This is a genomic window from Gammaproteobacteria bacterium, from assembly GCA_015709635.1.
In the GTDB taxonomy this organism is placed as follows: domain Bacteria; phylum Pseudomonadota; class Gammaproteobacteria; order Burkholderiales; family Nitrosomonadaceae; genus Nitrosomonas.
The window spans coordinates 1,384,112-1,845,484 of record CP054180.1 but is presented as its reverse complement, the minus strand read 5'-3'; the positions used below and the strand labels follow the sequence as shown (position 1 = coordinate 1,845,484).

445 protein-coding genes, 4 tRNA genes, 1 other RNA gene, 29 pseudogenes and 1 riboswitch (2 of these 480 only partly in view) are annotated in these 461,373 nt (G+C 49.1%); of the genes and pseudogenes, 174 read left to right on the top strand and 305 right to left on the bottom strand.

The window, feature by feature from the left end:
• From HRU78_08700 to HRU78_08690, 3 genes are all read left to right on the top strand, one after another.
• Positions 1–823: the 3' portion of a dihydroxyacetone kinase family protein gene (locus tag HRU78_08700; protein QOJ23721.1), read on the top strand. 917 nt of this gene lie to the left of the window's left edge; only the last 823 of its 1,740 coding nucleotides appear in the window; its start codon lies beyond the left edge, outside the window; the stop codon is at positions 821–823.
• 140 nt (positions 824–963) lie between these two features.
• Positions 964–1,194 carry a CopG family transcriptional regulator gene (locus HRU78_08695; GenBank protein ID QOJ23720.1) on the top strand — a complete coding sequence of 77 codons (231 nt, stop codon included), beginning with the start codon at positions 964–966 and terminating at the stop codon, positions 1,192–1,194.
• The gene (locus tag HRU78_08690) at positions 1,187–1,528 is read left to right on the top strand and encodes a type II toxin-antitoxin system PemK/MazF family toxin (protein ID QOJ23719.1); all 342 of its coding nucleotides are present in this window, start codon (positions 1,187–1,189) and stop codon (positions 1,526–1,528) included. The genes HRU78_08695 and HRU78_08690 overlap by 8 nt, the downstream gene beginning before the upstream one ends.
• A 259-nt stretch (positions 1,529–1,787) precedes the next feature.
• On the opposite strand, the gene HRU78_08685 is transcribed toward HRU78_08690, so the two are convergent.
• The 4 genes from HRU78_08685 to HRU78_08670 form a co-directional block, all read right to left on the bottom strand.
• A complete protein-coding gene (locus tag HRU78_08685; GenBank protein QOJ23718.1) occupies positions 1,788–4,118 on the bottom strand; it encodes a nitric oxide reductase activation protein NorD in 2,331 nt (776 codons plus the stop codon).
• 44 nt (positions 4,119–4,162) lie between these two features.
• Positions 4,163–4,969, bottom strand: coding sequence for a CbbQ/NirQ/NorQ/GpvN family protein (locus tag HRU78_08680; protein ID QOJ23717.1), 807 nt, complete (start codon positions 4,967–4,969; stop codon positions 4,163–4,165).
• 118 nt (positions 4,970–5,087) lie between these two features.
• Positions 5,088–5,444 (bottom strand): ribulose bisphosphate carboxylase small subunit, encoded by a 357-nt coding sequence (locus HRU78_08675; GenBank protein ID QOJ23716.1) that lies wholly within the window; start codon positions 5,442–5,444, stop codon positions 5,088–5,090.
• 78 nt (positions 5,445–5,522) lie between these two features.
• A complete protein-coding gene (locus HRU78_08670; protein QOJ23715.1) occupies positions 5,523–6,944 on the bottom strand; it encodes a form I ribulose bisphosphate carboxylase large subunit in 1,422 nt (473 codons plus the stop codon).
• A 214-nt stretch (positions 6,945–7,158) separates the two neighbouring features.
• Here HRU78_08670 and HRU78_08665 point away from each other — a divergent pair, with 214 nt between their 5' ends.
• The 4 genes from HRU78_08665 to rimO all read left to right on the top strand — a co-directional run bounded on the left by HRU78_08665 (position 7,159) and on the right by rimO (position 10,553).
• Complete coding sequence (locus tag HRU78_08665) at positions 7,159–8,073, top strand: LysR family transcriptional regulator (protein QOJ23714.1); 915 nt, start codon at positions 7,159–7,161, stop codon at positions 8,071–8,073.
• Between the two features lie 81 nt (positions 8,074–8,154).
• Complete coding sequence (locus HRU78_08660) at positions 8,155–8,850, top strand: hypothetical protein (protein QOJ23713.1); 696 nt, start codon at positions 8,155–8,157, stop codon at positions 8,848–8,850.
• A gap of 31 nt (positions 8,851–8,881) precedes the next feature.
• A complete protein-coding gene (locus HRU78_08655) occupies positions 8,882–9,109 on the top strand; it encodes a hypothetical protein (protein ID QOJ24982.1) in 228 nt (75 codons plus the stop codon).
• Positions 9,110–9,212: 103 nt separating this feature from the next.
• Positions 9,213–10,553, top strand: a complete 1,341-nt coding sequence (rimO, locus tag HRU78_08650; protein ID QOJ23712.1) for a 30S ribosomal protein S12 methylthiotransferase RimO — start codon at positions 9,213–9,215, stop codon at positions 10,551–10,553.
• Between the two features lie 17 nt (positions 10,554–10,570).
• Here rimO and HRU78_08645 read toward each other — a convergent pair whose 3' ends face one another.
• The 10 genes from HRU78_08645 to ffs all read right to left on the bottom strand — a co-directional run bounded on the left by HRU78_08645 (position 10,571) and on the right by ffs (position 19,941).
• On the bottom strand, positions 10,571–11,182 hold the full coding sequence (locus tag HRU78_08645; protein QOJ24981.1) for an exopolysaccharide biosynthesis protein: 612 nt from the start codon (positions 11,180–11,182) through the stop codon (positions 10,571–10,573).
• A gap of 144 nt (positions 11,183–11,326) precedes the next feature.
• Positions 11,327–12,550 carry an ABC transporter permease gene (locus tag HRU78_08640; protein ID QOJ23711.1) on the bottom strand — a complete coding sequence of 408 codons (1,224 nt, stop codon included), beginning with the start codon at positions 12,548–12,550 and terminating at the stop codon, positions 11,327–11,329.
• Complete coding sequence (locus tag HRU78_08635; protein ID QOJ24980.1) at positions 12,547–13,314, bottom strand: ABC transporter ATP-binding protein; 768 nt, start codon at positions 13,312–13,314, stop codon at positions 12,547–12,549. The genes HRU78_08640 and HRU78_08635 overlap by 4 nt, the downstream gene beginning before the upstream one ends.
• A 14-nt stretch (positions 13,315–13,328) precedes the next feature.
• Positions 13,329–14,474 carry an efflux RND transporter periplasmic adaptor subunit gene (locus tag HRU78_08630; GenBank protein QOJ23710.1) on the bottom strand — a complete coding sequence of 382 codons (1,146 nt, stop codon included), beginning with the start codon at positions 14,472–14,474 and terminating at the stop codon, positions 13,329–13,331.
• 220 nt (positions 14,475–14,694) lie between these two features.
• Positions 14,695–16,209: a M48 family metallopeptidase gene (locus tag HRU78_08625; GenBank protein ID QOJ23709.1), complete on the bottom strand. Its 1,515-nt coding sequence runs from the start codon at positions 16,207–16,209 to the stop codon at positions 14,695–14,697.
• 269 nt (positions 16,210–16,478) lie between these two features.
• Positions 16,479–16,802, bottom strand: coding sequence for a type II toxin-antitoxin system PemK/MazF family toxin (locus HRU78_08620; protein QOJ23708.1), 324 nt, complete (start codon positions 16,800–16,802; stop codon positions 16,479–16,481).
• Positions 16,799–17,629, bottom strand: a complete 831-nt coding sequence (locus HRU78_08615) for a pseudouridine synthase (GenBank protein QOJ23707.1) — start codon at positions 17,627–17,629, stop codon at positions 16,799–16,801. Before HRU78_08615 ends, HRU78_08620 begins: the two co-directional genes overlap by 4 nt.
• A 210-nt stretch (positions 17,630–17,839) precedes the next feature.
• Positions 17,840–18,163 (bottom strand): YbaB/EbfC family nucleoid-associated protein, encoded by a 324-nt coding sequence (locus HRU78_08610; protein ID QOJ23706.1) that lies wholly within the window; start codon positions 18,161–18,163, stop codon positions 17,840–17,842.
• Positions 18,164–18,177: 14 nt separating this feature from the next.
• The gene (gene dnaX / locus HRU78_08605; protein QOJ23705.1) at positions 18,178–19,773 is read right to left on the bottom strand and encodes a DNA polymerase III subunit gamma/tau; all 1,596 of its coding nucleotides are present in this window, start codon (positions 19,771–19,773) and stop codon (positions 18,178–18,180) included.
• Between the two features lie 69 nt (positions 19,774–19,842).
• Positions 19,843–19,941, bottom strand: an RNA gene (gene ffs, locus HRU78_08600) — signal recognition particle sRNA small type.
• A 154-nt stretch (positions 19,942–20,095) separates the two neighbouring features.
• Between ffs and HRU78_08595 the strand changes: the two genes are divergently transcribed.
• The 5 genes from HRU78_08595 to HRU78_08575 all read left to right on the top strand — a co-directional run bounded on the left by HRU78_08595 (position 20,096) and on the right by HRU78_08575 (position 26,366).
• Positions 20,096–21,223, top strand: coding sequence for an HD domain-containing protein (locus HRU78_08595; protein QOJ23704.1), 1,128 nt, complete (start codon positions 20,096–20,098; stop codon positions 21,221–21,223).
• Between the two features lie 114 nt (positions 21,224–21,337).
• Entirely contained in the window at positions 21,338–22,771 is a 1,434-nt protein-coding gene (locus HRU78_08590; GenBank protein ID QOJ23703.1) for a TM0106 family RecB-like putative nuclease, read from the top strand.
• 117 nt (positions 22,772–22,888) lie between these two features.
• Complete coding sequence (gene aroG / locus HRU78_08585; protein ID QOJ23702.1) at positions 22,889–23,950, top strand: 3-deoxy-7-phosphoheptulonate synthase AroG; 1,062 nt, start codon at positions 22,889–22,891, stop codon at positions 23,948–23,950.
• A gap of 223 nt (positions 23,951–24,173) precedes the next feature.
• On the top strand, positions 24,174–25,130 hold the full coding sequence (locus tag HRU78_08580; protein ID QOJ23701.1) for an NAD-dependent epimerase/dehydratase family protein: 957 nt from the start codon (positions 24,174–24,176) through the stop codon (positions 25,128–25,130).
• 12 nt (positions 25,131–25,142) lie between these two features.
• On the top strand, positions 25,143–26,366 hold the full coding sequence (locus tag HRU78_08575) for an aminotransferase class I/II-fold pyridoxal phosphate-dependent enzyme (GenBank protein QOJ23700.1): 1,224 nt from the start codon (positions 25,143–25,145) through the stop codon (positions 26,364–26,366).
• 105 nt (positions 26,367–26,471) lie between these two features.
• On the opposite strand, the gene HRU78_08570 is transcribed toward HRU78_08575, so the two are convergent.
• The 4 genes from HRU78_08570 to corA form a co-directional block, all read right to left on the bottom strand.
• The gene (locus HRU78_08570; GenBank protein QOJ23699.1) at positions 26,472–26,726 is read right to left on the bottom strand and encodes a hypothetical protein; all 255 of its coding nucleotides are present in this window, start codon (positions 26,724–26,726) and stop codon (positions 26,472–26,474) included.
• Positions 26,727–26,805: 79 nt separating this feature from the next.
• A complete protein-coding gene (locus tag HRU78_08565) occupies positions 26,806–27,498 on the bottom strand; it encodes an OmpA family protein (protein ID QOJ23698.1) in 693 nt (230 codons plus the stop codon).
• Between the two features lie 36 nt (positions 27,499–27,534).
• Positions 27,535–27,927: an exosortase system-associated protein, TIGR04073 family gene (locus HRU78_08560; protein ID QOJ23697.1), complete on the bottom strand. Its 393-nt coding sequence runs from the start codon at positions 27,925–27,927 to the stop codon at positions 27,535–27,537.
• 275 nt (positions 27,928–28,202) lie between these two features.
• Positions 28,203–29,168, bottom strand: coding sequence for a magnesium/cobalt transporter CorA (corA, locus tag HRU78_08555; protein ID QOJ24979.1), 966 nt, complete (start codon positions 29,166–29,168; stop codon positions 28,203–28,205).
• 260 nt (positions 29,169–29,428) lie between these two features.
• On the opposite strand from corA, the gene HRU78_08550 reads away from it, so the two are divergent.
• Positions 29,429–31,105, top strand: a complete 1,677-nt coding sequence (locus HRU78_08550) for a hypothetical protein (protein ID QOJ23696.1) — start codon at positions 29,429–29,431, stop codon at positions 31,103–31,105.
• Between the two features lie 273 nt (positions 31,106–31,378).
• The gene (locus HRU78_08545) at positions 31,379–31,603 is read left to right on the top strand and encodes a hypothetical protein (protein QOJ23695.1); all 225 of its coding nucleotides are present in this window, start codon (positions 31,379–31,381) and stop codon (positions 31,601–31,603) included.
• A 279-nt stretch (positions 31,604–31,882) separates the two neighbouring features.
• On the opposite strand, the gene HRU78_08540 is transcribed toward HRU78_08545, so the two are convergent.
• From HRU78_08540 to gltX, 3 genes are all read right to left on the bottom strand, one after another.
• Positions 31,883–31,958: transfer RNA gene (locus HRU78_08540), tRNA-Glu, on the bottom strand.
• Between the two features lie 40 nt (positions 31,959–31,998).
• A tRNA-Ala gene (locus tag HRU78_08535) sits at positions 31,999–32,074 on the bottom strand.
• 53 nt (positions 32,075–32,127) lie between these two features.
• On the bottom strand, positions 32,128–33,519 hold the full coding sequence (gene gltX, locus HRU78_08530; protein QOJ24978.1) for a glutamate--tRNA ligase: 1,392 nt from the start codon (positions 33,517–33,519) through the stop codon (positions 32,128–32,130).
• Between the two features lie 161 nt (positions 33,520–33,680).
• On the opposite strand from gltX, the gene HRU78_08525 reads away from it, so the two are divergent.
• The 6 genes from HRU78_08525 to HRU78_08500 all read left to right on the top strand — a co-directional run bounded on the left by HRU78_08525 (position 33,681) and on the right by HRU78_08500 (position 42,408).
• The gene (locus HRU78_08525; protein ID QOJ23694.1) at positions 33,681–35,264 is read left to right on the top strand and encodes an acyl-CoA ligase (AMP-forming), exosortase A system-associated; all 1,584 of its coding nucleotides are present in this window, start codon (positions 33,681–33,683) and stop codon (positions 35,262–35,264) included.
• Positions 35,261–36,496: a pyridoxal-dependent decarboxylase, exosortase A system-associated gene (locus HRU78_08520; protein QOJ23693.1), complete on the top strand. Its 1,236-nt coding sequence runs from the start codon at positions 35,261–35,263 to the stop codon at positions 36,494–36,496. The genes HRU78_08525 and HRU78_08520 overlap by 4 nt, the downstream gene beginning before the upstream one ends.
• Positions 36,497–36,832: 336 nt before the next feature.
• On the top strand, positions 36,833–37,600 hold the full coding sequence (locus HRU78_08515) for a PEP-CTERM/exosortase system-associated acyltransferase (protein ID QOJ23692.1): 768 nt from the start codon (positions 36,833–36,835) through the stop codon (positions 37,598–37,600).
• Between the two features lie 30 nt (positions 37,601–37,630).
• Positions 37,631–38,116: a hypothetical protein gene (locus HRU78_08510; protein QOJ23691.1), complete on the top strand. Its 486-nt coding sequence runs from the start codon at positions 37,631–37,633 to the stop codon at positions 38,114–38,116.
• Positions 38,085–39,488 (top strand): hypothetical protein, encoded by a 1,404-nt coding sequence (locus HRU78_08505; GenBank protein QOJ23690.1) that lies wholly within the window; start codon positions 38,085–38,087, stop codon positions 39,486–39,488. The genes HRU78_08510 and HRU78_08505 overlap by 32 nt, the downstream gene beginning before the upstream one ends.
• A 16-nt stretch (positions 39,489–39,504) precedes the next feature.
• Positions 39,505–42,408 (top strand): EAL domain-containing protein, encoded by a 2,904-nt coding sequence (locus tag HRU78_08500; GenBank protein QOJ23689.1) that lies wholly within the window; start codon positions 39,505–39,507, stop codon positions 42,406–42,408.
• 73 nt (positions 42,409–42,481) lie between these two features.
• On the opposite strand, the gene HRU78_08495 is transcribed toward HRU78_08500, so the two are convergent.
• Complete coding sequence (locus HRU78_08495) at positions 42,482–44,878, bottom strand: AAA family ATPase (protein ID QOJ23688.1); 2,397 nt, start codon at positions 44,876–44,878, stop codon at positions 42,482–42,484.
• A gap of 293 nt (positions 44,879–45,171) precedes the next feature.
• On the opposite strand from HRU78_08495, the gene HRU78_08490 reads away from it, so the two are divergent.
• Positions 45,172–46,182 (top strand): ribonuclease T, encoded by a 1,011-nt coding sequence (locus tag HRU78_08490; GenBank protein ID QOJ23687.1) that lies wholly within the window; start codon positions 45,172–45,174, stop codon positions 46,180–46,182.
• Between the two features lie 85 nt (positions 46,183–46,267).
• On the opposite strand, the gene HRU78_08485 is transcribed toward HRU78_08490, so the two are convergent.
• Both HRU78_08485 and HRU78_08480 read right to left on the bottom strand, forming a co-directional pair.
• Positions 46,268–47,533: a M10 family metallopeptidase C-terminal domain-containing protein gene (locus HRU78_08485; protein QOJ23686.1), complete on the bottom strand. Its 1,266-nt coding sequence runs from the start codon at positions 47,531–47,533 to the stop codon at positions 46,268–46,270.
• 148 nt (positions 47,534–47,681) lie between these two features.
• Positions 47,682–48,380, bottom strand: coding sequence for an SDR family oxidoreductase (locus HRU78_08480; GenBank protein ID QOJ23685.1), 699 nt, complete (start codon positions 48,378–48,380; stop codon positions 47,682–47,684).
• A 301-nt stretch (positions 48,381–48,681) separates the two neighbouring features.
• On the opposite strand from HRU78_08480, the gene HRU78_08475 reads away from it, so the two are divergent.
• Complete coding sequence (locus HRU78_08475) at positions 48,682–49,275, top strand: cytochrome P460 family protein (protein QOJ23684.1); 594 nt, start codon at positions 48,682–48,684, stop codon at positions 49,273–49,275.
• A 112-nt stretch (positions 49,276–49,387) separates the two neighbouring features.
• Here the strand turns inward: HRU78_08475 and gloB are convergent, their stop codons facing one another.
• Positions 49,388–50,161 (bottom strand): hydroxyacylglutathione hydrolase, encoded by a 774-nt coding sequence (gloB, locus tag HRU78_08470; GenBank protein ID QOJ23683.1) that lies wholly within the window; start codon positions 50,159–50,161, stop codon positions 49,388–49,390.
• Between the two features lie 81 nt (positions 50,162–50,242).
• Between gloB and HRU78_08465 the strand changes: the two genes are divergently transcribed.
• From HRU78_08465 to dnaQ, 3 genes are read left to right on the top strand one after another with little or no spacing between them, the layout of a single operon-like run.
• Positions 50,243–51,016, top strand: a complete 774-nt coding sequence (locus HRU78_08465) for a methyltransferase domain-containing protein (GenBank protein QOJ23682.1) — start codon at positions 50,243–50,245, stop codon at positions 51,014–51,016.
• A complete protein-coding gene (gene rnhA / locus HRU78_08460) occupies positions 51,016–51,495 on the top strand; it encodes a ribonuclease HI (GenBank protein ID QOJ23681.1) in 480 nt (159 codons plus the stop codon). Before HRU78_08465 ends, rnhA begins: the two co-directional genes overlap by 1 nt.
• 1 nt (position 51,496) lies before the next feature.
• Positions 51,497–52,234: a DNA polymerase III subunit epsilon gene (gene dnaQ, locus HRU78_08455; protein ID QOJ23680.1), complete on the top strand. Its 738-nt coding sequence runs from the start codon at positions 51,497–51,499 to the stop codon at positions 52,232–52,234.
• A gap of 133 nt (positions 52,235–52,367) precedes the next feature.
• Here dnaQ and cheZ read toward each other — a convergent pair whose 3' ends face one another.
• The 12 genes from cheZ to tsaE all read right to left on the bottom strand — a co-directional run bounded on the left by cheZ (position 52,368) and on the right by tsaE (position 63,118).
• A complete protein-coding gene (gene cheZ, locus HRU78_08450; protein QOJ23679.1) occupies positions 52,368–53,126 on the bottom strand; it encodes a protein phosphatase CheZ in 759 nt (252 codons plus the stop codon).
• A 33-nt stretch (positions 53,127–53,159) separates the two neighbouring features.
• On the bottom strand, positions 53,160–53,567 hold the full coding sequence (gene cheY / locus HRU78_08445) for a chemotaxis protein CheY (GenBank protein QOJ23678.1): 408 nt from the start codon (positions 53,565–53,567) through the stop codon (positions 53,160–53,162).
• Between the two features lie 325 nt (positions 53,568–53,892).
• Positions 53,893–54,885, bottom strand: coding sequence for an NAD-dependent epimerase/dehydratase family protein (locus HRU78_08440; protein QOJ23677.1), 993 nt, complete (start codon positions 54,883–54,885; stop codon positions 53,893–53,895).
• Between the two features lie 44 nt (positions 54,886–54,929).
• Positions 54,930–55,988 (bottom strand): phytoene/squalene synthase family protein, encoded by a 1,059-nt coding sequence (locus HRU78_08435; GenBank protein ID QOJ23676.1) that lies wholly within the window; start codon positions 55,986–55,988, stop codon positions 54,930–54,932.
• Positions 55,989–56,051: 63 nt separating this feature from the next.
• Positions 56,052–57,308, bottom strand: a complete 1,257-nt coding sequence (lysA, locus tag HRU78_08430) for a diaminopimelate decarboxylase (GenBank protein ID QOJ23675.1) — start codon at positions 57,306–57,308, stop codon at positions 56,052–56,054.
• Positions 57,305–57,430 (bottom strand): lipoprotein, encoded by a 126-nt coding sequence (locus tag HRU78_08425; GenBank protein ID QOJ23674.1) that lies wholly within the window; start codon positions 57,428–57,430, stop codon positions 57,305–57,307. Before HRU78_08425 ends, lysA begins: the two co-directional genes overlap by 4 nt.
• A 91-nt stretch (positions 57,431–57,521) precedes the next feature.
• Positions 57,522–58,145, bottom strand: a complete 624-nt coding sequence (locus tag HRU78_08420) for a membrane integrity-associated transporter subunit PqiC (protein QOJ23673.1) — start codon at positions 58,143–58,145, stop codon at positions 57,522–57,524.
• The gene (locus HRU78_08415) at positions 58,142–59,041 is read right to left on the bottom strand and encodes an MCE family protein (protein QOJ23672.1); all 900 of its coding nucleotides are present in this window, start codon (positions 59,039–59,041) and stop codon (positions 58,142–58,144) included. Before HRU78_08415 ends, HRU78_08420 begins: the two co-directional genes overlap by 4 nt.
• Complete coding sequence (locus HRU78_08410; protein QOJ23671.1) at positions 59,014–59,823, bottom strand: ATP-binding cassette domain-containing protein; 810 nt, start codon at positions 59,821–59,823, stop codon at positions 59,014–59,016. The genes HRU78_08415 and HRU78_08410 overlap by 28 nt, the downstream gene beginning before the upstream one ends.
• Positions 59,824–59,825: 2 nt before the next feature.
• Positions 59,826–60,965, bottom strand: coding sequence for an ABC transporter permease (locus HRU78_08405; protein ID QOJ24977.1), 1,140 nt, complete (start codon positions 60,963–60,965; stop codon positions 59,826–59,828).
• Positions 60,966–61,175: 210 nt separating this feature from the next.
• Positions 61,176–62,648, bottom strand: a complete 1,473-nt coding sequence (locus HRU78_08400; GenBank protein ID QOJ23670.1) for an N-acetylmuramoyl-L-alanine amidase — start codon at positions 62,646–62,648, stop codon at positions 61,176–61,178.
• Positions 62,612–63,118, bottom strand: a complete 507-nt coding sequence (gene tsaE / locus HRU78_08395; GenBank protein ID QOJ23669.1) for a tRNA (adenosine(37)-N6)-threonylcarbamoyltransferase complex ATPase subunit type 1 TsaE — start codon at positions 63,116–63,118, stop codon at positions 62,612–62,614. The genes HRU78_08400 and tsaE overlap by 37 nt, the downstream gene beginning before the upstream one ends.
• On the opposite strand from tsaE, the gene queG reads away from it, so the two are divergent.
• The 4 genes from queG to HRU78_08375 all read left to right on the top strand — a co-directional run bounded on the left by queG (position 63,113) and on the right by HRU78_08375 (position 67,504).
• On the top strand, positions 63,113–64,216 hold the full coding sequence (gene queG, locus HRU78_08390; protein ID QOJ23668.1) for a tRNA epoxyqueuosine(34) reductase QueG: 1,104 nt from the start codon (positions 63,113–63,115) through the stop codon (positions 64,214–64,216). The genes tsaE and queG overlap by 6 nt on opposite strands.
• Before the next feature lie 5 nt (positions 64,217–64,221).
• Entirely contained in the window at positions 64,222–65,433 is a 1,212-nt protein-coding gene (purT, locus tag HRU78_08385; protein QOJ23667.1) for a formate-dependent phosphoribosylglycinamide formyltransferase, read from the top strand.
• Between the two features lie 32 nt (positions 65,434–65,465).
• Positions 65,466–66,374, top strand: coding sequence for a D-hexose-6-phosphate mutarotase (locus tag HRU78_08380; GenBank protein ID QOJ23666.1), 909 nt, complete (start codon positions 65,466–65,468; stop codon positions 66,372–66,374).
• A gap of 71 nt (positions 66,375–66,445) precedes the next feature.
• The gene (locus HRU78_08375) at positions 66,446–67,504 is read left to right on the top strand and encodes a RelA/SpoT domain-containing protein (GenBank protein ID QOJ23665.1); all 1,059 of its coding nucleotides are present in this window, start codon (positions 66,446–66,448) and stop codon (positions 67,502–67,504) included.
• A 112-nt stretch (positions 67,505–67,616) separates the two neighbouring features.
• Here the strand turns inward: HRU78_08375 and HRU78_08370 are convergent, their stop codons facing one another.
• Positions 67,617–67,916, bottom strand: coding sequence for a putative addiction module antidote protein (locus HRU78_08370; GenBank protein ID QOJ23664.1), 300 nt, complete (start codon positions 67,914–67,916; stop codon positions 67,617–67,619).
• Between the two features lie 3 nt (positions 67,917–67,919).
• Positions 67,920–68,216: a type II toxin-antitoxin system RelE/ParE family toxin gene (locus HRU78_08365; protein ID QOJ23663.1), complete on the bottom strand. Its 297-nt coding sequence runs from the start codon at positions 68,214–68,216 to the stop codon at positions 67,920–67,922.
• Between the two features lie 127 nt (positions 68,217–68,343).
• Here HRU78_08365 and HRU78_08360 point away from each other — a divergent pair, with 127 nt between their 5' ends.
• Positions 68,344–69,717 carry an SLC13/DASS family transporter gene (locus HRU78_08360; protein ID QOJ23662.1) on the top strand — a complete coding sequence of 458 codons (1,374 nt, stop codon included), beginning with the start codon at positions 68,344–68,346 and terminating at the stop codon, positions 69,715–69,717.
• Here the strand turns inward: HRU78_08360 and ampD are convergent.
• On the bottom strand, positions 69,686–70,261 hold the full coding sequence (gene ampD, locus HRU78_08355; GenBank protein QOJ23661.1) for a 1,6-anhydro-N-acetylmuramyl-L-alanine amidase AmpD: 576 nt from the start codon (positions 70,259–70,261) through the stop codon (positions 69,686–69,688). The two genes, HRU78_08360 and ampD, sit on opposite strands and share 32 nt — an antisense overlap.
• Before the next feature lie 71 nt (positions 70,262–70,332).
• Here ampD and HRU78_08350 point away from each other — a divergent pair, with 71 nt between their 5' ends.
• On the top strand, positions 70,333–70,959 hold the full coding sequence (locus tag HRU78_08350; GenBank protein ID QOJ23660.1) for a dTMP kinase: 627 nt from the start codon (positions 70,333–70,335) through the stop codon (positions 70,957–70,959).
• Positions 70,952–71,989, top strand: coding sequence for a DNA polymerase III subunit delta' (gene holB / locus HRU78_08345; protein QOJ23659.1), 1,038 nt, complete (start codon positions 70,952–70,954; stop codon positions 71,987–71,989). The genes HRU78_08350 and holB overlap by 8 nt, the downstream gene beginning before the upstream one ends.
• On the opposite strand, the gene HRU78_08340 is transcribed toward holB, so the two are convergent.
• Positions 71,990–72,517, bottom strand: coding sequence for a heme-binding protein (locus tag HRU78_08340; protein ID QOJ23658.1), 528 nt, complete (start codon positions 72,515–72,517; stop codon positions 71,990–71,992).
• An 80-nt stretch (positions 72,518–72,597) separates the two neighbouring features.
• On the opposite strand from HRU78_08340, the gene HRU78_08335 reads away from it, so the two are divergent.
• Entirely contained in the window at positions 72,598–73,311 is a 714-nt protein-coding gene (locus HRU78_08335) for a dienelactone hydrolase family protein (protein QOJ23657.1), read from the top strand.
• Positions 73,312–73,398: 87 nt separating this feature from the next.
• Here the strand turns inward: HRU78_08335 and HRU78_08330 are convergent.
• The 4 genes and pseudogenes from HRU78_08330 to HRU78_08315 form a co-directional block, all read right to left on the bottom strand.
• A pseudogene (locus tag HRU78_08330) lies at positions 73,399–73,491 on the bottom strand (PEP-CTERM sorting domain-containing protein).
• A 957-nt stretch (positions 73,492–74,448) separates the two neighbouring features.
• Positions 74,449–75,633, bottom strand: coding sequence for an iron-containing alcohol dehydrogenase (locus HRU78_08325; protein QOJ23656.1), 1,185 nt, complete (start codon positions 75,631–75,633; stop codon positions 74,449–74,451).
• The gene (locus HRU78_08320) at positions 75,633–75,932 is read right to left on the bottom strand and encodes an antibiotic biosynthesis monooxygenase (protein QOJ23655.1); all 300 of its coding nucleotides are present in this window, start codon (positions 75,930–75,932) and stop codon (positions 75,633–75,635) included. Before HRU78_08320 ends, HRU78_08325 begins: the two co-directional genes overlap by 1 nt.
• Before the next feature lie 139 nt (positions 75,933–76,071).
• The gene (locus tag HRU78_08315; GenBank protein QOJ23654.1) at positions 76,072–77,340 is read right to left on the bottom strand and encodes a folate/biopterin family MFS transporter; all 1,269 of its coding nucleotides are present in this window, start codon (positions 77,338–77,340) and stop codon (positions 76,072–76,074) included.
• Positions 77,341–77,667: 327 nt separating this feature from the next.
• Here HRU78_08315 and HRU78_08310 point away from each other — a divergent pair, with 327 nt between their 5' ends.
• From HRU78_08310 to HRU78_08295, 4 genes are all read left to right on the top strand, one after another.
• Positions 77,668–78,051, top strand: a complete 384-nt coding sequence (locus HRU78_08310; protein QOJ24976.1) for an exosortase system-associated protein, TIGR04073 family — start codon at positions 77,668–77,670, stop codon at positions 78,049–78,051.
• Between the two features lie 107 nt (positions 78,052–78,158).
• The gene (locus tag HRU78_08305) at positions 78,159–78,599 is read left to right on the top strand and encodes a hypothetical protein (protein ID QOJ23653.1); all 441 of its coding nucleotides are present in this window, start codon (positions 78,159–78,161) and stop codon (positions 78,597–78,599) included.
• A gap of 17 nt (positions 78,600–78,616) precedes the next feature.
• Positions 78,617–79,162, top strand: coding sequence for a hypothetical protein (locus HRU78_08300; protein QOJ23652.1), 546 nt, complete (start codon positions 78,617–78,619; stop codon positions 79,160–79,162).
• 80 nt (positions 79,163–79,242) lie between these two features.
• Positions 79,243–79,434, top strand: coding sequence for a DUF3330 domain-containing protein (locus HRU78_08295; protein QOJ23651.1), 192 nt, complete (start codon positions 79,243–79,245; stop codon positions 79,432–79,434).
• A 17-nt stretch (positions 79,435–79,451) separates the two neighbouring features.
• On the opposite strand, the gene HRU78_08290 is transcribed toward HRU78_08295, so the two are convergent.
• From HRU78_08290 to HRU78_08265, 6 genes are all read right to left on the bottom strand, one after another.
• Positions 79,452–79,784, bottom strand: coding sequence for a DOPA 4,5-dioxygenase family protein (locus tag HRU78_08290; GenBank protein ID QOJ23650.1), 333 nt, complete (start codon positions 79,782–79,784; stop codon positions 79,452–79,454).
• Between the two features lie 40 nt (positions 79,785–79,824).
• Positions 79,825–80,346 (bottom strand): SRPBCC family protein, encoded by a 522-nt coding sequence (locus HRU78_08285; GenBank protein ID QOJ23649.1) that lies wholly within the window; start codon positions 80,344–80,346, stop codon positions 79,825–79,827.
• 53 nt (positions 80,347–80,399) lie between these two features.
• Positions 80,400–80,783: a VOC family protein gene (locus tag HRU78_08280; protein QOJ23648.1), complete on the bottom strand. Its 384-nt coding sequence runs from the start codon at positions 80,781–80,783 to the stop codon at positions 80,400–80,402.
• 36 nt (positions 80,784–80,819) lie between these two features.
• Entirely contained in the window at positions 80,820–82,316 is a 1,497-nt protein-coding gene (locus HRU78_08275) for a YdiU family protein (protein ID QOJ24975.1), read from the bottom strand.
• A gap of 106 nt (positions 82,317–82,422) precedes the next feature.
• Entirely contained in the window at positions 82,423–83,703 is a 1,281-nt protein-coding gene (locus HRU78_08270; protein QOJ23647.1) for an NAD(P)-binding domain-containing protein, read from the bottom strand.
• Positions 83,704–83,761: 58 nt separating this feature from the next.
• The gene (locus HRU78_08265) at positions 83,762–85,837 is read right to left on the bottom strand and encodes an NAD(+) synthase (GenBank protein QOJ23646.1); all 2,076 of its coding nucleotides are present in this window, start codon (positions 85,835–85,837) and stop codon (positions 83,762–83,764) included.
• 307 nt (positions 85,838–86,144) lie between these two features.
• On the opposite strand from HRU78_08265, the gene HRU78_08260 reads away from it, so the two are divergent.
• Complete coding sequence (locus tag HRU78_08260) at positions 86,145–86,456, top strand: hypothetical protein (GenBank protein QOJ24974.1); 312 nt, start codon at positions 86,145–86,147, stop codon at positions 86,454–86,456.
• A 78-nt stretch (positions 86,457–86,534) separates the two neighbouring features.
• Here the strand turns inward: HRU78_08260 and HRU78_08255 are convergent, their stop codons facing one another.
• Entirely contained in the window at positions 86,535–88,058 is a 1,524-nt protein-coding gene (locus tag HRU78_08255) for a peptide MFS transporter (GenBank protein ID QOJ23645.1), read from the bottom strand.
• A gap of 727 nt (positions 88,059–88,785) precedes the next feature.
• On the opposite strand from HRU78_08255, the gene HRU78_08250 reads away from it, so the two are divergent.
• The 3 genes from HRU78_08250 to HRU78_08240 all read left to right on the top strand — a co-directional run bounded on the left by HRU78_08250 (position 88,786) and on the right by HRU78_08240 (position 92,468).
• On the top strand, positions 88,786–89,979 hold the full coding sequence (locus HRU78_08250) for a succinyldiaminopimelate transaminase (GenBank protein ID QOJ23644.1): 1,194 nt from the start codon (positions 88,786–88,788) through the stop codon (positions 89,977–89,979).
• Positions 89,980–90,022: 43 nt separating this feature from the next.
• On the top strand, positions 90,023–90,844 hold the full coding sequence (dapD, locus tag HRU78_08245) for a 2,3,4,5-tetrahydropyridine-2,6-dicarboxylate N-succinyltransferase (GenBank protein QOJ23643.1): 822 nt from the start codon (positions 90,023–90,025) through the stop codon (positions 90,842–90,844).
• 187 nt (positions 90,845–91,031) lie between these two features.
• Positions 91,032–92,468: an IS5 family transposase gene (locus tag HRU78_08240; GenBank protein QOJ23642.1), complete on the top strand. Its 1,437-nt coding sequence runs from the start codon at positions 91,032–91,034 to the stop codon at positions 92,466–92,468.
• Between the two features lie 19 nt (positions 92,469–92,487).
• Here the strand turns inward: HRU78_08240 and HRU78_08235 are convergent, their stop codons facing one another.
• Positions 92,488–92,823 carry a BON domain-containing protein gene (locus HRU78_08235; protein ID QOJ23641.1) on the bottom strand — a complete coding sequence of 112 codons (336 nt, stop codon included), beginning with the start codon at positions 92,821–92,823 and terminating at the stop codon, positions 92,488–92,490.
• Between the two features lie 209 nt (positions 92,824–93,032).
• Entirely contained in the window at positions 93,033–93,992 is a 960-nt protein-coding gene (gene miaA, locus HRU78_08230) for a tRNA (adenosine(37)-N6)-dimethylallyltransferase MiaA (protein ID QOJ23640.1), read from the bottom strand.
• A gap of 160 nt (positions 93,993–94,152) precedes the next feature.
• Between miaA and HRU78_08225 the strand changes: the two genes are divergently transcribed.
• The 10 genes from HRU78_08225 to HRU78_08180 all read left to right on the top strand — a co-directional run bounded on the left by HRU78_08225 (position 94,153) and on the right by HRU78_08180 (position 103,457).
• The gene (locus HRU78_08225) at positions 94,153–94,383 is read left to right on the top strand and encodes a twin transmembrane helix small protein (protein ID QOJ23639.1); all 231 of its coding nucleotides are present in this window, start codon (positions 94,153–94,155) and stop codon (positions 94,381–94,383) included.
• Positions 94,384–94,427: 44 nt separating this feature from the next.
• A complete protein-coding gene (locus tag HRU78_08220) occupies positions 94,428–95,654 on the top strand; it encodes an NAD(P)/FAD-dependent oxidoreductase (protein QOJ23638.1) in 1,227 nt (408 codons plus the stop codon).
• A gap of 188 nt (positions 95,655–95,842) precedes the next feature.
• Positions 95,843–96,079, top strand: coding sequence for a hypothetical protein (locus HRU78_08215; GenBank protein ID QOJ23637.1), 237 nt, complete (start codon positions 95,843–95,845; stop codon positions 96,077–96,079).
• Positions 96,080–96,478: 399 nt separating this feature from the next.
• Positions 96,479–97,285 (top strand): methane monooxygenase/ammonia monooxygenase subunit C, encoded by an 807-nt coding sequence (locus HRU78_08210; GenBank protein ID QOJ23636.1) that lies wholly within the window; start codon positions 96,479–96,481, stop codon positions 97,283–97,285.
• Between the two features lie 167 nt (positions 97,286–97,452).
• Positions 97,453–98,277 carry a methane monooxygenase/ammonia monooxygenase subunit A gene (locus HRU78_08205; GenBank protein ID QOJ23635.1) on the top strand — a complete coding sequence of 275 codons (825 nt, stop codon included), beginning with the start codon at positions 97,453–97,455 and terminating at the stop codon, positions 98,275–98,277.
• A complete protein-coding gene (locus HRU78_08200; protein QOJ23634.1) occupies positions 98,277–99,539 on the top strand; it encodes a methane monooxygenase/ammonia monooxygenase subunit B in 1,263 nt (420 codons plus the stop codon). The genes HRU78_08205 and HRU78_08200 overlap by 1 nt, the downstream gene beginning before the upstream one ends.
• Positions 99,540–99,700: 161 nt before the next feature.
• Positions 99,701–100,285, top strand: coding sequence for a hypothetical protein (locus HRU78_08195; protein QOJ23633.1), 585 nt, complete (start codon positions 99,701–99,703; stop codon positions 100,283–100,285).
• 65 nt (positions 100,286–100,350) lie between these two features.
• A complete protein-coding gene (locus HRU78_08190) occupies positions 100,351–100,929 on the top strand; it encodes a hypothetical protein (protein QOJ23632.1) in 579 nt (192 codons plus the stop codon).
• 90 nt (positions 100,930–101,019) lie between these two features.
• Entirely contained in the window at positions 101,020–101,424 is a 405-nt protein-coding gene (locus tag HRU78_08185) for a copper resistance protein CopC (GenBank protein QOJ23631.1), read from the top strand.
• A gap of 5 nt (positions 101,425–101,429) precedes the next feature.
• Positions 101,430–103,457, top strand: coding sequence for a CopD family protein (locus HRU78_08180; GenBank protein ID QOJ23630.1), 2,028 nt, complete (start codon positions 101,430–101,432; stop codon positions 103,455–103,457).
• A gap of 117 nt (positions 103,458–103,574) precedes the next feature.
• Here HRU78_08180 and HRU78_08175 read toward each other — a convergent pair whose 3' ends face one another.
• From HRU78_08175 to btuB, 9 genes are read right to left on the bottom strand one after another with little or no spacing between them, the layout of a single operon-like run.
• Complete coding sequence (locus HRU78_08175; GenBank protein ID QOJ23629.1) at positions 103,575–104,315, bottom strand: adenosylcobinamide-GDP ribazoletransferase; 741 nt, start codon at positions 104,313–104,315, stop codon at positions 103,575–103,577.
• Positions 104,315–104,908, bottom strand: a complete 594-nt coding sequence (locus HRU78_08170; GenBank protein QOJ23628.1) for an alpha-ribazole phosphatase family protein — start codon at positions 104,906–104,908, stop codon at positions 104,315–104,317. The genes HRU78_08175 and HRU78_08170 overlap by 1 nt, the downstream gene beginning before the upstream one ends.
• Before the next feature lie 13 nt (positions 104,909–104,921).
• A complete protein-coding gene (cobT, locus tag HRU78_08165; protein ID QOJ23627.1) occupies positions 104,922–105,986 on the bottom strand; it encodes a nicotinate-nucleotide--dimethylbenzimidazole phosphoribosyltransferase in 1,065 nt (354 codons plus the stop codon).
• Positions 105,983–106,513 carry a bifunctional adenosylcobinamide kinase/adenosylcobinamide-phosphate guanylyltransferase gene (gene cobU / locus HRU78_08160; GenBank protein QOJ23626.1) on the bottom strand — a complete coding sequence of 177 codons (531 nt, stop codon included), beginning with the start codon at positions 106,511–106,513 and terminating at the stop codon, positions 105,983–105,985. The genes cobT and cobU overlap by 4 nt, the downstream gene beginning before the upstream one ends.
• Positions 106,510–107,991 carry a cobyric acid synthase gene (locus HRU78_08155; protein QOJ23625.1) on the bottom strand — a complete coding sequence of 494 codons (1,482 nt, stop codon included), beginning with the start codon at positions 107,989–107,991 and terminating at the stop codon, positions 106,510–106,512. Before HRU78_08155 ends, cobU begins: the two co-directional genes overlap by 4 nt.
• A gap of 8 nt (positions 107,992–107,999) precedes the next feature.
• Positions 108,000–108,653 (bottom strand): 5,6-dimethylbenzimidazole synthase, encoded by a 654-nt coding sequence (gene bluB / locus HRU78_08150; protein QOJ23624.1) that lies wholly within the window; start codon positions 108,651–108,653, stop codon positions 108,000–108,002.
• A 4-nt stretch (positions 108,654–108,657) separates the two neighbouring features.
• Positions 108,658–109,263 (bottom strand): cob(I)yrinic acid a,c-diamide adenosyltransferase, encoded by a 606-nt coding sequence (cobO, locus tag HRU78_08145; protein QOJ23623.1) that lies wholly within the window; start codon positions 109,261–109,263, stop codon positions 108,658–108,660.
• 4 nt (positions 109,264–109,267) lie between these two features.
• The gene (locus HRU78_08140; protein ID QOJ23622.1) at positions 109,268–109,846 is read right to left on the bottom strand and encodes a hypothetical protein; all 579 of its coding nucleotides are present in this window, start codon (positions 109,844–109,846) and stop codon (positions 109,268–109,270) included.
• A 13-nt stretch (positions 109,847–109,859) separates the two neighbouring features.
• The gene (gene btuB / locus HRU78_08135) at positions 109,860–111,707 is read right to left on the bottom strand and encodes a TonB-dependent vitamin B12 receptor (protein QOJ23621.1); all 1,848 of its coding nucleotides are present in this window, start codon (positions 111,705–111,707) and stop codon (positions 109,860–109,862) included.
• A 138-nt stretch (positions 111,708–111,845) separates the two neighbouring features.
• A riboswitch (cobalamin riboswitch) is annotated at positions 111,846–112,065 on the bottom strand.
• Between the two features lie 236 nt (positions 112,066–112,301).
• On the opposite strand from btuB, the gene HRU78_08130 reads away from it, so the two are divergent.
• The 3 genes from HRU78_08130 to HRU78_08120 are packed head-to-tail and all read left to right on the top strand — an operon-like array spanning position 112,302 to position 114,957.
• The gene (locus HRU78_08130; GenBank protein QOJ23620.1) at positions 112,302–113,117 is read left to right on the top strand and encodes an efflux RND transporter periplasmic adaptor subunit; all 816 of its coding nucleotides are present in this window, start codon (positions 112,302–112,304) and stop codon (positions 113,115–113,117) included.
• Positions 113,117–114,280 (top strand): FtsX-like permease family protein, encoded by a 1,164-nt coding sequence (locus HRU78_08125; protein ID QOJ23619.1) that lies wholly within the window; start codon positions 113,117–113,119, stop codon positions 114,278–114,280. The genes HRU78_08130 and HRU78_08125 overlap by 1 nt, the downstream gene beginning before the upstream one ends.
• Entirely contained in the window at positions 114,280–114,957 is a 678-nt protein-coding gene (locus HRU78_08120) for an ATP-binding cassette domain-containing protein (protein ID QOJ23618.1), read from the top strand. The genes HRU78_08125 and HRU78_08120 overlap by 1 nt, the downstream gene beginning before the upstream one ends.
• Positions 114,958–115,031: 74 nt before the next feature.
• On the opposite strand, the gene HRU78_08115 is transcribed toward HRU78_08120, so the two are convergent.
• Positions 115,032–116,144, bottom strand: coding sequence for a transglutaminase domain-containing protein (locus HRU78_08115; GenBank protein ID QOJ23617.1), 1,113 nt, complete (start codon positions 116,142–116,144; stop codon positions 115,032–115,034).
• Between the two features lie 84 nt (positions 116,145–116,228).
• Here HRU78_08115 and HRU78_08110 point away from each other — a divergent pair, with 84 nt between their 5' ends.
• Positions 116,229–116,909, top strand: coding sequence for a dienelactone hydrolase family protein (locus HRU78_08110; protein QOJ23616.1), 681 nt, complete (start codon positions 116,229–116,231; stop codon positions 116,907–116,909).
• 25 nt (positions 116,910–116,934) lie between these two features.
• Here HRU78_08110 and HRU78_08105 read toward each other — a convergent pair whose 3' ends face one another.
• Together HRU78_08105 and HRU78_08100 are read right to left on the bottom strand one after the other, a co-directional pair.
• Positions 116,935–118,380, bottom strand: coding sequence for an undecaprenyl-phosphate glucose phosphotransferase (locus tag HRU78_08105; protein QOJ23615.1), 1,446 nt, complete (start codon positions 118,378–118,380; stop codon positions 116,935–116,937).
• A complete protein-coding gene (locus HRU78_08100) occupies positions 118,377–119,678 on the bottom strand; it encodes a hypothetical protein (GenBank protein QOJ23614.1) in 1,302 nt (433 codons plus the stop codon). The genes HRU78_08105 and HRU78_08100 overlap by 4 nt, the downstream gene beginning before the upstream one ends.
• A 449-nt stretch (positions 119,679–120,127) precedes the next feature.
• Between HRU78_08100 and HRU78_08095 the strand changes: the two genes are divergently transcribed.
• Entirely contained in the window at positions 120,128–123,892 is a 3,765-nt protein-coding gene (locus HRU78_08095) for a response regulator (GenBank protein QOJ23613.1), read from the top strand.
• 10 nt (positions 123,893–123,902) lie between these two features.
• Here HRU78_08095 and HRU78_08090 read toward each other — a convergent pair whose 3' ends face one another.
• The 3 genes from HRU78_08090 to HRU78_08080 form a co-directional block, all read right to left on the bottom strand.
• Positions 123,903–125,135, bottom strand: coding sequence for an EAL domain-containing protein (locus HRU78_08090; GenBank protein QOJ23612.1), 1,233 nt, complete (start codon positions 125,133–125,135; stop codon positions 123,903–123,905).
• Positions 125,136–125,294: 159 nt separating this feature from the next.
• Positions 125,295–125,864, bottom strand: a complete 570-nt coding sequence (locus HRU78_08085) for a hypothetical protein (GenBank protein ID QOJ23611.1) — start codon at positions 125,862–125,864, stop codon at positions 125,295–125,297.
• Positions 125,865–125,870: 6 nt separating this feature from the next.
• Positions 125,871–126,278, bottom strand: a complete 408-nt coding sequence (locus tag HRU78_08080) for a hypothetical protein (protein ID QOJ23610.1) — start codon at positions 126,276–126,278, stop codon at positions 125,871–125,873.
• 117 nt (positions 126,279–126,395) lie between these two features.
• Between HRU78_08080 and HRU78_08075 the strand changes: the two genes are divergently transcribed.
• Positions 126,396–126,854, top strand: coding sequence for a DUF1810 domain-containing protein (locus tag HRU78_08075; protein QOJ23609.1), 459 nt, complete (start codon positions 126,396–126,398; stop codon positions 126,852–126,854).
• Here the strand turns inward: HRU78_08075 and HRU78_08070 are convergent.
• Positions 126,846–128,387, bottom strand: coding sequence for an NAD(P)H-hydrate dehydratase (locus HRU78_08070; protein ID QOJ23608.1), 1,542 nt, complete (start codon positions 128,385–128,387; stop codon positions 126,846–126,848). The genes HRU78_08075 and HRU78_08070 overlap by 9 nt on opposite strands.
• A gap of 88 nt (positions 128,388–128,475) precedes the next feature.
• Between HRU78_08070 and purL the strand changes: the two genes are divergently transcribed.
• From purL to HRU78_08050, 4 genes and pseudogenes are all read left to right on the top strand, one after another.
• Positions 128,476–132,459, top strand: coding sequence for a phosphoribosylformylglycinamidine synthase (purL, locus tag HRU78_08065; protein QOJ23607.1), 3,984 nt, complete (start codon positions 128,476–128,478; stop codon positions 132,457–132,459).
• A 41-nt stretch (positions 132,460–132,500) separates the two neighbouring features.
• On the top strand, positions 132,501–133,730 hold the full coding sequence (locus HRU78_08060; GenBank protein ID QOJ24973.1) for a ChaN family lipoprotein: 1,230 nt from the start codon (positions 132,501–132,503) through the stop codon (positions 133,728–133,730).
• Positions 133,731–133,750: 20 nt separating this feature from the next.
• Entirely contained in the window at positions 133,751–135,793 is a 2,043-nt protein-coding gene (locus HRU78_08055) for a M1 family peptidase (protein ID QOJ23606.1), read from the top strand.
• A gap of 994 nt (positions 135,794–136,787) precedes the next feature.
• A pseudogene (locus HRU78_08050) lies at positions 136,788–136,868 on the top strand (PEP-CTERM sorting domain-containing protein).
• A gap of 341 nt (positions 136,869–137,209) precedes the next feature.
• On the opposite strand, the gene HRU78_08045 reads toward HRU78_08050, so the two are convergent.
• The 3 genes from HRU78_08045 to HRU78_08035 are packed head-to-tail and all read right to left on the bottom strand — an operon-like array spanning position 137,210 to position 137,836.
• Complete coding sequence (locus HRU78_08045) at positions 137,210–137,410, bottom strand: hypothetical protein (protein QOJ23605.1); 201 nt, start codon at positions 137,408–137,410, stop codon at positions 137,210–137,212.
• The gene (locus HRU78_08040; GenBank protein ID QOJ23604.1) at positions 137,313–137,615 is read right to left on the bottom strand and encodes a helix-turn-helix domain-containing protein; all 303 of its coding nucleotides are present in this window, start codon (positions 137,613–137,615) and stop codon (positions 137,313–137,315) included. Before HRU78_08040 ends, HRU78_08045 begins: the two co-directional genes overlap by 98 nt.
• A gap of 35 nt (positions 137,616–137,650) precedes the next feature.
• Positions 137,651–137,836, bottom strand: a complete 186-nt coding sequence (locus HRU78_08035) for a hypothetical protein (GenBank protein QOJ23603.1) — start codon at positions 137,834–137,836, stop codon at positions 137,651–137,653.
• Between the two features lie 660 nt (positions 137,837–138,496).
• Between HRU78_08035 and HRU78_08030 the strand changes: the two genes are divergently transcribed.
• Positions 138,497–139,495 carry a hypothetical protein gene (locus HRU78_08030; protein ID QOJ23602.1) on the top strand — a complete coding sequence of 333 codons (999 nt, stop codon included), beginning with the start codon at positions 138,497–138,499 and terminating at the stop codon, positions 139,493–139,495.
• Positions 139,496–139,665: 170 nt separating this feature from the next.
• Complete coding sequence (locus HRU78_08025; GenBank protein ID QOJ23601.1) at positions 139,666–140,154, top strand: hypothetical protein; 489 nt, start codon at positions 139,666–139,668, stop codon at positions 140,152–140,154.
• 279 nt (positions 140,155–140,433) lie between these two features.
• Here HRU78_08025 and HRU78_08020 read toward each other — a convergent pair whose 3' ends face one another.
• The 10 genes from HRU78_08020 to HRU78_07975 form a co-directional block, all read right to left on the bottom strand.
• On the bottom strand, positions 140,434–141,063 hold the full coding sequence (locus HRU78_08020) for a PEP-CTERM sorting domain-containing protein (GenBank protein ID QOJ23600.1): 630 nt from the start codon (positions 141,061–141,063) through the stop codon (positions 140,434–140,436).
• Positions 141,064–141,529: 466 nt separating this feature from the next.
• Positions 141,530–142,087, bottom strand: coding sequence for a hypothetical protein (locus tag HRU78_08015; GenBank protein QOJ24972.1), 558 nt, complete (start codon positions 142,085–142,087; stop codon positions 141,530–141,532).
• 1 nt (position 142,088) lies between these two features.
• Positions 142,089–142,670 carry a ComF family protein gene (locus tag HRU78_08010; protein ID QOJ23599.1) on the bottom strand — a complete coding sequence of 194 codons (582 nt, stop codon included), beginning with the start codon at positions 142,668–142,670 and terminating at the stop codon, positions 142,089–142,091.
• A 759-nt stretch (positions 142,671–143,429) separates the two neighbouring features.
• On the bottom strand, positions 143,430–144,392 hold the full coding sequence (locus HRU78_08005; GenBank protein QOJ23598.1) for a zonular occludens toxin: 963 nt from the start codon (positions 144,390–144,392) through the stop codon (positions 143,430–143,432).
• Positions 144,389–144,679: a DUF2523 domain-containing protein gene (locus tag HRU78_08000; GenBank protein QOJ23597.1), complete on the bottom strand. Its 291-nt coding sequence runs from the start codon at positions 144,677–144,679 to the stop codon at positions 144,389–144,391. Before HRU78_08000 ends, HRU78_08005 begins: the two co-directional genes overlap by 4 nt.
• Entirely contained in the window at positions 144,676–145,992 is a 1,317-nt protein-coding gene (locus tag HRU78_07995; GenBank protein QOJ23596.1) for a hypothetical protein, read from the bottom strand. Before HRU78_07995 ends, HRU78_08000 begins: the two co-directional genes overlap by 4 nt.
• 49 nt (positions 145,993–146,041) lie before the next feature.
• A complete protein-coding gene (locus HRU78_07990) occupies positions 146,042–146,383 on the bottom strand; it encodes a hypothetical protein (protein ID QOJ23595.1) in 342 nt (113 codons plus the stop codon).
• A gap of 55 nt (positions 146,384–146,438) precedes the next feature.
• A complete protein-coding gene (locus tag HRU78_07985) occupies positions 146,439–146,696 on the bottom strand; it encodes a hypothetical protein (protein QOJ23594.1) in 258 nt (85 codons plus the stop codon).
• A gap of 85 nt (positions 146,697–146,781) precedes the next feature.
• Positions 146,782–147,336 (bottom strand): hypothetical protein, encoded by a 555-nt coding sequence (locus HRU78_07980; protein QOJ24971.1) that lies wholly within the window; start codon positions 147,334–147,336, stop codon positions 146,782–146,784.
• Positions 147,337–147,879: 543 nt separating this feature from the next.
• Positions 147,880–148,194: a hypothetical protein gene (locus tag HRU78_07975; protein QOJ23593.1), complete on the bottom strand. Its 315-nt coding sequence runs from the start codon at positions 148,192–148,194 to the stop codon at positions 147,880–147,882.
• Between the two features lie 57 nt (positions 148,195–148,251).
• Here HRU78_07975 and HRU78_07970 point away from each other — a divergent pair, with 57 nt between their 5' ends.
• From HRU78_07970 to HRU78_07960, 3 genes are all read left to right on the top strand, one after another.
• Complete coding sequence (locus tag HRU78_07970; protein ID QOJ23592.1) at positions 148,252–148,416, top strand: hypothetical protein; 165 nt, start codon at positions 148,252–148,254, stop codon at positions 148,414–148,416.
• 109 nt (positions 148,417–148,525) lie between these two features.
• A complete protein-coding gene (locus HRU78_07965; protein QOJ23591.1) occupies positions 148,526–148,900 on the top strand; it encodes a hypothetical protein in 375 nt (124 codons plus the stop codon).
• A gap of 254 nt (positions 148,901–149,154) precedes the next feature.
• A complete protein-coding gene (locus tag HRU78_07960) occupies positions 149,155–149,583 on the top strand; it encodes a hypothetical protein (GenBank protein QOJ23590.1) in 429 nt (142 codons plus the stop codon).
• A gap of 36 nt (positions 149,584–149,619) precedes the next feature.
• Here HRU78_07960 and HRU78_07955 read toward each other — a convergent pair whose 3' ends face one another.
• From HRU78_07955 to HRU78_07885, 15 genes are all read right to left on the bottom strand, one after another.
• On the bottom strand, positions 149,620–150,261 hold the full coding sequence (locus tag HRU78_07955; GenBank protein QOJ23589.1) for a hypothetical protein: 642 nt from the start codon (positions 150,259–150,261) through the stop codon (positions 149,620–149,622).
• A 15-nt stretch (positions 150,262–150,276) separates the two neighbouring features.
• The gene (locus HRU78_07950; GenBank protein QOJ23588.1) at positions 150,277–150,696 is read right to left on the bottom strand and encodes a hypothetical protein; all 420 of its coding nucleotides are present in this window, start codon (positions 150,694–150,696) and stop codon (positions 150,277–150,279) included.
• Positions 150,689–151,762 (bottom strand): hypothetical protein, encoded by a 1,074-nt coding sequence (locus tag HRU78_07945; GenBank protein ID QOJ23587.1) that lies wholly within the window; start codon positions 151,760–151,762, stop codon positions 150,689–150,691. Before HRU78_07945 ends, HRU78_07950 begins: the two co-directional genes overlap by 8 nt.
• 179 nt (positions 151,763–151,941) lie before the next feature.
• Complete coding sequence (locus HRU78_07940) at positions 151,942–152,322, bottom strand: hypothetical protein (GenBank protein ID QOJ23586.1); 381 nt, start codon at positions 152,320–152,322, stop codon at positions 151,942–151,944.
• 7 nt (positions 152,323–152,329) lie between these two features.
• On the bottom strand, positions 152,330–152,551 hold the full coding sequence (locus HRU78_07935) for a hypothetical protein (protein ID QOJ23585.1): 222 nt from the start codon (positions 152,549–152,551) through the stop codon (positions 152,330–152,332).
• A 267-nt stretch (positions 152,552–152,818) separates the two neighbouring features.
• Positions 152,819–153,163: a hypothetical protein gene (locus HRU78_07930; protein ID QOJ23584.1), complete on the bottom strand. Its 345-nt coding sequence runs from the start codon at positions 153,161–153,163 to the stop codon at positions 152,819–152,821.
• A gap of 18 nt (positions 153,164–153,181) precedes the next feature.
• On the bottom strand, positions 153,182–153,361 hold the full coding sequence (locus tag HRU78_07925) for a hypothetical protein (GenBank protein ID QOJ23583.1): 180 nt from the start codon (positions 153,359–153,361) through the stop codon (positions 153,182–153,184).
• 7 nt (positions 153,362–153,368) lie between these two features.
• Positions 153,369–154,367: a hypothetical protein gene (locus HRU78_07920; protein ID QOJ23582.1), complete on the bottom strand. Its 999-nt coding sequence runs from the start codon at positions 154,365–154,367 to the stop codon at positions 153,369–153,371.
• A gap of 2 nt (positions 154,368–154,369) precedes the next feature.
• Positions 154,370–154,714 (bottom strand): DUF2523 domain-containing protein, encoded by a 345-nt coding sequence (locus tag HRU78_07915; protein QOJ23581.1) that lies wholly within the window; start codon positions 154,712–154,714, stop codon positions 154,370–154,372.
• A gap of 11 nt (positions 154,715–154,725) precedes the next feature.
• A complete protein-coding gene (locus HRU78_07910) occupies positions 154,726–155,946 on the bottom strand; it encodes a hypothetical protein (GenBank protein ID QOJ23580.1) in 1,221 nt (406 codons plus the stop codon).
• Positions 155,947–155,948: 2 nt separating this feature from the next.
• Complete coding sequence (locus HRU78_07905; GenBank protein QOJ23579.1) at positions 155,949–156,182, bottom strand: hypothetical protein; 234 nt, start codon at positions 156,180–156,182, stop codon at positions 155,949–155,951.
• Positions 156,183–156,199: 17 nt separating this feature from the next.
• Positions 156,200–156,571, bottom strand: coding sequence for a hypothetical protein (locus HRU78_07900; protein ID QOJ23578.1), 372 nt, complete (start codon positions 156,569–156,571; stop codon positions 156,200–156,202).
• A 289-nt stretch (positions 156,572–156,860) separates the two neighbouring features.
• Positions 156,861–157,157 carry a hypothetical protein gene (locus HRU78_07895; GenBank protein ID QOJ23577.1) on the bottom strand — a complete coding sequence of 99 codons (297 nt, stop codon included), beginning with the start codon at positions 157,155–157,157 and terminating at the stop codon, positions 156,861–156,863.
• 77 nt (positions 157,158–157,234) lie between these two features.
• A complete protein-coding gene (locus HRU78_07890) occupies positions 157,235–158,245 on the bottom strand; it encodes a DNA replication protein (protein ID QOJ23576.1) in 1,011 nt (336 codons plus the stop codon).
• A gap of 2 nt (positions 158,246–158,247) precedes the next feature.
• The gene (locus HRU78_07885) at positions 158,248–158,604 is read right to left on the bottom strand and encodes a hypothetical protein (GenBank protein ID QOJ23575.1); all 357 of its coding nucleotides are present in this window, start codon (positions 158,602–158,604) and stop codon (positions 158,248–158,250) included.
• A 107-nt stretch (positions 158,605–158,711) separates the two neighbouring features.
• On the opposite strand from HRU78_07885, the gene HRU78_07880 reads away from it, so the two are divergent.
• Positions 158,712–159,080 (top strand): hypothetical protein, encoded by a 369-nt coding sequence (locus HRU78_07880; GenBank protein QOJ23574.1) that lies wholly within the window; start codon positions 158,712–158,714, stop codon positions 159,078–159,080.
• A 451-nt stretch (positions 159,081–159,531) separates the two neighbouring features.
• On the opposite strand, the gene HRU78_07875 is transcribed toward HRU78_07880, so the two are convergent.
• From HRU78_07875 to HRU78_07855, 5 genes are all read right to left on the bottom strand, one after another.
• A complete protein-coding gene (locus HRU78_07875; GenBank protein QOJ23573.1) occupies positions 159,532–160,092 on the bottom strand; it encodes a hypothetical protein in 561 nt (186 codons plus the stop codon).
• A gap of 11 nt (positions 160,093–160,103) precedes the next feature.
• Complete coding sequence (locus tag HRU78_07870) at positions 160,104–160,280, bottom strand: hypothetical protein (protein QOJ23572.1); 177 nt, start codon at positions 160,278–160,280, stop codon at positions 160,104–160,106.
• A 20-nt stretch (positions 160,281–160,300) separates the two neighbouring features.
• Positions 160,301–160,681 carry a hypothetical protein gene (locus HRU78_07865; GenBank protein ID QOJ23571.1) on the bottom strand — a complete coding sequence of 127 codons (381 nt, stop codon included), beginning with the start codon at positions 160,679–160,681 and terminating at the stop codon, positions 160,301–160,303.
• A gap of 493 nt (positions 160,682–161,174) precedes the next feature.
• A complete protein-coding gene (locus HRU78_07860) occupies positions 161,175–161,513 on the bottom strand; it encodes a hypothetical protein (protein QOJ23570.1) in 339 nt (112 codons plus the stop codon).
• Positions 161,506–161,781 (bottom strand): hypothetical protein, encoded by a 276-nt coding sequence (locus tag HRU78_07855; protein QOJ23569.1) that lies wholly within the window; start codon positions 161,779–161,781, stop codon positions 161,506–161,508. The genes HRU78_07860 and HRU78_07855 overlap by 8 nt, the downstream gene beginning before the upstream one ends.
• Before the next feature lie 97 nt (positions 161,782–161,878).
• On the opposite strand from HRU78_07855, the gene HRU78_07850 reads away from it, so the two are divergent.
• A complete protein-coding gene (locus HRU78_07850; protein QOJ23568.1) occupies positions 161,879–162,130 on the top strand; it encodes a hypothetical protein in 252 nt (83 codons plus the stop codon).
• Positions 162,131–162,255: 125 nt separating this feature from the next.
• Here HRU78_07850 and HRU78_07845 read toward each other — a convergent pair whose 3' ends face one another.
• The 4 genes from HRU78_07845 to HRU78_07830 form a co-directional block, all read right to left on the bottom strand.
• Positions 162,256–162,753 carry a regulatory protein GemA gene (locus HRU78_07845; protein QOJ23567.1) on the bottom strand — a complete coding sequence of 166 codons (498 nt, stop codon included), beginning with the start codon at positions 162,751–162,753 and terminating at the stop codon, positions 162,256–162,258.
• A 3-nt stretch (positions 162,754–162,756) separates the two neighbouring features.
• Positions 162,757–163,623, bottom strand: coding sequence for an AAA family ATPase (locus HRU78_07840; GenBank protein QOJ23566.1), 867 nt, complete (start codon positions 163,621–163,623; stop codon positions 162,757–162,759).
• Between the two features lie 368 nt (positions 163,624–163,991).
• Complete coding sequence (locus tag HRU78_07835; protein ID QOJ23565.1) at positions 163,992–166,118, bottom strand: DDE-type integrase/transposase/recombinase; 2,127 nt, start codon at positions 166,116–166,118, stop codon at positions 163,992–163,994.
• Positions 166,119–166,314: 196 nt separating this feature from the next.
• Positions 166,315–167,068, bottom strand: a protein-coding gene (locus tag HRU78_07830; GenBank protein QOJ24970.1) for an IS5 family transposase whose coding sequence is annotated in 2 segments (ribosomal slippage) — positions 166,315–166,750 and positions 166,749–167,068 — 756 coding nt in all. Because the reading frame shifts where the segments join, the coding sequence is not laid out codon by codon here.
• A gap of 159 nt (positions 167,069–167,227) precedes the next feature.
• On the opposite strand from HRU78_07830, the gene HRU78_07825 reads away from it, so the two are divergent.
• The 3 genes from HRU78_07825 to HRU78_07815 all read left to right on the top strand — a co-directional run bounded on the left by HRU78_07825 (position 167,228) and on the right by HRU78_07815 (position 170,411).
• The gene (locus HRU78_07825) at positions 167,228–168,661 is read left to right on the top strand and encodes an IS5 family transposase (GenBank protein QOJ23564.1); all 1,434 of its coding nucleotides are present in this window, start codon (positions 167,228–167,230) and stop codon (positions 168,659–168,661) included.
• Between the two features lie 218 nt (positions 168,662–168,879).
• On the top strand, positions 168,880–169,545 hold the full coding sequence (locus tag HRU78_07820) for a helix-turn-helix transcriptional regulator (GenBank protein ID QOJ23563.1): 666 nt from the start codon (positions 168,880–168,882) through the stop codon (positions 169,543–169,545).
• 437 nt (positions 169,546–169,982) lie between these two features.
• A complete protein-coding gene (locus HRU78_07815) occupies positions 169,983–170,411 on the top strand; it encodes a hypothetical protein (GenBank protein ID QOJ23562.1) in 429 nt (142 codons plus the stop codon).
• 253 nt (positions 170,412–170,664) lie between these two features.
• Here HRU78_07815 and HRU78_07810 read toward each other — a convergent pair whose 3' ends face one another.
• Together HRU78_07810 and HRU78_07805 are read right to left on the bottom strand one after the other, a co-directional pair.
• The gene (locus HRU78_07810) at positions 170,665–170,919 is read right to left on the bottom strand and encodes a hypothetical protein (GenBank protein ID QOJ23561.1); all 255 of its coding nucleotides are present in this window, start codon (positions 170,917–170,919) and stop codon (positions 170,665–170,667) included.
• Positions 170,916–171,200, bottom strand: a complete 285-nt coding sequence (locus tag HRU78_07805; protein ID QOJ23560.1) for a hypothetical protein — start codon at positions 171,198–171,200, stop codon at positions 170,916–170,918. The genes HRU78_07810 and HRU78_07805 overlap by 4 nt, the downstream gene beginning before the upstream one ends.
• Before the next feature lie 96 nt (positions 171,201–171,296).
• Here HRU78_07805 and HRU78_07800 point away from each other — a divergent pair, with 96 nt between their 5' ends.
• Positions 171,297–172,220, top strand: coding sequence for an RES domain-containing protein (locus HRU78_07800; protein QOJ23559.1), 924 nt, complete (start codon positions 171,297–171,299; stop codon positions 172,218–172,220).
• Positions 172,221–172,340: 120 nt separating this feature from the next.
• Here the strand turns inward: HRU78_07800 and HRU78_07795 are convergent, their stop codons facing one another.
• The 7 genes and pseudogenes from HRU78_07795 to HRU78_07765 form a co-directional block, all read right to left on the bottom strand.
• The gene (locus HRU78_07795) at positions 172,341–172,913 is read right to left on the bottom strand and encodes a DUF2726 domain-containing protein (protein ID QOJ23558.1); all 573 of its coding nucleotides are present in this window, start codon (positions 172,911–172,913) and stop codon (positions 172,341–172,343) included.
• Positions 172,914–173,105: 192 nt separating this feature from the next.
• Entirely contained in the window at positions 173,106–173,273 is a 168-nt protein-coding gene (locus HRU78_07790; GenBank protein ID QOJ23557.1) for a hypothetical protein, read from the bottom strand.
• A 15-nt stretch (positions 173,274–173,288) separates the two neighbouring features.
• A complete protein-coding gene (locus tag HRU78_07785) occupies positions 173,289–173,660 on the bottom strand; it encodes a hypothetical protein (protein QOJ23556.1) in 372 nt (123 codons plus the stop codon).
• Positions 173,661–173,897: 237 nt separating this feature from the next.
• Positions 173,898–174,368 (bottom strand): annotated as a pseudogene (locus tag HRU78_07780) (DNA replication protein).
• A 229-nt stretch (positions 174,369–174,597) separates the two neighbouring features.
• Positions 174,598–174,978: a hypothetical protein gene (locus HRU78_07775; protein QOJ23555.1), complete on the bottom strand. Its 381-nt coding sequence runs from the start codon at positions 174,976–174,978 to the stop codon at positions 174,598–174,600.
• Positions 174,979–175,249: 271 nt separating this feature from the next.
• Complete coding sequence (locus HRU78_07770; GenBank protein ID QOJ23554.1) at positions 175,250–175,843, bottom strand: CDP-alcohol phosphatidyltransferase family protein; 594 nt, start codon at positions 175,841–175,843, stop codon at positions 175,250–175,252.
• Positions 175,844–175,865: 22 nt separating this feature from the next.
• Positions 175,866–176,351 (bottom strand): CDP-archaeol synthase, encoded by a 486-nt coding sequence (locus HRU78_07765; GenBank protein ID QOJ23553.1) that lies wholly within the window; start codon positions 176,349–176,351, stop codon positions 175,866–175,868.
• A gap of 81 nt (positions 176,352–176,432) precedes the next feature.
• Between HRU78_07765 and HRU78_07760 the strand changes: the two genes are divergently transcribed.
• The gene (locus HRU78_07760) at positions 176,433–177,188 is read left to right on the top strand and encodes an endonuclease/exonuclease/phosphatase family protein (GenBank protein ID QOJ24969.1); all 756 of its coding nucleotides are present in this window, start codon (positions 176,433–176,435) and stop codon (positions 177,186–177,188) included.
• Positions 177,189–177,214: 26 nt separating this feature from the next.
• On the opposite strand, the gene HRU78_07755 is transcribed toward HRU78_07760, so the two are convergent.
• The 9 genes from HRU78_07755 to HRU78_07715 all read right to left on the bottom strand — a co-directional run bounded on the left by HRU78_07755 (position 177,215) and on the right by HRU78_07715 (position 187,665).
• Complete coding sequence (locus HRU78_07755) at positions 177,215–178,273, bottom strand: glycosyltransferase (GenBank protein QOJ23552.1); 1,059 nt, start codon at positions 178,271–178,273, stop codon at positions 177,215–177,217.
• A 4-nt stretch (positions 178,274–178,277) separates the two neighbouring features.
• On the bottom strand, positions 178,278–179,561 hold the full coding sequence (locus HRU78_07750) for a hypothetical protein (GenBank protein QOJ23551.1): 1,284 nt from the start codon (positions 179,559–179,561) through the stop codon (positions 178,278–178,280).
• A 63-nt stretch (positions 179,562–179,624) separates the two neighbouring features.
• The gene (locus HRU78_07745) at positions 179,625–180,791 is read right to left on the bottom strand and encodes an N-acylneuraminate cytidylyltransferase (protein QOJ23550.1); all 1,167 of its coding nucleotides are present in this window, start codon (positions 180,789–180,791) and stop codon (positions 179,625–179,627) included.
• Positions 180,791–181,669: an N-acetylneuraminate synthase family protein gene (locus HRU78_07740; protein ID QOJ23549.1), complete on the bottom strand. Its 879-nt coding sequence runs from the start codon at positions 181,667–181,669 to the stop codon at positions 180,791–180,793. Before HRU78_07740 ends, HRU78_07745 begins: the two co-directional genes overlap by 1 nt.
• A 133-nt stretch (positions 181,670–181,802) precedes the next feature.
• On the bottom strand, positions 181,803–182,591 hold the full coding sequence (locus HRU78_07735) for a hypothetical protein (GenBank protein ID QOJ23548.1): 789 nt from the start codon (positions 182,589–182,591) through the stop codon (positions 181,803–181,805).
• A gap of 3 nt (positions 182,592–182,594) precedes the next feature.
• Entirely contained in the window at positions 182,595–184,106 is a 1,512-nt protein-coding gene (locus HRU78_07730; protein QOJ23547.1) for a hypothetical protein, read from the bottom strand.
• A gap of 5 nt (positions 184,107–184,111) precedes the next feature.
• Positions 184,112–185,200, bottom strand: a complete 1,089-nt coding sequence (locus HRU78_07725) for a phosphatidylserine/phosphatidylglycerophosphate/cardiolipin synthase family protein (GenBank protein ID QOJ23546.1) — start codon at positions 185,198–185,200, stop codon at positions 184,112–184,114.
• A gap of 57 nt (positions 185,201–185,257) precedes the next feature.
• Positions 185,258–186,211 carry a Kdo hydroxylase family protein gene (locus HRU78_07720; GenBank protein QOJ23545.1) on the bottom strand — a complete coding sequence of 318 codons (954 nt, stop codon included), beginning with the start codon at positions 186,209–186,211 and terminating at the stop codon, positions 185,258–185,260.
• Positions 186,212–186,360: 149 nt separating this feature from the next.
• On the bottom strand, positions 186,361–187,665 hold the full coding sequence (locus tag HRU78_07715) for a hypothetical protein (protein ID QOJ23544.1): 1,305 nt from the start codon (positions 187,663–187,665) through the stop codon (positions 186,361–186,363).
• Positions 187,666–187,921: 256 nt separating this feature from the next.
• Here HRU78_07715 and HRU78_07710 point away from each other — a divergent pair, with 256 nt between their 5' ends.
• From HRU78_07710 to HRU78_07670, 9 genes and pseudogenes are all read left to right on the top strand, one after another.
• Positions 187,922–190,501: a glycosyltransferase family 39 protein gene (locus HRU78_07710; protein ID QOJ23543.1), complete on the top strand. Its 2,580-nt coding sequence runs from the start codon at positions 187,922–187,924 to the stop codon at positions 190,499–190,501.
• 69 nt (positions 190,502–190,570) lie between these two features.
• Positions 190,571–191,038, top strand: coding sequence for an MEKHLA domain-containing protein (locus tag HRU78_07705; GenBank protein QOJ23542.1), 468 nt, complete (start codon positions 190,571–190,573; stop codon positions 191,036–191,038).
• 91 nt (positions 191,039–191,129) lie between these two features.
• Positions 191,130–191,221, top strand: a tRNA-Ser gene (locus tag HRU78_07700).
• A gap of 164 nt (positions 191,222–191,385) precedes the next feature.
• Complete coding sequence (locus HRU78_07695; GenBank protein QOJ23541.1) at positions 191,386–192,618, top strand: tyrosine-type recombinase/integrase; 1,233 nt, start codon at positions 191,386–191,388, stop codon at positions 192,616–192,618.
• A gap of 837 nt (positions 192,619–193,455) precedes the next feature.
• A pseudogene (locus HRU78_07690) lies at positions 193,456–194,207 on the top strand (IS5 family transposase).
• Between the two features lie 60 nt (positions 194,208–194,267).
• Positions 194,268–194,513, top strand: coding sequence for a hypothetical protein (locus HRU78_07685; protein ID QOJ23540.1), 246 nt, complete (start codon positions 194,268–194,270; stop codon positions 194,511–194,513).
• Between the two features lie 335 nt (positions 194,514–194,848).
• On the top strand, positions 194,849–195,061 hold the full coding sequence (locus HRU78_07680) for a hypothetical protein (GenBank protein QOJ23539.1): 213 nt from the start codon (positions 194,849–194,851) through the stop codon (positions 195,059–195,061).
• Positions 195,062–195,184: 123 nt separating this feature from the next.
• Positions 195,185–196,210: pseudogene (locus tag HRU78_07675) on the top strand (IS5 family transposase).
• A 380-nt stretch (positions 196,211–196,590) separates the two neighbouring features.
• Positions 196,591–197,346: pseudogene (locus tag HRU78_07670) on the top strand (IS5 family transposase).
• Between the two features lie 2 nt (positions 197,347–197,348).
• Here HRU78_07670 and HRU78_07665 read toward each other — a convergent pair.
• Both HRU78_07665 and HRU78_07660 read right to left on the bottom strand, forming a co-directional pair.
• Positions 197,349–197,627, bottom strand: a complete 279-nt coding sequence (locus tag HRU78_07665; protein ID QOJ23538.1) for a hypothetical protein — start codon at positions 197,625–197,627, stop codon at positions 197,349–197,351.
• Positions 197,628–197,721: 94 nt separating this feature from the next.
• Entirely contained in the window at positions 197,722–198,339 is a 618-nt protein-coding gene (locus HRU78_07660) for a hypothetical protein (GenBank protein QOJ23537.1), read from the bottom strand.
• Between the two features lie 210 nt (positions 198,340–198,549).
• On the opposite strand from HRU78_07660, the gene HRU78_07655 reads away from it, so the two are divergent.
• The 3 genes from HRU78_07655 (at position 198,550) to HRU78_07645 (ending at position 200,050) form a co-directional block, all read left to right on the top strand.
• Entirely contained in the window at positions 198,550–198,780 is a 231-nt protein-coding gene (locus tag HRU78_07655) for a hypothetical protein (protein QOJ23536.1), read from the top strand.
• Positions 198,777–199,160 (top strand): type II toxin-antitoxin system death-on-curing family toxin, encoded by a 384-nt coding sequence (locus HRU78_07650; protein QOJ24968.1) that lies wholly within the window; start codon positions 198,777–198,779, stop codon positions 199,158–199,160. The genes HRU78_07655 and HRU78_07650 overlap by 4 nt, the downstream gene beginning before the upstream one ends.
• 281 nt (positions 199,161–199,441) lie before the next feature.
• A complete protein-coding gene (locus HRU78_07645) occupies positions 199,442–200,050 on the top strand; it encodes a transposase (GenBank protein ID QOJ23535.1) in 609 nt (202 codons plus the stop codon).
• Here the strand turns inward: HRU78_07645 and HRU78_07640 are convergent.
• The 7 genes and pseudogenes from HRU78_07640 to HRU78_07610 form a co-directional block, all read right to left on the bottom strand.
• Positions 199,949–200,719 (bottom strand): alpha/beta fold hydrolase, encoded by a 771-nt coding sequence (locus HRU78_07640; GenBank protein QOJ23534.1) that lies wholly within the window; start codon positions 200,717–200,719, stop codon positions 199,949–199,951. The two genes, HRU78_07645 and HRU78_07640, sit on opposite strands and share 102 nt — an antisense overlap.
• Positions 200,720–201,208: 489 nt before the next feature.
• Positions 201,209–201,643 carry a transposase gene (locus HRU78_07635; protein ID QOJ23533.1) on the bottom strand — a complete coding sequence of 145 codons (435 nt, stop codon included), beginning with the start codon at positions 201,641–201,643 and terminating at the stop codon, positions 201,209–201,211.
• 6 nt (positions 201,644–201,649) lie between these two features.
• Positions 201,650–202,267 (bottom strand): transposase, encoded by a 618-nt coding sequence (locus tag HRU78_07630; GenBank protein QOJ23532.1) that lies wholly within the window; start codon positions 202,265–202,267, stop codon positions 201,650–201,652.
• Positions 202,268–202,418: 151 nt separating this feature from the next.
• Positions 202,419–203,207, bottom strand: coding sequence for an ATP-binding protein (locus HRU78_07625; protein QOJ23531.1), 789 nt, complete (start codon positions 203,205–203,207; stop codon positions 202,419–202,421).
• Positions 203,200–204,150, bottom strand: a pseudogene (locus HRU78_07620) (transposase). Before HRU78_07620 ends, HRU78_07625 begins: the two are co-directional and overlap by 8 nt.
• A 132-nt stretch (positions 204,151–204,282) precedes the next feature.
• A complete protein-coding gene (locus tag HRU78_07615; protein QOJ23530.1) occupies positions 204,283–204,504 on the bottom strand; it encodes a DUF2798 domain-containing protein in 222 nt (73 codons plus the stop codon).
• 73 nt (positions 204,505–204,577) lie between these two features.
• A complete protein-coding gene (locus tag HRU78_07610) occupies positions 204,578–205,147 on the bottom strand; it encodes a nucleoside deaminase (GenBank protein QOJ23529.1) in 570 nt (189 codons plus the stop codon).
• Between the two features lie 326 nt (positions 205,148–205,473).
• On the opposite strand from HRU78_07610, the gene HRU78_07605 reads away from it, so the two are divergent.
• Genes HRU78_07605 through HRU78_07595 form a run of 3 tightly spaced genes read left to right on the top strand, consistent with a single transcriptional unit; the run spans position 205,474 to position 209,475 of the window.
• Complete coding sequence (locus HRU78_07605) at positions 205,474–207,372, top strand: hypothetical protein (GenBank protein QOJ23528.1); 1,899 nt, start codon at positions 205,474–205,476, stop codon at positions 207,370–207,372.
• Positions 207,373–207,407: 35 nt separating this feature from the next.
• Positions 207,408–209,117 (top strand): Kef family K(+) transporter, encoded by a 1,710-nt coding sequence (locus HRU78_07600; protein ID QOJ23527.1) that lies wholly within the window; start codon positions 207,408–207,410, stop codon positions 209,115–209,117.
• Between the two features lie 55 nt (positions 209,118–209,172).
• The gene (locus HRU78_07595; GenBank protein QOJ23526.1) at positions 209,173–209,475 is read left to right on the top strand and encodes a hypothetical protein; all 303 of its coding nucleotides are present in this window, start codon (positions 209,173–209,175) and stop codon (positions 209,473–209,475) included.
• Here the strand turns inward: HRU78_07595 and HRU78_07590 are convergent.
• Positions 209,472–209,876, bottom strand: coding sequence for a hypothetical protein (locus HRU78_07590; GenBank protein QOJ23525.1), 405 nt, complete (start codon positions 209,874–209,876; stop codon positions 209,472–209,474). The two genes, HRU78_07595 and HRU78_07590, sit on opposite strands and share 4 nt — an antisense overlap.
• A gap of 186 nt (positions 209,877–210,062) precedes the next feature.
• Between HRU78_07590 and HRU78_07585 the strand changes: the two genes are divergently transcribed.
• A complete protein-coding gene (locus tag HRU78_07585; protein ID QOJ23524.1) occupies positions 210,063–211,874 on the top strand; it encodes an ABC transporter ATP-binding protein/permease in 1,812 nt (603 codons plus the stop codon).
• A gap of 105 nt (positions 211,875–211,979) precedes the next feature.
• Here the strand turns inward: HRU78_07585 and HRU78_07580 are convergent.
• The 4 genes and pseudogenes from HRU78_07580 to HRU78_07565 all read right to left on the bottom strand — a co-directional run bounded on the left by HRU78_07580 (position 211,980) and on the right by HRU78_07565 (position 213,921).
• Positions 211,980–212,422, bottom strand: a pseudogene (locus HRU78_07580) (Tn3 family transposase).
• 103 nt (positions 212,423–212,525) lie between these two features.
• Positions 212,526–213,377, bottom strand: coding sequence for a transposase (locus HRU78_07575; protein QOJ23523.1), 852 nt, complete (start codon positions 213,375–213,377; stop codon positions 212,526–212,528).
• Positions 213,378–213,406: 29 nt separating this feature from the next.
• The gene (locus tag HRU78_07570) at positions 213,407–213,595 is read right to left on the bottom strand and encodes a hypothetical protein (protein QOJ23522.1); all 189 of its coding nucleotides are present in this window, start codon (positions 213,593–213,595) and stop codon (positions 213,407–213,409) included.
• A gap of 137 nt (positions 213,596–213,732) precedes the next feature.
• The gene (locus HRU78_07565; protein QOJ23521.1) at positions 213,733–213,921 is read right to left on the bottom strand and encodes a hypothetical protein; all 189 of its coding nucleotides are present in this window, start codon (positions 213,919–213,921) and stop codon (positions 213,733–213,735) included.
• Positions 213,922–214,436: 515 nt separating this feature from the next.
• Between HRU78_07565 and HRU78_07560 the strand changes: the two genes are divergently transcribed.
• Positions 214,437–215,591, top strand: a complete 1,155-nt coding sequence (locus tag HRU78_07560; protein ID QOJ23520.1) for a hypothetical protein — start codon at positions 214,437–214,439, stop codon at positions 215,589–215,591.
• A gap of 40 nt (positions 215,592–215,631) precedes the next feature.
• Here HRU78_07560 and ada read toward each other — a convergent pair.
• Positions 215,632–216,712 (bottom strand): annotated as a pseudogene (gene ada / locus HRU78_07555) (bifunctional DNA-binding transcriptional regulator/O6-methylguanine-DNA methyltransferase Ada).
• A 484-nt stretch (positions 216,713–217,196) separates the two neighbouring features.
• Here ada and motA point away from each other — a divergent pair.
• The 3 genes from motA to HRU78_07540 are packed head-to-tail and all read left to right on the top strand — an operon-like array spanning position 217,197 to position 219,781.
• Complete coding sequence (gene motA, locus HRU78_07550; GenBank protein ID QOJ23519.1) at positions 217,197–218,057, top strand: flagellar motor stator protein MotA; 861 nt, start codon at positions 217,197–217,199, stop codon at positions 218,055–218,057.
• Positions 218,058–218,098: 41 nt separating this feature from the next.
• On the top strand, positions 218,099–219,010 hold the full coding sequence (motB, locus tag HRU78_07545; GenBank protein ID QOJ23518.1) for a flagellar motor protein MotB: 912 nt from the start codon (positions 218,099–218,101) through the stop codon (positions 219,008–219,010).
• A gap of 18 nt (positions 219,011–219,028) precedes the next feature.
• On the top strand, positions 219,029–219,781 hold the full coding sequence (locus HRU78_07540; protein ID QOJ23517.1) for a class I SAM-dependent methyltransferase: 753 nt from the start codon (positions 219,029–219,031) through the stop codon (positions 219,779–219,781).
• Positions 219,782–219,798: 17 nt separating this feature from the next.
• Here the strand turns inward: HRU78_07540 and HRU78_07535 are convergent, their stop codons facing one another.
• The gene (locus HRU78_07535; protein QOJ23516.1) at positions 219,799–221,181 is read right to left on the bottom strand and encodes a cysteine--tRNA ligase; all 1,383 of its coding nucleotides are present in this window, start codon (positions 221,179–221,181) and stop codon (positions 219,799–219,801) included.
• A 138-nt stretch (positions 221,182–221,319) separates the two neighbouring features.
• Here HRU78_07535 and HRU78_07530 point away from each other — a divergent pair, with 138 nt between their 5' ends.
• A complete protein-coding gene (locus HRU78_07530) occupies positions 221,320–221,889 on the top strand; it encodes a peptidyl-prolyl cis-trans isomerase (protein ID QOJ23515.1) in 570 nt (189 codons plus the stop codon).
• A gap of 69 nt (positions 221,890–221,958) precedes the next feature.
• Positions 221,959–222,450: a peptidyl-prolyl cis-trans isomerase gene (locus tag HRU78_07525; protein QOJ23514.1), complete on the top strand. Its 492-nt coding sequence runs from the start codon at positions 221,959–221,961 to the stop codon at positions 222,448–222,450.
• A gap of 57 nt (positions 222,451–222,507) precedes the next feature.
• Here HRU78_07525 and HRU78_07520 read toward each other — a convergent pair whose 3' ends face one another.
• The 16 genes from HRU78_07520 to HRU78_07445 form a co-directional block, all read right to left on the bottom strand.
• Complete coding sequence (locus HRU78_07520) at positions 222,508–223,683, bottom strand: O-succinylhomoserine sulfhydrylase (GenBank protein QOJ23513.1); 1,176 nt, start codon at positions 223,681–223,683, stop codon at positions 222,508–222,510.
• A 117-nt stretch (positions 223,684–223,800) separates the two neighbouring features.
• Positions 223,801–225,321, bottom strand: coding sequence for an amidophosphoribosyltransferase (gene purF / locus HRU78_07515; protein QOJ23512.1), 1,521 nt, complete (start codon positions 225,319–225,321; stop codon positions 223,801–223,803).
• Positions 225,322–225,436: 115 nt separating this feature from the next.
• On the bottom strand, positions 225,437–225,943 hold the full coding sequence (locus HRU78_07510) for a CvpA family protein (GenBank protein QOJ23511.1): 507 nt from the start codon (positions 225,941–225,943) through the stop codon (positions 225,437–225,439).
• Positions 225,944–226,007: 64 nt separating this feature from the next.
• Entirely contained in the window at positions 226,008–226,736 is a 729-nt protein-coding gene (locus HRU78_07505; GenBank protein QOJ23510.1) for an SPOR domain-containing protein, read from the bottom strand.
• 24 nt (positions 226,737–226,760) lie between these two features.
• Positions 226,761–228,056, bottom strand: a complete 1,296-nt coding sequence (folC, locus tag HRU78_07500; GenBank protein ID QOJ23509.1) for a bifunctional tetrahydrofolate synthase/dihydrofolate synthase — start codon at positions 228,054–228,056, stop codon at positions 226,761–226,763.
• A 24-nt stretch (positions 228,057–228,080) separates the two neighbouring features.
• Positions 228,081–228,950, bottom strand: a complete 870-nt coding sequence (locus HRU78_07495; GenBank protein QOJ23508.1) for an acetyl-CoA carboxylase carboxyltransferase subunit beta — start codon at positions 228,948–228,950, stop codon at positions 228,081–228,083.
• Positions 228,951–228,984: 34 nt separating this feature from the next.
• On the bottom strand, positions 228,985–229,785 hold the full coding sequence (locus HRU78_07490; GenBank protein QOJ24967.1) for a tryptophan synthase subunit alpha: 801 nt from the start codon (positions 229,783–229,785) through the stop codon (positions 228,985–228,987).
• A 123-nt stretch (positions 229,786–229,908) separates the two neighbouring features.
• Positions 229,909–231,108: a tryptophan synthase subunit beta gene (gene trpB, locus HRU78_07485; GenBank protein ID QOJ23507.1), complete on the bottom strand. Its 1,200-nt coding sequence runs from the start codon at positions 231,106–231,108 to the stop codon at positions 229,909–229,911.
• Positions 231,105–231,722 carry a phosphoribosylanthranilate isomerase gene (locus tag HRU78_07480; GenBank protein ID QOJ23506.1) on the bottom strand — a complete coding sequence of 206 codons (618 nt, stop codon included), beginning with the start codon at positions 231,720–231,722 and terminating at the stop codon, positions 231,105–231,107. The genes trpB and HRU78_07480 overlap by 4 nt, the downstream gene beginning before the upstream one ends.
• A 26-nt stretch (positions 231,723–231,748) precedes the next feature.
• Positions 231,749–232,546, bottom strand: a complete 798-nt coding sequence (truA, locus tag HRU78_07475; protein QOJ23505.1) for a tRNA pseudouridine(38-40) synthase TruA — start codon at positions 232,544–232,546, stop codon at positions 231,749–231,751.
• Between the two features lie 49 nt (positions 232,547–232,595).
• Positions 232,596–235,088 (bottom strand): LysM peptidoglycan-binding domain-containing protein, encoded by a 2,493-nt coding sequence (locus tag HRU78_07470; protein ID QOJ24966.1) that lies wholly within the window; start codon positions 235,086–235,088, stop codon positions 232,596–232,598.
• 202 nt (positions 235,089–235,290) lie between these two features.
• Entirely contained in the window at positions 235,291–236,403 is a 1,113-nt protein-coding gene (gene asd / locus HRU78_07465; protein ID QOJ23504.1) for an aspartate-semialdehyde dehydrogenase, read from the bottom strand.
• A 75-nt stretch (positions 236,404–236,478) separates the two neighbouring features.
• Positions 236,479–237,540 carry a 3-isopropylmalate dehydrogenase gene (gene leuB / locus HRU78_07460; GenBank protein QOJ24965.1) on the bottom strand — a complete coding sequence of 354 codons (1,062 nt, stop codon included), beginning with the start codon at positions 237,538–237,540 and terminating at the stop codon, positions 236,479–236,481.
• 25 nt (positions 237,541–237,565) lie between these two features.
• Positions 237,566–238,204 carry a 3-isopropylmalate dehydratase small subunit gene (gene leuD, locus HRU78_07455; protein ID QOJ23503.1) on the bottom strand — a complete coding sequence of 213 codons (639 nt, stop codon included), beginning with the start codon at positions 238,202–238,204 and terminating at the stop codon, positions 237,566–237,568.
• Between the two features lie 34 nt (positions 238,205–238,238).
• Positions 238,239–239,651 (bottom strand): 3-isopropylmalate dehydratase large subunit, encoded by a 1,413-nt coding sequence (leuC, locus tag HRU78_07450; GenBank protein ID QOJ23502.1) that lies wholly within the window; start codon positions 239,649–239,651, stop codon positions 238,239–238,241.
• Between the two features lie 82 nt (positions 239,652–239,733).
• Positions 239,734–240,879: an MFS transporter gene (locus HRU78_07445; protein ID QOJ23501.1), complete on the bottom strand. Its 1,146-nt coding sequence runs from the start codon at positions 240,877–240,879 to the stop codon at positions 239,734–239,736.
• 395 nt (positions 240,880–241,274) lie between these two features.
• On the opposite strand from HRU78_07445, the gene HRU78_07440 reads away from it, so the two are divergent.
• From HRU78_07440 to HRU78_07425, 4 genes are all read left to right on the top strand, one after another.
• Positions 241,275–241,694 (top strand): rubrerythrin, encoded by a 420-nt coding sequence (locus HRU78_07440; GenBank protein QOJ23500.1) that lies wholly within the window; start codon positions 241,275–241,277, stop codon positions 241,692–241,694.
• Between the two features lie 112 nt (positions 241,695–241,806).
• Complete coding sequence (locus HRU78_07435) at positions 241,807–243,798, top strand: DUF3501 family protein (GenBank protein ID QOJ23499.1); 1,992 nt, start codon at positions 241,807–241,809, stop codon at positions 243,796–243,798.
• Positions 243,799–243,800: 2 nt separating this feature from the next.
• A complete protein-coding gene (locus HRU78_07430; GenBank protein ID QOJ24964.1) occupies positions 243,801–244,313 on the top strand; it encodes a CNP1-like family protein in 513 nt (170 codons plus the stop codon).
• 379 nt (positions 244,314–244,692) lie between these two features.
• Complete coding sequence (locus HRU78_07425; GenBank protein QOJ23498.1) at positions 244,693–246,069, top strand: ammonium transporter; 1,377 nt, start codon at positions 244,693–244,695, stop codon at positions 246,067–246,069.
• Between the two features lie 213 nt (positions 246,070–246,282).
• Here HRU78_07425 and HRU78_07420 read toward each other — a convergent pair whose 3' ends face one another.
• On the bottom strand, positions 246,283–246,660 hold the full coding sequence (locus HRU78_07420; GenBank protein ID QOJ24963.1) for a helix-turn-helix transcriptional regulator: 378 nt from the start codon (positions 246,658–246,660) through the stop codon (positions 246,283–246,285).
• A gap of 157 nt (positions 246,661–246,817) precedes the next feature.
• Between HRU78_07420 and HRU78_07415 the strand changes: the two genes are divergently transcribed.
• Both HRU78_07415 and HRU78_07410 read left to right on the top strand, forming a co-directional pair.
• Complete coding sequence (locus HRU78_07415; GenBank protein ID QOJ23497.1) at positions 246,818–247,528, top strand: glutathione S-transferase family protein; 711 nt, start codon at positions 246,818–246,820, stop codon at positions 247,526–247,528.
• A 312-nt stretch (positions 247,529–247,840) separates the two neighbouring features.
• Entirely contained in the window at positions 247,841–248,443 is a 603-nt protein-coding gene (locus HRU78_07410; protein QOJ23496.1) for a PEP-CTERM sorting domain-containing protein, read from the top strand.
• Positions 248,444–248,492: 49 nt separating this feature from the next.
• Here the strand turns inward: HRU78_07410 and hrpA are convergent, their stop codons facing one another.
• On the bottom strand, positions 248,493–252,254 hold the full coding sequence (gene hrpA / locus HRU78_07405) for an ATP-dependent RNA helicase HrpA (protein QOJ23495.1): 3,762 nt from the start codon (positions 252,252–252,254) through the stop codon (positions 248,493–248,495).
• A gap of 318 nt (positions 252,255–252,572) precedes the next feature.
• Between hrpA and HRU78_07400 the strand changes: the two genes are divergently transcribed.
• The gene (locus HRU78_07400) at positions 252,573–253,235 is read left to right on the top strand and encodes a hypothetical protein (protein QOJ23494.1); all 663 of its coding nucleotides are present in this window, start codon (positions 252,573–252,575) and stop codon (positions 253,233–253,235) included.
• Positions 253,236–253,486: 251 nt separating this feature from the next.
• On the opposite strand, the gene HRU78_07395 is transcribed toward HRU78_07400, so the two are convergent.
• The 11 genes and pseudogenes from HRU78_07395 to HRU78_07345 form a co-directional block, all read right to left on the bottom strand.
• On the bottom strand, positions 253,487–254,680 hold the full coding sequence (locus HRU78_07395; protein ID QOJ23493.1) for an ATP-binding protein: 1,194 nt from the start codon (positions 254,678–254,680) through the stop codon (positions 253,487–253,489).
• A 104-nt stretch (positions 254,681–254,784) separates the two neighbouring features.
• Positions 254,785–255,000: pseudogene (locus HRU78_07390) on the bottom strand (glutathione S-transferase C-terminal domain-containing protein).
• A gap of 162 nt (positions 255,001–255,162) precedes the next feature.
• Positions 255,163–255,951: a co-chaperone DjlA gene (gene djlA / locus HRU78_07385; protein QOJ23492.1), complete on the bottom strand. Its 789-nt coding sequence runs from the start codon at positions 255,949–255,951 to the stop codon at positions 255,163–255,165.
• Positions 255,952–256,043: 92 nt separating this feature from the next.
• Positions 256,044–256,286, bottom strand: coding sequence for a BolA/IbaG family iron-sulfur metabolism protein (locus HRU78_07380; protein QOJ23491.1), 243 nt, complete (start codon positions 256,284–256,286; stop codon positions 256,044–256,046).
• A gap of 46 nt (positions 256,287–256,332) precedes the next feature.
• Positions 256,333–257,088: an ABC transporter permease gene (locus HRU78_07375; protein QOJ23490.1), complete on the bottom strand. Its 756-nt coding sequence runs from the start codon at positions 257,086–257,088 to the stop codon at positions 256,333–256,335.
• The gene (locus HRU78_07370; protein ID QOJ23489.1) at positions 257,085–258,002 is read right to left on the bottom strand and encodes an ABC transporter ATP-binding protein; all 918 of its coding nucleotides are present in this window, start codon (positions 258,000–258,002) and stop codon (positions 257,085–257,087) included. Before HRU78_07370 ends, HRU78_07375 begins: the two co-directional genes overlap by 4 nt.
• 46 nt (positions 258,003–258,048) lie before the next feature.
• Positions 258,049–258,360 carry an STAS domain-containing protein gene (locus HRU78_07365; GenBank protein QOJ23488.1) on the bottom strand — a complete coding sequence of 104 codons (312 nt, stop codon included), beginning with the start codon at positions 258,358–258,360 and terminating at the stop codon, positions 258,049–258,051.
• Between the two features lie 33 nt (positions 258,361–258,393).
• Entirely contained in the window at positions 258,394–259,014 is a 621-nt protein-coding gene (locus tag HRU78_07360; GenBank protein ID QOJ23487.1) for an ABC transporter substrate-binding protein, read from the bottom strand.
• Positions 259,015–259,090: 76 nt separating this feature from the next.
• A complete protein-coding gene (gene mlaD / locus HRU78_07355) occupies positions 259,091–259,558 on the bottom strand; it encodes an outer membrane lipid asymmetry maintenance protein MlaD (protein ID QOJ23486.1) in 468 nt (155 codons plus the stop codon).
• Positions 259,558–260,355 (bottom strand): lipid asymmetry maintenance ABC transporter permease subunit MlaE, encoded by a 798-nt coding sequence (mlaE, locus tag HRU78_07350; GenBank protein QOJ23485.1) that lies wholly within the window; start codon positions 260,353–260,355, stop codon positions 259,558–259,560. Before mlaE ends, mlaD begins: the two co-directional genes overlap by 1 nt.
• Positions 260,348–261,160, bottom strand: a complete 813-nt coding sequence (locus HRU78_07345; GenBank protein ID QOJ23484.1) for an ABC transporter ATP-binding protein — start codon at positions 261,158–261,160, stop codon at positions 260,348–260,350. The genes mlaE and HRU78_07345 overlap by 8 nt, the downstream gene beginning before the upstream one ends.
• A 503-nt stretch (positions 261,161–261,663) precedes the next feature.
• Here HRU78_07345 and HRU78_07340 point away from each other — a divergent pair.
• Positions 261,664–262,500 carry a thermonuclease family protein gene (locus tag HRU78_07340; GenBank protein QOJ23483.1) on the top strand — a complete coding sequence of 279 codons (837 nt, stop codon included), beginning with the start codon at positions 261,664–261,666 and terminating at the stop codon, positions 262,498–262,500.
• A gap of 18 nt (positions 262,501–262,518) precedes the next feature.
• Here HRU78_07340 and HRU78_07335 read toward each other — a convergent pair whose 3' ends face one another.
• From HRU78_07335 to HRU78_07315, 5 genes are all read right to left on the bottom strand, one after another.
• Positions 262,519–264,282, bottom strand: a complete 1,764-nt coding sequence (locus tag HRU78_07335; GenBank protein QOJ23482.1) for a succinate dehydrogenase flavoprotein subunit — start codon at positions 264,280–264,282, stop codon at positions 262,519–262,521.
• Position 264,283: 1 nt separating this feature from the next.
• Positions 264,284–264,637 (bottom strand): succinate dehydrogenase, hydrophobic membrane anchor protein, encoded by a 354-nt coding sequence (sdhD, locus tag HRU78_07330; protein QOJ23481.1) that lies wholly within the window; start codon positions 264,635–264,637, stop codon positions 264,284–264,286.
• Positions 264,631–265,008 carry a succinate dehydrogenase, cytochrome b556 subunit gene (gene sdhC / locus HRU78_07325; protein ID QOJ23480.1) on the bottom strand — a complete coding sequence of 126 codons (378 nt, stop codon included), beginning with the start codon at positions 265,006–265,008 and terminating at the stop codon, positions 264,631–264,633. The genes sdhD and sdhC overlap by 7 nt, the downstream gene beginning before the upstream one ends.
• Before the next feature lie 173 nt (positions 265,009–265,181).
• Entirely contained in the window at positions 265,182–265,562 is a 381-nt protein-coding gene (locus HRU78_07320; protein ID QOJ23479.1) for a DoxX family protein, read from the bottom strand.
• Between the two features lie 23 nt (positions 265,563–265,585).
• Positions 265,586–266,449: a pirin family protein gene (locus tag HRU78_07315; GenBank protein QOJ23478.1), complete on the bottom strand. Its 864-nt coding sequence runs from the start codon at positions 266,447–266,449 to the stop codon at positions 265,586–265,588.
• Between the two features lie 130 nt (positions 266,450–266,579).
• Here HRU78_07315 and HRU78_07310 point away from each other — a divergent pair, with 130 nt between their 5' ends.
• Positions 266,580–267,512 carry a LysR family transcriptional regulator gene (locus tag HRU78_07310; protein QOJ23477.1) on the top strand — a complete coding sequence of 311 codons (933 nt, stop codon included), beginning with the start codon at positions 266,580–266,582 and terminating at the stop codon, positions 267,510–267,512.
• 389 nt (positions 267,513–267,901) lie between these two features.
• Here the strand turns inward: HRU78_07310 and HRU78_07305 are convergent.
• The 22 genes and pseudogenes from HRU78_07305 to HRU78_07200 form a co-directional block, all read right to left on the bottom strand.
• A pseudogene (locus HRU78_07305) lies at positions 267,902–268,243 on the bottom strand (hypothetical protein).
• Positions 268,244–268,444: 201 nt separating this feature from the next.
• Positions 268,445–268,777 (bottom strand): annotated as a pseudogene (locus tag HRU78_07300) (putative Ig domain-containing protein).
• Between the two features lie 159 nt (positions 268,778–268,936).
• Positions 268,937–269,146 (bottom strand): annotated as a pseudogene (locus HRU78_07295) (hypothetical protein).
• Between the two features lie 27 nt (positions 269,147–269,173).
• Positions 269,174–269,788, bottom strand: a pseudogene (locus tag HRU78_07290) (hypothetical protein).
• Between the two features lie 18 nt (positions 269,789–269,806).
• Positions 269,807–270,886, bottom strand: a pseudogene (locus HRU78_07285) (hypothetical protein).
• 15 nt (positions 270,887–270,901) lie between these two features.
• Positions 270,902–271,171, bottom strand: a pseudogene (locus HRU78_07280) (hypothetical protein).
• Positions 271,172–271,417: 246 nt separating this feature from the next.
• Positions 271,418–271,864: pseudogene (locus HRU78_07275) on the bottom strand (hypothetical protein).
• Positions 271,865–271,909: 45 nt separating this feature from the next.
• Positions 271,910–272,137 (bottom strand): annotated as a pseudogene (locus HRU78_07270) (calcium-binding protein).
• Positions 272,138–272,203: 66 nt separating this feature from the next.
• Positions 272,204–272,557 (bottom strand): annotated as a pseudogene (locus HRU78_07265) (hypothetical protein).
• Positions 272,558–272,803: 246 nt separating this feature from the next.
• Positions 272,804–273,169: pseudogene (locus HRU78_07260) on the bottom strand (hypothetical protein).
• Positions 273,170–273,304: 135 nt separating this feature from the next.
• Positions 273,305–274,822: pseudogene (locus HRU78_07255) on the bottom strand (hypothetical protein).
• Positions 274,819–275,316, bottom strand: a complete 498-nt coding sequence (locus tag HRU78_07250) for a hypothetical protein (GenBank protein QOJ23476.1) — start codon at positions 275,314–275,316, stop codon at positions 274,819–274,821. The pseudogene HRU78_07255 and the gene HRU78_07250 overlap by 4 nt, the downstream one beginning before the upstream one ends.
• A 234-nt stretch (positions 275,317–275,550) precedes the next feature.
• A complete protein-coding gene (locus HRU78_07245; GenBank protein ID QOJ23475.1) occupies positions 275,551–276,756 on the bottom strand; it encodes a hypothetical protein in 1,206 nt (401 codons plus the stop codon).
• A gap of 155 nt (positions 276,757–276,911) precedes the next feature.
• A protein-coding gene (locus HRU78_07240) for an IS5 family transposase (protein ID QOJ24962.1) occupies positions 276,912–277,669 on the bottom strand; the annotation gives its coding sequence in 2 pieces (ribosomal slippage) (positions 276,912–277,261 and positions 277,261–277,669; 759 coding nt in all).
• A 131-nt stretch (positions 277,670–277,800) separates the two neighbouring features.
• The gene (locus HRU78_07235) at positions 277,801–278,271 is read right to left on the bottom strand and encodes a hypothetical protein (GenBank protein QOJ23474.1); all 471 of its coding nucleotides are present in this window, start codon (positions 278,269–278,271) and stop codon (positions 277,801–277,803) included.
• 177 nt (positions 278,272–278,448) lie between these two features.
• Entirely contained in the window at positions 278,449–278,592 is a 144-nt protein-coding gene (locus HRU78_07230; protein QOJ23473.1) for a hypothetical protein, read from the bottom strand.
• Positions 278,582–279,445 (bottom strand): hypothetical protein, encoded by an 864-nt coding sequence (locus HRU78_07225; protein QOJ23472.1) that lies wholly within the window; start codon positions 279,443–279,445, stop codon positions 278,582–278,584. Before HRU78_07225 ends, HRU78_07230 begins: the two co-directional genes overlap by 11 nt.
• Entirely contained in the window at positions 279,442–279,936 is a 495-nt protein-coding gene (locus HRU78_07220; protein QOJ23471.1) for a hypothetical protein, read from the bottom strand. Before HRU78_07220 ends, HRU78_07225 begins: the two co-directional genes overlap by 4 nt.
• Before the next feature lie 234 nt (positions 279,937–280,170).
• Entirely contained in the window at positions 280,171–280,752 is a 582-nt protein-coding gene (locus HRU78_07215; GenBank protein ID QOJ23470.1) for a hypothetical protein, read from the bottom strand.
• Positions 280,719–281,528 (bottom strand): hypothetical protein, encoded by an 810-nt coding sequence (locus tag HRU78_07210; protein QOJ23469.1) that lies wholly within the window; start codon positions 281,526–281,528, stop codon positions 280,719–280,721. The genes HRU78_07215 and HRU78_07210 overlap by 34 nt, the downstream gene beginning before the upstream one ends.
• Before the next feature lie 59 nt (positions 281,529–281,587).
• Positions 281,588–282,073: a hypothetical protein gene (locus tag HRU78_07205; GenBank protein QOJ23468.1), complete on the bottom strand. Its 486-nt coding sequence runs from the start codon at positions 282,071–282,073 to the stop codon at positions 281,588–281,590.
• A gap of 234 nt (positions 282,074–282,307) precedes the next feature.
• Complete coding sequence (locus HRU78_07200) at positions 282,308–283,330, bottom strand: hypothetical protein (protein ID QOJ23467.1); 1,023 nt, start codon at positions 283,328–283,330, stop codon at positions 282,308–282,310.
• 19 nt (positions 283,331–283,349) lie between these two features.
• Between HRU78_07200 and HRU78_07195 the strand changes: the two are divergent.
• Positions 283,350–284,105 (top strand): annotated as a pseudogene (locus HRU78_07195) (IS5 family transposase).
• Between the two features lie 2 nt (positions 284,106–284,107).
• Here the strand turns inward: HRU78_07195 and HRU78_07190 are convergent.
• From HRU78_07190 to HRU78_07130, 13 genes are all read right to left on the bottom strand, one after another.
• Positions 284,108–284,569, bottom strand: a complete 462-nt coding sequence (locus HRU78_07190) for a hypothetical protein (protein ID QOJ23466.1) — start codon at positions 284,567–284,569, stop codon at positions 284,108–284,110.
• Between the two features lie 52 nt (positions 284,570–284,621).
• Positions 284,622–285,376, bottom strand: a protein-coding gene (locus HRU78_07185; GenBank protein ID QOJ24961.1) for an IS5 family transposase whose coding sequence is annotated in 2 segments (ribosomal slippage) — positions 284,622–284,971 and positions 284,971–285,376 — 756 coding nt in all. Because the reading frame shifts where the segments join, the coding sequence is not laid out codon by codon here.
• Positions 285,377–285,388: 12 nt separating this feature from the next.
• Positions 285,389–285,820 (bottom strand): hypothetical protein, encoded by a 432-nt coding sequence (locus tag HRU78_07180; protein ID QOJ23465.1) that lies wholly within the window; start codon positions 285,818–285,820, stop codon positions 285,389–285,391.
• A gap of 176 nt (positions 285,821–285,996) precedes the next feature.
• A complete protein-coding gene (locus HRU78_07175; GenBank protein QOJ23464.1) occupies positions 285,997–286,140 on the bottom strand; it encodes a hypothetical protein in 144 nt (47 codons plus the stop codon).
• Positions 286,130–286,990 carry a hypothetical protein gene (locus tag HRU78_07170; GenBank protein QOJ23463.1) on the bottom strand — a complete coding sequence of 287 codons (861 nt, stop codon included), beginning with the start codon at positions 286,988–286,990 and terminating at the stop codon, positions 286,130–286,132. The genes HRU78_07175 and HRU78_07170 overlap by 11 nt, the downstream gene beginning before the upstream one ends.
• On the bottom strand, positions 286,987–287,481 hold the full coding sequence (locus HRU78_07165; protein QOJ23462.1) for a hypothetical protein: 495 nt from the start codon (positions 287,479–287,481) through the stop codon (positions 286,987–286,989). The genes HRU78_07170 and HRU78_07165 overlap by 4 nt, the downstream gene beginning before the upstream one ends.
• A 234-nt stretch (positions 287,482–287,715) precedes the next feature.
• A complete protein-coding gene (locus HRU78_07160; protein ID QOJ23461.1) occupies positions 287,716–287,937 on the bottom strand; it encodes a hypothetical protein in 222 nt (73 codons plus the stop codon).
• Positions 287,938–287,960: 23 nt separating this feature from the next.
• Positions 287,961–288,296, bottom strand: a complete 336-nt coding sequence (locus HRU78_07155; protein QOJ23460.1) for a hypothetical protein — start codon at positions 288,294–288,296, stop codon at positions 287,961–287,963.
• Positions 288,263–289,072, bottom strand: a complete 810-nt coding sequence (locus tag HRU78_07150; GenBank protein ID QOJ23459.1) for a hypothetical protein — start codon at positions 289,070–289,072, stop codon at positions 288,263–288,265. The genes HRU78_07155 and HRU78_07150 overlap by 34 nt, the downstream gene beginning before the upstream one ends.
• Positions 289,073–289,131: 59 nt before the next feature.
• On the bottom strand, positions 289,132–289,329 hold the full coding sequence (locus tag HRU78_07145) for a hypothetical protein (GenBank protein ID QOJ23458.1): 198 nt from the start codon (positions 289,327–289,329) through the stop codon (positions 289,132–289,134).
• A gap of 58 nt (positions 289,330–289,387) precedes the next feature.
• On the bottom strand, positions 289,388–289,615 hold the full coding sequence (locus HRU78_07140; GenBank protein QOJ23457.1) for a hypothetical protein: 228 nt from the start codon (positions 289,613–289,615) through the stop codon (positions 289,388–289,390).
• Between the two features lie 233 nt (positions 289,616–289,848).
• The gene (locus HRU78_07135; protein QOJ23456.1) at positions 289,849–290,070 is read right to left on the bottom strand and encodes a hypothetical protein; all 222 of its coding nucleotides are present in this window, start codon (positions 290,068–290,070) and stop codon (positions 289,849–289,851) included.
• A 91-nt stretch (positions 290,071–290,161) separates the two neighbouring features.
• On the bottom strand, positions 290,162–290,869 hold the full coding sequence (locus HRU78_07130) for a hypothetical protein (GenBank protein QOJ23455.1): 708 nt from the start codon (positions 290,867–290,869) through the stop codon (positions 290,162–290,164).
• A 19-nt stretch (positions 290,870–290,888) separates the two neighbouring features.
• Between HRU78_07130 and HRU78_07125 the strand changes: the two genes are divergently transcribed.
• Complete coding sequence (locus HRU78_07125; GenBank protein QOJ24960.1) at positions 290,889–291,647, top strand: IS5 family transposase; 759 nt, start codon at positions 290,889–290,891, stop codon at positions 291,645–291,647.
• 2 nt (positions 291,648–291,649) lie between these two features.
• On the opposite strand, the gene HRU78_07120 is transcribed toward HRU78_07125, so the two are convergent.
• The 3 genes from HRU78_07120 to HRU78_07110 form a co-directional block, all read right to left on the bottom strand.
• Complete coding sequence (locus HRU78_07120) at positions 291,650–292,174, bottom strand: hypothetical protein (GenBank protein ID QOJ23454.1); 525 nt, start codon at positions 292,172–292,174, stop codon at positions 291,650–291,652.
• A gap of 104 nt (positions 292,175–292,278) precedes the next feature.
• Entirely contained in the window at positions 292,279–292,716 is a 438-nt protein-coding gene (locus HRU78_07115) for a hypothetical protein (protein ID QOJ23453.1), read from the bottom strand.
• Between the two features lie 184 nt (positions 292,717–292,900).
• Complete coding sequence (locus HRU78_07110; protein QOJ23452.1) at positions 292,901–293,251, bottom strand: hypothetical protein; 351 nt, start codon at positions 293,249–293,251, stop codon at positions 292,901–292,903.
• 225 nt (positions 293,252–293,476) lie between these two features.
• On the opposite strand from HRU78_07110, the gene HRU78_07105 reads away from it, so the two are divergent.
• Positions 293,477–294,514 carry an IS5 family transposase gene (locus HRU78_07105; GenBank protein ID QOJ23451.1) on the top strand — a complete coding sequence of 346 codons (1,038 nt, stop codon included), beginning with the start codon at positions 293,477–293,479 and terminating at the stop codon, positions 294,512–294,514.
• A 134-nt stretch (positions 294,515–294,648) separates the two neighbouring features.
• Here HRU78_07105 and HRU78_07100 read toward each other — a convergent pair whose 3' ends face one another.
• From HRU78_07100 to HRU78_07070, 7 genes are all read right to left on the bottom strand, one after another.
• Positions 294,649–295,128 (bottom strand): hypothetical protein, encoded by a 480-nt coding sequence (locus HRU78_07100; protein ID QOJ23450.1) that lies wholly within the window; start codon positions 295,126–295,128, stop codon positions 294,649–294,651.
• A complete protein-coding gene (locus HRU78_07095) occupies positions 295,125–295,619 on the bottom strand; it encodes a hypothetical protein (protein QOJ23449.1) in 495 nt (164 codons plus the stop codon). Before HRU78_07095 ends, HRU78_07100 begins: the two co-directional genes overlap by 4 nt.
• Positions 295,620–295,853: 234 nt before the next feature.
• Positions 295,854–296,447, bottom strand: a complete 594-nt coding sequence (locus HRU78_07090) for a hypothetical protein (GenBank protein ID QOJ23448.1) — start codon at positions 296,445–296,447, stop codon at positions 295,854–295,856.
• A 12-nt stretch (positions 296,448–296,459) separates the two neighbouring features.
• Positions 296,460–297,320: a hypothetical protein gene (locus HRU78_07085; GenBank protein ID QOJ23447.1), complete on the bottom strand. Its 861-nt coding sequence runs from the start codon at positions 297,318–297,320 to the stop codon at positions 296,460–296,462.
• Between the two features lie 10 nt (positions 297,321–297,330).
• Complete coding sequence (locus HRU78_07080; GenBank protein ID QOJ23446.1) at positions 297,331–297,768, bottom strand: hypothetical protein; 438 nt, start codon at positions 297,766–297,768, stop codon at positions 297,331–297,333.
• Between the two features lie 184 nt (positions 297,769–297,952).
• On the bottom strand, positions 297,953–298,792 hold the full coding sequence (locus tag HRU78_07075) for a hypothetical protein (protein QOJ23445.1): 840 nt from the start codon (positions 298,790–298,792) through the stop codon (positions 297,953–297,955).
• Entirely contained in the window at positions 298,789–299,277 is a 489-nt protein-coding gene (locus tag HRU78_07070) for a hypothetical protein (protein QOJ23444.1), read from the bottom strand. The genes HRU78_07075 and HRU78_07070 overlap by 4 nt, the downstream gene beginning before the upstream one ends.
• Positions 299,278–301,259: 1,982 nt before the next feature.
• On the opposite strand from HRU78_07070, the pseudogene HRU78_07065 reads away from it, so the two are divergent.
• Positions 301,260–301,346, top strand: a pseudogene (locus HRU78_07065) (PEPxxWA-CTERM sorting domain-containing protein).
• A gap of 97 nt (positions 301,347–301,443) precedes the next feature.
• On the opposite strand, the gene HRU78_07060 reads toward HRU78_07065, so the two are convergent.
• The 5 genes from HRU78_07060 to HRU78_07040 form a co-directional block, all read right to left on the bottom strand.
• Entirely contained in the window at positions 301,444–301,854 is a 411-nt protein-coding gene (locus tag HRU78_07060) for a hemerythrin domain-containing protein (GenBank protein QOJ23443.1), read from the bottom strand.
• Between the two features lie 35 nt (positions 301,855–301,889).
• Positions 301,890–302,687 (bottom strand): formate/nitrite transporter family protein, encoded by a 798-nt coding sequence (locus HRU78_07055; protein QOJ23442.1) that lies wholly within the window; start codon positions 302,685–302,687, stop codon positions 301,890–301,892.
• Positions 302,688–302,760: 73 nt separating this feature from the next.
• Positions 302,761–303,951 carry an oxygen-independent coproporphyrinogen III oxidase-like protein gene (locus tag HRU78_07050; protein ID QOJ23441.1) on the bottom strand — a complete coding sequence of 397 codons (1,191 nt, stop codon included), beginning with the start codon at positions 303,949–303,951 and terminating at the stop codon, positions 302,761–302,763.
• A gap of 4 nt (positions 303,952–303,955) precedes the next feature.
• Positions 303,956–306,466 carry an ABC transporter permease gene (locus HRU78_07045; protein ID QOJ23440.1) on the bottom strand — a complete coding sequence of 837 codons (2,511 nt, stop codon included), beginning with the start codon at positions 306,464–306,466 and terminating at the stop codon, positions 303,956–303,958.
• 58 nt (positions 306,467–306,524) lie between these two features.
• The gene (locus HRU78_07040; protein QOJ23439.1) at positions 306,525–307,211 is read right to left on the bottom strand and encodes an ATP-binding cassette domain-containing protein; all 687 of its coding nucleotides are present in this window, start codon (positions 307,209–307,211) and stop codon (positions 306,525–306,527) included.
• On the opposite strand from HRU78_07040, the gene HRU78_07035 reads away from it, so the two are divergent.
• Entirely contained in the window at positions 307,210–307,848 is a 639-nt protein-coding gene (locus tag HRU78_07035; GenBank protein ID QOJ23438.1) for an arylesterase, read from the top strand. The genes HRU78_07040 and HRU78_07035 overlap by 2 nt on opposite strands.
• A gap of 2 nt (positions 307,849–307,850) precedes the next feature.
• On the opposite strand, the gene HRU78_07030 is transcribed toward HRU78_07035, so the two are convergent.
• Positions 307,851–308,840: an RluA family pseudouridine synthase gene (locus tag HRU78_07030; GenBank protein QOJ24959.1), complete on the bottom strand. Its 990-nt coding sequence runs from the start codon at positions 308,838–308,840 to the stop codon at positions 307,851–307,853.
• Between the two features lie 465 nt (positions 308,841–309,305).
• Between HRU78_07030 and HRU78_07025 the strand changes: the two genes are divergently transcribed.
• A complete protein-coding gene (locus HRU78_07025; protein ID QOJ23437.1) occupies positions 309,306–311,852 on the top strand; it encodes an Rne/Rng family ribonuclease in 2,547 nt (848 codons plus the stop codon).
• Between the two features lie 76 nt (positions 311,853–311,928).
• Here HRU78_07025 and polA read toward each other — a convergent pair whose 3' ends face one another.
• Positions 311,929–314,670: a DNA polymerase I gene (gene polA, locus HRU78_07020; GenBank protein QOJ23436.1), complete on the bottom strand. Its 2,742-nt coding sequence runs from the start codon at positions 314,668–314,670 to the stop codon at positions 311,929–311,931.
• A 15-nt stretch (positions 314,671–314,685) separates the two neighbouring features.
• Between polA and HRU78_07015 the strand changes: the two genes are divergently transcribed.
• The 4 genes from HRU78_07015 (at position 314,686) to HRU78_07000 (ending at position 317,926) form a co-directional block, all read left to right on the top strand.
• Positions 314,686–315,405, top strand: a complete 720-nt coding sequence (locus HRU78_07015) for a TIGR00730 family Rossman fold protein (protein ID QOJ23435.1) — start codon at positions 314,686–314,688, stop codon at positions 315,403–315,405.
• Between the two features lie 59 nt (positions 315,406–315,464).
• Positions 315,465–315,869 carry a DUF2782 domain-containing protein gene (locus HRU78_07010; protein ID QOJ24958.1) on the top strand — a complete coding sequence of 135 codons (405 nt, stop codon included), beginning with the start codon at positions 315,465–315,467 and terminating at the stop codon, positions 315,867–315,869.
• Positions 315,870–315,947: 78 nt separating this feature from the next.
• A complete protein-coding gene (locus tag HRU78_07005) occupies positions 315,948–316,898 on the top strand; it encodes a homoserine kinase (GenBank protein QOJ23434.1) in 951 nt (316 codons plus the stop codon).
• A 50-nt stretch (positions 316,899–316,948) separates the two neighbouring features.
• On the top strand, positions 316,949–317,926 hold the full coding sequence (locus HRU78_07000; GenBank protein ID QOJ23433.1) for a hypothetical protein: 978 nt from the start codon (positions 316,949–316,951) through the stop codon (positions 317,924–317,926).
• A gap of 20 nt (positions 317,927–317,946) precedes the next feature.
• Here the strand turns inward: HRU78_07000 and HRU78_06995 are convergent, their stop codons facing one another.
• Both HRU78_06995 and HRU78_06990 read right to left on the bottom strand, forming a co-directional pair.
• Entirely contained in the window at positions 317,947–320,142 is a 2,196-nt protein-coding gene (locus tag HRU78_06995; protein QOJ23432.1) for a UvrD-helicase domain-containing protein, read from the bottom strand.
• Between the two features lie 144 nt (positions 320,143–320,286).
• Positions 320,287–321,156 (bottom strand): phosphoribulokinase, encoded by an 870-nt coding sequence (locus HRU78_06990; GenBank protein ID QOJ23431.1) that lies wholly within the window; start codon positions 321,154–321,156, stop codon positions 320,287–320,289.
• 201 nt (positions 321,157–321,357) lie between these two features.
• Between HRU78_06990 and HRU78_06985 the strand changes: the two genes are divergently transcribed.
• The 3 genes from HRU78_06985 (at position 321,358) to HRU78_06975 (ending at position 323,116) form a co-directional block, all read left to right on the top strand.
• On the top strand, positions 321,358–321,897 hold the full coding sequence (locus HRU78_06985) for a hypothetical protein (protein ID QOJ23430.1): 540 nt from the start codon (positions 321,358–321,360) through the stop codon (positions 321,895–321,897).
• Between the two features lie 276 nt (positions 321,898–322,173).
• Positions 322,174–322,695: a hypothetical protein gene (locus tag HRU78_06980; GenBank protein ID QOJ23429.1), complete on the top strand. Its 522-nt coding sequence runs from the start codon at positions 322,174–322,176 to the stop codon at positions 322,693–322,695.
• Between the two features lie 58 nt (positions 322,696–322,753).
• Positions 322,754–323,116: an exosortase system-associated protein, TIGR04073 family gene (locus HRU78_06975; GenBank protein QOJ23428.1), complete on the top strand. Its 363-nt coding sequence runs from the start codon at positions 322,754–322,756 to the stop codon at positions 323,114–323,116.
• A gap of 233 nt (positions 323,117–323,349) precedes the next feature.
• Here HRU78_06975 and HRU78_06970 read toward each other — a convergent pair whose 3' ends face one another.
• Positions 323,350–323,799 (bottom strand): hypothetical protein, encoded by a 450-nt coding sequence (locus HRU78_06970; GenBank protein ID QOJ23427.1) that lies wholly within the window; start codon positions 323,797–323,799, stop codon positions 323,350–323,352.
• A gap of 218 nt (positions 323,800–324,017) precedes the next feature.
• Here HRU78_06970 and HRU78_06965 point away from each other — a divergent pair.
• A pseudogene (locus HRU78_06965) lies at positions 324,018–324,350 on the top strand (DUF839 domain-containing protein).
• A gap of 209 nt (positions 324,351–324,559) precedes the next feature.
• The gene (locus tag HRU78_06960; protein ID QOJ23426.1) at positions 324,560–325,552 is read left to right on the top strand and encodes an IS110 family transposase; all 993 of its coding nucleotides are present in this window, start codon (positions 324,560–324,562) and stop codon (positions 325,550–325,552) included.
• Between the two features lie 268 nt (positions 325,553–325,820).
• On the opposite strand, the gene HRU78_06955 is transcribed toward HRU78_06960, so the two are convergent.
• From HRU78_06955 to purE, 12 genes are all read right to left on the bottom strand, one after another.
• Positions 325,821–326,150: a hypothetical protein gene (locus HRU78_06955; GenBank protein ID QOJ24957.1), complete on the bottom strand. Its 330-nt coding sequence runs from the start codon at positions 326,148–326,150 to the stop codon at positions 325,821–325,823.
• A 41-nt stretch (positions 326,151–326,191) separates the two neighbouring features.
• The gene (locus HRU78_06950) at positions 326,192–326,653 is read right to left on the bottom strand and encodes a hypothetical protein (GenBank protein QOJ23425.1); all 462 of its coding nucleotides are present in this window, start codon (positions 326,651–326,653) and stop codon (positions 326,192–326,194) included.
• A gap of 321 nt (positions 326,654–326,974) precedes the next feature.
• The gene (gene ppa, locus HRU78_06945) at positions 326,975–327,508 is read right to left on the bottom strand and encodes an inorganic diphosphatase (GenBank protein QOJ24956.1); all 534 of its coding nucleotides are present in this window, start codon (positions 327,506–327,508) and stop codon (positions 326,975–326,977) included.
• Between the two features lie 115 nt (positions 327,509–327,623).
• Entirely contained in the window at positions 327,624–328,469 is an 846-nt protein-coding gene (locus HRU78_06940; protein QOJ23424.1) for a carotenoid biosynthesis protein, read from the bottom strand.
• A gap of 175 nt (positions 328,470–328,644) precedes the next feature.
• The gene (locus tag HRU78_06935) at positions 328,645–328,911 is read right to left on the bottom strand and encodes a hypothetical protein (GenBank protein ID QOJ23423.1); all 267 of its coding nucleotides are present in this window, start codon (positions 328,909–328,911) and stop codon (positions 328,645–328,647) included.
• Positions 328,883–329,173 (bottom strand): BrnT family toxin, encoded by a 291-nt coding sequence (locus tag HRU78_06930; GenBank protein ID QOJ23422.1) that lies wholly within the window; start codon positions 329,171–329,173, stop codon positions 328,883–328,885. The genes HRU78_06935 and HRU78_06930 overlap by 29 nt, the downstream gene beginning before the upstream one ends.
• A gap of 403 nt (positions 329,174–329,576) precedes the next feature.
• Complete coding sequence (locus HRU78_06925) at positions 329,577–329,801, bottom strand: type II toxin-antitoxin system HicA family toxin (GenBank protein ID QOJ24955.1); 225 nt, start codon at positions 329,799–329,801, stop codon at positions 329,577–329,579.
• The gene (locus HRU78_06920) at positions 329,794–330,015 is read right to left on the bottom strand and encodes a type II toxin-antitoxin system HicB family antitoxin (protein ID QOJ23421.1); all 222 of its coding nucleotides are present in this window, start codon (positions 330,013–330,015) and stop codon (positions 329,794–329,796) included. The genes HRU78_06925 and HRU78_06920 overlap by 8 nt, the downstream gene beginning before the upstream one ends.
• Positions 330,016–330,332: 317 nt before the next feature.
• Positions 330,333–330,743: a hypothetical protein gene (locus tag HRU78_06915; protein ID QOJ23420.1), complete on the bottom strand. Its 411-nt coding sequence runs from the start codon at positions 330,741–330,743 to the stop codon at positions 330,333–330,335.
• A gap of 67 nt (positions 330,744–330,810) precedes the next feature.
• Positions 330,811–331,698 carry a phosphoribosylaminoimidazolesuccinocarboxamide synthase gene (locus HRU78_06910; GenBank protein QOJ23419.1) on the bottom strand — a complete coding sequence of 296 codons (888 nt, stop codon included), beginning with the start codon at positions 331,696–331,698 and terminating at the stop codon, positions 330,811–330,813.
• 10 nt (positions 331,699–331,708) lie between these two features.
• Positions 331,709–332,842 carry a 5-(carboxyamino)imidazole ribonucleotide synthase gene (locus HRU78_06905; GenBank protein QOJ23418.1) on the bottom strand — a complete coding sequence of 378 codons (1,134 nt, stop codon included), beginning with the start codon at positions 332,840–332,842 and terminating at the stop codon, positions 331,709–331,711.
• On the bottom strand, positions 332,842–333,330 hold the full coding sequence (purE, locus tag HRU78_06900) for a 5-(carboxyamino)imidazole ribonucleotide mutase (protein QOJ23417.1): 489 nt from the start codon (positions 333,328–333,330) through the stop codon (positions 332,842–332,844). The genes HRU78_06905 and purE overlap by 1 nt, the downstream gene beginning before the upstream one ends.
• A gap of 233 nt (positions 333,331–333,563) precedes the next feature.
• Here purE and HRU78_06895 point away from each other — a divergent pair, with 233 nt between their 5' ends.
• From HRU78_06895 to HRU78_06870, 6 genes are all read left to right on the top strand, one after another.
• The gene (locus HRU78_06895; GenBank protein QOJ23416.1) at positions 333,564–333,995 is read left to right on the top strand and encodes a biopolymer transporter ExbD; all 432 of its coding nucleotides are present in this window, start codon (positions 333,564–333,566) and stop codon (positions 333,993–333,995) included.
• Positions 333,996–334,057: 62 nt separating this feature from the next.
• Entirely contained in the window at positions 334,058–334,699 is a 642-nt protein-coding gene (locus HRU78_06890; GenBank protein ID QOJ23415.1) for a superoxide dismutase, read from the top strand.
• A gap of 11 nt (positions 334,700–334,710) precedes the next feature.
• Positions 334,711–335,355 (top strand): ATP phosphoribosyltransferase, encoded by a 645-nt coding sequence (locus tag HRU78_06885; protein QOJ23414.1) that lies wholly within the window; start codon positions 334,711–334,713, stop codon positions 335,353–335,355.
• Positions 335,356–335,392: 37 nt separating this feature from the next.
• Complete coding sequence (gene hisD / locus HRU78_06880; GenBank protein ID QOJ24954.1) at positions 335,393–336,694, top strand: histidinol dehydrogenase; 1,302 nt, start codon at positions 335,393–335,395, stop codon at positions 336,692–336,694.
• A gap of 50 nt (positions 336,695–336,744) precedes the next feature.
• Positions 336,745–337,569, top strand: a complete 825-nt coding sequence (locus HRU78_06875) for an RNA methyltransferase (GenBank protein QOJ23413.1) — start codon at positions 336,745–336,747, stop codon at positions 337,567–337,569.
• Between the two features lie 50 nt (positions 337,570–337,619).
• On the top strand, positions 337,620–337,979 hold the full coding sequence (locus HRU78_06870) for a hypothetical protein (GenBank protein ID QOJ23412.1): 360 nt from the start codon (positions 337,620–337,622) through the stop codon (positions 337,977–337,979).
• Positions 337,980–337,983: 4 nt separating this feature from the next.
• Here the strand turns inward: HRU78_06870 and uvrB are convergent, their stop codons facing one another.
• A complete protein-coding gene (gene uvrB / locus HRU78_06865) occupies positions 337,984–340,014 on the bottom strand; it encodes an excinuclease ABC subunit UvrB (protein ID QOJ23411.1) in 2,031 nt (676 codons plus the stop codon).
• 78 nt (positions 340,015–340,092) lie between these two features.
• Between uvrB and HRU78_06860 the strand changes: the two genes are divergently transcribed.
• Complete coding sequence (locus HRU78_06860) at positions 340,093–341,286, top strand: pyridoxal phosphate-dependent aminotransferase (GenBank protein QOJ23410.1); 1,194 nt, start codon at positions 340,093–340,095, stop codon at positions 341,284–341,286.
• 38 nt (positions 341,287–341,324) lie between these two features.
• On the opposite strand, the gene flhC is transcribed toward HRU78_06860, so the two are convergent.
• Both flhC and flhD read right to left on the bottom strand, forming a co-directional pair.
• Positions 341,325–341,861, bottom strand: coding sequence for a flagellar transcriptional regulator FlhC (gene flhC / locus HRU78_06855; protein ID QOJ23409.1), 537 nt, complete (start codon positions 341,859–341,861; stop codon positions 341,325–341,327).
• Between the two features lie 37 nt (positions 341,862–341,898).
• On the bottom strand, positions 341,899–342,216 hold the full coding sequence (flhD, locus tag HRU78_06850; protein QOJ23408.1) for a flagellar transcriptional regulator FlhD: 318 nt from the start codon (positions 342,214–342,216) through the stop codon (positions 341,899–341,901).
• A gap of 187 nt (positions 342,217–342,403) precedes the next feature.
• Here flhD and HRU78_06845 point away from each other — a divergent pair, with 187 nt between their 5' ends.
• The 6 genes from HRU78_06845 to HRU78_06820 all read left to right on the top strand — a co-directional run bounded on the left by HRU78_06845 (position 342,404) and on the right by HRU78_06820 (position 349,066).
• The gene (locus HRU78_06845) at positions 342,404–342,556 is read left to right on the top strand and encodes a hypothetical protein (GenBank protein QOJ23407.1); all 153 of its coding nucleotides are present in this window, start codon (positions 342,404–342,406) and stop codon (positions 342,554–342,556) included.
• 253 nt (positions 342,557–342,809) lie between these two features.
• Positions 342,810–343,775, top strand: a complete 966-nt coding sequence (locus tag HRU78_06840) for a methyltransferase domain-containing protein (GenBank protein QOJ23406.1) — start codon at positions 342,810–342,812, stop codon at positions 343,773–343,775.
• Positions 343,776–344,060: 285 nt separating this feature from the next.
• Positions 344,061–345,317 (top strand): OFA family MFS transporter, encoded by a 1,257-nt coding sequence (locus HRU78_06835; GenBank protein QOJ23405.1) that lies wholly within the window; start codon positions 344,061–344,063, stop codon positions 345,315–345,317.
• A 135-nt stretch (positions 345,318–345,452) separates the two neighbouring features.
• Positions 345,453–345,845: a hypothetical protein gene (locus HRU78_06830; GenBank protein QOJ23404.1), complete on the top strand. Its 393-nt coding sequence runs from the start codon at positions 345,453–345,455 to the stop codon at positions 345,843–345,845.
• Positions 345,842–346,792, top strand: a complete 951-nt coding sequence (locus HRU78_06825) for an alpha/beta hydrolase (GenBank protein ID QOJ23403.1) — start codon at positions 345,842–345,844, stop codon at positions 346,790–346,792. The genes HRU78_06830 and HRU78_06825 overlap by 4 nt, the downstream gene beginning before the upstream one ends.
• A gap of 63 nt (positions 346,793–346,855) precedes the next feature.
• Positions 346,856–349,066: an endonuclease/exonuclease/phosphatase family protein gene (locus HRU78_06820; protein QOJ23402.1), complete on the top strand. Its 2,211-nt coding sequence runs from the start codon at positions 346,856–346,858 to the stop codon at positions 349,064–349,066.
• 82 nt (positions 349,067–349,148) lie between these two features.
• Here HRU78_06820 and HRU78_06815 read toward each other — a convergent pair whose 3' ends face one another.
• Complete coding sequence (locus HRU78_06815) at positions 349,149–349,934, bottom strand: PEP-CTERM sorting domain-containing protein (GenBank protein ID QOJ23401.1); 786 nt, start codon at positions 349,932–349,934, stop codon at positions 349,149–349,151.
• Between the two features lie 488 nt (positions 349,935–350,422).
• Here HRU78_06815 and HRU78_06810 point away from each other — a divergent pair, with 488 nt between their 5' ends.
• Positions 350,423–351,052 (top strand): glutathione S-transferase family protein, encoded by a 630-nt coding sequence (locus HRU78_06810; GenBank protein QOJ23400.1) that lies wholly within the window; start codon positions 350,423–350,425, stop codon positions 351,050–351,052.
• Between the two features lie 75 nt (positions 351,053–351,127).
• On the opposite strand, the pseudogene HRU78_06805 reads toward HRU78_06810, so the two are convergent.
• A pseudogene (locus HRU78_06805) lies at positions 351,128–351,273 on the bottom strand (helix-turn-helix transcriptional regulator).
• Positions 351,274–351,689: 416 nt separating this feature from the next.
• Complete coding sequence (locus HRU78_06800) at positions 351,690–353,057, bottom strand: DUF4157 domain-containing protein (GenBank protein QOJ24953.1); 1,368 nt, start codon at positions 353,055–353,057, stop codon at positions 351,690–351,692.
• A 406-nt stretch (positions 353,058–353,463) separates the two neighbouring features.
• Between HRU78_06800 and HRU78_06795 the strand changes: the two are divergent.
• Positions 353,464–353,686: pseudogene (locus HRU78_06795) on the top strand (ATP-binding cassette domain-containing protein).
• Positions 353,687–353,799: 113 nt separating this feature from the next.
• Here HRU78_06795 and HRU78_06790 read toward each other — a convergent pair.
• The 3 genes from HRU78_06790 to HRU78_06780 form a co-directional block, all read right to left on the bottom strand.
• Positions 353,800–355,083, bottom strand: a complete 1,284-nt coding sequence (locus tag HRU78_06790) for a hypothetical protein (protein QOJ23399.1) — start codon at positions 355,081–355,083, stop codon at positions 353,800–353,802.
• 183 nt (positions 355,084–355,266) lie between these two features.
• Positions 355,267–356,166 (bottom strand): SPFH domain-containing protein, encoded by a 900-nt coding sequence (locus HRU78_06785; GenBank protein ID QOJ23398.1) that lies wholly within the window; start codon positions 356,164–356,166, stop codon positions 355,267–355,269.
• 113 nt (positions 356,167–356,279) lie between these two features.
• Positions 356,280–358,520, bottom strand: a complete 2,241-nt coding sequence (locus tag HRU78_06780; protein QOJ23397.1) for a hypothetical protein — start codon at positions 358,518–358,520, stop codon at positions 356,280–356,282.
• Positions 358,521–358,987: 467 nt separating this feature from the next.
• Between HRU78_06780 and HRU78_06775 the strand changes: the two genes are divergently transcribed.
• Together HRU78_06775 and HRU78_06770 are read left to right on the top strand one after the other, a co-directional pair.
• On the top strand, positions 358,988–359,686 hold the full coding sequence (locus HRU78_06775) for an OmpA family protein (GenBank protein QOJ23396.1): 699 nt from the start codon (positions 358,988–358,990) through the stop codon (positions 359,684–359,686).
• Positions 359,687–359,699: 13 nt separating this feature from the next.
• A complete protein-coding gene (locus tag HRU78_06770; GenBank protein QOJ23395.1) occupies positions 359,700–360,920 on the top strand; it encodes an AAA family ATPase in 1,221 nt (406 codons plus the stop codon).
• Between the two features lie 82 nt (positions 360,921–361,002).
• On the opposite strand, the gene HRU78_06765 is transcribed toward HRU78_06770, so the two are convergent.
• The gene (locus HRU78_06765; GenBank protein QOJ23394.1) at positions 361,003–361,464 is read right to left on the bottom strand and encodes a PEP-CTERM sorting domain-containing protein; all 462 of its coding nucleotides are present in this window, start codon (positions 361,462–361,464) and stop codon (positions 361,003–361,005) included.
• A gap of 163 nt (positions 361,465–361,627) precedes the next feature.
• Here HRU78_06765 and HRU78_06760 point away from each other — a divergent pair, with 163 nt between their 5' ends.
• From HRU78_06760 to HRU78_06750, 3 genes are read left to right on the top strand one after another with little or no spacing between them, the layout of a single operon-like run.
• Entirely contained in the window at positions 361,628–362,236 is a 609-nt protein-coding gene (locus tag HRU78_06760; protein ID QOJ23393.1) for a LemA family protein, read from the top strand.
• A 6-nt stretch (positions 362,237–362,242) separates the two neighbouring features.
• Positions 362,243–363,148, top strand: a complete 906-nt coding sequence (locus HRU78_06755) for a YgcG family protein (protein QOJ23392.1) — start codon at positions 362,243–362,245, stop codon at positions 363,146–363,148.
• Positions 363,149–363,649 (top strand): TPM domain-containing protein, encoded by a 501-nt coding sequence (locus HRU78_06750; GenBank protein ID QOJ23391.1) that lies wholly within the window; start codon positions 363,149–363,151, stop codon positions 363,647–363,649.
• Positions 363,650–363,704: 55 nt separating this feature from the next.
• Here HRU78_06750 and rsmA read toward each other — a convergent pair whose 3' ends face one another.
• The 8 genes from rsmA to HRU78_06710 all read right to left on the bottom strand — a co-directional run bounded on the left by rsmA (position 363,705) and on the right by HRU78_06710 (position 372,438).
• Positions 363,705–364,490, bottom strand: a complete 786-nt coding sequence (gene rsmA, locus HRU78_06745) for a 16S rRNA (adenine(1518)-N(6)/adenine(1519)-N(6))-dimethyltransferase RsmA (protein ID QOJ23390.1) — start codon at positions 364,488–364,490, stop codon at positions 363,705–363,707.
• Positions 364,480–365,490: a 4-hydroxythreonine-4-phosphate dehydrogenase PdxA gene (pdxA, locus tag HRU78_06740; GenBank protein ID QOJ23389.1), complete on the bottom strand. Its 1,011-nt coding sequence runs from the start codon at positions 365,488–365,490 to the stop codon at positions 364,480–364,482. Before pdxA ends, rsmA begins: the two co-directional genes overlap by 11 nt.
• On the bottom strand, positions 365,480–366,811 hold the full coding sequence (locus HRU78_06735; GenBank protein QOJ23388.1) for a peptidylprolyl isomerase: 1,332 nt from the start codon (positions 366,809–366,811) through the stop codon (positions 365,480–365,482). Before HRU78_06735 ends, pdxA begins: the two co-directional genes overlap by 11 nt.
• Before the next feature lie 42 nt (positions 366,812–366,853).
• Complete coding sequence (locus HRU78_06730; GenBank protein ID QOJ23387.1) at positions 366,854–369,067, bottom strand: LPS-assembly protein LptD; 2,214 nt, start codon at positions 369,065–369,067, stop codon at positions 366,854–366,856.
• 140 nt (positions 369,068–369,207) lie between these two features.
• On the bottom strand, positions 369,208–369,552 hold the full coding sequence (locus HRU78_06725; protein QOJ23386.1) for a DMT family protein: 345 nt from the start codon (positions 369,550–369,552) through the stop codon (positions 369,208–369,210).
• A gap of 4 nt (positions 369,553–369,556) precedes the next feature.
• Entirely contained in the window at positions 369,557–371,020 is a 1,464-nt protein-coding gene (gene ubiD / locus HRU78_06720; GenBank protein QOJ23385.1) for a 4-hydroxy-3-polyprenylbenzoate decarboxylase, read from the bottom strand.
• A 9-nt stretch (positions 371,021–371,029) separates the two neighbouring features.
• Entirely contained in the window at positions 371,030–371,899 is an 870-nt protein-coding gene (ubiA, locus tag HRU78_06715; GenBank protein ID QOJ23384.1) for a 4-hydroxybenzoate octaprenyltransferase, read from the bottom strand.
• The gene (locus HRU78_06710) at positions 371,896–372,438 is read right to left on the bottom strand and encodes a chorismate lyase (GenBank protein ID QOJ23383.1); all 543 of its coding nucleotides are present in this window, start codon (positions 372,436–372,438) and stop codon (positions 371,896–371,898) included. Before HRU78_06710 ends, ubiA begins: the two co-directional genes overlap by 4 nt.
• A gap of 278 nt (positions 372,439–372,716) precedes the next feature.
• Here HRU78_06710 and HRU78_06705 point away from each other — a divergent pair, with 278 nt between their 5' ends.
• On the top strand, positions 372,717–373,862 hold the full coding sequence (locus tag HRU78_06705; GenBank protein QOJ23382.1) for a bacteriohemerythrin: 1,146 nt from the start codon (positions 372,717–372,719) through the stop codon (positions 373,860–373,862).
• Positions 373,863–374,019: 157 nt separating this feature from the next.
• Here HRU78_06705 and recG read toward each other — a convergent pair whose 3' ends face one another.
• Together recG and HRU78_06695 are read right to left on the bottom strand one after the other, a co-directional pair.
• Positions 374,020–376,053 (bottom strand): ATP-dependent DNA helicase RecG, encoded by a 2,034-nt coding sequence (gene recG, locus HRU78_06700; GenBank protein ID QOJ23381.1) that lies wholly within the window; start codon positions 376,051–376,053, stop codon positions 374,020–374,022.
• 36 nt (positions 376,054–376,089) lie between these two features.
• Positions 376,090–376,482: a RidA family protein gene (locus HRU78_06695; protein ID QOJ23380.1), complete on the bottom strand. Its 393-nt coding sequence runs from the start codon at positions 376,480–376,482 to the stop codon at positions 376,090–376,092.
• A 151-nt stretch (positions 376,483–376,633) separates the two neighbouring features.
• On the opposite strand from HRU78_06695, the gene murA reads away from it, so the two are divergent.
• A complete protein-coding gene (murA, locus tag HRU78_06690) occupies positions 376,634–377,887 on the top strand; it encodes a UDP-N-acetylglucosamine 1-carboxyvinyltransferase (GenBank protein ID QOJ23379.1) in 1,254 nt (417 codons plus the stop codon).
• Between the two features lie 75 nt (positions 377,888–377,962).
• On the opposite strand, the gene HRU78_06685 is transcribed toward murA, so the two are convergent.
• Positions 377,963–378,577: a hypothetical protein gene (locus HRU78_06685; protein ID QOJ23378.1), complete on the bottom strand. Its 615-nt coding sequence runs from the start codon at positions 378,575–378,577 to the stop codon at positions 377,963–377,965.
• Between the two features lie 252 nt (positions 378,578–378,829).
• Here HRU78_06685 and argH point away from each other — a divergent pair, with 252 nt between their 5' ends.
• On the top strand, positions 378,830–380,227 hold the full coding sequence (argH, locus tag HRU78_06680) for an argininosuccinate lyase (GenBank protein QOJ24952.1): 1,398 nt from the start codon (positions 378,830–378,832) through the stop codon (positions 380,225–380,227).
• A 140-nt stretch (positions 380,228–380,367) separates the two neighbouring features.
• On the opposite strand, the gene HRU78_06675 is transcribed toward argH, so the two are convergent.
• The 3 genes from HRU78_06675 to HRU78_06665 all read right to left on the bottom strand — a co-directional run bounded on the left by HRU78_06675 (position 380,368) and on the right by HRU78_06665 (position 384,576).
• On the bottom strand, positions 380,368–382,557 hold the full coding sequence (locus HRU78_06675; GenBank protein QOJ24951.1) for a DUF4157 domain-containing protein: 2,190 nt from the start codon (positions 382,555–382,557) through the stop codon (positions 380,368–380,370).
• Positions 382,558–383,143: 586 nt separating this feature from the next.
• Positions 383,144–383,785, bottom strand: a complete 642-nt coding sequence (locus tag HRU78_06670) for an IS1595 family transposase (protein ID QOJ23377.1) — start codon at positions 383,783–383,785, stop codon at positions 383,144–383,146.
• 224 nt (positions 383,786–384,009) lie between these two features.
• The gene (locus HRU78_06665) at positions 384,010–384,576 is read right to left on the bottom strand and encodes a DUF2780 domain-containing protein (GenBank protein QOJ23376.1); all 567 of its coding nucleotides are present in this window, start codon (positions 384,574–384,576) and stop codon (positions 384,010–384,012) included.
• 334 nt (positions 384,577–384,910) lie between these two features.
• Here HRU78_06665 and HRU78_06660 point away from each other — a divergent pair, with 334 nt between their 5' ends.
• Positions 384,911–385,108: a hypothetical protein gene (locus tag HRU78_06660; protein QOJ23375.1), complete on the top strand. Its 198-nt coding sequence runs from the start codon at positions 384,911–384,913 to the stop codon at positions 385,106–385,108.
• A 272-nt stretch (positions 385,109–385,380) separates the two neighbouring features.
• Positions 385,381–386,817, top strand: coding sequence for an IS5 family transposase (locus tag HRU78_06655; GenBank protein QOJ23374.1), 1,437 nt, complete (start codon positions 385,381–385,383; stop codon positions 386,815–386,817).
• A gap of 171 nt (positions 386,818–386,988) precedes the next feature.
• On the opposite strand, the pseudogene HRU78_06650 reads toward HRU78_06655, so the two are convergent.
• The 6 genes and pseudogenes from HRU78_06650 to HRU78_06625 form a co-directional block, all read right to left on the bottom strand.
• A pseudogene (locus HRU78_06650) lies at positions 386,989–387,084 on the bottom strand (PEP-CTERM sorting domain-containing protein).
• Between the two features lie 938 nt (positions 387,085–388,022).
• Positions 388,023–388,523 (bottom strand): response regulator transcription factor, encoded by a 501-nt coding sequence (locus tag HRU78_06645; protein QOJ23373.1) that lies wholly within the window; start codon positions 388,521–388,523, stop codon positions 388,023–388,025.
• A gap of 653 nt (positions 388,524–389,176) precedes the next feature.
• Positions 389,177–389,794: a PEP-CTERM sorting domain-containing protein gene (locus tag HRU78_06640; protein QOJ23372.1), complete on the bottom strand. Its 618-nt coding sequence runs from the start codon at positions 389,792–389,794 to the stop codon at positions 389,177–389,179.
• Between the two features lie 275 nt (positions 389,795–390,069).
• A complete protein-coding gene (locus HRU78_06635) occupies positions 390,070–390,441 on the bottom strand; it encodes a lysophosphatidic acid receptor (GenBank protein QOJ23371.1) in 372 nt (123 codons plus the stop codon).
• Positions 390,442–390,458: 17 nt separating this feature from the next.
• The gene (nhaC, locus tag HRU78_06630) at positions 390,459–391,877 is read right to left on the bottom strand and encodes a Na+/H+ antiporter NhaC (GenBank protein ID QOJ23370.1); all 1,419 of its coding nucleotides are present in this window, start codon (positions 391,875–391,877) and stop codon (positions 390,459–390,461) included.
• A complete protein-coding gene (locus HRU78_06625; protein QOJ23369.1) occupies positions 391,877–392,098 on the bottom strand; it encodes a hypothetical protein in 222 nt (73 codons plus the stop codon). The genes nhaC and HRU78_06625 overlap by 1 nt, the downstream gene beginning before the upstream one ends.
• Positions 392,099–392,131: 33 nt before the next feature.
• Here HRU78_06625 and HRU78_06620 point away from each other — a divergent pair, with 33 nt between their 5' ends.
• The gene (locus HRU78_06620; GenBank protein ID QOJ24950.1) at positions 392,132–393,292 is read left to right on the top strand and encodes a class I SAM-dependent RNA methyltransferase; all 1,161 of its coding nucleotides are present in this window, start codon (positions 392,132–392,134) and stop codon (positions 393,290–393,292) included.
• Positions 393,293–393,377: 85 nt separating this feature from the next.
• Here the strand turns inward: HRU78_06620 and HRU78_06615 are convergent, their stop codons facing one another.
• Entirely contained in the window at positions 393,378–393,644 is a 267-nt protein-coding gene (locus HRU78_06615; protein QOJ23368.1) for a hypothetical protein, read from the bottom strand.
• A 694-nt stretch (positions 393,645–394,338) separates the two neighbouring features.
• On the opposite strand from HRU78_06615, the gene HRU78_06610 reads away from it, so the two are divergent.
• The 8 genes from HRU78_06610 to HRU78_06575 all read left to right on the top strand — a co-directional run bounded on the left by HRU78_06610 (position 394,339) and on the right by HRU78_06575 (position 406,972).
• A complete protein-coding gene (locus HRU78_06610; protein QOJ23367.1) occupies positions 394,339–395,811 on the top strand; it encodes an NADH-quinone oxidoreductase subunit M in 1,473 nt (490 codons plus the stop codon).
• Between the two features lie 10 nt (positions 395,812–395,821).
• Positions 395,822–399,094 carry a DUF2309 domain-containing protein gene (locus tag HRU78_06605; protein QOJ23366.1) on the top strand — a complete coding sequence of 1,091 codons (3,273 nt, stop codon included), beginning with the start codon at positions 395,822–395,824 and terminating at the stop codon, positions 399,092–399,094.
• Between the two features lies 1 nt (position 399,095).
• Entirely contained in the window at positions 399,096–400,664 is a 1,569-nt protein-coding gene (locus tag HRU78_06600) for a hypothetical protein (GenBank protein QOJ23365.1), read from the top strand.
• A gap of 8 nt (positions 400,665–400,672) precedes the next feature.
• Complete coding sequence (locus HRU78_06595) at positions 400,673–402,262, top strand: NADH-quinone oxidoreductase subunit M (protein QOJ23364.1); 1,590 nt, start codon at positions 400,673–400,675, stop codon at positions 402,260–402,262.
• A gap of 1 nt (position 402,263) precedes the next feature.
• Positions 402,264–403,769 carry an NADH-quinone oxidoreductase subunit M gene (locus HRU78_06590; protein ID QOJ23363.1) on the top strand — a complete coding sequence of 502 codons (1,506 nt, stop codon included), beginning with the start codon at positions 402,264–402,266 and terminating at the stop codon, positions 403,767–403,769.
• A 43-nt stretch (positions 403,770–403,812) separates the two neighbouring features.
• Complete coding sequence (locus HRU78_06585; protein QOJ23362.1) at positions 403,813–404,865, top strand: hypothetical protein; 1,053 nt, start codon at positions 403,813–403,815, stop codon at positions 404,863–404,865.
• 308 nt (positions 404,866–405,173) lie between these two features.
• Entirely contained in the window at positions 405,174–405,407 is a 234-nt protein-coding gene (locus HRU78_06580) for a hypothetical protein (protein ID QOJ23361.1), read from the top strand.
• A gap of 296 nt (positions 405,408–405,703) precedes the next feature.
• Positions 405,704–406,972, top strand: coding sequence for a SulP family inorganic anion transporter (locus HRU78_06575; protein QOJ23360.1), 1,269 nt, complete (start codon positions 405,704–405,706; stop codon positions 406,970–406,972).
• A 3-nt stretch (positions 406,973–406,975) separates the two neighbouring features.
• Here HRU78_06575 and nudB read toward each other — a convergent pair whose 3' ends face one another.
• From nudB to HRU78_06560, 3 genes are all read right to left on the bottom strand, one after another.
• Positions 406,976–407,440 carry a dihydroneopterin triphosphate diphosphatase gene (nudB, locus tag HRU78_06570; protein ID QOJ23359.1) on the bottom strand — a complete coding sequence of 155 codons (465 nt, stop codon included), beginning with the start codon at positions 407,438–407,440 and terminating at the stop codon, positions 406,976–406,978.
• Positions 407,441–407,458: 18 nt separating this feature from the next.
• Positions 407,459–409,240 (bottom strand): aspartate--tRNA ligase, encoded by a 1,782-nt coding sequence (aspS, locus tag HRU78_06565; GenBank protein QOJ23358.1) that lies wholly within the window; start codon positions 409,238–409,240, stop codon positions 407,459–407,461.
• Between the two features lie 105 nt (positions 409,241–409,345).
• The gene (locus HRU78_06560; GenBank protein QOJ23357.1) at positions 409,346–409,642 is read right to left on the bottom strand and encodes a zinc ribbon domain-containing protein; all 297 of its coding nucleotides are present in this window, start codon (positions 409,640–409,642) and stop codon (positions 409,346–409,348) included.
• 216 nt (positions 409,643–409,858) lie between these two features.
• On the opposite strand from HRU78_06560, the gene HRU78_06555 reads away from it, so the two are divergent.
• Positions 409,859–410,551: a PEP-CTERM sorting domain-containing protein gene (locus tag HRU78_06555; protein QOJ23356.1), complete on the top strand. Its 693-nt coding sequence runs from the start codon at positions 409,859–409,861 to the stop codon at positions 410,549–410,551.
• A 4-nt stretch (positions 410,552–410,555) separates the two neighbouring features.
• Here HRU78_06555 and hslU read toward each other — a convergent pair whose 3' ends face one another.
• The 8 genes from hslU to HRU78_06515 form a co-directional block, all read right to left on the bottom strand.
• A complete protein-coding gene (gene hslU / locus HRU78_06550; protein ID QOJ23355.1) occupies positions 410,556–411,887 on the bottom strand; it encodes an ATP-dependent protease ATPase subunit HslU in 1,332 nt (443 codons plus the stop codon).
• Between the two features lie 93 nt (positions 411,888–411,980).
• Positions 411,981–412,502, bottom strand: coding sequence for an ATP-dependent protease subunit HslV (hslV, locus tag HRU78_06545; GenBank protein ID QOJ23354.1), 522 nt, complete (start codon positions 412,500–412,502; stop codon positions 411,981–411,983).
• A 66-nt stretch (positions 412,503–412,568) separates the two neighbouring features.
• Positions 412,569–413,471, bottom strand: a complete 903-nt coding sequence (gene xerC / locus HRU78_06540) for a tyrosine recombinase XerC (protein ID QOJ23353.1) — start codon at positions 413,469–413,471, stop codon at positions 412,569–412,571.
• A complete protein-coding gene (locus HRU78_06535; GenBank protein QOJ24949.1) occupies positions 413,446–414,153 on the bottom strand; it encodes a DUF484 family protein in 708 nt (235 codons plus the stop codon). The genes xerC and HRU78_06535 overlap by 26 nt, the downstream gene beginning before the upstream one ends.
• A gap of 17 nt (positions 414,154–414,170) precedes the next feature.
• Positions 414,171–414,998 (bottom strand): diaminopimelate epimerase, encoded by an 828-nt coding sequence (dapF, locus tag HRU78_06530; GenBank protein ID QOJ23352.1) that lies wholly within the window; start codon positions 414,996–414,998, stop codon positions 414,171–414,173.
• Between the two features lie 3 nt (positions 414,999–415,001).
• Positions 415,002–415,520 carry a GNAT family N-acetyltransferase gene (locus tag HRU78_06525; protein ID QOJ23351.1) on the bottom strand — a complete coding sequence of 173 codons (519 nt, stop codon included), beginning with the start codon at positions 415,518–415,520 and terminating at the stop codon, positions 415,002–415,004.
• A gap of 287 nt (positions 415,521–415,807) precedes the next feature.
• Positions 415,808–416,263, bottom strand: coding sequence for a hypothetical protein (locus HRU78_06520; protein ID QOJ23350.1), 456 nt, complete (start codon positions 416,261–416,263; stop codon positions 415,808–415,810).
• 152 nt (positions 416,264–416,415) lie between these two features.
• Entirely contained in the window at positions 416,416–417,222 is an 807-nt protein-coding gene (locus HRU78_06515; protein ID QOJ23349.1) for a methane monooxygenase/ammonia monooxygenase subunit C, read from the bottom strand.
• Between the two features lie 369 nt (positions 417,223–417,591).
• Between HRU78_06515 and HRU78_06510 the strand changes: the two genes are divergently transcribed.
• The 12 genes and pseudogenes from HRU78_06510 (at position 417,592) to HRU78_06455 (ending at position 430,006) form a co-directional block, all read left to right on the top strand.
• On the top strand, positions 417,592–419,337 hold the full coding sequence (locus HRU78_06510) for a porin (GenBank protein ID QOJ24948.1): 1,746 nt from the start codon (positions 417,592–417,594) through the stop codon (positions 419,335–419,337).
• A 170-nt stretch (positions 419,338–419,507) separates the two neighbouring features.
• A complete protein-coding gene (locus HRU78_06505; GenBank protein ID QOJ23348.1) occupies positions 419,508–420,527 on the top strand; it encodes a PstS family phosphate ABC transporter substrate-binding protein in 1,020 nt (339 codons plus the stop codon).
• Positions 420,528–420,810: 283 nt separating this feature from the next.
• Complete coding sequence (locus tag HRU78_06500) at positions 420,811–422,322, top strand: ABC transporter permease (protein QOJ23347.1); 1,512 nt, start codon at positions 420,811–420,813, stop codon at positions 422,320–422,322.
• Entirely contained in the window at positions 422,319–424,376 is a 2,058-nt protein-coding gene (locus tag HRU78_06495) for an ABC transporter ATP-binding protein (protein ID QOJ23346.1), read from the top strand. Before HRU78_06500 ends, HRU78_06495 begins: the two co-directional genes overlap by 4 nt.
• Before the next feature lie 4 nt (positions 424,377–424,380).
• Positions 424,381–425,991: a peptide chain release factor 3 gene (locus HRU78_06490; protein ID QOJ23345.1), complete on the top strand. Its 1,611-nt coding sequence runs from the start codon at positions 424,381–424,383 to the stop codon at positions 425,989–425,991.
• Positions 425,988–427,052 carry a hypothetical protein gene (locus HRU78_06485; protein ID QOJ23344.1) on the top strand — a complete coding sequence of 355 codons (1,065 nt, stop codon included), beginning with the start codon at positions 425,988–425,990 and terminating at the stop codon, positions 427,050–427,052. Before HRU78_06490 ends, HRU78_06485 begins: the two co-directional genes overlap by 4 nt.
• Positions 427,049–427,915 carry a YicC family protein gene (locus HRU78_06480; protein ID QOJ23343.1) on the top strand — a complete coding sequence of 289 codons (867 nt, stop codon included), beginning with the start codon at positions 427,049–427,051 and terminating at the stop codon, positions 427,913–427,915. The genes HRU78_06485 and HRU78_06480 overlap by 4 nt, the downstream gene beginning before the upstream one ends.
• A complete protein-coding gene (locus HRU78_06475) occupies positions 427,908–428,555 on the top strand; it encodes an HNH endonuclease (protein QOJ23342.1) in 648 nt (215 codons plus the stop codon). Before HRU78_06480 ends, HRU78_06475 begins: the two co-directional genes overlap by 8 nt.
• Positions 428,556–428,707: 152 nt before the next feature.
• Positions 428,708–429,002: pseudogene (locus HRU78_06470) on the top strand (type II toxin-antitoxin system RelE/ParE family toxin).
• Between the two features lie 15 nt (positions 429,003–429,017).
• A pseudogene (locus tag HRU78_06465) lies at positions 429,018–429,337 on the top strand (HigA family addiction module antidote protein).
• Between the two features lie 98 nt (positions 429,338–429,435).
• Complete coding sequence (locus HRU78_06460) at positions 429,436–429,669, top strand: AbrB/MazE/SpoVT family DNA-binding domain-containing protein (GenBank protein QOJ23341.1); 234 nt, start codon at positions 429,436–429,438, stop codon at positions 429,667–429,669.
• Positions 429,644–430,006: a type II toxin-antitoxin system PemK/MazF family toxin gene (locus HRU78_06455; GenBank protein ID QOJ23340.1), complete on the top strand. Its 363-nt coding sequence runs from the start codon at positions 429,644–429,646 to the stop codon at positions 430,004–430,006. Before HRU78_06460 ends, HRU78_06455 begins: the two co-directional genes overlap by 26 nt.
• 1 nt (position 430,007) lies before the next feature.
• Here the strand turns inward: HRU78_06455 and ald are convergent, their stop codons facing one another.
• From ald to queD, 5 genes are read right to left on the bottom strand one after another with little or no spacing between them, the layout of a single operon-like run.
• The gene (ald, locus tag HRU78_06450; GenBank protein QOJ23339.1) at positions 430,008–431,123 is read right to left on the bottom strand and encodes an alanine dehydrogenase; all 1,116 of its coding nucleotides are present in this window, start codon (positions 431,121–431,123) and stop codon (positions 430,008–430,010) included.
• Positions 431,124–431,145: 22 nt separating this feature from the next.
• On the bottom strand, positions 431,146–431,886 hold the full coding sequence (locus HRU78_06445; protein ID QOJ23338.1) for an SDR family oxidoreductase: 741 nt from the start codon (positions 431,884–431,886) through the stop codon (positions 431,146–431,148).
• Between the two features lie 39 nt (positions 431,887–431,925).
• Positions 431,926–432,579: an ankyrin repeat domain-containing protein gene (locus HRU78_06440; protein ID QOJ23337.1), complete on the bottom strand. Its 654-nt coding sequence runs from the start codon at positions 432,577–432,579 to the stop codon at positions 431,926–431,928.
• Positions 432,563–433,345: a TatD family hydrolase gene (locus HRU78_06435; GenBank protein QOJ23336.1), complete on the bottom strand. Its 783-nt coding sequence runs from the start codon at positions 433,343–433,345 to the stop codon at positions 432,563–432,565. The genes HRU78_06440 and HRU78_06435 overlap by 17 nt, the downstream gene beginning before the upstream one ends.
• Before the next feature lie 24 nt (positions 433,346–433,369).
• Positions 433,370–433,819: a 6-carboxytetrahydropterin synthase QueD gene (queD, locus tag HRU78_06430; GenBank protein QOJ23335.1), complete on the bottom strand. Its 450-nt coding sequence runs from the start codon at positions 433,817–433,819 to the stop codon at positions 433,370–433,372.
• Between the two features lie 44 nt (positions 433,820–433,863).
• On the opposite strand from queD, the gene HRU78_06425 reads away from it, so the two are divergent.
• Positions 433,864–434,724 (top strand): radical SAM protein, encoded by an 861-nt coding sequence (locus HRU78_06425; GenBank protein ID QOJ23334.1) that lies wholly within the window; start codon positions 433,864–433,866, stop codon positions 434,722–434,724.
• A 366-nt stretch (positions 434,725–435,090) separates the two neighbouring features.
• On the top strand, positions 435,091–436,809 hold the full coding sequence (locus HRU78_06420; GenBank protein ID QOJ23333.1) for an alginate export family protein: 1,719 nt from the start codon (positions 435,091–435,093) through the stop codon (positions 436,807–436,809).
• A 77-nt stretch (positions 436,810–436,886) separates the two neighbouring features.
• Here HRU78_06420 and HRU78_06415 read toward each other — a convergent pair whose 3' ends face one another.
• From HRU78_06415 to HRU78_06395, 5 genes are all read right to left on the bottom strand, one after another.
• On the bottom strand, positions 436,887–438,371 hold the full coding sequence (locus HRU78_06415; GenBank protein QOJ24947.1) for an amidohydrolase family protein: 1,485 nt from the start codon (positions 438,369–438,371) through the stop codon (positions 436,887–436,889).
• Positions 438,372–438,592: 221 nt separating this feature from the next.
• Positions 438,593–439,417: a PEP-CTERM sorting domain-containing protein gene (locus HRU78_06410; GenBank protein QOJ23332.1), complete on the bottom strand. Its 825-nt coding sequence runs from the start codon at positions 439,415–439,417 to the stop codon at positions 438,593–438,595.
• A gap of 242 nt (positions 439,418–439,659) precedes the next feature.
• The gene (locus HRU78_06405; protein ID QOJ23331.1) at positions 439,660–440,931 is read right to left on the bottom strand and encodes an amidohydrolase family protein; all 1,272 of its coding nucleotides are present in this window, start codon (positions 440,929–440,931) and stop codon (positions 439,660–439,662) included.
• Positions 440,932–440,964: 33 nt separating this feature from the next.
• Positions 440,965–442,098, bottom strand: a complete 1,134-nt coding sequence (locus tag HRU78_06400) for a glucuronyl hydrolase (GenBank protein ID QOJ23330.1) — start codon at positions 442,096–442,098, stop codon at positions 440,965–440,967.
• 12 nt (positions 442,099–442,110) lie between these two features.
• On the bottom strand, positions 442,111–443,715 hold the full coding sequence (locus HRU78_06395) for an alginate export family protein (protein ID QOJ23329.1): 1,605 nt from the start codon (positions 443,713–443,715) through the stop codon (positions 442,111–442,113).
• Positions 443,716–443,780: 65 nt separating this feature from the next.
• On the opposite strand from HRU78_06395, the gene HRU78_06390 reads away from it, so the two are divergent.
• Positions 443,781–444,569 carry an alpha/beta hydrolase gene (locus HRU78_06390; protein QOJ23328.1) on the top strand — a complete coding sequence of 263 codons (789 nt, stop codon included), beginning with the start codon at positions 443,781–443,783 and terminating at the stop codon, positions 444,567–444,569.
• On the opposite strand, the gene HRU78_06385 is transcribed toward HRU78_06390, so the two are convergent.
• From HRU78_06385 to HRU78_06350, 8 genes are all read right to left on the bottom strand, one after another.
• Positions 444,570–445,796: an MFS transporter gene (locus HRU78_06385; protein ID QOJ23327.1), complete on the bottom strand. Its 1,227-nt coding sequence runs from the start codon at positions 445,794–445,796 to the stop codon at positions 444,570–444,572.
• A 58-nt stretch (positions 445,797–445,854) separates the two neighbouring features.
• The gene (locus tag HRU78_06380; GenBank protein ID QOJ23326.1) at positions 445,855–447,057 is read right to left on the bottom strand and encodes an acyl-CoA dehydrogenase family protein; all 1,203 of its coding nucleotides are present in this window, start codon (positions 447,055–447,057) and stop codon (positions 445,855–445,857) included.
• Positions 447,057–448,739 (bottom strand): acyl--CoA ligase, encoded by a 1,683-nt coding sequence (locus HRU78_06375; protein ID QOJ23325.1) that lies wholly within the window; start codon positions 448,737–448,739, stop codon positions 447,057–447,059. The genes HRU78_06380 and HRU78_06375 overlap by 1 nt, the downstream gene beginning before the upstream one ends.
• Positions 448,736–450,622: a CoA transferase gene (locus HRU78_06370; GenBank protein ID QOJ23324.1), complete on the bottom strand. Its 1,887-nt coding sequence runs from the start codon at positions 450,620–450,622 to the stop codon at positions 448,736–448,738. Before HRU78_06370 ends, HRU78_06375 begins: the two co-directional genes overlap by 4 nt.
• A 37-nt stretch (positions 450,623–450,659) precedes the next feature.
• A complete protein-coding gene (locus HRU78_06365) occupies positions 450,660–450,935 on the bottom strand; it encodes a MoaD family protein (GenBank protein ID QOJ23323.1) in 276 nt (91 codons plus the stop codon).
• A gap of 69 nt (positions 450,936–451,004) precedes the next feature.
• Entirely contained in the window at positions 451,005–451,448 is a 444-nt protein-coding gene (locus HRU78_06360; GenBank protein QOJ23322.1) for a M67 family metallopeptidase, read from the bottom strand.
• 61 nt (positions 451,449–451,509) lie between these two features.
• On the bottom strand, positions 451,510–452,682 hold the full coding sequence (gene moeB / locus HRU78_06355) for a molybdopterin-synthase adenylyltransferase MoeB (protein QOJ23321.1): 1,173 nt from the start codon (positions 452,680–452,682) through the stop codon (positions 451,510–451,512).
• Between the two features lie 386 nt (positions 452,683–453,068).
• Positions 453,069–453,977 carry an alpha/beta hydrolase gene (locus tag HRU78_06350; protein ID QOJ23320.1) on the bottom strand — a complete coding sequence of 303 codons (909 nt, stop codon included), beginning with the start codon at positions 453,975–453,977 and terminating at the stop codon, positions 453,069–453,071.
• A gap of 202 nt (positions 453,978–454,179) precedes the next feature.
• Between HRU78_06350 and lpxK the strand changes: the two genes are divergently transcribed.
• The 4 genes from lpxK to HRU78_06330 all read left to right on the top strand — a co-directional run bounded on the left by lpxK (position 454,180) and on the right by HRU78_06330 (position 457,343).
• Entirely contained in the window at positions 454,180–455,199 is a 1,020-nt protein-coding gene (gene lpxK, locus HRU78_06345) for a tetraacyldisaccharide 4'-kinase (GenBank protein ID QOJ23319.1), read from the top strand.
• Between the two features lie 397 nt (positions 455,200–455,596).
• A complete protein-coding gene (locus tag HRU78_06340; GenBank protein ID QOJ23318.1) occupies positions 455,597–456,826 on the top strand; it encodes an aspartate kinase in 1,230 nt (409 codons plus the stop codon).
• Between the two features lie 50 nt (positions 456,827–456,876).
• Positions 456,877–456,969: transfer RNA gene (locus HRU78_06335), tRNA-Ser, on the top strand.
• Positions 456,970–457,052: 83 nt separating this feature from the next.
• Positions 457,053–457,343: a DUF4102 domain-containing protein gene (locus HRU78_06330; GenBank protein ID QOJ23317.1), complete on the top strand. Its 291-nt coding sequence runs from the start codon at positions 457,053–457,055 to the stop codon at positions 457,341–457,343.
• Positions 457,344–457,476: 133 nt separating this feature from the next.
• Here HRU78_06330 and HRU78_06325 read toward each other — a convergent pair whose 3' ends face one another.
• Positions 457,477–458,556, bottom strand: a complete 1,080-nt coding sequence (locus tag HRU78_06325; protein ID QOJ23316.1) for a PEP-CTERM sorting domain-containing protein — start codon at positions 458,554–458,556, stop codon at positions 457,477–457,479.
• Positions 458,557–459,220: 664 nt separating this feature from the next.
• Between HRU78_06325 and HRU78_06320 the strand changes: the two genes are divergently transcribed.
• Positions 459,221–459,742 carry a DUF3617 domain-containing protein gene (locus tag HRU78_06320; protein ID QOJ23315.1) on the top strand — a complete coding sequence of 174 codons (522 nt, stop codon included), beginning with the start codon at positions 459,221–459,223 and terminating at the stop codon, positions 459,740–459,742.
• A 144-nt stretch (positions 459,743–459,886) separates the two neighbouring features.
• Here the strand turns inward: HRU78_06320 and HRU78_06315 are convergent, their stop codons facing one another.
• Positions 459,887–460,501: a PEP-CTERM sorting domain-containing protein gene (locus tag HRU78_06315; GenBank protein ID QOJ23314.1), complete on the bottom strand. Its 615-nt coding sequence runs from the start codon at positions 460,499–460,501 to the stop codon at positions 459,887–459,889.
• A gap of 668 nt (positions 460,502–461,169) precedes the next feature.
• Positions 461,170–461,373, bottom strand: the 3' portion of a protein-coding gene (locus tag HRU78_06310; GenBank protein QOJ23313.1) for a DUF2442 domain-containing protein. 135 nt of this gene lie beyond the right edge of the window; the window shows 204 of its 339 coding nt (coding positions 136–339); the start codon falls outside the window, past its right edge; the stop codon is at positions 461,170–461,172.

Sequence of the window (461,373 nt, the reverse complement as noted above, 5' to 3'; positions counted from 1 at the left end):
CGTGTCGTTGACATTGTTCTGGTTGAATGACGAGCTGGAGCAAAGCTGGCTGGCGGCAGCCGATACACCGGCGTTTCATCGAGGCGTTATTGCCTACGACAACTTTGCAATGAGTCATGACGCCGAACCAAAAGAATCGCGCGACAAACATTCGATAAAGCCGGGTTCTGTGGAATCGCAGGCGGCCGCCAACACTGTGCTGGCAGCGCTGGAAGCGGCACTCAAAGCCATCGAAGCACAACAAGATGAATTGGGCCGGTTGGATGCGATTGCCGGGGACGGCGATCACGGCATCGGCATGCAGCGCGGTCTGACGGCTGCGGTCGAGGCAGCCAGGACGGCAATCATTGCGCAAGCCGGAGCGGGGACAACGCTGATTGCCGCCGGCGATGCCTGGTCGGATCGTGCCGGCGGCACCTCGGGCATGTTGTGGGGCGTCATTCTATGCAATCTCGGCAGTGCCGTCGATGACAAAGCCAAACCGGATGCCGCAACCCTTGCGACGGGTATCGCAGCGGCGCTGCAAGCCGTTATTGCTGCTGGCAAGGCGCAACTGAGCGATAAAACGTTGGTCGACGTGCTGTATCCATTTTCCACAGCCTTGATGAAAGGCACTACTCAAGGACTTTCAACGCCTGAAGCCTGGACAGCTGCCGCGGAAATTGCCAAACAATCCGCCGAAGCCACCAAAAATCTCACGCCAAAAATCGGCCGCGCCCGTCCGCATGCCGAAAAAAGCATCGGCATTCCCGATCCGGGGGCAGTGTCGATGACACTGATTATTCAGGCAGCGGATAAAATTATTCGCATCCATTGCATCTGACTGGTGAAACAATCGCAATCAAAAATTCGCGATTACCGGTATCCGGATTTTTTGATGGATTGAGTCACTTCCTATTAATTGAATGACGCTCATACCAACGAGTATGATAATATTGTAGCGTTATAAATATGAGATAATCCATGACATATCGTACGACCATTACCTTGGATGATGAAGTCTACCTATTCCTGAACGATATCGCGGGCGATAACCGCAGCGCGTATATCAATGAATTATTGAAGCAGGAACGCAAGAATTTTCTCAAGCAAGCATTGATTAAAGCCAATCAAGAAGAAGCAACCGATTTGGATTACCAGGAGGAATTGCAAGCCTGGGAGAACACGTTATCCGACGGCCTATCGAATGACTGATTTCAAGCAACTCGAGATTTACTGGATCGACCTGGAACCGGCCAGAGGCGCGGAAACCAAGAAATTAAGACCGTGTGTCATCATTCAGAGCGACTTGGTTAACAACCAATCAAAAACGCTGATCGTTGCTCCCTTGCTGCCGAATCATAAACCCTGGCCTTTTGCTGTGAATCTGGAACCTAATTCAGAAAACGGCTTGGACAAAGACCGGCACATCAATCTCAAACAATTGCGTGCCGTGGATGTTTCCCGGATCGGGAAATTACAAGGCCGGTTGGACAAACAGCATCTTCCGGCGATCAAAAATGCGCTGGCCATTGTGTTTGATTGGTAGAAGAGGAACGATGCAAGCGATTGAATGCGGTGTTATCGGCTTACCGGATGACGTGATTAAGTTGGAATCGTTGCAGGTCGGCTTGATGGGAATGTTGGGATTCAAGGTGTCACTCCATTGACTTGTCGCGCCCATCATCATTTCCCGCGAAGGTGGGAATCTATAATATGCAATGACTGAATGTTGGGTGCGCACGATTAACAGGATTGATGCGCCTTCTGGCGTCGGCGCATCCCACCGTGCTTAAAGCATATACACTTTACCTCGTTAACCCCGCATACAACACCGGCAGTTTCTCCGGCAATCGCTCTACATGATCCACTACTAAATAATTTCGTTCGCCGAAAATGCGCGACACGTATTGATCGGCGCGCGGATCTAAGCTCATGCAGTAGGTGAGGATACCGGAGCGGCCGGCTTCTTCGACGGCTTTTTTGGTGTCGTGGCGCAGGTATTGCGGGTCGCGTACGTCCACATCCGCCGGTTCGCCGTCGGTGATGACCAACAGTAGTTTTTTTGTCGATTTTTGCAGTTTCAGATAATGCGTGGCGTGGCGCATGGCCGCACCCATGCGGGTCGACAGTTGCCCGGTCATACCGGCGAGTTTGGCTTTAGGAATTTCGTTGTAGGGTTGATCGAAATCCTTGAAGCGGAAATACTCGACGTCATGGCGTCCGTCGGAACAGAAGCCATGGATGGCAAACGGATCGCCGATCTTGTTGATGGCGTTGGCGAGCAATACCGTCGCCTGGCGCGTCAGGTCGAGCACGGAGTAGTCGTGTCCGGCGACTTTTTCGTTGGTCGATTCGGATAAGTCGAGCAGCACCAGTACGGAGATATCGCGCACCTTGCGCACCGAGCGCATCATGATGCGTGGATCGGGTTGCATGCCCATGCGGATATCGATCATCGAACGGATCGCGGCGTTGATGTCGATTTCGTCGCCGTCTTCGAGTTTACGGATGCGGCGTGTGCCTTGCGGTTGCATCGCGTCGAGCAGGAATTTCATGCGCGCAATTTCGCGTTTGTATTGATTGGCGATGTCGTCGATGCATTGCATATCGCCCAGTTTTGCGCGTTTTTCCTGCACTGTAGCCCAATCGGGGCGTTCCAGTTGAATCTGGTAATCCCATTCGGAATAGTGGTACGGCGCCGATACCGGTTCCTTGCCTTCCATATCGTTGTACGACACACCCATGTCTTCGTACGGGAAGAACTCGGTGCCCATGACCCAGATTTCCTCTGCGTCGTCACCGGCGGTTTCGACGTCGAGCTCATTGGCAAACTCCATGACGTTGACGTATTTGCGCACTTGTTTGGGCGCGTCGTATCCGGCAGACAGCGATTTGTTGAAATCGAATTCCTCGAATTCCCAGAAATAGCGGTTGTCGTCACGGTATGGGGCGGTGAGTATGTCGGTGCGCGGGTTGTACGGAATCTTTTTGTCCATGAAGCTGTGCGCGAGCTGCACACCGATTTCCCATGAGGTTTTGTGACTATGTAGCTGATCGTCTTTCGCCGCTTTGAACAGTTTGCGTCCTTCGGCGATCCACGGATCTTGGTCCTTGTAATCCGGGTCGAGCAGGGCGCGTGCCAGGCGATTCAGATAATCGCCCGTCGAGACATTCATTTCCGGTGTGGCACTGTGCAATACCGACCATGTCTTGCGTAGGCCGGGAAAGCGGCGGATCGACAATTCCTCGATACGCGCATCTTCAATGACCGAAATCACAGCCATCTGCAACGGATTCAAACTTTCCGCAGAAATCGGCTGCTGGGTTTCGACCAGATGCGCTGCAGCGTGCGCTGCAGCGGCGCGGTAGACTTCGGTTGCCGACACATCGTCATAGGCATCGTAGGCATCGGGCAGATGGATGAAATAGTTTTCGATGAATGGCTTATAGCCTTCACGCGTTTCAAAGTCGCCGGAAGTCGGTTTCATGAAGAAATCTCGTCCCCACAACGCACGCAAATACATATTGATACGGCGCTGCACGTCGACAAACAGCGTGCCTTTGCGTTCCTTCTGCAAGACCGCAAGCGATTCTTTCGATTCCAGACCGAAATAACGGATTTGCTCTTCATAATCGGTGCGGTGCGCATGTGCGCCCCACATCGCCCAGCGGCGCAAGCCACCCAGCGTCAATTGCCCGAACAGGATTTCCAACTTGCCGAGCATCGGACGAATGCCGCGTGGTGCCTGTGCGATCAGCGTATTCAGAAATTGCAGGTAATTCTGGAATAACTGCGCGTCACCGAGACGTTTGGCAGCAGTAGGGGAAGTCGCCAGCACCAGTTCGATGACCGCGCCGGAAGTTCTCGAAGCCAGCGAAAGCACGGATGTTGCCAAATCGCTGATGACATCTTCACCGACTTCCTTGACGACCAGCGGAATTTCATCAATCCAGCAATCGACCACGCTGCGCCCGCGCCCCAGGCCGCGGATTGCCGACGCGCCTTTTAAGTAGTTATCCAGACCGCGCGGTGAAAAGATCTTGACCGCTTCCGGCCAAGCATGATGGAGCAATTCAACCGATTCCGGTTCCAGATCCTCGAGCAATTCTTTGTAATCGTCCAGACTGACACTCATGGCAGCACCTGTTAATGGGTTAAAACAAACGGGTTATGATTGGGTTAGTTGAAGAACGTACTAACTGCTGCGTCCAGCGCATCGCGCATATCCGGATCGTCGGTGATCGGGCGCACCAGTGCTACACGGCAGGCTGCATGGGCATCGACTTTCTTGGCAATCAGGCTTCCGGCATAAATCAGCATGCGAGTGGAAATACCTTCATCCAGGCCATGTCCCTTCAGGTTTCGTGCGCGTTCGGCAATCGATACCAGCTTCTCGGCAACTTCGGTCGATACGCCTGATTCGTGGGCAACGATTTCGCTTTCGATGTCATGACTCGGGTAATTGAAATCGAGCGCACCAAAACGTTGTTTGGTCGATTGTTTCAAGTCTTTCATCAAGCTCTGATACCCTGGGTTGTACGAGATGACAATCTGGAAGTCTGCATGTGCCTGAATCAGCTCACCTTTTTTCTCCAGTGGAAGCACGCGACGGTTGTCGGTAAGCGGATGAATAACCACGGTGGTATCCTGGCGTGCTTCGACAACTTCATCCAGATAGCAGATCGCGCCATAACGTGCTGCGACTGCAAGCGGTCCATCTTGCCAGCGCGTGCCATTGGCATCGAGCAAAAAGCGACCCACCAGATCGGATGCGGTCATGTCTTCATTACACGCAACGGTGATCAGCGGTTTTTTTAATTTCCACGCCATGTACTCGACAAAGCGGGTCTTGCCGCAACCAGTCGGGCCTTTCAGCATCATCGGCATGCGTACTGAATAGGCGGCTTCATAGAGTTTTACTTCATCCGCAACGGAATGGTAATAAGGTTCTTTTTTAATACGATACTGGTCGATGATATCGCTCATGACAAACTCCTGTGAGAACTATCTTTATCGAAAATTTGCACAATAAATTCCGGTGAAAAAAAACCCCCTGCCCTAATTAAGGGTGAAGGGGGTCTTGCGGGTTCGAACCCCGTGTTACTTAAACAGTCTTGCCGCGGTATATCACCATGGCTGTGCCTTGTGATTGGTTGAAGTTATTGTAACCAATCAAACGTACGTGATTGTTCGGATTGGCTTTATGACATGCGGCAGCTTCTGCCAGCACGCGTTCTACATCCGTTTCACCAAACATTGGCAGCTTCCACATATACCAGTAGGAATCCATGACATACTCAGGTTCTGTATGTTCAATCGCTGGGTTCCAGCCTTTGCTGATTAAATATTGCACTTGTTTCTTGATATCCTTGTCGGCCATTGCAGGCAGATAAGAAAATGTTTCAAATTTACGGCTTGCTGGATCACTAACACGTGATTTGTAATCGATTACTTCGCTCATTATTTTTCCTTAACTTTAGTGAGATGAAGGAGAAAAGCAGCGTTTAATCATCAACCTTTCTCCTTTGGCTATGTATTCTTACTTGTGGGCTATGTCCAGTTTGTCAACAGTGTCAAACTCGAACTTGATCTCTTTCCATGTTTCCATGGCGATTTTCAGTTCTGGACTGCTTTTCGCTGCCTTGGTCAAGATCGCTTTGCCTTCTTTCTCGATTTCAATACCTTGGTTACGTGCTTCTACGCAGGCTTCCAATGCAACACGGTTAGCCGCCGCACCCGCAGCGTTACCCCATGGATGACCCAGGGTACCACCACCAAACTGCAAGCAAGCATCATCACCGAAGATTGCGACCAGTGCTGGCATATGCCAAACGTGAATACCACCCGACGCAACTGGGAATACACCTGGCATTGAACCCCAATCTTGATCGAAGAACAGGCCGCGGCTGCGGTCTTCTTTGATGAATTTGTCGCGCATGGTATCGATCCAGCCGAGGGTTGCTGCACGATCGCCTTCCAGTTTACCGACCACGGTACCGGAGTGCAGGTGATCACCACCTGACAAACGCAGCACTTTGGTTAAAACGCGGAAATGAATACCATGGTGTGGGTTGCGATCAAGTACGGCGTGCATAGCACGGTGGATATGCAATAGCATTCCATTGTTGCGGCACCAGTTAGCCAGTCCCGTATTGGCTGTTAAACCACCTGTCAAGTAGTCATGCATAATGATAGGTGCGCCCAATTCCTTGGCAAATTCTGCACGCTTGTACATTTCTTCTGGGGTTGGTGCAGTTACGTTCAGATAGTGGCCTTTACGTTCTCCGGTTTCACGTTCGGCTTTTTGGCAAGCTTCCACTACAAATTGGAAACGATCGCGCCAACGCATGAAAGGCTGACTGTTAACGTTTTCATCGTCTTTGGTCAGATCCAGACCGCCGCGCAGACATTCGTATACGGCGCGGCCATAATTTTTAGCAGACAGACCCAGTTTAGGTTTAATGGTACAACCTAACAATGCACGGCCGTATTTGTTCAAACGATCGCGTTCTACTTGAATACCTGTTGGAGGTCCACCACAAGTTTTGACGTAAGCAATCGGAAAACGCACATCTTCCAGACGCAGGGCGCGTAACGCTTTAAAACCGAACACGTTACCGACCAGTGAGGTCAACACGTTAACGACAGAACCTTCTTCAAACAGATCAATCGGGTAAGCCACGAAAGCATAGAAGCAGGTGTCATCGCCAGGTACGTCTTCAATCTTGTAAGCACGTCCTTTGTAGTAATCCAGGTCGGTCAGCAAGTCGGTCCAAACCGTGGTCCAGGTACCGGTGGAAGATTCTGCCGCTACTGCAGCAGCGACTTCTTCACGTGGCACGCCGGGTTGTGGTGTAATTTTGAAACATGCCAAAAGATCGGTATCCAAAGGGGTGTATTCAGGTGTCCAGTAGGTTTGCCGGTATTCTTTGACGCCCGCGTTATATATTTTTACTGCCATGGTATTTTCTCCTATTAGATTCCACTCAACTCCAGCCAACGATACCGACAGAAACGAGAGGATATTGCATTACAAACAACAAACATGACTACTCAAATCCATGAAGCGCACTATAGCGCTATTAACCTATAAGAACAAATCAGTAATTTTGATATTTATAATAAGGTTATACTTATAAAACTTTACCGCGTGAATCAGAATTGATAATTGACCTATGCTCCACCTCACCTTGCGGCAGCTGAAAGTGTTCGAATCCGTTGCCCGGAACCTAAGTTATTCGCGCGCCGCCGAAGAGCTGCATTTGACCCAACCTGCTGTTTCCATGCAAATTAAGCAACTGGAAGAGAACATCAGTTTACCGCTATTTGAGCATTTAGGTAAGCGAATTTATCTGACCGAAGCGGGGCGCGAATTGTATCAATATAGCCGGGCGATTTCGCAGCAATTGGCCGATATGGAAGTCGCGTTGGACGAATTGAAAGGCATGGAACGCGGTAAATTGAATATCTCGGTGGTCACCACCGCCAATTATTTCGCGCCGCATTTGCTGGCGAAGTTTTGCCAGCGCTATCGCGGCGTGACCGTCAGTTTGAATGTATCCAACCGGGAAGCGGTATTAAAGCAGTTGACGGATAATGTGATCGATCTAGCCATCATGGGGCAACCGCCCGAGAATCTCGATATCGATGATGAATCCTTTATGGAGAATCCGCTGGTGGTCGTGGCACCGCCGGATCATTCATTATGCAAGGAGCACAATATCCCGGTAAAACGGTTAGCCAACGAAACTTTTCTCGTGCGCGAATCGGGCTCGGGCACGCGTAGCGCCATGGAGCGCTTCTTTGCCGCACATAAGATCAAAATCAATAAAGGGATGGAAACGGATACGACCGAAGCGATAAAACAAGCCGTTCAGGCCGGCATGGGATTGGGTATCATGTCGCAACATACCGCGGAACTGGAGCTGGAGACGGGGCGCTTGAAAATTCTCGATGTGCAGGGTTTTCCGATTATCCGTTATTGGCATGTGGTGCACAGAAAAAATAAGCGCTTGTCGAGCGTAGCCAAAGCTTTTAGAGAGTTTTTATTAAAGGAGGCCGCCGGATTGTTGGATGAATCCAAATCCTAATCAATGAGTTATTGATAAAAATCGATTCAATGTTTATTATGATGCGCAAGAATAATATGACGATTGAGGATCGAATCCGGCATGTCCGATCTTAAACATTCCGCAGAAAAACAAACCGGCAGCATCAATTCAACCGAATTGCATGTTTACCTGAGTTGTGCGGTGGCTGTCCTGATTATTTTACTGATCGACTTTGTCACGCCGCTGGGTGTTGCCATCGGGGTGGCTTATATCATTGTCGTGCTGATTTCATTGGGCTCATCCAAGAAGCGCTTTACCTTGTACATCGCATTCTTTTGCTCTGTGCTGGTTGGGATCGGCTATTTAGGGTCACCGCCAAGCGAAGCGCCGACATATTTAATTATTGCCAATCGCCTGCTGTCATTATTCGCCATTTGGGTGACCGCAATTCTGGCTTTGAAGCAACGCGCCAGAACGGTTGAATTGCATCAAGAGCGGTTAAAGTATCTGCAGTCGATCAAGGAGGTTGAAGTGCACGAAGAAAAACTCAAAGTGCTGAAAGCTACGATGCGCACGGTGCAGGATATCACCGGCAATTTTCTCAATAGCTTGCAATTTTTCAAGCTTGAGGTCGAGAAAAACAAAACACTGGCGTCCGAGTCGGTTGCACGACTTGACGAACTGATCGGCGATACTGCGCAACGCCTGAATAAGCTGGGCAATCTGAATGAAATTCATGAAAAGAAAATGGCGGGTGATACGGTCGGTATCGATTATGAGCATTCCACGGTAAATGACGATACAATGATCAAGTAATCGCATAATGAACGAATGGATAGGGAAAATGATGCAAGCAGGACAAGGATCGGGTGGAAATGTGGTCGCGGCGGTATGCAGTTTTTTTATACCGGGATTGGGGCAGTTGGTACAAGGGCGTTTATTGCCGGCGTTACTGTTTTTCATCATTACCGGCGTAGGATATTTTTTCTGGGTGCTCATTATTCCGCCGATCATTGCCGGAATCGCTCATTTGTGGTCGATCATCGATGCAGCGCGTTTCACGGTTGCCGATTAGCCGTTCCTTTCATTTCCATTGCTCCATGCAGTCCATTGTTTATTACTAGACCGGCTATCCGGGTTGTGCGGAGTCTCCACTTCTTTATTTAATTTTCAGTTACATGTCTTCGTCAAAACAAGTTGCACGTAAAGTCGGTTTCATTTCGTTGGGTTGCCCCAAAGCATTGGTGGATTCCGAGCAAATCCTGACCCAGTTGCGCGCCGAAGGTTATGAAATATCACCGTCGTACGACGATGCCGATTTAGTGGTCGTCAATACCTGCGGGTTTATCGACAGCGCCGTGGAAGAATCGCTCGATGCCATCGGCGAAGCGCTGGCCGAGAACGGCAAAGTCATCGTCACCGGCTGCCTGGGTGCTAAGGAAGACGGCGATGTGGTGAAAAAGGCGCATCCGCAAGTGCTGGCGGTCACCGGACCGCACGCGTTGCCGGAAGTGATGTCGGCTATTCATACGCATTTGCCGCAACCGCACGATCCGTACACCAGCTTGATACCGCCGCAGGGGATCCGGCTGACGCCGCGGCATTATGCCTATATCAAAATATCGGAAGGCTGCAACCATCGCTGCACATTTTGCATCATTCCATCGATGCGCGGCGACTTGGTCAGCCGGCCGATTCATCAAGTGATGCAGGAAGCCGAGCATCTGGTGAACGCCGGCGTGAAAGAGTTGCTGATCATATCGCAAGATACTAGCGCTTATGGCGTCGACGTGAAATACCGCACCGGTTTCTGGCAGGGGCGGCCGGTCAAGACGCGCCTGACCGAGCTGGCGCAGGCGCTCGGTTCGCTGGGTGTCTGGGTGCGCTTGCACTATGTCTATCCGTATCCGCATGTCGATGAAGTCATTCCGTTGATGGCGGAAGGAAAAATCCTGCCTTACCTGGATGTGCCGCTGCAACATGCCAATCCGCGCATTCTGAAGGCGATGAAACGCCCGGCCAATGCCGAGAATAATTTGGCAAGAATCCGGCAATGGCGCGAGATATGCCCCGATATCACGTTGCGCAGCACCTTCATTGTCGGTTTCCCGGGCGAAACCGAGGCGGAATTCGAGGAATTGCTGGATTTTCTGCGCGCAGCGCAATTGGATCGCGTCGGATGCTTCGCTTATTCCGCGGTGGAAGGCGCCGCTGCCAATCAACTGCCCAATGCCGTGCCGGAAGAAGTCAAGGAAGACCGCCGTGCGCGCTTTATGCAATTACAACAGGACATCAGCCGTCAGCGCCTCACAGCCAAAGTGGGCAGCACAATGACCGTGATGGTCGATGAACTAGCGGACGATCACATCATTGCGCGCAGCAGCGCCGATGCGCCGGAAATTGACGGACTGGTGTATGCGGAAAACGCCGATCAGGCACAACCCGGCGATTTTATCGAAGTTGAAATTACCGCTGCGGATGAGCACGACCTGTTTGCTGAAGCTGTAGCGCGGAATTGACCGTGCGGTTGATGCCGTCAATAGAACGACGGCAGCGACATTCCCATCCACAGCATGAACAGAATGATCATCGCGATGCCGATGCCGATGATTCCGATGATCATGCCGATCAAGATGGTCAAGCCGTCTTTGTTCAGAAGTCCGAGTGACATCACCAGGATTCCCCAGCCCGGTGAAAAATTGATTAGCGGGATCGGCAGTGCGATTGCCAAAGCAAAAACGAACGAAAAAAAGCCGATAATCCGCTCCCAGGTATGGATGCTGATATACGTGATGCGCGGCTGCATACGCTCTTCAATTTTCTTCAACCAGGGATTTGCTTTAGCCAGTATTTTCTCCAGCGTGCTGCGTTTGATGTGTTTTCCTTCCAGCCAGGCGGGTAACCACGGCGCTTGCATGCCAAGGATCATTTGTGTCGAGAAAATGAATAACGGAATCGAGAAAATCGTGGTGTAACCGGGCGGAACAGGAATGGGAAGACAGATAGGCACCGCGGCGATCGCCATCAAGATGCCGAATCCGCGCTCATGCAGCGCATGCTTGATTTCGCCGACGGATATTACTTCATTTTTGTTTTCAACGACGGCAATAGCCAGAAATTCGGAAGTAGGGCGATCTTTTTCTTTGATTGTCATCAGTGACTCCCGCTGTCAGATTTGTTACCCATAGTATCGGGTAAACAACAAATAAACTAATACTGCGCATTAGAAAGTCAAGTGAGCAAAAGATTCTGTGGTGTAATCACAACAGCGTTTCCCAATTGATGCGCCCGGTTATTCGTAGCGTAAGGCATCGACCGGTTTAAGCGAGGCCGCTTTTTTTGCCGGATAAAAGCCGAAAAATATCCCGACCGCAGATGAAAATAAAAAAGCCAATCCGACCATACCGACGGTAATCACGATCAACATATCGGCCACCCGACTGACTACCCATGCACCGCCGATACCCAACACTAAACCGATCACGCCGCCCATGATGCAGATCACGATCGCTTCGAGCAGGAATTGCGTCAGAATGGCGCGCTGATCGGCGCCAATCGCCATGCGGATGCCAATCTCGCGCGTGCGCTCGGTCACCGATACCAGCATGATGTTCATAATGCCGATCCCGCCGACCAGCAGCGATACCGAGGCAATCGCACCCAGTACGATGGACATGACTTTGGCGGCGTCAGTCGCAACGTCGGCGATCGCGGTCAAATTGCGCACGGTGAAATCATTTTCCTTGCCTTTGGCAATGCGGTGGCGCTGGCGCAGCAATTGGGTGATTTCTATTTCGGCGATATCCATGTCCGCGGCCGATGTTCCTTGCACCAGCATGTAGCGGATAGAACCGGGAAACTGGTTGCCGGTGATCTGGCGTTCGCTGGTGGTGATGGGGATGAGCACGGTGTCGTCCTGATCGCGCCCGGTCAAACTTTGCCCTTTCGCCATCAGCACGCCGACCACCACAAAAGGACGGTTGGTGATGCGGATCGTTTTACCGACTGCTTCTTCATCGCCAAAAAGATTCTTGGCCGTTACGGAACCGAGCACAACCACGCGCGCCGCCGAGCGCAAATCGGATTCGGTAAACGCCGTGCCCGAGTCCAATTTCCAGTTGCCCACGGTAAAATAATTGGGCGTGGTGCCGGTAATAATCGTGCTCCAGTTCTTCGCGGCGTAATTGAGCTGCACGGTACCGGTTGTCACCGGCGCAGTGGCGCTGACGGATGGTAACTCGGCAATGGCGTATGCATCGTTGATCGTCAATGTTCTCACGCTGCCGCTGCCGAAGCTGAAGCCGCCGGATGATGTGGCGCCCGGCACCACGAGAAACAAATTGCTGCCCATTGCAGCGATGGTTTCATTGATCTTGGTGCGCGCCCCTTGTCCGATGGACAGCATCAAAACCACGGCAGCCACGCCAATGATCATACCCAGCATCGTCAGTCCCGTGCGTAAGCGGTTTTGCCGCAAGGCGCGCAGCGCTTCGCCGATGATCGTCAACAGGTTCATAGTGTCATCGCCGGTTGATTTGGAGTGTTACCCACAACTGCGGTGTGTGGCGAATTATTTTGATCCACGATGATGCGGCCGTCTTTCAGGCGGATTAAGCGTTTGGCGTAGGTTGCAATATCGTCTTCATGCGTCACCAGCACGATGGTCATGCCTTGATCGCGGTTCAACTGTTCAAACAATTGCATGATTTCGCGGCTGGTTTGCGTATCCAGATTGCCGGTGGGTTCGTCGGCCAAAATCAGCGGCGGCTGGTTGACCAAGGCGCGGCTGATCGCGACGCGTTGCTGCTGGCCGCCGGAAAGTTGATTCGGCAGATGCATGGCAAAGTTTTCCAGCCCGGTGCGGCGCAGCAATTCCAGCGCTTGCTGGCGGCTTTGCGAACGGCTGGCACCGGCGTAGAGCAGTGGCGTGGCGACATTATCCAGCGCGGTCATGCGTTTGAGCAGATTGAAACCCTGAAACACAAAGCCGATGCGCTGATTGCGGATATGTGCCAATTCATTGCTTGATAAAGCGGCAACGTTTTTCCCGGCGAGCCAATACGATCCGCTGGTGGGTGTATCCAAACAGCCCAGGATATTCATCAACGTGGATTTGCCGGATCCGGAGTGTCCCATGATCGCTACGAATTCGCCTTGCTTTATCGTCAAATTGATATTGAACAGGACTTGATTGGAAATGGTTTTGCCGTTGGCGTCTTGCAGACTGTAGCTTTTGCACAGATCCTCGATCTGAATGAGCACATTGGGTGCGGGTGCCATCTGAATCGCAGACATCAGAACATCCTGAGCTTGAATTTGCTGTCCGCTTCTTTCTTATCAGCCACTTCGCTGATGATGACCTTGTCGCCCGGTTTGATTTCGCTGCTGGCGATTTCCGTGTAATTGCCGTCGGTGATTCCCGTGGTTACATTGACGGGCTCGGCACGGTCCTGCGACAGGAGGTAGAGCCTGGTTTGATTCGATGTCCGGGCTGCTTTGCCGCTTTCGCTCGCCTCCGCATCCTTGGGTTGATAACGCAGCGCCGCGTTGGGCGCGCGCAATACATCGCTTCTTTGCATGACAATGAAGTTGATATTGGCCGTCATGCCGGGCAGCAATGCACCGTCGGCGTTGTCGACCATGGCGACGACGTTATACGTGACGACATTTTCCTGGATGGTCGGATTGAGCCGGATTTGTTTGACTTTACCGACAAATTTGCGCTGCTGGAAAGCATCGACGGTAAAGTTGATCAGTTGATCGACATGCAGTTGGCCGATATCGGCTTCCGCGACGCTGATATTCACTTGCATCTGCCGCAGATCCTGGGCGATTTGAAACAACGTCGGCGTTTGAAAATTGGCCGCAACGGTCTGGCCGATGTCGACATCCCGGGCGATAACCACACCGGAAATCGGCGAACGGATCACGCTGTAGTTGAGATTGGCTTGGTCGCGTTCGACTTGCGCTTTACTGATGGCCACTTGAGCACGTGCCGTTTCCGCCTCTTGCTCGGCGATTTCCAGCGCTTCCGGTGAAATGAAATTCTTTTCTTTCAACAAGCGCTGGCGTTTCAATTTGCTGTCAGCAATTTTTGCCGCGGTTTGTGCGCTGAGCAGATTAGCCTTGGATTGGTGCAGTTGCGCGCGCAATAAGGCCGGGTCGAGCTCGGCCAATACCTGGTTGATTTCCACATGATCGTTATAGTCGGCGTACAACTTTGCCACGGTGCCGGAAACCTGAGTGCCGACATTGACCAAAATCACCGGCGTTAATGTACCGTTGGCGGATATGGTTTGGATGATATCGCCGCGCTCGATAGTCCGGGTTTTGTATTGACCGGCTTTGGATTCTTTTTTGTCGCTGCCATACCAGTATGCCGTAGCGGCGAGGAGCACAATGAAAACAAAGACAATTGGTTTGCCGCTAAAAGTAAGCATTTAAAAAATGATCGATGATGGAAATATAAGAATGTGCGCAGCACAGCTTGTCTGCGAAAACAGCCCGGAAGTATTTCACAACGAGCGGTCCAATTCAAACCCAAACCGCTATGACTCCTCGTAAGGTAAAAAGTTGAACTGGAAACTGGATGTTCCGGTGCCACGATCGTTGCAGATTGTTGCGATGATGGGCAAATGAATTTATTGTCGTTATGCGCGCTTATTTCTCTTTTTCTTCTTCATCGATGAGCGTTTGCATATGCTTCAAGCGCGCTTCGATACTCGACAACTGATAAAAATTGCCATTATCGCTTTTCAGCGCGATTTTCAATTGATCCGCGGCGGCCTTGAAGTGGTTCTTGAGGTAATACACTTCCGCCAGCGCGCGATGCTCGAGCATTTTATTGCCGAGCAGCGAGTAACATTGCGCTTGCAAGTTGTACAGTTTCGGGTCGTTCTGGATCGATTGCAGTTGTTTGTTGATAAATTCCAGCGCCGTTTCGGTTTGCTTGTTTTGTATCAGTGCATTGGCGTAGCCGTGGATCAGCGCGCGGTATTGCGGATAAACCTTCAATGCGGTTTTATAGGTCATGTACGCTTCGGCGGTTTTCCCATTAGCCAGCCTCACACTGGCGGACAACGTTTCGATCATCGCACCGGCGATGATATTTTTATGCTCAACCTGAATGGTTCTCCCCAACGGGTGATTGATCAAAGCGGCTGACGCGGAATCGCCATGCAGTAGCTCGTATAAATGCGCCAGCTCGTTGTTTGCCTGCTTGTATTTTTTATCGCGCAACAGTGCATGGATGTAGCCGTACTGCTCAACGGCTTCGTTGGCGTAGCGCTTGTCATCCAGGCGGATTTTGAATTGCGCCACGGCGTCGTGCGGTTTGCCCTGGAATGCGCGCAACTTGGCGCGCACCAGTAAAAAGTCGATGCTGTCGGGCACTTGGCGGTAGGGCATCTCGCGCGTGCGGTTCTGGATGTCGGCAATACGCTCGTACGTGATCGGGTGTGTGCGCAGATAAGAGGGAGCGCCGTTCTCATGAAAGCGTGCGGATTTTTGCAAGCGATCAAAGAAAGTGGTCATGCCTTGCGGATCGAAACCCGCATCCAGCAAAATATTCAGGCCGATCCGGTCGGCTTCTTTTTCATGGTTGCGGGTAAAATCCAGCTTCGATTGGATCATGCTCGCTTGCGAAGCAATCAGAACCGCTTGACTGGCTTGCGCATTGTTGGAACGGGCGGCAACGATAGCCAGGGCGAGCGCAGCCAGCGATTTGACCAGATCGTATTTCTGCGACGCGATCATGCGCGCCAAGTGCTTTTGCGTCACATGCGCAATTTCATGCGCCATCACCGCAGCCAACTCGGATTCGCTTTGCGCGGCAATGATCAATCCGCTATTGAACCCCATGAACCCGCCCGGCAAGGCAAACGCGTTGATCGACGGATCTTCCACCGCGAAAAACTCAAACAATTGATTTGCATCAGCCTCTTCGGAATTGACAATCAAGCGGTGACCGAGATTACTGAGATAACTGGCGATTTCGGGATCATCCATATAACTCGGATCGGCACGGATTTGCCGCATGATCTTCAAACCGAGCTGGCGTTCTTCATGCGCTGAAATAGTCGCCCGCGACACATCCCCCAGATTGGGTAATTCATGCGCCAAACTGTTTACTGGAAATACTAGCGAAAGCGCAACGATCAAGCAGATTAATTTCATGGTCAAAACGGGCTGCAAATTTTTACCGGGGCCGGTGATTTCCGGGTTGGATTGATTGGTTACGCGTTGGTTTTTTCCAGATTGGAACTCTAGTTCTTTATGACTGTTTTCACTGGCTGATTGGACATTCAAGCGAAAATGATGCTAATCCCGGTTTGCGAGGGATTTTATGATACGCCAAAGTCTAAGAATTTCTAGTGTTGTTTATAGTATGTGGATAAGCGCAGCGTTATCCACCTTACTGGACTACCGCTACGCTCTATCAGGTGTCAAAGCTGAATGATCTGATCGAGCCGCTGGCATACTTGCATAAACAGCGTTTCGTTGAGTGATCCTAAAGGATGCGGTTTGGCGTTGCGCGCCCGCCAATTGAATGATTTGGGCTGATGGCATAGCACGTAACTGGTTTGTTCGATTTTATTTTTCGCAGTTTTGCCGATTGCTACGGCAAAAGAGTTGTCGGCGTTATACGTTGCAGTGGTTATCGGCAAGCCGATCACCAGCGAAGTTTCGTCTAATCGTACGAATCTGCCGTTTCCCTGGAAAAATTTTGCCGGTAAAACGAAACGCATGCGAATGCCCACGGTTTTCATGCAATCAAGCTCAACAGCCGCCGCGTTTCCTTTTCGTCCAATTCCAGCCACTGTCCGCGTTTGATCCGCGGCGGCAAGTTGAGCGGGCCGAAGCGCACGCGCATCAGGCGGCTGACGGTGATGCCGATGGCTTCGAACATGCGCCGCACTTCGCGGTTTTTGCCTTCTTTCAGAATGACGCGATACCAGTGATTGGCACCTTCGCCGCCTTGATCGGCGAGGTAGGTGAACGCCGCCTGACCGTCGTCGAGCGGAACGCCGCTGGTGAGTTGCTTCATTTGTTCTTCGGTCAGCTCGCCGAGTATGCGCACGGCGTATTCGCGCTCCATTTCGAAGCGCGGGTGCATCAGGCGATTGGCCAGTGCGCCGTCGGTGGTGAATATCAGCAGGCCGCTGGTATTGAAATCCAGCCGCCCGATGGCGATCCATTTCGATGATCGCAACTGCGGCAGTTTGTCGAAGACCGACGGGCGTCCTTCCGGATCATGGCGGCTGACGATTTCGCCTTCCGGTTTGTGATACAGCAGCACTTTCGGCAATTCCTCTTCCACGTGCACGCGAATCACGCGCCGACCGATGCGAATGACATCGCCCGGCCCGGCGCGGTCGCCGAGTATGGCGGTTTTGCCGTTGACGCTGACTTCACCGCTGGCGATCAGCGCTTCCATTTCGCGCCGCGAACCCAAGCCTCTTTGCGCCAGCAGTTTTTGCAGCTTGAACGTGGATGGCGGAGGCGTGGCGACTGAAGCGGGCGCGTTTTTCTCCACGCTGCGCCGGGGGGCGGGGGCTTTTTTCTTTGCCGGTCTGACCGGTTTGTTTACTTTCATGACTGTTGCAACCTAAAAACCGCTTGCCATAATCCCGGCAAGCTAAGGAAACGCTGATTAATTGGCTATACGAGCGAATCACTTCGTTGCGCAGTACTCGCTCTCTCGCCTATCTTGTTGATATGTCTCGGTTGCTGCGTTCCGTGCGCCTCGTGCTTCATCTCGTCCGCCGAATTAATCAGCGTTTCCCTAACCGGCATTGGCATGTTGTTAGAAGGGCAGTTTGAATCCCGGCGGCAAACCCATTCCGCTGGTGAGCTCGGACATTTTCTCCTGCGTCGTCGTTTCCACGCGCCGCACGGCGTCGTTAAACGCTGCCGCCACGAGGTCTTCGAGCATTTCCTTGTCGTCGCCGATCAGGCTGCTGTCGATATTGACGCGCTTGACGTCATGGCGACAGGTCATGATCACTTTCACCAGTCCGGCGCCCGATTGGCCTTCGACTTCAATGCTGGCCAGATTTTCCTGCATTTTGCGCATGTTTTCCTGCATCATCTGCGCTTGCTTCATCATGTTTCCGATATTACCTCTCATTTCTTTTGTCTCCTTTATTTTTCAATGGGTTTAATGGTAGGAATGATCAATTTGGCATCGAATTGTTCGATTAATTCTTGTACAACCGGGTCCGATTCAATCGCTGCAATGGCTTTGGCTTGTTTTTCTTCTTCTTCGCGTTGTTGCAACGCCACCGGTGTGAGGCCGGTGATGCTACCGACGGAAAAATTCACCGCGACGGGTTTGCCAAAATAACTATCCAGCGCTGCTTGAATTTTATCCTGATATTTCTTTTCCAGCAGGTGCTTATGCACATCCGGCACGCATAATTCAATTTTGTCCCCGGTTATCGCCCGGGCCTCGCTATGCTGCGCCAGCATTTTCGCCATGCCGGTCAGTTTCAATTGCTGACTCAGTTGCGGCCAGTCGAGGAGGGCAGGTGCATCCGCTCCGGCTGGGAGGGCGGATGGCGCTACTGCCGCTCGCAGTTTATTTTCTACTTTTCCGGTTGATGCGGGGCTTGCCTGTGCTATTTGCGGCGCTTGCCGGTCTGCCGCCGGACCATCCGGCATGAACGTCAGCATGCGCAGCAGCGTCATGGTGAAACCGGCGTATTCATCGGGTGCCAAGCTCAAGTCGCTGCGTCCATGCAAAGCGATTTGATAGAACAATTGCACGTCATCGGGAGGCAACGTCTTTGCCAGCGAAAAAATGCGCGCATACTCCGGGGTATCGTCGCCGATCGCTTGCGGAACGGTTTGCGCCAGTGCGATGCGGTGCAGCACAGCGGCCAAATCCTGCAACGCGGTATCGAATGATAAACACTGCGCTTCCATTTCATCCGCCAACGACAGCAGTTGCACGCCGTTCTTTTGTGCCAGCGCTTCGAGTAGGTCGAATAAATAACCCTGATCGATGATGCCGAGCATAGCGCGGATAGCGGCTTCCTCGACTTTGCCTTCACCGAAGGCGATGGCCTGATCCAGCAGGCTTAGCGCATCGCGCATGCTGCCTTGCGCCGCGCGGGCGATCAATTGTAATGAGAGTGCATCGCAGGGGATTTTTTCCTGCACCAGTATGTGATTAATGTGCCCGGCGATTTGTCCTTGCGGAATTTGTTTCAGATTGAATTGCAAGCAGCGCGACAAAACCGTGACCGGGATTTTTTGCGGATCGGTTGTCGCCAGTACGAATTTGACATGCGCCGGGGGTTCTTCCAGCGTTTTCAGCATGGCGTTGAACGCCGATTTCGACAGCATGTGCACTTCGTCGATGATGTAAACTTTGTAACGTGCGGCGGTGGGCGCATACAGCGCGTTTTCCAGCAGTTCGCGCATGTTATCGACTTGCGTGTTGGACGCCGCGTCCAATTCGATCAGATCGATAAAGCTTCCCGCATCGATTTGCAGACATGCCGGGCAGGCGCCGCAAGGCATAGCGGTTACGCCGCTTTCACAGTTGAGCGATTTGGCCAGGATGCGGGCGATGGTGGTTTTGCCGACGCCGCGCGTGCCGGTGAACAAATACGCATGATGCAAGCGGTTTTGTTCAAGCGCATTGGTCAATGCCCTGACCACATGTTCTTGTCCAGTCAATTCCGAAAAATTTCTTGGGCGCCACTTGCGCGCAAGGACTTGTGTTTGAGGCACGTTTTTGATTGGAAAAGCGAATTAGATCCTGTTAAACCAATTCGGAAAGACAAACCCCGGTTCGTGTTGGGTGGCGAGCCCGACCCCCGGCACTCGCAAAAAATAGCTGTGGCTGCTTCCTTCCGGACCTGACCAGGTTGGCTACCTTGCAATGCGGGGAGGCCCGCCATAAACTTAGCAAAAGTTGCGGCAGTATACCAGCAGATCACCGATTACTCCAATTTCGATTACCGGAGAAATGAGGATAGGGTGTTAAACTGAAATAAATTCAAACTCAAATTTGATCTGGCCGTTATGTTATTTTTCTCCTGAGACCGGAAAAATGTATCATCATCGCGACCTATTGGACGATTTAAATAAGCCATTATCGCTGAAGGATAAAATGATCAGCGCGCACCGCTCTGTCCAGAATAAATTTCCGTTTGTTTCACGAATTGCAATCGCGCTTTACGATCCCGATACACGAGTGCTGAAAACATACCTGAATAGCAGCGACGGAGAAAATCCCTTATTACACTATCAAACATCATTAGATAATGCGCCGTCGTTAAAGGAAATCCTCGACAAAGGCCTGCCACGGGTGGTTAACAATCTGGTGACTTTTGAGAACGGCACGCACGAGCACACCCAGCGTGTCGGCCGCTCCGGCTATGCCGCGAGCTATACCATGCCGATTTTTCATGGCGGCGAGTTTCTCGGATTTTTGTTTTTCAATTCGCATGAAACGGAGGTATTCACCGAGAATGTATTGAGCATACTCGATATCTACGGACATCTGATCGCGCTGATGATCGTCAATGAACTGGCTACGTTGAAAGTGATGAATGCCGCGTTGAAAACGACCAGCGGCATCACCCATTTGCGCGATCCCGAAACGGGCAGCCATCTGGATCGCATGTCACGCTACAGCCGTATCATCGCCGAAGCGCTTGCCGAGCAATACGATTTGAACGATGCGTATATCGAGCATATCTTCATGTTTTCGCCACTGCACGATATCGGCAAGATTTCGATACCGGACAGTATTTTGCTGAAACCGGGACCGTTGAATGCGGAAGAGCGGGCGATCATGAATACCCATGCGCACAAGGGCAGGGAAATGATTGATGATATCGTCGCGAATTTTGGTTTCGGCAATATCAATCATATCGATGTGCTGCGCAATATCGCTGAATACCATCATGAAGCGGTGAACGGCAGCGGCTATCCTGCCGGCAAGCGCAACGATGAGATTCCGCTGGAAGCGCGCATCGTCGCGGTCGCCGATGTTTTTGACGCATTGACTTCACAGCGTCCGTATAAGGAAGCCTGGAGCAATGAAAAAGCATTTGCCATGCTAAAACAGCTGGCCGGTGAGAAATTGGATATCGATTGCGTGAATGCGTTGATTGAAAACCGGCAAAAAGTGGAATCGATTCAACAGCAATTTAAGGAAAATATCTATGGTTAGCAGTGTTTGACCGCAGCACCGGAATCAACTGAATTTTTCCCGCAAAATCCCTCCGCTGCAAATGACTCAAATTCGATAAAATCGGCAGCTTCGATTGAGTTTAGTAAATAGCGCATGACTGCCAGCGATTCCGTTCCCATCCTGATCAAACCCAGTGACGCCAGCACGTGGATATCTTGCATCCGGCGCGTATGGCTGGATAAATACCGGCCGGCAGCACCGGAACCCGATGCGTTTAATCGACTGCTCAGCGATCTCGGACTGGAACATGAAGCGGCGATGCTGGCCAGGCTGGAAAATCAGTACCCTGTCAGCAGGGCCGTTTCTGTTGAACATACGCAAACCTTGATGCAACAAGGCACAGCGGTAATTTATCAAGGCCGTTTGCTGGATGAACGACAAGGCTTGATCGGTTATCCCGATTTTCTGATCCGGCATGAAAGCGGTCACTACCAGGCGGCGGATGCGAAGCTTTCCTTGAGTGAGAATAAAAAGGCGATCCAGATTCAACTGGGAATCTACCGTCGGCTACTCGGTAATAATTTACCGGCGCTGGTTTTTCTCGGTGACGGTCGCACTGCGCAATTGGGCGATGAAGTCGAACCGCTGGTCGATGAATTTATCAGCGGCATGAGAGCGGTGCTGGATTTGCCGCAATCGCCGGCAGTTCGTTACAGCCACAGCAAATGCCGCATTTGTCCGCATGTGGCGTTTTGCCGTCCGGAATTTGAAGCCAAAGAAGACATCTCGTTATTGTACGGTGTGCACAGCAAGGCCGCAGATCATTTGACCGAGGCCGGGATCGCCACGATCTCGCGGCTTGCCGAGGAATCGGCCGAGTCCCTGCCGGATGCGCCGCATCTCAAAGGCAATAAGCGCAAGCACCGCGCCATTCTGCAGGCGCGCTCGATGTTGAGCGGCGAAGTATTTCAACTGAATAAAGCCGTTTTGCCGCAAGGTACCTGGATTCATTTCGATATCGAAGACAATCCGTTGACGCCGGATCGCGAACGCCATGTGTATCTGTGGGGATTCCTGGCGCCACCATACGGCAGGGAAAGCTTCGAGTATGTCTGGACCGACGCCGAAACCAGCGATTACCAGGGCTGGCTGGGTTTCTTGCAGCAAATCGAGCGCTATCGCGCACAATATTCCGACTTGGTGCTGGCGCATTATTCCAATCACGAACGAGCCACCATCGGCAAATATGCCGAGCGTTACGGCATGGCAAATCACGCCACGGTGAAATGGCTGCTGGGCACGGACAGCCCGCTGTTCGATATGCAGAATCCGGTGTTGGATTGTCTGGTTCTGCCACTGCAAGGCTATGGCTTGAAAGATATCTGCAAGCATCCGGATTTGGTGAATTTTCAATGGGAAAATGAAGAATCCGGATCGCAATGGTCGGTGGTGCAGTTCAACCGTTTTCGTGCGGAAACGAGCCTAACCGAGAAACAAAAACTGAAAACGGCCATACTGGGTTATAACCGCGATGACGTAATCGCCACGCGCAGACTGGAAGTGTGGCTGCGTGAGCGATTTTCCTGAAGGCCGTTCTGATGAAATTCCCCGCTTAGGTTAAAATACGCATTTTCCCAATCCGCATTATTTGTTGCCAAGCAAATCTTTGCATTTAGACTTGGGTGTCAATAAAAAGGAATTGTTATGAAATACCAGACCGATGATTTGCGCATTGTCGGCGTGCACGAACTGACTCCGCCGGTGGAACTGCACCGCGAATATCCGATGACGGAAAGCGCAACAGAAACCGTTTATAGCGCGCGGCAAGCGACTCATCGCATTTTGCACGGTGAGGACGACCGTTTGCTGGTTGTGGTCGGACCGTGTTCCATTCACGATGTCGATGCGGCATTGGAGTATGCGGCGCGGTTGAAGCATTTGCGCGAAAAACTCAAACCGCAATTGCAAATCGTGATGCGGGTATACTTCGAGAAACCGCGTACGACAATCGGCTGGAAAGGATTGATCAACGATCCCGATCTGGATAACAGCTTTCATATCAACAAAGGGCTGCGGACGGCGCGGCGGTTGTTGCTGGATTTGAACACCATCGGCATGCCATCCGCTACCGAGTATCTGGACCTGATCAGTCCGCAGTATTTGTCCGATCTGATCTGTTGGGCGGCGATCGGCGCGCGCACTACGGAAAGCCAAGGGCATCGCGAGCTGGCATCCGGCGTATCCTGTCCGATCGGTTTCAAAAACGGTACCTACGGCAATTTGAATATCGCCATCGATGCGATTGCGGCGGCTTCCCGTCCGCATCATTTCTTGTCCGTGACCAAGGAAGGGCATACCGCCATTTTTGCCACCAAAGGCAACGAAGACTGCCACATCATTCTGCGCGGCGGGCGTAAAACGAATTACGATGCGGCAAGCGTCACCTCAGCAGTGGAAGAATTACAAAAAGCCAAACTGCCGCCGCGTTTGATGGTCGACTTTAGTCATGCCAACAGTCATAAGGATTACCGCCGCCAGGTTGAGGTGGCGGCCGATGTGGCGGAACAGATTGCCAGCGGCAGTGCTACCATCTGCGGCGTGATGATCGAAAGCCATTTGGTCGAAGGTAATCAAAAGGCCGACGGCAAGAAACGCGAAGAGCTGGTGTACGGGCAAAGCATCACCGATGGTTGCATCAGTTTTGAAGCGACGGAACGCGTGTTGCACCAGCTTGCCGAAGCGGTCGAGAAACGTAGAAAGAAATAACCTTGGGAAACGCTGATTAATTGACTATACGAGCGAATCACTTCGTTGCGCGGTACTCGCTTCCTCGCCTATCTTGTTGATATGTCTCGGTTGCTGTGTTCCGTGCGCCTCGTGCTTCATCTCGTTCGCCGAATTAATCAGCGTTTCCCTAGTTTTCTGATTCTGTTTCCTCCGGAGGCTGCAATGGAGGAGGCCGGCAGGATACCTAAGCGCGGAGGAAGGAATGCTTAAAATTCTGGTGACCGGCGCAACCGGTCAAATCGGCGTGGAATTGACGCAGGTGCTGCGCGAGCGTTACGGCGCGGATCACGTGATCGCCGCCGGGCACCGCCGTGAGCCGCCCGGTCATCTGGCGCATTCCGGTCCCTATTACAGTCTCGACGTGCGCAACGCGGCGGCGCTCGATGCGCTGGTGCCGGAGCAGGGCATTACCGTCATTTATCACCTCGCCGCACTACTTTCCGCCGTGGCCGAGGAGCAGCCGCTGCAGGCCTGGGATATCAACATGAATGGTCTGCTGAACGTGCTGGAAAGCGCGCGCAAGCACCGTTGCCAGGTGTTTTTTCCCAGTTCCATCGCCGCGTTCGGTCCGGGAACTCCCGCATTCGATACGCCGCAGGATACCGTGCAACATCCTTCGACAATCTATGGCATTACCAAGGTCACCGGCGAACTGTTGTGCGATTACTATCATCGCCGTTACGGCATCGACGCGCGCGGTGTGCGCTATCCCGGATTGATTTCGAACCAGGTGCTGCCGGGCGGCGGTACCACCGACTATGCGGTGGATATCTTTTACGCCGCGGTGAAACAGCGGCATTACGATTGTTTCCTGAGTTCCGGCACGCAACTCGATATGATGTACATGCCCGACGCCATTGACGCCGCGATTCAATTGATGGAAGCCGATGCCAGCCGGATGACGCACCGCAATGGCTTTAACGTTACCGCGATGAGTTTCACGCCGGCGCAACTGGCGGCGGCCATCCAACAGCATTTACCCGATTTCACGATCAGTTACGCCATCGATCCGCTGCGCCAGGCGATCGCCGATTCCTGGCCGCGTCATATGGACGACAGCGCCGCCCGCGCCGAATGGGGCTGGCAGCCGCGTTACGATGTAGCGGCGATGGTGGCCGATATGCTGACGCATATCACGGCGAAATTACGCAACGAATAACCGGAGGGTGTCATGACGCTTGCAAAAATAGAACCGTTGTTCCAAGTAAAACTCAATCAACTGCAACAACAGGGCGTGCGCAAGGGCGACGAGAAAATCGTCAGCGGCGTGCTGCCGCCGTCCGCCGGTTTCGGCCCGCGCTACCGCTTGCAAGGTTATGACGAACGTGTATTTTTGCGCATGAATTCGAATTCTTATCTGGGGCTGGCGCGGCATCCGGCGGTCATTGAAGCGGAAGCGCGTGCGGTCGAGGAATACGGCGCCGGTCCCGGCGCAGTGCGTTTTATCAGCGGTACGTACGCGCCGCACGTCGAGCTGGAGCGGCGGTTGGCGGCGTTTCACGGGCGCGAAGCGGTTATGTTGTTCAGCGCCGCTTATGCGACGATGACCGGCGTGCTGCCGCAGTTGATTTCCGAACAAACGCTGGTGGTCAGCGATGCGCTGAATCACAATTGCATCATCAACGCGATCCGCCTGGCGCATCCCGCCGGGAAAGCAATTTATGCGCACGGCGATATGCGTGAGCTGGAAAATATTCTGAGTACCAACCGCGAGCGCTATCAACGGGTGTGCGTCGTGACCGACGGGATTTTCAGCATGCGCGGCGATTATGCGCCGCTGGCCGAACTTGCTGTGTGTTGCGACAAGCACCAGGGTGATTATGCAGAAGGAATTATTACCGTGCTGGACGATTCGCACGGCATCGGCGCTTTCGGCGACACCGGACGTGGCACCGAGGAAGTCACCGGTGCCCGCGCGGATGTGCTGGTCGCCACGCTCGGCAAGGCGTTCGGCGTCAACGGCGGTTACGTTGCCGCCAGCGCCACGGCTATCGCTTACTTGCGGGAAACCGCGCCGCTGTATATCTATTCCAATCCGATCACACCGGCTGAAGCGGCTGCCGCATTAGCTGCATTGGATATTTTGGAGAGCCCAGAAGGTGCGTATTTGCTGGAGCGATTGCATAATTTCAGTTGCAAACTGAGATCCGGATTGCAACGGCTGGGTTTTGAAACACTGTCAGGAGAACATCCCATCGTTCCGGTCTTCATTCGCGATACCGCCAAGACTGCTGCCTTGGTCGCGTATTTATTCGAGCATAACATCCTCGCTACCGGTCTGAATTATCCAGTCGTGCCGCAAGGCGATCAGGAAATCCGTCTGCAAGTTTCCGCCGAACATACGGAGAAGGATGTGGACTATTTACTCAATGTGCTGGCGGATTTTCGCCAGTAGTGGCGGATCCGGTCTCAGGCCATTTCAGTGCGCGGACAGAGGGAAAAATGAACCCTTCAATGCGGCAGAATAATGAAAAATAGCAGCAGAATTCATGGCATTGAATTATTTCGCGGCATCCTGAGTTTGATTCTTTATCTCTTTTGAGATTTCTTCCATTTTTCCCTGAGCTTCTTCAGAAGCATCCTTTACGGCACTCGTGACATCTTCGATAGCATCGCGCGCTTTTTCGTTAGGGCGCCGGTCTAGCGCATCGTTGACTTTGTCCATGACCTTTTCCGTGGTACCCGCCGGTTTTTGTTCACAGGCGGCTAAAGTCAATAGCGCTATCATCATCATAAAAAGGCAGCGTAGTTTCATGTTCATTTTTCTCTTGTTGATTGGAACAAAGTGCTGAGCCCACCTGGCTGTTTTTGATTTAGCCAGGTGGACTTTTGCGCTATTTTACATTGGGGCAATCCATGTAATTGGGGTGCGATGTGATTACAATCGCCACACGGTTTTCCTGATCGGGTGTGTTGTCCGCGCCCGGAACTTCACCGATTGGTTTGGCGATGAGTTGACTGGGTTTTGCGCCATTGGCGACTAATCGTTGTATCATCGCCTGGGCTCTTCTTTCCGATAAATCCCGATTGTATTCCGCTTTGCCGACCGTATCCGTGGAGGCAGTGACGGTTGCAGTCGCATCGGGGTGCGCTTGTAGCCAGCTACCCACTTTGCTGATCGTTTCGTCTTTGGTTTTAAAGGGCACCGCGCTGCCCGTTTTGAAGTACGCGACGGTATCGTGAATCGCTTCTTTTTTATGGTGGTTATGGCCGTGTACTTCCGTCAACCACAGACACATTGCCTTCTCCGCTTCCAAACGATGACGCGCGGCTGATTTCGCGGCATCCAACGCCTTCTGCTTCTCGTTGATATTCCAGTAGTGATTTTTTTCAAGATGACCCAGAATCTCATTAGCGGTCTCCAGATCTTCTTCCGATTGCTCTTGATGCAGCATGGCTTGTCCGTAGTGACCCGATCTGGCGGCTTTAATTTCGGCCTTCAGATCTTCCGTATCGGTTTTGGGTGTAGCGCAGGCGGTTAAAAACAGTATCGAAATTGCAAGCGGTAAGCAGTGATATTTTTTCATGATGATATCCTCGTGATTGAATGAGCCGTAGCAGGACTACTCGCCACTATCCAACGGGCCGTAGCTGGTCCAATAGCCGGGATAATGCAGGCCAAAATAACGGCTGTCTTCACTGAAACGATTCCAGACATAAGCCGGTGAGGCAAATTCACTCGTTGGAATCGGCGAAGTGATGACTTCCACGCCGCCCACCAGTGTCCGGCTTACTCCATGGACAATTCCGCGGATAACACCCCACGTCAGACCTAGAAAAATGTTTTCATCGTTGGTGATATTGATCACGTTTTTGGGAATTTCGATAAAGCCGAAGGCAATATTGGCAATGCCCTGGCTGAGTTTGTCGATAAAGTTACTTTCCGCTCTGGCGGGTGACGTCATCATGAGAGAACACGTCAGAATGCAGGCAATCAGGATTTTATTTTTACTCATGAGTAGCTCCCTGTTTTTAGAATTGAAACTACACGAGACCACGCACAGACACCTAAAAGCGCAGATCTCATATCGATCTTTACTTTGATTGCTGACTTGCTTGGAAATTTATTTAAAGCCCGCTTCTATGGTAAGCCCATTAATTGGGTAAATAAATAAGTGTTTGCTTATTTCTGACTAAGTTAATTGCTTATATTTGGGAAAACTCTGAATTTGCCTTGCCTGGCCATCGCTTGTTCCCTTTTCAGAGCTTCCTTAGTACGATATACCAGTAGTTACAACCAACCAATCCGTTTGAAACGCATATAGAGAAAGAAACAAGCCAAGCAAATGGTCATGAGCGCTAGCGGGTAACCGTATTCCCATTGTAATTCAGGCATATGCTCGAAGTTCATCCCCCAAATTCCGACTAATGCCGTAGCGGCAGCGAAAATCCCCGCCCAGGCGGCGAGGCGCTTGCTGACCTCATTGTTTTCGATAGCGCCAATGGACAGATTGACTTGGATAGCGGTGCTGATGGTATCCCGGATGGTGTCGATGGAGGCGTTAATCCGGATCAAATGATCGTAGACATTGCGGAAGTAGTCGCGAATATTGGAGCACAACACGGGCCCGCGGTTACTCGACAGCTTGCCGGCAACTTCCATGAGCGGAGCGACCACATGTTTCAGGATCATGATTTTCCGCTTGAGTGCGTAGAGCCTTTCGATATTGCTGAGACCGGCTTCTTTGGTGAAAATCTGCTCTTCGATTTCTTCCAATTCGGATTCCAGCCGGTCGATGGTGGGAAAATAACGATCGACAACGGCATCCATCAGCGCATACAGGACAAATCCTGCTCCTTGCTGCAGCAGAAGTGGTTCCCGCTCGCAGCGTTCGCGCACTCCGAGAAAATGTTGCTGGCTGTGGTTCCTGACCGACAAAATATAATTGGGGCCGACGAAAATATGCATCTCGCCGAGACTCATGTCGCCATTGTGATATTCGAGCAAATGCATGACAACGAAGACCGACTCCCCGTATTCCTCGAGTTTGGGGCGCTGGTGGCCGTGATGCGCATCTTCCACCGCCAGTTCATGAAGATCGAACTCTCTTCTCAATTTCTCCAGTTCTTCGTGACTGGCATCGCGCAGCGCAACCCAGACAAAACACCCCGGCCGTTCCAGGTAGTCGCTGATTTCTTCAACTGCAAGATCGGCCAAGCGCGCGCCGTTTTCGTAAGCAACACAATTGATGAGCACGTTAAAATCCTTGCCTTGGTTAAGAAATGCCAGTCTACCCATTTCATACCGGATGCACTAGGAAAACTCTGAAAAAGGGAACGAGCGATGGTCAGATTTGGCGGAACCAGAAAAATAATATAGTGCACATTAGCGGCGAGGAGATAGATGTATTACGATAGCCAACCATAAAGCTCAAACTTGATGAGCTGAAACCTCACTTAATTACGGCGATCCGCAATGCGGATTGCTTTGACGGCATACACTCAGGGTATACGGTAATGAATGAGTATCAAACCGATAACAACTTCCCAAAAGATTTCCTGGTATTCCGGGAGGCGGGATTCTCCGATCCGGATGATCCAAACCGGCCTAACCGCTTATGTGTTTGCTTCAGCGATGTGCATTTCACCGACGGAACGGTCGGTAATCAGAGCGCTGAAACCGTGGTTTGGGAAAACGTATTTGGCCGGATCAAGGAATTGTGCCGCCAGCATGACGTGCGGGAACTGTATCTGCTATTGGCGGGAGATGTCGCCGACATGATCCGTACCGCGCAGTGGGCAAAAACCGGTGTCTATCCTTGGGAGCGGGATAAACCGCAATTCAGAGAAAATCTGCAAGAAATTATCGAAGGAATTATTGAAAATCATAGTAGACCTGACGCTCAATCGGGATTTTTCCATCGGCTCAAACGCTTAGTTGTAAACGATCATAGTGAGACTTCTACCAAGCCGGGATTTTTCTACTGGCTCAACCGCCTCTCAAAGGACCTGAGCAATGTCAGGATTCAGAAACTGGTGCTGCTCGGTAACCACGATAAGGAGATGCTGGCCGACAACGCAACGTTAAAGAGGTTTTATGAGGAATGTTTGGGGCAACCCTTGCCGGCTTTATCAGTGAACTACAAACAATGGATCGGGCAAATGTATTTCAGCAATCCGGATCATTATTTAAACGATCATCCGGATACTGCGCCATGGCTGCCATTTTACTGGGGGGATCGAGGTTTCAGGCTCTTCGTCACCCATGGGCAATGGAGGGACGAGGACAATTGCCGCGCCGTCAAGGTTAACTTGGAACTGCCCGGCTGGAAGGTGAGTGACGGCTGGGATTTGAATACTTGGCAGAAACTTCACTATAGCCCTTTTACCGAGCCATGTTTCGGCGATACGGTGGCTGCCGGACTATTGGCAGGTTTCATATTCCGGACCAAGGCGCAATTGCAGAGCCTGATCAAGGATGAGCCGCACTTGCGCGATGAAATCGAGCGGCTACTGCGGATTTTGGACGAATTGGATCTATACCGGCCGACTTATTTGGCTGTGGGAAGAATGATCGAGGAGACCTGGCGATTGCGGAAAAAGGGCGGAGACCTTATGCAAGCCAATGCAATCATAGAAAAGCAACTGAGTTCTTCCATGTACCAATGGTTGAGCTGGGATTTTACCCGGCAAAGTGCCAGGCCGCTGTTTAGAGTTGCCATCATGTGCACTAAGATCTTGCTATCGGTGATAAAGCTCTTCAGCGCGCGGCTTGAATTGGGAGCGATCTATTTGCTGATGCGAGGTTTGTCTAAACTGAAAACCGGATTGATGACTTCCAGCGATTCACCTTCTTACAAGGAAATTCTGGGTTTTCCGGCTTTTTTGCCGGAATATCGCAATTACGGCTTCCGCATTCATAGCGAAGGCCATACCCATATTTCCCTGCAGGAAGAATTGTATTTTCCGGAACCGGCTAATTCCCCGAATCATAAAAGTTATACCTATATCAACCTAGGGGCTTGGCGTGATCAGATCGTGACCGCGAGAAAAGGAAAATACCGCCGGCGCGGTATCGGACGGACGTTATGTATCCTTGATCTTGTTCCGGATGCTGGAGAAGATCACGAACGCCGCTATTCCTATTGGATCGAGGATACCATGAGCTGGGGCGACAATTTGGATCGGCTGTAATATCTGATTCGGCAGCCTCGAAGGTGAGCTGAGCATTTTGCTTTGGTAAATTCTGCTTATAAGACCCGCCTATACTGCATACGAGCTATTACTTCTCATTATTTACAAACCGCAAGCCAATTAAAATGACATCTTTGTTGCTGTTAATGCCAAAAACATGGAAGATATCAAGGAACAGTCTATTTGATTGTTAGGCCCTGTTGCTACTGATGGGCTGCAGCAGCAGAAGCCTCTTGAATGCAACCCAAGTTTAAATAATTACTGGAGGACATCATGCTATCGAAAGCCGGATTTGAGTACTTGCTTCGTCTTACGGATTGGTTCCACGGTCACTGGGAGGATCCAGAATGGGGAAAGCGCCCCACAACCCAGATCATGATAGCGTTAGCTGTTCGAGATCTTGCTTCTGGAATTCAAGATGCGGAGCTTCGCGCACAAATTAATGCTGCCTCGGACAAAATTGTTGCAAAGAATAGTCAATTGGTGGCAAAAACATGATTCACATTTCTGATTAACACAACATTCAACCGGACCTTCGCTATTTCTAGCGCAGGCCGGTTATCTCAATGTTAGCCATCCAAGACCGTTCGTTTGTACTGACCTTGGTCAAGTAAAACCGGATAATCCGGTTAAACGACTTTTTTCACACCCGTTACGGTGATTGCGATTAATTTTTAGATTTGATTGTATGTGTCAGTAACGATGATATTTTTGTTTCATACATTACGCATTAGAAACAAAAGAGGCGGTGCTTTTTTATAATTTATTTGTTTCTATTGGCGTCCCCAAGGGGATTCGAACCCCTGTTACCGCCGTGAAAGGGCGATGTCCTAGGCCTCTAGACGATGGGGACAAAGATGGATGTGTATAGCACCGCTTCATCCAGTAGATACTGGTGGAGATAAGCGGGATCGAACCGCTGACCTCTTGCATGCCATGCAAGCGCTCTCCCAGCTGAGCTATACCCCCTGATCAAAGGAAGGGGGATTATACTGATGCCATGATGGCTTGTAAAGCAAAGATCATCCCGGGAAACTGCCAAGGTGGCTGTTCATGCGTTTCAGTGTTTCTTCCCGCCCAATCAGTGCCAGAACGGCATCGATCGAGGGTGTGTGAACTTCGCCGGTTACCATGACCCGTAGCGGCATGGCAATTGCCGGTAATTTGACATTGTGTGCTTTGGCGGCGGTTTTTATTTCCTGGTGAATCGTTTCGCGTGTCCATTCAATCCGTTTGAATGTTTCCAACAAACCGGTCACGATCGGCTTGGCAGCCGCGGTCAAATGCTGTGTTTTCAGCTCTTCAGCCGGTTCCAGCGGGCGGTAAAAGTACACTGCGGCATCCGCCAGTTCTTCGATGGTGTTGACACGTTCCTTGAGCAGTTCGACGACTTGTGCCAGATCCGGGCCGCCATCGAAACGGCAATTATCATTCGTCAGAAAAGGCGCGGCCAGTTCAGCCAGCCGGGCATTATCTGTCGTTTTCAGATATTGCTGGTTGATCCAATGCAGTTTTTCCGGATTGAATTTGGCTGGAGAGCGGCTGATTGCGGATAAATCGAACCATTCGACCAATTGCTCACGGCTGAAGATTTCCTCGTCACCGTGCGACCATCCGAGCCGTGCCAGGTAATTCAACAGCGCTTCCGGCAGATAACCGTCGTCGCGATATTGCATGACCGACACAGCGCCGTGCCGCTTCGACAAACGCTCGCCGTTGGCACCGAGAATCATCGGCACATGCGCGTATTCCGGCAGCGTTGCATTCAGCGCTTTGAGAATATTGATCTGGCGCGGCGTGTTGTTGACGTGATCGTCGCCGCGGATGACGTGGGTGATATGCATATCCAGATCGTCGACTACCACGCTGAAATTGTACGTCGGCACGCCATCGCCGCGTAGCAGCACCAAATCGTCCAGTTCGCTGTTGGCTACGGTGATCTTTCCTTTGATTTGATCATGGAATGTGACATAACCTTCCAGCGGATTTTTGAAGCGGAGTACCGGTTTCACACCGGCCGGCGGGGTTTTTTTGCTATCGCGCCAACGGCCGTCGTAGCGTGGTTTCAGACCGGCCGCCAATTGCTGTTCGCGCATTTCCTCCAATTCTTCCTTGCTGGCGTAGCAATAATAGGCTTGGTTATTTTGCAGCAATTGCTCGGCTATTTCATGATAACGCGCTAACCGCTGCATCTGATAAAACGGCCCTTCGTCGTAATCCAACCCCAGCCATGCCATGCCATCCAGAATCGCCTGGATCGATTGCTGTGTGGAGCGTTCCAGATCGGTATCTTCGATACGCAGGATAAATTTTCCGCCATGCTTACGAGCATAAGCCCAGGAAAAAAGCGCTGTGCGTGCGCCGCCAATGTGGAGATAACCGGTCGGGCTGGGTGCGAATCGTGTGCGTACCATCATGATTGTCGGATTGTCTTTGCGTCAATGATAAGAAAGGCGATAGTTTACGCGATTCCAATGCGTATGTTGATAGCCGTATGCAAGCCAAAGCCGATTATAATGTGCGCAATTTTCAATTCCGGTGTCTTTTGTGTGCATGACTCCACTGCGTTTTCTACATGACTGATTTGATCCATGATTTGATTTTTGCCGCTGCGGAACGGACGCCGGGCGCTGCGGCTTTGTTCTATCAGGATCGGCGCATCGGCTATGCTGCTTTGGCCGGGCAGGTTGCGGCAACGGCGGGCGGCTTGCACGAACTGGGCTTAGGCCGCGGCGAACGTGTGGCGGTTTATCTGGAGAAACGCTTCGAGACGGTGATTGCGCTCTTTGCCGCCGCGGCTGCGGGCGGTGCTATGGTTCCGGTGAATCCGGTGCTGAAGGCGGAGCAGGTAGCTTATATTCTGATCGATTGCAATGTCAGGATACTGGTCACTTCGCCGGAGCGGCTGAAGTTGCTGCAAACGGTATTGCCGCTTTGCCATGACTTGCATACCGTGATTGTGGCGGGCGTCGGCAACAATCTTCCGGTCATCACCGGATTGACGGTCGTCGGCTGGGAAACGGTTGCGGAAAGCGGTGAGCGCCCGCTAGCGAGAGTCATCGACAGCGACATGGCCGCGATTATTTATACTTCGGGCAGTACCGGAAAGCCGAAAGGCGTAGTGCTGTCGCATCGTAATCTGCTGGCGGGTGCGAAAAGTGTCGCGCAGTATTTGCAAAACCGTCCGGATGACCGGATCCTGACCGTGTTGCCGCTAAGCTTCGATTATGGATTGAATCAGTTGACGACCGCTTTTTATGCCGGTGCGGCTGATGTATTGATGAATTATCTGCTGCCACGCGACATCATCCGCATCGTCGACGAACAGCAAATTACCGGTCTCGCGGCCGTGCCGCCGTTATGGGTTCAATTGGCGCAACTCGATTGGGGAAAGGCATCGTCGTTGCGCTACATAACGAATTCCGGCGGCGCCATGCCGCATGCAACATTGCGTCAATTGCGCGGCGCTTTGCCGCACACGGAAATTTTTTTAATGTACGGTTTTACCGAAGCGTTCCGTTCGACGTACCTGGCGCCGGAAGAACTCGCCCGGCGTCCGGATTCCATCGGCAAAGCGGTGCCGAATGCCGAAGTATTGGTGTTGCGCGAAGACGGTTCGCCGTGTGCGCCGGGCGAGCCGGGTGAACTGGTACATCGCGGCGCTTTGGTGGCATTGGGCTATTGGAATGATGCGGAAAGAACCGCGCAGTGTTTCAAACCGGTGAAAGCGCGCCAGGCCGGATTGCCCCTGACGGAGATCGCCGCCTGGTCCGGCGATACCGTGCGCATGGATGAAGAGGGATTTTTGTATTTCATTGAGCGTCGCGACGAGATGATCAAAACCTCGGGTTACCGGGTCAGTCCGACCGAGGTGGAAGAGGTGGCTTATGCCTCGTCATGGGTTGCGGAAGCGGTTGCCGTCGGTGTGCCGCATCCCGTTTTGGGGCAAGCGATCGCGCTGATCGCTACGGCGCGTAACGGCGCGAAAGCGGATGTGAATCTGTTGCTGCAGGCGTGTAAGCAGCGCCTGCCGGCGTATATGTTACCGAGTCATGTTGAATTGCGTGAGGGCAATCTGCCGCGCAATCCGAACGGTAAAATAGACCGCAAATTACTCTCGCAGGAAATGCAATATTTGTTTACGGAGTCCGATCAGTGAGCAATTCACTTCCGGAACATGCGCCGCTTGTGCAATTTCCCGTGCACGAGGATTGCTTGCAAATTGGCGGTATGGCATTGACCCGGCTGGCGCAGCGTGTTGGTAGCACGCCATTTTATGCCTACGACCGGGGAAAAATCAGCGAACGGATCGCTTTATTGCGCCGGCATTTGCCGCAGGAGATTTTGCTGCACTACGCGATGAAAGCCAACCCGATGCCGGCCGTGGTGCAGCATGTGGCCGGTTTGGTCGATGGCATCGATGTTGCATCGGCTGGCGAAATGCGCGTGGCGCTGGATACGGTTTTGCCGCCGGGCAGAATCAGTTTTGCCGGGCCGGGAAAAAGGGAATACGAGTTGCGTAGCGCGATTGCGGCGGGTGTTATGCTGAATGTCGAGTCTGTGCAAGAAATGGAATTAGTCGCGCAACTGGGAACGGATCTGGGGATTACACCCAAAATAGCCATTCGCGTTAACCCGGATTTTGAGCTCAAATCCTCCGGTATGAAAATGGGCGGCGGACCGAAGCCGTTCGGCATCGACGCCGAATGCGTGCCGGATATATTGAAACGATTGGCTGCACTGAGGTTGGATTTTTATGGGTTTCACATATTCAGCGGTTCGCAGAATCTGAATGCCAGTGCGCTGCAGGAAGCGCATGCTAAATCCTTGCAACTTGCCATCCGGCTAGCCGAACATGCACCAGCGCCGGTACGGCTGCTGAATATCGGCGGCGGTTTCGGCGTACCGTATTTTCCCGGCGAGCGGGCACTGGATTTGGCCGCCGTTGGCGGAAATTTACAGTGCCTGATGCCGGAAGTTCAGCGGCAGTTGCCGGGTGCCCGGGTTGCGCTTGAATTGGGCCGGTATATCGTCGCGGAAGCTGGGATTTATGTGTGCCGGGTGCTCGAGCGCAAGGTGTCGCGCGGACAAGTCTTTCTCATTACGGATGGCGGATTGCATCATCATCTGGCGGCTTCCGGCAATTTCGGCCAGGTTATCCGCAAAAACTATCCGGTGATTATCGGCAATAAAGTCCGCGGCGCGGAAAGGGAAGTGGTATCCGTCACGGGGCCATTGTGCACACCGTTGGATGTACTCGCCGATCAATTGCCGATGGCCAAGGCATCTGCAGGCGATCTGGTCGTCGTGTTGCAGTCGGGTGCCTACGGCTTAACCGCCAGCCCCATTGCTTTTCTGAATCATCCCGTACCGATCGAAGTATTGGTTTAATCATGGGATTTCGTCATCTTCTGCATAGATGTTGTTAAATGTGCACAAGTGCTTATCTTTGCTGCAATTCTGCTGTTAAATGATGAAGATCAGTTGAATATTCGCTTTAAATATACTTAAATGGCTGTGCTGCGGTTAGTTTGTATTACTTGTTGAATGGAAAGCTTTGTTTTATGTGAATGAAAATGGAAAATGCACTGTGGATTCTGTGCTTTTTCGTTGATGGCATAATGCGGGTGCGGTTTACTATTGATACACTTTTTCTGAACGGTAACATTAACTTACAGAGGTGTTAAAAATGAGTGTAACTGGCTACTTGTTAAATTGGGTGATTCTATGAATGATTTGTATCAAAACTTTCAAAAATTTTTTGAAATTGTTGTTGCTGATACAACCGAACTGCTTGAAGAAGCTTATAGAATCCGGTATCAGGTCTTTTGTATCGAGCATAACTTTCTGGATGCTTCACTGTACCCGGATAAACTGGAAAAAGATGATTATGATCATCACTCAAGTCATGTGCTTTTGCGCTATCGGCCTACCGGGGATTTTATCGGTACGGTACGGTTAATTTTGCCCGATGTGTCAAAACCTGAAAAACTATTGCCTGTCGAGTTGTATAGTCAAACCGATCCGGATCTGTGTGATATCAAGTCGCTTCCGCGGCAGCAAACTGCGGAGATTTCGCGTTTTCTGGTGACCAGTCAGTTTGACCGTCGTAAAGACGAACGGCGAAAAGAAGAACGCCGCAAGCAAACAACCGAGACTGACAGCGATCAAAGGGCCGCGCAAGACCGCCGATCGACAGACCGCCGTTCCGGATTGAGTATTGGATTGGTGCTGATGTCCGGTGTTATGCGCATGTCTGTTAAATATAATATCAGGCACTGGTTATCCGTTGCCGAGCCTGCATTGAACAAACTGATGGGTTTTTATGGTTTGAATTTTAATCCCATCGGTCCGCCAGTAAATTATCATGGCATGCGCCGGCCTTATTACGTCAAGGTAGAGGATGCGCTGGAAAAAATGTACAAGGAGCATCATGATGCGTGGGAAGTCGTAACCGATTGCGGTACCTATAACCTCATCCATATCAAAATGTAATGGAATAAATCCGAATCGGGAATCTGCTTCTTGAACTTATTTCATTTCTTTATACGAATCCGATTATCAAAGCGATATTGGTTAAGGGTTAGAGCCAGCTTGTGTGTTGCTCTAACGCTATGTCTTTGCGGTATAGAGAGTGTAGCCAAAGCGGATGATCGCTACGAAATTGTAGCCAACCCGAGCGTTAACGAAAAAATCCTCTCGGCTAATTCGCTGCGTTCTATTTTCAGCATGCGCTTGAAGACCTGGTCTGACGGTACCAAGATCAGAGTTTTTGTATTATCCGATGATGATCAATTGCATCAAATCGTTTCCAAGGAAAAGCTTAACGTTTTTCCGTATCAATTAAGATCTACCTGGGATCGGCTAGTATTCTCAGGCACCGGTCAAGCCCCGATTAAAGTCAACTCAAGCGAAGAAATGCTTGCCAAGATTGCCAGCACGCCGGGAGCGATAGGTTATTTATGGAGAGCCAATATTAATGAAAATGTTAACGTGCTCGAGATTAAGTAACTATTTCATCCGCTCCGCCCGGTGGCTGGTAAGGGGCTGCGCTGTGCTATCGGCTATCGCCGGTGTTTCCGTTCAGGCGCAGCAGCTTGAACAACCGCAAAAGCAATCCGAATCGGCCAAACCGCCGGTCAAATGGGTGCAAGCGAAAGATTTGCCTGTTGAAGCGACGGAAACCGCTAAAACCCAGGAAAAAACCGGTGTCGTGAGTACAGCGCTAAAATGGTTGCGCTCGACCGATCGCCCGGGAGATCTGCAAATTCATGGATTCATCTCGCAGGCTTATCTGGTTACTTCGGATAATGATGTTTTTGGTAACAGCGATAAGGGTGGCAGTTTTGGCTTGACCGAAGCCGGGCTCAACGCTTCGCTGCGGCCACTGCCGAAGCTGCAATTATCGGCGCAAGTGTTGTCGCGCCGTGCGGGTGAGGGAAACACAGGGATGCCGCGGCTCGATTATGGATTCTTGGATTACCGTTTGTATTCCCACGAAGCGAATCAATTTGGCATTCGTGTTGGCAGGATAAAAAATCCGTTCGGCTTTTATAATGAAACCCGGGATGTGGCTTTTACGCGTCCGAGTATCATGCTACCGCAGTCGATTTATTTCGACCGCTCCCGCAATGTTGGACTTTCCAGCGATTCCGTGCAATTTTACGGTGATGCGGCAATATCCAATTGGGGTACGCTGTCGACGCAATTCGGCGTGACGCTGCCGATCGTCAGCAACAAGGAGTGGGAAAGCTCGTTACTGGGTGGCATACAGCCGGGACACATGGAACGGCAAGTATCGTACATAGGCCGCGGGATTTTTGAAACGAACGATAAACGGCTGCGCTTGGGCGTCAGCGGGATATGGTTGAATACAGCCTACGATCCTCAAGGCGCGAGTGATCCACTGGGTTCCGGATCGTTAGAATTTACGCCGGTCTTTTTCTCCGCGCAGTACAACACGGAACGCTGGACGTTAACATCCGAATATGCGATCCGGCCATTTCAATATGATAATAGTTTTAATGGACCATTGAAGGGATTGCACTTTGTTGGTGAAAGCTATTACTTCCAGGGGGAATATCGCTTTACCCCGAAATTAGAAGGTATTTTGCGGTATGATGCGCTATTCACCGATCGATCGGATCGCAATGGGAATCAGTGGGCTGCACTGAGTCCCATGCGCCAAGGTTTGGAGCATACCCGTTTTGCCCGGGATATCACCGTCGGCATACGCTGGAATGTTACGCCGGAATTCATGTTGCGCGCCGAGTATCATCATGTGAATGGAACCGGATGGTTGTCACGGCTGGATAATCCGAACGCTAGAGACACTGTGAAGAATTGGGATCTTTTCGCGATTCAAGCATCCTACCGTTTCTAAGTAAACTGTAACTCCGATGGAAAGTAGCTCCGGAACTAAAATGGGAAAAATATCCATTGCGCCAAACCATAAAGGCCGCAGATTCCGCAGCCTGAGATGGAAGATCTCGCTGAGCAGCAGTATGATTTTGCTGGCAGTCGTGATGCTTTTTTGCTTCATCAGCTACCTGGGTTTGATGGCGAATTTTGACAATCAGCGCGAAGTCGAATACCGGCGTTATTCCAGAGAAGTCACCAGTCTGATCAAGAACACGTCACAGAATTTATACCAGCTGGCTGAGATGATTCCATTTCTGGATGGAATGAAAAATGCCTTGCTGACCAACGATGGCGAGAGTATCAGTAAAGTTTTCGATCCCCATTGGGCATTGCTGCAATTTCACAACGGCATCGAGTTCGTTCATTTTTATAATCCGCAAAATCAATTGAACGCCGGTTGGGACAGTCTGGATATCCAGAACGACGGCAATGCGCTATTGTCGACCTGGGTGAGTCATGTCAATCAATCGGAAAGACCGATCAATCCGTTACTGTGCCGGGAAAGTTGCATTCAGTACATCGTCGCGCCTTTATTGGTGGAAGGAAAGAAAGCCGGTGTCGTGGTGATGGGAATATCATTGGCGGATATGTTTCTGGCGTTCAAACGGATAGCGGGTACCGATATCGGTTTGCTGATCAAGGAACAGAATAATCAGCCGCTGTCGGACGACTTCGATTATTTACGCTGGAATATTCATGTTTCAGCGTTGACCAATAAAGAAAAGAATCTTGAGATTCTGAAAAAAACCTCGCATCTGTATCCGGATATGAGTGCATTGAACGATGGCATTCAGATCCGCTGGCATGAGCAGCATCTGCAAATAAAACTATTCCCGCTCGATTCGTATGAGCCTGATAAAGCGCATCTGATCGTGATTACCGATGTTACCGCCGCGGTGAACAATATTTATGATTCCATTTGGAAAATCGCATTGATCGGTTTACTCGGGCTGATTTTCTCGGAAATATTATTATTTCTGATTTTTACGCGCTTGCTGGCAAAGCTGAGGGATGTTGTTTTTGTCCTGCCGTTGCTGGCCAACGGGCAGTTTGAGAAATTCCGTTTATCATTGGCTGCGAATGACCGCGTGCAACGCTTCAGGGACGAGGTGGATACCCTCTCGGAAGCGGCCGTATCGTTATCGCTGCAACTGGAAAAACTGGAGCAGGAGGTGTCTACGCGAACCCGAATGCTCATCGAGCAAAAAAACGAACTCAGCAAAGAGCGGGATTTTGTCGAGAATCTGCTCGATACCGCGCAGGCTATCGTGCTGACGCAGAATGCCGAGGGTAAGATCATGTCGCTCAATGCCTATGGCGAAATGCTGATCCGCTACACGGAAAGCGAGTTGCAAGGCCGGTCTTTCCTGAGCATCCTGATTCCGGAGTACGAATCGCAGGATTTGCTGGCGCGTTTCAAGGAAATACACGAAGGGCAAAGAATGCAGCTGCGGCATGAAGCGATTACCCATTGCAAGGACGGCACAACGCGGCATGTCGCTTGGCTGCACTCCCATCTCAGCCGTCAGTCGGCGGACGATCCGTCCATTTTGTCGGTGGGGCTGGATGTGACCGAATATAAACGTGTTGAAGGACACTTGGCTTGGCTGGCGGATCATGATCCGTTGACTAATTTGTATAACCGGCGGCGTTTCAGCGAAGAGCTGGAACAGGTGCTGAGCCGCGCGGAGCGCTACCGCCATCCCGGCGCTTTATTGTTTTTTGATCTTGATCGCTTCAAGTACATCAATGACACCAGCGGCCATCAAGCCGGCGATACGCTGCTGAAAATGGTCGCCAGCATGCTGGCTCAGACCATTCGGGCGGATGATATCACCGGCCGCTTGGGCGGCGACGAATTCGCCATCATTTTGCCGGAGATTAACGCCAGCGGTGCCATCGAAGTGGCGAAGAAAGTATTGGATCAATTGGGTCAGGCGCAACTAACCATCAACAACCGCACGCATAAAATTTCAGCCAGTATCGGTATCGCCTTATTTCCGGAGCATGGCGCCAATATTCATGACTTGCTGGCTGCGGCGGATTTGGCGATGTATCAGGCTAAGGCGATGGGGCGCAACGCCTGGTATCTGTTCTCCGATAAAGACCGCAGCCGCGAGCGCATCCATACGCTGGTGTACTGGAAAGAGAAAATCGAGTACTCGCATTTGCATGATAACTTCATATTGTATTTACAGCCGATCATGCATGTAAAAACGAAAGAAATTTCACACTATGAGGTGTTGTTACGGATGCAGGATAAGGACGGCTCGGTACTGTCGCCCGGTGAATTTATCCCGGCTGCCGAGCATACCGGGCTGATTCATGCCATCGATCACATGGTGCTGCGTAAAGCCATCGCGCAAGTGGCCAAAATTTATCAAGCCGGATTTAAAGTCTGTTTTTCGATCAACCTCTCCGCCCACGCGTTTAACGATCCTGAATTATTGCCGATCCTCAAGGAGGAATTGACATCGCAACAGATGGATCCGGCCAGCGTGATGTTCGAAATCACCGAAACGGCGGCGTTGGAAGATTTGCCCGGTGCGCGCGGACTGATGATAGAAATTAAGGAATTGGGTTGCGGTTTTGTGCTGGACGATTTCGGTGTCGGTTTTTCTTCTTTTTATTATTTGCGGGAACTGCCGGTCGATGTCGTCAAAATCGACGGTTCGTTTATCCGCAATTTGTCCGAAAGCAGCGACGATCTGATTCTGGTCAACGCATTGTGCAGCGTGGCCCGCGGTTTCGGTAAGAAAATCACGGCGGAGTTTGTCGAGAGTGTCGAAATATTGTCGTTAATCGAAAAAATGGATATCGATTACGCGCAAGGGTATTACATTGGAAAACCGGCGCCCGCCAGTGAGTTCTTTCTGAAGTAAAGTACCGTGCGCTATTCACCTATATTCCTTCACCATCGTGCCGCGCAGCACGAGTCCATTTGAAACTTCCGCTTCAGTACGCTTTATTTCCCTGAAACGATTGGCTGATTTTTCCGAGCTCCGCTAGTCGTGCCGCTGCCAGGCCGTTGATACTACCTGCCGGATACTCGCCATTGGCACCCGCTTCTCCCGCCGTGAAGCCGGTCAGCAGCGCAATGGCTTGGTCGATATCGGCCACGGCGTAGATGTGAAATTTACCTGCCGCTGCCGCATCGACGACATTCCGGCGCAGCATCAAGTGCTGAACATTGGCGGCGGGAATCAATACGCCCTGATCGCCGGTTAATCCACGCGCATTGCAGATGTCAAAAAAACCTTCGATCTTTTCGTTGACCGCACCGATGGCCTGTACTTGGCCGAGTTGATTGATCGAACCGGTCACCGCCAGCGCTTGGTTGACAGGCGCATCCGCCAGATTGGAAAGCAGCGCGCACAGTTCCGCCAGCGAAGCGCTGTCGCCGTCGATCATGCCGTAGGATTGCTCGAATGCCAGACTGGCGGACAGCGCGAGCGGCTGATTTTTGGCGTAACGGGCGGCGAGAAAGGAAGAAAGGATGAACACACCTTTGGAGTGAATGGCGCCGGACAGTTTGACCTCACGCTCGACATTAATCACATCGCCTTTACCGAAACGCGTGGTAGCGGTAATCCGGGTGGGCTGAGCAAAGGCAAAACCGCCCAATTCGATGACCGAGAGGCCGTTGATCTGCCCTGTTACCGCACCTTGCGTGCTGATCATCAGAATGTCGCGCTGAATCGCTTCGTACAGCCGGTCTCGGATGCGATCCTGGCGGCGGATTTGCGCATCGATCGCTTGTTGGACATCGTTTGCCCGCACGGTGTCGAGGTTGTTTGCACGCGCCCAGTAATCGGCCTCGTGCAGTAGATCGGCGATGCTGCGCATATGCATGGACAGTTTTTTCGAGTCTCCCGTCAGGCGGGCGCTATGGTCGATCACCCGGGCAACCGCGTGCCGGTCGTAAGGCAGCAATCCTTCTTTGCGCGCCAGCGTGGCGATCAGTTGCGCGTACAGAAAATGGTTTTCCGGCGTGCGCTCGATGGTTTCTTCGAAATCCGCGGCGACTTTAAAGAGTTCTTTGAATTCCGGATCGTATTCTTGCAGCAGGTAATAAAATAGCCGCTCGCCGAATAGAATCACTTTAACATCGAGAGGAACTGGTTCCGGTTCAAGCGATACGGTGCTGACCAGGCTGTAAATCTGTCCGAGCGACTCGATATGAATCTTGCGTGCCTGCAGCGCTCGTTTCAAACCTTCCCAGGCAAACGGCTGCATCAGTACTTTACGAATGTCCAGCAGCAAGTAGCCGCCGTTGGCGCGATGCAATGCGCCCGGTTTAATCAATGTGAAATGGGTGACCAGTGCGCCAAACTGGGAAACATGCTCGACTCGTCCGACCAGGTTGCTGTACGTCGGATTATCTTCGCAGACGACCGGCGCACCCGGTGTGTTATGGTTCGAAGTCAGTACATTCACCTGATAATTATTGAATGTCTGGTGCGTGACGACCGACATGCCGGAAATGTTGATGGATTCATCGGGTTTGCGGAAATCATCGACGTGCATCACCATGTCTTGCTGTATGGCGTCGAAATACACGAGTACATCGGGAAGATCGGCATAGAGTGCGCGCAATTCGTCGATTATGTGGGCGGCAGTGGAACGCATAATCTCGTGATTGAGCTGCTTGATGCGCTCGCTGCGTTCGCGGCGGCGTTGCGGCAGGTGGCTGAGTATTTTTTCCAGATGCGCTTGCAATTCGCTGATGTCCGCTTCGATCTGGTCTTTTTTTTCCTGCGGCAGTTTATCGTATTCTTCCGGCGGTACGACTTCGCGGTTATGACTTGGTGCCAGGGCAAATCCTTCCGGCGTGCGCAGCAGAATGATTTCTTTTTTCTCCGCTTCTTCGTCGAGTTCCGTGATTTCACGTTCCTGCCGCTCGCTGTATTCTTGCTGTATCGCGTTGATCCTGTTGCGGTACTCTTCGCTTTCAAACTGCACCGGAATGGCGCTGCGCAGATAATCCACCAGCCGTTCCATATGCAAGCGCAATTCTTCTCCCTTACCGCACGGCAGTTTGAGCGTTTTCGGTTTGTGCGGCTGGGCAAAATTATTCAGATAGCACCAATCCGCCGGCTCCGCTTCCCGGCTTGCCCGGCTTTCAAGAAATTGCTGAACCAAACTGTGCTTGCCCATACCGGACGAGCCGAGTACAAAAAGATTGTAACCCTCGCGGCGGATGTCCGAACCGAAGCGCACCGCATCCATGGCGCGTACTTGGCCGATGATATCCGTCAGATCCGCTAGTTCGGCTGTCGTCCGGAATGTGAATTGCCCGGGATCGCACGCCCGATGAAGTTGCTGCACATCGAGAGGAATGATTGTTGTCATTGTTTTTCTTGAAAGGATTGGATAATAATGAACTGCCCGATGGATTCTTTTCCGGGTGAAGTAGCTGCAAGCCCGCCATGATTTAGCTGTATTGTAATGGATCAAAGCATTCAACCAATAATTCTGGCTGACTTATTTTTCGACACATGGAACCGGCAATGGAGTTTCGTTTGCACACTTGAGCGTAAGTTCTGGTGTGATAAATACCATAGTGAAGCCGGGAGGTCTGTTGAATAATAAGCCGCGCTAATTTGCTGTTTAATTTTTTTGCCTGATGAAAAAGGAGAAGCGGAATGATATTTCTGAGAACAAGCAAAGTTTTTCAAGTCTTTCTGGTGATTTTGGCGATCGGTCATGCCTATCCCGTATGGGCGGATAAAGCATCCGGTGTTTTTACTGCGCAACAGGTTTGTCCGGCCTATGTATCAAAAAATAAATCGACCAATCCGGATGATGCGCAGATTCTGGCAGGTGGGAAATACGATGTCATCGAAGTCATCAAAGCGGATAATCCCGATTGGTACCGGGTGGTTTTGCCCGGTGCGAACCCGAAAGAGCGCTGGGTGAGCGCGGCGTGCGGTCAAGCGCAACTGGACGGCGGCGGGACGGGCAATGGCGGGAATCATGGCGGTAGTTGCAATACCGCCGGTCAAGCGGATAGTTACGTGCTTGCGTTGACGTGGCAACCGGCTTTCTGCGAAGGCAAGCCGGACAAGGCGGAGTGCAAAATTACCGACCCCAAAGTTTATCAGGCCAAGCATTTTACGTTGCACGGCTTATGGCCGAATAAGAAGAGTTGCGGCACAAACTATGGATTTTGCGGTGATATCAAAGGACAGAAAAGCAATTTCTGTGATTACCCGACGGTTCAACTGGATGCCGATTCCACTGCATCACTGGCCGAAGTGATGCCCAGCGTGACGTCGGGCTCCTGTCTGGAACGTCATGAATGGTTCAAACACGGTACTTGTCAGGCGAGTTGGTCGATGGCAGGCTATTTTGATTTGGCGGCGGATCTGGTGCGTCAATTCAACGATGCCGGGGCGGCTTATTTTATGAATCGCCGCATCGGCCAGCAGGTCCGCACGGAAGATTTTGTTACGCGTGTAGTTGCCGTGCTGGGAACCGCCGCTAAAGACAGGATCAAACTGAGTTGCAATCAAGGCATGCTGGTCGAGGTGCAGTTGAATTTATCGGCTGACTTGAAGCCGGGCGATGATCTCGAGAAATTGCTGGTGAATGCGCCGCCGCAAGGCAAATCGAACTGCGGAGATACTTTCCGGGTGGATGCGATCGGTCAGTAATAATTGAAGGTTGCTCAAGTCGATTACGTTCATGAAGGGGGAGGGCCATGAACGTAATCAACGAGCTAACCGGCCTTATACTGGTTTAGAAAGCCTGGAACACCACATCGCTGACCGATAGCGCTGCCGATTGTTGCAGTACGCCGACAAACGTGATGCTGGCGATGTTGTCGACAAAATGCACGACGATATCATCCCCTTGCGTATCAATGCTGGTGATATAGGGAGACAGTTCGGCGAAGTTTGTAAGACCCAGCCTCGTATCGAACGCCACTTTGTCCACGCCCGGAACGAAATCCTGAAAGGTATAAAAACCGACATTGGACAATCCGAAGATATCCGAGCCCGCGCCGCCGGTCATGCTGTCGTTGCCCAATTGTCCGATCAGCGTGTCGTTGCCGTCGTTACCGATCAGCGTATTGCTGGCGCTGTTACCGACCAGTGTATCGTTGCCGGAACCGCCGATGGCATTTTCGATCACCGTGGTTAATCCCAATGACAAATTATCGATCGCCGCCTGATTGTCCGGCGTAAGACCAACCGAACTGAGCGTGCCGGGTGTGGCGGGATTCAGATTGAGATTAACAGCGGTATTCAGCGCCGAGGCATCAAGCGTATCGCTGCCACCATCATCGTAGATGGTCTGCACGCTACGACCGCTGGCGGAAGTGAGTGTGTAAGTGTCGTCGCCGGTGTGTTCGGGTTTGGCATTATAGAGGTAGGCCAAAGCCGCATAATCGTAGGGCGCCAGATTGATCCGCTCGAGGCCCTGGCTCTGCTGGGTATACGACATGATGCTGAATAACTCGGAATCCTCTACGCCGGTTAAAAAAGGTCCATCGTTGGCATTGGTGGATCCGGGATCCGCTGCATTGTAATTACCGGGATGCTTGAGCCCAAGCGTATGCCCGATTTCATGGATCAATGTCGAATAGGCATTGGTACCCGATACCACGTGCGTTGTCTGCGAAACCGCCGCTGCATTGTTGATATACAGATCCCCTGCGGTGTCGCCGGCCAGTTTATCCGGATAATAGGCATAGCCGGATGTCGCAGCTTGCGCATTATTGCCGAAGCGAAGCTGCCCGTACGATGTAGCGGAGTCGCCCACTTCGCGGAAAGTGATGTTGAATTGCGACGACAGCGTAGCCAGGATTTCCCGCACGGCGGTTTTTTGATCATTGGTCATCACGCTGAAGCCATTGCCATCCTGAGCCGGGTCAGCATAAACCGGCAACGCCGACATGAAACTGTATGTCAATGCCACAGTTCCTCCCGGCCCCGCATCCCAGCGGATATCGCTGCCGGCGAGCACAGCGTCAATGCGATAGTCGTCCGTGATACTCGGCATATTATTCTCCTTGCGAAAATTTACTGATGAGCAAACCAATTTTCATAGTTTGCGGATTATAGAACGGTAAACAACGGGTCAATCGCAAAATATCGCGGCTTTATGGCATTCATTTCGAGGTATGGATTAGCACTTAAGTGAAAAGATCTCACCACGGCACTTCCTGTCCATCGAATGCATAAAATTTTCCGGAATCCTGCAGTGTGAGGCTGTTAATCACGCGGCGCATGCCGGTGACGCTTTGTTCGGCGGTGATCAACGCACCGGAGCCGCCCATGTCGGTTTTGACCCAACCGGGGTGCAGCACAACGGCGATGATTTTTTGCGGACTCAGATCGATCGACAGGCTCTTTATTACGATATTGACACCTGCTTTGCTGGAGCGGTAGATATAGCTGCCGCCACCGCGGTTGTCGGCGATGCTGCCCATTTTGCTGGTGATGGTGACGATGGTTTTGAGCTCGCTGCGAGCGATCTGCTTGATAAAGGTTTCACTCATTTTCAGCGGCGCCATGGTGTTGACCTCTAACGCATGCTGCCAGGCGGCATAATCCGTTCTGCCGAAGGTATCGCCGCGAGCCGGCGGATAGACACCGGCATTGTTGATCAGCAAGTCGATTGACTGACCGGATAAAGCGTTGGCGAGTTGTGCGATCTGCTGGTGGTCGGTTACGTCGAGCGCATGAACGGTGATCTGATCGGGATGCTGGCTGGTTAGCCGGTTAAGTGTATCGGCGGTTGCCGGTTTGCGGCAGCAGGCGAGAACGTGCCAGCCATCTGCGGCATATTGCCGCACAAACTCAAGCCCGATACCGCGGTTCGCGCCGGTAATTAATAGTGTTTTCATTTTTTCTCCCGTATTGATTGAGCAAAATTGTTGACTGAAATATGTTGATCAAATGTGGCGAGCCCATGTTAATCATGATCTTATTGATTTCTAAATGGCGCCAGCAGGTTTTAATCCATGATCATGTTTTTCCGGATTTTAACTAAAAAGCGCTGAATAACATGGATAACATTGTGCTATGTAGGTGATTATTAAGACGACATACCCTCTTGACGAAGGTAGTATGTCTGACTACCATAAAGAAAGCAGCATGCATTAGTGCTGTTTTTTTGTCTTTCTTTAACTATTTTAAGGGCTTATTATGTTACAGATTAAAAAGACGTTATTAGGTGGTATTGCACCGGTATTGTTATCGCTAGTACTGGCAAGCCCAGTAATTGCTTCCGATGGACATCATGCACACGGAAAAGATCATAATTTTGCCGCCTTTAACAAAGATAATATATTGCTGACGCCGAGAGGTTATCGCGAATGGGTTTTTATCGGCGCGCCTGTTACCCCTAACGATATGAATGACGGTAAAGCGGTATTCCCAGAATTTCACAATGTATATATCGATCCAACCAGTTGGAATCACTGGAAAAAAACCGGTGAATTCCGTGATGGAACGATTATTGTCAAAGAATTGGTCAGTGTAGGATCAAAATCGGCACCTAGCGGAAATGGCTATTTCGCCGGAGAGTTCAATGGAATCGCTGCGATAGTGAAAGATTCCAAGCGTTTTGCGAACAGACCGGGTAACTGGGCGTTCTTCGGTTTCGCATCATATGAAGCCAAAGAAGGTGCAATACAGGCTGACGAAGCTTGCGCAGCTTGCCATAAAGAAAATGCCGCGCAAGACATGGTGTTTACCCAGTACTATCCGGTATTACGTGCAGCTAAACCTAAGAAATAATTAAAACGGCGGCAACCGATCGCCACGCAATATTTCTGAAAATAAGGCAATTTGATTCATAGTGCTCGGCACGGGTCAAATTGCCTTTTTACTGATGATCAGTCGGTTCTTCTCAAACATTATTTTTCCATTCCCGCAGTACCGAAAAAACACTTACTGGATCCGGAAGCGCCATTGCCACACGCTGTCGCGCGCAATCGATAACGGCTTGTTGATCGCAGCGGAGAAAAGGATTCACTGCTTTCTCGAGGTGTATTGTCGTCGGGAGCGTCGGTAGGTTTTGCTGGCGTAATTGCCGTGCGGTAATTTCCAGTTCGATCAGTTCCCGGTTTTCCGGATCGACTTTTCTGGCAAACCGAATGTTGCTGAGGGTGTATTCATGGGTGCAGTACACACGCGTATCGTCCGGTAATTGGCATAGCTTTTGTAAAGACTGATACATTTGCACCGCATTGCCTTCGAAAATTCGCCCGCAACCGCAAGAAAAAAGTGTATCGCCGCAAAATACCATCGCGAACGGTTTGGATCCATAATAAGCAATGTGTCCCCGGGTATGCCCGGGAATATCCAGTACTGAAAGCGTGAGTGCGATTTCCGCCAATTTGATTTGATCATTTTCCCGTTGCGGATGCGTAACTTCCTTGATCGGTTCGTTGCCGGGACCGTACACCGGAACATTGAATAGTTGCGTTAATTCCGTTATGCCACCGGTATGGTCGCTATGGTGATGGGTGATAAGAATTGCACAGAGTTGCAATTTTTCCGACTGCAGATAATCTATTACCGGAGATGCTGTACCCGGGTCGATTACGGCGGCATAATCCCGGTTGTGAATTACCCATATATAATTGTCGCGGAAAGCGGGAAGGGGGTATATGTTCAGCATGATATTTCCATGTTTAAAATTGTAACAACGTCGGCTTTATAATCGAATCAATCCAGTAGTATAAATGCAAGAAAGCTATCAATGACAACTGTGCAAAATGTTCAGCAATGGTTTGAATCTTCTCTTGGTCAATATCTGATTGAACATGAGCAGCGTTATTTTGATCACGTTGTGGCGAACATTTTTGGCTACAATGCGGTGCAAATCGGCTGGCCGCAATTTAATTTTCTGCGCTTGAACAGGATGCCGCTTCACTTTTCCGTGGGACTTGAAGCGCAAGTTTCGTTGCGTGCTACAGCCAGTTTTCTTCCGATTCAGAGCAATAGCGTCGATCTTGTAATCCTGCCGCATACTTTAGAGTTTAATACCAATCCGCATCAAATTTTGCGGGAAGTGCACCGGGTTTTGATTGCGGAAGGTCATATTGTGATATCCGGCTTTAATCCGCTCAGTTTGTGGGGAGCCTGCCATTATCTGAAATCAACACGACGGGAGTTTCCGTGGAATGGCCATTTTATGACGCTATCGCGACTTAAAGATTGGTTGAAGCTACTGGACTTTGAAATGGCTGGCGGCCGGCTATGCTGCTATGTGCCGCCATTTGAACAGGAAAAATGGCGCAGACGGTTCAGCTTTATGGAAGCAGCGGGGGATCGCTGGTGGCCGATTTCCGGAGGCGTGTATTTCTTGCACGCAATTAAACATATGCATGGCATGCGCATTATCAAACCGGATTGGAGAAATTGCCCGGATACCAAAAAGAAAATGGTACCTGTCGCGCAAAGAGTGAATGAAGCCTCAATTGAGGAGCCGACGACAGGGCAACATCAACGGAAAAGCGATTTGAACGGGTGATGAGTACAGAGCATCGCAAAATTGTTGAGATTTATACCGACGGCGCATGCAAAGGAAATCCCGGGATTGGCGGATGGGGTGCCGTACTGAAATATGCCGGTCATGAGCGTGAGATTTTCGGTGGGGAAAAACTGACGACCAACAACCGTATGGAGCTGCTTGCGGCGATACGCGCTTTGGAGTCTTTAAAACGGCCGTGCAAAGTGCATTTATACACTGATTCGCAATACGTTCAAAAAGGCATCAGCGAATGGCTTGCCGCATGGAAGATTCGCAATTGGCGTACTGCGGATAAAAAGCCGGTAAAAAATGAAGACTTATGGAGATTGCTCGATCAGTTAACGCAGCATCATGAAATAGAGTGGTGCTGGGTGCGCGGGCATGCCGGACATGTTGATAACGAGCGTGCCGATCAACTGGCCAATCGCGGTGTTGTCATGATGAATTCTGAAGAACTGCCGCAAGATCCGGGAGCCTGACATGCGTCAAATTGTGCTGGATACCGAAACGACCGGGCTGGAGCATAAGCTCGGCCATCGCCTTGTTGAAATAGCGGCGGTCGAGCTATGCAATCGGCAATTGACCGGTAATCACGTTCATTATTATCTCAATCCTGATCGTGATAGCGATGAGGGAGCTTTGCAAGTACACGGACTAACGGCGGAGTTTCTTCGGGATAAGCCGAGATTTCACGAGATTTCCAAGGAGCTCCTGAATTTTATTCATGATGCGGAACTGATTATCCATAACGCTCCATTCGACGTCGGCTTTCTCAATCATGAATTAAGTTTAATCAAACTCAAAACGCTGGATAGTTATTGCGCTTCGATAACGGATACTTTAAAGCTCGCGAAGGAATTTCATCCGGGTAAACGGAATAACCTCGATGCGTTATGCGAGCGTTACAGCATCGACAACTCTAAGCGCACACTGCATGGCGCGTTATTGGATGCCGAGCTATTAGCCGAAGTTTATCTTGCGATGACGCGCGGCCAGGAAAGCTTGCTTATCGAATTGGAATACGCTGAACCCATTCAGCAGGTGATAGCAAATATTGATAGCCGCGATTTAAAAGTCATCGCGGCAACCGATGAGGAATTCGCGCAGCATTTAGCGGTGCTGGAAAATATTGCACGTGAAAGTAACAATCGATGCTTGTGGAAAAAGCTTGAACCCAACAATGATAAAATCACAGAATCTTCGGAGCCGAGGAATTAACCAGCGGTTTAACTCGGAGTCAGGATTTTCACCGCAATGTATACAAAAAAGCTAGAGTTTTACCGGTTATAACGGGAAAAACTCTAGCGGGATTGGTAATTTCCAGAATGAATTGGGGAGCTGAATTTTTTAACTAAAACCCAAGACTGGCGAGTAAGTCATCGACTTGATCTTGGTTACATACTACGTCATTACATTTTTCAGGATTAGTGACAGGACCATTCATGAGTCCTTCATCTGCAGCGGCAATTTTCTTGGTTGGGACATTTGCGAGGAGTAGATCAATTAGATCTTTTTCCAGACTTTGCACCATGTGCGTGATTTTCTTGATGACTTGACCGGTGAGATCCTGGAAGTCTTGTGCCATCATAATTTCCATCAGTTGTGCGTTGGTTGCATTGGTTTGCTCCGGAACCTTATCCAGGTACTGCAGTGTGTCGATCAATAAGGTTTTAAATTTTTCTGTGTCCGGATTGGTTTGATGGATTTCAAATGCTTGTTTCCACTGTTCTGACAAATGGATAGCATCGGCCGAGAGCTTATCTTGAATCGGCATGGCAATTTCAGTTGCATTGAGCGTGCGTTCAGCCGCTTGCTCGGTTTTGGTTGCAACGTAAGATAATTTGTCTTGGGCTTCGGGCACTTCAGCTGCAATTGCTTCCAAGCGTCTGTCGTAGCCGAGCTCACGTAAACTGTCGTGCAAGTTTCTGGTTAATTGACCAATCTGATCAATAACTTTCTTATCGGTTGCAGTTAATTCATTTTCTTCAATATTTTTAGTCTCTACGATTTGCGGCGTATCAGCCAACTTAATAGATTTCTTGGATTTGGTGCCGATTGTTTCTTGAGAAGCATCCTCGGTTTTTGCTTTCATAAGACGTTTTGTACTCATTTTGAACTCATCAAGTTGTTATGAAAAGAAATTTCATGCTTTCACAGCTATTTTGGCTTCCATATTCTGGAAGATCTTATTTAGTTTTTCTTCCAGGACAGCAGCAGTGAACGGCTTGACGATATAACCGCTTGCTCCGGCTTGAGCTGCAGCGACAATATTTTCTTTTTTGGCCTCGGCTGTAACCATGAGTACAGGAATATTTTTTAATGCATCGTTGGCGCGTACATTCTGCAGCATGGTTAATCCGTCCATATTCGGCATATTCCAATCGGATACGATAAAATCGAAATTGCCATCTTGCAGTTTACGCAAAGCTACTGCACCATCCTCAGCCTCATCGACATTGACAAATCCTAGTTCTTTTAGAAGGTTGCGAACGATTCTACGCATGGTAGAAAAATCATCCACTACCAAGAATTTTAAATTTTTGTCAGGCATTCTTTTCTCCGTAAATAACAATGTTTTATGTACTACCAGAATTGCTTTGCTTCTTAATCGCTTGATCAACTCTTGCGTGCTTGATTCTCACTTTGCCGTTGTTTTTACGACAGTCAATCCTGAAAGTTTAGAGAATTCTTTGAATAAGATGGCGAATGTAGCTTCCAGTGAGTTTTGAAGTTTTAAGGAAGCAGGTTTGCTAGGATTACGGAAAGTAAATAGAGATTATTGAGTGGATGGTGGGGCGTGGTTTAGGAATTTTCCCGGAGTACTTGAATCGATTAAACCGGCAGGGAGATGCCGGAAGCCGGGGAGATATGAAATTCTAATTGCAATAATCGTTTTCTTTGAACCATTTAACCGCATCTTCAAGAGCTTCAACAGCAGGCCGGTGCTGATAACCCAATTCCCGCTTCGCTTTTGCGCTGGAGAAAAACATCAGTTTCTTGGCCATATGAATACTGTCAAGCGTTGCACGTGGTTCCGTGCGCGTGAAGGTTGCAGTTTTTTCCATGAGCCACGCCAGTGGAAGCATGATGCTGATCGGTATGCTGATGCGGTTTTTGCGTGTTCCATTGATTTCATCGATGACTTGTAGAATTTGCAGCAATGTCATGTTATCCCCGCCCAGGATGTAACGCTCTCCCGGTTTTCCATGATGAAAAGCCAGTAAGTGGCCTTGCGCAATATCATCGACATGCGCGATATTGAGTCCGGTATTGACATACGCCGGCATGCGGCCCATCAAGGTATCCAGCACGATGCGCCCGGTCGGGGTGGGGCGCACGTCGCCGGGACCGATCGGGGTGGAAGGATTGACAATCACCAATGGCAAACGGTGATCATCGGTTAATTGTTTGACTAATTGCTCAGCTTGGTACTTGGAGCGCTTGTAGTGCCCCAAAATGCGTGCAAAATCCGATGGTGTTTCCTCGTCGGCAGGTGAGCCGTCGATATTCAATCCGAGTGTCGCTACGCTGCTGGTATATACAATGCGTTGAATACCACCTTCATGGGCGGCCAAGATCAGGTCACGCGTGCCATTAACGTTGATTTCATACATGATCGTGGGATCCGGAACCCAGAGCCGATAATCGGCGGCAACATGAAATAGATTATCGCAACCGCGAACTGCATTCTTGAGTGATTGATGACTACGTAAATCACCTTCGAAGACTTCAACAGAAAAATTTTCAAGGTTGCGCCGGTCGCTATGCGGTCTGACCAAAACGCGAACTTCATGTCCGGCCGCAAGCAGGCACCGCATAACCGCGGAACCCAGAAATCCTGTTGCGCCTGTGACCAATGATTTTGTCATGCGTTAAGTCGAATATGTTTGGGAGTAAAACTAATGCATTCCCTCTATTTGATTTCTGAGAATGCTACTTTGTGTATATCGATGTCAGGAAGATTTCTGGATGTCAGCTTAAACAGCAATTCCAATATCCAATCCTGGCTTGCAAACAAACTAGTTGTAATAATGGTGGCTTTAACGCTGCGGCGGCTGATTTTGACTTGAGCGCCTTGTGAGAAATCGCGGTGTTGATTGATTTTGTTCAATGTCAGAATCGCCATACCGATCGCCCATAAACAAAACCGGCGAATTCCCTTTTCTTGTGGTGGAATCAAACTGGTGTAGGTCAGCGCATTGTGTAAATGGCTTTTGGCAACAGCCAGTAGCTCCGCCAATCCAGCCTGAAATTTCGCATCGGATGTGCCGGGCTGCAAGTCGCGCAGGTTAAATCCGTTTTTAACAAAAATATCTTGTGGCAACCAACAAGCACCGCGCTTGCGATCGTCCCAAATATCCTTGAGGATGTTCGTCATCTGCAATCCCTGACCGAATGAAACCGACAGTTTCATCAACGTGGGTCTGTGCGCATCGATATCTTGCGAGTAATCGCAGAACAGTTCAGTCAGCATTTCGCCAACGACACCGGCGACGTAGTAACAATACTGATTCATCTCGGATAAATCTTTCAGCCCTTCCAGGGATTCGGTTTCCTGATAATCAGCCATGCCTTTCGCCATAATGCGCACGCAACGTTCCAGCGCGTGGCGTTGCACAGGGTTGAAACTATGCGTGATGCGAATGACGGATGGGGTGTTTTTGATTAGATCATGCTCGGCCGGGATGGTGTGGTTGGAAAGCAGCGGGTAGAGTGTTTGCGCGAATTCCTCCGCCGATGCGTTGCCGCATACAACCTCGGCGAACATATCCGAAAGCTCCCGGGTCTGCTCATTGGTCAATGCGCTATCGTCTTCGATCGTATCGGTAATACGGCAGAGCAGATAGGCATTGCCAATCACACGGCGCAGCGCCCCGGGTAATTGCGGGATGGTCAGTGCAAAGGTGCGCGAGACGCCTTGCAAGATATCATCTTGATACTGTTCATCGGCGATACGGGATGGGTTTGTCATCAGTGATTGGTCAAAAAGCGATACGGCATGTTACTACAATTAAACGCGTCTCCAAATGGCGATTTATTGCGGCAGAATTTGTTCGGTTGCGATAAGCTCGTCGATGGTTTCACGCTGCCGGATGACGTGAACGGTATCGCGGTCAACCATGATTTCAGCAGCACGCGGGCGGGTGTTGTAATTCGAGCTCATGCTCATGCCATACGCACCGGCCGACATGACGGCAAGTAAATCTCCGGTTGAAAGGCAGAGACTACGGTCGTGACCGAGAAAATCACCGGTTTCGCAAACAGGTCCGACAACCTGATAGCTTTCGGTTTCACCGTCATTGTTATGCACCGGAAGAATGTCATGATAAGCATCGTACAATGCCGGGCGCATCAGATCGTTCATGGCGGCGTCGACAATAGCAAAGTTACGCGCCGGCGTATGTTTAAGGTATTCGATCCGTGTCAGCAGAATACCGCAATTTCCCACCAGCGAACGCCCCGGTTCGATTAATAGGCGTTGCTTGATGTGTTGCGTGCTGGCGCATAGCGCGGAAACATAATCCTTGATGCTTGGCGGTGTCTCATTGGTGTAGCGGATGCCCAGACCGCCGCCCAAATCCAGGTGTTCAATCTGCGAGCCTTGTGATTGCAAGGCTTTGAGCAATGTGAGCATTTTGCTGCTGGCCTGCATGAATGGTTCAAGCTCGGTCAATTGGGAGCCAATATGGCAATCCAGTCCGGTAAAGCGGATGTGCGGGAACAAATGCGCCGATTGGTAAATCCGCTCGGCTTCTTTGGCCGGGACGCCGAATTTATTTTCCTTAAGGCCGGTTGATATATAAGGATGCGTTTTGGCGTCTACATCCGGATTGACGCGCAGACTGACAGGCGCAATTTTGCCCATGTCTTTGGCGATTTGATCAAGCACGGTCAACTCGGCCTCGGATTCGACATTGAAACACAGAATTCCAGCGTTTAGTGCTATGCGCATTTCTTCAGCATTTTTACCGACACCGGAAAAAACAGTTTTTGCCGGATCGCCGCCCGCCTTAATGACGCGTTGCAACTCGCCGCCCGATACGATATCGAAACCGCTGCCTAGTTGGGCGAAAAGGTTGAGTATGGCAATGTTCGAGTTGGCTTTTACCGCATAACAGATGAGGTGATCCCGGTCTGCAAACGCCGAATCGAATGCCTGATAAGCCTGAGTCAGAGCGGCGCGGGAATAGACGTAACAGGGAGTGCCGAATTCATTGGCGATCTGTTGCAGCGGAACCGATTCAACGAACAGCTCATTGTTGCGGTAATCAAACTCAGAAAAACCGCTCATTTTTTCTGCGCTTGACTGGATGACGCAGAGGCTTCATCGACTTTGGGAAGGTAAAGCGGTCCTTTAAGGCCGCAGGCGCCGAGTAGGCAAATGGAAAGCAGCATGGTAAGAAATGAACGCATGAGGAGTCCCTGGAACAGTAATGACGGGATACTAACATAAGCACATGCTGAATTAATCAAAGTTGTGATTAATTTGCTGGCGAAGCCAGGGTTAGTTTGGCGCTAATGCGGCAGCCAGCCAATCGGCCAATTCATCTAATAGCTGATCATTCGCTGCGCCTAAAGCGGTGACAGCACCCGGTGCATCCGCAGTAGGCGCTTGCTTCGTGACGCTGAAATCTTTCTGTGCCAGCACTTTGCGTGTACTGCGCTCGACCAGGCTGGCGCGCAGGATTATCACGACGCGGCTGTCCGATGCTGTATCAAACAATTGCGAGAATTCTTCCAATTCCGTGTGCAGCACATGATCGGCTGTTGCAACGCTGCTGTCTTTAATGACATGTTCCTGTGTCGTAGTGACGATGCGGTTGCGCAGCTGTTGCGACAGCAGGGCGGCAGGCTTGGCAATCCAGCGGCTATTGGCATAGCTGTACGATTGCGTGGGATTGTGATAGAGCAAGCGGTAGTGGATTGCCGTGTTATCCAGCCAGGAGGGTGCCGTCGTTTCGGCAACCAGTAGGCTTTTCCTTCGCAGTTGCGCTTGCTGAGATGTTTGCTGGGCCTGGATTGCCGATTGCATACCGAAATCATAAACGGCTGCCGGTTGTGATTTGTGCAGAAAAGCACAACCCGGTAGCAGGCAGATGATCAGCAGTAATAAAGATATTTTGCTCATTGGGTATTCCTGCTGGGTGGAACAAAACCGGCTTCTCCAGGCCCCGGCAGGGTGGGAGTACGGCCAAACAACACGCTTTGCGGGTTTTCTTCCAATTGATGAAGCACTTTGTCCAAATTATTGGAACTACGAACAATACTGTCGCTGACCTTGCGCAATTCCGGAATGGTCGTTGTCAGCTCTTGTGTGCTTTGCGATAAGCTATCGAAAATACCGTCTTTCTGATTAATTTTGCCTACGGTAATATTAATTTCACCCAACAACTGATCCAATCGCTTGACCAGGGTGGCGGATTCGCTTGTCAATTCGGTGAAAGAATGCAATACCGGCTGCAAATGCTCCGCGATACCGTCAAAATCACTGGTGGCATGCTGAATATTTTGCAGAATTTTAGAAAAATGATTTTGATTTTCATCGTTCAGCAGGTGATGCATTTTTAATACCAATTGATTGACGTTGCTGAGCAAGTCCTGTCCGTATCCGGCGACTTCGTCGAGTAATGAACGGCGCATCGGAATGCGCGCATCGCTCGCCAGTTGTTCAGTGCCAATACCCTCATCGTTCAGCTGAATGTAGGCCAGCCCGGTAACGCCTTGATAGCCAAGCTGCGCATACACGCTGTTTCTCAGTATAACATTCTCGTTCACTGAGATATGCACGAGAATTTGCTGCGGATCGCCGGGATCGAATTCGATATTTTCAACCTTGCCGATATTAACGCCGCGGTAATGCACCGCCGATTGCGGATTGAGTCCGTTCACCGATTCCTTGGTGACGACGAGATAAGCGGTGCGCTGGATGTTGCTACCGCTAAACCAGATCGCGACTAAAGCGATCGTGATACTGAGGAAAATGACAAAAATGCCGGCTACGAGGGCGTGGGCGCGGTTTTCCATGTGTGCTCCGAGTTGTTTTTTTGCTCAATTTTATGTCGTATACTTTTGAAAAAGCTGGTGATGAAAGGGTGCGGATGGCGGTAAATTTCATCCAAGGTGCCGATGACCACGACCCGCTGATCCGCTAAAACGGCAATCCGGTCCGATAGTGCGACTAGCGTATCCAGATCGTGCGTTACCATGACAATGGTCAGATCCATTTCGTTACGCAACGCCAGCACCAGCTCGACGAAGCTTTCACTCAACTCGGGATCCAATCCGGCAGTCGGTTCGTCGAGAAACAGCACTTCCGGATCCAAGGCCAGCGCGCGCGCCAGAGCGACACGCTTGATCATGCCGCCGGATAAAGCGGCCGGCATTTTGTTCGCATGCTCTGGTTCGATGGCCACCATATCGAGTTTGATCATGACGAGATCGCGAATCATATCTTCACTTAACGTATGCAGCTCACGTAAAGGCAGTGCGACGTTGTCAAACACCGTCAGCGCGCTAAACAATGCGCCTTGTTGAAAAAGCACCCCCGAGCGGCTGCGCACGCATTTTTTTTGCTGGTCGAAGCCGGGATCGGCACCGCTGCTGCCGAAAATTTTGACGCTGCCTTGCGCGGGTTGCTCCAATCCGAGCATTTGGCGCAATAGTGTCGTTTTTCCGCTGCCCGATCCGCCAATGAGTGTCAGAATTTCACCCCGGTAGACTTGTAAATTGATATCGCGATGGACAGTATGATTGCCGAATCGTGTGTACAGCGATTCGATCTCGATAATACACTCGCGTTTGCTCATCGCTAGGTGAGTCCTACGTCGGAAAATAGCACGGCGAAAATCGCGTCGATAATAATCACCATGGTGATTGCGGTTACCACCGATGTAGTAGTGCCTTCACCGAGGCTTTCCGTGTTCGGTTTGATCCTTAAACCGAAATGGCAGGCAATGAGCGCGATCACCATGCCGCACACAATTCCTTTGCCCAATCCGAGCCACAAGTTGGCAATCGGCACAGCGTCGGGCAATGTAGTCAGAAAGTACTGATGGTTTAAACCTAACTGCCATTCGGCTGCGACCATTCCGCCCAATAACGCGATTGCACTGGTCCACATCACCAGCAGCGGCATGGCAATGCCGAGTCCCAGTACTTTCGGCAATATCAGGCGCTGGCTATGCGAAATACCCATGACCGTCAAGGCATCCAATTCCTGGGTGACGCGCATCACGCCCAATTGCGCCGTCATGGAAGAACCGGAACGGCCGGCAACCAGAATCGATGCCAGCATCGGGCCCAATTCGCGGATAATGCTGATTCCCAGAATGTTAATGATAAAAATATCGGCGCCGAACAACTGCAATTGCTTCGATGAGAGATAACTTAAGACGATACCGATCAGGAAACCGACCAAAGCGGTAATGCCGAGCGCTTGCGCACCGGTGCGGTACAAATTGGCTGAGATTTCGCGCCAGGGGATATAAACGGGGTTACGGAATAAGTAAACAATATCCAGCAGCAATTGGCCGATCAACATCACCAATCCCAAACCGTGTTGCCACAACAGGAATGCTGACCTGCCCAAAGCGATCAAAGGCCAGAGCAACCCGCGGTGTTTCATTTCCGGTTTTAAGATGGGCAGATGTTCCAAGCGTGCAAACATTTTTTCGTGTTCAGGGCGTAATTGCAGATGTTGTGGCCGTTGTCCTTGCCAGATGCGCCACAGCAAAGCAGTGCCAGCCGTATCGATTTGTTGGATGCCGGTCAGATCCCAATGAAGATCCTGGTTTCTGGCCTGATTGCCGAGTTCGTCCGTCAATGGTTTTAACACAGATTTTAAAGCCATCAAGGTATAGTCGCCCGTTAAAACAATAGCGGTACGACCCTCTTCAGAGCTAAGCCGGTACCAGTGCTGCAAGGTGTTATGCGCATGATTGCTGTGCATCAATTCTGGCTTGGGTTCATTCATGGGAATGCCAAGATTTTGTCATGGCCTTTAAACAATCGGGATAGTTTTTACTTCTTCAACAAGCGCAGTATCCTGCGTTAAGGATATTTTGCTTCGACGGACTAATAGGAAATCATTGTACTCGTTATAGCGAAGCAGTTTGACAGATTAATGAAAGTGTTTGCAGAAAAACGGTGCATGTGCGAGTTATTTTGCTTGAGCTACGGCAGATCGCGCCAATGCCGGATTGTCGGAAAAATATTTTTTGATGCCCAAGTACATGGCATCCGCCATTTTGTCCTGATAGCCTTTGCTGCGCAGTTTCTCTTCTTCTCTGGGATTACTGAGAAAAGCCGTTTCCACCAGGATAGATGGAATATCGGGTGATTTCAGCACGGCGAAACCGGCTTGTTCGACATTTCTTTTATGTAAATGATTAATGCCGCCGAGTTGTTTCAAAACGTATTCCGCCAATTTGACGCTGTCATTGATAGTGGCGTTGAGTGACAGATCCAGCAGCAGTTCTTTAATGTCTTTTGATTTCGATGTGATATCGATACCGCCCATCAAATCGTTGTCGACGCTGTTTTCCTTGTTGGCAAGCCAGCTCGCCGTGGTCGAAGTGGCGCCGTGCTCGGATAATGTAAAGACCGAAGAACCGTGCGCATGCGCTTTGGGGTTGGCATCGGCATGGATTGACACGAATAAGTCGGCGTTGGCGCGGCGCGCGTTAATGCGGCGTTGCGGCAGGGAAATATAGTAATCGCCGTCGCGCGTCAGAATCGCGCGCATGTTCGATTCCTTGTCGATGCGCTCTTTCAGTTTTTTGGCGATTGCCAAAGTAACATCTTTCTCATGAGTGCCCTGATTTCCCACCGCGCCGGGATCCTTGCCGCCATGACCGGGATCGATCGCAATGATAAGAATCCGTGGTGCCAAGTTTTTCGGTGGTGCTTTGCCGGGTTTCCGGTTGGGCGCTGCTGGAGAATTGCTGAGTTGCTTAACTTGATTCGCTTGGTTCAGTTGCGGTTTGGGCGAGTGCGGCCAGACCAGCCGGATCTGATCCGCTTTTTGTGGTTGATTGCCATTGCCTTTCGTCAACGTGGCAACCAATTCATCCAGAACATCCGCTCCAAAGTCAGCACTAGCCGGGGGATTGGCCCGGGCAATCTGATCCGCTTTGCCGGCTTTTTCGGGATGATAAATATCCAGAACCAAGCGATGGGCAAAATTTTCCTTCGGTTCGATGACAAAGGTGCGCGGCACGACATTGGCCTTCAGGTCGAACACCAGCCGGATGACATGCGGTTTATACTGACCGACGCGGATTTTTTGCACAAAAGGGTCAATGGCATCGACTTTTTGCGGGAGTGTCGATAGCGCCGGAGACAGCTTGGCATTGTTTAAATCGACAACCACCCGGTGCGGGTTTTCCAGCATGCTTAGTTCATAGTCGAGCGGTTGGCCGGATTCCAATGTGATGCGGGTATAATCCGGGGTCAATCCGATGCGAACCGATTTTACCGTGGTGTCGGCGGCCAAAACGGACTGGCTCGGACAAATACAGCAGAAAAAAATCAGAATGAGGCATGACAGAAAGAAATTTCCGGCAACACGGAGATTGCGGTCATTTCGATATGCAGTTACTCGTTTTTTAAATTGCTCCACTGTTTCAAGCATTGTTTTCCCGCCTCTGTGCACGCCTGAAGTTCGATTTTTCGGCCAGTATCGAGAATGCTGAGAACGAGCTGCAAGTCCGGTTTGGGTAATAAATCGCCTGCTTTTTCAGGCCATTCCACCACGCAGATTGAATCTGAATTAAAATAGTCGCGGAAACCTGCTTCTTCCCATTCAAGATAGTCATTGAATCGATAAAAATCAAAGTGATAGAAGTATACCCCAGAGATTTTGTAGATTTCAACTAAATTGTAGGTCGGACTTTTGACGGTATGCGAGTATCCAAGCCCGTGTAGAATACCGCGCGTCAGTGTGGTTTTGCCGGCGCCGAGATCGCCGATCAAGTAAAGGGTTAAGCCGGCATGTAAATAAGTCGATAATTTTTCACCGAATTTTAGAGTTGCTGAATCGTCGGCAAGATAACAGGAAAAATTGTGCGCTGTTTCAGCGTCCGTCGAATGTGCGTTATGCAAGTCAATACCTCAGCAAAAAATATTTCCGATTATGCGGTTTTAGCAACAGCGATCAAGACATGGGGCAAGGAATTGGGCTTCCATGAGGTTCGCATTGCCGATGCGCAGGCGGATATGTCCGCGGTTGAATCCGGGTTGTTCCAGTGGCTGGCGCAAGAATATCACGGCACGATGGATTATATGGCGAAACACGGCACCAAGCGCACCCGGCCAGCGGAATTGGAGCCTGGGACGCAGCGCGTCATTTCGGTGTGCATGAACTATGCGCCGCCGGCGGTTGAAAATAGCTGGGATGTCATTCACTCCGGCGACCGGGCGTTCATTTCACGCTATGCACTGGGGCGCGATTACCATAAAGTGATCCGTGCGCGGCTGCAAAAGCTCGCCGACAAAATCACCGAAGCAGCAGGGCCGTTCAATTACCGGGTGTTTTCCGACAGTGCACCGGTGATGGAAGTGGCTTGGGCGCAGAAGGCCGGTTTGGGCTGGCGCGGCAAGCATACGTTACTGCTGAATCGCCAGGCGGGATCGATGTTTTTCCTCGGCGAAATGTACGTTGATTTGCCATTGCCGGTCGATGAAGAAACCGGCAACTATTGCGGCAGTTGCACCCGCTGCATCGACATCTGCCCGACGCAAGCGATTGTCGCACCCTACACAGTCGACGCCCGCCGTTGTATCTCCTACCTGACTATCGAACTCAAAGACAGCATCCCGGAACCATTACGGCCGCTGATCGGCAACCGTATCTACGGTTGTGACGATTGCCAGTTGGTGTGTCCGTGGAATAAATTCGCCAAGATTACCAACGAAAACGACTTTCACGTGCGCAACGGCCTCGACGATGTATCGCTGATCGAGTTGTTCGGTTGGGATCAAGCAACGTTTGAAGCGAAACTGGCCGGCAGCGCGATCCGCCGCATCGGTTACCAGCAATGGTTACGCAATGTCGCCGTCGGTCTAGGCAATGCGACGTACTCGGCTGAAATCGTTCAGGCGCTGCAAGCGCGCGCGGACGATGCGTCGGACATGGTGCGCGAGCATGTGCAGTGGGCGTTGCGGCAGCAACATCAAAAAAGAACTGTCATTCGGGAGTAATCATCATGAAAACAACATCGGTCATCGGTACGCCGCTCAGTCCGTCGGCGACCAAAGTCATGCTGCTCGGCAGCGGCGAACTCGGCAAGGAGGTCATCATCGCGCTGCAGCGTTTGGGCGTCGAAACCATCGCGGTTGACCGTTACGCCAACGCACCGGGTCATCAAGTCGCGCATCGAGCGCATGTGATCAACATGGCCGATGGGCAGGCGTTGCACGCACTGGTCGAACAGGAACAACCCGATATCATCGTGCCGGAGATTGAAGCGATCGCCACGGAGATGCTGCTGGAGATCGAGAAAACGGGATTGGCAACGGTCATTCCCACCGCGCGCGCCGCCCGGTTGACGATGAATCGCGAGGGCATTCGTTGTCTGGCGGCGGAAACCTTGGAGCTGCCGACATCGCCGTATGCCTTTGCCAACAGCTTGGCGGAACTGCAAGCGGTAATCGACAACACGATTGGTTATCCGTGTATCGTCAAGCCGGTGATGTCGTCATCCGGCAAAGGGCAATCACGGGTCGATCATGCCGGGGAAGTGCAAGCAGCCTGGAATTACGCCGCCAGCGGCAGCCGCGTCGATCAGGGGCGTGTGATCGTCGAAGGCGTGATTCATTTCGATTACGAAATCACGCAATTGACCGTGCGAGCACTGGATATAGACGGTACCATCAAAACCCATTTCTGCGAACCGATCGGTCATGTGCAGGTGCATGGCGATTACGTCGAAAGCTGGCAACCGCAAGCGATGTCGGTGACGGCGCTGCAACGCGCGCGCGAAATTGCCAAGATCATCACTGATGATTTGGGAGGGCTGGGCATTTTCGGCGTGGAATTGTTCGTCAAAGGCGATGATGTGTGGTTCAGCGAAGTCAGCCCACGGCCGCACGACACCGGCATGGTGACAATGTGTAGCCAGAAGCAAAGCGAATTCGACTTGCACGCACGCGCGATTCTTGGTTTGCCAGTCGATACCTCATTGCTGGTGTCCGGTGCCAGCGCGGTGATTTACGGTCAACTGGAAGCCAAAGGCATTGCTTTTTCCGGCGTGGTCGACGCGCTCAACGTACCGCACAGCGATATCCGCCTATTCGGCAAGCCGGAATCGTTCAAGCGGCGGCGCATGGGGGTGGCGCTGGCGAATGGTGCGGATACGAATCAAGCGCGCGAGCGGGCAAAGCTGGCCGCTAGCCGGGTAATACCAATCAAGGATTAAATTTTATAATTAACTCATAGTAAAGGAAAATCATGACGATCGAGCAACTCAATACGCAATTCGGAATCGCAGGACAATTGGAATTTATCGCCGGTAAAGGCGGTTTGCCGATGATTCAGGTCAAAACCGCCAAGGCCAAAGCGCTGATCTCGATTCATGCCGGGCAGGTGCTATCGTACCAACCGGCCGGTGAAGCGGAAGACGTGATGTTTTTAAGCGAGAAAGCGTATTACCAGGACGGCAAAGCCATCAAAGGTGGCGCCCCGATCTGTTGGCCGTGGTTTGGCGCCGATCCGGAAGGTAAGGGGCGCTCCGGGCATGGTTTCGTGCGCAACCGCGGCTGGAATGTGGTGGCGACCGAAGCGCTGAGCAATGGCGACATCAAAGTTACCGTCGGACTCGACGATACCCCGGAAACGCAAGCCATCTGGCCACATGCGTTCAACCTGCGGCAGGAAATCGTCGTTGGCGACACCCTGAACCTATCGCTGATCACGCGCAACACCGGCAAGGAAAAATTCACCATCACCCAGGCTTTTCACACTTACTTCAAAGTCGGTGACATCACTCGCGCAAAAGTATTGGGACTGGCCGGTTGCGACTATCTCGACAAAGCCGGTGGCGGCAACACGCAAAAATATCAAACCGGTGACGTCACCATCGGCGCCGAAGTTGATCGTATCTATCTGAATGTCGGCAATACCCTGACCATCGACGACGCAGCACTCAACCGCCGCATCCAAATCACCTCGCAAGGCAGCAAAACCGCCGTGGTATGGAATCCCTGGGAGAAAATCGCCAGGGATATGGCGGATTTGGAAGATGATGATTACAAACGTTTGCTGTGTGTGGAAACCACTAATGCGGCGGATGATGTTCGAGAAGTTGCGCCGGGTGGGGAGTGTCGGTTGGTGGCTGATTACCGGGTGATGCGGGGTTAATGAGTTGATTGGAATATGGGCATGCACTTACGATCTGATCAAGTCAATTTTGTGAGTGATAATTAAAGTAGGTGATGGGTTTGTTTTGGGTTGAGCTAAAATATTCAAAAAAGGCGGTAAGACGAGCCGGTGATTATTTAATCAGTGATGATTTAGATTTAGATAAGTTTTTCAAGGCATCTGATGTTCTTGATAATTGGCGCTCTTCGCATGCCTATCCACTTCAGTCAATGCTTGGCTACTACAGAAAAATAGCTTTTGAAGTCGATCCAAATGCAGTTGTAGTAAAAAGGCTGAAACGCACTCCTTCTATCCTTGCCAAATTACAACGCGAGGATGGGATGAAACTTGACAGAATGGAAGATATTGGCGGTTGTCGTATTGTTGTTTCTAGCATAAGCCAAGTCTATCAAATACGAGACGCTATTGTAGAAGGTAGAACCAGAAACATTCTTCGTCGCGAAAGAGATTATATAAGCGAGCCAAAACCTTCTGGTTATAGAGGAATCCATCTTGTCTATCGCTACAACGGTTCCAAACAAAACTTCTCTTCCCATTTTGTTGAGTTACAAATTAGGAGCAATGTGCAACACTCGTGGGCTACTGCTGTAGAAGTAGTTGGCACGTTTACTGGTCAGAGTCTTAAAGCTAGTAAAGGTCATGATGCTTGGTTGAATTTCTTCAAGCTAGCTAGCATTGCTTTTGCCGATATTGAAGAAAAAGCTTTAGCAAGAAATGCAAGTACTAGGGATCGACAAGATTTAATTAAGTATATTGTACGATTAGATGTTCTTCCTAGACTAAGAGCATTTGCTGTTTCAACTAATCATATTGGGGATTCAAAAAATAAGGGCATAGAATATTTTTTACTTCTTCTCGAAGTTGACAAGTCAAACATTAAAATATTTAGGTATCCAACAGGTCAATTAGATTCGGCAACGAGAAAATATAGTGCACTGGAAAAAGAATTTAAGGACAATCCCAAGAAAGACGTAGTGCTTGTTTCTGCAGAGTCGATAAGAGCCTTAAAAAAGGCATATCCAAACTATTTTGCAGATACTACTGCTTTTTCTCGAAACATTGAGAAAATAATTGAAGCAAACGAAGCATTAAAGCGAACAAGCTTCTGATTGCATATAGTTACGGAAGCCGGGGGCATGTCTTGATATAATAGTTCGCGATGCCTAAAGCATCAAACTGAAATCTTAGTCGCTCAGATTCTTTCTCAATTTACGAACAAACTCAGCGCCCGGGTGTTTCGACATGCAGCTTCAATCCGAGCGCCTTAATGACTTTCAGGATCGTGGAGAAGCTGGGGTTGCCGTCGCCGGACAAAGCTTTGTAAAGGCTTTCTCTGCCAAGCCCGGTATCGTGTGCAAGCTGAGTCATGCCGCGCGCGCGAGCTATGTTCCCAAGCGCTTTGGCGATAAAAGCGGCATCATCGCCTGCCTCTTCCAAGCAGGCATCGAGGTAAAGTGCTATGTCCTCCTCAGTTTTGAGGTGTTCAGCACTATCCCAGCATCGCAATTTGATTTTGTCCATGGGTTATTCCTTAATTTTACGCGCCAACTCAAGCGCTGTTTCTATATCCCGCTGTTGTGTCGATTTGTCTCCACCGGCTAGCAGCAAAAATATTTCCATGCCAACTTGTTTGTAATACACGCGATATCCGGCTCCAACATGAATGCGCATTTCGGATACGCCTTCGCCAACCGGGCTGCAATCGCCAAAATTACCATCTTCCGCCCAGTCGATTCGCGCCTGAATTCGCGCTTTAGCTATTCGATCTTTCAATTCATCGAACCATTTATCGAAAACTTCTGTGGTTTGAATCGTATTCATCAACAAGATTGTATCCCAATTTATACAGAAAACAAATTATTGACCTTAATGACTGGTGATAAGCTGGGGTCATGTTTTAACATGACGGTCATGCAATGATCGAAACATCAAACTGGGATCTTACACAATGCTCAAAAATTCCTGGTCATTAATCTTGGGGCCTTTATTTGCTTTTATTATTGCCATCAGCATGAGCGCCTCCGGCTGGGATGCCAAAGCATGCTGGACAGGTGCTATCGTTGTTCTGTGCGTCGTCTGGTGGATTTTCGAGCCGATTCCGATTCCGGCGACGTCGATCATTCCGCTGGCAGTGTTTCCGTTGACGGAGGTGTTGACCAAGGAGGACATTGCGCGAGCGTATGGCGACGATCTGATATTGATGATGCTCGGTGGTTTTATGCTGTCAGCGGCGCTGGCGCATTCCGGCGCGCATCACCGGCTGGCGGTTGGGTTGATCCGTATTGTCGGCGGGTACAGCAGCCGACGTATCGTGTTCGGGTTTTTATGCGCCTGCGCGTTTATCAGCATGTGGATTTCCAATACTGCGACCACATTGATGATGTTGCCGCTGGCGCTGGCGGTAATCGATCAGAGCAACGATAAAAAGCTGGCGATCCCGTTATTGTTGTCGATCGCTTACGGCAGCAGCATCGGCGGATTGGGTTCGCCGATCGGCACGCCGCCGAATCTGGTTTTTATGCGCGAATACGAGAGTTTTACCGGTATCACTGTGAGCTTTATCCAGTGGATGAGCTGGGGCGTGCCGGTTGTCATGCTGATGGCGCCGCTGGCGGGTTTGTGGCTGACGCGGTATTTGCGTCATGAAGGTGAATTGGCGATGCCTCCGGCAGGGTCGTGGCGCGCGGAAGAACGGCGCATGCTGCTGATTTTCGGCTTGACGGTGCTGGCGTGGATTACACGCAACGAGCCGTTCGGTGGTTGGAGCGTTTGGCTTGGCCTGAAAGGGGCAACCGATGCCACGGTGGCATTGATTGCCGTGCTGGCGGTGTTTCTGATTCCGAACGGCCGCGGCGGCAAGCTGCTGGATTGGGATACGGCTGTGAGGGTGCCGTGGGGTATCTTGATTCTGTTCGCGAGCGGCATTGCAATTGCGCAGGCATTTGTCGAAACCGGTTTGTCGAAGGCGATCGGCGAGCAGCTGACCATTTTGTCCGGCTTGCATCCGTTGATCATCATCGCTTTCGTCGCAATCGTGGTGGTTTTTCTGACCGAAACCACCAGCAATACAGCCACGGCGGTGTTGTTGATGCCGATTCTCGCACCGGCGGCGCAGGCTGCGGGTATCGATCCCGCATTGTTAATGCTGCCAGCGGCGATGAGTGCCAGTTACGGCTTCATGATGCCGGTTGGCACCGCGCCCAATGCCATTGTATTCGGGACAGGCAAGGTGCCCATGATCAGCATGGCGCGTGAAGGATTGGTACTCAACCTTATCGGCGCAGCGGTGATCACGGTGGTGTGCTATTGGTTGATCGCCTGATTAAGCCGCAGCTCAGACTATCGCCGTATCTTTTCCAATCGAAACAGGGCCCCGGATCGGTTTTTCGTCCCGGAGCAATGTCCGAATGCCCGGCGATATCCTGAATCGGATACTGCTCGCACAAACATTGAGTCAGAGCGATCAACACTTCATATTGCGCATCGGTAAACGGTACGGTGTCGCTACCTTCGAGCTCGATGCCGATGGAGAAATCGTTGCAGCGCTCGCGACCTTGCCAGTTCGAGACGCCGGCGTGCCAGGCGCGCTGGCTGCACGGCACGAACTGAATCAGGGAGCCGTCGCGGCGGATGAAAAAATGCGCGGAGACTTTCAAACCTTGCAACGACTGATAGTAAGGATGAGCTTGCGGGTCGATGCGGTTGGTGAACAATTCGATTACACCATCGCCGCCAAACTCATCCGGCGGCAGGCTGATGTTGTGAATTACCAATAGATTGATGTCCATGCCTGGCGGGCGTTCGTCGTAATTCGGCGAGGCGATGAATTCGGCGGTATCGAGCAATCCGGTGGCGTCCAGGTGCATGTTAAAATCAGCAAAATGGAATAATCACGCATGGTAACCGACTGCAGCAGAACTTGAAAACCGGGAAAAACATGAAACCAGGCAAATTCATCACGCTCGAAGGCATCGACGGCGCCGGGAAATCGACGCAACTGGCGTGGATTGTCGAGCTGTTACAGCAAGCTGGGCAGCGTCCGGTAGTAACGCGCGAACCCGGAGGCACACCGCTGGGCGAGCGCTTGCGGATGTTGTTGCTGGATAAATCGATGGCGATGCACGCCGAAACCGAAGCGCTGCTGATGTTTGCGGCGCGCCGTGAGCATCTGGATAAAGTGATTATACCGGCGCTGGCGCAGGGGCAATGGGTAATTTCCGACCGTTTCACCGACGCCAGTTTTGCCTATCAAGGTGGTGGACGGGGATTGGATCAAGCGAAGCTCGATATTCTGGAGCAATGGGTGCAGGGCGCTTTGCAACCTGACTTGACGTTGTACTTCGATGTGCCGGTGGAAGTCGGCCAGCGGCGCATCAGCCAAATCAAAGAGGCCGATCGCTTCGAGCGGGAGCAAGCTACTTTCTTTCAGCGAGTGCGAAACGCTTACCTGGACCGGGCACGGCAATTTCCCCAACGCATTCAAATCATCGACAGCAGCCGTGATCTGGCAGATGTGAAAGCCGCGGTCGAGCAAACCATCCAACGGTTGTTGCACCATGTCTGACATTTATCCCTGGCAGCAAGCAATCTGGCAAAAATTGCTGCACAGCCGTTCGCTGTGGGGACATGCGTTGCTGCTCAAAGGCAAAAAAGGCACTGGCAAATACGATTTTGCCCGTCGACTGGCTAAATCGCTGCTGTGCACCGCACCGGCAGCTAACCGGCAGGCGTGCGGTCAATGCGCCAGTTGCGGCTGGTTCGAACAGAATGGGCACCCGAATTTTTATCAGATCGTGCCGGAAGCATTCGCTGCCGTAGCGAGTGAAACTGCTGAAAAAGAGGAAAGCGACGATAAATCCAGCGCGAGTACCAAGAAAAGCGCCAGCCAGCAAATCGGTATCGAGCAAATCCGTAAGCTGAACGATTTCGTTTATCTGACCGGTCATCAAAGCGGTTACAAGATCATTCTGATCTATCCGGCGGAAGCGATGAATACCGCTGCCGCCAATGCGCTACTGAAAAAACTCGAAGAGCCGCCGGAAAATGTGCTGTTTATTTCGGTGACGCATCAGCCGCAGCATCTGCTGCCGACCATCCGCAGCCGCTGCCAGCAACTGGCGATGCCGTTGCCGGACGTTGCTACGTCGTTGGCTTGGTTGCGGCAGCAGGGCGTTACCGATCCCGAGGAGTGTCTTGCCGCTGCCGGTTATTCACCGCTGCTGGCGTTGCAGCTTGCACAAGGTGACAACGCGCAGTCGTTCGAACAATTCATCCGCCAGGTTGCCGATCCCAAACGGCTCGATCCGTTGCTGCTGGCCGAGGCGTTGCAGCAAAACAGCTTGCCGGTGGTCGTCAATTGGTTGCAGAAATGGTGCTATGACTTGATCAGTTACCGTACCACCGGCAAAGTCCGCTATTTCCTCACGCAATTGCCGGCGATCCAAGCATTGAGCGATCAGTTGGATCCGCTCGCATGCGGGACATTCTTCCGGGAATTGAACAACAAACAAAAACTGGCGCATCATCCATTGAATCCGCGCCTGTTTTTAGAAGACTTGTTCATCGCTTACGCCGCGTTGGCGCGGCCGCGCTAATCACTTCCGCTCGAAGATATCGTCCGCTTTCAAAACCTTCAGCGCCGCACTGGCGCAGATTTCGTCAAACTCGATACCGGGCGCGCCGCCGACGCCGATACCGCCGACCACTTCACCACCGATCTTGATCGGAAAACCACCGCCCAATAGCAAGATATTGTCGTTCAGACGTGCCAAGCTTTGCAGTTCCGGCTTTTGCGCGACCAGCACGGCGTATTTATGCGTCGAGTCGCGCAGACTGTTGGCGGTGTAGGCCTTGCGGCGGCTGCTATCCAACGTGTGTGGCCCGGCGCCATCGGCTTTCAGTTGCACCTTGAGCAAACCAGCCTGGTCGACGATCGCCACGCTGACCTTGAAGCCGTCGTCGTGACATTTTTTGATTGCCGCCATCGCCGCCCGGGTTGATAATTCCAGCGGCAGCACTTTTTGCGTCGGGAAATCCTGCGCGAAAACGTGACCGGACAATGCCCATAGCGATAGCGCCGCAACCGCGTTGGCAATAGATTGGGATGTGCGTGTGTTGTTCATGGGGTTAACTCCTTTGTTCATGGGATCGAAACAGTAGCTACACGGTGAGATTATCACGGCTAACAACGAAAGGTGACAACATGATGATACAAACGATCGATTATCACGACGGCAGCACAGTATTGGAAGGTTATCTGGCGTATCACGACACCGGCGCGCCGAAACCCGCCGTGCTGGTGTCGCACGACTGGAGCGGACGGCGCGAACTCGCATGCAAAGGCGCGGAACGCGTCGCAGACATGGGTTATGTCGGTTTTGCGCTGGATATGTACGGCAAAGGCATCGTCGGCGCCGATGGCGATGCGGACAGAAACGGCGCGTTGATGGCGCCGTTTGCGCAAGACCGGGCATTATTACGGCGCAGGATCAACGCCGCGCTGCACGCCGTGCGGCAACTGCCGCAAGTCGACCCAACCCGGGTGGCGGCGATGGGCTACTGCTTCGGCGGTCTATGCGCGCTGGAACTGGCGCGCTCCGGCGCGGATGTCAAAGGCGTGATCAGCATCCACGGTATCTTCGCGCCGGGCAATGTTCTCAACGAAACTATCAGCGCCAAAGTACTCTGCCTGCACGGCCACGACGACCCGATGGCGCCGCCTGAACAAGTGCTCGCGTTCGAAACCGAAATGACCCGCGCCAATGTGGATTGGCAAATTCATGTCTATGGCGGCACCATGCACGCCTTTACCAACCCGAAAGCCAACAACCCGGGCTTTGGCACGGTGTACAAAGAAATCGCGGCAAATCGCGCGTACCGGTCGATTGAGAATTTTTTGGCGGAAGTGTTTGCTTGACAGATAACATTAATTTTCCTGATAGATACACAAGGAAGAAACAAAAACGGGAGTCTGAACTCCCGTTCTGAATTAAATCGGAGCCAGTTATAGCATTGATTCTTTTTTGCGGCATGCCATGAATCCCAACAAACCTAAACCGACCAGCAGCATCGCGTAGGTTTCCGGTTCGGGAATCGGTATACCAACGGTATAACCAAAGCTAACCGTTTCATATGCGTTGATAGTACCTAAATTGTAAGCCAAGTTAATTGAATTATTGGCAAAGCCATACATGCCTGGCGCTTGTGAGGCCGCCAGCATAACGGCAGGGTCAACTGGGTTGCAACAAGCGGAAAGATCAATATAAGGAGTCACAGAAAATGCCGATGCGATGTTTGTGGTGTTATGAATTTCGAGTCCCCAGCCATCCAAACTTGTAGCTACAACTGAGGAAGCGCTTCCCGTCGCGTTAATTCCGTTTTGCGTGCTAGAGCCCAAGCCAACCGAAATACCTTGATCTGGGTTCAAGCCAAAACCCCACTGCACGCTGGAAGCGCTAGCTCCGGTAATATTTGTTAGTTGTATTTGAAAAGCGACAATGCCCTCCCTCGGAATGCTAACTGTTTCAACGAAAGTCCATCCGGTTAAACTTGCATTACCTAAGTTTCCCAAAACTACCGCAGAGCTACTAGATGCCATAATAGAAGCGCCAAAAGGATTCGATCCTGTAACTTCATCGGCAATTGCAACAGGTGTGCCATTGACATAGAGTGAATAATTGGATGACCCAGTGCCACCATGATTGATAAATTCTCTTCCAGCAAAGCTGAAGCCAAGCGGGGTTGCGCTGGAAAAATAACCCGCATCGTCAATTGATGCGGCAGTAAATCCACTGGTAATTATGGCATTACCGGCGTGTGCAGCAGTAAAGGTAATGCTGCTTAAAGCTAATGCTACCACTCGTGCGATACAGTTTTTTTCAATGTGCGATACAGTTTTTTTCAATTCGAGTTTCATAATCATTGCCCCTTCCCCTTAAAAAAACTAAAATTTACACAATAATTCTATTACCTTACCTCCTTCTCTATTAATCCTTACTACTGCATCAGTATAATAAAAATATGGTTAATATCCAAAACCGATTGCAGTAAGCGACTACAGCCGCTCCAGCAAAATCTGCCGGATCTCATCATCGGAGAGCACAATCGGATTCGTTTTCATGCTGTTGCCGCGGCAGTGTGAAATGACTTTGTCGAGTCCGGTTGATTGCAATCCGTAGTGTGACAGCCGGGGCAGTGTGAGTTCGTCAGTCCAATGCGCCAGCAGATCGATCAGGGCGTTAAACGCGGTTTCCGGGTCGCTGAAGCGCTGCTGGCACAGAATCTCGGCGACATGTAAATATTTTGCCAGTGCCAGGTTGTTCGGTTCGCGTGCTTGTATGCTGCGGATGTTGATCCGGGTGGCGACTGCGACCAGGGTGCCGCATATGGCACCGTGCGGGATCGGGTAGAAAGCGCCGAGCGGAGAGGCCAAGCCGTGTACCGAACCCAAACCCACTTGTGCCAGCGTGATACCGGAGAGCAGCGCGGCGTAAGCCATTTTCTCCCGGTGCTGCGCCAGATCGCCGTGCTGACGGTAGAGCGGGATCAGCGCGTCGCGGGCGGCTTGCAGGCCGCTGATCGCCAGCGCGTCAGTGAAGGCGTTGGCTTTGATCGAAACATACGATTCCAGCAGCTGTGTCAATGCGTCCATGCCGTTGGCGGCGATCACGCCGGGCGGGCAGCTTTCGAGTAAATCCGGATCGACGATGGCGTATTCGGCAACGAGTTTGTCGTGCCGGAAGGATTTTTTGAAGCCGTTGTCGCCTTGCACGCTGAGTACGGCATTTTTAGTCGCTTCGCTACCGGTGCCGGCGGTCGTCGGTACGGCGATGAACGGTACGGCCGGGCCTTGGTACGGCAATTCCGGACCGACGCCTTCGAGGTAATCCATCACCGAGCGTTGTACTTGCAATAATCCCGCTACCGCTTTGGCGGCATCCAGCGCGCTGCCGCCGCCGATGCCGACGACCGCGGCGAAATGGTCACCGGCGTAAGTTTTGACAAGCTCATCGATCAAAGCGGGGGAGGGTTCTTCCGCTACGGTGCAGTGCTGCCAAGTGATTCCGTGTTGTGTCAGTTGATCGAGTAGGACTTCCCAACGGCTGGTATTGACGAATGAACGCGCGCCGGTGACGAGCAAGATGCGCGAGCCGAATCCTGCAACGATATCCGGTAATTTTTTTAAACTGCCTGCGCCGAATTCGATGCGCGGTAGCCGGGCGACGGAGAATTGAATCATCAGCCGATCACCGGAAATAAGCCTTGGTACGGCACACCTTTACGCGGCTCGGCCATCCAATCCGCGACGGTATCGCGCCAAGCCAGATAATGCGCGGTTTCTTTATGTGCGGCGGCATCCTGTTGGGTTTTGTACGCTTCGTAGAATACAAACTGGGTTGGATCAGCGGCGGATTGCAGAATATCGAAACGCACATTGCCCGGTTCGCGGATCGAATTTTCGTGGTTTATGCGGCACGCTTCCTTAAATGCCTCGACTTTGTCGGCTTTGACCTTAGCATAGACGATGGTGACATGCATGATATGAGTCCTCGGTTTTTGATGGGTTTTGAATAAGCGCCGCGATCGTAGACCGGAGCGTAAAAATTGCGGGGTATTTTACTACCAAACCGGATTACCGCTATGCCTGGCTTTGCTGCGAAGAGAATTGCGAGGGCGTTCAGGACTTATCGGGTTGATTTTCGCGTGCGTGCGCTTCGATACGCTCGATGTGTATCAAGGGCACGAACAGCCAAATCGCCGCCGTCGTGCACGTCGATATGACAACCAGCCAGGTATACGCGTACGCTCCTTCACCGAGTGCTGTGTATATTTGCGCGCCGATGTTTTGCGAAGCCAGTGTGCCGAAATTGAAAATCGACATGAGCAGCGCGAAAAAAGTGGCTTCCGCCCGTTTCGGGCAGGCGCGCGCGGCGAGATCCAGAAACGCCAGGGTGGTGATCATGTTGGTCACGCCCCAGATCAAATGAATGAGCAGTGCGGAGGTTTCTCCGCGGTACGCCAGATAGGTCAGCAAAGTGATTACCGATAGACCGATTGCGATGTTGATCATGCGACGCAGCGGGATCGTTCTCGACATCGACGCATAGATAAGCGCGCCAAAGATGCTGGAAGTGGAGTCGATGGAACTCAGGATGCCGATATATTGCTGGCTGAAACCCAGCGTATCGGTTTTGTAGTAGAAAAACGCCGGGCCGAAGGATGGACTGAAATTGAACAGAAAAATGAATCCGGCGACCAGCCAGACCGAGCGTTCCCCGAATCCTTCCCGCAGTGCCTGCCAGGTTTCCTGAAATGCCTTCGGTCCTGAATGCACATGTTTCTTCTCGCGTACAAAGAATACCGCCATGAGCAGCACGGTGAATGGAAAAATGGCCGCTACGGCAAAGGCAGCTTGGATGTCACGGTGTTCCGCAAAGAATCCGCCAAGCAGCCCGACCAGAATCGATGCCGCTGTGATCGCAATCCACTGCACCGATTGAAAAGCGCCGGTGAGGTTATGCAGCTTGCCGTTTTCCACCATCAACGCATCGCTTAAGACATCGTTGTACGCCAGACCGAACCCCATGATCGTGTAGAGAATAGCGAGCTCCCAGTAGCTATATTGCAGGGTAAAAGCAGCAACCAGCCCGGCAGCGCACGCAAGCGATGAAGTCAGCAGCATATAACTTTTACGCCGCTGACCGAACAGGGGCAGGAAATCCGAGATTAATCCATACAGCGGCTTGATGAACCAGGGAATCGAAGCCAGCAGAAAAAAAGTGGCGACATCGTCGGCTTCCAAACCTTGATCCTTGAAGGTGATCGAGATGACTTGATCGGGTAGGGCGGACATGCCTTGCGCGAAATAGATGATGGCAAACAGAACAGCGAAGCGTTTGGCTTCGGCGGATTTAAACAAATGCAAGTATTTCGCCCAGAAATTCATGTTGATCTACTGAGTGCAGGCATAGATGGTCAGCAATGAATCTGGTTTTGAATGAACTGTAAAAACAAAACAGGAAATAAACGAAGAATTGTCTATGCGTATTATAGCTTGACTGTTTCGTTCTAAAATTGGAATTTGGGCTACAAAGATCAGCTAATCCTGTACCGCAAGATGGCGCCCATGCACCGAAATATGCTTATGATATACAGCGTCGATCGATTTCAATGATCTGGAACCGGATTATCGAATGCAATCCGCCGCTTTGGTAAGATAACGGGACGCAGTGCGGCTGCGAGATGGTTTGAAATTTTAATAGGAGCTTTAATGATGAGAGTAACCCTACAATCGGTTTTAATTTTCGCTCTATTTTTTCTGTTTTCCCCGCAGATCCGGGCGAGCGAGGATATTACCGCTGAGATTTATTTCAACAGGGCAGGGATGAAAATTCTGAGCGGTGCGGCCAATGTGGCGACCGGCTGGCTGGAATTGCCGAAAAATATCGCGATCTGGACTCAAAGGGATAGCAATCCATTAATCGGTGTGGTGGAAGGAACGCTGTGGGGAATTTACCATACTGTGGGACGCACGGGGAATGGTGCGGTGGATTTCATCACTTTTTGGCTGCCGACGTATCCGATTCCTAATCCGATCTTTGTTTGGGATGATTTTTCCAAGGAATCGGATTATCTGGGATGGCGGATGGGTAGGTAAGGCATGTTATCCCGGTTCGGGAGCGGCACTTTCCAAACCGATGGAATTATGCGGTAATGTGCCAGTCTAATTTGCGTTTCACATCACAACGCTTCAGTGGAGTTTCTATGCGAACGATTAAACTGATGTATCTGGCAATCGCAGCAGTTGCAATTCTGGCAAGTAATCCCGTGTGGGCGCGCGGCGGTGGACATGGTGGTCATGGCGGCCATGGTCACAGTCATTTGAGTATCGGCTTGGGCTACTACGGGCCGGGGTTTTATGGCGGCTACGGGTATGGCGGCTACGGGTATGGTGGCTACGGTTTCGGCGGTTATGGATTCGGTTATCCGTTTTATTATCCACCGTACTATTCATATCCGCAGCCGGTGATCGTGCCGTCGACGCCGCCTGTCTATGTTCAGCAGCAACAGGCTCAGCCAACGCAGCAGGTTCAGCCGCAGACAAGCTATTGGTACTACTGCCGGGAGCAGGATGGGTATTACCCTTATGTCAAAACATGTCCCAGCGGTTGGCTGCAAGTAGCGCCTCAACCACCCGAACAATAATCGCGAAGAGGTCAAGCATGTTTACACCTAAAAGATTATCCATTTTATTGGCGGCTGGTGTGTTGTCCGCGTGCGTCAGCATGCCTACAGGCCCGAGCGTGCTGACGCTGCCGGGTTCCGGCAAAAGCTTCGATCAGTTCCGCGCCGATGACTATGAATGCAGAGCTTATGCGTACCAGCAAGTCGGCGGCACCACGCCGCAGCAATCGGCGCAAACCAGCGGCGTGACAAGTGCGGCGGTTGGAACCGGACTTGGTGCTGCGGCGGGAGCCGCTATAGGCGGTGCGCAGGGTGCCGCGATTGGCGCGGGAACAGGTTTACTGGTAGGTGGCGCGACCGGTGCCGGTGCTGCCACGACATCGGCTTACGCATTGCAGGATCGCTACGACATCGGCTATATCCAGTGCATGTATGCGAAAGGTCATCGCGTTCCGGTTTCGGGCAGCATCAGTAGCGACCAACCAGTGAGCACAGGAGCCGGACCAAAAGTTGCGCCGCGGCCAGCGAATTTTACGCCACCACCGCCACCATCGGGCAATCCGCCAGCGCCTCCGCCGCAATAAGCGAGAGGTGGTTTCTGCGCGGAGAAGCGATCAGGAAGAATTCGTTAAGGCCGATCCTCATTCACAAGGAGATGCTGATCATGATGGAACAGAAAAAAATAATCGAACCGGAGAAAGTGGCGTGCGAGGTGTGTTTTAAAGAAATACCGCTGTCCGAAGCCACGAGTGTGAAAGCAACCGATTACATCGTCTACTACTGCGGCCTCGAATGTTACGATCTATGGAAAAAACAGAAAGAACGATCCACTCCTCCAGTAGTCGAGAAAGATTAAATAATGCGTTTCTTCGATCAGGTTCTGGCAAGCACTTTTAAATCCAGCGGTAGCTTTTCCCCGAGCCATCGGGCATTGGTGGTATGTGCTTCCAATTCATTTTCCTGCAACGGGTGAATCAGCACCGAAAGGCCTTGCCGCAATTCGTCGATCACCGGCGTGATCCGGTCGATTTCCGCTGCCGGAATATGAATCTCAAACATCGGCTTGGGATGCGGGCCGATTGGCCGGGTGATCAATTGACCAATGTAAGTCAGTTGCGGTAAGGCATTGGCGAGATTCTCACGCACCTTAGCTGCGCGCTCGATTTCATTGTCAGAGAAATAAATATGGCCGTGAAATATTTGCATGAGTTTCTTTTTTCCTTTTTAGTTGTCTGCGGCCAAAACGTTACGCTGATGCCTGGTAATTATCCGGTTTTACCGCATCCGTTGTGGCGTGGAAGGATAGTAAGCGGGCGTTTAACAAGCGCGACATGCCTTCCGCGCCTTGGCGCATGACCTGATGGTGATTCCACTTGAACACGGGCGCCGCGCAGGGTGCGAGCCAATTCATCCAGCACCGGTTGGTGCGCACTTGCCACCGATAGCGCACAATCGTTGCTGCATCTTTACGCGAAAAATCCCAGCGCCCGCTGCCCATCACTTCTCCCTCCGCTTGGCCTTCCAATACGGCACGCGATACAACGCCGGTTACTTTCATATCGAACGTGAGGCGGTACGGAATTCGTCCCTTCCACGTAAAGCGGTGCACACTGCCGATCCCATCGGCGTCGCCGGATGCCAGTTTTTCCACTCTTTCCACGCCTTGCCACCAGGTCGGCCAATCCAGACAATGGATAATCGCGTCGTATACTTGCTCCAGCGGTGCATCGATCTGCCATTCGGTGATGAAACGGAACTCGCTTACCATGAATTCTGCTGTTACTGCTGCTTTTCTTTGTAGCTGGATTCCATGAATTGAAGTTATTGCGGCGGAATAACGTAGTCCGCAGTCAACATTTCCAGCAAGTGTCCGTTCGGGTCGCGAAAATAAACGCCGCGTCCGCCGTAATTGTGGTTGATAGCCATGTCGTCGGCATGGCCGGGGCCGCTGCCGTAGGGAATTTGCTCAGCTTGCAGCCGCGCAAAAATTTCGTCGAATTCCTGTTCGGATACTTTGAATGCGTAGTGCAGCGATTCAAATTTTTCTTTATTGTCGAAGTCCAGGCTCAGTGTATCGTTGACGCGCACCACGATGAAATGCGAAAACGCGCCGACGTATTCAAAACCGAATAGTTGGCTGTAAAACTTTGCCGACCGGGTTTTATCGAAGCAGGGCACAATGGTGTGATTCAGAGTGATGGCCATTGTTATTCTCCTCTTTAGGCTGTTGCAAATAGTGACTTACGTTCCGCAGAAAGTCTGATATACGCGCTCGGAAGGCGCCGGCGGCGTGCGATAATCGTAATATTCCGGCACATCGGCATAGGGATCGGCCAGCGCCGCGAGCAATTGCTGCAGCGGCGCGTAGTCACCGTGTTCCGAAGCGGCGGACAACGCTTCCTCGACGCGGTGGTTGCGCGGGATAATCGCGGGATTATGGGCTTGCATCAAACGCAATGAGTTGTCTTTAGATTCGGCTTGACGTGCCAGCCTTGATTGCCACTGCGCGTGCCACGCGACAAATTCAGGGTCGCGGAACATGGCATCGCCGGGTAAAGTTTCCGCAGCCAGTGCGCGGAAAGTATTGGTGTAATCGGTTTGGTTTTTGTGCATCCAGCCCAATAATGCGGCGATAAGCTCGGCGTCTCCATCTTCTTCCGCGAATAATCCCAGTTTTTTACGCATGCCGCTCAACCACCGGTTCTGGTAAATGTGCGGGAAAGCGTAAACGGCTTCTTCCGCCAGCATTACGGCTTTTTCCTGTAGCGGATCGATGAGCGGCAGCAAAGTTTCGGCCAAGCGTGCGAGGTTCCATTGCGCCATGAGCGGCTGATTGCTGTAGCGGTAGCGGCCGGATCGATCGATCGAGCTGAATACCGTGTGCGGGTCGTAAGCATCCATGAACGCGCATGGTCCGTAATCGATCGTTTCACCGCTGATGCTCATGTTGTCGGTATTCATGACGCCGTGAATGAAACCTGCCAGCAGCCATTGCGCAATCAGCGCCGCCTGGCGCTCAATGACCCGGTGCAACAACGACAAGTAGCGGCTGTCACTACCGCTGAGATCGGGGTAGTGCCGTTGAATGGCGTAATCGGCGAGGATCCGGATTGCTTCGGTACCGCCTTGCCGCACGGCATATTCGAACGTGCCGACGCGGATATGGCTGGCCGCGACGCGCGTCAGAATCGCACCGGGCAGCAGGGTTTCCCGCACCACCTGTTCGCCGCTGGTGACCACGGCGAGGCTGCGCGTGGTCGGGATATGCAACGCATGCATCGCTTCGCTGATGATGTACTCGCGCAACATCGGCGCGAGCGCCGCACGACCATCGCCGCGCCGCGAAAATGGGGTCTGGCCGGAGCCTTTGAGTTGGATATCGAAGCGTTCGCCCGCCGGAGTGAGATGCTCGCCGAGCAATATGGCTCGCCCGTCTCCCAGTATCGTGAAATGACCGAACTGATGGCCGGCGTAGGCTTGCGCGATGGGTTGCGCCCCATCCGGCACGGTATTGCCGGAAAATAGCGCAGCGGCCTTGTCCGCGGATAATGCATGCAGATCCAGTCCGAGCGATTCGGCCAGCGCGTGATTCAACATCACCACATGCGGCGCGCGCACCGGCACCGGATTCTGCTGCACGTAAAAATAATCGGGCAAACGGGTATAACTATTGTCAAAACGCCAGCCTATACTGTCGTTTGCGGATTGTGCATTTACTGTCGACTGTTCGTTTCGCATCATTTGATTGATCGGGCTATTTCATCAGGTATCGGTAATGTAACGGACATTGCAGGTCACGATATGTTCCGGCTGCATGAGTGTTAAGGAAATACTGAATTATTGTCTACGGAATCGATTCTTTCTGAATCAATTTCAACAGCTGCTGCAAATAAGGATAGTACTGTACCTCAAGCGCATGCCGCGGCCGGGCGATGAATTGGCGTGTCCAGTATGCGCCCTCGGCTACCGCTTGTTCGCGCCAGCCGGCAGGCAAGCGGGTTTTTCCGCTCAGTAATTGTGCGATCAAGCGGGACTGCACCTCAGTCAGTGTCCAAATGCAGCCTTGCGGCTGTATCAATCCGATGAAGAACAAACTGGGATGATCGAGATGAAAGATGCGCAGGTAAAGCGGAATATGCGCTTCATCCTGCCAATTGATGAAATCTGCCGGGAAAAAAGGAAAACTGATTTTATAACCGGTCGCGGCGATGATGACATCGTATAACGCCGATGAACCATCGGTAAAAACCACGGTTTGACCGGAAATATCCCGAATGCCGGGACGGGGATGTATCTTGCCGTGCCGGATCTTATCGAAGATTTCCGAGTTGATGGTCGGATGCGCTTGTGTCGGCGAAAAATCAGGCTCGGGCAACTGGTAGTCACGGTAACGCCCGATCTGGATGCGCAGGGAAATTTTTTGCAGGCGGTTTCTTATGGTCTGCGGTAGCCACTGCATCGAGGCGGCAAAAGTATCGGTCGGTTTCCCCATGATGAGCTTGGGAATAATATACTGCGGCGTGCGTAGACTGAGATCGACACGCGCCGCAGTGCGGCTTGCTTCAACCGCACAATCGCAACCGGAGTTACCGGCACCCACGACCAGCACGTTTTTGTTTTCCAGTCCTTGATTGGTTTTAAACGCATGCACGTGCAGGTATCGGCCGCTAAAACGATCTTGCCAATCCGGGTGGCGCGGGGTTGAGAGATGTCCGTTGGCGACGAGCAGATAATCGAATTCCGCTTGACTGCCATCGCTGAGTGATAGCCGCCAGCGCTCGTTGGCAATTTTCTCCGCCCGCAGCACGGCGACGTTGAAGCGGACATATTTTTCCAGTTGAAAATGCTGCGCATACGCCTGGAAATAAGCCAGTATCTGCTGATGGCTGGGGTAATCGGGATAGTCATCGGGCATCGGAAAGTCGCTGAACTGCGACAGCGCTTTGCTGGCAATGGTATGCGTTGTCTTACTGACGCTACTGTGACCGGGTGTCGCGGTATATACCCAGTTACCGCCGATCTGGCTGCTTTGTTCGTAGCAGACGATGTCGTGCAATCCCGCTTCCGCTAACTGCTTGATCGCGGCGAAGCCGGAACAACCGGCACCAATGATGGCAATGCGCATTGTTGTATGATGGCTCAGGTGAGTAATGCGTTATCGGGAAATGAACGATTCATCCTATTCATTTTGATTCTGCGGTATCCGGAATGTGTTTGATGTGTTCAAGCCATACCGTCGCTTCGCTGTCACTGGGCGCGCGATAGTCGCCGCGCGGCGACAGCGAACCACCCGATCCCACCTTGGGCGAATTCGGGATGCAACTGCGTTTGAATTGGCTGATTTGGAAAAAACGGTACGCGAACACCTGCAGCCAATGCTTGATTTCACCGATGGTGTATTGATTGCGCTTGTGCTCGGGTATGCCGGGCCAGCGTCCTTGCGTCCGGTCATACCAGCTGCAATAGGCAAGAAATGCAATTTTTTCCGGTAAGTAGCCGAAACGGCTGGTGTAATACAGATTGAAATCCTGCAATTCATAGGGGCCGATGATGGTTTCGGTGCGCTGTGCCGGTTGATCGCTGTCCGTTTTGCCGGGAATCAGCTCGGGACTGATTTCCGTGTTCAGGATGGCTTGCAGAACCTGACTTGCATCGCCGCCAAGTCGTTGCGTATCGGCTACCCAGCGGATGAGAAATTGAATCAGTGTTTTCGGTACGCTGGCGTTGATGGCGTAATGCGACATCTGATCGCCGACGCCGTAGGTACACCAACCCAAAGCCAATTCGCTCAGATCGCCGGTGCCCAGCACCAGGGCATGATGATGGTTGGCAAAACGGAACAAATGATTGCTGCGTTCGCCCGCTTGCACATTTTCGAAGGTCACGTCGTACAGCGGTTCGCCGTGGATAAAGGGGTGGTCAAGATCGCGCAACATTTGCTCGCAACTGGGACGGATGTCGATTTCATGCGCCGCACATCCGACGGCTTGCATCAGGGCTTTGGCATTGGCCAGAGTGTGCGCGCTGGTGGCGAACCCCGGTAAGGTATAGGCCAGAATCTGCTGGCGCGGCAAGCGGAGCATATCCATTGCCCGAACTGCGACGATCAGGGTATGCGTCGAATCCAATCCGCCGGAGATGCCGATGACGATTTTCTCAATGCCGGTATGTTTTAGACGCTTGACCAAGCCCTGCGTCTGGATGTGGAAAATTTCACTGCAATGGCTATCGCGTATCGCGGGATCGGATGGAACGTAGGGGAAGCGATCATATTGCCGCTGGCATAACAGACGCTCATTGTCAGGAAAATCGATCGTGCAGGAAACTTCACGAAACTGCCGGATTTCTGCGCGAAAGTGCTGCACACTCTGGCCGAAGCTGTTTTGCCGCATGCGTTCCTGTGTCAGGCGATCGAGATCGATGTCGGCAAATGCCAGCTGTGAACCGTCATGAAACCGCTCGGACTCGGCAAGCAAGGTGCCGTTTTCATAAATCATCGCATGCCCGTCCCAGGCAAGATCCGTGGTCGATTCGCCGGTGCCGGCGGCAGTGTAGAGATAGGCGGCAAGACAACGCGCCGACTGATTGGCGGCCAGGTTGCGGCGGTATTCATGCTTGCCGATGGTGATGTTGGACGCGGAAAGATTCAGCAGCAGTGTAGCGCCGGCCAATGCGGCATGCGACGACGGCGGAATGGGTGTCCACAGATCTTCGCAAATTTCCACAAAAAAACTGAGTTGCGGCTTATTTTGCACCCGGAACACTAATTTCCCGCCGAAGGGGATGCCGTCCTGGCCGCATAATGCGATGGTGTCTCGTGCTGCGGCGGCAGCCGGAGCAAATTGCCTTAACTCGTAAAACTCCCGGTAATTGGGCAGGAACGTCTTGGGAATGACACCGAGAATGCGCCCGCGATAAACAACCGCCGCGCAATTGAAGAGCAGGTGATCGATCTGCAGCGGGAGCCCCACAACCGTGATCAGATCGAGTGTTTCGGAAGCCGTGAGTACTTGCCGCAGCGCGTCCAATGCACCGTTCAGCAGCGCCTGCTGATGAAATAAATCGTCGCAGGAATAGGCCGTCAAACCCAATTCCGGAAACAGCGCGAGACAAGCTTTCTGTTCAACCGCTTGCTGCATCAAGGCGATGGTTGCGGCGACATTAAATTGCGGATCGGCAACACGAACATTGGGTATGCCGACAGCGACACGGATAAAGCCGCGGTTATATAAGTTGAAAAATTCTGTGCTGGTTTGCATTCGCGGCATCCGGTGAAGTAAGAATTAAGCGGAAATATTATTCGCATGCGTGCATTTAACCATAGCTCGTGTGGAATATTGAATAGCCGGCGTTTCCGCTGGCGGGTTGACTGACAACATGTATTGGCATAGGAGCATTCCGCATTCAGCTGCTATTCAGTCCGAGGATCGCACAATTACACACGAAATACCGGAATTTAGGTATTGGATTTTTGTAAAGGAAAGCGAGCTCAAGTTTTAAAAGCTGACAGTAACAATAGCTTGCTCGTGTAATGGATCCGGGAGGAATATCATGAACACACAGAAAATGCTAATTTCCTTTGTCATCGTTGCAATTCTTTTTTTGTCCGGGTGCGTGGCAACACCTTATTACGGTGGAACGGGATACTATCAAAGTACAGCATATGGTTACGGTTATCAGCCGTCGTATTATGCCGGTCAAAGCTATGGCGGCGGATGGGGGTATTACGGCGGTGGCCACAGACACCGATACGATGGCTATCGCCCCTTTGCCGGGCAACATGGACATATCGGTGGCGGGCATCGCCACTCTGGCCGGGGACATTGGGGCGGCGGTCATCAGGGTGGCCATCGCGGCGGACATCATCACCGCAGATGAGAAAAATGTTCCCGGGTGTAATCGTAAATCCGTATCGATTGCGCTATCAAGTCGAATGTGAATGGTTGCAAAACTGCTTTATTGCACACCGTGCATCATTTTTTGCAGTGCCTTGGTCAGCGCGAACAGAATGATCGATGCGACTCCGGATAAGATCACAAAAATCATGAAAAACTCATACAGATTGGTGATCTCAAAGCCCGCAAAGACCGGCGCTGCGGGCAGCGCCGGGTCAGGGTACAAAGCGCTGAGCGTACCGGCAAGTTTGCTTGCTGCGGCCATCGATTGAAACCATACGCCCATCAATAAGGAAGCGAATTTCGCCGGCGACAGTTTGACCACCATCGCCAAACCGATGGGCGACAAGCACAATTCGCCGATGGTGTGCAGTAAGTACAAACTGAATAACCACATCATACTGACTTTAATCGCGGGATCCACGCCTTTGACACCAAAGGCAATCACGCCGTAGCCAATCGACAGGAACAACAACCCCCATGCTTGTTTGGCGGGCGATGAGGGCTCCCGGTTGTGCCGGCCAAGGAATGTCCAAATAACAGCGAACAGCGGTGCCAATACGATAATCAGCACGGCATTGATCGATTGAAAAAAACTGGTTGGAATTTCCGTTCCGAATACATTCCGGTCGGTTTGCTCCTCGGCGAAAAAGGTCAATGATGCTCCGGCTTGCTCGAATGCCGCCCAGAAGAAAATGACGAAAAAAGCCAGAATGTAAATAACGCCTATCCGCTGCTTCTCGATTGTTGTCAATGTCTTGTCGGCAATGATGGCGGCGGGGCCGATAATTGTAATGGAAAAAATGGCTGATCCGATGATGCCCAGTTCCATAACACTATAAAACGCAACAAATAAAGCCGCCGCGGCAGCGATCCAGGCGACTATCTGGACAAACGGCATGGCGGATGTTTGGGTTTCATGATCTGCCGGTATTTTCTTCTGCGGAACCAACCCGATACCCTCGCCGGTTGGGGTGACAATGAGTTTATTCTTAAGCAACTCGAATGACAGAATACTGATGATCATGCCAATACAGGCGGCAAGAAAGCCCCATTTGAAATCCGCCGCATTGCCGGTATCGCCCAGGCTGCCGCACACCAGCGGTGCAAGAAAGGCACCGAGGTTAATGCCCATATAAAAAATCGTGAATGCAGCATCAATGCGCTTATCGCCTGCCGGATAGAGTTGCCCCACCATGGTAGAAATATTGGGTTTGAAAAAACCGTTGCCAAAAATGAGAAATCCCAAACCGAGAAATAGCATGGGCTCTGCGAAGGCGGTATCGTTGTAATTGGCAGCGGACAGGAACATGCAAAAATGCCCGGCCGCCATCAGCAGACCGCCTGCAAGAATCGCGCGCCTGTTGCCCCAATAACGGTCCGCGACGTAACCGCCAATGAGCGGAGTGAGATAAACCAAACCGGTGTAGCTGCCATAAATCTCGGATGCCAATGCTTTGTCGAGCAGCAGTGCTTTGATCATAAACAAGGTGAAAATGGCGCGCATGCCATAGTAGCTGAAGCGTTCCCACATTTCGGTAAAGAACAGAAGGTATAAGCCTTTGGGGTGTCCGGTTGAGCTCATGGTTTTGAAATCATTACAGTCCTGGTTAATCTCATAACGGAGCGAATGATATAGGAGTTCCGGTTCTCTTCCTTCTTATTTTAGGGAAACGCTGATTAATTGGCTATACGAGCGAATCACTTCGTTGCGCGGTACTCGCTTCCTCACCTATCTTATTGATATGTCTCGGTTGCTGTGTTCCGTGCGCCTCGTGCTTCATCTCGTCCGCCGAATTAATCAGCGTTTCCTTAGGTAAGTTTCAGACCCTCAGACCGCAAAAAATCGCTTTTTCCCACCGCGGATGGATTGCATGGGTGAAATCAATCATGTTTGTCTGGTTTGATAAAGATCGTCGGCGTAAGCGGAATGCTCCGCACCTATTCTATTGTTAATCTCTTACAAAAAGGTCAAATGGATGTCGGCATCCATTTGACCGGGAGGCGTCTTCCGCTTTGTAGGCGAAAAGCTGAAGGACATGGCAGAAAAGGAGGGAGATGTGCATTCTGCATGATGTCGGGAGCAGTATCCGATAATCGAGCAGCCGCGTCTGTGATTTTAGTCACAGCGAAGTGCGATAAAGTGTGCACTGCTCGAAAAGCAGTGTATCCGGCAAATATTAAGCAAATGGATTCGGCGATGTTTTCAGTTGGTCATTCTTATGCTGCCGTTTTATAATCCGCACATCAAATTAACCCGATCCTGCGAAGAGGCGGTGTTAACGTCGAAACTTAAGCACTGCATCCAATATATGAATCCAAATCTGAATCAACTGCAACCCTACCCATTCCAGAAATTGCGGCAACTGTTTGCAGGCGTGACGTGCAATGCAACGCTAAAACCAATCGAATTGCAGATTGGCGAACCCAAACATGCAACACCGGCATTTATCCGGCAGGCGATGGCGGATAACTTGGCGGGTTTATCGACTTATCCGACGACACTGGGTACAGCGGCGCTGCGCCACAGCATTGCAGCGTGGATGCAGCAGCGTTACAACTTGCCGGCAATCAATCCAGATACTGAAGTCATTCCAGTCAACGGCAGCCGTGAAGCGCTGTTTTCTTTTGCGCAAACGGTGATCGATGGCAGCGCTACCCGGCCGGTGGTAGTTTGTCCCAATCCGTTTTATCAGATTTACGAAGGCGCTGCGTTTCTGGCCGGGGCTGAACCGCATTTCATCAATACCTTACCGGATAATCAGTTCAAGTTGGATTTCGCGCAATTGACCGATGCTGTATGGTCGCGTACACAATTGATTTATGTGTGTTCGCCCAACAATCCGACCGGTAGCGTGATGATGCTGGAGGATTGGCGGGCGTTATTCGCGTTGTCGGATCGTTACGGTTTCGTGGTGGCCGCGGATGAATGTTATTCGGAGATTTATTGCGATGAGCAGAATCCGCCGCTGGGGGCGTTGGATGCTGCTCAGCAACTGGGACGCAGCGGTTTTCCGCGGTTGCTGGTGTTTAATAGCTTATCAAAACGCTCGAATGTGCCGGGGCTTCGTTCCGGTTTTGCCGCTGGTGATGCCCGGTTACTGGAAAAATTCCTGCTTTACCGCACCTACCATGGTTCGGCGATGAATCCGGTGGCGCAGGCAGCCAGCGCTGTCGCTTGGAACGATGAAATGCATGTCATGGAAAATCGCCGGTTATATGCACAAAAATTCTCCGATGCCATCGCGGTGTTATCGGATATAACCGATGTACAGATGCCCGATGCTAGTTTTTATTTGTGGATCAAAACACCGGTCAGTGATACCGAATTCACCAAACGGTTGTATCAAGATTATAATGTGACGGTGCTGCCGGGCAGCTATCTGGCACGCGATGCGCATGGGGTAAATCCGGGGAAAAACTTTGTGCGTATTGCGCTGGTTGCGGCACCGGAAGAGTGCATTGAAGCTATGAACAGAATCAAGCTTTGCTTGAAAGAACTCTGATGCAGTTGAGTTGAAAATTTAAATTATCAGGAAAAATTACATTATGGATGAATTGAGAACCATCATTGAAGAAGCTTTTGACCGCCGCGCCGAAATTACACCGCGCAATGTGGATGCCAAGTTGAAGGAAGCGGTTACCCAAGCTCTCACGATGCTCGATAGCGGCAAATTGCGGGTGGCGGAGAAAGTCGATGGTGCGTGGGTAACCCATCAGTGGCTCAAGAAAGCGGTATTGCTGTCATTTCGCATCGAAGACAATAGCTTTATCAAAGGTGGTTTTTCCAATTATTTTGACAAGGTGCCCTCGAAATTTGCGGATTACAGCTCGCGGGATTTTCGTGACGGCGGTTTTCGCGTCGTGCCACCCGCAGCAGTACGCAAGGGGTCGTTTATCGCCAGCAATGTCGTGTTGATGCCGTCTTACGTCAATATTGGCGCGTATGTCGATGAAGGTACGATGGTCGATACCTGGGCTACCGTCGGTTCATGCGCGCAAATCGGTAAAAATGTGCATTTGTCCGGCGGTGTCGGCATTGGCGGCGTGTTGGAGCCAGTGCAGGCGAATCCGACCATTATTGAAGATAATTGTTTTATCGGTGCACGTTCCGAGGTTGTGGAAGGTGTGATTGTTGGTGAGAATTCGGTGATCTCGATGGGCGTATACATCGGTCAGAGCACTAAAATTTATAACCGCGAAACCGGAGAAGTCAGTTATGGCCGTATTCCGCCCGGATCGGTTGTTGTCTCGGGCAATTTACCTGCTGAGAACGGAAAATACAGTTTGTATTGCGCGGTGATCGTCAAACAAGTGGATGCCAAAACCCGGTCCAAAACGGGGATCAACGAGTTGTTACGTGGTATCTGAAGTTAGATTTCTATAAGGTGTAATAAAAAATCCCCATCAAGGGGATTTTTTTATGGCTATTTAGTCATCCCTGCAAAACACTTAGAGCCTGCATGAACTGCAGGAATCATCAAATTTTAGACGGCATTGATCCCTGAGAATTTATACTATTCGCATCAAAACACTGAGAGAATCAAGAGGAACTGAAATGCCGACCGATGATTTTTTCCGAGCGCGTCTCGATCAGATAATTGATCTGCGTCATCCCCTGGCAGTGCTGTCGAATCGACTGCCGTGGGCTGATATTGAAGCAGCACTTGTCCCTGCTTTTGAGCGTAAAAACCGTCAGGGTGAAGTGTTGGAGATCAACGATCTTTTTGGCACAACATTGGCGATTGCCAGTGGGGGCGTGAGCACTGCGGGTCGCCCCCGCTTGCCGATCCGGTTGATGGCATCGTTGCTGTATCTGAAGCATGCGTTCAACCTCAGTGACGAAGAGCTGGTGGTTCGCTGGTCGGAGAATGTGGTGTGGCAGTATTTCAGCGGCGAGGAATATTACACATCGAAGTTGCCGTGTGATGCCACCCAGATTGGCCGTTTCCGCACCGCCATTGGTGAAGCTGGTGTTGAGAAGCTGCTGAAGGCAACGATTGACACTGCGGTGCACACCAAGGCGGTCAAACCGGCTGAATTCAAACGAGTGATTGTTGACACGACAATTCAGGAAAAGGCAATTGCGCATCCGGTGGATAGCCGGTTACTGGAAATTGCTCGCGGCAAGATTGTGCAAGCAGCCAGACGGGCTGGCATCACCTTGAAGCAAACCTACGCCAAAGAAGGCAAGGCGCTGCGCCGAAGGGCAGGCGGCTATGCCCACGCCAGGCAATTGCGGCGTCTGCACAAAACCGTTAAACGCCAACGCACGATCCTTGGTATCGTGCTGCGGGAGATCCAGCGCAAACTGGCAACCGTGACGACGGTCTGTGCCGCATCGCTGCAGCAATTGACCACGCTATTGGAACGGGCAGGACGGATTCATAAGCAGCAACCCAAGGACAACAACAAACTCTATGCATTGCACGCACCGGAAGCCGAATGCATCGGCAAGGGCAAAGCACGCAAACCTTACGAGTTCGGAGTTAAAGCCGGCATTGCTGTTACGCACAAAAGCGGCCTGATAGTCGGTGCCAGAACCTTTCCTGGCAATCCCTACGATGGTCATATTCTCCACCAACAGCTCGAACAAACGCACAGGCTACTCGAAGATACCGGATCAATACCGAAGCAGGTTATTGCCGATCTCGGGTTCCGGGGAGTGGATGCTGACAATCCGGCAGTGGAAATCATCCATCGCGGCAAGTACAAGTCGCTGACGAAACCGCAGCGGCGCTGGCTCAAGCGCCGGCAGGCCGTGGAACCTGCAATCGGGCATCTGAAGTCGGATCACCGAATGGATCGCTGCTGGTTACCAGGTCAGTTGGGTGATGCACTGCACGCTGTGTTATGTGCGGCTGGCTACAATCTGCGCTGGCTGATGAGAGCTATACACCGTTTGGGCATCAAGAATTCTTTATTGCGACTTGCGCTGCTGCAACTGATCAACACCTTTTACACAAAACGTTCGTTTGTCGGCATGACTGTGTGAATTTTGCAGGGGCGACTATTTACCTGACAATCACTTGGTTGTCGACTTTTTTCACGCCATCGACGATCCAAGCGTGCATGTTAATGCGTGTCACCTGATCTTCATTGCTGACTGTGCCTTTCAAAGCGACATTGCCGTCTTGTACTTTGATATCGATGTTGGCGCCTTGTAAAACCGGATCCGACTGCACAGCTTGGGTGATGCGAGCAAAAATGGTCGAGTCGTCATAAACCGGTCCCGATGGTGGCGTAACCCAGGATTGGTGCGTTTTTTCCGCATAATTTTCGCAACCGGTCAGTATGAGTATGCTCATGAAAAATAATGCTAAAGTAAATAAATGAATGCGCGTTTGCATAGTGTTTCTATCCTATTGATAATGTTCTGAAATTAAATTCAGATGCTGTTAATTGTTAAATATGACGCAAGCCTGTTTTGTTATTTTTTATAGGTAGTACAGGATATTTATCCCTTTCCATAACATGGAATCATAACGCCATGAACAGGATATAGACAAGCCGGCTCGTGCAAAATGTATCAATGATAAGACTTTTCGCGCACTTTGCATCAGTTTTTTGCAATTGCAGTGTGTAGAAAGCGCTGCACTTGCACACTGAGATCGTTTGCCAGACAATCAAATTCCTCAACCGTACCGGTTCTCATGCTGCGTAACCAGGTGAGTTGCCGCTTGGCCAATTGGCGAGTGGCGGCTATTCCCATGTCGTGCAATTCGCTGCTGGTTATTTGATTATCCAAATAAAGACAGGCTTGGCGGTAACCGACACAGCGCATCGATGGTGATTCGAGATTGAGTGCAGAAAATTTTTGGCGAATTGCTTGTACTTCATCGATGAGACCGTTTTTCAGCATCGCTTCAAAACGATGTGCAATGCGCGAATGTAATTGACTACGTTCACCGGGAATCAGCGAGACACTGATTGCATGGAAAGGAAAATCCACTTGCCGGGGTGTTTTCAGAATCTCGGACATCGGTTGTCGAGTCAGATAACACACTTCCAGCGCACGCTGAATCCGTTGACTGTCGGTTGGCTTGATGCGTGCTGCGGTTTGCCGATCCAGTTCGGCGAGTTTTTGATGCATGGCCGGCCAACCCAGCTCTTTAGCCATATCTTCCAGCTTCAGGCGAAGATTTTTATCCGCCGGGGGCAGCGCAGATAAGCCTTCTTGCAAAGCTCTGAAGTAGAGCATGGTACCGCCTGTCAATAGTGGAATCTTATTGCGCCGGGTAATTTCCTGCATGATAAGCAAAGCATCGTGCCGGAATTGTGCCGCAGAATAATGTTGATCCGGGTCGATAAGATCGATGAGATGATGCGGTATCCTGCTTAGCGTTACCTGATCAGGCTTGGCGGTTCCGATGTTCATGTGACGGTACACTTGTGCAGAATCGACGCTAACGATTTCAACCGGAAAATTTTCCGCAATGTCCAGCGCAATTCCGCTTTTTCCACTGGCAGTCGGGCCCATCAAGAAAATAGCGGGTGGCAAGCGGATTGAATTTTGCATGTCGTGATAGAACAATTAACGGAAGAAATGAGAAATACGCCAAACAAGCAGTCGCTTTCTGACGTCGAGCATTATTGCCGTTTATGGTTAAATAGCCATTGGACATTCCATAAAACTCGGCTACACTTCGGCAAATTCAATTTTTTGCAGGGATACTCCATTGAAAATTTTCGCCATCATATTATTTCTCACTATAGTATATACAATGGGATCCGCTCTGTATTACATGTTCAAAGATAAAGGAAATTCGACACGTATGGTCAAATCGTTGAGCATACGTATCGGTTTGTCACTTTTTCTATTTATTGTCATGATGATATCGTACCGTTTGAATATGGATACTGATTGTTTGGATATGGTTACTGATTGCTTGGATATGGTTACTGATTGAAATGATCGCAGTAATCAAGGAATATTGATGCATTCGCTGTATCAATGGCCTTGAGAAAAATTTCCAAAGATGTCGCTATCATCGGTGCAGGTGCTGCCGGCATGATGTGCGCGATAGAAGCTGGGAAACGGGGCCGCAGCGTGATATTGCTGGATCACGCGCATAAATTGGCGGAGAAAATCCGCATCTCCGGTGGCGGTCACTGTAATTTCACCAACCGTTATGTCAAGCCGGAAAGTTATCTTTCCGAAAATCCGCATTTTTGCCGTTCCGCACTTGCCCGTTTTACACCGCAGGATTTTATCGCTCTGATTGAGGAACATGATATTCGCTATCATGAGAAAAAATCCGGGCAATTGTTTTGCATTGATAGCTCACAGCAGATCATCAATATGCTGCAGCACGAATGTGCAAAAGCTGGTGTGGATTGGCAAATGCCGACTCAGGTACAGCGGGTTGAATACGTTTCCATAAATAGCGACTTGCAAAATAGCAAGAAAAAATTCCTGGTTACAACCGAGCGTAATATCATCGTTACGGATTCACTTGTTATTGCTACCGGCGGATTATCCATTCCACAGATCGGTGCGAGCGCATTGGGTTATCAAATCGCCAATCAATTCGGTATCCGCGTGACGCCTTTACGTCCCGGCTTGGTCGGCTTGACATTTTCTTCTGAAGATTTTTCGGGCTTTAAAGAAATTTCAGGGGTATCGATCGATGTTGCGGTCAGTTGTGATAATGCTTCATTTCGTGAAAATGTTTTATTTACCCATCGCGGTCTGAGCGGTCCCGCTATTTTGCAGATTTCTTCCTATTGGCGACCCGGAAAGCCGCTGCATATCAATCTATTGCCACAGCATAACGTACACCAGATTTTCTCAGAGCACAGGCAAAGTGCGTTAATACTATCAAATCTATTGGCACGCTACTTACCGAAGCGATTTACGGATATCTGGTGTGCGGCTATTTTTACCGAGCTATCGCTTATGGTAAAGCCAGTAAATCAATTCAGGAACAATGAATTGAATAGGATTGCAGATAAAATTCATGATTGGCAGGTTATGCCGAGCGGTACAACCGGTTATAAGAAAGCGGAAGTGACGCTGGGAGGTGTTGATACTCAAGAGTTGTCATCTAAAACGATGGAATCGAAGAAAGTACCTGGATTGTTTTTCATTGGTGAAGTGGTTGATGTCACAGGACAACTGGGTGGTTTTAATTTTCAATGGGCTTGGGCATCAGGTTATGCAGCCGGACAAGTTGTTTGAGTGGGCGATCACAATTTCATACAGTCTGTAGTTATTTGTTCTTATGTTTACATTCTCTGCTATTTAAGCCCTCGCATTATAGTAAATGTAATTATACGGATAAAATTTTGAGATACTGTCAATCGTAAATTCTGTTATTTTTAAGCACATTAATTCAAATATCACTCCTTATTTTTCAATTTGAAATTATGAACACGATAAATGAAAAGGAAAATCTTTCCACAAACGAAAAATCCGCAGTTTCAGCGGGAGTTAATTTAGCAATTATCATTGGCACGATACTTTTTCCTGTCATTGGAATTGCTATGGGTTTTACTTATTTCAGAAAAGATAATCCTGTTGCGAAGAAAGCTGGAAGAAATTGGTTAATACTCGGAGTATTAATGTTTATAGTAAATATAGCATTAGTGAGTACGATGAAATAAGCAAAAAATGAAAAAGAATTTTTTATATGTTTCGAGTTAATAATGCCGGTTAAGGGGTCTTTTTTAGGTGAACAAAAGATTTCATTTCGAAAGTACTAACAGTCTTTTTTCGAGTTTTAGCAGTGGAAATAAATTACCAATTAATCCTTGTAGAGAAAGGGGAAATAGTGGAGATAGAGGATAAGATCCCTGAGGGGGAGTATGGGATTTTATGACAAATGACTTGACTTAGAGGGGTAAGGTCGACTAGCCTGAGAGGTGTGGTTAAATTAGGGGAGAAAAATAGGCTAATTTAGCTGCCGAGATAAAAGTAAAAGCAGTACTAATTAATTAGTATTAGAAGAAGTAGAGAGTAAAAGAACGAGAAGTAGTTTTGATTAACAGTTAGGAGGTAGAAACATGGCAACAACCTATGGCACGTCAAGTGCATCAAGCGCAAGCTATGACATGTCGCTGTGGTACGACTCGAAGTACTACAAGCTGGGCATGTTAACAATGCTGTTGGTAGCGATATTCTGGATCTGGTACCAAAGGACGTTTGCATACTCACACGGTATGGACTCGATGGAACCGGAATTTGACAAGGTATGGATGGGACTGTGGCGCGTTCACATGACCCTGATGCCGCTGTTTGCGTTGGTAACCTGGGGCTGGATACTGAAGACCCGCGACACCAAAGAACAACTGGACAATCTGGACACCAAACTGGAAATTAAACGTTATTTCTACTGGATGATGTGGCTGGGTGTGTATCTGTTTGGTGTTTACTGGGGCGGTAGCTTCTTCACCGAGCAAGACGCATCGTGGCACCAAGTGATTATTCGTGACACCAGCTTCACACCAAGTCACGTAGTGGTGTTCTACGGCTCATTCCCGATGTACATCGTGTGTGGCGTAGCATCCTACCTGTACGCGATGACCCGTCTGCCGTTATACAGCCGCGGTACATCATTCCCGCTGGTTATGGCGATTGCCGGCCCGCTGATGATTCTGCCAAACGTAGGTTTGAACGAATGGGGTCACGCATTCTGGTTCATGGAAGAATTGTTCAGCGCGCCACTGCACTGGGGCTTTGTAATTCTGGGCTGGGCAGGTTTATTCTCGGGCGGTATTGCAGCACAAATCATCACCCGTTACTCGAACCTGACCGACGTAACCTGGAATGGTCAAAGCAGAGAGATTCTGAACAACAGAATCGTACCTTAATTCTTGAGGTTAATTCTTCCTGCCCGGCTGGGCGGGAAGGATAGAAGAATTTAAGAAAGATTAGCAGCAGTCATGAAAACGGCCGATAGGCTGACGACAAAAAGAAGCAAGGGAATCGTCAAGTTTTCATAATTTAATATCACACGAAATGAAGAAGGGAGGGTCTAGTGAGTAGAACAGACGAAATTTTAGCAGCGGCGAAGATGGTGCCGGAAGCGGTCAAGATGTCCAGATACATAGATGCGGTATATTTTCCGATTCTGTGTATATTGCTGGTAGGAACCTATCACATGCACTTCATGCTGTTAGCAGGAGACTGGGATTTCTGGTTGGATTGGAAAGACCGTCAATGGTGGCCGGTAGTGACACCGATTGTAGGTATCATGTACTGTGCAGCACTGATGTATTACCTGTGGGTAAACTATCGCCTGCCATTTGGCGCGACACTCTGTATCGTATGCCTGTTAGTAGGTGAATGGCTGACCCGTTACTGGGGCTTCTACTGGTGGTCACACTATCCGCTCAACTTTGTACTGCCATCGACCATGATTCCAGGTGCGTTGATGATGGATACGATTTTACTGTTGACGGGTAACTGGCTGATCACAGCCCTGTTAGGCGGCGGCTTCTTTGGTTTATTCTTCTACCCGGGCAACTGGCCGATTTTTGGCCCAACCCACTTACCGGTGGTTGTTGAAGGCGTATTGCTGTCAGTAGCTGACTACACAGGTTTTCTGTACGTACGTACGGGTACACCTGAATACGTTCGCCTGATTGAGCAAGGCTCACTGCGTACCTTTGGTGGTCACACCACAGTGATTGCAGCGTTCTTCGCAGCATTCGTATCCATGCTGATGTTCTGCGTATGGTGGTACTTCGGTAAACTGTACTGCACCGCTTTCTACTATGTTAAAGGCGAAAGAGGACGCATATCAATGAAGAACGACGTAACCGCGTTTGGTGAAAAAGGCTTTGCACAGGGGATTAGATAATGAACATAAGAAGCATATTTAAACTGGGCGTATTAGGCCTGTATGGAGCAGCGATTGGAGCGGCATCGCTGGCGATGACGCTGACGGTAGACGTCAAGACGGCAGCGGCACACGGTGAGCGCTCACAAGAACCGTTCCTGCGCATGCGTAGTATTCAATGGTACGACTTGAAATGGCAACCGAAAGTCACCAAAGTGAACGACATTGCGACGATGACCGGTAACTTCCACTTAGCGGAAGACTGGCCCCGTGCGGTAGGTAAGCCAACCCGTGCATTTTTTAACGTAGGTAGCCCAAGCCCGGTGTTTGTACGTTTAAGCACCAAACTGAACGGCGAACCGACGTTTATTTCCGGCCCGCTGGAAATCGGTCGTGACTATGCATTTGAAGTCAGACTGAAAGCACGTATCCCTGGACGCCATCACATGCATGCGATGGTGAACATTAAAGATGCAGGTCCTATTGCAGGTCCGGCTTCTTGGATGAACATCTCCGGCAGCTGGGATGACTTTACCAACCCAGTGACCACACTGACCGGTAAAACCATTGACCTGGAAACGTTCAACTTCAGCAACGGCATATTCTGGCACATCGTATGGCTGGGCTTAGGTTGCTTCTGGATTGGCTACTTTGTAGCGAAACCGATGTTCCTACCGCGTAGCCGTGTACTGCTGGCGTATGGTGACGAATTATTAACCTCTCCAACCGACAGAAAAGTAGGTCTTGCAGTAGCTATTCTGACCTGCGCGATCGTTTGGGGCGGCTATCGTTACACCGAAAGCGTACACCCATACACAGTACCGATCCAAGCGGGCGAATCGAAAGTAGCACCGTTACCGATTGCACCGAACCCTGTTGCGATCAAAGTAACGCACGCTAACTACGACGTACCGGGCCGTGCACTGCGTGTAACGATGGAAATCACCAACAACGGTGACTCAGAAGTCAACATCGGTGAATTCACGACAGCGGGCGTACGCTTTGTGAACGAACTGGGCCGCAAACACCTGGATCCTGACTATCCAAGAGAACTGGTAGCAACTGGTTTGACGGTGGATGGCGACAGAGGTGTTCAACCTGGAGAAACCCGTGAAGTTAAGATGGAAGCCAAAGACGCGTTGTGGGAAGTACAACGTTTGATGGCGCTGTTGGGTGACCCGGAAAGCCGCTTTGGTGGCTTGCTGATGACCTGGGACCAAGCAGGCAATCGTTACATCAACAGTATTGCTGGTGCGGTAATTCCAGTCTTTACCAAACTGTAATAAGAGAAGTTAGGCATCAACACCGGTACACCACTGTCGCAAGACAGCCGGTGTACCGGTTTTTTTTGGCAAAGAAATAAAGTAAAAATTTAGGGCAGTAAGAGAATGCAGACACAAGAACTGGCAACATTAGAGGCACCCATCCAAGAGGAGGATTTGTCGTGATCAGGCAAATAGCACCAACGGGGATTGCGGTCTTGATACTTGTCATGGCACTGTATGCGGGCACAGCTGGCGCTCATGGCAAAGTAGCCATGGAAGAGGACAGCTGCATGCGTCGGGTTGGCGAAAACATGATTCACCTCAGCACCTACCAACCGCAAGTCGATGAAGAAGGACATTACTGCACGGAGATACCCAAAGCAGGCAATGCCATACTCGTTATTGATTTGGTGGATCCGGCATTGCGCGATATGCCGATAAGCGTAAAAGTTGTGCAAGGCAGCAAGGCAGGTGAAGGGGAAACGATCACCAACGTACGTCCGGCATTATATCAAGACGGAGTAATCAGCACGCAAAGTCAGCTGGCGCAAGGGAAGTACCTGGTGCAGATTACAGCGGAAGGTGTACCGCCCTTGAACTATGAATACCATTTGCGGGTGGAACTGATCAACTACGCGGAAGTATTCAGAGCTGCCATAGGACCGGCAGTCGGGCTATTGCTGACCACCATACTTGGGTATAAACTCATCCGGTCAAGACGCTTCAGAGACTGGCTGGCGACACGCCGGGCCAACAAGAACTGAATGATCCAATGGCGGATTAAGACACTATAGAGACTAACCATTTATCGACACAGGAAATCCAAGCAATGTCAGCAAGACTAATAGATATAAAGCAAGCAATAGTAACGATCATACTCGCAACGGGCATGCTAATGACCACACAAGTACAAGCGCACGGTGGTTTGGCACTGGCAGAAGACATGTGCGTACTGACGGTAGGGCCGTACCGGATGCACTTTACCGGTTATCAACCGCTATCGCAGGAAGAAGAATTCTGTGAAGACATACCGGAAACAGGCAAGACTGTGATAGCGCTGGACTATATCCAGGAAGAATTACGTCCGCTGACGACGGAAGTGCGGATTATCCGGGATACGGGATCGGAAGCGAATTTGGATCAAATTACGGTGTTTCATTTACCACCGAAAGTCTACCCATCGGCATCGATTGCCGTAGAGCATGTCTTTCCGGAAAAGGGCAAGTTTGTAGGGCTGGTGACGGTGACAGGTGGAGCGCAGGACTATGTATCGCGCTTTCCGTTCTCGGTAGGGGAAGGCCGTCCGACTCCGAAAGTGGCGATCATTGCACCGGTGATACTGGTCATCGCTGTTGCCGCTTTCTTCTTCTTGCGTAAGCGTAAACCGGCAGATCAAGGCACAGCTTAATCATATCGAATAACAAGGATGAGTTTTTTGAACTCATCCTTATGAGATGAATCAAAAAACATGATAAATCTGAAGAATAAGGGGAAGACTATGCAAAATAAGAGATCAATGTTTACAACTAAAAAGATCACTATTTTTGCTTCTTTGTTGATAATATTTTCTTTGGCATTTGAAGTAAAAGTGGCAATGGCTCATGCATCACTGGTCAAATCCGATCCACCGCGTAGAGCTACGCTTTCCATGCCTCCAAAACAGATAAAACTTTGGTTTAACGAAAAAATAGAAGGATCTTACGCATCAGTTACTGTGCGTGATTCAAATAAGAATTCGATAACTGAAAATACACCGGAAAGTGTTGCAGATGACCCAAAATCTGTTGTGCTAAGCTTACCGCAGATTGAACCGGGGCGTTACACTGTGCATTATCGTGTGATGTCTGTTGATGGTCATGTCATTGAATCGAGTTTCGATTTTAGCGTAAAAAATAAAATGTAGTAAAAATGATAGATGTCATTGCGGCAATTGCACGTTGGTTTCAACTTGCAGCAAACCTGACTTTGTTAGGTAGTTGTATATTCTTAGCTATCGCGGATACTGGAAAACGAGCCTATCTGGATCCATGGATTGAAAAACTGGAGCGTTTGTTTCCGTGGCTGGCAATAAGTATCCCTATGGGTTTGATCGTCATACTGACTGCGACCATAACTCAAGCTACCGGAAATCCCGACAACTTATGGCAGCAGGATACCTGGTTGGGATTTATAAATGATACGCGTGTCGGTCAAATATGGGTCTGGCGTATTTCATTAGCTACCCTGCTGTTGTTCATCGTCATTTATCTTCGCAAATCTCCCAGAGCACGTTGGCGATATCTTTTAGGTGCAGTTATTGCTGCATTGCCATTAGTTGCGGGTTCACTGACAAGCCATTCCGCAACTGAAGAATTATCACTCTCGATAATTACACCTTTTGCTTTGCATCTCATCCTGGCAGGTGTTTGGTTCGGTGCATTACCGGCTTTTCTGCTGCTAGTTTACGAAAATAATAAAAGCGACAAAAACAAGCGAATAACCATTTCAGAATTTGAAACGCTAAGACGCTTTTCGGCCGTTGCTTTGCCTGCGATGCTATTGATTGTTGTAACCGGCTTTATAGTAGCTGACCGTATGTTCGATGGTTATTACGCAGCTTCCGTGGCAACGTCCTATGGCTGGTTATTAAGCATAAAAATATTGATTTTGGCTGTCATTCTTTTCATTGCAGCACGCGTACGCGCACATTGGTTGCCGTTATTGGCAAACAGCGCAACTGCGGCGGATGCTGATGCCGGTAGAGCAGGGGTAAAGAAATGGGTGCGCATCGAATTTATTCTGGCATTGCTATTGCTACTGCTGGCAACCGTCATCGCCAGTACCACGCCGGTAAAGTATGCATTAATTGAAAATTGGCCTTATCCGTTCCGTTTCTCGATCAATGCGACTTGGAATCAACCCAATGTTGCGACTCAAGTATGGATAGGCGCTTTTATTCTGATACTTGCAGCAGGAGCGATTTTGCTCGGTAAATTTCGTCATTGGAAATACCGGCGCTTAATTGGTATTCCAACCGTATTGTTGGTGTCAGGTCTTGCGGTTGCATTACCGCCGTTGACCATTCAAGCTTATCCGGAAACCTATCGCAGACCGCCGGTGCCTTTCGATGCAACGTCAGTAGCGAATGGTGCTGCTTTGTACGCACAGCATTGCGTGGAATGCCATGGTTTTCAGGGGATGGGCAATGGCATCAAATCCCGGACATTATCGACAAAATTGCCGGATCTGTTGACCGAACCACATACCGTGGAACATACACCGGGTGATTTCTATCATTGGATTAGTTACGGTATGATCAATACCGATATGCCAGGCTTTGCGGATAAGTTGTCCGATGAAGACCGCTGGGATCTGGTCAATTATGTGCATGCATTATCGCGAGGCTATCAAGCACGAATTCTAGCGCCAGAAATCATCCCAAACAAAGCGTATGTCAAACCACCGGTTTTTTCGTATGCGGAAAATAATGGCAGCAGCGGTACATTACAAGATTTCCGTAATCATAAAACCGTGCTATTGGTTATTTTTTCCTGGCCGCAATCGCGTGATCGCCTGGAACAGCTGAAGCAAGCGTATAACCAGTTGAGTGAGCAAAATGTGGCGTTACTGGCTGTACCTGCCAAGGAACTGAGCGACGATGAAATAGTGCAAATTACGACGGAGCTGCCTTTCCCGGTCGTAACGCAAAGCGCGGCTGAAATTGTGACGAGCTATGCATTATCGCGCCGCACAATCAGTCATCCGGATATCATCGGGCGGGGGGGGAATCCAGATCATATGGAATTTCTCATTGACCGCAACGGGTATATGCGCGCGCGTTGGATCCCAGCGGTAGATCAATCGGGCTGGTCGGATATCGCTACGCTGCGTCAGCAGATTGGCTTATTGAATCGCGAAAAAATGGTAATACCTTACCCGGAAGATTACATCCGTTAATCTCTGCGGGTTCAATTCCCCGCTCCTTGGGGCGAAAGCTGGTTGAAGACCAACAGATTGAAGAGCGCGGTTAATACCCCGCTGTTTGTGGCGGGGTGCTTTATTTGTCGGTATCGTTTATCGAATAGCAATCACCGCAGTCAACAAGATAGCCGTCTCGGCTATTTCCACCAATGCGCCGGCGGTATCGCCCGTTGTTCCGCCAATACGGCGCAACATGAGGTGGCGCAGAAACAAGAATGTAATAATCGCGGCTAGCGCTAACCACAAATAGCGGTTCACGGTCAGAAAAAAAATCAACACGAATGTGACGATAATGACAACAATACTCCAACGGCGCGGCTGAAAGGCGGCTAATGGAGATCCCAAGCCATTTTTCCGCACATAAGGCGTGGTCAGAAATAGCAAAGGTAGCAATGTTCTCGCAAGGACGGTTGCCAGTATGATGGCGGTCCATTCGTTCGCAATGGTCAAAGTGTACAGCGAGACGAATTTCAGCAGGGTGATCAATACGATTGCTGACACACCAGCCGGACCGCAATTCGGGTCTTTCATGATCGCCATTGTTTTATCCCGATCGCCTAATCCGCCGATCCAGGCATCTGCGCTATCCGCCAAACCATCCAAATGGAGTCCTCCGGTCAATATGATCCAAGCGGTGACCAGCAAGGCAGAAGCCACCAATGGCGGTACGCCGGTCATAAGCCAACCTATTCCCACCAAAATGAATCCGATCATGGCGCCTACCAACGGATAGAAAAGTAATGAATAGCCGAGATCTTTTTCGTCCAGTTGTGCTGCCAATCGTACAGGCAGCCGGGTTAAAAATTGTATGGCGACAAGAAATGGTTTGATCATCAGTGCGGCCCCGCAACCAGCGTGACGCGCGGCAGTATATCCGGTTTTATGCAAACCTGCCGCATGCTGGCATGGCACACATCGATATCCAGCAATCGCTCGAGCGGGTGGTGCAGAATATGACAAACAAGGATGCGAATGACGCCGCCATGCGTGATCAGTAAAATTCTTTTACCGCAAAATTGTGCTTGTATATCTTTCCAGGCTGACAAAACGCGTGCCTCAAAATCCAGTAAATGTTCGCCATCAGGCGGCGGATGATCAAGCGGGTTTTGCCAGAAACGGGATAACGCATCGGCGTCGCTTTGCTGCAATTCAGCAGCAGAGCAACCTTCCCAAGCGCCAAAATGAATTTCCCGGATGCGGTTATCGCACGTGACGGAAATTGAATATCGCTGCCCCAGCGCCTGTGCAAAATCTGCGCAACGAATTAACGGCGAAGTAATGATATGCTGCCATTGCGGCGTTTGATCCTCAGTGGTTTTCCACATTTGCTGCCAGCCGGTCCGTGTCAACGGATAATCCGAGCTGCCGCAATAGCGATGACTATTTTCGGTTTCGCCGTGCCGCAGCAAATCGATATAAGTCGTCAAGGCAGCCGCAGCGTTAATCGTTCCGGGAAACGTGCGCTTCGGAGAAAGTCGCCATTTCATTATGCAACGCGCACGCCATGCGCAACAGGTTGAGCGCCACGGCGGCTCCGCTGCCTTCTCCCAAGCGCATGTTCAAATCGATCAAAGGATCGGCATCGAGTGCTTTGAGGATGGCTGCGTGCCCGGATTCCGCAGACCGGTGCGAAAAAATGAACCATTCCTTGCAACCCGGTGCAATATGCTCGGCGGCCAGTGCAGCGGCTGAGCTGATAAATCCATCGATCAGCACCGGCAAACCGAGTTGCGCGCCGCGAATATAGGCTCCCGTCAATGCGGCGATTTCAAATCCGCCGACACGGCGCAGTGCATCCAATGGAGAGTTGATCTGCGGCCGGTGCAGGGCTAAGGCGCGTTTGATGATTGCCATCTTGTGCATGACGCCTGCCGCATCCAGTCCGGTGCCGCGCCCGGTCAGCAGCACCGGATCCTCATGCAACAAAAGACACGCCAACGCAGTGGCGCTGGTGGTATTGCCGATGCCCATTTCGCCGCCGATGAAAAGTTGCTGGCCGTCTTTTTGTGCGCGTTCGGTCGTTTCATAGCCGACCGTCAGCGCCTGGCTGAGTTGCTCCCAGGTCATCGCGGGTTCATGGATAAAATTGGCCGTTCCCGCTCCGATGCGGCAATCCCTGACATTTGCCAGCGCTGGCATAGCCTGCACGGTTCCCAGGTTAATAATTTCCAGCAAGGCACCCAAGGTACGTGCCAGAACATTGATGGCACCGCCGCCGCGGGCAAAATTCCGGATCATTTCAGCGGTAACCGATTGCGGAAATGCGGAAACGCCTTCAGCGGCGACGCCGTGATCCGCTGCAAAAATGGCGATATATGCGCGATCAGCACCGGGTTGTTGGGTATTTTGCAGTGCAGCCAGCCGGATGGCGATTTCCTCCAAACGGCCGAGCGCCCCCGGCGGTTTGGTGAGTTGCATCTGACGGTGCTGCGCTAACCGGTGCATTTCCGCATTGGGTTGAGCCAGCGGCGCTTTCAGCCAATCGAAGGTTGCCGATGGCGTCATACCGGCTCTCCTTTCAACACCAAAGGCAAGCCGGCGACGGTCAAAATCACTTGGTCGCAGCACTGCGCGGCTGCCTGATGTAATTGACCCGCTTCGTCACAATAACGGCGGCTCAATTCTCCCATCGGTACGATGCCCATGTTGGTTTCATTGCTGACCAGAATCAACCTGCCGGTTGCCTGAGAAAGTGCGTTGAGAAATGCGGTACGTTCGGCGTCCAATCGCGCCGCCTCCGGATGAAGCAACCAGTTCGTCAACCAGAGCGTCAGGCAATCGACCAATAGACAGCGTTCCTCGTTGGTATGTTGCGTCAATACGGATGCCAGTTGCAGCGGTTCCTCGATGACTTGCCAGTGATCGGGCCGCCGTGCCCGGTGTGCGGCGATCCGCGCGCGCATTTCAGCGTCATCGCCGGTTGCCGTGGCGATATAGGTAACCGGCAATCGGCTTTCCATCGCCAGACGCTCCGCCAGGCGGCTTTTGCCGGAACGCACACCGCCCAGAATCAAGGTTCTGGTGGCTGTCATGATGACTGTGCGCCCAAGTTGAGCAACCGATTCAGTTGCGCGGTATCGAGGTATTGTTCGACACAATCCGCCAGCCGGTCGATGGCGGCGTTGCAGATCGTTTGGTAATCGGGCATTTCCACTTGGGTGTCCAATCCGGCCCAAGCTAGGAGCGCTTTGCGAGCAGCCGTGGATGTAAAAATGCCGTGCAGATAGGTTCCCAGTATCGAACCGTCATCGCTGACCGCACCATCCTGACTTTGCGGCAGATGAACAAGCGGTTGATAAGGTGCGTGATAAGTAGTGACTCCCGCGTGGATCTCGTAGCCGGTCACGGTTGCGTCGTTGAAAGTCAACCGGCCGTGCGCGTTGCGCAGAATCTTGTGCGGCTCCAATGTTGTTTCTATATCGAAAAATGCCAGTCCTGGCGCGCTACCGGCATCGCCTTCCAAACCATGCGGATCATGAATTCGTTTGCCGAGCATTTGAAAACCGCCGCAGATTCCCAGCAACTTTCCGCCGTAACGTAAGTGCCTCTGAATTGCCGATTCCCAGCCTTGCTGACGCAACCAATCGAGATCCGCACGGACATTTTTTGAGCCAGGTAAAATGATCAAATCCGCCGATGGAATGGTTTCACCGGGACCGATAAACTGCACGTGTACCTGCGGGTGCAAGCGCAGCGGATCGAAATCGGTGTGATTGCTGATGCGCGGTAATGCCGGAATGATAATCCGCAGATGCTGTTCTTCCGCTGACGCAATAAGATCATTAGCGTGCGGTAACGCGTCTTCCGCTTCGAGGTGCAATCCTTGCAAGTATGGCAAAACACCCAATACCGGTTTGCCGGTATAGCGTTCCAGCCAATCCAATCCGGGGTCGAGTAATGTTTTGTCGCCACGAAAGCGGTTGATGACAAATCCCTGGATGCGCGCTTGTTCGCTTTCACTCAGTAGTGCCAATGTGCCTGCCAGATGGGCGAAAACACCGCCGCGGTCGATATCGGCGATGACAATGACCGGGCAATCGACTGCTTCGGCAAACCCCATATTGGCGATGTCGTTGGTGCGCAGGTTGATTTCCGCCGGTGAGCCCGCGCCTTCGGCGATGATCCGCTCGTATTGAGCGCAAAGCCGCGTGTGCGATTCGAGCACAGCTTGCAGCGCGATCGATTTATAGTCATGAAAACCGCTGGCATCCATATTGGTGAGCGCATGACCGTGAATGATGATTTGCGCATGCTTGTCGGTGTTGGGTTTGAGCAATACCGGATTCATGTCGGTATGTGGTGCCAATCCGGCGGCCAAAGCCTGCACCGCTTGCGCCCGGCCGATTTCCCCGCTATCACGGGTAACCGCGCTATTGAGCGCCATGTTCTGCGGCTTGAACGGCGCTACCCGCACGCCTTGACGCGCCAGCCAGCGGCATAGCGCCGTCACCAGCATGCTTTTGCCGGCATCCGACGTGGTACCCTGGACCATCAGTGTTTGCGTGTTCATCGTGTGTGTTATGCCGTATTGTTCCAGTAATTATGAAAAAGCAATTCCTGCAGCGGACGTTCTTCCGCCCAGCCTTGCAGTTTCAGCATCGGCGCAGGATAAAAGGCTTCGACATGACCCAGGCATAAAATAGCGACTGGCTTACTACTGGCAGGCATGCTGAGTAATTCAGCCAATTGCGCGGGATCAAACAATGACACCCAGCCCATACCCAATCCTTCAGCACGCGCGGCCAGCCAGAAATTTTGAATGGCGCAGGCGACCGAAGCCAAGTCCATCTCGGGCAAAGTGCGGCGGCCAAAAATGTGTTGCTCGCGCCGATCACTTAATGCGACGATCAGCAGCTCTCCGCACTCCTGAATACCGGCGACTTTCAAGCGCATGAATTCATCGCTGCGTTCCGCCAGTGCAGCGGCGGTGCGGTGCCGCTCTTCTTCCACCAGGGTTGCAATGGTATTGCGCAACTGCGGATCGGTAATACGGATAAACCGCCATGGTTGCATCAAACCGACACTGGGTGCCTGGTGGGCGGCGGCGAGCAGGCGCTTCAATACGAGAGGATCAACCGGGTCGGGAAGAAAATGCCGCATGTCGCGGCGCTCGGCGATCACACGATAGATGGCGGCACGTTCACTATCACTGAAGCGATGGTTATGGCTCATGATGCTACAGATCGATCCCTTTTTGCGCTTGCACGCCGGCACGGAATGCATGCTTGATGTCAGTCATTTCGGTAACTGTATCCGCCGCTTCACACAGTGCTTCGGGAGCGCCCCGTCCGGTAATGACGACATGCTGCATGGGCGGGCGGTTTTTCAGATCGTTCAGTATCGCTGCCAGATCTAGCCAGCCGAATTTAAGCGGATACGTGAGTTCGTCGAGCACGATCAAATCCAGCGACGGATCATTCAGCATTTTTTGCACGACAGCCCAGCCACGTTGCGCGGTTTCCGTGTCGCGTTCCAGATTCTGCGTATCCCAGGTGAAGCCTTCGCCGAGGACATGCCAAGTGACATTGGATTGTTTGCGGAAGAATGCTTCTTCGCCGGTATCCGAACGGCCTTTGATGAATTGCGCGACACCCGCGTGCATGCCGTGGCCGAGTGCTCGCGCCAGCATGCCGAAGGCCGAGCTGGATTTACCTTTGCCGTTGCCGGTCAGAACCAGTAGCAAACCCTTTTCACGATCCGCGCGCGCAATCGCCGCATCGACGATTTCTTTCTTGCGCTGCATGCGTGTGCGATGGCGTTCTGCGCGCCCGGAATCGGTCATGGCGTTATCCTGCCGTGGTGTTGCGCGGATTGTGCTGCGCGATGAACGTCAAGAGCGCATGAACGGCAACGGCGATACCCAGGTAAAAAACGAAGGTCTCGATATAAAGCGGGAAATATTTCAGCAGTTGTTCGCCAAATTCGCTTATGCTGGTTTCTGCAATGCGGCCGGAGAAGAAATAAAACCCGCCGCCGGAGAATAGCTCGCACAGCGTTACACCCACTACGATGCTGGCAAAAAGTGGCAGAATGGTGTGCCATGCGAATTGATGCCGTTTCGCGTACCAGCGTCCGGCGAGCCATAACGACGCATAAGCCGGCAACAGAAAAATATACGCCGGGGTCATACAAAAATCGCTGACACCGCCCCAGGTGGTAGCGGCAACATCCAATCCCCAGCTCAACGCAAAAAATCCCACTAGCGGCCATGCGGAACGCAGATAAACTCCAGCGAGAAAGAAGATCGCCCAGGATGCATCGGCAAGGTTATGCAGCGTGGCGAAATGATGGCTGCGCGTGAGGATCATGAATACGACCAGCAGCAGCCCGATGGCGATTTGATGGCGAAGCGATAAAGTCAGCATGTTTAACTCCTAGTCAAGGTTGATAACGCAACATGGCGAAAAAATTCCGCCCCGGTTGATTGTAGAATGCCGCGGTTTGGTAGTGCTCATTGAATATATTTTCAATACGACCTTGCAAACGCCAATGTTTATTCAGGTTGTATTCGGCGCGTAAGTCGAATTTAACGTAACTATCCAGCTTGCGGGTATTGGCCAGATCGTCATAGCGCTGGCCTTCAACCAGCAGCATCGCGCCAAGGCGGTATCGGCCGAATTGCCGGTCGGCTTCCAACCGGAACGATTCCGGGGCGCGTCGAGGCAATATATTACCGCGATTTGGGCCGGATGAACGATTTTCGGGATCCATCAGCGTCAGATTGCCGTTCAATTGCCAGCCCTTGACCTGCAAGCTGACGATTCCCTCAAATCCGCGAATGCGTGCCTGATCGACATTGGCGGGCGCAAAAGTGGCGGCGTCGTAGGCGATCAAGTGGTAGATGTCATTTTCATAGATGTTCAACGACCAATTACCCCAAGCCGCCTTGCCGCGTGTGCCGAATTCAAAACTGCGCGAATCTTCCGGACGCAGATGCGGATTGCTGAAGCCGGGAAAATACAATTCGTTGAATGTCGGCGCTTTGAAGGCACTGCCAAAATTTGCCAGCAGACGGACATTCTCCGTGAGCGGATAACCCCAACCCGCACTGCCGGTCACCCGGCTGCCGAATTGCTGGTTATCGTCATGCCGCAGCGAGAGCTGAAAATCATGTTTGGCGACGGTGGCCTGATGTTGCGCGAAAACACCCCAGTTGGTGCGTGAGCGCACCGTGAAAGCTTCGGTGCTGTCGATATGATCATTCTGGTAGTCCATGCCGATGGTCAGCAAGTTTTTCGGATTGATGGTGAAATCGTTCAGTACCGAAATGGTGTTGCGCGTGGTATTGAAGCGGCTTTGAAACAAGGTATTAAGAAAATTATCCGTATCTTCGTGACTGCTGCCGCCGATCAAATTGACGCGCCAGAACTTGAGCGGCGAATAGCGCGCCGTGCCGCCAAAAACTTGCTGCATCACAATCCCTTTATTGACGAAGCTGCCGTCGAATTCGGTTTTGCCCGCAGAGCGCATGAAACTACCGTCGATTTCCAATCCGTTTTGGAAACGGTACCCCGCACGTGCAGTGCCTGCGACATTGCGGTAACCGTCCTTGTCATATAAGGTTGGATCGGACGAGTCGACAAAGCAACCGGCATCGCTGGAACCGGTGCAGGCATTAAACCCGCGCGTGCCGATACCGCTGGCGGTCATGTTCAACCAGCCTTGCTTGCCGCCATACGCGAATCCCGTAGCGCCTTCCAAAGTTCCGTAACTGCCGCCGCCGAAATTGAAATTCGGTTTGAATCCGCTACCACTGCCTTTGCGCGTGAAAATATGGATTACACCACCGATGGCCTCGGAGCCGTACAAGCTGGAGCGCGGGCCGCGCACGATTTCGATGCGCTCGATCTGATCGATCGGAATGTTTTCAAATGCCGTGGTACCTGAAGTAGCGGAACCCACTTTGATGTTGTCGATCATGACGAGCACTTGATCGGATTCGCTGCCGCGCATGAACACGGCGGTGTCTTTACCCGCACCGCCATTATTCGAGATACTCATTCCCGGCACGCCGCGAAACAAATCCTGAATCGAGCGCGCCTGCTGGCGTTCTATGTCCTGGCGCGAAATCACCGTGACTGAAGCGAGTGCAGCATCGGTGGTCTGAGCCGTGCGTGTGGCTGTAACGATAACCGGTTTCTCCTGATGATCCGCGTCTGCGGCAAATACATTCATTGCTGTGCCGAGCCATAGCACCGCCAGCGCCGTTAAACGGCATTTCTGCATGATTTGATTCCTCCGCGCACACCCGCGCGTTGTCGAATTTAAAAATGAGCGAATGCGGAAGAAGAATCCGGAAATGGACAACTCGAGCGGTTTAAAAAAACCGTCTGAAATGCCACCGATTGCCCGCCGCAATCTCGCAGTAATGTGTACACTTCGGGCCGGTCTCCGGACTGATGAGCGGAAGCAATTCCGGATCTGCGCCTTCCCGTGTTGTTGCACAGTGGCGTGATGCAGATCGTTAACTCAATTACCGTTGCGGGGGCAGTGCCGGCATTGCCTGAATGGAATCAGACGCACCGGCTTCCCGTTTAACCTGCAAGAAAAGAAACTCGCAGGCACCTGAACGTGAGGGCGCAAACTTACCCGATGGACAGCCGGTATGTCAAGAATAGGTTGAAAAAGTATGCCGGTGATGGTCACAATGCGATTCTGTATTCCGGGCGGCACACAGAGCGCGTGATATAGGAAGAAAACACCGCATTTTGGGCGAATTTATCAGAGAAATGATGTATGGGCGGTAAAGCACAGTATTTTATTTTTGCACTTGCAAGCTTGTTTTTTGCGAATTTCAGCGCATTCGCCGAGAGGAGTTGCTTGCCGGATAATCAGCAGGGCATAGGTGCGCTCGGCCGGATTGAACCGCGTTCGCGCGTGATTAAAATTTCCCACAATGCCGGACCGGAAGGCGCGCGCGTTGAACAGCTCTTTTTTGAAGAGGCCGATCAGGCCAAATCCGGTGATACACTGGCATTGTTGTCCGATCATTTCAAGAAAAAAGCGCAGGTTGAAGCAACCAAAGCGCGTATCAGAGTACTCGAGGCACAACATGCGGTGGAGCAAGCTGCGCTGGCTTTCAATAAAAGGGAATACTTGCGCCATCAATCGCTCGAACTCAGCTCCGCAACGAGTGCCTCGATCGCCGACGCCAAGCGCTTGGCGTTCGAACAATCGCAAATCAATCTGAAACGCTTAGTGGCGGAAATCGCACAAGCGCGATCCGAGCAACAAGTTAATGAAGCGGAATTGAGCAATACCCGCATTACTGCACCGATCAGCGGTACCGTCCTGAAGATTCATACGCGACCGGGCGAACGAATCGGCGATAAGGGCTTGCTGGAAATGGCGGATTTATCGCAACTCGATGTCGTGGCGGAAGTCTATGAATCCGATTTGCTGCAAGTGGAAGCAGGTCAACCAGGATGTATTCATGCAACGGGTTTTAAGCGAATTTATCGCGCGCAAGTTAGGGAACTGGGATTCCTGGTCAGAAAAAACGATATCAATGACACCGATCCGTTGGCCGACCGCGATAACCGCATCATCGAAGTCCGTCTGACGCTGGAGCCGGATGCGGTAACCGATTTACAGCACCAGATCTTCCGCCAGGTTAACGTGCGTATCGTGCCGTGATGATCGATTGGTTTTATTTTCCAGCGCGGCTGGCATGGCGGCAATTGGTTTTTGACCGCACCAAGCTGGTTGCCGCGATTTGCGGTGTGTTGTTCGCGTGCGTGCTGGTATTCATGCAATTGGGTTTCCGGGATGCGCTGTATGCCAGCGCAATTTCCGCACCGCTGAAATTGGATGGCGATCTGTTTCTGATGCACAAGCAAAGCGAAGCGCTATGGCGCCCGGTGACATTTAAACGCAGCGAGTTGATGCGTGCGTTGGGAAATCCGGCAGTCGCCGAAGTTTATCCGCTTTATCTGGGGTTAGCGCCGTTCAAGAATATTGAAACCCGGGTCAAGCGCACATTAATGGTGTACGGCTTTGATCCGGATTCGCAGATATTCAGCGTGGAGACCATCCGGGATCAGCAGGCGGGGTTGAAACTGAAGGATACCGTGCTGTTCGACGAATATTCCCGGCCAGAATTCGGACCGCTGCGGCAACTGTTGGATAACGGGCGAAATATCACCGAGATCAATGATTACAAGATAGCCGTCATCGGATTGTTTAAGTTGGGCGTATCTTTCGCTGCCGATGGCAATATCGTCGCCAGCGAATTGAATTTCATGCGGATTTTTCCCAAAAGAAATCGCAGCGATATCGATTTGGGTATCATCAAACTTTACCCGGGCGCCTCGATCGAACAGACGCAAGCCGAACTGCACCTGCGGTTGAATGAATTCGTCAATGTTTTTACCTATGGAGAGCTGATGCAGTATGAGAGGAATTACTGGGCGAATATGGCGCCCATTGGTTTTATATTCGGATTCGGCACCGTCATGGGCTGGGTAGTTGGCTTAGTGATCGTGTATCAGATTTTGTTTACCGATATCGCCAATCTGCGTAATGAGTTTGCCACGCTCAAAGCCATCGGCTACGAGCAGGGCTATTTCATTCGCGTGGTGTTTGCCTCGGCTTTCTTTCTGGCGGTTTTGGGATTCGTTCCGGGTTGTGCGCTTTCCGTCGGTTTGTATCATCTGGCGGAGTCGCAAATATTTATGCCGATGCCGATGACATTGAACAAAGTGACCACCGTGTTCGTGTTTATTCTCTCCATGTGCGCCATGGCCGGATTTCTGGCCATCCGCAAATTGAAAGCCGCCGATCCGGCGGATATGTTCTGATGACGGCGATCATCGATGTCGATCGTTTGAGTTTCAGTTTTGGCAGCGGCGCCCTGGTACAACCTGTTCTGAAGAATGTGACGATTGCGATCCGCCAAGGTGAAATCGTGCTGATTACCGGGCCTTCCGGCTCCGGAAAAACGACATTCTTGACCATCATCGGCGGACTACGCCAAGCGTTCCACGGCAGCGTCATGGTGCTTGATCAGCAATTGATCAATAGCAACGAGCAAGTCAAAATCAAAGTGCGCCAGCAAATCGGTTACATTTTCCAGCAGCATAATCTACTCAAATCGCTCACGGCGTTACAAAACGTCAGTATGACGTTGGAAATGGGCAACACGCTGACGGAGCAGCAACGGCTCGAGCGGTCGGCGCAAATGCTGACCGCCGTCGGGTTGGGAGATTGCCTTCACTACAAGCCGGATCAACTGTCAGCCGGGCAGCGGCAACGGGTTTCCATCGCACGCGCCTTGGTCGGGCAACCGAAAATCGTGCTGGCCGACGAACCGACCGCTTCACTCGATAAACAGAGCGGCTACGAAGCGGTCAGTATTCTGAAGCAACTGGCAAAGGAATCACAAACTACCATCCTGCTGGTGACGCACGATTATCGCATTCTCGATGTCGCGGATCGCGTGGTGGAGCTGGAAGATGGCGTGATTAAAAATACCTGATTGCGCCGGTTCACCGGAAGCATACCGTGCCCGCTATATGATTCAGTGTTTCCAATGGATTATGTTTATGATTGCTATAATTTAGCACCGGTACCGACGAGCTCACCGGAAGTGATTTTGTAGGCAAAGCTTTCATGATCCAGGCTGTCGAGTGCTTTGCCATCGATTTCCGCGTACGGATACATGAAGAATGGCAGCTTGCTGGCAGTGTTGCTTGGATGCAGCGTCAAGTCTTCAGCGTGATTGAATGTCAGCCAATTCATTTCCCAAGTGCCAAAAAACTTTTCCCGCAATTGCATGATTTTCGGATCGTCCAGCGCCAGTTTTTCCAAGTTCGATGCCTGCAGCACATCGGCCGGATTCACCGGTATCCAGCCGCGGCCAGCGAGAAAGAATTCCGCGCGGCAGTGTTGCGATTGGCTGATGTCACCGTATTGTCCGATACTGTTAAACAATTTCGATTCGCTGATGCGGATGCCGTACTGATTGCGCGCCGGGATATTGGCGGCTTTTGCCAATGCGACAAACAACGAATTCAAGTCGACACATTTACCGGCCAGCTGGCTTTTTTCCAGCATCGCTTTAATATCACCTTGCCCCCGCCCGCGTGTATTCTGGTCGTATTGCGCATTATCGATGACCCAGTCATAAATGGCTTTTGCTTGATCCACTGTCGTTGCGGCATGTTTATCTTTCAAGATGGCATGCGCGGTTTCGCGTACGATACCGTTGGTTGGTTTCAAGTGGGTCGGATTCAAATAATTCTTGATGCTGTGCGGCAGCGCGGAATTCTTGGTGGCGTGATCGTGCGTGAGATCCAAGGAATGGTGCGTGGTTTTCACGATGCAACTGACGGTGACGTGACGCATGCCGCTTTTCGGTTTGCCTTGCCATTCGGCTTTGAAAACCGGGAAAGGGCTGGCTCCCAGTGTACCGAAAGAAGCTTTAGTGGCGTTGCCATTCCAATTGCTGCCTTGCGTGAACTGAAAAGCGGAGTCATTGGTATCGGGCAGCGGCAGCCATAGGCGCGCGGAATTGCCATTGACCGGGAGGTCGATTTGATAGGTTAAGCGATAGCTGGTCCAATTGCTGAAATCCGATGACAGCAGTTGCTTGGCCATTAAGGGTGAAACCGGGAAAGAGAGTACACTTGTGCCGATTAATTTTATAAAATCCCTGCGTTTCATAACTTCCTTTATGGTGAATTTGTTGAGTTGCGGAATTTTATCTGATCGTTTCTTTATGTCAATGCAGCGCACACAGGTATTTACATGATGACTCATTTGATGGATTTTCTGCCTGCGGTGGAAATCGAAACGGACGATTCCCCGACACATGCCATTATATGGCTGCACGGACTGGGTGCTGACGGAAACGATTTCGTGCCGATCGTCGACGAACTGGAATTTTCGCCCGGTACGGCGGTCCGGTTTGTTTTTCCGCATGCACCCGAGCGTCCCGTCACGATTAATAACGGTTACATCATGCGCGCCTGGTACGATATTGTTCATGCAAATTTTAGCGATCACCAGGATAAATCCGGTATTCATGGGTCGCAAAAAGCAATCGATGCTTTGATCGACAGGGAAATGCAGCGCGGTATTCCGTCCGAACGCATCGTGCTGGCCGGTTTTTCGCAAGGTGGTGCGATGGCACTGCAAGCCGGGTTGCGTCAGCATAATCCGCTGGCTGGAATTATTGCATTATCCTGTTATTTGCCGCTGGCAGACACGCTTTCAGCCGAAGCTTCTAGTGCCAATGCCGCAACACCGATTTTTATGGCACATGGCAGCTACGATCCGGTAGTACCTTTAACATTGGCTATACAATCAAAGGAAAAACTGCTGGCCAGCGGCTATTCTCTGGAATGGCATGAATTCCCCATGGCGCATACCGTATGCGGACAGGAAATTGCCGCTATCAGCAGCTGGTTGCGGCGTATTCTCGGCTGATCGTTATTCCGTGCATTCAGCGAGGCTAATAAGCATTATTTTTTTTGATGACGACGCTGATGGTTTTGAAGATGATCCAGAGGTCGAGCCAGATGGACCAGTTTTTGAGATAGTAGAGGTCGTGCTCGATGCGCGCTTTCATTTTTTCCAGCACATCGGTTTCACCGCGCCAGCCGTTGACCTGAGCCCAACCAGTGATGCCGGGTTTGGCCATATGACGCAGCATATAGCCCTTGATCAGCTTGCGATAGAGTTCGTTATGCGCCACCGCGTGCGGACGCGGGCCGACGATGCTCATTTTGCCCTCCAGCACATTGAAGAATTGCGGCAGTTCGTCCAATGACGTGCGGCGCAGGAAGCCACCGATTTTGGTCAAGCGTTGATCGTTCTGCTTGGCCTGCTGAATAGTGGCACCATCCTCGGTGACCGTCATGGAGCGGAATTTATACACGATGATCTCCTCGCCGTTGAGGCCGTAGCGGCGCTGCTTGAAGATCACCGGGCCGGGCGATGTAACTTTCACCGCCAAGGCGATGCACGCCATCAAAGGCGATAGCAAAATGATAATCAGCAGAGCCAGTACAAAGTCGCTGACACTTTTCACCACACCATCCACACCGACAAAAGGCGATTCGTTCATAGCCACGACCGGTACATCGCCAATGTACTCGAAGCGCGCCTGCATCAAATCGAAGATATAAATATCGGGCAGGAAATAGATCGATGACGTGGTATCCGGCAACTCATCCATCAGTTTCTGAATGCGCGGCTGAGACGACATCGGCAAACTGATGAAAACCATCTCGGTATTATGCTTCTGGATGTAGGGCACGACATCATCCAGTCCTCCTAAGCGCGAGCCGAAATCATCCGGCCGGGTGATCGCCGCTGCCGCAGCAGGATCAACCGGCTCTTCCGTTTGCGCACCGAAGTTGCCGGCGATGCGCGAACTGCTGCGCTCATCGAAGAAGCCTTGATAACTGACCAATAAAAAGGGCAGCTCGGCAATATGCCGGATGAACGACAAGCTGTTTTCATTGGCGCCGATCACGATCGCCGAGCGTAGCTTGCCTTTGTTATACAGATTGGTGACGATGCTGCGCACCGTGAGATGGCTTGCAATCAGCATGAGCGGTGTGGCGATAAACCAGGTCAGCAGAACTTGTTTGGAAAACTGATTGTAAAATTTAGTGGCATAACCGAGAAATACCAAAATAGCGACAATCACCAGCCAACCCATCACCGTATCGCGCATATAGGCAAGCAAGCGGCCCTTGCGCCAATTGCGGTAAATGAGGATGCGCTCGTAAATATAAGTGGAAATAAAGAAGGTGATGATGACCAGCACCAGATAGTAACTGGTGAAGTCTTCATCGTATAACCAAGCGGTCAGGATCAGCATGCTCCAGATGATGAACGGGTCGAGCAAGTGCTTGAAAAAAGCTACGATAGGTAAATCGTTGACTGTCATCGTTTTCCGTAAGTATATTGCAGATTGATATTGGCACCGTTGGCATTAAATCCGCCCAAAGGGTTATTGGTCTGCAAATCGTTATGATAGGCCGAAGCGATGACCTGTAAACCAGGATAAGGGGCGTATATGAGTTTTACCGTGGCATTGCGAAGCGTATTGTGCGTACCGATCGGTAGAAATGAATCGGTAAAAATTGAAAAACGGTCAAATTTCAGATGCTGATAGGAAAAATCTCCCTCGAGTCTTACTTTTCTGGTGATGTCCCAATGGGGAATAATGCTGACACCGGTATTCAAGCTGAAGCTGGCGGTAAGCATCAGCATAGCCGCAGTTTCACGCCACCCGGTAACCGAGACGCCGACCTTGTCGGTAGGTTGCCACTGATAGACCATACGGGCATTGAATCCGCTAAAGTCACGCGTTTTAAAGCTTGCATTGGTGCGCTCCACCCATCCGCCGGTTCCGTAGAGGCGAGATTTTGCGGTCACCACCCAGTTGACTTTAGCCAACGCTTCCATCTGGTTATAGCTATTGTCCGTGGACGAACCATCCGCCGCCAGAACGCGCACCGGGAAATCGCCGATGGTATCGCGAAAGAGTATCCCCACGGTATTTCTGCCTGACGTTATGAAATCGATGCCGCCTTCAAAGCGGTTTTCGATACGATTCAGGAAGCGCAACGTGGGACTATTCGAACTGAGATCGTAATGGGTATAGCTGCCATTCAAGCGCCAGCTGGGATGAAGACTCCATGTCGCATTTAAAAACTCGGTTTGCTCGGTTCTGACATTTTTAACACCTGGCTGAAACACGAACGGCGCTAGTGATTGTACATAGCTTGCACCCATGTTGCCTTCCAAGCGGTTGCCGAGAAACCACTGCCAACTGCCGTTGAAGCTTTTCAGATTGTTGTTCATTTGGTTGAATTTCTCAAACCGGGTATGAGTCCAGTTTAAATTCGCATTGAACCGTTGCCGCCCGATTTCTTTTTCTAACAGTACTCCGCCGGTAAAACGCTGGGAAATATCAAAAAGATTATTCGTGCCCAGTAGCGGCAGGGGATTCGTTCCATCGCGTATACGCAATATGTTGTCATCGGCGGTCAAGCTGTAACTACCATAAGGCTGTATCAATTTGCCAAACAGCGCAGCAGATGCGGTGTGGCTGAAAAGCAGCAGTAAAACACCCGCGGAAATCAGTATCCGCAACCGGATGAGTCGTGAAAGGCAGTGCGCGATGCGGGTAATAGACTGAGTGATGCGAGTAAATGTAACTTCCATGAATTGATGTTTCATTAACTTGAGATTCTCAGAGTTTCCAGTAGACAAAGATCAAGATATTTGACAGAACCTGTGTTTTCCATAACATGTTCTCATAAAATTATTTTTAACAACACTTTTTCCACCGGAAAACATACTTTTTTTACCCCTTTAATACCCTTAGTCGTTATTTTTAACAAGTAGGATCGGGAACTGAAGTAAAGATCTTTCGATAGCATTGGCGTAACACGGAAAAAAATTATGGTTGGGTTTACGGCATCCGCAAGCAATAAGATTAGCAAGAAAGATACAAACGGCATTTATGGGAAGAACTGCGACTGTTTTGTCAGTCCGGTTTTTCGGTCGGATAGAAAAATGTGCTAAGGAAACTCTGAAACAGGTAGCGAGCATGGCCGAGCGTAGCAGTTTTTCAGAACTTCCCTAATAATATCAATTCCAATTGCAATCATTGCAAGGAGGAACGAATGAAATTCACTTCATTGACGCAGCGTTTTGCTGTCTGGTTTACATTGGTTTCCTTGCTGCCAATATTGGTCATTGGTAATAGCCTGTTGCACACCTTTGAGAAAGAAATCAAGAAATCGGCCATCCGCAATGTTTCTGCCATTGCCGATAAAAAATTCGAACAAATCGACAGTTATCTGCAAGAGCGCTTGCTCGATACCAGCTTGATACGTGACGCCAGCACGACACATGAAGCCATTATCGGATTTTCCAAAATTTTCGAGGAAAACGGAGTGGATTCGGAGGAATATCGCCGCTTGGACGCCAGTTATCGCGAAAATTTCAAACGTTTTGTTGAAGATGCGAAATATTACGATTTATTTTTGATTTCCACCCAAGGCACGATTATTTACTCGCAAACGCACGAATCCGATTTTGCCACCAACTTATTTACCGGTCCTTATCGCGATACCGGTTTAGGCAAGGTGACACGCTTTGCGCTGGAGAACTTGAAAAGCAGTATTTCGGATTTTGAACGCTACGAACCATCCCGGGGCGCTATTGCCGCATTTGTTGCAACACCGATTGTATTAAATGGAGAAACCAAGGGTGTTTTGGCATTGCAAATTTACAGCCAACGCGTGTTTACCGTGTTATCGAATAACGTCGGACTGGGTGATAGCGGTGAAACGGTCGTGGCGCGTCTGGAAGACGATCAGACTGCACTCGTCATGGTGCCGCTCAAATATGATCCCGATGCAGCACTGAAACGCCGGATACCGCTGAATACACTGCCATCTTCCGAAGCCATGCAAAATGCTTTGAAGGGGCAATCGGGCGGTGCATTGACTACCGATTACCGCGGCAAGGAAGTGGTTGCAGCATGGCGTTATTTGCCGCGTATGAAATGGGGCATCGTCGTGCAAATTGATGTCGAAGAAGCCTTTGCTTCTGTTTATAAGGTACATTTTATCGGCTTGGTTATTCTGATTTTGATATTGTTTGCCGCCTTATTGGGGGCGATATTGTTCCACCGCCGCGTGGTTAATCCCTTGAAACATTTGAATCAGAGTGCAATGGAAATTTCTTCGGGAAACTTGCATCAACTGGTTGCGATTGAAGGCTGGGATGAAATGCGACAGTTGGCGCACACGTTTAATGCGATGGTCGAAAAACTATGCGCGAGCGATCAAAATCGCAATAAAGCCGAAGAAAATCTGGTGCAGCTCAATCAGGAGCTGGAACATCGCGTGGCGACCAGAACCGACGATCTGCAGCGCGCTAACGAAGCTTTGGCGATCAAAGAAGAGGAAATGCGCTCGGTAGTTGAGCACATGGTGGATTGCGTGGTGACCACCGACGAAATCGGCACCATCTTATCCGTCAATCCGGTGATGGAGAAATTGTTCGGTTACAGCCACGATGAGATGATCGGACAGAACATCTCGATCATCGTACCCGAACCGGATCGCAGCAAGCATAATAGTTATATGGAAAACTATTGTCGTACCGGTCATGGCCAGGAATATATCGGGCGCCCTTATTTGTCCGGTTCGCACGGCATCGGCCTGGGACGGGAAGTGGAAGGTGTGCGTAAAAACGGTGAGCGGATTGAACTGTATCTGGCTGTCAGCGAATATTTTGTTGCCGGAAAACGGCATTTCACCGGTGTGATGCGCGATATCCGCGAACATGTGCGTATCATGAAGGATTTGAAACAAGCCCGCATCGAAGCGGAGCAAGCCAACAAAGCCAAATCGGCGTTTCTTGCCGCCATGAGTCACGAAATCCGCACACCGATGAATGGCGTGATCGGTATGATCGATGTCATGCGGCAAACCAGTTTGAGCGGTTATCAAATGGAAATGGCGAATCTGATCCGCGATTCCGCTTATGCCTTGCTCTCTATTATTGAAGACATTCTCGATTTTTCCAAGATCGAAGCGGGCAAGCTGGAAATCGAGAAAATTCCGATGCCGCTGGCCAGCATCATCGAGAATGCCTGCGGTATGCTGGCACATCTGGCGCTCAGTAAGAAAGTTGAGCTCACTCTGTTTATCGATCCCGCCATCCCGGAAAATGTATTGGGCGATCCGCTGCGTTTGCGCCAGGTGCTGGTCAATATCATCAACAATGCGATCAAATTTTCCAGTAAGCAGGAAAAACAAGGCAAGGTGTCGGTGCGGGTATTATTGACCGAATCGAATACGGACCAGATCGTGGTGACCTTTCAAATCACCGATAATGGCATCGGTATGGATAAAGAGACGCAGGAAAAGCTCTTTAAATCTTTCTCGCAAGGCGATCCTTCCACCACGCGCCGCTTCGGCGGCACCGGTCTCGGTTTGGCGATTTCGCACCACCTGGCGGAGCTGATGGATGCGGAAATTACCGTGCAAAGCGAGCCGCAGCAAGGATCCACTTTCATTATCCAAATGCCTTTTAAACCGCTACCGGCTAGCGCGGTTATCAATCACAAGATCGAAGACCTGGACGGCATGAATTGCTTGATACTCGGCGACAACGCCAGTTTGAGCAATGATTTGGCGGTTTATTTGCGCAGCGCAGGAGCGGAAGTTAAACAAATATCCGATTTTTCCAAGGCTGATCAAGTTATTCGAAATCTGACGCCCGGGTTATGGCTGGTGGTGATCGATGCGGGTCAGGAAGTGTTTTCCATCGAAGCGCTGCGCACTGCATTTAATGCGCGCGGTGAGCAGATAAAGAAACGCCCGGGTAAAGCCGGATTGAGGGAGGTTCAACCATACATCGACCCCCGCTTTGTCGTGATCAAACGTGGCCGCCGCCGCCAGGCGCGCATTGAAGATATCGATATCATTACGCTTGATGGCGATGTCATGTACCGTCAATCGTTGCTGCGCGCGATGGCGATTGCCGCCGGTAAAGTGGAAGCGAGCGCGGAGAGCGCGCCGCTTGTCAGCACTCTCAAGTCACAGCCTACCTCGGTCTCGCGCGAAGAAGCGCTGCGCCAAGGCCGGCTTATTTTGGTGGCGGAAGATAACGACATTAACCAGAAAGTCATCCGCCAGCAACTGACTTTACTTGGCTATGTAGCGGATATTGCCAACGATGGCCGGGAAGCGCTGAAACGTAAGCAGAATTGTGCATATGGATTGCTGCTGACCGATTTGCACATGCCGGAGATGGACGGTTTTGAATTGACGAAAGAGATCCGGTCAGCGGAATCCGGCCAACAGCACATGCCGATTGTCGCACTGACGGCCAATGCCTTGAAAGGTGAGAGGGAACACTGCCTCAACGCCGGCATGGACGATTACCTGAGCAAACCGGTGCAACTTGAGGATTTGCGCCAGATTCTGGAAAAATATTTGCCGCGCAGCGAAGCGCCGGTAACTGCAAAACCTGCGGCTTCTGCAGCCGCCGTATCAGCGAGTAAAGTGGAAGCGGCAGTGGTACCGGTCAATGTCCATGTGCTGGAAGAGCTGGTCGGCAATGATGCGGAGATGATCCGGGAAATGCTGACAGATTTTCGCGCCAGCGCGGAAAAAATAGCTACAGAGCTGCACGTCGCTTATCAAGCCGGTCAATTGACGGTTGCCGGTGGGTTGGCGCATAAGCTGAAATCATCCGCACGATCGGTGGGGGCGCTGGCATTAGGTGAATTGTGCGCGGCCATGGAACAAGCAGGTAAAAAGAATGCTGCGGCGGAACTGGCGGTGTTGTTGCCGCAATTTGATGCGGAAATGCTCGCGGTTAAAACCTATCTTGATTCCTTAACCGCGCCAGATGGGGAAAATTTGTAAAACTGTTTGGTTAAGATGCCGGGGAAGCGATCAGCGCTTCAGCGCGGACTCTACCGTGCCATTCTTCTATCCAATGCAGCAGGTCGGCGGGCAGGAGTGGGCGTGAGATGAAGTTTCCCTGCGCCATATCGCACCCTGTTTGCTGTACCAGTTCCCAGTCATCGCGATCTTCAACGCCTTCCGCAACGATATCCATGCCCAGTTGCTTGCCCATCGCCAAGCTGGCATCGTAAATGGCGCGCAGCGTATCGTCCTGCCATGCACGATGAACAAATCCTTGATCGATCTTCAGTTCGTTAAACGGAATGTCGCGCAGTTGCGCCAGGGATGAATGGCCGGTGCCGAAATCGTCGATGGACAGATGAAACCGTTTGAGACGCAGGCGGGTGAGAATTTCCAGCGGAATGCGCGCATCCGGTCCCATCACCTGGCTTTCGGTAATTTCGATGACGATTTTTTGCGGCGGCAGATTATTCTCATTGACGAGATTGACCACCATGTCTTGAAAATCGAGAGAAGCCAGATTTTCCATCGTGACGTTGATCGACACGCGCAAAGCCTGACCGTCACGATGCCATTTTCCCGCTTGAATGATCGCCTGCTTTAGCACCAAGTGGGTCAAATCGTCGATCAGATTGTTATCCTCGGCAACATGAATGAACCGGTCCGGCATGATTACACCATCGTGCGGATGATGCCAGCGCACCAGCGTTTCTACGCCGATGACGTCACCGCTTTCCACCGATACTTTGGGTTGATAGTAGTTCACCAGTTCCTGATTGGCGATGGCCGAGCGAATATCGGCTGCGCTGTAGGTTTTGTCGCTTGATTGCGGATGGATGGATGTTTCAATCTCCAATCGTTGTAAGATTTCCGATAACTTATTGGGATCCACGGGTTTGTGCACATAGCCGGGCATCGGAATTTTGTGCGCATGCACGAGTTTTTCCGCGGTTTTGAGCATGCGTTCGTCTTCACCGCTGACCAATATCAATTGACCGTGGTACTGACGGTCCACCAAGTAACGCACAAACTCGATGCCGTCCATATCCGGCATGTTCAAGTCGAGCAGGATCAAATCGGGACAGGTATCGGTATGATCGATTTTTTGCAACGCATCCGAACCGTTGTCGCAGGTAGTGACAGCCGTGTAGCCCAGCTTCGCCAGCATGCGCGACAGCAGCTTGAGCATAAAAGTATCGTCATCGAGGATCAGTATCTTAATTTTCGACGCGCTATCCATAGCTTTTTTTATAATTGAAAGAGAGGCCTGCCGGTGATTCTCAAAATATCAGCGCATGATCATACACTGTGTACCGGTAAAGATGATAACAATCGTTTTTCCCGCTATGAAATAAAAGCGGCAGATTGGTTATGGATCGGAAATCAGCGAATTGAGCAATCAATCGTCGATCAGCACATGGCCGAAGAAAGCGAAAATACCGATTGCAATGCCGGTGACAAATTGCGCATGTACCAGATAAGAAAATCTCTTCAGTTCGACCGGCGAATAGCGAAGTGTTAGAAACATTCCAAAAAGGCCCTGCCAGATAACTAAACCCAGCAAAGCGGGGAAAAATAGAATGTGGCTGTAGCGTGCAAACCCCATCATCGCGATATGCAACAAAATCACGGCAACCGCCGCGATACCGAAGTAAATATGCGTGCGGTTCATCCAGATCAACAGATCGTTCAGCCCGGATGATTCGACCGGTGGAATATAGTCCGGAAGCAAGCGCTGCGCCAATTTACCTTGACCGAGCAGCAGCTTGAGCAGTGTGCGACAATAGATAAAAACCAGCAGCACCAAGCCCGTTTTCCCGAATCCTTCGCCGATTTCGGTTAGAAACGTCTCACGCTCTTCGGGAATCGGATGAACCGTGTAGGCATAAATAAAATAGGCCAATGAAATCAATGAAATTACCGCAGTATAGATGAGGATGCCGCGAATATTTTTTAACGCTTGCTGCATAGGAATTTATTGGTTGACTTGATAGCCTGTCACTTTCAGAATTTCCCAGTCGAAGTTATGCGCATCGGCAACATCGTTGGGCAGTGCCATCGATAACGAGCCTTTCGAGGCAGGCGGCAGATCCAGATCGATTTTATGCACTTTGGGATCGTGCGACATGTTCGAATGCATATGATGATGATCGTGGACCGGCGTCATGCTGACAATGAGTTGCGTAATATGGTAATTATCGTTGCCGTTGTATATCGTACCGCTGAAAATCCCCCAACCGAACCCGGCGTCGATTTGCAGTTTCCGGATGGCGTCTTGAGGTAATTCCGTCAGGTCGCCGGCTATTGCAAGCGGCATCGATATCAGCCAGGCCGATAGTAGCGATGCGCAAATAAATTTTTTAAACCTCGAGGTAGTTTTCATTCGGTATCCTTCACAGTGACAATTAAAATCGGAATCGGGAAATAGGCAAAATTATAAATGAGTTGCTGTGTCAAAATGCATTTCGTCAGGTAGATAATTTCCGGCAAAGGAGGAGCAGTGGAAATTGATGACAGCGATCCGTACGATCTTGACCGTTTCGTACAAGCGCAAGTGCATGATTTTGAAATTGCTTTGGCTGAGATTGCCGGTGGCCGCAAGCACTCGCACTGGATGTGGTATATCTTTCCACAATTTGCCGGACTTGGATTCAGTGCGATGTCGCAGCGTTACGCGATCAAAAGTGTTGCGGAAGCGCAGGCCTACTTGAATCACCCGATTCTCGGACCGAGATTGATCCGGTGCTGCGAAGCGGTGCTGGCTGTTAATGGTCGCTCCACTTATGAAATCTTCGCTGCACCGGATGATATGAAGCTCAAATCCTGCGCCACATTATTTGCCAGCGTAACGCCGAAGGGATCAGTTTTTGAGCGTGTATTGGATAAATACTTTCAAGGTGAGCGAGATCAGAAAACGCTGGATTTTCTGCTTCACAATCCGAATCTCAAATCACTGTGATCTATTGTGCTGATCACCATGGTGTTGATAAATCCATTGATTTAGCGAAATACGCGCTTCAGTAATCACTTCCGACGCCGCCATTCCCAGCATCCCTTGATACTTCTGCACCCAGCGATCCGCCGCAGCGCCGTGCAGGTAAACCGCCAACAACAACGCATGATCCGGATTCGCGCCTTGCGCGATCAGCGCGCCAATGATGCCGGCCAGTACATCGCCGGTTCCGGCGGTGCTGAGTGCGGGATTGCCGCTGGTATTGAGATAACGTTTGCCGTCGGGAAAGCAACAGATGCTGCCCGCGCCTTTGAGGACGACGTAACAATTGAAATGTTGCGCAATTTGTAGCGCTGTGTTCATGCGGTTGTTTTGCACGGTGATGCTATCGGTATTCAACAAACGTGCAGCTTCGGCGGGGTGAGGTGTTAGGATGGCGGAGGCTTTGCGCTGGCAGAGGTTTTTCGCCAGATCGGGATGCTGCGCGATCAAGTTGAGCGCATCGGCGTCGAGCACCAGTACGCAGTCGCTATCCAAAGCCATTGCCAGCAACGACCGGGCTTGCGCCGATTGCCCTAAACCGGGACCTACGATCAAGCAATTCAGCGGCTTCAATGCAAATAATTCAGACGGCGCGCGCAGCATCAGTTCCGGTTGTGAGAAGTCGACCGGTGGTGCATTCTCCGCCAGTAAACCCGCATACACACGGCCAGCGCCCAAATGCAGCGCAGCCCGGCCAGCCAGCAGTGCCGCACCTACCATACCGGTCGAGCCGCCGAGGATGGCGACATTGCCGAACGAGCCTTTATGGCTGTTGGCGGAGCGGGGGAGCGGCAGCAGCGTTTGCACAAGCGCGTCATTCAACAGCCAGGCTTGCGGTTCGGGCGGCGAGGACAAGTGGATATCCAAGTCGCGCAGTACGATTTCGCCGCAACATTCCGGGCCGAAGTTGGTGAACAAGCCGGGCTTTAATCCGATGAAAGTGACCGTGATGGCGGCGCGGATGGCGATGCCGTAGATGCAACCGTCGTCGCTGCCCAAGCCGGATGGAATATCCAGTGCCACGATAGGAGCCGCCATGCGATTGACAGTTTCGATCCAGCCGCGGTATTGACCTTCAATCGAGCGATGATGCGATTGATCTAAGCCGATGCCGAACAAACCGTCGATCACCACATCCCAACTGCGCTCGCCATCGAGTAGATCGTTGCAAATATCACCACCGCAATCGAGCCAAGCTTGCAACGCTTGCTTGGCATCGGCTGGCACGCGGTCGCGCTCAGCGGCGAAAACCACGGTCACCGCGTTACCCCATTCCTGCAGATAACGCGCCACGACGAAGGCGTCACCGCCGTTGTTGCCCGGTCCGGCGAGCACCAGCACGTTATGGTTGGGATTTTTCAGCAGCCGGTCGCGCACCGCCTGTGCCGCCGCCAAGCCGGCTTTTTCCATCAACTGCGGCGGTTTGGGCAATTGCATCGCCTGCTGCTCCATGGCACGGATTTGAGCGGTAAAGAAAACGGGATCGGTTGCCTTCATGTTATTTTCACGTATGGGATGATCAGCGATAACTACATCTTCTCGTGTAAAATTGCAATCTTTTAATCTACGCACTGCACAGCCTACGATGCTTCAATTTTGTGGTGGACACGCGCTTTCGCCGTTTCGTCTGGAAAAATTACGCAAGAAAATTAACACACTGAACCTGCCGGTCACGGCGATTGCAACGGAGTACTGGCATTTTTGCTCGGTTACCCGGAACCTGCAAGACGATGAGTTGATTGCCTTACGCCAATTGCTTAATCATGATCAGGCGCAGGAAAGTGCGCAGCATCCCGGCGAATTCTTTTTAGTGCTGCCACGTCCCGGCACCATCTCTCCATGGTCGAGCAAAGCCACCGATATTGCGCAGCATTGCGGGTTGATGGCGATCGACCGCATCGAGCGCGGCGTCGCGTATTACATTCAATGCGCATCATCCTTATCCTCTGAGGATAAAGCGCGATTGAAGCCGCTGCTGCATGATCGCATGACCGAGGCGGTGTTTGCATCGTTTGCCGATGCCGAGCGGCTGTTTCAGCATTTTCCTCCTAAGCCGCTGAATACCGTCGATGTGCTGGGCGGTGGTGTTGATGCATTGCGGCAAGCCAATCAAAGCATGGGATTGGCGCTGTCGGCGGATGAAATCGAATACCTGGTGCGACATTTTCAGCGTGTGGCGCGCAATCCGACCGATGTCGAGTTGATGATGTTCGCACAAGCCAATTCCGAGCACTGCCGTCATAAAATTTTCAACGCCGGCTGGATCATCGACGGCAAGCCGCAGAACAAATCGTTGTTTGCCATGATCCGCAACACGCATCAAACGCATCCGCAAGGCACATTGGTGGCGTATGCCGACAACGCCAGTGTTATCGAGGGTGCGGAAATCAGCCGGTTTTATCCGGGCGATGGACAAGAGTACGGCTACGCGCAGGAAACAACGCATATGCTGATGAAAGTCGAAACGCACAATCATCCGACCGCCATTTCACCGTTTCCTGGTGCGGCAACCGGTGTCGGCGGAGAGATTCGCGACGAAGGTGCAACCGGCCGCGGTGCCAAGCCGAAAGCGGGATTGTGCGGTTTTTCGGTATCCAATTTGAACATTCCGGATTTTGTGCAGCCATGGGAAGTCGATCGAAGCAACGGTCAATCCTATGGCAAGCCCGGGCGCATCGCGTCGGCGTTGCAAATCATGTTGGAAGGTCCGATCGGCGGCGCGGCGTTCAACAATGAATTCGGCCGCCCCAATCTGGCAGGTTATTTCCGCACGTTTGAGGAGCGTGTTGGCGGGGAAATGCGCGGCTATCACAAGCCGGTCATGCTGGCGGGTGGTGTCGGCCAGATTTCCGACCGCCATGTGCGCAAGGAGAAATTCCCGCCAGGTGCGCTGCTGATTCAATTGGGCGGCCCTGGCATGTTGATTGGTTTGGGTGGCGGCGCGGCGTCCAGCATGGATACCGGCGCCAATATCGAAGCGCTGGATTTCGATTCAGTGCAGCGCGGCAATCCTGAAATGCAGCGGCGCGCGCAGGAAGTGATCGACCGCTGCTGGCAATTGCAGCGCAACGGTGAGGAAAATCCGATTTTGTTCATTCATGACGTCGGCGCGGGCGGTTTGTCGAATGCGTTTCCGGAACTGGTGCACGATTCCGGCCGTGGCGGGCGTTTTGATTTACGCGCAGTACCATCCGAAGAAACCAGCATGTCGCCGATGCAGATTTGGAGTAACGAGGCGCAGGAGCGTTACGTGCTCGCGATCAAACCGGAATCACTGGCGTTGTTCCAACGCATTTGCGAGCGCGAGCGCTGTCCGTTTGCCGTTGTCGGTGAAGCCACCGGCGATGAACAATTGCTAGTTGCCGATGCGCAATCGCCGGTGCCACCAGTTGATATGCCGCTGCCGGTGCTGCTCGGCAAACCACCCAAGATGACGCGCGACGTTACGCATGGAAACCGGATCTTGCCCCCGCTCGACTGGGCGGATACCGGTTTAACCGAAGCGGCCTACCGGGTTTTACGGCTACCCGCAGTGGCCGACAAAACTTTCCTGATCGCCATCGGCGATCGCAGCGTCGGCGGTCTGTCGGCACGTGATCAGATGGTTGGCCCGTGGCAGATTCCGGTTGCCGATGTCGCGGTGACCAGCATGGGATATCAAACGGTTCTGGGCGAGGCATTCGCCATTGGCGAGCGCACACCGGTGGCGCTAATCGATCAAAAAGCAGCGGCACGCATGGCGGTAGGTGAAGCGATCACCAACATCGCCGCGGCGGCGATCGGCGGCATTGAAAAAATCAAATTATCCGCCAACTGGATGGCGGCAGCCGGTCATCCGGGCGAAGACGCCGGTTTGTACGATGCGGTGCATGCCGTCGGTATGGAATTGTGTCCGCAATTGGGTATCAGCATCCCGGTCGGCAAAGATTCGATGTCGATGAAAACCGCGTGGGAAGAATCGGGTGCACGCAAGGAAGTCACTGCTCCGCTGTCACTGATCATTTCGTCATTCGCTACGGTGACGAATGTGCGCAAAACCCTGACACCGCAATTACGCACCGACTGCGGCGATAGCGAATTGATCCTGATCGACCTTGGGCAAGGGCGCAACCGCTTGGGCGGTTCGGCGTTGGCGCAGGTGTATAAGCAAGTCGGCAATACCGCGCCGGATATCGACGGCGCTGACGGCGCGAAGCTGTTGCAAGGTTTTTTTAACGCGACTCAACAGCTCAATGCAGCAGATCGATTACTCGCGTATCACGACCGCTCCGATGGCGGTTTGTTCGTAACGCTGTGCGAAATGGCGTTTGCCGGACATACCGGCTTGACGGTGAATCTGGATCAATTATGTTTTGATGCGCAGTGCAGTGATATCGACGGATCGGAATTGCAGCCGGAACGGCTGGGTGGGCGTTTTCTAGAGCGCATTCTCGCCGTGCTGTTCAACGAAGAATTGGGCGCGGTGATACAAATTGCCGCCGCACAGCGCCAGGAAGTCATGCAAGTGCTGGCGGACGCGGAATTGCGCGATTGCAGTTTTATTATCGGTTTCCCGAATCAATCCGGTGAAATCCGCGTGATGCGCAACAACAAGCCGATACTGGCGGAAAAACGCGCCGATTTGCAGCGCGCCTGGTCGGAAACCACGTATCACATGCAAAAGCTGCGCGACAATCCGGCGTGTGCGCAGCAGGAATTCGACCGTATTCTCGACATAGCCGACCCCGGTTTGCAACTCGCACTCAGCTACGATGCCAGCAACGATATCGCTGCGCCGTTCATTCAAACCGGCGTACGTCCACGCCTGGCGGTTTTGCGCGAGCAAGGTGTCAATGGTCATGTCGAGATGGCGGCAGCATTCGATCGTGCCGGGTTTCGCGCGGTCGATGTGCACATGAGCGACATCATTGCCGGGCGAGTGGCATTGCGGGATTTCACTGGTTTTGTCGCGTGCGGCGGTTTTTCTTATGGTGATGTGCTGGGTGCTGGCGAAGGCTGGGCCAAATCAATTTTGTTCAATCCGCGCGCGCGCGACGAATTCGAGGCATTTTTCCAGCGCAGCGACACGTTTGCGCTGGGCGTTTGCAACGGTTGCCAGATGATGAGCAACCTGCATGAAATCATTCCCGGTGCTGAAGCCTGGCCGCTTTTTAAACGCAATCTGTCGGAACAATTCGAAGCGCGCTTTGTCATGGTGGAAGTGCAGCCAACGCCATCGCTGCTTTTTGACGGCATGGCGGGCAGCCGGATGCCGATCACAGTTGCGCACGGGGAGGGCAAAGTCGAATTTGCTTCCGGACATCCGGAAAAAGCCAATGGTTTGGTGACGCTGCGTTATGTCGACAACCAAGGCCGGGTTACTGAAAATTATCCGTACAACCCCAACGGATCGATCCAGGGGATAACGGGATTGACGACACCGGACGGGCGTTTTAACGTGTTGATGCCACATCCGGAGCGGGTATTTCGTGTAGCGCAACATTCGTGGCATCCCGATACGCGTTCCAGTAAAACGGAAGACGGTCCGTGGATGCGTTTATTCCGCAACGCACGCAAATGGGTAGGGTAACGTTCGTCGTAATCAACTACACAATGAGAAGAATGAATAACATGACAAATGGCAAAATAACCCGGTGCAGTAACTTGATGTGTCTGATCGTTGTGCTCATGAGCCTGGCAGCGAGTCCTGCAAGTGCAGTGATTATCCCGGCGAAAAAACCGGCACCTGCTCATTGTGTGCCGTTGGGGGATTGGATTATTCCCGGTTCCGGCAAGGCTCCGCAGCAGGAAGTGATCGCGCGCGCAGCTAAAGCGTCGGTGGTGCTGCTCGGCGAAACGCACATCAACGCTGATCATCACCGCTGGCAATTGCAGACGCTGGCGGTTTTGCATGCGCAACGCCCGAATATGGTGATCGGTTTTGAAATGTTTCCGCGCCGTGTGCAACCTGCACTGGATAAATGGATTGCCGGTGAATTGAGTGAAAAGGAATTTCTGCGTGCGGCCGAGTGGGATCATGTTTGGAATACCGATGCCAACCTGTATTTGCCGTTGTTTCATTTTGCCCGCATGAATCGCATTCCAATGCTGGCGCTGAATATCGAAACGAGCTTGCGCCGCCAGGTGGCGGAGAAGGGGTTTTACGGTGTTCCGGTGGAAGAGCGCGAAGGCTTGACGCGTCCGGCGGAACCCAGTCAGGCGTACGTCGATTATTTGCTGCCGATTTATAAGCAGCACGACCGCAAACAGAAAAAAGACGATGAAACCACCCAGGACGACCCGGATTTCCGCCGCTTTATCGCCGGACAGCAATTATGGGATCGCGCCATGGCGCAAATTCTGCAGCAAGCCATTACAGGATCGGCGGGTACGGAAAAACCGCTGGTGGTCGGTGTCATGGGCACGGGGCATGTGTTGCATGGTTTCGGCGTCACGCACCAACTACACGATTTGGGAGTCAAATCCGTTACCGCATTGTTACCTTGGGATAGCGATAAGTCCTGCAAGAATCTGGTTGCCGGTGTAGCCGATGCGGTATTCGGTGTGCTGCCGCATGTTTCCGATTCAGTCCGTCCGCAATTTCAGCGCCTCGGTATCCGCTACGAAATGGGTAGAGGAGGTGCGGTGATATTGCAAGTGGAGAAAAACAGCGTCGCCGATGCCGCCAAGTTGCAGGATTCCGATGTGATTCTCGAGATGGCCGGTGTGCCAGTCAAAGTTTTGGAAGATGTCACGAACATTGTAAAACGCCAAGCCCCGGGTACTTGGTTGCCGATCAAAATCAAGCGCGATGAACAGGAAATGTTGATTGTCGCAAAATTCCCCGCAGCGAAGCATTAATTCTTATTTAGTACCCAGCGATGGCTATTTTTACCGTTATCCGGCATTGTTTTTTACTTTCTCTCGCTTGTTTTACTGTTGCACCTGCTTTATCGGCCCCTCCGCTGCTCAAGCCGAACGACGTTGAATATGACATCACAGTCAAAATTGATCCGGTCAATCGCACGCTGGAAGGAAAAAGCTTCATTACCGTCAATAGACCGAGAGAACTGCAGTTGCTGCTGGGAGCAGCATACGAGGTAACGCAAGCGGAATTTAACGATGGCCCATTGGGGATCGGCCGTGAACAAGTCAATCAACCGCATATTTGGAATATTCCGTTCCATTTCCGCCAGCAAATCCAGTTTTTGATTCAATGGAAGGGCACACTGGCGCCGCTGGATACTTCGCTCGATCATCAACAAACATTAGCCAGACCGGTTGCGGTCAGCGGTGCAGGTGGCACTTTTCTGCCGGATGGATCGAATTGGTATCCACGCGTGGCCGGTCAACTGGCGCGTTATAAAGTCAAAGTCGAGCTGCCATCCGGGCAGAAGGGTTTAGTGGCAGGCCGGCTCATTGAAGAAAGCGAATCCGAACAAGGATACCAGGCCACATTTGAATTTTCACATCCGGCCGAAGGCATTGATTTGATGGCCGGGCCATATGTCATCGAAGCGCAGACGCATGAAAATAGCAAACATAAGCCGGTGCAATTACGCACTTATTTTCATCCGCAAATCAGCAGTCTGTCGAAGGATTATCTCGATGCGGTGAAACGTTATTTGGATATGTACGAATCCAGGATCGGCGATTATCCGTATAGCGAATTCAGCGTGGTATCGAGTCCCACGCCGACGGGATTTGGCATGCCGACACTGACCTATCTTGGCATCGATGTGCTGCAATTACCATTTATCCGCAATACTTCGCTCGGTCACGAGGTACTGCACAACTGGTGGGGCAACGGTGTTTATCCGGATTACCGCAGCGGTAATTGGTCCGAAGGATTAACGACATTCATGGCGGATTATGCCTATAAGGAACAGGAAAGTGACGCAGCCGCACGTGAAATGCGGTTGGGCTGGTTGCGCGACTTTGCCGCGCTGCAGCCGGGGCAAGATGAGCCGTTAACCGTATTCACCTCACGCACGCACGGTGCGTCGAAAATCGTCGGCTATAACAAAGCCGCGATGTTTTTCTTCATGCTGCGCGATCATTTGGGTGAAGCGGCTTTTCAGCGCTCCTTGCAAGGGCTATGGGCAACGCGGCGTTTCCAAATCACGTCGTGGCAAGACGTGCAAAAAATTTTTGAAATGGTTTCTGGACAACCGCTGGAGGCCTTTTTTGCGCAATGGCTTAATCGCAGCGGCGCGCCCGCGATTGAAATCGCCGAAGTGACAAGCGTGGCGATGGATTCCGGACACGAATTATCGATCACGCTGAAACAAGCAGATCCACCGTATCAGTTGCAGGTTCCGGTTGCAATCGAAACGCAACAAGGCAGCACAATTCACCGGCTCGATTTGCAGCAACTGCAGCAAACATTCACGCTAAAATTGCCGGACAAACCATTATCCGTTTCACTCGATCCCGATTTGCGTCTGTTCCGGCAACTGGCAACAGGCGAAGCACCGCCGATTCTGCGCGAAGTGATGGTCAATGCCGCTACGCAGACGGTTTTATTATCCGATCAACCGGAAATCCGCAAAATTGCCGAAACACTCGCCGGTAAATTGCAAGACCGCAAACTTGAAATAATCGCGCAGGACGATCCGCTAACTTCTGCCCCGGCACTCGTGATCGGTTTACAAACGGAAGTCGACGCCTGGCTTGCTGCCAAACAGTTACCCGCCCGGCCGGATGAAATCAGCAAAAAAGGCAGCGCGCAAGTTTGGACAGTGACACGCAGCGGCGACGCATCGCTCGCCATCGTTTCTGCACAAGATGCCGCCTCGCTCGAAGCACTGATTCGTCCGTTGCCGCATTACGGGCGGCAAAGTTATCTTGTATTTGAGGGCCGACAAGCGATTGAAAAAGGAATTTGGCCAGTACGGGTGCAAAAGATTGAGGTTGATGAATAGAGATATTGATAACCCGCTACTTATTTCAATCAACCCTCTTTGAAACAACCTGGAGATTTCTTATACACAAAATAAGTGTCATAGGGAGATTTTTCTCCATTACCCACGAAAAATTTTTAGAGTTTCGTAGAGATCTTTAGGACTTGAGAATGAATTTATAGAGCTTCCGGTTTTATTTGATCTCAACGTGTTTGACACCGTATTTGCTTTCCAGTAAATTCATTACAAAAGAAGAAATATGATATTTATTCTTTTGTGACATATATTTATTTAATAAATTTTACCTATAGAGAAGCGGTAATGCGCCTGATGAGCAGGCATTGTTCTGCGGCAACCATTTTCATTATAAGAAGTTGCTCGCTTTATATTATTTCGTATTGATCAATTTCTTTTGAAGGAGAAAAAAATGTTTTATCGCCTTACTTATATTCTAGCTGGTGCAAGCATCAGCTTTTTATTTGGTTTATCGGCTCATGCTGCAGCCTTGGCACCCGGTGGGTTTATCACTCCGTTGCCGGGTAGTTCTATCGCGTTGGAACCGCAATTAGCCGGTTCAGTTGTAGAAGATGAGGTGCGCATCGTAGAAGGAACATTTACGACCAGCGGAAACCCATTTAAGGTCGAAATTCAAGATCGAGTGGTGCACTCAGTGGATGGTACCTATGACTTCTACTATCGCATCACGTTGACTACCAAGCCGGATATTTACCCTTTGGTAGTATCAAGGGATGGTTTTGCGGGTTTTACAACTAATGTTGGCTGGCGCACGGATGGTTTAGGTGATGTAGAGCCCTCTGATGCATTTCGCACAGCTGATGGAGATATTGTAAGTTTCTCCTGGGGTTTTGGTGATGTTCCACAGGGTTCGCAGACTCGTTTCTTCTACGTTGATACTGACGCAATCGCCTATGCTGAAACGGCAACCGGACGAATTGATCTTTCACCATCATTTAGTGAAAATGGTTACGCCACGTTTTCTACCTTTGCTCCTGCTGTGCCCGAACCGGAAACCTACGTTATGCTGTTGGTCGGCTTGGGTTTACTTGGTTTCGTAGCGCATCGCAGAAAAGGATAAGACACATAATTGAGATGGCTCTAGATTGACGATTGGGTCACTAGGGTCATCCCATGATCAAATACAGTTGTGCCGCATTTTTGGCCAGACCACGAAAGCGTACCTTTGGGCAAGCAAAGTCCGAACTCGGCGCTCGGAGACTTCCAAAAAATCCGCAACATCGGAAATGCTCAAAAACTGCGTCAAAATTCCTCCTTTTTTAGTATCCAAAAACACCCCGCAAATCCATTGACTTGGTGCGGAATAGTATTTTTTCCCTGAAAATGACCTAAGTCATTGATGCAGCATAAAACAGGGTAGTATCAATTACTGCCAAAATGGCAGTGAACGGCATAGTGTTACTAGCCGATTGATGAATTTTTCTTCCCTCCATTTTTTGGACGGACAAAGGGCAGCAAATTCGATCTTTTTGGAGAGGATACGGATTTGCGTTTTTCCTCCCGTTCAAGCCGCCATTGCCTGGCCATTGCAAAAGTAAGTGAAAGGTAATTTAAATCGACCGCAGTGAATTTTTTGCCCTCGGGTGACCATAAGGGCCTCACCCGAGAACTTCCAGCCCCTCCAATCGTCACTAGGAAGCTCGTAACCTGTTAGAATGTGCAGAAGCTTAAAAGCCGCGTAGGGCACTTGAACCCGCCCAGATTCCCAGTTGTGCGCTGTGCGGTATGTAACACGAAGCATTTCTGCAGCTTCCTCCTTGCTAAGCCCGGATAAAATGCGGGTTTCGCGGAACTTTGAATGACTCACAGGTCTGAAGGGTTTGCGCCGATTCCTGCATTTTTTCACCTGATCAACAATTTAACGGGTGGATACACGACCCATTGCCATAGCTCCCGGTCAAAGCGAGCGCCGGGAATTCTTCCTGATTCACAGTAGCGGATGACTTGCTGAATCCGCAGGCCATGACTGACAGCAAAGCTACGAGCAAGAACAGGGAGGCCGGATCGAATCTCATTTGATTGCTTCATTTCGCAAGCCCCTTAGCTGGTCAATGTGTTTCTGCTGATCAACATGCTCAAGGTAATTTCTCAAAGACCCATACTTAAACTTCAATTCAAGAAAAGCCAGCTTGACTGGCAGCCACAGAAACACATTCACCCAGAAACGATTGAAGCCGAGAAATTCCAGCATTTTTATGAAATGAAAAGAATGCCGATTTACAAAATAACAAAACATTTTTAACTCCCAAATGGAGCAAAACTATTCCGCAAAAAGTATAAAGCAATTGCGTATAATTTGTATTATGTAAAATGATTAAAATAATATTATTAATAATCAATTACTTACAAAATGGTCTTTTCGGTAACGTTCGAGCCTTCTCTCAGCGTGTGAATTTAGCCGGTTACTAAGCGCTCGACATAGAAGCCGAACTTCCTCAGCATCAACGCCTGATTCAATCAGGCGTTTTTTTTCCTTCAAAACATACCGGTAATATTTGCGTTTAACTGATTTGTTGCGCGTGTAGCGAATGTGCCAATAAAGGTTGTTCAGCTTTGAAAACATATTTGCGGGATAAAAGGCAATTTAACGACAGGTAAAACGAAATATAAACCCGTCTAATAATATGGTGAAATTAGGAACAAAAAAAAACTATAATCTGATTTCAATCCAATCCAGGAAGGAATCCAATGACGACAAATAGATCACCCGAAATCCATGCTCGGAACATTAAAATAGCTTCCTATTTGCTACTTGGTCTTGCACTAGCGATACCATTATTAATGGCTTCTGTTGATGCAATGAATGGATACGATATAGGTCTTTTATTTGGGCAAATGGTCATTCCATATATTATTGTCGGTGCAACCATCAGGCTAACTTTTAATGCCTATTCTATAACCAAAAGGTCGTATGTCGAACTCATGCTCAGCATGGGATTACTTGCATGGTCAGCTACAGTGAGTATCAGCGCGTGGCACGATACTCACCGCCTAACGGAGGCTAAGAAAGAACTTATCGAAGCATTTATGCAAGCATCTGTTTCGAACACACAGCCTCATTCATCTGCGCAATCTTTAAAATCTACAGAAAGTAGTAATCCCACTGATAAACAAATTGCTTTCATAAGGGGTGTCCAAGTTTATGTGGCAAAGTGGGGCAACGATATGAAAGCAATCGAACAAAAATTTGCTGCTATTGATTTATCGAGCGTCCTCAAACCAGAAAATATTACATCAAACTCTAGCATTACTGCCTCAAGACAGAAAATTCGCAATGTAGAAGCGATTATCAATGAACGCCAAATTGCATTGCAACGCTATTTGAAGGATTGTGCAGAATATTTCCGTACTGTAGACATTGACGAATCGACACGGCGCGAAACAATAAGGAGCTTTGAAGCCGGTATAGTTCACACTCTTAATGCTTACGACGAACTCAGAACAACACAGCTCGAAAGTTTAAAAAGTGTCGTTGAAATGTTGGATTTTGCTGAAAAAAACCTGGGTCGCACAAGCGTTAAAAGTGGACAGATCACGTTCGAAACGCAGACTCAGTGGGATCAGTATCTATCAATCTTAGCTAATATTCAGCAAGGAGCACAGCGAGAGGAAGCAGTAAACATAAAAATGATCGAGCTTCAAAAAACATCTCGTAATTCCATACTTGACGAATACAACAAAAATTAGTGAGTAATAGATAGCAAGAACTATCAAAAAGCGTATAGCAGTAAGAGGTCGTCAGGATAAAGATAAACTGCGTTTGGGATCGGGCAGCATGCCCCCTTTCACCCTTTCGGGTGCATGCTCTTCGCGCCGGTCGGCGGAGCGACCCTACTAATTTTATTAGGGTTAAATAAATGGATTTATTTCTTGAAATACTTAAATTAGCTACCGTTGGGTTAATATCGGGTTTTTTTGCCGCCAATATGGCTACCCGTCTTCACATAAACAAAAAATGGTGGGAGTTGCGCGTTGAAGCATACAAATCACTAATTGAAGCTCTTGCCGATCTAAATTATTATTATGGGACAAGAATTTCTGCGGAGGTGCATGGCAGAGAATTAAAAAAAGAAGAAGAAACAGAACTGAAAAAAATATTGGATGATAATTATTATAAAGTTAAAAAAACTGTTTATAGCGGCGGATTTTTATTTTCAGATGCAGTACATGAAGCGTTAAGAGATTTCATGAAATTCAAGAACATAAATCATGAATTTTATGTTGATTATCTTATAGATAATTCTTCAGCGGTTAATGATTGCTTAGATAAAATTGTTTTGTTAGCTAAAAAAGATCTTAGCATTAAAGATAATATTTGGTTCAAATTTCTAAGAATTGGTATTTAATTATAATTTCTTCATTGTAATCCACCCATAACTTATTGCAGCGTTACAGGTATCTGGAACAATATTCAGGCGTTGCGCCTGATGGCCATAACAGACGCAGTTTATTTTGGCTGAAATACAGGATTTGGGCTTGCTGGTGGTGTATCACTCACTTGTTTTCGCTATGGTGGTTTTTTCTTGCTCATTTGATGTAATTGGCCATCTTCTGCCTCAACATTCGACAAAAAAATATCAATGATTAGATCGTGCGAGAATCGAACTGCCATCAAAATTTACCCGCTATACATCTTTCCTTCGTTTGAACGCAACGCCGACAACTATGAGACCACACATCGCAAGCATAGCTGCTGAAGGTTCTGGGACGGGAGATAATAGGGAATAGGAAAGGTCATCAATGGTTAGGTAACCACTTGAATAATGAACATCAAATGCCACCAAGTCAACACCGACCCAGTCAAAGTTGACGAAAGTTGCCTTCTGATCCGGCATTATCGAGGTCGTATATATTTCCGATCCCGCGATGTAACCGTGAGCAACAATGTTCCGAGTGTCGAATGGGTGTGTCATTCCGAAATACGCTGATTCAAAGTTAAACGTCGCTCCATTGACTAATGAAATGCGTAGGCCATCCGTAACGAAGCCGCCCATTGGGCCACTCGCCGACAAGTTGATATGCCCATATAGAGCAGAGATATCCGCCACAGGAATGCCAACCCATTCCAAATTCGGGTTGTAGTAAGGTCTACTAAACTGGATTTGTCCAATTGACGACACATTCACCTCAAAATTTGAGGGATTCGGCGGTATCGTCTCAAACGTAATGGTAGCAGCTGATGTAATAAAACTAAGGCTGAAGAGCGCACTGCCTAGTGTTATGTAACTAATTTTTCTGACAAAGTTTGTATACATAAATTTTTCTCTAAAAAATAACACAAATAATCAAGCGCCGGATTCAAAACCAATTGCACAATCTAAGTCTAGCATTAAAAAATAACATATTGTTTAAATTAAAATAGATCCTTCGAACTAAACAAAGGAGTCATTTAGTCCTGGTGTGCAATATCAAATCAAAATCATGATAAGCCAATTACCTGAACTGTCTGGTTTAGTGAGCCATTAGAGGAAAGAACTATTAAATTCTGCTTAGCAATAAAGGGAAGTCAGGATAAAGATAAATCGCGTTAGGGATCGGGCAGCATGCCCCCTGCTGGGTCATACCCTTCGCGCCGGTCAGCGGCGCGACCCTTGGAAGTATGCGGAATCAACAAACAGGGTTAATCAGATTTCTGTTAAATATTCTAATATCGCCCTATACCGCTTTTCAAAAGTTGGAGTGATTAAAAATTAAAATGATGAATGTATTTCTACGTTGAGATTAGACAAGCAGACTTCCTTGTTTATATTTCATAGCGTTAATTCTATTTGCAATACCAATTTTTTGCTCTGCTTTCATACGTGCGACATCCGACATCTCAAAAAATAGGCTTTTTAGATGATCAATCTCTGAAACTGTAAGAAATTTCTTCACTCTATTCACATAAACTAGTGATTTCTTATCCTTGGCAAGGAGCTCAAGAATGTTACTAAGCGTTCCTGTACTTTTGGTGTCCCAAATCATTAAGCCATAATCAGCTTTGGTAGCCATTTCCAAGTCTTTTGCTGTAAAAAATGCACGTGTTCCCGGTGTATAACTGCTACACACTTTTTGGATTCTCCAGTCACCGATATTATTTCTGGGCTTTTGACCACTGCAATATACCACCACACGATTAAACTGTCGTTCACATAAATAGCTTTGGATAGACGCATCAACACCATCAGCATCACCAACGATTACATCAAAACCGGATGATATGATGTTGTCAATTCGCATGCGAACATTGGTATCTAGGTTCTTTATCTGCATTGAGCCAGAAATAAAAACGGTCGTCATATCATTTTGTCCTGCTAACTGCTGCAACATAAATGCACTGAATTTTTTGGTATTGCCTCAATATAGTACAAGCCGCTTCAAAAGTAGCGCCAGACGAATATAAGTCATCAATTAATAGAATATTGTACTTACAATCATTCGCTAAAGTGTCACTATATGAAAATGAACTAAGCAATACGGATTTTCTTTCGTCTCTAGATATATCCTTCATTTGTGATGTTGCACTGTGCTTGACTAAGACATTCTCAAGGCATGGTTTGCTGATGATTTTTCCGACTTCGCGCGCTAGCTCAATTACAGGCTGGCGGAATCGCGTTTTCGAGGGCGGTATTGGAGCGACAAAAGAAATGAATCCAAGTTTTGGAACAATCTCTGTGGCAATAGCATTAGACAGCAGTTGAAGTTGAGAAAAATCTGATTTGTATTTAAGTTGGTATGCTGCTTCGCCTGCATCACTTCTAATAGTATTGAAAGCTATATGTCCGTGTTCGTTGTACCCGGTCATTTCACTACTCAATACATGCCGATCAAGAACATAACCAGCATCCCATGGGCCGTATAATTTCATTACATTGACTTTCATGCACGAGATCCTAGCGAGATATCTGACGAGTAATTATAAAGTTTTCATATATTCTCCATACTTTTGACATTAACGGCAACAAAGTTGCAATGCCATCTAAAAGTGTTTAGCAATAAGAGGCATAGTCAGAATAAAGACAATCAACGCATTAGGGATCGGACAGCATGCCCCTTGTGGGGTCCATACCCTTCGCGGCGGTCGGCGGCGCGACACTTGGAAGTGATTTAGTTTAAAACTAAGATTGTTAAAACAATATCTTCAATTGATGTTTTAAAGTTTTTCATGCGATTCTGTCGAATGCTCGCGCCTCCTCTTCCTTCGTCATCGTCGTACTCGCATTTTCTCCGGAATCGCATAAAATTAATCAAAATAGGTTACAGCGTAACTTTGATTGAAAGTAAATAAGCCGAAAAAAGACCGGTGCCAGCAGAAAATTTAATATTTGTCATGGTTACAGTCTAACCGCTCCGCAAGTTCATTTATCGCTTTTTCGATTATTTCACGTTTATTCATTCCGGTTGATTTGGCCAAGCGCTCAAGGTTACAAAAAGCCTGTGAGTCTAAATTGGTTTGCAGTCTGTGCAGAATTGTATGTGTTCCCACTGGTATATCCGGATCTAAACAATAGTGACGTGTACGGTAAAGCTTTTGTTTTTCTGCGTTTGTTAGTGCCATGATTTGCCCTCTTATTGTTACAGTGTAACTGATTCAGTGTAGTTACAGTATAACTGGTTACAGTGTAACTGTCAAGGGCAGTGATTAAGTCTTTTTACCGGGCCAGCCATATTCAACGGCAAGCTCACAAGTGGGCCTTTCAATTAAAAGGCGCTCGAAGCTTTGCCCGTAACAAATGCAGGATTTAGCGTTCTTGAGGCAGGCTTTTACAGTTGACCAGTCAATTGAAGCAGTGAGTATTTGTATTGAGTTGAAACGATTGGACGGTTCAATATAGATGGGATCAGGAGCGGCAGAAACAGGAACGATATTAGGTTTTAGCGAAACGGTTCTTTGTTCTTCGGCCGGTTGTTGCGTTGCGCTATCCGTTTTTAAATTATCCGGAACCTCAGATTTTGAAGTGATTCTCTGAAAGGTATAGAAACCGATTGCAACAGTAAAGACAACTGAAAGAACGAAGAAGTAAACAGCGCGGGGGATGGTTGTTTCAGGGACAATGTGTTGTGTTGCGGAGTGATAGAGTTTAAAAGCTTGTTTCGGCAGCTTATAGGGTTTTGAGACAGCAACACGCCGGGCGGTTCCGGCACTGGTGTTAACTCGATATTCAGGCCATTCGTAGATGGTGCGGCCAGACCAGCGCGGGACAATGTGATAATGGGGATTTACGAGCGCCAGAACTTTTTTATGGACTAATGAGGGCGATTGCGTCATTAAGAAGAAAGTAAGGCCGTAATGCCGGTGTTCTGAGAGTTCTTCAATATCTTTTGATGCCTGGGTACCTTTGCTTGGCCAGAGTTTCTGAACTTCATCAACGACAATTAAAGCGCCGTGATCCAGGTGCTTCAAGACCGGCAGACCATCAACAATGTCTTGCTCATACCAGGTTTTCAGATAGTCATACGTTAATTCAATCGTTGGAAGTGTGAGTTTGGGAATGCCGATTGTATAAACGGTTCTGCCCTCTTCCACCGCTTTTTTTATGACATGCCAAACCGCATAGGAAGTTTTGCCGCCACCAGGAACAGCCGTTAAAAGTTCAATACTCATGAGGGAAGGATTCCGATTTGTGACATCGTTGTGATGGTTAGGCGGTAAGTGATAGCGCCTACAGTGATACCGATTGCTTCCCCTACTCCGGCCAGCTGGACGATTGAAAGCGCATCAGAGGCCATAGAGAGAAAATGCGTTTGGGCAAGTGCAACGAGCTCATCAAATACCAATTTGATTCCGGCAAAGGAGATCACGCCGAAGCCAAGACTTGTCAGGACATTGCGGGCGAAAGAACCCAGGTAAGTATCGAGAAACTGAGCAAGAGGAACTAAGATTGTTTTCATGTTCTAGATCCTGAAACGATAAAGAAGGCACCAATTAAGGCGAGCAAGATCACAAATGGCCGGACACCTTCGGCCACTTCGCAAACTGGCGCATAGGAAAGGGTAATTTCTCCGAAGGTCGTATCTTCAACCGCATCAGCGGGACAGGAGCCGGAACCCCAGGAGGTATAAGAAAAGAGAGAAGGCACTTCAAACTTTTCTAAATTTTTATCTTGGGATTCGTCAAAGTCGATTTCTATATTTTCAGAAACGGGGGGTTCTGGCTGTGGTTCAGTTTGCGTGGCTGTTTCGGTTTTGGTTTCTGTAGAAGAAACAGGATTTCCGTTAAGATCAAACGTTGTTTCTGTTGAAATTTCTTCAATCTTGGAGCGGTTCGGTTCTTGTAGTGTGGCCGCGTCTTCAATTTCAAGTTTCTTTTCTGTAACCTTTGTTCCGGTGGCGTTGCCGATTGCGTCGCGGTTCGTTGTTGTGATTCTTCCAATGGGAAGTTGAAGCGGTGCATATGCAGTAGGAACTTGAATCGGCATGGGTTCGAGTTCTACAGCTAAACGTTCAGCCGCTTCGGGAGTCGATAAAGCGGTTTCTTTATTGGTCCAATCCGATGCAGTAGGAGTTTGACCAACGGAACTTCCGGATAAAACACAAGTTGAACCGCTTACTGTGTAATTTGTGGGACAGGTGCCTGTTGCATATTGAATTGATGTTTGGTTAGTTGTTCCGGTATCGGTCTTTGTTACCGTACAAGCAGAGGCACCGATTCCCGATCCAGCGCCTGTATAACCATTGCCCCAGAATTTATCTACGGACGCAGCGCGGCCGCAGCCTATTTCCGGTGATGGGTATTTGTACGCAGTTAAACCCGCAACATAGTAAAAACCTACTGAAGGCAATGAAGGCGGAAAACCTGCGATTTCTGGATCAGCGGGGATTTCCCAAAGACCGGCCGCAGATTTGCAGATATTGGATAAAGTGCAAACCAAATCCACAGTAGCAAGGGCCATACTGAGTGGCCCTACTCTTTGGGCAAACTTCGATAAAGCAGCGCCTACTTTCGGGATATCGGCGGCCGCGGTTCGTGTGATTGTGGTTTGGTACGTTTTGCCGTCAATGCCTACGACGTTATAAGGCCGTGTAGTGTTTACTGTCTGGGTTCCGGCGTTATAAATAGGATCATTCGCGGCGAAACGTGCGAATGTCTGGTTTTTTGGCGCGTCATAGTAAAAATCACTTTGGCCGGCCGCAATGGCTAGATTTTGATAACCGGCATAGGCTGGTGATGAAAGAAGGAAAATTATGACGAGAGCAAAAGCCATGCTGCACCTAGTATGCTGAGAAAAATTGATAAGTTGTCAAAGTCGTAAATCATCGTTTATCCATCATTTCAGAAAGTTTACGGATTCCCCAGGCTGCAACCCAAACGCCGACAACTAGCCAGGAGAGCTCGACTACATCAGCATTGGAGAAAACTTTGGGGGCTTGGTAAGTACAGGCGATTAATTGGGGTGTTAGCGTCCAGGGAGTTTGGGCGGTGCCATTAGTCAATGTATAGGACTGCACTGTTATGTTGTCTGAGTTTGATGTACAAGTTGTGAAAAAAGAGCCAAGACCACCAGAACCGCTTGCAGAGACATAGCAATTTTGAGCTAATGCATCGAGAAACTCTTGTTTAGTCTCGTAACATTGATTTTGAAATCGATAACCCATAAAACACCTGATTGAAAAAGATATCCCCGCCGAGGCGGGGAAAGATATGACGTTTTTAAGCGTTCATTGGCTTGCGCATCATTGCGAAAGCGAACACGATCACAACCACGCCGATGACCAGGCCGCCGACTGTTCCAACGTCTGCGACTGCATCAGAGATGGCGGTCGTTACAGATGCGGGAACAGCAGCAAAGGTAGAAGCAGAAAAAAGGCTTAATCCGGCACCCGTGGCAACGGCTGCGCCTTTTCCTAAATATTCGCCTTCAATAGCAGTTTCATTTTTTTTCAGAACAGCAACTTGATTTCTTTTCATGGTTTTTTCCTTAATTTGAATTGGTGCGGGATTGCACCCGTTACACTATAACTGTCTATTTTTGGTTACAGTGTAACGGCTGGAATCACTCACCGACTGCTTTTAAGTGTGGTTTTTCATCTTCCAGGCTGTACCAGTCGGGCATGGATAAGGGCTTCATTTCAACGATGCGAACTTTTACGGGGAAGGTTTCAACGTTGCGCGGCTCGCTAATGTCTATGCCGTAATCTCTCAGGATTTTTGCATGTCTAAAGAATGTTGCTCTTGACATGAACTGCCTTAAATCTTGACCGGCCATCCAGGCGGCAGCATGTACCCTGCTCTTTATTGGTATTGCGTCTAAAATATCGGGTTCGTCGCTACGGTCTACGGTGTTGAATATCTCCGTTTGTTCGTGAAAAATTGCTATGAGCTTTTCATCGCTGATATTTTTGATATCAACCATATCAAGATCACTGAGCAATCTACGTTTTAGTTCTATTTCCACCCTGACGACTCCTTTTTCTTTACAGAAGATATAAGCCGGATCATCTTCATTACAGCCATGTTTCAACATTTCAATATGCTTTATGTAGGCTTTGAGCATATGACGAGTGTTTGACCACCAGACCGACTCGTCCCCTGCCCGGCCTTTTTTCATCCTGGAAACAGACCGGGTTGCAAGCCATCGAATAAGGGCGCGGGCTTGCGACTCTGAACCCGTCTCAAAGTTGGCGGTGAGATCGATGCGTGATACTCGCGCGCCTGGAATGTCTCCCTGACCAATTGCATTCCGAATAAGTCCGGCATTGAAAGCTGGTAAGCCTCGATCCAGCAGTATTCGATTAGATTTTTCGAGGGTTTGAAGCCATCCGCAATTAAACAAGTTGTCTTTGCGAGAAAACCGCCCAACGTTTCCACTGAGTGATATATGACGACCGTCACTTTTGATCCGCAGATTTGTTTCAAATGATCCTTTAAAATTCGCGGCGCGAACTCTTTCAAAGCGAGCGTTGCCGAGGGGGTCATAGTCAACATTGATTCCGCCCGTGAAAATTGGGAACGGTTCTGATTCTGTATGTAACTGAGAAATGGTGATCCAATCGATAAAGATTTCATGTGCCATACTCGCTAAAGACAACCTAAAAATTAATCACAAAAAGTATCAAAAAGTCTCAAATTGAGACTGAACGGCGTAGTGTTACTAGCCATTCGCGACCGACTTCACAACCGGCTGAGTTGTGGTACCGGTAACAATCTGTGAAATTTTTCCGCGATAGTTGACAATTTCCATGGTCAATTCCAAAGCGCAGGGATATTTGAAGGATTCGAATTGTTTGATGCATTCTGGATCAAGCAACATTTCGCCGGTTTCATATCCATAGCCTTGAACGCTGAATTTAGCGTTTGATACATTTTCGATAGGAACAATGGCCAAAAGTGAACCCATATCAAACGGGTTTCCTGATTCTTTGGCTGTTCCGGACATTCTTTTTACTCCGAGTACTTGGATTTTCATGTTTGTTACTCCTTGGTTGATTAAAGAAAAATTAAAATGAATTAGAGGTTAAAAACGATGGGAGCGGATCAGATAGATAAACATCTTGTAAATCCGTCATTAGTGGGTAATCGCTATCCGACAAAACAGAATTTGGATGATAATTTCGCCATGCGTCGCCAAGTTGAGGAAACCGGCCGTTACTTGAAGCTTGAAGTATTGCTGAATGGTATGAATTCATAAAAACCTCATTTGACTTAAGGAAACTTGAACTATATGATTGCTGCATCGTCATACAGCTTAAATTTCGACTCACAATATCAGTCTAAATTTCGACTGTCAAGAGGAAATCATGAAAATAAAAGAATACATAGAAAAAGGTGAAAAACTCGCAGGAAAGCAAGCCGAATTGGCGCGAATACTGGGAGTAAGAGATAGCTATTTACGACAAGCAAAACTGGGTAAAAGTGGATTACCTGATGCTATCTGTATAAAACTTGCGCGCTACATAGGCGAATCAGAAATTAAAGTTGTTGCTGCAAGCAATCTAGTAACAGAGAAAGACGAAGAAAGAAGAAAAGTTTTTGAGAGCTGCTTTTCGATTACTAAAGCAGCTAGTTTTATCGTTGCAGCCCTCTTTATAGCTCTCATTTCGATAACGACACCAAATCCAGCAAACGCAAGCCAGGCGCGGGAATCAATTGCCGAACAATTTGTATTATGTTAAATTAAACAATCGTAGAAACAAATTCAGAAGAAGGTACGATAAATTCGCAGAGTTTCTGGATAAGCTGTTTGGTAGTTATCGTAGTACCAGCATTAGCCATTGAACATAGCTTGAAAACCGCATCAGTCTTAAATTACCCTCATATCCGACAAGCAATAACAACTTCTGAATACATTGTTTGTCGTGTCTCTTATATCAAAATAGAAATCATTCGGGTTTTGCAATGATTGAGTCTTTACGCTTAGGCTGAAAAAATGAACGATCTATTATTTGGTGTGAGTATCGATGAAATCGAAAGAATCACCGGCGAAAGTCAGAAAGTCATTAAGAAATGGAAAAAAGGCACTAAGCAGATACCGGAGTCAGCGCTCAGACTCTTAAAATTGTATGTTACTGGCGATGCAAGTATTTTGCTGGGCGATGAATGGAAAGGATATCGTTTTTCGAATAATCTGATTTTCGTTCCTGAGTGGCGCAATGGGTTTGCACCACATGAGATCAGAGCTTTTTTCTGGCGATGTCAGTTGGTAGCGAGCTTACAAAATGAAAATAACTTGTTGAAGTCTGAGCTGGATAGGCGCAATAAAGAAATCGATGCACTTGAAATAAAAGCTGATTTCTACAGACGGCAAGTCGTGCTTGAAAGCCGATTTGGCATGATTCTGGAAAGAAGCTTTTCTTAATTTTAAATAATACTTTTTGTTCTAAATAGGAATTGATTATCGATCCAGAGGCTTAAAATGAAGAACTACTCCCATATGCTTTACTGTATAAGGCAATCCACTACTTTGGTGAGTGTGGGTACTATAAAAAGAAAGGTGCGAACGGGAATCACACTCTTTTTCATAATATTTTTCAAGTTCTAAATTTCTTAAACGTTTTTTCCACTCAGCTATTACGTCAGTGGCTTTCTCATTATAAATGTAGATAATTAGTCCTCCATTATCATTATTAGGAGTTCCTCTGGCGTACCTAGTACATAATTGATTAAATCCAGTCTGTAGATCTTCATAGGCAGAATGTTTTTTCGCTTCACCCAGCCACATAAAAGGCTTATCACGAACTCTAACTACAACATCACAATGCCCCCCCACTTGTTCATCATGGCTTGCATAATAACCACGCGCTCTTAACCAGCCAATAACATCTTCGGTAATCCTATCCTCGCTGTCCTTTTGTCTGACGGATGGATTTATTTCAATTGATTCAATACAATCTTGTAAATCCTTGTGTAATATTTCCAAAAATTTATCGTAGGTATTCGCTAAAACAAAATCGGCAAAACGCGCCAAGTCTGGCCTTAATTCGCCAATTTGTTGTAGATCGGCTAATGTGAGATTTTCCAATTTATTAATAATCATTAACCCTGAGGGGTGTCAATTGATTGAAGAAGATCGATTTAATTCCATTCCTTCACTACTAAGCTCGAAATACATATAAATCATTTTTTCAAATTCTTCAATTAACTCACCAGTTTCGGGATGATAAAAAATTCCTGTTGCTTTGGCCTCAGTGATCACTTCATGTGATATATGGATTACATCATCTAGATCTATAAATTCAAATTCTAAGTTTAACAAAGGTAGCCTGGAGCCAGATAAATAGCGCGAAGCTGCAACAAGATCTTCGGTATTTGTCAATTGTGCTACTCCAGAAAGAGTACCAAATGTTATATGCCTTAACGCCTGTTCTGGTTGTAAACATAAAAAATCGACAATATCCAAACATGCCTGACGCAATTTGGGATCAAATGTGAGATCTTCGTTGATGTGCTTAACCGCTATTTCCTTACGCATTTTCAAAAAGTTTATTTAGCATCATATCGAAATCATTTTGAGAATGACAATCGTTAATTAAAATAAAATCAATATTTGCATCTAGTTGTCCCGCAATTGAAAAACGACCGGATATTGATAAACTCGGTAGAATTTTCTTTCCTTCGGTTTTCCATTTTTTTGTAATGGAATATCCATCAGTTGTAACAGCAGCTAAACCACCTTGATGAAAAGGCTCATTCCTAAGATCATAAATTCCGCGCTTCATTCGTTCATGCTTTACCGAAGCTGAACTTGTTACATGCCCATAATCAGTAACTTGTCCATCAGCATCTTCATAAAGCTTTTTAATTTTAGGATAAAAATTTATAGCTGTATTTAGACATTCATTAATCTCAAATTCCTTTTGAATAAACTTGTTTATTCGATCTTTGTAATAATTAGCTACTTTTGCAACTTCCTCAAGCAAAATATCATGACTATTATCTATATGAAATTCCATTCTATTCTTATTTGACCTCAGAATAATACAATCAATTGCTTGAGCATAATCAGTACGTAATCCATAAACTTCTTCGTACTTATTTAATGTTTCAATTAACGCATTACTAGTCTTCTCGCCATTAAACTGAGAATATTGAATTTCATCTCGTGTTCTGAAAGCTCGTTTATAGGAACTGAATAGTCGAATATCTTCACCTTCAGTTTCAATTTCGAAAATGTCAGGATTAAAGCTACTGTCCTTAAGATCTTTTTCATTCACTGGTAAAGGAAAAGTATCCTTAAATCTAGATTCATCACTTACTAGGATATTTAATTTACTTTGTAATTTATATGCAATATCAGCCGATAATTCATATATGTAAACAACTTTGGAATTATATTTAATATGATTTAAATAAATGTCTTCTAAATTACTCGTCCATCGTTCTCTATATTGTATATTTCCTTCTGTTTCTTCATATTTTTTTAATAATAATGTCCATCCCAGTGCTGTCGGCATATCTCTTATTGTTAATTCATCCTGCAGGGTACGAAATGAAATCAATCTAGATTTTAATGCTTCAAGATAAATTATTGGAGACATGGCATTATGATGTTATTTAAATTTAAAAAAATTACCATTGTATATACTTCAAAACATATTAATACAAGCTATTAGTCGACCACAAACTTGAATATATACAAAATATTCATTCTGCCTATGCAGACATCAAAGCCTCTTCCTGGTTAGGATTTTGAAGAGTTTTATAGGTGTAGCTAAAATTATCCACCTGAATTTCCACTTCCATTTTTTGCAAATATATATCCAAGAATTGCTGTAAAAACTGGTAAGAGAGCTTGAGTTACAATTGTTTGGAATAAATCCTGCGAACTCTTAACTGCTATCGAGCTTAGCTCTTTATAGTGTTTCAATGCTTCTTCGGCTTTAGGTAAATTTTCTAGCGAGTTTAAAGTTGGAGCTTGGGGATAGTTGGAGATTAATAGATAAACAGCACTTAGCGTTACTATTGCTATCACTACTCCTACTGCTGCGGCCAGTTTAAGCCCGGCTTTCTGGACGAATGGCACTTGTTGCACTTGTATGTCATGTACCTCGGCCATAACCTCTTCAGATTTGATGATTTGTTTTACATCAGTATTCATAATAAGCTCAAGGAATAATGATATCTTTTAATACTTTGTCTTCATTATTAGTAATAGAAACTTTGGTATTTGAATTAATGGGTGCTTGTGCAGAAAGCATGTTGTATGTTGCTAATGCTCGTTTAATAATTTCTGCTTTGGTTGTGTGTTTTTCGGCTGCTAATGTTGATAGCTTTTCATCAAAAGCTTGATCAAGATCAATAGTATATCGAGTAGTTTTATTAGCCATGATATTTTCCTTAATCTGAATTTATAATTTTTACATTATTAAATCTACTGCAATATGCAGTATAGGTCAATGGCTATAAATAATTAAATAGTCGAGTGGGAAATTGCTTTGTTTACTAGAAGACAGGAGCAACTTGAATTGCGTCAGGGATCGGGCAGCATGCCCCCTGCCGGGGTCATACCCTTCGCGCCGGTCGGCGGCGCGACCCTTGGACTTTCAGCGGTTTAAACTAGTGGTTTTTTGTTCGGCAAAGGGGAAAGCCAGCTTTTAGAGCGTTTGCGGGTCATCCGTGATTAGTTTCCTGTTGGGTATCTGAATATCACCACTGACACACTTCCAGAAGTTTGAATGCTTGTTTGCTTCAAACAGTCCGGCTGATCGATGCGAAAGTGAACCGGTCGGTTCAAAGTATTCAGATACTTTGATATTCAGCACTTTTTCATACTTCCGGACTGTACGCTTTGAATGAACGATGTACAGGAAGCGCCAGCCGTAATAGTGGCCGGTAAACAGCATTCCCAGTGATGAATTTAGTACGTCGATATCCCCGGAATAATTGAGAATCGCAGTTTGCGCGATTTGCATGAGCTGATTGGTTTCCGTCATTGCCATGATTCCCCTTTAATTGTTTTAATCGAACGGATAAGGACGGTCCGACATTTTTTCCGGTGCTCCAAAGAGCAAACGCTCAAAACGCTGACGGGAGATAATCCTTAACCCCCGCAGCAAGCAAATAAAAAACACATAAACCGGCACCAGCAATTTGAAGAAAATAATCTCAACAAATACAAACTCCAGAAATTTCATCATAGCTCCTCTAGTTTAGATAATGCGGGTTACGGGTAAAGGCGACTTGATCATCGCCCTTGATGATGTCTTCGCAACGCTTAACCGGAAAATCCTTGATCCGGTTCATATACTGGTCATAACAAATACAGCCTTGCGACTTGCTGGATAAACAGGACAGCGGCACACGCGGCGCTTTTGCGATTTCCGGGAAAGCCGGGTCTTTAGGCAGGAAGTAATAGATATCGGGCGCTTCGTTAAGTTTTAGCGGTTTGTCATTTTTCGGTGCCGGTTGTGGCTGAGTGGTACCGGGCGGAATAAACGATGCCGATGTTAATTTTTGCTCGCTCGTTTGCGGTGTTTCTTCCTTGCTGCCGAATCCGATCATGGTTGATTTGGAACCGTAGTAATAAATCACACCAGCAAGAACAAAGATAAGCACCATCAGGAAAATAAGGCGTTTAGGCAACCGGAGCCCTTTTTTCTGCAGATCAGAAACACCGTCATCCGATTTATAGAATTTCAGGCTTTCGACCGGAAAACTGTATTTCCTGGATTCGTCCCTGTTGAATTTCAAATCTTCCCTGATCTGCCCTGCTTCCGAATACTTTATGCCGAGCGCTGTTTTTTCCAAGTGTATGTGACGGCCAACAAGACGACGCAAGGCAACATCAATTTGCGTTGGCGCTTGTGCAGTGAGTATCCAGTCTTGTGCTATCGAGCGGGATTCGGCCAGGTGTGAATCGATAAATTCAGGCGTGGGTTTTCCGGCAATTCTGGACGGCCAGATTTTCTTGGCTTCGTCGACCAGATAAACCGTGCCCGGCAGTTTTCCGATATCGTCAATCATGCGCTGGTTGGCCGTAGCATCTTGCATGCTTTTCAGAGCGTAATACGCCCCGCCGCCCTGCCATTCACGAACGCCGACGACTACGGCATTATCGGAATAGTACGAGTGCTCGGTCAGCAGCTTGACCGCCAGCGCAGTTTTACCGGTCCCGAGTGATCCAGTGATTAAAGTAATCGACATGATTAAGGAGCCGGTGGATTAAGCCAGGTTAACGAAGGCTGGACACTCAGCCAGGTAGCCTTGGCCAGGTAACAGGAAACGATCAGGGAAATGCCTTCAAAAACGCCAAAGAGTGAGAGCATGGATATGACCGATTGTCCGAGTTCGCCGGAGCCGATGGTTGCAAGCTGCGCATTGGCAAAATCCCGCAGATATTCAGCAGCCCAGGAGATGACAGCCCAGGAGGTAATAGCCACGCCGATTTTAACCAAAAGGCCAACAACAAAAGCCGATGCCATAAATGGTATGGCAGTGAGCGCAAGCCATCGAAAGGCAGTCAGAATCGGTGTAATGAATGGAGCAAGCATTTTAATATTCCTTATTTAGTTACAACTGCACGCATGGCGACAATAGCCGACAGCATGAGAACGATTCCCCGGATAATGTCCGCCAAGGCACAGATAGGCGAGAAATCAATACTGAAATCTTTTCCCATCGCAGAAAAAGTAATAGGAGCCGGACAACTGGCCGTGGTGGCGAAAATCTCGGTAGAAAACACAGGATTGCCCTGTGCCTTGATATTGAAATTGGTTTCAGTCGGTAATGACTGATCAAATACCGGCGCATCGCCAAGGTTTAGCTTTTCACCGCTCTGACCATTGTTGCCGGCCTGATTAATGCCATCAGTACCGGTTGTCGTGCCGGAGTAAGTGACGTTACCGCTACCGTCCTTATAAGTCGTGGTCGTGGTTGTCGTGTTGGTGCCGCCAGGGTTTACCGTTGTGGTGGAAGTAGTCGTGACGCTTCCGCTTGTGCTGGTAGTCGTGCTGGAACCGCCAGAAAACTGAGTGCCGGAAGGCAGACACATGCCGACATTGTTGACCTGAGCAAATCCGGAGCCGCCTGGACAATCCTCGCGGCTTTTCGGCGGATCGTTTACCGGCGTGGCTTTGATCGTGCTGGGAACCGTAGAAACAGGGGTAGCTACCAGGCTAGAATCAGAACAAGAAGATCCCGTGAATGTATAAGATTCACAATAAACGCTCGATTGTCCCGAAACATCGTTATAGCTGGCAATACCGGAAGTACACTTAATTCCGCAGTTAGAACCGCCTGAATCAGCGCACATTGAAGCGCCTATACCTTGCTGTCCAGCGATACCCGATAAAGAAACAGTATCTTTTTTAGAAGTGCCTTCGCCTGGACACGGCGGCAATGGCGTACACGTATTAACACATTGAGAGCCGCTGACAACAAAACCTGAAGGGCATGAACCAGCGACAAACCCGATAGAAACTGGATTGGTAGTGCCATCGCTGGTCTTAGTTACAACGCAAGCAGACGGTCCAGTACCTGAACCAGAGCCTGTATAACCAGCTCCCCAGAATTTATCTACAGAAGCCGCAGAGCTACATCCAGAGGAAGCCGAAGGATAATCATAGCCAGAAACACCGGCAATACGATAAAAACCAACGCTAGGCGTTGATAAAACAGCATCCGGAGAGCACATGGCTGAATGAGCACTATTTAAAAAGCAGAAAAATAATAAGCAAGCTTGAAGCCAGAACAAAGGACTGCAAGGAGTCGATGACCATTTCACAATCACCCCCGGTAAAAGAGCTTGCCGATCATGTTCCAGCCGGTGGCCAAACAAGCGGAAAGCAGAAGAGCACTGATTAAGAGAGAAACGTCAGACCAGGCGAGATCGGAAAGCCCGATAGCAGCCGGAACGAGAGATGGGATGCTCGAATCACTACAGACGATTTCATACCCTGTTCCGTTACTAACAAGGGATGGTACGGCAGGAGAAACACAGGAAATGAAAGCTGTAGCCATAGGAGCACCCCGATCCGTTACGCGAACGCGCCGCGGATGAGTTTCCAAGCGGCCAGGATACCCAGGGCAGCCAAGAATGCAGCACCGATCAGCGGAATAGCCGTGTTGACATCAGCGAAAGTACCTAAAGCTCCGGTAACATCGATTGCGGCCATTGAGGAGGTAGAAGCAAGGGAAATAACAGCAGTACCGCTTGCAAACATGGATTTGGGTAACCATTCGCCTTCAATCGCACGTTCTTTAACAGCAACGGCAAACGAAGAAACGGTACTTTCAGCTTTCAGAGCTGTAGCGCGGACTTTATTGATAAAGCCGTCATACAGTTCTTTGGATTTTTGAATCATGCTGGAACCGATAGTCATCACGACATCTTTTGCTTTTTGAAACATGGTTAAACTCCTTAAGTTAATCGGTGCGGAATTGCACCCCATACGCCACTGGGTGAAATGGCGTACAGGCTGGAATCATGCGCGTATCTTTCTGGGACTCAGGTAATTTTCCATGCGCTCAATTTCTTGTATTTGTCGCTCATGGTTTTTAGTAAACCGGACAAGAGGCGTAGAACCTTCAATACGCGAACGCTAATTGGCATCACGAATATCGAGAAGGTTTTTATATAATTCCCGTGCATTTTTAGAAACATACTTAAGTTTCATCGCATTCCCCATATGAAAACAATCAAGCAGCCGGTTTTGCTTGTGAAAGCGGCTTGATGGAGTTGATGATATTTTTGGATACGTTGCCATTTGTCACACGAACAAATTCAACTTCACAAATCAGCGGGAATTCCAGGTGCATTAAAGCTTGCGCCCTGGCTGCATCGCCTAGCGGGTATTTTTGCGTTGCGGTGCCCTTCGATCTTCCGGTCTGGAAATTCAAACTTTCTTCAACAAAGGCCGCGCCTGAATCAATGGGTTTACCGTCGATGGTATCTTTGAAGAATGTGATACCGGTAACTTTTACTTTTTCTAACATAACAACCTCTTTACACCACCTGTTAACGCTTTGCCTGAACCGGCAGTTATTGAGTTCAGAGCGTAGAAGACACTGATTTATGCGTATTTCTTGATGTACCAATCCGGCGCAGTAAGTGCCGCCAGTTCGATGGTTTTTACCTTGATGGGCATGGTTTGCACGTTGTTGGGGATGGAAATATCAATGCCGTATGAAAGGAGAGCTTTTCTGTGACGGTAAAAGGTTCTTTCATTAAGGTTCAGTGGAAAGCCGTATTTCCAACTGACATAGGTGGATCTAATATGCTTAGGAAGATCATTGAAATCTTCATATTTAACTTGCTCCAGTCGTTGCAATTGGGTTCTGTTCATATAAACCTCTATTAATAGTGAATCAGTGATTGCGCCTAAGTAGGCAAGGCCATTTTGTAGAAGGAAACGCGATTTAAGCGTAAACTCCTCGCGTATTACACCGAGGGAGTTGCAGAATTCAATGACTTCATCGGATACGTGCTGACCGGATTTTTTAGAGCGGTGTTTTTTGAGTTCGGTGGTTTTGCAGTAGAGTTTGCCGTAAACATACTTTGAACCGCGGCCGTATTCGACCGTTGCGCCGTTGACGGATAACGAGCCTTTTTGTCTGCCAATGTGGTGTCCTGCCATATTGCGGAGTAATGCTTCCGAGTCGATCATGGAGCCGGTGACATAATTGCAGGTTATGTCTATCCGGCTGACTCGGGCACCTGTCCACGTCCAGCCGGAATCAGCGAATTTGTACAGCTTGCCGGAGGTGAAAGGCGGTAAATCGAGCGACTTGAGCAATGCATTAATGCGCTCAATACAGCCATCAAACGTAAAACCAAACAAATTATCCGATCTGCCATAGCGTGAAATATTCCCGGAGAATTCCACCTGGTGACCATCGCAACGGACTTCTACCCTACTATCAAAACTTCCTTCCAGGCCCTGCCGTGTGTCCACGGTGTATTCAATTTCACCATCGGAATCTATGCGCAGTACCCGGCCGCCATTAATAATTGGCAATTTACCGCCGTCATGCACTTGCCGGATGGTCAGGTAATCTACAAAAACCGGAATCAGATTCATCATCTTTAAATCATTCCGGTCTGCATTTTTGATGTTTTACTGTCATCCGTGTCAGTAACTTTACGTGTAACTGGGACGTAAAGTATTTTTGCCCCCCTGCCCCCGGCCTGGCGCACCCTCGCGGATGCGCCTACCGGCCGGGAGGGGGTTACCCACGAACGGGAACGAGAAATACTAGATATCCAAGTATCCAATCTAACAAACTCACCCACACAAACAGGTAGCCGGTTCTCGTCAGTCAATACTGGGTAATCACTATCGGACAGGATTGCTTCGGGGTGGTAGTTGCGCCAGCAGTCGCCAAGTTCTGGAAATTTACCGTTTTCTGTGGCTTCAAGAATTGCTCGGTGAAATGAATTCATAAAAACCTCGTTGACATATGGGATTCAGAGCCGTAATATAAAACTACCTGAGTAGTTAATTTATACAACTACTATAGTAGTTGTCAAGCTTAAAATAGGTGAAAAAGATGGAAATAAAAAAATATATTGAAATGGGCGAAGAAAAAGCGGGATCTCAAAAGAATTTGGCTGACTATCTTGAGACTCGATATACAACTCTTGGATTGGTAAAAAGCGGGAAAAAAAGCTTAACAGCAGCACTTTGCATAAAATTAGCGCGCTTTATTGGTGAAGACGAACTTAAAGTTATTGCAGCAAGTTATTTAGTAGTAGAAAAAGACGAAAAACGAAGAAAAATTTTTGAAAGTTGCTTTACAAAAGCTGCAACAGTCGCAGCTGCTGCGTTAATTTTTGGTGGTAGTTCAATGACTTCCTCCCCTGCTCATGCTGCTATGTCCGAAAATGGGAGCGTAAACAATTTGTATTATGTTAAATAATAATCGCAGAAACAAACTGAGAAGAAAATCCGATAAGTTTGTGACAGCGGACAATTACTTTGAAACATCGGGACAAATAATTTGATGACAGCGGACAATTACTTTGAAACATCGGGACAAATAATTTGAAACGCTGAACAGTACCAAATAACGCGAAAATTTAACGCTCGCTACAAATAAAAAAGAACCGCTGCAACCATGTTTGCCTCATGGCGGTGGACGGTTCCGTTCATAGAATTGGACGCGCAATCTGAAACCCCCAGGAACTCCAAATTGCTTCCATGAACCCATGACAAACCATAACTCATTAATCGATAGTAAACGGAAATGGAAGTAACCATTTACTATCCCTACCACAAGCTTTTTCTATATCTATGGTCTGTCTATCTCAATATAGAATTTTGCAGATGATAGGAACCATCAAAGCTCACGCTTTGAATACTTCTAATTGTTATTGCGTCATTCCTGTGCTCATCAGGTCACTAGCCAGGCTATCGCGCTCCATGTTGAGCATTTCCAGTTCCTGATCAATTTCAGCAATCCGCTTACGCCGTTCATCAAGTGACATACTGTTTTCCGGCCACTGAAATTGATCTAGCGCATCGGAGAAGCGCTTCTCTATTTGTTCACCAAATAGCCAATAAATAGCGCTGACGTGAAATGCCGGGCCATTGGAATATGTTTCGCCATCCAAATATGGAAAGGGCTGGGTATTCCCTGATTTTTCGTTACGTTCTAATTGAGGAAAACTGGTGCTGAACGGGAATCCGTGCTTTCGTGCAAGATGGCTCATTCGAACAGGATATTCCGATGCGCGGCGCTGTATATCATTGCGCACATATTGCATGAAACCTTCTTTACTCAAATGGGATTCAGAAATTATCGCCCGCTCGTTCAATAGCACTTCAATTTTCTGATCCGCTTCATAAATCTTCTTCTTGATTACTTCAGCCGCAGAACGCAGTTTGGTGAGTAACCCTTGAACTTCTTTGCCAGTATCATTTCTATCCATCTTATTGCCCCTTATTTGCTTGAGTTAATAGAGGACATGCCAGAGGCTTGTGAAAACGGCTTAATGATTTGTTCTATGGCCTTGCATTCCAGCAGCGGCCTTGCTTCTTGCAGCGATAATTCAATTTCATCACCTTCAGTGTATTTCTCATTGTTGTGGTGAATATTCCGGGTAACCTTGTATTTCATTTTCTGCTCCTGTGATTTTTTTATGAATCAGAAATAATTCGCCTTACCTGGCGGTCTGTCAGATCGTATTTCATGGCTATATCCCGATGGCTCATGCCTTTTTTCGCGTCTTCGATAATTGCCTGATGCCGTTTTTTAATTTCAAGGCTTGAGAGCATGGGTAAGGTCAACGCCACGCCATCGAAATGAAATATCATTTTCTCGGCATTTTCTGCGCCTACGATGATATTCAGACGCTTACGTGACCGGTCGCTGTTTGAGACATGCAGGCGCGTACCGCCAAAAACCGTACACAGCCTGGTAAAGGCATCATCACCGATCAGGTTTAACAGCTCTTGATTTTCGTTGTTGTCGTTTGCTGGCATATCAGCTTGCATTTGTGAATGTGGAACATTGTCCACGCCATAATGCCAAGCTGGTCGGGCTGGGATAAGGCGGAAGGCTTTCCGCCCCTTAGGGTTTGGAAATTTAGGAATTAAATCTGATTAAAAAAGGCCGGGAGACCGGACGTCAATCCATCAACGAATCATAGAAACGTTTCTGTGGACTCCGAAAATTTCTACAGCTCACCCGCATAAAGGAAGAGCAAAACCGGCGCCGGATTCGAACCGGATCATAGTGGCCTTTCAGCCCCTAACCATTCCCATTGGAAACAACCGGCTTTGCTCAAAACGGCAACGGGCGGGAGGCCGGACGTCCCTCCATTCATCGATGCCTTAGCATCCAAGCCTGTGGACTCCGAAATTTCCACAGCTCACCCGTAAATCTTTGAAAATACTTTGCGGATGGTGGGGCCCCCCAACCCGGTTTCCCGGAAACCCCACATATCACTCCGGCATTGCTGCCGTGTTACGGCCGGGGGAATATCACCGTGTCACACCCGCGTTTTTTATTCTATACCCTACTTTGGTTTACTTCCACACCCTTTGATAAATCAGGTGATTGATTTAGTTCTTGCTGCTTTTGTGCTTCACTGGCCATATCCATCGCTTCAAAGCTGTTGCTCATCAAGTGTTTTCCGAGTATCTCCAATAAAGAGCCAATTCCTTCAATGGTGTATTCTTCCAATCGATCATGATCCACCCCCCTCATTAATTCGCCTAAAGAAGCTAGGGCAGAACTCGCATCTTCAAATTCATTGGCCATTTTCCGGTAGCTTTCAGGATTTCCGGGGATTTTCTCAGGATATCGAACGATAACAACTTCATCATTATTAATTTCCTGATTACTCATGATTTTCCCCTTGTCCTAGCTTCTCATACGCGCGTTTTACATCCTCGCGGCATAAATCAAGAACATCCCCCAGTGCGGAAGCAAGGTTTCCGATTTCATTGACATAAAATGCCGTTGTACTGTTTTCAGTTGATGCTGGCAGATATTCCAGTATGCAACCGGTTATGGAGCGGCATGCATCAAGCCTAACTTCAAGCTGTGCCAACGTACCAACAAAATCCGGTTTTTTTGTGGTTGGTTGCATGGTTTCTTGGCATTTATTGCACATGACGGCCCCCCATTACTCTAGCCTGTTGCACGTGAGCTTGCTGAATCGATTCTTTGCCGATTGATTTGCTCAATTGAAATGAGGCGGAATTAAAGATATGCTGCATGGTATTACTCCTTGTCTAGCGATCAAAAACCGCTACCCCGATGTCAAACGAGGAGGCGGAACTGTGCAGGTTGACATACCGGGACAAGGTTCCGGCGAGCCTTTCGGCTCCCCGCACAGTCCGCCAAAAACTAGGCGTGCTTGTATCAACGGACAAAAAAATAGCCGCTTGAGCGGCTTATCCGCCTTGTCATCGGGATGTCAAACCCGGCGCGGCATTTGGCCGCGACTTTTTTCACTTTAACGTGCCATTAAAGGCACGTCAAGTTGAAATCTTGCTGTTTTGCGTTAAAAGCCCCGCAATCGATTTATGTCGCGTTAAATATCTTTCAAACAACCTTCCCTATTAATTTCTTTTTTGATCGAAAATTAACGTGCGTTTAACGGTGTTTTTGCGGTATGTCCATTCATGCCGTTATTGTCATTTTTCTGTTTTTTGTATTCCAGCCATTTTTCCAGACCGATAATGACCTTGGAAATAGATTGCCGGGTTAAGAATCGCGGGCTTTCCAATTTGGTAATGCGCTTAACAAAGGCTGCGAACTGCGGTGTCATGGCATTACCGAAACCCAATCGCCGGGCAAGAATCTCCATCTTGCGCCATTGAATTTGCGTTGGCCGGTTCGGTGCGCTCCCGGTAGCTTTGCGCTCCAAACAGCCCCGCTGTCTCAGTGTGGCGATCAATTCCCGCAATTGTTCATCCGTTAAATCCTTGCAGCTCGACTTACCGGTCAAGTTTTGCAACCATGTACGGTATTCAATGCTGCCATGCGCGATATTAAGCTGCTGCGCGGCAATATGAACCATAGCCATCAGCTTATGGCGCGGTGTTAGCTTCCAGGTTTGTTTCAAATCATTTGTCCGCATGATTTAACCCCGCAACGCTGCTTTTATGACCATATGAGTTAAGTCTTCGCCGGGGTACTTGTACCGCGCCATTCGGTAAGCATCCGTGAGAGTTCGCAAGCAGCCTTCACCGGTTCCCAATTGAATCGATAATTCACGCTCCAGCTTTCCAGATACTCCCCAAGCTGACATGATTAGGTCAATATCGTTTTCAGTCGGTTTATTGACCCTTACCCGCCAAATGCGGCTAGATAACTGAGTGCTGTTTTTGGTTTTCTTGGTGCGGTCGTACACTTCACCATTACTTAGCAAGGCAATGCCAAACCAACCGCGATCACAAAAATGCCGTAGCGCGTTCAATATATTGAGGCCACCTACTCTAACGAGTCCGTGGAATAGTCCAATAAGTTGCGCCTCATCAATGATTAAAAGCCCATATGGTTTATTGCTGCATACAACGCCTATTTCTTCGATCATTTCATATTCTGATTTCTTATCAGGATTTGCAAAATCAAAATATGGCTTGTTATTTAATACAATGGCTTTATAAATTTCCCAAATAATCAATTTCGTAGTTATATTGCACTCGGACAAAGTTATCATCCATACGGGGCAATCAAACCCATCTTTTTTTCGATAGTGCGCAAGATAGTATTTTGCTGCTGTTGTTTTTCCACTCCCCGGTAAAGTTGAAATTTCGACCATCCTGCATTCTTCTTGTGCCATCAAAAAACCTTGGGTAATTTTTTTGGAAACACTGGTTTCAACGAAATCACCATAAGATTGTTTTTCAGCGCGAATTTCATCTTGTTCAAGAAAATATTTTTCCAAAGCATTCTCAATTACTTCAGCGAGTGATAATTGATTGAAGTAACGTCCAGGTTGACGCATATTTTCACTGCTTCTTATCCATTCGGAAATACGCTCACCCCATAGATTGTTCGTATATTTACTTTCTCTAAAATCTTCTGGTTTGGTGATATTGGCTATTTTTAGTAATGCGTTATTATCAATAGCTATTTCATCGATTACCCGTTGCCTGATTTTTTCATACCTGGCTAAATATACCTGGCTAAATCGTAAAGTCTTTCATTGCATACTTGAGGTTCTATTTTTCTCAAATTATCAAGCTCTTCATCCGATATTGAATTCATTTTAGCCTTGGTCTTGCTATCAACAGCGTCTTGGTTTAGCATTGCGTTTCCTTTTTAAGTATGTTGATAAGTATTAGGATTATTCAGGTTGCCGCATGAGTAATCCTAATTACCGTTTTTCCATCTCATAAGCCGTTCATTTGCTACTTTCTCTTCCAGCTCTTTCAGTTCTCGTTCGCGTTCCTCCGCTGCTTTGTCAATCGTGGTTTCGGGAAAAATTGGCCGGGCATTACGCTTAGTAATTTCGCCGGTTTGAGTGTTTAAAATACTTCCATCTTCTTGAATTCGGATGTGGTCGTCCGGCTCAGGCTGCTTTTCTGGTGGTAGTTTTAATACATTCAACAAACTGGATTGCAGCAAATCTGGCAACCCTACTTCAGCGACATTAAGTATTACCTCTGCATTTTTAACTCGTTCTTTTGCCTCCTTTATGGCCACACCTGCTTTTTTAATCGCCGATGATCGTCCTTTCCATGTTTCCCCACTGGCTGTTTTGTCTAAGAATGGCGTATATGCTTTGGAAATGGCTTCTCCCATATAGACGGCACCGTCATAAATTAAAGCCGGTTCTGTGGGATCGGATGGATCTGGAAGAATGTCGTAGGAATAGCCGCGTTTAACAGCCAAATTGTCTTGTGGCGTATACTCGACCTGCCCAAAACCCGGGATTGTCATTTGAAAAACCAGTTGTTTACTGAGTACACGACGAAATACCAACGGACGCATTGCGCGCATGTGTTCAATCGATACCGGACGCCTTGTATGGCTTTCCATTAAATGGTTGTATAGCTCAAGTGGAGACATGCCATTCATACCATGCCCGCGGTGCTTACCAAACTCACCTTTTGCCCATGCAACTACGCAACTTGATAAACGTTTTGCGTATTCTTCAATGGGTATTGCGTGTTTTTTGTCGCAGTTTTCCGGCCTATTCACAGCATTGGAGCCTGTATATGCAGCACCACATAACTTATCCACATTTCTGGCTACTACATTCCACCATGATTCTGTGCTTCCTTTTGCCGCGCCGTGATAAGGTGTAGCCCAAATCGTATTGATACCCATCCGAGTGAGTATTCCTATTGGTTGGTTCTTCAATACGGTATAGCGGAAAGGACTTTTTTGTCCGCCATTCAATGCATTATTTGAATATTCGGTGCCATTATCCAATGAGAAATCTTCCGGCATGGTTCCAGTCAGCAATACCGCATTTTTTAGCGCATCAACAACCAATTCCGCATTAGTATTTGTGTACACTTTAATTGCAAGCGGCATGCGTGTTCTAAGTTCACGAATAACAACAACCCAGGGACGTGAAATCGTCCCATCCGGCCATAAACAAAATACATCCGCTTTTCGCCCGTCTGATTCCCACCTTTGATGAATTCCAAAAGTTGTGTAGTCACGTTTAAGGTGTGGCAAGCTTTCTTTTAGCGCTGTTTTACCTTGGCGAAGCAATATCTTTTCGTTTTCTGGTACATTGCTATCCCATCGCCTTAAAAATGTTTTAAGGCTTGGCAATTCACCCCATTCATTCTTTTTGGCTTCTTTGCACGTTTCGCGATAGATAACCGTTGCATCCGGTTGAGATTGTTGCCCGTAATTGGTGTAGAAAAAATCCCATGCTCTTGGGTGAATTTCAGTGCGTGTGCGCCCCTGATAATCGGGAGCTAAAATAACTTCCCAATATTGGCGCGGATGATTAGCCACTTGCTGTAACCAACGCCATAACGTCGCTTTGGAAATACCCTTATGGTGTGATTGAATGATTTTTAATGCTATTTCTTTCTTGAAACCACCCTTAAGCAATTTCAAATATTCATCAAGTATATTTACTCGACGGATTGCATTTTCTTTAATTCCTGCGGATTTTCTGCTGTATGAATCAGCTATAGCTTCATATGCATCATGTTCAACTTGAATATTTTCTTGATTTTCATCATCAGTAGGTAAATCTGGTTGCTGCGGTTTGTGATGCTCTAACCAGTATTTGGCTTGGATTGATTGAGGTAGGCTAGTTAGGAGAATTTCATAGCGCTTGCTTTCTTTGCGATAGGTGTAACGCCCTCCCCCTCTATAACTTCCATTTCGTTCTGAACAAGCTTCACGAATTGTTGCTGGATTCAATCCGGTCAAATTAGAAACATCAGTGATAGTTAACCAAACATCATCACCTGAAAAACCCGCGATAGTTTTTACATGCAATGTTTTGGTTTGTGTTGACTTACTCATTGTTATTTATATATCTTTAACAGAATCAGAATCGCGGGATTTACTAAAGCCCGCGCAAAACCCGCGATAACTTGCCGTAATAATCGCGGGTTTTTTATTCAATGATTTCCCCCTTTTTTAATCCCAGCAGTACCGCTACTTTATGGCCCTTATTGATACTGCATGATGTCTTGTTGCTAATTAGGGCCTGTTAACACTACCTAAGTGCTTCGACGATGAGAGCGAAATGGATGAATGAGAGAAAAATGACATCCAGTTTGTCGAATCTGGAGAATATTCGACGGAATCCCTTGAGTCTGCGGAATAATCTTTCGATCTCATTGCGTTTTTTGTACATGGCGCGGTCATATTCCCAGAGCTCCAGCCGATTAGTTTTGGGTGGGACAACCGGGATATAACCGAGCTCCAATGCAAGCTGTCTGGTTTGATCACCCTCATAAGCGCGATCCATCAGCAGATGAGTAGGAGAAGAGACGGGGCCGAGTGCTAACAGGAGTTGTCGTCCTTCCGGTGCGTCATGTGTGCCCCGGAGATAAGGAAAAGTTATGGCTGTTCTGGTATCTGCGGCAACCAGATGAATTTTAGTGGTCCAGCCACCTCGGGATTTGCCGATGGATTGCGGGCCGTTTTTTTAATGCACCAGTACCATCAGGGTGCACTTTGATGCTGGTGCTATCCATCGAAACGGCTTCAATCTTGATGCGAATGATTTGTTGATGCTGCAGCTGCTCAAAAACTTTTTGAAGCACGCCGCTTTTCGCCCATCGATTCATTCGAGTGTAGATGGTATGCCAATTACCGAAACGCTTGGGTAGTCCGCGCCACTTGCAACCATGCTCGGTAACATACAGAATAGCATTGAGAATTTGTAGATTGGAATGACTGACATTGCCACGCTGGCGCGGCATGCAGTGTTCGATCTGTTGATATTGAGTTTCGGTGATTTCCATCACCATATTATATCAAATAGTGTTAACAGGCCCTAGTCATCCCTGCAAAACACTTAGAGCTTGCATGAACTGCAGGAATCATCAAATTTTAGACGGCATTGATCCCTGAGAATTTATACTATTCGCATCAAAACACTGAGAGAATCAAGAGGAACTGAAATGCCGACCGATGATTTTTTCCGAGCGCGTCTCGATCAGATAATTGATCTGCGTCATCCCCTGGCAGTGCTGTCGAATCGACTGCCGTGGGCTGATATTGAAGCAGCACTTGTCCCTGCTTTTGAGCGTAAAAACCGTCAGGGTGAAGTGTTGAGATCAACGATCTTTTGGCACAACATTGGCGATTGCCAGTGGGGGCGTGAGCACTGCGGGTCGCCCCGCTTGCCGATCCGGTTGATGGCATCGTTGCTGTATCTGAAGCATGCGTTCAACCTCAGTGACGAAGAGCTGGTGGTTCGCTGGTCGGAGAATGTGGTGTGGCAGTATTTCAGCGGCGAGGAATATTACACATCGAAGTTGCCGTGTGATGCCACCCAGATTGGCCGTTTCCGCACCGCCATTGGTGAAGCTGGTGTTGAGAAGCTGCTGAAGGCAACGATTGACACTGCGGTGCACACCAAGGCGGTCAAACCGGCTGAATTCAAACGAGTGATTGTTGACACGACAATTCAGGAAAAGGCAATTGCGCATCCGGTGGATAGCCGGTTACTGGAAATTGCTCGCGGCAAGATTGTGCAAGCAGCCAGACGGGCTGGCATCACCTTGAAGCAAACCTACGCCAAAGAAGGCAAGGCGCTGCGCCGAAGGGCAGGCGGCTATGCCCGCGCCAGGCAATTGCGGCGTCTGCACAAAACCGTTAAACGCCAACGCACGATCCTTGGTATCGTGCTGCGGGAGATCCAGCGCAAACTGGCAACCGTGACGACGGTCTGTGCCGCATCGCTGCAGCAATTGACCACGCTATTGGAACGGGCAGGACGGATTCATAAGCAGCAACCCAAGGACAACAACAAACTCTATGCATTGCACGCACCGGAAGCCGAATGCATCGGCAAGGGCAAAGCACGCAAACCTTACGAGTTCGGAGTTAAAGCCGGCATTGCTGTTACGCACAAAAGCGGCCTGATAGTCGGTGCCAGAACCTTTCCTGGCAATCCCTACGATGGTCATATTCTCCACCAACAGCTCGAACAAACGCACAGGCTACTCGAAGATACCGGATCAATACCGAAGCAGGTTATTGCCGATCTCGGGTTCCGGGGAGTGGATGCTGACAATCCGGCAGTGGAAATCATCCATCGCGGCAAGTACAAGTCGCTGACGAAACCGCAGCGGCGCTGGCTCAAGCGCCGGCAGGCCGTGGAACCTGCAATCGGGCATCTGAAGTCGGATCACCGAATGGATCGCTGCTGGTTACCAGGTCAGTTGGGTGATGCACTGCACGCTGTGTTATGTGCGGCTGGCTACAATCTGCGCTGGCTGATGAGAGCTATACACCGTTTGGGCATCAAGAATTCTTTATTGCGACTTGCGCTGCTGCAACTGATCAACACCTTTTACACAAAACGTTCGTTTGTCGGCATGACTGTGTGAATTTTGCAGGGGCGACTAATTACTGCATTTACCAAATTTACAGAAACCCCATGCCTCCTCGCCCACTCTTTGAGAGTTAATCCATGTTTCGACATGATTTCTTTAGCCTTTTTTCTTCTTTCTGATGTAGTATTACTCATATTTATCACCCGATTTAAACACGTTTTGTATAAACACGCCACATATTAAACACACAATTTGTGTGTTATGCAACCAGAATGAAAACAATAATCGAATTATATTTGATAGAAAACAGCCTAAAAGAAGGTGAAAGGCTGAAAAATGAAAGGATTAGGTTAGGGTTAAATCAAGCCGACTTCGCTGAACGTTTAGGTATTCATAAGAATACTCAAACAAACTATGAGAGCGGTAAGAGAAAACCGAGTAATGAGTATTACGTAGCGGCGGCTGAATTAGGAATAAATATTCCCTATGTAATCACTGGAAATACTATTCTTGATTTTCCAAAGAAAGCCGCTGAATTAGCCCACAGGGTGTTCAATTGCTATAAAAATGGTTTTGATTCAAATGCAATGTCAGCAATCTTCTTTATTATCGGTTCAAGTAATTTAAATGAAGAAGTAGCTGGAAAAGATAAAGCTTTGCATCCCGCAGATATTGATGCCCTAGTAAAACTGGCTATTGATCGAGGTAAAGAATTTTACGAAGCTTATAGCGCAATTACCCTGTACTGTCATGACGCTTTGCATTCTGAAAATGATAAGTTGAATGTTGATCTTCTGGCTGACCTAATATTTGAAACTATTAATCTATATGATTCTGTTAAAGATCAATTCTCACTTGTATCCATTCATGACAATATGCGCCTTGTTGCACAGCAAGTAGTTAATAGTCATAGTGAATTAGAAAAACCTGGCAAATGAACTTTTCATGTTATTTGATACTAAACTTAACAATCTCATTCACTAGCAAACAATTGCAAAAAAATATCATTTTTGTTTCATTTCTTCTGACTTTTGTCGCGTTTTTTCGCAGAATGTTTCAAACCTAAATTTCTGGTTAAATTCTCTGAAACATAATGCTGATAACATTTCCCAGTTTATTTCTTTCTCTTCTTATTGTTTCAGAATGATAGTCCCCCCTCAACAAGATTGCTGAGTTTCTGGAAAAGTTGTTTGATGGTTATCGCAGTGTTAGTTTTGGCCATTGAACACTGCGTGAATGCAGTGCATTGTTTAAATACCCTCAAATCCGACAAGCAATAACAACTTCTGAATACGTTACTTGTCGTGTCTCTTTTATCGAAATAAAAATCATTTGAATTTTGTAATGATCTAGTTTTTGCTTCTAGGCCGAAAAAATGAACGATCTACTATTTGGTGTGAGCGTTGAAGAAATAGAAAGAATCACCGGTGAGAGTCAGAAAATCATTAAGAAATGGAAAAAAGGTACTAAACAGATACCAGAACCGGCACTCAGGCTTTTGAAGTTGTATCTTTCCGGTGATGCCAGTGCTTTATTAGGTGATGAATGGAAAGGCTATCGTTTCGTGGATAATTTGATTTTTGTTCCTGAGTGGCGAAATGGTTTTACACCGCATGAAATTAGAGCTTTTTTCTGGAAATGCCAATTGGTATCGAGCTTACAAAGTGAAATCAGGCTATTGAAAGCTGAGCTAGATAGGCGCAACGAGGAAATTGATGCGCTTGAAATCAAGGCTGATTTTTACAGACGCCAGGTTGTGCTTGAAAGCCGGTTCGGTTTGATTCTGGAAAGAAGCTTTTCTTAATTTAGCAGATTATCTCCATCCTCGATGCCATCCGTTGTTCGGATGGTGCCATCCCCAGCCGTAATTAACATTGTAATTCCATAAATACCCAGGGCCTGGGTTCACATAAGTAGGAGCTACATATACAACACCGGGCGGTATTCCTGGTGCAACAGGAACCCCAACTACTGGCGGCGCTATACATCCGGCTAATTGGATTATCAGAATTGCCCCGATAATGGCGCGACTGAATAATTTTTTCATTGCTGTAGTTTTATCGAAATGCGGATGCCCGCTCCATAAATTCGCTTGATGTTGCGAGATATGGAGGCGGAAAGTCTTTGTGCGTTTCGTCAGCAATTTTTTTCAGTGTTTGAATTGCATCGATAACCAGGTTTCGGGCAGTTACAAAATCCTCTTCATATACACTGATATTAGGGAATTCAGCTACCCTACCCACGTATAGAATTTCATCGTCGATTTCTTCTTTACGTATCGTAATCGAATAGGCTTCAGGATCAAATCTCATTTCATGTGCTCCTTGATTGCGTTTTCGTGCTGTTTGACAAATTTGTATAGCTTTTTGATATACGGGCGTTTAACGGCTTCGCCTTTATTATGACCACAATTATAGTTAGGATACTCAATTAATGATACGGCCGGGTGCCGCGCGATTTTATGGCCGGCACTGCCGCAGTTTTCGATTTGGAATCCTAGGGCTATTAATAGATTGGTGAATTCTTTACAGGATGCGTTGGAGCTGGTGGTTAGGTCTTCGAGTTTTTTGAGGAATTTTTCGAATTCAGTCATAAATACAGATAGATAATATTTTTGGAATTTCAAGTTTCTCTGTTTCAATTACAATTAAAAAATTGAATAGTTATATTACTAACCGCTTAATCCAATATGTCTACATTAAAATTAAGACAAAAAATAAAACAACTTAACTCCATTGATTTGGATAAAGTAGATTACAAATATCTTGTTTCATTACTTTGGTCTGCATCTGATGGTGTTCAAGTACCAATTCAATATAAAAGTATCGAGATATATTTTCGAGCTAGAATCTGCAATTCCAAGAAAATAGACAAAGTGAGCGAACTTGGAGCGCCATCTGCTGATTTAATCACAGGTTATCAGCGATGTAATCCACCAGGGATTCCAATGTTTTATGCAGCATCAAAACGAATAACAGCCCTATTAGAATGCGATGTACAAGAGGGGGATATTGTATATTTAGGTCAATGGATAAATACAGCATATGTTCCGATAAATCGAATTTTCTCGCATTCAGAAATGGAAATGCATAATTTTTCAGAGATTGACATACTTTATCATTCATTCTTAGAAACTCTTTTTACCCGCAAAATACACAAAACATTTAATGTCGAGTACAAACTCACTGCAGCAGCAACTGAAGCACTAACAACAAGATATCCAAAAGAAGAAACTATTAAAATCAATGGAAAAATTAAAAATATCACCATTGATGGTACGGGAGGTCTTTATTATCCATCTGTCACGAATAAATCAAACAGCTACAACACAGTTTTTCACGCCAATTTTGCCAATGCAAATTTAAAATTAGTGCATGTCACACAACTAAAAATCACCAAAAAAACGGACAGAGAATACTCAATTGAGATAATTGATACTACAAATGAGACTCAAGACGGAAACATATTGTGGCTAGGTAGTCGGCATAGCATTCCTAGACAAGAGATAAGTAAAGTAGGGGTAGAGTTTTTCTGCAACGGCAGGGACTGGATAATTCCTGTTCGTGATATTCCCCTAGCAGATGATGATATCAGCCGTTTTTTAAATGAGTAAGTAAGTGATCACGCACTAGCGATCGGACAGCACACTCGCTCTCGGGTTCAGGGTTATGCCCTTCGCGCAGATTGGTGGTGCGACTATAACTCAGAGCAGAAAAGCAAAGCACATTCGGGATTAAGCAGGAGAATTCAGTGAATTTATTACTTTTTCCCGTACTGCTTGAATGCGATAATTCTTGCGGCAAGGAAAACGAAGCAGTTTCAATCCAGCAGTTCTGCAAGCTTCCTGGACAAAAATATCTCTACTGCGCGATTTGCTCAATTCATGACTTCTGTCGTCTAGTTCAATAACGGCAACCACAGCAAGCGTTTCTTTATCACAAAGCACATAATCAAAATGCTTGGATGAGATTTTGAAAAACGCAGATTGCCAGTTTCTCCGGCTTAACGCATGGTCTGGGGTCAATATGTCGGCAATGCGCACCTTCGCGAAAATTTCGTACTGATCTGATAAAGATTGTTTCAATACGTGAAAAAAGCACTGTTCAGCGTCAGAAAACAGCGTCCCCAGGGATTTATATTTAAAATCAACAAGCCTACCAAGTGATATAAGCGTAAGCTTGAGAATAAACACCAAAAAAGCAAGTATCACAGAGCCGATAACGAGATATGGAATTAAGGGCTGATTCAGTAAAGCATTCACCGAATTAGTTAGTGATTCTGCAAAAATTGCCTGAGCATTAATCATATTTAAACATCCGAAATAATAATCATCGAATGCTTAGCGGCAAGCAAACAAAAATATAAACCAGTTCGGCAATAAGGAAAACAGGAGGAAAGTTCGTGCAGTGGTAAGGTTCGGGACAGCATTCCGGGCTTTGCCCTGCATGTCCCTCGCGCCGGTCGGCGGCGCGACCCTTGGGAGTGAAAAGCAAGCAAATCACTCTGGCGGTTTAATGCGTGAATGCTTATCGGCATAAGCAAAAAAGCGCTGGCGCAATCCATCGTTATTAATAACGCAGAAAACGCGAAGGATAAAAAGCCAGCAAAAATACAGAAATGCGCAAAAATCTGTAAAGAAAGAGTTCAAGTAATTTTTGATTTTCATAAATACTCCAGTTAATTAACGATTGAAAGCACCGCAAGCCTCGAATCTCTGAATGAATTCAATGCGTTTTTCTGGCGGCAGCTTCATGATTTTCTGAACTAGCGGGTGCTTGGGCTTGCCCAGCAGTTTTTGCGATTGCCTGTTGATTTTCTTCGGCGGGTTGATCAGTTTTCCGACTATTGAGCGAGCGCCCTCCCCGTACCATTGGTGCAATTGCTTGGATGAGAGCATGACGTACGGCGCGGAATCATCAGTGAAGATTTGCCGGGTGTCGTAGCAGGTGAACAGGCTCGGGTATAGAATGCCGTGGCCGGTGTAGTACCAGCGGTTCACGACCGGCGCATGATTGCTTTTGCCGTACTTGACGGAAGCCACGTGCAGTTTCATGAATTTGCCGGAGAATCCGGCGATTTGCAGCAGTGAGCTTAGATCTTCCGGTTTGGAAGTTCAAAACTTTCTTCAACGAATGCAGCTCCGGAGTCGATAGGTTTGCCGTCAATGGCATCTTTAAAGAATGTGATACCGGTCACTTTTACTTTTTCTAACATAACAACCTCTTAACACCACCTGTTAACGCTTTACCTGAATCGGCAGTTATTGAATTCAGAGCGTAGAAAAACTAATTTATGCGTATTTCTTGATGTACCAATCTGGCGCAGTGAGCGCGGCAAGCTCTATAGTTTTTACTTTAATTAGCATCGTTTGCACGTTGTTTGGTATTGATATATCGATGCCGTAAGCAAGTAAGGCTTTTCTATGGTTATAAAAAGCCGAGCGTTTAAGCTCAATCGGATAACCATATTTCCAGCTCACGTAAGTAGCTCTTAGCCGTGGCGGCAGATCGTTGAAATTTTCATACTTGACGTTTTCCAGCCGTTGCAATTGGGTTCTGTCCATATAAACCTCTATTAGTAGTGAATCTGTAATTGCGCCTAGATATGCCAGGCCGTTTTGTAGAAGAAAGCGCGATTTAAGCGTAAACTCTTCGCGTATTACTCCGAGGCGTTCGCAGAATTCGATGACTTCATCGGATACGTGCTGACCGGATTTTTTAGAACGGTGTTTCTTGAGTTCGGTGGTTTTGCAATACAGCTTACTCCAACAATCTTGATTGCGTTTTCTTTAATAATCTACAATGACTTATCTTCATTAAATTAGCTTAGCATCTAAGCTAATCTACTACAGCCCCTATTCTTAAATTGTTACGTTTAAACCCGCTTTAACTTTCTAAGACCCTATCAAAATAACGGAATATCAATCAACACTGATAATGTGTTGCCTTCTTTACCTGTCTTGGCCAACAAGTTATGATCTTTGCTTATTATTATTGTAAGACACTGTAACCGCGCTCCTGCATACATTTAATAATCATTTGTCTCATGGTGTGCTCTTTACTGTCGTATTCGTTTTTACTGTCCGCAGCTCCAATCGCAGTGCTGACAATTTCTTCTTCCAGTGCAGAAGCTTTTGTTTCCTCAGATACGCGAGTTGATATGTTACCGGAATCATTAGTATTTCTTACGGCGATTAACTTACATGCGATCAGATCATTGTCGTAATCACAGCCTTTACAAACTTGCGGATCAACAAGGGGTTCGTAGGTTGATAATGGTATATCCGGGTTTGCAGGAATAAAATTTTTCATAATTGCACACCCCTGAACAACAAGAAAAGCAAAAACCAGAAAAGGAAGGAATATTCTCATTATTTACCTCCACACGTTAATGAATATGACTTTTATGGCAATAGCAGCTTGCGGATTAAAAGGCGGCTTCCAATCTCTAATTCAATTGGAGCAGTTAGCAATGGTCACTTGCCGCTCATTTCGGATACCGATTCATTGCTCCATAATAATCCTTTTGCGCGTCTCCATTAATCCAATACGATATTTCTCCGTTCGATAGCAATTGAAACAATCCGAGAAGTAAGCAATCCTTTCGTTTATCCCGGAAAATATCGACACTACGAGCGAAGAATTATCCGCTTTGCCGATTATTTCTTGTGTATCTTAACGCTTGCCAAACGGTTCTGACATCAACAAGTTCATGGGGTATCAATAATGTAATCACAATTTCTTCCAGTGCCGCGTATACACAAAACCAAGTCGCGATTCTGAAAGGCCAAGTCAGAGTTTCAGTAAAAAGCAAGATATAGCTTATTATGGTGACAGCTACCGCAAGTTTTACACTCCAGGTGTGATAACCGATTACCGTGTGAAATTTAATGATGCCTGCGATTACCGGCAAAGTGAAGCTTAAGACGATGATAATAAAATAAAACTGCTCACGTTGTATGATGTCGGGCCATAGCACCCAAGCACAAATTGCCATACTCGAGTAAATGATAAAATCTCCCCAACTGTCAAGACGCGAACCCATTGCCGTTATTTGATTCAATATCCTGGCTAGAAAACCATCCAGCACGTCGGTAAAGACAGCACATATTAATACTCCAATGTACCAATCAGGCTGCTTTGTGTAGGCAAAGTAAAATAAAACCGGCGCCATCAATATTCGAATTAAGCTTACCAGGTTTGGAAGATTGATTACTTGATCTTTTTTATGCCTCATCGCAGTAGCCTTCTCTATACAACTAACCCGATTTCTTAAGCACTCTCCAGTGATAAAGCATATAGGTCATCACGATATCAATAATTAGGAAAACAAAAGATAACAAAAGTATTGACGGTAACTCTAAAGCAAAAGTGCGCATCAGCATGAATGCAGGCAATAGCGATTCGGGTACTTGATCAAGTATCGGCGCTTTGCTGCTCGGCATCATCGACAAACGGCGCTTAATAAAACTGGATGATAAGTCACCGGCTACAGCGTAGCTTGCTATTAAAAATCCGATTATCAAAGGGTAATTCAGTAATACAGCAGTTACTGACGTCATCAACAGTGCGGCAACTATCCCCCGCCATGTTTTAGCAGAACCGAATAAAGGATTGCCATCAGGTAATACGACGCCACAATCCACCGGTAAATCCAAATTATTGCCGAAAATTATCCGCGCCAATACCGGTGCGCCGTTTGCAATTATAATGAGCAACAATAATTGTATAAATTCGACGGTCATTGCGGATGACGAGAGTTATCAGTTTTTACGAAATCCAATTTCTTTATGACTGATGGCAAGCAGGAAAATTTCAGGAACGGTATGCCCAATACTTCACTTAAAGTTCTAACTTATAATATTCACAAAGGGTTCAGCGCCACCAATTTGCATTTCATTCTTCACGAAATCAAGAATTTATTGAGAAATATCAATGCCGATGTAGTATTTCTGCAAGAAGTGCAAGGTGAACGCAATAAATCGAACCATCGTTTCACTGATTGGCCCAATAGCCGGCAGTTTGAGTTTCTTGCCGATCAAGTTTGGCACCATTTCGCTTACGGCAAGAATGCCATTTACAAATCCGGCCATCACGGCAATGCAATTTTATGCAAATATCCCTTCATCGAATGGGAAAATATTAATGTTTCATTTTTAAAATCGGCCAGCCGAAGTCTTCTGCACGGCACGATCCAGATTCCCGGCAGCGCTCAGAAAATTCACATCATCTGTGTACATTTGGGATTATTCGGACAAGAGCGAGAACACCAGCTCGCAACGCTGGTAAAGCGTATCAATTCGCATGTTCCGGCAAATGGACCGCTCATTATCGCTGGAGATTTCAATGACTGGCGCGGCCGTGCCGAGCATTTCTTGCATCGTGGTTTGGGTGTTAAGGAAGTTTTCAAAATCACCCGCGGCACGTATGCACGCACCTTTCCTTCCTGGTTGCCGGTATTATCAATGGATCGAATTTACTACCGTGGCCTGGATATCGTTAATTGCGATCGCTTGCACGGCCAGCCCTGGCGGCGTTTATCCGATCATATTCCGCTGCTTGCTGAATTCCGCTTAATTTAAGAAAGCGCTGAATAGATAATTGCTTTCTATTCTGAATTACGAACAGGATCGTGCGCTACAGTTTCTTCGATAAACAGAATTTTAAGATTCTGCCAGCGCGCCCAAACAGTAAGCAATCCACGCAGTAAAAAAGAAACTCCCGGCATGATCCATATTGCGGTTACGCGTCTATCGGCGCGTTGCCAGCCGCGTGATAGAACGTTGATAACCGAATGCAGCCGTAGTGCATGACCATACATCTGCAGGCAAATTAACCGGGTGGGTTGTAGCGGCGTGAACCAATGAACGGAGCCGCCCACATGAAATACTTGATCGATTGCTTTAAGTAAATCGTCGCTAAAATCCGCCAATGCGCAGTTACCCGAAAGTAACATAATATTCTGCCGCGCCTTGGGATAGCGCGACAAGTACACAGCCCGGTTACGCCGTGCCAGAGTGATGCGATCATCGCCAAACGATCCTGCACCTTTATGATAAATATGCGCTTCAGGGTGAACGCCAAATCGCCAGCCGTTTAAATCAAGGCGACGGCCAAGGTCGATATCTTCGTAATAGCCGCGGCCGAATGTGGCATCAAAGCCGCCGACCGCCAGAAAGGCATCGCGGCGGATCAAAATCGCATGTCCGCGGAGATAATAAGTCTGAACATAATTTCCCTCGCGCAGCACATAGCGGCTGAAATCGAAGTTGTCATAACTATTACCGGCCGGAATAATGGCCGCCAGCTTGTCGTCGGCATCAAATGCCGCACATAGCTGCGGCAGAATGTTTTGATTGACTTCGGTATCCGAATTTAGAATCAGTACATAAAAAGCATTCGAGCGATTGACGGCAGCATTGACTGTCAAACCGAAGCCCTGATTCTTTTCCGCGTGGCAAACTTCTACACCTGCATACGGCAAATGATCCAGCATCTCGCGCGTTTCACGGTCGGACGCATCATCCTGAATGAGTACATGTTGTATGGATTGTCCAAGGTGCGTGACGACTGAATCAATGCAACGCTTTGTCAGCTCCGGCGCGTTATAAACCGGAATCACGACATCGATAGATTTTTCGGCAGCCGGTGTCACTTGATTGTCCATTCATTCATCGGTGTATTTCGCGAAGGCGGCAACTTTCTTCCAATAATGCTACATAACGGGGCAAAACATCGTCATCTCCCGAACCTTGGATGATTTCTTTGAGAAAACGCTGCCGGTGTTCTTCATCGTAAAATGAATCACAACCTGCCGATAGCAATTCGCTGATTCTTTGATATACATCATCGCGGCATCGTAATTCGGTCTCGGGCATATACTCGGCCACAACGGAGCGGCCTGCGTGCAGGTAATCCGCCGCCAGCACCGGCTTTCCTGCTGTTACCGCTTCAAAAACAACCGAAGTTGCGAGATCCATGGCGACATCCGCCCAATTCAACAAATGCACGGAGTGTACATCATCTGCCGCGATGCTGATATTCGGCAAACGTAAAATGGCCTTATTTCGTGTCAGAGGCTGCCGCCAGCCGCCGCGGGTGTGCGGTTTGATGATGATTTCCACGCCTGGGAAAGCCGCGATCATTTGTACCACCTCGCCAACCTCTTCCCAGAACGTGGTGAAATCGCTTTTTCGCAAGAAGATGATCAGTTTAAGCCGGCTCGCGGAACGTGTGAGCGGCGACGGCGGTTGTAATTGCGCCAATTTATCCAGCCATTCGGTGCAAAAGCGCGGCGACCCCAGCACCGCGATCGACTGCGCCTGCATGAAAGGGCGGAAACGCACGGCGCATAATTCATTCGGCACCACGACTTTATCGAATAAACAACCGGCGGAATACATGCTATCCGGCTGCAGTTTCCACTCGCCGCGCCGGATCAGGTGATTGGCGTGCGGACTGTCGCCATGCGGCAGTGAAACCGCGCCAAGCCCCTTGTCGTGTGCCATGGCAACGACCGTCTCGACCCACTCGATGCACACTGGAGAATTCCGGGTCACCCAGTCGAACACGATTACACCATTACCGCTACCGGCAAAACTTCTCTCCAGCAATTTCCGGGAAGTGCTTCTCCAGACTTGTTGACGCTTCTCATCACCGTACATCGCAATAGCTTTTTGCACCACCGGCTTTAGCAAAGAGCGCTTCATACCCGGCGACAATAATAACGTTTGCAGCCACCACTGCATAAACTCTAGCGGTGTCAGCACATCACGGATATGCGCTAGTCGCACGCCCGTCAGCTTGCGCAGAAACTCAATGCGGTAATCGTTACGGATAGTGCGATGACCAATCAGCACCACATCGCACGTATGGCCGTATTCGACCCATTTGCAGATAACCGGGGTGATATGATCGATATCGTTGTAATGACGAAGAAAGAAGAGCGCTTTCATGTCATTTTCTGTGAGAAGCCCGTACAACCATTATTCATCCAACAGGTGATCGATGTCGCATACCTACGCAGTAATCTGACCGGAATTTTTCATTTTTAAAATAAGATCGCACACTTCACGCACGGCACCGTGACCACCGGAATGGTCACAAACATAACGGGCTATTTGCAAAACTTCCGGCACCGCATCGGCCGGACAACAGGTAAAACCTGCATTTTCGAGGCATGCCAAATCGCAGAGATCGTCACCGATATAGGCAATGTCTTGCAGCGCAATCCCTTTTCGTTTTGCCAGTTCTTTCAACTGCGGAAGTTTGTCGTTGACCCCTGGATAGTATTCCTCGATGCCGAGCTTTTTCATTCTCGCCGCAACGGCAGGGCTTTTTTCGCCGCTCATGACACAAACGCCGATGCCGTTCTTGCGCAGCAGTTGTAAACCATGCGCATCGCGCGTGTTGAATTTCTTCAACGCTTCACCCTCCGGTCCATAGTACATGCCGCCATCCGTAAAGGTGCCGTCGACATCCAGAACCAGCATTTTCACTTGCCCGGCGTATGCGCTGAGCTTCATCAATTTTTGCCGCAGCAACAACTGTTCAACGATGATCCAGTCGGTTTCATCGTCGATCTCAATCGCCGTTTCCGCTGCCATCTCATGGACACCGATACGCCCGCTAAGCCGGTTACCAAAATCCTCCAGTATTCTTCGCCGGGTGAAATAGAAAGCGCCATTTTCCATCAAGCAGCCAGCAAAATCCTGGCGCCGCGGACGCTTGAGCGGGTCGTAATTGATCGGCGTACCGTCGCCAGTCCAGTAAAACCGCTTGGATTGTACCGCCGTCAATAAGGAATCGAGATGTTCATTCAGAAACTTCTGCTTGGCCGCAATGAAATCTTCTGCGCGCGTGAGCGGCGAAGTGGCCTGAATTAAGCATAAAACATCAAAAGCGACGCGCTGTTTAAACTCGAGCATGGCGCTTTCCGTGCTGGCCGTGTCGGTACAAGTTTCGGCAGAACGATCCAGAACCGTCACCCCTGCCGGAAATTCATCCAGCACTTTCTCGCGGATTCTCGCAGAATCACTCGCCACGTAAATTTCGTCGAAACACCGCGAAGCAATTGCCTGTTCCAGGCTCCATGCGAATAATGGCCGTCCTGCGATAGCACGCACATTTTTATCGACAATGGATTTTGAATTGGCACGCAACGGCATAAAAGCAACCCAGCGCATCAGTTGAAGTGTACTCCCTGCAACCGTTTCAGCTTGGCGCGCTGCGGCGCTTCGATGTCCAGTATGGGAGCATCTTTAAATGTCAATGCCTGAGAAACAGCCCGTACATCCCGCACCAAGCGGCGCAGGCCATCCGGTTCCAGCGACGCCGCATGATCGGTTCCTTTCCAAGTACGATCGAGAGTGAAATGGCGTTCAATCCAGGATGCGCCCAGCGTCACAGCCGCGATGTCCACAGCAATACCCAAATGATGACCGGAAAACCCGATTTCCTTGATACGCGAGCCAAACCGCTTATTCAGCGTTTGCAGTTCAAGCAAACAGACTTGATCAAATGGAACGGGATAGCCGGAGGTGCAGGCATATAAAACAACGCGTTCAGCCGCATGGCATTTTTCCATTAACTGCACAATTTGCTCTTGTTCCTCGTACGTGGTCATACCGACGGAAATGTGAATGTCGCCGTGATAATCCCGGGCGAGAAATTCCAGCATGGGGAAATTGAGATTACACGCGGACGGTATCTTGATGAATACCGGATTGAGGCCGGCAATTTCCTTGGCCGAAGTGAGATCCCACACCGACGTTGAGTAACCGATGCCGAACTCCTTGCAGTATTGCTGCAATTGGCGGTGCTGATCGACGTCGAATTCGAGAAATTCCCGGTGTGCACCGTAGGTATCGCCGTAGCTATTTTGTGTATTCGGATGCGGCGCATTATATTCTTCCGGCGTTAGCAATTCCTTATTGGAACGCTTCTGGAACTTCACAAAATCACATTTTGCAAATGTGGCTGCAATTCCGATCATTTCCTTAGCGATTTCCATGTCACCTTTATGATTACAACCAATTTCGGCAATTACCTTAGGCACTTTCATAAAATTTCCGGTTATTCCATTATTAATCAATTGATAAACTTAACATTAGTAAAAAACTGGCCGTCGCACGCTGCATCCATTTTCAGTAAAAAGAAACTGTTTTACATGTATCTCAGCTCCAAGGTATTGAAATCTAATTGGTGACCCAGGTTGATGATTTATTGCCTTTCAGGTAAGCCGACCGGCGCTGCGATGATAGTAGGTCCAAATCCGGAAACCACGGCATGTGCAGTGCGGAAAAATTGCCGGCAACCCGTACGGCATCGAAAAAATCACCGTTATAGTATTTTTTGTGACAAATCGCAAAAGTTGTATCGATGGGTGCTGCATATACCTCTAACCGGTCATGTCTGAGCGGTTTATTCCAGAACCGCGACTCCCATTGCGGCACGGTCACGAGTCTTTCGCATGGAACAATATTTCCCAAGTTTGATTTCATGCGGCGATCGGTTAAGTTGTAGCCATTAACTTGGTATGGCAGAGCGAAACCCGCCTTAAAGCACTTGAAGTAACCGCAAACATCAATCAGTTGTTGAATGAAATCCACTGGTAAGTGTTCGTTGAACAGCAAATCCGGATCGGTATAGCCGAATATCTCCGGCAAGACATCATAAATCGGTCCTTGAAACCCGGTGCGTGCACCCATATTGACCGCTGACCGCACCACGAAAGCTTTTTTTGCTGCGGCAATATCCGCAAGAATAGTGCGTGTCTCAACATCTCTCGAGGCGTTGTCGATGACGATCGGCTTGACAGATCGCGCATTGAATTGGCGCACACAATGATCAACATAAACACCATTGTTGTAAGACACAATCAAAATCGGCACTGCATCGTCCAGAGAAGCAACCGCTGATTTGATCTGTGCTGCGAGGTTCTGAATATGTCTTTTATAGATGTATCGATGAAGAATTTTTTTCATGATTCAGTCCGGCAGCAATGCATTGTGTTCGCTTTTCACAGCACGATCATTCTCGCATGTGTTTACTTCCGGTACGGCCTGTGAAATTTTTCTTTTACTCCGGGAGCTCACCATGAAAAGATGCTTCGAGTGTTGCTCGATTTTGATCGTGTCAAAGCGATGCAACAGCTGACCGAAGCGGGTGATTTTTTGTTCCAGGTCAGTCACGGAAATTTCCGGAAAACGGTGATCGTGATAAGCCAACCGGTTGGGTCCGGGGCGGCGCATGTAGAGGTTGGTCAACGCCGCCTTTATTGTGGTGAACAACCAGCCTCGTGCAAAGCGACTGAAAGGGCTGGGTGGCGGCTGGCTAGCAGAATAGCCGCTGGATTCCAGAACATCGACGATACGCTCGCAAGCCAATGGACCTTGCTGCGCCGACAAATAATAGTCGATCAGAGCTTGGCGTTCCTCGCCGCCGGCGCCGCCGAGCTCCCCTGCCAGAACCCGGTTCAATGTCATCTGCAGTTCTGCAAAATTGAAGCACTGGTAACTGAGTTTTGTCGGCAACCCCTGAAAATCATAGTCATAAAACTTATTCAACGTCGCCAGATAAGAAATGGCCGGAACGCCGAGCACATAAGCTTCCAAACCGGTCGTGCAGCCATTGTGCACCAGCGCCTTCGCTGCCAGCAACCAGGGGATGACGTTACCCTCCTTGTTGACGACGATCCGTTCACTGCGTGCGGCGAGATCCTGATAAATTTGATTGTTCTCACTGGGATGTGGGCGAACAACAATCGTCATCTCAGGAAATGCCCGCTCGAGCGCCGGAATCAGTTGCTTGAAATCTTCCAGTATCGCTTGTTTGTGATCCCGCAAGCCCTCGGCAAACTCGATACTCATGCCTATCCCCGCTTGACCGCGGCGTTTCGTCTTATCAGAGCTTTTCGCGGATTGAAATAAGCCGATGCTGGGAATAAAAGGATTCACATCGCTGAAATTCGTGTTGATCAGGATGAAATCCCCGTATCGATCACGCAACTTTTTAACTTCCGGATCAAAAAACGGACGTAATTCCGGTCTCAGCATATCGCCGCGCGGATTACCGGTAATGTGAATCGGCAGATTCTGCGGTAAATCGGGATACTGTTGCATTAAGTCGACATTCTCTTGCCCCCAGGCGAAGACATGCGACACTTTATTAATCGTTTGCGGGGAAAGCCGGAGTGTGAAATAAGTATCAGCGGGCGGGTGCACCAGCGCTTCTTCTTCCCAAGCGACAATTTCATGACCCAGTTGCCGCAATGCCTTGAACATTGAACTGCTAAGACTGCGCATGCTTTTAGCGAGATAAACACCGCGCGGAATGGATGCCATCTGGAAATGTGCAAAAGCTCGGGAACCGATCAGTACTGGAAAACCGCGCTCCGCTGCGAAACATGCTAATAGGATTTTAGCATCCAGTTCGCGAACCTGACTTTCTACCGGAATAATAAGCGTTGAAGCCGCATCTCCCGTGTTTGTGTTTACCATTTCTATCAAGCAGTTACCAAATCTATTTGTACCGGCATTACGAAATCCCTTTTTTCTATCCAGTCACAGCGTTCCGAAAACACCCGGAATAGCGCCGGATCGCTTGAAATAGCCGCAATCTCGTGGTTCAGCCAGAAGGACGGATTGGTCCAATTAAAACTGCCGAAAATGGACCATACTTGACCGCGATCCTCGATCAGCACCAATTTGAGATGCATCGGCAAATCTTCCGCATTTCTGCTGCGCTTGAAGCGGATTCCGGCGGCTAGCAAACGCTGTTCCACCTTTGCCGTAACGCGCCGGTGCGTCGCCTCCGCGAATATCTCCAACGCTACACCGCGACTCGCCAATCCAATCATGAAATTAACCGCAATTTCACTCCTGATATGTGAAGCAAAAATACGCACATGCGCATTATCGCTCACTTTACTCAAAAACTGCATCACCGGGTGAGAGCGCATGCGCGGCCAGAAATGAATGGTCGTATCAGTACTCTGAATCGCTTCGTTGGCATCGGCAGAAAAACGATAAAATAATCCAGGTGGCGTTTTATGCAAGTTGCGCGCATATTTTACCAGTTGCGACACCAGCACCGGATCGACAAGCCCTATCAGAGTATTGTAACCCTTATCTTGATCACCGATCTCGCGAATGATGTCGAGTCTATCTTCCGCATGATTTCCGGAAGGATTAAACGAACCGATAAAGGCAATGGGTTTGGGATGCGAAAAGCAGTAGAGTTTTTCGTGCAGTTGCGGTGCCCATGTTCTCCCCGGCGGCGCAGGCAATCCCGGAAACGTGACGATGCGCAAGTCATCACCCAAACCTTCCGGTCCGGACAGCATTGCAATCACAGCATCGTTGGCATCGGCGGTACGCGGTTTGCCGGCCAGACTTACGGTAACCTTAACGCCGCGTTTACGTGCATGAATAAGCGCTTCCGCGAGTTTCAGATCACGAAAATAATAAGTAACCCAGTCGATAGATCCGCCCACTGGAACAGCGGCAATATAGGCTTCCAGCACATTACGCAAATAACCGACTGGCTGATCCGGGCCGCCGAAATACACTTCTGCCGCTGATTTCATTTCCATAACGAACGGTTTATACAAACTGTATTTATTCGAGTAAACTGCCTTTGCTATCCATGCTCATGCCAGCACTTCACCGGTCAATCTCTCCAAGATACGCAACGGTGAACGCGACGGATCGTTCATCGCCTCGACCGGTAAATAAAATGTCTGATCGAGGCTGTGTTGCCCCGATATCGCCCCATGCAACACTAAATCGGTAATCGCGATCCAACTCGATCCTGCGGGAAATTCCATCAGTTTGCGTGGAGCCGAAGCTTGGTATTCCTTATCACGCATACCAAGTGCGCGCAGTGCTGCGATGTATTGATCATATTTAGTTTTTACACCATCAACGATACCCAAACGGGCCAGCAGAGCAGCAAACCACGATGGTCCGCTCACATGCACATCGGGTAAAAAGCGTTGCACAAAAGGCTCGAATGGCTCACCGAGCTGCCAGATGCGCAATCGATCCACTGGATTGATGTTGGTGAAAACACGCAGCATACTCCGTCCTTGTGTGGGGTACCCGTAGCTTGAATCAATGTGGAGAGCTTGGGTACTGTTGCGCGCAAAAGGCCGGTAAGTTACCCGCTTTCGGTCCAATCCCTGGCGGTAACTTGGGAATAATTGGGTGATGACACTTTCGGTCCACTGTCCATAACGCGCCATAATGGCTTCGAGATCAGAACGTGCCGTGTCTTTGATCTGTGCTCGCACCATCTTGCCGTGTATCTGCGCATAGTGATACTTCTTAATATGCCCGTTTTCCGGATCGAAAATGATGGTAGGTTTACCATTTTCAACATCAGGTACTTGAGTCAGGATATTAGTCGTATTCGATATTAATTCACGTTCCCGGTCGGAGAGTTCGAATCCTCCTTGGGGCAGATAAATGAGCCCTCCCCCTTCCAGGGTTTGAATGGCTGCGCGCTGCACTTCAGGGGATGACATATCCATTCCAGGCTCGATCGTGAGCATTTTGAAGATTTCAGTTTCATCGCATTTGGAAACATGTCGCTCATTTGTCATGCTATATCCTCGACTTAAACTTATTTAGAAACGAAAATTTTGCAACCGCGAATTATACCGGATCATGGCTATTTTATTCATTAAAAGATATACCGGCTCCATACTCCGCATCAATCGAATGAACCGCTCATTAAGGCTGATGTGAATGATCAATGCACATACTTAGTTTCAATTGTCCGTTGCAGATTGAATGCCAGAAGCTCGCCGAGCCGCTCATTACCCAGCGGTCCTTTCTGAGCGCGTTGAATGATATCCAAATCCGGTGCTTTATTGGCTTCAATCAGACATGGGCCATTTTCGAGCAAGGCAACATCCCAGCCAATCACTACCTGGTCTGGGAAAAGGCGGACATGGGCATTTTGCACAAAATCGATCATCGTTTCCCAACGGGGAAGCTTACGCTGCGGTATCGCGGTATGAGATAAGGGATGTTGTTCATACCAACCATCAGTCACCACTCCCCAGCCGCCGCGCGTACCTTCCCCCAGCACTCCCGTTTTGATATCGACATTGGCCGCAATGCCGCCCGCGTGATAGTTATCGACGATCACATCGGCGTATCGCTTCATGCGAAAGACTGCATTGGTGACTTCATAACCGCCCGTTTCATTGCGGCAGCTCATGACGCGCACGGTCGCCAGTGCGCCGCAAGCCAGATCAACAATTTCGGAGTGATTGATCAGCCGCGGCTGTACGATATACGCTGTCTGTTTTGAATTTTGCCGCAAAATTTCAAGCATCTGACTTCCATTTGCACGGCTCCCGTCGTTGCAGAGAAATTGCCCGGAACCCAGATAATCCCAGCGTATGGTGCCTCTGCCGCCCTGCCCGTTGAGCGGTTTGATAAAAAGATCAAACTCGGGAAAACCGGATTTATCCCAATCGACCGGTATAATTTCCTCATCCTTGATTATCCAAAGGATCGGCGCTGCAGCAACACCGTTCTTCCGGCAATGTGCCATAAAGAGCGTCTTATCCCTGATGCAATCCGTACTACGTTCAGCAGGAATTGGAAGCCCACCATTATTGTCGCGCATGAAGCGATAAAGCCCTGCTTTCGTTTCAAAGCGATTCAGGTATTCATTGGCACGCTGTCTTTTATCGTCATCGTGTAATTCAAAGATGTAGTACCACGGCGGCAAAATGGCAAAATGGCATGCCACACCGATTTGCTCATAAGCCTGACGGATAATTCCTTTGCCGCTTCGCTTTTTGATTGCATGTCCATTAAGCGCCGTGAAAACTACTGTCAGCGCGATAATCAAGAAAGGTAGGAATGGCAGCACCACCAGCATGATGCAGCGGTCCAGCAGACTGGCTTCACGCCAAACGATGCGCCGAAAACAGCGATGAATCGATGTTGCCGTCGTATCGTCTTCCGTTAATTGAGAAAAAATCCACCGTGCACCACTTAAATCACGAACAATCCTGTCAAACCCTAAATCAATAGCCATCACTGTTTTCCTAATTTATACTGGCAGCGGTTTCTTCAAGCGATCAGCTTCCAGTCATACGTTGGCGAATTCCACTACAATCATGTTCTTTCAGGCACTTTATACAATCACACTTAAACTTAACGCATAATAATATATTGATACCAGTGAATTAATTGTGAAGAAGAAATCGCAAGAATATGATTGGGCTCTGATTTTCTGAGCTTCCTATCGATTAAAATTACAGAAACCAAACACTCCATTTCCAGAGATTCCCTTGATAAAATTTTCCATAGTCATTCCGACGCTCAACGAAGCTGACAACATCGATCCCTTACTAACTTCGCTATCGACGCTGAATCTGCCAGCGGGCAGCTTTGAGGTCATTTTCGTCGACGACGGTTCACGCGACGGCACGCCTGAGAAAGTTCGCGGTTGGGAGAAAAAAGCGGATGTAAGACTGATCGAGCGCACGCAAAAACCCGATTTGATCGCATCGATTCTGGCTGGCGCAGCAGCGGCGCGAAGCGACGTCATTGTCGTCATGGATGCCGATCTGAGTCACCCGCCGGAACGGCTTGGTGCGATTGCTGAACCGGTATTAAACGGCGGTTACGACATCGCCATCGGCAGCCGGTACATTCCCGGCGGCAGCACCGAAGGCTGGCCGCTGTACCGGCAATGGCTATCGCGCGCCGGCGGCTGGTTGGCACGCCCATTGTGCGATGTCAACGATGCAACCTCCGGTTTTTTTGCTTTCCGCCGCGAACTGGCATCGACTATTTCCGAGCAAGCGCATGGCTATAAGATTCTGCTCGAATTGCTGATGGCCGGGCAAGGCAAGCTGAAAGTCGTGGAGGTACCCATCTGTTTTCGTGACCGGACACGCGGTACTTCGAAATTGTCATTTCACCATCAATGGGCTTACTTGCAACGACTCATGGCACTTGCGGGCGGCGCGGTTGCAACTGGCGGTACTAACCGTTTTGTAACAGCCGGCCTGTTGAGCATACTCATCGATATTGCAATCTATCAGCTGATGATGAGTAGCGGTGCGGGATTGGCTTTGGCGCATATCGTGAGTTTTCTCGTTGCTGCGGCAGTGTACGCATTCAATTTGCGCGATTTATTCCGGCTGCAACCGGCGGGCCAATTGCACTGGCGCCTGATTGGCCGTCTTGCGGCACTCGGCGGTATTGCGCTGTTCACGCGCGGCGGCTTATTGGCTTTGCTGGTTTATGATTGGCACGCACCACCGCTTTTGGCTATTTTCCCAGCCATTGCAGTTACATCCATCATTGTTTATCTGGGATCCGTTTTTTACTTACCGTCCCCAACACAGAATCAACCCGCTCCGGATGTACACTGGCGCGTCGCTTCAATTGGAGTCGTCGCATTCATCGTAGTGCTGCGCCTGATTTATCTCGGGCAAACGGAACTGATTCCGGATGAAGCGTATTACTGGAATTATGCTCAACACATGGAATTAAGTTTTTATGATCATCCGCCCATGGTGGCATGGCTGATCTGGCTCGGCACCGCACTCGCCGGTCATAGTGAATTTGGCGTTAGGATTGGTGCATTTCTTTGCGGCTTGATCACGATGGGCTTTCTGTATGCTTTGGCACAGAATCTGTACGACAAATCGACTGCCATGCGTACCGCACTGCTGTTGGCTATTCTGCCATTCACCTTTGCCACCGGCTTCCTCATGACAACCGATGCTCCGGTAATGGCCGCCTGGGCCGCCACACTGTATTACATGGAACGCGCTTTGGTGGCAAACCGCAGCTCAGCGTGGCTGGGTATGGGAATCGCATTTGGTCTCGGCATTTTATCCAAATATACGCTGGGATTGCTGGGCGCAGCCGCCCTGTTATTCACGCTCATCGATCCGGTTGCGCGCCGCTGGTTGATCCGTCCGCATCCGTACCTTGCGGCGCTGCTGGCGCTGCTGCTGTTTTCCCCCGTTATTATTTGGAACTTGGATCACCATTGGACTTCGATCGCATTTCAGTCATCGCGAATCCGCGGTGTCGGTGACGACCTGTTCTCACCCCATCTACTGTTCGTCGATCTGTTGGTATTGTTATCGCCAGTAGGTTTGGCAGCGGCATTACTGGCTTTATTGCCCGGGAATCAGCCGAACGGCAGCGAAATTGCGCGCAGACGCACTTTGTTTGTTTGCATCTTCACCGGCATACCCTTGGTAATATTTTTTGCCCTGAGTATATTCGATTCATTACGCTTTCATTGGACCGCCCCGCTATGGCTAGCCATTGTGCCGACCATGGCATGGATGATGGGGCAAAATCTTAGTCCGCGCAGCATTACAGACCGCATTCAAGCCGCCTGGAAGCCGACTATCGCTATTTTGCTTGTGGTGTATGCCTTAACCCTACACTACGTAGTACTCGGAATTCCGGGAATCCCCTATCCGTCATTCATGACTCGATACTATTGGCGTGAAACCACCGGTGAGATCGAAAAGATTGTCGAAAATGTGCAACGGGAAACCGGACAAAAACCGCTTGTTGTCGGCATGAGCAAATGGTCGGTCGCCAGCGCGATGTTTTTTTACAATCGGCACGGAGAAGCGATGGATATCCGCTCGCGCAATATGTTTGGCGACAGCGGCGCCATGTACCAATTATGGCACCCCGCGGAACCGCCCACCACCCGGCCGATAATCCTGGTTGGCATGGAGCAAAAGCATCTGGAACAAGATCGTGCCGGCAACGACATCACCAGATTCCTCGATCAGCCCGGTCCGGTGCAAAGCCTGATGATCACACGCGAAGATAAACCACTGCGGATCGTTTATTACAGAATCGCAAAAGGATATTTGGGGCTTTAATCCTGATGCAATCACTCATTTGCAGCAATCTTGACACATACTGTAACTTATTAATTTATATTTTGAATAATGCAAATTGACTGGATACATCCTGAAATTGTGCAATGGTGCCAGTATCTACTCAACAGCTACGCGCGCTGGACCAAACAGGAATTGATTGAACGCAGCGGCACACCGCTGGAACAAGCGGAGCGACTGTTCAACAGCCCGTTCGTAGTGGCATCGCACGGCACGGAAGACGATCCGGTATTAAATTACGGTAATCGCACAGCACTTGATTTATGGGCAATGAATTGGCAGCAATTCACTCAAACGCCATCCCGTTTGACAGCCGAACCCGCCACACGTGAAGAACGCGCACGTATGCTGGAGCAGGTAAAAACACAAGGCTATATTTCTGGCTATAGTGGAATCAGAATATCCAGTACCGGACGGTGTTTTCTCGCTGAGCAGATCACCATCTGGAATATACATAAACCCGATGGCACAACAATCGGGCAAGGCGCTACTTTCGCCACGTGGAAATATTTGCGTTAGAATTTACCATCGATAGACAAAAAATCGACAAAACAAATTTGCCCGAAACCAGGAACTGGTTTATTCTTTGCCCCCTTGCAGAATTTCACCTGGAGAAGTGACCGAGTGGTTGAAGGTGCACGCCTGGAAAGCGTGTGTACGGCTCAAACCGTACCGCGGGTTCGAATCCCGCCTTCTCCGCCACATCCTCTTCCATGCAAGTCCAAAGCAATCCACGAAGCCTAGCAATAACGACACCTTACCGAATATTCTATTCCGTACCAATCCAGAATAATCCGCTAGAAGCCAGTAAAAAAATGTGGTAAAAAGTGTGGTAACTTTTTTACCACATTCTGAGTTACCACATTATGGCTATAAAAGAGGCGCTGACTGACTTGGCTTGCAAGAATGCAACCGCCGAAGGTAGCAAGATACGCAAGCTGCACGATGGCCAAGGGCTTTATCTTTGGGTTTATGAAGACGGCCGCAAGTATTGGCGGCTGCGCTATAAGATTCATGACAAGGAAAAATCTTTATCCCTTGGCGTTTATCCTGTTGTGGGGTTAAAGCAAGCAAGGCAGCTTGCACAAGTTGAGCGTGTCAAGCTGTCCGGCAATATCGATCCGTCCATTGATCGCCAGATCAATAAACAGAAAGCCAAGGAAGCCGCCGCCAATAGCTTTGAAGCCGTAGCCCGTGAATGGTCTACCAAGCAAACGCACACCTGGGCAAAAAGCCATGCAAAAGATGTACTGAGACGACTTGAAAGCAATGCGTTTCCCTATATCGGAATGTACCCTATCAGCACGATCGAAGCCCCGCAATTGCTCAATATGATCCGCATCATTGAACAGCGTGGTTCTTATGATCTGGCGCATAGAGTGCTGGGAGTATGCGGGCAAGTATTCCGCTATGGGGTATCGACAAGCCGCTGCAATCGCGATCCTTCCGGCGATCTTCGCGGCGCACTCACGCCGCACAAAAAGAAAAACCAAGCAGCGGTTAAACCGGAAGAATTGCCGGAACTGCTGCGAGCAATTGCTAACTATGAACGCATAGGTGACCGGCAAACGCAGCTTGCCTTGCGATTGCTGGCTTTAACCTTCGTTCGTACTAATGAACTGATAGGCGCGCTATGGGAAGAAATCGACCTGAGCAACGCGCTATGGATTGTGCCAGCTACACGCATGAAAATGAAAAATGAACACGTTGTACCCCTTACCCATCAAGCATTGAACATACTGACTGAATTGAAAACCATTGCCGGGGATAGCCGCTACCTGCTGCCTGGAAGAAACCCTAACAAGCCGATAAGCAACAATACTTTGCTCTTTGCCCTGTACCGTCTTGGCTATAAAGGCAAGATGACAGGGCACGGCTTCCGGGCTGTTGCTTCCACTGCATTGAATGAATCCGGCCTATTCAATCCCGATGCTATTGAGCGGCAATTGGCACACGGCGAAAGGAATGAGATCAGAGGCGCATACAACCGGGCGGAATACTTACCGGAAAGGAAGAGGATGATGATATGGTGGAGTAACCATATCGAAGCATTGGAAAAGGGAGCGGAAGTTATTCCGTTATTCAGCAAATCGGTTTAATTTTTATAGTTATATTTTTTGCTTTTATCCTACCCCCTGTTTTTTGAGTAGGGCAAGTAGGGCGAGTAGGGCGGAATCGTCAAGAATGGCTTTGTTATTAACTTATAGCCGCCCTACTTTTCCGTGATTGCCACCGGAATCAGTAGGGCGCCCTACTTTCATGGGTAATTCATAGGTTTTTGCTTCAATTCTTGCCCTACATTTCTGGATTCCGCAGCAAGTTTAAATACGAAAATGCAGCGCGGAATTTTCCTGTTGCCGCCCTTCACCATGAGTAAAAAATAACTAGAATTTAGTTATGCGATGGCATAAATAATTATGCGAAATTGCACAAAAACGCCTGAAACATCGCTGCAATCCGCATGGATATTGAGTCTCCCACTTTTCTGAAATTATTTTTTCAATTGCCAATAACGTACGTTATGTTAAATTCAATAATTTAATGATTATTCACTTTTTATTAAAATTGGTTTACTTTATTAATATAATTTACCACTTTCTATTAAAGTTGCTTTACACCTATAGCTCTGCTACCCTTGAAACTCTCATAAGGGTTTGGATAAATTAGGCTGGAAACAGAGTGATTTTGCATCGGGTACAGGCGTTTCCCGTGTCAGCGTTTGCCATTGGGCGAACGGTTCCGCGCCCTTGCCAGTATGGGCACAGCGACACCTTCAGCTATTGCTAACACTCCATGATTTAACTGCCACTCTACTCGAGCCGCCCACGAAAAAAGCCAAAATGGCGCGGCGCGAAGCTGTCGATTCTGTTGATAAGAATCTTTAGATATTGCGGCTTTTATTAGGGCCTGTTAACACTATTTGATATAATATGGTGATGGAAATCACCGAAACTCAATATCAACAGATCGAACACTGCATGCCGCGCCAGCGTGGCAATGTCAGTCATTCCAATCTACAAATTCTCAATGCTATTCTGTATGTTACCGAGCATGGTTGCAAGTGGCGCGGACTACCCAAGCGTTTCGGTAATTGGCATACCATCTACACTCGAATGAATCGATGGGCGAAAAGCGGCGTGCTTCAAAAGTTTTGAGCAGCTGCAGCATCAACAAATCATTCGCATCAAGATTGAAGCCGTTTCGATGGATAGCACCAGCGTCAAAGTGCACCCTGATGGTACTGGTGCATTAAAAAAACGGCCCGCAATCCATCGGCAAATCCCGAGGTGGCTGGACCACTAAAATTCATCTGGTTGCCGCAGATACCAGAACAGCCATAACTTTTCCTTATCTCCGGGGCATACACGACGCACCGGAAGGACGACAACTCCTGTTAGCACTCGGCCCCGTCTCTTCTCCTACTCATCTGCTGATGGATCGCGCTTATGAGGGTGATCAAACCAGACAGCTTGCATTGGAGCTCGGTTATATCCCGGTTGTCCCACCCAAAACTAATCGGCTGGAGCTCTGGGAATATGACCGCGCCATGTACAAAAAACGCAATGAGATCGAAAGATTATTCCGCAGACTCAAGGGATTCCGTCGAATATTCTCCAGATTCGACAAACTGGATGTCATTTTTCTCTCATTCATCCATTTCGCTCTCATCGTCGAAGCACTTAGGTAGTGTTAACAGGCCCTAGTTCGATTTCTGAAGGATTCCACACAAAGACCAAGCGCACACGCAATGCATAAGTTATCAGATTACGTCTTGTTAGCAGCGGATACCTATTTTCAAGAAACAGGAAGCAGTGAGTTGAATGCTCACTGGATTGCTGAATTCTTTCAAGACTGTGGCTTACAGGATAACTATCCATCACAAAGCCTGATTAATTTTGCAAACCTGGTACAGAAAGAATTGACAAGAAACGAAGAGCAAGCCGCCAAGAAGACACGCTTATACTTGGATAAAATCATCGATTCAATAAAGTGATCACCGTGCACCGTGGATGCTCAGAATGGATTCATATTATCACTGGAAACCATTTATTTAACCCATTCTGTATTTTTATGCATTCAAAATTACTCACAAAGTTACTCACTTTTTGAAAAGTACCCCCCCTGTTTTTCATGTCGATTGCTTAATATTTGGGCAGTAAATTTCATGCTTCAACCGTCAAGAATTCAAGAAAATTTTTTGACTCAGAAAATTGAATTGCCCTGTAAAATATTCCTAATTACTCCATAGTTCGACGGAACGAAAAAGCGGATACCTTCAGCCGCCTTGGAGTGACCTATCTTGAAGGGTGCACTTTTGAAGGGTGTGCTATGCCAGAAAAAGGCAAGAAATCCAATAAGCCAGCAGTCAAAGAACTACCTGATCGATATCCACGTACCGAAGAAATACTCATATTCAGTGATATGAGTGAGCTTGATCATGTATTCGGGTTACTCGACCAATTAAACGAAAACGCCAATTCAGCACCGCTCAATATTTCAAGTAATGAATGGGAAGATATATTTAAATATTCAACTATGTAGTCATCCCTGCAAAACACTTAGAGCTTGCATGAACTGCAGGAATCATCAAATTTTAGACGGCATTGATCCCTGAGAATTTATACTATTCGCATCAAAACACTGAGAGAATCAAGAGGAACTGAAATGCCGACCGATGATTTTTTCCGAGCGCGTCTCGATCAGATAATTGATCTGCGTCATCCCCTGGCAGTGCTGTCGAATCGACTGCCGTGGGCTGATATTGAAGCAGCACTTGTCCCTGCTTTTGAGCGTAAAAACCGTCAGGGTGAAGTGTTGGAGATCAACGATCTTTTTGGCACAACATTGGCGATTGCCAGTGGGGCGTGAGCACTGCGGGTCGCCCCGCTTGCCGATCCGGTTGATGGCATCGTTGCTGTATCTGAAGCATGCGTTCAACCTCAGTGACGAAGAGCTGGTGGTTCGCTGGTCGGAGAATGTGGTGTGGCAGTATTTCAGCGGCGAGGAATATTACACATCGAAGTTGCCGTGTGATGCCACCCAGATTGGCCGTTTCCGCACCGCCATTGGTGAAGCTGGTGTTGAGAAGCTGCTGAAGGCAACGATTGACACTGCGGTGCACACCAAGGCGGTCAACCGGCTGAATTCAAACGAGTGATTGTTGACACGACAATTCAGGAAAAGGCAATTGCGCATCCGGTGGATAGCCGGTTACTGGAAATTGCTCGCGGCAAGATTGTGCAAGCAGCCAGACGGGCTGGCATCACCTTGAAGCAAACCTACGCCAAAGAAGGCAAGGCGCTGCGCCGAAGGGCAGGCGGCTATGCCCACGCCAGGCAATTGCGGCGTCTGCACAAAACCGTTAAACGCCAACGCACGATCCTTGGTATCGTGCTGCGGGAGATCCAGCGCAAACTGGCAACCGTGACGACGGTCTGTGCCGCATCGCTGCAGCAATTGACCACGCTATTGGAACGGGCAGGACGGATTCATAAGCAGCAACCCAAGGACAACAACAAACTCTATGCATTGCACGCACCGGAAGCCGAATGCATCGGCAAGGGCAAAGCACGCAAACCTTACGAGTTCGGAGTTAAAGCCGGCATTGCTGTTACGCACAAAAGCGGCCTGATAGTCGGTGCCAGAACCTTTCCTGGCAATCCCTACGATGGTCATATTCTCCACCAACAATAAGTATTCTGGAACACCCTACAAGGCAATTTGTCTGCCGATTGGCATCAATGTCTATTTCTAATGAAGAAAAACCAGTGGCAATTGACAATACACCCCCCAAGCTTCCACACAGTGCAACTTTCGCATATATGCCATAGCTTTCTTCTGAAGATAGCCAAGATACGACAAATAACAATACTACAAATAAAAATGCACTAGATGCATATTCAAGCCTGCCTTGGATTGTCTTGAGCTTAACAATTCTCGCTTCTGCATGCGCCAACATCTTTTTTGCATCTTCATAGTTTCCTACGATATTTGTGCTCATTGCCCTAGCAATTTGCTTGTTTATTGGTTCTGATCTAGGGCCTGTTAACACTATTTGATATAATATGGTGATGGAAATCACCGAAACTCAATATCAACAGATCGAACACTGCATGCCGCGCCAGCGTGGCAATGTCAGTCATTCCAATCTACAAATTCTCAATGCTATTCTGTATGTTACCGAGCATGGTTGCAAGTGGCGCGGACTACCCAAGCGTTTCGGTAATTGGCATACCATCTACACTCGAATGAATCGATGGGCGAAAAGCGGCGTGCTTCAAAAAGTTTTTGAGCAGCTGCAGCATCAACAAATCATTCGCATCAAGATTGAAGCCGTTTCGATGGATAGCACCAGCATCAAAGTGCACCCTGATGGTACTGGTGCATTAAAAAAAACGGCCCGCAATCCATCGGCAAATCCGAGGTGGCTGGACCACTAAAATTCATCTGGTTGCCGCAGATACCAGAACAGCCATAACTTTTCCTTATCTCCGGGGCATACACATGACGCACCGGAAGGACGACAACTCCTGTTAGCACTCGGCCCCGTCTCTTCTCCTACTCATCTGCTGATGGATCGCGCTTATGAGGGTGATCAAACCAGACAGCTTGCATTGGAGCTCGGTTATATCCCGGTTGTCCCACCCAAAACTAATCGGCTGGAGCTCTGGGAATATGACCGCGCCATGTACAAAAAACGCAATGAGATCGAAAGATTATTCCGCAGACTCAAGGGATTCCGTCGAATATTCTCCAGATTCGACAAACTGGATGTCATTTTTCTCTCATTCATCCATTTCGCTCTCATCGTCGAAGCACTTAGGTAGTGTTAACAGGCCCTAGAAAGATTTTCTGGAAGCCATGAATATATTCTTCCTAAATCAATGCCGATTTTATAATGATTTTCTGAATACAAATTGACTTTTTTGCTATCATCATCCATATCAACGCGGATAGCACTGTCCGTACGATAAATTACATATTCAGGATGCTTGGTATAAATTTTCCTTATTGTTGCTCCATCATTATCTTTTTCATCCAATTTAAAATCATACGGTTTCAAACGCTTTTTTTTATCTGATCCATTCATTTGATGATCCAATTTCACTTTACAAACATTACGTTTGAAATAATTAGCACTGGAGCGTTGGCGGAGGGAGCTTAACCGGCGCCGCTGGTTAAGTATTCGCTCGAATGATTTGTTAGGCATTTTCTTGCTCTAACATTACACTGAATTCGGTTATTTCTTTTAAGTTAGGGAATTCTTCGCTACGCTGACCCCACCAATAAATTGATTCTCGATACAGCAAATATAGAAACTTATGATGCTTTTGATAGAACTCAGTGAGACTAAGAGTTGATGCACGCTCATAGGCAACATGTCCTATCGCTTTATTTCTAAATTCCCTGAAATCTTTTGCAAAATCATCGGGAACAGTAATATCGTAACAATTAATGTGATTTACCCAAGACGGAGCTGTTCCATTTTTTATTGCATCACGGTACTGATCTATAATTCGCTGAGCATGATGCATTACATACCCTTCAATTATTCTTATTCTTTCATCACCCTTTTTGTTGGTGATATCTGTGTTTTTAGCATCGCGGGCAAGGCAACCCATTAGAAACTCATACAAATGAAGTATAAAACTTGTATAAGCATTGTAGGTTTTGTAGGAAATCTCGCGTGTTTGTCCTTGTATTATCATCAGTTCAGCGTACTTTCTAAACTCCTCGAAAGAATCATCGCATCTTAAGAACTCATGAGTTAACACGATGCAATGATCGTTATCTATCACACCCCCAGCGTCAAATTTCACAGTTACCTCCAAAAATTCTTAACGTAATACATACGGCAAAAAATGTCTCATAATGTGAAACGTAATGTCATATAACTAAGCTTAGCATCCCTATAATCCCACTCAGTTTTTCACGTTCGAGTAAAACGATGGGCTACAAATACATTGATTAAAAAACAATCTTTAGCGTATCATAAAATTCTCAAAAACATCAAAATCTGGTGATATTTCATGCCTAACACTGCCCGCGAAAAATTTTCTTCTCAAGCTGCGCCAGAAATCCTTACTGCATTGAGAAAAATTGCTGAATCTGAGGGGCGTCCTATTCAAGAAATACTTGATGAAGCTCTGCGGGAATACATCGAACGTAAAGAAAAAGGCCAGCCTCGCCGTCAAGCGATGGATGCTTTTGCGCAAAGCCTAAACGAATTTGATCAGCTCTACCGTGAATTAGCTAAATAACGTTGAAAGAGTACCTGACCGTTCTCGATGTACTGGCAATCCATTCAATATTAATTCAGCGTTACAGTGGAACACAGGGTATCCGTGACCGTGGCGCACTTGAATCTGCTTTATTTCGCCTTCAATCAGGCTACTATGTTGATATAGTTGCGGAAGCAGCCGCACTGATGGAAAGTTTAGCCATTAATCACCCCTTTGTAGATGGCAACAAACGAGTAGCTTTTGCAGCTACTGATATTTTCCTTCGTATTAATGGTTACCGAATCAATTGTGAATCAATGATTATTTACGCCTACATGATGCAAATGTTTGAAACAGGTTCATTTGATTTGGCTCACCTTGAACCATGGTTAAGAAAGCTGGTAATCAAAGCATCTTAAAGATATAAATTTATCCAAAGATTCAACTTATCTTGATGGTTTAATTAAATAAGTTTAAACTGAGTCTGATGAAATTTTTGAAACTTATAGAAATACTTCAAAATGACACAAAAATAGCAGAGGTAAACAATAAATGGTTGATATATCAAATATAGATCAAGGTTCGAATCCCGCCTTCCCGCCATTATTTGTAGTAATTCAGACGGCCTGTTGAAGAACCTCTGATACTACGTTGAGTTGATAATAAAATAGACTTCACTATCGACCACCGGTAAAGATCAATGCAAGGCAAACAAACGCATCAACGGGAATTATTCTCGACGATAGATCTAGAGAGCTTTATTCCCAAAGATCATTTATTAAGGAAGGTCGATAAGCTACTGGATTTGGAGTTTTTGTATGGCCTGACCGAAGAACTCTACTGCGTAGACAATGGACGAACCTCCATTGATCCCGTATTGTTTTTTCGGATGCAGCTGATCAGTTACTTGTTTGGGATTGAGTCTGACCGTCAGCTTTGCCGTGATGTTCACCTGAATCTGGCATATCGTTGGTTTTGCCGGATTCCCCTATACCAGTCTGTACCTCACCACTCCTCATTAACCCGTATACGAGACAGAATGGGAGAATCCAGATACCAGCAAATATTTAAACTGATGTTGCTGCAATGGCAAAAGCAGGGTCGATTCACCGGCAAGCAGATTGTTGTTGATGCGACGCTCGTGAAGGCTAATGCCTCCATGGATTCCCTGGTAAAGCGCGAGAATGCTGATCCTAATGCCAGAGTTTTAAAGCAGTATGAGAAGCGGTATCATGATTTTCAGCATGGAAAACGCAAACGCCATTGCACCTTCCAGCGCAAGATCAACGCCACTCCAATAGACGGTTAAATGGCTAATCCATGAGGTGAAGCAACGTAGCGCGTTATTAGTATTTCCTGCATTAAAAGCAGCTTCTAAAACATCTGCTTCTGCCATAAGTACCTGACCAACTTGGGCTTCAGTAGCCACGGTATCAAAAGCATTTTGGGCAACATAACCGCCCATGGAGTGTGTCAAAATATGAATGTTTTTGGTTAAAATGCCAGCGTTTTTGAGCACCTGAATGCACTTTGATTTTAAGAAGGGACCAGATTTAATAGCTGCGTCTTGATCAATTTCATAATTTTTAGGAACATCTTTGGTACTAGGCCAATCGAAACACACTACGGTTATTTTTGCTTGTGTATTTTTTAAACCTGAATCAACGGCATTGTATCTTGTTATTACTTCTGGTGCCAAGTTACTAAAACCATGAATAAAAATAAGTACAGGTCCGCCGGCGGCTGTCTCTGCTACTTTTTTACCCCAAGCGTCTGCGCCCACCACATTATCGGTTGTTAATAGATAGGTGTATGGATCGGATGCGCTAACCGGACCGCTTGGGGGATTCCGAGAAGTTTTGAGCACATAATTGGCAGTATCGTCAGTATTGAATTCTTTACCCGGAATACCATGGCCAGAATCGTTTCTAAGACTTACTATAAATGCCGGCAGAGATGGAGGAAGGATTGTTGTCATAGCGTATATCTTCAATGCGCGAATAGGGTATAAAACTCAGCTTGAGAAAGGAATCCATTCGCTAGGGTTAATAATTAATCGGCAATCTAGCCGTATTCCAAAACCAATCGCAAGGGTACAACTACCAATTTTTTAAAGTTGAGAAAACGATATATAGGAAAAATACACACTCTTTTTCTAGATTTCATTATACGCAAATCGGATGTTTGTACAACATATGCTGCTGAGCAATCATAAAAACACCTGATTTAACTTAAAGACTTAAAGATGAAAAGAAATCCTGACAATTAGGAAAACCCTGAAATAGTGTGATATTTCTTAGATTTTCAGATATTCTCAGAGATCTTTGCAAAATCACGCGAATTTTTCTTTTGATGTAATTCCGAGTTTATTTTTACCCGATCGGATGGTTTTTAGTCATATTTTTGCAAATGGAGTGGAAATAATCACCTTCAACCGGGCATTTCCGGTCAAGAGGACGCAATATCCCTATGTTTGCGCGATCAACTGCCGATTGACGGAGAGTCTGGGGAGTCTTTTCAAGTTATATGCCATCGCTAGTAGCATGTGCCAGGCATGCGCTTTGGCCAGGCTGCGGTAACGTAGAATTTTGGCATTGAACCACCGCACCTGGCTGCCGAATGTACGCTCCACGACATGCCGGACTTTCGTGATCAGGTTATTGCGCTGCAACTGCCGCCTCGCCAAAGGATTGTTCCTGACAGCCTTATTCTGAATGCCGTTTTTGATACCGCGTGATTTCAGTTCAGCACGATATTTCTGGCTGCTATACGCCTTGTCGGCATGAACTCGAGTTCCCGGCTGGATATTGGTTTTATCGGGCAGGTCCACCAGCGGTTTTCTGTCATGGCAATTGACCGCAGTGGTGATTACTGCCATGGCCAACCCGGCGCTATCGACCATCGTGTGTTATTTATAACCAAATACCGATTTACCACCTTTCCTGACCCAACGTGCTTCGCTATCTACTCCGGGTTGGGTTACTGCAATGACTTGCATCGCCGTCTGGGCATCCGCCTCATCATCCCGTTCTTCCCGCTCTTCCCGCTCACTCACCACTTCATAAGCAGGCCTGGTTTTAGGTTTACGCGGACTTTGCGTAATGCTCGCATCAACATGGCAGCCTTTCCTGACCGTGATATCGTGCATGTGTATTTGCCGATTTACTTGCTCTAATAATCCATCCCAAGCATCCGCTGCCGTCAGTCGGGTTCTGAAACGCGATAACACAGAGTGATCCGGCACATCATCCTCCAGCGACAACCCCAGAAATCGCATCACATGCAGATTCGAGTTTGCCATGTCTTCCACCGACTCATCGCTTAAACCGCCATGCCAGATCCCTACCAGCAGCATCTTGAACAGCAGCAAACCTGAATATGCAGGCCGGCCTGCCGCATCCGATATCGGTGCGTAATGAACCGCGATTGCTCGATCGATCGCGCTCCAGTCGATCAACCGATCAATCTGCTTTAAGAAATTCCCTTTCCCGGTGCGGCGCGTTACATCATAGTCTGAAAAACTCATGTCCAGCTCTTCAATCATATTGTTTTAAAATACAATTGTATCACTCGAGCCATTATCCTGGGATTATTGCCGCGCAAAGATCTCAAGAGGTTTTGACCTCTGGTTTTGCGTTTCTGATTTTCTATATTTTGATGTTGCCGTGCGTTCAACATCATGTATATTGATTAGCATCCTCCCTTGCTGATTTGGATTGTACTGTCTGCTTTTGCCGTTTCTTGCTTACGGCCAGACGAAAAGATTCGCCATTCATCTCCAAGATATGGACGTGGTGGGTTAAACGATCCAGTGTCCACTCATCAAATGGCAAATTGGGTGTGACCAGGGTAGCGCCATGTTCATAGCGGCGGCTGAATACCTCGAACAAGAGCTCTGCACCCACTGCGGTAAATGGCACGTAGCCCAGTTCGTCGATGATCAGCAATTTGACGTTGATCAAGTGTTTTTGTAAGGTGCGCAACCGCTTTTCATCACGCGCTTCCATCAATTCATGCACCAATGCTGCAGTTGTGGTGAATAAAATGCTCATGCCTTTCTGACAGGCAGCCAGCCCTAAAGCCAATGCGATGATATGAGTCTTGCCCACTCCTGAGGGACCTAGCGCAATGATGTTCTCGGGCTTGTCGATCCACTCACAGCGCATCAATTCCAGTACCAGCGATTTATTCAAGCTAGGGATAGCAGCAAAGTCGAATGTATCGAGGCTTTTAATTACTGGGAATTTGGCCTGCCGTATGCGTCGTTCGGTATTGCGTTGTTCACGATCGATGCATTCCAGTTCGCACAATCGTAATAAGTAGCGTGCATAGTCAATGCCCTCACGTGCGCACTCGATGCCAACTTTCTCATATTCACGTGCAAAGGTCGGCAACTTCAATGTCTTGAAGTGATTGATCAGCAAGACTTGCGGCGCAACCGTGGTAGGGATGGAGGTATCAGTCATAGTGCGCCTCCGTTACCTTCTGGTTTGTTTTGGTCAGCAAGCTTAAGTAGGATCTGGGTTCAGTGGATTTAACACTGGCACGAGGCAAATAAGGATAGAGCGTCAAGTCGAGCTTGGCGGGGCGTCTTTCAATTGCACAAAGGATCAAATGCTTGATGGCATCAAAACCGATTGTGCCTAACCCCATCGTTTGTTTGATTGCCTGCTCAACTTGTGCTTGGCTGAAATTCTCCAGCAACCGCAAGATCTGGATATATTCCTTGCGACCGCGGCGCTCCATGCGAGCTTCCAACACGCGACGCAGCCGATCGAATATCTCAGGCAGGATCCAATCTTGCAAGGGCGCCGCCTGATCTTGGTGTTGTCGTATAGGATCGATTGCGGCACCCCACCCAAAAACGCGAAAGCAGCAACATGCCCATCCAGAAAAGATTCGGTGTCTTCAGTCGGATAGGCTTTGACAAAACAGCCATCCGAATGCGGCAAATCAAGGCAGAAATAATGGAAGCGAATCAGTTTGCCGCCAATATAACCATCGGCTTCACCAAAATCCACCTGGGCATGACCAGGCAGGTGCGCCAATGGCATGAACATCTCTTTTTGCCGAGTCGCAGCTTTGTGGACATAGTTGCGTACGATGGTATAGCCGACGGTAAATCCATGCTCATCGCGCAACCGCTCCAGTATCCGCACCGCAGTATGGCGTTGCTTGACATGGACTTGTCTGTCGGCTTCCGGAATGGCATCAATGGTGCCGGTGAATGAAGCCTAGCTTAGGAGAAACGGGCTCTCTCTTGCGCCGGTAGCCCGGCGGTGCTGCATATTGGCATTTCTTCTTGACAGTCTTGCGGTGAATTCCAAAATATCACGCAACTTCGCATTCACTTCTGCCTTCCACCATCACCGCTCGTCGAATCTTCACATAGTGTTCCACTGTATACATCCTCATCGCCTTTCAACTGATACTCATCGCATCAGCTTACAGGCTTAAGATTGGTACACTTTTATTTCGCGATTGCCACGAAACTTAGCGCGCCTCAGTGGTACATTTTTACTCCGATATTTATAAACTCAATCAGCGAATTATTATCCCCACCACACGCCGGTATACTGGTGAAAGCACCAATAAAAGCACAAAACCAATTGGAAAAGCGATGCTCCATGAATAAAGCCATTCCTCGATGAAATAATTGGAGAAACCAAGGTTTACCGCAGTTACTGTCGCCGATACGCAACCCGTCATCGTTGCAGACATTATGAAACAATATAGAAAATGCGATAATAATTTCTGTTTCATATCAAATTGTGTGGATATCCTAATTCAATCCCATATCAAATATGACCAATCAATCGGCTTCATTGTGTAGTGTTCATAATAGCAAGCGGCTATTATAAATTTCTCCGCTGTAGCTTTGTAGTATTTCGATTGCCTGTGAGCGCATTACTTCTCGTGTCACGCTGATTCCCCGTCGCTGCAATTCCTCTACCCAGTTGGGCGGGCGTTGTCCTTCATTGAAACCGGTCGCCTGCACATCTTCCGATCGCGCGCCGCAAACAACAGCAGCGATGCCGGTCCATTGCAGTACCCCCAGACACTGGCAACACGGCTCCGCGCTGGTCACTAGTTCAAATGACCCGCGGCTCGCCAACTCATAGCTGCCCAGTGTCTGCTCCGCTAACGCCAGCGCCATTACCTCCGCATGCAGTAACGAGGATTTTCCCGGAACAACCCAATTCACACCCGGCGCAATCAGCTCACCCGTGTGCTGAGCAAAAACCGCGGCAGCAAACGGCCCTCCTCCGTGCTGCACATTGATCCGTGCCAAATCAATAACCATCGTCATTCTTTGATTCGCATCGGGAAAAATTTGCGGAATTCCTGCAGCCCAGCGATTTAACCATTCCGGGATCGGTAATACGATGTCTTTCCAATGTTTCATCAAATTATTCTCGATATGACTTTTGGGTATTGAGTGAAGAAACTCATAATCTGATCATGTATTGACTATGTTTCTATAACTTGATACTCCAAAGCTGGCAATACGAAGGTTTTACTTGCAATTCAGCGCTTACTATACAACAGTGCGCTAGCAAATGATTTTCTGCTCAAGAAAAATACCGCTCAGAAAGCGCACCCACCCGATGAAGCAATATCGTGACTATCCGTAGTCTGATAAAATCCCCCACCGGTAAGCTGCTTTGACCAATTAAGCCGATCTGCTGACTTTGGTTACGTCTTGTTGTTCACCACGAAGGAATCAGCGTTGTGTTTTCAGTTCTTAAAAACTTCAATTTCATTAAAACGCTTGGTTTTTTGGTGTTTTCCGCGTGCTGGCTGGCGTTTGCATATTTTTTGGGGCGCTTGATTCCGGACCGGCAATTGTGGTTTGCATTGTTGATCACGCTGCTGTTCGGTTTACCGATTTATGGCGCGGCAATTTATGCCGTGACAATTCAAAGAATCCATCGTGCCAGCCAGTTCAAGAAACTCGGCATTTTGCATTGGTTGTTCACGCGGCGGATTCTGGCGTATATCGGGTGGCTGTTGTGGTCGGTGGTATTTTCGTTTCTGCTGCTGTTTTACCTCGGTTCCGCGGATCAGCAGGAATGGATCGTTTGCTTCGCCGCCATTCCGGCTTTTGCCGTCGTTTATGCGGTTTTTTATCCGATTGCGGCGCGCGAATACAAACCGTACATCGCCGTGCATAAATCGCTGGCCTGGGCGCGCTGGGTTACGGCATTGGCGATTGCGGTGTTTTTCGTTTTTTTTACCGATCACGCCGGTACCAGCCGTCAATATGCTTCGCTGACCGAGGCGGTCGCGGCGGAAAGCCAGAAACTGGAAGGCACGACCAACAGCATTCTGATTCTCGAAACCAACCGCTTGCTGGGTTTCATCGAAGGCATGAAGCGCTATGCGTTGGGCGGCTTGCATTCATTCGACGATGTGCTGTATTTGGCGGTTATTTTTCTCGGTAGCGTGTTGTTTTTCTACAATGTGGCGCTGGGAATTTCCAGTTTCATGGTGCCGCTCGCCGAATACCGTCGTGTCTTTGCGCCAATACAGGACAGTGACGAACCGCCTGCGGTGTCACCTTGGGCATGGGCAATTACGTCGGCATTCGCCACTTTTTTCATTTTTTTCATTTATGTGCCATCGACGGTTTATGTCGACGCCTGGCTGCGTTCCAATCCGGAAACGGTTGAAGAAATCCGCGCCGCGCGGCAAACCGCCGTTCAAACCGTCGAGATGATCGGCGATGAATACTACAAGCCCGGGACGGCGGCGCAAATCGAACAAGCCTATCTCGACAGTCTCAGCAAGATGGAAGCATCGCTGGGGAAATTGCGCGAAACCACTGGCATCGGTTTCCAGCAAATGACCGGCAACGTCGATGCCTATCTCGATTGGTATTACAGTTTACCAGGGGAATACGAACGCATTGTGGCACTCGCCACCGGCGCACTGGAAACCTGGATGGCCGAGAAACTGCAGAATTATTTGATGCAGGGCAATGTCTTCGGTCCGGTGCAACAATCCATCGAAGAGGTATTGCACAATAACCAGCAATTACGCACCGAACATATGCAAAAAGTGGAGCGAATTCTGGTGGAGAACCGTGTCGAGCGCGCCGACGATTCCCAACTTGAAATCGTCCGGCACGCTTCGTTAAATGCTCTCAAGGAACCGCCCGCGCACAGCGTGATCGTCAATCTGGAAAACCGCGTGTTGATCTCCGGCGGTATCGGTACCGCCGGTGCGATTACCGGCGCCATCGCCGGTAAAATCACCGCCAAAGTGGCGGGTAAAGGTATCATCAAACTCGGCGCGCAAGCCCTGATCAAAGTCACCGCCGGTAAAGCCGTCAGCGCACTGGGCGGTGCCGCGGCAGGTGCCGCTTCAGGCGCGGCACTGGGATCGTTCATTCCTGGTATCGGCACGGCCATCGGCGCGGCCATCGGTGGTATCATTGGCGGCATTACGATCGGCCTGACCGTCGAAAAACTCCTGTTGATGCTGGAAGAAGCATTTTCACGCGAAGAATTTAAACTTCAGATTCTAGGTGCGATCGAAGAGGAACGCATCGAATTTGAGAAATTTTTAAATACGCCCGCTTTATCGGACAAAACCCCTGACAGCACCGATGCAGCAGCGGCACCCTGAAGCTCAAACCAATACACCATAACCTTGGGATTTGAATGGAACATAACGTTGCCCTGATCACAACGATCGCAGCCGGTTTCGGCCTGGCATTGATTTTTGGTTTCATTGCGGAAAGGCTTAAAACGCCCGCACTGGTTGGTTATTTGCTGGCTGGGATCGCCATCAGCCCGACCACACCCGGATTCGTCGCGGATATCGGCATCGCCTCGCAATTGTCGGAAATCGGTGTAATGCTGTTGATGTTCGGCGTCGGATTGCATTTTTCATTGGATGATTTGCTGTCGGTCAAACGCATCGCAGTACCGGGTGCTATCGTTCAAATGGCCGTTGCGACTGGTCTGGGCATGGTGCTGGCTTCCTGGTGGGATTGGAGTCTGGGCGAGGGATTGGTATTGGGTCTGTCGTTATCCTGCGCCAGCACGGTGGTGTTGCTGAAAGCGCTGGAATCGCGCGGCTTCCTGGAATCGATGAATGGCCGTATTGCGGTCGGCTGGCTGATTGTCGAAGATCTGGTGACGGTGTTGATTCTGGTGCTATTGCCGACATTTGCGACTATGCTGGGCGGAACGAATGAGAATGGCAATCCGGCCGATCCGTTATGGCGCACGATCGGCATCACATTACTGCTGGTTTCCGCTTTTATCGCCTTGATGCTGATCGTCGGCCGCCGCGTCTTACCTTGGCTGTTGTGGCAAGTCGCCCGCACCGGTTCGCGCGAAATGTTCACCTTGGCGGTTGTCGCCGTCGCCATTTGCATCGCTTACGGCGCTGCAATATTGTTCAATGTGTCATTCGCATTGGGCGCTTTTTTTGCCGGCATGGTGATGCGCGAATCCAAATTCAGCCAACGCGCCGCCGAGGAATCGCTACCGCTGCGCGATGCGTTTGCCGTGCTGTTTTTCGTCTCCGTCGGCATGCTGTTCGATCCGGCCGTGCTCATTGAGGAACCGATGCGCGTTCTCGCCGTGGTCGCCATCATCATTGTCGGCAAATCGATGGCTGCGATGCTACTGGTTTTGATCCTGCGTTATCCACTCTATACATCATTGACCGTCGCTGCCAGCCTGGGGCAAATCGGCGAATTTTCCTTCATCCTGGCCGGATTGGGGTTGTCGCTTGGATTGATGCCGCCTGAAGGCATGAGCTTGGTGCTGGCCGGTGCGCTGATTTCGATCGCGTTCAACCCGATTGCTTTTGCCGCAATCACACCGTTCAAAAACTTGATCCTGAAACATTCCGCGCTGGCCCGCAAATATGAGAACCGCGACGATCCGTACGCGGAACTGCCGATGAGCACCGAACGCAAATTTCTCCAAGGCCAGGTTGTGCTGGTGGGTTACGGGCATGTCGGCCAACGGGTCGCGCAGGCGCTCAACGAGAAGAATATTCCGTACATCGTCGCGGAACAGAATCGCGAACTGGTGCAAGACTTACGCAAGCAAGGCACCACTGCAGTATCCGGCGATGCCACCGAACCATCGGTGCTGATACAGGCGCATATCAAGGATGCCGCGATGCTGGTCATCGCCACGCCGGATCTGCTGAATGTGCGGCAAATGATCGATACCGCGCGCATACTGAATCCGGATATCGAAATCGTATTGCGCAGCCGCAGCGAGGACGAAACGATGTTGTTGCGCAAGGATGATATGGGTACGGTATTCTTTGCCGACGAGGAGCTGGCCAAAAGTATGTCGCACCACATCCTGAGCCGCTTTGACGTAAAATCCGAAGCTGCGACTTAATAACCGAACTTCAAATTGCTTTCCCGTGATATGAAGTTTTTATGAGATTTTTGCAATGATTGAACAATTTTATGCCGGCATCGACCAAGACGAAAACGAAGGGCTCACGCATCTAGGCCGCATCGTGCGCGATGCCTGGGTATTCGGTATTTTGCCGGAAACGGAAACCTGCGCGGGCTGGAGCGGTTCGCAAATGCAGACATTGTATGAAAAAGTCCACGCTGCCTGGGAGCCTTATGCCCACTTGCCAAGCCGCTTACCGGATGAACTACGCGCACGTCACATGCGGTTGTATTCCGAAGCGATAACAAAAGCTAAAGCGAAAGGCTGGGATACCAAATTGAAAGATGATGATTAGTTTCTCGCTGGAAAATGGATAATCCGTGCCGCGCCATCCAGCCGGGTTTTATTCACCAGCAACTGCAATGCCGCCGGAAATTCGCTTTGTAAGCGCGTCATCACGGCCGACATGTCTTCGCGGTAATAAACGGCATCGTAGGCGACCGGCTGATCCAGCGCATCGCGATCTTGCCGTTTGAAATTGCGCCACGCGACATCGATCCAGCATTTACGCTCGCCGTCGATGAACACAAACTCTTCGTGGTCGATGATCGCCATGTACTGCATGCTGCGGATAGGCACGAATAAATGCCGGGTGGGACAACGCGATAACAAGGTAATCGCCAGATTGTACGTGCTGGCCGGCAAGTGGCGCGCTTCCCGGCTGATTTCAGGATCTCGGTAACAGGTAATTTCCATGATTCCCTCCGCAAAACATTTTAAAATTACGCCCTGATGGTTTATCGGCTTGCGATTCGGCGGTGAAAACACCACCGGCTTTATGTTACCTAATGCTGCAATGCAAAGAAACTCAATTTATCTAACACCGGTTCATATCGTAAAAATTTTTTCGTTTGTTTTTATTTATTCCGCCAACTACTTTTGATGCGCCCCACCCGTCTTGAGAAACCTGCCGCCACACGCAACAATCTGAGAACCATCGCCGCGTTGCTGCCTTATTTGTGGGAATTCAAAGTACGGGTGATCCTGGCACTCAGTCTGCTGGTATTGGCAAAACTCGCCAATGTTTCGGTGCCGTTGGTGTTGAAGGAAATTGTCGATGCTTTGGATCAACCGCGCGCCGAGTTAGTGTTACCGGTTTTTTTGCTGATTGGTTATGGCGTTTTGCGATTATGCAGCACGTTGTTTGGTGAACTGCGCGACGCAATTTTCGCCAAAGTGACGCAACGTGCGATCCGACGTGTTGCAAATAAAGTATTCAGCCATCTGCATTCGCTGTCGCTGCGTTTTCATCTGGAGCGCCAGACCGGCGGCGTGTCGCGCGACATCGAGCGCGGCACGCGCGGCATTTCCTTTTTGCTGAATTTCATGCTGTTCAATATTCTGCCGACGCTGCTGGAAATCGGGTTGGTACTAGCGATCCTGATCAAGCAATACGATATCCGGTTTTCCATCATCATTTTCCTGACATTGCTGGCGTATATCGTGCTTACGCTGATCGTCACCGAATGGCGCATGATTTTCCGCCGCACGATGAACAATATGGACTCCAAAGCCAATACGCAAGCGATCGATAGCTTATTGAACTATGAAACAGTGAAATACTTCGGCAACGAAGCCTGGGAAGCGCGGCGCTACGACGAGCATTTGCAGTCCTGGGAAATAGCCGCCGTGCGCAACCAGACATCACTGGCCACATTAAACGCCGGGCAAAGCGCAATCATCGCGGTCGGCGTCACCTTGCTGATGCTGCTGGCAGCCGAGCAAGTCATCGACGGCAGTATGACATTGGGCGATCTGGTGCTGATCAATGCCTTTATGCTGCAACTGTACATGCCGCTGCATTTTCTCGGTTTTGTTTACCGCGAAATCAAGCATTCATTGGCCGATATGGAACGCATGTTCACGTTATTGGACGAGCACAAGGAAATCGAAGACAAGCCGGATGCCCAAGCGCTTGATGCCGCTAATGCCACGATCCGGTTCAGTCATGTCGATTTCAGTTATGAGCAGAATCGCCAGATCCTATTCGATGTCAGCTTCGATATTCCCGCCGGGCAGAATATCGCCGTGGTCGGCCACAGCGGTTCCGGCAAATCGACGCTGGCGCGCTTGCTGTTCCGTTTTTACGATGTGCAATCGGGCGGCATTCTGATCAATGATCAGGATATCCGCACCGTCACGCAGCAAAGCCTGCGCGCCGCGATGGGTATCGTGCCGCAAGACACCGTATTGTTCAACGACAGTATTTATTACAACATCGCCTACGGCCGGCCGGATGCCGCGCAAGAGGAAGTGTTTGCCGCCGCTCGCGCCGCGCATATTCATGATTTCATCGAAAGTCTGCCGGAGAAATATGCCACGATTGTCGGTGAGCGCGGCTTGAAGCTATCCGGCGGCGAAAAACAACGCGTCGCCATTGCCCGCACCATTCTGAAGAATCCGGTCATCCTGATTTTCGACGAAGCGACATCGGCGCTCGATTCCAATTCCGAAAAGCGCATTCAAGCGGAGCTGAAACGCATCGCCCGGAACCGCACGGCATTGACCATTGCGCACCGCCTGTCGACAATCGCCGATGCCGATCAGATCCTGGTTATGGATCATGGCCGCATCATCGAGCGCGGCACGCACCCGCAATTGCTGGCAGCCGGCGGCGCGTATGCGCAGATGTGGGAATTGCAACAACAGGAAGAAATCGATCAGCACAAGCGGCAAAACGCCATTTCTACATAATGATCAATCAGTATTCGTGAGAAGATCATCTTTCTCATCAAGGAGGGAACACAGAATTAGGAAAAAACTGCACGTTAGCGTCTATGATAGGCTGACTATCCGAGTTTAATTTTTCTCAGTGGTTCGCAAAGGCCGAAATTGCCCGTCATCGTTTTTTCTATTTTGTCTCCAAACATAATCGCCAATCAGGTTGATATGTTCCCAACCAAGCGGGGATAGATATTGCAACAGTGTATCGTCAACATATTTACCTTGTGTTCTTTGTGACTCGATAGTTTTTCAAGATAGATCGTGTTCCATAACACTATCGCAGCAGTCACCAGATTGAGGCCACTGGCTCGATAGCGTTGCTGCTCGAAACTTCGGTCGCGGATTTCTCCCAGCCTATTAAAAAACACCGCTCTGGCCAAAGCGTTGCGAGCCTCACCTTTATTTAACCCGGCATGAACGCAGCGACGTAATTCAACATTTTGTAGCCAATCTAAAATGAACAGGGAACGTTCAATTCGGCCCAGTTCGTGCAATGCAATGGCAAGCCTACTCTGTTGAATACTACTCATGGGATTACTCCTTTGCGCTTGCGCGCATGGTTGATAAAGTTTCGCACCTCTATCAAACCGGGTAATCCCACCCTTTGGCAAGACCCTTCTGTCAGATCAAATCTGCGGCCTGTTGAAAAAGCTGGTTATATGCCAAGGCGGGTTTATAAAGAAAAGTTCTGGGCATGTGCTTAAAGTAGAACGGATAATTTTGTGGATTCAATATTTCTTTTCTGAGATACGGATATCTTCCTAAGTCCCTATAAATATCAAGTAATTGTTTAATGATTCGCTTGATATTCTGCGCCATTGCAGTCATCAGAGCTTGAATCGATACTTTCTGTAATCCCCGATAACGGGCGCGCCTTAGTCCGTGGAATTGTTTGGCTTCAGCGAATAATCCTTCTATCGTCCATTTGCGCAGTATCATCTTGGAGATAAAAGCTCTGGTTTCTTGCCGTGCACGAACCTTATCGATTTCATGCTGATGCGGACTTCGATAGACAAACCGGGCTCTGCTTTTGGCTGAGTCGGGTAAGCAATCTGCTCGCTTGCTGCATTGGCGACAGTACCCGCCAGTGATTCGGTATCGTTTGATCAGCTCATTATCCAATTTTTCATAAGGGTAGAGAAAATACTCTTCTGGACATTGGTATCGATCAGTTTGACTGTGATACTTGAACGTAGTCAGCGTAAGTTTGCCTTTACCCAGGCGGGCATCGTGCAGTGGTATATAAGTGCGTATCTTGCGTTGCCTGAATGCACTATAAGTCGGCCCTCGGCCATACCCACGATCAGCAATCACTTCTTGAACATCAAAGACCATCTCATCACATAAATAGTCGATTCTGGCAGGAAGGACAAGAAAAGACTTTATCAAGCGCAATTCTCCGGCTTGGATAGTTTGCTCCTGTAAGTCAGGGCTAAAACCTATCACAATTTCTAAATTGTCGGGTTCGTTCACGCATTATGGCACCTCCTTTTTTGCATGATCTATTCCTGCCCTTTCCTGCTTCCGATCTGCCTTGCCAGTTCCTTTTTCAATCCATTCTTGCCGAAGATGTTGAGATAAATTTTACGAAATGCTTCAAACTGCGATTGCGGCAAAGAGCTTTGCGCCAGTAACAGTGCTTCATTTTTGCTTTGGTCAAGCGCTTTCAGAATCGCTTGCAGCGCTACCATTTGCCAAGCCTCATTTCTGTCACGCGCTCTTCAACGTCAAATGACCAAGACAAGGGGTTATGAACATGCCGGACAACCATGCTCAGGAGTGCTTGCGCTTCCGTAACGGAAATCTTGTCTTTGCCGTGCTGTAAACATTAAATGGCTGCCATGCGCTTGAGATAGCCATATACGCTGATGGCGATGCGCATCTTGCGCTCTTCAAGTAGCGCATTCATGTCCAGATCGTTTAAAGTCTCTAATCCTTCCAGGATCTCGATTCTTGCAACTTGCTCTATAAATCTTGCCATAGCGGATGCACCGCCCAGCGGGAAGGTTACTGTCATCTTCCTTGATGCGCAGCGTGGTATGCTCATTGACCAAAAGTTGTAACAGTTTGCCTTGGCGCTGTTGAAAGTCATCAAAGTGTTGATACCGGTTTAAAATTGACCAGCCATTACGATTGAAAAATGACCAGGGGAAAATAGAGCGCAGGATAATGCGCATCTGTGGATAAGTGGTTGCCCCAAAACTCCGTAAACCAATGGGTTACAATCGCTTTATTCGCTTCTGACATTATCATTCTCCAAATAAGATAAGGTTGCCGGGATAACTTGAATCGACGAAGGCAACCGGAGCCGCCGAGTCAACCGCCATACTAGCCGGGACTACAGCAAAGCAAACTCCGACTTGCGATTAAAATTAGATTATTGTTAAATTTAATATTGTTTCTTGCCGTTATGTAGCAGAAAAATATAGATAAAAATTACAAAACTCTACTTAATCGGCCTGCTCATTTCTGCATTATACTTCGTGAATAATAATGAATGTCGCGACATTTAAGTAATCAACAATACCTGTTATGAGTCGAATCCCCAAAATACTTAAACAAACTCGACCAAATTCTAGAAACGTTTTTGGCTACCGATCAGAATTGCCTAAGAAAGTGGTTATGGATTCAAATCGTATTGACCTTGCTAGCAAATATTTCGTGACCGACCTTCCGGGAGCGGTTGTCCCAGCGACTCGTCTGAACAATATTATCGAAAACTTAGAGCAAGGCCGTCCGCTTGCATTGGACGCAGCGATGTACTTGCAGCAACAAGGGCTTTTTAATCTGACCCGGCTTGCACGGGGTGAAATCAACTATGAAACGTTCCGTAAGAGTGCAGCCCAAGAGCAGGTTGCTCGTGAGCATGCCTTCAAAGTTGAAAAACAAAAAGAAGAAACCGCACGGTTGCGGATGATCGAAGAAGCAAAGGCCCGAGAGGCTATTCGCCAAGCCAATTATGAGCGCAAACGGTGGAAGCGTGAGAGCGATCCAAAGTACATAGCCAAAATAAAAAACCAAATGCTTCGACGGCGTTACGGCCTTGATCAGTCCATCGAAAAAGAGTTTTTTGCGCGTCTGATGGGTATTCTTCATCGCCTCGACGGTGGCAATCGCCTCGCAGACGATGACATTGTTTGGCTTACCACAGATGGCGAAGAATACTACACAGAGAGTCTTCAAGCGGCCTTTCATGAGCGAGAAGCCGAGTTCTATGCGGCCGAGTACAAGCGGACGAATGACTTATGGAACACGGTTAATGCAAGTGGCCACTACCGAAAGTGCAACCAATCCAAAAAAGCCCATGAATTACTGAACTCGATTCCTGCCGCGCGCAGAATAGCCCCCAAACTGAATTCCGCTATTTGCACAACTCATGGCGGTGTGATGCGGGATTTGAATCGCTTTGATGAAGCATTAAAATTTGGCGAGCAGGCGCATGCTTTGACACCGAAGGATTTCCGACCTTGTACCTTATTGGGCGCTGTAAATATCGAGATGGGAAATTACAGCGCCGGGTCAGAATGGTATAAGAAGGCGAAAGAACTTGGAGCCAGTGAGCGGTCGATTGATCGTGATTTGCGTGGAATCATACTGCGTGCGGACGAGACCAAACGCCAGGAGATAAAAGCATTCCTGCTTCGTGAAAATCCAAGCCGGTACAAATGGGTACATAATCTACGGTAATTCGTAGGCAGCGGCAGTGTGCAAGAAATTACACGAGTATTCATGTTTGACTCTCCCGCCGTAACAGCTCGGCTTTGCGCTCAACTCCCCAACGATAACCGGATAAACTGCCGTCCGAGCGGACGACCCGGTGACAAGGAATCGCCACCGCCAACGTATTGGCCGCACAAGCACCGGCGACTGCCCGCACCGCTTTGGGTGCGCCGATACGTTGAGCAATCTCCGTGTAGCTCACTTTTTCGCCAACCGGGATTTGCCTCAAGGTCTGCCAAACCCGTTGTTGAAAGGCGGTGCCGCGCATATCTAATGGCAAATCCAGACCGATGACCGGGGCTTCGACAAAACCGACTACTTTTGCGACCCATTGCTCAAACTCATGATCGCCGCCGATCAATTCGGCCTGAGGGAAACGGTCTTGTAACTCCCGAGCCAGGCGGTCTGGATCGTCGCCCAAAGCAATGGCGCAAATCCCGATTTCGCTGGCTGCTACCAGAATAGAACCGAGTGAGCATTCGCCCAATGCAAAGCGAATCCGGCGATTCGTGCCGCCGGCACGATAGTCGGATGGCGTCATACCTAAATACCTAACAGTTGTGGCGATTGTTCATAAAACGGCTGTTGGAGTTGTAACCGGCATCGTAGATAGCAGCGGTTACCGACTGACTGTTCGCTAATTGGCTCCTGATTCGATTGCTGCGCTGAGCCGCCGCATAGGCTTTCGGTGTCAAACCGGTGATTGCTTTAAAAATCCGGTGGAAATGAAAAGCACTCGGCCCGGCAATAGCCGCCAACTCGGCAAGACTGGGCTCGGTTTCCGCCGTTTCCAGCAAACGGCAGATTTCGGTGACTTTATCGGCGTGTTGTTTATGCAAGGATAGCTGATCCGGTTTACAGCGCCGACAGGGGCGGAATCCAGCAGATTCCGCCTCTTTCCGGGTAAGATGGAACTGCACATTTTCCGGTTTGGCGGTACGAGCCGGACAGGACGGACGGCAATAGACGCCGGTGGTTTTAACCGAATAGAAAAAGCGGCCATCGGCAGCTGGATCGCGAGCCAGCACGGCTTGCCAACGCGGATCGTTCTCTGTTGGCAAAGCGTCAGTTTTAGTCGGGTTCGGTATGTTGACTCCTGTTTTCGTTGATTCACGCCGCAAATTTACGTAAATCGCCGCTTTCGAACACTCCGAGTCTTGCTTTCAAATTTGAATTAGCTCTTTATCAGAATAAGTGCAGCATTACTTAACTGTCTAAAATGTTATAACATTGGTCGTTCGACGGTGTACAAATTTCTTAAAGACTCAGGAATTAATATTCAGCGGTAACGCGAATATCAGTTACATCCATCATCGATAATAGTCAGCCTATCATAGACGCTAACGTGCAGTTTTTTCCTAATTCTGTGTTCCCCTCATAAATAGCAGTATCCGCATGAACAACTTACATCTTGTTTCTGCGAAGAGAATTCAGCAGCAATAAAAGAAGCTGAAAATACCGGGAAAAAACCGACCTTATCCTCAAGAATGAATTGCGTCACGGTGTGCTAACTTCTCACTCCAAGAATTTGCCATCAAAAGTTGCGTAATTACATTCGAGGGAGTCATCGCAATGCTTGTATCCGTTGGTTATCTCATCATCATCATTTCTGTCTTCGGCGGTTTTGCACTGGCGGGCGGACATCTTGCTTCGCTGTGGCAACCGGTCGAGTTGCTTATGATCGGTGGCGCCGCAATCGGTGCGTTTGTCGTCGGCAATTCGAGCAAAGCGCTCAAAGCCACGATGAAAGCGTTACCGACCGTTTTCAAAGGCTCCAAATACACCAAAGCGTTGTACATGGATTTGATGACGTTGCTGTACGAAGTGCTCAGCAAAATCCGCAAAGAAGGGTTGATGTCGATCGAAGGCGATGTCGACGATCCCGCCAACAGTCCGATTTTCACCAAATACCCGGATATCCTGGCCGATCACCATATCACCGAATTCATCACCGACTATTTGCGCTTGATGGTGGGCGGCAACCTCAATTCGCTCGAAATAGAAAGCCTGATGGACAGTGAATTGGAAACGCATCATCAGGAAGGCGAAGTACCGATTCATGTGGTCGCCAAACTCGGCGACGGATTACCGGCTTTCGGTATTGTCGCTGCGGTCATGGGCGTGGTGCACACCATGGAATCGGTGCATCTTCCCCCCGCAGAGCTGGGTATTCTGATCGCCGCCGCGCTGGTCGGTACATTCTTGGGAATTTTATTGGCGTATGGATTCGTCGGTCCGCTGGCGAACAAGCTAGAACATAATCTTCATGAATCCAGCAAGATGTTCGAGTGTATCAAAATCACATTACTGGCCAATTTGAACGGTTATTCGCCTGTTCTGGCAGTTGAATTCGGTCGCAAAGTGCTATTCACGACCGAAAGACCGTCTTTCCTGGAATTGGAAGAGCATGTCAAACAAAGCAAATCAAAATAATTGCTGCACAATCGTCCTTCACTTGAACTGCGAGAACCATTATGGCTGATGATCTTTCCCAACGCCCGATAGTCATCAAGCGAGTCAAGAAAGTCGCTGGCGGGCACCATGGCGGCGCCTGGAAAATTGCTTACGCTGACTTCGTGACCGCCATGATGGCGTTCTTTCTGCTTATGTGGCTGCTGGGGTCGTCGACCAAAAGTCAATTGGAAGGTATCTCGGAGTATTTCAAAACACCGCTGAAAGTCGCCATGATGGGCGGATCATCCATCGGCGAAACCAGCAGCGTGCTGAAAGGCGGCGGCACCGATCTCACGCGCCAGCACGGCGAAGTGAAGAAAGGCGAGATTAAGGACGACATAAAAGCCAAGAAAATCATCAAGGAACGCATTGAGCGTGTCAAATTGGAAGGGTTGAAGAAAAAAATCGAGGAAGCGATCGAAAACAATCCTTCGTTGAAAAAGTTCTCCAACCAGCTGTTGCTCGATATCACTTCGGATGGATTGCGGATTCAAATTGTCGACGAGCAGAACCGCCCAATGTTTGCGCTCGGCAAAGCGGAATTGCAACCATACACGAAAACCATTCTGCGCGAGATCGGCAAAATGCTGAATGATGTCGACAACAAAATCAGCTTGTCCGGTCATACCGACGGCAAACCGTTCCCGTCCGGCGACAAAGGTTACAGCAACTGGGAATTATCGGCAGACCGTGCAAATGCTTCGCGCCGTGAATTGATCATCGGCGGCATGGATACCAACAAAGTGTTGCAAGTGATCGGTTTGTCTTCCGCTGTGCTGTTCGACAAGAGTGAGCCGCTCAATCCGATCAACCGCCGTATCAGCATCGTGGTCATGAACGAAAGAGCCGAGAAAGCCGTCACGATGGATGATCAGACGATCGATATCGATATGCAGGCTGAGCCGGATAGCGAAATGTTGCGAAATCCTTAATTCATTGAGCGGCCGGCCATGTTAAAAAGAATTCATCCCGGTATTATTGCACTGCTTATTCAGATCGTTACTATCTTGCTGGTTTACGCAATCATCGTCTCGCAGGCGACGATCGGGTTGAGCTTATTCGAATGGAGTCTGCTGCAAGGATTGGCGGCGGGATTATTCAGTTATGCGCTGCGCATGCCGGTGTGGTGGATGCCGATCCATTTCGCCTTTATCCCGCTGGTTGTCGTTGCATTGGCATTGAATATTTCCTCAACAGCGTGCCTGGTGCTTTTTCTCGGTCTATGGCTGATCTATGGCAAAACTTATAAAACTCAAGTACCGCTATATCTCTCCAGCAACCGGGTGACTCAGGTGCTGCAATCGCTATTACCGGAAAGCAACCGGTTTTCTTTTGTCGATTTGGGCAGCGGATGCGGCGGTTTGTTAAGTCATCTGGCGCAGAAAAACCGCAATGGTGTGTTTCACGGTATTGAAGCGGCGCCCCTGCCCTTCCTGATCAGTAAATTAAGAAGTCTGTTTGGCGCTAAAAATTGCGCAGTAACCTGGGGAGATTTCTGGCAGCAGGATTTTTCACAGTACGATGTCGTTTATGCCTACTTATCGCCGGTGCCGATGGCGGCGCTGTGGGAAAAGGCTTGCAAGGAAATGCGTCCGGGCAGTTTGTTGATCAGTAATACGTTCATCATTCCCGGTGTTGCCGCGAACCAAAGTATCAAACTCGATGATTTTTCCAATTCCACGCTTTATCTGTGGAAAATTTAGTTTAATAGGATCGTTCGCTAAGCGCGCCGCCAAGCCGTTCCCTGCGAGCTGTCTTCCAAGATGATGCCCTGTTGCTGAAGATTTTTACGAATCGCATCGGCATCCGAATAGCGGCCTTCTTTACGCGCGCTGATGCGCTGCTGAATCAACTGTTCGATATCATCCGCAGTCAACGTATCCGATGCACCAGTGGCCGGTGTATTTTGCAAATACGCTTGCGGATTTTGCTGCAAAAGACCAAGTAAACCGCCCAGCGTTTTAAGCAAACCGGCATTCTCCTTCGAGCCCGTTTTATTGATGTCGCTTGCCAACTCAAACAAAACGGCGATAGCATCCGGTGTGTTGAAGTCATCGTTCATGGCGTCTTTAAATTTGCGCGCCTGGGGGTTGTGCCAATCGATAGCGGCAGCTGAGTCCGGTTCGACGTCCTTTAGCGCAATGTATAAACGATCCAGTGCAAGCTTGGTGTCTTTGAGATGCTGATCGGAATAATTCAATGGGCTGCGATAATGCGCGCGCAGAATAAAGAAGCGCACGACTTCGGGTTGGTAGAGTTTCAGAATCTCGCGGACGGTGAAAAAATTGCCTAACGATTTCGACATCTTTTCATTGTCGACGCGTACAAAACCGTTGTGCATCCAATAATTGACAAAAGGATGATCATGCGCGCCTTCGCTTTGCGCGATTTCATTTTCATGATGGGGAAATTGCAAGTCCTGTCCGCCGCCGTGAATATCGAAATGAATACCTAACAACTGTTCGCTCATGGCCGAGCATTCGATATGCCAGCCCGGACGTCCCCTGCCCCAAGGAGATTCCCAAAACGGTTCGCCCGGTTTTGCCGATTTCCACAGCACAAAATCCAGCGGGTCTTTTTTGTTAGAATCGATTTCCACGCGCTCACCGGCACGCAAGTCGCTTAACGATTTACCGGAAAGTTTTCCGTAACTGGGGAAATCATGTACGGAATAATACACATCGCCATTTTTCGCCTGATACGCAAGATTCTTTCCAACCAGCTTGCCGATCATGGCGATCATGTGCTCGACGTAGCCGGTTGCGCGCGGTTCATGATTCGGTAATGCGACACCCAATGCAGTGGAATCCTCGTTCATCGCTTGAATGAAGCGCTGCGTCAGCGCTTCGATCGGCTCGTTATTTTCCTGTGCGCGCTTGATAATTTTGTCATCGATGTCGGTTACGTTGCGCACGTAATGAACTTCAAAATCATTGGCTTTGAACCAACGGACAACCGTATCGAAAACCACCAGAACCCGCGCATGACCCAAATGACAATAATCGTAAACGGTCATGCCGCAGACATAAATTTTTATCTTTCCAGGTGTTATTGGAATGAAATCTTGTTTTTCCCGGGCAATCGAGTTATAAATTTTAAGCATAAGGTCAACAGATAAAATTGTGCAATCAGCTTTCTTCTTGATAGAATCCGGTCATTTCCGCGCTATTCGAATAGCCTGCGAGTATAACATAACCAAGGCGCCAAGCCCTTATCCACCAACCAATTAGGACACTTAATCATGCATCTGCGTCAGACTTTGATTTTTCTATTGCTAGCTTCGATCAGTTTGAATATTTATGCCGCAGAACTTCGGGTTGAAATGAAAACCAATCTCGGTAGTATCGTGCTCGAACTGTATCCGGATAAAGCGCCCGAGACTGTGAAGAATTTCTTGCAATACGTGGACGAAGGATTTTACAAAAATACCGTATTTCACCGCGTCATTGCCGGATTCATGATTCAAGGCGGCGGATTTGACGCAGCATTAAAGCAGAAGCCGGCACGGTCGCCGATCCAGAATGAAGCCGCCAATGGCTTAAAAAACGAAACCGGAACCATTGCGATGGCACGTACTTCGGATCCGCATTCGGCATCGGCGCAGTTTTTTATCAATGTCGCCAACAATGCGTTCCTCAATTACAAAGCTCCGTCACCAAGCGGTTACGGCTACGCGGTATTCGGTAAGGTGGTTGCCGGCATTGATGTGGTCAACAAAATCGCTGCGCTGCCGACCGGATCGGGCGGTCCATTTTCCGGGGATGTACCGAAAAGCAGCGTTATTATTGAAGATGTCGTAAAACTGCCGTAGAGAAACTCTATTCGGATTTTTCTTAAAAATACGCAATCACAAGAATCTAATAATTTATATAGGATGGATATGGTCGAACTACAAACCAATTTTGGCATTATCAAGCTTGAACTTGACAGCGAGAAAGCACCCGAAACCGTGCAGAATTTTTTAAATTACGTGACCAGTGGGTTCTATGACAACACGTTATTTCATCGTGTTATTGACGATTTCATGATTCAAGGCGGCGGATTTGAACCCGGTATGAAGCAAAAAAAGGCGCGAGCACCGATTCATAATGAAGCTGCCAATGGGCTTAAAAATGAAGCCTATACCATCGCGATGGCACGCACTGCCGATGTTCATTCGGCAACCGCGCAATTCTTTATTAACGTGACCAATAATGGGTTTCTGAATTACAAATCGGCAACACCGCAAGGTTATGGTTATTGCGTATTCGGCAAAGTAATTGAAGGTCAGGATGTGATCGATAAAATCAAGAAGGTCAAAACCGGTGATTATACCGGCCACCAAAACGTGCCGCTGGAAGACGTCGTTATTCTGAAGGCCGAAGTTATTTAAGGAAACACTTGCAACGTAAAAATCACGGCAGTGATTCCGCAACTCGATCGGTCAATTTTATGATAATCCGCGCTGCAAATCGGCTTGCAGATCTTGCACCGCTTCCAATCCGACCGCAATCCGCAACAATCCATCGGAGATCCCCGCAGCATCCCGGGCTTCTTGACTGATGCGCGCATGAGTTGTGGTCGCCGGATGTGTCAATGTGCTTTTGGCATCGCCGAGATTGGCGGTAATCGAGATTAAGCGTGTCGAATCAATGACACGCCAAGCCGCTTCTTTGCCGCCTTTTACTTCGAATGTGACAATTCCGCCGCCGGATTTTTGCTGATGTTTTGCCAATGTATGTTGCGGATGCGATACCAAACCAGGATAAAAAACACGCGCCACATTCGGCTGTGATTCAAGCCATTGCGCCATTTGCAGCGCATTGGCGGAGTGTGCTTCGATGCGCACCTTGAGCGTTTCCAAGCCTTTCAATATCACCCAGGCGTTAAATGCACTCAGTGTCGGTCCGGCCGTGCGCAGAAATCCAAAAATCCCGCCATCCATCAGCAATTCCCGCTTGCCGAGCACAGCACCGCCCAATACCCGGCCCTGCCCGTCCAAATATTTGGTCGCGGAATGAATGACGATATCCGCGCCCAATTCAAGTGGCTTCTGCAAAATAGGGGTGCAAAAACAATTATCGACAACCAGCCAAATACCTGCTTTCTTGGCAATCTTGCTGAGTTCTGCAATATCGGAAATTTCCGTTAACGGATTGGACGGTGTTTCCAGAAAAAACAACTTGGTATTGGGTTGTATCGCCGCTTGCCATGATTGCACATCCGTTGCCGATACAAATGTCGTATCGACATTGAAACGCTTCAGAATGTTGTTGAACAAATTCACCGTTGCGCCAAACAAGCTGCGCGATGCGACAATATGATCGCCAGCGGACAGCAGTCCCATCACGCACGCCAAGATCGCCGACATGCCGGAAGAAGTCGCAACACAAGCTTCTGCACCTTCCAATACGGCCAACCGCTCTTCGAATGCCGTGACGGTGGGGTTGGTAAACCGGGAGTAGATATTGCCCGGCTCATTACCGGAGAAACGCGCAGCAGCCTGTGCGGCACTATCAAAAACGAAACTTGACGTCAGGTACATCGCTTCGGAATGTTCGTTGAATTGACTGCGATGAATCCCCGTATGAAGCGCGAGTGTTTCTGGCTGCAAATGATCGAACATAGAATGAAACCTTAAGTGAAAACGATCGTTTTAACGACCTGGAAAGTTTATTATGAGCAAAAAGTGAATAACGCGCTTAAAATGACAGAATACCTGCTTAATTTTCAATACGGTGCATTAATCGGAAAAAACCAGACTCAAATCTAATTGTGTATTGATTCTGGTCTGTAATACCGAATGACCGGAATTACGTTGCGATTCGATGGCTTGTAAATATTCCGGCGTGATATCGCCGGTTATATATTTACCGTTAAAGCACGAAGTTTCAAAGCTATTGATGGCAGGCGATACTTTTGAAACCGCATGACTCAGTGCATCCAAGTCCTGGAAAAATAAAAAATCTGCACCGATTTCGTTACAAATCTCTTCTGGCGTGCGATCAGTCGCGATCAACTCCTGGCGTGTCGGCATATCGATACCATAGACATTCGGATAGCGTACCGGCGGCGCCGCGGAAGCAAAATAAATTTTATTTGCGCCAGCCTCGCGCGCCATCTGAACAATCTCACGGCTTGTGGTTCCACGGACGATGGAGTCATCCACTAACATCACGTTCTTGCCGCGAAATTCTATACTCATGGCATTTAATTTCTGCCGCACGGATTTGCGCCGTTGCTGCTGGCCCGGCATGATAAAAGTGCGGCCGACGTAACGGTTCTTGACAAATCCTTCACGAAAATCAACGCCCAAGCTGTTGGCAAGTTGCAAGGCACTGGGACGACTGGAATCCGGTATCGGGATAACGACGTCGATCTCCAAATGCGGCATCGTTTTTTTGATTTTCTCGGCCAGATGCTCTCCCATGTTCAATCGCGTTTCATAAACGGAAATTCCGTCGATGACCGAATCGGGTCGTGCCAGATAAACATATTCAAAAATGCAGGGATTCAGCGAAGCGTCGGGTGCGCACTGTTTATTGTAGAAATTACCGTCTTCATCGATAAAAATGGCTTCACCGGGCTGCACATCGCGTAACAATTTAAATCCCAAAGTATCCAAAGCCACGCTTTCCGATGCAATCAAATATTCATCACCTAATTCATTTTCCGCGCTGCCGAAAACCAGCGGGCGTATGCCGTAAGGATCACGAAAGGCTAGCAGTCCATAACCCGCAATCATCGCTATCACCGCATACGCGCCTTTGCAACGTTTATGAACACCGGCTACCGCAGCAAAGATCGTATCCGGATCCAATTGACAGTTACGTGTGCTTTCCTGTAGCTCATGCGCAAGCACATTCAGTAAAACTTCCGAATCCGAATTGGTGTTCACATGCCGCAAGTCCGTTCTGAACAATTCTTGATTCAGTTGCGCCGCATTGGTTAAGTTGCCATTGTGACTCAAGACGATCCCAAACGGCGAGTTCACATAAAAAGGCTGCGCTTCGGCTGACGAATTGGCCGATCCCGCTGTCGGATAACGCACATGGCCGATGCCGATATTTCCGGACAATGCCCGCATATTCCGGGTACGGAATACATCCCGCACCATACCCAGGCCTTTATGCATGTGAAAAGTATTACCTTGCGCCGTTACAATGCCGCTTGCATCCTGCCCGCGATGCTGCAGCATGAGCAAGCCATCATAAAGCAGTTGATTGGCAGGTGATTTTGCAACAATACCGAGAATTCCACACATAGAAGCGCTCCGTAAACTTTGTTTTTATCAGCTTCAGCGTTTGAATTTAAAATGCCATTTATTATCAGACGATCCATTGGAGCGATACGGTAAATTGCAGTGCTCCTGAATCATCTTAAGAATTTTCTTTTCTTTCAAAACTAATGCGTTTAGACAGATCGGTTGGCAGCCAAGGTAAAACCTGTAGCGCAATCACTTCCAATGGACGGCTAAATACCGCACGCTGCCAGAATACTTGATTGGGAATCGTCGTCAATCCAGCAATCAAGGTCAGTAACGTTACAATTGCCAGTGCCCGTAAAAAACCAAAAACCGAGCCGAACAATCGATCAATGAAACCAAGTCCGATGCCTTTGATCAAGGTAGTCAACAACATAGTCGCCATTGCAGTGATCAGTAACACCGAAAGAAATGTCAGTACAAATGCTATCGAGATGCGTAGTGTTTCACCGGCTATTTCGGCAGGTAAAAATTGTTCAAAAAACGATGCATAAGCGCTCGCCACGATAAAAGCGACTACCCAACCGGCAATGGATAACGCTTCCCGGACAAATCCCCGGTAAATACTTAAAATTACCGAAATAAGAAAAATACCGGAAACGACATAATCAAATGCGGTCATCAGTAAAATCAGTCCAGTGCCAGTTGGTTTAGTGACAAAATGTCAGAATTACCCGGTTATCAGCTTACTTGGGAGCCACTACACCGTCCAACCCGATCTTTTTTAATTTTTTTAATTCGGCTTCAGCGGCACTTCGCGTCATAAATGGACCGAGTCTTACCCGCGTTACCTCATTGTGATCAACTTTCAGTGTTTCAGTATAGGCTTTAAAACCATTTGCCAGCAGATTTGCTTGTTGTTGCTTGGCTTTTACCGGATCAGAAAATGCCCCTAGCTGTACAACGAAGCTTTTCGCCGTATCCGCTGCTGGTGCTGCTGGTGTCGCTCCAGCACTATCCGGTATTGTTGCCACAGGTGCAGGTGCGGATGTCGCAGTCTGCGCAGCTTTTGCCGCTGATGCATTTTTTGCTTCGGGAGCGGCGGCTACTAAACGCCGGTCGATTTTGGGTTTAATACCGGGGATAGGGATGCGCCTGTGTTCACCTGATGTGCCAGCGAATTCATCATGCGTCGACGCACCCATTCTAGGTCTGCTCGACAATTCCGGTGACGTATCTTCTTCATTGGGAAGTTCACGGTTTATTAATTCTTCTTTCGGGGTCACATCGATCTTGGCGCTTTTGCCCGGCGGTAAATTGATGGCGATTTCCTGTTTCTCACTTCCACTTTTGGGCTCATCGAATATGGCCGGCAATATGATGACAGCGGTCAGAACCAGCACAATAGCACCAACCAAGCGGCGTCTCGCGCGCTTTCTGAGTAATAATTCTTCTTCGCTGATATTTTTATTCATTTGAGATATCGATTATTACCTGCCCTATTGTGTGTTCAAATACTGCAACACGCCGCTTACCGTATAGAAAGACCCAAATACGCAAATTCTATCATTTTTGCCGGCATGTTCACAGGCAAAAACAAAAGCCGCGACACAATCGGGGAATTGATAAACGGCATTTTCATTGCTTGTGATGCCTGCCTCATGAATTTCCCGGATTAAATAATCAACCGGTGCCGCGCGAGGAGAATCAATCGCGGATACCAGCCAAAAATCGATGTCATTTTTCAATGCTTGAATGACACCCTGAATATCTTTGTCCTGCAACATGGAAAAAACGGCGTAGGTATGACCATTCGGCTTGGTTACCGCCAAATTTTCCGACAAAACGGCAGCTGCTGCAGGATTATGAGCGACATCCAGGATGGTCATCGGTTGTGTTGAGATCACTTGGAATCTGCCGGGTATCACTGCTTCATTCAATCCTTGCCGGATTTCATTCATACTGACCGGTAACGCATCATGCAACGTATCCAATGCTGCCAGGCAGGCGCTCGCATTTTGCAGTTGCTTAGCTCCACGGAGTGCAGGAAAAGGCAAAGAATTTCGCTTGCCTTTGGGACCCCAATAATCCCATTGCGTATGCTTATTTAAAAAACCAAATTCCTGATTAATCAGGAGAATTTTCGCACCGATTTGCTCTGCCTGCCGACGAACGGAATCCGGTATATCGATTTCCGCACAAATCGCCGGTTTGTTTTTTCTGAAAATCGCAGCTTTCTCGAAACCTATTTGTTCCCGGGTATCTCCCAGGTAATCGATATGATCAAGATCAATGCTCGTCAAAATTGCGCACTCCGCATCGAATATGTTAACAGCGTCAAGGCGCCCGCCTAAGCCGACTTCCAGAATCGCCACATCCACATGCACTTGAATAAACGAATAAATCGCAGCTAATGTGCCAAATTCAAAGAAAGTTAGCGATGTATCACAATCTTTCCGGGCTTCATCAACTTGCGCAAAGGCATGGCAAAGCTCCTCATCGCCGATTTCTCTTTTATTCACACGAACACGTTCGTTATAGCGCAGCAAATGCGGTGAGGTATAACAACCCACTTTATATCCGGCGCAAAATAAGATCGACTCCAGCATCGCACAAACGGATCCCTTACCATTCGTGCCGCCTACCACGATAATGGGAAATTGCGGCGCTAATTTCAGTTTAGTTCGAACCCGGTTGACACGCTCCAGTCCCATTTCGATCGTTTTGGGATGAAGCAATTCGAGATACGCTAACCAATCTGCAAGCGAGCCGGTTTCACTACTGGGTGCATGCATTGAATAGGAATCAGATGTGAGGATCTAAGTTGTGGGTTCGGGAACACGCATCAGTTGTGTGCACAGACTGACAATTTTGTCGCGCATTTGTCTGCGATCGACGATCATATCAATCGCACCATGCTGCAATAGGAATTCGGCCCGCTGAAAACCTTCCGGAAGAGTTTGGCGCACTGTTTGTTCAATAACACGCGGACCGGCAAAACCGATCAGAGCTCCGGGTTCGGCGATCACCACATCGCCGAGGAAAGCAAAACTGGCCGATACGCCTCCCATGGTAGGATCGGTCAGAATCGATATGAACGGTAATTTATGATGACTGAGCTTGGTTAGCGCAGCGGTTGTTTTCGCCATTTGCATTAACGAAAACAAGCCCTCCTGCATGCGCGCACCGCCGCTCGCACTGAAGCATATGAATGGCAAGTGCAGATCGATGCAAGCCTTGATACCGCGCGCAAAGCGCTCGCCCACAACGGAGCCCATCGAACCGCCCATAAAACCGAACTCAAAGACCGCAACAACGGCCGGCATCGTTTTGATGGTTCCCTGCATTACCACTAAGGAATCCTGCTCGTCGGTATTTTCCTTCGCTTGCGCCAAGCGATCGACATAGCGCTTACTGTCTTTAAATTTCAATGCATCGGTGGCGGCTACTTCAGCACCGATTTCATAACGGCCTTCCGGATCGAGCAATTGATCGAGACGGTTTCTCGCCGAAACGCGATTATGAAAATCACATTTAGGACAAACATTCAGATTCTTAGCCAGATCGGTGTAATATAAAACCGCTTCGCAGGTACGGCACTTACTCCACAGGCCTTCCGGTACGATTTTCTTTTCACCTGCTTCTTTTCTTTTGATTTTTGGCGGGATAATGTTCTGAAACCAGCTCATGTGCAACGTTTCCTAAAACGGGTTAAACATTGTTTCAATTTTCATCAATGGCTTTACGCAAGGTACTGATCAAATTCCCGACATTACCCAGCACTTCGGCTTCCGGGGATTTCTCGATTTCCTCGATGATCCGGCTGCCGACCACTACGGCATCGGCCAGATCGGCAACCGCTCTGGCCGTTACCCCGTCGCGGATACCGAATCCGACACCGATCGGCAACGAAATGTATTGACGCAATTGCTTCAACATCGCACTGACATCTTGAAGATCCAGGTGCGATGCGCCGGTCACTCCTTTTAACGAAACGTAGTATACGTAACCTTTGGCCATTTTTGCCACTTGCTCGATACGCGTTTGCGGTGTCGTCGGGGACAGCAAAAAGATCGCATCAATTTCCTGTTGTTCCAGGCACTGCACCCATTCAGCAGATTCTTCAGGAGGATAATCGACGATGAGAACGCCATCGACGCCGCAATCTTTCGCTTTAGCGGCAAATGCTGTGTAACCCAGAGCCTCTACCGGATTGGCATATCCCATTAAGACTACCGGCGTATTCGTATCCGATTTTCTAAACTCGCTGACTATGTCTAGAACATTATTCAAACTGACGTGATGCTTCAGTGCACGCTCCGACGATCTTTGAATGGTCGGTCCATCCGCCATGGGATCGGAGAAAGGAATGCCCAACTCGATGATGTCGGCACCCGATTGAACCAGTTGGTGCATCAATTGCACGGTTATTTCCGGGTTTGGGTCGCCAGCGGTAATAAACGGAATCAACGCCTTTCGGTTTTGTTTTTTTAATGCAGCGAATACCTTAGCAATACGGTTTATTTTCTCTGTATCACCCTGGCCACCGAAAATACCCATTAAATTCTTAATAAAGCTCATCAGCTCAACCTATTCTTAATGCTTTTTTAGAAAAACTGCGCATATCGCAATACCGGATACCATTGATTACAGCGTCAAACCGGACATTTGCGCGACAGTCGCCATATCCTTGTCGCCCCGTCCGGATAAGTTCACCAGCAACAATTTGTCTTTCGGTAAAGTAGGTGCATATTTGGCAGCATAAGCCAGTGCATGACTGGACTCCAGCGCCGGCATGATGCCTTCAAAGCGGCACAGTGTATGAAACGCTTCCAGCGCTTCATCGTCGGTAATCGCAACATATTCCGCCCGTCCGCAATCTTTAAGCCAGGCATGTTCCGGTCCCACGCCGGGATAATCAAGACCGGCTGAAATGGAATGGGTCTCAATGATCTGACCATTTTCATCCTGGATAAGATAAGTGCGGTTACCGTGTAATACGCCAGGTTTGCCTGTGGATAAGGTTGCCGCATGCTGGTTTGTATCAACGCCTTTTCCCGCTGCTTCCACGCCGATCAAGCGAACATCGGTATCGTCAATGTATGGATAAAACAAGCCGATCGCATTCGATCCGCCACCGACACATGCGATCAATGCATCCGGTTGGCGATTGAAATCTTCCTGCATTTGTACTTTGGCTTCATTCCCGATGACCACCTGAAAATCCCTGACCATCATCGGATAAGGGTGCGGCCCCGCCACAGTCCCGATGATATAAAACGTATTTTCGACATTGGTGACCCAATCGCGCATGGCTTCATTCAGCGCATCTTTTAAGGTCTTGGACCCTGATTCCACCGGTACTACGGTCGCACCCAGCAGTTTCATGCGGTACACATTGGTCGCTTGGCGTTTTACGTCTTCGGAACCCATGTAGACCACGCACTCCATGCCATAGCGCGCGGCTACCGTGGCACTTGCCACACCATGCTGACCCGCACCGGTTTCCGCAATGACCCGTTTTTTCCCCATCCGCCGTGCCAAAAGCGCCTGTCCTACCGTATTGTTGATTTTATGTGCGCCGGTGTGGTTCAGATCTTCGCGTTTCAATAGAATCTGCGCACCGCCTAAGTGCTCAGACCATCTTTTTGCATGATAAATAGGACTGGGACGTCCGACGTAATGTTTCAATTCATACGCAAATTCCGCCTTGAATTCCGGGTCGTCACGATAAAATTCGTATTGCTTGCGCAAATCTTCCAGTGCCGAGATTAATGTTTCGGCGACAAATATACCGCCATACGGACCGAAATGACCTTCTTTATTCGGCAGATCATAAGCACTCACGATTGTTTAACTCCTCGCATGAAAGCAATAATTTTTTTCTCATCTTTAATACCCTTTGATGCTTCCACGCCGCTTGAAACATCCACCGCCCACGGTTTTGTTTGCTTGATTGCATTCGTCACATTATCTGGATTTAAACCACCGGACAGAATCAGTGGTAACGGCAGTTGCTGCGGGATAAGCTGCCAATCAAAAATATGACCGGTGCCGCCAGGCATGTCGGCAGCATAAGTATCGAGCAATAATCCTTTTGCTGTCTTGTAACGTTCTGCATATTGTAGCAAATCTGTATCCGCTTTGACGCGAATCGCCTTAATATAAGGCTGTGAAAATTGATTGCAAAATTCCGGTGACTCGTCGCCGTGAAATTGTAGCAGGCTAAGTTTGGCAACTCGTGCGGTTTCCTCAACCCAGGCAACATCCGGGTCAACGTACACCCCGACGGTACAGACAAAAGGCGGTATCACTTCAACAATCCGGCGCGCCGAATCCGCATCGATATAGCGTGCACTCTGCGGCCAAAAAACAAAACCGATGGCATCTGCACCGGATTGAATTGCCGCTTTTGCATCTTCGCTACGGGTGATTCCACATACTTTTACGCGCACTGACATGGGATTTTTATAATCTTTTTTGTAACTTAATCATGAAACGATGAATTGGCAATGACCGGCATCGGAGAAAATTCCGGCATGCCCCAGCACGTGTCATACTTCACACCGGCCAGATACAAACCCGCAGAGGAAAATGTAGGTGCGGCATACGTCCGGTCACAGCTTGCCAATAATTCTCGCATCCATTCGGCAGAATACTTCCCTTTGCCGACATAAACAAGACAACCAATGATATTGCGCACCATGTGATGCAGAAATGCGTTAGCGCATATATCGAAAACCAATATATTCCCTTGTCGGGTGATGGTTAGCCGGGTGATTGTCCGTACCGGGGATTTTGCTTGACATTCGGCGGCTCGAAATGAAGAGAAATCATGTTCACCGATGAGAATATTGCCCGCAGCCTGCATTTTTGCCAATTCTAACGGGTGATGATACCAGCCGACTTTATTATTATTAATTCCTGGTCGCACCGGCTGATTCAATAACAAATATAAGTAGCGTCGCTCCTTTGCACTATACCTGGCGTGAAATTCGCCGGATACTTCGTTTGCCCAGAGTACCGCAATATCATTGGGCAATAATGCATTGACGCCGCGTATCCAGGCACCGACCGGGCGCTGCGCCAATGTATCGAAATGTACCACTTGATAGAGTGCATGCACTCCTGTATCGGTGCGTCCGGCGGTAATGATACGGATTTTTTCTTGCGCGATTTTCGATAAGGCTGTTTCCAGCACATCCTGGATCGAGCAGCCTTGCGGTTGGCTTTGCCATCCGCAATAACGGCTGCCGTCATACTCTAAAACAAGAACTACGCGCACGAACAAAAAATGCTGTCACCGGTTGATCAATACCATCCGATCGTGATTCTTACAAACTCTTCAGCATTTGCTTTGCTGCTTTCTTTTGTTTTTCGTCGCCGTCCCGGATTACTTCCTCAAGCATTTCTCTAGCGCCTTCCTTATCATCCATTTCCTGGTAAGCTTTTGCCAGATCGAGCTTGGTTTCCACTTCCTGCCATTGTTCGCTCTTTTCGCTTAAATCCAGATTTTCTTCCTTTTCGTTTTCTTGATCGGAATCCTCAAGATTCAAGTTAATATGAGCCAATTCAAGCTCAGATATATTTGCCACAGGTGCTTTTTGCGCGATATCCGGAATTTGATCAAATTCCAAGGGCTCATCACGTAATCCGGATATTGTCTTGCTTTGATCTGCAGCCGATTCGTCACCGGTTGATGGAAATTCGATTTCACTTGCCGCTTCATCTTTAGTCAGATCAATACCCGAGCCAACCGAATCTCCCAGATCAAAATCCAAATCCATTTTCTCATTGTCGAAAACATTATCGTCGTTGAGATTGACAGCATCCAGAGATTTTTCCGAGTCGTCAAAATTGATTTCCAGTGCGTAATCTGCAGCACTCTCAGGTGCTTTCGAATCTTCGCCGGCATTCAATAATCCCGCTTCGTCATCCGCAAGCGATTGATCCAGCGCCGCATGATGCTTAATCTCATCAACTTCATCGCTCAAATCAAAATCAATTTGATTCACCGAGCTTGTCGCATCACTCCCGGAATCGGCCGGTTGCTCATAATCTTCTGCAAAATCACCGCGCACATTTTGGCTGACTGGCTGCTCATCCGATTGCAAATCCGCTATCAATGGCTCGTCGTCAGCTGGCAATTCCGTTGCAGCTTCATACCTTGGAGCATGATCTTCATCGTACTTTGCTTCTTTATCAAACTCTTCATCCTCAGAATACGAATCTAAATTCTGATAAGTTAGATCATCTTCCGTGTTTTCGGATGCAAACGAATCAGCAGCGACTGCCGCAGCCGCCCCGGTAGCCGCCATGGTTGACATGCGTGAACGCATTGCGGAAGAGAAATTCTCTTTTCTCGTGTCTTCTTCCTCTTCGACTGCTTCTTGCTGCTTGCGCCGTCTTTTGATCATTAACAGAACCAGCAGCAACCCTAAAATTAGCGCGCCAGCAATATATTCAATATAGCCAAATAGCAAATCAATCCACGAACGATTTTCAGTGTCCGGTGCTAGAGAAGCTGGAGGAGGCGCAGTGACTGGCGGGCTTTTGGCGGTTGCTTCGCTTGCCGGCTGAACCGCGAGCGGTTGTTGCGCTGGCACCGCAGCTAAACTCAATTCCGTTTTGGTATCTTTCCCAGGTGAGGATTCTACTGCAACCGACGATTGCACTTCCGGCTTAGCGGCAGTCTTATGAGACGGGTCAGCTTTGAGTTGCGCTTGCGCCAGAACGGAATCCTTCAATTCCAGCAGCTGTTTCAAGTTCTCGATGCTTTTTTCCAGCATCGCCACGCGCTCGTTCGCTTCTTTCAGAGCAAGATTGCGTGCAATGGCATCTTCTTCCATCATCCGCAGACGATCAACCAGCGTAGAATCCGGAATCTTACCGTCCTTATCGGGTAATTGCGCTCCGCTCGATAACTTCAGGACTTCTTTAGAAACGTGCGGCGTTGCCGCAGATTTCTTATCCAGTGTGGTAGTAATATGACCTTGATCCGACTGGCTAATCGTGTGCTGCGCCGGAGATTCCCGGCTGATATCGGCGAGTTTACTTCGATAGCTGCGCCAATCGGCGGTTTGCATTTTAATCTCAGCTTGTGCTGTTGATGCATCAACGGCCGCTATTTCATTCTTCTCCGGTATCTTCAGAACGGTACCGGTTTTGAGCAGATTCATATTATCGGCAATGAAGGCATCGCGATTGGCATGATAAAGTGCCACGAGCATTTGATTAAGATCGACACCGGCCGGCAATACCTGACGGGCGATGGATGACAGCGTATCGCCGCGCTTTACCGGCCCGTAGGATTTCTTGCCGGATCCGGGAGCGTTATTTTTCGTTTTCGTTCCGGAAGAATTCACACCCCGCTTATTTTTTTCATCCGCAGGTGCTTTCTCTTCATTCAATTGAGTTGCAACTATCACCGGAGTGGAATTGGTGCTTGCTGCGGCAATATTTTGTGTATTGGCTTCGATAGGATCAAGCAGAACAGTATATTCGCGCAGTATACGTCCTGAAGACCAATTCAATTCCAGTAGTACCATCAAAAAAGGATCGTTGACGGCCTGCGGTGATGACAATTTGATGTATGGGCTACCGTTGGCTCGTGATTCCACTGAAGCTTTGATTGTGGATAGAACCGGTTCGTAACTGATACCGGCTTGCGTGAATGCTTCCCGGGGCGCGATACTGGCTTTTAGAGATGACACATCATCGCTACTGGTCGTGACAATATCGATTTCAGCAGCAAGCGGTTGCCCCAAAGCGGAATTAAGTGTCAACTTACCTAATCCCGCGGCTTGAATAACAGCCCATGGCAACATCAGGATGATTACAAACAAGCTTACTCTAAAGGATGTTTTATACACCGAAGTACCCTCTCAGTTTTTTTGAAAAAAGATTTCGAAAGGCTAACACTGTGACGCAATCACGTAAGCTGGGATTATGCCTTAAATTACGGGCTAATTCATATAAAACAAACCTATAATTATGAGAATGTAACTAAAGTATCAAGAAATGAGAATTTCAATGCTGAATGAGGATGCGCAACATTCTGCGTAGTGGTTCCGCTGCGCCCCACAATAATTGGTCGCCGACGGTAAAAACGGACAAATATTCGTTACCCATCGCCAGCTTTCGCAACCGGCCTACCGGTATCGATAACGAGCCGGTGACGGCTGTCGGGGTCAATTTTGAAGTTGTTGCTTCTCTTTCATTAGGAACAATCTGCACCCAGTCATTCGAACTCGCGATAATGTCCTCGATTTCGTCCAAAGGCACATCTTGTTTTAGCTTGATGGTAAGGGCCTGGCTGTGGCAACGCATCGCGCCGACACGCACACAAATTCCATCCACGGGAATTTGCTGATCACCTCTACCGAGAATTTTGTTGGTCTCTGCCTGTCCCTTCCATTCTTCGCGGCTTTGTCCATTGGCAACTTCTTTATCGATCCAAGGAATCAAGCTTCCCGCGAGCGGCACGCCGAAATTCTCCGTTGGGAATTTTTTATCGCGCAATGTGCCGGCAACTTCACGGTCGATTTCCAGAATGCTGGATGCGGGATTATCGAGTAAATCTTTCGCTACGCGATGCGCTTCGCCCATTTGCTGCAGTAACTCACGCATATTTTTGGCGCCGGCGCCGGATGCTGCTTGATACGTCATGGCGCTCATCCATTCCACCATGCCTTTCTCAAAAAGCCCGCCGACTGCCATTAACATCAAGCTGACCGTGCAGTTACCGCCGATATAATTTTTTACCCCGTCATGCAACGCTTGTTCGATTACCGGCATATTGACCGGATCCAATATGATCACGGCGTCCTTTTCCATGCGCAATGCGGATGCCGCATCGATCCAATAACCTTGCCAGCCGGACTGACGCAATTGTTTAAAAACTTGATTGGTGTAATCACCGCCTTGGCAGGAAATAATAACATCCATTGCACTGAGCTGATCAATATCAAAAGCATCTTTCAGCGGAGAAGTTTCCTTGCCAATTTCAGGACCTGCGCCACCTCTTTGCGAGGTTGTAAAAAATACAGGATCAATCAGAGAAAAATCATCTTCTTCCCGCATTCTTTGCATTAATACGGAACCGACCATACCACGCCAACCAACAAAACCCACTTGTTTCATTGCTTATCTCTTACCTTAAAATTGACAACTGATTAATCAAAAAAACACCTCAATCGATGATCCGTGGAAACCTCTTTACATCGCCGACAACACTGCATCGCCCATTGCTTTTGTGCCAACCGATTTCATTCCAGGTTCATCGATATCTTTTGTGCGGAAACCCATCGCCAGAACTTTTTTGACGGCATTTTCTATGCGCTGCGCCGCTGCTTCCTGATTAAAGGTATAACGCAGCATCATGGCAGCCGACAATATCGTCGCCAATGGATTAGCCAGATCCTTGCCGGCAATATCCGGCGCCGAGCCATGAATAGGTTCATATAAACCTTTATTATTTTCATCCAAAGAAGCCGAAGGCAGCATTCCGATCGATCCTGTCAACATTGAAGCCTCATCAGACAAAATATCGCCAAACATGTTTCCGGTAACGATGACATCAAATTGTTTCGGATTGCGCACCAATTGCATCGCGGCGTTATCAACCAGCATATGCGACAGCGTCACTTGCGGATATTCATACGCAACTTCAATCACAACATCGCGCCATAATTGCGTGCATTCCAGCACGTTCATTTTATCCACGGAGCACAACTTGCCTTGCCGTTTAGCCGCCGCTTGGAAAGCAACATGGGCAATGCGCCGTATTTCTGATTCACTGTAAATCATCGTGTTGTAACCGACACGCTGCCCATCGCGTGTTTCAATCCCGCGCGGCTCGCCGAAATAAATATCACCGGTCAATTCACGCACAATCATGATATCGAGCCCCGCAACCACTTCGTATTTCAAACTGGAGGCATTGGCCAGTTCCGGATAGAGTAGCGCTGGACGCAGATTTGCAAACAAACCCAGTTCTTTACGTATGGCAAGCAAGCCGCGTTCCGGGCGTTGCTGACGCGGCAAAGTATCGTAGCGCGGACCACCGACAGCACCGAGTAACACCGCATCCGCTTGACTCGCCAACCGGTGCGTCGCTTCCGGATACGGTTCTCCCGTAGCATCCACAGCACAGCCGCCAATCAAGCCATACTCCAGCTCAATCGCTAAGCCGTCTTTTTTTAATACATCCAATACGCGCACAGCTTGTGCAACGATTTCAGGTCCGATCCCATCACCGGATAAAACAGCAATTTTCATCATATGTTAATTTTTAACGCTAATTTCACATGAATAGCCAAGGCTGTTCACTGTGCCGTTTCTGTTCAAATTGTTTAATCTTTTCCGCGTGCTGCAAAGTCAGGCCGATTTCATCCAAACCATTGAGCAGGCAATGTTTGCGGAAAGTATCCACTTCAAATGCATACACTTTATTTTGCGGTGTCGTCACGGTTTGTTTCTGAAGATCCACCGTCAAGCGGTATCCTTCCGTTGTTTTGACTTCTTCAAATAAGCGATCCAGTACCGCCTCATCCAGAACAACCGGCAGCAAACCGATTTTGAAGCAGTTATTGAAAAAAATATCGGCAAAACTGGGAGCGATGATGACGCGGAAACCGTAATCCTGCAGCGACCACGGCGCGTGTTCACGGCTCGATCCGCAACCGAAATTGGCGCGTGCCAGCAATATTTGCGCACCCAGGTAGCGCGGTTGATTCAATATAAACTCCGGGTTCGGTTGGCGTTGCGCCGGATCCATCCCTGGTTCTCCGTGATCGAGATAACGCCATTCATCGAATAGATTCTGGCCAAAACCGGAACGCTTGATTGATTTGAGAAATTGCTTCGGAATGATGGCATCGGTATCGACATTGGCACGATCCAGTGGCGCCACCAAACCGGTAAGAGTATGAAATTTTTCCATTTATTTATTTGTGCAATTGCTTACACAGCGTGATCTAGCGACCGAATTCGCGCACATCGACAAAATGCCCGGCAACTGCAGCCGCAGCAGCCATTACCGGACTGACCAAATGTGTTCTACCGCCAGGGCCTTGTCGACCTTCAAAATTTCGATTCGACGTCGAAGCGCAGCGCTCACCCGCAGTCAAGCGATCATCGTTCATCGCCAGGCACATGGAGCAACCGGGTTCGCGCCATTCAAATCCAGCCGCGGTAAAAACTTTATCTAATCCCTCTTCTTCAGCCTGCTTCTTGACCAATCCGGAGCCCGGAACCACCAGAGCTAGCTTAATATTGGCAGCAATATGTTTTCCCTTAATGACTTGCGCCGCCGCGCGCAAATCCTCAATGCGCGAGTTTGTGCAGGAGCCAATAAAAATTTTATCCAGCGAAATTTGCGTAATCGGCGTATTGGCGCGCAATCCCATATAATTCAACGCCTGTTGCATATCGTGGCGTTTGATTTCATCGTTGACAAGCGCAGGGTCGGGTACGGTACCGTCAATCGTTGTCACCATTTCAGGCGAAGTACCCCACGTCACTTGCGGTTTGATTTGCGCCGCTTGCAAAGTCACTGTGCGATCAAAAACTGCGCCATCATCGCTGTGAAGCGTGCCCCAGTAAGTCACTGCGCGCTCCCACAACTCCCCCTGCGGTGCGAAAGGGCGTCCTTTAAGATAGTTAATCGTGATATCGTCGACGGCAACCATGCCAGCACGTGCACCTGCTTCAATCGCCATATTGCACAGCGTCATGCGCCCTTCCATCGACAATGCGCGTATAGCGCTGCCGGTGAATTCGATGGCATAACCCGTGCCGCCCGCCGTACCGATTTCACCGATGATCGCCAGCGCAATGTCTTTGGCAGTAACACCAAATCCCAATTGACCGTCCACAGCGATACGCATGGTTTTGGATTTTTTCATCAACAGACACTGCGTCGCCAGTACATGCTCGACTTCCGATGTGCCGATACCGAACGCCAAGCAACCAAATGCGCCATGCGTACTGGTATGAGAATCACCGCACACGACCGTCATACCCGGCAAGGTAGCGCCTTGTTCCGGACCGATGACATGCACGATCCCTTGCCGCAAATCATTCATTTTGAACTCAATAATTCCCAGCTCGTCACAATTTTGATCCAGCGTATCCACTTGCAAGCGCGAGATGGGATCGTGAATGCCATGTTCGCGATCCGTGGTCGGCACATTGTGATCCGCCACGGCGAGAATGGAATTCAGGCGCCAAGGCTTTCTTCCCGCCAGTTTCAGACTCTCGAACGCTTGCGGACTGGTGACTTCGTGTACCAAATGGCGATCAATATAGATCAGCGCCATACTGCCCGGATCACCGGATTCAGTATGCACCACATGTTGACTCCAAAGTTTGTCGTATAGCGTTTGCATCAGGTGAAATTTAAAAATTCGGTTAACGCGCGATTATCCCATAAAGTTTACAAATTCAACAAACCAAGCACGCTTTATCGCACTAATGATTAAAAGATTTCATTTTCCATGCGATTAAAACCAAGCCTGCGAATGCCGCGGCAGCGCTGAAAAAGAAAGTAATCTCCGCACCCAGCCAATCCCAGGTATATCCGCTGAATACCGCGCCCAATGCACCGCCTATGCCATACGCGGTACTGGTGTATATCGCCTGCCCTTTTGCTTGATGCCGTCCTTGAAAAAACTGATGGATGACCACCATGGCAGCAATATGGTGCGCACCATAAGTTGCTGCATGCAGAATTTGCGCAAAAACGATAATAACCGGCCATTCGACACATTGTCCGATCAGCACAAAGCGGAGAATGGCGCAAGCAAAGCTAAAAATCAGCACATGTTTTAAACGGAAATGCCGCAGCAGCCACGGCATGATGAAAAAAATACCGATTTCGCAAATCACACCGGTTGCCCACAACCAGCCGACGAATCCTTTGGTATATCCATGCTCCACCAGATAGATGGAAAAAAACGTATAGTAAGCGCCATGTGCGAACAGCATCAGCAAACTGGAAAGTAAAAACGCCATGACTTCCGGTCTCCGGCAAATCTCGAACACCGAATGCAGTCCGGTGGTGTGACGCATGATTTCTTTTTCAGGAATTTGATAAGAAAAAAACACAATACCCAGTTTTAATCCCAGCACAACCCACAATAACCAGATAATTTCCACTTTTTCCAACAAATAACCGATGCCGATCACCGCCAAAACAAAGCCGACCGATCCCCAGGAACGGATCCGGCCGTACTTGTCGGTATAGCTTCCCAAATGCGATAGCGTGATCGCTTCCATCAGTGGCAGCGAAGCGCTCCAAAAGAAACTCATCAACAGCATGACAAGAAATATCCAAGCGAACGATTCACCGGCGAAGAAACCGCAGAAACTCAACAAACCACTCACCGCAGCCACTTGAACCACACGGACGCGCTTACCGGTATGATCCGCCAGCCAACCCCAGACGGCCGGTGAGAAAATCCGCGCGACCAGCAGCAGTGACATCAATATGCCGATTTGCAGCGCATTAAACGACAGCGCTTGCAAGTACAAGCTCCAATACGGTGAAAAAGCACCGATGAAAGCAAAATAAAAGAAATAAAAACCGGAAAGACGCCAATAAGGGAGTGACGGCATAACAATACGCGAACCGATGCAGCGGTTTAGCTAAAATATTGGCTACTGGAATTAGTGATCCATAATCTTTGTTACCGAGGCACGCATTCTACAAGAATTCATGCCGCAAATCTTTTTCGCATACTCAGAAAATTTACCGATTTCCACTCTTCCTCCCAGCAGATAGTTGACAATCCATAAGCCCTTCGATAGTCTCCACGCACAGATTGGATTTTGTATTTTTACGCACTCGCCATGCGCTGATTGAGCTAAAGGAAACGTTGGCAAGATGCACAACCATCCTTCCCGCCTCCGCTTCTCAGTTGGTCTCAATTTTGTGCGATACGAAATACATTTTTTTCATCTACAGTGACAATAACAATAAAAAAACCCTCAATTTCAAAAAGGAGAGCACAATGGAACTCAAAGGATCAAAAACCGAAGGAAATCTGAAAGCCGCTTTTGCCGGTGAATCGCAAGCCAATCGCCGTTATTTGTACTTTGCAGCAAAAGCCGATGTGGAAGGCCAAAACGATGTAGCTGCGGTTTTCCGTTCTACCGCGGAAGGTGAAACCGGTCATGCGCACGGTCACCTGGAGCATCTGGAAAACTGTGGCGACCCCGCCACCGGCATGCCGTTCGGTTCTTCCCGCGATAACCTGAAAACCGCCATCGCGGGCGAAACACATGAATACACCGACATGTACCCAGGCATGGCAAAAACGGCGCGCGACGAAGGTTTCGACGAAATCGCCGATTGGTTCGAAACACTGGCCAAAGCGGAACGCTCGCACGCCAATCGTTTCCAACGTGCGCTGGACAGCTTGGCCGATTAATTCATCGCAGCGCGATTATTGCGCTGATTCCAAAGTCGCTGCGGGGTTTATTGGCCGGTTAGGTTAAATCCCGCAGTAACTCATCCAAAAATCACTACACAGATATTCCGCCATGGCTACTCGTGAAGGCAGTCTTGAAGCACCGAAACGTCATCCCATCGACTGGAAAAATCCGGATTTTTATGATGCAACCCGTTTAAATCAGGAGATGGAGCGGGTTTTCGACATTTGCCACGGTTGCCGCCGCTGCGTCAATCTTTGCACAGCGTTTCCGCGCTTGTTCGATTTGATCGATGACAGCGCGAGCGGCGAATTGGACGGCGTCAATAAGCAACAATTTTGGGAAGTCGTCGATCGTTGTTATTTGTGCGACATGTGCTTCATGACCAAATGTCCTTATGTGCCGCCGCACGAATGGAATATCGACTTTCCGCATTTGATGCTGCGCGCCAAAGCGGTCAAATATAACAACCAGGGCGCCGGTTTCCGCGACAAATTGCTCTCCAGCACGGATTTGATGGGCAAACTGGCGACGATTCCCGTGGTGGTTCAAACCGTCAATGCCATGAACAATACCCCGGCTGTCCGTAAGATCATGGATAGCGCGCTGGGAATTCATGCCGAACGTAAATTGCCGGAATATGCGGCAGACAAATTCCGCCCAAACGCCAAACTCAATGATTCCTTTCCGGTAAAAAACGGTGCGCGCACGCCCGGCAAAGCAGCCATTTATGCAACTTGCTATATCAATTACAACGAACCCGGCATCGGCCATGACTTGCTGAAGATTCTGGAACACAACGAAATTCCCGCCCGCTTGGTGGAAAAGGAAGCCTGCTGCGGCATGCCGAAACTGGAATTGGGTGACTTGCAAGCGGTGGAAAAACTGAAAAACGAAAATATCCCGCACTTGCTGAAACTGGCGCAAGAAGGGTATGCCATTTTATCCGCGGTTCCCTCCTGCACACTGATGTACAAACAGGAGCTACCGCTGATGTTTCCGGATGATGCAGCGGTTCAGGCCGTTGCCGCCGCCATGTTTGACCCATTTGAATATCTGGTGCTGAGAAATCAGGATAATTTGCTCAAAACGGATTTCAAGCAACCGCTAGGCAATGTGGCTTACCATATCCCCTGCCATCAGCGTGTGCAGAACGTCGGCAAGAAGACCCGGGACATCTTGCAACTGATACCGGATACCACGATTAACACCGTGGAGCGCTGCTCCGGTCATGACGGCACCTGGGGAGTGAAAAGCGAGCATTTCGCCGACTCGATGAAAATCGGCCGCCCGGTCTTCAAGCAAATGGCTGCTTCCGATCCGGACTATATCAGTTCGGATTGCGCGATCGCTGCGCGTCATATCGAGCAAGGCATCGGCACCAGCAAAGCGCAAAAACTGCATCCACTGACGCTGTTGCGCATGGCCTATGGCACCGACTCAAAACAAGAATCAAAATCCGATTCCAGTGAATCAATTGATCAAACCACTCCAGCAGGTGAAAAACAAATGACAACCGCAGTCACTCGTGAAAGCTTATTGACGTTGGAAGCTTATGCCAAAGTGCGCAACGATTTCCGTGCGCAGGTCATGGCGCATAAAAAAACGCGCAAAGTCTCGCTGGGAGAAAATATCACGCTGATATTTGAGGATGCTTTGACCGTTCGCTATCAAATCCAGGAAATGCTACGCGTTGAACGCATTTTCCAGGAAGAGGAAATCATGCATGAGCTTGAAACGTATACCCCTTTGATTCCGAATGGGAAAAATTGGAAAGCCACGATGATGATTGAATACTCCGACCCCGCCGTGCGTGCGGAAAAATTAGCTGCACTGATCGGCATCGAAGACAAGATTTGGGTCAGAATCGCCGGATACGAACCGGTCTTTGCTATTGCCGATGAAGATCTGGAGCGGGAAAACAGCGAAAAAACATCATCGGTGCATTTCCTGCGTTTTGAACTCACAGCGGAAATGATTCAGGCGCTGCGTCAAGGTGACATGCTCAGCATGGGAGTCGATCACCCGGCTTATCACGCATTGGTTGACGCCATTGCTGGCGATGTCCGCGCTTCGCTAATGAGCGATTTGACCTCGGCATGACACTGCGACGCCTATTGATCCTTTTGATTTGCACAGCGCTTTTGCCTGCTTGCGCGAATCCACCCTTCAAGGATGAATTCGAAAGCGACAAACCTTGGATCGAGCAAATGACGCAGCTTCCCGCTTACCCGGAAGTGAAGAATCTGTTGGCATTTGACGCCGGTGCGGTAACCAGCAATCAATATCTGGTTGATACAACCTCCATCAAAATCGGTCAGGATGATGTCATCCGCTTTACGCTGGTGGTCAAATCATCATCGGGTGCGATGAATGTCAGCTATGAGGGTATCCGTTGCGCCACCAGCGAGAGAAAGCTCTACGCGCTCGGGCGCGACGATAAAACCTGGGTACAGCCTCGCATATCGGAGTGGCAAAAACTTGATATAGTGCGGCAATTCTATGCGCAACGTGAACTCGCCAAAAATATTTTTTGCCCCCATCAGCAAATCGTCGGCAGTACCGAAGAAGCCATTCAAGCATTGAAAGCCGGCATGCACCGCAGCATTTTCCGCTAAAAGAAAATGTATTGTAGTTGTCAGGATTAAGTGTTGCCTTAGGAAACGCTGATTAATTCGGCGGACGAGATGGAGCACGAGGCGCACGGAACGCAGCAACCGAGACCTATCAACAAGATAGGCGAGGGAGCGAGTACCGCGCAACGAAGTGATTCGCTCGTATAGTCAATTAATCAGCGTTTCCCTTACAAATACTGTTGTTCCACCTTCGCTTATAAATCCATACGCATTAGCATTAGAAATCAAAAATTTATTTTTCCCTATTGTTTTGATGGGAATTAAAGCTCACACTCCGCGTGGGGATAAATCATATTCCATCCCCTCCTCTGGATCTCGTCGAGGATTAACCCGAAAAATCACTAGAATAAGGAAGAATCACATGAAAAAAAGCTTTAGCAAGATATTGCCGGGAGCAATGAGTCTGTTTCTCCTCAGTTTCAGTAGCTGGGTATATGCAGAAGCCGCACCGCCCCTAAGCGAAGCACGCACGGTCGCGCAATATAATTACATCATCCATATCCTCGCCATGCTGCTGGTCGGTTTCGGCTTTTTAATGGTTTTTGTACGCCGTTATGGATTCGGTGCTGTAACGGGCACTTATTTGGTTGTCGCCGTCGGTTTGCCTTTATATATATTATTCCGCGCCAATGGTATTTTCGGCCATCAACTGTCACCTCACACATTAGATGCATTGCTGTATGCCGAGTTATCGGTTGCCGCCGCATTGATCGCAATGGGTGCCGTGCTGGGACGTTTGCGCGTTTTTCAATACGCTTTGCTGGCTTTATTGGTCGTCCCGCTTTATCTAGTCAATGAATGGCTGGTGCTTGATGATGCCATCGGTTATACCACCGGCTTTCAGGATACCGCCGGATCGATCGTCATCCATGCATTCGGCGCTTATTTCGGATTAAGCATGTCACTGGTACTGACTACAGCCTATCAGCGCAGTCAACCGATCGAATCGGATCACACGTCGGACCGTTTCGCGATGCTGGGATCCATGGTGCTTTGGTTGTTCTGGCCGAGTTTCGCGACCGCCCTAGTGCCGTTGGAAAATATGCCGCAAACCGTAGCCAATACATTATTAGCACTTTGCGGCGCAACCATCGCCACGTACTTCCTCAGTACAAAATTGCATGGAGGTAAAACATCCATGGTGGATATGGCAAATGCCGCACTGGCCGGTGGTGTCGCCATCGGCTCGGTGTGTAACATTGTCTCGCCTACGGGTGCTTTCGGCATCGGTTTGCTGGCCGGTACCGTTTCCGTTCTGGGGTATGTTTTCCTGCAACCCATGCTCGAATCCCGATTCAAGCTGGTCGATACCTGCGGTGTGCATAACCTGCACGGAATGCCGGGATTATTGGGTGGATTGAGTGCTTTTTTTGTCGTGCCGGATGTCGCCATCGCACAATTTAACGGCATTGCAATCACCTTGATCATCGCAATTCCTGGCGGACTGCTTGCCGGTGCCATTATCAAAGCAACGGGAACCACGCGTGAACCGTACGAGGATAGTGTCGAATTTACCCATCTGGCCGGACCTGAGACTGAGAATTTGCCGGAACGACTGGAAACTCGGGTAGAAACTTTGGAGAGTCATGCCTTGGCCGCTAAACCGCAAATTCCGGTCGAATCATCCGAAACAAAAATACTGATCGCAAGACTGGAATCCCGCATTCAGATTCTGGAGAGCAAAGTTGCAGCAGCACACACTCAAAGCACCATCGATAAACCGGAGCCTCAGATTTAATCTGCTTCCATCACGACCCTGCCATACGTGGCGGGGTTTTTTATCGATTGATCATTATCAATCGGACTAAGGAAACGCTGATTAATTGGCTATACGAGCGAATCACTTCGTTGCGCGGTACTCACTCCCTCGCCTATCTTGTTGATATGTCTCGGTTGCTGCACTCCATGCGCCTCGTGCTTCATCTCGTCCGCCGAATTAATCAGCGTTTCCCTAAGTCTCCTGCTTATTTTCCCTGCCAGCGGCAGAGTGACGCTCATACGACTTGAAAACTTTTGTACCCGGATAATAGGTCATTCCCCATTTAACCAAAGCTTCCAATACCGGCCGCAGATCCTCCCCTTTCCGGGTCAATGCGTATTCATAGCGTGCCGGCTTTTGCTGGTAGGCGTGCTGCACGATAATTCCCGCAGCATCCAATTTCTTTAACCGGTCCGCCAATATATTGGTGGCGATTTGTTCCGGAGAGGCGAGAAATTCCTGGTAGCGTTTTTTACCCAATAATAAATCCCGGATAATCAGCAATGTCCATTTATCGCCCAAAAGATCGAGCGCGCAGGCGACCGGACAGCACGATCGCTCAAAGTCTATTTTTTCCGAATCTTCCGCCACTGATTAACATCCTTATCTTCAAAATCACAACACGGCCCTAATGTATCGCAGTAACTTGCAATTTACAAGTTCATAAGGTAGAGTGACTTGTGAACTGCAAGTGATTATTCCAATCCATCAGAGGAGAATACGCAACATGCTGAAATTGTATCAATTTGAGCGTACTTGGGGCATCCCCAATTTGAGCCCTTTCTGTTGCAAGGTCGAAACCTATTTGCGCATGGCCGGTATCGAGCACGACATTAAGCCCGCGTTGCCCATGGGCGCGCCGAAAGGGAAATTGCCTTATATCAGCGATAATGATAAAGCGCTCGGCGACTCGCGTTTCATCATCGAATATCTGAAATCCACTTATCACGATTTGGATAGTGGATTGACCACGGAGGAATTGGCCCTGTCGACCGCTTTGCAGCGTTTGCTGGAAGAGCATTTATTTTGGGTCGCGCTGTATTCCCGCTGGCAATATACCGATGAAAATTGGCAAATCAATAAAAAAGCCATCTTCAGTCCATTACCGCCAATAATCCGGGATATTTTTGCCAATCGTTGGCGCAAAAAGATTCAACGGCAAATTTATGGTCATGGTATGGGCAGACATCAAGCAGAAGAAATATTCGCATTGGGTAAGCAGGATATTGATGCATTGGCGGCATATCTCAACCACAAGCCGTATTTCTTGGGCGATCGTCCCACCGCATTGGATGCATCGGCTTTCGGGTTACTGATCAATATCAGCGGTTGCCCCATTGAATCCCCGCTTAAGGAATATGCATTAACCAAAGAAAATCTCACGGCCTATAACGAGCGAATTATGCAAGGCTTCTATCCGGATCTGCATGATTCGTGAAGTGGAGGACCATTTTATTAGCGATTTTGGCTGGTTGTCGACTGAATTAATAGTACAAATCACCCATTATCTAGTAGTAAAACAGGAGTGATGAACTATGGAATCAGTCAAGATCAGTAAGTTATAGTCTGGAAATCAGTGTATTATAGAATGTCACTGTGCAATTTCGACCGAACAGTCAAATTTCAGTCTAATAGTAAAGCAGGGATTCCAATCGAGAATCAAAATGAAGCAGTCAGGGAACCGATTGGATTACTATTGATTAGAAAGAGATTTGGCTACTTACTTATATAAACAAAACCAGAGAATATCATGACAAAGAATCTTTCAGTTGGACATTTTATCGCTGTTGCAGCTGTCGCTTTGACCGGATTGACACCGCTGCAATCAGCCCATGCTGCATCCGTCATCTATCAAGATCTCACCCCGACAGGCATACTGCCAAGCCCGAGCAGTATCACACGCAGCTTTGCTTCAGGCAGCGGTGCGGGTAATATCACTTTCGAAATTCAAGGTTATTTGAGTCTGGATGGTTCCAATTGCTGCACCGATACGTTCAGTTTCTATAGCGACAGCGATCTGTTGTTCCAAGGTACGTTTAATCTCGGCGGCGGCGGCACGGATATCGTATTCGCCAACCCGAATGGCGCAACCTTCTCTGCAATCAACTTCGGTTTCTATAACGGCGGATTGCTGAATGTTTCAATTCCGGTTAATTTCACCGCGGGTAACCATGTATTAACCTTTGATTACTCTGGTTCTTTCCAAGGGCTCGGAGATGAAGGCTGGGGATTGAACAACATTACGGTTGAAGGCGTAGCGGCTGTACCCGAACCTGAAACTTACGCCATGTTGCTGGCCGGTCTTGGTTTATTGGGTTTCACGGCAAGCCGCCGCAAAATTGCAACCGCTTAATCGTACAACGATCATTTTCATACCAACGGGAGCTGCGGCTCCCGTTTTTTTAGGGTTGCACGCTTTCCCACAATTTTTGCAAGCGCTTCACGGATACCGGGAACGGTGTTTTCAGCTCTTGCGCAAACAATGAAACACGCAATTCCTCGATCTGCCAGCGAAATTCTTCCAGATTTTCATCATGCAAACCGGCTTTCCGGTGCTTTTCCAGCCGCTGCACATAGTGCTGCCAAAACGGCGCCACTTCGGTGCTATTGCGCTGATCCCGCTCCGGGTTCGCGGCCAGTTTTTCCAGCCGCAACGTCATGCCTTTCAAATAGCGTGGCAACTGTTGCAAACGTGACCATCCGGTATCGCCGAGAAAGCCGCGATACAGCAAATGGTCGAGCTGCTCATTCAGTTCCGATTTCACCCGCTCGTTGCGAACTGTGGATAAGCGCGCAATCAGCGTTTGATAGTCGACACCGATCTGCTGCAGTAATTTCGCCAAGGCTGAGGATACTTCCGGCAAGCGGCTTCTGGCGCGCTGGCACTGCACGGCAAATTCAGTTTCTGAACGCGGCAGAGGATCGTCATGCAGTAATGCACGATCGATAATCGCATCCAGCATGTCTTGCTTCAAATCGCCCGGATTCATCCGGCTCGCCAGTTGCATACTCGCTTGTTTCAATCCGGGCAGATTCTTTTCCAGCTGTTTAATTTGATCTTTCAACATCAGGCACAACAACCGTCGCACGCCTGAGCGCATCGCACGATCCGCCGCTTCGCGGGTATCGAACAGACGGATCGCGACGCACTCGGTTTGATCGATCAACGCCGGATAACCGGTCAATGGCTGCCCATTGCGCATGAAGCCGGCTTCCGCCGGCAAGTCGCCGAAATCCCAGCTGGTGATTTGATCGCACTCGATGGCAATTTTTTCGTTGGCCGAACCGCGCTGTACAAACGATTGTTGCGCGGCTTGACCCAGTTGCCGCTGCAATCCGGCCAAATCGCGGCTCATCGCCAATTCCGCGCCGGCATCGTCGATCACGCGAATATTCATCAACAAATGCAGCGGTATCTCGCTGGTTTGCCAAATATCCGGCGGCACCGTCAGGATGGTTTTTCTGAGAATGAATTGCGCCAGCGCATCGGCCAACGGTATCGGATGCACGGCATTCGCATGGCTCAGCAGAAATTCCGTCACCGTTTCGGGCAATGGCACCAGCATGCGGCGGATTTGCTTCGGCAGCGCTTTCAAATACCAAGTAATCTTCTCGCGAATCAATCCCGGCACCAGATAGTCCAACTGCCGTGCTTCCAGCCGGTTCAGCAACGGCAACGGAACCGTCACGGTCACACCGTCGAGCACATGCCCAGGTTCAAAACGATACGTAAGCGCCAGTTCGCTGCCGTCCGGCAATGCCATCCGTTCCGGAAATTGCACCTCGGTGACATGCCCGGCTTCATGGCGCATCAGCAATTCGCGCTGCAAATACAGCAAGCGCGGATTCTGCTGCTCCGCTTGCTTGCGCCATTTTTCAAAAGCAGCGCCGTTGGTGATGTCGTGCGGAATGAGCGCATCGAAGAAAGCAAAAATTTCCTGCTCGTCGACCAGCACATCCTGCCGCCGTGTTTTATGCTCCAGTTCCTCGATTTCCTGAATCAATGCCTGGTTATGCAGAAAAAACGGCGCTTGCGTGACGAATTCCCCGGCGACCAATGCCGAGCGGATAAAAATCTCGCGCGCTTCCTTTGGATGGATCGGCCCATAATTGACCGGCCGCTTCGACACGATGACCAAGCCGTACAGCGTGACCTGCTCAAACGCGACGACTTGCGCACGTTTCTTTTCCCAATGCGGATCGAAATAATGCCGTTTGCATAAATTACCGGCGATCCGCTCCAGCCACTGCGGCTCGATTCTGGCCGCGCAACGGGCGTAGAGCTTGCTGGTTTCGACCAATTCCGCCGCGACCACCCACTTGGCTTTGCCCTTTTTCAGCACCGAACCGGGGAAAATCGCAAACTTGATGCTCCGTGCGCCGAGATATTCCCCTTCATTCTCGGTTTTAAAACCGATGTTACCGAGCAAACCGGGCAGCAGCGCGCGGTGAATCTCGTCGTACCCCGCCGGAATTTCATTCGGTTTGAAACCCAGTTCCGTCATCAGCACGTGCAATTGCCCATGAATCTCACGCCATTCACGCAACCGCCGGTACGACAGAAAATGCTCGCGGCATTGCGCCATCAGTTTCTTACCGGATTTTTTGTGTTTCAGCAGATCGTCAAAGAAATCCCACAGCTTCAAATACGCCATAAAATCCGAGCGTTCATCCTGGAAGCGGCGGTGCGCTTGGTCGGCAGCAGCTTGATGCTCAAACGGCCGGTCGCGCGGATCCTGCACGCTCAATGCCGATGCGATGATCAAAATTTCGTGCAGGCAATTTTCCTGTTTCGCCGCCAGAATCATGCGGGCGATACGCGGATCGATCGGAAACTTCGCCAGCCGCCAGCCGGTTGCAGTCAGCTGCCGGTTGTCGTCGACCGCGCCCAGTTCCGCCAGCAACTGATAACCGTCGGCGATCATGCGCGGCGACGGCGGCTCCAGAAACGGAAAATCTTCCACATCGCCGATTTTCAGCGACTTCATGCGTAAAATCACCGCCGCCAGCGATGAGCGCAAAATCTCCGGATCGGTAAATTCCGCCCTGCCCTGAAAATCCTGCTCGGAATAGAGACGAATGCACACGCCGTTCGCCACCCGGCCGCAGCGTCCCGCCCGCTGATTGGCCGATGCGCGCGAGATTTTTTCCACCAGCAATTGCTCGACCTTGTTGCGGTAACTGTAGCGGTTGATCCGCGCCAGACCGGTATCGATCACATAATGAATGCCCGGCACGGTCAACGACGTTTCCGCCACATTGGTCGCCAGCACAATACGGCGCGCACCATCCGGCTGAAAAACCCGCTCCTGCTCGGCGACCGACAAGCGGGCAAACAGCGGCAAGATTTCGATACTCGAATGAAAACGGTGAAACGAATGCTTGCGCAGGGTTTCGGCGGTTTCACGGATCTCGCGTTCGCCCGGCAAAAACACCAGAATATCGCCCGAACCCAGCGCCATCAACTCATCGGCCGCATGAATGATGGCTCGCTGCACATCACCGTCGCTATCGTCGTCCTCATCGGCCAACGGCGAACGATAATGGATCTCGACCGGATACAACCGCCCGCTCACCTCGATCACCGGCGCAGCGCTGAAATGGCGGGAAAAACGCTGCGCGTCGATGGTCGCCGATGTCACGATCACCTTCAAATCCGGCCGCTTGGGCAACAATTGCTTGAGGAAGCCAAGCAGAAAATCGATATTCAAACTGCGCTCGTGCGCCTCGTCGATGATCAACGTATCGTACGCCTGCAACAGCGGATCGCCCTGCGTCTCGGCCAGCAGAATGCCATCCGTCATCAGTTTGATGTAGCTGTCCGCGCCGATCTTGTCGGAAAAGCGCACCTTGTAACCCACCGCCTGCCCCAACGAACTATTCAACTCCGCAGCAATCCGCGCTGCCACCGTCCGCGCCGCAATCCGCCGCGGCTGCGTATGCCCGATCAAACCATGCACACCGCGTTTGAGTTCCAGGCAGATTTTAGGAATTTGCGTAGTTTTGCCCGAACCGGTTTCCCCGCAAATGATGACTACCTGGTGATGCTCGATGGCCTGCTTGATCTCCTCGCGGCGCAGATTGACCGGCAGCTCTTCCGCATACGTTGGGCGGGGAAGATGGGCAAGCCGTCGGGTGATGACTTCGGGGGAGAATTTTTTCATAGAGATATTAGTTTCAGTCTACATCAGCAGATCGCTGGATCATCAGATCAATTGATCTGATGTAGAGATTGCAGCAAGCAATTGCGTTCATTTTTGTGTAGTTAAACTATAATGATTGCAGAAATTCTTTCTCATACGAAATCCAGTAATTTTTAGCGAATGGTGATATCACATTCTTCTGAGCTATTCATTACCCTCAATCGTATAAAGCAAAATCATGCTGATAATCTATAAGGAACGTGATTTTACGACATTATCTAATAGACTATTAAACGAAATATCTTGCACTTTGCATTATGTATCAAGGAGAGATTACGCATGGAATTACTGAGTAAAATATTTGGCAAAAAGAAAGAGAATTCCGTGTCTGCGCCCTCTTCTAAGGAAGATGAAGTAAACATTCCGTCTGAAAAAGATATTTTTCAATCACCCACTTTGCTTGCTGAATGGGTAGAAAAATTTGTAATTCAATCATCCTCGATAGAGGATGATTTCAATATGGCGCCCGATGAAGCTGCTCGGAAAAGTCTCAATATAACCCACGAGCAGGTTGAACGACTCGCTCGTGAAGAAGGATTGCTTAGAGCTGTCGGCGCAAGCTTCTTAGTAAAACAGTATTATGATGATTCGTTTTATTTAAAATATTTTTCATCAATATATAAGGTCGTCGCTACTCACATGTATATTGATCCTCGTCCTGAAGATATTAGTGATACACGAAAGGCATTAGAAACATACGTAAATTCAATAGCAAACCCAGAAGATGAAGAGCTAAAAGAATTTCAAAAACTGTATCTTCATCGAATTTATGGCGACAATGACAACTTCTACAAATTAATGCTGGGTGGTATTGGTTCTCTTGCCATAAATACAAGTCTTAGCACATTCGAGGCAATGCGAGACGCATACTTTAAAGTGATCCAAGGCATGCCGTATGAAAGCGCCAAACTAATTAAGGAAGCTATGGATAAAACACGATAGGTTGGAGTGACGTTAGGAACTCCAACATTTTGCTCCAAAACCCGCAGCACATGCTGCCCCAGTAAATGGAAGTCCGTTAGCACGGTAGGTTGGAGTGACACTAGGAACTCCAACATTCACCGGAATCGAAGTTACCCCGCTTTAACCAGATACATTAAGTAAGCAGATCAGAAATTATTGCTACTCAAGAAAATTCTGAAGCATCGAGTTTATGCCGCCACCCAAAGGCGCATTTGCTGCAACAACATCCGCTAAATTGCATCATTTCTTTTTTCTTTCAGCATATCCATGAAATCATACAGGGCAATGGCTATAGTCTCTTGCTGCAACGGGAATCTATCCTTTCCGGCATAAATGACAAACTTTTTTTGCGGCTGGATATCTTCGCAAGCTTCATGAAATCCGCGCCCCAGGCTGAACGATATTCCTTTTTTAATTTCTATCGCCCATCGCTCATTCACGCCGAATTCCAAGATAAGATCAATCTCAGCTCCGCCCGCCGTTCGATAGTAATAGAGCCTGACGCGTGGCGGTAGAACAGAAGCTATATTTTCTATCACAAACCCTTCCCAGCTTTTTCCAACGACCGGATGTCCCAGCAGATCGTTATAAGAACCGATATTCAGCAGTGCATGCGTGACACCGCTATCGCGCACATAAATTCTGGGCGATTTGACCAGGCGCTTTTTGATATTAACCGTATAGGGTTGTATTTTACGGATTAGCAGCAGATCAACCAGAAGATCGATATAGCGCGCTACGGTTACGCTGGATACTTCAATATTGGCGGCGAGCTTGGCCGCATTGATATTGGTTCCCTGGCTATGCGCCAGCATGGTCCAGAATCTTCCTAAGGTTTCCGCTGGAATTCTAGGCCCTAATTGCGGAATGTCCCGTTCAAGGTAAGTTCTGATGAAATCATAACGCCAGTTTAAGCTGGTTTCATCATCGCCGGTCAACAGGCTATCCGGAAAACCGCCCTTCAGCCAGAGGTCATTGACGGCTTCGGATTGTTGAGCACTTTCTGCATATTCCACGACATTCACCGGAAACATCTCGATATAAGCAATACGTCCGGCCAGTGTTTCACTGGATTGTTGCAGAAGATCCATGGAGGCTGAGCCTAAAAACAGAAACTGACCTGCCTTATTACTTTTTCTGCGTTGTTGATCTATGAGTCCGCGGATCTGCGCAAAAATATCCGGTAACCGCTGCACCTCATCCAGAATAATCAGCTTGTCGCTGTTTGCTGCGTGAAAAGCTTCAATGTTCTGGGCTTTCTGCAGATCGAGCCGGTTTTCCAGATCAAGGTAAACCGAAGGAATGGTATCCGCAATATCAAGCGCAAGCGTTGTTTTGCCTACCTGACGTGGCCCCATCAGCGCCACAGACGAATGGGCTGCTAGAGCGGAGCGAATTTTATCTTCAAGAGATCGTTTTATCATCTATGTATTTATAACATCTAATATTATTTTTGCATAGTTATTGTTGTTGAATCTGTGGATGATAACGGTATTGTATGGGGCCTTAATGTTGTGACAGCTTGCAGTTACTCAGCTTCTTTCCGCATTACATGCTGAAATAATGCCGAACCAATCAACCGGTCCAGCCACGCAATCAGATGATGATAGCGAGAGGCATAAAACCAATCCGGACTGACATTGGAAAACTGCCGGATAAAAGGGAAGATGGCCATATCGGCCAGTGTATAGCGGCCACTCAGTAGATAAGCATCTTTGCTTAACCGCGCATTTAAGTCAGCTAGGGAAGCTGATTAATTCGGCGAACGAGATGAATCACGAGGCGCACGGAACACAGCAACCGAAACATATCAACAAGATAGGCGAAGGAGCGAGTACCGCGCAACGAAGCGATTCGCTCGTATAGTCAATTAATCAGCATTTCCTTAGCTCAGTAGCACGCGCAGCTAAGCGGTAGTACGCTTCTGCTCCCGGCTCTTCTTGATCAAATCGTAAGCGGTTTGCACTTCCTTGGCTTGTTCGGTCGCGACTGCGATCATGTCTTCCGGCACGCCCTGCCCCATCAGTTTGTCCGGGTGGTATTGGCTCATCAGTTTGCGGTAGGCGCGTTTGATTTCTTCATCGGTGCTGTCTTTACTGACGCCCAGCGCTTTGTAGGCATCGTCCAGCGCGTTCGCGGAACTCGTGCCGCCGGCGGCGAAATGCATTTGATTCATCACCATGTCGAGCAATTGCTCGAACGCCGCCGAGGGATAACCCAGGCGCCCGGCGATGTCGCGCAGCAATTCTTCTTCGGCGGAATTCAAATTGCCGTCGGATAATCCCATGATAATGAGATACACCAGCAACACCTGCCGCAGATTGCGGGAATGACCGCACACGGCAAGAAATTCGTTGAGCTGCGGATGAATATCGTAATCCGCAGAAGCGCCTTGTTTGAACAGCGCAATAGCTTTCAAGCGGTGTTCGCGCGTCATGCGCAGTTTCTGCATAAACTGCTCGACGTGCGACACTTCGCTTTCGGACACACGGCCGTCCGCTTTGGCCAGTTTTCCCATCAGAATAAAAACGGTTTCGAGAAAAACCGCCTGACGGCGCGCGGCGTTGAACGGATTGACTCCGCCCGGGCCATACGCCACTAGCCGGTCAACAAAGCTGCCAGCAATCAGGCCGAGAATCAGGCCGATAAAACCCAGTATCAGAAAACCGGAAAGCGCACCCAGTATTTTGAACACGGCAATTCCCGGTCAGCGATACGGCGAAAATAACAAACTGGCGGTTGAGCCGGTGCTCGTGCCAGAGCGGCTGTCAGCCGCGTAACCGGTCATCACGCTTGCTTCGCCCATTGTTCCGGCGTCAGCGTTTTCATCGATAGCGCGTGAATTTCCTGTTTCATCTTGTCGCCAAGCGATTTGTACACCATCTGATGCTGCTGCACGGTATTTTTGCCTTGAAATTGCGCACTGACGATCAGTGCCTGAAAATGGCGCCCGTCGTCGCCTTCCACTTGCACGTGCTCGCACGGCAATACCGATTCAATATAGGTTTTTACGTTTTCTGCTGTAAGCATTTCGATTCTCCTTCACGCATGATGGTCATGCAAAACAAATGTAATGTTAATGGCGCAATTTGTACCCGGTTTTAAGCATCCGGATGGTCAACATGGAAATGGCCACCAGGCATATTGCCACAATCAACAGGCTAAGATAAGGCGAAATATCCGATATGCCGAAGAAGCCGTAACGGAATCCGTCGATCATATAAAAAAACGGATTGAGGTGAGAAAAAAACTGCCAACCTGCGGGCAGCGAGTGAATGGTATAAAACACGCCGGATAAGAAAGTCAGCGGCAAAATGATAAAGTTCTGGAAAGCCGCCAGTTGATCGAATTTATCCGCCCAGATGCCGGCAATCAACCCCAATGCGCCCAGTATCGCGCTACCCAGCACGACAAAAAGCAGTGACCAGACCGGCAGCATCAGCGGGATATCGAAAAATACCAGCGTCACCAGATAAACACCCAGACCAACCAGCAGCCCGCGCACGATGGATGCAATGATATACGCGAAGAAGATGGCGTGATACGACAAGGGGGACAGCAGGATAAACACAATATTGCCGCTGATCTTCGACTGAATCATGCTGGATGAAGCGTTGGCAAAGGCATTCTGAATGATCGCCATCATCACCAGTCCGGGAATCAGGAATGAGGTGTACGCCACGCCCGGATACACTTGCACATGCGCTTCCAGCACATGATAAAAAATCAGCAAGTACAGCAGTGTGGAAATCATCGGCGCGACGATCGTCTGAAATCCGACTTTCCAGAAGCGCAGCAATTCTTTATACAGCAGTGTAAAAAATCCGGTCATTTTGTTCGATTACCGCTATTTCTCATCATACTGACAAAAACATCTTCCAGATCGGGTTGCTGCAAGTGCATTTCCAGGATTTGGATTTGCGCCGATCGCAAAGCCGACAGAATGGATTCGACTTGCGCGTAGCTGTCGATTCTCAATTCGACCATGCCGCTGTCATGACGGATCTGCAACGGCTGCAGCTCAGCCGGCAAGATATCCGGCTGCAAGCGCAACTGCAGCGATTTGCCCGCGCTCATGGCACCGATCAGATTTTGCGTGCTATCCAGTGCGACAATTTTTCCTTCCTTCAGCATCGCCACACGATTGCACAGGGTCTCCGCTTCCTCCAGATAATGCGTGGTCAGCACGATGGTGTGGCCATTGCGGTTCAACCGTTGAATAAAATCCCACAACGTCTGACGCAATTCCACGTCGACACCGGCAGTCGGTTCGTCCAGGATGATCACCGGCGGTTTGTGCACCAGCGCCTGCGCAACCAACACGCGGCGTTTCATGCCGCCGGATAACGCGCGCATGTTGGCGTCCGCTTTGTCGGTCAAATCCAGATGCTCGATGATTTCATCCACCCAGCGCACATTGTGCTTGATGCCGTAATAGCCCGATTGAATCAGCAGCACTTCGCGCACCGTGAAGAAAGGATCGAACACCAATTCCTGCGGCACCACGCCCAGATTGCTGCGCGCCTGTTGGTAGTGCGCGATGACATCGTGTCCCATCACGCGCACCGAACCGCTATCGGCCAGCGATAAGCCGGCAATGATGTTGATCAGCGTCGTTTTACCGGCACCATTCGGTCCCAGCAGCGCAAAAAACTCACCGGTGTGAATTTCCAGATCGATGCCGGACAAGGCGCGCACGTCACCAAAGCGTTTGGATACTTGCTTGACGGCAATGGCGGGCGACATCGGATGAATAAAATCAGAATCTTGAAAACAGCAACACTGCGCCTGCTCAGGAAGCGTTCTGCAGTGCGGTTTCGGATGCCGGGAGCGGAATGAGTTCCGTTACCCCGTATAATTGAATCAAGCTTTTAAGACTACCGGGCATATTGATAACGTGTAACACCTGATTGTTTTTTTGCGTTGCACGCAACCATTCCAGCAGCATACTGACGATCGTGGAATCAACCTCGGTTACTTTATCCAAATCAATAGTAAGCGGCCGATCGTCAAACAGTGCAATTCCTCGTTGCGTCAACATTACAACGTTATCGATCGTGACGGCGCCTTGCACAATCACGCTGTCGCCCTCACGAAAGATCATGCGAACCGGAGAATTCACTGCATTCGGCCGCTGTTATTTCTTACCTTCCAGGGATTTATTTTTGTCCTTCAGCGTTTTCAGCAACCCTTCAACGCCGCCTTTCCGCACCTGGCTGTTAAAGCTTCCGCGGTAATTGGTAACCAGACTGACTCCGGCGACGGTCACATCGTAAACTTTCCAGCCATCCGGCTTTTTCTCCATGCTGTAATCGATCGGCACGGGTTCCCTTCCCTTTCCCTGAACAACCACGGTGCGAACCGTTGTCTCGACGCTATCACCCAGTTGTTTGATCGGATTGACTTTGATCGTCTCGTGATTATACGTCGTCAATGCGTTGGAATAAGTGCGCACCAGCAAGGTACGGAATTCGTCGACCAATTTGGTTTGCTGTCCCGGTTCGGCTTTCGACCAATGTTGTCCCATCGCAAGCTGCGTCATGCGGGTAAAATTGAAGTGCGGCAGTATCTTAGTTTCGATCAGATGCAGCATTTTATCCTTATTGCCATTTTTCAATTCTTCATCTTTTTGAATGATCTCGATCACTTCCTTGACCGTTTTATCGACCAGCCGGTCGGGCGCCATCTCTACGGACCACGCAGGGAACGCCAGCAAGCTCGAGAACGTTAATATCATTACTCCAAGAATTTTTTTCATTGTTTCCTCACACTCATTTTATGTCGCAATTTGCAATACTAAACCAACAATCACACAATTAACAAATACCGTTCTCTTACTTGGAATCGTCTTCTGCCGCTTTATTGAACAAAAAACGTCCGATCAATTCTTCCAGAACCATGGCGGAATTGGTTTTCATGATTTTATCACCATCTTTTAGCATAACTTCATCCCCGCCCGCAGCCAATCCGATGTACTGCTCACCCAGCAAGCCCGACGTCAAAATACTGGCGAAGGTATCTTTAGGAAATAAATAGCGACTATCCATATTCATCGTCACAACCGCATCGTACGTTTGCGTACTGAACTGAATATCCGTGACGCGCCCGACGACGACACCCGCGCTTTTGACCGGCGCACGCACTTTCAGGCCGCCGATATTTTCAAAATTACCGCTAATGACATAGCTTTGAGAAGGATTATAGACATTGAGATTACCCACTTTCAGACTCAGGATCATGAGCGCAACAATCCCCATGACCACAAACAATCCCACCCACAAATCCATCGTTGTCCGCTGCATCAACTCACTCCTCTAAACATGAAAGCGGTCAAAATAAAATCCAGTCCCAGAATCACCAATGACGACGTGACCACGGTGCGCGTTGTGGCCCCCGATACGCCTTCCGCGGTCGGTGGCGCATCGTAACCTTCAAAAACGGCGATGGCGGTCACCGCGACACCGAAATAGCAACTTTTAATAAAACCGTTCATGATATCAAACCTGAAATCGACCGAATCTTGCATCTGCGACCAAAAGGATCCCTCATCCACACCGATGAAGACCACCGTCACGAGATAGCCGCCGAACACGCCCATCACGGAAAATATCGCCGCCAGCAACGGCATCGAAATCACGCCCGACCAGAAGCGCGGCGCAACCACGCGCGCCACCGGATCAACCGCCATCATACTCATCGCGGACAGTTGTTCGGTTGCCTTCATTAAACCGATCTCGGCGGTAATCGCCGAACCGGCGCGGCTGGCAAACAGCAGCGCCGCCACGACCGGCCCCAATTCACGCACCAGCGACAACGCCACCAGCGTGCCGACCGCGGATTCCGAGCCGTACTTCTGCAACGTTTCATAACCCTGCAGCCCCAGCACCATGCCGACAAAGAGCCCCGATACGACAATAATGATCAATGACAGAACGCCGGTGAAATACAGTTCCCGGATAACCAGATTGAAGCGGTGCAAGCTGGTACCGGATTTAAACAGCACCAGCAGGAAAAAGCGGCTGGCCACGCCCAAACGCCACACGCCATCGATCACGCGATGCCCGATATTCCGAATACCGGTTACGATCCGTTTAGGCACGCTTATTCTCCAGATTCAAATCTTCTTGATAGCTCTGCGCCGGATAATGAAACGGCACCGGCCCGTCTTCTTCGCCATGCACAAACTGATGCACAAAAGGCGCAACCGATGCCCGCACTTCTTGCGGCGTACCCTCGGCGGCAATCACCCCATCGGCAATAAAATAAACATAATCCACAATTTTGAGCGACTCTTGCACATCGTGGGTAACCACGATCGAGGTCATACCGAGCGCATCGGTCAAACGCCGGATCAGATTCCCGATCACGCTCAGCGAAATCGGATCCAGCCCGGTGAACGGCTCATCGTACATAATCAGCATCGGATCGAGCGCGATCGAGCGCGCCAAGGCGACGCGCCGCGCCATCCCGCCGGATAATTGATTGGGCATTAGCTGATGCGCGCCGCGTAAACCGACCGCGTGCAATTTCATCAGCACCAGATCACGAATCATCGATTCCGGCAGATTGGTATGCTCGCGCATCTGAAACGCCACATTGTCGAACACCGACAAATCGGTGAACAATGCACCAAACTGAAACAGCATACCCATCTTGCGGCGCAGTTTAAACAAGGCATCGCGATCCAGTTCATGCACCACCTGTCCGGCGAATTTGACGTAACCCGATGTCGGTTGAATGACGCCACCGATCAAGCGCAATAGCGTGGTTTTGCCCGAACCGCTACCCCCCATGATGGCGATCACCTTGCCGCGCTGCATCGTCATGTCGATGCCCTTCAAAATCGCGCGCGTATCGTAGGAAAAATTCAATCCGCTGATTTCAATCAAATGCTCGGATGTCATGATGCGCAATTCAATAAGAAAAGGGTAATTCCAGGAATGGTTGTCATTGAAACGTTTGGATCGGATACTGATTGTGCAATCTGTTTTGCAGCAGGTAAATTTTCATTCAATTTTATCAGCGCCAATTTTAATCCACTTTCTTGATGAATATTGCGCTATATTGGGGTTTCGCGGTTATTTTTGTGTTTTTGGAAACTTCCCTGGCAGTCGTATTTAATTTTTTAAACCTTCACAATCACCGGATGCTGCAAGAACGCAATGATCAATTGTCTTAACACTCACCCCGCCCGATGCACCTATTCGCAGCATTGCGCATACTATTTCCCCGGCTAGAAGCCTCACCCGGCACCGTCAAGGAGGCTCTGAAAAAGGTAGCGAGCGATGGCCAGGCAAGGCGAAATCAGGTGAAAAAGCGCAGTTTACAAGTGATAAATGAGCATTTTGAACCTGATTTCAACGCAGCATGGCCGAGCGTAGTAGTTTTTCAGAGCTTCCTTAGCGTTATGTTCCGCAGAAAACTGCTCTATCTGATCTGTTACCTGATTCTCTGTTTTGCTGCTTCACTATCGCTGGCGGGTGAGATTTATCGCAATGTCGATGAACGCGGCCGTGTCACTTATTCCGACACCCCGCAAACCGGTTCCCGGCAGATCCCGATCACCGGCCAGCCCAGCCGCCAATTATACCAAGTCGATCACGTATACGATGGAGACACCATCATATTGGAAAACGGCAAGCATATCCGGCTGCTGGGAATCAATACGCCGGAGATCGAGAGCCGTCTCCGTTCGGAAGAACCCGGCGGCACCGCTGCAAAAAAATGGTTACAAAATAAATTGCGGAATAAGCCGGTTTATCTGGAATTTGATCAGGTCAAGCGCGACAAATATAACCGCCTGCTAGCGCATGTATTCCTGTCCAATGGCGAACACGTGAATTTAGCGCTGCTGCAAAACGGCCTGGCTGCGGTCAGCATCATCCCGCCGAACGGCCGCTATAGCGACAAGCTCATTCAGGCGCAACAACAGGCCGAACAATCGGGATTGGGCATCTGGTCCATGCCGGAATACCAATCCCATCCAATCACCCAAATCGCCAATCACACCAAAGGCTGGCAACGATTCACCGGAACCCCGGTGGCAATTAGAAAAAGCCGCAAATACACCCGTCTGCTCTTCAACGACAAAATCGACATCCGCGTCGCCAACAGCAATCTCAAACTATTCCCCGATCTTGCAACCTACGTAGGAAAAAAACTGGAAATCCGCGGCTGGGTGGCGCGCAACAAAGATTCTTATACCCTGCTGATCCAGCACCCCAGCGCGCTGATCGTGCGCTAAGGTCATACGTTCAAACTCTCAATACGTCCTGGCTTTCGGTGGAAATGACTCCACTGTCAACGGTTTCAGCCGTACCGGTTTGTAATCCAGGCGGTTGCCTTCGCTGAAAAACAACGTGTGTTTTAACCATTTGACGTCGTCGCGCTCGGGGAAATCGTCGCGGGCATGCGCACCGCGGCTTTCGCGGCGGGCTTCGGCGGAAATCATGGTGGCGATGGCGACTTCTTTCAGATTATCCAATTCCAGCGCTTCGATCCGGGCGGTATTGAACACTTTGCTTTTATCCTTGATTTCCGTTTGTTCCACCCGTTTGCTCACTTCCAGGATTTTTTCCACCCCTTTCATCAGCATGTCCTCGAAACGGAACACGCCGCAGTAGGTTTGCATGGTTTTCGCCAGTGCTGTATGGACTTGCGCGACACTCTCGCCGTCTTTCTGATTTTCCAGACGCGCCAGCCGCGCCAAGGTTTTGTCGGCGGCATTTTCCGGCAACGGTTTATGATGCGGATGAGTTTTCAAGTCTTCAATAATTTGATCGGCAGCGGCACGACCGAAGACGACGAGATCGAGCAGCGAATTGGTGCCCAGGCGATTGGCGCCGTGCACCGATACGCAGGCACACTCGCCGACGGCGTAGAATCCGGATACGACCTCTTCCGGACCGGTTTTATACGGCGCCACCACTTGACCGAAATAATTGGTCGGAATGCCGCCCATCATGTAATGCACCGTCGGAACTACCGGAATCGGTTCGCTGATCGGATCGACATGGGCGAATTTCATTGCCAGTTCACGAATCCCCGGCAAGCGGGTTTTGATGATTTCCGCACCCAAGTGATCCAATTTCAGCAGCAAATGATCACTTTCGTCACCGCAACCACGACCATCCTTCATTTCCGTCGTCATCGCGCGCGACACTACGTCACGGCTCGCCAGATCCTTGGCATTCGGTGCGTAGCGCTCCATGAAGCGCTCGCCGTTACGGTTCAGCAAATAACCGCCCTCGCCGCGCACCGCTTCGCTGATCAATACGCCGACACCGTACACACCGGTCGGGTGAAACTGCCAGAATTCCATATCCTCCAGCGGAATCCCGGCGCGCGCCGCCATGCCCAATCCATCGCCGGTGTTGATCAGCGCATTGGTGCTGGCCTGAAAAATCCGCCCGCCGCCGCCGGTGGCGAATAACGTCGCGCGTGCTTGCAGGATCGATACCTCGCCGGTTTCCATCTCCAGCGCAGTGACACCGAGCACATCGCCTTGCTCATCACGCAGCAGATCCAGCGCCATCCATTCAACGAAAAACTGCGTATTGGCACTGACATTGCGTTGATACAGCGTATGCAGCAATGCATGTCCGGTGCGATCCGCCGCCGCGCACGAGCGCGTGGCCTGCGCACCGCCGAAATTTTGCGATTGCCCGCCGAACGGCCGCTGGTAAATCTTGCCATTTTCCAGGCGGTCGAACGGCATACCGAAATGTTCCAATTCGTACACCACTTCGTTGGCGTGACGGCACATGAACTCGATGGCATCCTGATCGCCAAGGTAATCCGAGCCTTTGACGGTGTCGTACATATGCCAGTGCCAATTGTCTTCGGTCACGTTACCCAGCGCCGCGGCTATGCCGCCTTGCGCCGACACCGTGTGCGAACGCGTGGGGAAGACCTTGGACAGCACGGCCACTTTCAAACCCGCTTCGGACAGTTGCAACGCCGCGCGCATGCCGGCGCCCCCTGCGCCGACGATGACCACATCGAATTTTCTTTTGGTTATTGCCACATCAACCCCATAAAATGTCCGCCGCCCACACCAGATAAAACAGCAGCGCGGCAATCACCGCGATTTGCGCGGTTAGCCGCAGCGCCATCGCATGCACATAATCCATCAGGATATTGCGCATGCCGATCCAAGCGTGCCAGAACAAGCAAATGAAAAACACCAGCGTCGCAATGCGCAACCAATGTTGCCCGAATAAGGTTTTCCACGCGGCATAATCCTGCGGCGCCGCCACGAACAAAACACTCGCCATTACGATGAGATAAACCGCCATCAGCACCGCAGTGACGCGCTGCGCCAGCCAGTCTTTCAAACCGTAATGCGCACCGGTTACCGCCAGCTTCGAAGGTTTTACCATAACAGCACTCCCGCCAAAACTGTCAATAGAAATCCGGCAACCAACACCAGCTTGCTGCTGGCGCGCGCTTGCGGCAACATGACGCCGATGTGCAAGTCCAGAAAAAGATGACGGATACCGGCGCACAAATGGTGCAAAAAGAACCATAACGCCAGCAACAATGCGGCTTTAACCAGCGGATCGCGCAAACAATTTTGCAGCACTTCAAAATCCTGTTGCGATTGCAACAGCAAGTGCAGACTGTAGAGCAATAAAGGAATGCCGGGGAAAAACAACAAGGCGCCGCTGATGCGGTGCAGGATCGACACCACCGCCGGTATCGGTTGCGTGATTTTTAAAAGATTCAGATGCTTGGGGCGTTTACTGTGCAATTTCGCTTCCCTGCGGGAGATTCCAAATTAGAAAATTCTGTCGCCAAAAACCGGCTGAACCGCTCATCGCAACCAAGTTTAGTCGGTTATGCGGCACGATACAAGCAATAACCCATGAAAAACCCGGTTGCAAGCAACCGGGCTAAAAATCAATGCGGATTATCGCTCTTTTATTATGATTTGCTACGGCGCTCATCCAAGCTGTAACCGCCCGCGCCATGAACCGCCAACAGAATGAATCCGCCGGTAATGGCAATGTTCTTCATGAACATGATCATTTGTATCTGATCGGCAAGATTGTTGTGAAAAATCGCCGCGGCAACCAGTGTAAATACAGCCAGTACTGCCGACACTAAGCGGGTTTGCCATCCGGCGATAATCGCCAGACCACCCCCTATCTCAAGCGCTATCACCAGTGGTAATAGCATGCCCGGTACACCCATCGCTTCCATATAACCCTGCGTGCCTTCATAACCGCCGATTTTGAAAAAGCCGGACAGTAAGAAAATTTGCCCCAAAAATACACGTGCAACGAATTGACTGATTTTTTCCATGATGATCTCCTTAAAAAGTTTTATTAATTGCGTTTAATCCATGCACGATCACGTACAAAATTGTTGGACTGGAAATCTTGCATCGCCTGATCGATTTGTTCCCGGGTATTCATGACAAACGGACCATACCGCGCCACCGTTTCGCCAATCGGCCTGCCACTGACAACCAACAGGCGCGCCCCCTTTTTTCCGGCAGCGAAATCAAACGAGCCATCATCCGTACCCAGTGGCGCCCACGAATGCAGCGGCACGCGCTGCTCACTCAATTGTCCGTTGCCTTCAAAGACATACAGGAAGCTATTATTCCCGGCCGGGAGGCGGTGTTGAAAATGTTTGCCGGGTTGCACCTGCACATCATAATAAGACACCCCGGTCAGATCATCCGTAATCGGCGCATTCGTATCGGCAAAGCGGCCGATTAAAACTTTCACCGCATAATCCTGCGTTTTCACCACAGGAAAAGCTTCCGCAGGATATTCCTGATATTCCGGGTGATCCATCTTATGCGCCGCAGGCAGGTTGATCCACAGTTGGAATCCGCGCATCAAGCCATTCTTCTGCTTCGGCATTTCCGAATGAATAATGCCACTGGCGGCTTTCATCCATTGCGCGGAACCGGGTCCCAAATCACCGCTATTGCCCATGTTGTCCTGATGCTCCATATGGCCGTCGATCATATAGGTAAACGTAGTAAATCCGCGGTGCGGATGGGACGGAAAGCCCGCCATGTAATCTTCCGGCTTATCGCTACTGATATGATCCAGCAACAAAAACGGATCGTAATCGCGCAACACCGGTGTACCGATCGTACGGTACACGGTCACTCCGGCGCCTTCCGGCACGGCCACTGCCGGGATTATTCGTACAGAATTCACTGCTGTATCCATGATTTTCTCCTTTGTTGTGATTCATCGTTGTGATCGATTGACAGGGAGCATTATCATCGTTGTTATAATCAGAATAAAGAGCATTTAATGAAAATAACTGTTCCGATATTCGCAACAATGAAAGGAATCTATGGATCGATTTGAAAATATGAATGCGTTCGTGCGCGTCGTGGAAGCGGGCAGCATAAGTGCGGCTGCGGATCGCATGGACGTGGCAAAATCCGTCGTCAGCCGGCGTTTGAAGGAACTCGAAGAACACCTGGGTGTTGAATTATTTCATCGCACCACCCGGCAAATGAATCTGACCGATAGCGGGCGCGCGTTTTATCAGCAATCGGTGCGCATTCTGGCCGATATTCTCGAAGCCGAGCACGCTACATCGCAATTTCATGGTGCGTTAAAGGGTAGCTTGAAGGTGGCGGTACCGCTGAGTTTTGGCTTGATGCACCTGGGCCCCGCCATCAATGAGTTCTTGCAAACCCACCCCGAAATCGAATTCGATCTGGATTTTAACGACCGCCAAGTGGATTTACTGGCCGATGGCTTTGACCTCGCCATCCGCATCGCCAGCTTGCCCGATTCCAACCTGATCGCGCGCCGTCTTGCGCCGATCCAAGCCGTCATGTGCGCCAGCCCGGCGTATCTCGAGCGCATGGGCACGCCGCAAACACCGGAAGAACTCATCAAGCATCGCTGCTTGGTATACAACTTGATCAGCGATAGCGACAATTGGAAGGTCTATGATGCTGCAGGACCATTGATCAAAACCCGGATTATTCCCTACCTGAAAGCCAGCAATGGTGAATTTCTTCGCGATGCCGCCGTCGACGGTTTGGGCATCGTATTGCTGCCGGCTTTCATCGTTTACCGGGAAATCGAACGCGGCGCATTGATACCAGTATTAACCGGATTCCACTATGCGCAGCTGGCAGCCTACGCCATCTACCCGCAAACCCGCCACCTGTCGCAGCGCGTCCGGGCATTCGTCGATTTTCTGGTTAAGCGATTTGAGGGAATGGCTTATTGGGATTTGTGTTTACACAATACAAAAAATATTTCGTGAATCGCGGCGGTTTGAGTACATCAAATCCAATGGGATGTGATCACGGAACCCAAGATTTGTGCATAATCGAGTGGCAGTATGGTTTCGCCAATGTCAGGTGGAGCAAAACCCGCCATCGCATTAACCAGATCATCGACTTGCTGATCACGCAATGTCAGGCCATCAGAAGTTCTAAACCGCTCAATGTGATGGGCCGGTCCGAGATACCAATCATCGATCACTACTTTGTCCGCCGTGCCAATAATGCTGGCTTCCAAATCATTATCAACGCGCTGAAACCATATCTGGCCGGCGCTGATGCCGGGCAAAAATCGTATGGTATCGACATTGCCCGGCGCGGCATCACTGTCGATCAGCGTATCGACACCGTAATTCCGGCCAAAAATATAAACATCGTTACCGTTTCCGCCTATCAGCGTGTCATTACCTTCTTTGCCATTGAGACGGTCATTGCCGGCTCCGCCCTGCAGTATATTCCCGGCACTGTTACCGGTTAAATGATTGTTCAGCTCGTTCCCGGTTCCGTTGAGCGCCACATTGCCGGTCAAGACAAGATCCTCGACGTTCGCGCTTAATGAAAAACTGATGCTCGATCTCACTCTATCGCTTCCTTCTGCACTGAATTCGATCACCGAATCGCCCGCATCATCGATCACATAGACGTCGTCGCCGCTACCACCGATCAGCACGTCAGTGCCCTCTTTGCCATCCAATTTGTCATTGCCCGACAGTCCGGTGAGCGTATTGTTGGCGCTATTGCCGATCAAATCATTATCAAGCTCATTGCCCGTTCCATCGATCACACCGGTGCCGGTCAGATGGAGATTTTCCACATTGGCGCCCAACGTGTAAGAAATGGAAGACCGGACGGTATCAACGCCTTCATCGAAGTTTTCCAGCACGACATCCCATGCGCTATTGACGATATAACTATCATCACCCGTTCCACCCGTCATGCGGTCGTTACCCGCACCGCCATTCAGACGATCATTACCGGCATTGCCATTCAAGACATCGTTACCGCCCAAGCCGTTGAGTGTGTCGTTACCGATACCGCCAATCAATGTGTCGATACCCGATGTGCCATTGATCACCGCACCCAAATCGCTCACATCGATATCGAAAGTATCCGCAGCGATCAAATTGCCGGTATCTTTCGCGGTCACCAGCACGTGCAATGGGCCGGTGGAATCCGGCGTACCACTGAAGGTCAGCGCTTCCGGATCAAAACTGAGCCATGACGGCAAAGGACTGCCATCAACCAATGTGGCGCTGAAGGTCAGCATGTCGTCGTCATCCGGATCGGTAAATGCATACGGATCTACTGTGTAACTGAAGACGCTTCCTTTTGCCGCTTTCTGGTCCGGAAGCGCAATTGATAACTCGGGCGCTTTGTTGCTTGCCAGTTTTATTTTAATGGCTTCCGGATCCCAAACGGCGTCATCTTCATTAAACCGGATCTGTTCGACAGCAAATGGACTAATGCCGTCATTCTCCAGGTAATTATGAATTGTTAAGGTATCCGCTGTATCTATCAAGGTAAGTACCAAATCATTGCCGGAACGGCTGACGCGTACTTGATCCGAGGCGATACCATAATCAAATAGCACCGCATCGATCTTTCCAGCAGTCATGTCATCACTGTCAATCGTATCCTGACCGGAACCTTTACCGAACAAATAGGTGTCATTGCCCGCCCCACCCGACAAGGTATCGTTACCTGCACCGCCGCTTAGAATGTCGTCACCACTACCGCCTTCCAACGTATCGTTGCCGCCTTCGCCATAAATTACGTCATTTTCGTTGCTGCCAGCGATGTGATTGCTCATTTCCTGCGGATCAAGCGTGAGCGCAGGACCGGCCAGTGCGATCAGATCCGATACGGTTAGCACCGAACCGTCGCCAAACTGTACGCGTTCCAATCCCATACCGGGCAGATCGGTCGAATTCGGCAGTACGATCTCAACGCCGCCACCCGCCCATGACAAAGCGATCGTAGCGTGCATGGTTTGACTGTAGAGCACCGCAACATCACTCGGATCATCGCCGTCGTACCGGACGGCACGCACCCCTTCAACTACCCGTTGCCCCGATGTGACGGCAATATCACCCGGATTAATACCTGCCAGACGCAATACATCCTGCGCAACCGGTTTCGCTTCCAGCGTGTAATTCAAGTGAGAACTGACATCGCCTCTGCCTCCGTTACTTCCCATCTGCCACAGCTGCGTCCCCGTATCCCAAATCGTGTCGAAGCCGGTTTCTCCGGCCAGCATGACATAGGTATCCTGACTGAACTTGCCATCAAGAAAATCATTCCCGTCACCGCCAATTAAGGTATCCCGGGCATAGTTGCCGAACAGCGTATCATTTCCCGTGTTACCGTAAAGAAATCCGCCGATATTCGGTGCACTGTCGGTGAAGTAATACATTTCATTATTCAGTGCAATTTTGCCCGATGCATAGAGCGTATCGTCCCCGCCACCACCATCGATCAACGAGATTTCACTGCTCGAAGCATTATCGCTTTGCCCGTGCCCATCGTTGTATTGATAACCGTTACCGTGTTTATAACCTGCGATGACATTATCGCTGTCACCGCCTTGAATGCGCTCAACTTGCGTATTGATGGTCGTTGTGGTTCGCCAATAGCTCTGAAGCCCGCTGGGTAATGGTGACGTTAAAACTTGACCGCCGGTGATAAAACCGATAATTGCACCGTTTCCATAGACAGGTAACAGATTATCAGTGCTCATACCTACCGCATTCAACTCTTCGAGTAACCGCGACCACTCGGCAATCGGAATAAATCGCTGCTCGGATGATGGATTCGTCTGCGGGGTGTCAGGAAGTGCTGCATTGATCAGATCAACCATTGTGCTGGAATTCTCAGAACTGTCGGACTGCCGCCGGATGATAGCGGTATCGGCGGCAGTATCCAACAGTGCAAAATGTTGCAGCACGATTTTTGTTTCAGAAGCAGCCACCGATTCAGCGCGGTAAGTTGCATCGTCTATCCGTGCGTAAGAACCAAAATTCGCACCGTAGCGGTTACCCAGTAAATCATTGGCCCACTCTGCACGTGCAGTATCCAGAAAATCCGCTTGTAATTGCGCAATATCGGTATTGGATTCAGATGTAGTGAGCCAGTCGGTGACATTGATTACCGCACCGCTTTCCTCGCGGATGGTCCAAATATGCGGTGACACGAAATAATCCTGCAACGTCAACGTGGCGCCGCCGCCGTGCAATGTCAGGATCAAATCATTACCTGTCCGTTCGTGCCGCAGATCGGCCAGCGTCGTACCTTCCGTCAGCGCTATGATGCTCATGCCGTCCGCCACTTCCACCGCCACATCGTTTCCCGCCGACATCCAGCCGAAAAGATAAGTATCGGTGCCCTCGCCCCCGATGAGTATGTCGTCGCCCGCGCTACCGTCGAGAGTATCGTTGCCTGCATTACCTTCGATGCGATCATCCGCAATCGTACCCAGCAAATTATCATCGCCCGAGGTTCCGCCAAGAATGCTTTCGGCAAGCGCGCTGATCTCACCGGCATTCAGCAACGAATGATCATTGAACCGCAGCGCTGAAATATTCGGTCCTTGGTTAAACCAGCCTTCAAACAGTATGCTGTCTTGCGTATCTCCAATACGCATCAGCAAGCTGCCGTCCGCCAATGCAAAGAAACGCAGATCGCTTGCGGTAATACCGGCGCCTAGCTGCACTTCATCCCCGACAGCATCTTCGCTGGCCGCTGCGGTAATCGTGTCGGCACCGTCGCCGCGATTGAAAGTATAAATGTCGGCGCCACCGCCCCCGGTATAGCGATCAGCACCGGCACCGCCTTGCAACGTATCATTGCCAATCTGCCCGAATAGCGCATCATTCCCCGCTCCGCCGCTAAGCAGATCATCACCGGCGTCACCTAACAGGAAATCGTTACCGCCGTAGCCTTTGAGGGTATCGTCATTGCTGCTGCCCTGGATGAAGTCCGCGCCCGTACCGCCGTAGGCTTGTACCACCGGTTGTCCGGAATCAACCGTAATGGTCGACAAATTCAAAACAACCGCCTTGTGTAAGTTCTCGCTGACCCAAGTCTCCAGGTTGATTGAATTGTTGCCGTGATCAAATTGAATTTGTGCAGCCATGCCATAAAGCGCATTGTGCAGATCAAGCGCTCCGCCATTTGCCAGGGAAACGCGCAAAACACTGGAATTACCCAGCCAAGTCGCGCCTAACGGTGTATTCGATGCTGGTGCGCTGGAATTTGCCGTTGAGCCTTGCGATTCACCGGTCAAATTGGCCAGTGCGCTCACCGGCGTACCGCCATTGCCGGCATCGGCCAGCATAATGATATTGTTTCCTTCCAGATCGTTGATCGCATCGCCTTCTTCTACACCGAGATAGGTATCGTCACCCGCTCCGCCATATAGCGCATCGTTTCCAGCTCCACCGACCAATGTATCCTTGCCGCCACCCCCGGAAAGCTGATCGGCACCGTCACCTCCATCGAGAAAATCGTCCCCCTGATAAAGCAATGAAATTTCTCTGTCATCACCGATAAGCACATCCGCGCCCGCACCGCCGGCAAGATAATCGGAACCTCCATCACCCCTCAGCACATCATCGCCATTACCGCCGCTTAAATAATCGTTACCATGCAAAGACGCATCCAATGTCTTGTAAAAATTATCTCCTTGCAATACATCATCACCATCCTGCCCAAGGATGGTATCGTTACCTGCTTCACCAAAAACCACATCACTATCGGCACCGGCATCAACGGAATCGTTACCGCCTCCCGCGAAGATCCAGTCTTTCCCGGTACCGCTCGCGATAACGTCATCGCCCCCGGCGACCATGGCAGTCTCTGCGGGTGAAGTGCCGAAGTTATATTTCCGGCTATAGGTGGTAACATTATCCTTACTGCTGGTTGAACGATCGACTTTCCAATCTCTATCAAAAGATTCGACATTAAGATCGCCTTCGATCATGTCGTCTCCGCCCAGCCCAAGCAAAATATCTTTGCCCGTCCCCCCCATCAAGATGTCGTTACCGTCATTGCCAATGAGCGTATCATCGCCTGCACCACCATCGGCCAGATCACCTCTTTCGCCGCTTCCGGTCTGGGTGTTGCTCAGCGTGTACGCAGCATCCAGGGTATACTCGATTTCTGCGTAAAGCCTGTCGTTGTTCGCTTGCCCCTGGATGATGTCGCTATCGGCGCCGCCCAGTATCACATCGTCACCCTTTCCGCCGGATAAAATATCCTCGCCCGCTCCACCTTCGATGCGATCTCTGCCGTCCTTGCCGTCGACCTCGTCATTCCCGCCGAGGCTGCGAATATAATCGTTCTCGGCGCTGCCGTACAAAAAATCTTCACGATCCGCTTCTTCTTCCGCACCGACGACAATATTGTCTAGCTCGTCGTAGTCAATGGGCTTCTCGGGTTTCAAATCGCCTACGATAACTCGATCCAATACCGGCGCATCGTTGGGTGCATTATCGCCAAGCGTGATACCTAATTTACCGTCGCTCCAATTTTTTATCCGCACCCTGGCGCTATCAGCTGATCCGACAAAACTGACGAATAAGTCATTGGTGCCATTATCCTGAGCAGCGAGGAGATAAACCAAATCGTTTCTCTGATCCATCCAGGTATCGCCGATTCTTATCCAATCTTTGCCGTCGGTCACACCGCTTCTGCCTTGTGCAATCACAGCACCGAATTGAATGGCGCCGATTCCGTCGATATCCAGTATCGTATCCGTACCGTCGCCGGGATTGACGATATAAGTATCCGACCCAGCACCGCCCTCCAGATAATCGTTACCCTCAAGCCCCTTCAGCGTGTCATCTCCCCCGCCGCCATATAGATGATCTTCAACAGCGGAAGCGGCCGGATTGTCCGGATTCTCACCGCCGAAAAAATAACGCGGCGTGTTCCCCGACAATTCACCTTGCGAAATCTTGTATCCCGAGGTTACATCTTCAAAATAATCATTGATATTTTGGAAACTATGATTGCTTGAGCTGAACGTAACCGATGAATCCAGAGGATTCTTGTCCTCGCTATTGAACCAATTCTTACGGATCAACATCGTCATGCGGTCGACCAGATAAGATGACGTCAGCGTGCCCGTGCCACTATCCGGACTGAAGAGATCCAGTTCGCCGTTGGTATTGAAAGCACCGTAATCAATTTTTTCTCCTTCCAGAACAAAAGGATTCAGCGCAAGCAATGCAAAGCGGGTTGCCAGGCCGCCCTGATCGTTGCTTTCGATCTTGCTGATGATCGCGCCGGGGGACAAATCGGATAACAACGTCAACTGAACTTTGTCCGCTGAATCCTTGAATTGATCACTATTTTGCAATCCATAAAGATTCTCATAAAATTTGTCGCGATTACCCGTTTCAGTCTTCTGATTTTCACTCAGCGCTATCTTGCCATTCTCCGGATTCAGCAAAATGACACGCAACGCATCGATGGCGGATTCCAGCGTTTTGCCGTTCGATCCGCCAATATCCTTGGTCGAACCGAATGCATCAATCAACTTGTCGAGTTGCTCCTGATTCAGATTGGGCGCCAACTGGGAATAAGCGGAATAGACGGCTAAAGCATCGGTTAACAAACTGATGCTATGATTATTGCCGGATGCTTCGGTTTGAATACTGATAGATGTGCCAAGCTGAAAACCCAACCCCGAAATAAGCGGAAAACCTTCCGAACCTCGTAAATTCCAGATACTATCGGATGCAACATTATTCAGACCGAGCGCGCTGCTCACCGCATCTGCCAGATTACCGAGCAAACCACCCACACCCGGTGCGTTGTACAAATAGGCTTCCGTTGCTTGTGCATAACTTTGCTTAACGGCCGCAGCCAAATAACCACCCAGACTATGCCCGGTAACTGTAAAGTTTTGGCCTTGCAGTACGTCCGGATCGTCTAGCCACGCATTTAACTTCAGTTGTAGTGCTGTGAACTGAGGATTGAGATAGACAGGCATCGCAGTAGCCAAAATTCCATCTGCAAGTAAATCCTTTGCTTCAAAATCGGTACCACGTATAGCAAGATATTTTGCGCCACCATTCTTAGTCTCAAAAACTGTTGCTGAAACACCGGTGACAGGATCGGTGTATTGGGCGACAACTTGCCAATTTGCGGCAAATTGGGTGGCTTGGTAAAGAGACATTTCCACTTCTTTTGCAGTTAGTTTATCAATATCAATTAAGCCAACCGAAAATGAGCCATATGCCGCTTGTGCCAATGAAGACTGAATTGAATATTCATTAATATTACTCATTTCCCATTCTCCTCAGCAGATTTAATGAAAATTCTATGTATTACTAGAATAGAACTTGCTTCCAATTGGTTAGGGCAATGATGCGATGAGGGCATCCATGGTCCCGGTAAGTCACCGCCTGCTCTATGATATTTAACGAATTCACCGAGCAGTTTCATATCTGATTTTCGAATGATTTTGATATGATCTCTTCGCATAGCGATTTCCTGCGCTCCATTAATAACAGGATGTCCTTCGACATAATCATGAATATCCCATTGGTAGATATATTCCGGCCCTAGCGTGTCTTCAATTTTCTGGGTAGGCTTATAAAAATTAATCTGCCCATACTTCTTATCAAACTTATCCGCCGGCAATGTCACCGTTTCATACACCCGGATACCTCCATCGATAGCGCACAGGCGATCCACTTCCCGGTCTAGCCGAGCCTTTTCTGTAAAAAACGTGGCATAAACGATTGCTGCAGCGATCAATAACAAAACAATCTTTTTCATACAATCAATTCCTCGTTTGGTGTCAGCGGGTAAGTGTCATTAAGCGCAGCACAATATATACTGGCTTTGTCATTTCACTCAGCTTTGGAAAGCTAGCGGCATTGGGAGCATTAAAGTTGATGTATTTAATCTCTTCGGGTTTAATTCCCCGCTCCTTGGGGCGTAAGCTGGTTGAAAACCAGCAGCCTGAAGAGCGCATTTAAATACCTCGCCGCTTGCGGCAGGGTGCTTTATTTAAAATAGTATTGTTAAATCGTTATCTCGTGACTGCCGCACATCGCTGGCGCCATGTCTTCCTACAGCGATCAGCGTGTCGAATTTGGCAATGTCGGCACCACTCTCAAGAGAGTCATTGATATTTTGATAGCTATGATTGCTTGAGCTGAACGTAACCGATGAATCCAGAGGATTCTTGTCCTCGCTATTGAACCAATTCTTACGGATCAACATCGTCATGCGGTCGACCAGATAAGATGACGTCAGCGTGCCCGTGCCACTATCCGGACTGAAGAGATCCAGTTCGCCGTTGGTATTGAAAGCACCGTAATCAATTTTTTCTCCTTCCAGAACAAAAGGATTCAGCGCAAGCAATGCAAAGCGGGTTGCCAGGCCGCCCTGATCGTTGCTTTCGATCTTGCTGATGATCGCGCCGGGGGACAAATCGGATAACAACGTCAACTGAACTTTGTCCGCTGAATCCTTGAATTGATCACTATTTTGCAATCCATAAAGATTCTCATAAAATTTGTCGCGATTACCCGTTTCAGTCTTCTGATTTTCACTCAGCGCTATCTTGCCATTCTCCGGATTCAGCAAAATGACACGCAACGCATCGATGGCGGATTCCAGCGTTTTGCCGTTCGATCCGCCAATATCCTTGGTCGAACCGAATGCATCAATCAACTTGTCGAGTTGCTCCTGATTCAGATTGGGCGCCAACTGGGAATAAGCGGAATAGACGGCTAAAGCATCGGTTAGTACTTGCTGACTATGATTTCGCGCACCGGGAGGGTTGCTTATATCTGAAGCCATTTGGTCTTCAATGATGACGTCAATCGGGGGAGCAGCGTCGAAACCTAGTCCTGAAATTGGACTAGTACCTGTTGCCGCTTCAATATTACTGATCTTGGATTGATCATATGTGGATGCAACACCAAGAAAATCCAAAATCGCATAAGCCGCCGCAGAGGGGCCTGTATAACCGCCCACTCCTGGGGCATTGTAAAGATATGCATGTGAAATATGATTCGTAAACATGGGTTCTGCAACAAGCCCTGCCGCCAAAAAACCACCCAGGCTGTGGCCAGTAACAGTAAAGTTTTGTGGGAGTATTCCATTTTCGAGCCACTCCGCGACTTTGAATTTGAGGCTGATATATTGCGGTTGCAGTGTTGTACTACCCAGCCACGTGATATCAATCAGATCCGTCAATAAATCCATTGAATCAGAAGTTTCAGTACCACGAATAGCGAGAAAAGCTTCTCCGGAAACTTTATCAGCAAATATTGTTGCAGATAAACCGGTTGCATCAGTATATTGGGCGACTAAGCGATAAGTATCGGTAAAAGTACGAGCTTGACTAGGGCCTGTTAACACTACCTAAGTGCTTCGACGATGAGAGCGAAATGGATGAATGAGAGAAAAATGACATCCAGTTTGTCGAATCTGGAGAATATTCGACGGAATCCCTTGAGTCTGCGGAATAATCTTTCGATCTCATTGCGTTTTTTGTACATGGCGCGGTCATATTCCCAGAGCTCCAGCCGATTAGTTTTGGGTGGGACAACCGGGATATAACCGAGCTCCAATGCAAGCTGTCTGGTTTGATCACCCTCATAAGCGCGATCCATCAGCAGATGAGTAGGAGAAGAGACGGGGCCGAGTGCTAACAGGAGTTGTCGTCCTTCCGGTGCGTCATGTGTATGCCCCGGAGATAAGGAAAAGTTATGGCTGTTCTGGTATCTGCGGCAACCAGATGAATTTTAGTGGTCCAGCCACCTCGGGATTTGCCGATGGATTGCGGGCCGTTTTTTTTTAATGCACCAGTACCATCAGGGTGCACTTTGATGCTGGTGCTATCCATCGAAACGGCTTCAATCTTGATGCGAATGATTTGTTGATGCTGCAGCTGCTCAAAAACTTTTTGAAGCACGCCGCTTTTCGCCCATCGATTCATTCGAGTGTAGATGGTATGCCAATTACCGAAACGCTTGGGTAGTCCGCGCCACTTGCAACCATGCTCGGTAACATACAGAATAGCATTGAGAATTTGTAGATTGGAATGACTGACATTGCCACGCTGGCGCGGCATGCAGTGTTCGATCTGTTGATATTGAGTTTCGGTGATTTCCATCACCGTATTATATCAAATAGTGTTAACAGGCCCTAGTGGAAAAATCCGCATCTTCCAACTCAGCTTGAGTCAGCATATCCGAAGTAAAGTCTGCATAAGCCGCTAGTGCTAGTTCAGCTTGCTTTAAATACTCAATTTGCTGACTCATGATATTCTCCCTCATTCTTTAATGATTTAATGAAAATTTTCTTATTCAAATCGGCATCTGTTTCTTTGGGGCAGCGAAACGCAGTAACATGCCAAGGTCCCGGTATCCCCCCACCACGTCTTGAGTAATTAATTATTTCACCTAGTAATTTGCCATCAAATTGTCGATAAACTTCATAGCGATATTTCACTAATTCCGGATTTCCTCTGATCAGATAAATCGTGGATGATTCGTAGTAATACTCATCTCCTGTCTTAACATTCTCCTTGTACGGAATTGATATCTGCCCATACCGATCGAATCTCTCCGCCGGCAATTTCACCGTCTCATAAACCTTAATTCCGCCGTCAATGGCGCAAAGCCGTTTTACTTCCCTGTCCAACCGATCCTTTTCAGTGAAAAAAGAGGAATAGATCAGCGCTGAAGCGAATACCAGCCAAAAAATAATTTTCATACGGATAGTTCCTTGCTCTTGTTGAGTGACATTATGAGAAGCGCAATGCACTCTTTACTAAACTTTCAATTCTGGAGTGAGAAGTTAACGGCATTAAATCACATCAAATTAATATATCTTAAAGTGTAATATTAATGTAATATAACCCATTGATATATAAGTGCCAGTGAATTTAATTCAAGCAAAAACAACTGAATAAACAACCGAAGCATCGATAAGTACTTGCTGACTGTGGTTACGCATACTGGAAGGATCACTGATGTCCCAAACCATCTGATCTTCAATCACGATGACAATCGAAAGAGCAACATCAAAACCCAATCCCGCTAGGCGAGCTATAGTCATAGACGGCAGATTCCAGCGTTTTACTGTTGGATGCTCCAATAACATCCTTGGTCGAACCGAAAGCATCAATCAACTTGCTGAGCTGTTCTTGATTCAGACTGGGCGCTAACTGGGAATAAACGGAATAGACGGTTAAAGCATCGGTTAACAAACTGATGCTATGATTATTGCTGGATGCTTCGGTTTGAATGCTAATGGATGTGCCGAGCTGAAAACCCAACCCCGAAATAAGTGGAAAACCTTCCGAACCTCGTAAATTCCAGATACTATCGGGCGCAACATTATTCAGACCGAGCGCGCTGCTCACCGCATCTGCCAGATTACCGAGCAAGCCACCCACGCCCGGAGCGTTATAGAGATAGGCTTCCGTTGCTTGCGCATAACTTTGCTTAACAGCCGCGGCTAAATAACCACCCAGACTATGCCCGGTAACTGTAAAGTTTTGGCCTTGCAGTACGTCCGGATCGTCTAGCCACGCATTTAACTTCAGTTGTAGTGCCGTGAATTGAGGATTGAGATAGACAGGCATCGCGGTAGCCAAAATTCCATCTGCAAGTAAATCCTTTGCTTCAAACTCGGTACCACGTATAGCAAGATATTTTGTGCCACCATTCTTAGTCTCAAAAACTGTTGCTGAGACACCGGTGACAGGATCGATGTATTGATCAGCGACTTGCCAATTTACGGCAAATTGGGTAGCTTGAGAAAAAGACATGCCAACTGTGTCTCTGTTGATCAAATCAGCAATAGCAATCGTTTTATCCAGGAAAGTACCATAAGCTGCTTGCGACAATCCAGCTTGCAAAAAATATGTATTGATATTGCTCATTTTTCATTCCTCTCTATGGATTTAACAAAAATGTGATTTAATAAAAGTAATTCTCTTGTGACTGATTTATCGGGACAATGATATGAAGAAGGCATCCATGGTCCTGGTAAATCACCACCAACACGATGGTACGTAACAAGTTCTCCCAATAATTTCATGCCTAATTTCTGAAAAACCTGGATATGATCACGTGCCATGATGACTTCTTGAGCTCCTTGACTTACAGGATCACCTTTCATGTAATAATGTGTATTCCATTGATAGATATACTCAGGTCCCAACGTATCTTCGATTTTTTTTGTAGGCTCGTAAAAATTGATCCTTCCACTTTTATCAAACTTATCCGCCGGCAATGCCACCGTCTCATAAACCTTAATCCCGCCGTCTATAGCGCACAGGCGATCCACTTCCCGGTCTAGCCGAGCCTTTTCTGTAAAAAACGTGGCATAAACGATTGCTGCAGCGATCAATAACAAAACAATCTTTTTCATACAATCAATTCCTCGTTTGGTGTCAGCGGGTAAGTGTCATTAAGCGCAGCACAATATATACTGGCTTTGTCATTTCACTCAGCTTTGGAAAGCTAGCGGTATTGGGAGCATTAAAGTTGATGTGTTTAATCTCTTCGGGTTTAATTCCTCGCTCCTTGGGGCGTAAGCTGGTTGAAAACCAGCAGCCTGAAGAGCGCATTTAAATACCTCGCCGCTTGCGGCAGGGTGCTTTATTTAAAATAGTATTGTTAAATCGTTATCTCGTGACTGCCGCACATCGCTGGCGCCATGTCTTCCTACAGCGATCAGCGTGTCGAATTTGGCAATGTCGGCACCACTCTCAAGAGAGTCATTGATATTTTGATAGCTATGATTGCTTGAGCTGAACGTAACCGATGAATCCAGAGGATTCTTGTCCTCGCTATTGAACCAATTCTTACGGATCAACATCGTCATGCGGTCGACCAGATAAGATGACGTCAGCGTGCCCGTGCCACTATCCGGACTGAAGAGATCCAGTTCGCCGTTGGTATTGAAAGCACCGTAATCAATTTTTTCTCCTTCCAGAACAAAAGGATTCAGCGCAAGCAATGCAAAGCGGGTTGCCAGGCCGCCCTGATCGTTGCTTTCGATCTTGCTGATGATCGCGCCGGGGGACAAATCGGATAACAACGTCAACTGAACTTTGTCCGCTGAATCCTTGAATTGATCACTATTTTGCAATCCATAAAGATTCTCATAAAATTTGTCGCGATTACCCGTTTCAGTCTTCCGGCTTTCACTCAGTGCAATCTTGCCATTCTCCGGATCCAGCAAAATGACACACAACGCATCGATGCGGATTCCAGCGTTTTGCCGTTCGATCCGCCAATATCCTTGGTCGAACCGAATGCATCAATCAACTTGCTGAGCTGTTCTTGATTCAGATTGGGCGCCAACTGGGAATAAGCGGAATAGACGGCTAAAGCATCGGTTAACAAACTGATGCTATGATTATTGCCGGATGCTTCGGTTTGAATACTGATAGATGTGCCAAGCTGAAAACCCAACCCCGAAATAAGCGGAAAACCTTCCGAACCTCGTAAATTCCAGATACTATCGGGCGCAACATTATTCAGACCGAGCGCGCTGCTCACCGCATCTGCCAGATTACCGAGCAAACCACCCACACCCGGTGCGTTGTACAAATAGGCTTCCGTTGCTTGCGCATAACTTTGCTTAACAGCCGCGGCTAAATAACCACCCAGACTATGCCCGGTAACTGTAAAGTTTTGGCCTTGCAGTACGTCCGGATCGTCTAGCCACGCATTTAACTTCAATTGCAGCATTGTGAATTGAGGATTGAGATATGCAGGTATCGCAGCAGCTAAAATTCCATCCGCAAGTAAATCCTTTGTTTCAAACTCGGTACCGCGTATAGCAAGATATTTTGCGCCACCATTCTTGGCTTCAAAAACTGTCGCCGAAACTCCGGTAGCCGGATCGCTATATTGGGCCGCAACTCTCCAGGTTTCAGCAAATTTGGTGGCTTGAGAGGGCGACATCTCAACACCATCCCCAGTTAGTTCATTGACTGTAATATTACTATTCAAGAATGTTCCATATGCAGCTTGAGATAGTTCAGCTTGTAAAGCAGATGTATTAATATTATTCATTTCTCAGCTTTCCCCATTGATTTGATAAAAATTTCTCCCATCAGAACATTTTCGTTCTTATCTAATCCTGGGCATCGATGCGATGAAGGTACCCATGGTCCAGGTAAATCTCCACCAACCCGGCTATATAAAACAAATTCACCGAGTAATTTCATATCTGATTTTCGAATGATCATGAAATAATCTCGGCTCATAGATGATTCCTGAGGTCCTTGACCTGGGTCTCTTTTTTTGTAATCGTAAATGTTCCATTTAAAGATATACTCCGGCCCCAGCGCGTTTTCCCTTTGGGTCGGATAATAAAAATTGATCTTTCCCCTTTTATCAAACTTATCCGCCGGCAATGTCACCGTTTCATACACCCGGATACCTCCATCGATAGCGCACAGGCGATCCACTTCCCGGTCTAGCCGAGCCTTTTCTGTAAAAAACGTGGCATAAACGATTGCTGCAGCGATCAATAACAAAACAATCTTTTTCATACAATCAATTCCTCGTTTGGTGTCAGCGGGTAAGTGTCATTAAGCGCAGCACAATATATACTGGCTTTGTCATTTCACTCAGCTTTGGAAAGCTAGCGGCATTGGGAGCATTAAAGTTGATGTATTTAATCTCTTCGGGTTTAATTCCCCGCTCCTTGGGGCGTAAGCTGGTTGAAAACCAGCAGCCTGAAGAGCGCATTTAAATACCTCGCCGCTTGCGGCAGGGTGCTTTATTTAAAATAGTATTGTTAAATCGTTATCTCGTGACTGCCGCACATCGCTGGCGCCATGTCTTCCTACAGCGATCAGCGTGTCGAATTTGGCAATGTCGGCACCACTCTCAAGAGAGTCATTGATATTTTGATAGCTATGATTGCTTGAGCTGAACGTAACCGATGAATCCAGAGGATTCTTGTCCTCGCTATTGAACCAATTCTTACGGATCAACATCGTCATGCGGTCGACCAGATAAGATGACGTCAGCGCGCCCGTGCCACTATCCGGACTGAAGAGATCCAGTTCGCCGTTGGTATTGAAAGCACCGTAATCAATTTTTTCTCCTTCCAGAACAAAAGGATTCAGCGCAAGCAATGCAAAGCGGGTTGCCAGGCCGCCCTGATCGTTGCTTTCGATCTTGCTGATGATCGCGCCGGGGGACAAATCGGATAACAGCGTCAACTGAACTTTATCTGCCGAATCCTTGAATGGCCCATTATTTTGTAGCTCATAAAGATTTTCATAAAATTTGTCACGATTACCCGTTTCAGTCTTCCGGCTTTCACTCAGTGCAATCTTGCCATTCTCCGGATCCAGCAAAATGACACGCAACGCATCGAGGGCGGATTCCAGCGTTTTGCCGTTCGATCCACCAATATCCTTGGTCGAACCGAAAGCATCGATCAGTTTGTCGAGCTGCTCCTGATTCAGATTGGGCGCCAATTGGGAATAAGCGGAATAGACGGCTAAAGCATCGGTTAGTACTTGCTGACTATGATTGCGCGCACCCGGCGGATTAGTGATGTCTAAGGCCATCTGGTCTTCAATCACGATGTCAATCGGCGGAGCGACATCGAAACCCAGACCCGCGATTGGACTAATACCGGTGGCAGCAACAATGTTACTAATTTTTGATTGATCGTAGGTGGGTGCAAGACCCATCCAGTCAAGCACGGTATTGATGAAAGGTCCTGTGAAACCACCTAATCCCGGCGCATTAAAAAGATAAGCGTGGGAAACATTATTAGGGCCTGTTAACACTATTTGATATAATATGGTGATGGAAATCACCGAAACTCAATATCAACAGATCGAACACTGCATACCGCGCCAGCGTGGCAATGTCAGTCATTCCAATCTACAAATTCTCAATGCTATTCTGTATGTTACCGAGCATGGTTGCAAGTGGCGCGGACTACCCAAGCGTTTCGGTAATTGGCATACCATCTACACTCGAATGAATCGATGGGCGAAAAGCGGCGTGCTTCAAAAAGTTTTTGAGCAGCTGCAGCATCAACAAATCATTCGCATCAAGATTGAAGCCGTTTCGATGGATAGCACCAGCATCAAAGTGCACCCTGATGGTACTGGTGCATTAAAAAAAACGGCCCGCAATCCATCGGCAAATCCGAGGTGGCTGGACCACTAAAATTCATCTGGTTGCCGCAGATACCAGAACAGCCATAACTTTTCCTTATCTCCGGGGCATACACATGACGCACCGGAAGGACGACAACTCCTGTTAGCACTCGGCCCCGTCTCTTCTCCTACTCATCTGCTGATGGATCGCGCTTATGAGGGTGATCAAACCAGACAGCTTGCATTGGAGCTCGGTTATATCCCGGTTGTCCCACCCAAAACTAATCGGCTGGAGCTCTGGGAATATGACCGCGCCATGTACAAAAAACGCAATGAGATCGAAAGATTATTCCGCAGACTCAAGGGATTCCGTCGAATATTCTCCAGATTCGACAAACTGGATGTCATTTTTCTCTCATTCATCCATTTCGCTCTCATCGTCGAAGCACTTAGGTAGTGTTAACAGGCCCTAGTAAAAAGTGGATCGTCGGCCAAGCCGATTGCCAGAAAACCGCCCATGCTGTGGCCGGTGACAGTAAACGTTGGAGATAGCGTGCCATCGTTCAACCATTCCGTAACTTTGGTTTTAAGGCTATGATATTGCGGATGCAATTGAGTACTTCCAAATAGCATAATGTCAAAAACTCCAGTAGCAAAGTCTCTGACATCGCTAATCTCAGTCCCACGTACAGCAAGAAAGGTTTCGCCGGAATCTTTGTCGGCGAATACCGTTGCTGATAAGCCTGTGGCTGCATCATTGAATTGACTGACTAACCGATAGTTTTGTATAAAAACTTCGGCTTGCCTGGAAGAAAATTCTATGGCCTCGAGTTCTCTTTGAGTTGGTACAGCAGAAGTAAAGCTACCGTAAGCCGCTAAAGCTAGTTCTGCTTGCTTAAAATTTTCAGATAATTGATTCATTTCTGCTCTCTTATCCTTTAATAAAAATTTTCTTAACTAGGGCCTGTTAACACTACCTAAGTGCTTCGACGATGAGAGCGAAATGGATGAATGAGAGAAAAATGACATCCAGTTTGTCGAATCTGGAGAATATTCGACGGAATCCCTTGAGTCTGCGGAATAATCTTTCGATCTCATTGCGTTTTTTGTACATGGCGCGGTCATATTCCCAGAGCTCCAGCCGATTAGTTTTGGGTGGGACAACCGGGATATAACCGAGCTCCAATGCAAGCTGTCTGGTTTGATCACCCTCATAAGCGCGATCCATCAGCAGATGAGTAGGAGAAGAGACGGGGCCGAGTGCTAACAGGAGTTGTCGTCCTTCCGGTGCGTCATGTGTATGCCCCGGAGATAAGGAAAAGTTATGGCTGTTCTGGTATCTGCGGCAACCAGATGAATTTTAGTGGTCCAGCCACCTCGGGATTTGCCGATGGATTGCGGGCCGTTTTTTAATGCACCAGTACCATCAGGGTGCACTTTGATGCTGGTGCTATCCATCGAAACGGCTTCAATCTTGATGCGAATGATTTGTTGATGCTGCAGCTGCTCAAAAACTTTTTGAAGCACGCCGCTTTTCGCCCATCGATTCATTCGAGTGTAGATGGTATGCCAATTACCGAAACGCTTGGGTAGTCCGCGCCACTTGCAACCATGCTCGGTAACATACAGAATAGCATTGAGAATTTGTAGATTGGAATGACTGACATTGCCACGCTGGCGCGGCATGCAGTGTTCGATCTGTTGATATTGAGTTTCGGTGATTTCCATCACCATATTATATCAAATAGTGTTAACAGGCCCTAGATAACCAGAGTCCTCAATTTGAGGGCAATAAAAAGCTGGCGAATGCCAAGGTCCTGGAATGCTTCCACCTCGTCTCATGTAACTTATGCTTTCTCCAAGTAGTCTTTTGTCTGTTTCTCGATAAACCCAGCTATGTAGCTTTAAAAGCTCTGGATTTCCTGTTATTAGATGAATTGTTGAGTTTTCAATGTAGTATCCATCTGCGGGTTTTACTAACCACTTGGCCGGAATATAAATTGAGCCATCTTTTTCAAACCTTTCCGCCGGCAACTTCACCGTCTCATACACCTTAATTCCGCCGTCAATGGCGCAGAGTCGTTTTACTTCCCTGTCTAACCGGTCCTTTTCTGTGAAAAAAGAGGCGTAGATCAGAGCTGAAGTGAATATCAGCCAAAAAATGATTTTCATGCGGATGGCCCTAATTCTTGTTGGATGGCATTATGAGAAGCGCAATGCACTCTTTACTAAACTTTCAATTCTGGAGTGAGAAGTTAACGGCATTAAGTCACATCAAATTAATATATTTTAAAGTGTAATATCAATGTGATATAAATCATTGATATATAAGTGATAACTAATTAAATTTAAGCAGAAACAACTGAATAAACAACCGAGGTATCGGTAAATGCTTGCTGACTGTGGTTACGCATACTGGAAGGATCACTGATGTCCCAAGCCATCTGATCTTCAATCACGATGACAATCGAAAGAGCAACATCAAAACCCAATCCCGCTAGGCGAGCTATAGTCATAGACGGCAGATTCCAGCGTTTTACTGTTGGATGCTCCAATAACATCCTTGGTCGAACCGAAAGCATCAATCAACTTGCTGAGCTGTTCTTGATTCAGACTGGGCGCTAATTGGGAATAAACGGAATAGACGGTTAAAGCATCGGTTAACAAACTGATGCTATGATTATTGCCGGATGCTTCGGTTTGAATACTGATAGATGTGCCAAGCTGAAAACCCAACCCCGAAATAAGTGGAAAACCTTCCGAACCTCGTAAATTCCAGATACTATCGGGCGCAACATTATTCAGACCGAGCGCGCTGCTCACCGCATCTGCCAGATTACCGAGCAAGCCACCCACACCCGGTGCGTTGTACAAATAGGCTTCCGTTGCTTGTGCATAACTTTGCTTAACAGCCGCGGCTAAATAACCACCCAGACTATGCCCGGTAACTGTAAAGTTTTGGCCTTGCAGTACGTCCGGATCGTCTAGCCACGCATTTAACTTCAGTTGTAGTGCTGTGAACTGGGGATTGATAACGGGGAGTATTGCAGATGCCAATATTCCGTCAGCCAATATATCCTTGGCTTCAAGCTCGGTACCACGGATTGCGAGATACTTAGCGCCACCATTCTTGGCCTCAAAAACTGTGGCTGAGACACCGGTTACAGGATCGGTGTATTGATCAGCGACTTGCCATTTTTCAGAGAAATGAGTAGCTTGGTTAAGCGGCATATCTACACTATTATTTGTAAGGTCGCGAGTTACGATTGTGCCATTTGCAAAAATACCATAAGCTGCTTGCGCCAATTCAGCCTGAATTATATATTCATTAATTCCGCTCACTTCTTGTCTCCTTCAAGAGATTTTTTAAAAACCTTTTCTAACAAAGTACCTTCAGTTGCTATAGATCTATCTGGACACTGATAGGATGAGTGGTGCCATGGCCCTGGCAGATCGCCGCCAGCTCTGTAATACATTACAATCTCACCTAACAACTGCATATCTGATTTTCTGATGATTTGGATATGATCGCGCTTCATGGCAATTACGTGAGCCCCTTGTGATGAAGGATCACCTTTTTTGTAATAGCGCATATCCGACTTGTAGATATACTCTGGCCCTAGTGTGTTCTCACCTTGAGTCGGCCGATAAAAATTAATCTGCCCATACTTCTTATCAAACTTATCCGCCGGCAATGTCACCGTTTCATACACCCGGATACCTCCATCGATAGCGCACAGGCGATCCACTTCCCGGTCTAGCCGAGCCTTTTCTGTAAAAAACGTGGCATAAACGATTGCTGCAGCGATCAATAACAAAACAATCTTTTTCATACAATCAATTCCTCGTTTGGTGTCAGCGGGTAAGTGTCATTAAGCGCAGCACAATATATACTGGCTTTGTCATTTCACTCAGCTTTGGAAAGCTAGCGGTATTGGGAGCATTAAAGTTGATGTGTTTAATCTCTTCGGGTTTAATTCCTCGCTCCTTGGGGCGTAAGCTGGTTGAAAACCAGCAGCCTGAAGAGCGCATTTAAATACCTCGCCGCTTGCGGCAGGGTGCTTTATTTAAAATAGTATTGTTAAATCGTTATCTCGTGACTGCCGCACATCGCTGGCGCCATGTCTTCCTACAGCGATCAGCGTGTCGAATTTGGCAATGTCGGCACCACTCTCAAGAGAGTCATTGATATTTTGATAGCTATGATTGCTTGAGCTGAACGTAACCGATGAATCCAGAGGATTCTTGTCCTCGCTATTGAACCAATTCTTACGGATCAACATCGTCATGCGGTCGACCAGATAAGATGACGTCAGCGTGCCCGTGCCACTATCCGGACTGAAGAGATCCAGTTCGCCGTTGGTATTGAAAGCACCGTAATCAATTTTTTCTCCTTCCAGAACAAAGGATTCAGCGCAAGCAATGCAAAGCGGGTTGCCAGGCCGCCCTGATCGTTGCTTTCGATCTTGCTGATGATCGCGCCGGGGGACAAATCGGATAACAACGTCAACTGAACTTTGTCCGCTGAATCCTTGAATTGATCACTATTTTGCAATCCATAAAGATTCTCATAAAATTTGTCGCGATTACCCGTTTCAGTCTTCCGGCTTTCACTCAGTGCAATCTTGCCATTCTCCGGATCCAGCAAAATGACACACAACGCATCGATGCGGATTCCAGCGTTTTGCCGTTCGATCCGCCAATATCCTTGGTCGAACCGAATGCATCAATCAACTTGCTGAGCTGTTCTTGATTCAGATTGGGCGCCAACTGGGAATAAGCGGAATAGACGGCTAAAGCATCGGTTAACAAACTGATGCTATGATTATTGCCGGATGCTTCGGTTTGAATACTGATAGATGTGCCAAGCTGAAAACCCAACCCCGAAATAAGCGGAAAACCTTCCGAACCTCGTAAATTCCAGATACTATCGGGCGCAACATTATTCAGACCGAGCGCGCTGCTCACCGCATCTGCCAGATTACCGAGCAAACCACCCACACCCGGTGCGTTGTACAAATAGGCTTCCGTTGCTTGCGCATAACTTTGCTTAACAGCCGCGGCTAAATAACCACCCAGACTATGCCCGGTAACTGTAAAGTTTTGGCCTTGCAGTACGTCCGGATCGTCTAGCCACGCATTTAACTTCAATTGCAGCATTGTGAATTGAGGATTGAGATATGCAGGTATCGCAGCAGCTAAAATTCCATCCGCAAGTAAATCCTTTGTTTCAAACTCGGTACCGCGTATAGCAAGATATTTTGCGCCACCATTCTTGGCTTCAAAAACTGTCGCCGAAACTCCGGTAGCCGGATCGCTATATTGGGCCGCAACTCTCCAGGTTTCAGCAAATTTGGTGGCTTGAGAGGGCGACATCTCAACACCATCCCCAGTTAGTTCATTGACTGTAATATTACTATTCAAGAATGTTCCATATGCAGCTTGAGATAGTTCAGCTTGTAAAGCAGATGTATTAATATTATTCATTTCTCAGCTTTCCCCATTGATTTGATAAAAATTTCTCCCATCAGAACATTTTCGTTCTTATCTAATCCTGGGCATCGATGCGATGAAGGTACCCATGGTCCAGGTAAATCTCCACCAACCCGGCTATATAAAACAAATTCACCGAGTAATTTCATATCTGATTTTCGAATGATCATGAAATAATCTCGGCTCATAGATGATTCCTGAGGTCCTTGACCTGGGTCTCTTTTTTTGTAATCGTAAATGTTCCATTTAAAGATATACTCCGGCCCCAGCGCGTTTTCCTTTGGGTCGGATAATAAAATTGATCTTTCCCCTTTTATCAAACTTATCCGCCGGCAATGTCACCGTTTCATACACCCGGATACCTCCATCGATAGCGCACAGGCGATCCACTTCCCGGTCTAGCCGAGCCTTTTCTGTAAAAAACGTGGCATAAACGATTGCTGCAGCGATCAATAACAAAACAATCTTTTTCATACAATCAATTCCTCGTTTGGTGTCAGCGGGTAAGTGTCATTAAGCGCAGCACAATATATACTGGCTTTGTCATTTCACTCAGCTTTGGAAAGCTAGCGGCATTGGGAGCATTAAAGTTGATGTATTTAATCTCTTCGGGTTTAATTCCCCGCCCTTGGGGCGTAAGCTGGTTGAAAACCAGCAGCCTGAAGAGCGCATTTAAATACCTCGCCGCTTGCGGCAGGGTGCTTTATTTAAAATAGTATTGTTAAATCGTTATCTCGTGACTGCCGCACATCGCTGGCGCCATGTCTTCCTACAGCGATCAGCGTGTCGAATTTGGCAATGTCGGCACCACTCTCAAGAGAGTCATTGATATTTTGATAGCTATGATTGCTTGAGCTGAACGTAACCGATGAATCCAGAGGATTCTTGTCCTCGCTATTGAACCAATTCTTACGGATCAACATCGTCATGCGGTCGACCAGATAAGATGACGTCAGCGCGCCCGTGCCACTATCCGGACTGAAGAGATCCAGTTCGCCGTTGGTATTGAAAGCACCGTAATCAATTTTTCTCCTTCCAGAACAAAGGATTCAGCGCAAGCAATGCAAAGCGGGTTGCCAGGCCGCCCTGATCGTTGCTTTCGATCTTGCTGATGATCGCGCCGGGGGACAAATCGGATAACAGCGTCAACTGAACTTTATCTGCCGAATCCTTGAATGGCCCATTATTTTGTAGCTCATAAAGATTTTCATAAAATTTGTCACGATTACCCGTTTCAGTCTTCCGGCTTTCACTCAGTGCAATCTTGCCATTCTCCGGATCCAGCAAAATGACACGCAACGCATCGAGGGCGGATTCCAGCGTTTTGCCGTTCGATCCACCAATATCCTTGGTCGAACCGAAAGCATCGATCAGTTTGTCGAGCTGCTCCTGATTCAGATTGGGCGCCAACTGGGAATAAGCGGAATAGACGGCTAAAGCATCGGTTAATACTTGCTGACTATGATTGCGCGCACCCGGCGGATCAGTGATGTCTAAGGCCATCTGGTCTTCAATCACGATGTCAATCGGCGGAGCGACATCGAAACCCAGACCCGCGATTGGACTAATACCGGTGGCAGCAACAATGTTGCTGATTTTGGACTGATCGTAGGTGGGTGTAAGACCCATCCAGTCAAGCACGGTATTGATGAAAGGTCCTGTGAAACCACCTAATCCTGGCGCATTAAAAAGATAAGCATGGGAAACATTATTAGGGCCTGTTAACACTATTTGATATAATATGGTGATGGAAATCACCGAAACTCAATATCAACAGATCGAACACTGCATGCCGCGCCAGCGTGGCAATGTCAGTCATTCCAATCTACAAATTCTCAATGCTATTCTGTATGTTACCGAGCATGGTTGCAAGTGGCGCGGACTACCCAAGCGTTTCGGTAATTGGCATACCATCTACACTCGAATGAATCGATGGGCGAAAAGCGGCGTGCTTCAAAAAGTTTTTGAGCAGCTGCAGCATCAACAAATCATTCGCATCAAGATTGAAGCCGTTTCGATGGATAGCACCAGCATCAAAGTGCACCCTGATGGTACTGGTGCATTAAAAAAAAACGGCCCGCAATCCATCGGCAAATCCCGAGGTGGCTGGACCACTAAAATTCATCTGGTTGCCGCAGATACCAGAACAGCCATAACTTTTTCCTTATCTCCGGGGCATACACATGACGCACCGGAAGGACGACAACTCCTGTTAGCACTCGGCCCCGTCTCTTCTCCTACTCATCTGCTGATGGATCGCGCTTATGAGGGTGATCAAACCAGACAGCTTGCATTGGAGCTCGGTTATATCCCGGTTGTCCCACCCAAAACTAATCGGCTGGAGCTCTGGGAATATGACCGCGCCATGTACAAAAAACGCAATGAGATCGAAAGATTATTCCGCAGACTCAAGGGATTCCGTCGAATATTCTCCAGATTCGACAAACTGGATGTCATTTTTCTCTCATTCATCCATTTCGCTCTCATCGTCGAAGCACTTAGGTAGTGTTAACAGGCCCTAGTACCTGTTGCCGCTTCAATATTACTGATCTTGGATTGATCATATGTGGATGCAACACCAAGAAAATCCAAAATCGCATAAGCCGCCGCAGAGGGGCCTGTATAACCGCCCACTCCTGGGGCATTGTAAAGATATGCATGTGAAATATGATTCGTAAACATGGGTTCTGCAACAAGCCCTGCCGCCAAAAAACCACCCAGGCTGTGGCCAGTAACAGTAAAGTTTTGTGGGAGTATTCCATTTTCGAGCCACTCCGCGACTTTGAATTTGAGGCTGATATATTGCGGTTGCAGTGTTGTGCTACCCAGCCACGTGATATCAATCAGATCCGTCAATAAATCCATTCGATCAGAATCTTTCATCCCACGAATAGCAAGAAAAGCTTCTCCGGAAACTTTATCAGTGAATACTGTTGTCGACAGACCCGTCAATGCATCATTGAATTGTTCGATTACTTGATAAGTGCCGACGAAAGTACGAGCTTGACCAGCAGATAACTCCGCTTTTTTCAATTCAAATTCAGATGGATCGCCGGCAATTAATTTTGTGTATATGATGCAAGTGCTAGTTCAGCTTATTTGAAATACTCGGTAAATTGGCTCATCATCTTTTCCTATCAGTTTTTTATAAATATTTGTTTCTTTAAATCAGTAATATCTACTCTGTCAGGACAACTATAAGATGACGAATGCCATGGACCTGGCATATCACCACCAACTCTTGCATAACCAACCGATTCACCGAGAAATTTACTGTCGTATACCCGATATACTCTATAGTGACTTTGCCACATTTTTGGATTTCCTCTGATCAGATAAATCGTAGATGATTCGTAGTAATACTCATCTCCTGGCTTAACATTCTCCTTGTACGGAATTGATATCTGCCCGTAACGATCGAATCTCTCCGCCGGCAACTTCACCATCTCATAAACCCTGATACCGCCATCAATCGCACAAAGCCGTTTTACTTCCCTATCCAACCTGTCTTTTTCTGTAAAAAAGGTTGCATAAACAATCAATGCAGCAAGCAAAAGCAAAACGATTTTTTTCATATAACAAGCCTCTATTGGTCTACAGTTAACAACCATCATAAATCCACCTTTACTGCAGCAAGTTACAGTCAAAGCAGAATTTAACGGACATTATTTACTGATTCTTTATTCGGGGTTTGGAATTTCGACATCACAACACACAAGAAAAAATTTTCTTACGTAAGTTGAGCTGGGTTTCACAGAATCACACACAACGCATCGATGCGGATTCCAGCGTTTTGCCGTTCGATCCGCCAATATCCTTAGTCGAACCGAAAGCATCAATCAACTTGCTGAGCTGTTCTTGATTCAGACTGGGCGCTAATTGGGAATAAACGGAATAGACGGTTAAAGCATCGGTTAACAAACTGATGCTATGATTATTGCCGGATGCTTCGGTTTGAATACTGACAGATGTGCCAAGCTGAAAACCCAACCCGGAAATAAGTGGAAAACCTTCCGAACCTCGTAAATTCCAGATACTATCGGGCGCAACATTATTCAGACCGAGCGCGCTGCTCACCGCATCTGCCAGATTACCGAGCAAGCCACCCACGCCCGGAGCGTTATAGAGATAGGCTTCCGTTGCTTGCGCATAACTTTGCTTAACAGCCGCGGCTAAATAACCACCCAGACTATGCCCGGTAACTGTAAAGTTTTGGCCTTGCAGTACGTCCGGATCGTCTAGCCACGCATTTAACTTCAGGGTACCTCGAAGAACCTCCCTTTACTGGTTTTTAGTAAAATCACAATATCATGAATTTTGTAGCTGCCCGACCCGATGAAACTGCGTAGCGCCATTAAGACCGACCTGTTTGCTGAAGAACACCACCGCCAGAAGATTGACTCGCTGGGGGACCCATTGGCTGATATCGAGTCGCACATTAACTTTTCGGCATTGGCGGCCAAGGTTGATGCGATTGCGCCGCGGTTGGTCAGTCCTCAGGGAGGGCGTCCGCCGTACCCCACTGAAACGATGGTGCGTATTCTGGTGTTGAAGCGGCTGTACAACCTGTCAGACGAGCAGATGGAGTACCAGTTGCTCGATCGCATGAGCTACAAGCGTTTCTGCGGACTCGCGAACGCAACGAACATTCCGGACCGCACTACGGTATGGACATTTGAGAACCGGATTGGTGAAGCGGGTGCGAAGGCGTTGTTCGATGGCGTGTCCTCGCAATTATTGAAGAAGGGCTTCATCGCACGGGGCGGCCAGATCATCGACGCCACGCTGGTGCCTGCGCCCAAGCAACACAACAGCCGTGGCGAGAAGGAACTGATTGAGCAAAGTGCGACGCCCGCTGACTGGAAGCCTGCGAAGCGGCGCCAGAAGGACATCGACGCGACTTGGACGAAGAAGCATGGCAAGAGCATCTTCGGCTACAAGCTCTCGATCAACATCGACAAGAAGTACAAGATTATCCGCAAGATCGAGACCGACACTGCCAGCACGCACGACAGTCAGGGCTTCGACACCGTCTTTGATACACTGAACATGAAGCGGGACGTGTATGCCGACCGGGGCTACCCATCCGAGGCGCGCCAAGCCTGGCTCAAGGAGAACGGCTTTCGCAACCAGATCCAGCGCAAGGGCAAGCGGAACAAGCCGTTATCCGAATGCCAGCAGCGGCGCAATCACCGGATCGCCAAGACTCGTGCCCGTGTCGAGCACGTCTTCGCCGCCATCACGCAGATGGGCGGCAAGATAATCCGCACGATCGGTGAGAAGCGGGCTAGCTTCGCTATGACGATGATGGCGGCCTGCTACAACCTGAAGCGGCTTGTTTATTTCCGCAAAGCCGGAATTAAAGCCTTCTGACGCCCGAATTGGGACGAATCGCCGAAGCCCAAGGCGATTCGAGGCAGACACGGGGCAACACCGCATTGGAAATGCCGTAATTTACCGAAGAAATCGAACCAAAATCGCTCGCCTACATCGTTGCGCAGCAGGATTCACCAAAAATCCGGGTTATTAGAGGTGCCCTTCAGTTGTAGTGCTATGAATTGGGGGTTGATAACGGGGGGGATTGCAGATGCCAATATTCCGTCAGCCAATATATCCTTGGCTTCAAGCTCGGTGCCACGGATTGCGAGATACTTAGCGCCGCCATTCTTGGCCTCAAAAACTGTGGCTGAGACACCGGTTACAGGATCGGTGTATTGATCAGCGACTTGCCATTTTTTAATCTCTGCGGGTTCAATTCCCCGCCCCTTGGGGCGAAAGCTGGTTGAAAAACCAGCAGATTGAAGAACGCAGTTAATACCCCGCTGCTTGCGGCGGGGTGCTTTATTGAAAGCAGTGGCTTGGGAGAGAGGCATGCCGACAGTATTATTATCTGTTAATTCTTCAATTTCTATTGCTCTACCCGAGAACGTGCCATATGCTGCTTGAGCCAACTCGGTTTGCAAAGAATATGCAGTGATATTACTCATTCTGAGACTCCACTAGTTAATTGGATAAAAATTCTACGCATCAGCTTGCCAGAACTAGCTTTCGCAGCACTGGGACATCTATACGATGAAGGCGCCCAAGGTCCCGGGAAATCACCTCCTCCTCTACTATATAAAACAAACTCACCCAATATTTTCATATCAGACTTTCTGATGATCTGAATATGAGTTCGCTTCATAACCGTATCTTGAGGTCCAGTTACAGCAGGGTCACCTTTTTTGTAATAATGAACATCCCATTGAAAAATGTACTCTAGCCCTAGCGAGTCTTCTATTCTTTGAGTAGGCTGGTAAAAAATAACTTCCCCTCGTTCATTAAACTTATCCGGCGGTAACTTCACCGTTTCATAAACTCTGATACCGCCATCAATCGCACACAGGCGATCCACTTCCCGGTCTAGCCGAGCCTTTTCTGTAAAAAACGTGGCATAAACGATTGCTGCAGCGATCAATAACAAAACAATCTTTTTCATACAATCAATTCCTCGTTTGGTGTCAGCGGGTAAGTGTCATTAAGCGCAGCACAATATATACTGGCTTTGTCATTTCACTCAGCTTTGGAAAGCTAGCGGTATTGGGAGCATTAAAGTTGATGTATTTAATCTCTTCGGGTTTAATTCCTCGCTCCTTGGGGCGTAAGCTGGTTGAAAACCAGCAGCCTGAAGAGCGCATTTAAATACCTCGCCGCTTGCGGCAGGGTGCTTTATTTAAAATAGTATTGTTAAATCGTTATCTCGTGACTGCCGCACATCGCTGGCGCCATGTCTTCCTACAGCGATCAGCGTGTCGAATTTGGCAATGTCGGCACCACTCTCAAGAGAGTCATTGATATTTTGATAGCTATGATTGCTTGAGCTGAACGTAACCGATGAATCCAGAGGATTCTTGTCCTCGCTATTGAACCAATTCTTACGGATCAACATCGTCATACGGTCGACCAGATAAGATGACGTCAGCGTGCCCGTGCCACTATCCGGACTGAAGAGATCCAGTTCGCCGTTGGTATTGAAAGCACCGTAATCAATTTTTTCTCCTTCCAGAACAAAAGGATTCAGCGCAAGCAATGCAAAGCGGGTTGCCAGGCCGTCCTGATCGTTGCTTTCGATCTTGCTGATGATCGCGCCGGGGGACAAATCGGATAACAACGTCAACTGAACTTTGTCCGCTGAATCCTTGAATTGATCACTATTTTGCAATCCATAAAGATTCTCATAAAATTTGTCACGATTACCCGTTTCAGTCTTCTGATTTTCACTAAGCGCTATCTTGCCATTCTCCGGATTCAGCAAAATGACACGCAACGCTGCAACGCATCAAGATGCGGATTCCAGTGTTTTACTGTTCGATCCACCAATATCCTTGGTCGAACCGAAAGCATCCATCAGTTTGTTGAGCTGCTCCTGACTCAAATTGGGCGCCAACTGGGAATAAACGGAATAGACGGCTAAAGCATCGGTTAGTACCTGCTGACTGTGATTTCGCGCACCGGGAGGGTTGCTTATATCTGAAGCCATTTGGTCTTCAATGATGACGTCAATCGGGGGAGCAGCGTCGAAACCTAGTCCTGAAATTGGACTAGTACCTGTTGCCGCTTCAATATTACTGATCTTGGATTGGTCGTATGCTTCGGCAAAACCTATCCAACCCAGCACGGTATTTATGGAAGGCCCAAGAAAACCACCTAGTCCTGGTGTGTTGTATAGATAAGCATGTGAAACATTACTGGCGAAATCAGGATCGTTAACAAGACCTGTTGCCAGAAAACCACCCATGCTATGCCCGGTAACAGTGAATATCGGAGAAAGTGTGCCGTTTCCCAGCCATTCAGTAACCTTGGTTTTAAGGCTATTATATTGCGGATGCAGCTGCGTACTGCCAAACAGCATGATGTCAAAAACCCCGGTTGCAAAATCTCTGATATCAGTAAGCTCGGTACCTCGGACTGCAAGAAAGGTATCACCGGTAATCTTATCGGCAAATACTGTTGCAGATACGCCGGTAGTAGAATCGTTGAATTGGTCAACTACGTTGTAGCTATCGGCAAAAGCGTGGGCTTGGTTATCGGAAAATTCCGCCTCTTTCAATTCATCTTGATTTGGAATTTCCGTAACCAGATTTGCGTATGCTGCTAATGCTAATTCTGCTTGCTTGAAATAATCAGTATGATGATTCATAGTCGCCCCCTCATTCCTTGATAAAAATTTGCATATTCAAGTCGGTTATATCCGCTTTCACAGGGCATCTGAATGATGATCCATGCCAAGGCCCTGGGATGTCTCCGCCATGCCTTGAATAACTCGATGATTCACCAATCAATTTATTATCAGACGTCCGATAAACCATATAATGGTTCCGCCACATTGATGGATTTCCCTCAATAAGAAATTGTTGAGATGATTCGTAGTAATACTCATGATTCGGTTTTACCATTTGCTCGGATGGAATATATATAGAGCCATCCTTCTCAAATCTCTCCGCCGGCAACTTCACCATCTCATAAACCCTGATACCGCCATCAATCGCACAAAGCCGTTTTACTTCCCTATCCAACCTGTCTTTTTCTGTAAAAAAGGTTGCATAAACAATCAATGCAGCAAGCAAAAGCAAAACGATTTTTTTCATATAACAAGCCTCTATTGGTCTACAGTTAACAACCATCATAAATCCACCTTTACTGCAGCAAGTTACAGTCAAAGCAGAATTTAACGGACATTATTTACTGATTCTTTATTCGGGGTTTGGAATTTCGACATCACAACACACAAGAAAAAATTTTCTTACGTAAGTTGAGCTGGGTTTCACAGAATCACACACAACGCATCGATGCGGATTCCAGCGTTTTGCCGTTCGATCCACCAATATCCTTGGTCGAACCGAAAGCATCGATCAGTTTGTCGAGCTGCTCCTGATTCAGATTGGGCGCCAATTGGGAATAAACGGAATAGACGGTTAAAGCATCGGTTAACAAACTGATGCTATGATTATTGCTGGATGCTTCGGTTTGAATACTGACAGATGTGCCAAGCTGAAAACCCAACCCCGAAATAAGCGGAAAACCTTCCGAACCTCGTAAATTCCAGATACTATCGGGCGCAACATTATTCAGACCGAGCGCGCTGCTCACCGCATCTGCCAGATTACCGAGCAAACCACCCACACCCGGTGCGTTGTACAAATAGGCTTCCGTTGCTTGCGCATAACTTTGCTTAACAGCCGCGGCTAAATAACCACCCAGACTATGCCCGGTAACTGTAAAGTTTTGGCCTTGCAGTACGTCCGGATCGTCTAGCCACGCATTTAACTTCAGTTGTAGTGCTATGAATTGGAGGTTGATAACGGGGGGGATTGCAGATGCCAATATTCCGTCAGCCAATATATCCTTGGCTTCAAGCTCGGTGCCACGGATTGCGAGATACTTAGCGCCGCCATTCTTGGCCTCAAAAACTGTGGCTGAGACACCGGTTACAGGATCGGTGTATTGATCAGCGACTTGCCATTTTTTAATGAAAGCAGTGGCTTGGGAGAAGGACATATCGGCAGTATCGCTATTGGTTAGTTCAGTAGCTGCGATTTCTTTACCCAAAAACGTACCGTAAGCTGCCTGTGACAATTCAGCTTGAATAGCGTATGTTTTCACAGTACTCATTGCTTATCTCCTTCATTAGAGTTTCTGAATATTTGTTTCATCAAAATAATTTCATTTTCTTTTAACCCTGGACATCGGTACGATGACGGATGCCACGGTCCTGGCAAATCTCCTCCTGCTCTTCGATATAAAACAAATTCACCCAATAACTTCATATCCGATTTCCGTACAATCTGAATGTGATCACGTTTCATTGAGCTTTCATGAATATCTTGTCGAGAAGGGTCATTTTTTTTGTAGTAGTGAACATTCCATCTAAAAACATACTCAGGTCCCAATGCATTTTCTTTTTGAGTAGGTCTATAGAAAGTAATCTCACCGCGCTCATTAAACTTATCCGACGGTAACTTCACCGTTTCATAAACTCTGATACCGCCATCAATCGTACACAGTCGATCAACCTCTCTATCCAGCCTGTCCTTTTCAGAGAAAAAGTTTGTATAAACGAGCAATAAAACAAACAAAAGTAAAATGATTTTTTTCATATGGAGAGCTCCTATTGATATGCGGTAAGAACTACCATAAAAATCCACCCATACTGCAGCAAGTTCCCGTTAAACCAGGAAATAACGGTCATTTTTCAATGAACCTTTATTTTGAGTTTGTGGTTTCGTTGCGGATTATAAAAAACTTTCCCGGTTGCCCTATCGGTAGAAATCATTGCTACAAAAAGACGGTCGCAACAGTACTTGAATTGAAGCAGTGAAATTCAGGCAATTGACTTGATATTTTTCCTGGATTTTTTAGTTACCAGTGCAGTTAAATTAACCAGAGTTAGTCGCATTTATGCAGCGCATTGCCATCGGATTCGTAAGCATTTGAGAATTCATTATGGTGATAACGAATTTGCCGATGATGAATGGCAATTAAACGGTATCGGATATTTTTAGAGCTTTGCGAAATAATGTTTGGCAAAATTCAATGATGCTTGAACATACTTTTTATCTGCACCGAAAATGAAACCGAATTTCGTTTTAATCTCAGCGAGTTTAATACTTTGTTCTATGAGGTGAAGATTGGCTGGAAATCAGAGAATAAATTACCCCGCTATTTGCGGCGGGATAATTTATTTGAAATGCTTGAATTCAAGAAATTTTAAGTGGTCGTGTCAATTGTTTATGAAAGATACATCGATACTATAATCAAAGCAGCAGCCACTGCACCGATAACTGCCAAATTAAAACCCAATTTTTTAAATGTAGTAACATCTTCTGTTTCTAGCATACTCATTATCACCTCCAACATTATTAATTAGTGGAAGTCGCATTTTCAGTTGAATCAAGATTAGATTCGTTGATTCAGATCAATAAAATACTAATTTGACCCAATATTTACTCAAGGAATCGCTGAACAATTAGATGCTTTCAGATTTTCCGGTACTGCTGCCAGTTTTTGAGTACGGATTCCCGGCAATTCATTTTCCGGCGGCATTTTGTCACCAAATTCCCCTGTTTGTGCTTCACCGTCCGCCATCGGAGTATGTTGAGCGGCAAGTAGCCAACAATCGTCTGCACAGCAGGCACAGGTTGGCCAGACTCATCAGCATCTATCCCAATGCTTGTCGAGTTGCTGCAAACAGTGATTTTCAGACCTTGCAACTCCATAATCGGGACAATTATCCTACAAAAATAAAGTACATCTAACTACTGCATTAAATCGCCTGACCGGTTAATATTAGGCGCTAATGTTTAAGAAAGCTCTGAAAAACTGCTGCGCCCGGTCATGCTGTGTTGCAATGAGGTTCGAAATACTCATTTACCATTCGTAAATTGCGCTTTTTCGCCTGATTTCACCTTACCTGTCCGTCGCTCGCTACTTTTTTCAGAATATCCATTTAGCAAAAATAGAGTTAAAACTTTTTATTCACACAGAGAGGGTGAAAATCATGAAACGTATAACACAGCTCGCATTCGGTTTTTTCATTGCAACTTCCTTTTCCGCATCTGCATTCGCGGTGACTGTATCATGGACGGACTGGACTTCTTCGCCGGATTCATTTTCAGCATCCGGAGATTTGGTAGTAGGATCAACTACCGTCGGTGTCGGATACTCCGGTACCGGCGCACACGCCTTCGTGCAGACAGCAGGAGGAACAAATTTCTGGACAGGTTCGGCCTATACCAACGGCACCGTTGACAATGCACCACCGGCTTCCGACATTATCGCGCTCGATCAGGGCGGCACAGTCACGATCACGTTTTCGCAAACCGTTGTGAATCCGTATATTGCGTTGGCAAGCTGGAATGGTAATACTGTGGATTTCGGTGTACCCATCGTGATCGATAGCTTTGGCTCTGGGTACTGGGGTTCTGGCACACCCATTCTGAACGGATCAGGTACAGGATTCTTCGGCTCCGGTGAAGTTCACGGCATTATCGAATTGCCAGGTTCGTTCAATTCCATCACGTTTACGCACACCAGTGAAAATTGGCATGGATTCACCGTCGGTGTCGCCGGTATCGCACCGGTTCCTGAGCCAGAAACTTACGCTATGCTGTTAGCAGGATTGGGATTGCTGGGTTTCGCAGCGCGCCGCCGGAAGGTCAATGCATAATCAAATTTTGTGTATCTCCAACAAATCCCGCTCCAACAGCGGGATTTGTTTTTTCCGATCGCAAAATCAGCTTGCTGTCATCATTGCCAGGATAGGGCTAGTCTGATTCTTCAACCGCACCGGCAACACATGGATGTGCTTGCAATTGCGGAAAAATCACCCGTTCCTCGTAGCGCACATGTGCCGTCAATAATTCGCCAAACCGGCGCAACCGTGCAGCAAGTTCTAACTCACAAGGCCCGCAAGCCAGCATGCGCAATTCCGCATGTTCGGCCAGGATCCGATCGGCAGATTCGGTATCCACTGTATCCGTCGCCAAGCGCAGCAATTGCTCTTCGCGTGCAAAATGCTCACACAAGACCGTTTGCCAATGCGCTTCAACGCGCTGCATCATTGTCACGACAGCGGCATTGTCGCCGTTCTCCGCAACTTGCCGCGCAGCGCGTGCGAGCACCAGCGAGGAATGATGTTCACGGGATAACGAGAGTAAAGCACCGGTTCTGGGCATAAAGTAACAGTAAAAGAGTAAGCGCGCTGCTATGACTAACTTGCCGGTTTGCCATAACTCCAATACAACATAAATCCAGTAAATAGCATGCCACCGAACAAATTCCCGGCAATTACCGGCAAACCGTTCCACAGCCACCAATCGGCGATGGTGATATCCGCGCCGAGCCAGATGCCGGCGGGAATGACGAACATGTTGACGATGGCGTGCTCGTACCCCAAACCGAAGAATGTCATGATCGGCAGCCACATCGCGGCGATTTTACCGATCGCGCTGGTCGAGGTGAATGCCATGACGGCGCCCAAAGTTACCATCCAATTGCACAGGATCGCGCTGGTAAATGCCGCGACGGTGCCGTCGAAACCGAGTTTGGCGTACTCGAGCGTTTTGGTTTCGGCGATGGTAATGGTACGTTGCAGTGCAGGGATAGTGGCCGGATCGATGGAGCCCATTTTGGTCGCTACGATGCAGTACAGGTACGCATACGTGACGCTGCCGATCAGGTTGCCGGTCAATACCCAGGTCCAATTTTTCAGTAACCGGCTGAAGGGTACCCGGCCGTCTTTGACGGCAATCGGAATCAGCGCGAAATTGCCAGTGGCAAGTTCCAATCCGAGCAGCACGATCATGACGAAGCCGACCGGAAATACCAGTGCACCGGTGATCCCCCAACCCGTTTGCGCCGCCGCCAGAATCGCCAATGTAGTGGCGTAACCGAGAAAAGCGCCGGACAAAAAGCCGCGGATCAGCAATTGTTTGGCTGACAAGCTTGCTTTCTTGGCACCTGCCAGTAACATGTTTTCGACGACTTCCTCCGGTTTTACATACGCCATCGTTGTTGCTCTCCCATGAATAAATTGACTGGCCAGGATTTTAGCGCATCTTCCGGTCAAACCGGAAAGCGTGTTATCCAGCGTTCGATTCCGGCAAAAAGATCTGCAGCAAATCGTTAAGAAAGCGCCTGCCCAGCACGGTCGGTTTGATGCGCAGATGATCGTGCACCAGCAAACCGCGTTGCTCGGCTTCATCCAATTGTTTTTGCACGGTGCTAATTGATAAACCGGTGCGCTCCTGAAACAACGCGGTATCAAATCCGCCGCTAAGACGCAGCGCATTCATCATGAACTCGAAGCCGCGATCCGTGACGGTCAATGCCTGCTGCGTCTGCAGCAAAGATTCCCCCGCATGCGCCTTGGCCAGATATTCCTTCGGTTGCTTGAAACGCATCTGGCGCACGATTTTGTCGGCGAAACTGATCTTGCTGTGCGCCCCCGCACCGATGCCGAGATAATCGCCGAACAGCCAATAGTTCAGATTATGCTGCGATTCCTTGCCGGGGCGCGCGAACGCCGAGGTCTCGTAATTGCGATAATGATGAGTCGCGGCAGTCTGTTCAATCAGTTCTTGCATCGCAGCCGCTTGTTCGTCGTCGGGTAGCGGTGGTGGAAAGCGGTGAAACAGTGTATTCGGCTCTAACGTCAGATGGTAAGCGGAGATATGCGTTACACCCAGTGCACATGCGGTTTCGATATCACTCTGCGCATCCTGCAACGTTTGCCCGGGCAACGCATACATCAGATCGAGATTGATGTTATCGAAATTCTGCAACGCAATTTCAACTGCATGGTGTGCTTCCCGGTCGTCATGCACTCGCCCCAGCGCTTTCAAGTGCTGCGGGTTAAAACTTTGGATGCCGATCGACAGGCGGTTGATTCCGGCTGCGCGGAAATCGGCGAATTTTTGCGCTTCAAATGTACCGGGATTGGCTTCCAACGTGACTTCGGCAAAATGCTCCAGCGGCAATAGTGTGCGCACCGCTGTCAGAATCGTATCGATGGCACGCGCACTGAACAGACTCGGTGTGCCCCCGCCGAAAAACACGCTGCTCAACCGCCGCCCCCAAACATCCTGCAAAGCCGATTCCAGATCGCGAATCAATGCGGCGACGTACTCCTCTTCGGGTGCTTGGCCGCCCTGCCCGCGAATCTCGTGCGAATTGAAATCGCAGTAAGGGCATTTCTTCAAACACCACGGAATATGAATATAGAGACTGAGCGGCGGCAGCGCTTTGAGTTTCGCCAGCGGTAAATCGTCCATTGCGCTATCCAACCTTGCGCAGCGTCAATAGCGGCGGGCTTGACAGCGCTGAGCGCGTTCCCAGTAAACCGGCGGCTAATACCCCGATCACACCGGTCGATACACCCACCACCCAGATCCAAGGATCAAACGTGTAATCGAGATGCAGCACATGTTTGCCGACGACGTACCCGAGCACGCTGGCACCGGCCGAGGCGAATAAGCCGGATAATCCGCCCAGAATGACAAATTCCGCCGCCCAGGCACGCGACAATTGCTCGCGCCGGGCGCCCAAAGCGCGAAAAATGGCCGCCTCAAAAATGCGCTCATCCTGCGTCGCAACAATCGCTGCGTACAACACGGCAAAACCGGCCAACAGCGTGAACAGGAAAACGAACTCGATTGCTTGCGAAACCTGTTGAATCATCTGTTGCACCTGACCGATGACCGTGGCGACATCGACCACCAGAATATTCGGAAATGTTTTGACCAGCTCGTGCACCCGGTGAATCTCCGCCGGCGGTACATAAAAACTGGTGATATAGCTGGCCGGATAATTTTCCAGCAAACCGGGCGGCACGATGACAAAGAAATTGACGCGGAAGGTGTCCCAGTCGACTTTCCGCACACTGGTGATTGTCGCGGAGAAATGACTGCCGGCAATATCGTAAGTCACCACATCGCCCAATTTGACCCGGATGATTTTGGCGATGCCTTCTTCGATCGACAATTCCGCTTCATGGGTGCCGGCATCCCACCAGCGTCCCTGCACTACCTCGTTATCCGCCGCCAGTGCATCGCTCCAGGTTAGATTGAATTCACGCCGGATGTGACGTTCCGCGTGCACATCGCCGGCATAATCTTCCGCCGAGACATCGTTGCCATTGATTTTGATCAACCGGCCTCTGACCATCGGATACATGCGCGGCTGTTCTATTTCGTGCTGTTGAAAAAAATCGTGCAGCGGTTCTAATTGATCCGCCTGGATATTGACCAGAAAATGATTCGGCGCATCCGGCGGCAAACTGGTATGCCAATCGTCGATCAAATCGTCCTGGATCAACGTCAGCATCAACATGGCCATCAATCCCAAACCCAGCGCCACCGCTTGCACAATGCTCGAAACCGCACGGCGGCGGATGCTGGCCAGACCGTAGCGCCACGCGCCGCCAGCCTGATGCCGCAGGCTTGCCAGCACGCGGATCAGCAGCCAGCCCAAACAACCGAAAACGGCAATCGCCGCGACAAATCCGGCTACGATATACAATCCCAATTTCAGGTCTTGCGCTTTCCAGATAAACAGCAGCGATAATGCCGCCAACCCGAGCAAGTAGCCCGCGATGCTATGCTTATTGGACAATCCGATATCGCGGCGCAGCACGCGTAATGCCGGTACACTGCGCAAATTGAGCACCGGCGGCAATGCAAATCCGAGCAGCAATACCAGCCCCACCAGCAAGCCTTGCAAAGCGGGTAGCGCATTAGGCCAAGGTAATTCCGTTTCGATGATGCCGCTCAACCAGTGCGTCAGAATCTGCTGCGCGGCAAAACCAACCAAACAGCCGATACTGCTAGCGATCACACCCAGCGCGATGAAATAGTACAAATACAAATAAAACAATTGACGTTGACTGGCCCCCAGACTGCGCATCACCGCGCAGCCATCCAGATGACGCTGAGTAAAGCGGCGCACCGCCAAGGCAATTGCCGCCGCTGCCAGAACCACGCTGGCCAATGCTGCCAGGCTGAGAAATTTTTCCGAGCGCTCCAATGCGGCTTTGATTTCAGGGCGCGCGTCGCGGATGCCTTCCATGCGTTGCGCCTTGGTCAGTTGTGGCTTTGCCCAATCGCGAAATCGCTGCACCGTTTCGGCTTCACCTGCCAACAGCAATTGATAAGACACGCGGCTGCCTTCCTGGATTAGGCCGGTTTTTTCCAGATCCGCCGCATTGATGATGGCGCGCGGCCCCATGTTGACAAACCCCACCGAGTGATCCGGTTCGCGCATGACCCGCTCGGTTACCATCAACTGAGTTGCACCGACATCGACCGTGTCGCCGCCGCTGAGATCCAATCGCACCACGACTTTTTCATCGACCCAGATGGTACCTGGCTGCGGAATTCCGTTGGCTTCTCGAACTTCTGTTTGCGAATTCGAGTTCTCCGCTGATTGATTTGCCAGTTGCACATGGCCGCGTAGCGGATAGTTTTCCGTCACAGCCTTGACCTCGGTCAGCAGATTGCTGTCACCGTTGGAAATCATACTGGCAAATTTGATTAGCGACGAAACTGCCAAACCTAAGCGCTTGGCTTCATCGGCATAGTGCTGCGGCAACGGCCGGCTGGAAATGACCAGCAAATCCGCGCCCAACAGTTGATTACTCTCGCGCGCCAGCGCCAATTCCACACGATCGGCAAAAAAACCGACGGTGGCAATACCGCTCACGGCGATGATCAACGCCAGCAGCAAAACATTTAATTCACCTGCGCGCCAGTCGCGATGCAGCATACGCAGTGACAGTTTGAAATGACTCATGAGGAAAAGTTACCTGTCTGAAAGTAGCGAATATTATTCATCGCGCACAGTGAACCGATTATTGCACCACTTTACCGTCCGCCAGGCGAATCTGACGCGAACAGCGCTGTGACAATGCTTCATCGTGCGTCACCAGCACCAGGGTCGTGCCATGTTCGCGATTGAGTTCGAACATCAATTCGATGATCTGTATGCCGGTAGCCGAATCGAGATTGCCGGTAGGTTCGTCGGCCAGCAATAATTTGGGAGCGGTCGCAAACGCGCGTGCAATGGCGACCCGCTGCTGCTCACCGCCGGATAACTGTTTGGGATAATGATGCAGGCGCTTGCCCAACCCGACGCGCTCCAGCAGCCGGTGTGCGGTTGCTTCCGCATCGCCGGCTGCGGCAAGTTCGAGCGGCAGCATGACGTTTTCAAGCGCGGTCAACGCCGGCAGCAATTGAAACGACTGAAACACAAAACCGAGCACCCGGCCGCGTAAAGCCGCCCGGCTGTCTTCATCCAGCGCGAAGATATCGACCGCATCCAGATGAACTTTCCCGGAAGTCGGTAAATCCAATCCCGCCAGTAAGCCCAACAAAGTAGACTTGCCGGAACCGGATGCACCTATAATGGCAACGGCTTCACCCGGATTCACCTGCAATTCGATATTTTGCAGAATAGTCAATTGCTGATCGCCGGTATTGACTTGTTTGCTGAGCGCTTGTGTCCAAAGAATGGGTTGATTAACACGACTATCTGACATGAAAAAAAATTTCCTGATTATTCTGATTCTTGTTTTTACATTCGCTATACCCGCTGCAGCGTCCGGTAAAACGGTCCTGGTTTTCGGCGACAGCCTGTCCGCCAATTATGGCATATCGGCGGAAGACGGTTGGGTTGCATTACTTAAGCAACAGTTGCAATCCGAATTCGCCGGTTATCAAGTCGTCAATGTCAGCATCAGCGGTGAAACCACGCTTGGCGGCCGCAACCGAATCCGGCAAGTATTGGAAAAACATCGCCCCGAGATTGTTATCCTTGAGCTTGGCGGCAACGATGGTTTACGTGGCGCAACGATCAAATCCATTCACGACAATCTTGCTACCATTATTGAAACATGTCAGCAAAACAATGCACTGGTGTTACTTGCGGGCATGCAATTACCGCCCAATTATGGCATGACGTACACGCAAAAGTTCCAAGCTATTTTTCCGCAGCTCGCAGAGAAATATCAAATCAAATTAGTGCCTTTTCTATTGGCCGGTTTTGGCGACCAACATGAATTTTTTCAAGCCGATGGAATACATCCGAACGAAATGGCACAGAAAAAAATTGTGGAAAATGTCTGGAAAGTTTTACACACCATGATCACTTCCGGAAAAGTTGCTGCCAAACCGTAAATTTAGACTGCGGAGTCGTTAACATTCTCCAAGCCATCGATAAATCCCTGCAAATCCGCAGGCAAGGGCGCTTGCAATTGCATGCGCGCACCAGAAACCGGATGTGTAATCTTTAACGTGTGTGCGTGCAAAAACATGCGCGCCAGTTTATTTTGTCCGCCGCTTCTGGCCAATCGCTTGTTAAGTTCGAAATCACCATACTTGTCGTCGCCGACGATGGGAAATCCCAAGTGTGCGAGATGGACGCGAATCTGGTGCGTGCGGCCAGTTTTGATTTCCGCATCCAGCAAACTGAAATTTTGCCAGGTTTTTTGCAGTGTAAAGATCGTGTGTGCCGCCATCGGTTTACTGTCTTTACGAATACCGGTAGCCACCATTACGCGGCGTTCACCGGCTGCCGTGACATATTTATCGAGCGCCAGCTTGACGTGTTGCTTGGCATTCCGCCATTTTCCTTTAATCATCGTCAGGTAATGCTTTTCCATCAACCCTTCGCGAATTTGCCGGTGCAACTCGACCAATGCGCTGCGTTTTTTTGCCAGCAGCAGCACACCGGATGTTTCCCGATCCAGGCGATGCACCAGTTCAAGAAACTTCCAGGTTGGATTTTGCGCCCGCAGTTGTTCGATGACGCCGAAACCGATTCCGCTGCCGCCATGCACTGCCATACCGCCTGGTTTATCAATCGCCAGTACGGCGTCATCTTCATGTACAACAGAAAAAGCAAAGAAATTGACCGGATTATTCGAAACTTGCCTGGAAGCGCTTTTTTCCGCGACTTTAACCGGCGGAATTCGTATAATGTCGCCCGCCTGCAAGCGATAACTGGCATCGATCCGTTTCCCGTTGACACGCACTTGGCCGCTTCTCAGCAGTTGATACACATGGCTTTTGGGTACACTCCGGAAACGTCTGAATAAGAAATTATCAACTCGCTGGTCGCTTTCTTCTTCTCCAATACATTCTTTGGTGACGGATGCAGCGAGTTGCATGTTCATTGTTAAATTTTTGATTTTATTTATCACTTCCAGGAACAATACGATTTCTTGGTAAATTATAAAGGTTTTGCTTATTTCTTTTTGAAATCGTTGCTGTAGAATTTGCCGGCAGTGTGAGTGGTCATTTCCAATGTACGGCGCTTCTAGCAATATTGACATAAAACAAAGTTCCGTTTGGAACTTTATGTAAAATCTGTTACCTTAACAGGGACGATAAAGCCCACCACAGCAAGAAGTGATTTGGTTTTATTTAGTTCCGAGCACAAAAAAACATCACTTATACTCAACTAACATACTAAAATAAAATAATAAATATAAACATAGAATTGAATTGACAAATAGAAATTACAAAAAAATCATTAAACCAAAACCTCGTCATTACAACTACGTACACCCCAAAAATCTAACCGGAGAAATTTCGGATAGCGTATTTATAAATAGAACACGTAAGGCTTGTAAATGAAACGAATGTTATTTAACGCAACCCAACCTGAAGAGTTGCGGGTTGCAATCGTCAACGGTCAAACATTGATTGACCTCGACATCGAATCGATCAGTAAGGAACAACGTAAAAGCAATATCTACAAAGCCGTCATCACACGAATAGAACCCAGTCTGGAAGCTGCGTTCGTGGATTATGGCTGTGAACGGCACGGTTTTTTACCCTTCAAAGAAATCGCTTCCTCCTGTTTTGCCGAAAACGGCACTGCCAACAGCCGCATCCAGGATTTGCTGCAGGAAGGCCAGGAACTCATCGTCCAAGTCGATAAAGATGAGCGCGGCACCAAAGGCGCTGCACTGACAACATATATCTCGCTGGCCGGCCGCTATCTGGTTTTAATCCCGAACAATCCCAACAGCGGTGGCGTATCGCGCCGCATCACCGGCGAAGAACGCAACGATTTACGCGAAGTTATCGCGCAACTCGAAGTGCCCGATGGCATGAGCATCATTGCCAGAACCGCCGGTATCGGGCGCAGCACGGAAGAACTGCAATGGGATTTGAATTACCTGACGCAACTCTGGTATGCGATTGAAGAAGCGGCCAATAATCAGGATGGCGTTTTTCTGATTTATCAGGAAAGCAGTCTGGTCATTCGCGCGATCCGCGATTACTTCAGTCAGGAAATCGGCGAGATCCTGATCGACAGCCGCGACATCTACGAACAAGCCAGTCAGTTTATGGCGCATGTCATGCCCGCAACTGTCGATCGCTTGAAGTTTTATCACGACGATGTGCCGCTTTTTTCACGCTTCCAGATCGAACATCAAATTGAGACCGCTTATTCCCGGCAAGTAACACTTCCATCGGGAGGCGCCATTGTCATCGATCACACGGAAGCGCTGGTATCCGTCGACGTCAACTCAGCCCGCGCTATCCGTGGGCTGGATATCGAACATACTGCATTGAATACTAACCTGGAAGCCGCTGACGAAATTGCACGGCAATTGCGGCTGCGCGATTTGGGCGGCTTGATCGTCATCGACTTTATCGATATGGACGTGCAACGCAATCAACGCGAAGTCGAAGCGCGATTGCACGAAGCGCTGCGGCAAGACCGCGCGCGCATTCAAGTGGGAAAAATATCGCGTTTCGGCTTGCTGGAATTATCGCGTCAGCGCCTGCGGCCTTCACTGGGTGAAAGCAATTATATTCCTTGTACGCGCTGCCAAGGCACCGGCTTTATCCGCGGCACCGATTCATCGGCACTGCACGTGCTCAGAATCATCCAGGAAGAAGTCATGAAAGAAAACACCAGCGCACTGCACGTCCAGCTTCCGGTCGATGTCGCTACCTACCTTCTGAACGAGAAGCGAGCGGAGATTTACGATATCGAAGTCCGACAGCGTATCAACATCGTACTCATACCGAATATCCATATCGAAACCCCCGCTTACAATATCACCCGCATCCGTCACGAAGACAGCAAGGCAAACGAATCGGTGGTCAGTTACAAACTGGTGGAAAAACAGCCGGAGGAAACCAATCCGGTCATTGCCGAACAAAGAAACAAACCCACCCGGCCACAAGCTGCTGTACAAGGTATAACACCCGCGCAACCGGCACCGGTTCGCGAAGACAGATCACGCGACACTTCACTTCTGGATAAGTTTTTCAGCTGGTTTAAACCGGCTCAGAATGAGGAAATGCGGACAGATAGCGAGGAAAAGCAGCCGCTTGAAGCGGATAAAACCAGGCAATCGCAGGAACGCGGGCGATCACGCGGACGCCGTGGACGTAACCGCAATGAACGCAGTAAGGATGCCTCGGCACACAAACAAAACAAACAAAGCGAAGCGGCCGACCTCAGCACTGTAACACCGCAGGATTTCCCTGAAAATCCGCAATCCGAGCAAACTCACCACGATGCAGTTTCTGCAGAACATCAGGAGACTGCCCATGTCGCTCAAGATTCTGCTGCAAGCCCTGCGGAAAAAGCATTATCAATAGAAGATAGCTCTGCAATAGCGATTGAAGACTCCGAAGGCGCCAGTGTAAAAACCGACGAACGCAGACGCTTGCGACGGCACCGTGGCAATAAACATCGTGACCCAGCAAGCAGAACCCGGAGTGCTGCTGAAAACCCGGAAGCGGTGGCGAATGAATCGTTGAGTGAAAACACGTATCCGAGTGAACAAGCGATCAACCTGCAACCAGCTGAAGAGAAAGCGACGCCGGTCAGCGAAGATTCTTCCGTTTCCGCTGCTGCCAAGAAACAATCAACCAAGAAAGTGATTGCGGAGGCATCAGCATCCGATCACGCAGCACACGATCAAATTGCACAAACGGAGCCTCCAACGGCTCCAGCGCCATTGCCGGAAGTCGCTGTAATCAAGGAACTTCCGGATTTCAGCAAAATCGGTTTGGTGATGGTTGAAACACCGCCCGAGAAGGTCGAAGCCGTGGCGGAAGAAGTTGTTATCCCCAAAAGGCCGCGCCGAAGAGTTAAGAAAACCACCGCGACACCCACTGAACCGCTGATGCAAATCGAAACACGCGAATAAAAATCCGCAATTGAAAAGCCGGGCACAATGAATTGAATTAAGGAAACACTGAATATTCAGCGTTTCCTTAATTCCCTTAATGTGCCTGTTCCCAGTTATCACCGATACCCACCTCGATCAGCAGCGGCACATCCAGTTGCAAGACATTGCCCATATGCGCCGGCAAGGAATCTTTTATTACTGCCACTTCCTCATCCGGAACTTCCAGAACCAGCTCATCATGCACCTGCATGATCAATTTACTGCGCAATTGCGCTAGGTGCAGCCAGTTATGTACCGCGATCATCGCCAGTTTGATGATATCGGCGGCGGTGCCTTGCATCGGCGCATTGATAGCCGCCCGCTCCGCGCCTTGGCGGCGGTTTCCATTGGCGTTATTGATTTCAGGTAACCATAACCGGCGCCCCAGTACGGTTTCAACATATCCGAATTGCCTGGCTTTTTCCCGGGTTTGCCGCATATAGTTCTCCACACCCGGATAGCGGGCAAAATACCGCTCCATATACGCGCGCGCGGCACTGCGCTCAATGTTCAATTGCGCGGCCAGACCGAATTCCGACATGCCGTAGATCAAACCGAAATTAATCACCTTGGCGTAGCGGCGCTGTTCAGGATCGACTTGATCCAACGGAATCCCGAGAATCTCCGCAGCCGTTGCACGGTGGATATCCTCTCCGGCGGCAAAAGCGTCGAGCAATCGCTGATCCTGGGAAATATGCGCCATAATGCGCAGTTCGATTTGCGAATAATCCGCCGAAATGATTTTATGCCCTGGTGGCGCAATGAATGCTTCGCGGATTCTGCGCCCTTCGCTGGTGCGCACCGGAATATTCTGCAAATTCGGATCGGAGCTCGCCAGACGCCCGGTCACGGCAACCGCCTGCGCGTAATTGGTATGCACCCGGCCGGTAGTGCGATCCATCATCAGCGGCAATTTGTCGGTATACGTCGACTTCAGTTTTGCCAGACCGCGGTAATCGAGCAACAGCTTCGGCAGCGGATAATCCAGTGCGAGTTGCTGCAGCACATCTTCATCGGTGGAAGGAACGCCGGTCGGTGTTTTTTTAATAACCGGCAATTTCAACTGATTGAATAGAATCTCTTGAATCTGCTTCGGTGAATTGAGATTGAACGGCTGCCCCGCGATGGTGTGCGCTTGATGCTCCAGTGCTTGTAATTTCTCGCCCAGTTCGCGGCTCTGCTTATGCAACAACTGATAATCCAGTAGCACACCGTTGCGCTCAATCGTAAACAGCACATCCAGAATCGGCATTTCGATCGCGCGATAGATGTAATCCAGTCGTTCATCCTTTTGAATGTCGGGATAGAGCGTTTGATGCAAGCGTAAGGCGATATCCGCATCTTCTGCTGCATACTGTGTCGCGCTATCAAGCGCCACCTCATCAAAACCGATACGATTGGCGCCTTTGCCGGTGACATCGTCATAGCTGACGGTTTTAACATCCAAATGACGCAGCGCCAGATTATCCATGTTATGCAGCCGGTGCGATTCGAGCACATACGATTGCAACAAGGTGTCATGCGCAATACCGTTCAGTTGGATACCGTGATTGGCAAACACATGCTTGTCGTACTTCAAATTCTGCCCGAGTTTGGGTTTTGCCGCATTCTCCAGCCACAGTTTCAGTTTTGTCAGCACCATATCCAGCGCAAGTTGTTGCGGCACACCGGTGTAGTGATGTGTCAGCGGAATATACGCCGCATGATGGCTTTCAATGCAAAACGAAATGCCCACCAGTTTTGCCTGCATCGGACTTAAACTGGTCGTTTCAGTATCCACCGACACCAATGGCGCGGTATCGAGCCGGATTAACCAATTTTCCAATTCATTTTCGCTCAGTATCGTTTGATACGTGACCGGATCGTCAACCGCAACATCGCAGTTGACGTTGCCAGTCGCCGCAATCCCGTTTTCATTCACGGGAATCGATTCGGATTGATCCGCGGTCATTTGCTGACGCAACTCCCGCAGCGATGTTTTCATGTCCAATTGCTCATACAACTGAATCAGTTGCCCGGTATCCTGAGGCTGCAGTGCCAGATCAGCAATTTTGACCGGCAAATCCACATCGCACTTGATCGTGATCAACTGGCGCGATGTCTCGAACCACGTCAGCGCCTGGCGCAAGTTGTCGCCGATCGCGCCCTTGATCTCGGCGGCATGGATAATGAGATTGTCCAGCGATCCGTACTGTGTCAGCCACTTAACTGCTGTCTTGGGGCCCACTTTTTGCACCCCGGGGACGTTGTCGGAGGCATCACCGACCAGCATCAGGTAATCCAGCATACGCTGCGGCGGCACGCCAAACTTAGCCAGCACATTGGCTTCATCCAGTACTTCGTTGCTCATGGTATTCACCAGCGTGACCCACGGATTCACCAGTTGCGCGATATCCTTATCGCCGGTTGAAATAATGCAGCGCATATCGGCTTCGGCTGCCTGTTTCGCCAACGTGCCGATGACGTCATCGGCTTCCACGCCGTCGATGATCAACATCGGCCAGCCCATGGCGTGGATGCAGGCATGCAATGGTGCGATCTGCACCGCCAGATCATGCGGCATCGGCGGTCGATGCGACTTATAGTCGGGATACAAATCGTCGCGGAAAGTTTTACCTTTTGCATCAAACACGCACGCGCTATAATCCGCGTGGTAATCCTTGTGCAACCGCCGCAGCATATTGAGCACGCCATGAATCGCACCCGTCGGCTCATTGTTGCGATTGCGCAAATCCGGCAAGGCATGAAAGGCGCGATATAAGTAGGATGAACCATCGACCAACAGCAATGTTTTCATTTATACAATATTCCTATGAACCTTCAAGATAACTCGGCCAGTCATTCATCCATGGAAAAACCCTGGTCAGCAAAAGAATCATGGCGCTTGTTTGGAATTATGGCAGAGTTTGTTGAAGGAACGGAACGGCTTGATGCGATTCAACCGGCCGTCAGTATTTTCGGCAGCGCGCGCACCGATCCCGATAGCCCCCACTACAAACTGGCCGAGCAAATTGCCAAGCAGCTATCCGATGCCGGTTTCGCGGTTATATCCGGCGGCGGCCCGGGTATCATGGAAGCTGCCAATAAAGGCGCCTATTACGGCAAATCGCCCAGCATCGGCTTGAATATTCAATTGCCGCACGAACAGCATCGCAATGCGTATCAGGACGTCAGCCAAACCTTCCGGCACTTTTTCGCGCGCAAATACATGTTTGTTAAGTTCACCACGGCATACGTCGTGCTTCCCGGCGGCTTCGGCACTTTGGATGAATTGATGGAAGCGCTGACACTGGTACAAACCGGAAAAACCCGCAAGATGCCGATCATTCTGGTTTATTCGGCATTCTGGCGCGGTTTGCTGGATTGGTTTCAGAATACCTTGATCGCCGAAGGTTTCATTTCGGCGGATGACATGCATTTAATCCAACTCATTGATGAACCGGATAAAATAGTTAATGCAATTTTTAAATATTATGAAAGCAGCGGATTTGAACCGACAGCGGCGGAAAGAGAAATTCAACTCAATCTTTAACCGTCGGCAATGATTTTAGGTAGAATACCTCATTATCCTGACCCTCCGGGACCACTATGATGTACTTATACCCGCTTATTTTTATCCTATTGCTGAGTTGCGCATTGCCGGCCATGGCACAATCGGAGCAACCGAAACAGGCGAAAAAGCCTGCGCATCCGGATAATTTGATACCGTTACCCGAAGCTCCTGAATTACCCAAGGAATTGGCCGATCCTCCGCCATTACCGCCGGATATTCAATCGGATCCCGAACTGGAAACGCAGGTGACCATTATCAAACGCGGCGAAGACACCATCGAAGAGCATCGCATCAATGGCGAACTGATAATGATCAAAGTGATTCCACGTATCGGTCCGCCGTATTATCTGAAAAAAAATATCAGCCGGGGGGGTACTCACACGCATCCGGGTGATGCCGGTATTGATGTCAGTCCGCCCATGTGGCAATTCATGAGATTTTGATGTTGATAAAAAGCGCAAGACTGTAACTCGATGAAACCATACCGCTCTTTCATTTCCGCTTTTTTATCCCGTTAGCTCATGTCCGTTTTCACACCTGTTACCGATAACCAGCTCACGACTTGGTTAAAAAATTACACGCTTGGTCAGTTGATTCAGCTGCAAGGTATTCTGTCTGGAATCGAAAATACCAATTATTTTGTCACCACGACGCAAGGTAAATTTGTATTGACGCTGTTTGAAAAACTGACCCGTGACGAGCTGCCGTATTATTTGAATCTGATGGCGCATTTATCCCGGCACCATATTCCTTGCCCGGCACCGGTCCCCATGCTGGATCAGAAATTTCTCGGCGAGCTGAACGGCAAACCGGCAACGATCGTGACTTGCTTGCCGGGACAATCCGTCATGCATCCGGCGGTTGAGCATTGCACAGCAGTCGGTGCAATATTGGCGCAAATGCATGTAGCGGGCGGCTCGTATTCCGGGAAAATGACCAACCCGCGCGGACTGGCATGGTGGAAAGCCAGAGCGCCCGAAATCAAACCTTTTTTATCTGCGGATGAACAATCCCTGCTCGATAGCGAACTCGATTTCCAGCAATCGCAACAAACAGCAACATTACCCAGCGGAGCTATCCATGCCGATTTGTTCCGCGACAATATTCTGTTCACCGGTCATGAAATCGGCGGTGTCATCGATTTTTACTTCGCTTGCAATGATACCTTATTGTATGACCTGGCGATTACCGTTAACGATTGGTGCATGACCGACAGCAAAAACCTGGACGAAGCATGCACACAGGCACTGATCAAAGCCTATCACGCCATCCGGCCGCTTACTGCGGTTGAACATGCTGCCTGGCCGGCCATGTTGCGCGCCGGTGCACTACGTTTCTGGGTCTCGCGCTTGTACGATTATCACTTGCCGCGCCCGGGAGAATTGACACACGCAAAAGATCCGGCGCATTTCCGGGAAATATTGAAAAATCATATCCATAACACTGCAAAACTGCAGCAGCTCTGGATATGACATCTAACGCCGCACTCAACGTTTGCCAAGATTAATTGGAGAAAAAATTAATGGAAATTCATCAAGTTCACGCAAAACAGGGATTGCAATGGATCTTAAGTGGATTTTATCTATTCAGCAGAGCGCCGCTGACTTGGTTTTTTGTTTGTTTCACGCTCTTGCTAATCGGAATGTCGATATCGTTGATCCCGATGGTGGGGCAGCTTGCTTTCACTCTGATTTCCCCGGTATTTCTGGCTGGTATTATGCTGGGATGTAAAGACATGGAACAAGGCAAACCGCTTGAATTACCGCATTTGTTTGCCGCCTTCAAAACCAATGCCGTGCCGTTAATCACCATCGGCGGTATTTATCTGATCGGACAAGTTCTCATTCTTGGCTTGGTCATGCTGATCGGCGGCACGCAAATGACCGACATGATGTTGTATGGCAAGCGGGTCGATGAGAGCGAACTGATGGGCGTTATGAGCAGTTTCTTAACGTCGTTCCTGGTTGCACTGACGCTTTCCATTCCATTAATGATGGCTTCCTGGTTTTCACCCTTATTGGTGGTATTTCATAACATGCCGCCAGTGGCTGCGATGCAGAAAAGTTTCTTCGCCTGCTTAAGAAACTTTATTCCGTTCCAACTGTACGGTGTTGTGCTCATTATTCTGACTATTATTAGCGTAATGCCTTACGGTATCGGTCTTGTTGTTTTGATTCCCACCATTTTCGCGTCCATTTACGTCAGCTACAAAGATATCTTCCTGGACGAACCGATCCGCTTCAAAAATTATCAATCCGCACCGGATCTGCAGCAAGCCAACTGGCGCGATACCGGTAACGAACCGGATGCACGGGAAAATGAAAACAAACGGCAAGAATCGCCCGGCGAGAATACGCTAAAAGAGCCGGACGATTTGGTGGAATGCGCACACTGTCATGGACGTATTCCGCGTCATGATGCCATCGCCGATAACGATCATTTTTTTTGCAGTGAGGAACATCGGCAACAGCACCATGCCGCTAGCAAACCGGAGAAATAAGGCAATTGCAGCGGCGATGGTCAAATCGCGGTCAGTTTGGCGTATTCAAGCAGTAACCACTTCGTTCCGGCGTGAGCAAAATTGACTTGCACGCGTGCATCGCTGCCGCTACCCTCATAGTTGATGATGACACCTGTACCGAATTTGGCATGCGCTACATTTTGTCCGATTCGCCATTCTCCGGACGGAGATTTCGCTTGACTGTAAGAGGTTCTCGCAATACCGGTGGATTGGCTACCGGTATTGGCATAGTAGTTATTCATTTGCATTCGCGCTACCGGTTGCAGCCACTTCATGCAATTTTGCGGAATTTCATCGAGAAAACGCGAAGCGATGTTATAGTGCGTCTGGCCGTGCAGCATGCGGCTTTGCGCAAAACTGAGATATAAGCGGCGGCGTGCCCGTGTCATGGCAACGTACATCAAGCGCCGTTCCTCGGCGATGCCGTTGATCTCATTCAAGCTGTTCTCGTGCGGAAACAATCCCTCTTCCAATCCGCTGAGAAAAACGCTGTGAAATTCCAATCCTTTGGCGGCATGCACCGTCATCAGCTGCAGCGCATCCTGGCCGCTGCCGGCCTGATGTTCACCGGCTTCCAATGAAGCATGCGCGAGAAATTCCGCCAGACTGTCATTCTCCGCTTCATGCACAAAACTGGTTGCGGCGTTGATCAGTTCGTTTAGATTCTCCAGCCTTTCTTCGCCCTCACGCTCCTTAGCGTAATGCGCCAATAGTCCACTGTGCGACAGCATGGTTTCAACGATCTGCGGCAGCGGCAATGCGTTACAGTGCTGTTGCATGGTCAGGATCAAATGCACGAACGCCGCAATGCCTTTTAGTGTTTCCGGCAATTTCTGCAGCACTGCCGATTCACCGCCGCACTTTTGCACGGCGGCAATCCACAGACTGCCGCCGAGTACTTTGGCGTCTTCCTGCAACTGTTCCAGGCCGCGGGCACCGATGCCGCGTGCTGGAAAATTAATCACGCGCAGCAGCGCGCTATCATCATCCGGATTGGCAATCAGGCGCAAATAGGCCAGCGCATGCTTGATTTCCTGGCGATCAAAAAACCGCATGCCGCCATAAACGCGGTACGGCAGCGCGGCATTGAATAGGCTATGTTCCAGCACGCGCGATTGCGCATTGGAACGGTACAGCAGTGCCATTTCCGACAATGCGATGCCTTCCGCGTGCAGGGTTTTGACTTCTTCGACGATAAAGGCAGCTTCATCGAAATCGTTCGGCGCATTGTAAACGCGCAACAACTCTCCCTTGCCTTCCGCTGTCCAGAGGTTTTTTCCCAAACGTTCGCTATTGTTTTCGATCAACGCATTGGCGGCATCCAGAATATGGCCGTGCGAGCGGTAATTCTGTTCCAGTTTGATAATCCGGGTGATGCCGAAATCACGTTCGAAATCCCGCATGTTGCCGCTATAGGCACCGCGAAAAGCGTAAATGCTTTGATCGTCATCACCGACCGCAAAAACCGCCGCTGCATTTTTCGTTTCGGCACCCGCCAGCAATTTCAGCCATTTGTATTGCAGCGGATTGGTGTCCTGAAATTCATCCACCAGAATATGCTGAAAACGCTCACGGTAATGCCGGCACAGAATTTCGTTACGGCTTAGTAATTCATAGCAGCGCAGCAGCAATTCGGCAAAATCCACCGCGCCTTCCTTCTGGCACTGCTGCTCATAGGCCTGATAAAATTCTTGCAAGCGGCGCGAGTACGCATCTTCTGCGGTGACATAGGATGCACGCAACCCTGCTTCTTTAGCGTTATTGATAAACCATTGCACTTGGCGCGGCGGAAATTTTTTCTCGTCCGCCGATAACGCTTTCAGAATGCGTTTGATTAAAGCCAACTGGTCGGCGGAGTCGAGAATCTGAAACGCTTGCGGCAAGCCGGCGTCTTGATAATGGGTTCGCAGCATGCGATGACACAAACCGTGAAACGTACCGACCCACATACCGCGCGGATTGACCGGCAACATCGCGGTGATACGCATCAGCATTTCTTTCGCTGCCTTGTTGGTAAACGTCACGGCGAGAATGCCGTATGGACTCACTTGCCCTGATTGGATCAGATACGCGATGCGCGTTGTCAGAACACGGGTTTTGCCGCTACCGGCGCCGGCCAGCACCAATACGGATTGGTGCGGCAGCGTGATGGCTTCGAGTTGCTGTGGATTGAGATCGGATAGTAGAGAAGTCATGTAACCAAAATAACCCGAAACAGCTTGTTATACTGGGAAGAGATTGCGTGCCGCGCATTTTCGGGCAGGCAGATTAATTCAGAATCCGATAAGTGCACAATACATGTTATCGTGATCCATGAATTAACCGGAACTTATTACGTTCTACGCTCTGCTTTTAGCGACAATGTCGAGAATCAGCGGTGTCAATATCAACTCAATCGCCATGCCCATTTTTCCACCCGGAACAACAATGGTGTTCGGACGGGACATGAACGAGTCATGGATCATTCTCAACAAGAATGGAAAATCTACTGTTTCCGGGTGTCTGAAGCGAATCACCACGAGACTTTCGTCCAGTGTCGGGATTTCCCGGGCGATAAACGGATTGGAAGTATCGACTGTGGGTACGCGCTGGAAATTGACATGCGTGCGTGAGAATTGCGGTGTAATGTAGTGAACATAGTCATGCATGCGGCGCAAAATAGTATGCGTAACCGCTTCGGTCGAGTAACCGCGCGCATTGGTATCGCGGTATATTTTCTGAATCCACTCGAGATTCACGATCGGCACCACACCAACCAGCAAATCGACATATTTGGCGACATCGGCTGTATCGCTTTTCGCGCCGCCATGCAGGCCTTCATAAAACAACAAATCCGAGCCAGGAGCAATCGATGACCAGGGCGTAAATGTGCCTGCTTTCTGTTGCCAAGGCTTAGCTTCTTCATCGTTATGCAAATATAAACGCGTTTGGCCGCTGCCGCTCTCGCCATATTCCTTGAAAAGCGCTTCCAATTTCTCAAATTCATTGGCTTCCGGACCGAAGTGACTGATTGCGCGGCCACCGTTTTTTTCCGATTCGACCACGGCTTGTTTCATCGACTCGCGATCATAGCGATGAAAGCTATCGCCTTCCACGATAGTGGCTTTCAGCTTTTCGCGGCGGAAAATATGTTCAAAACTGGTTTTAACCGTTGAAGTACCTGCGCCTGATGATCCGGTAACAGCGATAACCGGGTGTTTTTGCGACATTCTTATTTTCTCCTAAAATATATCACTATTAAAATTTTGCATCCTATATGATACCTTTTTTCTACTACTCTTTGACAGGGGTAATTGTTGGATGCCGTGCCGGGCAAAAATAGACATAGCGGCGATCCGTATGAATCGGATTCCCAGTATCCAGCTGTGATTGACTTTGGGCTCTGAAGCACAAGATATGGAGTAAACACCATGAAAATAGCCAGGCAATTGTTGATACCGTCAATAACCTGCATGCTAGCGGCTTGCGTTAATTTACCATCCGGCCCCAGCGTGATGACTTTGCCGGGTTCCGGCAAAAGCTTCGAACAATTCCGCCATGATGATTATGATTGCCGCCGCTATGCGTATGAGCAAATTGGCGGCCTGACGCCGCGGCAATCGGCGCAATCCAGCGGCTTGCAAAGCGCGGCTGTTGGTGCCGGATTGGGCGCTGCGGCAGGCGCGGCGATTGCCGGCGGCGGTGGCGCGGCAATCGGCGCCGGTACCGGCTTACTAGCCGGCGGGCTAGTGGGTTCAGGTACCGCCAGCACATCCGCGTACGTCAATCAGCACCGCTATGACATGAGCTATATTCAATGCATGTATGCCAAAGGGCATCGCGTTCCCGTGTCCGGCAGAGTTACCGGCGATGCGCCCCCGGTTTCCGGCAGCGGCGCTGTTCCGGCGCCTTCCGGCTTTAATCCGCCATCGCCGCCTCCTGGCAATCCGCCCCCACCACCGCCCCGGTAATTAGCGATGGCCGGTCTTATTATAAGCTAGATGATAAAGAAAATACTGGCGGCACATCTGTGAAGCTTTATCGCCAGCAACACAAATCCAAGCTTGAATAAAACCATCAGGCTTACCAAACAATTAATAACTCAGTATCATAATGCGCTAGAATAAAACAAAAAATCCGGTCGGCTGATTCACCTGCAGTAGCAATCAGTAACCGGGATGACAACATAATTTAGTTTTTTTGCGAACCGTATCTGAACATTAAGATAAGAACATAGGAGTATAACTGTGCATCCGATAGTACCTGTTATTATGTCGCTTGGCGCCATTTTGTTTCTGATAGGAATTGGTGCCCAAGCTTGGTTTGGCGTTAAACGAATCAACACCATCAAACTACGCGGAAGGGAATATAAGCTCTGGCAGTTTATGGCAGCCACTGTAGGGTTGGGTATCACGCTATTCATGGTCTCGGTTTTGATCCCGAAATACGTACCATACCAGCCGGAAAACGCGTCTCAGGCAGCACAACCGGTAATATCCGGCAATCTGAAATACGAATTGGAATCCACGCTATCCAGCCTGAATCTCAATAACGATGCCATGATGGTAGCCATCAACCGGTTCCAGATCGAATACCAGGCGGCATCGCAAAAAGGCGACAAAAACACGATGGATTTGCTTGCTTTGGAAATGGCCTACCGGATCAGAATGGAGCTGGAAAAAAGAGAAGTTCCGGCAAGCCGAATCGAGCGCGAAGTTGAAAGAGTTCTTGCAATTTTAAAGCAGCCGGCCAAACAAGACGGCAAATAGGAAAATAATCCGGCATTTCGGTAAAATAATCGATTCTATTCGTATTTAGGATTTACCAATGAAAAAAACGATTCGAGCTTTATTCATTATGTTTGTACTAACTTTAGCAGCACCTAATCTTGCACTGGCCGATCAATACCCGGACAAAGTGGTTGAGAAACTGGGAAATGGCATTGCGAATGCGGTGACCGGGTTTGCTGAAATACCAAAAACGATAACCATTGTCGGCAACCGGGATGGCGTTGTTCACGGCATGACGGTCGGTTTGCTTACCGGAGTTGCCAATGCCGTGGGGCGCACATTGAGCGGTGCTTTCGATATCGCAACATTCTTTGTGCCGACGACACCTTTCGTCAAACCAGCCAATATCTGGGATGATTTCAACCGGGAAACCACTTTTGTCGAAGCGCATATGCGTTAACAATCTTATTTTCTCTGCCATCGCTCACGCTAAGCGGAAAAGCCGTGGCAGAGAATGATCGTTGCAAAATAAGAAACATCCCAAAATTAAGGAAACGCTGATTAATTCGGCGAACGAGATGAAGCACGAGGCGCACGGAACACAGCAACCGAGACATATCAACAGGATAGACGAGGGAGCGAGTACCGCGCAACGAAGTGATTCGCTCGTATAGTCAATTAATCAGCATTTCCTTAAATAGAATTGCTGAAATTTGCCGGCGGTGAATCCGCCTCCAAGCATTCGCTAAACTTATAACTGTCTTCCTCTTCGGTGAATCCTTCACTTTCGACCAATTCGAAGCTGACACAGTCCTTCTTTTTAAAAGAATAGCGGTATTTGTCCGGATGGCCTTTTTCAGGCAAAGCAATTTCATGGAATAGACCGCCCTGAATCCACCAGCGCCCGGATTCAATAAAGCTTTTCACCGTTTCATCCTTTTCCGTGAAACTGAATTCGATGCGGTAAGTACCGTCGGCATTTCTTACCTGCTTCCAGCGCTTCAAAGCACCACCCTCTTCCAGATATTCGCCTGTCCATACGCCAATCAGTTTGACATCAAGTACCGGGCGCTGGTTAATGGTTGAAATCATTTGACACCCCAACAAAACAATCGCTACGAATAACAAAAATAACAACTTCATTTATTTCTTTTCCTTTATTACAGTTGCTTGACTGAAGTCATCGTTACTCACTTATCTGCATCGCCCCGACACATCAGTTTCAATAAAATTATCGCATTTCACAATGAAGAAACACAGACAGTGTTTCCACTTATCTTGCCTATGCAATGGTATCAAAAAGGCTTTTTATGCAGTGATTCCACAGCCAAGCGATCTTTAATCGATCAGATAATCGTCCTGGATTACCGGTAGGCGGAGTTTTTAACGATCCTGACAATATGGCGATTGATGCCGAAGGTCATATGTATATCGTTGAAGATCAACCCGGCGGTCAAGCCGATATTTGGTTCGTCACCGACGCCGATAACGATGGCATAGCCGAATCGATCAGCCGCTGGGCCTCCATGTCTACTCTGGGTGCTGAACCAACCGGACTCTATTTCGACAAATTCAACCCCAACGTGGCGTATGTCAATGTACAGCACCCCTTGAGCGGCGATGATCGAACCATGATGATCGCTGTTCCTGAACCGGAAACCTTGTATATTAACCCGACAAGAAAATTGTATTAGAGTAATACCAATTTCTGGGGAAGTCGACCCAACCTTAAGCTCCGAGCTTGTACGTAGAAAGGCTCCCCGCCCTCGTCATCCATATCGTGGAGTATCCAAGGTCTGTAAGCTTAGCTTCTGAACCTGAATTTGCAAGGAAGATAGATGAAGTGCCAGGGTCAGGGAAACCAGAAAGCATGATAACAAAAATGATTTCGAGGTGATAAGCAATGAATCACATTGGTATTGATGTTTCAGGTAAAGCATTGAGTGTGGTGGTCAGTGTTAATGGCAAGCATCGAAAAGCACAACCGTATGAGAATGCACCGGAAGATCATAAACGCTTAGTTGCTTTGATTCAAAAATTGCAGGGTGAAAGCATCGTGTGTATGGAAGCGACAGGTATGCATCACTTTGATCTGGCCGTTGCCTTGAGCCGTTCCGAAAAGATTACGGTAACGGTAATCAATCCCAAAGCTGCTCATAACTTTGCCAAGGCACTGATGCAGCGGTGTAAGACCGACAGTATTGATGCGGATGTATTGGCGAGCTATGCCGAGCGGATGCCGCTTGTTCAATGGCAGCGCCCAAGTGAAGAAGCGCTTGCGTTACGCGCTTTAGCGCGCCGCATTTCCGCAACCAACAAAATCAAAGCGCAGGTGAAGAATCAGTTAGGTGCATTGATGGTGACTCAGGAAACACCGGAAGTGATCCTCACGCAGACAAAAAGTTTGATTGGCACACTTGAAGAACAAATTGCTAGTTTCCGTATCAACGCATTGAGCATTATTAACAGAAACCAAGAATTACGTGAGATTTTTGCCTTGATTACTAGCATGAAAGGTATTGCCGAAGCCTCTGCCATTCAGTTGCTAGGCGAACTATTGACTATGCCTGATGATTTAACGATCAAACAATGGGTAGCCTATGCAGGCTTGGATCCGAGGCACTTTGAATCGGGCGGTAGCGTGGTCAAGCAAACAAGGATTAGTAAAGCAGGCAACCGGTATATCCGCCAAGCCTTATACATGCCTGCGTTGGTGGCAAGCCGCAGCGAGCCTCATGTTGCAGCTTACTACAAACATTTACAGGAAAAACGTGGGTTACTGAAAATCCAAGCATTATGTGCAGTCATGCGCAAAATACTGCATGCAATTTACGGCATGTTACGCAGCAAACAGCCTTTTGATGGCCGTATGTTTTTTCGTATGGAAACAACATGATTTCTTAAAAATCATTTGCAAAAAGAGAGAGTATCTACGCCATGCTATTGATTGGCGTAGGTTTGGTGGGTGCCTCTGCTTGCCGCAAAAAAATCGTGACACGCGTTGGTTAAGTAGTTCCCCGCCCCAGAAAAATCTATTGTCCTGAGCAAATCGGTTGTTAATGAAATGTCCACATCCACTATCCGCCGGATTTTCTGGCGGATAGTGGATCAAGCAATTTTGAAATTATTTCTGTGGTAACAAGCAATAATTTTTAGTGTAGAAACTACAGTAGCGTAAAACCGATTTCTTTATTGACACTATCCTTCACGGTACTGAGCGCCGCATTGATCGCCGCTTCCGCAGCGAGAACACCAAGTCCTTCGATCGTCATCAGCACCATGCGCGTTGCATTCTTTTGCATCTCAAGATGCAAAGCGGCTTGTTCCTTGTTGATCTTGCCGGTGGCTTGCAGTGTCTCGATCATCACCAAGGTTTGCGCGAGTTTCTTGGCTTCAGCTTCGCCATACTCTTTGACGTCGGGCCATTTTTCCGCAAGGCTGCCATTCAGCGCAGCGAGTATGTCTTTTCCCAGTTTAATCGCATCCAGGCTCATCATTTTCTCCTTAGATTCAGCTTGTCATTGTTGACCCAAAGTTACTCACCGCGGCGCTTTGCAAGTTCCAGCTTCAGAATTGCCGTAAAGCTGGTATTGAAATGCGAACGTACGAGTGTGATTTGATCCTTGGACAAGCACGCAATTTTGTGAAGTTTTTCAAGATTGTCCAAATTACCGGCCAGTAATTGCGTCTCTTGCGTGGTGATGTCATTTTTAGGAATTGCCGCAACACGGACAGTGATTGCACTGATATCCACTTTGGTTTCATCATAAAATTGCTTGTGGTTTTCATAAGTGCACTCCGGTAAGCCTTCCACCGATTCCAGTGCCACCAGATGCGCTTCGGTTTTCCGCTGCAAATCAGTTACCGCCCTATCGGTAGTCTCATCGTAACTGCTGATCAGTTTTACCGTGCAACCGGATACGGCTAATGCCACCGCAAGACAAACAGAAACTAAAAAAACAGTGAATCGCGGAATTGTTCGATCAATTTTCATCATATGTCACCTCCTGTTGGGAATTACCCGGTTAATCGATGGGAAAGCTTGACACATACGACTACATTCAATACTTCTATGGAAATTCTGAAAAAGATAGCGAGTGACGTCAGTCAAGGCGAAATCAGGAGAGAAAGCACAGTTTACGAGTAATAAAGGAGCACTTTGAACCTGGTTTCAATGCTACATGACCGAGCGCAACAGTTTTTCATCACTTTCCAAAGCTATTTTCAGTCAGAAAATTGCCCTATTTTTGCAAACAGCCATGGCATAGTGCCGAAGTATTGATCAATTGACAAGTCGCGCCACGGTCGCAATCGCCGTTCAGCCGGCGGTTTTTGCCATGTCGATCGCACGCATCACCATGTCGCGCGCTTCGCCGGAATCGCCCCAGCGGCCGACGCGCACCCATTTTTCCGGTTCGAGATCCTTGTAATGTGTAAAGAAATGCTCGATCTGCTGAAACACGATATCCGGCAAATCGTCGCGTTCGCAGACATGCGCGTAGTACGGAAACGTTTTGTTATCCGGCACGCAGATCAATTTTTCATCACCGCCGTGCTCATCCTCGAGGTGCAGCAGCGCGATCGGCCGAGCGCGCACCACGCAACCGGCGAGAAACGGCGAGCGGGCAATCACCAGCGCATCGAGCGGATCGCCATCATCGCACAACGTGTGCGGAATGAAACCGTAGTTGGCCGGATAACGCATCGGCGTATGCAGGATACGATCGACAAACAAGGCGCCGGATCGTTTATCGAATTCATATTTGACAGGCTCGCCGCCGGTCGGCACTTCGATGACGACGTTGACATTGGCGGGCACATTGGCGCCTACGGGAATGGCATTGATATCCATGGAATTTAATTTCTCGCTGATTTTGAAGGAAATAGAATCGGTCTTTTGATCGCTTTTGAGTGTACTGGTGACTCTAAGCACTGTCAAACCGCTGCGTGTGGTGCATTATCATTCTTCAAAGCTTGTTCAAGGGCGACCAAGGATAATCTTGCAGATGCTGCCGCAGTTCTTCTTCACGGTAACGATTGATCCGCAAAATAGCTAAAACGATCACCATCACAATCGGCAGCGTAAAAATCAGTATGCCGGTCAGCGCAATCAGATACTCACCGATCCACAGCGTGACCACCCAGTTGAAGATCAGCACCGACAGATAAAGAACCGGCCCCAGCAACGAGCGGAACGGCATCGCAAACACACCATGCGGTGCCGTCGCGTCGCGTTTACGGTCGATCCGCTGGAAAGCGGCCACCAGCACAAAACTAGTCAGCAGCCAGCCGGCGTAGTTTGAAACCGGCACACCGAAATGCAGCCCGTTCTCGTAATAACCATAAATCTGCCCCAGAAACCAGCGGTCGCCCTGCAACGCCACCGGGTCGATGATGATGTCCAGAAAGGTTTGCAGAAAAGCACCCAGCACCAGTGCAGCCCACGACTGCCGGATAGCGCGCGTTTCCAGCGTGATCAAATCCGCACCTTTGGCCGCCAGAGGCGATAGGATGAACAACGCCGTCGTATAACTGCAATACGTCAGAAAAACATACGATAGCGAATCGAAAAAAGGCACACCCCATACCCATAATTCGCGCTGGCTGGTGTCGTCGATGTAATAATACCAACCGTAAGGAAATCCAGTGGTGATCGAAAGCTTCTCCGAGGCAAATGCAATCAGATAGCCAACGACAGCAAAAATCAGCATCTTACGCCAACCCACATGCGGAACACAGGCCAGCAAAAATGCCGCAAAAAAACTGAATACATATGGCCGCATGACAAGGGTGTCAATGGCGATATCAAGCATGAACAACTCCTTGGCTGATGGTGTGGATTAATGGGTTAGGTGCTTGGTAATCTCTATTCGAGACTACGATGAATCCGCAGGAATGGCAGGATAAGCTATATTTCCGGCAAGATCGCTGATTCTTAGATTTTATCTCGGATGATGCAGGCTTATCCGGATTATTTACTTAACAGGTTCATTCCTGTTCGGTTAAAGCTGAGTCTGATACTGAAGGTTTGTCGTAAGCATCGACATAACTATCGATCAGATTTCGAATCATGCGCTGATATTGCGTATGGTGTTTCGCTGCTTCCGCCTTGAAGAATTCAACGCTTTTCTTGCTGAGCGCAATTGTCACCTTCACGCCCTCTTCCCGGAAAGCAAGCTGTTCGGGCGAAGGTAGAAAATCTTCAATGATTTTGGCTTCAATCGGCTCATCCTGATACTTGATTTTCTTGCTCATAAATTACCTTTCCTTTGCGCCAATAACCGGCGCCGAATATACGAATCACACCGCCACGGTAGGTAAATCGAACGGTAAGAATGCCGCCTTCAACCGCGCCGAAACAAAAATAACGCTTTTCCGTTTCGCTATGCGCAATATCCTCGGCAATAACACGATTAGGATCGGCAAAGGCATATTGCGCCAAGGAAAAAGCAACACCATGTTTCTTCTGATTCTCAGCATCTTTATCCGTGTTCCACTCAAACCGAGCTTTCTTCATGGAATCAGCTTAGCATATCGATATATCAGATTCCATATAAAAATATGGCTGTCAATGGAATCATGATTTGGAGGAATTCGGCAAAAGCGGATTAATGCATGTGTGACTCTAATTGTATGACACAAAATCCGCTTACTAAGATAACCAATACGTGAAGGACAATGCCCGCAGGTATTACGCCCTATCGCGCTTTCGTTCGGTGCGATCATTCGGCAGGTGATTAGGGGCGGAACACTTTCAGCTCTTGCCTTACACGGATTGAGGAAAATTTTTGTCCCGGATGACGCAAGCTTATCCAGGCTACTTGCTACTTGCTGGTGTGGCGGATGTAGTTCTTTGCGGTTAAATCCCGGAGACGCAGGCTTAGCCGGATTATTTGTTGCGGCGATTAAGCCGTGCCATGCTACAAAACCTCGAATTCACTTCTGGCAATTCCCGATTGGCGGATGATAGATTGAAGCGTTCCGATGCGTATTTCGGAATGATTGGGCACAGGCACGGTAATCGTTGTGTTATCCATTTTTTTCTGCATCACAACATGACTGCCGCGCCGCCGGACTTCGATAAAACCATGTTGTGCCAAAATAGCACACAATTGCTGTCCAGATAAAATCCGCAACTTACCCAACGGCAATCTCTAGGCGGGTTATATAAATTTCATCATGCAACCGCTGCTGAATTTCTTCCGCCGATGCGGTTTCGAAAAACAATTCCAACGCTTCCCGCAGGTTCTCACGCGCTTCGTGAACGGTATCGCCTTGACTGGCGATGTCGAGCTCCGGACAGAAAGACACATAACCGCTGCCTTCACGTTCAATGATGGCGGTCATTTGTTTATTCATGGGGTTCGCTCCGAGATTTGATTTGTAAAAGGAAGATGAACGGATTTTATTGCGCATCGCATTATAAGTAAATCTCATGATCGGATTCTGCGAGATGTATGTATAAATTTGCTCCGCGCGCCCTGCGCCTATCCCCGCGGCAAGACCGCGGGGTATTACGGTGCAGAAAACCAAAAACGGCGCGCTACGCTGACTTCAAAAACACAAAAACTATAATGCTCCCCGTGGCAAGACCACGGGGAATCGCAAGTTCAATGTAATTGATGAAGGAAATTTTATCTCGGATGGCGTTCTGGCTTATCCAAGTTATTTTCTACTTACTTGATATCATTCCATTCTTGTAAAACTCTTTCGCTAATAGCTTTTGAAAACGTATCAAGTTGACTTCTATATTTCTCGATGTTTTTCTCTTCGGCTGCGATTCGAAGAGCTTCTGATTCAGTTTTAAATGACCTTTTTTCTGTTGTGTTATGAGCGAATAAAAGTAATAGCTTTTGCTCTTTAGCAATAAAGTCTGCCTTAGCTTTAGGCAGTTCTTCATTATTATTAGCTGGTAATCCATAAACCAATTCGGCAGCTCCGATAAGTTCTGCCTCAGCATCTCGAAGGCTATTCATCCATTTCTCGCGAATATTCTTCTTCCAAGAACGAACAGCCCAGATTAAACCAATAATATTTACAATCAAAATGTAAAATACAGGATTACAAAGAATTGTTAATTGTTGCACCTATTACTCCTCATTTATCAGATTATAGTTAAGTATCGCATAGCAAGCTCATGCTTAAGCAATACAACTACTCCATCAACAACCTCAACGCTTCCAGATACTTCTCCACCGTTTGCCGTAACACATCGTCCGGCAATGCCGGCGCCGGGGCTTGTTTATTCCAATCCTGCGTTTCCAGCCAATCGCGCACGAATTGTTTGTCGAAGCTTGGCGGGTTTTGGTCGGGGTGATATTGATCCGCAGGCCAGAAGCGTGATGAGTCGGGGGTAAGGACTTCGTCGATCAGGTAGAGCTCGCCTTTTTCATCCAGACCGAATTCGAATTTGGTGTCGGCGATGATGATGCCGCGTTGCAAGGCATAATCGGCGGCTTCGGAATAGAGTTGGATGGCTTTGGCGCTGACTTTGGCGGTTAATTCCCGGCCTAGCAGTTTTTCCACCTTGGCGACGGAAATATTTTCATCATGCGCACCGGCGGCGGCTTTGGTTGAGGGCGTGAAAATCGCGCCACCTGGCAATTTGTCGGCAAGTTTTAATCCGGCAGGCAATGGAATGCCACAAATTGCGGCGGTCTGCTGGTAATCCTTCCAGCCGGAACCGACCACGTAGCCGCGTACGATGGCTTCGATCGGCAGCGGTTTCAGGCGGCGGATCACGAACGCGCGCCCTGCCACTTGATCGCGCTCGCTGTCGGTCACGACCGATTCCGGTGCGATGCCGGTCAGGTGATTCGGCAGGATGTGCGCAAGCTTGTCGAACCAGAATTGCGACAATGCGGTGAGGATTTTGCCTTTGCCGGGCACGGCAGTCGGCAGGATCACGTCGAACGCCGACAGACGGTCGGTTTGCACGATCAGCAGTTTGTCGTCGCCGACGGCGTAAATATCGCGGACTTTGCCGCGATGTAAAAATGGCAAGCTTTTGATGGAGGTTTCAAACAATGCGGTTTCGGTCATGGTATTCGCTTCACTTGGATTCGAGTTGTTGTTTGATGCGCAGCGCCTCGCTCAACGCGGTTTCGGTATCGTTGCCCAGCACGGTGTAATGCCCCATTTTGCGCCCTGGGCGTGCTTCGATTTTGCCGTACAGGTGCAATTTAACCGCCGGGTGTTGCAGCACGACATTCCAATCGGGATCGCCGTTGCGCCACACGTCACCGAGCAGGTTGACCATCACGGCGGGGCTGAGCTGCGTGGCGGCACCGAGTGGCAGGCCGCACAGCGTGCGCACTTGTTGCTCGAATTGCGACGTGACACAGGCATCGATCGAATAATGCCCGCTGTTGTGCGGACGCGGCGCGATTTCGTTGATCACCAGCTCGTCGTCGTGCAGCACGAAAAACTCGACGCACAACACGCCTTGATAATTGAGCTGCTTCGCAACCTGACCCGCGAGAGCTTGCGCCTTTTCGGCCAGCAGCGGAGAAATCCGGGCGGGCACGATGCTGATATCGAGAATGCCGTTGACATGCTGATTCTCGGACACTGGAAACATCGCTGTTTTCCCATCGCTACCGCGCGCGACCACCACCGAGATTTCGCTTTTCAGCGGCATGAATTTTTCCAGCACGCACACAGCATGGTTCAATTGCTCGTAGGCCGCCGGAAATTCTGCCGCGGTGGTAACCTTGACCTGACCTTTGCCGTCGTAACCGAATTGGCTGACTTTCAGAATGCCAGGCAGAAAATCCGCGGCATCCTGATCGGCAAAATCATCCGGCTGCTGGATGACCGCAAACGGTGCAACGGCAAAACCATTGATACCCAGAAATTGTTTTTCTGCAATCCTGTTTTGCGCGACCGAAACACTGTATGCATCCGGACTGACAACACACGATTTGGCCAGCTTTCGTAGCGAATTCGCGGGAATATTCTCGAATTCGGTGGTGACGGCGGCGCACTGCTCGCCCAGTTTCTGCAGCGCGACCGGATCGTCATAATTCGCGCAGATAAACGCATCGGCGATGCGCCCGGCTGGACTGCCGCTATCGGGATCCAGTACCGTGACTTGGTAACCCATTTGTTGCGCGGCTTGCACGAACATGCGCCCGAGCTGCCCGCCGCCGAGCACACCGAGCATGGCCCCAGGCATCACCGGCATTATTGCGGCAACTCGGCGCTGAGAACCGACTCGGTTTGTTTGCGCCGGTATTCGTCCAACTGTGCACTCAATTCACTGTTATTCACTGCCAATAGCGCCACCGCAAACAGCCCGGCATTCGCCGCTCCGGCCTGGCCGATGGCAAATGTGGCGACCGGAATGCCTTTCGGCATTTGTACAATCGACAACAACGAATCCAATCCTTGCAAATGCTTGGAATTGACCGGAACACCGAGCACCGGCAGCGTGGTTTTCGCCGCGATCATGCCGGGCAGATGCGCCGCGCCGCCAGCACCGGCGATGATGCATTTAATACCGCGCGCCTTGGCTTCCTCGGCGAATTGAAACATCAAATCCGGCGTGCGGTGCGCCGAAACTACTTTGGCTTCATGCGCGATATGAAACTCATCCAGGACAGCAACTGCATGCTGCATCACATCCCAATCGCTGGTACTTCCCATCACAATACTCACCAATGGTTTAATCATTTCACGGTAACTGGTAAAAAATTAACGATAAATATCCACTCATAATGTTGTACTATCACACCCTGAAACACGGCTGGCTATTTTATAAGCCTGCGCAATAATCGTGTTATGTATTTCGATCGCTGCAATCGATGGGCTACTGGTATTATACTCGCCTGCTTTAACAGCACGCTTTTCACTGATGTGCGTTTACCAACTCAATATTCATTGACATTGATATAACCGGTATTTGAATGAATTTTCAACGCGGAAAACAGAGTAACGAACCGGAAATCAATCTGATCCCGATGATTGATGTGCTGTTGGTCATCCTGATTTTTCTGGTGGTGACCACGACGTATTCGAAATTCGCCGAACTTGAAATCAGTTTGCCGGAAACCAATGCGGAAAAAGTCGATAAAAACGTTGAAAAGCCAAACAGCATCGATATCACCGTCAGCGCGCTGGGCGAATATACCATCAATCTGGCGCCGGTCAAATCGGGCAGTATCGAAAGTCTGCGCGATGCCTTGCTGACAGCGGCCAAAGGCCATGAAGATCCGTTCATCATTATCAATGCCGATGCCAAAGCCACGCACCAGTCCGTGATTACCGTGATGGAAGCCGCGCGTCTGGCAGGTTACAATAAAATCACATTCACCACGGAAACGAGCAATACCCAATAACGGGGGTTCGCATGTTTGAACTGTTCAAAAATTACTACAATAAACTCACTAAGGAGGCCACGATGTCTACTGTCAATGTCGATAATTTTTCCCAAGCCGCGCAAGCGGGTTCGCAATACGTTCTGGCGCCCCTGCCCTACGCCAACAATGCACTGGAGCCGGTAATTACCGCCAATACATTGAGTTTTCATTACGGCAAGCACCACAAAACCTACGTCGATAACTTGAACAATCTGTTGGCGAACAATCCTTTGGCAGGGCAATCGCTGGAGCAGATCATCAAAGCAACCGCCGGGCAAGCGGACAAAGCGGCGATTTTCAATAACGCCGCGCAAGTGTGGAACCACATGTTCTACTGGCATAGCCTGAAACCCAACGGCGGCGGCGAACCACCAGCAGTACTCAAGCAAAAGATCGAATCGGCGTTCGGCAGTCTGGATGCGTGCAAAAAGGAATTCGCCCAAGCGGCATTGACGCAATTCGGCAGCGGCTGGGCGTGGCTGGTGCTGGACAACGGCAAAATCTCCGTGGTTAAAACCGGCAACGCCGAAACACCGCTGACAAAAAATGTCCGCCCGCTATTGACTATCGATGTATGGGAGCACGCCTACTATCTGGATTACCAAAACCGCCGTGCCGATTACGTCAACACCATTCTGGACAAATTGATCCATTGGGATTTTGCCGCCGCTAATCTCGGATAATTTTCCCATTTATGACTGCTATTACCATCGCCCTGTCAAAAGGGCGAATTTTTGAAGATACGGCGCCGCTGCTCAAAGCTGCCGGCATCGAAGCGCTGGATGATCCGGAAACATCGCGCAAATTGATTCTGTCGACCAACCGCACCAATGTCCGTTTGGTGATCGTGCGCGCATCGGATGTACCGACTTACGTGCAATACGGCGCCGCCGATCTCGGCATCGCCGGGAAGGATGTGTTGCTGGAACACGGTGGCGCCGGTTTGTATCAACCGCTGGACTTGAATATCGCGCGCTGCCGCATGATGGTCGCGGTGCCTGACGGTTTCGATTATGACTCTGCCGTGCGGCAAGGCGCGCGGCTGCGCATCGCCACCAAATATGTGCAAACCGCCCGGGAGCACTTCGCCGCAAAAGGCGTGCACGTCGACCTGATCAAATTGTACGGCTCGATGGAGCTGGCGCCGCTGGTGGGGTTGGCCGATGCCATCGTCGATCTGGTGTCGAGCGGTAACACGTTAAAGGCCAATAACCTGAAAGCCGTGGAAGAAATCATGCCGATTTCGTCCCGGCTGATCATCAACCAGGCGGCGTTGAAACTGAAAAGAGAGACTATTCAGCCCATACTGGATGCTTTTTCTGCAGCGATAGAAAAGTAAATTCTCACACACTTACCCGCATTCCAACGATGTCATGATTCAAATAAAACGATTCAACTCAACCGATCCCGATTTCGATTCCAAGCTCGACAAGCTACTGGCTTTTGAGGGTGCACAGGATGATGCGGTCGATTCCACGGTAGCCAAAATTCTTGCGGATATTAAAATCCGTAAGGATACCGCACTGATCGAGTACACCAACCGCTTCGACCGGCTCAACGTGGCTTCCGCCAAAGCGCTCGAACTGACACAGGATGATTTACAGCAAGCGCTGGCGGTACTGCCGTCAACCGAGCGCACGGCATTGCAACAAGCCGCCGGGCGGGTGCGTAGTTATCACGAAAAACAGCCATTGAGTTCATGGCAATACACGGATGCAGACGACACGTTGTTAGGACAAAAAATCACACCGCTGGATCGGGTTGGGCTGTACGTACCCGGCGGCAAGGCATCGTATCCCTCGTCGGTGCTGATGAACGCAATTCCGGCCAAAGTGGCGGGTGTGAAAGAATTGATCATGGTCGTGCCGACACCGGATGGCGAAAGAAACGATATGGTGCTGGCGGCGGCAGCGATCAGCAAGGTTGATCGGGTATTTACCATCGGCGGCGCGCAAGCGGTCGGTGCACTGGCATACGGCACTGAAACGGTACCGCCGGTGGATAAAATCGTCGGTCCCGGCAATGCGTACGTCGCCGCCGCCAAGCGCCGCGTGTTCGGCGTCGTCGGTATCGACATGGTGGCCGGACCTTCCGAAATTCTGGTCATTTGCGACGGAAAAACCGATCCCGATTGGATCGCCATGGATTTGTTTTCGCAGGCGGAACACGACGAACTTGCTCAATCCATTTTGCTATCTCCGGATACGCAATTTCTCGATCGCGTGCACAGCAGCATCAATCGCCTAGTAGAGAAAATGCCGCGTCAGAATGTCATTCGCGCTTCACTGGAAAATCGCGGTGCGCTCATTCAAGTGAGAAATCTCGATGAAGCCTGTGAAATAGCCAATCGGATCGCGCCCGAACATTTGGAATTATCGGTTGAGCACGCGGAAAGCTGGCTCGATAAAATTCGCCATGCCGGCGCCATTTTCATGGGTCGTAATGCCTGCGAAGCGTTGGGCGATTACTGCGCCGGTCCCAATCACGTGCTGCCGACTTCGCGAACTGCGCGATTTTCTTCTCCGCTGGGCGTTTACGATTTTCAGAAACGCAGCAGCCTGATCCAAGTTTCGCAACAAGGTGCTGCCAAACTCGGCGAAATCGCGTCCATCTTGGCCTACGGAGAAGGTTTACAAGCACATGCCCTGTCGGCGGAATACCGCTATAAAAATCGTTAAGCCCCGGTAGCATCGTCACGATGATTTACAGGTGAGCGTGGGAACCCAGCATGCCGATCATTACCTCACGCGACCATCCCCTTATCAAGCAGCTCATCAAGCTGGAGGGATCAGCGCAATACCGTAAGAAAACCGGGTTGACGCTACTCGACGGCATTCATTTGATTCAAATCTATTGCTCGGTGCTGGGCGCGCCGGAAAATCTGATCGTCAGCCAAGCGTATATCGACGATGCCGAGAATGAGCATTTTCTTACCATCCTCTTCGGTCATGTACCTCCGACACTGACGATCGTCAGTAATGCTTTATTTCATGCGATATCACCGGTTAAAACGCCGTCCGGCATTCTCGCGCTGATCACGCAGCCCGGCTTGAAGAAAGATGTGAGCAACGGCAAGGAGACATTCAGTGTTTTGCTGGAAGCCATTCAGGATCCCGGAAATCTTGGTTCTATTCTGCGCTCCGCAGCCGCAGCCAGCGTCAAAGATGTTTATTTATCCAAGCAATGCGCCGATGCCTGGTCGCCCAAAACCCTGCGTGCCGCCATGGGTGCACATTTTTTCTTGCGCATCCATGAAGATAGCGATTTGCAAAAAATCGCCCAGCAATTCTCCGGCACGATCATTGCCACATCGATACAGGCCACGCGGAATCTTTTTGAAATCTCGCTAGTCGGCCCCACCGCTTTCGTATTCGGCAACGAGGGCGCCGGATTATCCAAGGAAATGATTCAAGCATCGAACGAGAACATCGTCATTCCCATGCCCGGCAAAACCGAGTCATTGAATGCCGCAGCCGCAGCCGCCATTTGCTTTTTCGAGAAGGTCCGCCAGGAAAGAGCATTTGCGGCATCAATCAATATTGGAACAAAATAACAGGCGGTGTATGATACCGCACCCATCAGAACAGTTACTTTGGAGCACTTATGAAAATTTCTTCCCTATCTCTCATCGTTTTGGTGGGATGCATATTATTCAACGCTTCCCAGGTCATGGCGATTCACCATGAACCGCAAGATTCGCAAGCACCGCAACAAGCCTCGAATGGAAACATGGCGAATAACGAAGGAACCGTCGTTTCCGTCATCGATACCACCGGTTATACCTACATGGAGCTGGAAAACGGCGGCAACCGTTTCTGGATCGCAGCGCCAACGACTAAAGTCAACAAAGGCGACCATATCCGTTTCGTTCAAGAAATGGTGATGACTAACTTCACCAGTAAAACCTTGAACCGCACTTTCGGCACGCTCATTTTTGTTTCTTCCACGCAAGTGAAGAAATAACCGCTCAAGCTACGTCGGTGAAACCGATCAGCAGCTTGTTCTTGAGACCTTTCAGTTCATCGCGGTATTGGGCTGCTTGCTCGAATTCCAGATTCTTGGCGGCATTCAGCATTTTCTTTTCGACTCGTTGAATTTCCTTGGCCAATTGTGCTTCATTCATCGCATCGTAGCGCGCCTGCACCTGCGCAGCCTTGAGATTCTGCTGCGCCGATTCGTGGTTATAGACGCCGTCGATCAGATCTTTAATCCGCTTATGCACCGAACGCGGTGTAATGTGATTGCGCAGATTATGCTGTAATTGCTTTTCGCGCCGCCGGTTGGTTTCATCGATGGCAACACGCATGGACCGGGTTATGTTGTCGGCGTACAAAATCGCTGTACCGTTGATATGCCGGGCGGCACGGCCGATGGTTTGAATCAGTGAACGCTCGGAGCGCAAAAAACCTTCCTTATCCGCATCCAGAATCGCAACCAGCGATACTTCCGGTATATCCAGACCTTCGCGCAATAAGTTGATACCGACCAGCACGTCGAATTGTCCCAGGCGCAAATCGCGGATAATCTCGACACGTTCGACGGTGTCGATATCGGAGTGCAGATAACGTACTTTGATTTGATGATCAGAAAAATAATCCGTCAAATCTTCCGCCATGCGCTTGGTCAACGTCGTCACCAGCACACGCTCATGCTTCGCTGTGCGCAGAGTCACCTCGGACATCAAATCGTCCACCTGCGTTGTAACCGGACGCACTTCAATAATAGGGTCGACCAATCCCGTCGGCCTGACCACCTGTTCCACCACTTGGCCGCTATGTTGCTTTTCGTAATCGGCAGGCGTGGCCGAGACGAAAATAGTTTGCGGCATCCGCTTTTCGAATTCCTCAAAGCGCAACGGCCGGTTATCCAGCGCCGATGGTAAGCGGAAGCCATAATTCACCAGATTTTCCTTACGCGAACGGTCACCCTTATACATGCCGCCGATCTGCGGTACGGTAACATGGCTTTCGTCGATGATCATCAGCGCGTTATTCGGCAGATAATCCAGCAGTGTCGGTGGCGGTTCGCCGGGCTTCTTGCCGGATAAATGACGGGAATAATTTTCGATGCCTTTGCAAAAACCCAATTCATTCAGCATTTCCAGGTCGAACCGGGTGCGTTGCTCCAGGCGTTGCGCTTCGACCAACCGGTTTTCCTGATAGAAATACTCCAGCCGTTCGCGCAACTCGGTTTTGATCGTTTCCATCGCGCGCAACGTCGTGCTGCGCGGTGTGACGTAATGACTGGAGGGGTAAACGGTAAAGCGCGACAGCTTTTGCAGCATGTGTCCGGTCAGCGGATCGAATAACGATAAGCTATCGACCTCATCGTCGAATAACGAGATGCGCAACGCGGCTTCCGAATTTTCCGCGGGAAACACATCGACCACATCGCCGCGCACACGGAAAACACCGCGCTTGAATTCCAATTCATTGCGCTCGTACTGCATTTCGGTCAACCGCTTGATGACATCACGCTGCGACATTTTTTCGCCGTTGCGCAAGTGCAGAATCATGCCGTGATAATCCACCGGATCACCAATACCGTAAATGCACGACACCGTGGCGACGATGATGGCATCATCGCGCTCCAGCAGCGATTTGGTCGCGGATAAACGCATTTGCTCGATATGTTCGTTGATGCTGGAGTCTTTTTCGATGAATAGATCGCGCGCGGGAACATACGCTTCGGGCTGATAATAATCGTAATAAGAAACGAAATACTCGATGGCGTTTTCCGGGAAAAATTCGCGCATCTCCGCATACAGTTGCGCCGCCAGCGTTTTATTCGGGGCGATTACAATGGCCGGACGGCCAAGACGCGCGATCATATTGGCGATCGTGTAGGTTTTTCCGGAACCGGTAACACCCAATAAGGTCTGAAACGCCAGACCATCGCTGATACCTTCGACCAATTGCTCAATTGCCACCGGCTGGTCACCCGCCGGTTCAAAAGCTTGCTGTAATTTATACGGACTATTGGGGAAGGTTACGATCACAGGTATAATTCCATTATTGAATTGTTTTTTCGTGTCATTCTAACATGTTGGTCTATTTATTTTAGTGCGAGGATTTTTGTGGAACTCTCTAGCCGCGTTCAAACCATCAAACCATCTCCTACTCTTGCAGTCACTGCCCGGGCCGCAAAACTCAAAGCGGAAGGCAAAGACATCATTGGATTGGGAGCGGGCGAACCTGATTTCGATACCCCTCAGCACATTAAAGATGCCGCCATCGCCGCGATTAACAAGGGATTAACCAAATACACCGCAGTCGGCGGCACACCGGGTCTGAAAAACGCCATTGTGGCTAAATTCAAGCGGGAAAATAATTTTGATTTTGATGCCAAACAAATTCTGGTTTCCTGTGGCGGCAAACAGAGCTTTTTTAATCTGGCGTTAGCGGTGATCAACCCGGGTGACGAAGTCATCATCCCCGCGCCTTATTGGGTTTCTTATCCGGATATCGTGCTGATCGCAGAAGGCAAGCCGGTTTTTATCGACACCGGTATCGAACAGAATTTCAAAATCTCCGCACAGCAACTGGAAGCCGCGATTACCCCGAAAACCAAGATGTTTGTCATCAATAGCCCGAGCAATCCGTCGGGTGCGGTTTATACCGTCGATGAACTCAAAGCGCTGGGTGCCGTATTGCGTAAGCATCCGCACATTCTGATCGCAACCGATGACATGTATGAGCATATCCTGCTGTCGGGTCAGAAATTCAACAACATCGTCAACGCTTGTCCGGAATTGTTTCCGCAAACAATCGTTCTGAATGGTGTTTCCAAAGCGTATTCAATGACCGGATGGCGCATCGGTTATTGCGGCGGTCCGGCTCGCATCATCACTGCAATGGAAAACATACAATCGCAAAGCACATCCAACCCGAGTTCCATTTCGCAAGCGGCGGCCGAAACGGCGTTGAACGGCGATCAATCCTGCATGAATCCGATGATTGCAGCGTTCAAAGAGCGCAATATCTTTGTCACCGAACAATTGAATCAAATCAATGGGGTGCGTTGTTTGTCTTCGGAAGGCGCATTTTATGCATTCGCCGATGCTCGCCAATCGATTCGCGATTTGCATAAAAGCAGTTTGCTCAGTACACCGACCGATATCGCATTCAGCGAATATCTGCTGGAAAAAGCGGGCGTAGCCGTAGTTCCCGGTTCCGCTTTCGGATGTGAAGGTTATATGCGTTTATCTTTTGCCACTTCAATGGACAACTTGAAGCAGGCGTTAAGCCGCATTAAAAACCTGCTGAAATAATCCAGCCGACATCAGCGGATAATGATGCTGATGCCTGCTTAATGAAAGTTTGCCAAAGCCGCCTTTTTGGTCTTTCCGGCGCGCGAAGGAATATTGCACAGACCGCAAACGTGGTTGGAGTGAATCTCCAATGAATGCACGACAAACTTTCCGCGGCAATTCACACAAGGCGCGATACACAATACACCGCTGTCCACGAAGCGCACCAAAGTCCACGCGCGTGTCAAACTTAATACTTTTTCTTGTTGACTGACCTGGATGTGTTCGATGTAAAGCCGGTAACTTTTAATCAGCGCATCGATGCCGTCAATTCCGGTATTTGCTGTTACGTAATTGTAAATATTGATGAATAACGATGAGTGCATATTCGGTTGCCAGCTCATAAACCAATCTTCCGAATAAGGCAGCATACCCTTGGGAGGAGATACGCCTCTGATTTCTTTATAGAGTTTCACCAATCGCTCGCGGCTCAGATTGGTGTTCATTTCTAAAACCTGGAGCCGGGCGCCCAGTTCGATTAATTCCGTTGCTAAATGAATTTGCTTGGCTTCGGTAATAAGGCTTCGATTGCGCATGATATTTTCTCCTCTGGCTGTTCGATTGAAGCGTAGGTTAGGCAATGGCTTCCGCCGATTTACCCGCCATTAAAATGGCCGCATGCGATTTGGTAACGGATTGATCACGATTATCGCTCGATAACATATCCGCAATCAATCGATCGTCAAAACGAAAGCGGCACAGCAGCATATTGGAAGCCGCCATTTTAATGAGTTGCGCAGAACTCAATCGATCCAGAATATCCGCGATGTCTTGATTAATCCCTAGGCGATACATCGCCGACACCCTGTCGTCGCGCAGCATCTGTTTGGCCAGCAATAAATAACTTAAATTGATGTCCCTGATTTCATCTAAAAGTTGATTGGTTTCCATTTCATCACCCCTTCCAATTAAAAATTATTTTCAACAAACCCCTGTAACGCACAGGTGAAATTTTCAATGATGTGACAGTGGAAGTAAATGGAAGTTGAGCTTAAACAGAGTTAGGTAATCTTCTTATCGCAATGTAGGAAATTTACCTACACGCGAAGAGCCTTATTTTATCGGGCTTGGGAATTGGATGGTGGCTAAAGCTGCTATGATAGCGACCAAATTCCACGCAACTTTAGAAAATAATAAAAATATTTTGAATACATTTTCGACAGCAGACAATCATCATATCATGCCTCAAGAAGCGATCAATCTAAGAAGTACTGCGGGAAAAAGGCTCTAAATATCGTAATTTAAAATACTTCGGCATGACCTACACCTTCCACTTCCAATCATTCGGTCAATCAACCGGCTATTTGAACCATTAGCGCGGCAATATTTGCCGGTCTTATTCTTTGTCAGTTTATATAAAACGAACAGTAAAAAAGCTTCAATACAACCAACACAAGCCCTTGCGCTGGCTGGCATGATCATTGCTGTATAGGCTTCACAGCAACCCCTTATAAACCCGCAGTATTAAATATTCAGGAATCCCTATGAAAAACAAATTCGACAGCTTGGAGCTCGGTCAATTCATCCCTCTGCATTACCATCACAACATGCTGAATGATCCCTTCCGCATGAAAGGCTTTAAAGAAGCGATTGATTTAGTCGTCAAGCCCGGCGCTAAGGTTCTGGAGTTAGGTGGCGGTACCGGTGTGCAATCGTTTTTTGCCGCGCAAAAAGCGCAGAAAGTTTATTGTGTCGAACGCAACCCTGAATTGGTCAATGCTGCGCGCAACTTACTTGCAAAAAACATCAATGGCGATAAAGTCGAAGTCATCCAGGCTGATGCCATGCATTATTTGCCGCCGGAACCTGTCGATGTGGTGATCTGCGAAATGCTGCACACCGGCTTGTTGCGTGAAAAACAAATGCCGGTAATCGATTCCTTCAAAAAGCGTTACCTGGAAAAATTTGGCGGCCCGCTGCCTGTTTTCGTACCGGAAGGTAGCATTCAAGCCATTCAACCAATTGAGCAAAACTTCAATTTTGAAAACTTCCATGCACCTACGATTTTATTTCAAGATCCTTATTTCATTCAGGAAAGAAGCAAAAGCCTCGGAGATCCCGAAGTGTTTCAATTGCTGTCTTACGAAGAACCATTCAGTCAGATTTGTGCGTGCGATGGAGAAATTCTTATCACCGAAAACGGCCAACTCAATGCCTTGCGGCTCATCACCAAAAATATACTGGCCATCAATATGCAGACATACAGCACCATTGACTGGCACACGCAATACATCATCTTCCCGTTAGCCGAGCCGATTAAGGTATCCAAAGGTGATCAAGTTGCCATCAACTTCAGTTATCCGGGCGGAGCCCCTCTCAATGCATTGCCAGATTCACTGCAAGTTCGCCTGATGAGTAAGCATACCCCGATGTTGGAATTTGCGCTGGAAGCGTTGAATCAATCTGCTGAATTTCCAGCTACTGCTGCAGAAAATACCGCTGTCTTGTAATCATTGTTAGTCAGAGCCACCCTACAGGGTGGCTCTTCCCATTCTTCACGTCATTCGAGTTTTCAATCGTAGTGCGGCAACAAAATAACAACTAACCGATTAAGTTATCAGCAGCAACCTTGACTCTACACCACGCGATTCACCCTCCCCAGTAGCATTTTGACTTCTCCCAAAGTTAATCGAAGCAATCGCCCGGATTAACTCCCAACAAAGATCAAGAACCGGTATGATCGGCAAAAGCGGCTTTGCATCTGGCAAAAGTACCCTTTTAGAAAAAAAAGTAATATGACTCAACATGATTTGAAATTATTCGGCATGAAAGCGGTAAAAGGCCGCTGGGGATTTGTGGCCATCGGATTATTGATCAATGTTTGCTTGGGATCGATTTATGCTTTCAGTGTTTTCCGCAAACCGTTGGAAGGTTTGTGGGGAATTACGTCGAGCCAGAGCGGTTATCCGTTCATGGTGTTTCTGGCCGTGTTTGCGGTTGCGATGCCGCTAGCGGGCAATCTGATCGCACGCTGGGGGCCGCGAAAAACGGCGATGCTCGGTGGTTTACTAGCGGGAACCGGATGGATCGCAGCCAGTTTTTCCGCAGATATTGTCACCCTGACACTTTTGTACGGTGTCATCGGCGGTGCCGGGGGCGGCATTGTGTACGGCTGCCCGATTGCCGTGGTGGCGCAATGGTTCCAGCGGCAAAGCGGCCTGGCAATCGGCTTGACGGTCATGGGTTTTGGCGTATCGGCATTGCTCATCGCACCGCTGATGAAAGCGATGATTCTTCTGCCGGATATCGGCGTCATGCATACGTTCTTCTATTTCGGCATCGTATTCATGATCATCATCACGTTGCTGGCACAGACCTTACGTTTCCCGCCAGCCGGGTGGGCGCCTGCGGTAGCACATATCACTGCGGTCGAAGCTGCAGTACTGCCCGCTCTGAATTTAGACCGGCAAGCCATGTTTAGAACCGTGAATTTCTATGCCCTGTGGGCGACCTACACCATCGGTTGTTTGGCAGGATTGATGGCGATCGGCATCGCATCACCGGTGGGTAGCGAAATCGCCAAACTGGAAGCGACCGCCGCAGCGCTCGCAGTGTCATTGTTTGCGGTATTCAACGGGCTCGGGCGACCGCTGTTCGGTGCTCTAACCGACAAATTGGGCCCGAAGCATACCGCTATGGTCTCATTCGCGATGATTTTGAGTGCATCGTTGCTGTTGTTCTTTTTCGGGCAAGACAATACCGTACTGTATCTGTTTGCATTCTGCGTGCTATGGATGTGCCTCGGCGGATGGCTGGCATTGGCGCCCACCGCTACCGGCATTTTCTTCGGCAAACAATATTACGCGCAAAATTACGGCGTGGTGTTTACCGCCTACGGCGCCGGTGCCATCCTCGGAACACTGCTGTCCGGCAGTATCAAGGACATCACCGGCAGCTATTTGCATGCATTTCCGGTTGTCGCCGGGCTGGCGGTTCTCGGAATGCTGATCGCCGCGGTAGGATTCAATTCACCGGGTAAACAGGCATCTTGAACTTGCTGCGTACCGCAGCGGCTCCACGACATGCCGCCGCTGATCTTCATATTCTCCCCCGCTGATAACAATTCATTTCGTTTTAAATCTCCCCATGTTAACCTTTAATGAGGAATGATCAGGGAAAGCAATCAAATGGATAAATTGGGACTTCCGATTGTTTTATTGGCGGCTTTATGGGGTGCAGTCAATACGACACTAAGCTTCTTTCAAATCATCAACGCCAGACGCGACATGCTGTTTGAATTGATCGACAAGTGTGGTTATTGCCCCGAGCAATCCCTCGGGCCGGTAGCGATCTATCTGACCAATCTTCTGCCGCTCACCGTCGGAAACATCATTTTTCTCTACCTGATCAGCTATGTCATCTTATCCATTCCACGCCACATGAAGATTGAAAATGACGAAGAGGCCAAACGGCTCAAGATCGCATGCAATTACATTGCAGTATTGCCTATTTTTGGCGCACTCTCATTTTGCGGTGGCGCGGTATTCGATCTGGTGATGCTGATCCACGCCTTGAAATGAAAAAAAATCTCCTCCCGGTACTCGCGCTGCTATTGACGGTTTTAACCTCCGGCGGCTGTGCTGTCATGGATAAAAACATTCCCGGCTGGACACAATACCGGAACCTGGACAAAACCAACGCACTGGAACTGGCATCCCGGAGCGCCGGCACCGGCGAACCGGTATTACTGATTCATGGTTTCGGCGCAAGCAGTTACAGCTGGCGGCATATTATTGAGCCGCTGGCGCAAAAGAACCGGGTCATCGCCATTGACTTGAAAGGCTTCGGCGATTCACCGAAACCGCGCGATGATGCGTATTCCGTTTACGAACAAGCCAGACTGGTGAGAAACTTCATTCTCAAAAACGATTTGAAGAATCTTCATATCATCGGCCATTCCTACGGGGGCGGAGTCGCACTGGCGGTATCGATCTATCTGTCGGCATCCAATCCGGGCGTGCAAAAAAGCCTGGTACTCATCGACAGCGTCGCCTACCCGCAGGAACTGCCCGGCTTCGTAAAAATACTCGCCACCCCGGTATTGGGGCCATTGATCACTTATGCCGTGCCCAATACCTTCCAGGTGAAGAATCTGCTGCAAATAGTGTATTTCAACGACGATCTGATTCCGCAAGAAGCCATCGACCACTATGCCGCCGATCTCGGCAAGCCCGATGCCAAATACGCGCTGCTGACGTCTGCGCGGCAAATGCTGCCAACCGATTTGCAGCAATTCGCGGAAAACTACGCCAGCCTGACCATTCCCACTCTGATCGTCTGGAGCCGGGAAGATGAAATCGTGCCGCTGGCCGTCGGCAAACGTCTGCATGAAAATCTGCTGAATTCAAAACTTGTCATCATGAGCGGCGTCGGTCACGCCGTGCAAGAAGAAAAACCATCGCTGCTTTTACCACACTTGCGCAATTTCCTGGAAGCCGTATCGCATCGCACTGCAATCACCCCATAAACGCAGCTTTCTATATCCAATGACCTTCATGATTGATTATCCACCGTTGAGAGCGATCCCATCATGAGAAACATCAGAATCCTCACCATGAATATCCAAGCGCAAGCCTGGCCTGCCGGTCCTCATAGCGATGCCGAATGGCGCGCTGAAGCGGTGGTTAAAGCGCTTGATCCCGGTAATTTTGCTTTCGATGAGCATCCCGATGTGGTGGTGTTCAACGAAGCGGATAACGAAGATGCGAAAGAGATTCTGGAAAATGGGTTGAAACATCTGTATCCGCATTACATCGTGTCGTTCGACGGCGGCAGCGGCGACCTGGACGACGGCGGACTGGCGATATTCAGCAAATTCGAGTTCTTCGTGTTGCCGCCGTCGGATAAAAACTTTTCCGGTAACCTCAGCCGGTTCTATCCCTACGACAGCGTCGGCATTCCCGGTGTTTTTTACCCGATGAGCGCCGGTAATGACGGTTTGGCGGAAAAAGGCGTGGCCATCGTGCAAATCAGCACCGGCTTGCACTTTGAAGCCGTCACTATCGCCTTGACGCACTTGCAGGCGTTTTACGAGGAAGTCGGCGAACATCACGCCATCCGCCTGCGCCAACTGAAAGTCATCGAAGGCGCGTTGATCGATCTCATCGGCGCGCCGGAAGATAACGCCAATTGGGATAAAGTCATCGTGCTCGGCGATTTGAATATCCGCGGCGACACACCGCCCTATTCCGTCGAAGGTCATGGCGAGTGGACCAATGTCTTCATCAACAACGGCGGCCCGTACAACAATGCCTCGCAAGGTATCACCGTCAGGCAAAACCAGCTGATTTTCACCGGGCAACTGACCGACGGCTGGCGCACGTTCATGACGCCGCCCGGCGCCTTCATGGAAGTGGATCCGGGTTTGACCAACACCAATCTGAAGGAAGGCGAGCATTTGCCCGCGCTACTGAAAGAGCGCCTGGATTACATCTGCTTTCCGAAGCAACGCACCGATGCGATAGGCGAAACGCCTCGCCGTCTGGTCGCGCAGCACATGCGGATTTTGCCATCGAATTTCTCCGCGCTGGATATGGCGTTCGAAAGAATCCAGAGCGACCATCGCGGTATTCTGGCACAAGTACATTGGCAATTTCCGTACAACACGCCGAATCAGGCCAAGCTGCAAGGCGATTTTATACATTTTCAAGCGCCGGATTCATTGGTCAAAGTCAACATTGCCAACGATCTGAAAATACCGTCACCCGGTGTATTCCAATGGATTTATATCCATGAACCGGGCACGTACACCTTCACTTACTCGCCCAATCTGGAAGCCGCTTTTTATTACGACAACGCAATGTCCACAAAAATTGACCCGTTCAATCAAGTCAAATGGACAGAAATAGGACTCGACCACGACTGGCTAAACGGCCTGCAACACGAATTCCAGCTTGCCGAAACCGGCGATCAGGTCGACGTGCACCGGCCGATGTTCATCCGCCTGAAAGCCGCTGAAAGAGACGATCAATTCACCGGCAACATTGCTTTTTCCTTCATCAAGCACACCGGGGAAAACCGCTTCCTCGCCATCGGCTTATTGCCGAACGACGATCCCAAAGATCCGCGCTTGCCGGTCGGCCAGAAAAACAGCGCCAACGACGAATGCTGGTTCCGCGCGCCGCTGGCCGAGCAATTGTTGAGCGGCAATCCTTACCGGGTGGAGTTTTACATCCAAAACGATTTCAATCGGAAAATTCAGCTCAGTTTGTTCGAAGGCATCGCCGCCCCGGCGCCTTTTGAGCAAGCCACCAATGAAGACAAACTCACATTGATTGGCTATGACCGTGCCGCCGACATCAAGGATGTTTACATGCTGCTGGAACGCAGCCAGACCACGGACTATGAATTCCTGGCGGGCTATCGCTACAGCATTTCCTACCTGAACCACCTGGAAATCTACAGCATCGAAGACCAAAGCGGCCTGGGCGCGGACGAAATCCACCTCACTATGACTGCCGATGACATGGCCACCAACTTCCTCGACTTCACCGACGAAGACTTCGACGACGACGAACGGCGCATGCTCAACTCGTATTACCCTAAAAATACCGCATTTAGCGACCGGCTCAACATCACCGTGTTCGAGCTGGATAGCGGCGATGACGACGACGGCCCCTTCACCGCCACGATTCCCGCATTGAAGAAAGGCGAAAATACACGGGAATCGTCGCTCATCATCGAAGCGGAAGGCGCAGAGTATCAGATTAGTTACAAGCTGAGCCGGAATCCGAACCGGTGAAGGCATAATGCACTTTTTAATGGTTTATTGTGGGATTCTTAATGCCACCACCCCAACAGTGATCATTAAAAAATTAACTAAGCTACTCTTCTTTGTTATTACGGCGTGCAGCAACGTAACCCAACAAACCTAGACCAGCCAGTAACATTAAATAGGATTCAGGTTCAGGGGCTTCAGAAATGAATGCTGTTCCATTGGCTGCTCCGAGACCATGTCCACCATAGCTGATCAAGAAATTACCATGACCAGTTAATGTGTCAATCGAATAAATACTTGTTCCTGTAACTCCATAAAGATGGACATTATCATTCGTCGCCATACCGAAAACATTTCCCACCCCCATTGAACCAATATTTGTTCCAGCGCCAGTCGCTTTATCGATTTGGATCAGACTATCTGACACCGGGGAAGTACTGGAAAGATACAAATTTCCTTCCACGAAAGCCAGATCACCAGACGAGCTGTAGGATACTCCACCATTGCCAATAGTAGACGCATGACCAGTTAAAGTATCGATTGAATAGAGGCTCGTATTCGCACCATAAAGTGTACCGGTAGAACTAAATACCAATGAATTAAGACTAGTGCCCAAATCGCCAATAAGGGTAGGAGCGGCTGACACTTGATTAATACTGTACAGTTTGCTAAATGAAATACCGAAAAGATTTCCGCTAGGATCAAAAGCAATATCGGTCATCGTAATTCCCATGTTCCCCACCATGGTCACCGCACCAGTTGCGACATCAACTTTGCCTAATTTACCAGAAGAATCATCGATCCATAATACTGGTGCGGCACTAACACTCGCAGCCATCATCAAATGAGCGACAAAAATAGTGCTGTAAAAATGAGAACACGGTTTAATCATCTTACTCTCCATTTAAATTTAAAAATTATGAAACATCCAAATGTTTGCAGCTAATTTATAAACATCCTGATTCATACAAACAAAACACTATAAGTATTACACCTAAACTCATGAATTCTCGACTATCGCAACAATATCACTTACAGCTATTTCGCGCAATTTCCTGTATGTTCCAATTTTTCATTAAAAAAACCTCTGTTCAATCTCATTACGATTAATTCACACTATTCCACTCAGAAACCTTTAAAAGATGCATCCCTTTATTGCAATCATCATTCGCTACAAAACCATTTGATTACAAACATCAATACTCCATGTAAATCGACATTCATGAAGATTTTAAGCGAGTATCTGGAGCCGATGGTCTAATGCCGCGGTTGGCAGCAGTAACCGAATTCGAGCCTTTGAAACCAGGAGCGCAAACAGACCCGCTAAAATGCAATAATGGACTCGCGATGCAATAACAAGCGATAGCTTCAAACAAAATTATGATTACTTTGTATGGCATTGAATGGTCACGTGCGAAATATGTATTGTTCACGTTGGCGGAGCTTGGTCTGGATTTTCAGCATGTCCGGATCAACCCATTCGAGAAAGAGAAGTACGCGCTCGAATATTTAAAGCTGAACCCGCTGGCACAGGTTCCTACCCTGGTCGATGGCGATCTGGTGCTGACCGAAGCGGTGGCAATCAATTTTTATCTGGCGAGAAAATACGGCGCGGGGAAGTTGTGGGCGGACCGGCTGGAAGACGAAGCGCAGATCTACAAATGGAGTCTTTTTGCCGTCACTCAAATGGAAATTGCCTGCGTGGATCTTATTCTGCACCGGAAGGTTTTCGAAGTAAAAGTTAGAAATCCGGACATCATCCAAGCGGCGGAAAAGAAACTGATGAAACCGCTTGAAGTATTGAACAACCATCTCGCCGGTAAAGATTTCCTGGTGGCCGGCAAATTTACCGTTGCGGATATCAATACGGCGGGTGTTTTGTCCTATGCACTGGGCGGCGAATTTGATTTTTCGCCCTATAACCATGTGGTGCGGTATCTGGATGCTATTTTATCGAGACCGGCGTGCAAAAAAGCGGGAATTATTCCCCTTCACCTAAGGAAACGCTGAATAATTGACTGTACGAGCGAATCGCTTCGTTATGCAGTACTCACTCTCTCGCCTATCTTGATGTTTGCAACTACCTCAATACGCCAACTGTTCCAGTGTAATGCCCATAGCAGCGGCGGCTTTCTCCATTGTTGCTTTGCACGGGTGTTTCTTGGCGGCTTCGATCTGGGCATAACCGGCTTGCATATACCCATGCGCTGCACCATTTCTTCTTGTGTCAGACTGGTAGGGTAGCATTAAGCATAGCGCAATGCACCGAGCAGCGACGCACGAAATCGCATCATAACGAATAACTTTTTGCTGATCCATCCTTTCCTAATTTTGGTGTCATGTGTTAACTCAAGACCTGGTACCTTGTTACGCAAACCTGGAAGAATTCCGCTGGCAAATCGAATAATTGCGTATCTCCTTGTTCGCATAGGAATTGAAAACGCCTTATCCCGTATCAAGCAAGCGGCTGCAAAAATTATGAGAAACGGCGCGGGTATACTGGTGGATGAAACGCACATGGAATGAATACGGGAACATCGTTCATGGCCGGCAGCTGAAACGAAAAACCATTCATTTTGATGAATGTGTGATGTCAAGATCTGACACCTTGGATATTATTTACTTACATTGATCTGCGTCAGCGCATTCAAAGCTCAAGCTCTTTCTTCCAGTCTAGACCGGTTTTCAGATACCCAAGTTGCGGAAGTATTGCCTTAGATGCGTCTTCCGATATGTCACTAGTGTCATCAAAGAGAACTATCGAGATAAGCACTTCCGCCATCAGCTGCTCATCAATGCCGGTTTTTTTGGCAAGCTTATCTGCTACTGCCCATAACATGTCGGTGGGATCGTCCATTCCAACAGCCCAATCGTAAGCCGCTGCAAAAACGCCCTGATTGCCAAGACCTACAAAAACGGAGCTTTCTTCAGCTATGGATTTTTCGCCAAGTTTCGATGGAATGGTTTGATTTAAGGAATCACCGTCACTATTTGAGGCGTCGCACTGGAAATTGGCAGTAACTTGTCCGCTCTTCGCGCCCTTGTTGCCCAAGCCAGAAGCATCTACACCAGTTACTTCAACTGTATAGTCAACAGTCTTGCCCGCGCCGACCCAGCCTTTCACGATTTTTTCCACAGCCGTGAGATGGGTTTTGTTTGCAGAGGCTGTTATGGGAAACATATTGAAACCTTTCCCCGGTCCGCCGATGTTATGGTTAAGCAGATGACCTTTAATGTACTTGTTTGCCGTAGAGAGTTTTGGGTTAGTGGGCAAATAACTCATGAGTGTACTTTGTTGACCGGCCCCCGGCGGCGAGCCTTGTAAATTTGTATCTTTCCCTATGGAGGCTTTCTTTAATTTTTTAGCTTCCATTTTTGTACCAACGGGGTCACCTCCCAAGGTGCTAGTATCCCAGTTAACAGTTGTTTCACCAAAACTGGCACTTTCCATCTGAACGGGAAAAGAGCCGGAAAAGCCGATGTTCCTCTTTTGTGTCACTCCATTCGCCTGCCGTGTGATCCCCAAGCCGAATTCGGCACCTTTAAGCGCCTTTTCCCCCATCACATCCGCCTCACGCTCCAGTCCTTGATCGTCGTTAACCGGCACCCCATTCTTCATCTGCATCGTCGGCTGCACGCGCCCCTGCGCCTGTTGCACCACATGCCAGGCTTCATGCGGCAGATGCTGTTCCTGCCCCGGCGCGACGTGAATGTCGGTACCCTGCGCATAGGCCAACGCATTGAGTTGTGCGGGCTGTGACGAGTTGTAGTGCACGCGCACGTTGTCCATGGGCATGCCGGACAGCGACTCGATACCGCTCTTCAGGTTGTCCGGCAGGCCGGTGTTGTTGGGTTTCGCCGGAGCCTCCTCACGCTGGGCGGCTTTGGGTTGCAGCGGCTCTTCCGCCTCTTCGCGCTGCGCCGTTTTCCCGGCAAGACTGCCGAGCTGTTGCCATTGGGCGGTGACATGCGGGCTGTTATGGATGGCGCTTGTCGCCTTTCGTTGCGCGGCCATGCGCGGGCTATTGCGGATCATATCCCTCATTCTGCGCTGTGCAACGGCTTGCGGGCTGTTGTTCGCCGCTGCCGCGAGCTGCGCCAGCCTGCTCACCTGCGGGCTGACCTCCACCATCGCTTCCAGTTGTGCAATCTCTTCACCCTGCGGCGATTCGAGCGATGCGCCCCTGCCCTGCCGCTGTACGGACTGGTCCTGGTTCTGTTTGTGTTGCGGTTCAGTCTTTTGCATACCTGCCCCCATTCACTCAATAATTGCGCAGCATAACCTACAACCACCGTTTTATGAGTTTTATTTAATTGATCGTCACATCTAGGGATCACCACCCACCATAACCCAGCAAACCCATTGAAAAACGTTTAGAATGCGCGCCCCATTCTTGTAACACTAATCCGCAGTATCCGCTTTGATTACAACCGCCAATATCACCATGCAATTCGGCGCTAAGCCTCTATTTGAGAATGTTTCCGTTAAATTCGGCGGGGGTAACTGCTATGGGTTGATCAGCGCGAACGGTTGCGGCAAGTCGATGTTCATGAAAATTCTCGGCGGAGATCTGGAGCTGACGGCCGGTAATTTCTATGTTGACAGCGGCAAAGGGGATGAGCAAGTTGCGCCAGAATCAATTCATGCTGCTGTGAACTCAGGCGAAAATGCAGTTTACCAAAATGGTAAATGAGCATTTTTTGCCTGATTTCACCTTCCTACTTGTGCGTCGCTCCTTACTTTTTTCAGAGCTTTCCTAAGGTTTCGGCGATTGCAGCTTCAACATCATCGGTTGCAAGCGTTTGATGGTGGCTGGCGCAATCAGGTCTTTCACTTGCAATGATTTAACAGCCGATGCCGGAGCGCAGTTGGCTACTTCCACCAATTTAACCATCAGCGGATTGAACGTCACGTCCACGCCGGTATAACTGCCGGCGTCATCGCCGTCATGGTCGCCGCGGAATTTGAATTCCTTGATCGGTCCGTTCGGCCCGCCACCTTGGCGGTCATCATTGTGATCCGTGTCGACATAGTGGGCTGAGCTTTCCATGCCGCTTACGATGCTGTCAATGCGCCAGCCGGGCGGAGCCGTGTAATAGGTTTCATTGCGCTCGCCTTCGGCGGTAGTCCAGTCACTTTTTGTTTCTTGCGCTTTCATCCAGAGCTTTAATTTGACATGAGTGCCATCGCTGCTCCAGTTTGCCCTGGCCCACACTTCCGGGCCGTTACCGTCGAATTCCTTATCACCCCGGGTATGTGGCGGTGTAAAGGATAAATAAGTGTCGCGCGCATAGGTATCGGTTTTTTCCCGGCATACAGGCGTCGCGGGTTGAATCACCGCAATACTGGAAATAGGACGATTCTGCCATTCCAAGGTAAGCTTATCGCTCGCCTTCGATAGTGGAACACCATTGGCGCCAAGATTAAGTGTCATGTGGTAGTGCGTCAACCGGTCAAGTTTGGCGGAAACATCCTGCGCGCGCGATCCGTCGTGCAGTGTTACTTTGATCGGCGTGGTATCGAAATCATAGCCGAAGAATTCCAGCTTGTTGCGGCGGCTGAGATCCAGTGCCATGTCCACCGCTGCTGGCACTACATGACATAGTGCCGGTTCAACCGGCGGCACTGTTTGATGCATCAAGCGCGCGCGAATTCCCGCCAACGCTTGACGCACACGAGCACCAATAAAGTCTATATTACAACGCAATTCGTCACCGGTTGCGGCGACACTGCGATTGAGCAGATCGGATACTTCGTTACGCACGGTGGATTGCGCGTCTTTGGTCAGTTTCGACGTGGTGTCTTGCAACACCGCTTGCCATGAAGAGGAATTGCGGTCGAGTGCATCGATTGCATCGTTCAATGTCGCAACGGTATCTCCGGTGACATCGCTCACTGTATCGGTCACTTTGTCGATTTTATCGCCGATGCTGCAACCCGAAATGAATATCGGTGCACATAGCATGCATCCCAGAAATAGTTTACGGAAACCACGAAAGGTTTGAAAAAAGTGAAACAATGGAATTTTGATTGCTGACATGCTGTTAATCTCCTTATTGTTGTAGGACAAACTCACAGTTCTATCGCATCGAATAAAACCATTACGACGGACTCGGATTTATAAAGGTATCTCAACTTAAAGTCAAACACGAATTATGCTGCTTAATCCATTATTACATTTAAATTTCTATTACATCGTGTTGTTGCACTGCAAAACTGCTTTTTACTGCGTCGATTGCGCCATCTGAATCACCGGTTGCGCACCGGATTCGGATACCAGCACGGTCATCATGTTGGTAACCAATACCGCCCGCTGATCGGGTGTTAGTGACACAATTTGTTTATCTTCGAGGTTTCTCAGCGCCACTTCGACCATCCCTACTGCACCATCGACCAGCTTCTGACGCGCCATCACCACCGCCTCGGCTTGCTGACGCCGCAACATGGCGTTGGCGATTTCCGGTGCATAGGCCAAGTGCGCGATTTTGGCTTCCTCGATAACAATACCGGCCACCTCGACGTGTTGTTGTATAGAATCGCGCAACAATCCGGCAATGGCATCCAAGTCAGTGCGCAGACTTTTCCGCTGCCCTCCTTCAGCATCGTCGTATGCATGACTGCTGGCAACCTGGCGGATTGCCGATTCGCTTTGAATCTGCAAGTAATTCAACGCACTTTCAACATCGAAGACCGCCCGGGCGGTATCTTGCACGCGCCACGCGATCACTGCGGCGATCTCAATCGGACTGCCGCGCTCATCATTGACCTTGAGAACCGGCGTATTCCAGTTATTGATCCGCAACGATACCCGAGTTCGGTTATAAAACGGATTAACCCAGAAAAAGCCGCTTTCATTGACCGTTCCGGCATAGCTGCCGAAAAAAATCATCACCGCCGCCTGATTGGGCTCGAGTGTAAATAAGCCTTTACTACAAAACAGCGCCACAACCAGCAATACTGCACCGGCAGCCAATTTGATAGGACCGCCCGGAGTAGCCAGCAAAAATACCGCAAACAATAATGCCGGAAGTAGCAGCACTACCATCAACCACCCGTTCGTAGCGGAAATTACGCGCTCATCCGTACCGATCGCATTGCTGCCCGATTTCTGATTCAAAATCATCCTCCTTTTTACTTTATCGAATAGGCTGCAGGGGTGTATCGTGTGGAAACCGGATACTCTTTTCACTGCAAGGAATATCCGGTTTCCCGCACATTTCAAGAATACGAACTCGCTTAATCTGCTGGCGGCTCCGGTTCCAGCGCAAAAGCCACCGGTGTGGCGTTGGCATCCAAATAGTCCAGTGTGCTCCAACCATCGGTTGCTAATGCATCGACATGCAGATTTTCTGCAAATGCTGCTTTACTGCAATCGCCTAACAGATCCGCGACCGGCACGTTTTTGCTGAATACACTGCTGGGATTACGCGCATAACCGCCCACGGTGCTGGGATTACTGCCAACCGGTCCGCCGGCGGTTTCCACGATGCCCATACTGCCGCGTGCGATCGTGAAACTGAATGTGGCGAAATTGTTCGGATGGCGTGCTTTAAAACTGACAGCCGCATTCGAGGATGTTTTGTCGTGGTATTGCGTAAAACCGCAACCATCGACCGTATGTCCATCTACGCTCACCGGATAAATTTCCGCTTCACAGCGGTTGTTATCGATGCGCAGCACCAGACGGAATGCCACGATCTTGCCGCTACCGTCTCGAATCACGCGATCTTCCATATCGCCGATTTGCGCCGGAGAATGCGCAACCAGTTCGGTAGCCACCGTACCAGGACCGAACGGTCCCGCGCCGGTCGGTACCTTAAGCAGTACGCCCTCCGTGCTGAGATTCACCAGCGAGCCATCGCTCTTGAACAATTCCAGCTTAAGCTCATATTTGCCCGCGGCGGTATCCGGATTCCCACCTTCCAGCAAATACGACAAGAAAAAAGCGCTGGCGGTATTTTCGCGTGCATCCACCTCCGGCGCCCAGGACGAGGAGACTGCACCCGGATTAAGCGGTGGACTGACTGGGCGGATTTTGAAAAGATTTTGTCCGGCAAATGCGGGATCGGGACCCAGCAGGTAAGGTTTGAAAGCTAACGTGCTATCGGCAAGAATTTCCGCGTAGTGGCGTACCACATCCTTATCCATTGCATGCCAGGCACCCACAGAAGCTGTTACGCCATCCGCCAGTGTCAAGCGCCGGTACGACCAGCGGTAATGCGTGATGCCGCTTGAAATAAGCGCATCACCAAACCACACATGCGGCTCCAAACTGCCGCCGAATGGCTCGCCTGCCACAGTCAAACCTTCATCAGCTGCAGCGCTGGCACGTTGAATTTCCGGCATGCTGACACCATTACCGATGAGCATGACAGCAACTTGTTTTCCCGGCAATGGATTGGGATCGCCGCACCAAGGTACACGCGGATCGGTTACACGTAGCGTGACCTCGCTGCCGCACACGTAATCCCAATAGGTATTGCACCGGATCGGCGAGTGATACACGGTAGTCCACACACCGCCAATGCTGTATTCCACCCAGAAATACAGATCGGGATGATCGCCTGCGCATAAATACCAAATCGTCGTATCAAACCGGCCCTGACTGTCGGTATCCAGTACCGCCACCTCATCGCAACGGTAAAAATACGGCCACAGCCAAGGCCAGTAACATAAATACGGCCGGATCAGCACATGATGATCGAGCAATGCCTGGCGAATAATAGTGACCGATGCGGAGGTTAAACCGGATTTCAATGCAAACGGAATATCCATCGACGCAGCTTTGGGCGGCAATGGCTGCGGGTTTAGCGTGACTTTCGCCCCTGGCTTGAGCAAACTGGCATTTTGTGTCACTGAAACCGCTTGCATCTTGGCGATATTGCGCGCAGAAATATCGCGGATCGCAGCGTCGAAGCGAAATGGAGGCGGATCAGGCTCAGGTGGCCGCGGAATCGGAATCTCAATCAGCTCGAGCAGTTCATCGCGGATACGGCGGATAATGTCGTCGGGCAACCGCGGTATCAGCAAGTACAACCGATCCACCTCGCAGACATGCACGCGTGCATGACAAACCGGCATTTCGTGATGCTCGCCTGCGATCACAACCGGACGTACTACCGTGCCGCGCACCCGGCATGCACACCACAACCACCATTTCCAATTAATCTCTGGAATCGGCAGCAACTCGTAGTCACTCCGTTTCGGATCGAAACTCCACATCGCTTCATAAGCCCGTATCCGCTCCATATCGTCGAGGGTGACGGATTTATCCCGGCTGGCATCCAATGACGGAGAAGGCGATGCAAAGAACAGGCGTGCGGGACGCTGAACATCCTCTTTAATTTCGATTTGAACTTGATTCTTTTTGACTGGTGCACTAGCAATCAATGCACCGCGCTGATCAAAAACATATGCAACAACTGTTAACTCTGTTTCGGGTTTGCCCTCAAACCCGCTAGTAAACTTCAGTAACATACGTCCTCCTGTTAGTTTTTGACGAGAGATAGCCGACAAAATAGCAGGTCAAAACCAGCTGATTCCCAAAAAAAGCGGTTCCTTGATCTTTTTTATATTCCGTTGCTGATTGTTATCCTCACTATATATATCAAAAGCTTGCTAAATGTTGATGGCATTTTCAATGCTATTACCTAAACCGGAAACATTTCTAGCCATCGACATCTGTTAACATAACATGCTTTTGTAAAGAGTTATGTAACAAACGTCACATTAAGCAATAAAAAATTTATGCAATCATATGAAATTAACAGTAATCTATTAACCTAAAGAAATTGAACACTATTTCAGCATAAAAACACACTGATATATTTTGATTAAGCCCTGCATGCAAGCAAAGCAGCCTTCAATGCACTAAAATATTTCCGCTTGAGTCCGTTAATATTCGCTTAAATCCGCAACATATTACATTAATCGAGAATCTTGTTATGCGTTCAATTTTTATTGGATTGTCCGTGGTTTTTTTCACCTTATCCGCTTTTGTCATCTATAAAGCTCTGAATTTTCCGGTTTATACGACTTCGTACTGGGATAATCGCCCGGAAATAGCATTGATGCCCGCACCGGCACCTATAGCCCCTCCGGTTGCACCGGCATTCGTGACACCTGCAGCACCCGCGACAACTGATGTCTTAAACCAGCCAAGCGGTGAATCCGATGCCGAAAAAGCTTTGGCTGAAGATATGAAAAAAACCATCACGCAGCTAGAGAATAAGCTGGCAGCAACGGAAGAAACGATAACGGGCATTACAGCGGCCAACTCGAATACCCAACCACAAACCCTGACGGTATTTGGCGGCAAGACTTTTCGTTCCGGGCAGGATGTTATCCAGGATGTCGCTTACTCGACCATTGAAAAATTAGTGAAAGAGATATCCGCAGCTCCAAACAGCCGCATCCTCATCGAAGGCCATACCGACAATGTACCGACCGGTAAATTCGGCAGCGACAATATGGATTTATCGTTGCGTCGCGCGAAGGCGATCGCCAATATACTGGTGTTACACGGTATACCGAAAGACCGGATATCGGTAACCGGTTATGGCGATACACGGCCGATAAATTCCAACAGTACCGAAGAAGGTAGAGCCAAAAACCGCCGAGTCGAAGTAAAACTTTTGCCGTAAAGGGAGCCCATTAATGCACATGTACGCGCAGCACTTCAGCCTCAATCTGCTTCCGTTCGAGAATGTACCGGACCCACTGTTTTTTTACGATCATGGCGATCATGCCCGGATACGCAAGCAAATATCCGGTTCCTTGCTCAGTGGACGAGGTTTGATCGTGGTAACCGGTCCGATCGGGTCCGGCAAAACCACCTTGAGTCAGATGATAAAGTCCGATTTTCCCGAGAACATCAAATTGATTTGGATGGTGGAACCGCCTGCCAATAGTTCCGATCTTTATTTATTTCTTGCACAGGAGTTGGGCGTTCAACCGACTTCAGCGGAGAAAACCTTCGTCATGCGCGACATCCGCAATGCGCTACTGAGAGTCAACGCTGAAGGGAAAAAATGCCTGGTTATCATCGATGAATCCCATTTGATGTCGGAAGATGTTCTCAACGGCATTCGCCTGCTCAATAACCTTGAAGAAGGATCCACCAAACTTATTCAATTATTGCTGCTCGGCCAGGAAGAATTGATGGAGAAAATCAACAGGCCGGAAATGGCACCATTCAAGCAACGCATCGCGGCGCTGGAAACATTGGGAAAAATGAATACCGACCGGGTAATGCAATATATTACACATCGTCTCCAGGTGGCCGGGGGTACTCCCACTCTCATTTCGGATACCGGCTGGGAGGCGCTTTCAATCGCGTTCGGTGCGGGCGGGACACCACGCACAATCAATTCACTGTGCGACAGATCGTTCAACGTTGCATACGAGCGCAATAAATCCATCATTGATGCCAAAGATGTGTATGAAGCCACGCAGCGGATGGGTATGGCCACCGATGTATTTCACTACATTATTCTGCTCAACAATCAGGAAAGAAAAAAACAGGAATCACAGCCGTCAACCGATAATCCGGCTCAGGAAACAACGCCACCGGCTCCGCCAGCTCCTGAAAAAACTCCGACTGTTCCGCTGTATGCCGATGAGCCTGAGCAGAAAACAAATCGAGAAACTGCTCATGAAATTTCAGATATCCCAAGGGAAAAGATCGATATATCCGAACAATCGTACGACGACATTGCAAAAACAATTAAAGCAAAATACGATCAAAGGGGCTTAAAAGTTTCTATTGCGGTGTTTCTTCTGTCGATTATTACACTGATCGGTAGCGTTTATTTCTTCTGTCATCGCTCCGATTCTACGGGAATACTGGATTGCCTGCGAAACTTGTTGGGTTTCTGACCCGCGTCGCTCACAGCAACATCGTTCAATAAAAATAAACCCGCTCATGTAGCGGGTTTATTTTATGAATAATTGCGTGTAATTATGCGCTGTTTTTCTTGTGGCGCGCTATGAAGCCCAACAAACTCAGTCCGGCCACCAGCATGGCATAAATTTCAGGTTCCGGCACAGAGGAAGCTGAGTTGTCATTCAAATAAGCACTAGCAGGCACAGGCTTAGAATTAAAATTCTGCTCGTTCGGGATTACTTTTCCAGCGGCTATTTTTCTATCTTCTACTCCAGCTGTTGCCGGATTTTTATTTTCACCTATGACACGGTGAGTAGTATGGGATAACTTATCAGTATTATGATTTTTCATATTTTCATCACCGGAATTTTGACGGTTGGATGGCCATGAATATTCATCACCGCTTGACGGTTCATGGCTGCTGCCGCTGTTGTGCGTTTCTTTCATAGAATGATCAGGAGTTGCATAATCCATGCTGCTTGCGCACAATGTACCGGCAGCAAATAACAATGCCACAAGCTTCGTTCGATTCATCATAATTCATTTCTCTTTTCAACAAACAGAAATTGATCAACGGAATCTAACGGACAGAATTAATAGGAAATGCTGCTATTGATCGATGATGCAGCCGGAAATAGTATTGCAATTACTGCTTTAATCTCCATTTATGATGGCAACTTGAGTATCTTTGGGAGAATTTATGCGCAAATTACTTACACTTACAGTTATTTTTTATATTTTGCTGCTTAGCGGTTGCAGCTACAATACATTGCAATCCACCGACGAACAAATAAAAGCCAGCTGGGCGGAAGTATTGAATCAATACAAACGCCGTGCTGATTTGGTGCCTAATCTGGTCAATACGGTCAAGGGTTTTGCTGCACAAGAGAAAGATGTGCTGTTGGGCGTAACCAACGCGCGCGCGAAAGTCGGCGGAATCCAGGCAACCCCGGAATTGATCAATAATGCCGAAGCGTTCGGCAAGTTCCAAAGCGCGCAAGGTGAATTATCGAGCGCTCTTGCCAGACTGCTGGTCGTCACTGAGAATTATCCCGAATTAAAATCGGATGCAAATTTCCGCGATCTGCAGGCACAGCTGGAAGGCACCGAAAACCGCATTACCGTGGCACGCAATCGCTATATCAAAGCGGTGCAGGAATACAATATCGTGGTGCGTTCCTTCCCCAGCAATCTGACCGCGATGCTATTCGGATATCAAACCAAACCCAGTTTCACGGTAGAAAATGAACAAGAAATCTCCACCGCGCCCAACGTCGATTTCAACACCCCTATTCCGGCAGCAAAATAACACGGCATGAATCTTTCCAGAATGATCCGGATCGGAACGAAAATGGGGTTGCTTGCAGCAATATTGTTTATCACTGCAACCGCCATGGCCGATGCAGTCATTCCGCCGCTGAAAGCGCATGTCACCGACCTGACCGCAACCCTTTCCGCCAGCGAAGCCACACAGCTGGAGCAAAAATTAGCCGCATTTGAGAAAACCAAAGGCAGCCAGATTGCGGTATTCATCATCCCGACGACACAGCCTGAAACCATCGAACAATATTCAATACGTGTAGCGGAGGCTTGGCAATTGGGGCGCAAAGGCATCGACGATGGAATTTTACTGCTCATTGCCAAAAACGATCGCGCTTTGCGTATTGAGGTAGGGTATGGATTGGAAGGCGCGGTACCGGATGCGGCAGCGAAACGGATTATTGCGGAAATCATTACGCCGCAATTCAAGCAAGGACATTTTGCCGCAGGCATCGATGCCGGTATTGACGCGCTGATAAACCTGATCAAGGGTGAGCCGCTGTCACTTCCTAAAAACATGCGAAGCGGCACCGGTACTGCAGAAGCGCACTCCCCGCTGGAAAGTTTTATTTCCCTGCTGATCGGATCCATCATAATCGGAAGAGTCGTACAGGTTTTTCTCGGACGATTGGTTGGCGCAACTGTCACCGGTATCGGAGTAGGAATCATCGGCTGGCTGTCTTTCTCGTCGCTAGCAGCCGCCGTGCTTATCGCCATCGTGGTGTTTGTGCTCAATCTTTTTCTGAACAACCCTGGTGGATATTATCGAAGCGGCCGCAGCGGCTGGCCGGATCACGATTATTACCGGCGCGGCGGCTTTGATCGTGGCGGTGGCTTCGGTGGAGGCTTTGGTGGCGGTGGTGGCGGTTTCGGCGGCGGTGGTGCATCGGGGAGATGGTAGATGAATTTTGCCCGCATTCTGCGTCATCTGCTCACCGGACATCTGACACAACGACGCGTATTTCCCGCTACATCACTCGCCGCTATCGAGTACGCCATTCAGCAATCGGAAAAAAAACATGGCGGTGAAATTTGTTTTGCCGTTGAAGCTGCGCTGAATACCATCCCGCTTCTCAAAAATCAAACCGCGCGGCAACGCGCGATCGAGGTTTTTTCGCAGTTGCGGGTCTGGGATACCGAACAGAATAACGGCGTGCTCATTTATTTGCTGCTGGCTGACCGTACCGTAGAAATCATTGCCGATCGCGGCATTCATGCCAAGGTTTCCCAGAGCGAATGGGAAAATATTTGCCGTGCGATGGAATCGGCATTCCGGCAACAACAATTCGAAGCGGGTGTCATCGCCGGGATCGATGCCATCGGTACGCACTTGCAGAAATATTACCCATTCGATCCCGGCAAGGACCTAAACGAGCTTACGAATAAACCGGTGGTGCTTTAAGCGCAGCAGCTGCCGAGGCTACATGCAGGCAAGTGACACAAAGCCCGACGGGAAATCAGAGTTGAGATTTTGAGTTCTCAGTCAGAAAATTTGCGATCGCAACGAATTCTTCCACGGATAGATTTTCGGCGCGCAACCCGGAATCAATTCCCAAAGCACCGAAATCATCAGCTGTTAAATATTGCTGCAGTGTATTGCGCAGCGTCTTGCGGCGCTGCGAAAATGCCGCGGCGACAATTTGTGAAAACAACGTTTCGTCTTTTACCGGCGGAACCGATTGACGCCGCGGAATCAAGCGCACGATCGCCGATTCCACTTTCGGCATAGGACGGAATGATTGCGCCGGAACACTGAAAACGTATTCCATATCGAAGCGGTATTGCAGCATGACGGAAAGCCGTCCGTAATCGGATGTGGCTGGCACGCCGACCATGCGATCGACCACTTCCTTCTGCAGCATGAAGTGCATATCGAGAATATGCTCGGAGAATTGGCTCAGATGAAACAACAGAGGCGTCGAAATATTATAAGGCAAATTACCGACGATACGCAGCTTGCCGCCGAGCGCGGAAAAATCGAATTTCAGCGCATCGATCGCATGAATCGTCAGTTCGTCCGGCGTGAATTCGTCATTCAATCTTGCCACGATATCGCGATCGATTTCGACGACATGCAAATGATCGGCGGTTTGCAGCAAGGGACGCGTCAATGCGCCCAGACCCGGGCCGATTTCAAGCAGGCGGTCGCTCTTTTGCGGATAAATTTCAGCGATGATTTGCGCAATGATGTGTTGATCGACCAGAAAATTCTGACCGAAACGTTTGCGCGGATTATGGCGCATGACGGAAGAATTGCACTTGATTTTTCGCCAAATGCACAGCCATTTCAATCGCCGTCAGCAGACTGCCGGGATTCGCCCGGCCGGTCGCGGCCAGTTCCAGTGCCGTGCCGTGATCGACCGAGGTGCGGGTGATCGGAAGTCCCAGCGTAATGTTCACACCGCCGCCGAAACTGGCATGCTTCAGAACCGGCAATCCTTGGTCATGGTACATGGTAAAAATGCAATCGTATTGTTTGAGTTGCGCCGGGTTAAATAAAGTATCCGCCGGAATCGGACCGATCAGATGCATACCTTCCGCACGCAGCTTATTCAGCACGGGAATAATGATATCGATTTCTTCCCGCCCCAGATGACCGGATTCGCCGGCATGCGGATTAAGTCCGGCAACGGCGATACGCGGTTCTTCCAGCAGGAAACATGTGATCAAATCGCGCTGAATGATGCGCAGCTTGCTCTCGATTCTATCGGCGGTAATCGCCGCGGCGACATCCTTCAACGGCAAATGCGTGGTCGCCAGGGTTACTCGCATATTACCGCCCGTCAGCATCATAACCGCCGGGCTATGCAGCAACTCGGATAAATACTCGGTATGCCCGGTAAAAGGAATACCGGCATCATTGATCACGCCTTTGTGCACCGGTGCCGTCACCATGCCGTTGAATCGGCCGGATTGGCAGGCGGTAACCGCAAAGCGCAAAGTTTCCAGCACATACAACGCATTTGCCGGATTGAGAACCCCCGGAACAACCGGTTCAGCTAACGGCACATGAATAAATTGCAAGCTGCCGGGCTTATGCAGTGTGGGCGCAGCTGCGGAAACATCGACTAGTTGCAACGGAAGCTTCAGTTGCCGCGCGCGCGCCAGCAATAATTCGCCATCCGCGATGACGATCAACTGGCACGACAGCGGATGCTGCGCGATCTGCACACACAGATCGGGACCGATACCGGCAGGCTCGCCGGGTGTCAATGCCAGTGCCGGAATAAATCTAATGCTCATGCTCGTCGTCCAAGCGGTATTCCACATAGGCCTGATCGCGCAATTGCCGCAACCATTCCTGCACCACCACATCGGCTTTGCGCGACCGTATCGCTTGCCTGGCTGCCTGGCGCCGCCGGTCCTGACTGATATCTTGCGAGCGGCGCTCCAGCACTTGAATCAAATGCCAGCCGAATTGCGACCGCACCGGATCGCTGATCTGGCCCGGCAACAGCGCATTCATCGCCCGCTCAAAGTCCGGCACGGTATCACCCGGTGAAAGCCAGCCGAGATCGCCGCCGGAAGATGCACTGGTATCTTCGGAATACAGTTTTGCGACCTCTTCGAAACTTTCTCCCCGGTTCAGCCGTTCCTGGAGTTGCAGAATCTTTTGCTTACCATCGTTTTCCGAAGTCAATTCGTTAATTTTTATCAGGATATGGCGCGCGTGCGTCTGGTCGATGATAACGGTCGGGGTTTCCTGCGCACGCCTGCCGAGCAGCTTGAAGATATGAAAACCGCTGGGGCTTTGCACTACCGGTGTTAAATCACCCGGTTGCATGGGTTGAAGCAATTCCGCGAAGGTCGGACCCATTTGCGTGATCGGCCGCCACTCGATGATTCCGCCCGTTTTGGCATCGGCGGCATCGGAAAATTCCGCAGCTACCTGGGAAAATTCCACGCCGGCATGAAGTTTCTCCAGCGCCATTTTGGCTCGCTCCGCTCTTTGCTGAATATAACTGGGAGCGGTATTCTCCGGCACCAGTATCAGAATATGCCCGAGCCGGTATTCATCCTGACCTTCGTTCGTTGTTTTCTGCGTGTGCAGGTAATTATCCACTTCCCCCTCGGTCACGTTCACCTGATGCTTAACTTCCCGCTCCTTGAGCCGCGCCATGATCATTTCTTCACGAATCTCATCGCGGAATTTACTGTAATTGACTCCATCTCTCTCCAACACCGCATGAAATTCCGGCAGCGACAATTTATTATCCGCTGCAATCCGTTGTATAGTCTCGTCCAACTCGTTTCCGCTGACAGCCAAGCCGACTTCTTTGGCGTGCTGCAACTGAATGTGCTTCATGATGACGGATTCCAGCACCTGTTTCTCCAGCGAGCGTTGATCGGGTAATTGCACCCCTTGCTGCTGCAAGCGGCCGACGGCTAATTTGACCGCATCGTCCAATTCCTGGCGCGTAATGACATCCTCATTCACAACGGCGACGATATGATCAATCGGTTTTGCGGCCGGAACGAAACTCAGCTCTTGCGCCGCAAGCGGATTCGATAGCAATGCGATGAGGAGAAAGGCAATGCAAAAATAGGCGCTTCTTTTATGCATAGAATGACAAAACCGGATAAATGCGATAGGAAAATTCAACGATCAATGAATGCTGGTATAACCGGGAATGCTTTGCTGCAGTACTTGTAGCGGATTGTTGCCGATCCCCATCAATCCCTTCAATTCAAGCTGCACAAAAAATGCGGTAGTGGTCGTATTCGTCGCTGTCGTCAACCGTTGCAGTACTAAGCGCAAAGCCCAGCAACATGAGTTATATTCAAGACCTGCCAATCCAGCCAGAATTTTATCATCCAGCAATGAATAATTAACCCGGGTCAAGCCATGCCAATTCCCGCCGATCGGCCATTGCACCGAAGTATCGACTTGCTCCAGCACGCCTCGGGTGAAGCGGTAACCCAAATTGAGCACTTTGCCGGTTTCTGGCTGGTAACTAATACCAGTTCGAACTTTCTCAGTCTGTAGATGAGCTTCATCCATCTGTATATTGGTATCGGTACTGATACTCCGCGACAATCTCCCCGATATCGCCGCAATGAAGTCCGATCTACCGCTGGTGACTTGAGGCGGAAGCAATACTACTTTAGGGTCGTTGAAATTGAATTGCTGCCCGATAGCGAGGCGCAAATATTCAATTCCGCTTGACTGCTCGACAAATCGCGACGTTAATGCGGTCACGACCCGATTGGCATCATTGATGCGATCGCCGCCGCTGAAGCGATTCTCAGTGAGTATTTGGGCGAAACTGAAGTCATTGACCGCGGAATCAAAGTTCGGCAGATAATCTTGGTTGCGGTAAGGCGCGTAAACATAAAATAAACGCGGCTCCAGCGTTTGGATAAATTTCGTACCGCTAACTTCAAGTTGCCGATCAAATGCAACGCCGCTGTCCCAACTGAAAATGGGAATGGTCCGATCGATAGATTCCCCTTTGTCGCCAACCGGCTTATCCAGATTGTAGTGTGTATAGTGCAAGCCGATTTTAGGTGTGATGTAACCGAATTCATTGCGTAACGGCAGACTAACATTTGGGTAGAGTATTAAGCGGTTACCGTTTATGAACGTCGGGTGATAGAAGTTGGTCCAGCTGCTCTTCAACTCAAAATCCATTTTCCCTACGTTATATTTCACCGCATTCAAAGAAAAGTGCGGCAAGCGCTCGTAGGGAGGTACAAACGGCGCCAGCGGATCTTGTATGGTCTGGAAACCTTGAGCAAATCCGGTGAATTGCAATGCACCGTCCCTGCCCCAGCGGCCGTTATAGGCAACACCGCCTTGTTGCGATAAGTTGGTCAAACTGGTTTGCGCCAAGTTAGGAGTCAATTGACGGAAATACAAATCGTCGGATACTCGGTTATAGTTGAGAAAACCCTGCCAGCCTCTGCCAAAATCCTGCGTATGCGTATATAAAACCCCCCAGCGGGTTCGATTAGTGTCGATATCCATCGGCAGAATATCGAATAACAAGTTACCGCTCATATTGTTATTGCCGACATAACGTAACTCATTACTCAGCATAAAACCGCGTCTGGTCATAACTCTGGGCATTATCGTGGCATCTATGTTTGGTGCGATATTTAAATAAATCGGCAATCCGGTATCAAATCCGGTTTTCGCGTTATAGCCGGTAACCGGTGTCAGAAATCCTGTTTTTCGCTTGCCACTGTAGGAAAAATTTATCCACGGCGAATACAGAATCGGCACGTCTTTAAAAACGACACTGACATTCCGTGCTGTACCGACTTCCTTCTTATTGTCGACTTCCAGTTCCTCTGTTCGCAGATACCAGTCACGTTTTCTTTCCGGACAAGTCGTGTAATTGGCTTCTGTGACACGATAATGATCTTCACCCTCGAGATACAGGATATCGCCAGCACCGCGGCCTCGTCCTTTTTTCATTGAATAGCGCGGCTCGGTTAACTGACCGACTTCAGTTCCGACATTAAGCTCGAGCTTCTTACCTTTCAGGATATCCTTGGGTCTCTCCAAGCGCACATTCCCTTCCACTTCGGCGTCTTCGGTCTGCTCGTAGTATTTCATGCGGTCTGCGCTGAGCGTATTGTCACCCTGCTGCAACACCGCATTTCCGGTCGCCTCGACTTCTTGTTTGTAATAGCCGGTAATGCGATCAGCTTCAATAAATACGGGTTTCTTTTGCGGTTTGATGACAGGTTTATGCTCGCTTTCGCTTTCATTCTGGTCTGTGGTTTTGGGGACAACGCAACTGCCCCATCCGGCTAGCGGTAAAGTAAGTAATAAAATCAGGATGAATATCCGCAGGGTGATGTGTTTCTTCATTCCGGGTTTACTTCGCAGTGCTTATCCATCTGATTCAATTATTTGTAATCCTTCCGAACGATTGCGTATTGTACTCTTTCTCGCATTTGGCGATCTATCGAAAAAAAGAATTTTGCATTATGCAAAAAATCAAAATATGACTATCGTGTACGGAACATGAAATAAATCGCCCCTACCATGCACAAGGCTGCCCAGAGATAATCGAGCTTCAACGGTTCCTTCAAATACCAGAGTGCGAACGGCACAAACACGGTCAGCGTGACGACTTCCTGCAGGATCTTGAGTTGTGCCACCGATAGCACCGAATAACCGATGCGATTGGCGGGAACCTGTAGCATGTATTCGAAGAAAGCAATGCCCCAACTGACCAGCGCGGCAACAATCCACGGTTTGTGGTTCAATTCCTTCAAATGCGCGTACCAGGCAAACGTCATGAACACGTTGCTCATGGTCAGCAACAAGATGGTGTGCCAAACCTCGCGCATGGTGTTAAATTCCGAGATCCTGCCAAATGGCATCAACCCGCTGCTTGATTGCATCATCCATCACAATCGGCGTGCCCCACTCGCGGTTTGTTTCACCGGGAAATTTGTTGGTCGCATCCAATCCCATCTTGCCGCCCAATCCGGAAATCGGGCTGGCAAAATCGAGGTAATCGATCGGGGTGTTTTCCACCAGCAAGGTATCGCGCACCGGATCGACGCGAGTGGTGATCGCCCAGATCACTTCCTTCCAGTCGCGCACGTTGATGTCGTCGTCGGTGACGATGATGAACTTGGTGTACATGAATTGGCGCAAAAAGCTCCAGATACCGAACATCACGCGCTTACTGTGCCCGGCGTATTGCTTTTTCATGCTGACCACCGCCATACGGTACGAACATCCTTCCGGTGGCAGATAAAAATCGGTAATTTCCGGAAATTGTTTTTGCAGCAGCGGCACGAACACTTCGTTCAACGCCACGCCCAGAATGGCCGGTTCATCGGGCGGTTTGCCGGTGTACGTCGAATGATAAATCGGATTGCGCCGCATGGTGATGCGATTGATGGTAAAGACCGGAAAGGTTTCCTGCTCGTTGTAGTAACCGGTGTGGTCGCCATAAGGTCCCTCCAGTGCGGTTTCACCGGGATGAATCGCGCCTTCCAGCACAATCTCGGCGCTTGCCGGCACCTGCAGGTCGTTACCGATGCACTTCACCACTTCGGTTTTCGCGCCGCGCAGCAGCCCGGCAAACTGATATTCGCTCAATGTATCCGGCACCGGTGTCACGGCACCGAGAATGGTCGCCGGATCGGCGCCCAAAGCCACCGCCAGCGGATAAGGCTTACCGGGATTTTGCAGACTGAATTCACGGAAATCCAGCGCGCCGCCACGATGCGCCAACCAACGCATGATCACTTTGTTGGGCGCGATCACTTGCTGACGGTAAATACCTAAATTCTGCCGGGTTTTGTTCGGCCCGCGGGTCACCGTCAAACCCCAGGTGATCAGCGGCGCAACATCGCCCGGCCAGCACGTCTGAATCGGTATCCGGTTCAGATCGACATCGTTGCCTTCCCAGACGATTTCCTGGCATGGTGCGCTACTCAATTCCCTCGGCGCCATGTTCAATACTTGTTTCAATACCGGCAATTTATCCCAGGCATCTTTCAGTCCCTTCGGCGGATCGGGTTCTTTCAGGTAGGCCAGCAGCTTGCCGACCTCGCGCAGCGCTTCGACCGATTCTTGCCCCATACCTAATGCCACGCGCTTGGGGGTACCGAACAAATTACCCAGCACCGGCATGGTGTGGCCTTTAGGATGCTCGAACAACACCGCCGGCCCTTGCGCTTTGAGAATGCGATCGCAAATTTCCGTCATTTCCAGCTTGGGATCGACTTCGGTTTGAATGCGCTTCAGCTCTCCCAGCGCTTCCAATTGCGCCAGAAAATCGCGCAGGTCTTTATATTGCATGAGGAATCCTTAATGCGGAAAAATGGCAAAATCGAGTACGATTCCGGCAAATACGGCCATCCCCACCCAATTGTTGTGCAAAAAAGCCTTGAAGCACAAGGCCCGGTCGCGGTTGCGGATCAGCTTGTATTGGTAGGCAATCAAGCCGCTTGCCGTTATCAGTCCGGCGTAATACGCCAGATTCATCTGCTGCAGTTGTCCGATCAGCAACATGATCGCAAGGAAGCATGCGTGGCATACCATGACACCCAGCACATCAAACTGGCCGAAAGTAATCGCCGAGGTTTTGATGCCAATTTTCAGATCATCCGGCTTATCGACGATGGCGTACGCCGTATCATAAGCGATCACCCAGAACAGATTGGCAAGCATCAGAATCCAGATAATCGACGGCAAACTGCCGGTTTGTGCGGCGAAAGCCATGGGAATGCCGAAACTGAACGCAATGCCCAAATACGCCTGCGGCATGGCAAAAAAACGTTTGGTGAACGGGTAGGTTCCTGCCAGAAACAATGCCGGCACGGAAAGCAGAATAGTTAACTGATTCAGGGGCAGAACCAATAAAAAAGCGCAGATACTCAACCCCGCCGCCAACCATAACGCTTCCTTGGAACTCACTCTTCCTGCGGCCATTGGCCGGTTCTTGGTACGCTCGACATGCGAATCGATTTTACGGTCGGCAAAATCGTTGATGACGCAACCCGCAGAGCGCATCAACACTGTGCCCAGCACAAAAATAACCAGAATAAGCCCATCGGGAAAGCCTTGTGCCGCAAACCACAGACCCCACAGCATGGGCCACAACAACAGCAAAATACCGATCGGTTTGTCGAGCCGCATCAATTGCGCGTAGGTTTTGATTCGATCTGCCACGTTCATAACGGTAAATTCAAGATAGCGGGTAAAAATACTTCGGTCACTAGAATCGATTGGCCGTGCAAGGTAAACAACGAACGCCGCGCCCACAGATTCGCCGGTTTTTCCGGTAAACGGCTGCACGCGCGTTCGTACAAAAAATGCCCGCAACTCACTTTTTTAAACTGCAGTGGCGTGCGTTTGATTTTGGGATTGGTAAACAACACCGTTCCTAACGACTTATTGCCCAATCCACTCAATCCGCGCCACGCACCGCGCAAATTCTTACGCGCCACCACGGAATGCGCGAACACTAGCGGAGTGTTACCGCAATATAAATAAACTTCCCGCACCAACGCCAATTCATTCGGACGCAATTGCATGACATCCTGCTCATCACCATAAACCCGGCGCAACGACTGAAACACCGGCTGCACGCGAAAACCGCTGCAGCGGTCTTGAATGCGCCGCGTCAAGGAGCCGCGATCTTGCAACCAGATGCGCTGACGGAATGAAACAGAGATCAGTTCCGCATGCCATGCCAGCGGATGCGCTTCATTCATTGCGGCAATATTATCAAATGGGATTGTTGCATGATGGAAATTCTAATGCTGCGATCCGGCAAAGTTATTTTGAGAGCTGTTGGCAGCGGATTATACAACAGACTGTATACAGGCATTGCATAACCGCGACCATCCGGCCGTGATTCATCGTACCGGTCATTCAGTACATTTCCTTAATGCCAAGAATGGTAAAATTCATAAGAGTGGAAGTAGGATTAAGATGACGCTGGTTTGCTCCGTTTATTAGATTTTTAACCATCAATACTCAGAAGTATTAAATGAATTACCTTTTGGATAAATTTGAAGTATTCCCATGGAATGAGAATCTGGATACCGGGATAGCCATCATCGACGAGCAGCATAAAAAGCTCGTTTCGTTACTAAACCGGCTAGCAACCGCTTTGGTGCGCGGCAACCCGATTGAAACAAATGATATTTTTACCGAATTGACACAATACGCCGAATTTCATTTTGAAACTGAAGAAGCTATCTGGCTCGAACACTTTGGCAATGATTCCTGGCTATCTTCGCATCAACTGAGTCATTCTTCGTTCCTGCCCAAAGTCATCGAGCTGAAGGAAGGTGAAAAAAACAAACCGCAAAACGAAATCATTGAAAGCATCATTTTATTTCTGATTCGCTGGCTGGCATTCCACATTCTGGATAGCGACAAGCGCATGGCGCTTCTTATTCAATACATCGATGACGGATTGTCTTTCGATCAAGCCAAAATCGCTTCCGATAAGAAAATGAGTGGTTCAATCCGGGTTGTCATAGAAACCGTGATGCAGATGTACGATAGCTTATCTTCGCGCACGATGGAGCTCATGCGTGAAAGCCACAAGCGGGAGCAAATTGAAAAAGAACTGCATAAAGCCAATAAGCAATTGCGCAAAGCGAATTTGAGATTGGAGTCACTGGCGGTAACCGACCAGCTTACCGATTTGTTCAATCGCCGGCATTTCAATACGATATTTGCACGCGAATTAAAAAGAGCCAAGCGCGATAAAGCCCCTTTGGCGCTGATCATGCTGGACATCGATCACTTCAAGAAAATCAATGACCATTACGGGCATAGCGCTGGCGACCGCGCATTGATGCAGATTAGCCGAAAATTAAAAGAAATCTGTCACCGGCCCGGCGACTTCCCCTTCCGCCTGGGCGGTGAGGAGTTCGGTATTCTGGCAGCGAATCTTGATTATCAAGGTACCACAGAGTTTGCTGAAATTATCCGCAAGGAAATGGAAAATTTGCACATTCACAATGAATATAGCAGTGCATCGCGGTATTTAACCGTCTCAATCGGATCAATCACGCGCATACCCGGCAAAACGGATACAGTCGATAGTTTTATGTCAGTTGCCGATACCCGGCTGTATCAAGCGAAAGAGTTGGGGCGAAACCGGGTTGTGGCGGGAGACTGAGTTCGCATTACATGGCTAGGGAAACGCTGAAAAAGGTAGCGAGCGATGATCGGGCAAGGCGAAACCAGGTGAAAAAGCGCAATTTACATGGAGTAAATGAACATTTTGAGCCTGATTTCAACGCAGCTTGAACGAGCGCAGTCGTTTTTCAGCGCTTCTAGACCCGTAAATACTCCGTTCTATCCCCCAACCAGCGCGCAATATGCCGCTGCGCCATTTCCGGGTGATCGTTGAGCATTTCCTCGGCGGCAGCTTGCGCCGCGCTCAGCAATTCACCATCTTGCTCCAGATCGGCAAAACGCAGCATCGGCACGCCGCTCTGACGTGCGCCGAGAAATTCACCGGGGCCGCGCAGTTGCAGGTCCTGGCGGGCAATTTCAAAACCATCGGTGTATTCAAAAATAATTTTGAGCCGCTGGCGCGCGATTTCGGATAACGGTTGTTGAAACAATAAAATGCAAATGCTGGCTTCCGTGCCGCGTCCGACACGGCCGCGCAATTGATGCAATTGCGACAACCCCATGCGCTCGGCATTCTCAATCACCATCAGCGACGCATTCGGCACGTCCACGCCGACTTCGATAACCGTCGTCGCCACCAGCAATTGAATGTCCCCTTGTTTGAACGACGCCATAACAGCCACTTTCTCCTGTGGCGATAAGCGCCCGTGCACCAAACCGACACGCACATGCGGCAACATGCTGGTTAAATTTTCGCAAGTTTCCAGCGCGGTTTGCAATTGCAAGGTTTCGGATTCCTCGATCAACGGACACACCCAGTAGACTTGCTTGCCTTGTTCGCAAGCCTGTTGAATCCGAGCCATGATCTCGCCACGGCGATTATCGGCGATCAATTTGGTTACGACCGGCGACCGTCCGGGCGGTAATTCATCGATGATCGACACATCCAGATCGGCAAAATAACTCATCGACAGCGTGCGCGGTATCGGCGTGGCACTCATCATCAATTGATGCGGCACCTGATCGGATTGTGCACCTTTCATGCGCAGCGCCAGTCGCTGGTGCACACCGAAACGATGCTGTTCATCAATGATCGCCAAGCCTAATTGCTGAAACACCACCTGCTCTTGAAACAAGGCATGCGTGCCGATCACGAGCCGCGCGGAACCCACTTCGATTTGTTCCAGCACGGCTCGCTTCTGTTTCTTCTTCTGGCTGCCGGATAGCCAGACCACCGCAATTCCCAGCGGCTCGAACCAACTTGTCAGTTTCTGAAAATGCTGTTCGGCGAGGATTTCGGTCGGCGCCATGATCGCGGCTTGGAAACCGTTCTCGATCGCTTGCAGCGCGGCCAAAGCAGCCACGATCGTTTTACCGCTGCCGACATCGCCTTGCAGCAAGCGCTGCATCGGGTAAGGAGAGGTCAGATCGCGGCTGATTTCCGTGGCAACCTTGGTTTGTGCAGCGGTCAGTTGAAAATTTAGCTGCGCGAGAAACGATTGCTGCAATTCGCCTTTTTGCACCAAAACCGGCGCGGCACGGCTGCGCCGCTGCCGGTAATGTATGCGCATCGATAGCTGCTGCGCCAGCAATTCGTCGAATTTGATACGCCGCCAGGCGGGATGGGTGCGTGCCTGCAATGCTTCCATCGATACCTCGGGAGGCGGATTGTGCAAGCACATCACACTATCGCGGAAACCTGCCAGCCGGTATTGCCGGATGATGCGCTCGGGCAGGGTTTCATTCAGTGTTTGCTGCGCCTGCTGCAAAGCTTGCTTGATCAATTTGCCGAGAATCTTTTGTGACAAACCGGCAGTCACAGGATAAACCGGCGTCATCGCTTCAGCCAGCGGTTCCCCGGTGCGTACGATGCGGCATTTGGGATGTACCATTTCCGCGCCGAAAAAACCGCTGCGCACCTCGCCCAACAACCGCACACGCTTACCCTCCGCGTAGGTTTTGATCTGACTGCCGTAGAAATTCAGGAAACGCATGACCAGCACTCCGCTGTTGTCTTCAACTTGGCAAACCAGTTGCCGCCTGGGCCGAACCACGACTTCGGCATGCACGATGACGCCTTCGACTTGCACCGTTTGTCCTGGTGGCGCATCGGCAATTGCAAACAACCGCGTTTCGTCTTCGTAGCGGATCGGCAAATGCAAAATCAAGTCCAGATCGTTGCAAATACCCAGGCGGGATAGTTTCTCCTGCACGGCGGAATGGGCAATCATCGCACCGTTTGTGATCGTACGACTGTACAGTTGAGCTTAATTTGGCAACACCATGATTGCATCCATTTCCACCAGCGCACCGCGCGGCAACGCTTTGACGCCGACAGCCGCACGCGCCGGATAGGGCTGGGAAAAATGGCTGGCCATGATGTCGTTGACCAGCGCGAAATTCGCCAGGTCGGTCAGAAATATATTGAGCTTCACAATGTCGCTCAAACTGCCGCCGCCGGCTGCCGCCACCGCTTTCAGATTGGCAAATACCTGTTGAGTCTGGTCTTCGATATCGTCTGCCATTTGCATACTGACCGGATCCAACCCGATCTGCCCCGATAGATAGATCGTATATCCTCCTCCCTTCACCCGCACTGCCTGTGAGTAAGTGCCGATAGCCTGTGGCGCATCGGCGGTATGGATGATTTGCTTGGTCATTTTTTCTCCCTATGAAATTGATTCGATTTTTTTGTTATAGTTGGTGCCCGCAAATAACCTTAACCACGCTATCGCGTTATGATGCAGCGAACCTTGACACATTTCAACCGGCAAGGATTTTAATCGAACCTTCACTCAAATTATTCATGCTATGCAAAAACTGATTATCCAAGGTGGCATACCGCTACGTGGGGAAATTTCCATTTCGGGCGCAAAAAATGCTGCGCTACCCGTTCTATGCGCCGCATTGTTAACCGGGGAATCCTTAAGAATCAGTAATGTTCCAGATCTACAAGACATTACCACCATGCTGTCGCTGCTCAAACAAATGGGAACAAACGTGATTGCGCAGAGTAACGGCGAAGTTGTGCTGTCTGCCGCAACATTGACACAGCTGGTGGCGCCGTACGAAATGGTCAAAACCATGCGCGCCGCCATTTTGGTGCTTGGACCGCTGCTTGCGCGCGCCGGCGAGGCGGAGATTTCTCTGCCCGGCGGCTGCGCCATCGGCTTGCGTCCCGTCGATCAACATATCAAAGGCTTACAGGCAATGGGAGCTGAAATCACTATCCGGCACGGCTATATTCATGCCGTAGCCCAAAAGCTGTACGGTGCGCGCATCGTGTTCGATATCGTCACCGTCACCGGAACGGAAAATCTGATGATGGCGGCAACCTTGGCTGAGGGAACGACTATCCTTGAGAACGTCGCACGCGAACCGGAAATCATCGATCTAGCCGATTGCCTGAATGCGATGGGCGCAAAGATTCACGGTGCCGGCAGCGACATCATCACGATCGAGGGCGTAGCATCGCTGTATGGCGCGGAACATACCGTCATGCCCGACCGGATTGAAACCGGCACTTTTCTGGCGGCAGCTACCGCAACCGGCGGCGAGATCCATCTAAAAAACACCGCGGCCCATTTGCTCGACGCTGTGCTGGATAAACTCATCGAAGCGGGCGCGCGGATCGATGCCAATGTCAACGGAATCACGTTGACGATGCAATCAAAACCCAAATCCGTAAATGTCCGCACCGCTCCTTATCCGGCTTTTCCCACCGATATGCAAGCGCAATTCATGGCATTGAATTGCATCGCGGACGGTACCGCCATCATGACCGAAACTATTTTTGAAAACCGCCTGATGCATGTGCAGGAACTCAAGCGCATGAACGCCAACATCGAAGTGGAAGGCAATACCGCCATTGTCACCGGTATTTCCCAACTGGATGGCGCCAACGTGATGGCAACCGATTTGCGCGCTTCGGCCAGTCTGGTCATTGCCGGTCTGGTTGCGCAAGGCGAAACGGTGATTGACCGCATTTATCATCTGGATCGCGGCTATGAAAATATCGAGGGAAAACTATCTGCGCTCGGCGCGCAAATCCGCCGCAGCCAATAAAAAAGGCTTTTGCCATGGCAAAAGCCTTTTCATAAACATGCCAAAATATTAAGCCACGCGTGCGGCCAATCAATTCTAAAACTTAGGTTTTTTATAGCTGACAACCAATGTGGCGATTTTTTTGTTCAATCCCATCACCGGAACAACCAGAATTTTTTTGCCATCGGCATCGGATTTAACTGAAATTTTTTGCAGATTGAGGATTTCTTTCGGGAAAATTTCCGTGCCTTTTGTTTCTTCCAGGCGTTTATCCGTGGAAACCAGCAACTGACCGTCTTCACCGATCAACACCACGCGTTCGGTATCTTTCATTCTGACGATTTCGCTCAAATATTGATCGATTTGATCAATATTGTTGCGGATCAATTCACCGCGTACCGCCCAAGACAAAACCTGCCCGAAGCGCTCTTCTTCCTTTACGTATTGCTGATCAGCGTATTCACGAGCCTGCTGCGTAATTAGTGTGCGCTCGCTTTCAAGTTTCTTCGCCAGATCGGATTCCACTTTACCGACAGCAATGAATTTCCATGCGATGACAGCGAGCAAGAGCCCTACAAGAATTGCAAAATATTTGGCGGGCAGTTGTGTGGTCGGAATTTTCTCGATCCATTCAAACTTGGCATTGAATGACGAGAGTAAGTTTTCAGCTTTGGATTGTTGATTCGGGTTTTGTTTGTTGTAATCCGACATGGATAACTCCTTCTGTTATGGGTAGCAGTGATAAAGCTGAATTATCCATGAATCCGGGAAGGAGGAAAAGTAGCATGTTCCAATTAGGCGGCGGTTTCACGCAGAATTCATTATTTATGCATCATAAAACCGCACGATTCTAAAATCCCGCTCAGGCTTAAACCGCTTGCGCGGTTATGTTTTATAATGCGCGGTTTACAGGTGTTGGCGCCGCAAACCGGAGATAAAAACGTCATGGATAACAATGCAGCAATGGAAAAGCAGAATAATAAAAAAACCTGGTCGGGACGTTTTAACGAGCCGGTGTCCGCGCTGGTGGAGCGCTACACGGCTTCGGTGAGCTTTGATCAACGTTTGGCTGAATACGATATCCAAGGATCGCTGGCACACGCGCAAATGCTGGCGGAACAACACATCATCAGCAACCAGGATCTGGCAGATATCCAGCGCGGCTTAGAGCAAATCCGCGAGGAAATACGCAATCACCAGTTTATTTGGTCGCAACAACTGGAAGACGTGCATCTCAATATCGAAAAACGCCTCACCGCCCTGGTCGGCGACGCCGGTAAACGGTTGCACACCGGCCGCTCGCGCAACGATCAGGTGGCAACCGATATCCGCCTGTTTTTACGTGCTGCGATCGATGAAATCATCGGCTTGATCAAGACCATGCAGCTTGCACTTCTCGATCTGGCGGAACAGCATGTTGACACGGTGATGCCCGGCTTTACCCACCTGCAAGTCGCGCAACCGGTTTCGTTCGGTCATCATTTGATGGCGTATTTCGAAATGCTGAAGCGCGACGCTGAGCGCTTGAGTGATTGCCGCAAACGGGTCAATCAATTGCCGCTGGGCGCCGCCGCGCTGGCCGGTACCAGTTATCCGATCAAGCGCGAACGGGTGGCACAGATTCTCGGTTTCGATGGTGTTTGTCAAAACTCGCTGGATGCCGTGTCGGATCGCGACTTCGCCATTGAATTCAGCGCCTGCGCGGCGCTGATCATGACGCATTTATCGCGCATGTCGGAAGAATTCATTTTGTGGATGAATCCGTCGTTCGGTTTTATTCAATTAGCCGATCGCTTTTGCACCGGTTCGTCGATCATGCCGCAGAAAAAGAATCCGGACGTACCGGAGCTGGTGCGCGGTAAAACCGGCCGCGTCAATGGCCATCTGGTGGCGCTACTGACGCTGATGAAAGCGCAGCCGCTGGCGTACAACAAGGATAACCAGGAGGACAAAGAACCGCTGTTCGATACCGTCGACACGCTGGCGGATACGCTGCGGATCTATGCCGACATGCTCGGCGGCGTACGCGTCAATCACGATCGCATGCGCCAAGCGGCACTGCGTGGCTACGCCACTGCCACCGATCTGGCGGATTATCTGGTCAAGAAAGGCATTCCGTTCCGCGATGCGCATGAAATCGTCGCTCAGGCGGTACAGTATGCGGAACAAAAAGGTTGCGATCTCAGCAAATTGGAACTGAGCGAATTGCAAACCTTCTCCGCACAGATCGAAGCCGACATTTTCGCGCTGTTGACGCTGGAAGGATCGATGCAAAGCCGCGACCATACCGGCGGAACAGCACCGGAACAGGTGCAAGCGGCAATTAACCGGGCTAGGCAGTCGTTCTTGGAATCATACTGATCAAGTTTCTAAGTCGATCTACAATCACTCCGGTGCAGTTTTTACTACCATCAACAATCAATGCGATCTGAAGTGATAGATACCATACAAAAAGCTTAGCCATAGAATATTGGATCGCAAGACTCCGTTAGCGATTTTCTCTAATCGTTAAAGAATTTTTTTCCAACAGTTCTGAAGTTTTCTAATTTACTCGGAAGGCTATCCAGCGGGTATCTAATCGGCATTCCACGGATTTCAGTAAGCAACTGTAATAAAACTCCTTTAGTATTATTCCAGTTTTGAACGATTTGATTGGCATTGATTGTATTGGTTGTTAACGATTTATTGACGCGCTCTTCCCAGTCAATAAGTAGTTTTTTTGCTTCATTGCTGAAATACCGGCGGGTCCCCCAGTATTCCGCAACTTTGAGTGCTTCTAAGGTCAGGTGTTTTTCCAGGTCAGTGGGGTGAATTTTTTTCAATTTCGCTGCAGTACTTTGAGTGGTCAAGTCATCCAAATTGGCTTGCATGGCAGAATCGAGATCACCCAATTTTTCCCAATGCTCTGTATTTTTAATTGCTGTCTTAGCGGCAACAATTGCTTTGCTAATCAAATTCAAGCGCCATGCGTTCGCCGGATCGCTTGCGGCCAAGCGGATGGGTAAAGAATGAAGTCCAATGCTTAACACATTCATCCAATTTCGCCATTCACTCAATACTTTGCCTGCACCGCCATCCTGGTTTGTAATGTGATGTTGCCGTATGTAAATATTGAACAATTCGGTCTCTTCAACAAAATCGCTCTTGTTGAGAGCAGAGATGGCGGTTGCCACGTGAAATGGAAGACCCGAAAATTCATTTGTGATCGAAACCGCTGATTTGCGTAACAGCGACGTCGGTTCAAAGGATTTACGATGGATCTGCCCGCCGGGTACAGGCAACGGCGCATGGTTTACCAGCAACTGCGCCCCCACAGTGGCTGTCACTGCGGCTTGCAAGCGAGGCCAATCGTTGCAGAAAGCCTCGCTTTCCTCTTCAAACTGATTGTCAATCGCATACTGCATGAAATTGCCGGTTGTAAACAAATTGTCCATCAGCAAGTCGTATAAACTCTGGCAATTATTGACCGCACCGTATCCGACATTGTTTTGGGTGCGTACAATCAATTGCGCTAACTTGCTGGAAATACCCCAAATCCGCAATAAGGCCTTCTCGGATACGCCTTCGATATCGCGTTGCACTGTGCCTGCAATAGTCGGCGGGGGGCTAATGTTAGCAAGTATCGAACCATTATCTGTCGCCGCAATCGACCACGAGTTGTTCATGGAATCCCAGGTCCTGTACGCCGCGCGTAGGCTTTGCGGAAAGAATTGCTTGTTATAGTCGGTCTCGACATTTCCGGTAGCACCATAACCGAAATAGTCGATCTCGATGCGATAATGCAAGGCAGCAAATGCGGCGGACTGTTTCATACCAGTTTCAAAGGTATGCAACCAGGAACCCGTATTATCGCTGTGCGTGGTTGGTATCAATAGATCAGTATCTTTTCCATCGCCACCCAATCCGGCGTTGAGTATGTGAAAGCGCACCCAGTTGCCTTTCACTTTGGGTACCATGGTATAAAGCCAGCGCCAACCGAGTGGATCGGCATCCGGTGAGGAACCTATATTGTTATTACGCGGAATGACGGCCTCCAGCCCGCCGATACGATTCAAATTACCGCCGGTACCATTGGAATTACGCGAGAAATTACCGCTATATTCAGGCCATACTTGAGTTTTGGTTCCCTGAGGCGCCGGAGTATGTTGCGGTGCCGTGGTTGGTGCCTGACGTTGATAAACAAGTTTATTTTTCGAATCAGAGTGTGCAAGGATATGCATTGCCGCCTGATACTGTGGTACCCCTCCTCCCATCACATCCGCTTTCTGCCCCAACCTCCGATCATCATTAACCGGCACATCATCTTTCATTTGCAGCGTGGGTTGTACCCTGCCCTGCGCTTGTTGTACCACATGCCAGGCTTCATGCGGCAGATGCCGCTCCTGTCCCGGAGCCACATGAATATCCGTTCCCTGCGTATAAGCCAAGGCATTAAGTTGCGCTGGCTGCGACGAGTTGTAATGCACTTTGACATTGTCCAGCGACAGGCCTGAAAGCGATTCGATTCCCGTCTTGAGGTTATCCGGCAATCCGGTGTTGTTGGGTGCGGCGACGGGCCCCTCTGCGAGCTGGACAGCTTTTGTCTGCAGCGACCCTCCCGTTTCCTGTCTTTGCGCAGTGACAGTAGAGCTATTATCGATATTCTCTATGAATTTGCGCTGCGCCACTTGGCGTGAGCTATTGCGGATCATGTCACTCAGCCGGTGCTGAGCTGCAATTTTAGGACTGGAATCGATTATTGCCTTTAGTTGTACCAATCCGTCCACTTGCGGGCTATTCTCGATCATGGATTCTAACTGAACCATCTGTGCGTTTTGGGGAGATGCGATCGCCGCGCCTTTATTCTGCGCGGCGGATTGATTGTGCGGTTGACTATGTTGTGCTTGTACTCTTCTCACGATCTTATCCTTATAACTACTCGTGGCGCTTCATTTCGATACATCCACTCCCACAATCATACTTTCCCGGCGAGATCTAATATTGCACGAAAGCTGGCTATTCGGTCAAACACCACAAAGAAGCGCTGAAAATTGCACCAATTTATGCAGAATTTAGAAAGCAACAGTAAGAAAACTATCTGAAATGATAAAATCAAAAGGACCGGCTAAATCGAGGAGTAGTTGTTTTAGATCATAAAGATTACCGAAGAAAGCAAAAGAGCAATTAGGAAAAAAGAACAATTGGGTATGGGAAAAATCATTCGCAATCCATCGACAGCCCTCTTGAATAATCATGCAATAATTTTTGGGGCTGTAGTAGATCAGGTTAAATCTGAGTTCAAAGTTTGAGTATTTTTAGTTGTTGTTTAGGTATTCCATAATTGAATCTGAATTCGCATTCTTTGAGAAACAGTGGAAATGATTCTTTAGGAATGCCATTGTATTTTCTTAAGACGCGTTTAGCCTGATTCCAAAAGTTCTCAATGCCATTGATGTGATTCTTACCTTGAGCAAAGAGTGTGGAATGATTGATCCGTTCATGGTAAAAATGATTCACATCAAGCGCATTGTAACTGCGATAATAATCTGTATAAACTACGCTGTCAGGTGCTATTTTTCTAGTAATGAGCGGCATCAACGTTTCTGTCTTGGTATCTCCAACAACCTTCGTATAGACCTTGCCACCGCGTTTCAATATGCCAAACACCGCAACCTTACTTGCAGCACCTCGACCTCGTTTACCTTTACAGATACCGCCAAAGTAGCTTTCATCCAACTCCACCACACCAGCAAAGATTTCGTGAGATTCCTGTTCCAAATGGTAAATAATCACTTCGCGTATTTTGCGATGAAACAGTGCTGCACTATTGGGTTGTATTTCCAGTATATCGGCTGCCGATCTTGCTGTAACCTCCAACACAAAGTATTCCAGTAGCTTTAATTGTGCTTTCTTTAATAATCTACAATAGCTTATCTTCATTCAATTAGCTTAGCATCTAAGCTAATCTACTACAGACCCTTGATTTTTTTATTGAACTTGCGATTCCCCGTGGTCTTGCCACGGGGAGCATTATAGTTTTTGTGTTTTTGAAGTCAGCGTAGCGTGCCGTTTTTGGTTTTCTGCGCCGTAATACCCCGCGGTCTTGCCGCGGGGATAGGTGCAGGGCGCGCGGAGCAAATTTATTCCGAAGGATTCTTTTGTACTTAACGCGAGGTTAATGCGGATTGAAATAAATTGGCCGTTGCTTGTCCGCTTGTCTTACTTACATAGTTTGTGATGATTGGAATGAATTGTCCTACCATATCGGGGGAAAGATTCAATTGTTTGAATGATGCTGCTAGTGCAGTTGCACTGCCCAGTGTGCTATTGCCGCTCGCCAGGGAGGATAAATTCGACAAAGATGGGGCTGCACCTAGCATGGTGCTCATTCCTGGGACAGATCGTGATAATGTCGAAAATGCTTGTGGATTCATGCTGCTTTGCGCCATCTGAAATATTGCTCCAGCGCCCCCCAGTGCTTGTTGCTGCGATACGCCAAGCCGATGAGCCAAAATATCCACCAAGCCAATTTGAGCAACGCCTTCCGGATTAGCGGCAGCCGCCGTACCAGCATTAAGAATTTGCTTGCCGCTTTGTGCTGCTCCTTCGACTGTTGATAAGCCTTGATTGACCGCACCAATGGGGTTACTACCGCCAGTATTGGTTGCACAACCAGTGATTGTCGCTAGAAATATTACAGCACTTAATTGAAAGTAATTGCTATTTTTCATGATAACTCCTTATTGAATACAGACATGTGATCGGAAACTATCTCCATGATACAGAACGTGCAGCGGATAAAAATGTAAAAGTCATGCAATAATATCTCAATCCGCGTATCAGCGATCATTTAACCGGCATTGGTGATTATAGCGCTTCTGCATTTTTATGAAGGAAGTGTGTTTGATCAAACAAGATGCCTGAAGGCCATCTCCATTGCTGCTTTCAGGCACTTTTTTGTACGCATGGTAATACCGTGTCACACATTCTTCATTATTAAGTCATTAAAACTTCATATTGTTTGATTATTCTTACTTACATCAACTAATACAACAGAGGGAAACAATGTATTGCGTGATTAAAGAATGGCCGAATAAAATGGCAACCCTGATGACGGAAGATGGGGTCGTGCTCTGGACGTTCAGTAATGTCGAAGAAGCCCGGAAAGTTTGGCATGATTGGTGCTCACTGCAAAACGGCAAGATTGCCTGTCAAATCGAAAATTTTGGCAGATCCGGTTTGCCCGAGCAAAGTATTCCTTAAGGAAGCTCTGAAAAGATAACGAGCGATGGCCAAGTAAGGCGGAATCAGGCGAAAAAACGCAATTTATGAGTGATAAATGAGCATTTTGCGCTTTCCTATTGGGCGATAGCGCTTCACAGCAAATACCTTGGCTTATTAACTTCAAGTAGTCATCCCTGCAAAACACTTAGAGCCTGCATGAACTGCAGGAATCATCAAATTTTAGACGGCATTGATCCCTGAGAATTTATACTATTCGCATCAAAACACTGAGAGAATCAAGAGGAACTGAAATGCCGACCGATGATTTTTTCCGAGCGCGTCTCGATCAGATAATTGATCTGCGTCATCCCCTGGCAGTGCTGTCGAATCGACTGCCGTGGGCTGATATTGAAGCAGCACTTGTCCCTGCTTTTGAGCGTAAAAACCGTCAGGGTGAAGTGTTGGAGATCAACGATCTTTTTGGCACAACATTGGCGATTGCCAGTGGGGGCGTGAGCACTGCGGGTCGCCCCCGCTTGCCGATCCGGTTGATGGCATCGTTGCTGTATCTGAAGCATGCGTTCAACCTCAGTGACGAAGAGCTGGTGGTTCGCTGGTCGGAGAATGTGGTGTGGCAGTATTTCAGCGGCGAGGAATATTACACATCGAAGTTGCCGTGTGATGCCACCCAGATTGGCCGTTTCCGCACCGCCATTGGTGAAGCTGGTGTTGAGAAGCTGCTGAAGGCAACGATTGACACTGCGGTGCACACCAAGGCGGTCAAACCGGCTGAATTCAAACGAGTGATTGTTGACACGACAATTCAGGAAAAGGCAATTGCGCATCCGGTGGATAGCCGGTTACTGGAAATTGCTCGCGGCAAGATTGTGCAAGCAGCCAGACGGGCTGGCATCACCTTGAAGCAAACCTACGCCAAAGAAGGCAAGGCGCTGCGCCGAAGGGCAGGCGGCTATGCCCACGCCAGGCAATTGCGGCGTCTGCACAAAACCGTTAAACGCCAACGCACGATCCTTGGTATCGTGCTGCGGGAGATCCAGCGCAAACTGGCAACCGTGACGACGGTCTGTGCCGCATCGCTGCAGCAATTGACCACGCTATTGGAACGGGCAGGACGGATTCATAAGCAGCAACCCAAGGACAACAACAAACTCTATGCATTGCACGCACCGGAAGCCGAATGCATCGGCAAGGGCAAAGCACGCAAACCTTACGAGTTCGGAGTTAAAGCCGGCATTGCTGTTACGCACAAAAGCGGCCTGATAGTCGGTGCCAGAACCTTTCCTGGCAATCCCTACGATGGTCATATTCTCCACCAACAGCTCGAACAAACGCACAGGCTACTCGAAGATACCGGATCAATACCGAAGCAGGTTATTGCCGATCTCGGGTTCCGGGGAGTGGATGCTGACAATCCGGCAGTGGAAATCATCCATCGCGGCAAGTACAAGTCGCTGACGAAACCGCAGCGGCGCTGGCTCAAGCGCCGGCAGGCCGTGGAACCTGCAATCGGGCATCTGAAGTCGGATCACCGAATGGATCGCTGCTGGTTACCAGGTCAGTTGGGTGATGCACTGCACGCTGTGTTATGTGCGGCTGGCTACAATCTGCGCTGGCTGATGAGAGCTATACACCGTTTGGGCATCAAGAATTCTTTATTGCGACTTGCGCTGCTGCAACTGATCAACACCTTTTACACAAAACGTTCGTTTGTCGGCATGACTGTGTGAATTTTGCAGGGGCGACCAAGTAACTTTTAAGCTGCATACCGGAAAAAACATCGGATTGCAGTTGTTGAGAAATAAAAAAGAGAGATTTATTCGGAATGATTAAATCTCTCTCAGGTGTTTCTTCTCTACGCTTACGCAATAAAGAAGAAACTGATTTCTTATCTTTATTGGTTATGCTTGATTCTTTTGATAACGCAATGTAAAACCAATCAGACTCAGCCCAATCAGTAGCATCGCATAAGTTTCCGGTTCAGGAACCGCTGAAACCCAGTTGGAAGGTGTTGGATGTGGATCAGTCAATGAATACGGATCCACTGAAATAATGCCAAAAATAGGTTCTGGTTTTCCGGATGTCGTAGTGGCCTGTGTTCCGGTAAAGTCCGTAATGTCAACACCTGCTCCTGATATTTTCCAAATAGAATTAGTATAGGGGGTATCGTCGAACCGGTTCGATTTATTATGAGCGAACCAATCTATTACGATATGCTGGTCATCTGACTTGTAACTGCTGTCCATGTTTGATCCACTGTTATATGTGAATTTTTCAATATCAGCACCATGGATTGTCGGCTGTGAAAAATTGGCAGCCGTGAGTGCCGGTCCTTGGTAGACAAAATCGAGTCTATTCACTGTGGAATCATTGTGAGAAAAACCAGGTGATGCCCAGTTCGGTGTTAATTCAAATGTAACAACCCCACTTGCTGTTTCTGTTACTTTAAGCTCTGCAACAACAGGATAGCCTGAGCTGAAAGAGGATGTCGCGGGTAAATCAAATGTATAAGTTACACTGTCACCAATATTCGCGAATGCAGGGGCTGTACCGATACTCAGTAGCGCGGCTGTTATAATCGTTATTTTTTTCTTCACCTTAAACTCCTTTTTACTGATATCAATCTAGATAATAAAGTTTGAATTTTTGTTTAGCTAGCTTATTTTTACTTATTTGAACTTCAAACACTTCTTTCTCTGTTTGTGTCTCCGCCTTCTCTATCTTCCAAAAACATCAAAAGATAAAAATACAACAAACATTTGCTACAGGTAGTTACGATGCCAGCAAGAGCAATTATTAAAACTATAACAATGCTCCTGATTTATTAGTATTATTATCCTCAGGAGCATTTCCCTCACGTTTCAATGATCCTATATCATTAACAAAATTCCTATTCCCTAAACGGGTACCATAATTAGCAAAATCAAAGACTATGCTATTTAAAATCACTTATTCCCGAAAAATAGCCAAATACCAATTGGCTGCGATTACGAACCCCGGTTTTGATGAAGACGGACTTTAAGTGTTTTTTGACTGTTTCCGGGCTTACTGTAAGCTGCTGCGCAATCTGTTTGTTAGTCAGTCCTTTGGTCACCAGCTTTATAATTTCCTGCTCACTCTTGGTAAGCACGATGTCTCTTTGCGGAAAAGCACAAGAAGGATTCTGCCAGCTGGACAATGTGTCAAATATTTTGCAAATTAAACGATGCGGAAACCACAGTTCTCCCCTACAAACAACAACATGCAGTGCTTTCTCAAATACCCTGTAATCAATGCCGATCTGCAAAAAACCGGAGATGCGGTATTCAATAATTTCGTTAATGAGATCCGGTAAATTCTGCTCGTATAGCAGAATGATTTTAATCGATGGTATCCATTTTCTAACGATGCGCAACTGTTCGATGACACGATCAAGTGGCAATCTCATATCGATCAATATGACATCCAGGCGGGTGTCTTCCAATTTATTGCCGACGCCGGAAATTTCTTTATCACTGAACAGATCGATGTGGATATGCGGCAATCTGTTCGAATAACCGTACAGTATGTCGCTTAAATCTGTTTGTTCCGACACAACGCCTATGCGGAGCGAGTCGCGAGTAGGCAGTGAAAATATAGACACTGGCGTTAATCGTGTGCTCGCTGTTCCCGCACGAAGGTAAAGCAATCGCTCATGAAGATTTACTGGCTCGCGCCGATCATTCCGGCGCCGCTCGTAGCGTGCATGACCACGTAAAATGAGTGAGTCGCGCCGGTCACGCTGTCTTCGCCGATCATGTATTCGCCGATCGGAAGAAGCGGAATCAACATCCTCCTGCCGTTCCTGATGCGCTCTTAACCATTGAATATCGTCAGGTAGTTTCAATTTAGTATCAACCCAGTATTGTGTGTGAATGCTCAATTGGTGCTGTTCTTTAAATTTAGTTTTTCGCACCGGATTCCATTACTTTTTTCTATCGATTATTAATTTTGTAAGTGCCGTAATCGCGCAATTCAAACTTAACTGCGTGTTTAAGTCACAGTACCTTATATTTTACTGGAATCTCTAATTTCTCTACCTGCTGGATCAAAACAATGCCAGTAAAGATTCTATTTCTGCTTTTGCTTGCCGATCGACAAGCCAATCAAACCAAGACCTACGAGTAACATGGCGTAGGCTTCTGGTTCCGGAACCGCGCTTACACCGATAACAAAATCATCCCAATCGCCGAGATGTTTCGCTCCTGCGCTATCGTTGTATCCGAGCACATACGCATAAGTCGTGGAGCCGATTAACATATTGGTTCCAATCAATCCGATCGACGTGCCTTCATCCCAATGCCCGCCGTTGACTGCAAACTTGCTCGTATCGCCTTCAAACTTAAAGCTTAGTGGTCCGACCGTGCTCACCACCGAACTGATGGATGTCCCAACAGGATTGGACTCGAGTAATTTTTCTCCACTCAGCATGTTATAGAATTTATCAATAAATCCGGATTCTTGGCCAAGATAAGTATAGGTTACTGTTTGCGATCCTGGTCCTGTGTAATCCAAATGTCCGAGGCTTACTGCCGAACCGATCGACAACATTGGAAAGCCGGCGATATTGAATGCTTCAGTCCGCGTTGCTGTATCGGTAACCACAAATGAAAGAGCCGCGTGCGCAGTGGCACCACTCATTAGTAACATTGCCGCAATCACGGTGTGCTGGATATATCGCATATTCATTTTTACCTCCTGAAATCGTTAATCAAACAGAAAATTCACGTCGTTTCCGATAGTGAATTCACAACGATGACATGGTAGCTGGCGGGTAAATTTTGATCTATAGGAAACTAATCCTTATTTAATAATAGGTTGTTAGTCATTCTTGACTAGTATCACTAGGAGGCCTATCCCGGGAATGTCACGAATATTTGATTGATCTCAGCAGAAGTGCAAAAAAACAGCTGATTTTGCAGGCAAGATTTTGCCTGGAGGAAGTCAGGAAAAATAGGATATTGTCAGTCGGCTGACGATTTCTGCGATAGTTTCGCAAAATAGAAGCCGACCAATACGCCTAAGGCCCAGCCACAAACGATCAGAATCGGTAACAAGTGCGAATCGTTGGTGTCACGAAACCGCGTGATCAACAAGCCAAGCGGCGCGGCACCGATGAAGACGAAAGCGCAGGATAGGATTGCGTTGTTGCTCCAGCGAAATAAGCCGTATGACAAAAGGAAAAATGGCAAAATCATAATCAACTGAATAGGCCAAGAAATACCACTCCACAGCAATCCGAAGCCCAGGAATGACAATAAAAATCCTCCAGCCAAGGCGATTAGGATCGTCAGCATCTCCTTCCAATTGCTGCGGTGATTCGATTTCATTTTCATTGAACTCCTTTGTTAGTTCAGGTTGCTTTTTTGCGCAACAATCCGATTCCAAGTACGGCCATGACGATGGAAACTAAAGGATTCAACAAATTCAGCAAAGCATAGGGGGCGTAATCCAAGGTTGGGATACCCAAGGTTGCAACATAAAAAGTACCTGCCGTTGTCCACGGAATAAGTCCCGTAGTTAAAGTGGAACCTTCTTCCACCGAGCGCGACAGCACTGCCCTATCGATTTGTCTTTCCTGATATGCGCCTTTGAAAAGCTGGCAATTGAGAATGATTGAGATATATGCCTCACCCATGGCGATATTGCCGATTAATCCGGAAAAAATGGTAGTGGCGATTAACGTGCTGACGCGCTGGATTCGCGCGATGACATGTGCCAGCAGCACTTGCAAAAATCCGGCATGATGCATGATGCCGCCGAGTGCCAGCGCCATAATCGATAGCAACAGCGTCCATGCCATGCTGTATAGCCCGCCACGTCCCAGCAAATCATCGATATTGGCAATTCCTGTAGTGCCGGGTGAATTCAACCACAGCGTGTTGACCACATCAAGACCGTTCTTTTCTTGATATAAAACGGCAATCAACATGGCCAGGACGATACTGCACGTCATGCTGACTTCTGCGGCATAGCGTTTAATGCTTAAACCGAACATCAGCAGCAGCGGCAACAACGTTATCCACAGATTTAATTGATAAGCACCCGCCAAGGCTGAGCGGATTTCATCGATATGCGCTCGCGGTAACGTATTGTTGCCGTAATACATCCCCCAGCCGATAAAAATTAAAAAAACAATCAGTAACGTAGGAATGGTGGTATACAACATGGAGCCGATATGCCGGTACAGGCTTGTTCCGGCGCTCATCGCCGCCAGATTGGTGGTGTCGGAAATCGGCGATAATTTATCGCCGAAAGTGGCGCCGGAAATGATCATCCCGGCCACTAGCGGCAATGGAATGCCCATGGCATCGCCGATGCCGATCAACACGACGCCGATCGTGCCTACTGTACCCCAGGAGGTACCGGTAGCAACCGACATGAAACTGCACAGCAACAATCCAGCCGCTAAAAATGCGCTCGGACTCAGCCAATCCAAGCCGTAATACAGCAAGCTAGCAATCGTGCCGCTTTGCATGAAACTGGCAATGACCATGCCGATCAGCAGAAAAATATAAATCGCCGGCAGCGCCTTAATAATCCCATCATCCATCATGCGCCGGATGTCGTCAAAAGAATATCCTAACCAGTGCGCTTGCAGACAAACCCAGATTAATGTCAGAAAGATAACGGCGTGAATACTGACCGCGAATACAAACATACCCAGCGAAATCAATAAAAAAACCCCGGCAAAGCAAATTGATGCTTGCCACAAGGATGGCGGCCGTTGTGTAGTGAGCAGTTCTTCCACCGATGAAGTGTTTTCAGTCATTATTGATCGATCCCTGTATCAGATAAGAACAAAGCGATCGGTTCGCCATAACCTGCGGTTTTCATCTTCTCACTTCTGATAAACTTTAACCGGCAGGCGTTTTCGGAAAGCAATGGAACTTCGGCGTACCGCCTCGCCTGATATGGCAACAGCATCAATTCTTTTTTCAGGGTTCCAGGGTCTTTTTTAATATTTTCATACGGGTTATACAGCGTAACCATCAGGTTTTCCTTTGTTACTCAAAATCATTGATGATGAATTTTACCGGCACTATCACGCATTTATCGCAAAAAGGTTTGGGGGTTGTCAAAAACACGCAGAATAACATGTCTTATTTTGTTTACGGCACTTGGCCTGGCGACGTGGGAGAATTCGAAATCATCGACAAGCCCCTCAACAACAAAAAATTCGCCTTTGCAAAACTGACTCGCTTGATACAACCCTCGGCGCAACGGCAAACACTGCCCTGCCCTCATGCTGATGTTAGTTTGGCAGAACAAGCCTGCACCGGTTGTCCGTGGATGATCGCCAATTATTCAAGCCAGCTTGAACAAAAACGAAAGCGCTTTGTGTATGCCTTGCAAAGGGCCGGATTTGACACGAATCGACTCGACATTGGCCCTGTTCACCCTTCTCCGCAACTCTATGGTTATCGCAATCGCTGCCAGCTGAAAACAGACGGCAAGCAGCTTGGCTTCGTATCGGAGAATACTTATCAGATCGCACCCATTGGCGATTGTATCGTGCTCAATGACGCCTGCCGCAAGCTGTTAAAAGCCGCTTTGCAGCAATTACCCAACACGGCATGGCAAGCTCATGACGATAACCGGCCATTTATTGAACTGGATGATGACATGAAACCCGGCGAAATCCACACGAACCGGAAACGTCCCTTCAAACAAGGCAACCCGGAGCAAAATGACCGGATGCGCGCATGGTTGACAGATAAATTGGCACGCAATCCGCAGTTGGGCAAAGTGGTGGAATTATTCTGCGGTTCGGGAAATTTCACATCAATCATCGCGGCATCGAACTGCACCGAAGTGATCGCTTACGAATCCGACGATCAAGCGATTCAAACATTGAAAGCCAGAAATCTTGCTAAAGTGACAGCGCAAACCGCTGATCTCTTCAATGCGCTGGTTTGGAGAAAATTACAAAAACACGTGCACGATGCAGAAACCCTGGTGCTTGATCCTCCGCGTGCCGGATTAAAAAAGCACCCGGGATTTTTTTCCAGTTTCGCTGCTTTGAGAACGATTCTTTATATTTCCTGTAACCCGGAAACATTCGCTCGCGATGCCTGTTTTTTTCACCAAAACGGCTGGTCGATCAACGACATTCAACTTGTTGATCTGTTTCCACACACACCGCATATTGAAGTGTTAGCGGAATTTAAAAAGTTAGGCAACTAAATATTAATTGAAGAGAACATTGATTATAAATAAAAAACTCAATATCTATCGACATTGAGTCCTTCTTTTATGATTTGAAGTGGATTTAAGCAGTAAATTTTACTGATGAAAAGCGAGCTTTACTTTTGGATATTACATACAATTTTGCAACCACAAGATAGCTCAGAAAAACAACAATCCCTAAAAGAACAGATCCATTAACTACATTCAATTCCATCCAACTTACAATCGTGGCAAATTGCGATAAAGTTGGCATGGTACCAAATAACAAGATGCTGATTAAAGGAATAACACCAAATAATATAAAGCAGATCTTTATTGCAACGACTAAAAGAAATTGGCTTGATTTCATAAAGCCTCCTCTGAGAAGAATTTATTGAAGTTTGATTATTCTGAAAGATTCAAAATCCTAGAATCGGCAAACTTCACATAAATTTTACACCAATATCACAAAATATTCACAATTTTTTTTACTCCTGACTAAAAGTTTTTCATTAATTAAATTGTATACACAATAACTTGTTTATTCGTCACTCAAATAACAGCTAAACATCCGATCAATACTACTTCATCAATTTCGGACTAAGACGTCAATCATCAAAATACAAGCACAGAAAACATCAGCAGCATTTCGCTTTTTCTTTTTTTGTCTGCATTTTTTATGAAGAAAATCCCGGATATTCATTCTTGAATCAAAGAAAAAGACAGAAAAACCCTGTTCGACCTAAGATCTATTAAATCCGCATTAATTCTATCGGTGGCAAGCTAAATAAGCGATCCGAAGGAATTTTTAATGCTTCACAGCCTTCACTTTTTATTCACATCCATTTCACTTTTTATTCACATTCATTGTGTTAGCTTACCCTTGAATCAGAAGGGTTTTAAAGTGATCTTTGATCATGGCGCATCAGAGTCTATAACGCGGAAACAATTTTTTACTTATTGATCGAAAATTGACTTGTTTAAAGAGTTAGAACTGAAATATTCAATATGTAGAAATTATTTTCAATAAGAACATATTCTTATAAAAAAAGGATAAAAATTCTATGGGGATACTCAGTACATTACTTCTAACACCAGTATTAGGTATTCTGATACTCGCCTTAATTCCAAGTAAAAACACCAACCAAATCCGTTTCACTGCCAATCTGATCGCAATCTTAGTGTTTCTTTTAAGTTTCTGGCTGGTTCTTAATTACGATCGGTCGGATGGCCAAATACAATTCTATGAGTATTTTGTTTTCAATCCTAAACTCAATACCGCTCTGGCACTAGGGGTTGACGGATTATCGCTGCCTATGGTGGTATTGGCAGCCCTGCTAACGCTGATTGCACTGCTCGCCTCTTTCAACATAGCACACAACATCAAAAGCTATTATGTCAGTATCTTGTTATTGGAATTAGGGATGCTGGGCGTATTCCTTTCGCAAGACTGGTCATTATTCTACATTTTTTGGGAATTGACCTTGGCACCGCTGTTTCTACTCATTGATCGCTGGGGTGGTACACGCCGTCATGTCGCCAGTTTGAATTTCGTGCTCTATACCATGGGCGGCTCAATTTTCATGCTGATCAGCTTGATTGCTATCAGTCAATATATGCCGGTGCATGGCGGTACTTTAATGTCTACGATGTCTATCGCTGCCCAGAGCATGCCAAGAGACGAACAAATTTGGGTTTTGATCGGATTCTTGATTGGCTTCGGTGTCAAGATGCCGATTTTTCCATTACATGGTTGGTTACCGCTGGCGCATGTGCAAGCACCGAGTCCGGTCAGTATATTGCTATCCGGTATTCTTCTCAAAATGGGCGCCTACGGCATGATACGTGTCATTGTCATGCTGCCGGAAGCCACACAAATGCTGCAGACGCTATTAATTTCATTAGCATTGATCGGAATGATCTATGGCGGTGTTCTGGCCTGGCGGCAGACCGATATGAAAGCCATGGTTGCTTACTCATCCGTCAGTCATATGGGCATTATCCTTTTGGATATTGCGACGATGAACAAAACCGGCCTGATCGGTGCGGTCTTGCAAATGACAGCACACGGTTTAGTGGCCGGCGCGATGTTCTTGCTGGTCGGTTTGTTGTACGAACGCACACATACCCGGAATATTCTGGATTACAGCTCTTTGGTCAGAGTCATGCCGCGCTTTGCCCTCTTCATGACAATCACTTTGTTTGCCGCCATGGGATTACCGGGCACTGTTGGTTTTATCGCAGAGCTGCATGCGATCGTTGGCGGATTCCAGCAATGGGGCAATCTCATGATCCTGCTCGGAGTGAGCATCATGATTGGAACGGCCTACGCCATGCGCACCATCGGCATGTTGTTCACCGGTCCGGTGAAACCTCAGATGCGTAATATCGAAGACTTGAAAATATACGAACTCATCGCAGCCGGGTTTCTGGTTGTATTAATCGTTATGTTTGGTTTATGGCCAGCACCGTTGATCGATCTCTCAATGGCGACTATGAATCAAATGAATGGCACTATCATTCAAAGTATTCAATAGGATAACTGATATGACTTCTGAATCTCATGATTTGCGTCACCATATTCTTGAAACCATCGATCACTTGGATCATATCCTTCCGGGACAACGTCCGTTGCATAAATTTGTGCATCACAACACCATTCACGGTTTTCAGCACCTGCCGTTTGAAGAAGGGGTGGCAGCGTACGAAGAATTAACGGGTGTTTATGGTTATTTGCCGGATTCAAAGAACCGGGACTTATATCAGCAAGGCAGAATTACCGATGCGGATCTTTCAGCTGCGTTTGAGCATGCCAAACACTTGCAGTCCGAGCAAATCGTTTTTCATGCTAACGATCTGACGGTCAAACGCAGAGATATCTATCAAATCGCACTGCTGCATGAATTGCCCCCATTGTCGATCAGTCAGTTGAACTGGCAGATCGAAGAATTGAATGTCCTCCATGCGATTCAACCGGATGTTTCGAAAGAAGCCCGTTCGCGATTACTTTCCAGTATTTCCGATCAAAGCATCGTCATTAAGCAACTGTGGGAAAGTATTCTTCACAAATTAAATATTGAGATGACCGATTTGCATCCGGAGAACATGCTGGATCTCTCCGAGGAGCAAGCGAAAGAATGGCTGGAAAAAATCAAAAAGAACCTGGCCGATGGCGAAGGCATCCCAGTACATCAGAAAATGAGAATGGACGCTGAAACCGAACTCACCGAAATGCTGGCACGAGTCGGTGACAAAATGACATTACGCAGTTTTGTCTTGGCATTGAGCGGTATCGATATTCTTTATTCCATCAGGCCGCAAATCATACGAATCTGCGCATCGGTGCTGGACGAAGGGGTTGCAGCCTGGCAATTGCCCGGGCGCAATAAACTGGGACTTTATGCCGCTTGGCGTTCGACAGCGCATTTCGACGTGAATCCTTTCTTGCACGATTTACCCGACTGGCAGAACATTGTCGATGAAACACCGGAAGATCCGGTCGATTGTATCATTCTGCAATTAACCAACTTGGAAATCCCGCAAGACAAGTGGGAAAGCTATATCCAGCACTTGGCGCTTGAATTACCGGGCTGGTCGGGAATGATCAACTGGCGTCAGCATAATCCCGACTACCATACGGAAAATGATGCGACGCTGCATATGGCCGATTATCTGGCTATCCGCCTGACGATGGACAGATTATGGCTCAATCAGGCCTGTAAAGATACCTGGAAAATCGAAGCCAAGCTGGGAACGATCGAATATTATTTCCGCAAAAACCTATCCGAGTTTATGGTTAGAAAACAGCTCTATGGCGGGGACTTGCCGGAATATCTGACCAATCTTGCCAAGGACCTGATCATGCGCGCTGGCTCAGAGCGTGAGAGGCGAGAGGAATGGCAATCTTTAGCGGATCTGACATGGACCTGGCAATTCAGCCCTTTGGTGAAAAAAGATTTTGAGCATGCGGCTTTTAATAGCGGTTGGCGGCTTTTCCGTCTGTGTCAGCACTTGGGACTTAGCGCAGCGGATATTCATGGCATGCAAAAAAGCGATCTGCTGCAATTGCTCAATGTCCTCGATGAATTCACCGCACCGGAACGAAGCAGAATTTGGCTCTATGCTTACGAATATCACTATCGCGAAGATTTCTTTCAGATCCTGCGCGCCAATATCAACCGGGGACGCTGGGCCAAACGTGCGCAGCGGCCGCAGGCGCAAATCGTTACCTGCATGGATGATCGCGAAGAAAGCTTGCGTCGTCAATTGGAAGAAATTAATCCTAGAATCGAGACGATCGGCGCCGCGGGATTTTTTGGCGTGCCCATGAATTACAAAGGGATTGACGACTTTGAAATTAAGATGCAATGCCCGGTGGTCGTGAGGCCAGCCAATGATGTCACTGAAGTACCAAGAAAAGGCGCGGAACCGGTACTGCAAGAACACCACAAAGGGCATCGTCTTTATAGAAAACTCGCCTATTTGATGAACCAATCGTTGCGGCGCAGTCTTATTTTCTCGCATGCGATTATTGATGCACTGGCACCGGTCGTTTTTGCCGGCTTATTAGGTAGAGTATTCTTACCCAAGTTTTTCTTAGCATTCAACACTTCCTTGCGGCAAAGTATTGAGAAAAAAGTACCTACCGAATTAATGTTCAAAGCGCCTGCTTCGGATACACCCGCAACACCGGACAACCCCCGCGTAGGTTTTACTGATCAGGAACAAGTGGACAGATTAGCGGTTTTCATGCGCACGACCGGCTTATCGTATGGTTTTGCGCCGATTGTATGTTTAACCGGCCATGGCTCGACCAATCTCAACAATCCGCATGAATTTGGTTATAACTGCGGTGCCTGCAGCGGTAAACGCGGCGGACCGAATGCCCGGTTGTTTGCAGCCATGATCAATCGTCCCGAGATCAGAAAATTACTAGCGGATCGCGGCATCCACATTCCCGATGACACCTGGTTCATTGGCGCTGAGCACGATACCTGCAGTGACGAATATTATTGGTATGATCTTGAGGATATTCCGCAAAGTTCACTACCTGCTTTTGAAGCGTTCAGGAGTGATTTGATCAAAGCGAGTAAAGCCTCGGCTCATGAACGTTGCCGGCGTTTTGTCTCGGCTAATAATCCGCGTACGCCCGAAGCCGGGAAAGAACATGTGATTTTACGGGCAAACGATTTTTCTCAAGCATTTCCGGAATTCAATCATGCCACGATTGCTGCGGCCATCGTCGGACGGCGCTCCGTTTCGCAAGGCACATTCTTGGACCGGCGGGTTTTTCTCATTTCATACGATCCGACACAGGATGCCGATGGCAAGCTGCTGGAAAACTTGCTACTGGCTGTCGGTCCGGTCGGGGCTGGTATCAATCTCGAATACTACTTTTCCACAGTAAACAACGATCATTTTGGTTCCGGTTCAAAAGTAACCCATAACATCACCGGCATGTTCGGCGTGCTGGAGGGCACCAGCAGCGATCTGCGCACCGGCTTGACCAAGCAAATGATCGAGATTCATGAACCGCTTCGATTACAGGTTCTGGTCGAAGCAAAAACCGAAATCCTCGGGCAGATCTATGAGCGTCAAGCCAGTATCCGGGAACTTGTCGGCGGCGGTTGGATTTTATTGAGTGCGATCGATCCCGATACGTCTGAAATCTCGGTATTTGAACGAGGGGTCGGATTTGTTCCTTGGCAAGCAGAAAAGAAACAAGTATCTGAGTATGAAACATCCACTTCGTATTATCAGAACATTAATGTGCCCTTACCGCCTGTTTTAATCAAGCAACCTCATGTGACAGGAGCTTAATATGGATCAGTTGGTTTTTTTAATACCGTTATTGCCATTCCTGGCTGCTGCAATCATTGGTTTTGGCATCTTGTTTAATCGCATCAATGGAAAAAAAGACGAGTATTTCAGCGCAACTGTAACGAAAATCGCCAGTACTCTGGCATGCTTAATCGCGATCGCTATACTTGGTTGCGATTTATTGGCAATCAACGCCAATCACACTACGCTGGGAAAATGGTTGAATAGCGGGAATCTGGTTGTCGAATTCAATTTCATCACCTCGGGCTTCAGCGTCATTGCAGCCGCTTTATTTTCGATTATTCTGCTCATCATTGCGCGCTTCTCAACGAATTATATTCAAGCGGAACCTGGTTTCCACCGGTTTTTCTTTGTTTTATGTTTATTCTCTTCGGCGATGCTGTTGCTGATACTTTCGGGTAACGCAATCAGTACCTTCATTGGCTGGGAAATTGCGGGATTATGCTCCTATCTATTGATTTCTTTCGCTTATGACCGGCCTACGGCAGCAATTAACGCCACACGGGTTTTCGTCACCAACCGGATTGGCGATGCCGGTTTTATTTTAGGTATCGCGCTTTCTTTTTACTATGCCGGAACAACCAGCTGGATCACGCTGAATGAAATGGCCACAAACCTGTCGACCCCTACCGCCACCGTCATCAGCTTATGCTTTGTCGCCGCCGCTATTGCCAAATCGGCGCAACTGCCATTTACGCCGTGGCTGGCACGGGCGATGGAAGGTCCTACACCATCGAGTTCAGTGTTCTATGGCGCTGTGATGATCCATGCGGGAATCTTTCTAGTTATTTTGTTACGGCCGATTATTGAGCAAGCGCCGCTTACGATGGATGTACTGATAGTGGTGGGCTTTTTCACGGCAGTTTACAGCTTAATAGTCGGATTAACGCAAACGGATACTAAAAGCTCGCTATGCTTTGCCATATCGGGGCAGCTTGGTCTGATGTTTTTGGAATGCGGTTTAGGCTTATGGGAGTTGGCGAGCTGGCACCTCTGCGCGCATGCCATCGTGCGGAACTATCAAGTATTAACGGCCCCTTCCCTGTTGCGTTACGTCTACGGTAATCCGATGAAGCCGGTCGCATCCGCAATCGCCAATAAACGCTGGTTATATATCGCATCACTGCAACGATTCTGGCTTGATCCCATCGCGGATAGAACACTGGTAAGGCCTATCTACGGTCTTGGGCATGATTTGGACCGGTTTGATACAAATATTATTGACCGGGCAATGGGAGCTCCTGTTTCTTCAAACTATACGATCTCATCGCTGACTCAGCTTGAGAAAAACATGGATAAAAATATCGGCAACGGAATACAAATTGAGTTTGTTCGCGGTAGTGGCGTAGTGGGTAAATTGTTTGAATGGATAGCGAACATCATGAGTTGGTTTGAAGAGCGCTTGGTTTTACGGGGTATCGGTATGGATACGGTCGATATTGGTAGAAAACTCGGACAGCTTGCGAATACGTTTGAACAGCTTATTCTTAAGCCGCGTTATCTGGTCTTGTTTGTTTTCATTATCTTAATGATTGCTGCTTCGATTTGAGGTTTTCGATGGAAATTACAAATATAACTTTATGGTCGGAAACAGTCGGCTTTCCTATTTTATCGGTACTGACGATCATCCCGCTGGCAGCGATGGCCGCAGTAATTATGACACCTTCACCAACGGCCGCTTTGCGCATCGGTTTCGCCGGAACGGTAGCGACATTTTTGTTGAGTTTATATATGCTGTCCTTATTTAATGCCGATCTGCAGGGTATTCAGCTGTATGAGCGGTATCAGGGATTAGGTGTAACGTATACCGTCGGCGTGGATGGTGCGAATATTCTGTTCATCCTGCTGACAGCCACGCTCGCGTTGCTCACGCTTGTTTACACCCTCACCGCGCGGCACGTGTCAGACAGCACCCATATTGCTTCTTTACTCGGGTACGAAGCCATCCTGATCGGCGCATTCGCGGCACTGAATGCGATGCAATTCTGGTTATGGTGTTTTCTTGAGATGATTCCGATTGTTTTAATGACATTGCGATCCGGGTCGAGTCAGAACCGTCGCTGGGTTGTTTCATTAGTGTTACAACACTTTAGCAGCGGATTATTAATGGTACTGGCCGGCTTCTTGATGCTTGGATTTGGCATCATGTTGACGACCGATGTCTTATCATTCGATTGGCTTGTTCTGAAAGAAAGCAATGTCAGCAACGAATATGCCACCTTGATTTTCTTCCTGCTTTTATTCGGCTTCGCTATCCGCATGCCATTATTTCCGTTTCATGCCTGGTTGCCGGTAGTGGCCGAACATGGAACCATCGCGAGTGTCGGAATTTTTCTGGTCAGCCTGAAGCTCGGGGTGTATGCCATCATACGTTTCTTGATCCCCCTGCTGCCTGAAGTCGCTGAGGAATGGTCATGGTTTGTGACAATGCTGGGTTTGATCGGGATTTTCTACGGTGCATTGCTGGCGTTCATGCAAATCAATTTCCGCAGGCTGATCGCATTTGCCATTATCAGCCAAACCGGTTTAATTACGGTTGGCTTATTTGATTTCAGCACACACGGCATGGAAGGCGGCATCGTTCTGGCGATCTCGTTCGGAATGGCGACAGCCGGTATATTGCTGAGTCTTGGCATGATATACAAACGTACGCATACGGCGTTTATTCCGCGCTTAGGCGGCATGTTTGACACCAATGCAGCGATTGCGGTGCTATTTGTGATTTGCGCGCTAAGCACGATGGGAATGCCCGGAACACCGGGTTTCGACGGCATTCACCTATTGATCGATGGCACCATTCAGGGTCAAGGATGGCTCATCGCGATTGCAATTTTATTTGGTAACGTTTTAACCGTTGGGCTGCTGTTACGCGCTTTTCAGCAAATATTCATTGCCTCGCCAAAGCGTTTCCAAGGACCTTATGTCAATATGCATCAAGCCAGCTCTCCACCATCGCCGCGGAATGAATGGATCATTACAATCGCCATTTGCGGCTTGCTTCTTACTACCGGCATCAATAGCTCGCCTTGGTTGCTTATCATCGATCAAAATATTCAATCTACCGGCAGCAATTCTCACAACGATACAAGCGAGCTTCGCACCGATAAGCTGTTAACACCGCAGTATATAACTTCAAAGGATAATTAGAATGATTGAAGCTGATTTCCCGCTGCTAAGCCTTACGATTATTGTTCCTCTTTTAGGGGCTGTATTGGCCGGATCAATACGAAATGTCGATCTCTCGAAGCATGTTGCCTTTTTTATCGCCGTGCTATCGTTCCTTTTGACCATTTGCGTTCTTATTTTATTTGACGCCAGTAAGAGCGAATTTCAGCTTGTTGAACGCCGTGAGTGGATTCCGATTTTAAATATCGAATATCTAATTGGCGTTGATGGAATTTCGGTACTATTTTTACCGCTCACCGCATTGCTCACCTTGATTACGATGCTGGCTTCGTGGAATACGATTTCCCATACTGCGCGCTTCCATTTTTCTTTATTGCTGGCACTCGAAGGTGTCAGCATCGGAATATTTTGCGCTTTGGATACGGTGTTATTTTTCCTGTTCTGGGAGCTTACATTGCCGCCGTTCTTTTTCTTGATCGGCCTATGGGGTATCGGCTCACAACGGCGCAGCGCAGCAATGAAATACACCTTATTTATGCTATCCGGAGGTGTCACCTTGCTGCTGGCGATTATCGTATTAGCGACAAACCATGCGACACAATCCGGCGGGCAAATCCCTGCGGATTTATCTTTCAGTTTACCTGTTTTACTGGATACCGCATTACCACAAGAATTGCAGGAGCTTGTTTTTCTGTTGCTGCTATTCGGTTTTGCCGTGAAATCGCCACTTGTTCCATTACATACATGGCTACCCACCGTCGCAACAGAAGGCCCAACGCATGTCGTCGCCATTCTCGTGGGATTGAAATTAGGTATTTACGGTATTTTGCGGTTTGCGATGCCTCTAGCGCCGGTTGCGGCAATGGAGTACAGCTGGGTTTTGAGTGTCATTGGCGCTTTCACGCTCATCTACGGCGCTTTGATCGCGCTGCAACAAACCAATTTACGGCGCTTGCTTGCCTATGCCAGCGTCAGTCACGTCGGACTTGTTATGGTCGGAGTTGCATCGCTCAACATACAGGGGTTCCAAGGTGCGATTTTTCAGTTGCTGAACTTTACGCTGGTGGCCAGTTCTCTGATGCTGATTGCCGGTTTCATACAGCATCGACTTGGCAGTACCGAAGCGATTCATTTAGGCGGGCTTGCTAAAGTGATGCCAAAACTGACAGCCTTCTATTTTCTATTTGCCTTAGCCAGTATCGGAGTACCCGGTACCAGCGGTTTTCCGGCTGAATTACTGATGATTCTTGGCGCCATCAGTGCACATTCGGTTTTGGGTATTGCCGCGTTGTCCGGTGCGATACTTAGCGCTGCCTATATGCTCTCCTACACCCGCCGGACTTTCCTGGGGCCGATCATTCATGATGATGTGAAACAAGTAGTTGATCTGCAATCACGCGAAATGATTTTACTACTCATTCCGGCGCTGCTAATATTAGCTTTAGGTTTTTATCCTGATTACATTCTTAATATAAATCAAATTGCTTCGGAAGAATGGCTTTCTCGATTAACCTTAACAACTCACTAGTTTTAAACTCATAATTAATAATATGCTAAATTTTTTTAGGAGAATGATGAAAAATTCGAATACTGGAATCGATTACTTGATCGATTTGAATACAAAACATTCGCAAGCTTTCATAGATTTGGCCACTGAGCGTCGCAGATACCGCGGAGAACATCCGACTGAAATAGCCGCATTAAAATGTATGGACGGCCGATTGCATCTGCCGGTCATGACGCAGACCGCTCTTGGAATCATTCAACCATTCCGCAATCTGGGTGGTATTTTTGATTTGGGCTGGCCATTCTTTCAAGCCGCTATCGATAATTGGGTTGAGTATTCCATCAGCCGCGGTAGACATTGTTTAATTTTTGTCACCTATCACTTTGCACGTGGCGATACGCATCGCGGTTGCCGTGGTTTCCATTACGATACGGAAGCGGCAAAAGCCGCAGCCGTAAAGCTAAAAAATCAATTTCAATCGGTGTATGGCGAGCACGGCGCGGTGATGCCTATCGTCTGCGGCATTGAAACCGATTTGGACGCTTTGATTCTTCATGGTGAAGACGGCCGTTCCATTGATCTGGCCAATGCGAAAGAATCATCACAGCTCGAACTTGAAGAAATGCTCCGGTCGCTTTATCCAACAATGCCCGAGCGAATTATCCGGGACTTGATGCCGTTGGTGCGTGGAAATATCCGGCATATTGCTGAGATTCGCGCTACAAACCGGCCTATCGAAGAAGCTGAGCACAAAGAATGGGTAATCGGTGTCGGACGTGGATTTGATTGGCTGCACGTGATTAATACGGCATTTATCGTCGGTCCTTTTGATCCGAATCTTTCCGTTGCGATTGAAACTGCAGCCAAGCTTCTGAAAAATAATATCGATGAAGGCCGGATTAGCGCTGATGGCGTGGTACTGCTGACTTCCGGGGTATATCGTGACCAAGCCGGCCCTGAGTATCTGTTATCGAAAGAAAAAGCGATGTTCCTGAGTAAATTCGCACTCAACATCATCAAGGATAAAGTACCTGATTTAGCGCCGCATTTACAAATACTAACAGGCTGTACCAATTTAAATACCAGAAAACTCGAGGTAATTGAAAGAGTTGGTTAAGTTGGCAGCATAATTACTCTACGCACGCTTTTTTGGTACGATAATTTCAATTGGCTTGCTGTTTTTGTAAAACAAAAAATGAGTGCTTCTATCACAAAATGGTCATTACATATCAGACTTATTAACTGATAATGTATTGGCCATTTCTTTTAAATAAGTACATAAAAAACCCAATTACTAATCAATTTCTGAAGGAGGTAACCAAACGCTATGACTGCACAGTTGCTGCAATGATAGAAAACGGTATTGTGCATATGTATATCTCAGATTTATCTAATTAATCGCTATTCCAAGAAAGGAGAAGTGCTATGGGCTTATTTGATCGGTTTACAAGTCTTTTCAGTTCTAAAAACGATGAAGAAAACAAAGCAAGCGAAGGTCATACGGAAAGAGATAATGACAATGAGCAGTTGGATAGCGATTCAAGAATACAAGATGCGCATGAAATAGCATCGGAAAAAATTGAATCTGAGATACAAATACAAGCAAGCGGAGAAACGGATGCGCTACACAATAGCGACGAAACCGAAAAACAAGTTTAAGGTAGTTTTTTGAATTATATATAAGAATATATCGTACAACACAGTAAAATCATGAAAGCTAACAGCAGTACAGTAAAATTTCGAAATGAAAATACTGCAAGAATTTTCTCTTGCAGTATTTTCTTGTACATCACCTAAACCGATAAAAATGATTGCTTCCTGATAGCAACCAATCAATCAAAATTTACCATCCCTCTGTTAATCACCTCAGTGTATATTTATTATACAGATCGTGATTGGTAAATACCTGCAAGGGACCAAAGTTTTTTAGTAAAAATCTCATTTCCACACAATCCATGCACAATTCCGCAGCGTTTCAAGCCAAATTCCTCACGCGTGATCTGCAAGCCGGGATAATTACTGGCGCAATGGCGATTCCATTGTCCGCCGGTATTGCACTGATGTCTGAATATCCGATCAAAGTTGCTTTGGCCACGGTGGTTTGCGCTTGTTTCATCGGTTGGATCAATGCCTGGATCCGGCCAGGAAATTACATCGGTGCACCCGGCGTTGCCGCAGGGCTTGCGCCGGTTCTTGCTCTGGGTGTGGCAAATTTTGGCATGGAAAATATGGCATTCGTCATTTTCCTGACTGCCTTTATGCAAGCCATTATCTGGAAATTCGACCTGCAGAAATACATTTTACTGGCTGTTCCCGAATATCTGGTCGAAGGATTGCTGGCGGGTGTTGGTCTGAAAATCATCCTCAACTTTCTTACCATGACTTATGAAATTCCGCAAAGTATGGTAACGGAAGCATTCTGGAACAGTACCCGCATTCAAATGGTTCTGCTTTCGCTCACAGGGCTTGCCGTTTTTCTGTACCTGTTCGCAAAATTCCAGGCAACGCAACCCGCGATCCCCTATTTCTTTCTGATGATTGCCGGTGCATCACTGGCACAATTTGTTGCGATGCCGATGCTGCATGTCGAGGATGTGCCGATTGTGCTATCGCTGCCGCTGCCACACTTTGATAATCCATTGACTTGGTTATATATCATCGGTTTTGCCGCCATGCTCGCTATTATTGATGTCATCGAGCAAGTCATGAGCAATGCAGCCATCCAAAAAATTGATCCATTGCAGCGTAAATGCAATACCAATAACAGTTTATTGGCAATCTGGATCGCCAATATGACATCCAGTCTGTTCGGCGGCATGACCAATTTGGATGGTCTGGCCAAAAGCACCACCAATAAACTCGCCGGAGCTTATACTAAATTCTCGGTGCTGATGATCGGACTGGTTGTTCTGTTCTTTGTATTGAACACCCAATATCTCGAATACATGCCGAAGTTTTCCTTAGCCATCATCATGATTTTTACGGGCTGGAAAATGATTTTGGGGTTATTGCATGTCGCGCACCAGGGACAATACCCGCTGTTATTGGCAGTCATCTGCGCACTGCTGGTTTACCGGCTCGGTATTTTTGAGGGCCTGTTGCTGGCCTTGGCACTACATAGCATGATTCATCTTACTGTGCTGCATCAGGCACATGACACCAGAATCAAGGAAATCATTAAAAAATATCTTGAACGCTTCGCCGACAAAGGCGGCGTGAACTAGAGATCATCCTTGGTTCGGACTGAATTGTCCGGATTGACTATAAGCAGGCAATTTAAGAATGGCTTCCGCGTTGCTGCTGGAAAAAACTTTCTCAGCCGCTTGCCGCCAAGGTAACCAAATGGACTTCAGGTGTTCCCTCGCAGCGATTTTAATGGGCACTTTAGCAGGCAAACATAAACCGAAAACATGCTCGGTATTGAACCGGATACCGGGTCCGTAGCGCCAGCGCCATTCTTCGTAAATTTCGTAGCGATTTTCAGTTTCCCAGTCGGTCAGCACATAATCGACAGCGTTCAAACCGGTTTCTTCAAACACTTCCCGTGATGCTGTCTGTATCAGTGTTTCATTAGGATCCTGGCTTCCGGTAACCGATTGCCAGTAACCAGGATGATCGGCGCGCTCCAATAACAAAACCTGCAAATCCACCGTGTGAATGATCACTAACACAGAAACCGGTATTTTGTACACGGAACACCCGGTTATCGGTTAACTGAGCTTAGCTTCGATCTGCCGCAAACGGATGCTGAGCTCTCTCAATTGTTTCTCGTCCACGGTGCTGGGTGCATGGGTCAACAAACATTGCGCACGCTGCGTTTTAGGAAACGCGATCACGTCACGGATGGATTCCGAGCCGGTCATCATCGTCAAAATACGATCCAGCCCGAATGCGATCCCGCCGTGCGGCGGTGCGCCGTATTGCAGCGCTTCCAGCAAGAAACCGAATTTTTCTTGAGCTTCCTGCTCGGAGATATTCAACGCGCGGAAAACCTTCGATTGCACTTCCTGACGATGGATCCGCACTGACCCGCCGCCAATTTCGGAACCATTGAGCACCATATCGTAGGCTTTGGAAAGCGCCTTACCGGGATCGGTTTCAAGCAAATCTTCGTGCCCGTCGGCCGGGGATGTAAACGGATGGTGCAACGCCTGCCAGCGATTTTCTTCTTCATCCCGTTCAAACATCGGAAAATCAACGACCCATAAGGGTTTCCAGCCAGATTCAGCGTGTCCGTGCTGATGCCCGATTTTGATCCGCAACGCACCCAGCGATTCATTGACGATTTTCGCTTTATCCGCGCCGAAGAAAATCAAATCGCCATTTTGCGCCTTAGTGCGCGTCAGTATCGTTTTAATCGTTTCTTCCGGCAAGAATTTCAAAATCGGCGATTGCAATCCTTCCACGCCGTCAGCCAGATTATTGACTTTGATATAAGCCAAACCCTTAGCGCCGTAAATTGCGACAAAGCTGGTGTAATCGTCGATTTCCTTGCGCGACAACTCACCGCCTTTCGGTATGCACAAAGCAGCGACGCGCCCGTCCGGTTTTTCCGCTGCCTCGCGGAATACTTTGAACGGCACGCCTTTCATCAGATCGGTCAATTCGGTGAATTCCAGCGGCACGCGCAAATCGGGTTTATCCGATCCGTATCTGTGCATGGCGTCGGCATAAGTCAAGCGCGGAAACGGATTGGGTAAATCCACGTTGCTCACGGACTTGAATAAGCCACGGATCATTTCCTCCATCAGCGACATAATCTCGTTCGCCGACAGAAAGGATGTTTCAATATCGATTTGTGTGAATTCCGGTTGCCGGTCGGCACGCAAATCTTCGTCGCGGAAACAGCGTGTGATTTGATAATAACGGTCGAATCCGGACACCATCAAAAGCTGCTTGAACAATTGCGGTGACTGCGGTAACGCAAAAAAATGACCGGCATTGACCCGTGACGGCACCAGATAATCCCGTGCGCCTTCCGGCGTGGATTTGGTCAACATCGGCGTTTCGATATCGAGGAAACCGTGTTGATCCAGAAACACACGCACTGCCATCGCCACTTTGTGCCGCAAACGAAGATTCGATTGCATCACCGGCCGGCGCAAGTCGAGATAACGATGTTCCAGCCGCACCACCTCACTGATATTGTCATCGTCCATTAAGAATGGTGGTGTCAGTGAGGGATTCAATACCTCAATCGCGTTCACCAGAATCTCGATTTCACCGCTGACCAGAGACGTATTGATCGTTCCTTCGGGACGTTTTCTCACCTTACCGGTAATCTTCAGCACATACTCATTGCGAATTTTTTCCGCCGTTTGGAATGTTTCCGCATTGTCGGGATCGCATACGATCTGCACCAGGCCTTCACGATCGCGCAAATCGATAAAAATCACCCCACCATGATCCCTACGCCGGTGCACCCAGCCAAAAAGGGTAACCGTTTGATCGAGATATCCGGCATTAATGGCGCCGCAGTAGTTTGTACGCATAATTCTTTTCAGTAGTCAGAATGGTAAGATTGATGATTTTTCTTCGGCATTACCGGTAGCAACCCAAACAGGCATAGCGTTGTTATTCAAATACCGCCTGTTTCTTTAATCAGCGGCTGCAGCAGGAGTGGAGCTGCTTTCCTTGGCTGTAGTTGTATCCGCTGCTGCAGGTGGTGCGCTTTCTTTTGTGCTTGCTTTGGATTCCGTTTGTTGAGTTTTATTATTCTTAAAGTCGGTGACATACCACCCGCTTCCTTTCAACTGGAATCCCGCAGCGGAAATACGCTTGACGTAATTACTACTGCCGCAAACGGGGCAAGCCGCAATCGGCGCATCGCTAATCTTTTGCAAATGTTCTTTCTCGGCACCACATGAATTGCAAAGATATTCATAAATAGGCATAGAGACCTCCAACAATCCAATATTGAGAAACCGGGTATTATACCTTAACCGTCTCTGTTTGATAGGCATCCATGCCGCTGCAGTACCCTCACCCTCAAATATTCATGCGAATTCTGAAATTCTTATTTTATCTATTTGACAAGATGAAAGAATTAGAACTATATTCACATCACATGACAACACTTGCAACTTTAATCCAGTCAAAGGGGAATGTTTGTGATCCGTTCTGCCATTTTTGCTGTTTATTGCCTGACTATCCTGAGTTATTCTCCGCTTGCTACCAGTTCACTCGTATCCAGCACTTTCGATAGTGATGCCGATGGCTGGACCGGCCTCACAACGGACGGCTCCGCTACCTGGTCAGTCATTACCAGCGGTTTGATACCGGCGCATAGTGCAGATGGCGTGCCTGCCGGCTCCATTACACTCGCCGATCCCGATTCGCAATGGACCTATTTCAGCGCTCCGGGCAAATTCCTCGGCGACCAAAGCGCTGCTTTTGGCGGCAGCTTGCAATTCGATAGCCGCTACGTGGTGGCCGGCACAAGTTACTCCAATGAAGCCGAAGTGATACTGAAAGGCGCCGGATTGACGCTGGTTTACGAAATCACCGACAGCTTGCCAGCCACCTGGACACATTTCGATGCCGCACTCAGTGCCGGTGCTTGGCGGGTTGCCGATACTTTTTCCGGAGCTTTTGCCACCGATGCGCAATTGCTCGCTGTTCTTTCCAACCTGAATGCGCTTTGGATCAATGCCGAACACTTTACGCCGGTGATGGAAGTTATCGCACTGGATAATGTCAATCTCCTGGCACCGGTTCCTGAACCCGAGAGCTATACTCTGCTGCTAGCCGGTCTTGGCGTGCTCGGTTTGGTTGCCCGCCGCAAAAAAACGCGGCGAGAATAGCGATTTACAGCACGTAGCGCGCCAAGTCTTCGCTTTGCGACAGGTCTTTGAGGCGCTCGTCCACATACGCTGCATCGATCACAATTGTCTTGCCACTGTGTTTGGGTGCATCGTATGAGACGTCTTCCAGCAATTTCTCCATCACCGTATGTAACCGCCGGGCGCCGATATTTTCCGTTTTGCTGTTCACGGAAAAGGCAATTTCGGCCAAGCGTTTGATCGCATCATCGCCAAACTGCAATTTGACCCCTTCCGTCGCCAGCAATGCTTCGTATTGCCGCGTCAGACAGGCATCGGTATTGGTGAGTATCTGCTCAAAATCACTGACGCTCAGACTGGCCAATTCAACTCGAATCGGAAAACGGCCCTGCAATTCGGGAATCAAGTCGGAAGGTTTGGACATATGAAACGCGCCGCTGGCGACAAATAGGATGTGATCGGTTTTGATCATACCGTATTTGGTCGACACGGTCGTACCTTCAACCAGCGGCAGCAAATCGCGCTGCACACCCTGGCGTGAAACATCTCCGCCGGCATGTCCCGAACGACTGGCGATTTTGTCTATTTCATCAAGAAATACGATGCCGTTTTGCTCGACATTTTGAATCGCGGTCAGCTTCAATTCTTCATCATTCACCATCTTCTCCGCTTCTTCTTCGAGCAGAATTTTTCTCGCCTCGCGTATCGTTAGCTTGCGGGTTTTCTTGCGCTCCCCGGTCATATTCTGAAACATGCCTTGAATCTGCGATGTCAGGTCTTCCATTCCCGGCGGCGCGAAAATCTCCATATTGGCGCGCGGTGCAGCGACTTCGATTTCGATTTCCTTATCATCCAGCTCGCCTTCACGCAATTTCTTGCGGAATTTTTGTCGCGTCGAACTATCCCGGTCTTCCGGGTTTACCTGCAAATCAAAATCCCTGGCGGCTGGCAGCAAAGCATCGAGAATACGGTCTTCAGCCCGGTCCTCGGCCAACGGTTGCTTTTTCCGGGTTTCGCTTTCGCGCGATTCTTTAATCGCTGTTTCCGCCAGATCGCGGATGATCGAGTCGACATCGCGTCCGACATAGCCGACTTCGGTAAATTTGGTCGCTTCAATCTTGATAAAGGGCGCATTGGCGAGTTTTGCCAGACGCCGTGCAATCTCGGTTTTACCAACGCCGGTCGGGCCGATCATGAGAATATTTTTCGGCGTGATTTCCTGGCGCAGCGGATCGGCAACCTGCTGCCGGCGCCAGCGGTTTCTCAAGGCAATGGCCACGGCACGCTTGGCTGCATCCTGGCCGATGATATGTTTATCCAGTTCGTGGACAATTTCCTGCGGGGTCATTTGCGACATGGTTTTAAATTCTGTGATAAGTGTGGTGTAAAAAGAGTTCTCAAATACCGGTCAGGTGTGGATTCTCGTAACAATGGCACTGATTGCCGGGCATCAACCGATGGTTTCGATAATGTGATCCTGGTTGGTATAAATGCAGATATCGCCCGCGATGGTAAGCGCTTTTTTCACGATATCCTGCGGCGGCAAATCGGTATTTTCCAACAGCGCGCGCGCCGCTGCCAGCGCATAGGAGCCGCCGCTGCCTATTGCGGCGATACCCAATTCCGGTTCGATAATATCGCCGGCACCGGTGATGATCAGCGTGGCATCTTCGTTGGCAACCACCAGCATGGCTTCGAGTCTGCGCAAAATCCGGTCGGTGCGCCAATCCTTCGCCAGCTCGACAGCGGCACGCATGATATGACCATGATGCGCCTCCAGCTTGCCCTCAAAGCGCTCAAACAAGGTAAAAGCATCGGCAGTGCCACCGGCGAATCCGGCCAGAATTTTGTCATGATAGAGTCTGCGTACTTTGCGCGCACTGGATTTGGCGACCACCGCACCTAATGTCACCTGCCCATCACCACCGAGTGCCACGTGATGCCCGCGCCTTACTGAAACGATTGTTGTCATGGAATTCGCTTAATTCGTCATAAAGCCGCATTATAACGTATAAAACAGTACCGACTCCGGTTGGAGTCAATCCCGTTTTTTTGCGCGCGGGTGCGCGGCATCGTAAATTTTGGTAAGGTGCTGAAAATCCAAATGGGTATAGACTTGCGTCGACGTGATATGCGCATGCCCCAGCAATTCCTGCACGGCACGCAAATCGCCACTGGATTGCAGCAAATGGGAAGCAAAGGAATGCCGCAAGATATGCGGATGCACATTTTGGTTCACCCCCTGTTGCCTGGCTCTGCTTTTCAAACGATGGGCAATAGTACGCACGCTGATCGCATCACCATGTTGCGATAGAAAAAGCGCGGATACTTCCGGTTTGGCAATCCGCGCCCGATGTACAAGCCAATTATTGATCGCTTGCAAGGCAAAACTGCCAACCGGAACGATGCGCTCTTTTCCGCCTTTACCCAACACTTTGACGGTCCCCTCGGCAAAACGGACATCGGCAGGCTTAAGCTGAGCCAGCTCCGATAGCCTTAAACCGGAAGAATAGAACAATTCAAACATGGCGCTATCGCGCACCGACAAAATATGCTCAGGTGAGAACGTCAGCAGTTGCACGGTGACATCAGGAGAAAGCGCATTGGGCAGCTTATGCGGCGACTTAGGAACCCGCAATGCAATGCAAGGATTATGCTGATAGCTGTGGCTGCGGATCAAATAATGGTAAAAACTGCGCCATGCCGACAGCATGCGCGCTATGCTTCTGCCGGAAAGCCCTTTGCCATGCAATTGCGCCATGAGTTGGCGAATATGCAAGGGTTGTATCTGTTTTAAATCGTCTTTATGAACAAACTGCAGCAGTATACGGATATCCCGGGTGTAGCTTTTGGCCGTCAGCAGCGATAAGCGCCGCTCATGCGTGAGATGACGGATAAATGCAGCAGCTAGCGGCTCAGGTTTGCTGCTCGTGGGTTGCATGATCTTGCGCTGCTTCCATGTTGACGGTTTCTGTTTGATCATAACGGGTAATCGTCGTACACACGAGTTCGCCCAGCCGTTTTAAATGCAATGTCCCCATTTCCGGGTAAAAGCGCTCGGCATCGGGGCTGCCAAGCACGAGCAAACCGATGGTTTGCGTGGTATTCAGCGGAATCATCGCGAATGAGTTCAAATGCTCGGCGCCTTCTCCGAACCATTGCTTGATTTCATCCGCGATATGATTGCCGCAATACGGTTGCGGCAGGCTTTCCGCGATGGTGCGCACGTCGTCGCTGATCAGTGTGAATTCATCATGCGAGCCGGTACTGCTGGACATATTCCAGAGGCGCAGCGCCACCAATGGAACTGCGAAATCTTCCTTGAGACTGAAGTATAAAACATTAAACAATTCATCCAAGTTGGAAACGGCAAGCAGTGCGATCGCCAGCCGGTGCATCTTCTCTCCGATGGCATCATTTTCTTCGCCAAAACTGATGAGTTCCAGCAACTTATCCTGCAATGCGCGGTTTCTTTCCCTTAACGAGATGATTTGCCGTTCGTTCAGTGAAATGACTTTCTCGTCCTGCGGATGAGAAATCTGAATATCCGCCAATAAGTCAGCATATTCATTGAAGAATTGCGGATGCTCCTGTAAATATTGCGCGACTTCTTCCGGTTTCATCATGACTCCTTGGTTGATTACAAAGTTATTTCACCCTCAAATACCGTCACTGCGGGACCAGTCATCCAAACCGGTTCATCGTGCCCTTGCCAATGTATCGTCAATTCGCCGCCGCGCGTGCTGACTCTGACTTGGTGATCCAACAATCCCAAATTAATACCCGCAACCACCGCCGCACAGGCTCCCGTTCCGCACGCCAGCGTCTCACCGGCGCCGCGCTCAAAAACGCGCAATTTGATATGACCGCGGTCGATCACTTGCATATAGCCGACATTCACTTTTTTGGGAAAACGCGGATGCGTTTCGATCACCGCTCCTTCCGTTTCGACCGGTGCATTGTCTACGTCCGGCACCACCCGTACTGCATGCGGGTTACCCATCGACAGCGCGCTAATTGTAACCGGCTGACCGGTTATTTCAAGTCGATAGGTTGGTGCGGTTTGCTCCGCGATGAAAGGAATCTGTGCCGGTTCGAAAATCGGTCGCCCCATATTGACGGTGATATTGCCATTGTTTTCCAATTTCGGCGAGATCACACCGCTGAGTGTTTCAATACGAATTTCATTTTTTTGCGTTAAACCATGATCGTGCACGTAGCGCACGAAACAACGAGCACCGTTGCCGCATTGTTCGACTTCTCCGCCATCGGCGTTAAAAATGCGATAGCGGAAATCAGCATCGCCCCCAGCTTTCTCGACCAGCAATAGCTGATCGCACCCGATGCCGAAATGGCGATCAGCCAGTTTGCGGATCTGCTGCCGATCCAGCGTTATGACTTGATGGATACCGTCCAGAACGACAAAATCGTTACCCAAGCCCTGCATTTTGGTGAATTTCAGTTTCATAGATCAATCCGCCGTGCGGTTTAATTTTTCCAGCGTCATCAAATAATCATTCATGACAAAACCATTGCCGATGTTGACAATACTATCACCTGTAATGGCAAATCCATAATGCCGGTAAGCCGAAATCGCGCTGCGGTTATTTTTGTTGACGGTCAAAATCAGCGATTGCAGATTATTCTCCCGCAGGATTTGAATCGCATCCGCAACCAGCAGAGCACCATAGCCTTTGCGGTGATGGTCGTAGTGAATATAGAGCTTGTCTATTTTAAGCTCGCCCGGATTGTGCGTGTGCATACAACAGGAAAAACCGATGATCGCGTCATCTAAAGTCAGCTTGCGCCACCAGATACCCGGATTCAGCAGTTGCTGCCTGATCAATCCCGACTGGTAACGCTGCTGCAACATATAATCGATTTGTGCTGCTGAAATAATGTTGACATAGTGATGTCGCCAGATCGTCTCGGCCAATGTTGCGATGATTTGTGCGTCAGCCGACGCCACGGGCAAAATGCTGGGGCGCATATCAATGGTCGGCGCAAAGTGATAATGATGGCACCTGCTGGCGCGAATTACCGGTACTATTTCTTTCGATCATTGAATCCCTTTATCCGATTCCAGCCGTCACACTGTAAAGCGCATGAAATACTTATTGTAGTACGCGGATGCAAAGATGCCGGGTAATTTTGAGTAAAACATGCCGCACTCTCCGCAATGAAACAAGCACAAGCTGTAGCAAAAATAAACAAGACCAGCCAAAACCATAAACCACCGGCTCGATAGCATGAAGCGATTCTTTGAACTAGGAAGCTTCAATTCGCAGTTGAATTACTTTCTTTTGGGTTTGGCGCCAGTATCAATGGCAGTCTGTTGAATTTACGGCGCATCGCGTTGATGGCGTTAAGCACTGCGGGTTGCCCGACAATTCTGGCTTCCAGCTTGCGTTTATGAGGAAAATCCAGGAATGAAACACCAATCAACATGGTTAGCAAACCCTGTCCCGGCAAAAAAAGCATCAAAAAACCAACAACCAGAAACACAACACCGATCACATTTTTGATAATGTGACCGACGATACGCAAGACGGGATGATGATCCTTCATCCAATGACGTGGAACGCGCACATCAAAATAATCATCCGGCAGGCGAATCAGGATCCATGGGATCGCGATCAAAGAACCAATGAAGCTGATGATCGAAACCACCGTCAAGCCGACCAGCACATCGATCGGTATCCAGTGCTGGATGGTTGCAACGAGATCTTCCATGGTGAACGAACCCGGATATGTGCGATAAAGTCATTCAAACACTTACGCGAATAACCGCTTGATGGTGAAAAATGAACCGGCAGGTTTATGACAGCCCGCCGTCTGCTAAACACAAACGGCAGGCATGATGATGACGCGCTACAGAGAAAGAATCAAGGTACTATTCTGTTATTCAGAATCTCTCTGTTAGCGTTGTTCCAGGTTACGTCGGTCAGGTTCGAGTAACGGGTGATGATTTGTGCTGCTATACCACCCGAGAATAAGCCTGCCCAGCCCAGAATCACAAAGCCCCAGTGCAATGGCGCACTGAACAGTTCTTCCATGAACCAGAATGCGTGTCCCCATTCGTTCAACCCTACGTTCGGCAGAATCATCAACGGGCCGGCAATCGCCATGACCAACGGGAATGATGTGCCGCGGCTGTACAGCGGCAGACGGGTCATCGCGTACAGGTATGACGCTACGCCACACACGATGTACATCGGGAATGAGCCGTAGAACACCACCACGTGACTTGGCGTGAAGCTGGTGTCACGAATGATCACTTGGTGCCACGATGCGTCTTGTTCCGTGAAGAAGCTGCCGCCCCAGTACACACCAAACAGATATACGCCCAGCCACATCATCCAGTAGAAATATCGTTTGATTTCCAGCTTGGTGTCCAGGTTGTCCAGTTGTTCCTTGGTGTCACGGGTCTTCAGTATCCATCCCCACGTTACTAACGCAAACAGAGGCATCAGGGTCATGTGAACGCGCCACAGTCCCATCCACACTTTGTCAAATTCCGGTTCCATCGAGTCCATTCCGTGTGAGTATGCAAACGTCCTTTGGTACCAGATCCAGAATATCGCTACCAACAGCATTGTTAACATGCCCAGCTTGTAGTACTTCGAGTCGTACCACAGCGACATGTCATAGCTTGCGCTTGATGCACTTGACGTGCCATAGGTTGTTGCCATTTTATTTCCCTCCTATTAAATAATAACGATTTAATTAATAGAATTAAGTGTTTAGCATAAGAAATCAGATCCCTGCAAACACTTAAATTAGACAAGTCCTTTCGTCCTGAAAGTTCCCGCCAATCCATGAAAAATGGATCATGCATCGTGCAATGTAATTAATCTTTTTGCGTTGAATGCATTTGATATTTTAAGAACTGACAATCTTCATTTCAAGCAGTTAATTTGTTATTGCCATTAGCTTGAATCATCAATTCTGTCATAAAGCTGCAAGAAAACCAGCACTGTCATAAAACTGTAACATTATCTCTATATAACGGTTGCCACCTTATATGACTCACTCATTCAACCCTGGATCAAGGACAGATGATGAAATTATTCAGACTTACCGTGGCAACCGCAGCTTTAATCAATTTAGGCGCTCTATCCAGTGCCTACGCACTCGATTTGTACGTCGACACAACCACCAAGCAAATCTATGCGGAGCCTGGCCCGGGCCGGGTTCATATGGGAACTTTCGAAAAAGCCGAGAATCCTTCCAAAAAAAAGGATACTGCTAAAGTTGCACCACCCAAAACAACGCCAGATTCGGCTCATGCTTCGGTAGAAGCGCCGGAAGCAAAGGAAGCAACTGAATCCGATGAAACCAAAAACAAATCTGCGGAACGCCTTAACCGAATTGCGGAAAAAGCTGAAAAGGCACGCCTGGTCAATCAAGTTTCAGTCCTCGAAGAGCGGGTGAAAGAAGTGGAAAAGATCCATGGTACGTTTGACGATCGCGGTTTGCATTGGGCAACCAAGGATGGAAATTTCACCGTATCGTTGAATGGACGGATGCAACCCGCTTCGCAATACAATTTTATCAATCAAGCAGCTCCCGCAACCGGCGCCAATACACCTAACGAATTGGATAGCGGGGCCAATATCCGCCGCGCGCGTCTGGGTATCGAGGGTACTTTCTTCAAGATCTGGGACTATAAATTCGAATACGATTTCAGCCGCGGCAATGGCACGGTCGGATCAGGAATTACCGATGCCTTTGTACGGTTGAACCACACCAACGCTCTTTCCTATAAAATCGGTTCGTTCAAAGAGCCATTCAGCTTGGAAGAAGCTGCCAGTAACCGCTTCCTGACGTTTATTGAACGTCACATGTCGGTCAACTCTTTTGTCGACAACCCCAATACCTATAAAACCGGTATCGGTGTCAATTATGCAGTGCCGCGTTTCCAAACCGGATTGGCCTTTCAAACGGAACCCATCGGTGCATGGTCGGCTGCAGCGACTTCGGTAAACGCCAACGGCAATCAGAATCGTAATAACGGTTCCGGTGATACCGGCTGGGAAGGTATCGGACGCGTTACCGGCAGACCGTGGATGGAAGATGAAACAAAATTCTTGCATGTCGGTGTCTCTGCGGGACACACAGCCGTCAATACACAATATCGCGCGGATGGCACGATGGTCGGCGAAGGATCGAATGGCGGCGGCGGTGGCATGTCGTTTTTTGCATTCCCGGGCACTAACGTCGATCGTACCAATATCCTGAATACCGGAAATTTAAGCAATGGCGCATTAACCGATCCGAATCACCGCCGTATCACCAGTTATGACCGTTTCGGCGCGGAAGGCTGGTTCGTGTATGGTCCATTCTCCGCACAAACCGAGTTTTTGCGCACCAACATCAACGGTACCGGTTATAGCGGTGAACATTTGACCGGTTATTATGGATTTGTCAGTTATTTCCTGACCGGGGAATCCAAGGCTTATCATGTTCGTAACGGCGCGGCAAACCGTATCAAGCCTAAAAAGCCATATCAGTGGAATGGATCAGGCTGGGGTGCTTGGGAGGTTGCATTCGGTTACGATTTTATCGATATGAACTCCGGCGTCATCAAAGGCGGTCAGGCTGATATGGTCAGAATGGGTCTGAATTGGTATCCCCACTCGAACGTTAAATTCCAAACGAACGTTGTTCATATGCTCAATATCAATACAGCTGGAACGCCGACGACTAACACCAATGGTTATTCAGGCGGTGCCGGAGCACGCACGAACGGATGGGATAATGGCAGTATCAGCGCATTCCTGACCCAGCTCACGGTCGATTTCTAAGAACTTGAAAATGTACACCGGGAATTCCGGGTAATTTCGGGTTCCCGGAGATCGAATTTTTACTTGCTGCGGTACTGTCACGATTAAAATATATCGTATGATTCGATGCGGAGCATACCCATTGCTTCGGTACATACCGCAGCCATCTCAAACCATCAGCGGAGGTTGAAATGTTGCAATGCCATAGCGTTAAATCAATCGGGGTAGCCATGCTGTCGAGCACAGCAATTTTTGTTGCCGGTATCGCCAGCGCTCAGCCGGTCATTAAAATCGACGGCTCCAATACGGTGTACCCGATCACACAAAATGTTGCCGACAAGTTTCAAGCGGAAAAAAACAACGCGATCAATATCACGGTCGAGATCTCCGGCAGCGGTAGCGGTTTCAAGAGGTTCTGCCGCGGTGAAATCGATATCGTAAACGCTTCGCGCCCTATCTCAAAAAGCGAAATGAAAGATTGCAAAAATGCCCGTGTGCAATACGTCGAAATACCGGTTGCATTTGATGCTTTAACGGTGGCAATCAACCCGGAAAACCGCTGGAGCACGGTGCTGACGGTCGCGCAATTGAAGAAAATCTGGCAACCTGCGGCACAAGGAAAAATTTCCCAATGGAATCAGATCAATCCGGCGTGGCCTGACGATGCTATCAAGCTCTTCGTTACGCATCCGGATTCCGGCAGTTACGATTATTTTACCGAAGCCATCGTCGGCAAAACCGGATCCAGCCGCCGGGATTTTATCGAATCGGAAAATAACAGCGCATTAACCAATAACATCGCAAGCAACAAAAATAGCCTGGCTTTTTTGGGATTCGCCTATTACATTGAAAACCGGAATAAAATTGCTGCGGTTGCAATCGATAATGGCAACGGTGCAGTTCTTCCCTCCGTTGAAACGGTGGAAGACGGCAGTTATCAACCGCTGTCGCGGCCGATTTTCATCTATGTGAATGTCACAGCGACAGTGAAACCTGAAGTCAAGGAATTCGTTGAATTTTATCTGAAGAATGCGCTTCTTTCGGTAAAAGAAACCAAGTTCTTCCCATTACCGCCGAGAGCTTATGCCATCATGTTGGAGCATTTCAATAAAAAAAGAGTGGGCTCGGTATTTAATGGCAAACCGGTCGTCGGTCTGACGATTGACGAATTGCTCAGAAGCGAGGGGCGCACGGAGTTTGAACATCATTAAGTGAAAAATTGAATCAATAACCTGTTGCGGTTCCAGCCGGTTTCTCTCAAGAAGACGCCTGGAACCACTGCTCCTCACAATCCTCAAGATACCAGCCTTACAGTACGCAAACAAAGCAGCACCTCATTCTGAAAAGCAGTAACGCCACCCATCGCTCCACTCCAAGTTCTTCCCTTTAATCCGAGCGATAAATTTTCAAAAAACCGTCACATTCATTTATGATATCGGCCATTGCATGTAACTGATCCGCCATTCATCCCACAGAAACCATCCATCCCCGATCATGTCATTTAATCCCGTTATTCTGTGGACCGATGCGCTCACTTATTTGCTGGTCGCAATGGTATTCTTCATCATCGGCTATATCCGCCGCCGCGAGCATTTACTGATGCCCTGGCAGCGCGTCGGCCATAGCGCGAGCGGCATGTCGGCACTCACCGTCTTACTTTTTTTCCTGATCATCGGTTTACTGGATACCGTGCATTTCCGCCCCGCACTGGATCACAAAAACAATCAGGGTGAAACGGTTTATAGCGTAGAAGTGCTGAGCTTACTCGATCTGCTGGCAATGCCGCTGCGCACGCAAGTCGAAAAAACGTATTCCGCGCCGCTGGCTGCGCATTTGTACGCCAAAGAAACCATCGAGCAACCGGACGGCAAGCAAATACGCACTTTTGCCCGGCTCGCGTTTGGCGGCGCACACTTGCAGGACCCGGAAAATGATCGCGTGGCGGATATCACGGAGCGCGCGGTTAAAGGTTTGATGTACGGTTTTCTCGTTTGGTGTACGATATCTCTTTGCTTGATTTTGTTATTGTCCCGCCGCAATCAGCAAAATTTTGCGCAATGCGTGGCGGCCATTTGGCAACGTAACACCGAAGTACCCTGGCACGCCATCTTGATTACATTGCTCGTTCTGTCGCTGCTGATCGGTTGTGTAACGGCATTGGTAGGACACTACCATGTGCTGGGCACCGATAAGGTCGGACAGGATATTCTCTATCAGTCGCTGAAAAGCATCCGCGTGGCGCTGGTGATCGGTACGCTGACCACGTTGATCATGCTGCCCTTCGCATTGCTGCTGGGCATTATGGCCGGCTACTTCCGCGGCTGGGTCGACGATGTCATTCAATACATCTACACCACGCTGAATTCGATTCCGAGCGTTTTGTTAATCGCCGCTGCGGTTCTGATGATGCAGGTCTACATCGAAACGCACCCGGATCTATTCGATACCGTGGCAGCGCGTGCGGATTTGCGCTTGCTGTTTCTTTGCATGATTCTTGGTATTACCAGCTGGACGAGCTTATGCCGGTTACTGCGCGGTGAAGCGCTGAAACTGCGTGAATTGGAGTATATCCAGGCAGCTCATGCATTTGGCGTTTCGCACTGGCGCATCGTCAGCCGCCACATTTTGCCGAACGTGATGCATATTGTGCTGATTGCCACGGTCATGGATTTCAGTGGATTGGTGCTGGCTGAAGCGGTGTTGTCGTACGTTGGCGTCGGTGTCGATCCTTCGATGATCAGTTTCGGTACCATGATCAACGCAGCGCGGCTGGAAATGGCGCGCGAACCGATGGTGTGGTGGGCTTTGCTGGCGGCGTTCAGTTTTATGTTCACGCTGGTGTTGAGCGCCAATCTGTTTGCCGATGCGGTACAGGACGCGTTGGATCCGCGCACGCGGACATGGCGCCGCAACTACTTTTTTCAGCGCTCGAACGAAAAAGAAAAAAACCCACCAAATACCCCATCTGAATCCGCCGCATCGGCAAGATCTTCCTCGCATTCATGAAAACCTTGCTGGAAATAGAACAGCTGGAAACCGTGCTGCATACCGGCAAAGCGCCGGTGCGCGCCGTCGATGGTTTGGCATTCTCTATAACTTCAGGCGAAACGTTCGCGTTACTGGGTGAATCCGGTTGCGGCAAATCGATGACCGCATTGTCGATCATGCGCTTGCTGCCGGATGCCGGTGAAATCGTTGCCGGCCAAATCCGGCTTGATGGCACCGATCTGCTGCAATTATCCGAAAGTGAAATGCGCAACATCCGCGGCAAGCGCATCAGCATGATTTTTCAGGAACCGATGCTCAGTCTGAATCCGGTCCTGACTATCGCCGAACAAATCGAAGAAGTGCTGAAGCAGCATTTGAATCTGCCGCATGATGCCATCCAAGCGCGCATTCAGGAGTTGCTGGAGCAAGTCGGCATCCCAGATGCACCCCGTCGCATGCACGAATATCCGTTTCAATTTTCCGGCGGCATGAAGCAACGCGTTATGATCGCAATGGCGCTTGCCGCCGAGCCTGAATTGCTTATCGCCGATGAGCCGACCACCGCATTGGACGTTACCATCCAAGCGCAAGTACTCGATCTGATGCGGCGCATCCAGCAGCAGAAAGGCATGGCAATCCTGCTCATCACGCATGATCTGGGCGTAGTGGCTGAAATGGCACAGCAGGTAGCTGTCATGTACGCCGGCGAAATCATCGAATTGGCGCCGCGTGATCAATTCTTTCATGGCCCGCAACATCCCTATTCACAGCAACTGTTCGCCGCATTACCTGGGAAACAAAAACGCGATCAGCTATTAACGGTCATTCAAGGCAATGTGCCTTCGCTTGCTCAGCAATTTACCGGTTGCCGGTTCGTCGACCGCTGCAATCAGGCACTGGCGATCTGCCACAATTCAATTCCACAATGGCAGACGGTTTCCGGCCGGCATCAAGTGCGCTGCCATCTGTTCAATGAAAATTCGCCGCAAATTTCAAATGCTAGCGGCCAAACAACACAGGAAATTGCCAATACCGCTCAAACGAAACCACCGGCAACAGCACAGCCGATCCTGCAGATAGCCAATCTGAAAGTACATTTTCCGATCCACAAAGGTTTGTTCAAGCGCGTTGCCGGTCATGTCAAGGCAGTCGACGGCGTGTCGTTCACTATCGCTGCGGGTAAAACGCTGGCACTGGTGGGTGAATCCGGTTGCGGCAAGACCACGATCGGCAAGAGCATTTTGCAATTGATTCAACCGACTGCTGGCAGCGTGCGCTTTAAGGATCAGGAATTGACCGGATTAAAGCGAAACCAATTGCAACCGATACGTTCACAGTTCCAAATCATTTTTCAGGATCCCTACTCTTCCTTGAATCCACGCATGCGCATCATTGAGATTCTGCAGGAAGGCATGAATGCATTGAATATCGATACCATCTATCATCTTGACAGCAGCACGCCAGCACTTGCGCGCTCCCGTGAACAGGAAATCGATGCGTTATTGCAGCGCGTCGGTCTGCCTGTTGAGGTAAAATGGCGCTTTCCGCACGAATTCTCCGGCGGACAGCGCCAGCGCATTGCGATTGCCCGCGCTTTGGCGGTCAACCCTGAATTGCTGATTTGCGATGAGCCGACCAGCGCGCTGGATGTATCGGTTCAGGCGCAAATCCTGAACCTGCTCAAATCGCTGCAAAATAACCTAGGACTTGCATTTTTGTTTATCACCCACAATATCGCAGTTGTTGAGTACCTGGCAGATGAAGTTGCCGTCATGTATCTGGGGCGGATCGTTGAGCATGGCCATGTTGATGAAGTGATGAACAACCCCAAGCATCCGTATACACAAGCGTTATTGTCATCGGTTCCGCACATTGAAGCGGATTCCGGGCGGCATACCGTTCCGCTGGCGGGAGATTTGCCGTCACCGGCGGCACCGCCCGCAGGCTGCCATTTTCATCCGCGTTGCATGCACGCCATGCCGGTTTGCCGTGTTTCGTATCCGCAGGCCAATCGGTTCAGCGCAACCCATACCGCCCATTGTTATCTTTATTCACCGGAACAGCTTTCTTGAAATTATGAGTATTCACCAAGAAGTGGCGCGCCGCCGCACGTTCGCCATTATTTCGCATCCCGATGCGGGAAAAACTACATTAACGGAAAAATTGCTGATGTACGCCGGCGCGATCCATATCGCGGGAAGCGTCAAAGCACGCAAAGCCAGCCGTCATGCCACTTCGGATTGGATGGAAATCGAGAAGCAACGCGGCATTTCGGTTGCCAGCTCAGTCATGCAAATGGAGTACCGCGATTGCGTCATCAATTTGCTCGATACGCCGGGTCACCAGGATTTCTCGGAAGATACTTACCGCGTGCTGACTGCCGTCGACGCGGCGTTGATGGTCATCGATGCCGCCAATGGTGTCGAAGCGCAAACGCTGCGCCTGCTGGAAGTGTGCCGTGCACGCAACACACCGATCGTCACTTTCGTCAACAAAATGGACCGTGAAGTGCGCGAGCCGCTCGATCTGATCGACGAAATCGAGCGTACCCTCGGCATGTCGACTATTCCGTTCACCTGGCCGGTCGGCATGGGAAAGAATTTCCACGGCGTGTGCGATCTGCAAAACAATTCCATGCGCGTATTCCAACCGGGATCGGATCGCGTCGACACTGAAAATGAAGTAATTACGCGATTTGACGATGCAAAAATCCAACAGCGATTCGGCACGGAACTGGCCACCGCAATGCAGGAAATTGACTTAATTAATGGCGCATCACCGGCTTTCGATCACGAAGCTTTCCTCTCCGGCAAGCAAACCCCGGTTTTCTTCGGTTCGGCGATCAATAATTTCGGCGTGCGCGAGATTCTCGATGCACTGGTCGATCTGGCGCCGCCACCCGAATCACGCAACGCCATTCAACGCGAAGTGCAACCCGATGAAAAGAAATTTTCCGGCATGGTATTCAAAATCCAAGCCAATATGAATCTGGCGCACCGCGACCGTATCGCATTCGTACGTGTTTGTTCCGGGCAATTCAAACGCGGCATGAACCTGAAAGTCGCGCGCAACGGCAAGGATATCCGCACCAGCACAGTAGTATCCTTTTTATCGCAGCGCCGCGACATTCTGGAAGAAGCCTACCCCGGCGACATCATCGGTATACCGAATCACGGCACGCTGCAACTGGGCGATACCTTGACCGAAGGCGAAGTGCTGCAATTTACCGGGTTGCCTTTTTTCGCGCCGGAAATTTTCCGTACCGTGGAAATCGCCGACCCGCTGCGCAGCAAACAACTGAAACTGGGATTGGCGCAACTCGGCGAGGAAGGTGCAATTCAGGTATTCCGTCCGCACCTGGGCAATATGCTGCTGCTCGGCGCCGTCGGCACCTTGCAATTTGAAGTGGTGGCGCACCGCTTGCAGCATGAATACGGTGTCGCAGCGCGGATTACATCCGCCAAATATCAACTGGCGCGCTGGATTACCTGCGACGATCCGCGCGAGTTGCAACGCTTTATCGAAGCCAACGCGCACCGTATCGCCTACGACGCTGTCGATGCGCCGACTTTCCTGGCTTCTTTCGGTGCAGAACTCAGTGTCGCGGAAGAAAACTGGCCTGCCATCCGCTTCCATAAACTGCGCGAACACGCCGGTTTGGTTTTTCAGAGCCACATGACGGCATGATCCGCAAGGCATATTTTTTCCTGTTCGTTCTTATTTTTTCTGCGCCTGCACCAGCGGATGACACGGTATCTTCCGTCGCCGAAAAAACCGTCCGGTTTGTGGTGCTGGGCGACATGCCGTATAGCGATGCCGAATACGCATTGCTGGAACAACCCAACGGTGCCATCGCCAAAGCCATTCACGCATTGAATCCGCCGGTGCTGATCCATCTGGGCGATTTTAAAAGAGGCCGGCTAGCATGCGGCGACGATCTTTTTCAGGATCATTACCGCCAGATTGCGCGCCTCAATCCGCATAAAATAGTCTACACCCCCGGCGATAACGACTGGACGGATTGCGACCGGTTTAATACTTCAATGCGGTATGATGAACTGGAGCGCCTCGGTTATCTGCGCCAACTGTTTTTTCAGCAGGACCGGCAGCAATTGACCCGCGATATCCCGAGCCTTGTCCGGCAGCAAGGTTTTATCGAGAATGCACGGTGGGACATCGGTCCCGTCGCTTTCGCCACGCTGCATATTCCCGGCACGAATAATGGCCGCAGTGAAATTCTGCGCAGCAACATCGACGATGCACTGAATGAAGCGGACCGGCGCGACCAGGCCAATGCCGAATGGCTGCAACAACGCTTTGCCACGGCGGAATCGGCACAAGCGGTGGTGATCGCTTTCCAGGCGGACATGTTCGATTTCGATTATGAAAAACCCGCCTGCAGCGCAAGCAACCGCACCGATTGCGACGGTTTCCGCTTGCTGCGCGACCTGATCAAGCACAAAGCCAGGCAATTCAAAAAACCGGTTCTGGTCGTTCATGGCGACACCGCGGCGTATTGCCTGCACCAGCCCTACCCCAATATCCCCAATTTATGGCGCTTGAATGCACCGGGCGACTACAAATACATCGATGCCAGCCAAATCGTGTTTGATCCGGAAAATAAAGACATGCCCTTTACCGTGACCGGCCTGCTCGACCATAAACCCGCACCGGCAGTCTGCGACGACAACTTGCTCAGCTTATCCCGCTATTCTCCCTTTCACATTTTAAAAACACCGCTATCATGATTTTCAGCATGACCGGCTACGCCGCCGCTACGCAGGAAATGCCTCACGGATCCTTCAATCTGGAAATCCGTTCGGTCAACAACCGCTATCTCGATATCCAATTCCGCCTGCCGGATGATTTTCGCCGCTTGGAACCGGCCATGCGTGAACTGCTAACCAGCCAGCTCAGCCGCGGCAAAGTTGAATGCCGCCTGAATTTTTCCCCATCCACAAACACTGAAAATTCGCAACAGCTCGATCACGCCTTACTGGAACGATTGCTACAGTTGGAGCAAGCGGTCAAAACGCGCCACCCGGCAGCTTCCTCATTAACCGTCGCGGAAATCCTTAAATGGCCGGGCATGCTGGGAAGCGACACGACGCTTGGCGAAGAATCCGACAAAATCGGCATGACGCTGCTGCAAACCGCGCTCGATGATTTAAAAGCCGCGCGCATACGCGAAGGCAGCAAACTCAAAGGCGTTTTGCTCGAGCGCATCGAACAAATGCGCCAATTACTGCACACCGCATCGCCACGCATCCCGGCGCTGATCGCCGCGTTTGAGGAAAAACTGCGCACCCGCCTGGAAGAAGTTCTCGGCAGCAACGAAGACGAACGCATTCACCAGGAAATCACCCTATTCGCCGGCAAAATCGACGTCGACGAAGAATTGTCGCGCCTGCAAGCCCACCTCGACGAAGTCGAACGCATCATCAACAAAGGCGGCGCCGTGGGCAAACAACTCGATTTCATGATGCAGGAACTACACCGCGAAGCCAACACCATCGGCTCAAAATCCGTCGACCTGGAAATTACGCGGATTTCGATGGAACTCAAGGTGATTATCGAGCAAATGCGCGAGCAGGTGCAGAATATTGAGTGATGCAAACTTCATCCAGTCTGTTTCTTATCATACAGAGCGATCTAAATTTATGAAGATCGAACACAGCACAACGATTGAAAACGCATGTCGACTTATAACTGCTGGGGATTTTGTTGGTGCATCCCACATAATTTCTACTGAATATCCTTTTTGTCCATCTCAAAACGCCGGCAGGAATTATACACCCGCTGTTATGACTCAAATTTTCCTGCGAGATGGCTTCATTGATCGTTACCGAGGCACAAAACTCGTATTTCCTCCCGTACTTCGCCTTATGTCACATTATCTTCCGGCAGAATTTCCGTATCATAAAAATGGAAAGATGAGCGAAGGACATATGGCATATTGGGAGCTTTTCCCAACCATTGATCACATTGTTCCTATCGCCAGAGGTGGCTCCGACTCAGAAAACAACTACGTATGCTGTTCAATGCTCACGAACAGTATTAAATCAAACTGGACTCTTGAGCAATTACAGTGGCGCCTTCTCCCAGAAGGTGATCTCACTCAGTGGGACGGCTTACTGAGTTGGTTTTTACACCAAACAAAAGCGGATCCCGCAGTACTTAGAAATGCTTATATTAAACGATGGCATACAGCTGCCTCGAGGTCCGTATACACTAATTATCAGTTCGTGTGAGCACTCGGTATTACGCCGAATGAAAAGCAATATGCTTTCCTTTTGGTACTCTACAAAACCTTCTTCCCATGCGCATTCTGTTTGAAAGAAAATTCAAACATTCTGGCAAAATTGCCACTTGAATAGCATGCATACCGTGCTATCATGCCAGCATGATAGTTTTCTTCAAGAATCAAGCGACTGAAGACATTTTTAACGAAAAAAAACTCCAAGCTGACTCGTAACTTACTTCCCCAATCTTTATGGAGGGTGGCTTGCAGAAAACTCGATCAATTGGACTCAGTTTTGGTTCTGGAGGAATTACGGATACCACCGGGCAATTATCTCGAAAGTCTGTTTGGTGATAGAAAAGGGAAATTCAGTATCCGTATCAATGATCAATATCGGGCTTGCTTCAAATGTAGTGATTCAGGCCCTTATGATGTTGAAATTATCGATTACCACTGATAAAGGTCTTATTCTATGTGTATTCCAACCGATAGAGAACCCACACATCCCGGCGAAATGCTTCGTGCTGAATTCTTGGAACCAATGAACATCAGTCAACGGGAACTGGCAGATGCCATTCATGTCCCGTATCAGCGTATTAACGAATTGGTCAATCAAAAACGTGGCGTTACGCCAAGCACAGCATTACGATTGGCGAAGTTCTTTAATATATCAGCGGATTATTGGCTCAACCTCCAAACCCGCTGGGATTTGATTTGTATTGGGTTCAGCAATCGGAAAAGGACGATATTGCATCTATCTCGGATATCAGCCAAGTTAATAAATTGGCTTAATAATATATCTCCGCATTCTTCCCAATACACAGGTAATTGCAGCCTAGCCAGATATACGTTACCGTAATGAATCCTCACAAAAGTTAAGGAGCAGTGGGATGTCTCAACTTGCTAAATTAAGCCATAAAGGCCAAATCACGGTACCCGCAGAAGTGCGTAAACGGTTACAGCTCAAAGCAGGCGATACGCTGGCTTGGGAAGTGCTGGAGAACGGTAAAATATCGGTACATCGAGTGGAAGAGCCTCTCGATACGAGTTACTTGACTGCATTAAACGATGCTTTATCGGAATGGAACAGTGCCGAAGATGACGAAGCCTACCGTAATCTATAATCGCTACGATGTTGTCAAAGTTCCTTTCCCCTTCACCGATCAGCAGGCCAGCAAGAGCAGACCTGCACTGATTATCTCTTCCGCGACAGCATTCAATGACTGTATTGGCCATAGCGTAATGGCCATGATCACTTCAGCTCAACACGCTCCTTGGCCGTTGGACACACCCATCATTGATTTGAATAGTGCGGGTTTACCGGTGGCATCGATCATCCGGTTAAAGCTATTTACCTTGGATCACCGTCTCATCATTTGTAAGCTAGGTTATTTGTCAAATCAGGATAAGGCCTTTTTTAACAAAAACTTTGCTGCACTCACTTCTGATGAGCAGAATTGAATTACGCCAGCACATCCACCGCCGGTGTAAACACCAACCCCAAATCCCGCGCCACCGCTTCATACGTCAACCGGCCCTGAAAAACATTCAGCCCATTGCGTAAATGCACGTCGTCCGTCAGCGCTTTGCGATAGCCTTTATTGGCCAGCGCCAGCACGAACGGTAACGTGGCGTTATTCAAGGCGAATGTGGAAGTTCTGGCAACGGCGCCGGGCATGTTGGAAACGCAGTAATGCACCACGCCATCGACGGTAAAAATAGGATTGGCCAGCGTGGTCGGTTTGGAGGTCTCGAAACAGCCGCCTTGGTCGATGGCAACATCGACCAGCACAGCACCGCGATTCATGCGGCTGACCATTTCCCGGGTCACCAGTTTGGGAGCGGCGCCGCCGGGAACCAGGACCGCGCCGATGACCAGGTCGGCGCTTGAGACATGCTCCTCAACAGCGTCCACGGTCGAGAACACGGTATTGATTCTCGAGCCGTATTGAAAATCCAGTTGCTGTAAGCGGTGGATCGATTTATCCAGCACGGTGACATGCGCTTCCACGCCCATCGCAATGCGGGCGGCATTGGTACCGACGACACCGCCGCCGATCACGACGACACGCGCAGCGGGCACGCCGGACACACCGCCCAGCAACATGCCGCGGCCGCCTTGATCCAGCTCCAGCGCGTGCGCCCCGGCTTGAATCGCCATGCGCCCCGCTACTTCGCTCATCGGCGCGAGCAATGGCAAGCCGCCGAAACTGTCGGTCACGGTTTCATAAGCGATGGCAATACAGCCGGAATCCATCAAGGCTTTGGTTTGCACCGGATCGGGAGCCAGATGCAGGTAGGTGAACAATACTTGCCCTTCGCGTAACAACGGCAGCTCGGATGCTTGCGGTTCTTTGACTTTGACGATCAGATCGGCTTTGGCGTAAATCTCCTGCGGCGCATCCACAATCTCCGCGCCTGCGCTGCGATACTTATCGTCACTCAAATCGATTTGTATGCCGGCGTTTTTCTGCACCATGACGTGATGGCCATGGGCAACCAGTTCGCGTACCGCTGCCGGCGTCAGTCCCACCCGGGATTCATGAATTTTAATTTCCTTAGGCACGCCGATACGCATTCGCTTCTCCCTTCCCTATCCGTTAAATAATTCCACCGTTGACGCCAATATTTTGCCCCGTGATCCAGCGGGCCTCGTCGCTGACCAAAAATAACACCACTTGCGCAATATCATCCGTCGCGCCCAGCCTTCCCAATGCCGCCATCGCAGCCATGCGTTCGATATCCGCCGCCGTTTTGCCTGCGCGGAACAGTTCCGTATCGACCGGACCGGGTGAAATGATATTGGCGGTGATACCGCGTTTCCCCGTTTCGCGGGCAAAAATCCGCGTCAATTGCTCGACAGCTGCTTTGGTCGCGGCATACGCGCCGTATTTAGGCAGCATCAAGCGCGTCACGGTGCTGGAAACAGTGACCACGCGCCCGTGATCCGCCAGTTTTACCGCCGCTTCGCGTAGCGTATAAAAAACACTCTTGAAATTGATATCGACGATGCGATCGAATTCATCGTCGCTGATTTCGGCAATTTCCTTAAATACCAGAATTCCGGCGTTATTGACGAGAATATCGATCTGCCGGAAACGTTCGATTGCCGTCATGAAGAGTTTCCGCACGGCCGCTGGATCGCTGACATCGGCCTGCACCGCCAGGCATTCACCGCCTGTTGCGGTAATGGTTGCGCGCACACTTTCCGCAGCGGCCTTGTTTCCCGCATAATTGACGACAACTGCGGCGCCTGCTTTGGCTAACGTCACTGCAATCTCGGCACCGATGCCCCGTGCCGATCCGGTAACAATAGCGACTTTTCCTTGCAGCGATGACATGATCACATTCTTTCTAGGGGAAGCGTGTGCGTATTCAATTTATTTCGCGGCTTTGCGGTTCTGCAGAAATTTTACGATATCCGGATGATTGTATTTTTCCGCCCATGCCAAGGCGTTATCACCGTGTTCATTTTTGATCAATGGATCGGCGCCATTATTGAGCAGTAAAGAAACCGCATCCAGATGATTCCCCCTAACGGCCATCATCAAAGCGGTCGAACCGTTATCGGTTAGTGAATTGATGTCGGCGCCGCCGGAAAGCAGCATTTGCAGGGTATCCAAGTGTCCGCCAAATGCCGCATAAATCAACGGATTCCAGCCTTTGTGATTGATTTCGGCACCTTTGATGTAGAGCAATCGCACCAGATCGGTAAAACCATGATAACTGGCCAGCATGATCGCAGTTTCTCCATAACGGTTGCGAATATCCGGCTTGGCGCCGGCATCGAGCAGCAATTGCGTCATTTTCAGATTTCTTTCCTTGGCAGCAATCATCAATGGCGTATAGCCCTCGCGGTTCGGCGTATCCGGATTGGCGCCTTTTTCAAGTAATTGCGAAACGTCGGATACATTCCCTTTTTCCACCGCCCAGATAAAATCTTCCTGAACACCGGCGGAAGCCTGGAACGATAGGCACATCAGCAACACTGCCGTGCATAGCGATAAACCATGTAATTTAAATAAGTACGCCATCTCGAGGTAGTTTAAATAAATTAAAAAAATTATCCGTTGTTGCAGCGGCAATGTCTTCCAGACTCACACCGCGCAATCGCGCGATTTCTTCCGCGACATGCCGCACGAAAGCCGGCTCATTTTGCTTGCCGCGAAACGGCACCGGCGCAAGATAAGGGGAATCGGTTTCAATCAGCATTCTATCCAATTGAATGTTCTTGGCAACTTCTTTTAACGCCACGGCATTTTTGAACGTCACGATACCGGAGAAGGAAATGTAAAAATTCATCGCAATCGCTTGCTGCGCCACTTCCCAGTTCTCGGTAAAACAGTGCATGACACCGCCCACCTGATCGGCGCCTTCTTCCCGCATGATCCGCAGCGTATCTTCTGCAGCGGCACGCGTATGAATGATCAACGGTTTATTTACTTTCCGGGCGGCACGGATATGCTGGCGGAAGCGTTCCCGTTGCCATTCCAAGTCGCCTTGCAAACGAAAATAATCCAAACCGGTCTCACCGATGGCGATGACCTTGGGATGATTTGCCAGTTCTGCAATCTGATCGGCCTGCGGTTCGATTTGATCCTCATAATCGGGATGAACACCGACGGATGCAAACAAGTTATCGTGCGCTTCCGCCAATGCACGCACGCGCGGAAAATGCGGCAGATCGACGCTGACACAAAGCGCGTGCGAGACTTTATTTTGCTGCATGTTGAGCAGTAATTGATCGAGATCTTTGGCGAGATCAGGGAAATCGAGATGACAGTGTGAATCGATAAACATAGTGATGAAAAAAATTTTTAAAAATTATACGGCGCCGCGTAGCGCATCCGCCCAGCAATTCGGTGTTTCAAACAGGCGCACTTGCTCGAGTTGCAAATGATTGCCATAGCTGTCCTGATAGGCTGCATCGAGAACTTCAAAAGCAATCAGCGCCAAATTTTCCGCAGTCGGCTGCACATCGAGTACGACTGTTTTATGATCCTCAATCGATTGCAAAAACTGTAGAACTTTCGTGTCACCCGAATAGACCAAAAATGCATGATCCCATTGATCGACCAGCACGGATTTAGCGATGCGTTTAACCTCGGAAAAATCCATAACCATGCCTTGCTGTGCGACGCCTTCGTCAGCGATAATGTTACCCGAAAGCGTGATTTCGATGCAGTAACGATGACCGTGCAAATGCCGGCATTGACTGTTGTGTGTTGAAATACGGTGACCTGCGTCAAACTCCAGCCGGCGTGTAATAACCATACGTATCAATTTAAAGCGCGAAATAAATAACCGGGATTGTAACATTGCAAGCAAAATCAAAACTATTGAAAACGACGGATCACAGCCGCGACAGCGCCGGGCTTTTGTACGTGTATCCGGTCATTTCGCGCCGCGCCGGTGGTGTTTCGATCGGTATCAATTTGAATCCGAACAATGCGTGCAACTGGCGCTGCATTTATTGCCAAGTGCCGGATTTGAAGCGCGGCTCCGCACCACGTATCGATCTCAATCGGCTGGAAGCCGAGTTGCGGTCTTTTTTGCGCGAACTCACAGAAGGTGATTATCTGCAGCAGCATGTAGCGCCCGAGATGCGGAAAATTCACGATATCGCCTTATCCGGTAATGGCGAACCCACCAGCGCGAAAGAGTTCGATCAAGTGATCGAACTGATTGGTCGCGTCAAACAAGATTTCGCATTACCGGCGGATTTGAAAATCGTGCTTATCACCAACGGCAGCTTGATTCATCGGCCGAATGTACAAGCCGGGCTGAAGCGTATGGGTGAATTGAACGGCGAAGTCTGGTTCAAATTCGATCGCGCTTCGGCAAAAGAGAGACAGCGGATCAACAACACCTCGATGAGTCTGAAAAAAATCCGCAATCATTTGGCCATTGCAGCGTCACTCTGCCCTACCTGGTTGCAGACTTGCATTTTTCAATTGGATAACGAGCCGCCGCCACAAGCAGAAGTCACTGCTTATTTAAGTTTCCTGCAGCACTTAATCGACGCTCAAGTTCGAATCCAAGGTGTTCTGCTGTACGGTATCGCACGGCCTTCATTACAACCGGAAGCAGACCGGCTGTCGAAAATCCATGATGCCTGGTTATCTGAATTAGGCGAGCAGATTAAGCACATGGGGTATGCCGTCAAAATAAATTCATGACATCGCCAGTGGTCATGGGCGCCGGTTACCGGTGTTATATTGATCTATGTTGTTGATTTACAACAAAACCAAGACTTCATCAATCCTTCTAAAATCAATCAGTTATTTAATTTTAATTTCAATAAAAAATTAACAAAATAAACATTAATTTACTGATCAAGAGTAAAAAAGCATTGTTTTTAGGCACTTTTCCACACTTTAGGATGAATTGTCGCAATTTATAATGCGGCACTGAATTTGTGTCATTGCTGATATTGTTGCGCCAAGAAAACTCATGACATACGGTATAATGCTCGCAATTTTCTGATATCAATCAACCAATTCCGGTTGATTACAAACCTGGATTATTAACGACGGAGCTTATTAATGAACAACTCGAGATGTTTCATTTTCTCAGCATTCTCCCATCGTGAGCGCAAGCTTGCTCTGGCAGGAAACGCGCGGCAGCGATTGTTAAAACTCTGCATCGGCATGCTGGGTATGGGAATGGCATTGCAGGTCTGCGCAAACCCGCCTGCAGCAGCAACCCCCCCTGCCCCCAAAGCTGCAGAGACACCGAAGGTCGCTGAGGCGCCTAAAGCTGCCGAAACGCCGAAAGCCGCGGACGGTAAATTCGATATGTCCAAGGTACCGCCGGTCACCGCGGCATCGCGTCCCGGTTTATTCATGCTGCCACCCACCGGACCGGGTTATTATTCATTGCTGGATCTGGTCACCGGCAACAAGCGGGAAAAACCACCGGTTGCACCTTATGCACCGTTTGCATTGCTGACTACACCGGCCTTTGATATCGACTTTCGTTATCTGGATACGCCGGGACATGAAAAAGATATTTTTGATCCCGTCAAAAGAATACGTTTCGCTGACGACTGGCTGTTATCGTTTGGCGGTAATTTCTGGTATCGCTACGAAAAAGAAACGGATAGCCGTTTGAATGCCGCCGGTACGGACAATAGCTTCCACTTGCTTCGTACCCGATTCCATGCCGATTTATGGTACCGGGACAAGGTGCGTTTATTCGCGGAGTTCATAGACGCGCGCATTCTCGGAGCTGATTTGCCTCCGCTGGCAACCGACCGGAACCACACCGACATGCTTAATCTGTTTGCCGATGTTAAATTGGCGAATATAAACAATGGTCCGGTTTATATCCGTTTCGGCCGTCAAGAGATGATGTACGGATCGCAACGATTGATCTCCACGTTGGATTGGGTTAACACACGGAGAACGTTCCAAGGTGTTAAAACCTTCTGGCGCACGGCGGAATGGGATTTGGATGCGTTCTGGATGCGTCCGATGATTACCGAGAAAGGTAATTTTGATAACTGGGATACGCAACAAAACTTCTTCGGTCTATGGGCGACCAACAAACCGAAACCCGGTCACGTTATTGATCTTTATTTCCTCAGCTTAATCAATGATCGCAACGTTTCCGCCGCCAATTTATTGGCTGGAAACATTTTGCAAGGCAATGCCGATACTCATACGCTCGGCGGCCGTCTGGTTGGAAACTTTGATAACTTGCTGTATGAATTGGAAGGTATGTATCAGTTCGGTCAACGCTCCAACCTGGATGTTTCCGCTTTTGCCGTAGCAGCCGGAGTGGGTTATCGCATGCCGCTGCCGATGAACCCGCAAGGCTGGATACGCTATGATTTCGCATCCGGCGATAGCAATCCCAATGACGGCAAAAGCAATACCTTTAATCAATTATTTCCGTTTGGTCACTATTATCTCGGTTTCATCGATCGTGTAGGGCGGCAAAACATTCACGATTTTAATGCGCAGCTCACGATGCATCCGATGCCTTGGCTCACGTTTATTTCCCAATACCATCGATTCTATTTGGCAAATTCGCGCGATTATTTATATAACGCTGGCGGTGTAGCATCAATGCGAGATATCACGGGGCAATCCGGCAGTCATGTTGGCGATGAAATGGACTTCCGTGCAAATTTCCATATCGACCGTCACCAGGATGTTTTGATTGGATACTCGAAATTATTTAGTGGTGAGTTTCTGCAAAAACAAAGACCGGGAATCAATGCCGATCTTTTCTATGCTCAATACAATTTCCGCTTCTAAGTTTCATTAAGACAAACAAAAACGGCAACCCGCAGGTTGCCGTTTTTGTTTAAAGATCTAATACTCAATAAGCTAATTTACTGGCATCCGGACACAGGCAACCAATTCGCCAGCGGGCCTTCGTCCCGCAATAACCCATCCGACTGCTTCATGAAATAAACATGATTGTCCGTTGAGGCGATACCCACATAAGTTTGCGTTTTTGTGTAATAGCGGTAGCTGTAAAAGCCTGAAACCACGGTAGCGGCACCTGCCGGTGATAACAATTCGGGATATTTTCCTTCCGCCCAGGTGAGGAAACATTCAATGCTGGTAGCTGACGATTGATTAATGAATTTATTGACGATCGTACGTCCTCCCGAGATTACTAAACCCGGGTATTCCAGAATTTTGAATTTTTCGAATGGATTCCCTTTAACCGCGATGATATCCGCTGGTGCACCTGACACCAAAGTGCCGAGCGGAGCCAATCCCAGGTGCTCCCCGGCTTTGCCGGTCGCTGCCCTGAACACATTGACAACATCGGTAAAATCGATCGATTCTCCGCTGGTCAAGTGCAGCATCATATGCAATTCTTCGCCGTTGATCCCCCAAGGCACGTTGTCATGGCCAATCTCAGAGCCATAAATAAATTTGGCGCCTTTGCTCGTCAAGCTCATGGTATTGGAGTGAATACCTTTGCCGGTGGCAGTATTCACACATGATGCCAGCGTATCGATGGTGGTTACGAAGGTAACGCCCTGATCCACTGCACGCTGTAATAAATCCTCATTGATTTCGGCGCAAGGGATATGAGCGAATTCATCGACGCCCGCGTTCAGTGCCCGTTCAAATCCGGTGTTTTCACCGGTATGCACGATGACGCGTTTTCCTAATGCATGCGCTTTAGCCACGATGGCATTGGCTATCTCTTGCGACATGATCGGCCAAGGAGTGACCGGTACCGGACCATCGTGCGGTTGCATCCAGGGAGCACCGGTTTCTCCCCCCGGTTCCAGCGCCATTTTGATTGCGGTTGCTCCACCGGCGACCAGATCGGTGACGACTTTCTCGGCCTCGGTTGTCGATGCGACATGAATACCGATTTTGTCATAACCGCCGTCGCCGCCGCCAAAAATGTTGAGCGGATAACCGCCGACCGCTTGAATAATCGGACCGACACTCAACAGGCGCAGCTTTCCATCGCCGCCCTCTTGCGCCATTAAAGGCCCGCCGGTATCCTGCACGGTTGTTATGCCATGCTCCAGAACCGCATTTTTATCGACACTCTGAAATGTGATATGTGCGTGCGATTCGATCAATCCGGGCAAAATGGTCGCATCGCCCAGGTTGATTTGATTGGCGCATGATCCGCTGAGGTCGGCTAAGGTGCCTATCTGCTTGACCTTGTCACCTTCGACCAGTACTGCCATATTGTCCTGTGGAAAATTGATACCATCAAATAACCGGGCGGCTGCTATGATTTGGCATTCTGGTAATCCCGGCACTGCCGTAACCGATCCATCGCCGTCATCGACACCGTCATGACCTAATATATTACCGCTGATCCCACACCCTAGCATCAGCGCAATCGTTATTTCCTTTAAAGTTAGGCTGTTGTTTCTCATTTTTATAATTGTCTCCCTTGGATGGCGCTATTATGTTTAGCGCAAAAACTCATTTCTTATGTATAAAAAATGCATAACAAAAGCCCGGTATCAAGCATAGGAGGTAGATGTAGCAAGATACAGGGCTCTGAAGTGCGAATAGCCGAAGCTGACTGGCTATTGCAAAATCGCACTATTTAACTGATGCGGCGTCTCGTGCTGGCACCCAGTAAGCCAAGACCCGCCAGCAACATGGCGTAGGTTTCCGGTTCCGGCACGACTGAAACGACACCCTCAACGCCGTAGGCTAAAGCACCGCCAACTCCCCAAGTTCCCAAACCAGTCTGTTGACTATAATCCGTTCCACCTACAAATATCGAGTAAAAGCCAGGCAACAGATGGAAGGTTTGTGTAACTACGCCATCTGCAGCACCATCGCCGTATGGGATAGTGCCAGTCCCATAATCAATGCTGCCATCATAAGCAGCACCGATAAAAGTAAAGACTGTGGGAGAAAGTGCCAGTGGATCGCTATCATTGGTAATGCTCCAACTTTCCAATGCTTTAAATGAGCCCTCGGTGTTGCCAGCACCGGCTATCGTATCGCGGATAAGAATCGATCCGGCTCCGAAATCGTGATCTGACGCCAATGGTAGTGGTCCGGGATTTTCCACTGTGTTATGAGCAAGCCCCTGATACAGCGAGAAGCCGGGGTTAGTCAATGCGTTAGTCACAGTGCCGTAGGTTTGTCCATGAAACGAAATCTTGACATCGTGTTCTTCGGTCAAATTGAAGCGATAAGCCCGTGTCTTATGGGAGTCGCCCCAGTCGGCATCGGTACCGTCGATCCAGCCGAAGTTGCCGGTAGCGGCGTTATTCGATCGTGTCGACGTATCTCCGATATTGGTTAAAGTTCCGAAATCACGGCCGCCGTAACCGATGTGCGCCATGACAGGCAACGATGTCATGCCAGCAAGCAGTAATGCATATTTCAGCGTATTTTTTATTACTATTTTTTTCATAAACGACCCTATGAGTGTTCAATTATTAATAGGCGGGTATTCCGCGCCCCCGGCGTTGGCCAACGTACCGGCAGTATTGATCAATACAACTAGAGGGTCAATGCGGTAAATTGTCGCAGTTACAATAACTTACGATTATTTTAGAGACAAAAAGACTCCCTCCGCGCAAACGGAAAAAGTGTCATAGATGATAAAAAATAAAAGGTGCAAAAAATTTGCACGTATTCTGTTAAAGCACAGCGTTAATCCGGGAAAATAAAATGATTGACGACAATCCGGCCGCCGGAAATCACGAGACCGGGATACTCCAGACGCTTCAAGTGGTGCATCGGATTACCTTGAATCGCGATCAAATCAGCCGGAGCACCAGGCTGTATCGTGCCCAGCAGCGGCAAACCCAAATGCTGGCCGGCATTTGCTGTCGCCGCACGCAACGCGTCCGGCAATGTCATTTTTGCTAAGTGCATCAGCTGCATCAGCTCATGGGTATCAATCCCCCACGGTATGTCGGGATGGGCAATTTCCGCGCCGTATAACAGTTCACCGCCAAGCTCCGCCCAGATAGCGGCATTGCGCGCAATCCCGGTGCATTTCGACAACGTGTCGAGCGTGCCGATGATAGTGACATTCTGCGCTTTTGCCTGTTTCAACAACGATTCGGGAATCAAATCGCAAGGCATATGCGCCCATTCGTCGACACCGGCGTTCAATGCAATGCGCACGCCGGCCGTTTCGGCCACATGCGCGGATACCTTGCGCTGATGCCGGTGCGCTTCATCGACGATGGCTTTGGCGATAGCTTCCGGCAGCATGGGCCATGCCGCTTGCTGATGCGGCGTCGCCGGTGCATGAGGCGCATGCCCGTGTGTTGCGTGCGCGGAATCGTGATGTGCATGACCATGCTGCGTCGACCACGACGCGCCTGCTTCACCGCCCGGTTCGAGTGCGATCTTGATTATTGCAGCGCCTTGATGAATCAGACGGCGGACAGTTTCCCGCGCTTTTTCCTCACTGGCAACGGCGATTGCGATGTTCGCAGCGCCCAGATTGACAATCGGGTAGCCGTGCGGTGCGGTAATAATCGGACCTGAAGTAAGCACGCGCAAACTACCGTCCCCACCGTACGGAGGATGCACAGGCCCGCCCAAATCGCGGATCGTCGTAATTCCATGCTTTAAGACAGTATCCGCCGGTACTTTCTGATAAGCCAAATGCGCATGCAATTCGATAAATCCCGGCAGTATCGTGGCATCGCCCAAATCGATGATTTTTACCGTATCATCGGTTTTAAACGATTCGCGCGGCTTAATTTCGGCGATCTGTCCGTTTTTTATCAATACCGACATGCCGTTGCGCATTTCATAGCCGTCAAAAACCCGCGCGGCATGCAGCAGTAGCGGTGAAGGTGCCGGCTCTTGTGCAGCAGCATGAACAGCGCAAAGAAAAACAATCAGCACTGCGGCAAAAAGATAGCGTGCATGATGCAAGTAATTGAGATATATCTGTGAACGCATTTGCCTTCCTCCAACAATCGATAACATTTTCACTTAACAATGGCGGGGATCGATAAAGCCCGTCAGCGCGGCGAGTGCAGCCATCAAAAAGAAATTGCCCCATACCGACTCGACCAATGCTTCTTCATCCGGTTTGGTTTTATAACAGCACCCCCAGAACACACCGGTTGATGCGTTTTCAGATTGCGTGCGTTCGGTCGAATCCGCCATGAATCCGGTGAAATAATGGCTGCGGATGATGGCGCTGATCTGGCGATACGCATGGTTGCGCCAAGTTTTTTCTTCGGGCAGCAGGCGCGCCAAAGAAAGCATCGCCAGCGATGCGATAACCGCTGCGGAAGGATCTTCGAATTGCTCCGTTCGATCGAGGCGGTTGAACGGCAAATCGTCCGGACGGGAGCTTTGCCAATAGGCGCATGCCGCTTTGGCATGGCTTACATAAGGTTCCCCCCAGCGGGCCGCTGCCCGGCTTAACCCCAGCATCGCCCAGGCTTGGCCGCGCGACCACAGGCCGGCTTGATCGTCCGCTTGGAATCCCCGCTCGGCGAAATACGCGCTGGCATGGAATGCGCCATTGCTGCGGCGGCATGCCGCCAATGTCGTTTCCGCGTGATACTGCGCCATGTAGTGATGAAGGCTTTGTTCGCTGCTGCACAGCAATTGAATCAAAGCGGCGAAATTATCGATGGAAATCGATTGATCGCCTTTGGCAAGGCCGCCCATGGCGGTACCGAGCGGAATACAATTTAATTTGGGATTGAAACTGTGCGCCAGCGCAGTAATAGATTTCAAAGTCAAAGCCCGCGCTTGCGTATCACGAAACCAGATCTCCCCCAAAGCCGCGCCGTACCAGAAAATCAGACTGCGATATCCGGAATCGGCAGGGATTTTTGCCGCCAGCCGTTGACAGATCTGCACCGCTTTCCGCTGATCATTGGCCGACTCGGTCATTTTTGCCCGCAACCACCAGCACGCGCCCCAGAACCCTCCCATCCACGAACCGCCGGAGGAAGCCGTCCAGGTGTTGCCATGATCGGCCGAATACAACGGAAAATCGCCGGCACAAGCGCTATCGATCGCTTCCATGCGGCGGAACATCAGCTCCAATACATCGGTCATTTCTTTGGCGCTTAACAGCCGATCATCCACATCCAAGGTTGTTGTCATTGGCAATCCCTCTTAAAAAACCAGATTAAAATCGATCAGAAAATTGTTCGCATCGCTTTTGCCCGGAAAAATGCTTTTCATCGCATTACCGCCGAAGGCATGGCCGTAATAAAGCCGCCAGGTCAGATATTTGCTGTAGTTGTGCGTGAAGGCGATATCGATCAGTTGACCGATATCGCCATGACCGTGTGCGGAATTTCCCGAATAACCGAAAGCGCCTGATTTCAGCGCTGCGCCGAGGCCGCCGTACAGCAGGTCGTTTGCGTTGGCCAGCGATAACTGGTGCAGGTTGATATTGATTTGCGCTTTGGCTGCGGGCGACACGATGACTTCAAGAAAAATATCCTGAATATTCATTTGATTGAAAAATGGGAACTTGGCGTACAAACGCCCGCTCGGCACTGCCGAGAAAAACGTCTGATGCTTGCCGTCGTGCGCATCGCCATCGCCCGAGCTGCGGTAATAAACGGCGCGCAGCCACGGTCTGAGCGGCAGCTTGTGCCACTGGTAGCCGGCTTCGGCGCCAATCGCCCAAGCCTGATGCGACTGATTGGTCCAGTTGCCGAACTGATAGGATCCGAATAATAACGCGTCGAGACTGCCGGATTCGAATTGCTGCAGCGACAGCACATGCGCACCGATCGTGTGAATATTCAGTTTTTCATCAGTCAACAGCGGCCTTGCGGACAACGGGCGATTGTCGACCACCCGTGCATCACGCTGATCGTCATACTGCAAATAAAACAAACGGCCCTCGGTTCCCGGCACCAGGCTGTCTTTTTTACTGGTCAGTGCGGCATACAGCATATTGATATCGCTGATTTCTTTTTGCCCTTGCACGGTGAGATTGCCTTGCGTCGGGCGAATACCGCTGACTGTCATGTTGAATCCGGGCCGGTCATAGACCACCGAGAAACCATCGAAGCTGCGCCCGACATAAATCGCGTTAAATCCGCCAACAAAGCGCTCGGCAAGGCGTCTTCTTTTGAGTGCATCAAATTTTTCAACACCCGAGCTGTATTCCATACCTTCGATCAGCTCGAAACGGCCGGTTTTTACCGAAGCGCCCGGCAAGCCCAGCTCGCCGAGCTTGAAATTGACATAGCTTTGTTTCAGAAAAATAGCGCTGGGATTTGCCGATTGATTGGCGAGGAAATACGCCGCACCCAATCCGAGCGGTCCATTCGACGACGAAACCGCATCATGCGGCAGTCCGTATAAGCCGCTGTATTGCGCTTGCGCAAAACCGTCCACATGGGCGCTGGACAGCATGACACCCAGCCGCGAGCGCACTACCCATAAATCGTAGGTGTTGTTAACCGCGGATTCGGGACGAAAATAATTCCAGGATTCATAGCTGCTGAGAAACTCGCCATTGATGCGCACATATTGATTGATCTGGCCCAGCGGCTTTGGAACGCTGGTCGCAAAAGCGCTATCCGCAGGCAAAAAAGCCGCCAGCATGAGATAAAAAACCAGAATTCTTAGTGCGGCTGCCAAAAACTGCGCTTCCGCACTGCGCTGCTTGCAGGTTACATCTTCATGCAGTTTTCGCAATGGGGCTGTAAACACTAAACAGTTTAATTGCTTCTGGAAAATTACTTGATTTAGTGACATAGTCCCGCTTACATTATTTTCTGCGTTATTTTCTTTTTGCTTCAATTTCAACAAACCTGACAATTATGGAATTCATCACTTCCAGCGACGGCACACCGATCGCATGCTGGCGGCACGGCAGCGGAGCGCCGCTATTGCTGGTGCACGGCACGACCGGAGATCACTCCACCTGGACATCGGTACTTCCCGGACTGCAACAACACTTCACCGTGTGGACCATGGACCGGCGCGGACGCGGCCATAGCGGCGATACTGACGGCTACACGCTGCAACGCGAGTGCGAAGATGTCGCTGCGGTCGTGGATGCTATCGGCGGCGGTGTCAATCTTCTCGGTCATTCGTTTGGCGGGCTTTGTGCTCTGGAAGCCGCGCTCCTGACTGCAAACATCAACAAACTCATGGTCTATGAACCCTCGATTTCATTAACCGGCAGCGGCTGGTCGGCAGCGCTTGAAGCACGTCTGCAAGCGTTGCTGGATAAAGGCGAGCGGGAAGAATCCTTGCTGCTGTTCCTTCGTGATTTGCTGAAAACATCCGATCAGGAATTGGCGGCATTGCGCTTGAGTTCGAACTGGCCTGTGCGGATTGCCGCTGCGCACACCATTCTGCGTGAGCTGCAAAGTATCGATCGTTACATTTTCTCGCCGCAACGATTCCAGGCACTGCACAATCCGGTGTTGCTGCTGATCGGTGGCAACAGCCATCCGCGCCGTTACGCGACTGCGGAAATGTTGCAACAGAGCCTGCCCAATAACCGCATCGGCATTCTTCCCGGGCAGCAACACAGCGCCATGAGAACCGCACCTGAATTGTTTGTTCAGCATATCCTGGAATTTCTTAAAACCGCGCAGTAATCACCGCAGAACAGCATTGGGTTTCTGTGCCGACGCTTGCGCGCGCTGCTTGCGCACCGACGCCAATCGCAATGTCATGATGCAAGCCAAGCACATCACGCCGGTCAATACGCTCCACGCCAGCGACGAATCGCCGGATTGCCTGAATAGCACACCATAAATCGGCGGCCCCAAAGCAAAGCCGGAAAAGAACGCAACGGACACATAACTGGATGCCGCCGTCACCAATCCGAAAGCCGAGTCCCTGATCAACATGCTCATCGCGATAGCGTTGGTCGCCACCGCCGACAACCCCATCGTTGCAGCACCCATCCACAGCCGCCAATGGCTGCCGGAATCGGTTTGCATCGTCAGCACGATGGCAGCGGCGGCAACGGCAATGAGGGTAAACAGCAAATACGATTCGTCGTTTAGTTTCGCCCCCAGCGGCGTCAGCATGATTCTGGACAACATGCCGGCAACGCCGAATACGGCGATTAACCTATCCGCCTGCAGCAGCGGCATGTCGTGTTGCGTGGCGAAAACCGGCAGGAAAGTGACAAACGCGGAGAGTGCCAAACCGACGCTAAACTGCACCGCCATCAACCATGACAGCACTGCGCTCGGGCGCGTGAAAGTCAGGCTTCTATTGCTTCGGGTGTGCTGCCCAGAGGTAACGAAAAGCGCCGCAAGGCCAAATAGAAATGCGACCGGCACAATAACACCGAACGCGGCACGCCAGCCAAATTGGAATGCGATAGCCGGCAACGCCAATCCGGCAAACAGCGCCGCCAATTGAACGCCGGCTTGTTTCAACCCCACTACCCTGGCCCGTTGTTCAGGCCGGATTTGTTGCGCAATGAGCAAATTGGTCGCCGGGTTCGCCAATGCTTGTGCGATACCGCAAACTGCAGCGGCGGCGATCAGGCTATATAACGTCTGCGCCGCCGTGAGCAGCGCAAACGCCGCCGCAATCGCGCCAAAAAGCGCCAATAATGCACTACGCGCCCCGATGTAATCCACGATTGCGCCCGCCCATAGCGATAAAACAGCCGCCAAACCGAATGAACTCATCACCAAATAACCGACTGCAACCGGCTCGAAGTGCAAATCCCGGCTGAGCAACGGCCCAAGTGTACTGGTGGCATATAAAATGAGCATCGGCAATGTCATGGCAAAAACCAGAACCACTTGCAGCAAGCCGCCGGCCATGAGCGGATGCGGCAATTTACCGGAATCAATGGCCATACGAGAGCCTCTGCGGAATATTTTTCAGTGCCATGATCACGGTTTAATCAAGACTAAATCAGTCGAATGAGTACACCGCGTGGCGCTGATAATGATTAATCAGGCGGCGCCCGACCGAACTGATCAGCGATTCGTCGTTGCCGTCCAGAATGCGCGAAGTACGGGCGATGCGATTGATACCGTAAAGCGGGGTCAAATCACTGAGGCCTTCGGCGCCGTAGAGTTGCATCGCGCAATCGGAAGCAATGCACAGTGCATGCGAAGCGGCCATTTTGGCGACATTGATCGCGATTTCGTCGGGATTTTGCGCGTCAACGCCGCGCGCGGCGATGCGAATCAGTTCGCGTGCGCCGGCGATGGCCTGATAGGTATTGAAGATGTGCTGGCGCACCAGTTGTTTTTCCGCCAGGCGGCTGAATTTTCCACGGACGGAATGAATGCGCGCACCCATCAAATCCATGCAGCGCTGCGCCAGACCAATCCAGTTCATCGCGCGCAGCAACCGGCCCAGGCCGAGCCGTTTGCTCATTAAATCCAGACCGCCGCCGCACGTGCCGATCAGGTAATGCTCCGGCACTTGCACCGCAGTCAAGGAAACTTCACCCTGGCCGTACGAATGTCCCATCATCGTCAGTTGACGCTCGATTTTAAAACCCGGCGTACCGGTCGGTACGATGATCATCGACAGCGCCTGGCCGAGCGCCGTTTCTTTACCGGCCGTGCGCGCCAGAACGGTCATGAAAGTGGCGCGGTCGGCATTGGAAATGAACCATTTCCTGCCGTCGATATGCCAGTTGCCGTTGGACAAATAGGCCGTTGTCGTTATCAAGTCCGGAATCGAGCCGCTGTGACCGGGTTCGGTCATGCCATAGCAAGGTAATGCCTCTCCGCTTACCATGGGTTGCAGAAACTGCTCATGGATCGCTTCGTTGCCGAATTTCAGCAACATATGCGCATCCAGTGCAGTGTGGCTGGCAAAAATCGCTTGCGAAAATTCCGTTCGTCCTTCCTGCTCGGCAACCAGCAAATAATCTTCCAGCAATGCGATTTTCCCGCTGTGCGATAACGGATAAAACAGACCGCATAAACCGGCCTGGCGCGCCCTATGCGCCAAATCGGATTGCAACTGCAAAGATTGCTCCCCTGGCTGCGCCAGGATCGGTTCGTTCGGTATGATCATCTTGTCGACAAAAACACTGACTTCTCGCGCCAATGCTTTGGCCGTTTCCGTGTGCGCCGATTTATTAAACGCCGGTTGCATCAGTGCGCCCTCTGCGCTAAATCGGCCCTGTTTATCACAGCAGCGTTACTTTTGAACCGCGTATTCTCCAGTTCTGTGATCAGGCGCTTTTTATCGACTTTTCCCGCAGGACTGAGCGGCAATTGCCTTAAGTAGCGCAAATACTCGGGTAATTTGTTTTTTTCCAATCCTTGATCGAGCAAAAAGCGGGTGAACTGCGCTAACGACGGCCGCTCGGCGCCTTCGCGCATGACCAGGCACAGGCAAATGCGATGCCCTAAGTCGTCATCGGCAACCGGTATACACGCCGCACTGACAACCGCCGGATGCGATGCGGCGATTTCTTCGATTTGCGCCGGACTGATGTTGACGCCGCCACGAATAATGATTTCCTTTTTCCGTCCGGTTAGCACCAGATAACCGTCACTGTCGATAAAGCCAAGGTCGCCGGTATACACCCAGCCTTGCGCATCACGGTACAGTGTATCCAGATCAGGGTTATTGACATACTGCATCGGCGTGATCGGCCCGCGCGCGGCAATTTCTCCAATATCGCCCTGTGCCACTTCACGCTTTTGATCGTCGACGATTCTGATCGAACAGACATCGGGATTAGGTCGTCCCGTTTTGTGTAAAACCGTATCCAAGTCATCATCAAGCATGGTATGGCAATTAACGCCGTCGGCTGAGCCGTACAGACTGATGAAACTGCACTTGAAGGCCGCGTTGCAGCGGCGGATCGACGCTTCATCGATTTTTGCCCCCCCGCTGACAATCGCAACCAGATTGGAAATATCCGTTTGCGCTAATGCCGGATCGGCCACAATGCGTTGAAACATGGTGGGAACACCGAAAATATGCGTCGGTTGCAGGAGAGCAATGGCGCGAATGGCTGCTGCGGCATCGAATTGCGGTAACACCAGCACGGTTCCTCCCAGCCAGGACAGCACGCCGAAGGTGGCGGTCGACCCGAAAGCCGTTCCTAACGGCATCAGATAAAGTCCGCGGAAATCTCTGCCGGGTGCATGGATACGTTGCAAAAACCGTCCGCGCCCGCCTGCCAAGGCATTGTGGGAATAAGCAATCCATTTGGGATCCGACTCAGTGCCGGATGAAATCAAGAACCGTACCGGTGAATTGGGATCCACCGAAGGCATTTGACCGGACGCAACCGGCCGGGATTGAAACAGAGCATCCAGCGTATACCAGCCCGCCCGCGCCGCACCATCGACCACCAGGATCCGCAGCGACAATAGCGAGGGCCTTAACGACTCGATCAGCTCGCACAAATCCTGTTGCACGAATTTGGGTTCAACGATAATGACGCGCGCATCGCAGCGGCGCAATAACGATTCAATATCAAGCCGTCCGCGGCCGGGTGGAAAAGGTGCAACGATCGCACCCAGCGCTGCTGCGGCCAAATCGATCGCGCAGTGATACCAGCAGTTAGTCAATTGATAGGCGATGACATCCCCGGCGACAACGCCCAAATCACGCAGGCTGGCAGCCAGACAGGCGATTTTGTGCTGCAATTCGCCATACGTTATCGCGTGATCCGGCGAAACAACCGCCGGTTTGTCCGGATTCTTCCGGGCTTGCTCACAAAACAGGGCGAATAAGGATTGGTTAGGATAAGTTCCATTGTGTATCCATTGCGCGCGAACCTCTGCGGGAACCAAATCGATAATACCGGCATGATTCATTGAAAACTCCAAGGTGAAGTAACTTTGGTATACGACCCTAATTCCAAGTGCGGTTGCAAGCGTGAGTCGCTGTGCAGGTTATTGAGATTTTCGACCACGATCGCGGCTGGAACATCGGCTTGCAGCAAAATGCCAATCCATTCGGCCGCTGTTTTACTTTGCAGTATTTCACTCAACCGTTGCTGAAAATTTTCCTGCTCAGGATGCGTTGCCAGACCCAGTGCATCGATCAAGCGTTGCACGGCGCCGTTGTCATAGCAGTCAATCGCGATTTTTCCTTGCTTCGTCTCAAAAACTTGATTCAGTAAGCTTTTGGCAGCTGTTGCGATGTCGAAGAAGCGGTGCTGGTTTTGAAAATCATCGCTGCATAGCACCGCCGCCGCACTCAACAGCGAGGAAGTCACTCGCGCACCGGCGCGGCTCAACTGACGATTGAGCAAGGCGGCGGTAATACCTTGCGCTGCGATGACGCCACCCAGCACATCCAGGATGGTAAACAGCGTTCCACCCTGCGTACCGCAAGCCTGGGAGATTTTCTGCGCCACACCGGAATAGGCTTGCACCATGAAATCGGTTCCCGGCATCGCGGGCGATTGCACATGGGCACCTCCGTCTGTTGCCCAACCGGCTGCATAGGCGTAAACCAGCGCCGGATTCACACGAATCAGGTTGCTATAATCCAGATTCAATTGCGCCGCTTTGCCAGGCGCCCAATTGTGCAAGAACACATCGGCATGCCTTGCCAGTTCGGTGATTTCTTCCTGTCCGGCGGAGGATTTGATATCGATTTCGCGCACGGTTTTAAACCGGTTCAACGCATCAAATCGCACCGAACAACCTTGCGCTACCGGCGGCATGCCGCGCAGCGGATCACCGCCCGGCGGCTCGATGCGAATAACGTCAGCTCCCAGCAATGCCAGCAAATGCCCGGCCAAGGGGCCTTGGATGCGGCGGCAGGATTCGATCACGGTGAGTCCACTCAGCGGCAGTGAATCGCTGGCCGGTTTTAACGGCATATCTTGGCAAGATGCGGCAAAATCGAATGTCCACGGACCTTTCAGCCATTCCGATTTGAACTGCTCGTCATCAACCCTTTCCGCGATGGCACGCACGCGGCATATTGACATGCCGCTATCCGCGCATAATTCCGAAATCTGCAAATAAGTTAATTTCGCCAGCACACTGACGAGTTCGTCCGGAATCGGCGCGGCGGCTTTGGCGTAACGCAACAAGAAAGCTGTCCAGCCCTTCCCTGCCAAGGCGGCGCTGATACCCAATGGCATCCAGAACCGTAACCAAGGATCCGCATGTAGTGTTTCGAGTTCAAAAACGACGCCATCGGCCGATACGAAAGGCGGTGACGTGAAGTGATTTGCCGCAACCGGCGGCAAATTTTCCGCTGGAGTAGCGACGGTCGCATCGGCAATATATTGTGAAGCACTGAGTAAAGCCGCAGCCGACATGGAGACATGGCTGTGCGATAACGCAACACCGCGCAACTGACCGAGTGCGGCGGCAATACCGCCTTGTAATGCCAATGCAGCCGTTACAGTTGAAACGTAAGGCAATCCGAGCGGCTGGATTTGTCCGCTCGATCGCCCATGCACCGACATCAAACCGCACACGGCCTGAATCATGTTTTCAGTGGCCATTTCTGCGTGATCGCAATCACCCCAGCCGGTTACCACACAATTAACCGGCGCTGTATGCGGGGTTTTGAACGCAAAGGAAAACATCCCATCGGCTGCTTGATCGCCACTGCTGGCAATCTTCAATCCTAACGTACTGGATTGATAAAACAATGAGAATGCCATTGCGGCGAAAGGTGCGGCGGCATTTTGAAAAGCCCCTGCAATTGCGCAATCGTTTAATGATTTATTCATGACTATCGTACGGTACGGACAGCAACATTGATTCTGCTTAACAACCTCCCGCCACGGCAGGCAAAATCGTTAATATATCGCCATCACATAAGCTAGTTGCCAGACCATCCTGAAAACGGATGTCGTTATCGTTGACGTAGATATTGATGAAGCGGTGGGCGCTCTCGCCGGTAACGAGTTTTTCCTTGATTCCCGGGTATTGCTGTTCCATATGATCGATGATTTCTGAGACTTTGGCGCCTTCCATGTCGATGCGTTTTTGCTCATTCGTGAGCGGCCTCAATATGGTTGGAATGATGACTGTGATGGACATACGAATAAACCTTCTATGAAAAATTTTTACGATAAAAAAATAAGATTGCTTGGTGAAATTACTCAACCGTCAAGCCACCATTTGCAATTCGAGTTCGGGTTGGTATTGCTGGACGATGCGCACTCTTTCTTCAATAACCATCTGATCAACAATGCGGAAACTGCGAACTTCTTCGTTATACAGGTGGTAGGTGGGGATGATGACGTAATGCGCTTGCGGCTCTGTCGCCAATTCCACATCACTGCGGCTGGGATATGCTTGGCTATTGGTGTGCGAGTGATAAATGACGATCGGCTCTTCGTGGCGCGCGCTCATTTCTTTCCAAACTTGCAGTTGCTGTTGCGGATCGAACATAAAAAAATTCTCCGCTTGCGCAGCATTGCGCATCGGAATCAAGCGCAGCGGCAAATTCGATCCGGTAGGGCCTGCGATAATGCCGCAGGTTTCAATCGGATGATCGGTTAATGCTTGCGTGATCATGGCAGCGATCAACTTGGAATGGATTGTCAGCATGATTTTGTCTCCTGGCTATTTAAAATCGATTGATTGTTATGAGTTATTGCTGATGAAGAATCTAGTAGGTCGGCAGCGATTGATCGACTTCCTTTATCCACGCCAGAATGCCGCCGTCCAAGCTTTTGACGTTGGTGAAGCCGTGTTTTTGCATTTCAAGCAACACATCGCGGGAACGCATGCCCATTTTGCAGTGCAGCACAATGAAGTCTTCTTTATTCATCGCCGCCAACACTTCTTGCGACATCATTTGGTTTTTGGGGATAAGCTTGGCACCTTCGATATGCACGATATTCCATTCTTCGATGCCGCGCACATCGATGAGCTGAACATTCATGCCGTTCTCTTTAATTTCTTTCAGTTCGCGCGCGCTGATCACCGGTATCGCATGGGAATTCCCAGTTGCCGGGCGGCTGGCATTGCAAAATTGTTGATAATCGATCAACCCGTCGATCAAAGTTCTGCCCGGCGCGCGGCGTAACGGAATAAAGCGGTAGCTCATATCCAGTGCATCGTAAACAGCCAGGCGTCCCAGCATGGTTTCACCGATACCGGTGATGAGCTTAATCGCCTCGGTCACCATCATCGCGCCGATGGAAGCGCACAGAATCCCCAGGACACCACCTTCGGCACACGATGGTGCCATTTCTGCCGGCGGCGGTTCGGGATATAAGTCGCGGTAATTCAATCCTTTCCCGCCAGGTGCATTTTCCCAAAACACGGAAACCTGGCCTTCGAAACGGAAAATAGATCCCCACACATACGGTTTCCCTGCCAGCACACAGGCATCATTCACCAAATAGCGCGTGGCGAAATTGTCCGTGCCGTCGATAATCAAATCATAGGCAGCGATGATGGTTTGCGCATTGATAGCTTCAAGCCGTTCCCTGTGAAGCCGGACTTTGACGTAAGGATTTAATTCATTGATCGCATCGCGCGCGCTTTCCGGTTTCGGGCGGCCGATATCGGATTGGCCATGAATGATTTGCCGTTGCAGATTGGATTCGTCGACCACATCGAAATCGATGATGCCTAACGTGCCGACACCGGCCGCGGCGAGATACAGCAATACCGGAGACCCCAATCCGCCGGCACCGATCACCAGAACTTTACTGCTTTTGAGCCGGCGTTGGCCTTCCAAACCGACTTCGGGAATCAGCAAATGACGGCTGTAGCGGAAAATCTCATCGTTGCTCAGCTCTTCTACAGGATTAACTAACGGTGGTAAACGCATACAAACTCCCTGTTTTCATTTCATGTGGATTTATTTATTCCGATTGACCGTACGCCGGCGGTATTCGAAAGAGAGCGATTGGCGTTTTTTATTCGCGCACCGATCGTTTCGGAAGCATTCGCGGCAATCAGTTTTCGCGGAATTTAAATTAAACAAACGCCGTTGGGAATGTGACAAAATGCCGCGCGGCAATTTGTCACAGGCTTGATTTGTTTGCTGCCTGACGGAATCGATGCAGCGGAGAAACAGAATTTGTTTCTGATAAATAGAAGCTTATTGCTTACTGATCAGAAGCTGATAAAGAGAAAAACGAGGGGGAAAAAATTAGTGCTATGCGTCGCGTGTTGAAAAAAACTGAATGTGAATGCAGGTGCATAGCGGATCGTTCAAGATAAATTGTTGCGCTTATCCAAGATAAAATCCCGCACGATTTTTATTTGATGGTCATCCATTAACATCGGCGCATGGCCGATACCGGACAATTCGACAATTTTGGCTTTTGCGCCGCGCAGCTGCATTTGCGCTGCTGTTTCCACCGACAGAATATCCGATTCCACACCGCGCAGAACCAATGTTGGCGTAGCGAGCTGATCCCACTGCGCCCACAAATCGATATCGGTGATCTCATGTTCTTTGAAGCTGACGGCAATCCTCGGGTCGTAGCGGAAACCGTAAGTACCATCCGGGTATTCGCGCACAGTATGAATCGCCATATGATTCCATTGCGCTTCGGACAATGGTCCGAATGATACAGAAATCGCTTTCATATACTGCTTAAATTCTTCGAAACTGCCAAAACGTGGATCCTTGCCGACATAATCGGCGATCCTGCGCAACGCAACGGCGGGTATCAATGGGCCGATATCGCTCAAAATCAGTTTATTGATGGTTACCGGCTGATTCGGTTGTATCGCCAGGATCATGCCGATCAATCCGCCCATGGAAATGCCGACCCAGTCCAGGGTGATTTTCTCTTGATAGTGAGATTGGATATGCGTCACCAGCGATATCGCATCGGATAGATAGAGCGGATAGTAATCATAGTCATGCGCATGCTCGAGCCAATCGCTTTGGCCGCGCCCGACGACATCAACGCAAATCACCCGGCAGTCCGCTTGCAGCGCTTGTGCGAGATAATCGAAATCGCGGCAATTACGCGTCAATCCGTGCACGCAAATAACCACATGCGGATTTTTCGCATCTCCCCAATCGGTATATGCAATATGGTGCGGCTTTTTAGGCTTTCCATCACCCGATAGCGTAGGAACAAGCAATCGATTTACAGATATTTTCATGATTCTTTTGCTCTTTTCCAATTAAGAATGCGGCTACATTTATAAAGACGGGAGGCTGAATCAAAAAGAAAACGATTATGCCGGATATTCACACAAATCATAAGAAGATCATGTATAAATTTCATTCACTCGGCTACATCTGGATAGCAATTGTAATCGCATGTACTATTTCTACCAATCGAAATCCCGCTAGAAGCAAAATATGAAACTATCAGAGCTTTATTGGCACCGCATTACCCCGCTGCACTTTCTGTTGTGGCCGTTGAGTGTTTTGTACCGCTGTTTCACATTGCTAAAAAAATTATGTTACTGGCTGGATATTTTTCCTTCCATCAGGCTACCGGTGCCTGTCATTGTTGTCGACAGCCTCAGTGTCAGCGATAGCGGCAAAACACCCCTGCTGCTCTGGCTGATCGATCTACTACAGGCGCAAGGCTATCGCCCGGGAATTATCACACGAGGTCATGCGGAACATTCCGGACCACCGGCGGCAGTCACGTTGAATGGTAGCGGTCCGCATAGTAACGATAGCAAAGCAATGCTATTGGCGCATTTGTGCGGCGAATCATGCCCCGTTTGGATCGGAAGCGACAGAATCGCAGTTGCTCAGGCGCTTCTGAAGGCACACCCCGAATGCAATGTCATCATCAGCAATGACGGGCTGCAATATTATCGTTTGGAGCGTGATATTGAGTTCGTTATTGTCGATTTCAGCGAGCATAGCTTCGGCAACGGACTGTTACTACCTGCAGGCCCTTTACGCGCGCCTTTGAGCGACCCGGGAGAAACCGGCATTATGGTCACAAATAATGCGCAGAATCGTCACATTAATACAAACCGATCAGGCAAAACTTACAATATGAAGTTGATCAATGAAACGGCCTACAATGTGCTTGATCCGGAAAGGCATAAAACCATTCGCGATTTTAGAAATGAGTCGATCCATGTCGTTACCGACGATGATAATGCGCAATGGCTCTTCGAACTTATGCAAAAAGCAGGTCTTAATGCTGAGCTGCATTCGTATGCGGAAAATCACCGTTTCGTGCAGAAAGATATTGATTTTGCGGAAACTGATATCGTCCTCATGCCGGAAGAAAGCGCATTGCAATGTAAAGCGTTCGCGCATGGCAGACTCTGGGCAATACCGAGCAAAGCTTGGATTAATAGTGAATTGCAAGCCATTTTATTAAATAAACTGAGAAGCAAATCCGCAACATAAAATCATTCGCCGCACTGAAAGAGATTGATTAATCTTGGCAAAATATCGTTTTCATTTAAAATCTCACCCGTTGAAATTGGCTGAAGTTGATCAGTAAATTTCAGTACTATCAGCTCGTGAAACGAGTTCTCCTTTGCAATCCAGCTAACTAACCTGAATCATAGTTGCATGTGTTTTTAACTATTCCATTTATCCTTCCGGAGTTTTTAGCATCTGGAAGGATTAGCAAAAATCAATCTACATTCAGAAATCGCAGAAATACTTGTGAAAGATTTTGTCCGGCAAGTGTGTGTGTAAAAAGCTTACGATTCTTTGGAACGGCTTATCTGGTTTTCTATAAACGAAGTGTGTAAAATTACGCGGCTTTCCTATTCTACAATTTAGCGGATAATCATTCGTGGCTTTTTACGTACAAAAATATGGCGGTACTTCGGTAGGCAGTACCGAACGGATAAAAAACGTTGCCCGCAGAGTAGCAAAATTTCATTCGCAAGGACATCAGATTGTCGTTGTCGTTTCAGCCATGAGCGGCGAAACGAACCGGTTAATCGCATTGGCGCATGAAGTTCAAGAAAATCCAAGCTCACGTGAATTGGATGTCATGATTTCGACCGGTGAGCAAGTATCCATCGCACTATTGGCTATGGCCTTGATGGAATTGAATATCAAAGCGAAAAGCTATACCGGACCGCAAGTCAAGATACTGACCGATAGCACGTATACCAAGGCTCGAATTTTAAGCATCGATGAAGCAAAAATCCGCGCAGATCTGGATGCCGGTTATGTCGTCGTCGTCGCAGGATTTCAGGGTGTCGACGAAAAAGGGAACATCACGACGCTCGGCCGCGGTGGGTCGGATACCACCGGTGTTGCTTTAGCGGCAGCGCTGAAAGCCGATGAATGCCAGATTTATACCGACGTTGACGGAATTTACACAACCGATCCCCGCGTTGTCGCTGAAGCGAGAAGATTAAACACGATAACCTTTGAAGAAATGCTGGAAATGGCAAGTTTGGGTTCGAAGGTATTGCAATTGCGATCGGTTGAATTCGCCGGAAAATACAAAGTAAAGTTGAGAGTCTTATCGAGCTTTGAGGAAGAAGGTCAAGGCACCTTGATTACTTTTGAGGAAGATGAAAATATGGAACAAGCCGTTATTTCAGGTATCGCATTCAATCGTGACGAAGCGAAAATTACTGTGCTGGGCGTTCCCGATCATCCTGGCATTGCCTACCAAATCCTCGGTCCTGTAGCCGATGCCAATATCGATGTGGACATGATTATCCAGAATGTAGGTCATGACGGCTTAACTGATTTCTCGTTTACGGTTCATCGCAATGAGTTTAAAAATACATTGAACATTCTGAGAGAAAAGATTCAACCTCACATAGGCGCACGCGATGTGCTCGGAGGTGATAGAATCGCAAAAGTATCGGTAGTGGGTGTCGGTATGCGCTCACATGCGGGTATCGCCAGCAAGATGTTCCGGGTATTGGCGGAAGAAGGAATTAACATCCAAATGATCGCCACCTCTGAAATCAAGGTGTCGGTCGTCGTCGATGAAAAATACATGGAATTAGCCGTCAGAGTGCTTCATAAAGCGTTTGACCTTGAGCAAGCACTCTAAGAGAAAGCAATATCCATTTTCAACACAATCGTCATATCGTAATAACTAACGGAGAGATGGCCGAGTGGTCGAAGGCGCTCCCCTGCTAAGGGAGTATAGGCTCAAAAAGCTTATCGAGGGTTCGAATCCCTCTCTCTCCGCCAACCAACCATCCAAAGAAATCCAAAAAATAAAAATAAGCTAATAAATCAATAGATTCTATCTGAAGTTTGTCCAAAGGAATCTCGTGGAATATAATGTCATCCAACTTCTAGGGCAAGACGAGATGGCAAAGGAAGTCAAAAGACTAAAAGCAGTACAAATCAATTCACTTCCACCCGGTACTCACTCCGACGGCGATAATCTGCTTTTACGGGTAAGAGATTCCGGTTCTCGCAGTTGGGTATTCCGATATAACATTTTACGCGAGGAATTGATTGAAAAAAGTTCTTGCAAATGGGAAAAATATTTAAAATCTTTGGCATCATTTGAATTTCTTGGGATATATTATTTTTGGGGCTGTAGTAGATTAGCTTAGCATCTAAGCTAATCTACTACAGCCTCATATTGTATCTTTCGACGCACCACCAAAAGAATCAGAAGAACAACACTGATGGGGAAACCCGATGAGTTTGCCAAGGAACTATGACCGCTCACCAGATGCTTTCAAATCAATGATTTTGCTTTCTAGACCGCAACACAAAACATAACAATCCTAAACCAGCCAGGAACATGGCATAGGTTTCAGGTTCCGGAACTGCGGCAAGCGGAGAAAGTAAAAATGCCCGAGATCCGCCGCCAGGTGCTCCTTCCAGATGCCCCCATCCGACAATTTGTCCATGATTATTGATACCAACAGCCGAAAGTTCACTCCATCCGGCTGCAATGACCGGTGCAAGTAATGAGAGGTCAGTTATGGTGCCGTCGCTATAGAGAAAAGAACTGTGTATACAGTTATCACAGAAATTATTAATCCCTCCCACTATTTGTCCACTATCGTTGATACTATCGGCGCGACTATCTAGAAAAGCGCCAAAACCGGCCATGTTCGCACCATTCGCACCCGTGGTAAACGCTTGCGCTGAATAAAAACCAAAGAAATCATTATAAAACCCGGAAAATCCTGCAACTTGTCCCGAATTGTTGATATCCCTGGCAATACTATCGGTGGTATCGTTAAGAGTACCCAAATCGGTCATCCCGATACCACCCGCGCCGGTAATGAATGCATGCTGGCCAGTTGCATCAGCCATAGAGGAAACTCCGCTTACTTGCCCGGAATCGTTAATGCTATATGCCGTGCTATAATCTCCGCTCAAGGTACCCAGGTCGGTCATTCCGGAACCGTTCGGGCCGGTAATGAATGCGTGATAAGCAGCATTCCCCGCTGTCGAAGAAACTCCAACTACTTGTCCGGTACTGTTGATGCCGTATGCAATGCTGTAATCTCCGCCCAAGGTACCCAAGTCCGTCATCCCCATACCGTTTGCACCGGTAATAAAAGCATGCATGAAACCATCGCTCGTAGCGGAATAACCAGCCACCTGTCCGGCATTGTTGATATCGGAGGCATAACTCCTGACTCCGCCCAAAGTATCCAGATAACTCATTCCTATGCCATTCGGGCCGGTGATGAAGGCACGATCGGCTCCATTGCCGTTGCCTACCACTTGCCCGAAGTCGTTAACCGCTTGCGCCGTACTGTATGTTCCACTAAGAGCACCCAGGCCGATAATCGACCAATCCGCCATTGCAATTGTTGGAACTGAAATTGCAGCAGTTCCTGTCAGAAAAATTGCACTGTATTTAAATTTTGAAAATTCATTGCTCATTATTATCCCCCTTAGTGAATGTATTAACCTGCAGATAGGCCGAGCACTATATATAATCAATCAATTTTTTCCTACAATCTTTGATCGAGATGACAATCGATCATCCGATGCTTACTTACTGCAATTGACTTTGATACGTGGCCCTTAGGAATAGTAATGTTCACCATTCTGAATAATAAGACAGAATAATGCCCAATTTATCCGCTATTTCTAAAATTATTATCCACAGCCTTATTGAGCAATCCGATAGGAGTAGATGCTTTTTCCTTCGGAATTAGCAATTTATCATTCTTATTTTCTTACTTTTTCATTATCTTAATATCCAATAGAAATGTAGTCTCTTTACTACTCAGCAGTGAAAAATTACCGATTGAATAATGATTTTTATCCAAGGCTCGAGGAATTCAAATTCGATTTGCAGGAGTAACACTTACTTCAATTGGTAAAACCGCCAATTGATAGGCGCGAAGAAATCCCCAGTGATTTTTCCGGTAATCGGCTAAACTAGCCAAGACTCAAAATTCACAAGCCATTCCAGTGGATTTGCACAACCTGATCTCATACAACGTTATACAAAAGTTCCATGCATAAAATTCTTGTTTCTATCTTGATTACCCTATCGCCAGTAACTTCCGGTATGGCGCATCAGCACATCCGGCCGGGGTTATGGGAAATTACCACGCGCTCCGATCTGTTGGCGCTGGTGCCGCATATCCCGTCGGAACACATGCAACAACTCAACGATCTCGCGCGCCAGTATGGTTTTAAACTACCAAAAATAGAAAATGGTGCGGCCACATCGAAAATCTGCATCACCGCGGAAATGGCAAAACAAGAAATTCCTGCATATTTTTATGAGAACCGCTCCGGCTGCACAGTACACAATGCAATCCGTAAAGGCAACAACTACCAATTGGATCTCGTGTGTTCAAATCAGCACTTCCAGGGAACCGGATTCGCGCAAGGGACTTTTACCAACCCGGAAAATTTCTCAGGAAGTACCGAATTCGATAGTACAGTTAGCGGCGCACCGGTTCACGCATCGGCGCAAACCGATGCACGATGGATCGGTGAGCGCTGTACAGCAGTCAAACCTGTACCGTGAAGTAGAAAAAGAGAACTGCTATTGAGGTTTTGTAATTTGCCGATGAATTCAATAAGCATATTGATAATCGGGTAACCGGTACTGTACTGGAAAAATAACCCTCGCCACACAAGACGGGGTTATTTGACATGCCGCGCAGTCAATTCATGCTTGCTTTTTACCACGCATCACGAAACCCACCAGACCCAAACCGATCAGCAGCATTGTATAAGTTTCCGGTTCTGGGATCGAACTAACCGGTGCATTAAATGCCGCACCGCCAAAAATTGCAACATCGCCTTTGGTCGAATGGGGATTATGCAATCCAAGCTGTACAATTCTTAAAGAATGGGCAGTAGAATCCAATCCGTTCACGACTAAAATTCTATTTCCTCCCCGGTACATATCGTAGGTGCCGACATCAATGCCATCGACAAAAAACTGCGCAAAGCCGTCGTTATGATCGCCCGCCATGACAAAACCGACGCTATTGCTAGCCACGGAAAATGACGTGGCCGCCTGACTTGTTCCCGGTATTCCCGCAGCCGAGTCATCAAACAACCACAGTTCCTTTATTCCCCGGCCGCCGGTTGGTCCGTCGCCGGTCACAACCCAATCGATTCCACCTTTCCCGGCATTGCGATATTCAATGACGGGATTTCCTTCGACTCTCACTGGATTGCCATTTTTTTCTGTTGTCTCCAAAGGGATCCACTTTGTGGACAAAGCTGATGCATGCGAACTAATCAATAGCAATGCAATCAACAGAATTCGTTTCATTTTCCATCTCCTAAAATTAACGCAAAACATCAAGCTACACTCCTAGCCTTCTAACACAGTATAAGTTGGTTACCTGGCCAAGACTATAAGCAATCATTCCCTATTCGCTAGGACATTCCTAACGTTTTACTTGGTACATTTGTAACGGCCTTTCAGAATGATAGTTCAGATTATTAACTTGATACCTGAATTCAATTTTGAGAACAAAAGGGGATTTCTCCTTTATTTCCGGAGTATCAAAATAAGAACCCCGCTCAACAAAAAATTGAAATAACTCTGCAGTCTCAAATGAATTTGCTGACTTCGCTACTTGCCATTAATGAATAGAAAAACCCGGGAGCGCGATTGAAACCAAAGATGGTCTTCTCTGCCCAATCAGATTGAAAAGGAAAGTCCGGAAAATGAAATTGCTGCAAAATACACTGACAATCTAAACTCAACATTTTTTGAACAACTAACTACCACACGGCCAATGAAAATCATCCTGGAACTCGTACTGTTTATTGTTGTTTTAAACCTCTTTTTCAAATTATTCGTATGGATTCTTGACGATATGATTAAAATAGGTGGGTATTGATAGGCGATGAGAATTTATTGTAGGCTGGGCTGGCAAAGGGAGCCCAACATTTGAAGCCCAACATTTTCCGATGCCGTTCGCCACAAAGCAATTAACGATTCCCGCGCAACAATCCCTCTACACTAATATCCTCATCCACATCCTGCCAATGAATACCTTCACCGCCACCAAGCAATTCGTAATTGGCAAGTTGCTTTTGGCTGGCTGACGCCAAACGCGGAAACCACACCAGAGGAACCGCAATTGTTCTTCCATCTACGAGCGAGGCAATCGAAAAATGCTTTGAACTTGCCAG

Bases quoted from the DNA above. Each gene is read 5' to 3' on its own strand.
- HRU78_08695 (QOJ23720.1), top strand. From the start codon at position 964: ATGACATATCGTACGACCATTACCTTGGATGATGAAGTCTACCTATTC.
- HRU78_08690 (QOJ23719.1), top strand. From the start codon at position 1,187: ATGACTGATTTCAAGCAACTCGAGATTTACTGGATCGACCTGGAACCG.
- HRU78_08685 (QOJ23718.1), bottom strand. From the start codon at position 4,118: ATGAGTGTCAGTCTGGACGATTACAAAGAATTGCTCGAGGATCTGGAA.
- HRU78_08680 (QOJ23717.1), bottom strand. From the start codon at position 4,969: ATGAGCGATATCATCGACCAGTATCGTATTAAAAAAGAACCTTATTAC.
- HRU78_08675 (QOJ23716.1), bottom strand. From the start codon at position 5,444: ATGAGCGAAGTAATCGATTACAAATCACGTGTTAGTGATCCAGCAAGC.
- HRU78_08670 (QOJ23715.1), bottom strand. From the start codon at position 6,944: ATGGCAGTAAAAATATATAACGCGGGCGTCAAAGAATACCGGCAAACC.
- HRU78_08665 (QOJ23714.1), top strand. From the start codon at position 7,159: ATGCTCCACCTCACCTTGCGGCAGCTGAAAGTGTTCGAATCCGTTGCC.
- HRU78_08660 (QOJ23713.1), top strand. From the start codon at position 8,155: ATGTCCGATCTTAAACATTCCGCAGAAAAACAAACCGGCAGCATCAAT.
- HRU78_08655 (QOJ24982.1), top strand. From the start codon at position 8,882: ATGCAAGCAGGACAAGGATCGGGTGGAAATGTGGTCGCGGCGGTATGC.
- rimO (QOJ23712.1), top strand. From the start codon at position 9,213: ATGTCTTCGTCAAAACAAGTTGCACGTAAAGTCGGTTTCATTTCGTTG.
- HRU78_08640 (QOJ23711.1), bottom strand. From the start codon at position 12,550: ATGAACCTGTTGACGATCATCGGCGAAGCGCTGCGCGCCTTGCGGCAA.
- HRU78_08635 (QOJ24980.1), bottom strand. From the start codon at position 13,314: ATGGCACCCGCACCCAATGTGCTCATTCAGATCGAGGATCTGTGCAAA.
- HRU78_08630 (QOJ23710.1), bottom strand. From the start codon at position 14,474: ATGCTTACTTTTAGCGGCAAACCAATTGTCTTTGTTTTCATTGTGCTC.
- HRU78_08625 (QOJ23709.1), bottom strand. From the start codon at position 16,209: ATGAAATTAATCTGCTTGATCGTTGCGCTTTCGCTAGTATTTCCAGTA.
- HRU78_08620 (QOJ23708.1), bottom strand. From the start codon at position 16,802: ATGAAAACCGTGGGCATTCGCATGCGTTTCGTTTTACCGGCAAAATTT.
- HRU78_08615 (QOJ23707.1), bottom strand. From the start codon at position 17,629: ATGAAAGTAAACAAACCGGTCAGACCGGCAAAGAAAAAAGCCCCCGCC.
- HRU78_08610 (QOJ23706.1), bottom strand. From the start codon at position 18,163: ATGAGAGGTAATATCGGAAACATGATGAAGCAAGCGCAGATGATGCAG.
- HRU78_08595 (QOJ23704.1), top strand. From the start codon at position 20,096: ATGTATCATCATCGCGACCTATTGGACGATTTAAATAAGCCATTATCG.
- HRU78_08590 (QOJ23703.1), top strand. From the start codon at position 21,338: ATGACTGCCAGCGATTCCGTTCCCATCCTGATCAAACCCAGTGACGCC.
- aroG (QOJ23702.1), top strand. From the start codon at position 22,889: ATGAAATACCAGACCGATGATTTGCGCATTGTCGGCGTGCACGAACTG.
- HRU78_08580 (QOJ23701.1), top strand. From the start codon at position 24,174: ATGCTTAAAATTCTGGTGACCGGCGCAACCGGTCAAATCGGCGTGGAA.
- HRU78_08575 (QOJ23700.1), top strand. From the start codon at position 25,143: ATGACGCTTGCAAAAATAGAACCGTTGTTCCAAGTAAAACTCAATCAA.
- HRU78_08570 (QOJ23699.1), bottom strand. From the start codon at position 26,726: ATGAAACTACGCTGCCTTTTTATGATGATGATAGCGCTATTGACTTTA.
- HRU78_08565 (QOJ23698.1), bottom strand. From the start codon at position 27,498: ATGAAAAAATATCACTGCTTACCGCTTGCAATTTCGATACTGTTTTTA.
- HRU78_08560 (QOJ23697.1), bottom strand. From the start codon at position 27,927: ATGAGTAAAAATAAAATCCTGATTGCCTGCATTCTGACGTGTTCTCTC.
- HRU78_08550 (QOJ23696.1), top strand. From the start codon at position 29,429: ATGAATGAGTATCAAACCGATAACAACTTCCCAAAAGATTTCCTGGTA.
- HRU78_08545 (QOJ23695.1), top strand. From the start codon at position 31,379: ATGCTATCGAAAGCCGGATTTGAGTACTTGCTTCGTCTTACGGATTGG.
- gltX (QOJ24978.1), bottom strand. From the start codon at position 33,519: ATGGTACGCACACGATTCGCACCCAGCCCGACCGGTTATCTCCACATT.
- HRU78_08525 (QOJ23694.1), top strand. From the start codon at position 33,681: ATGACTGATTTGATCCATGATTTGATTTTTGCCGCTGCGGAACGGACG.
- HRU78_08515 (QOJ23692.1), top strand. From the start codon at position 36,833: ATGAATGATTTGTATCAAAACTTTCAAAAATTTTTTGAAATTGTTGTT.
- HRU78_08505 (QOJ23690.1), top strand. From the start codon at position 38,085: ATGAAAATGTTAACGTGCTCGAGATTAAGTAACTATTTCATCCGCTCC.
- HRU78_08500 (QOJ23689.1), top strand. From the start codon at position 39,505: ATGGAAAGTAGCTCCGGAACTAAAATGGGAAAAATATCCATTGCGCCA.
- HRU78_08495 (QOJ23688.1), bottom strand. From the start codon at position 44,878: ATGACAACAATCATTCCTCTCGATGTGCAGCAACTTCATCGGGCGTGC.
- HRU78_08490 (QOJ23687.1), top strand. From the start codon at position 45,172: ATGATATTTCTGAGAACAAGCAAAGTTTTTCAAGTCTTTCTGGTGATT.
- HRU78_08485 (QOJ23686.1), bottom strand. From the start codon at position 47,533: ATGCCGAGTATCACGGACGACTATCGCATTGACGCTGTGCTCGCCGGC.
- HRU78_08480 (QOJ23685.1), bottom strand. From the start codon at position 48,380: ATGAAAACACTATTAATTACCGGCGCGAACCGCGGTATCGGGCTTGAG.
- HRU78_08475 (QOJ23684.1), top strand. From the start codon at position 48,682: ATGTTACAGATTAAAAAGACGTTATTAGGTGGTATTGCACCGGTATTG.
- gloB (QOJ23683.1), bottom strand. From the start codon at position 50,161: ATGCTGAACATATACCCCCTTCCCGCTTTCCGCGACAATTATATATGG.
- HRU78_08465 (QOJ23682.1), top strand. From the start codon at position 50,243: ATGACAACTGTGCAAAATGTTCAGCAATGGTTTGAATCTTCTCTTGGT.
- rnhA (QOJ23681.1), top strand. From the start codon at position 51,016: ATGAGTACAGAGCATCGCAAAATTGTTGAGATTTATACCGACGGCGCA.
- dnaQ (QOJ23680.1), top strand. From the start codon at position 51,497: ATGCGTCAAATTGTGCTGGATACCGAAACGACCGGGCTGGAGCATAAG.
- cheZ (QOJ23679.1), bottom strand. From the start codon at position 53,126: ATGAGTACAAAACGTCTTATGAAAGCAAAAACCGAGGATGCTTCTCAA.
- cheY (QOJ23678.1), bottom strand. From the start codon at position 53,567: ATGCCTGACAAAAATTTAAAATTCTTGGTAGTGGATGATTTTTCTACC.
- HRU78_08440 (QOJ23677.1), bottom strand. From the start codon at position 54,885: ATGACAAAATCATTGGTCACAGGCGCAACAGGATTTCTGGGTTCCGCG.
- HRU78_08435 (QOJ23676.1), bottom strand. From the start codon at position 55,988: ATGACAAACCCATCCCGTATCGCCGATGAACAGTATCAAGATGATATC.
- lysA (QOJ23675.1), bottom strand. From the start codon at position 57,308: ATGAGCGGTTTTTCTGAGTTTGATTACCGCAACAATGAGCTGTTCGTT.
- HRU78_08425 (QOJ23674.1), bottom strand. From the start codon at position 57,430: ATGCGTTCATTTCTTACCATGCTGCTTTCCATTTGCCTACTCGGCGCC.
- HRU78_08420 (QOJ23673.1), bottom strand. From the start codon at position 58,145: ATGAGCAAAATATCTTTATTACTGCTGATCATCTGCCTGCTACCGGGT.
- HRU78_08415 (QOJ23672.1), bottom strand. From the start codon at position 59,041: ATGGAAAACCGCGCCCACGCCCTCGTAGCCGGCATTTTTGTCATTTTC.
- HRU78_08410 (QOJ23671.1), bottom strand. From the start codon at position 59,823: ATGAGCAAACGCGAGTGTATTATCGAGATCGAATCGCTGTACACACGA.
- HRU78_08405 (QOJ24977.1), bottom strand. From the start codon at position 60,965: ATGCACAGCAATCATGCGCATAACACCTTGCAGCACTGGTACCGGCTT.
- HRU78_08400 (QOJ23670.1), bottom strand. From the start codon at position 62,648: ATGCTTGAAACAGTGGAGCAATTTAAAAAACGAGTAACTGCATATCGA.
- queG (QOJ23668.1), top strand. From the start codon at position 63,113: ATGCAAGTCAATACCTCAGCAAAAAATATTTCCGATTATGCGGTTTTA.
- purT (QOJ23667.1), top strand. From the start codon at position 64,222: ATGAAAACAACATCGGTCATCGGTACGCCGCTCAGTCCGTCGGCGACC.
- HRU78_08380 (QOJ23666.1), top strand. From the start codon at position 65,466: ATGACGATCGAGCAACTCAATACGCAATTCGGAATCGCAGGACAATTG.
- HRU78_08370 (QOJ23664.1), bottom strand. From the start codon at position 67,916: ATGGACAAAATCAAATTGCGATGCTGGGATAGTGCTGAACACCTCAAA.
- HRU78_08365 (QOJ23663.1), bottom strand. From the start codon at position 68,216: ATGAATACGATTCAAACCACAGAAGTTTTCGATAAATGGTTCGATGAA.
- HRU78_08360 (QOJ23662.1), top strand. From the start codon at position 68,344: ATGCTCAAAAATTCCTGGTCATTAATCTTGGGGCCTTTATTTGCTTTT.
- ampD (QOJ23661.1), bottom strand. From the start codon at position 70,261: ATGCACCTGGACGCCACCGGATTGCTCGATACCGCCGAATTCATCGCC.
- HRU78_08350 (QOJ23660.1), top strand. From the start codon at position 70,333: ATGAAACCAGGCAAATTCATCACGCTCGAAGGCATCGACGGCGCCGGG.
- holB (QOJ23659.1), top strand. From the start codon at position 70,952: ATGTCTGACATTTATCCCTGGCAGCAAGCAATCTGGCAAAAATTGCTG.
- HRU78_08340 (QOJ23658.1), bottom strand. From the start codon at position 72,517: ATGAACAACACACGCACATCCCAATCTATTGCCAACGCGGTTGCGGCG.
- HRU78_08335 (QOJ23657.1), top strand. From the start codon at position 72,598: ATGATGATACAAACGATCGATTATCACGACGGCAGCACAGTATTGGAA.
- HRU78_08325 (QOJ23656.1), bottom strand. From the start codon at position 75,633: ATGATTCAATTCTCCGTCGCCCGGCTACCGCGCATCGAATTCGGCGCA.
- HRU78_08320 (QOJ23655.1), bottom strand. From the start codon at position 75,932: ATGCATGTCACCATCGTCTATGCTAAGGTCAAAGCCGACAAAGTCGAG.
- HRU78_08315 (QOJ23654.1), bottom strand. From the start codon at position 77,340: ATGAATTTCTGGGCGAAATACTTGCATTTGTTTAAATCCGCCGAAGCC.
- HRU78_08310 (QOJ24976.1), top strand. From the start codon at position 77,668: ATGAGAGTAACCCTACAATCGGTTTTAATTTTCGCTCTATTTTTTCTG.
- HRU78_08305 (QOJ23653.1), top strand. From the start codon at position 78,159: ATGCGAACGATTAAACTGATGTATCTGGCAATCGCAGCAGTTGCAATT.
- HRU78_08300 (QOJ23652.1), top strand. From the start codon at position 78,617: ATGTTTACACCTAAAAGATTATCCATTTTATTGGCGGCTGGTGTGTTG.
- HRU78_08295 (QOJ23651.1), top strand. From the start codon at position 79,243: ATGATGGAACAGAAAAAAATAATCGAACCGGAGAAAGTGGCGTGCGAG.
- HRU78_08290 (QOJ23650.1), bottom strand. From the start codon at position 79,784: ATGCAAATATTTCACGGCCATATTTATTTCTCTGACAATGAAATCGAG.
- HRU78_08285 (QOJ23649.1), bottom strand. From the start codon at position 80,346: ATGGTAAGCGAGTTCCGTTTCATCACCGAATGGCAGATCGATGCACCG.
- HRU78_08280 (QOJ23648.1), bottom strand. From the start codon at position 80,783: ATGGCCATCACTCTGAATCACACCATTGTGCCCTGCTTCGATAAAACC.
- HRU78_08275 (QOJ24975.1), bottom strand. From the start codon at position 82,316: ATGCGAAACGAACAGTCGACAGTAAATGCACAATCCGCAAACGACAGT.
- HRU78_08270 (QOJ23647.1), bottom strand. From the start codon at position 83,703: ATGCGCATTGCCATCATTGGTGCCGGTTGTTCCGGCTTCGCCGCGATC.
- HRU78_08265 (QOJ23646.1), bottom strand. From the start codon at position 85,837: ATGCAAACCAGCACAGAATTTTTCAACTTATATAACCGCGGCTTTATC.
- HRU78_08260 (QOJ24974.1), top strand. From the start codon at position 86,145: ATGCTAATTTCCTTTGTCATCGTTGCAATTCTTTTTTTGTCCGGGTGC.
- HRU78_08255 (QOJ23645.1), bottom strand. From the start codon at position 88,058: ATGAGCTCAACCGGACACCCCAAAGGCTTATACCTTCTGTTCTTTACC.
- HRU78_08250 (QOJ23644.1), top strand. From the start codon at position 88,786: ATGAATCCAAATCTGAATCAACTGCAACCCTACCCATTCCAGAAATTG.
- dapD (QOJ23643.1), top strand. From the start codon at position 90,023: ATGGATGAATTGAGAACCATCATTGAAGAAGCTTTTGACCGCCGCGCC.
- HRU78_08240 (QOJ23642.1), top strand. From the start codon at position 91,032: ATGCCGACCGATGATTTTTTCCGAGCGCGTCTCGATCAGATAATTGAT.
- HRU78_08235 (QOJ23641.1), bottom strand. From the start codon at position 92,823: ATGCAAACGCGCATTCATTTATTTACTTTAGCATTATTTTTCATGAGC.
- miaA (QOJ23640.1), bottom strand. From the start codon at position 93,992: ATGCAAAATTCAATCCGCTTGCCACCCGCTATTTTCTTGATGGGCCCG.
- HRU78_08220 (QOJ23638.1), top strand. From the start codon at position 94,428: ATGGCCTTGAGAAAAATTTCCAAAGATGTCGCTATCATCGGTGCAGGT.
- HRU78_08215 (QOJ23637.1), top strand. From the start codon at position 95,843: ATGAACACGATAAATGAAAAGGAAAATCTTTCCACAAACGAAAAATCC.
- HRU78_08210 (QOJ23636.1), top strand. From the start codon at position 96,479: ATGGCAACAACCTATGGCACGTCAAGTGCATCAAGCGCAAGCTATGAC.
- HRU78_08200 (QOJ23634.1), top strand. From the start codon at position 98,277: ATGAACATAAGAAGCATATTTAAACTGGGCGTATTAGGCCTGTATGGA.
- HRU78_08190 (QOJ23632.1), top strand. From the start codon at position 100,351: ATGTCAGCAAGACTAATAGATATAAAGCAAGCAATAGTAACGATCATA.
- HRU78_08185 (QOJ23631.1), top strand. From the start codon at position 101,020: ATGCAAAATAAGAGATCAATGTTTACAACTAAAAAGATCACTATTTTT.
- HRU78_08180 (QOJ23630.1), top strand. From the start codon at position 101,430: ATGATAGATGTCATTGCGGCAATTGCACGTTGGTTTCAACTTGCAGCA.
- HRU78_08175 (QOJ23629.1), bottom strand. From the start codon at position 104,315: ATGATCAAACCATTTCTTGTCGCCATACAATTTTTAACCCGGCTGCCT.
- cobT (QOJ23627.1), bottom strand. From the start codon at position 105,986: ATGACGCCATCGGCAACCTTCGATTGGCTGAAAGCGCCGCTGGCTCAA.
- cobU (QOJ23626.1), bottom strand. From the start codon at position 106,513: ATGACAGCCACCAGAACCTTGATTCTGGGCGGTGTGCGTTCCGGCAAA.
- HRU78_08155 (QOJ23625.1), bottom strand. From the start codon at position 107,991: ATGAACACGCAAACACTGATGGTCCAGGGTACCACGTCGGATGCCGGC.
- bluB (QOJ23624.1), bottom strand. From the start codon at position 108,653: ATGAGCCATAACCATCGCTTCAGTGATAGTGAACGTGCCGCCATCTAT.
- cobO (QOJ23623.1), bottom strand. From the start codon at position 109,263: ATGACCGATTCCGGGCGCGCAGAACGCCATCGCACACGCATGCAGCGC.
- HRU78_08140 (QOJ23622.1), bottom strand. From the start codon at position 109,846: ATGCTGACTTTATCGCTTCGCCATCAAATCGCCATCGGGCTGCTGCTG.
- btuB (QOJ23621.1), bottom strand. From the start codon at position 111,707: ATGCAGAAATGCCGTTTAACGGCGCTGGCGGTGCTATGGCTCGGCACA.
- HRU78_08125 (QOJ23619.1), top strand. From the start codon at position 113,117: ATGATCGATTGGTTTTATTTTCCAGCGCGGCTGGCATGGCGGCAATTG.
- HRU78_08120 (QOJ23618.1), top strand. From the start codon at position 114,280: ATGACGGCGATCATCGATGTCGATCGTTTGAGTTTCAGTTTTGGCAGC.
- HRU78_08115 (QOJ23617.1), bottom strand. From the start codon at position 116,144: ATGAAACGCAGGGATTTTATAAAATTAATCGGCACAAGTGTACTCTCT.
- HRU78_08110 (QOJ23616.1), top strand. From the start codon at position 116,229: ATGATGACTCATTTGATGGATTTTCTGCCTGCGGTGGAAATCGAAACG.
- HRU78_08105 (QOJ23615.1), bottom strand. From the start codon at position 118,380: ATGACAGTCAACGATTTACCTATCGTAGCTTTTTTCAAGCACTTGCTC.
- HRU78_08100 (QOJ23614.1), bottom strand. From the start codon at position 119,678: ATGAAACATCAATTCATGGAAGTTACATTTACTCGCATCACTCAGTCT.
- HRU78_08095 (QOJ23613.1), top strand. From the start codon at position 120,128: ATGAAATTCACTTCATTGACGCAGCGTTTTGCTGTCTGGTTTACATTG.
- HRU78_08090 (QOJ23612.1), bottom strand. From the start codon at position 125,135: ATGGATAGCGCGTCGAAAATTAAGATACTGATCCTCGATGACGATACT.
- HRU78_08085 (QOJ23611.1), bottom strand. From the start codon at position 125,864: ATGCAGCAAGCGTTAAAAAATATTCGCGGCATCCTCATCTATACTGCG.
- HRU78_08080 (QOJ23610.1), bottom strand. From the start codon at position 126,278: ATGAAAACTACCTCGAGGTTTAAAAAATTTATTTGCGCATCGCTACTA.
- HRU78_08070 (QOJ23608.1), bottom strand. From the start codon at position 128,387: ATGAAGGCAACCGATCCCGTTTTCTTTACCGCTCAAATCCGTGCCATG.
- purL (QOJ23607.1), top strand. From the start codon at position 128,476: ATGCTTCAATTTTGTGGTGGACACGCGCTTTCGCCGTTTCGTCTGGAA.
- HRU78_08060 (QOJ24973.1), top strand. From the start codon at position 132,501: ATGACAAATGGCAAAATAACCCGGTGCAGTAACTTGATGTGTCTGATC.
- HRU78_08055 (QOJ23606.1), top strand. From the start codon at position 133,751: ATGGCTATTTTTACCGTTATCCGGCATTGTTTTTTACTTTCTCTCGCT.
- HRU78_08035 (QOJ23603.1), bottom strand. From the start codon at position 137,836: ATGAAGCAATCAAATGAGATTCGATCCGGCCTCCCTGTTCTTGCTCGT.
- HRU78_08030 (QOJ23602.1), top strand. From the start codon at position 138,497: ATGACGACAAATAGATCACCCGAAATCCATGCTCGGAACATTAAAATA.
- HRU78_08025 (QOJ23601.1), top strand. From the start codon at position 139,666: ATGGATTTATTTCTTGAAATACTTAAATTAGCTACCGTTGGGTTAATA.
- HRU78_08020 (QOJ23600.1), bottom strand. From the start codon at position 141,063: ATGTATACAAACTTTGTCAGAAAAATTAGTTACATAACACTAGGCAGT.
- HRU78_08015 (QOJ24972.1), bottom strand. From the start codon at position 142,087: ATGACGACCGTTTTTATTTCTGGCTCAATGCAGATAAAGAACCTAGAT.
- HRU78_08010 (QOJ23599.1), bottom strand. From the start codon at position 142,670: ATGAAAGTCAATGTAATGAAATTATACGGCCCATGGGATGCTGGTTAT.
- HRU78_08005 (QOJ23598.1), bottom strand. From the start codon at position 144,392: ATGAGTATTGAACTTTTAACGGCTGTTCCTGGTGGCGGCAAAACTTCC.
- HRU78_08000 (QOJ23597.1), bottom strand. From the start codon at position 144,679: ATGAAAACAATCTTAGTTCCTCTTGCTCAGTTTCTCGATACTTACCTG.
- HRU78_07995 (QOJ23596.1), bottom strand. From the start codon at position 145,992: ATGGCTTTTGCTCTCGTCATAATTTTCCTTCTTTCATCACCAGCCTAT.
- HRU78_07990 (QOJ23595.1), bottom strand. From the start codon at position 146,383: ATGGGTTATCGATTTCAAAATCAATGTTACGAGACTAAACAAGAGTTT.
- HRU78_07985 (QOJ23594.1), bottom strand. From the start codon at position 146,696: ATGAAAAGAAATCAAGTTGCTGTTCTGAAAAAAAATGAAACTGCTATT.
- HRU78_07980 (QOJ24971.1), bottom strand. From the start codon at position 147,336: ATGAAAAAAGGCCGGGCAGGGGACGAGTCGGTCTGGTGGTCAAACACT.
- HRU78_07975 (QOJ23593.1), bottom strand. From the start codon at position 148,194: ATGAAAATCCAAGTACTCGGAGTAAAAAGAATGTCCGGAACAGCCAAA.
- HRU78_07970 (QOJ23592.1), top strand. From the start codon at position 148,252: ATGGGAGCGGATCAGATAGATAAACATCTTGTAAATCCGTCATTAGTG.
- HRU78_07965 (QOJ23591.1), top strand. From the start codon at position 148,526: ATGAAAATAAAAGAATACATAGAAAAAGGTGAAAAACTCGCAGGAAAG.
- HRU78_07960 (QOJ23590.1), top strand. From the start codon at position 149,155: ATGAACGATCTATTATTTGGTGTGAGTATCGATGAAATCGAAAGAATC.
- HRU78_07955 (QOJ23589.1), bottom strand. From the start codon at position 150,261: ATGATTATTAATAAATTGGAAAATCTCACATTAGCCGATCTACAACAA.
- HRU78_07950 (QOJ23588.1), bottom strand. From the start codon at position 150,696: ATGCGTAAGGAAATAGCGGTTAAGCACATCAACGAAGATCTCACATTT.
- HRU78_07945 (QOJ23587.1), bottom strand. From the start codon at position 151,762: ATGTCTCCAATAATTTATCTTGAAGCATTAAAATCTAGATTGATTTCA.
- HRU78_07940 (QOJ23586.1), bottom strand. From the start codon at position 152,322: ATGAATACTGATGTAAAACAAATCATCAAATCTGAAGAGGTTATGGCC.
- HRU78_07935 (QOJ23585.1), bottom strand. From the start codon at position 152,551: ATGGCTAATAAAACTACTCGATATACTATTGATCTTGATCAAGCTTTT.
- HRU78_07930 (QOJ23584.1), bottom strand. From the start codon at position 153,163: ATGGCAATGACGGAAACCAATCAGCTCATGCAAATCGCGCAAACTGCG.
- HRU78_07925 (QOJ23583.1), bottom strand. From the start codon at position 153,361: ATGATGAAATTTCTGGAGTTTGTATTTGTTGAGATTATTTTCTTCAAA.
- HRU78_07920 (QOJ23582.1), bottom strand. From the start codon at position 154,367: ATGTCGATTACTTTAATCACTGGATCACTCGGGACCGGTAAAACTGCG.
- HRU78_07915 (QOJ23581.1), bottom strand. From the start codon at position 154,714: ATGCTTGCTCCATTCATTACACCGATTCTGACTGCCTTTCGATGGCTT.
- HRU78_07905 (QOJ23579.1), bottom strand. From the start codon at position 156,182: ATGGCTACAGCTTTCATTTCCTGTGTTTCTCCTGCCGTACCATCCCTT.
- HRU78_07900 (QOJ23578.1), bottom strand. From the start codon at position 156,571: ATGTTTCAAAAAGCAAAAGATGTCGTGATGACTATCGGTTCCAGCATG.
- HRU78_07895 (QOJ23577.1), bottom strand. From the start codon at position 157,157: ATGTTAGAAAAAGTAAAAGTTACCGGTATCACATTCTTCAAAGATACC.
- HRU78_07890 (QOJ23576.1), bottom strand. From the start codon at position 158,245: ATGATGAATCTGATTCCGGTTTTTGTAGATTACCTGACCATCCGGCAA.
- HRU78_07885 (QOJ23575.1), bottom strand. From the start codon at position 158,604: ATGAATTCATTTCACCGAGCAATTCTTGAAGCCACAGAAAACGGTAAA.
- HRU78_07880 (QOJ23574.1), top strand. From the start codon at position 158,712: ATGGAAATAAAAAAATATATTGAAATGGGCGAAGAAAAAGCGGGATCT.
- HRU78_07875 (QOJ23573.1), bottom strand. From the start codon at position 160,092: ATGGATAGAAATGATACTGGCAAAGAAGTTCAAGGGTTACTCACCAAA.
- HRU78_07870 (QOJ23572.1), bottom strand. From the start codon at position 160,280: ATGAAATACAAGGTTACCCGGAATATTCACCACAACAATGAGAAATAC.
- HRU78_07860 (QOJ23570.1), bottom strand. From the start codon at position 161,513: ATGAGTAATCAGGAAATTAATAATGATGAAGTTGTTATCGTTCGATAT.
- HRU78_07855 (QOJ23569.1), bottom strand. From the start codon at position 161,781: ATGTGCAATAAATGCCAAGAAACCATGCAACCAACCACAAAAAAACCG.
- HRU78_07850 (QOJ23568.1), top strand. From the start codon at position 161,879: ATGCTGCATGGTATTACTCCTTGTCTAGCGATCAAAAACCGCTACCCC.
- HRU78_07845 (QOJ23567.1), bottom strand. From the start codon at position 162,753: ATGCGGACAAATGATTTGAAACAAACCTGGAAGCTAACACCGCGCCAT.
- HRU78_07840 (QOJ23566.1), bottom strand. From the start codon at position 163,623: ATGCGTCAACCTGGACGTTACTTCAATCAATTATCACTCGCTGAAGTA.
- HRU78_07835 (QOJ23565.1), bottom strand. From the start codon at position 166,118: ATGAGTAAGTCAACACAAACCAAAACATTGCATGTAAAAACTATCGCG.
- HRU78_07825 (QOJ23564.1), top strand. From the start codon at position 167,228: ATGCCGACCGATGATTTTTTCCGAGCGCGTCTCGATCAGATAATTGAT.
- HRU78_07820 (QOJ23563.1), top strand. From the start codon at position 168,880: ATGAAAACAATAATCGAATTATATTTGATAGAAAACAGCCTAAAAGAA.
- HRU78_07815 (QOJ23562.1), top strand. From the start codon at position 169,983: ATGAACGATCTACTATTTGGTGTGAGCGTTGAAGAAATAGAAAGAATC.
- HRU78_07810 (QOJ23561.1), bottom strand. From the start codon at position 170,919: ATGAGATTTGATCCTGAAGCCTATTCGATTACGATACGTAAAGAAGAA.
- HRU78_07805 (QOJ23560.1), bottom strand. From the start codon at position 171,200: ATGACTGAATTCGAAAAATTCCTCAAAAAACTCGAAGACCTAACCACC.
- HRU78_07800 (QOJ23559.1), top strand. From the start codon at position 171,297: ATGTCTACATTAAAATTAAGACAAAAAATAAAACAACTTAACTCCATT.
- HRU78_07795 (QOJ23558.1), bottom strand. From the start codon at position 172,913: ATGATTAATGCTCAGGCAATTTTTGCAGAATCACTAACTAATTCGGTG.
- HRU78_07790 (QOJ23557.1), bottom strand. From the start codon at position 173,273: ATGAAAATCAAAAATTACTTGAACTCTTTCTTTACAGATTTTTGCGCA.
- HRU78_07785 (QOJ23556.1), bottom strand. From the start codon at position 173,660: ATGAAACTGCACGTGGCTTCCGTCAAGTACGGCAAAAGCAATCATGCG.
- HRU78_07775 (QOJ23555.1), bottom strand. From the start codon at position 174,978: ATGAGAATATTCCTTCCTTTTCTGGTTTTTGCTTTTCTTGTTGTTCAG.
- HRU78_07770 (QOJ23554.1), bottom strand. From the start codon at position 175,843: ATGAGGCATAAAAAAGATCAAGTAATCAATCTTCCAAACCTGGTAAGC.
- HRU78_07765 (QOJ23553.1), bottom strand. From the start codon at position 176,351: ATGACCGTCGAATTTATACAATTATTGTTGCTCATTATAATTGCAAAC.
- HRU78_07760 (QOJ24969.1), top strand. From the start codon at position 176,433: ATGCCCAATACTTCACTTAAAGTTCTAACTTATAATATTCACAAAGGG.
- HRU78_07755 (QOJ23552.1), bottom strand. From the start codon at position 178,273: ATGGACAATCAAGTGACACCGGCTGCCGAAAAATCTATCGATGTCGTG.
- HRU78_07750 (QOJ23551.1), bottom strand. From the start codon at position 179,561: ATGAAAGCGCTCTTCTTTCTTCGTCATTACAACGATATCGATCATATC.
- HRU78_07745 (QOJ23550.1), bottom strand. From the start codon at position 180,791: ATGCGCTGGGTTGCTTTTATGCCGTTGCGTGCCAATTCAAAATCCATT.
- HRU78_07740 (QOJ23549.1), bottom strand. From the start codon at position 181,669: ATGAAAGTGCCTAAGGTAATTGCCGAAATTGGTTGTAATCATAAAGGT.
- HRU78_07735 (QOJ23548.1), bottom strand. From the start codon at position 182,591: ATGAAAAAAATTCTTCATCGATACATCTATAAAAGACATATTCAGAAC.
- HRU78_07730 (QOJ23547.1), bottom strand. From the start codon at position 184,106: ATGGTAAACACAAACACGGGAGATGCGGCTTCAACGCTTATTATTCCG.
- HRU78_07725 (QOJ23546.1), bottom strand. From the start codon at position 185,200: ATGGAAATGAAATCAGCGGCAGAAGTGTATTTCGGCGGCCCGGATCAG.
- HRU78_07720 (QOJ23545.1), bottom strand. From the start codon at position 186,211: ATGACAAATGAGCGACATGTTTCCAAATGCGATGAAACTGAAATCTTC.
- HRU78_07715 (QOJ23544.1), bottom strand. From the start codon at position 187,665: ATGGCTATTGATTTAGGGTTTGACAGGATTGTTCGTGATTTAAGTGGT.
- HRU78_07705 (QOJ23542.1), top strand. From the start codon at position 190,571: ATGCAAATTGACTGGATACATCCTGAAATTGTGCAATGGTGCCAGTAT.
- HRU78_07695 (QOJ23541.1), top strand. From the start codon at position 191,386: ATGGCTATAAAAGAGGCGCTGACTGACTTGGCTTGCAAGAATGCAACC.
- HRU78_07685 (QOJ23540.1), top strand. From the start codon at position 194,268: ATGCATAAGTTATCAGATTACGTCTTGTTAGCAGCGGATACCTATTTT.
- HRU78_07680 (QOJ23539.1), top strand. From the start codon at position 194,849: ATGCCAGAAAAAGGCAAGAAATCCAATAAGCCAGCAGTCAAAGAACTA.
- HRU78_07655 (QOJ23536.1), top strand. From the start codon at position 198,550: ATGCCTAACACTGCCCGCGAAAAATTTTCTTCTCAAGCTGCGCCAGAA.
- HRU78_07645 (QOJ23535.1), top strand. From the start codon at position 199,442: ATGCAAGGCAAACAAACGCATCAACGGGAATTATTCTCGACGATAGAT.
- HRU78_07640 (QOJ23534.1), bottom strand. From the start codon at position 200,719: ATGACAACAATCCTTCCTCCATCTCTGCCGGCATTTATAGTAAGTCTT.
- HRU78_07635 (QOJ23533.1), bottom strand. From the start codon at position 201,643: ATGGTCGATAGCGCCGGGTTGGCCATGGCAGTAATCACCACTGCGGTC.
- HRU78_07630 (QOJ23532.1), bottom strand. From the start codon at position 202,267: ATGAGTTTTTCAGACTATGATGTAACGCGCCGCACCGGGAAAGGGAAT.
- HRU78_07625 (QOJ23531.1), bottom strand. From the start codon at position 203,207: ATGACTGATACCTCCATCCCTACCACGGTTGCGCCGCAAGTCTTGCTG.
- HRU78_07615 (QOJ23530.1), bottom strand. From the start codon at position 204,504: ATGAAACAGAAATTATTATCGCATTTTCTATATTGTTTCATAATGTCT.
- HRU78_07610 (QOJ23529.1), bottom strand. From the start codon at position 205,147: ATGAAACATTGGAAAGACATCGTATTACCGATCCCGGAATGGTTAAAT.
- HRU78_07600 (QOJ23527.1), top strand. From the start codon at position 207,408: ATGGAACATAACGTTGCCCTGATCACAACGATCGCAGCCGGTTTCGGC.
- HRU78_07595 (QOJ23526.1), top strand. From the start codon at position 209,173: ATGATTGAACAATTTTATGCCGGCATCGACCAAGACGAAAACGAAGGG.
- HRU78_07590 (QOJ23525.1), bottom strand. From the start codon at position 209,876: ATGGAAATTACCTGTTACCGAGATCCTGAAATCAGCCGGGAAGCGCGC.
- HRU78_07585 (QOJ23524.1), top strand. From the start codon at position 210,063: ATGCGCCCCACCCGTCTTGAGAAACCTGCCGCCACACGCAACAATCTG.
- HRU78_07570 (QOJ23522.1), bottom strand. From the start codon at position 213,595: ATGGTAGCGCTGCAAGCGATTCTGAAAGCGCTTGACCAAAGCAAAAAT.
- HRU78_07565 (QOJ23521.1), bottom strand. From the start codon at position 213,921: ATGACAGTAACCTTCCCGCTGGGCGGTGCATCCGCTATGGCAAGATTT.
- HRU78_07560 (QOJ23520.1), top strand. From the start codon at position 214,437: ATGAGTCGAATCCCCAAAATACTTAAACAAACTCGACCAAATTCTAGA.
- motA (QOJ23519.1), top strand. From the start codon at position 217,197: ATGCTTGTATCCGTTGGTTATCTCATCATCATCATTTCTGTCTTCGGC.
- motB (QOJ23518.1), top strand. From the start codon at position 218,099: ATGGCTGATGATCTTTCCCAACGCCCGATAGTCATCAAGCGAGTCAAG.
- HRU78_07540 (QOJ23517.1), top strand. From the start codon at position 219,029: ATGTTAAAAAGAATTCATCCCGGTATTATTGCACTGCTTATTCAGATC.
- HRU78_07535 (QOJ23516.1), bottom strand. From the start codon at position 221,181: ATGCTTAAAATTTATAACTCGATTGCCCGGGAAAAACAAGATTTCATT.
- HRU78_07530 (QOJ23515.1), top strand. From the start codon at position 221,320: ATGCATCTGCGTCAGACTTTGATTTTTCTATTGCTAGCTTCGATCAGT.
- HRU78_07525 (QOJ23514.1), top strand. From the start codon at position 221,959: ATGGTCGAACTACAAACCAATTTTGGCATTATCAAGCTTGAACTTGAC.
- HRU78_07520 (QOJ23513.1), bottom strand. From the start codon at position 223,683: ATGTTCGATCATTTGCAGCCAGAAACACTCGCGCTTCATACGGGGATT.
- purF (QOJ23512.1), bottom strand. From the start codon at position 225,321: ATGTGTGGAATTCTCGGTATTGTTGCAAAATCACCTGCCAATCAACTG.
- HRU78_07510 (QOJ23511.1), bottom strand. From the start codon at position 225,943: ATGACCGCATTTGATTATGTCGTTTCCGGTATTTTTCTTATTTCGGTA.
- HRU78_07505 (QOJ23510.1), bottom strand. From the start codon at position 226,736: ATGAATAAAAATATCAGCGAAGAAGAATTATTACTCAGAAAGCGCGCG.
- folC (QOJ23509.1), bottom strand. From the start codon at position 228,056: ATGCATGCACCCAGTAGTGAAACCGGCTCGCTTGCAGATTGGTTAGCG.
- HRU78_07495 (QOJ23508.1), bottom strand. From the start codon at position 228,950: ATGAGCTGGTTTCAGAACATTATCCCGCCAAAAATCAAAAGAAAAGAA.
- HRU78_07480 (QOJ23506.1), bottom strand. From the start codon at position 231,722: ATGTCAGTGCGCGTAAAAGTATGTGGAATCACCCGTAGCGAAGATGCA.
- HRU78_07470 (QOJ24966.1), bottom strand. From the start codon at position 235,088: ATGTTGCCATGGGCTGTTATTCAAGCCGCGGGATTAGGTAAGTTGACA.
- asd (QOJ23504.1), bottom strand. From the start codon at position 236,403: ATGAAACAAGTGGGTTTTGTTGGTTGGCGTGGTATGGTCGGTTCCGTA.
- leuB (QOJ24965.1), bottom strand. From the start codon at position 237,540: ATGAAAATTGCTGTTTTATCCGGTGATGGGATCGGACCTGAAATCGTT.
- leuD (QOJ23503.1), bottom strand. From the start codon at position 238,204: ATGGAAAAATTTCATACTCTTACCGGTTTGGTGGCGCCACTGGATCGT.
- leuC (QOJ23502.1), bottom strand. From the start codon at position 239,651: ATGCAAACGCTATACGACAAACTTTGGAGTCAACATGTGGTGCATACT.
- HRU78_07445 (QOJ23501.1), bottom strand. From the start codon at position 240,879: ATGCCGTCACTCCCTTATTGGCGTCTTTCCGGTTTTTATTTCTTTTAT.
- HRU78_07440 (QOJ23500.1), top strand. From the start codon at position 241,275: ATGGAACTCAAAGGATCAAAAACCGAAGGAAATCTGAAAGCCGCTTTT.
- HRU78_07435 (QOJ23499.1), top strand. From the start codon at position 241,807: ATGGCTACTCGTGAAGGCAGTCTTGAAGCACCGAAACGTCATCCCATC.
- HRU78_07425 (QOJ23498.1), top strand. From the start codon at position 244,693: ATGAAAAAAAGCTTTAGCAAGATATTGCCGGGAGCAATGAGTCTGTTT.
- HRU78_07415 (QOJ23497.1), top strand. From the start codon at position 246,818: ATGCTGAAATTGTATCAATTTGAGCGTACTTGGGGCATCCCCAATTTG.
- HRU78_07410 (QOJ23496.1), top strand. From the start codon at position 247,841: ATGACAAAGAATCTTTCAGTTGGACATTTTATCGCTGTTGCAGCTGTC.
- hrpA (QOJ23495.1), bottom strand. From the start codon at position 252,254: ATGAAAAAATTCTCCCCCGAAGTCATCACCCGACGGCTTGCCCATCTT.
- HRU78_07400 (QOJ23494.1), top strand. From the start codon at position 252,573: ATGGAATTACTGAGTAAAATATTTGGCAAAAAGAAAGAGAATTCCGTG.
- HRU78_07395 (QOJ23493.1), bottom strand. From the start codon at position 254,680: ATGATAAAACGATCTCTTGAAGATAAAATTCGCTCCGCTCTAGCAGCC.
- HRU78_07380 (QOJ23491.1), bottom strand. From the start codon at position 256,286: ATGCTTACAGCAGAAAACGTAAAAACCTATATTGAATCGGTATTGCCG.
- HRU78_07375 (QOJ23490.1), bottom strand. From the start codon at position 257,088: ATGACCGGATTTTTTACACTGCTGTATAAAGAATTGCTGCGCTTCTGG.
- HRU78_07370 (QOJ23489.1), bottom strand. From the start codon at position 258,002: ATGTCGCCCGCCATTGCCGTCAAGCAAGTATCCAAACGCTTTGGTGAC.
- HRU78_07365 (QOJ23488.1), bottom strand. From the start codon at position 258,360: ATGATCTTTCGTGAGGGCGACAGCGTGATTGTGCAAGGCGCCGTCACG.
- HRU78_07360 (QOJ23487.1), bottom strand. From the start codon at position 259,014: ATGAAAAAAATTCTTGGAGTAATGATATTAACGTTCTCGAGCTTGCTG.
- mlaD (QOJ23486.1), bottom strand. From the start codon at position 259,558: ATGCAGCGGACAACGATGGATTTGTGGGTGGGATTGTTTGTGGTCATG.
- HRU78_07345 (QOJ23484.1), bottom strand. From the start codon at position 261,160: ATGACATCCGAGCATTTGATTGAAATCAGCGGATTGAATTTTTCCTAC.
- HRU78_07340 (QOJ23483.1), top strand. From the start codon at position 261,664: ATGTTCCGCAGAAAACTGCTCTATCTGATCTGTTACCTGATTCTCTGT.
- sdhD (QOJ23481.1), bottom strand. From the start codon at position 264,637: ATGGTAAAACCTTCGAAGCTGGCGGTAACCGGTGCGCATTACGGTTTG.
- HRU78_07320 (QOJ23479.1), bottom strand. From the start codon at position 265,562: ATGGAAAAAATCAGTCAATTCGTTGCACGTGTATTTTTGGGGCAAATT.
- HRU78_07315 (QOJ23478.1), bottom strand. From the start codon at position 266,449: ATGGATACAGCAGTGAATTCTGTACGAATAATCCCGGCAGTGGCCGTG.
- HRU78_07310 (QOJ23477.1), top strand. From the start codon at position 266,580: ATGGATCGATTTGAAAATATGAATGCGTTCGTGCGCGTCGTGGAAGCG.
- HRU78_07250 (QOJ23476.1), bottom strand. From the start codon at position 275,316: ATGAAAAAGATTGTTTTGTTATTGATCGCTGCAGCAATCGTTTATGCC.
- HRU78_07245 (QOJ23475.1), bottom strand. From the start codon at position 276,756: ATGGATTTATTGACGGATCTGATTGATATCACGTGGCTGGGTAGTACA.
- HRU78_07235 (QOJ23474.1), bottom strand. From the start codon at position 278,271: ATGAAAATTATTTTTTGGCTGGTATTCGCTTCAGCGCTGATCTATTCC.
- HRU78_07225 (QOJ23472.1), bottom strand. From the start codon at position 279,445: ATGAGCAATATCAATACATATTTTTTGCAAGCTGGATTGTCGCAAGCA.
- HRU78_07220 (QOJ23471.1), bottom strand. From the start codon at position 279,936: ATGAAAAAGATTGTTTTGTTATTGATCGCTGCAGCAATCGTTTATGCC.
- HRU78_07205 (QOJ23468.1), bottom strand. From the start codon at position 282,073: ATGAAAAAGATTGTTTTGTTATTGATCGCTGCAGCAATCGTTTATGCC.
- HRU78_07190 (QOJ23466.1), bottom strand. From the start codon at position 284,569: ATGAATCAATTATCTGAAAATTTTAAGCAAGCAGAACTAGCTTTAGCG.
- HRU78_07180 (QOJ23465.1), bottom strand. From the start codon at position 285,820: ATGAAAATCATTTTTTGGCTGATATTCACTTCAGCTCTGATCTACGCC.
- HRU78_07165 (QOJ23462.1), bottom strand. From the start codon at position 287,481: ATGAAAAAGATTGTTTTGTTATTGATCGCTGCAGCAATCGTTTATGCC.
- HRU78_07160 (QOJ23461.1), bottom strand. From the start codon at position 287,937: ATGACGATGTTGATCCGTAAGAATTGGTTCAATAGCGAGGACAAGAAT.
- HRU78_07145 (QOJ23458.1), bottom strand. From the start codon at position 289,329: ATGAGCCGAGATTATTTCATGATCATTCGAAAATCAGATATGAAATTA.
- HRU78_07140 (QOJ23457.1), bottom strand. From the start codon at position 289,615: ATGAAAAAGATTGTTTTGTTATTGATCGCTGCAGCAATCGTTTATGCC.
- HRU78_07135 (QOJ23456.1), bottom strand. From the start codon at position 290,070: ATGACGATGTTGATCCGTAAGAATTGGTTCAATAGCGAGGACAAGAAT.
- HRU78_07125 (QOJ24960.1), top strand. From the start codon at position 290,889: ATGGAAATCACCGAAACTCAATATCAACAGATCGAACACTGCATGCCG.
- HRU78_07115 (QOJ23453.1), bottom strand. From the start codon at position 292,716: ATGAAAAAAATCGTTTTGCTTTTGCTTGCTGCATTGATTGTTTATGCA.
- HRU78_07105 (QOJ23451.1), top strand. From the start codon at position 293,477: ATGAAACTGCGTAGCGCCATTAAGACCGACCTGTTTGCTGAAGAACAC.
- HRU78_07100 (QOJ23450.1), bottom strand. From the start codon at position 295,128: ATGAGTAATATCACTGCATATTCTTTGCAAACCGAGTTGGCTCAAGCA.
- HRU78_07095 (QOJ23449.1), bottom strand. From the start codon at position 295,619: ATGAAAAAGATTGTTTTGTTATTGATCGCTGCAGCAATCGTTTATGCC.
- HRU78_07085 (QOJ23447.1), bottom strand. From the start codon at position 297,320: ATGAATCATCATACTGATTATTTCAAGCAAGCAGAATTAGCATTAGCA.
- HRU78_07080 (QOJ23446.1), bottom strand. From the start codon at position 297,768: ATGAAAAAAATCGTTTTGCTTTTGCTTGCTGCATTGATTGTTTATGCA.
- HRU78_07075 (QOJ23445.1), bottom strand. From the start codon at position 298,792: ATGAGTACTGTGAAAACATACGCTATTCAAGCTGAATTGTCACAGGCA.
- HRU78_07070 (QOJ23444.1), bottom strand. From the start codon at position 299,277: ATGAAAAAAATCATTTTACTTTTGTTTGTTTTATTGCTCGTTTATACA.
- HRU78_07060 (QOJ23443.1), bottom strand. From the start codon at position 301,854: ATGCCCAGAACCGGTGCTTTACTCTCGTTATCCCGTGAACATCATTCC.
- HRU78_07055 (QOJ23442.1), bottom strand. From the start codon at position 302,687: ATGGCGTATGTAAAACCGGAGGAAGTCGTCGAAAACATGTTACTGGCA.
- HRU78_07050 (QOJ23441.1), bottom strand. From the start codon at position 303,951: ATGGACGATTTACCGCTGGCGAAACTCAAAGCGCTGCCGCCGCTCAGT.
- HRU78_07045 (QOJ23440.1), bottom strand. From the start codon at position 306,466: ATGAGTCATTTCAAACTGTCACTGCGTATGCTGCATCGCGACTGGCGC.
- HRU78_07035 (QOJ23438.1), top strand. From the start codon at position 307,210: ATGAAAAAAAATTTCCTGATTATTCTGATTCTTGTTTTTACATTCGCT.
- HRU78_07040 (QOJ23439.1), bottom strand. From the start codon at position 307,211: ATGTCAGATAGTCGTGTTAATCAACCCATTCTTTGGACACAAGCGCTC.
- HRU78_07030 (QOJ24959.1), bottom strand. From the start codon at position 308,840: ATGCAACTCGCTGCATCCGTCACCAAAGAATGTATTGGAGAAGAAGAA.
- HRU78_07025 (QOJ23437.1), top strand. From the start codon at position 309,306: ATGAAACGAATGTTATTTAACGCAACCCAACCTGAAGAGTTGCGGGTT.
- polA (QOJ23436.1), bottom strand. From the start codon at position 314,670: ATGAAAACATTGCTGTTGGTCGATGGTTCATCCTACTTATATCGCGCC.
- HRU78_07015 (QOJ23435.1), top strand. From the start codon at position 314,686: ATGAACCTTCAAGATAACTCGGCCAGTCATTCATCCATGGAAAAACCC.
- HRU78_07010 (QOJ24958.1), top strand. From the start codon at position 315,465: ATGTACTTATACCCGCTTATTTTTATCCTATTGCTGAGTTGCGCATTG.
- HRU78_07005 (QOJ23434.1), top strand. From the start codon at position 315,948: ATGTCCGTTTTCACACCTGTTACCGATAACCAGCTCACGACTTGGTTA.
- HRU78_07000 (QOJ23433.1), top strand. From the start codon at position 316,949: ATGGAAATTCATCAAGTTCACGCAAAACAGGGATTGCAATGGATCTTA.
- HRU78_06995 (QOJ23432.1), bottom strand. From the start codon at position 320,142: ATGACTTCTCTACTATCCGATCTCAATCCACAGCAACTCGAAGCCATC.
- HRU78_06990 (QOJ23431.1), bottom strand. From the start codon at position 321,156: ATGTCGCAAAAACACCCGGTTATCGCTGTTACCGGATCATCAGGCGCA.
- HRU78_06985 (QOJ23430.1), top strand. From the start codon at position 321,358: ATGAAAATAGCCAGGCAATTGTTGATACCGTCAATAACCTGCATGCTA.
- HRU78_06975 (QOJ23428.1), top strand. From the start codon at position 322,754: ATGAAAAAAACGATTCGAGCTTTATTCATTATGTTTGTACTAACTTTA.
- HRU78_06970 (QOJ23427.1), bottom strand. From the start codon at position 323,799: ATGAAGTTGTTATTTTTGTTATTCGTAGCGATTGTTTTGTTGGGGTGT.
- HRU78_06960 (QOJ23426.1), top strand. From the start codon at position 324,560: ATGAATCACATTGGTATTGATGTTTCAGGTAAAGCATTGAGTGTGGTG.
- HRU78_06955 (QOJ24957.1), bottom strand. From the start codon at position 326,150: ATGAGCCTGGATGCGATTAAACTGGGAAAAGACATACTCGCTGCGCTG.
- HRU78_06950 (QOJ23425.1), bottom strand. From the start codon at position 326,653: ATGATGAAAATTGATCGAACAATTCCGCGATTCACTGTTTTTTTAGTT.
- ppa (QOJ24956.1), bottom strand. From the start codon at position 327,508: ATGGATATCAATGCCATTCCCGTAGGCGCCAATGTGCCCGCCAATGTC.
- HRU78_06940 (QOJ23424.1), bottom strand. From the start codon at position 328,469: ATGCTTGATATCGCCATTGACACCCTTGTCATGCGGCCATATGTATTC.
- HRU78_06935 (QOJ23423.1), bottom strand. From the start codon at position 328,911: ATGAGCAAGAAAATCAAGTATCAGGATGAGCCGATTGAAGCCAAAATC.
- HRU78_06930 (QOJ23422.1), bottom strand. From the start codon at position 329,173: ATGAAGAAAGCTCGGTTTGAGTGGAACACGGATAAAGATGCTGAGAAT.
- HRU78_06920 (QOJ23421.1), bottom strand. From the start codon at position 330,015: ATGAATAAACAAATGACCGCCATCATTGAACGTGAAGGCAGCGGTTAT.
- HRU78_06910 (QOJ23419.1), bottom strand. From the start codon at position 331,698: ATGACCGAAACCGCATTGTTTGAAACCTCCATCAAAAGCTTGCCATTT.
- HRU78_06905 (QOJ23418.1), bottom strand. From the start codon at position 332,842: ATGCCGGTGATGCCTGGGGCCATGCTCGGTGTGCTCGGCGGCGGGCAG.
- purE (QOJ23417.1), bottom strand. From the start codon at position 333,330: ATGATTAAACCATTGGTGAGTATTGTGATGGGAAGTACCAGCGATTGG.
- HRU78_06895 (QOJ23416.1), top strand. From the start codon at position 333,564: ATGAATTTTCAACGCGGAAAACAGAGTAACGAACCGGAAATCAATCTG.
- HRU78_06890 (QOJ23415.1), top strand. From the start codon at position 334,058: ATGTCTACTGTCAATGTCGATAATTTTTCCCAAGCCGCGCAAGCGGGT.
- HRU78_06885 (QOJ23414.1), top strand. From the start codon at position 334,711: ATGACTGCTATTACCATCGCCCTGTCAAAAGGGCGAATTTTTGAAGAT.
- HRU78_06875 (QOJ23413.1), top strand. From the start codon at position 336,745: ATGCCGATCATTACCTCACGCGACCATCCCCTTATCAAGCAGCTCATC.
- HRU78_06870 (QOJ23412.1), top strand. From the start codon at position 337,620: ATGAAAATTTCTTCCCTATCTCTCATCGTTTTGGTGGGATGCATATTA.
- flhC (QOJ23409.1), bottom strand. From the start codon at position 341,861: ATGCGCAATCGAAGCCTTATTACCGAAGCCAAGCAAATTCATTTAGCA.
- flhD (QOJ23408.1), bottom strand. From the start codon at position 342,216: ATGGAAACCAATCAACTTTTAGATGAAATCAGGGACATCAATTTAAGT.
- HRU78_06845 (QOJ23407.1), top strand. From the start codon at position 342,404: ATGGTGGCTAAAGCTGCTATGATAGCGACCAAATTCCACGCAACTTTA.
- HRU78_06840 (QOJ23406.1), top strand. From the start codon at position 342,810: ATGAAAAACAAATTCGACAGCTTGGAGCTCGGTCAATTCATCCCTCTG.
- HRU78_06835 (QOJ23405.1), top strand. From the start codon at position 344,061: ATGACTCAACATGATTTGAAATTATTCGGCATGAAAGCGGTAAAAGGC.
- HRU78_06830 (QOJ23404.1), top strand. From the start codon at position 345,453: ATGGATAAATTGGGACTTCCGATTGTTTTATTGGCGGCTTTATGGGGT.
- HRU78_06825 (QOJ23403.1), top strand. From the start codon at position 345,842: ATGAAAAAAAATCTCCTCCCGGTACTCGCGCTGCTATTGACGGTTTTA.
- HRU78_06820 (QOJ23402.1), top strand. From the start codon at position 346,856: ATGAGAAACATCAGAATCCTCACCATGAATATCCAAGCGCAAGCCTGG.
- HRU78_06815 (QOJ23401.1), bottom strand. From the start codon at position 349,934: ATGATTAAACCGTGTTCTCATTTTTACAGCACTATTTTTGTCGCTCAT.
- HRU78_06810 (QOJ23400.1), top strand. From the start codon at position 350,423: ATGATTACTTTGTATGGCATTGAATGGTCACGTGCGAAATATGTATTG.
- HRU78_06800 (QOJ24953.1), bottom strand. From the start codon at position 353,057: ATGGCCGCGCAACGAAAGGCGACAAGCGCCATCCATAACAGCCCGCAT.
- HRU78_06790 (QOJ23399.1), bottom strand. From the start codon at position 355,083: ATGTCAGCAATCAAAATTCCATTGTTTCACTTTTTTCAAACCTTTCGT.
- HRU78_06785 (QOJ23398.1), bottom strand. From the start codon at position 356,166: ATGATTTTGAATCAGAAATCGGGCAGCAATGCGATCGGTACGGATGAG.
- HRU78_06780 (QOJ23397.1), bottom strand. From the start codon at position 358,520: ATGTTACTGAAGTTTACTAGCGGGTTTGAGGGCAAACCCGAAACAGAG.
- HRU78_06775 (QOJ23396.1), top strand. From the start codon at position 358,988: ATGCGTTCAATTTTTATTGGATTGTCCGTGGTTTTTTTCACCTTATCC.
- HRU78_06770 (QOJ23395.1), top strand. From the start codon at position 359,700: ATGCACATGTACGCGCAGCACTTCAGCCTCAATCTGCTTCCGTTCGAG.
- HRU78_06765 (QOJ23394.1), bottom strand. From the start codon at position 361,464: ATGATGAATCGAACGAAGCTTGTGGCATTGTTATTTGCTGCCGGTACA.
- HRU78_06760 (QOJ23393.1), top strand. From the start codon at position 361,628: ATGCGCAAATTACTTACACTTACAGTTATTTTTTATATTTTGCTGCTT.
- HRU78_06755 (QOJ23392.1), top strand. From the start codon at position 362,243: ATGAATCTTTCCAGAATGATCCGGATCGGAACGAAAATGGGGTTGCTT.
- HRU78_06750 (QOJ23391.1), top strand. From the start codon at position 363,149: ATGAATTTTGCCCGCATTCTGCGTCATCTGCTCACCGGACATCTGACA.
- rsmA (QOJ23390.1), bottom strand. From the start codon at position 364,490: ATGCGCCATAATCCGCGCAAACGTTTCGGTCAGAATTTTCTGGTCGAT.
- pdxA (QOJ23389.1), bottom strand. From the start codon at position 365,490: ATGAGCATTAGATTTATTCCGGCACTGGCATTGACACCCGGCGAGCCT.
- HRU78_06735 (QOJ23388.1), bottom strand. From the start codon at position 366,811: ATGCATAAAAGAAGCGCCTATTTTTGCATTGCCTTTCTCCTCATCGCA.
- HRU78_06730 (QOJ23387.1), bottom strand. From the start codon at position 369,067: ATGAAGAAACACATCACCCTGCGGATATTCATCCTGATTTTATTACTT.
- HRU78_06725 (QOJ23386.1), bottom strand. From the start codon at position 369,552: ATGCGCGAGGTTTGGCACACCATCTTGTTGCTGACCATGAGCAACGTG.
- ubiD (QOJ23385.1), bottom strand. From the start codon at position 371,020: ATGCAATATAAAGACCTGCGCGATTTTCTGGCGCAATTGGAAGCGCTG.
- ubiA (QOJ23384.1), bottom strand. From the start codon at position 371,899: ATGAACGTGGCAGATCGAATCAAAACCTACGCGCAATTGATGCGGCTC.
- HRU78_06710 (QOJ23383.1), bottom strand. From the start codon at position 372,438: ATGAATGAAGCGCATCCGCTGGCATGGCATGCGGAACTGATCTCTGTT.
- HRU78_06705 (QOJ23382.1), top strand. From the start codon at position 372,717: ATGAATTACCTTTTGGATAAATTTGAAGTATTCCCATGGAATGAGAAT.
- recG (QOJ23381.1), bottom strand. From the start codon at position 376,053: ATGATTGCCCATTCCGCCGTGCAGGAGAAACTATCCCGCCTGGGTATT.
- HRU78_06695 (QOJ23380.1), bottom strand. From the start codon at position 376,482: ATGACCAAGCAAATCATCCATACCGCCGATGCGCCACAGGCTATCGGC.
- murA (QOJ23379.1), top strand. From the start codon at position 376,634: ATGCAAAAACTGATTATCCAAGGTGGCATACCGCTACGTGGGGAAATT.
- HRU78_06685 (QOJ23378.1), bottom strand. From the start codon at position 378,577: ATGTCGGATTACAACAAACAAAACCCGAATCAACAATCCAAAGCTGAA.
- argH (QOJ24952.1), top strand. From the start codon at position 378,830: ATGGAAAAGCAGAATAATAAAAAAACCTGGTCGGGACGTTTTAACGAG.
- HRU78_06675 (QOJ24951.1), bottom strand. From the start codon at position 382,557: ATGATCCGCAATAGCTCACGCCAAGTGGCGCAGCGCAAATTCATAGAG.
- HRU78_06670 (QOJ23377.1), bottom strand. From the start codon at position 383,785: ATGAAGATAAGCTATTGTAGATTATTAAAGAAAGCACAATTAAAGCTA.
- HRU78_06665 (QOJ23376.1), bottom strand. From the start codon at position 384,576: ATGAAAAATAGCAATTACTTTCAATTAAGTGCTGTAATATTTCTAGCG.
- HRU78_06660 (QOJ23375.1), top strand. From the start codon at position 384,911: ATGTATTGCGTGATTAAAGAATGGCCGAATAAAATGGCAACCCTGATG.
- HRU78_06655 (QOJ23374.1), top strand. From the start codon at position 385,381: ATGCCGACCGATGATTTTTTCCGAGCGCGTCTCGATCAGATAATTGAT.
- HRU78_06640 (QOJ23372.1), bottom strand. From the start codon at position 389,794: ATGAATATGCGATATATCCAGCACACCGTGATTGCGGCAATGTTACTA.
- HRU78_06635 (QOJ23371.1), bottom strand. From the start codon at position 390,441: ATGAAAATGAAATCGAATCACCGCAGCAATTGGAAGGAGATGCTGACG.
- nhaC (QOJ23370.1), bottom strand. From the start codon at position 391,877: ATGACTGAAAACACTTCATCGGTGGAAGAACTGCTCACTACACAACGG.
- HRU78_06625 (QOJ23369.1), bottom strand. From the start codon at position 392,098: ATGGTTACGCTGTATAACCCGTATGAAAATATTAAAAAAGACCCTGGA.
- HRU78_06620 (QOJ24950.1), top strand. From the start codon at position 392,132: ATGAATTTTACCGGCACTATCACGCATTTATCGCAAAAAGGTTTGGGG.
- HRU78_06615 (QOJ23368.1), bottom strand. From the start codon at position 393,644: ATGAAATCAAGCCAATTTCTTTTAGTCGTTGCAATAAAGATCTGCTTT.
- HRU78_06610 (QOJ23367.1), top strand. From the start codon at position 394,339: ATGGGGATACTCAGTACATTACTTCTAACACCAGTATTAGGTATTCTG.
- HRU78_06605 (QOJ23366.1), top strand. From the start codon at position 395,822: ATGACTTCTGAATCTCATGATTTGCGTCACCATATTCTTGAAACCATC.
- HRU78_06600 (QOJ23365.1), top strand. From the start codon at position 399,096: ATGGATCAGTTGGTTTTTTTAATACCGTTATTGCCATTCCTGGCTGCT.
- HRU78_06595 (QOJ23364.1), top strand. From the start codon at position 400,673: ATGGAAATTACAAATATAACTTTATGGTCGGAAACAGTCGGCTTTCCT.
- HRU78_06590 (QOJ23363.1), top strand. From the start codon at position 402,264: ATGATTGAAGCTGATTTCCCGCTGCTAAGCCTTACGATTATTGTTCCT.
- HRU78_06585 (QOJ23362.1), top strand. From the start codon at position 403,813: ATGATGAAAAATTCGAATACTGGAATCGATTACTTGATCGATTTGAAT.
- HRU78_06580 (QOJ23361.1), top strand. From the start codon at position 405,174: ATGGGCTTATTTGATCGGTTTACAAGTCTTTTCAGTTCTAAAAACGAT.
- HRU78_06575 (QOJ23360.1), top strand. From the start codon at position 405,704: ATGCACAATTCCGCAGCGTTTCAAGCCAAATTCCTCACGCGTGATCTG.
- aspS (QOJ23358.1), bottom strand. From the start codon at position 409,240: ATGCGTACAAACTACTGCGGCGCCATTAATGCCGGATATCTCGATCAA.
- HRU78_06560 (QOJ23357.1), bottom strand. From the start codon at position 409,642: ATGCCTATTTATGAATATCTTTGCAATTCATGTGGTGCCGAGAAAGAA.
- hslU (QOJ23355.1), bottom strand. From the start codon at position 411,887: ATGTCGCAAATGACCCCGCAGGAAATTGTCCACGAACTGGATAAACAT.
- hslV (QOJ23354.1), bottom strand. From the start codon at position 412,502: ATGACAACAATCGTTTCAGTAAGGCGCGGGCATCACGTGGCACTCGGT.
- xerC (QOJ23353.1), bottom strand. From the start codon at position 413,471: ATGCAACCCACGAGCAGCAAACCTGAGCCGCTAGCTGCTGCATTTATC.
- HRU78_06535 (QOJ24949.1), bottom strand. From the start codon at position 414,153: ATGAAACCGGAAGAAGTCGCGCAATATTTACAGGAGCATCCGCAATTC.
- dapF (QOJ23352.1), bottom strand. From the start codon at position 414,998: ATGAAACTGAAATTCACCAAAATGCAGGGCTTGGGTAACGATTTTGTC.
- HRU78_06525 (QOJ23351.1), bottom strand. From the start codon at position 415,520: ATGCGCCCCAGCATTTTGCCCGTGGCGTCGGCTGACGCACAAATCATC.
- HRU78_06520 (QOJ23350.1), bottom strand. From the start codon at position 416,263: ATGGAAGATCTCGTTGCAACCATCCAGCACTGGATACCGATCGATGTG.
- HRU78_06515 (QOJ23349.1), bottom strand. From the start codon at position 417,222: ATGGCAACAACCTATGGCACGTCAAGTGCATCAAGCGCAAGCTATGAC.
- HRU78_06510 (QOJ24948.1), top strand. From the start codon at position 417,592: ATGAAATTATTCAGACTTACCGTGGCAACCGCAGCTTTAATCAATTTA.
- HRU78_06505 (QOJ23348.1), top strand. From the start codon at position 419,508: ATGTTGCAATGCCATAGCGTTAAATCAATCGGGGTAGCCATGCTGTCG.
- HRU78_06500 (QOJ23347.1), top strand. From the start codon at position 420,811: ATGTCATTTAATCCCGTTATTCTGTGGACCGATGCGCTCACTTATTTG.
- HRU78_06495 (QOJ23346.1), top strand. From the start codon at position 422,319: ATGAAAACCTTGCTGGAAATAGAACAGCTGGAAACCGTGCTGCATACC.
- HRU78_06490 (QOJ23345.1), top strand. From the start codon at position 424,381: ATGAGTATTCACCAAGAAGTGGCGCGCCGCCGCACGTTCGCCATTATT.
- HRU78_06485 (QOJ23344.1), top strand. From the start codon at position 425,988: ATGATCCGCAAGGCATATTTTTTCCTGTTCGTTCTTATTTTTTCTGCG.
- HRU78_06480 (QOJ23343.1), top strand. From the start codon at position 427,049: ATGATTTTCAGCATGACCGGCTACGCCGCCGCTACGCAGGAAATGCCT.
- HRU78_06460 (QOJ23341.1), top strand. From the start codon at position 429,436: ATGTCTCAACTTGCTAAATTAAGCCATAAAGGCCAAATCACGGTACCC.
- HRU78_06455 (QOJ23340.1), top strand. From the start codon at position 429,644: ATGACGAAGCCTACCGTAATCTATAATCGCTACGATGTTGTCAAAGTT.
- ald (QOJ23339.1), bottom strand. From the start codon at position 431,123: ATGCGTATCGGCGTGCCTAAGGAAATTAAAATTCATGAATCCCGGGTG.
- HRU78_06445 (QOJ23338.1), bottom strand. From the start codon at position 431,886: ATGTCATCGCTGCAAGGAAAAGTCGCTATTGTTACCGGATCGGCACGG.
- HRU78_06440 (QOJ23337.1), bottom strand. From the start codon at position 432,579: ATGGCGTACTTATTTAAATTACATGGTTTATCGCTATGCACGGCAGTG.
- HRU78_06435 (QOJ23336.1), bottom strand. From the start codon at position 433,345: ATGTTTATCGATTCACACTGTCATCTCGATTTCCCTGATCTCGCCAAA.
- queD (QOJ23335.1), bottom strand. From the start codon at position 433,819: ATGGTTATTACACGCCGGCTGGAGTTTGACGCAGGTCACCGTATTTCA.
- HRU78_06420 (QOJ23333.1), top strand. From the start codon at position 435,091: ATGAACAACTCGAGATGTTTCATTTTCTCAGCATTCTCCCATCGTGAG.
- HRU78_06415 (QOJ24947.1), bottom strand. From the start codon at position 438,371: ATGCTAGGGTGTGGGATCAGCGGTAATATATTAGGTCATGACGGTGTC.
- HRU78_06410 (QOJ23332.1), bottom strand. From the start codon at position 439,417: ATGAAAAAAATAGTAATAAAAAATACGCTGAAATATGCATTACTGCTT.
- HRU78_06405 (QOJ23331.1), bottom strand. From the start codon at position 440,931: ATGCGTTCACAGATATATCTCAATTACTTGCATCATGCACGCTATCTT.
- HRU78_06400 (QOJ23330.1), bottom strand. From the start codon at position 442,098: ATGACAACAACCTTGGATGTGGATGATCGGCTGTTAAGCGCCAAAGAA.
- HRU78_06395 (QOJ23329.1), bottom strand. From the start codon at position 443,715: ATGTCACTAAATCAAGTAATTTTCCAGAAGCAATTAAACTGTTTAGTG.
- HRU78_06390 (QOJ23328.1), top strand. From the start codon at position 443,781: ATGGAATTCATCACTTCCAGCGACGGCACACCGATCGCATGCTGGCGG.
- HRU78_06385 (QOJ23327.1), bottom strand. From the start codon at position 445,796: ATGGCCATTGATTCCGGTAAATTGCCGCATCCGCTCATGGCCGGCGGC.
- HRU78_06380 (QOJ23326.1), bottom strand. From the start codon at position 447,057: ATGCAACCGGCGTTTAATAAATCGGCGCACACGGAAACGGCCAAAGCA.
- HRU78_06375 (QOJ23325.1), bottom strand. From the start codon at position 448,739: ATGAATCATGCCGGTATTATCGATTTGGTTCCCGCAGAGGTTCGCGCG.
- HRU78_06370 (QOJ23324.1), bottom strand. From the start codon at position 450,622: ATGAATAAATCATTAAACGATTGCGCAATTGCAGGGGCTTTTCAAAAT.
- HRU78_06365 (QOJ23323.1), bottom strand. From the start codon at position 450,935: ATGTCCATCACAGTCATCATTCCAACCATATTGAGGCCGCTCACGAAT.
- HRU78_06360 (QOJ23322.1), bottom strand. From the start codon at position 451,448: ATGCTGACAATCCATTCCAAGTTGATCGCTGCCATGATCACGCAAGCA.
- moeB (QOJ23321.1), bottom strand. From the start codon at position 452,682: ATGCGTTTACCACCGTTAGTTAATCCTGTAGAAGAGCTGAGCAACGAT.
- HRU78_06350 (QOJ23320.1), bottom strand. From the start codon at position 453,977: ATGAAAATATCTGTAAATCGATTGCTTGTTCCTACGCTATCGGGTGAT.
- lpxK (QOJ23319.1), top strand. From the start codon at position 454,180: ATGAAACTATCAGAGCTTTATTGGCACCGCATTACCCCGCTGCACTTT.
- HRU78_06325 (QOJ23316.1), bottom strand. From the start codon at position 458,556: ATGGCGGATTGGTCGATTATCGGCCTGGGTGCTCTTAGTGGAACATAC.
- HRU78_06320 (QOJ23315.1), top strand. From the start codon at position 459,221: ATGCATAAAATTCTTGTTTCTATCTTGATTACCCTATCGCCAGTAACT.
- HRU78_06315 (QOJ23314.1), bottom strand. From the start codon at position 460,501: ATGAAACGAATTCTGTTGATTGCATTGCTATTGATTAGTTCGCATGCA.